The organism is Neobacillus sp. B24 (assembly GCF_055381825.1).
Genome location: NZ_AP035777.1, coordinates 4,640,885 through 5,102,257 on the forward strand (window position 1 = coordinate 4,640,885; position 461,373 = coordinate 5,102,257).

Annotated in this window: 391 protein-coding genes, 1 tRNA gene, 1 other RNA gene, 5 pseudogenes and 2 riboswitches (2 of these 400 only partly in view); of the genes and pseudogenes, 126 read left to right on the forward strand and 272 right to left on the reverse strand. The window is 42.6% G+C overall.

Annotation, left to right across the window (positions count from 1 at the left end):
* The 3 genes from ACZ43M_RS23125 to ACZ43M_RS23135 all read left to right on the forward strand — a co-directional run.
* Positions 1-515, forward strand: partial view of an ABC transporter permease gene (locus tag ACZ43M_RS23125; protein WP_464504858.1) — the 3' portion only. 184 nt of this gene lie to the left of the window's left edge; the window shows 515 of its 699 coding nt (coding positions 185-699); its start codon lies off the left edge, out of view; it ends in the stop codon at positions 513-515.
* On the forward strand, positions 512-1,258 hold the full coding sequence (locus ACZ43M_RS23130; RefSeq protein ID WP_464504859.1) for an ABC transporter ATP-binding protein: 747 nt from the start codon (positions 512-514) through the stop codon (positions 1,256-1,258). The genes ACZ43M_RS23125 and ACZ43M_RS23130 overlap by 4 nt, the downstream gene beginning before the upstream one ends.
* A gap of 246 nt (positions 1,259-1,504) precedes the next feature.
* Positions 1,505-2,266, forward strand: a complete 762-nt coding sequence (locus tag ACZ43M_RS23135) for a (S)-benzoin forming benzil reductase (RefSeq protein WP_464504860.1) — start codon at positions 1,505-1,507, stop codon at positions 2,264-2,266.
* 218 nt (positions 2,267-2,484) lie between these two features.
* On the opposite strand, the gene ACZ43M_RS23140 is transcribed toward ACZ43M_RS23135, so the two are convergent.
* Positions 2,485-3,858 carry a HAMP domain-containing sensor histidine kinase gene (locus ACZ43M_RS23140; RefSeq protein ID WP_464504861.1) on the reverse strand — a complete coding sequence of 458 codons (1,374 nt, stop codon included), beginning with the start codon at positions 3,856-3,858 and terminating at the stop codon, positions 2,485-2,487.
* Positions 3,836-4,546, reverse strand: coding sequence for a response regulator transcription factor (locus ACZ43M_RS23145; protein WP_464504862.1), 711 nt, complete (start codon positions 4,544-4,546; stop codon positions 3,836-3,838). The genes ACZ43M_RS23140 and ACZ43M_RS23145 overlap by 23 nt, the downstream gene beginning before the upstream one ends.
* A gap of 165 nt (positions 4,547-4,711) precedes the next feature.
* Between ACZ43M_RS23145 and ACZ43M_RS23150 the strand changes: the two genes are divergently transcribed.
* Positions 4,712-6,148, forward strand: coding sequence for an IS6 family transposase (locus ACZ43M_RS23150; RefSeq protein WP_464504863.1), 1,437 nt, complete (start codon positions 4,712-4,714; stop codon positions 6,146-6,148).
* A gap of 581 nt (positions 6,149-6,729) precedes the next feature.
* On the opposite strand, the gene ACZ43M_RS23155 is transcribed toward ACZ43M_RS23150, so the two are convergent.
* The 8 genes from ACZ43M_RS23155 to nadE form a co-directional block, all read right to left on the reverse strand.
* Positions 6,730-8,247, reverse strand: a complete 1,518-nt coding sequence (locus ACZ43M_RS23155) for a flotillin family protein (RefSeq protein ID WP_464504864.1) — start codon at positions 8,245-8,247, stop codon at positions 6,730-6,732.
* Positions 8,248-8,316: 69 nt separating this feature from the next.
* Positions 8,317-8,853 (reverse strand): NfeD family protein, encoded by a 537-nt coding sequence (locus ACZ43M_RS23160; protein ID WP_464504865.1) that lies wholly within the window; start codon positions 8,851-8,853, stop codon positions 8,317-8,319.
* A 293-nt stretch (positions 8,854-9,146) separates the two neighbouring features.
* Positions 9,147-9,881 carry an amino acid ABC transporter ATP-binding protein gene (locus ACZ43M_RS23165; protein ID WP_464504866.1) on the reverse strand — a complete coding sequence of 245 codons (735 nt, stop codon included), beginning with the start codon at positions 9,879-9,881 and terminating at the stop codon, positions 9,147-9,149.
* Positions 9,882-10,050: 169 nt separating this feature from the next.
* Entirely contained in the window at positions 10,051-10,746 is a 696-nt protein-coding gene (locus ACZ43M_RS23170; protein ID WP_464504868.1) for an amino acid ABC transporter permease, read from the reverse strand.
* A complete protein-coding gene (locus tag ACZ43M_RS23175; RefSeq protein ID WP_464504869.1) occupies positions 10,733-11,566 on the reverse strand; it encodes an amino acid ABC transporter substrate-binding protein in 834 nt (277 codons plus the stop codon). Before ACZ43M_RS23175 ends, ACZ43M_RS23170 begins: the two co-directional genes overlap by 14 nt.
* A gap of 149 nt (positions 11,567-11,715) precedes the next feature.
* Positions 11,716-13,137, reverse strand: coding sequence for an amino acid permease (locus ACZ43M_RS23180; protein WP_464504870.1), 1,422 nt, complete (start codon positions 13,135-13,137; stop codon positions 11,716-11,718).
* Positions 13,138-13,288: 151 nt separating this feature from the next.
* On the reverse strand, positions 13,289-14,488 hold the full coding sequence (locus tag ACZ43M_RS23185) for an MASE3 domain-containing protein (RefSeq protein ID WP_464504871.1): 1,200 nt from the start codon (positions 14,486-14,488) through the stop codon (positions 13,289-13,291).
* Between the two features lie 1,179 nt (positions 14,489-15,667).
* The gene (nadE, locus tag ACZ43M_RS23190; protein ID WP_464504872.1) at positions 15,668-16,489 is read right to left on the reverse strand and encodes an ammonia-dependent NAD(+) synthetase; all 822 of its coding nucleotides are present in this window, start codon (positions 16,487-16,489) and stop codon (positions 15,668-15,670) included.
* A gap of 104 nt (positions 16,490-16,593) precedes the next feature.
* Between nadE and ACZ43M_RS23195 the strand changes: the two genes are divergently transcribed.
* On the forward strand, positions 16,594-17,106 hold the full coding sequence (locus ACZ43M_RS23195; protein WP_464504873.1) for an acyl-CoA thioesterase: 513 nt from the start codon (positions 16,594-16,596) through the stop codon (positions 17,104-17,106).
* A 31-nt stretch (positions 17,107-17,137) separates the two neighbouring features.
* On the opposite strand, the gene ACZ43M_RS23200 is transcribed toward ACZ43M_RS23195, so the two are convergent.
* From ACZ43M_RS23200 to ACZ43M_RS23220, 5 genes are all read right to left on the reverse strand, one after another.
* Positions 17,138-18,139 (reverse strand): DUF3231 family protein, encoded by a 1,002-nt coding sequence (locus ACZ43M_RS23200; protein ID WP_464504874.1) that lies wholly within the window; start codon positions 18,137-18,139, stop codon positions 17,138-17,140.
* A 112-nt stretch (positions 18,140-18,251) separates the two neighbouring features.
* Entirely contained in the window at positions 18,252-19,226 is a 975-nt protein-coding gene (locus tag ACZ43M_RS23205) for a cation diffusion facilitator family transporter (protein WP_464504875.1), read from the reverse strand.
* Positions 19,227-19,356: 130 nt separating this feature from the next.
* Positions 19,357-19,590: a hypothetical protein gene (locus ACZ43M_RS23210; protein ID WP_464504876.1), complete on the reverse strand. Its 234-nt coding sequence runs from the start codon at positions 19,588-19,590 to the stop codon at positions 19,357-19,359.
* A gap of 77 nt (positions 19,591-19,667) precedes the next feature.
* Positions 19,668-20,669 carry an AI-2E family transporter gene (locus ACZ43M_RS23215; protein ID WP_464504877.1) on the reverse strand — a complete coding sequence of 334 codons (1,002 nt, stop codon included), beginning with the start codon at positions 20,667-20,669 and terminating at the stop codon, positions 19,668-19,670.
* A 104-nt stretch (positions 20,670-20,773) separates the two neighbouring features.
* A complete protein-coding gene (locus ACZ43M_RS23220; protein ID WP_464504878.1) occupies positions 20,774-21,745 on the reverse strand; it encodes a polysaccharide deacetylase family protein in 972 nt (323 codons plus the stop codon).
* Between the two features lie 635 nt (positions 21,746-22,380).
* Here ACZ43M_RS23220 and argR point away from each other — a divergent pair.
* The 7 genes from argR to arcC all read left to right on the forward strand — a co-directional run bounded on the left by argR (position 22,381) and on the right by arcC (position 30,661).
* The gene (gene argR, locus ACZ43M_RS23225) at positions 22,381-22,833 is read left to right on the forward strand and encodes an arginine repressor (RefSeq protein ID WP_464504879.1); all 453 of its coding nucleotides are present in this window, start codon (positions 22,381-22,383) and stop codon (positions 22,831-22,833) included.
* 27 nt (positions 22,834-22,860) lie between these two features.
* Positions 22,861-23,553, forward strand: a complete 693-nt coding sequence (locus ACZ43M_RS23230) for a Crp/Fnr family transcriptional regulator (RefSeq protein ID WP_464504880.1) — start codon at positions 22,861-22,863, stop codon at positions 23,551-23,553.
* Positions 23,554-23,883: 330 nt separating this feature from the next.
* Positions 23,884-25,122 carry an arginine deiminase gene (gene arcA / locus ACZ43M_RS23235; protein WP_464508098.1) on the forward strand — a complete coding sequence of 413 codons (1,239 nt, stop codon included), beginning with the start codon at positions 23,884-23,886 and terminating at the stop codon, positions 25,120-25,122.
* 157 nt (positions 25,123-25,279) lie between these two features.
* The gene (gene argF, locus ACZ43M_RS23240) at positions 25,280-26,290 is read left to right on the forward strand and encodes an ornithine carbamoyltransferase (RefSeq protein ID WP_464504881.1); all 1,011 of its coding nucleotides are present in this window, start codon (positions 25,280-25,282) and stop codon (positions 26,288-26,290) included.
* Between the two features lie 427 nt (positions 26,291-26,717).
* Positions 26,718-28,076, forward strand: coding sequence for a M20 family metallopeptidase (locus tag ACZ43M_RS23245; protein WP_464504882.1), 1,359 nt, complete (start codon positions 26,718-26,720; stop codon positions 28,074-28,076).
* 72 nt (positions 28,077-28,148) lie between these two features.
* Positions 28,149-29,639: a YfcC family protein gene (locus ACZ43M_RS23250; RefSeq protein WP_464504883.1), complete on the forward strand. Its 1,491-nt coding sequence runs from the start codon at positions 28,149-28,151 to the stop codon at positions 29,637-29,639.
* Positions 29,640-29,698: 59 nt separating this feature from the next.
* Positions 29,699-30,661, forward strand: coding sequence for a carbamate kinase (arcC, locus tag ACZ43M_RS23255; protein ID WP_464504884.1), 963 nt, complete (start codon positions 29,699-29,701; stop codon positions 30,659-30,661).
* A gap of 24 nt (positions 30,662-30,685) precedes the next feature.
* On the opposite strand, the gene ACZ43M_RS23260 is transcribed toward arcC, so the two are convergent.
* Positions 30,686-30,907 carry a hypothetical protein gene (locus ACZ43M_RS23260; RefSeq protein WP_464504885.1) on the reverse strand — a complete coding sequence of 74 codons (222 nt, stop codon included), beginning with the start codon at positions 30,905-30,907 and terminating at the stop codon, positions 30,686-30,688.
* A 245-nt stretch (positions 30,908-31,152) separates the two neighbouring features.
* On the opposite strand from ACZ43M_RS23260, the gene ACZ43M_RS23265 reads away from it, so the two are divergent.
* Positions 31,153-31,860 (forward strand): spore coat protein, encoded by a 708-nt coding sequence (locus ACZ43M_RS23265; RefSeq protein WP_464508099.1) that lies wholly within the window; start codon positions 31,153-31,155, stop codon positions 31,858-31,860.
* A 131-nt stretch (positions 31,861-31,991) separates the two neighbouring features.
* Here the strand turns inward: ACZ43M_RS23265 and ACZ43M_RS23270 are convergent, their stop codons facing one another.
* Complete coding sequence (locus ACZ43M_RS23270) at positions 31,992-33,419, reverse strand: hypothetical protein (RefSeq protein WP_464504886.1); 1,428 nt, start codon at positions 33,417-33,419, stop codon at positions 31,992-31,994.
* Positions 33,420-33,682: 263 nt separating this feature from the next.
* Between ACZ43M_RS23270 and ACZ43M_RS23275 the strand changes: the two genes are divergently transcribed.
* Positions 33,683-34,090 (forward strand): LAGLIDADG family homing endonuclease, encoded by a 408-nt coding sequence (locus tag ACZ43M_RS23275; RefSeq protein ID WP_464504887.1) that lies wholly within the window; start codon positions 33,683-33,685, stop codon positions 34,088-34,090.
* A gap of 337 nt (positions 34,091-34,427) precedes the next feature.
* Here the strand turns inward: ACZ43M_RS23275 and ssrA are convergent.
* The 15 genes from ssrA to ACZ43M_RS23350 form a co-directional block, all read right to left on the reverse strand.
* Positions 34,428-34,763: a transfer-messenger RNA gene (gene ssrA / locus ACZ43M_RS23280) on the reverse strand.
* 175 nt (positions 34,764-34,938) lie between these two features.
* Positions 34,939-35,406, reverse strand: coding sequence for an SsrA-binding protein SmpB (smpB, locus tag ACZ43M_RS23285; protein ID WP_464504888.1), 468 nt, complete (start codon positions 35,404-35,406; stop codon positions 34,939-34,941).
* 492 nt (positions 35,407-35,898) lie between these two features.
* Positions 35,899-38,295, reverse strand: coding sequence for a ribonuclease R (rnr, locus tag ACZ43M_RS23290; RefSeq protein WP_464504889.1), 2,397 nt, complete (start codon positions 38,293-38,295; stop codon positions 35,899-35,901).
* 14 nt (positions 38,296-38,309) lie between these two features.
* The gene (locus ACZ43M_RS23295) at positions 38,310-39,056 is read right to left on the reverse strand and encodes an alpha/beta hydrolase (RefSeq protein WP_464504890.1); all 747 of its coding nucleotides are present in this window, start codon (positions 39,054-39,056) and stop codon (positions 38,310-38,312) included.
* A gap of 130 nt (positions 39,057-39,186) precedes the next feature.
* Complete coding sequence (secG, locus tag ACZ43M_RS23300) at positions 39,187-39,420, reverse strand: preprotein translocase subunit SecG (protein WP_464504891.1); 234 nt, start codon at positions 39,418-39,420, stop codon at positions 39,187-39,189.
* Between the two features lie 114 nt (positions 39,421-39,534).
* Positions 39,535-40,083: a DUF6241 domain-containing protein gene (locus ACZ43M_RS23305; protein ID WP_464504892.1), complete on the reverse strand. Its 549-nt coding sequence runs from the start codon at positions 40,081-40,083 to the stop codon at positions 39,535-39,537.
* A gap of 138 nt (positions 40,084-40,221) precedes the next feature.
* Entirely contained in the window at positions 40,222-41,520 is a 1,299-nt protein-coding gene (eno, locus tag ACZ43M_RS23310) for a phosphopyruvate hydratase (protein ID WP_464504893.1), read from the reverse strand.
* Between the two features lie 30 nt (positions 41,521-41,550).
* On the reverse strand, positions 41,551-43,083 hold the full coding sequence (gpmI, locus tag ACZ43M_RS23315; RefSeq protein ID WP_464504894.1) for a 2,3-bisphosphoglycerate-independent phosphoglycerate mutase: 1,533 nt from the start codon (positions 43,081-43,083) through the stop codon (positions 41,551-41,553).
* The gene (gene tpiA / locus ACZ43M_RS23320; RefSeq protein WP_464504895.1) at positions 43,076-43,837 is read right to left on the reverse strand and encodes a triose-phosphate isomerase; all 762 of its coding nucleotides are present in this window, start codon (positions 43,835-43,837) and stop codon (positions 43,076-43,078) included. The genes gpmI and tpiA overlap by 8 nt, the downstream gene beginning before the upstream one ends.
* Positions 43,838-44,014: 177 nt before the next feature.
* Complete coding sequence (locus ACZ43M_RS23325; protein ID WP_464504896.1) at positions 44,015-45,199, reverse strand: phosphoglycerate kinase; 1,185 nt, start codon at positions 45,197-45,199, stop codon at positions 44,015-44,017.
* 134 nt (positions 45,200-45,333) lie between these two features.
* Positions 45,334-46,341, reverse strand: a complete 1,008-nt coding sequence (gene gap / locus ACZ43M_RS23330; RefSeq protein ID WP_464504897.1) for a type I glyceraldehyde-3-phosphate dehydrogenase — start codon at positions 46,339-46,341, stop codon at positions 45,334-45,336.
* Positions 46,342-46,426: 85 nt separating this feature from the next.
* A complete protein-coding gene (locus ACZ43M_RS23335; RefSeq protein ID WP_464504898.1) occupies positions 46,427-47,449 on the reverse strand; it encodes a sugar-binding transcriptional regulator in 1,023 nt (340 codons plus the stop codon).
* A gap of 132 nt (positions 47,450-47,581) precedes the next feature.
* The gene (locus ACZ43M_RS23340; RefSeq protein WP_464504899.1) at positions 47,582-47,839 is read right to left on the reverse strand and encodes a glutaredoxin family protein; all 258 of its coding nucleotides are present in this window, start codon (positions 47,837-47,839) and stop codon (positions 47,582-47,584) included.
* Between the two features lie 174 nt (positions 47,840-48,013).
* Positions 48,014-49,336 (reverse strand): RNA polymerase factor sigma-54, encoded by a 1,323-nt coding sequence (gene rpoN / locus ACZ43M_RS23345; RefSeq protein WP_464504900.1) that lies wholly within the window; start codon positions 49,334-49,336, stop codon positions 48,014-48,016.
* 704 nt (positions 49,337-50,040) lie between these two features.
* Positions 50,041-50,112 (reverse strand) — tRNA-Arg (locus ACZ43M_RS23350).
* A gap of 250 nt (positions 50,113-50,362) precedes the next feature.
* On the opposite strand from ACZ43M_RS23350, the gene clpP reads away from it, so the two are divergent.
* Positions 50,363-50,965 (forward strand): ATP-dependent Clp endopeptidase proteolytic subunit ClpP, encoded by a 603-nt coding sequence (gene clpP, locus ACZ43M_RS23355; protein WP_464504901.1) that lies wholly within the window; start codon positions 50,363-50,365, stop codon positions 50,963-50,965.
* 114 nt (positions 50,966-51,079) lie between these two features.
* Here clpP and ACZ43M_RS23360 read toward each other — a convergent pair whose 3' ends face one another.
* From ACZ43M_RS23360 to ACZ43M_RS23390, 7 genes and pseudogenes are all read right to left on the reverse strand, one after another.
* Positions 51,080-52,582, reverse strand: coding sequence for a glycosyltransferase family 2 protein (locus ACZ43M_RS23360; protein WP_464504902.1), 1,503 nt, complete (start codon positions 52,580-52,582; stop codon positions 51,080-51,082).
* 104 nt (positions 52,583-52,686) lie between these two features.
* Positions 52,687-54,570 (reverse strand): glycosyltransferase, encoded by a 1,884-nt coding sequence (locus ACZ43M_RS23365; RefSeq protein WP_464504903.1) that lies wholly within the window; start codon positions 54,568-54,570, stop codon positions 52,687-52,689.
* 57 nt (positions 54,571-54,627) lie between these two features.
* Complete coding sequence (locus ACZ43M_RS23370; protein WP_464504904.1) at positions 54,628-56,115, reverse strand: glycosyltransferase family 2 protein; 1,488 nt, start codon at positions 56,113-56,115, stop codon at positions 54,628-54,630.
* Between the two features lie 201 nt (positions 56,116-56,316).
* Positions 56,317-56,502 carry a hypothetical protein gene (locus ACZ43M_RS23375; protein WP_464504905.1) on the reverse strand — a complete coding sequence of 62 codons (186 nt, stop codon included), beginning with the start codon at positions 56,500-56,502 and terminating at the stop codon, positions 56,317-56,319.
* Positions 56,503-56,589: 87 nt separating this feature from the next.
* Positions 56,590-57,621, reverse strand: coding sequence for a glycosyltransferase family 4 protein (locus ACZ43M_RS23380; protein ID WP_464508100.1), 1,032 nt, complete (start codon positions 57,619-57,621; stop codon positions 56,590-56,592).
* A 114-nt stretch (positions 57,622-57,735) separates the two neighbouring features.
* Positions 57,736-58,794 (reverse strand): annotated as a pseudogene (locus ACZ43M_RS23385) (tetratricopeptide repeat-containing glycosyltransferase family 2 protein); the annotation flags it as partial.
* A 43-nt stretch (positions 58,795-58,837) separates the two neighbouring features.
* The gene (locus ACZ43M_RS23390; RefSeq protein ID WP_464504906.1) at positions 58,838-59,065 is read right to left on the reverse strand and encodes a hypothetical protein; all 228 of its coding nucleotides are present in this window, start codon (positions 59,063-59,065) and stop codon (positions 58,838-58,840) included.
* Positions 59,066-59,325: 260 nt separating this feature from the next.
* Here ACZ43M_RS23390 and ACZ43M_RS23395 point away from each other — a divergent pair, with 260 nt between their 5' ends.
* From ACZ43M_RS23395 to ACZ43M_RS23405, 3 genes are read left to right on the forward strand one after another with little or no spacing between them, the layout of a single operon-like run.
* Positions 59,326-60,591, forward strand: a complete 1,266-nt coding sequence (locus tag ACZ43M_RS23395) for a nucleotide sugar dehydrogenase (protein WP_464504907.1) — start codon at positions 59,326-59,328, stop codon at positions 60,589-60,591.
* Complete coding sequence (locus tag ACZ43M_RS23400; protein WP_464504908.1) at positions 60,588-61,559, forward strand: NAD-dependent epimerase/dehydratase family protein; 972 nt, start codon at positions 60,588-60,590, stop codon at positions 61,557-61,559. The genes ACZ43M_RS23395 and ACZ43M_RS23400 overlap by 4 nt, the downstream gene beginning before the upstream one ends.
* A gap of 17 nt (positions 61,560-61,576) precedes the next feature.
* Complete coding sequence (locus tag ACZ43M_RS23405) at positions 61,577-62,443, forward strand: alpha/beta hydrolase (RefSeq protein WP_464504909.1); 867 nt, start codon at positions 61,577-61,579, stop codon at positions 62,441-62,443.
* Positions 62,444-62,612: 169 nt separating this feature from the next.
* On the opposite strand, the gene ACZ43M_RS23410 is transcribed toward ACZ43M_RS23405, so the two are convergent.
* The 40 genes from ACZ43M_RS23410 to ACZ43M_RS23605 form a co-directional block, all read right to left on the reverse strand.
* Positions 62,613-62,870, reverse strand: coding sequence for an HPr family phosphocarrier protein (locus ACZ43M_RS23410; protein WP_464504910.1), 258 nt, complete (start codon positions 62,868-62,870; stop codon positions 62,613-62,615).
* A gap of 78 nt (positions 62,871-62,948) precedes the next feature.
* Positions 62,949-63,896 carry a DNA-binding protein WhiA gene (gene whiA / locus ACZ43M_RS23415; RefSeq protein ID WP_464504911.1) on the reverse strand — a complete coding sequence of 316 codons (948 nt, stop codon included), beginning with the start codon at positions 63,894-63,896 and terminating at the stop codon, positions 62,949-62,951.
* Between the two features lie 59 nt (positions 63,897-63,955).
* The gene (locus ACZ43M_RS23420; protein WP_464504912.1) at positions 63,956-64,939 is read right to left on the reverse strand and encodes a gluconeogenesis factor YvcK family protein; all 984 of its coding nucleotides are present in this window, start codon (positions 64,937-64,939) and stop codon (positions 63,956-63,958) included.
* Positions 64,936-65,832 (reverse strand): RNase adapter RapZ, encoded by an 897-nt coding sequence (rapZ, locus tag ACZ43M_RS23425; RefSeq protein WP_464504913.1) that lies wholly within the window; start codon positions 65,830-65,832, stop codon positions 64,936-64,938. Before rapZ ends, ACZ43M_RS23420 begins: the two co-directional genes overlap by 4 nt.
* A gap of 22 nt (positions 65,833-65,854) precedes the next feature.
* Complete coding sequence (locus ACZ43M_RS23430) at positions 65,855-66,313, reverse strand: NUDIX hydrolase (protein ID WP_464504914.1); 459 nt, start codon at positions 66,311-66,313, stop codon at positions 65,855-65,857.
* Positions 66,314-66,769: 456 nt separating this feature from the next.
* Positions 66,770-67,720 carry a thioredoxin-disulfide reductase gene (trxB, locus tag ACZ43M_RS23435; RefSeq protein ID WP_464504915.1) on the reverse strand — a complete coding sequence of 317 codons (951 nt, stop codon included), beginning with the start codon at positions 67,718-67,720 and terminating at the stop codon, positions 66,770-66,772.
* A 246-nt stretch (positions 67,721-67,966) separates the two neighbouring features.
* Positions 67,967-69,457, reverse strand: coding sequence for a tetratricopeptide repeat protein (locus ACZ43M_RS23440; RefSeq protein WP_464504916.1), 1,491 nt, complete (start codon positions 69,455-69,457; stop codon positions 67,967-67,969).
* 450 nt (positions 69,458-69,907) lie between these two features.
* Positions 69,908-70,537: a bifunctional phosphoribosyl-AMP cyclohydrolase/phosphoribosyl-ATP diphosphatase HisIE gene (hisIE, locus tag ACZ43M_RS23445; RefSeq protein WP_464504917.1), complete on the reverse strand. Its 630-nt coding sequence runs from the start codon at positions 70,535-70,537 to the stop codon at positions 69,908-69,910.
* 15 nt (positions 70,538-70,552) lie between these two features.
* The gene (hisF, locus tag ACZ43M_RS23450; protein ID WP_464504918.1) at positions 70,553-71,314 is read right to left on the reverse strand and encodes an imidazole glycerol phosphate synthase subunit HisF; all 762 of its coding nucleotides are present in this window, start codon (positions 71,312-71,314) and stop codon (positions 70,553-70,555) included.
* 14 nt (positions 71,315-71,328) lie between these two features.
* Positions 71,329-72,048: a 1-(5-phosphoribosyl)-5-[(5-phosphoribosylamino)methylideneamino]imidazole-4-carboxamide isomerase gene (gene hisA / locus ACZ43M_RS23455; RefSeq protein ID WP_464504919.1), complete on the reverse strand. Its 720-nt coding sequence runs from the start codon at positions 72,046-72,048 to the stop codon at positions 71,329-71,331.
* The gene (gene hisH / locus ACZ43M_RS23460) at positions 72,045-72,671 is read right to left on the reverse strand and encodes an imidazole glycerol phosphate synthase subunit HisH (protein WP_464504920.1); all 627 of its coding nucleotides are present in this window, start codon (positions 72,669-72,671) and stop codon (positions 72,045-72,047) included. Before hisH ends, hisA begins: the two co-directional genes overlap by 4 nt.
* A 36-nt stretch (positions 72,672-72,707) precedes the next feature.
* A complete protein-coding gene (hisB, locus tag ACZ43M_RS23465) occupies positions 72,708-73,295 on the reverse strand; it encodes an imidazoleglycerol-phosphate dehydratase HisB (protein WP_464504921.1) in 588 nt (195 codons plus the stop codon).
* A 369-nt stretch (positions 73,296-73,664) separates the two neighbouring features.
* Positions 73,665-74,942 carry a histidinol dehydrogenase gene (gene hisD, locus ACZ43M_RS23470; protein ID WP_464504922.1) on the reverse strand — a complete coding sequence of 426 codons (1,278 nt, stop codon included), beginning with the start codon at positions 74,940-74,942 and terminating at the stop codon, positions 73,665-73,667.
* 1 nt (position 74,943) lies between these two features.
* On the reverse strand, positions 74,944-75,582 hold the full coding sequence (hisG, locus tag ACZ43M_RS23475) for an ATP phosphoribosyltransferase (RefSeq protein ID WP_464504923.1): 639 nt from the start codon (positions 75,580-75,582) through the stop codon (positions 74,944-74,946).
* Positions 75,579-76,748 carry an ATP phosphoribosyltransferase regulatory subunit gene (locus ACZ43M_RS23480; RefSeq protein WP_464504924.1) on the reverse strand — a complete coding sequence of 390 codons (1,170 nt, stop codon included), beginning with the start codon at positions 76,746-76,748 and terminating at the stop codon, positions 75,579-75,581. The genes hisG and ACZ43M_RS23480 overlap by 4 nt, the downstream gene beginning before the upstream one ends.
* 434 nt (positions 76,749-77,182) lie before the next feature.
* Positions 77,183-77,719, reverse strand: a complete 537-nt coding sequence (locus ACZ43M_RS23485; protein ID WP_464504925.1) for an acyltransferase — start codon at positions 77,717-77,719, stop codon at positions 77,183-77,185.
* A gap of 5 nt (positions 77,720-77,724) precedes the next feature.
* Positions 77,725-78,369 (reverse strand): pyrophosphatase PpaX, encoded by a 645-nt coding sequence (gene ppaX, locus ACZ43M_RS23490; RefSeq protein ID WP_464504926.1) that lies wholly within the window; start codon positions 78,367-78,369, stop codon positions 77,725-77,727.
* Positions 78,362-79,306 (reverse strand): nucleoside recognition domain-containing protein, encoded by a 945-nt coding sequence (locus ACZ43M_RS23495; RefSeq protein ID WP_464504927.1) that lies wholly within the window; start codon positions 79,304-79,306, stop codon positions 78,362-78,364. Before ACZ43M_RS23495 ends, ppaX begins: the two co-directional genes overlap by 8 nt.
* A 26-nt stretch (positions 79,307-79,332) precedes the next feature.
* Positions 79,333-80,148: a prolipoprotein diacylglyceryl transferase gene (lgt, locus tag ACZ43M_RS23500; RefSeq protein WP_464504928.1), complete on the reverse strand. Its 816-nt coding sequence runs from the start codon at positions 80,146-80,148 to the stop codon at positions 79,333-79,335.
* Between the two features lie 33 nt (positions 80,149-80,181).
* Positions 80,182-81,117, reverse strand: coding sequence for an HPr(Ser) kinase/phosphatase (gene hprK, locus ACZ43M_RS23505; protein ID WP_464504929.1), 936 nt, complete (start codon positions 81,115-81,117; stop codon positions 80,182-80,184).
* 149 nt (positions 81,118-81,266) lie between these two features.
* The gene (locus ACZ43M_RS23510) at positions 81,267-81,644 is read right to left on the reverse strand and encodes a phage holin family protein (RefSeq protein ID WP_464504930.1); all 378 of its coding nucleotides are present in this window, start codon (positions 81,642-81,644) and stop codon (positions 81,267-81,269) included.
* 12 nt (positions 81,645-81,656) lie between these two features.
* Positions 81,657-82,772 (reverse strand): DUF4097 family beta strand repeat-containing protein, encoded by a 1,116-nt coding sequence (locus tag ACZ43M_RS23515; RefSeq protein WP_464504931.1) that lies wholly within the window; start codon positions 82,770-82,772, stop codon positions 81,657-81,659.
* Positions 82,773-82,813: 41 nt separating this feature from the next.
* Positions 82,814-83,128, reverse strand: coding sequence for a magnetosome magnetite crystal formation protein family (locus tag ACZ43M_RS23520; RefSeq protein ID WP_464504932.1), 315 nt, complete (start codon positions 83,126-83,128; stop codon positions 82,814-82,816).
* 78 nt (positions 83,129-83,206) lie between these two features.
* Positions 83,207-83,677 carry a hypothetical protein gene (locus tag ACZ43M_RS23525; RefSeq protein ID WP_464504933.1) on the reverse strand — a complete coding sequence of 157 codons (471 nt, stop codon included), beginning with the start codon at positions 83,675-83,677 and terminating at the stop codon, positions 83,207-83,209.
* Positions 83,652-84,116: a hypothetical protein gene (locus ACZ43M_RS23530; protein WP_464504934.1), complete on the reverse strand. Its 465-nt coding sequence runs from the start codon at positions 84,114-84,116 to the stop codon at positions 83,652-83,654. Before ACZ43M_RS23530 ends, ACZ43M_RS23525 begins: the two co-directional genes overlap by 26 nt.
* Before the next feature lie 2 nt (positions 84,117-84,118).
* Positions 84,119-85,060: an ABC transporter permease subunit gene (locus ACZ43M_RS23535; RefSeq protein ID WP_464504935.1), complete on the reverse strand. Its 942-nt coding sequence runs from the start codon at positions 85,058-85,060 to the stop codon at positions 84,119-84,121.
* Positions 85,061-85,535: 475 nt separating this feature from the next.
* On the reverse strand, positions 85,536-88,409 hold the full coding sequence (uvrA, locus tag ACZ43M_RS23540) for an excinuclease ABC subunit UvrA (protein WP_464504936.1): 2,874 nt from the start codon (positions 88,407-88,409) through the stop codon (positions 85,536-85,538).
* A gap of 70 nt (positions 88,410-88,479) precedes the next feature.
* Positions 88,480-90,456 carry an excinuclease ABC subunit UvrB gene (gene uvrB, locus ACZ43M_RS23545; protein ID WP_464504937.1) on the reverse strand — a complete coding sequence of 659 codons (1,977 nt, stop codon included), beginning with the start codon at positions 90,454-90,456 and terminating at the stop codon, positions 88,480-88,482.
* 534 nt (positions 90,457-90,990) lie between these two features.
* On the reverse strand, positions 90,991-92,244 hold the full coding sequence (locus ACZ43M_RS23550) for an exo-beta-N-acetylmuramidase NamZ family protein (protein ID WP_464504938.1): 1,254 nt from the start codon (positions 92,242-92,244) through the stop codon (positions 90,991-90,993).
* A 98-nt stretch (positions 92,245-92,342) separates the two neighbouring features.
* Positions 92,343-94,412 (reverse strand): glycoside hydrolase family 3 protein, encoded by a 2,070-nt coding sequence (locus ACZ43M_RS23555; RefSeq protein WP_464504939.1) that lies wholly within the window; start codon positions 94,410-94,412, stop codon positions 92,343-92,345.
* Between the two features lie 153 nt (positions 94,413-94,565).
* A complete protein-coding gene (locus ACZ43M_RS23560; RefSeq protein ID WP_464504940.1) occupies positions 94,566-96,248 on the reverse strand; it encodes a serine hydrolase domain-containing protein in 1,683 nt (560 codons plus the stop codon).
* A 246-nt stretch (positions 96,249-96,494) separates the two neighbouring features.
* The gene (murQ, locus tag ACZ43M_RS23565) at positions 96,495-97,406 is read right to left on the reverse strand and encodes an N-acetylmuramic acid 6-phosphate etherase (protein ID WP_464504941.1); all 912 of its coding nucleotides are present in this window, start codon (positions 97,404-97,406) and stop codon (positions 96,495-96,497) included.
* A gap of 13 nt (positions 97,407-97,419) precedes the next feature.
* Entirely contained in the window at positions 97,420-98,415 is a 996-nt protein-coding gene (locus ACZ43M_RS23570; protein WP_464504942.1) for an N-acetylglucosamine kinase, read from the reverse strand.
* A complete protein-coding gene (locus ACZ43M_RS23575) occupies positions 98,402-99,226 on the reverse strand; it encodes a carbohydrate ABC transporter permease (RefSeq protein ID WP_464504943.1) in 825 nt (274 codons plus the stop codon). The genes ACZ43M_RS23570 and ACZ43M_RS23575 overlap by 14 nt, the downstream gene beginning before the upstream one ends.
* A 10-nt stretch (positions 99,227-99,236) precedes the next feature.
* A complete protein-coding gene (locus tag ACZ43M_RS23580) occupies positions 99,237-100,187 on the reverse strand; it encodes a carbohydrate ABC transporter permease (protein WP_464504944.1) in 951 nt (316 codons plus the stop codon).
* A gap of 187 nt (positions 100,188-100,374) precedes the next feature.
* Positions 100,375-101,673, reverse strand: coding sequence for an ABC transporter substrate-binding protein (locus ACZ43M_RS23585; RefSeq protein ID WP_464504945.1), 1,299 nt, complete (start codon positions 101,671-101,673; stop codon positions 100,375-100,377).
* Between the two features lie 140 nt (positions 101,674-101,813).
* Positions 101,814-102,668, reverse strand: coding sequence for a MurR/RpiR family transcriptional regulator (locus ACZ43M_RS23590; RefSeq protein WP_464504946.1), 855 nt, complete (start codon positions 102,666-102,668; stop codon positions 101,814-101,816).
* 283 nt (positions 102,669-102,951) lie between these two features.
* On the reverse strand, positions 102,952-103,188 hold the full coding sequence (locus ACZ43M_RS23595) for a DUF2198 family protein (protein WP_464504947.1): 237 nt from the start codon (positions 103,186-103,188) through the stop codon (positions 102,952-102,954).
* Positions 103,189-103,263: 75 nt separating this feature from the next.
* The gene (panF, locus tag ACZ43M_RS23600) at positions 103,264-104,706 is read right to left on the reverse strand and encodes a sodium/pantothenate symporter (protein WP_464504948.1); all 1,443 of its coding nucleotides are present in this window, start codon (positions 104,704-104,706) and stop codon (positions 103,264-103,266) included.
* Entirely contained in the window at positions 104,703-104,987 is a 285-nt protein-coding gene (locus ACZ43M_RS23605; protein ID WP_464504949.1) for a YhdT family protein, read from the reverse strand. The genes panF and ACZ43M_RS23605 overlap by 4 nt, the downstream gene beginning before the upstream one ends.
* Positions 104,988-105,383: 396 nt before the next feature.
* Between ACZ43M_RS23605 and ACZ43M_RS23610 the strand changes: the two genes are divergently transcribed.
* On the forward strand, positions 105,384-107,744 hold the full coding sequence (locus ACZ43M_RS23610) for an immune inhibitor A domain-containing protein (protein ID WP_464504950.1): 2,361 nt from the start codon (positions 105,384-105,386) through the stop codon (positions 107,742-107,744).
* A gap of 33 nt (positions 107,745-107,777) precedes the next feature.
* Here the strand turns inward: ACZ43M_RS23610 and ACZ43M_RS23615 are convergent, their stop codons facing one another.
* A complete protein-coding gene (locus ACZ43M_RS23615; protein ID WP_464504951.1) occupies positions 107,778-108,311 on the reverse strand; it encodes a TVP38/TMEM64 family protein in 534 nt (177 codons plus the stop codon).
* A gap of 499 nt (positions 108,312-108,810) precedes the next feature.
* Entirely contained in the window at positions 108,811-110,460 is a 1,650-nt protein-coding gene (locus tag ACZ43M_RS23620) for a M20/M25/M40 family metallo-hydrolase (RefSeq protein WP_464504952.1), read from the reverse strand.
* 190 nt (positions 110,461-110,650) lie between these two features.
* A riboswitch (Lysine riboswitch) is annotated at positions 110,651-110,832 on the forward strand.
* Positions 110,833-110,911: 79 nt separating this feature from the next.
* Between ACZ43M_RS23620 and ACZ43M_RS23625 the strand changes: the two genes are divergently transcribed.
* The 6 genes from ACZ43M_RS23625 to ACZ43M_RS23650 all read left to right on the forward strand — a co-directional run bounded on the left by ACZ43M_RS23625 (position 110,912) and on the right by ACZ43M_RS23650 (position 116,499).
* Positions 110,912-111,706 carry an ABC transporter substrate-binding protein gene (locus ACZ43M_RS23625; protein WP_464504953.1) on the forward strand — a complete coding sequence of 265 codons (795 nt, stop codon included), beginning with the start codon at positions 110,912-110,914 and terminating at the stop codon, positions 111,704-111,706.
* 82 nt (positions 111,707-111,788) lie between these two features.
* Positions 111,789-112,472, forward strand: coding sequence for an amino acid ABC transporter permease (locus ACZ43M_RS23630; protein WP_464504954.1), 684 nt, complete (start codon positions 111,789-111,791; stop codon positions 112,470-112,472).
* A complete protein-coding gene (locus tag ACZ43M_RS23635) occupies positions 112,469-113,191 on the forward strand; it encodes an amino acid ABC transporter ATP-binding protein (protein ID WP_464504955.1) in 723 nt (240 codons plus the stop codon). The genes ACZ43M_RS23630 and ACZ43M_RS23635 overlap by 4 nt, the downstream gene beginning before the upstream one ends.
* A 209-nt stretch (positions 113,192-113,400) precedes the next feature.
* The gene (locus tag ACZ43M_RS23640) at positions 113,401-114,630 is read left to right on the forward strand and encodes an efflux RND transporter periplasmic adaptor subunit (RefSeq protein WP_464504956.1); all 1,230 of its coding nucleotides are present in this window, start codon (positions 113,401-113,403) and stop codon (positions 114,628-114,630) included.
* Positions 114,614-115,297: an ABC transporter ATP-binding protein gene (locus ACZ43M_RS23645; protein ID WP_464504957.1), complete on the forward strand. Its 684-nt coding sequence runs from the start codon at positions 114,614-114,616 to the stop codon at positions 115,295-115,297. Before ACZ43M_RS23640 ends, ACZ43M_RS23645 begins: the two co-directional genes overlap by 17 nt.
* Positions 115,294-116,499, forward strand: a complete 1,206-nt coding sequence (locus ACZ43M_RS23650) for an ABC transporter permease (RefSeq protein ID WP_464504958.1) — start codon at positions 115,294-115,296, stop codon at positions 116,497-116,499. The genes ACZ43M_RS23645 and ACZ43M_RS23650 overlap by 4 nt, the downstream gene beginning before the upstream one ends.
* Before the next feature lie 45 nt (positions 116,500-116,544).
* On the opposite strand, the gene ACZ43M_RS23655 is transcribed toward ACZ43M_RS23650, so the two are convergent.
* The 5 genes from ACZ43M_RS23655 to ACZ43M_RS23675 form a co-directional block, all read right to left on the reverse strand.
* Positions 116,545-117,486, reverse strand: coding sequence for a cation diffusion facilitator family transporter (locus ACZ43M_RS23655; RefSeq protein ID WP_464504959.1), 942 nt, complete (start codon positions 117,484-117,486; stop codon positions 116,545-116,547).
* Positions 117,487-117,759: 273 nt separating this feature from the next.
* Entirely contained in the window at positions 117,760-119,823 is a 2,064-nt protein-coding gene (locus ACZ43M_RS23660) for a heavy metal translocating P-type ATPase (protein ID WP_464504960.1), read from the reverse strand.
* On the reverse strand, positions 119,816-120,187 hold the full coding sequence (locus ACZ43M_RS23665) for an ArsR/SmtB family transcription factor (protein ID WP_464504961.1): 372 nt from the start codon (positions 120,185-120,187) through the stop codon (positions 119,816-119,818). The genes ACZ43M_RS23660 and ACZ43M_RS23665 overlap by 8 nt, the downstream gene beginning before the upstream one ends.
* Positions 120,188-120,547: 360 nt before the next feature.
* Positions 120,548-121,762, reverse strand: coding sequence for a chromate transporter (locus ACZ43M_RS23670; protein ID WP_464504962.1), 1,215 nt, complete (start codon positions 121,760-121,762; stop codon positions 120,548-120,550).
* Between the two features lie 113 nt (positions 121,763-121,875).
* Positions 121,876-122,475: a putative ABC transporter permease gene (locus ACZ43M_RS23675; protein ID WP_464504963.1), complete on the reverse strand. Its 600-nt coding sequence runs from the start codon at positions 122,473-122,475 to the stop codon at positions 121,876-121,878.
* 299 nt (positions 122,476-122,774) lie between these two features.
* Here ACZ43M_RS23675 and ACZ43M_RS23680 point away from each other — a divergent pair, with 299 nt between their 5' ends.
* From ACZ43M_RS23680 to ACZ43M_RS23690, 3 genes are all read left to right on the forward strand, one after another.
* The gene (locus ACZ43M_RS23680; RefSeq protein ID WP_464504964.1) at positions 122,775-123,374 is read left to right on the forward strand and encodes a TetR/AcrR family transcriptional regulator; all 600 of its coding nucleotides are present in this window, start codon (positions 122,775-122,777) and stop codon (positions 123,372-123,374) included.
* Positions 123,375-123,470: 96 nt separating this feature from the next.
* Complete coding sequence (locus ACZ43M_RS23685) at positions 123,471-124,214, forward strand: ABC transporter ATP-binding protein (protein ID WP_464504965.1); 744 nt, start codon at positions 123,471-123,473, stop codon at positions 124,212-124,214.
* The gene (locus ACZ43M_RS23690) at positions 124,192-125,247 is read left to right on the forward strand and encodes an ABC transporter permease (RefSeq protein ID WP_464504966.1); all 1,056 of its coding nucleotides are present in this window, start codon (positions 124,192-124,194) and stop codon (positions 125,245-125,247) included. Before ACZ43M_RS23685 ends, ACZ43M_RS23690 begins: the two co-directional genes overlap by 23 nt.
* A gap of 232 nt (positions 125,248-125,479) precedes the next feature.
* On the opposite strand, the gene ACZ43M_RS23695 is transcribed toward ACZ43M_RS23690, so the two are convergent.
* The 9 genes from ACZ43M_RS23695 to ACZ43M_RS23735 form a co-directional block, all read right to left on the reverse strand.
* The gene (locus tag ACZ43M_RS23695) at positions 125,480-126,673 is read right to left on the reverse strand and encodes a PDZ domain-containing protein (RefSeq protein WP_464504967.1); all 1,194 of its coding nucleotides are present in this window, start codon (positions 126,671-126,673) and stop codon (positions 125,480-125,482) included.
* 274 nt (positions 126,674-126,947) lie between these two features.
* On the reverse strand, positions 126,948-128,405 hold the full coding sequence (locus ACZ43M_RS23700; protein WP_464504968.1) for a S41 family peptidase: 1,458 nt from the start codon (positions 128,403-128,405) through the stop codon (positions 126,948-126,950).
* A gap of 508 nt (positions 128,406-128,913) precedes the next feature.
* Positions 128,914-130,206, reverse strand: a complete 1,293-nt coding sequence (locus ACZ43M_RS23705; protein ID WP_464504969.1) for a murein hydrolase activator EnvC family protein — start codon at positions 130,204-130,206, stop codon at positions 128,914-128,916.
* 87 nt (positions 130,207-130,293) lie between these two features.
* The gene (gene ftsX, locus ACZ43M_RS23710) at positions 130,294-131,187 is read right to left on the reverse strand and encodes a permease-like cell division protein FtsX (protein WP_464504970.1); all 894 of its coding nucleotides are present in this window, start codon (positions 131,185-131,187) and stop codon (positions 130,294-130,296) included.
* Positions 131,177-131,863: a cell division ATP-binding protein FtsE gene (gene ftsE / locus ACZ43M_RS23715; protein ID WP_464504971.1), complete on the reverse strand. Its 687-nt coding sequence runs from the start codon at positions 131,861-131,863 to the stop codon at positions 131,177-131,179. Before ftsE ends, ftsX begins: the two co-directional genes overlap by 11 nt.
* 293 nt (positions 131,864-132,156) lie before the next feature.
* A complete protein-coding gene (gene cccB, locus ACZ43M_RS23720) occupies positions 132,157-132,489 on the reverse strand; it encodes a cytochrome c551 (protein ID WP_464504972.1) in 333 nt (110 codons plus the stop codon).
* Positions 132,490-132,543: 54 nt separating this feature from the next.
* Positions 132,544-133,410: a YitT family protein gene (locus ACZ43M_RS23725; RefSeq protein WP_464504973.1), complete on the reverse strand. Its 867-nt coding sequence runs from the start codon at positions 133,408-133,410 to the stop codon at positions 132,544-132,546.
* Positions 133,411-133,584: 174 nt separating this feature from the next.
* A protein-coding gene (gene prfB, locus ACZ43M_RS23730) for a peptide chain release factor 2 (protein WP_464504974.1) occupies positions 133,585-134,686 on the reverse strand; the annotation gives its coding sequence in 2 pieces (ribosomal slippage) (positions 133,585-134,613 and positions 134,615-134,686; 1,101 coding nt in all).
* A 66-nt stretch (positions 134,687-134,752) separates the two neighbouring features.
* Positions 134,753-135,244 (reverse strand): hypothetical protein, encoded by a 492-nt coding sequence (locus ACZ43M_RS23735; protein ID WP_464504975.1) that lies wholly within the window; start codon positions 135,242-135,244, stop codon positions 134,753-134,755.
* 220 nt (positions 135,245-135,464) lie between these two features.
* Between ACZ43M_RS23735 and ACZ43M_RS23740 the strand changes: the two genes are divergently transcribed.
* Positions 135,465-137,345: an SEC-C metal-binding domain-containing protein gene (locus ACZ43M_RS23740; protein ID WP_464504976.1), complete on the forward strand. Its 1,881-nt coding sequence runs from the start codon at positions 135,465-135,467 to the stop codon at positions 137,343-137,345.
* Between the two features lie 314 nt (positions 137,346-137,659).
* Here the strand turns inward: ACZ43M_RS23740 and ACZ43M_RS23745 are convergent, their stop codons facing one another.
* From ACZ43M_RS23745 to ACZ43M_RS23775, 7 genes are all read right to left on the reverse strand, one after another.
* Positions 137,660-139,495 carry a multiheme c-type cytochrome gene (locus tag ACZ43M_RS23745; protein ID WP_464504977.1) on the reverse strand — a complete coding sequence of 612 codons (1,836 nt, stop codon included), beginning with the start codon at positions 139,493-139,495 and terminating at the stop codon, positions 137,660-137,662.
* A 215-nt stretch (positions 139,496-139,710) separates the two neighbouring features.
* Positions 139,711-140,949, reverse strand: coding sequence for a cytochrome c3 family protein (locus ACZ43M_RS23750; RefSeq protein ID WP_464504978.1), 1,239 nt, complete (start codon positions 140,947-140,949; stop codon positions 139,711-139,713).
* Between the two features lie 259 nt (positions 140,950-141,208).
* Positions 141,209-142,414, reverse strand: coding sequence for a cytochrome c3 family protein (locus ACZ43M_RS23755; protein ID WP_464504979.1), 1,206 nt, complete (start codon positions 142,412-142,414; stop codon positions 141,209-141,211).
* A 97-nt stretch (positions 142,415-142,511) separates the two neighbouring features.
* A complete protein-coding gene (locus ACZ43M_RS23760) occupies positions 142,512-143,477 on the reverse strand; it encodes a 6-bladed beta-propeller (protein WP_464504980.1) in 966 nt (321 codons plus the stop codon).
* A 16-nt stretch (positions 143,478-143,493) separates the two neighbouring features.
* Positions 143,494-144,201 carry a tetratricopeptide repeat protein gene (locus ACZ43M_RS23765; protein WP_464504981.1) on the reverse strand — a complete coding sequence of 236 codons (708 nt, stop codon included), beginning with the start codon at positions 144,199-144,201 and terminating at the stop codon, positions 143,494-143,496.
* Between the two features lie 96 nt (positions 144,202-144,297).
* Positions 144,298-145,458, reverse strand: a complete 1,161-nt coding sequence (locus tag ACZ43M_RS23770; RefSeq protein ID WP_464504982.1) for a cytochrome c3 family protein — start codon at positions 145,456-145,458, stop codon at positions 144,298-144,300.
* Between the two features lie 35 nt (positions 145,459-145,493).
* Positions 145,494-146,894, reverse strand: a complete 1,401-nt coding sequence (locus tag ACZ43M_RS23775; protein WP_464504983.1) for a cytochrome c3 family protein — start codon at positions 146,892-146,894, stop codon at positions 145,494-145,496.
* 604 nt (positions 146,895-147,498) lie between these two features.
* On the opposite strand from ACZ43M_RS23775, the gene secA reads away from it, so the two are divergent.
* Entirely contained in the window at positions 147,499-150,012 is a 2,514-nt protein-coding gene (gene secA, locus ACZ43M_RS23780) for a preprotein translocase subunit SecA (protein WP_464508101.1), read from the forward strand.
* Positions 150,013-150,710: 698 nt separating this feature from the next.
* Positions 150,711-152,273: an IS1182 family transposase gene (locus tag ACZ43M_RS23785; RefSeq protein ID WP_464504984.1), complete on the forward strand. Its 1,563-nt coding sequence runs from the start codon at positions 150,711-150,713 to the stop codon at positions 152,271-152,273.
* A gap of 124 nt (positions 152,274-152,397) precedes the next feature.
* On the opposite strand, the gene ACZ43M_RS23790 is transcribed toward ACZ43M_RS23785, so the two are convergent.
* The 11 genes from ACZ43M_RS23790 to ACZ43M_RS23840 form a co-directional block, all read right to left on the reverse strand.
* Positions 152,398-152,958 carry a Uma2 family endonuclease gene (locus ACZ43M_RS23790; protein WP_464504985.1) on the reverse strand — a complete coding sequence of 187 codons (561 nt, stop codon included), beginning with the start codon at positions 152,956-152,958 and terminating at the stop codon, positions 152,398-152,400.
* Positions 152,959-153,074: 116 nt separating this feature from the next.
* Positions 153,075-154,232: a DUF5667 domain-containing protein gene (locus ACZ43M_RS23795; protein WP_464504986.1), complete on the reverse strand. Its 1,158-nt coding sequence runs from the start codon at positions 154,230-154,232 to the stop codon at positions 153,075-153,077.
* 114 nt (positions 154,233-154,346) lie between these two features.
* Positions 154,347-154,751, reverse strand: a complete 405-nt coding sequence (locus tag ACZ43M_RS23800; protein ID WP_464504987.1) for a cytochrome-c oxidase — start codon at positions 154,749-154,751, stop codon at positions 154,347-154,349.
* A 224-nt stretch (positions 154,752-154,975) separates the two neighbouring features.
* On the reverse strand, positions 154,976-155,824 hold the full coding sequence (locus ACZ43M_RS23805) for a DUF1028 domain-containing protein (RefSeq protein WP_464504988.1): 849 nt from the start codon (positions 155,822-155,824) through the stop codon (positions 154,976-154,978).
* Between the two features lie 340 nt (positions 155,825-156,164).
* Positions 156,165-156,704 (reverse strand): ribosome hibernation-promoting factor, HPF/YfiA family, encoded by a 540-nt coding sequence (gene hpf, locus ACZ43M_RS23810; RefSeq protein ID WP_464504989.1) that lies wholly within the window; start codon positions 156,702-156,704, stop codon positions 156,165-156,167.
* 364 nt (positions 156,705-157,068) lie between these two features.
* On the reverse strand, positions 157,069-157,794 hold the full coding sequence (locus ACZ43M_RS23815; RefSeq protein WP_464504990.1) for a phosphoribosyltransferase family protein: 726 nt from the start codon (positions 157,792-157,794) through the stop codon (positions 157,069-157,071).
* Positions 157,795-157,810: 16 nt separating this feature from the next.
* A complete protein-coding gene (locus ACZ43M_RS23820) occupies positions 157,811-159,250 on the reverse strand; it encodes an ATP-dependent helicase ComFA (protein WP_464504991.1) in 1,440 nt (479 codons plus the stop codon).
* A gap of 202 nt (positions 159,251-159,452) precedes the next feature.
* Complete coding sequence (locus ACZ43M_RS23825; protein WP_464504992.1) at positions 159,453-161,528, reverse strand: LTA synthase family protein; 2,076 nt, start codon at positions 161,526-161,528, stop codon at positions 159,453-159,455.
* Between the two features lie 191 nt (positions 161,529-161,719).
* Positions 161,720-162,559 (reverse strand): DegV family protein, encoded by an 840-nt coding sequence (locus ACZ43M_RS23830; RefSeq protein WP_464504993.1) that lies wholly within the window; start codon positions 162,557-162,559, stop codon positions 161,720-161,722.
* Positions 162,560-162,757: 198 nt separating this feature from the next.
* On the reverse strand, positions 162,758-163,441 hold the full coding sequence (locus tag ACZ43M_RS23835) for a response regulator (protein ID WP_464504994.1): 684 nt from the start codon (positions 163,439-163,441) through the stop codon (positions 162,758-162,760).
* A 205-nt stretch (positions 163,442-163,646) separates the two neighbouring features.
* Entirely contained in the window at positions 163,647-164,789 is a 1,143-nt protein-coding gene (locus ACZ43M_RS23840; protein ID WP_464504995.1) for a sensor histidine kinase, read from the reverse strand.
* A gap of 271 nt (positions 164,790-165,060) precedes the next feature.
* Between ACZ43M_RS23840 and ACZ43M_RS23845 the strand changes: the two genes are divergently transcribed.
* Positions 165,061-165,702 carry a YigZ family protein gene (locus ACZ43M_RS23845; protein ID WP_464504996.1) on the forward strand — a complete coding sequence of 214 codons (642 nt, stop codon included), beginning with the start codon at positions 165,061-165,063 and terminating at the stop codon, positions 165,700-165,702.
* A gap of 109 nt (positions 165,703-165,811) precedes the next feature.
* Here ACZ43M_RS23845 and ACZ43M_RS23850 read toward each other — a convergent pair whose 3' ends face one another.
* The 7 genes from ACZ43M_RS23850 to ACZ43M_RS23880 form a co-directional block, all read right to left on the reverse strand.
* Positions 165,812-166,873 (reverse strand): glycosyltransferase family 4 protein, encoded by a 1,062-nt coding sequence (locus ACZ43M_RS23850; protein WP_464504997.1) that lies wholly within the window; start codon positions 166,871-166,873, stop codon positions 165,812-165,814.
* 143 nt (positions 166,874-167,016) lie between these two features.
* Positions 167,017-168,114, reverse strand: a complete 1,098-nt coding sequence (locus ACZ43M_RS23855; RefSeq protein WP_464504998.1) for a glycosyltransferase family 4 protein — start codon at positions 168,112-168,114, stop codon at positions 167,017-167,019.
* A 355-nt stretch (positions 168,115-168,469) separates the two neighbouring features.
* Positions 168,470-169,315 carry a dTDP-4-dehydrorhamnose reductase gene (rfbD, locus tag ACZ43M_RS23860; RefSeq protein ID WP_464504999.1) on the reverse strand — a complete coding sequence of 282 codons (846 nt, stop codon included), beginning with the start codon at positions 169,313-169,315 and terminating at the stop codon, positions 168,470-168,472.
* Positions 169,315-170,337: a dTDP-glucose 4,6-dehydratase gene (gene rfbB, locus ACZ43M_RS23865; protein ID WP_464505000.1), complete on the reverse strand. Its 1,023-nt coding sequence runs from the start codon at positions 170,335-170,337 to the stop codon at positions 169,315-169,317. The genes rfbD and rfbB overlap by 1 nt, the downstream gene beginning before the upstream one ends.
* An 11-nt stretch (positions 170,338-170,348) precedes the next feature.
* On the reverse strand, positions 170,349-170,909 hold the full coding sequence (rfbC, locus tag ACZ43M_RS23870; protein ID WP_464505001.1) for a dTDP-4-dehydrorhamnose 3,5-epimerase: 561 nt from the start codon (positions 170,907-170,909) through the stop codon (positions 170,349-170,351).
* Positions 170,910-170,926: 17 nt separating this feature from the next.
* Positions 170,927-171,802 carry a glucose-1-phosphate thymidylyltransferase RfbA gene (gene rfbA, locus ACZ43M_RS23875; protein WP_464505002.1) on the reverse strand — a complete coding sequence of 292 codons (876 nt, stop codon included), beginning with the start codon at positions 171,800-171,802 and terminating at the stop codon, positions 170,927-170,929.
* A gap of 76 nt (positions 171,803-171,878) precedes the next feature.
* Positions 171,879-172,949 carry a glycosyltransferase family protein gene (locus ACZ43M_RS23880; RefSeq protein WP_464505003.1) on the reverse strand — a complete coding sequence of 357 codons (1,071 nt, stop codon included), beginning with the start codon at positions 172,947-172,949 and terminating at the stop codon, positions 171,879-171,881.
* Positions 172,950-173,223: 274 nt separating this feature from the next.
* On the opposite strand from ACZ43M_RS23880, the gene ACZ43M_RS23885 reads away from it, so the two are divergent.
* The 4 genes from ACZ43M_RS23885 to ACZ43M_RS23900 are packed head-to-tail and all read left to right on the forward strand — an operon-like array spanning position 173,224 to position 176,600.
* A complete protein-coding gene (locus ACZ43M_RS23885; RefSeq protein ID WP_464505004.1) occupies positions 173,224-174,156 on the forward strand; it encodes a glycosyltransferase family 2 protein in 933 nt (310 codons plus the stop codon).
* Positions 174,156-175,937, forward strand: a complete 1,782-nt coding sequence (locus ACZ43M_RS23890) for a DUF6020 family protein (protein ID WP_464505005.1) — start codon at positions 174,156-174,158, stop codon at positions 175,935-175,937. The genes ACZ43M_RS23885 and ACZ43M_RS23890 overlap by 1 nt, the downstream gene beginning before the upstream one ends.
* The gene (locus tag ACZ43M_RS23895) at positions 175,934-176,281 is read left to right on the forward strand and encodes an EamA family transporter (RefSeq protein WP_464505006.1); all 348 of its coding nucleotides are present in this window, start codon (positions 175,934-175,936) and stop codon (positions 176,279-176,281) included. Before ACZ43M_RS23890 ends, ACZ43M_RS23895 begins: the two co-directional genes overlap by 4 nt.
* Positions 176,282-176,300: 19 nt before the next feature.
* Positions 176,301-176,600 (forward strand): EamA family transporter, encoded by a 300-nt coding sequence (locus ACZ43M_RS23900; RefSeq protein WP_464508102.1) that lies wholly within the window; start codon positions 176,301-176,303, stop codon positions 176,598-176,600.
* 42 nt (positions 176,601-176,642) lie between these two features.
* Here the strand turns inward: ACZ43M_RS23900 and ACZ43M_RS23905 are convergent, their stop codons facing one another.
* The 5 genes from ACZ43M_RS23905 to ACZ43M_RS23925 all read right to left on the reverse strand — a co-directional run bounded on the left by ACZ43M_RS23905 (position 176,643) and on the right by ACZ43M_RS23925 (position 182,387).
* Positions 176,643-177,458 (reverse strand): glycosyltransferase, encoded by an 816-nt coding sequence (locus tag ACZ43M_RS23905; protein ID WP_464505007.1) that lies wholly within the window; start codon positions 177,456-177,458, stop codon positions 176,643-176,645.
* 23 nt (positions 177,459-177,481) lie between these two features.
* Positions 177,482-178,444, reverse strand: a complete 963-nt coding sequence (locus tag ACZ43M_RS23910; protein ID WP_464505008.1) for a glycosyltransferase family 2 protein — start codon at positions 178,442-178,444, stop codon at positions 177,482-177,484.
* The gene (locus tag ACZ43M_RS23915) at positions 178,404-179,300 is read right to left on the reverse strand and encodes a glycosyltransferase family 2 protein (protein ID WP_464505009.1); all 897 of its coding nucleotides are present in this window, start codon (positions 179,298-179,300) and stop codon (positions 178,404-178,406) included. Before ACZ43M_RS23915 ends, ACZ43M_RS23910 begins: the two co-directional genes overlap by 41 nt.
* The gene (locus tag ACZ43M_RS23920) at positions 179,284-180,057 is read right to left on the reverse strand and encodes a hypothetical protein (protein WP_464505010.1); all 774 of its coding nucleotides are present in this window, start codon (positions 180,055-180,057) and stop codon (positions 179,284-179,286) included. Before ACZ43M_RS23920 ends, ACZ43M_RS23915 begins: the two co-directional genes overlap by 17 nt.
* A 692-nt stretch (positions 180,058-180,749) precedes the next feature.
* Positions 180,750-182,387 carry a peptide ABC transporter substrate-binding protein gene (locus tag ACZ43M_RS23925; RefSeq protein ID WP_464505011.1) on the reverse strand — a complete coding sequence of 546 codons (1,638 nt, stop codon included), beginning with the start codon at positions 182,385-182,387 and terminating at the stop codon, positions 180,750-180,752.
* A 166-nt stretch (positions 182,388-182,553) separates the two neighbouring features.
* Here ACZ43M_RS23925 and ACZ43M_RS23930 point away from each other — a divergent pair, with 166 nt between their 5' ends.
* The 3 genes from ACZ43M_RS23930 to ACZ43M_RS23940 all read left to right on the forward strand — a co-directional run bounded on the left by ACZ43M_RS23930 (position 182,554) and on the right by ACZ43M_RS23940 (position 186,817).
* On the forward strand, positions 182,554-183,990 hold the full coding sequence (locus tag ACZ43M_RS23930; protein ID WP_464505012.1) for an IS6 family transposase: 1,437 nt from the start codon (positions 182,554-182,556) through the stop codon (positions 183,988-183,990).
* A gap of 446 nt (positions 183,991-184,436) precedes the next feature.
* The gene (locus ACZ43M_RS23935; protein WP_464505013.1) at positions 184,437-185,876 is read left to right on the forward strand and encodes an oligosaccharide flippase family protein; all 1,440 of its coding nucleotides are present in this window, start codon (positions 184,437-184,439) and stop codon (positions 185,874-185,876) included.
* A 29-nt stretch (positions 185,877-185,905) separates the two neighbouring features.
* A complete protein-coding gene (locus tag ACZ43M_RS23940) occupies positions 185,906-186,817 on the forward strand; it encodes a glycosyltransferase family 2 protein (RefSeq protein WP_464505014.1) in 912 nt (303 codons plus the stop codon).
* 102 nt (positions 186,818-186,919) lie between these two features.
* Here ACZ43M_RS23940 and ACZ43M_RS23945 read toward each other — a convergent pair whose 3' ends face one another.
* Positions 186,920-187,900 (reverse strand): glycosyltransferase family 2 protein, encoded by a 981-nt coding sequence (locus ACZ43M_RS23945; RefSeq protein ID WP_464505015.1) that lies wholly within the window; start codon positions 187,898-187,900, stop codon positions 186,920-186,922.
* Positions 187,901-188,028: 128 nt separating this feature from the next.
* On the opposite strand from ACZ43M_RS23945, the gene ACZ43M_RS23950 reads away from it, so the two are divergent.
* Entirely contained in the window at positions 188,029-189,549 is a 1,521-nt protein-coding gene (locus ACZ43M_RS23950) for a DUF6056 family protein (protein WP_464505016.1), read from the forward strand.
* Between the two features lie 53 nt (positions 189,550-189,602).
* On the opposite strand, the gene ACZ43M_RS23955 is transcribed toward ACZ43M_RS23950, so the two are convergent.
* Both ACZ43M_RS23955 and ACZ43M_RS23960 read right to left on the reverse strand, forming a co-directional pair.
* A complete protein-coding gene (locus ACZ43M_RS23955; RefSeq protein WP_464505017.1) occupies positions 189,603-192,350 on the reverse strand; it encodes a glucosaminidase domain-containing protein in 2,748 nt (915 codons plus the stop codon).
* Positions 192,351-192,551: 201 nt separating this feature from the next.
* Positions 192,552-193,538 carry an LCP family protein gene (locus ACZ43M_RS23960; RefSeq protein WP_464505018.1) on the reverse strand — a complete coding sequence of 329 codons (987 nt, stop codon included), beginning with the start codon at positions 193,536-193,538 and terminating at the stop codon, positions 192,552-192,554.
* A gap of 337 nt (positions 193,539-193,875) precedes the next feature.
* Here ACZ43M_RS23960 and ACZ43M_RS23965 point away from each other — a divergent pair, with 337 nt between their 5' ends.
* Both ACZ43M_RS23965 and ACZ43M_RS23970 read left to right on the forward strand, forming a co-directional pair.
* Complete coding sequence (locus ACZ43M_RS23965) at positions 193,876-194,721, forward strand: LCP family glycopolymer transferase (RefSeq protein ID WP_464505019.1); 846 nt, start codon at positions 193,876-193,878, stop codon at positions 194,719-194,721.
* 202 nt (positions 194,722-194,923) lie between these two features.
* Positions 194,924-196,492: an IS1182 family transposase gene (locus ACZ43M_RS23970; protein ID WP_464505020.1), complete on the forward strand. Its 1,569-nt coding sequence runs from the start codon at positions 194,924-194,926 to the stop codon at positions 196,490-196,492.
* Between the two features lie 113 nt (positions 196,493-196,605).
* On the opposite strand, the gene ACZ43M_RS23975 is transcribed toward ACZ43M_RS23970, so the two are convergent.
* From ACZ43M_RS23975 to ACZ43M_RS23990, 4 genes are all read right to left on the reverse strand, one after another.
* A complete protein-coding gene (locus tag ACZ43M_RS23975) occupies positions 196,606-198,783 on the reverse strand; it encodes an N-acetylmuramoyl-L-alanine amidase (RefSeq protein WP_464505021.1) in 2,178 nt (725 codons plus the stop codon).
* A gap of 171 nt (positions 198,784-198,954) precedes the next feature.
* Positions 198,955-199,830 (reverse strand): UTP--glucose-1-phosphate uridylyltransferase GalU, encoded by an 876-nt coding sequence (gene galU, locus ACZ43M_RS23980; protein ID WP_464505022.1) that lies wholly within the window; start codon positions 199,828-199,830, stop codon positions 198,955-198,957.
* A 215-nt stretch (positions 199,831-200,045) separates the two neighbouring features.
* Entirely contained in the window at positions 200,046-202,418 is a 2,373-nt protein-coding gene (locus ACZ43M_RS23985; protein WP_464505023.1) for a bifunctional metallophosphatase/5'-nucleotidase, read from the reverse strand.
* A 220-nt stretch (positions 202,419-202,638) separates the two neighbouring features.
* A complete protein-coding gene (locus tag ACZ43M_RS23990; RefSeq protein ID WP_464505024.1) occupies positions 202,639-206,928 on the reverse strand; it encodes a 5'-nucleotidase C-terminal domain-containing protein in 4,290 nt (1,429 codons plus the stop codon).
* 346 nt (positions 206,929-207,274) lie between these two features.
* Here ACZ43M_RS23990 and ACZ43M_RS23995 point away from each other — a divergent pair, with 346 nt between their 5' ends.
* Positions 207,275-207,895, forward strand: coding sequence for a hypothetical protein (locus ACZ43M_RS23995; RefSeq protein ID WP_464505025.1), 621 nt, complete (start codon positions 207,275-207,277; stop codon positions 207,893-207,895).
* A 30-nt stretch (positions 207,896-207,925) separates the two neighbouring features.
* Here the strand turns inward: ACZ43M_RS23995 and ACZ43M_RS24000 are convergent, their stop codons facing one another.
* Positions 207,926-208,834: a CPBP family glutamic-type intramembrane protease gene (locus tag ACZ43M_RS24000; RefSeq protein ID WP_464505026.1), complete on the reverse strand. Its 909-nt coding sequence runs from the start codon at positions 208,832-208,834 to the stop codon at positions 207,926-207,928.
* A gap of 407 nt (positions 208,835-209,241) precedes the next feature.
* On the opposite strand from ACZ43M_RS24000, the gene ACZ43M_RS24005 reads away from it, so the two are divergent.
* From ACZ43M_RS24005 to ACZ43M_RS24020, 4 genes are all read left to right on the forward strand, one after another.
* A complete protein-coding gene (locus tag ACZ43M_RS24005; RefSeq protein ID WP_464505027.1) occupies positions 209,242-210,831 on the forward strand; it encodes a vWA domain-containing protein in 1,590 nt (529 codons plus the stop codon).
* Complete coding sequence (locus ACZ43M_RS24010; protein ID WP_464505028.1) at positions 210,803-211,042, forward strand: hypothetical protein; 240 nt, start codon at positions 210,803-210,805, stop codon at positions 211,040-211,042. The genes ACZ43M_RS24005 and ACZ43M_RS24010 overlap by 29 nt, the downstream gene beginning before the upstream one ends.
* Before the next feature lie 252 nt (positions 211,043-211,294).
* On the forward strand, positions 211,295-212,551 hold the full coding sequence (locus tag ACZ43M_RS24015) for a hypothetical protein (RefSeq protein WP_464505029.1): 1,257 nt from the start codon (positions 211,295-211,297) through the stop codon (positions 212,549-212,551).
* A gap of 127 nt (positions 212,552-212,678) precedes the next feature.
* A complete protein-coding gene (locus tag ACZ43M_RS24020) occupies positions 212,679-213,296 on the forward strand; it encodes a LysE family translocator (RefSeq protein WP_464505030.1) in 618 nt (205 codons plus the stop codon).
* A gap of 39 nt (positions 213,297-213,335) precedes the next feature.
* Here the strand turns inward: ACZ43M_RS24020 and ACZ43M_RS24025 are convergent, their stop codons facing one another.
* Positions 213,336-214,619, reverse strand: a complete 1,284-nt coding sequence (locus ACZ43M_RS24025; RefSeq protein WP_464505031.1) for a UDP-glucose dehydrogenase family protein — start codon at positions 214,617-214,619, stop codon at positions 213,336-213,338.
* A gap of 366 nt (positions 214,620-214,985) precedes the next feature.
* Complete coding sequence (locus ACZ43M_RS24030) at positions 214,986-215,126, reverse strand: hypothetical protein (protein WP_464508127.1); 141 nt, start codon at positions 215,124-215,126, stop codon at positions 214,986-214,988.
* A 218-nt stretch (positions 215,127-215,344) separates the two neighbouring features.
* Between ACZ43M_RS24030 and ACZ43M_RS24035 the strand changes: the two genes are divergently transcribed.
* Entirely contained in the window at positions 215,345-216,397 is a 1,053-nt protein-coding gene (locus ACZ43M_RS24035; RefSeq protein ID WP_464505032.1) for a multicopper oxidase domain-containing protein, read from the forward strand.
* Between the two features lie 72 nt (positions 216,398-216,469).
* Here the strand turns inward: ACZ43M_RS24035 and ACZ43M_RS24040 are convergent, their stop codons facing one another.
* Entirely contained in the window at positions 216,470-216,634 is a 165-nt protein-coding gene (locus ACZ43M_RS24040; protein WP_464505033.1) for a hypothetical protein, read from the reverse strand.
* A gap of 50 nt (positions 216,635-216,684) precedes the next feature.
* Positions 216,685-216,768: riboswitch (cyclic di-GMP riboswitch) on the reverse strand.
* 197 nt (positions 216,769-216,965) lie between these two features.
* Between ACZ43M_RS24040 and ACZ43M_RS24045 the strand changes: the two genes are divergently transcribed.
* Positions 216,966-217,724 (forward strand): M15 family metallopeptidase, encoded by a 759-nt coding sequence (locus ACZ43M_RS24045; protein ID WP_464505034.1) that lies wholly within the window; start codon positions 216,966-216,968, stop codon positions 217,722-217,724.
* Between the two features lie 464 nt (positions 217,725-218,188).
* Here the strand turns inward: ACZ43M_RS24045 and ACZ43M_RS24050 are convergent, their stop codons facing one another.
* The 4 genes from ACZ43M_RS24050 to wecB form a co-directional block, all read right to left on the reverse strand.
* Positions 218,189-219,373: a toxic anion resistance protein gene (locus ACZ43M_RS24050; RefSeq protein WP_464505035.1), complete on the reverse strand. Its 1,185-nt coding sequence runs from the start codon at positions 219,371-219,373 to the stop codon at positions 218,189-218,191.
* A complete protein-coding gene (locus ACZ43M_RS24055) occupies positions 219,370-220,032 on the reverse strand; it encodes a 5-bromo-4-chloroindolyl phosphate hydrolysis family protein (RefSeq protein WP_464505036.1) in 663 nt (220 codons plus the stop codon). The genes ACZ43M_RS24050 and ACZ43M_RS24055 overlap by 4 nt, the downstream gene beginning before the upstream one ends.
* 249 nt (positions 220,033-220,281) lie before the next feature.
* Positions 220,282-220,668, reverse strand: coding sequence for an SMU1112c/YaeR family gloxylase I-like metalloprotein (gene gloA2, locus ACZ43M_RS24060; protein ID WP_464505037.1), 387 nt, complete (start codon positions 220,666-220,668; stop codon positions 220,282-220,284).
* A complete protein-coding gene (gene wecB / locus ACZ43M_RS24065) occupies positions 220,665-221,819 on the reverse strand; it encodes a non-hydrolyzing UDP-N-acetylglucosamine 2-epimerase (RefSeq protein WP_464508103.1) in 1,155 nt (384 codons plus the stop codon). Before wecB ends, gloA2 begins: the two co-directional genes overlap by 4 nt.
* A gap of 264 nt (positions 221,820-222,083) precedes the next feature.
* Between wecB and ACZ43M_RS24070 the strand changes: the two genes are divergently transcribed.
* The 4 genes from ACZ43M_RS24070 to ACZ43M_RS24085 all read left to right on the forward strand — a co-directional run bounded on the left by ACZ43M_RS24070 (position 222,084) and on the right by ACZ43M_RS24085 (position 226,460).
* Positions 222,084-223,502 (forward strand): S1C family serine protease, encoded by a 1,419-nt coding sequence (locus tag ACZ43M_RS24070; protein WP_464505038.1) that lies wholly within the window; start codon positions 222,084-222,086, stop codon positions 223,500-223,502.
* 234 nt (positions 223,503-223,736) lie between these two features.
* Positions 223,737-224,663 (forward strand): polyisoprenyl-teichoic acid--peptidoglycan teichoic acid transferase TagU, encoded by a 927-nt coding sequence (gene tagU / locus ACZ43M_RS24075; RefSeq protein WP_464505039.1) that lies wholly within the window; start codon positions 223,737-223,739, stop codon positions 224,661-224,663.
* Positions 224,664-224,929: 266 nt separating this feature from the next.
* Positions 224,930-225,769 carry a zinc transporter ZupT gene (zupT, locus tag ACZ43M_RS24080; protein WP_464505040.1) on the forward strand — a complete coding sequence of 280 codons (840 nt, stop codon included), beginning with the start codon at positions 224,930-224,932 and terminating at the stop codon, positions 225,767-225,769.
* 130 nt (positions 225,770-225,899) lie between these two features.
* The gene (locus ACZ43M_RS24085) at positions 225,900-226,460 is read left to right on the forward strand and encodes a glycerol-3-phosphate acyltransferase (protein WP_464505041.1); all 561 of its coding nucleotides are present in this window, start codon (positions 225,900-225,902) and stop codon (positions 226,458-226,460) included.
* 135 nt (positions 226,461-226,595) lie between these two features.
* Here the strand turns inward: ACZ43M_RS24085 and ACZ43M_RS24090 are convergent, their stop codons facing one another.
* Together ACZ43M_RS24090 and ACZ43M_RS24095 are read right to left on the reverse strand one after the other, a co-directional pair.
* Entirely contained in the window at positions 226,596-228,137 is a 1,542-nt protein-coding gene (locus ACZ43M_RS24090; protein ID WP_464505042.1) for a YifB family Mg chelatase-like AAA ATPase, read from the reverse strand.
* Positions 228,122-228,763, reverse strand: a complete 642-nt coding sequence (locus ACZ43M_RS24095; protein WP_464505043.1) for a transposase — start codon at positions 228,761-228,763, stop codon at positions 228,122-228,124. Before ACZ43M_RS24095 ends, ACZ43M_RS24090 begins: the two co-directional genes overlap by 16 nt.
* Positions 228,764-228,954: 191 nt before the next feature.
* Between ACZ43M_RS24095 and ACZ43M_RS24100 the strand changes: the two genes are divergently transcribed.
* Positions 228,955-229,206: a hypothetical protein gene (locus tag ACZ43M_RS24100; RefSeq protein WP_464505044.1), complete on the forward strand. Its 252-nt coding sequence runs from the start codon at positions 228,955-228,957 to the stop codon at positions 229,204-229,206.
* Between the two features lie 123 nt (positions 229,207-229,329).
* On the opposite strand, the gene ACZ43M_RS24105 is transcribed toward ACZ43M_RS24100, so the two are convergent.
* Positions 229,330-229,770, reverse strand: coding sequence for a ferritin-like domain-containing protein (locus tag ACZ43M_RS24105; protein WP_464505045.1), 441 nt, complete (start codon positions 229,768-229,770; stop codon positions 229,330-229,332).
* A gap of 161 nt (positions 229,771-229,931) precedes the next feature.
* On the opposite strand from ACZ43M_RS24105, the gene ACZ43M_RS24110 reads away from it, so the two are divergent.
* Positions 229,932-232,307 carry a penicillin acylase family protein gene (locus tag ACZ43M_RS24110; protein WP_464505046.1) on the forward strand — a complete coding sequence of 792 codons (2,376 nt, stop codon included), beginning with the start codon at positions 229,932-229,934 and terminating at the stop codon, positions 232,305-232,307.
* 450 nt (positions 232,308-232,757) lie between these two features.
* Here ACZ43M_RS24110 and ACZ43M_RS24115 read toward each other — a convergent pair whose 3' ends face one another.
* Both ACZ43M_RS24115 and ACZ43M_RS24120 read right to left on the reverse strand, forming a co-directional pair.
* A complete protein-coding gene (locus ACZ43M_RS24115) occupies positions 232,758-233,684 on the reverse strand; it encodes an N-acetylmuramoyl-L-alanine amidase family protein (RefSeq protein ID WP_464505047.1) in 927 nt (308 codons plus the stop codon).
* Positions 233,685-233,813: 129 nt separating this feature from the next.
* Entirely contained in the window at positions 233,814-234,647 is an 834-nt protein-coding gene (locus ACZ43M_RS24120) for a YitT family protein (protein WP_464505048.1), read from the reverse strand.
* Positions 234,648-234,972: 325 nt separating this feature from the next.
* Between ACZ43M_RS24120 and ACZ43M_RS24125 the strand changes: the two genes are divergently transcribed.
* Positions 234,973-238,500, forward strand: a complete 3,528-nt coding sequence (locus tag ACZ43M_RS24125) for a bifunctional 2',3'-cyclic-nucleotide 2'-phosphodiesterase/3'-nucleotidase (protein ID WP_464505049.1) — start codon at positions 234,973-234,975, stop codon at positions 238,498-238,500.
* Between the two features lie 81 nt (positions 238,501-238,581).
* Here ACZ43M_RS24125 and cudC read toward each other — a convergent pair whose 3' ends face one another.
* Positions 238,582-239,118, reverse strand: a complete 537-nt coding sequence (gene cudC / locus ACZ43M_RS24130) for a choline uptake/conversion transcriptional regulator CudC (protein ID WP_464505050.1) — start codon at positions 239,116-239,118, stop codon at positions 238,582-238,584.
* Positions 239,119-239,528: 410 nt separating this feature from the next.
* Here cudC and ACZ43M_RS24135 point away from each other — a divergent pair, with 410 nt between their 5' ends.
* From ACZ43M_RS24135 to ACZ43M_RS24145, 3 genes are read left to right on the forward strand one after another with little or no spacing between them, the layout of a single operon-like run.
* Complete coding sequence (locus ACZ43M_RS24135) at positions 239,529-240,944, forward strand: quaternary amine ABC transporter ATP-binding protein (protein ID WP_464505051.1); 1,416 nt, start codon at positions 239,529-239,531, stop codon at positions 240,942-240,944.
* The gene (locus ACZ43M_RS24140; RefSeq protein ID WP_464505052.1) at positions 240,945-241,796 is read left to right on the forward strand and encodes an ABC transporter permease; all 852 of its coding nucleotides are present in this window, start codon (positions 240,945-240,947) and stop codon (positions 241,794-241,796) included.
* Positions 241,797-241,798: 2 nt separating this feature from the next.
* Complete coding sequence (locus ACZ43M_RS24145; RefSeq protein WP_464505053.1) at positions 241,799-242,695, forward strand: glycine betaine ABC transporter substrate-binding protein; 897 nt, start codon at positions 241,799-241,801, stop codon at positions 242,693-242,695.
* Between the two features lie 50 nt (positions 242,696-242,745).
* Here the strand turns inward: ACZ43M_RS24145 and ACZ43M_RS24150 are convergent, their stop codons facing one another.
* The 13 genes from ACZ43M_RS24150 to ACZ43M_RS24210 all read right to left on the reverse strand — a co-directional run bounded on the left by ACZ43M_RS24150 (position 242,746) and on the right by ACZ43M_RS24210 (position 268,963).
* The gene (locus tag ACZ43M_RS24150; protein ID WP_464505054.1) at positions 242,746-244,701 is read right to left on the reverse strand and encodes a bifunctional 2',3'-cyclic-nucleotide 2'-phosphodiesterase/3'-nucleotidase; all 1,956 of its coding nucleotides are present in this window, start codon (positions 244,699-244,701) and stop codon (positions 242,746-242,748) included.
* A gap of 184 nt (positions 244,702-244,885) precedes the next feature.
* Positions 244,886-246,292: a M28 family peptidase gene (locus ACZ43M_RS24155; RefSeq protein WP_464505055.1), complete on the reverse strand. Its 1,407-nt coding sequence runs from the start codon at positions 246,290-246,292 to the stop codon at positions 244,886-244,888.
* A gap of 633 nt (positions 246,293-246,925) precedes the next feature.
* A complete protein-coding gene (locus ACZ43M_RS24160; RefSeq protein WP_464505056.1) occupies positions 246,926-251,848 on the reverse strand; it encodes an Ig-like domain-containing protein in 4,923 nt (1,640 codons plus the stop codon).
* A 14-nt stretch (positions 251,849-251,862) separates the two neighbouring features.
* Positions 251,863-252,348, reverse strand: a complete 486-nt coding sequence (locus tag ACZ43M_RS24165) for a hypothetical protein (protein ID WP_464505057.1) — start codon at positions 252,346-252,348, stop codon at positions 251,863-251,865.
* Positions 252,349-252,362: 14 nt separating this feature from the next.
* On the reverse strand, positions 252,363-254,315 hold the full coding sequence (locus ACZ43M_RS24170; protein ID WP_464505058.1) for a protein kinase domain-containing protein: 1,953 nt from the start codon (positions 254,313-254,315) through the stop codon (positions 252,363-252,365).
* A 73-nt stretch (positions 254,316-254,388) separates the two neighbouring features.
* On the reverse strand, positions 254,389-255,159 hold the full coding sequence (locus ACZ43M_RS24175) for a PP2C family protein-serine/threonine phosphatase (protein ID WP_464505059.1): 771 nt from the start codon (positions 255,157-255,159) through the stop codon (positions 254,389-254,391).
* A 661-nt stretch (positions 255,160-255,820) separates the two neighbouring features.
* The gene (locus tag ACZ43M_RS24180; RefSeq protein ID WP_464505060.1) at positions 255,821-257,008 is read right to left on the reverse strand and encodes a DUF6382 domain-containing protein; all 1,188 of its coding nucleotides are present in this window, start codon (positions 257,006-257,008) and stop codon (positions 255,821-255,823) included.
* A 73-nt stretch (positions 257,009-257,081) separates the two neighbouring features.
* A complete protein-coding gene (locus ACZ43M_RS24185; RefSeq protein ID WP_464505061.1) occupies positions 257,082-257,384 on the reverse strand; it encodes a pore-forming ESAT-6 family protein in 303 nt (100 codons plus the stop codon).
* 41 nt (positions 257,385-257,425) lie between these two features.
* On the reverse strand, positions 257,426-257,728 hold the full coding sequence (locus ACZ43M_RS24190) for a WXG100 family type VII secretion target (protein WP_464505062.1): 303 nt from the start codon (positions 257,726-257,728) through the stop codon (positions 257,426-257,428).
* Between the two features lie 90 nt (positions 257,729-257,818).
* The gene (locus ACZ43M_RS24195; RefSeq protein ID WP_464505063.1) at positions 257,819-258,076 is read right to left on the reverse strand and encodes a methyltransferase; all 258 of its coding nucleotides are present in this window, start codon (positions 258,074-258,076) and stop codon (positions 257,819-257,821) included.
* The gene (essC, locus tag ACZ43M_RS24200) at positions 258,069-262,697 is read right to left on the reverse strand and encodes a type VII secretion protein EssC (protein ID WP_464505064.1); all 4,629 of its coding nucleotides are present in this window, start codon (positions 262,695-262,697) and stop codon (positions 258,069-258,071) included. Before essC ends, ACZ43M_RS24195 begins: the two co-directional genes overlap by 8 nt.
* A 154-nt stretch (positions 262,698-262,851) precedes the next feature.
* A complete protein-coding gene (locus ACZ43M_RS24205; RefSeq protein WP_464505065.1) occupies positions 262,852-263,145 on the reverse strand; it encodes a WXG100 family type VII secretion target in 294 nt (97 codons plus the stop codon).
* 517 nt (positions 263,146-263,662) lie between these two features.
* The gene (locus ACZ43M_RS24210) at positions 263,663-268,963 is read right to left on the reverse strand and encodes a DUF4350 domain-containing protein (RefSeq protein WP_464505066.1); all 5,301 of its coding nucleotides are present in this window, start codon (positions 268,961-268,963) and stop codon (positions 263,663-263,665) included.
* A 193-nt stretch (positions 268,964-269,156) separates the two neighbouring features.
* On the opposite strand from ACZ43M_RS24210, the gene ACZ43M_RS24215 reads away from it, so the two are divergent.
* Positions 269,157-270,299: a HupE/UreJ family protein gene (locus ACZ43M_RS24215; RefSeq protein WP_464505067.1), complete on the forward strand. Its 1,143-nt coding sequence runs from the start codon at positions 269,157-269,159 to the stop codon at positions 270,297-270,299.
* 340 nt (positions 270,300-270,639) lie between these two features.
* Here the strand turns inward: ACZ43M_RS24215 and ACZ43M_RS24220 are convergent, their stop codons facing one another.
* From ACZ43M_RS24220 to ACZ43M_RS24230, 3 genes are all read right to left on the reverse strand, one after another.
* A complete protein-coding gene (locus ACZ43M_RS24220; RefSeq protein WP_464505068.1) occupies positions 270,640-271,512 on the reverse strand; it encodes an ADP-ribosylglycohydrolase family protein in 873 nt (290 codons plus the stop codon).
* A gap of 29 nt (positions 271,513-271,541) precedes the next feature.
* Positions 271,542-272,000, reverse strand: a complete 459-nt coding sequence (locus ACZ43M_RS24225; RefSeq protein WP_464508104.1) for an NUDIX hydrolase — start codon at positions 271,998-272,000, stop codon at positions 271,542-271,544.
* Between the two features lie 76 nt (positions 272,001-272,076).
* The gene (locus ACZ43M_RS24230) at positions 272,077-272,538 is read right to left on the reverse strand and encodes a hypothetical protein (protein WP_464505069.1); all 462 of its coding nucleotides are present in this window, start codon (positions 272,536-272,538) and stop codon (positions 272,077-272,079) included.
* Positions 272,539-272,842: 304 nt separating this feature from the next.
* Between ACZ43M_RS24230 and ACZ43M_RS24235 the strand changes: the two genes are divergently transcribed.
* On the forward strand, positions 272,843-274,141 hold the full coding sequence (locus ACZ43M_RS24235) for an NCS2 family permease (RefSeq protein ID WP_464505070.1): 1,299 nt from the start codon (positions 272,843-272,845) through the stop codon (positions 274,139-274,141).
* 54 nt (positions 274,142-274,195) lie between these two features.
* On the opposite strand, the gene galE (ACZ43M_RS24240) is transcribed toward ACZ43M_RS24235, so the two are convergent.
* Positions 274,196-275,167, reverse strand: a complete 972-nt coding sequence (gene galE, locus ACZ43M_RS24240) for a UDP-glucose 4-epimerase GalE (RefSeq protein ID WP_464505071.1) — start codon at positions 275,165-275,167, stop codon at positions 274,196-274,198.
* A 271-nt stretch (positions 275,168-275,438) separates the two neighbouring features.
* Here galE (ACZ43M_RS24240) and ACZ43M_RS24245 point away from each other — a divergent pair, with 271 nt between their 5' ends.
* Positions 275,439-277,046 carry an N-acetylmuramoyl-L-alanine amidase gene (locus ACZ43M_RS24245; RefSeq protein ID WP_464505072.1) on the forward strand — a complete coding sequence of 536 codons (1,608 nt, stop codon included), beginning with the start codon at positions 275,439-275,441 and terminating at the stop codon, positions 277,044-277,046.
* A 243-nt stretch (positions 277,047-277,289) separates the two neighbouring features.
* Here the strand turns inward: ACZ43M_RS24245 and ACZ43M_RS24250 are convergent, their stop codons facing one another.
* Positions 277,290-278,279 carry a zinc-binding dehydrogenase gene (locus ACZ43M_RS24250; RefSeq protein WP_464505073.1) on the reverse strand — a complete coding sequence of 330 codons (990 nt, stop codon included), beginning with the start codon at positions 278,277-278,279 and terminating at the stop codon, positions 277,290-277,292.
* A 257-nt stretch (positions 278,280-278,536) separates the two neighbouring features.
* Between ACZ43M_RS24250 and tagU (ACZ43M_RS24255) the strand changes: the two genes are divergently transcribed.
* The 4 genes from tagU (ACZ43M_RS24255) (at position 278,537) to ACZ43M_RS24270 (ending at position 281,981) form a co-directional block, all read left to right on the forward strand.
* Positions 278,537-279,460, forward strand: a complete 924-nt coding sequence (gene tagU, locus ACZ43M_RS24255) for a polyisoprenyl-teichoic acid--peptidoglycan teichoic acid transferase TagU (protein WP_464505074.1) — start codon at positions 278,537-278,539, stop codon at positions 279,458-279,460.
* Positions 279,461-279,585: 125 nt separating this feature from the next.
* Complete coding sequence (locus ACZ43M_RS24260) at positions 279,586-280,089, forward strand: Lrp/AsnC family transcriptional regulator (protein WP_464505075.1); 504 nt, start codon at positions 279,586-279,588, stop codon at positions 280,087-280,089.
* Positions 280,086-281,288, forward strand: coding sequence for an aminotransferase (locus ACZ43M_RS24265; RefSeq protein ID WP_464505076.1), 1,203 nt, complete (start codon positions 280,086-280,088; stop codon positions 281,286-281,288). Before ACZ43M_RS24260 ends, ACZ43M_RS24265 begins: the two co-directional genes overlap by 4 nt.
* Before the next feature lie 555 nt (positions 281,289-281,843).
* Entirely contained in the window at positions 281,844-281,981 is a 138-nt protein-coding gene (locus ACZ43M_RS24270) for a hypothetical protein (protein WP_464505077.1), read from the forward strand.
* A 142-nt stretch (positions 281,982-282,123) separates the two neighbouring features.
* Here the strand turns inward: ACZ43M_RS24270 and ACZ43M_RS24275 are convergent, their stop codons facing one another.
* Positions 282,124-282,510 carry an FxsA family protein gene (locus ACZ43M_RS24275; protein WP_464505078.1) on the reverse strand — a complete coding sequence of 129 codons (387 nt, stop codon included), beginning with the start codon at positions 282,508-282,510 and terminating at the stop codon, positions 282,124-282,126.
* A gap of 149 nt (positions 282,511-282,659) precedes the next feature.
* On the opposite strand from ACZ43M_RS24275, the gene ACZ43M_RS24280 reads away from it, so the two are divergent.
* The 6 genes from ACZ43M_RS24280 to ACZ43M_RS24305 all read left to right on the forward strand — a co-directional run bounded on the left by ACZ43M_RS24280 (position 282,660) and on the right by ACZ43M_RS24305 (position 286,486).
* The gene (locus ACZ43M_RS24280) at positions 282,660-283,070 is read left to right on the forward strand and encodes an SGNH/GDSL hydrolase family protein (protein WP_464505079.1); all 411 of its coding nucleotides are present in this window, start codon (positions 282,660-282,662) and stop codon (positions 283,068-283,070) included.
* Between the two features lie 82 nt (positions 283,071-283,152).
* The gene (locus ACZ43M_RS24285; protein ID WP_464505081.1) at positions 283,153-283,347 is read left to right on the forward strand and encodes a hypothetical protein; all 195 of its coding nucleotides are present in this window, start codon (positions 283,153-283,155) and stop codon (positions 283,345-283,347) included.
* Between the two features lie 3 nt (positions 283,348-283,350).
* On the forward strand, positions 283,351-283,575 hold the full coding sequence (locus ACZ43M_RS24290) for a hypothetical protein (RefSeq protein WP_464505082.1): 225 nt from the start codon (positions 283,351-283,353) through the stop codon (positions 283,573-283,575).
* Positions 283,576-284,219: 644 nt separating this feature from the next.
* On the forward strand, positions 284,220-284,750 hold the full coding sequence (locus ACZ43M_RS24295; RefSeq protein WP_464505084.1) for an RNA polymerase sigma factor: 531 nt from the start codon (positions 284,220-284,222) through the stop codon (positions 284,748-284,750).
* Positions 284,743-285,513, forward strand: coding sequence for a hypothetical protein (locus ACZ43M_RS24300; RefSeq protein WP_464505085.1), 771 nt, complete (start codon positions 284,743-284,745; stop codon positions 285,511-285,513). Before ACZ43M_RS24295 ends, ACZ43M_RS24300 begins: the two co-directional genes overlap by 8 nt.
* A gap of 268 nt (positions 285,514-285,781) precedes the next feature.
* Positions 285,782-286,486, forward strand: coding sequence for an HAD family hydrolase (locus ACZ43M_RS24305; RefSeq protein ID WP_464505086.1), 705 nt, complete (start codon positions 285,782-285,784; stop codon positions 286,484-286,486).
* Positions 286,487-286,569: 83 nt separating this feature from the next.
* Here ACZ43M_RS24305 and ACZ43M_RS24310 read toward each other — a convergent pair whose 3' ends face one another.
* The 12 genes from ACZ43M_RS24310 to ACZ43M_RS24365 form a co-directional block, all read right to left on the reverse strand.
* Positions 286,570-287,526, reverse strand: a complete 957-nt coding sequence (locus tag ACZ43M_RS24310) for a transketolase family protein (protein ID WP_464505087.1) — start codon at positions 287,524-287,526, stop codon at positions 286,570-286,572.
* The gene (locus ACZ43M_RS24315; RefSeq protein ID WP_464505088.1) at positions 287,526-288,374 is read right to left on the reverse strand and encodes a transketolase; all 849 of its coding nucleotides are present in this window, start codon (positions 288,372-288,374) and stop codon (positions 287,526-287,528) included. The genes ACZ43M_RS24310 and ACZ43M_RS24315 overlap by 1 nt, the downstream gene beginning before the upstream one ends.
* Positions 288,375-288,476: 102 nt before the next feature.
* Positions 288,477-289,847, reverse strand: coding sequence for a PTS ascorbate transporter subunit IIC (locus ACZ43M_RS24320; protein ID WP_464505089.1), 1,371 nt, complete (start codon positions 289,845-289,847; stop codon positions 288,477-288,479).
* A gap of 52 nt (positions 289,848-289,899) precedes the next feature.
* Positions 289,900-290,181, reverse strand: coding sequence for a PTS sugar transporter subunit IIB (locus ACZ43M_RS24325; RefSeq protein WP_464505091.1), 282 nt, complete (start codon positions 290,179-290,181; stop codon positions 289,900-289,902).
* 18 nt (positions 290,182-290,199) lie between these two features.
* A complete protein-coding gene (locus ACZ43M_RS24330; RefSeq protein WP_464505092.1) occupies positions 290,200-292,269 on the reverse strand; it encodes a BglG family transcription antiterminator in 2,070 nt (689 codons plus the stop codon).
* Between the two features lie 240 nt (positions 292,270-292,509).
* The gene (galE, locus tag ACZ43M_RS24335; protein ID WP_464505094.1) at positions 292,510-293,520 is read right to left on the reverse strand and encodes a UDP-glucose 4-epimerase GalE; all 1,011 of its coding nucleotides are present in this window, start codon (positions 293,518-293,520) and stop codon (positions 292,510-292,512) included.
* Between the two features lie 495 nt (positions 293,521-294,015).
* On the reverse strand, positions 294,016-294,960 hold the full coding sequence (manA, locus tag ACZ43M_RS24340) for a mannose-6-phosphate isomerase, class I (RefSeq protein WP_464505095.1): 945 nt from the start codon (positions 294,958-294,960) through the stop codon (positions 294,016-294,018).
* Between the two features lie 85 nt (positions 294,961-295,045).
* Entirely contained in the window at positions 295,046-295,570 is a 525-nt protein-coding gene (locus tag ACZ43M_RS24345; protein ID WP_464505097.1) for an NUDIX domain-containing protein, read from the reverse strand.
* Between the two features lie 51 nt (positions 295,571-295,621).
* Positions 295,622-296,485 (reverse strand): ROK family protein, encoded by an 864-nt coding sequence (locus tag ACZ43M_RS24350; protein WP_464505098.1) that lies wholly within the window; start codon positions 296,483-296,485, stop codon positions 295,622-295,624.
* A 73-nt stretch (positions 296,486-296,558) separates the two neighbouring features.
* Entirely contained in the window at positions 296,559-298,493 is a 1,935-nt protein-coding gene (locus ACZ43M_RS24355; RefSeq protein ID WP_464505100.1) for a glycoside hydrolase family 125 protein, read from the reverse strand.
* A 160-nt stretch (positions 298,494-298,653) separates the two neighbouring features.
* A complete protein-coding gene (gene celB, locus ACZ43M_RS24360) occupies positions 298,654-299,991 on the reverse strand; it encodes a PTS cellobiose transporter subunit IIC (protein ID WP_464505101.1) in 1,338 nt (445 codons plus the stop codon).
* A gap of 66 nt (positions 299,992-300,057) precedes the next feature.
* Positions 300,058-300,858 carry a carbon-nitrogen hydrolase family protein gene (locus ACZ43M_RS24365; RefSeq protein ID WP_464508105.1) on the reverse strand — a complete coding sequence of 267 codons (801 nt, stop codon included), beginning with the start codon at positions 300,856-300,858 and terminating at the stop codon, positions 300,058-300,060.
* A gap of 286 nt (positions 300,859-301,144) precedes the next feature.
* Here ACZ43M_RS24365 and ACZ43M_RS24370 point away from each other — a divergent pair, with 286 nt between their 5' ends.
* Positions 301,145-302,254: a GntR family transcriptional regulator gene (locus tag ACZ43M_RS24370; protein WP_464505102.1), complete on the forward strand. Its 1,110-nt coding sequence runs from the start codon at positions 301,145-301,147 to the stop codon at positions 302,252-302,254.
* 39 nt (positions 302,255-302,293) lie between these two features.
* Here ACZ43M_RS24370 and ACZ43M_RS24375 read toward each other — a convergent pair whose 3' ends face one another.
* The 7 genes from ACZ43M_RS24375 to ACZ43M_RS24405 form a co-directional block, all read right to left on the reverse strand.
* Positions 302,294-303,253 carry an aldolase catalytic domain-containing protein gene (locus tag ACZ43M_RS24375; protein WP_464508106.1) on the reverse strand — a complete coding sequence of 320 codons (960 nt, stop codon included), beginning with the start codon at positions 303,251-303,253 and terminating at the stop codon, positions 302,294-302,296.
* 143 nt (positions 303,254-303,396) lie between these two features.
* Complete coding sequence (locus ACZ43M_RS24380) at positions 303,397-304,125, reverse strand: polysaccharide deacetylase family protein (protein ID WP_464505103.1); 729 nt, start codon at positions 304,123-304,125, stop codon at positions 303,397-303,399.
* Positions 304,126-304,589: 464 nt separating this feature from the next.
* Complete coding sequence (locus ACZ43M_RS24385) at positions 304,590-305,351, reverse strand: LamB/YcsF family protein (RefSeq protein WP_464505105.1); 762 nt, start codon at positions 305,349-305,351, stop codon at positions 304,590-304,592.
* A gap of 63 nt (positions 305,352-305,414) precedes the next feature.
* Positions 305,415-306,392, reverse strand: coding sequence for a 5-oxoprolinase subunit C family protein (locus ACZ43M_RS24390; protein WP_464505106.1), 978 nt, complete (start codon positions 306,390-306,392; stop codon positions 305,415-305,417).
* A gap of 15 nt (positions 306,393-306,407) precedes the next feature.
* Entirely contained in the window at positions 306,408-307,100 is a 693-nt protein-coding gene (pxpB, locus tag ACZ43M_RS24395) for a 5-oxoprolinase subunit PxpB (RefSeq protein ID WP_464505108.1), read from the reverse strand.
* Entirely contained in the window at positions 307,101-307,880 is a 780-nt protein-coding gene (locus ACZ43M_RS24400) for a Cof-type HAD-IIB family hydrolase (protein WP_464505109.1), read from the reverse strand.
* A 219-nt stretch (positions 307,881-308,099) separates the two neighbouring features.
* The gene (locus ACZ43M_RS24405; protein ID WP_464505111.1) at positions 308,100-312,401 is read right to left on the reverse strand and encodes a S8 family serine peptidase; all 4,302 of its coding nucleotides are present in this window, start codon (positions 312,399-312,401) and stop codon (positions 308,100-308,102) included.
* Positions 312,402-312,899: 498 nt separating this feature from the next.
* Between ACZ43M_RS24405 and ACZ43M_RS24410 the strand changes: the two genes are divergently transcribed.
* Positions 312,900-313,079: a hypothetical protein gene (locus ACZ43M_RS24410; protein ID WP_464505113.1), complete on the forward strand. Its 180-nt coding sequence runs from the start codon at positions 312,900-312,902 to the stop codon at positions 313,077-313,079.
* Positions 313,080-313,257: 178 nt separating this feature from the next.
* Here the strand turns inward: ACZ43M_RS24410 and ACZ43M_RS24415 are convergent, their stop codons facing one another.
* The 4 genes from ACZ43M_RS24415 to rbsK all read right to left on the reverse strand — a co-directional run bounded on the left by ACZ43M_RS24415 (position 313,258) and on the right by rbsK (position 316,664).
* Complete coding sequence (locus ACZ43M_RS24415) at positions 313,258-313,389, reverse strand: hypothetical protein (protein ID WP_464505114.1); 132 nt, start codon at positions 313,387-313,389, stop codon at positions 313,258-313,260.
* 226 nt (positions 313,390-313,615) lie between these two features.
* Positions 313,616-314,641, reverse strand: a complete 1,026-nt coding sequence (locus tag ACZ43M_RS24420; RefSeq protein WP_464505116.1) for an SDR family oxidoreductase — start codon at positions 314,639-314,641, stop codon at positions 313,616-313,618.
* Positions 314,642-314,834: 193 nt separating this feature from the next.
* Positions 314,835-315,746, reverse strand: coding sequence for a nucleoside hydrolase (locus tag ACZ43M_RS24425; RefSeq protein ID WP_464505118.1), 912 nt, complete (start codon positions 315,744-315,746; stop codon positions 314,835-314,837).
* 6 nt (positions 315,747-315,752) lie between these two features.
* Positions 315,753-316,664 carry a ribokinase gene (gene rbsK, locus ACZ43M_RS24430; protein ID WP_464505120.1) on the reverse strand — a complete coding sequence of 304 codons (912 nt, stop codon included), beginning with the start codon at positions 316,662-316,664 and terminating at the stop codon, positions 315,753-315,755.
* Between the two features lie 379 nt (positions 316,665-317,043).
* Here rbsK and ACZ43M_RS24435 point away from each other — a divergent pair, with 379 nt between their 5' ends.
* Positions 317,044-318,657, forward strand: a complete 1,614-nt coding sequence (locus ACZ43M_RS24435; protein WP_464505121.1) for a glycoside hydrolase family 13 protein — start codon at positions 317,044-317,046, stop codon at positions 318,655-318,657.
* 28 nt (positions 318,658-318,685) lie between these two features.
* Here ACZ43M_RS24435 and ACZ43M_RS24440 read toward each other — a convergent pair whose 3' ends face one another.
* From ACZ43M_RS24440 to ACZ43M_RS24460, 5 genes are all read right to left on the reverse strand, one after another.
* The gene (locus ACZ43M_RS24440) at positions 318,686-319,234 is read right to left on the reverse strand and encodes a DUF3231 family protein (RefSeq protein WP_464505123.1); all 549 of its coding nucleotides are present in this window, start codon (positions 319,232-319,234) and stop codon (positions 318,686-318,688) included.
* Between the two features lie 161 nt (positions 319,235-319,395).
* Complete coding sequence (locus ACZ43M_RS24445; RefSeq protein ID WP_464505125.1) at positions 319,396-319,956, reverse strand: hypothetical protein; 561 nt, start codon at positions 319,954-319,956, stop codon at positions 319,396-319,398.
* Positions 319,957-320,228: 272 nt separating this feature from the next.
* The gene (locus tag ACZ43M_RS24450; RefSeq protein ID WP_464505126.1) at positions 320,229-320,684 is read right to left on the reverse strand and encodes a CBO0543 family protein; all 456 of its coding nucleotides are present in this window, start codon (positions 320,682-320,684) and stop codon (positions 320,229-320,231) included.
* A complete protein-coding gene (locus tag ACZ43M_RS24455; RefSeq protein WP_464505127.1) occupies positions 320,675-321,187 on the reverse strand; it encodes a CBO0543 family protein in 513 nt (170 codons plus the stop codon). Before ACZ43M_RS24455 ends, ACZ43M_RS24450 begins: the two co-directional genes overlap by 10 nt.
* Positions 321,188-321,402: 215 nt before the next feature.
* Entirely contained in the window at positions 321,403-321,918 is a 516-nt protein-coding gene (locus ACZ43M_RS24460) for a DoxX family membrane protein (RefSeq protein WP_464505128.1), read from the reverse strand.
* Positions 321,919-322,484: 566 nt separating this feature from the next.
* On the opposite strand from ACZ43M_RS24460, the gene ACZ43M_RS24465 reads away from it, so the two are divergent.
* The gene (locus ACZ43M_RS24465; protein ID WP_464505129.1) at positions 322,485-324,791 is read left to right on the forward strand and encodes a beta-N-acetylglucosaminidase domain-containing protein; all 2,307 of its coding nucleotides are present in this window, start codon (positions 322,485-322,487) and stop codon (positions 324,789-324,791) included.
* A gap of 79 nt (positions 324,792-324,870) precedes the next feature.
* Here ACZ43M_RS24465 and ACZ43M_RS24470 read toward each other — a convergent pair whose 3' ends face one another.
* Both ACZ43M_RS24470 and ACZ43M_RS24475 read right to left on the reverse strand, forming a co-directional pair.
* Entirely contained in the window at positions 324,871-325,797 is a 927-nt protein-coding gene (locus ACZ43M_RS24470; protein WP_464508107.1) for an IS3 family transposase, read from the reverse strand.
* Positions 325,698-326,261, reverse strand: a complete 564-nt coding sequence (locus ACZ43M_RS24475; RefSeq protein WP_464505130.1) for a transposase — start codon at positions 326,259-326,261, stop codon at positions 325,698-325,700. Before ACZ43M_RS24475 ends, ACZ43M_RS24470 begins: the two co-directional genes overlap by 100 nt.
* A gap of 646 nt (positions 326,262-326,907) precedes the next feature.
* Here ACZ43M_RS24475 and ACZ43M_RS24480 point away from each other — a divergent pair.
* The gene (locus ACZ43M_RS24480; RefSeq protein ID WP_464505132.1) at positions 326,908-327,408 is read left to right on the forward strand and encodes a hemerythrin domain-containing protein; all 501 of its coding nucleotides are present in this window, start codon (positions 326,908-326,910) and stop codon (positions 327,406-327,408) included.
* 114 nt (positions 327,409-327,522) lie between these two features.
* Here ACZ43M_RS24480 and ACZ43M_RS24485 read toward each other — a convergent pair whose 3' ends face one another.
* The 4 genes from ACZ43M_RS24485 to ACZ43M_RS24500 form a co-directional block, all read right to left on the reverse strand.
* Positions 327,523-328,293, reverse strand: coding sequence for an SGNH/GDSL hydrolase family protein (locus tag ACZ43M_RS24485; protein WP_464505133.1), 771 nt, complete (start codon positions 328,291-328,293; stop codon positions 327,523-327,525).
* A gap of 149 nt (positions 328,294-328,442) precedes the next feature.
* On the reverse strand, positions 328,443-329,216 hold the full coding sequence (locus tag ACZ43M_RS24490) for a transposase (RefSeq protein ID WP_464505134.1): 774 nt from the start codon (positions 329,214-329,216) through the stop codon (positions 328,443-328,445).
* A 367-nt stretch (positions 329,217-329,583) separates the two neighbouring features.
* Positions 329,584-330,519, reverse strand: coding sequence for an NADP-dependent oxidoreductase (locus ACZ43M_RS24495; RefSeq protein ID WP_464505135.1), 936 nt, complete (start codon positions 330,517-330,519; stop codon positions 329,584-329,586).
* 89 nt (positions 330,520-330,608) lie between these two features.
* Entirely contained in the window at positions 330,609-331,313 is a 705-nt protein-coding gene (locus tag ACZ43M_RS24500) for a DUF421 domain-containing protein (RefSeq protein ID WP_464505136.1), read from the reverse strand.
* A gap of 199 nt (positions 331,314-331,512) precedes the next feature.
* Between ACZ43M_RS24500 and ACZ43M_RS24505 the strand changes: the two genes are divergently transcribed.
* Both ACZ43M_RS24505 and ACZ43M_RS24510 read left to right on the forward strand, forming a co-directional pair.
* Entirely contained in the window at positions 331,513-332,379 is an 867-nt protein-coding gene (locus tag ACZ43M_RS24505) for a hypothetical protein (protein ID WP_464505137.1), read from the forward strand.
* A 49-nt stretch (positions 332,380-332,428) separates the two neighbouring features.
* On the forward strand, positions 332,429-334,183 hold the full coding sequence (locus ACZ43M_RS24510) for a hypothetical protein (RefSeq protein WP_464505139.1): 1,755 nt from the start codon (positions 332,429-332,431) through the stop codon (positions 334,181-334,183).
* A 142-nt stretch (positions 334,184-334,325) separates the two neighbouring features.
* Here the strand turns inward: ACZ43M_RS24510 and ACZ43M_RS24515 are convergent, their stop codons facing one another.
* The 3 genes from ACZ43M_RS24515 to ACZ43M_RS24525 all read right to left on the reverse strand — a co-directional run bounded on the left by ACZ43M_RS24515 (position 334,326) and on the right by ACZ43M_RS24525 (position 335,873).
* Positions 334,326-334,742 carry a DUF1259 domain-containing protein gene (locus tag ACZ43M_RS24515; protein WP_464505140.1) on the reverse strand — a complete coding sequence of 139 codons (417 nt, stop codon included), beginning with the start codon at positions 334,740-334,742 and terminating at the stop codon, positions 334,326-334,328.
* Positions 334,743-334,938: 196 nt separating this feature from the next.
* Positions 334,939-335,544 carry a lysozyme inhibitor LprI family protein gene (locus ACZ43M_RS24520; protein ID WP_464505142.1) on the reverse strand — a complete coding sequence of 202 codons (606 nt, stop codon included), beginning with the start codon at positions 335,542-335,544 and terminating at the stop codon, positions 334,939-334,941.
* Between the two features lie 56 nt (positions 335,545-335,600).
* The gene (locus tag ACZ43M_RS24525; RefSeq protein WP_464505144.1) at positions 335,601-335,873 is read right to left on the reverse strand and encodes a DUF4190 domain-containing protein; all 273 of its coding nucleotides are present in this window, start codon (positions 335,871-335,873) and stop codon (positions 335,601-335,603) included.
* A gap of 140 nt (positions 335,874-336,013) precedes the next feature.
* Between ACZ43M_RS24525 and ACZ43M_RS24530 the strand changes: the two genes are divergently transcribed.
* Positions 336,014-336,577, forward strand: coding sequence for a transposase (locus tag ACZ43M_RS24530; RefSeq protein WP_464505130.1), 564 nt, complete (start codon positions 336,014-336,016; stop codon positions 336,575-336,577).
* On the forward strand, positions 336,478-337,404 hold the full coding sequence (locus ACZ43M_RS24535; protein ID WP_464508107.1) for an IS3 family transposase: 927 nt from the start codon (positions 336,478-336,480) through the stop codon (positions 337,402-337,404). The genes ACZ43M_RS24530 and ACZ43M_RS24535 overlap by 100 nt, the downstream gene beginning before the upstream one ends.
* A gap of 64 nt (positions 337,405-337,468) precedes the next feature.
* Here the strand turns inward: ACZ43M_RS24535 and ACZ43M_RS24540 are convergent, their stop codons facing one another.
* From ACZ43M_RS24540 to ACZ43M_RS24560, 5 genes are all read right to left on the reverse strand, one after another.
* Positions 337,469-338,431, reverse strand: a complete 963-nt coding sequence (locus tag ACZ43M_RS24540; RefSeq protein WP_464505145.1) for an ABC transporter permease — start codon at positions 338,429-338,431, stop codon at positions 337,469-337,471.
* Positions 338,424-339,350, reverse strand: coding sequence for an ABC transporter ATP-binding protein (locus ACZ43M_RS24545; protein WP_464505146.1), 927 nt, complete (start codon positions 339,348-339,350; stop codon positions 338,424-338,426). The genes ACZ43M_RS24540 and ACZ43M_RS24545 overlap by 8 nt, the downstream gene beginning before the upstream one ends.
* Positions 339,351-339,727: 377 nt before the next feature.
* Positions 339,728-340,144, reverse strand: coding sequence for a hypothetical protein (locus ACZ43M_RS24550; RefSeq protein WP_464505147.1), 417 nt, complete (start codon positions 340,142-340,144; stop codon positions 339,728-339,730).
* A gap of 176 nt (positions 340,145-340,320) precedes the next feature.
* Complete coding sequence (locus ACZ43M_RS24555) at positions 340,321-340,836, reverse strand: DoxX family membrane protein (protein ID WP_464505148.1); 516 nt, start codon at positions 340,834-340,836, stop codon at positions 340,321-340,323.
* A 123-nt stretch (positions 340,837-340,959) separates the two neighbouring features.
* Positions 340,960-341,769, reverse strand: a complete 810-nt coding sequence (locus ACZ43M_RS24560; protein WP_464505149.1) for an MBL fold metallo-hydrolase — start codon at positions 341,767-341,769, stop codon at positions 340,960-340,962.
* Between the two features lie 103 nt (positions 341,770-341,872).
* On the opposite strand from ACZ43M_RS24560, the gene ACZ43M_RS24565 reads away from it, so the two are divergent.
* The 3 genes from ACZ43M_RS24565 to ACZ43M_RS24575 all read left to right on the forward strand — a co-directional run bounded on the left by ACZ43M_RS24565 (position 341,873) and on the right by ACZ43M_RS24575 (position 343,315).
* On the forward strand, positions 341,873-342,421 hold the full coding sequence (locus ACZ43M_RS24565) for a DUF5937 family protein (RefSeq protein ID WP_464505150.1): 549 nt from the start codon (positions 341,873-341,875) through the stop codon (positions 342,419-342,421).
* Between the two features lie 9 nt (positions 342,422-342,430).
* Complete coding sequence (locus tag ACZ43M_RS24570) at positions 342,431-342,943, forward strand: ArsR/SmtB family transcription factor (RefSeq protein ID WP_464505151.1); 513 nt, start codon at positions 342,431-342,433, stop codon at positions 342,941-342,943.
* Between the two features lie 135 nt (positions 342,944-343,078).
* On the forward strand, positions 343,079-343,315 hold the full coding sequence (locus ACZ43M_RS24575) for a hypothetical protein (protein ID WP_464505152.1): 237 nt from the start codon (positions 343,079-343,081) through the stop codon (positions 343,313-343,315).
* Positions 343,316-343,396: 81 nt separating this feature from the next.
* On the opposite strand, the gene ACZ43M_RS24580 is transcribed toward ACZ43M_RS24575, so the two are convergent.
* Positions 343,397-344,323 (reverse strand): IS3 family transposase, encoded by a 927-nt coding sequence (locus tag ACZ43M_RS24580; RefSeq protein ID WP_464508107.1) that lies wholly within the window; start codon positions 344,321-344,323, stop codon positions 343,397-343,399.
* A complete protein-coding gene (locus ACZ43M_RS24585; protein WP_464505130.1) occupies positions 344,224-344,787 on the reverse strand; it encodes a transposase in 564 nt (187 codons plus the stop codon). Before ACZ43M_RS24585 ends, ACZ43M_RS24580 begins: the two co-directional genes overlap by 100 nt.
* A 321-nt stretch (positions 344,788-345,108) precedes the next feature.
* Here ACZ43M_RS24585 and ACZ43M_RS24590 point away from each other — a divergent pair, with 321 nt between their 5' ends.
* Complete coding sequence (locus tag ACZ43M_RS24590) at positions 345,109-345,975, forward strand: tyrosine-type recombinase/integrase (RefSeq protein WP_464505153.1); 867 nt, start codon at positions 345,109-345,111, stop codon at positions 345,973-345,975.
* Positions 345,972-347,114, forward strand: coding sequence for an IS91 family transposase (locus ACZ43M_RS24595; protein WP_464505154.1), 1,143 nt, complete (start codon positions 345,972-345,974; stop codon positions 347,112-347,114). Before ACZ43M_RS24590 ends, ACZ43M_RS24595 begins: the two co-directional genes overlap by 4 nt.
* A gap of 344 nt (positions 347,115-347,458) precedes the next feature.
* Here ACZ43M_RS24595 and ACZ43M_RS24600 read toward each other — a convergent pair whose 3' ends face one another.
* The 13 genes from ACZ43M_RS24600 to ACZ43M_RS24660 all read right to left on the reverse strand — a co-directional run bounded on the left by ACZ43M_RS24600 (position 347,459) and on the right by ACZ43M_RS24660 (position 366,343).
* Positions 347,459-348,553: a mechanosensitive ion channel family protein gene (locus ACZ43M_RS24600; RefSeq protein ID WP_464505155.1), complete on the reverse strand. Its 1,095-nt coding sequence runs from the start codon at positions 348,551-348,553 to the stop codon at positions 347,459-347,461.
* 177 nt (positions 348,554-348,730) lie between these two features.
* Complete coding sequence (locus ACZ43M_RS24605; RefSeq protein ID WP_464505156.1) at positions 348,731-350,545, reverse strand: ABC transporter ATP-binding protein; 1,815 nt, start codon at positions 350,543-350,545, stop codon at positions 348,731-348,733.
* 8 nt (positions 350,546-350,553) lie between these two features.
* Complete coding sequence (locus tag ACZ43M_RS24610) at positions 350,554-352,308, reverse strand: ABC transporter ATP-binding protein (RefSeq protein WP_464505157.1); 1,755 nt, start codon at positions 352,306-352,308, stop codon at positions 350,554-350,556.
* Between the two features lie 145 nt (positions 352,309-352,453).
* Complete coding sequence (locus ACZ43M_RS24615) at positions 352,454-352,969, reverse strand: DoxX family membrane protein (protein ID WP_464505158.1); 516 nt, start codon at positions 352,967-352,969, stop codon at positions 352,454-352,456.
* A 357-nt stretch (positions 352,970-353,326) separates the two neighbouring features.
* Positions 353,327-357,727: a coiled-coil domain-containing protein gene (locus tag ACZ43M_RS24620; protein WP_464505159.1), complete on the reverse strand. Its 4,401-nt coding sequence runs from the start codon at positions 357,725-357,727 to the stop codon at positions 353,327-353,329.
* The gene (locus ACZ43M_RS24625) at positions 357,714-358,424 is read right to left on the reverse strand and encodes a DUF6063 family protein (protein WP_464505160.1); all 711 of its coding nucleotides are present in this window, start codon (positions 358,422-358,424) and stop codon (positions 357,714-357,716) included. Before ACZ43M_RS24625 ends, ACZ43M_RS24620 begins: the two co-directional genes overlap by 14 nt.
* Positions 358,417-360,030 (reverse strand): hypothetical protein, encoded by a 1,614-nt coding sequence (locus ACZ43M_RS24630; RefSeq protein WP_464505161.1) that lies wholly within the window; start codon positions 360,028-360,030, stop codon positions 358,417-358,419. The genes ACZ43M_RS24625 and ACZ43M_RS24630 overlap by 8 nt, the downstream gene beginning before the upstream one ends.
* Complete coding sequence (locus ACZ43M_RS24635; protein WP_464505162.1) at positions 360,031-361,062, reverse strand: hypothetical protein; 1,032 nt, start codon at positions 361,060-361,062, stop codon at positions 360,031-360,033. It abuts the gene before it with no gap.
* A 285-nt stretch (positions 361,063-361,347) separates the two neighbouring features.
* Entirely contained in the window at positions 361,348-362,586 is a 1,239-nt protein-coding gene (locus ACZ43M_RS24640; RefSeq protein WP_464505164.1) for an IS110 family RNA-guided transposase, read from the reverse strand.
* An 806-nt stretch (positions 362,587-363,392) separates the two neighbouring features.
* A complete protein-coding gene (locus tag ACZ43M_RS24645) occupies positions 363,393-364,043 on the reverse strand; it encodes an amino acid ABC transporter permease (RefSeq protein WP_464505165.1) in 651 nt (216 codons plus the stop codon).
* A gap of 11 nt (positions 364,044-364,054) precedes the next feature.
* Entirely contained in the window at positions 364,055-364,705 is a 651-nt protein-coding gene (locus ACZ43M_RS24650) for an amino acid ABC transporter permease (protein WP_464505166.1), read from the reverse strand.
* Between the two features lie 73 nt (positions 364,706-364,778).
* Positions 364,779-365,594, reverse strand: a complete 816-nt coding sequence (locus ACZ43M_RS24655; protein ID WP_464505167.1) for a transporter substrate-binding domain-containing protein — start codon at positions 365,592-365,594, stop codon at positions 364,779-364,781.
* Positions 365,595-365,614: 20 nt separating this feature from the next.
* Complete coding sequence (locus ACZ43M_RS24660) at positions 365,615-366,343, reverse strand: amino acid ABC transporter ATP-binding protein (protein WP_464505168.1); 729 nt, start codon at positions 366,341-366,343, stop codon at positions 365,615-365,617.
* Between the two features lie 773 nt (positions 366,344-367,116).
* Here ACZ43M_RS24660 and ACZ43M_RS24665 point away from each other — a divergent pair.
* The 4 genes from ACZ43M_RS24665 to ACZ43M_RS24680 all read left to right on the forward strand — a co-directional run bounded on the left by ACZ43M_RS24665 (position 367,117) and on the right by ACZ43M_RS24680 (position 369,926).
* A complete protein-coding gene (locus tag ACZ43M_RS24665; protein WP_464505169.1) occupies positions 367,117-367,599 on the forward strand; it encodes a sigma-70 family RNA polymerase sigma factor in 483 nt (160 codons plus the stop codon).
* Between the two features lie 387 nt (positions 367,600-367,986).
* Positions 367,987-368,871, forward strand: coding sequence for a selenium metabolism-associated LysR family transcriptional regulator (locus tag ACZ43M_RS24670; RefSeq protein ID WP_464505170.1), 885 nt, complete (start codon positions 367,987-367,989; stop codon positions 368,869-368,871).
* Positions 368,872-368,893: 22 nt separating this feature from the next.
* Positions 368,894-369,472 carry a CD3073 family putative ECF transporter S component gene (locus tag ACZ43M_RS24675; RefSeq protein ID WP_464505171.1) on the forward strand — a complete coding sequence of 193 codons (579 nt, stop codon included), beginning with the start codon at positions 368,894-368,896 and terminating at the stop codon, positions 369,470-369,472.
* Positions 369,462-369,926 (forward strand): CD3072 family TudS-related putative desulfidase, encoded by a 465-nt coding sequence (locus tag ACZ43M_RS24680; RefSeq protein ID WP_464505172.1) that lies wholly within the window; start codon positions 369,462-369,464, stop codon positions 369,924-369,926. The genes ACZ43M_RS24675 and ACZ43M_RS24680 overlap by 11 nt, the downstream gene beginning before the upstream one ends.
* Before the next feature lie 349 nt (positions 369,927-370,275).
* On the opposite strand, the gene ACZ43M_RS24685 is transcribed toward ACZ43M_RS24680, so the two are convergent.
* From ACZ43M_RS24685 to ACZ43M_RS24705, 5 genes are all read right to left on the reverse strand, one after another.
* Positions 370,276-371,265: a DUF3231 family protein gene (locus tag ACZ43M_RS24685; protein ID WP_464505173.1), complete on the reverse strand. Its 990-nt coding sequence runs from the start codon at positions 371,263-371,265 to the stop codon at positions 370,276-370,278.
* Positions 371,266-371,435: 170 nt separating this feature from the next.
* Positions 371,436-371,951: a DoxX family membrane protein gene (locus ACZ43M_RS24690; RefSeq protein WP_464505174.1), complete on the reverse strand. Its 516-nt coding sequence runs from the start codon at positions 371,949-371,951 to the stop codon at positions 371,436-371,438.
* Positions 371,952-372,348: 397 nt separating this feature from the next.
* Positions 372,349-373,089, reverse strand: a complete 741-nt coding sequence (locus ACZ43M_RS24695; protein WP_464505175.1) for an ABC transporter ATP-binding protein — start codon at positions 373,087-373,089, stop codon at positions 372,349-372,351.
* 22 nt (positions 373,090-373,111) lie between these two features.
* Positions 373,112-373,888, reverse strand: coding sequence for an aliphatic sulfonate ABC transporter permease SsuC (gene ssuC / locus ACZ43M_RS24700; RefSeq protein WP_464505176.1), 777 nt, complete (start codon positions 373,886-373,888; stop codon positions 373,112-373,114).
* Between the two features lie 4 nt (positions 373,889-373,892).
* The gene (locus ACZ43M_RS24705) at positions 373,893-374,903 is read right to left on the reverse strand and encodes an aliphatic sulfonate ABC transporter substrate-binding protein (RefSeq protein ID WP_464505177.1); all 1,011 of its coding nucleotides are present in this window, start codon (positions 374,901-374,903) and stop codon (positions 373,893-373,895) included.
* A gap of 199 nt (positions 374,904-375,102) precedes the next feature.
* Here ACZ43M_RS24705 and ACZ43M_RS24710 point away from each other — a divergent pair, with 199 nt between their 5' ends.
* Positions 375,103-375,624, forward strand: a complete 522-nt coding sequence (locus ACZ43M_RS24710) for a thioredoxin domain-containing protein (protein WP_464505178.1) — start codon at positions 375,103-375,105, stop codon at positions 375,622-375,624.
* Positions 375,625-375,798: 174 nt separating this feature from the next.
* Here ACZ43M_RS24710 and ACZ43M_RS24715 read toward each other — a convergent pair whose 3' ends face one another.
* Complete coding sequence (locus ACZ43M_RS24715; RefSeq protein ID WP_464505179.1) at positions 375,799-376,599, reverse strand: prohibitin family protein; 801 nt, start codon at positions 376,597-376,599, stop codon at positions 375,799-375,801.
* A gap of 564 nt (positions 376,600-377,163) precedes the next feature.
* Here ACZ43M_RS24715 and ACZ43M_RS24720 point away from each other — a divergent pair.
* Positions 377,164-378,030, forward strand: a complete 867-nt coding sequence (locus ACZ43M_RS24720) for a tyrosine-type recombinase/integrase (protein ID WP_464503641.1) — start codon at positions 377,164-377,166, stop codon at positions 378,028-378,030.
* Positions 378,027-379,169 (forward strand): IS91 family transposase, encoded by a 1,143-nt coding sequence (locus ACZ43M_RS24725; RefSeq protein ID WP_464503642.1) that lies wholly within the window; start codon positions 378,027-378,029, stop codon positions 379,167-379,169. The genes ACZ43M_RS24720 and ACZ43M_RS24725 overlap by 4 nt, the downstream gene beginning before the upstream one ends.
* 352 nt (positions 379,170-379,521) lie before the next feature.
* Here the strand turns inward: ACZ43M_RS24725 and ACZ43M_RS24730 are convergent, their stop codons facing one another.
* The 7 genes from ACZ43M_RS24730 to ACZ43M_RS24760 all read right to left on the reverse strand — a co-directional run bounded on the left by ACZ43M_RS24730 (position 379,522) and on the right by ACZ43M_RS24760 (position 387,517).
* The gene (locus tag ACZ43M_RS24730; RefSeq protein WP_464505180.1) at positions 379,522-381,792 is read right to left on the reverse strand and encodes a glycoside hydrolase family 65 protein; all 2,271 of its coding nucleotides are present in this window, start codon (positions 381,790-381,792) and stop codon (positions 379,522-379,524) included.
* Between the two features lie 27 nt (positions 381,793-381,819).
* Positions 381,820-382,491, reverse strand: a complete 672-nt coding sequence (gene pgmB / locus ACZ43M_RS24735; protein WP_464505182.1) for a beta-phosphoglucomutase — start codon at positions 382,489-382,491, stop codon at positions 381,820-381,822.
* Positions 382,492-382,563: 72 nt separating this feature from the next.
* Entirely contained in the window at positions 382,564-383,589 is a 1,026-nt protein-coding gene (locus ACZ43M_RS24740) for a LacI family DNA-binding transcriptional regulator (RefSeq protein WP_464505183.1), read from the reverse strand.
* Positions 383,590-383,669: 80 nt separating this feature from the next.
* Positions 383,670-384,371, reverse strand: a complete 702-nt coding sequence (locus tag ACZ43M_RS24745) for a YesL family protein (protein ID WP_464505184.1) — start codon at positions 384,369-384,371, stop codon at positions 383,670-383,672.
* 94 nt (positions 384,372-384,465) lie between these two features.
* Positions 384,466-385,302, reverse strand: coding sequence for a carbohydrate ABC transporter permease (locus ACZ43M_RS24750; protein ID WP_464505185.1), 837 nt, complete (start codon positions 385,300-385,302; stop codon positions 384,466-384,468).
* Positions 385,302-386,177 (reverse strand): carbohydrate ABC transporter permease, encoded by an 876-nt coding sequence (locus ACZ43M_RS24755; RefSeq protein WP_464505186.1) that lies wholly within the window; start codon positions 386,175-386,177, stop codon positions 385,302-385,304. The genes ACZ43M_RS24750 and ACZ43M_RS24755 overlap by 1 nt, the downstream gene beginning before the upstream one ends.
* An 83-nt stretch (positions 386,178-386,260) precedes the next feature.
* Positions 386,261-387,517 carry a sugar ABC transporter substrate-binding protein gene (locus tag ACZ43M_RS24760; RefSeq protein ID WP_464505187.1) on the reverse strand — a complete coding sequence of 419 codons (1,257 nt, stop codon included), beginning with the start codon at positions 387,515-387,517 and terminating at the stop codon, positions 386,261-386,263.
* Between the two features lie 164 nt (positions 387,518-387,681).
* Here ACZ43M_RS24760 and ACZ43M_RS24765 point away from each other — a divergent pair, with 164 nt between their 5' ends.
* Entirely contained in the window at positions 387,682-389,118 is a 1,437-nt protein-coding gene (locus tag ACZ43M_RS24765) for an IS6 family transposase (RefSeq protein WP_464504863.1), read from the forward strand.
* Between the two features lie 319 nt (positions 389,119-389,437).
* Here ACZ43M_RS24765 and ACZ43M_RS24770 read toward each other — a convergent pair whose 3' ends face one another.
* Positions 389,438-391,804 (reverse strand): glycoside hydrolase family 65 protein, encoded by a 2,367-nt coding sequence (locus tag ACZ43M_RS24770; RefSeq protein ID WP_464505188.1) that lies wholly within the window; start codon positions 391,802-391,804, stop codon positions 389,438-389,440.
* A 334-nt stretch (positions 391,805-392,138) separates the two neighbouring features.
* Positions 392,139-392,720, reverse strand: a complete 582-nt coding sequence (locus ACZ43M_RS24775; protein ID WP_464505189.1) for a TetR/AcrR family transcriptional regulator — start codon at positions 392,718-392,720, stop codon at positions 392,139-392,141.
* A 128-nt stretch (positions 392,721-392,848) separates the two neighbouring features.
* Between ACZ43M_RS24775 and ACZ43M_RS24780 the strand changes: the two genes are divergently transcribed.
* Together ACZ43M_RS24780 and ACZ43M_RS24785 are read left to right on the forward strand one after the other, a co-directional pair.
* Positions 392,849-393,994: a YhgE/Pip domain-containing protein gene (locus ACZ43M_RS24780; RefSeq protein ID WP_464505190.1), complete on the forward strand. Its 1,146-nt coding sequence runs from the start codon at positions 392,849-392,851 to the stop codon at positions 393,992-393,994.
* 189 nt (positions 393,995-394,183) lie between these two features.
* Positions 394,184-395,804, forward strand: a pseudogene (locus tag ACZ43M_RS24785) (MFS transporter).
* A gap of 82 nt (positions 395,805-395,886) precedes the next feature.
* On the opposite strand, the gene ACZ43M_RS24790 reads toward ACZ43M_RS24785, so the two are convergent.
* Complete coding sequence (locus ACZ43M_RS24790) at positions 395,887-396,318, reverse strand: PaaI family thioesterase (RefSeq protein WP_464505191.1); 432 nt, start codon at positions 396,316-396,318, stop codon at positions 395,887-395,889.
* Positions 396,319-397,098: 780 nt separating this feature from the next.
* On the opposite strand from ACZ43M_RS24790, the gene ACZ43M_RS24795 reads away from it, so the two are divergent.
* From ACZ43M_RS24795 to ACZ43M_RS24805, 3 genes are all read left to right on the forward strand, one after another.
* Positions 397,099-397,965, forward strand: coding sequence for a tyrosine-type recombinase/integrase (locus ACZ43M_RS24795; RefSeq protein ID WP_464503641.1), 867 nt, complete (start codon positions 397,099-397,101; stop codon positions 397,963-397,965).
* Positions 397,962-399,104 (forward strand): IS91 family transposase, encoded by a 1,143-nt coding sequence (locus tag ACZ43M_RS24800; RefSeq protein ID WP_464503642.1) that lies wholly within the window; start codon positions 397,962-397,964, stop codon positions 399,102-399,104. Before ACZ43M_RS24795 ends, ACZ43M_RS24800 begins: the two co-directional genes overlap by 4 nt.
* Positions 399,105-399,556: 452 nt before the next feature.
* Positions 399,557-400,999 (forward strand): DHA2 family efflux MFS transporter permease subunit, encoded by a 1,443-nt coding sequence (locus ACZ43M_RS24805; RefSeq protein ID WP_464505192.1) that lies wholly within the window; start codon positions 399,557-399,559, stop codon positions 400,997-400,999.
* A 179-nt stretch (positions 401,000-401,178) separates the two neighbouring features.
* On the opposite strand, the gene ACZ43M_RS24810 is transcribed toward ACZ43M_RS24805, so the two are convergent.
* Together ACZ43M_RS24810 and ACZ43M_RS24815 are read right to left on the reverse strand one after the other, a co-directional pair.
* Positions 401,179-402,075, reverse strand: a complete 897-nt coding sequence (locus ACZ43M_RS24810; protein WP_464505193.1) for an aldo/keto reductase — start codon at positions 402,073-402,075, stop codon at positions 401,179-401,181.
* Between the two features lie 67 nt (positions 402,076-402,142).
* Positions 402,143-403,087 (reverse strand): aldo/keto reductase family protein, encoded by a 945-nt coding sequence (locus ACZ43M_RS24815; protein ID WP_464505194.1) that lies wholly within the window; start codon positions 403,085-403,087, stop codon positions 402,143-402,145.
* A 241-nt stretch (positions 403,088-403,328) separates the two neighbouring features.
* Here ACZ43M_RS24815 and ACZ43M_RS24820 point away from each other — a divergent pair, with 241 nt between their 5' ends.
* A complete protein-coding gene (locus ACZ43M_RS24820; RefSeq protein WP_464505195.1) occupies positions 403,329-403,676 on the forward strand; it encodes a winged helix-turn-helix transcriptional regulator in 348 nt (115 codons plus the stop codon).
* 71 nt (positions 403,677-403,747) lie between these two features.
* On the opposite strand, the gene ACZ43M_RS24825 is transcribed toward ACZ43M_RS24820, so the two are convergent.
* Complete coding sequence (locus ACZ43M_RS24825; protein WP_464508107.1) at positions 403,748-404,674, reverse strand: IS3 family transposase; 927 nt, start codon at positions 404,672-404,674, stop codon at positions 403,748-403,750.
* Complete coding sequence (locus ACZ43M_RS24830; protein ID WP_464505130.1) at positions 404,575-405,138, reverse strand: transposase; 564 nt, start codon at positions 405,136-405,138, stop codon at positions 404,575-404,577. Before ACZ43M_RS24830 ends, ACZ43M_RS24825 begins: the two co-directional genes overlap by 100 nt.
* Positions 405,139-405,259: 121 nt before the next feature.
* Here ACZ43M_RS24830 and ACZ43M_RS24835 point away from each other — a divergent pair, with 121 nt between their 5' ends.
* The gene (locus ACZ43M_RS24835; protein WP_464505196.1) at positions 405,260-405,736 is read left to right on the forward strand and encodes a GNAT family N-acetyltransferase; all 477 of its coding nucleotides are present in this window, start codon (positions 405,260-405,262) and stop codon (positions 405,734-405,736) included.
* A gap of 133 nt (positions 405,737-405,869) precedes the next feature.
* Here the strand turns inward: ACZ43M_RS24835 and ACZ43M_RS24840 are convergent, their stop codons facing one another.
* From ACZ43M_RS24840 to ACZ43M_RS24855, 4 genes are all read right to left on the reverse strand, one after another.
* Positions 405,870-406,952, reverse strand: coding sequence for a Gfo/Idh/MocA family protein (locus ACZ43M_RS24840; protein ID WP_464505197.1), 1,083 nt, complete (start codon positions 406,950-406,952; stop codon positions 405,870-405,872).
* A 393-nt stretch (positions 406,953-407,345) separates the two neighbouring features.
* Positions 407,346-407,996, reverse strand: a complete 651-nt coding sequence (locus tag ACZ43M_RS24845) for a class D sortase (protein WP_464505198.1) — start codon at positions 407,994-407,996, stop codon at positions 407,346-407,348.
* A 4-nt stretch (positions 407,997-408,000) separates the two neighbouring features.
* Positions 408,001-408,426 (reverse strand): hypothetical protein, encoded by a 426-nt coding sequence (locus ACZ43M_RS24850; protein WP_464505199.1) that lies wholly within the window; start codon positions 408,424-408,426, stop codon positions 408,001-408,003.
* A gap of 537 nt (positions 408,427-408,963) precedes the next feature.
* On the reverse strand, positions 408,964-409,125 hold the full coding sequence (locus ACZ43M_RS24855) for a hypothetical protein (RefSeq protein WP_464505200.1): 162 nt from the start codon (positions 409,123-409,125) through the stop codon (positions 408,964-408,966).
* A gap of 627 nt (positions 409,126-409,752) precedes the next feature.
* On the opposite strand from ACZ43M_RS24855, the gene ACZ43M_RS24860 reads away from it, so the two are divergent.
* The 6 genes from ACZ43M_RS24860 (at position 409,753) to ACZ43M_RS24885 (ending at position 414,660) form a co-directional block, all read left to right on the forward strand.
* Positions 409,753-409,971: a DUF1659 domain-containing protein gene (locus tag ACZ43M_RS24860; RefSeq protein WP_464505201.1), complete on the forward strand. Its 219-nt coding sequence runs from the start codon at positions 409,753-409,755 to the stop codon at positions 409,969-409,971.
* Between the two features lie 70 nt (positions 409,972-410,041).
* A complete protein-coding gene (locus ACZ43M_RS24865; protein WP_464505202.1) occupies positions 410,042-410,260 on the forward strand; it encodes a DUF2922 domain-containing protein in 219 nt (72 codons plus the stop codon).
* Positions 410,261-410,599: 339 nt separating this feature from the next.
* Positions 410,600-412,270: a transposase gene (locus tag ACZ43M_RS24870; RefSeq protein WP_464505203.1), complete on the forward strand. Its 1,671-nt coding sequence runs from the start codon at positions 410,600-410,602 to the stop codon at positions 412,268-412,270.
* Positions 412,271-412,560: 290 nt separating this feature from the next.
* Positions 412,561-412,698 (forward strand): YvrJ family protein, encoded by a 138-nt coding sequence (locus tag ACZ43M_RS24875; RefSeq protein WP_464505204.1) that lies wholly within the window; start codon positions 412,561-412,563, stop codon positions 412,696-412,698.
* A gap of 651 nt (positions 412,699-413,349) precedes the next feature.
* Positions 413,350-413,496, forward strand: a complete 147-nt coding sequence (locus ACZ43M_RS24880; RefSeq protein ID WP_464505205.1) for a Spo0E family sporulation regulatory protein-aspartic acid phosphatase — start codon at positions 413,350-413,352, stop codon at positions 413,494-413,496.
* A 231-nt stretch (positions 413,497-413,727) separates the two neighbouring features.
* Positions 413,728-414,660 carry a DMT family transporter gene (locus ACZ43M_RS24885; protein ID WP_464505206.1) on the forward strand — a complete coding sequence of 311 codons (933 nt, stop codon included), beginning with the start codon at positions 413,728-413,730 and terminating at the stop codon, positions 414,658-414,660.
* Between the two features lie 207 nt (positions 414,661-414,867).
* Here the strand turns inward: ACZ43M_RS24885 and ACZ43M_RS24890 are convergent, their stop codons facing one another.
* Complete coding sequence (locus ACZ43M_RS24890) at positions 414,868-417,243, reverse strand: putative bifunctional diguanylate cyclase/phosphodiesterase (protein WP_464505207.1); 2,376 nt, start codon at positions 417,241-417,243, stop codon at positions 414,868-414,870.
* 447 nt (positions 417,244-417,690) lie between these two features.
* Here ACZ43M_RS24890 and ACZ43M_RS24895 point away from each other — a divergent pair, with 447 nt between their 5' ends.
* The 3 genes from ACZ43M_RS24895 (at position 417,691) to tolA (ending at position 421,251) form a co-directional block, all read left to right on the forward strand.
* Entirely contained in the window at positions 417,691-418,278 is a 588-nt protein-coding gene (locus ACZ43M_RS24895) for a hypothetical protein (RefSeq protein ID WP_464505208.1), read from the forward strand.
* Between the two features lies 1 nt (position 418,279).
* Positions 418,280-420,241: an SH3 domain-containing protein gene (locus ACZ43M_RS24900; protein ID WP_464505209.1), complete on the forward strand. Its 1,962-nt coding sequence runs from the start codon at positions 418,280-418,282 to the stop codon at positions 420,239-420,241.
* Positions 420,242-420,687: 446 nt separating this feature from the next.
* The gene (tolA, locus tag ACZ43M_RS24905; RefSeq protein WP_464505210.1) at positions 420,688-421,251 is read left to right on the forward strand and encodes a cell envelope integrity protein TolA; all 564 of its coding nucleotides are present in this window, start codon (positions 420,688-420,690) and stop codon (positions 421,249-421,251) included.
* A 208-nt stretch (positions 421,252-421,459) separates the two neighbouring features.
* Here the strand turns inward: tolA and ACZ43M_RS24910 are convergent, their stop codons facing one another.
* Positions 421,460-421,834, reverse strand: a complete 375-nt coding sequence (locus ACZ43M_RS24910) for a hypothetical protein (RefSeq protein ID WP_464505211.1) — start codon at positions 421,832-421,834, stop codon at positions 421,460-421,462.
* 323 nt (positions 421,835-422,157) lie between these two features.
* Here ACZ43M_RS24910 and ACZ43M_RS24915 point away from each other — a divergent pair, with 323 nt between their 5' ends.
* The 7 genes from ACZ43M_RS24915 (at position 422,158) to ACZ43M_RS24945 (ending at position 428,172) form a co-directional block, all read left to right on the forward strand.
* Positions 422,158-422,595, forward strand: coding sequence for a hypothetical protein (locus ACZ43M_RS24915; protein WP_464505212.1), 438 nt, complete (start codon positions 422,158-422,160; stop codon positions 422,593-422,595).
* A gap of 67 nt (positions 422,596-422,662) precedes the next feature.
* Positions 422,663-423,439 carry a hypothetical protein gene (locus tag ACZ43M_RS24920; protein WP_464505213.1) on the forward strand — a complete coding sequence of 259 codons (777 nt, stop codon included), beginning with the start codon at positions 422,663-422,665 and terminating at the stop codon, positions 423,437-423,439.
* Positions 423,440-423,506: 67 nt separating this feature from the next.
* The gene (locus ACZ43M_RS24925; protein ID WP_464505214.1) at positions 423,507-423,980 is read left to right on the forward strand and encodes a hypothetical protein; all 474 of its coding nucleotides are present in this window, start codon (positions 423,507-423,509) and stop codon (positions 423,978-423,980) included.
* A gap of 34 nt (positions 423,981-424,014) precedes the next feature.
* Positions 424,015-424,557, forward strand: a complete 543-nt coding sequence (gene lepB / locus ACZ43M_RS24930) for a signal peptidase I (protein WP_464505215.1) — start codon at positions 424,015-424,017, stop codon at positions 424,555-424,557.
* Positions 424,558-424,814: 257 nt separating this feature from the next.
* The gene (locus ACZ43M_RS24935) at positions 424,815-426,359 is read left to right on the forward strand and encodes a sensor histidine kinase (protein WP_464505216.1); all 1,545 of its coding nucleotides are present in this window, start codon (positions 424,815-424,817) and stop codon (positions 426,357-426,359) included.
* Entirely contained in the window at positions 426,352-426,981 is a 630-nt protein-coding gene (locus ACZ43M_RS24940) for a response regulator (RefSeq protein WP_464505217.1), read from the forward strand. Before ACZ43M_RS24935 ends, ACZ43M_RS24940 begins: the two co-directional genes overlap by 8 nt.
* A gap of 15 nt (positions 426,982-426,996) precedes the next feature.
* On the forward strand, positions 426,997-428,172 hold the full coding sequence (locus tag ACZ43M_RS24945) for an HD-GYP domain-containing protein (protein ID WP_464505218.1): 1,176 nt from the start codon (positions 426,997-426,999) through the stop codon (positions 428,170-428,172).
* Positions 428,173-428,533: 361 nt separating this feature from the next.
* On the opposite strand, the gene ACZ43M_RS24950 is transcribed toward ACZ43M_RS24945, so the two are convergent.
* On the reverse strand, positions 428,534-430,219 hold the full coding sequence (locus tag ACZ43M_RS24950) for a methyl-accepting chemotaxis protein (RefSeq protein WP_464505219.1): 1,686 nt from the start codon (positions 430,217-430,219) through the stop codon (positions 428,534-428,536).
* 340 nt (positions 430,220-430,559) lie between these two features.
* Between ACZ43M_RS24950 and ACZ43M_RS24955 the strand changes: the two genes are divergently transcribed.
* Positions 430,560-430,811: a hypothetical protein gene (locus tag ACZ43M_RS24955; protein WP_464505220.1), complete on the forward strand. Its 252-nt coding sequence runs from the start codon at positions 430,560-430,562 to the stop codon at positions 430,809-430,811.
* A gap of 127 nt (positions 430,812-430,938) precedes the next feature.
* On the opposite strand, the gene ACZ43M_RS24960 is transcribed toward ACZ43M_RS24955, so the two are convergent.
* From ACZ43M_RS24960 to ACZ43M_RS24990, 7 genes and pseudogenes are all read right to left on the reverse strand, one after another.
* Positions 430,939-431,349, reverse strand: a complete 411-nt coding sequence (locus ACZ43M_RS24960) for a diguanylate cyclase domain-containing protein (RefSeq protein WP_464508108.1) — start codon at positions 431,347-431,349, stop codon at positions 430,939-430,941.
* Positions 431,268-431,675: pseudogene (locus ACZ43M_RS24965) on the reverse strand (PAS domain-containing protein). The gene ACZ43M_RS24960 and the pseudogene ACZ43M_RS24965 overlap by 82 nt, the downstream one beginning before the upstream one ends.
* A gap of 252 nt (positions 431,676-431,927) precedes the next feature.
* Positions 431,928-432,224, reverse strand: a complete 297-nt coding sequence (locus tag ACZ43M_RS24970) for an EscU/YscU/HrcU family type III secretion system export apparatus switch protein (protein ID WP_464505221.1) — start codon at positions 432,222-432,224, stop codon at positions 431,928-431,930.
* The gene (locus ACZ43M_RS24975) at positions 432,221-433,501 is read right to left on the reverse strand and encodes a hypothetical protein (RefSeq protein ID WP_464505222.1); all 1,281 of its coding nucleotides are present in this window, start codon (positions 433,499-433,501) and stop codon (positions 432,221-432,223) included. Before ACZ43M_RS24975 ends, ACZ43M_RS24970 begins: the two co-directional genes overlap by 4 nt.
* A gap of 678 nt (positions 433,502-434,179) precedes the next feature.
* Positions 434,180-434,695: a YcxB family protein gene (locus ACZ43M_RS24980; RefSeq protein ID WP_464505223.1), complete on the reverse strand. Its 516-nt coding sequence runs from the start codon at positions 434,693-434,695 to the stop codon at positions 434,180-434,182.
* 461 nt (positions 434,696-435,156) lie between these two features.
* Positions 435,157-435,273, reverse strand: a complete 117-nt coding sequence (locus ACZ43M_RS24985; protein WP_464505224.1) for a hypothetical protein — start codon at positions 435,271-435,273, stop codon at positions 435,157-435,159.
* 26 nt (positions 435,274-435,299) lie between these two features.
* Entirely contained in the window at positions 435,300-435,539 is a 240-nt protein-coding gene (locus ACZ43M_RS24990; protein ID WP_464505225.1) for a hypothetical protein, read from the reverse strand.
* Between the two features lie 603 nt (positions 435,540-436,142).
* Between ACZ43M_RS24990 and ACZ43M_RS24995 the strand changes: the two are divergent.
* The 3 genes and pseudogenes from ACZ43M_RS24995 to ACZ43M_RS25005 all read left to right on the forward strand — a co-directional run.
* Positions 436,143-436,606, forward strand: a pseudogene (locus tag ACZ43M_RS24995) (EamA family transporter); the annotation flags it as partial.
* 455 nt (positions 436,607-437,061) lie between these two features.
* Positions 437,062-438,027: a C40 family peptidase gene (locus tag ACZ43M_RS25000; RefSeq protein ID WP_464505226.1), complete on the forward strand. Its 966-nt coding sequence runs from the start codon at positions 437,062-437,064 to the stop codon at positions 438,025-438,027.
* Positions 438,028-438,367: 340 nt separating this feature from the next.
* Complete coding sequence (locus tag ACZ43M_RS25005; protein ID WP_464508109.1) at positions 438,368-439,231, forward strand: YitT family protein; 864 nt, start codon at positions 438,368-438,370, stop codon at positions 439,229-439,231.
* A gap of 92 nt (positions 439,232-439,323) precedes the next feature.
* Here ACZ43M_RS25005 and ligD (ACZ43M_RS25010) read toward each other — a convergent pair whose 3' ends face one another.
* The gene (ligD, locus tag ACZ43M_RS25010; RefSeq protein WP_464505227.1) at positions 439,324-440,295 is read right to left on the reverse strand and encodes a non-homologous end-joining DNA ligase; all 972 of its coding nucleotides are present in this window, start codon (positions 440,293-440,295) and stop codon (positions 439,324-439,326) included.
* A gap of 60 nt (positions 440,296-440,355) precedes the next feature.
* Here ligD (ACZ43M_RS25010) and ligD (ACZ43M_RS25015) point away from each other — a divergent pair, with 60 nt between their 5' ends.
* Positions 440,356-441,249: a non-homologous end-joining DNA ligase gene (ligD, locus tag ACZ43M_RS25015; RefSeq protein ID WP_464508110.1), complete on the forward strand. Its 894-nt coding sequence runs from the start codon at positions 440,356-440,358 to the stop codon at positions 441,247-441,249.
* 102 nt (positions 441,250-441,351) lie between these two features.
* Here the strand turns inward: ligD (ACZ43M_RS25015) and ACZ43M_RS25020 are convergent, their stop codons facing one another.
* The 8 genes and pseudogenes from ACZ43M_RS25020 to ACZ43M_RS25055 form a co-directional block, all read right to left on the reverse strand.
* Positions 441,352-441,411: a hypothetical protein gene (locus ACZ43M_RS25020; RefSeq protein WP_464508111.1), complete on the reverse strand. Its 60-nt coding sequence runs from the start codon at positions 441,409-441,411 to the stop codon at positions 441,352-441,354.
* A gap of 120 nt (positions 441,412-441,531) precedes the next feature.
* A pseudogene (locus ACZ43M_RS25025) lies at positions 441,532-441,724 on the reverse strand (L,D-transpeptidase).
* Between the two features lie 744 nt (positions 441,725-442,468).
* Complete coding sequence (locus ACZ43M_RS25030; protein WP_464505228.1) at positions 442,469-443,368, reverse strand: acetamidase/formamidase family protein; 900 nt, start codon at positions 443,366-443,368, stop codon at positions 442,469-442,471.
* Between the two features lie 63 nt (positions 443,369-443,431).
* Positions 443,432-444,349: a proline iminopeptidase-family hydrolase gene (locus ACZ43M_RS25035; RefSeq protein WP_464505229.1), complete on the reverse strand. Its 918-nt coding sequence runs from the start codon at positions 444,347-444,349 to the stop codon at positions 443,432-443,434.
* 118 nt (positions 444,350-444,467) lie between these two features.
* Positions 444,468-445,865 (reverse strand): APC family permease, encoded by a 1,398-nt coding sequence (locus ACZ43M_RS25040; RefSeq protein WP_464505230.1) that lies wholly within the window; start codon positions 445,863-445,865, stop codon positions 444,468-444,470.
* Positions 445,866-445,892: 27 nt separating this feature from the next.
* Positions 445,893-446,561 (reverse strand): GntR family transcriptional regulator, encoded by a 669-nt coding sequence (locus ACZ43M_RS25045; protein ID WP_464505231.1) that lies wholly within the window; start codon positions 446,559-446,561, stop codon positions 445,893-445,895.
* A 757-nt stretch (positions 446,562-447,318) separates the two neighbouring features.
* Complete coding sequence (locus tag ACZ43M_RS25050; RefSeq protein WP_464505232.1) at positions 447,319-447,468, reverse strand: hypothetical protein; 150 nt, start codon at positions 447,466-447,468, stop codon at positions 447,319-447,321.
* A 221-nt stretch (positions 447,469-447,689) separates the two neighbouring features.
* Positions 447,690-448,853 (reverse strand): ADP-ribosylglycohydrolase family protein, encoded by a 1,164-nt coding sequence (locus tag ACZ43M_RS25055; protein WP_464505233.1) that lies wholly within the window; start codon positions 448,851-448,853, stop codon positions 447,690-447,692.
* A gap of 357 nt (positions 448,854-449,210) precedes the next feature.
* Here ACZ43M_RS25055 and ACZ43M_RS25060 point away from each other — a divergent pair, with 357 nt between their 5' ends.
* Positions 449,211-449,897, forward strand: a complete 687-nt coding sequence (locus ACZ43M_RS25060) for a hypothetical protein (RefSeq protein ID WP_464505234.1) — start codon at positions 449,211-449,213, stop codon at positions 449,895-449,897.
* Positions 449,898-450,898: 1,001 nt separating this feature from the next.
* Here the strand turns inward: ACZ43M_RS25060 and ACZ43M_RS25065 are convergent.
* The 4 genes from ACZ43M_RS25065 to ACZ43M_RS25080 all read right to left on the reverse strand — a co-directional run bounded on the left by ACZ43M_RS25065 (position 450,899) and on the right by ACZ43M_RS25080 (position 456,019).
* On the reverse strand, positions 450,899-451,621 hold the full coding sequence (locus tag ACZ43M_RS25065) for a GntR family transcriptional regulator (protein ID WP_464505235.1): 723 nt from the start codon (positions 451,619-451,621) through the stop codon (positions 450,899-450,901).
* A 149-nt stretch (positions 451,622-451,770) separates the two neighbouring features.
* Complete coding sequence (locus ACZ43M_RS25070) at positions 451,771-453,099, reverse strand: PTS sugar transporter subunit IIC (protein ID WP_464505236.1); 1,329 nt, start codon at positions 453,097-453,099, stop codon at positions 451,771-451,773.
* A 7-nt stretch (positions 453,100-453,106) separates the two neighbouring features.
* Positions 453,107-454,513, reverse strand: coding sequence for a glycoside hydrolase family 1 protein (locus ACZ43M_RS25075; protein ID WP_464505237.1), 1,407 nt, complete (start codon positions 454,511-454,513; stop codon positions 453,107-453,109).
* Between the two features lie 315 nt (positions 454,514-454,828).
* Positions 454,829-456,019, reverse strand: coding sequence for a S8 family serine peptidase (locus tag ACZ43M_RS25080; protein WP_464508112.1), 1,191 nt, complete (start codon positions 456,017-456,019; stop codon positions 454,829-454,831).
* A 274-nt stretch (positions 456,020-456,293) separates the two neighbouring features.
* Here ACZ43M_RS25080 and ACZ43M_RS25085 point away from each other — a divergent pair, with 274 nt between their 5' ends.
* Positions 456,294-457,253 (forward strand): N-acetylmuramoyl-L-alanine amidase, encoded by a 960-nt coding sequence (locus ACZ43M_RS25085; protein WP_464505238.1) that lies wholly within the window; start codon positions 456,294-456,296, stop codon positions 457,251-457,253.
* 105 nt (positions 457,254-457,358) lie between these two features.
* Here the strand turns inward: ACZ43M_RS25085 and ACZ43M_RS25090 are convergent, their stop codons facing one another.
* On the reverse strand, positions 457,359-457,598 hold the full coding sequence (locus ACZ43M_RS25090) for a hypothetical protein (RefSeq protein WP_464505239.1): 240 nt from the start codon (positions 457,596-457,598) through the stop codon (positions 457,359-457,361).
* Positions 457,599-458,296: 698 nt separating this feature from the next.
* Between ACZ43M_RS25090 and ACZ43M_RS25095 the strand changes: the two genes are divergently transcribed.
* Positions 458,297-458,656: a hypothetical protein gene (locus tag ACZ43M_RS25095; protein ID WP_464505240.1), complete on the forward strand. Its 360-nt coding sequence runs from the start codon at positions 458,297-458,299 to the stop codon at positions 458,654-458,656.
* Here the strand turns inward: ACZ43M_RS25095 and ACZ43M_RS25100 are convergent.
* Together ACZ43M_RS25100 and ACZ43M_RS25105 are read right to left on the reverse strand one after the other, a co-directional pair.
* Positions 458,595-459,443, reverse strand: coding sequence for a quinone oxidoreductase family protein (locus ACZ43M_RS25100; RefSeq protein ID WP_464505241.1), 849 nt, complete (start codon positions 459,441-459,443; stop codon positions 458,595-458,597). The two genes, ACZ43M_RS25095 and ACZ43M_RS25100, sit on opposite strands and share 62 nt — an antisense overlap.
* Positions 459,444-459,619: 176 nt before the next feature.
* A complete protein-coding gene (locus ACZ43M_RS25105) occupies positions 459,620-460,393 on the reverse strand; it encodes a MurR/RpiR family transcriptional regulator (protein WP_464505242.1) in 774 nt (257 codons plus the stop codon).
* A 186-nt stretch (positions 460,394-460,579) separates the two neighbouring features.
* Here ACZ43M_RS25105 and ACZ43M_RS25110 point away from each other — a divergent pair, with 186 nt between their 5' ends.
* Positions 460,580-461,373: the 5' portion of a 6-phospho-beta-glucosidase gene (locus ACZ43M_RS25110; RefSeq protein WP_464505243.1), read on the forward strand. 544 nt of this gene lie beyond the right edge of the window; only the first 794 of its 1,338 coding nucleotides appear in the window; the start codon lies at positions 460,580-460,582; the stop codon falls past the right edge of the window.

Genomic DNA, 461,373 nt, shown 5'->3' on the forward strand with positions numbered 1-461,373 from the left:
TGTTATTGTTCATTAATATGGGGATGGGGCTGCCCCCTACTGTTGCCGGTTTATGGATTACAATGTTTCTATGGCGCTCCGGCCCGCTTGGCGAATGGAAATTGCTTTACACCCCGACGGCGATTATTCTGGCACAAGTGCTGGTTTCACTGCCAATCGTGACAAGCCTGACGTGCACCGCGTTTCAGCAAATCAACGATAAAATGTTACTGCAAATCAAGGCGCTTGGTCCGACCAAACTGCAGACATTAATGATCCTATTAAAACAATCAAAAATCGCCATTCTTGCCGCAATCATGGCTGGGTTTGGCCGTGTGATTGCCGAGGTTGGCGCCGCGATGATGGTCGGCGGCAATATTCAAGGTGATACCCGTATTTTAACAACGGCCATTGTAATGGAGGTTTCCAAGGGGAACTTTGATATCGCCTTGGCACTATCCTTCATTCTCTTGTCAATAACTCTAATGATTACTGCGTTACTGACATTTTTACAGCAAAGGAGGCGTTTCTCGTGACCACACCGATAATGGAACTGAAAAATCTCACTTATAAAGCGCAAAATCGGGAGATTCTCCATATTCCTCAGTTTGCAATTGGAGCTGGCGAGTTCCTTGGAATTATGGGCCCTAACGGTGCGGGAAAAAGCACTTTGTTGAAGCAACTGACTTTTTTGGAAAAACCGACGAGCGGGGAAATGCTCTACCGCGGAGTGGCACTGCCCTCCGGCGGCGCACCGCTTGAATTACGACGGAAGTTCTCGATTGCCTTACAGCAATCATTACTACTAGATGGAACCGTTTCTTACAATATTGCAATTGGGTTAACGTTAAGAAAGGTTCCGAAAGCCATTATTAAGGAAAAAGTTGCCCATTGGCTCGAGCTGTTTGGCATAAGCCATTTGGCGAAAAAAAATGCCTTGTATCTATCGGGCGGCGAAGCCCAGCGAGTAAATCTGGCACGGGCGATGATTATTGAACCGGAAATCCTGTTTCTCGATGAGCCTTTTTCCGCTCTCGACTTCCCGACAAAAATTAAGCTGATGGAGGATTTCAAGGAAATCATTTCTGAAACGAACACGACAGCCGTTTTTGTCAGTCATGACCTGATGGAAATCAACTATTTGACGAACCGCCTGGCGATTATCGTCGGCGGCGAAATCAAGCAATCAGGACCTACCCCTCTGGTCCTGGAGCATCCCAATTCTTCCACCCAATCCTTCCTGAACGAGTGGAAGAGGTTTTATCCAATAGCAAGATAGTTTTGGCAGCTCTTTAAACGGGGCTGTCTTTTTTATTTGCGAGTATGGGTGGTTTATTTGCTATTTCGTTCAGTTTATTTGCGATTTGGCACATTTTATTTGCGATTTTTACATTTCTATTTGCGATTTTTGATAATTTATTTGCATAAGCCAATTTTGTCAGCTTATGAAGGGTAGTTTTATTTGATAAATGCCAACCCAGGGCATAAAATATGAGTAAAAGAAAAGTTGCTGGGGGAGTTACTTGTGAAATATGCAATCATTACCGGGGCATCAAAAGGACTGGGAGCGGCAATTGCCAAGCGGCTCATGAACGAACGAATTGCGGTCATATCTGTCTCCCGTACAGAGAATGAAGAACTTAAAAGGTTTGCTAGTGAAACAGGCACCTATTATAGGCACTACTCCTGCAATCTTGCATTGGAAACAGAGGTTCAGGAAGTGTTTATGGAAATCTCTCATTGTATTTTTCAAAAGGATCCGAGTGAGATTATTCTTATTAATAATGCCGGCGTGGTTGAACCAATCCATACTGTTGGCAATCTGGACCAGACACCAATCATTCGCAACGTCCAAATCAATCTAATAGCGCCAATCTTGATTACCAATATATTTTTAAACAAAGCGCTCCATACTGAAACAAAGGTTAGAGTGGTGAATGTGACTTCAGGCGCCGCGGTCCGTTCAATTGAAGGCTGGAGTGTATATTGCAGTTCGAAAGCCGGGCTCAATATGTTTACGCAAACCGCTGCCTTGGAGCAGGCGGAATTAAAAACGCAGAATAAAATTATCGCGTTCAGCCCAGGAATCATGGATACAGAGATGCAGGGAACGATTCGCACGTCTTCTAAGGAAGGGTTCAAGGACCTAGAGAAATTTAAGGGCTATAAGGAAAACAATCTGCTGCTTCCGGCAGAAACAGTTGCCAATGCGTTGGTAGATTTGATTGTTGGCGGGGATGTTGAAAGCGGGAAGGTTTACAATATAAATGATTTATTGAATAAGTAAATACAAACGGCTGCCATTCGTTCTGATTGGCTGCCGTTTTTTGGAGAAGGGGCCGAGCATCTTTATTGCTTAACCATTTTGCAATGCTCTCTTCGTTTCGGTGGCCAATCGACCTTATTGGCTACCCATTTCACTGATTCCTCTTCGTCCGGGCGCCAATCGACCTTATTGGCTACCCATTTCGTGTTTCACTCTTCGTTTCGGTCGCCAATCGCCGATCAATCTTCCCTCGGAAACCACAAAGTAATGTTTGTCCCTTTTCCAAGTCTACTTTTTACCTTTATGATGCCTCTATGGGCATCCATCAGCGCTTTTACAATTGACAACCCGATACCGACACCGCCGGTTTTGCGGTCGCGTGATTTATCTCCGCGGTAGAAGCGTTCGAAAATATGCGGGATATCCTCTTCTTTCATACCGGAACCTTCATCCTCAATTTTGAACCCGACAAAGCCTTCTTTGTCTGTTGCCACCGAAATCGTTACGTTTTTGCCTTCTGGCGTATACTTTAAGGCATTATTGAGGACATTGGATAGAACCTGCATTAAGCGGTCCTTGTCGGCAATAAATAACTCTTCCTGCTTGGGCTCTTCAATCAACAGCCCCACACCTTTTTCTTTAAAAATCGGCATGAACATTTCCCATAGCGCTGCCAGCACGCTTCCGGCATCCAACTCGATTTTTTCAAGCCTCATTTGCGGATTCTCGGCGGCAAGCAATTTTTCCAGTTCATTCACTAGCCGAACCAGGCGCATCAGCTCTTCGTGACTTGCCTGCAGACGAGCAGGGGTTGGCTCCCAAATTCCGTCCTGGAATGCCTCAATTTGGCTTCTTAATGTTGCAAGCGGGGTCCGCAATTCATGGGCAAGGTCGCCGGTAAACTGTTTCCGCAGCATTTCCTCCTTCGAAAGCGACTCTGCCAAATTATTAAATGAAATCGCCAATTGCTTGACCTCAGTCGGCAGCCCTTTTAACGGGATCCGAATGTTCAAGTTGTGCTGCTGCAATTCATTAGCGGCAAATTGGAGTTTCTGCAGTCCGGAGGTTAATTTTTTCGAAAAAAGCATACTGAAGACAATTGCCAGCACGACCGTCAAGCAGACCGCTGCATAAATGTATAGCTGAATCGTTTGGATAAACTTGTATTCATCATCAATCAGGCCTTGCGGGTAGATGGCCACCAGCTTTCCGATTACCACATTATCTACCCTGATGGTATATGTCTTGGAATGCCATTGTTCCCCATTCAGCTCTGGCTCGGTTAACCCAAGGCTGTTGAGCATGCTGCGAATATTAGAGGAATCCATTTGGATTTGCCCGAACCGGTCATACAACTGAAAATAAAGCTGATCGCCCATTGCGTACTCATGCAGCATCGCAAATACCGGATCCCTGGTAAAATGGCCATTTTTCAGATAGTCCTTCTCAATTTCGGTGATAATTCGGTCAACCTTTTTCTCGCGGTTTCGGTCGAGATAACTATTAAAGCTCTCTTCAAAACCATACTGAATAAAAAAGCTGACAAACAGAATCCCGATCATCGAAATCAGGACCAAGTAAAAAAGAATCTTAGACCGCAGCGTTTGCAGCATCAAGTACCCCTCCAAATTTGTAGCCCATGCCAAACACTGTCACAATGAACTCTGGCTGCCTTGAGTCCATCTCAATTTTTTTACGAAGATTTTTAATATGGGTATCGACGCTTCGCTCATAGCCCTCATAATACATGCCCTCGTCCTGAATCTTTTCAAGGAGGTCCATCCGACTGTAAACGCGCCCAGGGTTGGTCGCCATATTGGTTAACAGCTTGTATTCAATCGGCGTCAGGGTAATGTATTGGCCGTTAACGGTTACTTCTTTTTTCTCTAAATCAATGGAAAGTTTCTTTGAATTAAACTGGAGCCGATCGACCTTTTCGGTCTTCTTGATGCGGCGAAGGATGGCTTGAACGCGAACAACCACCTCGCGTGGACTGAACGGTTTGGTTATGTAGTCGTCCGCCCCCATGACGATGCCGTTGATCCGATCATCCTCGGCGGATTTTGCTGTCAGCATGATAATCGGAACGTCCGATTCCTTCCTGACCAGGCGGCAGACTTCTTCCCCGGAAATGTCCGGCAGCATTAAATCTAATATAATTAAATCAGGGCTGACGGTTTTTGCCTTTTTCAAGGCGTCGATGCCGTTGTCAGCACTGTGAATCTCGTAACCTTCCCTCACCAAATAAGCCTCGAGAACTTCTACTATTCTACGTTCATCGTCGACTAATAAAATCTTCATAGTAATCACTCCCCATACCATTAACGTATTGTAAAAACTTTTATAAGAAATAGGCTATAGAATCCTATTATAGAGGGCTTTATAAGCAAAAAAATTGCCACCCCCTTAAATCTAAGGATAATTGAGGTTACCACACTCTCAACAACCTAGATAGGAAGTGACAATTTGTACCCTCAAATTATAACCTATTTATTAACTTTTATTAAGTACCAAGAACAAATAATTCGAACATTACTTACCCTTCTTATTGGGAAGGGGATGTTTGAAAAGCCTGAGGAAAAACCTGTAAATAAACCTTATCGTAAACTCCAGGTGGATGATCTTCCGATCATCGAAACCATTCAGAAACTTGATTACCGAAGCCTCCTAACCGAATACCTGGAGAAGAACGGTAAACAACTAAAACCTGTTCAAAGGCGTTCGAATACAAAGGCATGTGTGCCCAAGTCAATGAAATGTCCGCAGTGTGGTGCTCCAGCGGATTATCTTTATGCCAATAATGGAGGCAAAGGACAGTTTCAATGTAAGGTGTGTGCCTGTCTTTTCAATGATAAAAATCGTTATTCGAAGGAGGCTATTTTGAAGTGTCCTCATTGTTCTAGGACCCTTGAGAAAGTCAAAGAGCGAAAAGACTTTGACGTGTACAAGTGTAAAAATAATGACTGTTCCTACTACCAGCAGAAACTGAATGGCATGTCTGCGAAAGAGAAGAAACAGTTTAAAAAGGATCCACAAGCCTTTAAATTAAGATATATCTTCCGGCAGTTCCACATTGATTTTCAGCCATTGTCAAAGGCTTCTCCTAAGAAACCAAAGGTTGACTTGGCCAGGCTTTATGTGTCGCCACATACATTGGGGCTTATTTTAACCTATCACGTTAACTATGGCCTTTCGGCCCGGAAGACAGCTGCACTCATGAAAGATATCCATGGTGTTTCTATATCGCATCAAAGCATTTTAAATTACGAGAACGCAGTTGCATTAATCCTTAAACCTTACGTAGACCACTATCCCTACGAGCTTTCTGATCAGTTCTGTGGGGACGAAACCTATATTAGGGTTCAAGGTCGTTGGCATTACTTGTTCTTCTTCTTTGATGCGGTAAAAAAGATCATTCTGTCTTATCCAGTGTCAGCAAATCGAGATACAGCGACAGCAATCCGTGCCATTGATGATGTCCTAATGAAATTTAAAGAGATTCCGGAAGATCTTACATTTGTGGTGGACGGCAATCCGATATATCTCTTAGCCCAACACTTTTACGCCCAGCATGATATTCACTTTGACATTACTCAGGTCATTGGGCTTACCAATGAAGATCCTGTATCAAAGGAGTATAGGCCTCTCAAACAAGTGATTGAAAGACTCAATCGCACATTTAAGGGCAATTATCGCTCAACACACGGGTTTGGGTCCGAACATGGGTCTGTTTCGTTTGTGACGCTTTTTGTGGCTTACTTTAACTTTTTACGGTCTCACTCAGCGTTAGAAGGTAATGTGCCAGTGGTTAATCCAGAGCTCTTACTGCGACCGAATATGCCTGCACGCTGGACTAAATTAATAGGTTTAGCTCAAGATTGGATCATTGAACAAACAGTCTAACTTTTTGTTTAGCAGAGCCCTTGAACCCACTAGCAACCGGCGAAGCGAACTCTTGACAAACCGAACTTGCCAATGGTTTAAAATGGAAATACCAAGGGCTATTTGGCATGCCTTCTTTTTGTCCCCGTCGCCCTTGATAAAGGAATCTCAAACCATTGGCGTGTTTGTCAAGAGCGGTTGCGGGGCCGACGCACCCAATATGTGGAAAGGAGCCTAACCCCTTAAGGAGTTTTCATAGAACTTTTGACACTACCACCATTAATATACCATGCTGGGTCTGTGATTTTTCTAACTTCACAAATTCACCACAAGTTCTTCATAACATCTTCAATCTTTTTCGATAGGATGTAGTTACAGAAGGTGATACGTAAGGACCCCCAAAGTTTTCGTTATCACCTTCTAGATGCAGTAAGCTCTCTTACTCATCCCAAAATACCTCTCTCTTATATAAAACGGGTGCCCCTGAATGTGGAGCACTTTTTCTTTTGTTTACGGTCGCATATGGCCTTTCTATGCGAGCTCTTTTTTCGCACAAAAAAATCCCTACCAGGCACATGCCCAGCAGGGATTCCATTACTCTATTAATCTTCCTTCTTAATTACGTCAGTTAATTCTTGAATGCTGCTTTTTACATTCGATTTCCCAGAGTAGTTCTCAATCAATTCCTTAACGTCGATGCCGCTAGATGCCTTCAATGACTCCTGGAGGCTGGCCATCAGATTGGTCGCATAGCTGGTGATTTTGTTGGCTCCTCCCCCATTTTCACCAGAACCGCCAGTGTCGACGACAGTAATCTTATCAATATTGGAAAGTGGTGCAGCGACTTGCTTCGCGTATTCAGGAAGCATTTTGACAACCATATCGAGAATTGCTGCCTGGCCGAACATTTCGAACGCTTCGGCGATTTTTTCCTTGGCTTCCGCTTCGGCAAGACCTTTCATCCGGATAACTTCCGCCTCTGATAGACCTTGGGCCTTTTGTGCTTCCGCTTTGGCAAGACCGTCGATGCGGACTCGTTCCGCTTCCGCTTTCGCCATTGCTTCAATCCGGTATTTATTCGCTTCTGCTTCAGCGATTTGCTTCGCTTTTTCCGCTTCAGCAGCCTGGATAACCGCATAGCGGTCGGCATCGGCTTTCTTCTTCACTTCGGAATCATATTGACGCTCACGGCGAAGGATTTCTTTTTCCTCGAGCTCGATTTGCTTTTGACGCTCAATAATTTTGACTTGCATTTCTTGTTCAGTAACATCTTGTTTGGCCTTGGCACTTTCAAGATCGTAGGCCATATCGGCGCGCGCCTTGGCAATATCCTGCTCGCGGCGGAATTCTGCTGTTTTCAATTGATTCACTTTTTCTGCTTCGGCGATTTCAGTGGCCCGCTCTAATTCAGAACGTTTGGCTTCTTTGTCTGCTTCAGCTTTTTTAATCCGGGTTTCTTTATCCGCCTCAGCTGTGGCGATATCAGCATCTCGCTTCACTTGCGCAATCCGCGGCTTACCAAGTGCATCCAGATAGCCGTTTTTATCACGGACATCTTTAATCGTAAATGATACGATGACAAGTCCCATTTTCGCCAGGTCTTGTGATGCGACACGTTGAACCTCTTGCGAGAATTTATCACGGTTTTTATAAATTTCTTCGACTGTCATGGAACCAAGGATGGAGCGCAGATGCCCTTCAAGAACTTCCTTCGCTTCATTTTCCCGATCTTCTTTGGGTTTTCCAAGGAATTGTTCAGCGGCAGTGGCAATTTCGCTAATCGAGCCGCCAATTTTGATGATGGCAACCCCATCGGCCATAACCGGAACTCCTTGTTCGGTATATACTTCAGGCGTGGTAACTTCAAGTTTACTAGATAATAGACTTAACGGCTCGGCCTGTTGAAAAACTGGCAGGATAAACGTACCGCCGCCACGGATAATTTTGATTTTATTTCCCGCTTCGTCTACTTGCACATTTTTATTTCCAAGAAAACTTCCTGTGACAATTAGGGCCTCGTCCGGACCTGCAGTTTTGTACTTGGTAACAAAGACTCCAATTAGTGCGATTAAAATAAGTGCGACAATCCCGATGATAATCCATACAAAGCTAAATTCCATACCATTACCTCCTCTTTCTATCTTAATGAATATTTTAGCCGGCAGAGGTAGATTCCGCCGAGTAACTAACTATAAAAAGCTTTCTATTTCCTGATGAATCGTGACTTGTAGAACACCGTTTTCCACCTGGACCACGAGCACCTTTGTGTCGTTTGGAATTGCTATACCATCAAAGCTGGTCGCAGGTTTGGCAATCCGGCCGCTGGCGTTCTCAATGATTACTTCACCGTAGCCATCAACAGGAATCGGCGTGATCACCTTGCCAATCCGTCCCCTGAGGTCAGATTCTTTATAAACCAGGGACTCCTCTGCGGAGGACAGCGGTACGAGAACAAAAACATTTAGTAAGGTAACAAGAAAAAATGAGATAACTGCGGAGATGCCTAAAATAAGTAAATCATGCAGGCTTGATAATCGTTCAAACAAGTAGCCGCTTGCGGAAAGAAGCGTGATAAACGCCAATATTAGTACCGGATTTAAGAAGTGAAGATCACCAGTATCGAAATGAAACACATCCGCAAACAAGACATACAAGAACGTTAAGACTCCCGAAATAATCAGGGCGTACAAATAAATCGTCGCAATGGGCAGGCCGAATAGTTCCATTCGCATCATTCCTTTTCAAAAATTGTATTGTTGGAAATACAAAGGAAAGGGTACTTCAGGGGATTTGACTTTCAATTCAGCATGAGGCATCAGTCCTTCCTTGATGCTTATGTACAGTATGTAATACGAACAAAAAAGGGAAAAGTTTCACTATTTTATGGTAAAATTATGTTATTTTCCAAGATAATAGTTTTGCAAGTTTCCTAGTTATAATTATACCTAACCTTTCCAATATTCGACAGTAGATAAAAATATTTTACAAAAAAAATGCTTCAGCAAAAAGCTGAAGCACCTTATTGAATCATATTCAAAAACTTCTTTGTCCGTTCCTCTTTCGGGTTGGTGAAAATCTCCTCCGGCTTGTTGCGTTCAACCACCACTCCGCCGTCCATGAAGATGACTTCATCGGCCACATCTCGGGCAAAGCGCATTTCGTGAGTCACGACTATCATCGTCATCCCCTCTTGGGCGAGGTCCTTCATTACCTTCAACACCTCACCGACAAGTTCAGGGTCGAGTGCCGAGGTGGGTTCGTCGAACAGCATAACTTCAGGTTCCATCGCCAAGGCGCGGGCGATTCCAACCCGCTGCTGCTGCCCGCCTGATAATTGGGCTGGATAGTAATCCATTTTATCGCCGAGACCAACTTTTTCAAGCAGCGCTGATGCTTTTTTCCGGGCCGTGTCTTTTGACTCGCCTTTGACAACGACCGGTCCCTCCATAACATTTTCAAGCGCCGTTTTATGCGGAAACAAGTTATAGTTTTGAAATACCATTCCGGTTAAACGCCGGAACTGGGCAATATTTTTTTTCGGAACAGCTTTAGAAAAATCAAGGCTCTTACCCTCGATAGAAATGACGCCACTCGTTGGAGTCTCGAGTACATTGAGGCAGCGGAGCATGGTCGTCTTGCCGGATCCGGACGGGCCAATCACAACGACAACCTTCCCCTTTTCCACCTCAAGGTCAATCCCTTTTAAAACCTCAAGCTGATCGAATTGCTTGTGTAATCCTTTTATTGAAATCATGGTATTACTCCCTTTTTTCTTTGGGACTTGTTAATGCGAAAAGCGATTCGCAAATAAAAGCGGTAAATTCGCAAATAAAACATTAAAATTCGCAAATAAAAGCGTAAATGCCGCAAATAAGCTTGAAAGTACGAGCATAAATCATATAAAAATCGTTAATTTTCGCTCCCTACACATACCTATCCAACCGCTTTTCCATGTACTGCTGTAAAATTGATAGGAAAAAGCAGATAACCCAGTAAATGAATGCTGCCTCAGCATAGACGAGCAAGAATTCATAGTTCCGGGAGGCGATTTCCTGGGCGCGGCGGAACATTTCCGTCACCAGCACTAGCGACGCAAGCGAAGTATCTTTAACAAGACTAATAAACGAATTCGATAATGGCGGTACCGATACCCTTGAGGCCTGCGGCAGGATGATTCTTTTTAAAGCCTGGGTATAGGTCATGCCGATGGAATAGCCTGCTTCCCATTGGCCTTTTGGAATCGACAGAATCGCAGCACGGATGATTTCCGAAGCATACGCGCCCACGCTTAAGCTGAACCCGATGACCGCAGAAATAAACGGTTCGAGTGTGATCCCGACATTCGGCAGCCCGTAAAAAATAATGAATAATTGCACCAATAATGGTGTGCCCCGAATGACGGAAACGTAGACTCGGGCAATGCCTTGCAGGAGTTTCGAATGTGAAATCCGGGCGAGTGCCGTCAACACTGCTAAAATTAATCCGATAACAAACGAAATTAGTGTTAACGGAATCGTGTTCATAATAGCTCCCTCCAGCATCGGCCAGAGGGAGTTTTTTGCAATATCGATGAGCTTTTCGGCCCGTTCAGGGTCAGTAAAAATACTACTTAAGTACATCTTCACCAAACCATTTCTCGGAGATTTTTGTGTAAGTGCCGTCATCTACCATAGCTTTTAATGCTTTATTGACCTCATCAACAAGGGGGTCACTGTTCTTTCTGAACATGAACGCGCTGGCAGAAGCATCGTCACTAGTAGCTGCAATCTTGATCGGTGCATCTGGTCTTTGCTTCATATAATCAAGGTAGGAAATTTTATCATTAATTGTTAAATCCACACGTTTCTGAGTGAGGAGTTCGACGGACTGTTGGAAGCCCTCCACTCCGACAATATTCGCACCATACTTCCTAGCCATATCAGCATAATTGCTTGTCAGCGATTGCGCAGCATTTAATCCCTTAATGTCTTCGAAAGCTTTTACCTTGTCGTTATCCTTCGATACAATTAATACCGCAGCAGATTTAATATACGGATCAGAGAAATCGTATTTTTCCTGGCGGTCCGGGCGAATTCCGACCTCATTGGCAATCATATCAAAGCGCTTGGCATCCAGTCCGGCAAACATTCCATCCCACTGGGTTTCCTTGAACTCCACATTTACACCGATACGCTTCGCCACTTCTTCAGCTAACTCAACGTCAAAACCGGTTAATTTACCGCTTGTATCATGGAATGTAAATGGAGGGTATGTACCTTCCGTTCCGACAAGGATCTTTCCATCATCCTTGATTTCGGCGAGTAAATCTTTATCATCGGCTTTTTCTGCCGTTTTGTTATCGTCCTTGTTTTCATCCTTTTTGGCATCATCCTTGCCGCATGCTGCCAAAAGTAGCATGAAGCTCAGTAATAACGCAAATAGCACTGATAATTTTTTCATTCCTAAATCCCTCAATTCTTAGTTGTTTTATCGGATTTTCATTACCACTGATAATGGTAATACAATAACTTTATTCTGTCAAAGAAGTTAATTTAGGGTTATTTTTCCCCTTTTTTAAAAATAAAAACCTATCGAAAAATATCGATAGGTTATACTAAGGCTTCTTTTTGTTTGACTTTTGTCTGTTTTTTCAAAATTGGCCGGCAGAAGAGAATACCACTTACTATTAACAGGACGCCAAAGCCAAATGTTTTGAGGTCGCCCGAACCGGCAATGATGACCCAAGTCGAATAAATGGTGGCGATTAAAGCGATGATACCGTCGCCCACTCTTGATTTCCCATTTTCGTATGTTTCGCCAGACACCACCAGCTTCAACTGATACACCGAAGAAATGAAGTAGGGTACCAAATACGCCAATGTTGCAATCAAAATCACAAAGTCAAATGCTCCAGAAATCGATTTGGAAATCGTTGAAAATACAAAGATTTGCGCTAATCCATTTGTTAATAGCAGTGAATAGGACGGCAAGCCCTTTTTATCTTCTTTTAAAAATGAAGGCAGGAATAATCCTTGCTTCGCAGCTTGATATGGCACCTCTGCACTTAACATGACCCAGCCAATCGTCGAGCCAAACAAGCTAACCAATCCAACTGCCGCCAATACTTTTCCGCCTAGAGGTCCCAATACAGTTTGAATCGCATCAATTAATGGCTTTTCTGAATGAACCAAGGTATTCTGGTCCAGCATCCCCATTGCTAATGTGCTGATACCGATATAAATCGCCAGTGCGATAAATAAGCCGAGAATCGTTGCCCGTTTAACATCAGTCTGTTTTTTCGCTCGGCCGGCGAACACCATCGCAGACTCAATCCCGATGAACGCCCATAACGTATTGACCGCGGCGCTGTTAATTTGCGACAACATGCCGATAGCTTGTCCCGCTTCGTCCAGTCTCGTTGCTGCCATCGGGAGGATATTGCTTTTTTCAAAGGCAAACAAACCGACAATAATAAATAGAAAGAAACCGACTACTTTTGCGGCTGTGGCCAGAAAGTTTAATTTTCCGGCGCTTTCCATTCCGCGTAATATGATAAAGTGGATGCCCCACAAAAGAATTGTACAAATGATAAAGGTTAAGCCGTTCCCAACTTTAACCGTGAAATCGCCAACTGTAAACCATGTTGTCGTACTGTTTAGAATTGGAAAGAACGTCGATAAATAACTGGCAAAGGTCATGATGACCGCGACAATCCCGGCCAGGTTCCCGACCCAATAGCCCCATGAAGACATAAATCCTGACAATTTCGAGGCTGTACTGCCTTCCTTAAATAGTGCACTCGCATAAATTTGCGGACCACCCGTTAGGTTTGGCTTACGAATTGCTAAGTTACCGAACACAAGAGCAATCGTCAAAACACCAAAACCGGTCAACAGCCAAGCGGCGATGACACCAGCAGGGCTTGCTGCTTCCGATAACGACCTTGGCAGCATAAAAATTCCTGATCCAACCATATTTCCAACGACCAATGCCGTTAATACCCATAAACCTAATTTATTTGACTTCCCCATGATGTATATGCCCCTCTCGAAGAGTTCATTTCGCTTTAGTATGCTAATATATTAAAGGTCAGTGTGCACATCTGTCAACGAGAAATTTTACCAAGCTAAAGTATTAGAGAATTAAAATAATTTAGCAAAAAAAATGTAACCCATTACAGGATTACATAACAGCAAACTTTGCTTTTTTCTTGCCTTTATCTTTTACAGCAGGCTCCTGATAGAATCCCGTCATCTCAATAACTGAACCGAGGACCACTTCCTGTTCAAACTCGTCGAAACCAGGTTTAATCGAGATTAGCAGCGTTTTATCAAAATGATCTATTTCAAAAACTGTTTTCTCTTGAAGACTCAAAGCCAAACGGCAATATTCATGGATGATAGCTGGATTAGCAATGAATATTTCGCCCACCGACTTACCGATTATCTCTTCTTTTTCAATGTGCAAATGCTCGAGTAATTCACCCGCGCCATACGTAAAGACAAATTGATTGCCCTTTTTGACTGCCTTAAAAATAAAACCTGGCATTTCGTTGATTAACTTTTGGTGCTCCAGTTCCGCTCGCTCGAACTCTCCTTTTTTAAAATAAAAGCCTTTTAAAATATAGTAAAAGCCGAACGCTTTAAAAATATGCCCGGTAAAATTATCGAGGTCAAACACACTGCGGTAAATTGTAAAAATTAAACTGGTTAACAGCAGAAAGAACAGTGCCAGGGCAATCGACAGCTTCGTTTCGCTTTTTTCAATATGATATTGGTAAAGGGTGAAAATGAGCGCGATAAACTGAATAAAGCAGACAAAATATTCGATTCCGTTTTTTAATAAAGTCGTTCCCTGCCCTTCAATTACTAAAAGGGGAAGGCTTTTTTCAAACGTAAAGACCACAGCTCCAACTGCAGCTATGATGAAAGCTGCCAACAAAAACATGGGAAAACGGTAATCTCGTCTTAATTTCCTATCCGGAAGCAGCAGGATCGCTAAAATCAGCAGCGCTTGAATGGTTCGTGCTGATACCCAAAACCAGGTAGCTTTGGCCACTGTGCTTTGTGTGAGGAATAACGGCATTCCTTTAAACGTTAAGGTATGCAGCATATCCAACGTCCCGACAACCAAAAAGGTAAATGACAGCAGCAGCATCTGACTGGACTGTGACTTTCCAAAGTTTTTAAGTCCATATAACATGATCGCGGAAGAGGTGGAGATGCTGAAGCTCTCAAGCAGCGTATGCAAACCAACGTAATTGTCCTGGTTATAAAATAGATTGATTTGCTGCTGGAACAGATGGACGCCAAGCAGCAAAACGATTGCCATAGTCGAATAGACCAGAAATTTGCTTTCCGTTAATTGGGGGGACTTCAACATTAACACCACCTTAATTTGCCAGACTTTTTCTTGATTTTATTATAGACCCGGGAAAGCCTCCATCACGTCTAATTTTATAGAATTTTTGTGAATATTTTAAAAACGATTTCATTCCTCTGCCATAGCCTTTTTGATTCTGGAGATTTGCTTGTATTTATCTTGTTCGCTGTTTAACGAAATTGATTGATTACAATAGCGGCTCCTTTGGCATCCAGCAGCATGGTAAAATACTTAGTGTAGAATAGGCCGGCCATAAGTAGCAGAATAGATGTAATTATTACAAGCTTTTTCACAGTGAATGGCCACCTTTCCGGATTTCTATTGATTTCCATTATAAAGTTGATTTGTTTGAATGTGGTTTAGTGGTTGTGAACGTTTGAGGGAGAATTTGTGGAAAAATAGAGGCATTGTTGGGATATGGGTTTAAATAAGTATGGTATTTGGGTTTTTTCTTTGGTTAGGCACCATGAAATTTAGAGTCCTTATGACAAGTTCCATCTGGTTTTCTTTCAAAAACTTTATATGACACTTTCTCATAACACCTCCCGCTTGGTTTTCTTCTCAAATGCGTTATGAAACTTTATCTCATGACGCGTTTCGCTTGGTTTTCTTCTCAAACGCGTTAGGAAACCTTTTCTCATGACGCGTTTCGCCTGGTTTTCTTCTCGAGCGCGTTATGAAACCTTTTCTCATGACGCGTTTCGCCTGGTTTTCTTCTCAAATGCGTTATGAAACTTTATCTCATGACGCGTTCCACCTGGTTTTCTTCTCGAGCGAGTTATGAAACCTTTTCTCATGACGCGTTTCGCCTGGTTTTCTTCTCAAATGCGTTATGAAACTTTATCTCATGACGCGTTCCACCTGGTTTTCTTCTCAAACGAGTTATGAAACCTTTTCTCATGACGGGTTCCTCCAGATTATCATCTCAAAGGCGTTATGAAACCTTTTCTCATGACGCGTTCCACCTGGTTTTCTTCTCAAACGCGTTATGAAACCTTTTCTCATGACGCGTTCCTCCAGATTTTCTTCTCAAACTCGTTATGAAGCCTTATCACATGACACGTTCCCCAAAATTATCTACTGAAACGCGTTATGGCACCCGATCCTATTAACCGAATGATAAGTACTTTTAGACTTCTAAAAAGGACCACCCATTCAAGGCGGCCCCTTCCCTTCATATTACTTCCACCAATCATCAAACATGCTGGCTGGCATTCTTCGTTTATGTTCGGTCATTAAGTAGCGTTTTTCAACTTTCCCGGCAATTTCCGGCGAGACCGTCTTTCCTTCTAAGTAATCGTCAAGCTCATCATAGGTGATTCCAAGCTCAGTTTCATCCGCTTGTCCTGGTTTCTGATCAAGTAAATCAGCAGTTGGAACCTTTAGATAGAGACACTCATCAGCACCAAGTTCTTTCAGCAGCGCCTTACCTTGCCGCTTCGAAAGACCAGTCAGCGGCAGCACATCAGCGCCGCCATCACCATATTTCGTGTAAAACCCGGTCACAGCCTCTGCTGCATGGTCGGTCCCTATCACGAGCAGTCCTTCCATGCCACCGACTGCATACTGGGCGATCATCCGCATCCGTGCTTTCACATTACCTTTTTGATAATCGCTTAAAGGAGTGCCAAGAGTGATCTTGTCATACTCTTTCTGTACCTCATCAACTGCAACTTTTATATTGAATACAAGCTCGTTGTCCGCACGAATAAATGCCATTGCGCGCTTGGCATCTTCCTCATCCTGCTGGACACCATACGGCAAACGTACCGCAATAAACGTCGCATCGGTTCCCTCATTGCGCAGCTCTTCAACTGCAAGCTGCGCTAAACGTCCTGCCAATGTAGAATCCTGGCCCCCACTGATGCCCAGTACATAACCTTTTGCCTTCGTCTTCAGCAGATAACTTTTTAAAAAATCAATCCGTTTGCGAATTTCATCCTTCGGTTCAATGTAAGGGGAAACGTTTAAATCATTGATAATTTGTGCCTGCAAACTCATAGAGTTGAGCCTCCTTTTTTACAACATTGTTACTGTTACTGTACCACAATTGCTTCATTTTCACTAAAAATAGGGGTACATTATAATGAGGAGGATTGAATAAAATGGATACAAAAACATGCAATGAATCAAGAGTGGTCCGAACGGGCCGGGTGTTTCCTAACGATGTCAATAACCACAACACGCTGTTTGGCGGTAAGTTGATGAGCGATATGGACATGGTAGCGTCCATTTCAGCAACAAGACATTCCAGAAAAGAGGTTGTCACAGCCTCGACCGATTCGGTTGATTTTCTACAGCCAATTACCCAGCAAGATTCTGTCTGCATCGAATCATTTATCAGCTGGACAGGCAACTCGTCAATGGAGGTTTTTGTAAAAGTAATTGCTGAAAATCTCATTTCCGGCGACCGAAAAATTGCAGCAACGGCGTTTTTAACGTTTGTCGCCCTTGATGAAAACGGCAAGCCAACCCAGGTGCCGAGAATCATCCCGGAAACAGATGAGGAAAAAAAGCTGTTTGAAACCGGTAAAGAACGCGCAGAGAAACGCAAATTGCACCGGAAGAGCAGTAAGGAACTGGCGGCTTATTTTACAACAGTAAAGCCTTGGGAATAACAAAAAGGTTCGCGGACATCATTTCGCGAACCTAATCTATCTTTTGGAGATTCCGTCTGCTTGGAGCATGCGGTGGGCTCTGGAACCAGCCGCGATCCATCATAATATTCGCCCCTTTAGCACTGTAAAGAAGAACCTCAGCAATGTATTTTTGATAATGCATTGCTAGATCAGACCTCATCGACAGCGACAAGGCATGGCCCAATAAAGCAACATCAATACCATTTAAAGAATGAAACAACGATACGATAAGCCGGTCAGAAAAAGGGTTAACAGTTGCATCGGTTACTTCCATCGAAGTGGAGACGTTCCCGAGCAATTCCTCCTTAAGCAAAATATCACTAAAGGTTCTAATTTGCTGTTCGGAAATTTTCTTTCCCTGCTTAATGTATTCATGGATTTCCTTATCCTTCACGACCTGGAGCAGCCCCATACACAATAAGATTGAAAAATAATTTCTCTCTGTGTTAAAAAATATCTCGGTAATTTCCGCAACGTTAAGCGGACGCTTTTTACCAATACCACTTAAATACGAAAGATTTTCCACATATTCTACTTCTGTCGGATAAGGAATCATTGGTGGACGGTCATATATTCCTTTTTCCAACATTAACTCTGTAGATTTTTTGTATAAATTCGATGATTCATGCATCATACTTACAAAAAAGTCCAAAACATCATGTCTGGCAACATTAGCCGTAATAAAACTCGTATTAATCATCGTCAGGCGGCTCAGTGAATAAACGAAGCTGAGTCCAAACATATCGTAAAATAACGGCGGGGCAGATAAGTCAAGGTCATTATCCGAGAAACCAACCGGCAAAGCGATGCCTTCATCCTGAAAGAAGCCAGAGATCGTTTTCAGATGTCCATTGGAAATCTGATAGGCATCCTCTAGAATCATCTTTATTTGGTCATCTTGATTATGATGATTAAAATAGGTGAGCAGACAAAGGGTCATGCTTTCCTGGAAATAAACCGCCCATAATCCGGCAATTTCTGCACTTGACAGCCTGATATTGTGCTCAACCATTCGCGAATGCCCCCTAGAAAATATACTTCAAACGTAGATTTCCAATAAATAGACTTTATTATTCGTCTGGAAATATTTCAGCTTAATCTGCAATTTCGATTTCTGAGGATTATTATTTTTCAGGCTGTGCCTGGTTTTCCTGCCAAGTCATGACGCCATCTTCTTCATCAAACTCAATCTTGACATCGACCACACCGTTTTCGGCAATAATTTTTTCATGGAGACGGTCTTTGATGTCATCAGCCTGGGCCACTGTCAGACTCGGGTCGACCTCAATTTCCAGCTCGACGTGCAAGTCCTCGCCTTCCTTGATGACGGTAATTTCCTGAATATCCTTTACATCTGGATCGGCCATGACCATGGTGCCAATTTTATTTTCCATTTCTTCATCAGCCTGGCCAATAACGCCTGCCGCATTGTCCAAAAACACCCGGCCGACCACAAAAAACATCATCAGCCCAATTAGAATGGAGGCAATTCCCTCAAGCCGGTGAAAATCAGTGAAATGAGCAATTACAACCGCTAGGATCGCCAAAACGCCGCCCATCGTCGCGACCGTGTCTTCCATAAACACAAGCTTGGTAGCCGGCTTTGCCCTGCCCAAATTGGCGAAGCTTTTGGCGAACACACTCGGTCCGCTTGCCTCCACGCCGACTTCATGAAGAATTTCCTTCGAGGCTTTGTATAAAACAAAGGTTTCCAACAGGGTCGCAGCCCCTAATACGATAATGTTGATAATAAAGCCACCGGACTTTGTCGGATGAACGGCGTGGTGGTAGCCCTCTTTAATCGTTTCAAACGCCATAATCCCTACGATTATCACTGCTCCTAGCAACACCAGATTGACCAAACGGCCAAACCCATTTGGAAATTTTTCAGTTGGCGCCTTTTTACTTAATGCTGATCCGAAAAACACAAAGAACTGGTTTGCGGCGTCGCCCAAACTGTGCATCGTTTCCGCAAACATCGCAACATTTCCGGTAAACATATAGGCAACACCTTTAATGATCGCAATAATCGTATTCACAATCGCGGCAAGCATTGCCGACTTATTTCCACGTTTTAATAATCGAAGTATTTCTCCCATGTTATCCCCTTTTCTTTTGCTGGTATTAATTTTAATATTTTCTAAAATATGATATTTCATCAGACCAAAGACTTCAAGAAATTTCTTCCAAAAAAAGAAAGGGACCTAATTATAAGGCCCCCTGCTTAATTTATAGATTTCTCAACACCAAATATAACCTGCTTGTCCGTTCGCTCTTCTCTTCTTCAGATGCCAAGTCATATTTTTTCAATAAATGAAACACCTCGTTGAGGATGTCTTGGGTGTGTTCTTTAGCGAAAAACTCTTCAAATAATGGCACCATCTCTTGAGGCAAAAATTCTTTCTGCGACTCGTATTTCTTTTGCACATCTTCATGGGTATGGTCTAGCTTACATTCACTCATGAAAAAATCCTCCTATTAACTTGATAACCATAGCATACCATTTTGCACTCCAAACAAAAAAGCCCAATAATGGGCTTTTATTTTTTCTTCGTCTCCGTAACCTCTAATACATCCAACAAGAACACAAACACCGGAATCCCGACGATCAGTCCCCAGACTCCAAAGAAGTGCTCAGAGAAAATCAACACAATGAATGTATAGAAGACAGGAAGATTGGTTTTCGAACTCATTAAGTTTGGATTCAGAATGTACGCCTCAATCGCATGGATGATGGCGATTGCAATACCGATATACAAAACTTTAATGAAACCGCCGATACTATAGGCAATAATCGTTAACGGTATCAACGAAATGATGACCCCGGCAACTGGTATCAGGCCAAGGATGAAAATCATAATCGATAGACCGCCAAGCTGCGGGAAATCCATCAGCCATAGTGCCAATGTGGTGAGCACACAGTTAACTACCGCGATGATTAGCTGGGCCTCGATTACTTTACCAAACGTTCTTACAAATTTTTGCGCAAAGAATTCAATTTCCACATAAATTGAAGCAACCTTGCTGCTTCTGAATTTCCTGGTGAATTCAATCAGACGTGGTTTTTCCAATAAGAAGAATAAACTTAACAGCAGCGCCAGCAGAACTTGCAAGCTGATCTTGCTGATATCAGTAAAATACTTAAACAGAACGGTGACACCCTGTTCCAGGTAGCTTGAGATTTTTTGTTCATTAATTTGACCGATAATATAATTCAATATCACATTATCATGTTTTGATGTATAAAAGGCGGTCAACTGCCTAATTAACTGGGTAATTTCGCCAACAATCATCGGCAGGTACATGACCAACCCATAAGAAAGCAAGCCGACAATCGTGGCATACGAAATGACCACCAGCAGCCTGCGGTTAAGCGGAATTTTTTTTTCAATGAATTGGACAAGCCGATCCATTAAAAAGGCAAAAATAAATGTCAGTAATATCAAATTGATCATCGACTTCATCGCATACAAAGCAATCGCAATGAAAACAAATATTAAAATTCTTTTGAAACTGCTGCTTTGAAAGAGTTTATTTATCATCGGCCATTATCAAACCCCATTATTCTGACTATAATCCACAAAATTCGAGGAATTACAAATTAATTATAACAAATTGTATTTCAAATTGCCCTATTAATGTACAACTAAAATTGGACAGCAACCATGGAACTGTCAATAGCTTTACATTCAAAGCCCTGCTGGGTTAAATAGTCGAGCAGTTTCGGCAGATGTGCCAGTGTTTCCCGCCGTTCATGGAGCAAAATGACAAGCGGTCCAGGATGATTGGCCTTGGCATTGATTTGCTGGATGACTGCATTGACAAAACGCTCATCTTTATAATACCAATCCTTGCTGTCGATATTCCAATCCCACATCTGATAACCATTGGCCGCCACTGCCGCTTTGTATTCATCAGTCATATACGGTGAACTGCCATATGGAGTTCTCATTAAGAACGAATCAATACCTGAAATTTCAAAAAGTGTATTGCGATTTTGGTTTAACTCCCCGACAACTGAACCTACTGACGCGTAAAATACATCCTTTCGGTGGGACACGCTATGCAGCCCAACAGCTTCTCCCGAGTTGACCATTAATTTAACCGCATCCGGGTGTTTACGAATATTGCCATCAATCATGAAAAACGTTGCTTTAGCTTTGTATTTCTCCAATAAAGCAATAATCTCTCCACTAAATGCTGACGGACCGTCATCAAAAGTCAGATAAACCGTTTTACTGCTAATAGCCGGTTGTGTCGTTACTGGCTGAGTTTGGTTAGTATTGTTGTTGGATTCCGTTGGCGTTGTTTGAGGAGCAGTCGTATTTGGAGCTGGAGCTGTTGTGGCTGTTTCAGTTGGTGTAGATTCCGGCTCTTTTTGCTTTGAATCCATTGCTTTTTCCTGTGGCTTTCGGTGCATCTCTTTTTCACGCTGTGCTGCATGAACGTTGGCAGCTACAGCCGTCTTGATTGTTTCATTTTTTGCATGATTGCTAGTCTTACCGGCGGCATTTGCCTGGAAGTAGTTCGTCACAAGCACAATAGTAACCATTAAACCAAACATTACAGCGAGTGAGATGGTCCCCTTAACCAGTCTTTTTCGCTTAAGTTCTCCCATTTTACATCCCTCTTTGATGGTTTATTTCCTTCACCATTATAGACGATAAATCGACGATTGTGTTTCAAATCTATTAAAAATATTACAATTCTATTAAAACGTTAGCCATAATAGTAGAATATAGGACAAGTTCCAACAAATTCCTTATTTACCATTGTAACTTATTATGATGGGAATGGGTGAAAAATTATAAAAATTTTCCAAAAAAAAGATAGGCAAATTCCTCGGGGTGCTTACATACAGGTCAATGAGTAGTTGCTCTCGAAGCTGAGTGATTTTAGTGAGGTGATGGGGGGTCAGGCGGACTGAAAGCCTTACTATACATCCTTTCGTTTTTCCTTCCTTTTGTTAGGCTTATTGTCGGAATTATTTGGATGAATAGCGAGGATCACTATATAGAACAAATAGGATGATAGGAGACATTAACATGGAGCAAATGGTTAGAACATTACCTTATTCTATTAGTCTTTGCAGATTCATTTTTTAAAAGATTAAAGGGACATCAAAGTCCCTTTTTTGCTACTTTCAAATTTAGTTCCCAAATCCTTCAAAATAAGTTCACCTTTTGTTCATTTCAATCTCGGCAGTTTAGCAATATGCTATAAATGAGACCACTATGAAAGCGGGTTCAGCCGATGGATAAAGAGAAGAGATTACAGCTAATTTCCGAACTAATCACTGAACAAGAGGTGAAAACCCAGGAGGAGCTGCAGCAGTTGCTTTTTGAAAGCGGTTTAAGTGTGACCCAGGCGACGATTTCACGGGATATTCGAACCTTAAAGTTGATCAAGGTTCCTTCCAAGGATGGAACGCCTAAATATAGCTTTAAAGTTGACCAAGACCATTTGATTTCCGAAAAGCTACGCCACAAACTCAGGGATGCACTGGTCAGCATGGAGGTAATTAACTATTTCGTCATCATCAAAACATTGCCGGGTCATGCCCATTCCTTTGGGGCACTGCTCGATTCAACGGACATTACCGGCAAGGCCGGAACGGTCTGCGGCAATGATACCTGCCTGATTATCTGCCGCTCCCCTCGCGATTCGCAAAGAATTAAGCAACAGCTTGAATCATTGCAAAAATAATGAACCACACCGAAAGGAGAGTCCAACATGCTCAACTCCAATGTGATTCATATGGATGCGCTTTATGATTTAAACCAGTTTGATATTTTAGAAGGTTTGCAGGTTAAGACTTTACAAAAATATCTGCCACATTTCTATTTCCGCAGCTATAAGAAAAACCAACGTCTTTTTATGCAAGGCGACCCCCGGGATAAGATTTACTTTTTGATGGATGGGTATGTGATGTTTGAAAGGAACAGCGAAGATGGCAGCATGCTGTATCTTGATTTTATTAAGAAAAATCAAATGTTTCCGTATGGTGGTTTGTTTCAGGATAAAGTTTACCAGGACACAGCCATTGCTGTAACCGATGTGTATCTTTACTTTATCGAGACAAATGTGTTGGAAAACCTAATTAAATCCCACCCTAAATTGTTATTTCACGTAATCAACAAATTGTCTGGTATTTTAAATCTTCATCAAAAGCGGGTGCAAAAGATCCTTGTCCCGAATGCCCAGGACCGTGTTTTGCATACACTGAAGTTTTTAATGGAGGATCTTGGGGTCAAGGCTGGCGGAGAAATCGTCATCCCCTGCCCGCTTACTGCTGCCAATATTGCGAAAATATCAGGAACAACCAGAGAAACGGTTAGTCTATTAATGAATCAATTAAAAAGGGATGGAGTCATCTCAGTAGATTGCAAGAAAATAAAATTTCATCAACCAGATCATTTTCAATAAGGGTCGGCATACAGTGCCGGCTCTTTTTTATGATTGTTTTTCAGAAAATTAGAACTTCATCTGTGAACTATTTTTGACATTCAGAGGATATTCATGGAAATTCCATTGAGAATGCCGTTATGTATAAAAATTTACATAAATATGCATGGAGTTTTATAGCAACGACAAAAAAACGTAAGGATTTTCACAGTTGGGGTGTTAAAACGCTAACAAAGGCATGGGGATGTTATCGCTTACAATGAAGGTGTAGTAAGGAAAGCTTAAAAAGGAGGAAGAAAGATAATGAGCAGTATCCTGGAAATGACTTCTCCGAGGAATATACAGAACCAGTTGAAGCATCCGATTAATGTGACATCAGAAATCGGCACCCTTCGAACCGTTTTACTAAAGCGTCCTGGCAAGGAAGTCGAGAATCTCACCCCTGAATACTTGCAGCAATTGTTATTCGACGACATTCCATATTTGCCTATCATTCAAAGAGAGCATGATTATTTTGCCGAGACATTAAAAAATAGAGGCATAGAAGTCCTATACCTCGAAAAATTGGTTGTTGAAACCCTGAGTAATCCAGAGATAAAAAAACAATTCACAGATGATATTTTAAGAGAAAGCAAGGCGAATGTCAACGGGGCTGCGAACGTTTTGAGGGAATATTTACTCTCCTTCTCAACCACCGACATGGTTGACAAAGTGATGGCCGGAGTTTTGAAAAGAGAAATCGAACCGAGTAAGAAATCACACCTATACGAGTTAATGGAGGATCACTATCCATTCTATCTCGACCCTATGCCAAACCTTTACTTCACTCGTGACCCGGCGGCAAGCATCGGTAACGGATTGTCGATTAACAAAATGCGCGAGCCAGCACGACGACGTGAATCATTATTCATGCAATACATCATTCAGTACCATCCACGCTTCGCAGGTCACGATATTCCGGTTTGGCTTGATCGCGATTTTGGGTTCTCGATTGAAGGCGGCGATGAGTTAGTTCTTAGTGATGAAGTGATTGCGATTGGGGTTTCTGCCCGTACTTCAGCAAGAGCCATTGAAAAATTGGCATTGAATTTGTTTAAACGGCAATCAAACTTCAAAAAGGTTGTCGCTGTGGAAATTCCAAAATGCCGCGCATTTATGCATCTTGACACAGTGTTTACGATGGTCGATTACGACAAGTTTACGATTCACCCTGAGATTCAAGGTCCGACAGGCAATATGAATGTTTATATTCTTGAAAAAGGTCATGATGAGGAGCACGTAAAAATTACCCATCGCACCAACCTTCAGGAAGCATTAAAAGAAGTGCTGAATCTAAATGAGCTTGTGTTGATTCCTTGCGGCGGCGGCGACGAAATTGCTGCATCCCGCGAGCAGTGGAATGACGGCTCCAACACATTGGCGATTGCACCGGGTGTAGTGGTCACCTATGACAGAAACTATATTTCTAACGATTTATTGCGCCAGCATGGCATTGAAGTCCTTGAAATCGGCAGCTCGGAATTATCCCGCGGCCGTGGGGGCCCACGCTGCATGAGCATGCCGATTGTGCGTGAGGATTTGCGGAAGTAATTTTATTCGGGTTGTACGTAAGAGATTGCTGTGCATTTCGCTGAATATCGAAGTGTTTTCGCCAAATCAGACGATGATTTCGCCAAACCGAAATTTGAGCACGGTAACCAAAAATAATATTTCAATAAAAATACCAAATTAAAAGGAGTAGATACAAATGTTAGCAGTTGCACCTAATTTGTATGGAAAAAGCTTTCTTCGCGAGATGGATTTTACTAAAGAAGAGTTCTTATATTTTATCGATTTGGCGATGAAACTGAAGGATGAGAAGAAACAGGGGATTCCGCATCGTTATTTAGCCGGCAAGAACATTGCATTACTTTTTGAAAAGCCATCCACTCGGACTCGCTGTGCATTTACTGTAGCTTGTATCGACCTTGGAGCACACCCTGAATACCTAGGAAAAGATGACATTCAGTTGGGTAAAAAAGAATCTATCGAAGACACCGCTAAGGTACTGGGTCGCATGTTTGATGGCATTGAGTTCCGCGGCTTTGAACATAAGAAAGTCGATATGCTTGCTGAACATTCTGGCGTACCTGTATGGAACGGTTTAACTGACCAATGGCATCCTACGCAAACACTTGCTGACTTCTTAACGGTAAAAGAAAACTTCGGCCGCCTAGAAGGAATCAAGTTTGTCTATGCAGGAGACGGACGCAATAACGTTGCCAACAGCTTACTTGTCGGCGGAGCACTTGTTGGTATGGATGTTCGGATTGTCACTCCTGAGTCCCTGTTCCCAGATGCTGAAGTCGTGGCAATTGCTGAAAAATTTGCTGCCCAGTCCGGCGGCCACGTAACGATTACTAGCAATGTTGATGAAGGTGTTGCAGGAGCTGATGTTATTTACACAGACGTGTGGGTATCCATGGGTGAAGAAGACAAGTTCGCCGAAAGAACCGAACTTTTATCTCCATATCAAGTCAACATGGAAATGGTTAAGAAAACCGGCAACGACGATATGATTTTCTTACACTGCCTGCCAGCGTTCCATGACCTTGAAACTAGCTATGGACGTGCTATTCATGAACAACACGGCCTGGCAGAGATGGAAGTGACTGATGAAGTGTTCCGCAGCAAGCATTCCAAGGTGTTTGATCAGGCTGAAAACAGAATGCACACCATCAAAGCAGTAATGGCGGCAACTTTGGGCAACCTAGAATAGTGAGAGTTTGGGAGGAGATGGATGGGTGATCCGCCTCCTCTCCTCTTGGTGATTTGGTTGTGTTGTGAGGGTGGTTACTCTCGGATAAGGGTTCGTTACTCTCGGATAAGGCGGCTTTACTCTCGGATAACATGTTTTTACTCTCGGATAAGGTAACTTTACTCTCAGATGTAAGTTTAACTTGCGGATAAGTGACTCTAATTTGCGGATAGGCTCTTCCAACTTGCGGATATGTAATCCTAACTTGTGAATACGCCACCCCAACTTGCGGATAAAGCAATTTCACTTGCAGGTGATTCCATGATACTGTCGGATGAACTCTGATTACTGTCGGATGAGATCATTTTACTGTCAGATAAGCTTGCATTACTGTCACACGCACCACTTTTTAGAAAAACCTTTTCAAAAAAGGAGTGATTACCAAAGTATGCCAACAAATAAAATCTCCGAATCTTTCATACCAGAGCTTAGAAAAATTGAAAACGACTTTCATCAGGCGTTGATGGAGCTGGTGAACATTCCAAGTGTAATCAATGAGGACGGAGACGGGTTTCCGTTTGGTAAGGAAATTGATAATGCGTTAAAGAAGACCCTTGAAATCTGTGAGGAACTTGGCTTCAGAACCTATTGCGACCCGCAAGGCTACTACGGCTATGCCGAAATTGGTGCAGGCGAGGATATGATTGGCGTTCTTGGCCATCTGGATGTTGTCCCAGCAGGAAATGAATGGACTCAGTCGTCTCCTTTCCAAGCAACTATAAAAGACGGGAAAATGTACGGCCGCGGCACCCAGGATGACAAAGGTCCGACATTGGCTGCATTGTTTGCGGTGAAAGCGTTAATGAATCTTGGGGTTATTTTTAAAAAGAGAGTCCGGTTTATCTTCGGGACCGATGAAGAAACGCTGTGGCGCTGTATGAAGCGCTATTGCGAAATTGAAGAAATTCCAAGTATGGGCTTTGCTCCTGACTCGGTCTTCCCGCTCGTTTATGCGGAAAAAGGCTTGCTGCAGCTCACACTTGAAGGGCAAAACGAAACCAACTTAAGAGTTACTGGTGGAAATGCGTTTAATGCGGTGCCTGACACTGCTCGGTATGGCGGACCAAAACAAGCAGATTTGCGTACAGCTCTGGATGAGTTAGGGTTCCCTTATGAAACGGAAGACAATGAAATCACCGTGCTCGGGAAATCCGTTCACGCCCAAGTAGCTGAAAAAGGCATTAACGCCATAAACAGACTTCTCATCGTGCTCAAGCAAATTGGTTACACTTCAAATACAATTGAGTTCATCAATGATTTGGTAAAAGAAGATCCATTTGCGACAGCTATTTTTGGAGATTGTGAAGATGAAGCATCCGGAAAATTGAAGTTCAATGTTGGAAAAATCGAACTAAACGAGGATATTGAAAGACTTTCGATTGATATTCGTATCCCAGTGACAGCAAATAAAGAAGAGATTGTCGCAAAACTTTCGGCTGCGGCTCAAGAGTACGGCTTGGAATACAGTGAATTCGATTTCCTAAAATCTATCTACGTACCGAAGGACCATTTTTTAATAACAACATTAATGGGCGTTTATCAAGAGGTTACCGGTGATCTTGTATCGGAACCGATTTCGTCAGGCGGTGCCACCTATGCCCGGGCAATGGATAACTTTGTGGCCTTTGGCGCAGTGTTCCCGAACCAGACGAAAACCGAGCATCAGCCGGATGAGCATATCGAATTAGAAGAAATGTTCAAAGCGATGCTGATTTATGCAAAAGCGATTTACCAACTAACACGATAGGCTTAGATTCATCACGGGGTGTTACCCGCACCCCGTGCAATTGTTTTATTCCATATTAATGGAGGAATTTATATGAAAAAGCTGAAAATGCCTACCGCTTATACGTTATTATTTCTGATTATTGTTGTCATTGCTGCGTTAACCTGGGTCATACCAGGAGGAAAATACGATACGAAAGTCGACAAAGCTACGGAAACAGAAATCCCTGTTTCAGGAACTTACCAGGTGCTGCCTAGCTCTGACCAAACACCTCAAGGTTTATGGGAAGTACTGAACGCTCCGATAAACGGATTTTTTGATGCGAAAGATATCGCCTTGTTCGTTCTAGTAATTGGTGGATTCCTTGGTGTCGTCATGAAAACCGGTGCCATTGATGCCGGGGTTACCAGGGTTATTCGAAAATTAAAAGGCCGAGAGCAGTGGCTGATTCCGATTCTAATGACGTTATTTGCCATCGGCGGTACCACATACGGAATGGCGGAAGAAACAATTGCTTTCTATCCAATCCTCATTCCGGTGCTCATTGCGGCTGGTTATGACGCACTGACAGCGGTAACCATAATCGCAATCGGTGCCGGTGTAGGATGTTTGGGTTCAACGGTTAACCCGTTTGCAACTGGAATCGCTTCCGGATTTGCCGGTGTTTCCATTGGTGATGGCATGGGGCTGCGCCTCGTCATCTTGATTGTTACTTTGATTATTGCGATTCTATTCGTCATGCGTTACGCGAAGAAGGTAAAGGACGATCCATCCAAGTCGTTGATTGCCAATATGAAAGAAGATAACGAAAAGCATTTCTTAAACCAAAAGAATGAAGACATCGAATTTACAGGCAAACGTAAAGCTGTTCTTTCCGTCTTCGGCTTAACCTTTGTCATCATGATCCTCGGCGTTATTCCTTGGGCTTACAAATTTAATATTACTATTTTTGAAGATTTGGTAAATGCTTTAGGAAAAATTCCGTTCATCGGAAAATTGCTCGGCGGCATGATTCCGCTTGGCGACTGGTGGTTCGGCGAGTTAACGATGCTGTTCTTAACTTCCTCCATCATCATTGCTTTCATCTACAGGATGGGTGAAGAAGACTTTACAAGTACGTTTATCAATGGTGCCAGAGATTTGCTCGGGGTTGCCATCATCATTGGCATTTCCCGCGGTATCACAGTCGTGATGGATGCAGGCGGAATGACCGCAACGGTTCTGCATTGGGGCGAAGGTTTGTTAGACAATATTGGGTCTGTGATGTTCACGAACCTGGCGTATATCTTCTACTTGCCGCTGTCATTCCTGGTTCCATCCACTTCAGGACTTGCCACTCTGTCAATGCCGATTATGGCACCGTTAGCCGACTTTGCAGGTGTTGGCCGTGACATCATGATCACTGCTTACCAAAGTGCTTCTGGAATCGTGAACTTGTTGACACCAACAAGCGCTGTCATCATGGGCGCACTGGCAATTGCCCGGATCCCATATAGCACTTATTTAAAGCATGTTTGGAAATTGGTGTTGGTGCTATCCATTGTTGTTATGGTGATTATGAGTATTGCTACGATTATGTCTTAAGAGATTAATAGTGGTGCGGAGCGGGAAGCCCGCACCCTTGAACGGAGAGGCGATTTTATATGAAAAAACAGAAAGTAGTCGTTGCATTAGGTGGAAATGCGATTCAATCAGGTGATGCTTCAGCCGCTGCCCAGCAGCAGGCACTCGAAACGACAGCACGTCAATTAGTTGATTTTATCGAGCAAGGAATAGATATTATCATTTCACACGGCAATGGTCCCCAAGTGGGTAACCTCTTGCTCCAGCAAGCTGCCGCTGATTCTGTAAAAAATCCAGCAATGCCACTTGATACGTGTGGATCAATGAGCCAAGGCATGATTGGTTACTGGATGCAGAACGCGATGGACAAAGCGTTGAAAGAACGGGGTATAGCCAAAAATGTTGTGACAGTTGTGACACGTGTTGCGGTTGATCCGGATGATCCGGCATTTTTAAATCCTACCAAGCCGATTGGACCCTTTTACAGCGAAGAAGAAGCTACACGCATCATGGAGGAAACAGGCTTTAAATTTAAAGAGGATGCCGGCCGCGGCTGGAGACGAGTGGTACCATCACCTAGACCTGTCAGCATTCTTGAGCACGAGGTAATCAATTCATTAGTTGAGGCTGGGAACATCGTAATTTCCGTGGGAGGCGGCGGAATCCCTGTCGTGAAAACTCCGGATGGCATCGTGGGTGTCGAGGCGGTTATCGATAAAGATTTTGCTTCAGAAAAACTGGCTGAGCTTGTTAATGCTGATGCGTTAGTGATACTCACTGGTGTGGACAATGTCTGTATTGACTTTAACAAGCCAACTATGAAAAAATTGGCGGATGTCAGCATCCCAGAATTAAATGGGTATATTGCGGAGGGGCACTTTGCACCAGGAAGCATGCTCCCGAAAGTTGAAGCAGCGATACAATTTGCGCAAACTAGCCCGGGCCGGCGGACGATTATTACTTCATTGGATCAGGCAGTTGCAGCGGTCGAAGGCAAAGCTGGGACAGTGGTTTCATTACTGGGTGCACCGGTTCTGGCGTAGGTTTGGTTAAAACTGAATTACCTTTTAGGGAATCCCCCTCTTCGGATTTTTAAGTTGAAGAGGGGGTTTTTGATTTGTATGATTATTGGCGGCAATTTCCTTTATGTTTTTGTCATAACTGTTGCCAAGGAGCCCTATTGCTGACAATTCCTTCTGCGTTACCATCTCAAAAATCTCCTGGGCATCTTCATCCTGATACGGGCGGATGACCAAGCGATCACTTTCCATTTTTACGTTAATAAACATGCTTTATCACTACCATTCTTAATTGATTACTCCATAAAATTACTGCTTCCTATTTAAGTCGCAAATAGATAGCCCTTCTATTGTCTTTAACCTAATGATAGCAACATGCATATCTTTTTGTCCAAATTTTTCCAAAAAATATCTAGACAGTTCTTACAGTGGACCTTTTTATGAATAACAATTCTCCCTTGTCACAAAATAAATATGGCTGTTTTCAATTTATCGAAGGAGGAGTTTTGATTATGATGCAAAACCAGCAAGGGCAAATGCACCAAAACATGCACACGGGGGCTGTACCGCCGCAGATGAATCACGGTGGTCACGAAATGTTTGATGTTCATGAAGTTTTATCCGATTCAATCAGTGCCATGAACCATTATATGATGTACAAGCAGCACGTTAAGGACCCGGAATTATTGGATATTTTGAACAGTCAATATCAATTTATGCAGGAAGAATATAATATCACGCTTGAGAGCTTTAAATCAGGACAGGACCCGTCCAAGCCGACCCAAAGCTACAAAATGAACCAAGGAAATGATTTCATTTATGGCATAATACCTACTCAACCAAAGAAACCAATGCAAAACATGATGGAGATTTCTGATGAGTTTATTGTAGGGGCAATGCTTGCCGCCTGCAAAGCTGGGGCAACTCATAAGACAATGGCAGCGTTGGAAACGACCAACCCGGTGGTCCGCCGCGTCCTCGCTGACTCTGTGCCAAACTGCATCGAAATGGGCTACGAGCTTTCGATTTATATGAACAAGCATCAGTATTATCAAGTACCACAGCTGGCTCAGCAGGACATGATGACAATGGTGAATGCCTATGCACCGGCAACGGGCATGCCACAGGGCAACATGAATATGAACATGAATGCTGGCATGAACAATATGAACAATATGAATGCCGGCATGGGCAATATCAACATGAATAACATGAAACATTAAAAAAGTGAAATAAGAAGCTATCCAACTTGGATAGCTTCTTTTGGGTGTCAGGCATCATTTCGTGATTTTGCACTGTGTTTACTTTGCTTTGGGTGTCAGGCACCATCTACAATGGTTTATCATGTTATTTATTATATTAATTTTTTCATTCTATTGAATTTTAATGCGGCCCCGACCATGGTGAGGATCATCCCAATTAGTCCAATATTCCACATATTCGAGGCTGTTTTTGGCAGGATATGGCCTAGCCAATCTGATATTGTTCCAGAACCGCTTTTTCCATCGGAAGAGCCCGTTCCTTTCCCACCGCTATCTCCACCTGCGCCATTATTGCCTCCGCCTCCACCGTTATTTCCTCCGCCAGCATCATTATTCCCTCCGCCTGGACTTGGAGTGGAACCGTCATTATCCTTACCTGGGTCATTTCCATTTTCATTGCCATCCGGAACATCAATATCCACTCTTGCTCCCTTGGCTTCAAGCAAATCAAGCTTAATGATGTTTTTATCATAGGCTGTTGAAACAAAGGTGTAGACCTTATCATTTGAAGCCGGCAATTGTTCCAAATCAATACTTAAACTGAAATTCAAAGGTGCATTTAAAGACAGGGAAAGCGAGTCGCTGTGCACCAATACAATACTGTTGGTGGCATTATCAATTTTGACAGCACTGTCAGCAAACGTCCCTGCATTGATTGCGCTTGGTCCACTAGAACCGATTACCGGGACATGATAGGTAGCCTTTATTGCCTTTTTAAAGTCATTGCTTGCTAAAAGTGAAGTAAACTCCTCTGGCATGTGAAAAAACACATAGGTTTTGCTGAGCATTTTAACGCCAACCGCCGGGGTGCCTGAGTACTCGAGGAATAATTTGTATTTATCCCCGTTCTTAAGAAGTTTGCCCGTTAAGGTCTCCTTGGCCATCATGTTAATGTTGGCAGCTCCAGGGATTTCACCGTTACTGCCTGTCCCCGGTACAATCGTATCTTTAATTTTATTGCCGATTTGAGATGGGTCCTCCAGGATGTCTGTCACCTGGTCAATTACTTTTGTTGGGTCTTTCAATGTATCCGTTATCTGCTCAACCGGGTTACTTGACTGATTATTCTCGGTTGACGGAGTTGGACTCTGATTCGTCCCCGGGTCATTTTTTTTCGGCGGGTTTAAAAGTGGGTCGGTGATTTTTCCAACTGTTGAAGTTGGGTCTTGAATGATTTCTGTTACTGCTTTGGCTGGGTCTTGGACTACCTCGCCTACCTGTCCAACAACGCCACCTACTGCTCCAGTAACCCCGCCGACGACTCCGGTAACACCACCTACTAAGGAACCAGGATCAGTATGGGCACCAGTGCCGCCACCTGTAAGGCCAGATGAATTTATTGCTAGGGGTGATGTAATTGATTGAGTTATAGAGCCAATGCCAAGGGGTGTTTGAGCGGAAGCTGAATGAGGAGAAAAAGTCATAGAAGTTAAACTAATCAGCGCGATGGCTCCTGTAATAAATGCTTTCGAATTTCGACGATATTTTTTTCTCGTTTCTGCTTTTTTCTGCATTTCCAATATTATCCTCCAAGCGATTTTTTTCTTAGTATAAAATTCCCAGAAGGCCAATTCAATCAAAATTACCAAATTTTTAGTAAATTCATAATAAGGTATTATACTGAAATTGTAGTTATACTACTTGAGTACTACTTCGTACTTAATAAGTTTGGGGAATGGTGTCGAAACTTGATATACAAAAATTAGTGGAAATTTTTGCATTAATTTGGTGAAAATAATATAATCAAAATAGGAATGTACGTTCGGTTAAAGGAGGGAGAATAGTGGAGAATTGGGAAGCCTCTTATGTCGCTGGAATAATTGATGGTGAAGGAACAATTACGCTTACAAAAATGCATCCTAATGAGTTTCGTCGACCGTGTATATCAATTGCTTCAACTGATAAAGATCTCCTAATTTATGTTCGATCCTTAATTGGAGGTGTTATTAACAATAAGAAGAACTATAACCCTGAAAAACATAAAGATTCATTTGTACTATATATCAAAAATAAGAGTGATGTTTTTGACGCTTTAAAACATATTACTCCTTTCCTTAGAGTTCAACAAAAAAGAGAGCGTGCAAAATGGATATTAGCTCAATATGAAAATGTTACGCCACGTAATGGGAAATATAGTCCAAAATTACAAAGACAAAAAATTGAATTTGAAGAACAATTTTTTCAAATATAAAAAAGACCAGCCATAAAGACTGATCTTGTTATCCACCTATGTATGGTGGAGACGGTGGGACGCGCTCTTCCATGCTTTCGTCATGGCACTGACTATATCTTGAACCTGTGTTGTGACAGGCCCTCCGGCGTCTTATGCGAATCATAAATTTACCTCTTGAGGCAGTGATTTCGCATCCTAGTACTACCCACTGAGTGGCAGCCTATAAGTCGATACACGGCTGTTGGATTACTCCACATACCGCTCGGGATTGCCGTATCGCTTTTTCAAGCGGTTTAGGTTTCCCCGATAAAGCCGAATTTTCACTTATGTGTTACCACATAAGGCGACTAATTACTAATCGAACCCACGTCCAAAGATATCGGCACTTAAGCATCTACGAGTGTAGTCGATATATTGGCGCTTCGCTGAGCCTTTTGCCTATCGACCGGCGTCCGGTCAGCTAGCCTGGTTGTTCTCTTCCTTCGTCCTCAGGCGGTGGACTCCGGCGTAGCCTACTAAGAGTGAGTCCGCTACCCTACCACATAGGCGATGGAGGGGCGAACAGCTATGCAGTTATTAAGCTGCGAAAGCTAAGTTGTTGTTAGTTTTGCCAGTTATGGCTTTGACGTTTTAACGAGGCCGATCCCCTCGACTCGCAACCTAAGCTCAAACTACCCCTGTCGAATCCGTAGCGTCCCCATTATAAAATGTGCTGAAATCTGGTTAAAGATTTAAGCAGACGTTCGGATGCTCAACAATACTTTGAGCAAAAGTTTCTTGCCGCTAACTTAGCGACAAACTTATTATAACATACTGAGTGCATTTTTCAATTGTAAGTATTTGTAAGACCTGCCAGTGACCATCTTCTACATCTTTTGTCTGTCGCGGAAGGCACGCTCAATATCACGTTTTGCTTCTTTTTCTTTCAAGGTCTGACGCTTATCGTAATTCTTTTTACCTTTAGCCATACCCACTAACACCTTGCAAAAACCATTTTTCAGATAAAGCTTTAATGGGATCAGCGCATACCCTGCTTCTTTCACTTCACCAAAGAGCTTATTAATTTCCTTTTTATGAAGCAAAAGTTTGCGCGTTCTTAAAGGATCATGGTTGTAGCGGTTTCCCTGTTCATAGGGGCTGATGTGCATCCCGAATAATACAGCTTCGCCATTTTGAATTCTAACATATGAGTCCTTTAAATTGACCTTCCCGGCACGGATTGATTTGATTTCTGTACCCTGGAGGACGATTCCAGCCTCGTACGTTTCTTCGATAAAATAATCATGAGTTGCCTTTTTGTTTTGGGCGACAACCTTCCCTTCACCTTTTGGCATATTTTTCACCTCGTTTACTAGTTAATTTTAGCAGAACGGGCATGGGGTGTACAATTAGAAATGCGGATGTTTGGATGAAGGACATTTTTGTGATTTTGTGTTGCGTTTTGTCCTTCATCAGCCTTGAGAGACATTTTTCACAGTTTCAAGTTGCGTTTTGTCCTTCAGCGGCTTGATGAAAGACGTTTTACCCCTTCAAATTTATGATTATGTCTTTCAAGCGATGTCTATTAGACACATACTCACTCATCACGCCTGGTTTTGTCTTATAGACGCCTTCTTTAAGACAATTTCGTACCTTGCAACCTCGATTTTGTCTTTTAGTGGCTTCCTATTAGACACTTTCTCACTCTACCCGCATGAACTTGTCTTTTAGACGTCTCCTATTAGACACTTCCGCACTTACTGCACCCTTTTTGTCTTATATATGTTTCCTATTATACGAGCCACGATAAGACAACGAAAGAGAGCCCTGAACCAGGCCCTCCCCCATTAGCGTTTCTTCTTTTTCCGCTTGGTGCTTTTGTTAATTGGAACATTATCATAGAATTTACGTTTCTTTTTCGATTTTCCGCTGCCCTGACCGTCAGTCGCGCCTCCGGCAGTTTCGGACTTGCGACCACCGGCGCCTTTACCGCCGCCACTCGCACTGCCACCGCGGCCTCCATCTTTACCCCGGCGCGGCTTGCTCGTATTGCTGCCAGTTTTAATGATCTTCGGTCGATCGGGTACCTCCCGGCGCCGAGTTCCCTTCATACCGACAATTTCAAAATCAATCGAACGCTCATCTTTGTTTACAGAAACAACACGAACAGTGATTTCATCACCGATTCGGAATACGTTGCCGGTACGCTCGCCAATCATCGCATAATGGCGCTCATCAAAACGGTAGTAGTCATCGGTCATATAGCTGACGTGGACAAGGCCCTCAATGGTGTTTGGCAGCTCGACGAACATCCCGAAATTCGTAACGGAGCTGATGATGCCGTCATACTCGACACCAATCTTATCCTCCATGTATTCCGCTTTTTTCAATTCATCGGTTTCGCGCTCGGCATCGACGGCCCGGCGCTCCATTTTGGAGGAATGCTGGGCAATCTCAGGAAGCTGCGCATCCCATTTTGCGCGGGTCGCCTCATCCAGCTTACCTTCAACTATATAGGTGCGAATCAACCGGTGCACAATCGTATCGGGATAGCGGCGAATTGGCGACGTGAAATGCGTATAAAATTGCGTCGACAAGCCAAAGTGTCCAAGGCTCTCCGGGTAGTACTTTGCCTGCTGCATTGAGCGCAGCATAACCGTAGAAACGACCATTTCCTCCGGTTTGCCCTGTACCTCTTCAATAATTGCCTGTAATGCCCGTGGGTGGACTTCATTAGCTGATCCGCGCACGATGTAGCCAAAGTTCGTAATAAACTCGAAAAACTTTCGCAGTTTGTCTTCCTTTGGGTCCTCGTGAATCCGGTATATGAACGGGACTTCCATCCAGTGAAAATGTTCAGCAACCGTTTCGTTGGCTGCCAGCATGAACTCTTCAATCAGGCGCTCGGCCACTGAACGCTCACGTAAAACCACATCGGACGGCTTACCTTCCTCATCAACCAGAACCTTCGATTCTTTAAAATCGAAATCGATAGCACCGCGGGTCATCCGTTTAGTACGAAGAATCGAAGCCAGTTCTTCCATTAACTCAAACATTGGAACGAGCCGCTCGTAACGTGCCCTGACAGCCTCATCCTTCTCTACAAGTATCAGGTTAACATCATGATATGTCATTCTCTCGGTCGTTTTTATGACACTCTGAAAAATTTCATGCGATACAACAGTGCCATCCGCTGAAATTTCCATCTCACACGACAAGGTCAAGCGATCCACCTTCGGATTCAAAGAACAAATACCGTTTGACAGCCGATGTGGAATCATCGGAATTACGCGGTCTACTAAATAAACACTCGTGGCCCGGTCTGCCGCTTCAACATCGATTGGCGTGCCTTCTTTTACATAATAGCTGACATCAGCGATATGGACGCCTAACTTAAAGTTGCCATTCTCAAGCTTCGTGACCGTAACCGCGTCATCGAGGTCTTTCGCGTCAGCTCCATCGATTGTTACAATCGTTTCACCGCGAAGGTCGCGGCGGTTGGCGAGTTCACTTTCATCAATGGTGTCAGGCACGTCAATCGCTTGCTGCAGTACTTCATCAGGGAACTCCATTGGCAGCCCGTGCTTATGTATGACGGAAAGTATATCAACACCTGGATCATTTTTATGACCAAGTATCGTGATAACCTCTCCCTCGGCACTTTTGCGTCCTTCAGGGTAGGAGGTAAGCTTAACGACAACCTTATGCCCTTCCACCGCTCCTTTGGAAGCAGCTTTTGGAATAAAAATGTCGCTGGCAAATTTCTTGTCATCCGGGATTACAAAGCCGAAACTTTTACTCTCCACATATGTTCCGACGATTTGCTGAATGCCTCGTTCGATGATTCTGATGATGCTGCCCTCCCGGCGCTGTCCCGAGTTCTCCGAGGAGATGCGGACTAAAACCGTATCACCGTGCATCGCGGTATTGGTTTCGTTCGGCGGGATAAAAATATCATCCATTCCCGGCTCATCCGGGACAACAAAGGCGAATCCCTTGGCATGCCCTATCAGCTTGCCGCGAATCAGATTCATTTTTTGCGGCAGACCGTAACGATTAGCTCGGGTCCGCACCACTAACCCCTTTTCTTCCATTTGGACTAGGGCTTTGACAAACTCCTTAAAATCAGCCGAGTCCTCGATGCCAAATGCCGCTTCGAGCTCTTGAACCGTCAACGGTTTATACGCCTCGTCCTTCATATATTGCAAAAGCTTGTCAACGTGCTTTTGAATATTATCTTCCATTCTCTTTCACTCCTTTAGACACGCCAGTCCAGACTATCCAAAAAGCCATACACATCCTCGTGAAGCTGCTCTTTTTCCTGGTCAAGCGTGATAACATGGCCCGATTCTTCGTACCATTTAATTTGCTTTTTCGTTGATTCAATATTCTCGTATATGATATTGGCGCTCTCTGTATTGATCATCTTGTCGTGGCGTGCCTGCACGACAAAGGTTGGCGCGTAAATCATATCGATATTATCCCTAACATCTGCAATTAATGCCTGCAGCGCTTTTAACGTCTGCATCGGTGTTTTTTTAAACTCATTCATTTCCAATTGTATTTGCTCGTCACTTTTCCCTTCCCGTTTTTTAAATTCACGGGCATATTCGAGAACTCCTTCGTACATGACTTCTTCACTTTTAATATGCATTGGGGCGCACATCGGCACAATTCCCTTTATAGGTACATTGTATCCCAATTTTAGGGAAAATACCCCGCCAAGCGAAAGTCCAGCGACAGCAATTTCTTCATGCCCTCGTTTTTTTAACAATTCATAGCCATTCATGACATCCTGCCACCAATCTTCAGGGCCGGTACCAACCAATTCTTCAGGGGGAACGCCGTGGCCCTTATAATGGGGGGCATGGCAGGTGTAGCCTTTTTTTTCTAAAAATCGTCCCAGCATCCGGACATCGGAAGAATTTCCGGTAAAGCCGTGAAGCAGCAGCACCGCCCGTGGGCCTCCCTCAAATGTGAATGGTTTTGGCAATGCTATTTTCATACAAAAAACTCCTTCTACCAGTTTGTCACTATTCCTTAGTTTAAGCAAACAAGGGTTGAACATTCCATTAAAAAGGCTTATAAAAATACAAAAAACCCAGCATTTTCAGCCGGGTTTTGATTTTTAAATATTAGATTTTAAAGTAAGTTACTGCAAGGGTAAGCAGGAAGAAAAGGACGGATAATACAACCGTGATACGGTGCAGAATTAAATCAATTCCCCGTGCTTTTTGCTTGCCGAATAGGGTTTCAGCCCCACCGGAAATCGCACCGGATAGACCAGCGCTTTTACCTGATTGAAGTAAGACAACAACGATAAGTCCGACACTTACAATAACTAATAATGTAACTAAAACTGCATGCATGAAAGGCCACCTCCTGTTACGTACATTACACAGTATTTTAAATTTACCATATTATTCGCATTTTAACAATACACGTTTCTGTGACAGCTTTTGGGAGAAAATAGACCTCCAATGTTACTTTTCAAGCTTAATATTAAAGTTTTCCTCAATAAATTCTTTTTCCTCATGGGTTGATGAGAGCCCCGTCGCTTTTCCAATCGTGCCGCCCTGGAGTTTCCAAATCGCGTTATGTTCAACGTCTGCCTGTGAAAAATCCTCCTTAGCCCAGCGGTTTAAAATGTTAAGGAAAAGTTGGGAGTTTTTATACTTGGCCTTATTCTGTGTGATCACCTGTAGTAACCGCTCCACACGCTGCGGTGTTAACGGAATCGCTCCCCACTTTTTAGTAGCGGTTACTTTTTGGTGTGACATTTTATGAATGGCTGACATGACTTCACTTTCCTGCATAGTAAGCGGAAATTCTTCGGCTGCCTGCTCGCTCGTTGCATCCTGAAGTTGAAGGACACTCTTGCCCTTTTCCGTTTTCGCTTCCTGCACGACTACATCCGCTTTTTGAAATGGCAAAGATTCTATTGAGTAAAAATAATAAAATCCAATTGCCAGGACTGCTATAAGGATGAGCAACATTTGGAATTTGGATAAACGTTTCAAATATTTTTTCATTCCTCTTCCCCAGTCTTTCTATGATTATCAAAGGTCGTATATATATATTAATTAAACAATGACTGGTTGATTCCCTGCTTTTAATGGAAAAAAGAAAACCCCCTGCATGTGGCGCAGGAGGTTTATTTCACAAAAGAATTACTTCTTCAGGTTGTAGAAAGATTTAATGCCATTGAATTGTGCTGTTTCACCTAATTGGTCTTCAATGCGAAGCAATTGGTTGTATTTTGCCACACGGTCAGTACGAGATGGCGCACCAGTTTTGATTTGGCCAGCGTTAGTTGCAACAGCGATGTCAGCGATTGTAGCATCTTCTGTTTCACCGGAACGGTGGGAGATTACTGCAGTGTAGCCAGCGCGCTTCGCCATTTCAATTGCATCAAATGTTTCAGTAAGAGTACCGATTTGGTTAACCTTGATCAGGATGGAGTTGGCAATGCCGCGCTCGATTCCTTCAGCAAGCTTTTTAGTGTTCGTTACGAATAAGTCGTCACCGACTAACTGAACTTTACCCCCAAGGCGCTCAGTTAACAGCTTGTGACCTTCCCAGTCGTTTTCATCCAAACCGTCTTCAATAGAGATGATTGGGTATTTGGAAGCAAGCTCTTCATACCATGCAACCATTTCTTCAGAAGTCTTGACTTTGCCTTCGCCTGCCAAATGGTATTTGCCATCTTCTTTGTTATAAAACTCAGAAGATGCGGCATCCATAGCCAGCATAACTTGTTCGCCTGGTTTATAACCAGCTTTTTCAATCGCTTCTACGATTGTTTGCAATGCTTCTTCGTTAGATCCTAAGTTTGGAGCAAAGCCGCCCTCGTCACCAACAGCTGTATTAAGTCCTTTTGCTTTAAGAACTGATTTTAAAGTGTGGAAAATTTCTGCACCCATGCGAAGTGCTTCTTTAAAGTTTGGAGCACCTACAGGCATAATCATGAATTCTTGAATATCTACGTTGTTATCAGCATGCTCGCCGCCGTTAACGATGTTCATCATTGGCACTGGAAGCTGCTTGGAATTGAAGCCCCCAAGGTATTGATATAACGGAACATCTAAATAGTTTGCAGCAGCGTGAGCAACTGCCATCGATACGCCTAGGATGGCGTTTGCGCCTAATTTACCCTTGTTTTCAGTACCGTCAAGCTCGATAAGGGCTTTGTCAACAGCAACCTGATCAAGGACACTGTACTCTTCGCCAACAAGCATTGGCGCAATAATTTCGTTAACGTTGTCAACTGCTTTTTGAACACCTTTGCCAAGGTAGCGGCCTTTGTCACCGTCACGAAGCTCAACTGCTTCGTATTCACCAGTAGAAGCACCACTTGGTACTAAAGCGCGGCCAAACGCACCGGATTCAGTGAACACTTCAACTTCAACAGTAGGATTACCACGGGAATCTAATACTTCACGAGCATAAACATCAGCAATATATGGCATTTTTAAGTCTCTCCTTTTATTTGAAAAAATTTATTTAATTAACGATTTTCCAGTCATTTCAGCAGGCTGATTGACTTTCAGCAGGTCAAGAATGGTAGGCGCTAAATCGCCAAGAATTCCACCGTCGCGAAGCTCAACATCTTGTTTTGTCACGATTACAGGCACTGGGTTAGTAGTGTGTGCTGTCATCGGGTTGCCTTCAAGGGTTACCACTTCATCAGCGTTCCCATGGTCAGCAGTGATAATTGCTGTACCGCCTTTGGCAAGAATTGCATCGACGATTTTTCCTAAACATTCATCAACCGTTTCGATCGCTTTAACCGTTGGCTCAAGCTTGCCTGAGTGGCCGACCATGTCCGGGTTAGCAAAGTTTAAGAGAATCGCATCGAATTTGTCAGCTTGAATTTCTTTTAAAAGAGCATCGGTCACTTCATATGCACTCATTTCAGGCTGAAGGTCGTAAGTCGGAACCTTCGGTGAGTTGATTAGGATCCGCTCTTCGCCTGGGAATTTATCTTCACGGCCGCCGCTCATAAAGAAAGTGACGTGTGGATATTTTTCCGTTTCGGCAATACGAAGCTGTTTCAGATTATTTTGAGCCAGTACTTCACCTAGTGTGTTGTCCAGGTTGGTTGGTTTGAAGGCAACATAGCCATCAACTGATTCACTGAAGTGCGTTAAGCATACAAAATGTAAATGCTTAGGATGCTTCTCTCCACGATCAAATGAACGGAAGTCCTCGTTCGTAAATGTGTTAGAAATTTGGATCGCCCGGTCAGGACGGAAGTTATAGAAAATGACTGCATCATTATCCTGGATCGTAGCAACCGGCTTTCCATCTTCCTTCGTAATTACGGACGGAATGACGAATTCATCAAAGATTCCGTGAGAATAGGAATCCTCAACGACTTCCAATGGATTGGTGTATGCTGGACCTTCACCGTAAACCATGGCGCGGTACGATTTTTCCACACGCTCCCAGCGCTTGTCACGGTCCATTGAGTAGTAGCGTCCGGAAATCGTTGCGATTTCACCAACACCATACTCCTTCAATTTGTCCATAGTCTGCTGAATATATGTTGGAGCTGTTTGCGGACCAACATCACGGCCGTCAAGGAAAGCATGAAGATATACCTTTTCAACGCCTTCTTCTTTAGCCAGCTTCAGCAGTGCAAACATATGGTCAATGTGGCTGTGCACGCCGCCATCTGAAAGTAAGCCGAACAGATGAAGAGCAGTACCATTCTTTTTCACGTGCTCCATTGCCCCAAGGAACGTTTCATTTTTTTCAAATTCATGCTCACGGATGGCAATGTTCACACGGGTTAGGCTTTGGTAGACAATCCGGCCGGCTCCGATGTTTAGATGGCCGACTTCGGAGTTCCCCATTTGACCTTCCGGCAGACCCACCGCTTCACCGCTTGCAGTTAAGTGTGAGTGCGGATAGGTTTCCCAATAGCGGTCGAAGTTTGGCTTTTTCGCATGATAAACCGCATTACCTTTTTGTTCATCCCGGCAGCCGAAACCGTCTAGGATGATTAAAGCTACAGGAGCTTTACTCATATTTTCCACCTTCTAGTAATTGTAAAAATGATTGCGGCTCTAGGCTGGCTCCACCAACTAGGGCACCGTCAATATCCGGCTGTGCCATGTATTCTTTAATATTTTCCGGTTTAACACTGCCGCCGTATTGAATTCTAACGGCATCAGCTGTATCCTGTGAAAATTGTTGTGCGACGACTTGGCGGATATGAGCACATACTTCGTTAGCATCTTGTGATGTAGAAGATTTGCCGGTTCCGATTGCCCAGATTGGTTCGTAGGCGATGACGGTTTGTTTTACTTGATCTTCAGTTAGGCCTTGTAGGGCTTTTTGAATTTGTGAGCCAACGAGATTCATGGTCTCGCCGTTTTCACGTTGCTCAAGTGTTTCACCACAGCAAACGATTGGTGTTAGGTTGTGCTTGAATGCTGCAAGTACTTTTTTGTTCACAGACTCGTCAGTTTCATTAAACATTTCACGGCGCTCAGAGTGGCCGATGATGACGTATTGAACGCCAAGGTCCGCAAGTGCTACCGGGCTGATTTCTCCGGTAAAGGCACCCTTTTCTTCAAAGTGCATGTTTTGCGCGCCAATTTTTACATTGCTGCCTTGAACGGTTTCCACAAGACCTTGTAAAAATAACGCTGGTGCACAGATGACAGAATCCATCTTATCTGGTGCAGGGACTAGGCCCTTCACTTCTTCAGCAAAGCTCTTTGCCTCGGAAAGTGTTTTATGCATTTTCCAGTTTCCTGCAATAATCGGTTTACGCATGCTGGAACATCCTCTCTTCGGGGTGTTATGTAGAATTCACCCTTAATTTTGTAGAATTAATGCAGATTCACGTAGAATTACCTTGTTTTTACGTAGAATTAATTCAAATCCACGTGGAATTATCCCACTTTTACGTAGAATTAAGGCAATTCCGCGTAGAATCCGCCTATAAATTTCCTATTTATCGTTTAATGCCACAACGCCAGGAAGTGCTTTTCCTTCGATAAACTCTAATGAAGCGCCGCCGCCAGTGGAAATGTGGCTCATTTTTTCAGCAAGGCCGAATTTTTCAGCTGCTGCAGCAGAGTCACCGCCACCGATAACGGAATAAGTGCCTGAAGCATCGGCAAGAGCTTCAGCAACTGCCTTCGTGCCGCCAGCAAACTTGTCGATTTCGAATACACCCATTGGTCCGTTCCAGATAACAAGTTTCGATTTTTGAATCACATCACGATAGATTTCTGCTGTTTTTGGTCCGATATCGAGTGCTTCCCAATCAGCTGGAATCTCTTCGATACCAACCACTTTAGTGTTTGCATCTGCAGAGAAATCGTCTGCAACTACCGCATCAACCGGCATATAGAAGTTAACGCCCTTTTCTTTTGCTTTTTCCATGAAAGATTTCGCTAAGTCAATCTTATCTTCTTCCAGCAATGATTTTCCGATTTCATGACCTTGTGCCTTCACAAACGTATAAGCGAGGCCTCCGCCAATAATCAGGTTATCAACTATTTCTAAAAGATTTTCGATAACGCCAATTTTGTCCTTCACCTTTGCTCCGCCAATAATCGCTGTGAATGGACGCTCAGGGTTAGATAATGCTTTTCCAAGAACATCTAGCTCTTTTTGCATTAAGAATCCTGAAACTGCAGGAAGATGGTGAGCAATACCTTCAGTAGAAGCATGGGCACGGTGAGCAGCACCAAACGCATCGTTTACATACACATCAGCAAGCTCGGCGAATGATTTTGCAAGTTCTGCATCATTCTTTTCTTCACCAGGATAGAAGCGAACATTCTCTAACAAAAGAACGTCGCCCTCGCCCATTTCACTAATTAACGCTTTTACTGAATCCCCGTAAGCTTCATCGGCTTTTTTAACATCCTTGCCTAGAAGTTGTGATAACCGGGCAGCTACTGGTGTTAAGCGCATTTCCTCGACCACTTTACCTTTCGGGCGGCCCAGGTGGCTTGCTAAAATAACCTTTGCACCTTGCTCGATTAAATACTGAATCGTTGGCAGTGCTGCACGAATCCGTGTTTCGTCGGTGATTTTTCCATCCTGCATCGGTACGTTGAAATCAACCCGGCAGAATACGCGTTTACCCTTCACATCGATATCTTTTACTGACTTTTTGTTCATGGAAAAAGGACCTCCTATGTAGTGGCTTTAAAATTACAGTAAAAAAGGAGAGGGGCACGCTCACCCACTCCCCTTGGAATTACCCTTACTCATTATAAATAGTTTGTTGCAAAGATTCCAATCTTATCCAGAGATTAAAGTCCTTTTTTTGCGATGTAATCAACAAGGTCAACTACGCGGTTAGAGTAACCAACTTCGTTATCGTACCAAGAAAGAACTTTAACCATGCTGCCTTCCATAACCATTGTGGAAAGGGCATCGATTGTAGAAGAAACAGTTGCACCATTGTAGTCAGTAGATACTAATGGAAGTTCGCTGTAAGCAAGAATACCTTTTAATTCACCTTCAGCAGCAGCTTTTAAAGCAGAGTTTATTTCATCAACTGTTACATCTTTTTCTAATTCAGCAACAAGGTCAACAACAGAAACGTTTGGAGTTGGTACACGCATTGCCATACCGTTTAATTTGCCTTTTAGTTCTGGTAAAACTAGAGCAACTGCCTTTGCAGCACCAGTTGATGTTGGGATCATGTTTTCAGCTGCTGCACGAGCACGACGGTAGTCTTTGTGCGGCAAGTCTAGGATTTGCTGGTCATTTGTATAAGAGTGAATAGTTGTCATCATACCACGCTTGATGCCGAACTTGTCATTTAATACTTTTGCAAATGGAGCCAAGCAGTTTGTAGTACAAGAAGCGTTTGAGATAACATCATGTTTTGCTGCATCGTATTTGTCTTCGTTAACGCCCATTACGATCGTGATATCTTCGTTTGTTGCTGGAGCGGAGATGATAACCTTTTTAGCACCAGCTTCAAGGTGTTTCGCTGCATCTTCACGCTTTGTGAAGCGGCCAGTAGATTCAACTACTACGTCAATTCCAAGGCTGCCCCAGCCAAGTTGTGCAGGATCGCGCTCAGCAAGAACCTTCACTTTTTGGCCGCCAACTACTAAGTATTCGCCGTCAACAGTTACGTCCTCGGCAAGTGTTCCGTGTACGGTGTCATATTTTAAAAGGTGTGCAAGCATATTTGCATCTGTTAAATCGTTGATTGCCACGATTTCAATGTTGCTATTGTTCAATGCCGCACGGAATACGTTACGACCGATACGTCCAAATCCATTAATACCAACTTTTACTGTCATGTTAATTTCCTCCTTAAATGGGTAGGGTTTTTATTTTTAAAAAGGATAAATCCTTTTCATAAACTTGGTGCAGCTATACTTGTTGTCAGCCTTTCAACAGCTTTGTTGCAGCCCCCTCATCGGTAATGAGAATGGTTGAGGCAGGAGCTTGTTTCATATAGGCTTTGATTGCCTTGGCCTTGGAGGCACCGCCTGCAACTGCAAGCACATTGGGAATTTCGGCAAGATCCTCAAGCTGTAGGCCAATTGTCAGCACTTTGTGGACAACCTCACCGTTTTCGTTAAAGTAGTAGCCGAATGCTTCCCCGACTGCATCGTCAGCTTCGAGCTTTTTCAGAGTCTCTTGGCTGGTTTTTCGCCGCTCGGCCATTGTAATAGCATCTCCAATTCCGTGCAAAACCATGTTAGCGGAACGAATTAATTGCAAAATCTCATCAATCCCAGGCTCTTTAATCAGGGAATTGTAAAATTCTGTGCTGACTTGATCAGGCACATAAAACACGCGATGCTTGGAATGAGTTTTTTCGGCCATTTTGGCGCAAATGGTGTTGGCCTGGTTATGAACATCTTCGCCAATTCCGCCGCGTGCCGGAACAAACAGCAATTCCTTCTCGTCATGCTCGGGAGTCAACCGTTCTGCGACAGCAGCCATGGTTGAGCCGCCAGTGACAGCGATGATATTTTCCCCTTTAAAAAGCTTTTTCATGCAGACTGCACTTGCTTTGCCAAGCTCCGCTTTTACCATCGGGGACTCGTCACTGTTTCCAGGAACGATGATAACTTTTTTGATGCCAAGACGATGCTTCAGCTCAAGCTCCATGACATCGATTCCCTTCCACTCTCGCATGAAGCCTTCCAAATCCTCTAACAGATTTTTCCCTTCAAGGGTTAAACTCATGCCAATATTGTTCGAGTAAATAAGATTCTGCTCTTTGAGGAATTCTACTTCACTACGAAGGATTCTTTCAGTCAGGCCAAGACTGGCTGCCAAACTCCTTCTCCCCACCGGCTGCATAAATCCTATGTACCTGAGAATGGTATAGCGTTTTTGCAGGACTTGAAAGAAATCGGGCAATAATCTTTTTGTAATGTCGATGAATGACTGCATGTTTCATTCTCCTTTATTATATGCCGTTGGTCGCAAAATGTCCACCATAGACATATTATGTCCCACGACAACCAAAAAAAAATCACCCTGTCTACGGTTTTTATTGTAGCAGGAGTGAAAATGTATTTCAACTCATAAACTCTGGCTTTTTTCATGTAAACGGTTGCTTATGTCAAATTTGTTAATAAACCCATAAGCGACCTCTTCACCGTCGATATGCACGACCGGAATCATCAATCCGTAGCGTTCATGCAATTCATCATCTTTCTCGATATCAATCTCCTCGAGAGTGAAATCCCATTCTTCTTTGAGCTCGGTAATTGCCGCCTTCGCCTTATCGCATAGTGGACAGCCTGTTCTTGTATATAATGTGATCGTTGGTTGTGACATATAGTTAAAACCTTCTTTCAGTAAGTCAAGATGCGGTGCATAGACCTCTATATGCTACCGGGTGATTTAGTTTTTCCACTTCTCGGTCGCATAGATTCTCTATATGCTACCGGATGTTTTGGTTTTTTTCCTCTAAAGTCAATTATAAATAAAGCTAACCAAAAAGGTACGGCCCTAGTTAAACCGCTTTCGTTTAGATGACGCCGGAATCCCCAGCTGGTCACGGTATTTGGCAATGGTTCGTCTGGAGACAACTATTCCCTCCAATGCTTTCAATCTGTCAACAATTTCCTGATCGGATAGCGGCTTTGCTTTGTTTTCCTCGGCCACAAGTTTCCCTATAGCGTTTTTCACTTGGCTGGAGGAGGTGGATTCATCCTCGGATGTTGTTTGAATTGTGCTGGTGAAGAACGATTTCAATGGGAATGTCCCCACCGGTGTTTGGACATATTTTTCGCGGACAGCACGACTTACAGTTGACTCGTGAACATCCAACTCCACAGCAATTTCCTTCATCGTCATTGGCAGCAAGCCTTGAGGTCCTTTTTGGAAAAAGCCCGGCTGCTTCTCGACAATCATGGCCACCACTCGTGTTAACGTTTCTTTCCGCTGCTCAATGCTTTTCAAAATCCACTGATAATCTTGGACTTTCTCATGAAGAAACTTGCTTACTTGCTGATCCTGATTTTTGAACTTGTTATAGTATGGCTCATTAAAGCTGATTTTTGGTATCGGGTCATCAAACATTCTGACGGTTAATCCTTCCCCCGTCGGTTCGACAATCACATCCGGAATGATATAATGGGCGGTATCCTCCTTTAACATCGCCCCCGGTTTCGGATTCAATAACTGGATGCAATCAAAAACATCCTGGATTTCCTTCAAAGAAACTTGAAGCGCTTTTGCAATTTGCTTCCACTTTTTTTCGGCAAACGGAATGAAGTAGCCAGAGATAATTTTTCTAGCCAAATCGTTTTCCGGGAATCCATATTCCACTTGTATGAGCAGGCATTCCTGCAGGTCTCTGGCCCCAATCCCCGCCGGTTCAAGCGTTTGAATCACAACCAGACAGTCCTCTGCCAACTCCTCCGAAATGTTTAACTTTGCAGCGATCTCATTCAAATCCCCAGTAAAGTAACCGTTTTCATCAAGGTTCTGAATCAAACGGCGAATCACCTTCAACTGTTCCTCTGACAATTTTTTTATATTTAATTGTGAAATTAATTGCTCTTCTATTGAATAGGGCTTCTCAGCAATTTGGTCAATCCAATCCTTCTCGGCCTTTTGATATTTCCGGCGGTTCCGATCAATCAAAGGATTCATAGGCCTTACATTGACATATTCAATTTGCATTAGGGGATTTTCAAGTGCCTTATTTTCCAAAAAGTCGGTTAGCTCCTGCGTTGAATACTGCAATAATGCAATCGCCTGCGACAACTCTTGAGTCATCGTCATTTTTAGCGTTTGCTGCTGCCATAAACCTGGTTTAAAGTTCATTTCCTTCTCCCCCTTACTGTTATTTTACATGAAAGTAGGGGCTCCTGGGAATGTATATTAGTTTAGAGTGATGGTAGATTGGGGAAATAGGTTTGCTTTTTCTTTGGAGAAAAAGGCATGCACCATTATTGCCCGTTACATACCGGCATTCTCCACGGAAACTGCTTTGTAAAGCGACTCAATCATATCAGCTATGTAGACTACCGATTCGTCCTCTTTTAATCGTAAACATTCTGCTTTTGCCCAAAAACAAAAACCGTAAAAACATCAGCGAAGAGACAAAAATTCCTGGAATTAGAGGAATATGTAGAACTCAAATCGACCAACGTTCTTTTTCATTATTCCTATAGGGGAATTAGTAAAAATGCCTAATTACGCCGATATGCTTCGGACACTTTGCAAGCGTCAAAATTAATGCATGTTACCCACACATGTTTCGCCATACATGAAACCATCCTATGGGAATCAAATGTATCAGATATGAATTACATTGGAGCCCGCCTAGGGGATACAGATAAATTAATTTTGTTAAACACATATGGGCATATGTCTAAGCGCACAGAACAACTAAATAATGAGTTATGAATAGCTGGTTAGAGAAAATACAATAAAATAAAAATAAAGGTTTTTCGAAGTACTCGGACAAAAGTAGGACACTTTTTTTCCAGATACACTCAAAAAACCTTTATTTTTCAGCATTATTACGCCCTCGGCAGGAATCGAACCCACATTTTAAGAACCGGAATCTTACGTGCTATCCGTTGCACCACGAGGGCAAAATTATTTGCGACTTTTATATTATATGATAACTTCCTTTACATTACAAGAGGATTTTTCTAAGCAATTTTCCCTTAGTGGGCCCCCAAAGTCCCAACCAATTAGTTTTAAAAAGTATTCAAATTGGTTATGCTTTATGAAGGAAGTTGTCGAACAATTTTGGAAGGCATATTGTTTGACCTTTATTGACCATCATTGTATGATAACAATACATAAGTTTTTACATTTCCATTCAGAGGAGGAAGAAAAATGAATTTGATTCCTACAGTTATTGAACAAACAAACCGTGGCGAACGTGCTTACGACATTTATTCCCGTTTGTTAAAAGACCGGATTATTATGCTTGGCAGCGCAATTGATGATAATGTGGCAAACAGTATTGTTGCGCAATTATTGTTCTTGGAAGCAGAAAATCCTGAAAAAGACATTACCCTTTACATCAACAGCCCAGGCGGAAGCATTACAGCCGGAATGGCAATCTATGATACAATGCAATATATTCGCCCGAACGTCTCGACTGTTTGTATTGGGATGGCAGCATCCATGGGCGCATTCTTGCTTGCAGCTGGAGAAAAGGGCAAGCGATTTGCCTTGCCGAACGCAGAAGTCATGATTCACCAGCCGCTTGGCGGGGCACAGGGTCAAGCAACTGAAATTGAAATTGCTGCTAAGCGGATTCTTTTCCTACGTGAAAAATTAAACGGCATTTTAGCCGAGCGTACTGGCCAGCCAATTGAAGTGATCCAGCGTGACACAGATCGTGATAACTTCATGACTGCTGAACGCGCCAAGGAATATGGCTTAATCGATAATATCGTATCTCGCAATACACTTGAAAAGAAAGATAAATAATATTGCTAACAACCGGCTTGTAATGCCGGTTGTTTATTTGTAAGTGGGACTTACTTGCCAAGTTCCCAAGTTCTCTATCCTCTATCCGTTTAGATCTATTTCTTAGAATCAAGATTAAGAATGCTCCAACCAGTATGCCAGTGATTCCAAGTGGTCACCAATAATTCTTAGTACTGCCTTTGGATGTCCATTTTTCGAGAAATGCTGATCGGGACGAATTCGATTCGGCTTCATCACATCCACAAAATGAACATTAGTAACTTGATAGCCCTGCATAATTGCCTTTACATGTGCCAAATTGGGATTAATCAATGAATCCCATCCGATCCCATTAAGACAGCGTCTGCTTAATGCATGAGGCACCGCCACAATCGAACCAACTCCTAACTCCTTGCGACCGCAGGCAATATTCAGCATGTATTTGTATAAATTTACAATATATAAGGGAAAGTAATCAATATTTAAATTATTTAGCGCTACATCAATCCCATTCATAACTGCTTGGCAAAACGGACGAAGATCAGTTGCGGATATCGAAAAGTCAGCATCAATAAAAAGAAGAATATCTCCTTTTGCCTCTAAGGCACCGATGGACCGACCTACATCAATTCCCAACGGCTCGTGAAAAACGATAACCGTAGCACCTAATTGTCTAGCAATTTCCTCCGTTTTGTCATTGGAACCATTCACAACGACAATAATTTCCATAGGGTCAATTAGACTTGCTTGATGGATTACCATCCCAATCGACTTTTCTTCATTTTGGGCGGGAATAATGACTGAAAGCTGTTTGCCATCATATTGAGTGGAGTTTTTTACATTCCCTTTATAAATGATAGCATAGTCATGCAAATTGCCATTTTCTTTGATATTTTTAATTATATCTCTTCTTCTGCCGGCATCATGATATTGGCCTCTTACTCCATGTTTCTGAAACCAAATTTTAAATGCTTCCAAATAAGATTTAACCATTTCACGCTCAGAGTCTGTTATGGGAACATAATAGCGAGATTGTTGTGGGGGTAAAAACATCTCAGACTGTAAAAGAAGAGACATATGTCTACTAATCTTCCATTCTTGCTCAAGAATAAGCAAATTTGCAATGGCAAGATTCTCAAAACCATTGATGCCTACCGATTGAATAACCTGCCTTGATAGGGCATACGGCATTGACAAAAGCGAATCAATTAATAAATGTTGATATCCCAAACTGTCATTAAACACTTGCCTCCAAAGTGTTATGGTGTCAGGCCATTGTTTTATCCGGTTAGCAAGGAACACGGACGTCAAATTATTCATAACGACATCGGCCTCACCATTCATGATAGGTTGAATAAAAGATGTAATTTGTTCTTGCCCAATCACATGATCACCATTTAAGAATAATACGATATCACCCTTAGCTTCTTTCAATCCTAGAACATATTCATTATTACTAGCTAAATGATTTTTAATAATAATTTTGCAGCCTGTTGATTCCGCAAGTTTGACTTCTTCTTCGGTGGCAAGATCAGAAACTACCACTATTACTTCAGACGGAGATATTGACCAGGCATTTGAAATGACATTTGAATTTAAATTATCCATACCCATTATGATAATTGATAATTTATGCATCTTTATTGTTTTCTCCCATCTTTTTTTCTATCAAATGTTTTTTACTACTTAGAAGGAACAGCTCTGGAACTGTCCCTAAAAATGGATGTCAGCCCCCAATCAGTTCAATGCCATTGTTCATCAGTATTGATTAGAAACGAAATAGCCTCCAAATGGTCACCGATAATGCGTTGTTCTGCTGGTGTTTGTCCTTTTTGGGCCGCATCAACAAAATAGATAATGTCACTTCTGGATGCAAGCGCCCCTATAGCATGAGCTGTATCATAATCTAATTGTTGTTCTGTTTTTATAACTGTAGTCCCGAGTTTCTTTGCTATCTCTTCAGTGTCATCCTGTGAACCATTTACAATAACAATAACCTCATATGGTTCAATCTTTCGTGCTTCGCGAATGACCTTTTCAACTGTCTGCCCATTATTTTGAGCTGAAATAATGACTGACAGCTGTTTTCCATTATACAAAGAAGAAGTGATTCCCCACCCCCTTGTTTGTGGCATGATCTTATTCAATTCCCTTTGATAATCATCAAATCGTTCATCTTTCATTAATTTATTGATAATTTCTTCTCTGCTTCCGCCATCTATATAGCTGCCTAAATGCTGTTCAGGACGCATACGATTCGGCTTCATTACATCTACTGGATGTACACATGCTACTTTAAAGTGATTTACAATTGCTTTTACTTGAGCCAAGCTCGGACATACGAGTGTCTCAAACCCAACATGATTCAAACAAGTTCTGCTGATTGCATTCGGAACTGCCAATAAGGAGCCGATTCCTAAATTACTTTTACGACTGATTAGATTTAATCCATATTTAAAGGCACTGACATTATGAAGTGGGTATTGTATTGGCAGATAGCTATTTAAATCATTGAGTGCCATATCGACCCCATTTGCAACTGCTTCAACAAAAGGAAGTAAATCATCTGCAGGAATAGCAAAATCAGAATCGATAAACAAAATAATATCACCCCTTGATTCTAATGCTCCAATTGAGCGCCCCATATTATGACCCAGGCGTTCCCGGTACTCAATAATCGTTGCCCCTAGATTGGAAGCAATCTCAGCAGTTTTATCAGCCGATCCATTCACAACAACAATAATTTCTATAGGATCCAATTTTCTTGCCTCCAAAATAACTGCTTCGATTGTTAATTCCTCGTTTTGTGCAGGGATGATAATAGACAACTGCTTTCCATTGTAACGGGAAGATGTCCCCCCCCAGCCCTTCTTAATATAAGGAAAGGTTTTATTCTTTTTTAACTGGTCCAGAATATCGAGTCTTTTACCGCCTGTTTTCATTCCGCCCCGATGGCCCTTTATACTGAGCCATACTTTTAAGGCATCAAGAAAGTCATTAAATATATGTTGATTCAATTCATGGAAAGGACGAAGTTTATCAATTGGAATCCATTTAGAAACATCCCCTCTCTTGATTCTCCAGCTGCCTCCAAATACTTTCATCTGCATTAGAAGTGGATTTTCAATACCTTTCAATTCAGGGTTATCGACAAGTTCCTTTGTGAAAGCATAGGGAAATGAAAGCAGAGTATCGATATTCCAATCCCTTCGTCCTGATAATTCATTTAAATTTTGACACCATACCATATTAGGACTAAGATATGTTCCTTTTTCTAAAAAATAATCTAAATTGTTAACGACCATATCTGCTTCACCATTGAACAGCGGCTGAACAAATTCCTTTAATTCCTGTAAAGGAATAACGACATCACCATCTAAAAATAGCAAAACCTCTCCTAATGCAGTTTTTACACCAATCAGATGATACATCTTTTCTTGATCGTTCATATCCATCAAAGTTACTTTACATTTTAGGCCTTTTTGTAACTCCCCTGCTTCTTTGCTTTCCTTATTTACAACCACAACAATTTCAAGGGGGGAAAGCTCCTTGGCAGTATTGATCACTTTCTTCAAATCGTCTATATCACTCCAATAGGGAATAATTACGGACAATGTTTGATTCATTTCTTCACATCCCTTTCTAGAAAAATAAATGGGTATTGTATCTATAAGACCTACATTCTAGTTAATCCATTCTCTTTTTCTTGATCCGTCTGTAAAGCCACCTCTTGCATCAGTTTGTTTAATCAAATAGGATAATGCCTCTAGTTGATCCCCTAACACAACGTTATTGATGCTGTTATCCTTTGACTCCAGAGGCGGAAGGTGTTTTTGTTTTATAACATCAATCTTTATGCCCGATAGTTGCGCCTTTGTTTGGGCTAGAGCAGGATTCAACAAAGCTTCATACCCAATTGATTCAAATACTCGCTTATGAAGAGCATAGGGTACGGAATAAAGACTATTATTAAAGAGATCCTGTCTCGCCAATGCCATATTTAGAAAATATTGACCAATACTGACGGGATCAGTTGGATGGAACTTGTCTAACAACTCTTTTCGATCACATAAAGCTATTCCGCTGCCATTCTTTATTGATGCTAGGAAAGGAATGATATCTTTAGCCATAAGGGGCTGATCCATTTTAAGAAAAATACTGATATCAGTGGATGCTTGCAGGGCTCCTGCAAATCTTGCAACAATCGGGCTATAGCCAGCTTTAAATTCAATGATGGTCAATTCACGTGAATATCTATTATAAAAATCGGTTGTTAATTCACTTCCGACCAGGATAATATCCTGTATACCCGCCTTTTTCACTTCTGAAATAAGGAGATCCAGCTGCTTGGTTTCTTGGGATAATTCAATAATGGCACTATATGTTATATTCCGGTTATACTTTATTCCTGGACTTGATGTGATAAAATTCGGCTGCCCCCATTTTTCTTGACTAGTTTGAAAACCTGCACGTACTCCATAGTGAGTTGTTAGATAGGATATGGCACGCAAATGATCTCCAATAATCCGACTTGTTGTAACAGGAACGTTTGACTTAGGATCTATTCTGCTGTGAACATTGCGAAGCCTGTTAGTGTTTATGACATCTACATATAAAGGAGAACAAAATTTAAGTCCTGCCTTTACAGCGATAGCCTGTGCTAAAATGGGATCCGCAAGATTCCTCCAGCCAATTTTCTGGATTGCCTCTCGTGATAGCGTGTGTGGAATAGCTAGGAATGAGTTGAGAGATAGTTCATTCTCTCTGAGAAAATGATTAATGGCCAGTTTACAAACAGTTGTGTAATGGGGACATTGCTTAATATAGGCCAACAACGAAAGATCATTAAGCGCAACATCAAATCCTTTTTTTTCAATTGCCTGTATAAATGGCAATAGCTTTGAGGCCTCAATCTTTATATCACCATCTATAAATAACACGATATCACCAGAAGCATGTTTCGCACCAATTGCCCTGCCAAGATCATTCCCCAATGCTTCTTTATAATTTAAAACCTTACAAGCATAACTTTGTGCAATTTGCCCAGTACAATCAGTTGAACCATTTAGGACAACAATTACCTCAAATGGGTTTAGTTTTCTCACTTCTTGTAAAACTCCACCGATTGTTTTTTCCTCATCCTGCACTGGTATTACAACAGATAGTTTCATAGTAAGCACCTCCTTTTTTGGGCCGCCAAATCATTTTAGTCATCGGAATCAAGCGTTAATAAATATGTGTACAAGATAACCTATGCAAACAAGCTGAGATGGTTTAGAATATTAACCTATATCACCCTTCTATTTTTAAAAAAATGAGACACTCAATTGAGTGTCTCTATAGGACTGGTTTGGATAACATGTGTTATCCTGTTAGTAATTATTTTTATGCCCTGTCCTTAAGCTAACTTGATGATCTTTTTCCAGCTGTTCCATAGCATGGTTGTTAAAGCGAAAACTTGACCAGGTTAATCCGGAAGTAAATGCGCCGGTAGATCCCGTGGAACCTGTTGACCCTGTTGACCCTGTTCCCCCTGTTGAACCGGTTGCAAACATCATGGTATCACCACCTTCCTACAAACAACATTATATGGAAATAGCAGCACCATGATTGGACAACCAATCAAAATGTACGATTAATATGTTCTAATGAGAATTAATATCCAGTATCTTATCCCTGCTTAAGTCATTACTGATTTTTATAGCTCCGTATAAATACCTTTCCATGTTTACAATTACCCTTTCTATATTATATCTTTTCGCTGTTTCGTATCCTCCTTTTACCAGACGAATTCTCTTTTCCTCATCATCCAATAGCTCAGTGATTGTATTAGCCAGATCAACTGGATCTCCAATATTAACAAGCAAACTATTTATCTCGTGCTCTGCATATTCCATTACTCCCACATTTCGGGTAGAAACAACCGCACAACCACATGTCATAGCCTCTAATGGCGGCAAACCAAACGACTCATAGTGGGAACCGCAAATAAATATATCAGCGGACCTGTATAGCTCGCCTAGCTCATCAAGTGCTGGACGGATATAAATGTTCCCTTCAAACACTGAATCCGGGGGAATTTGTGTTACCCAAACTGGCTCTATTTTGTATCCTTTTTCCCGAACAATGTTAATGCTCTTGATAATGTCCGAGATTCCTTTAAAATGCCATTGTTCAGGTCCAACAAACATAATTTGCGGCGGATACGACCTTCCTAATTCGTCCCTCGAAAAAAACACCTTATCATTTAACGCATAGGGCAATATCCTTGGTTTTCGATGAAAGTGATTATCTATATGTTTAGCCAGACAACCAGAAACTGCGATAATCGGGATAGGTACTGACCAATATTGCCGTATTTCATCCTGCCTGGTCTGATCGTACGTTTCAAACTCAAAAATGTACGTGTCCCCCTGTTCGAAATGGATTACTGGCGCTTTTTCTGCCAGAAAGCAATCGACCATCTGTCTATAGTAGGTAGTTATGATAATATCTGTTTCAGGTATAGCATTGACGAAATATTCATCCTCAGGAACTTGAATATAAGATGCATCAATTTGCATCCAATCCGGCTTGGGATCCCGGCATACGATATTTACATGATGTCCGCATTTTATTAAATAATTGGCATATTCCAGAATCATCTTAACTCCCCCGCACAAATTTGCATGGTCCATGATGAATGTAAGATTTAATCTATCTTCGCCATTTGTTTGAAGGAAATGTTTATCAACCTTGTCAGCAACTAACTGCCATTTTTCCTCATTTTCAATAAGTTGATTTCTCCTGCGCACAGCTTCTAAATACTGTCTATTTTTCACAATACTTGGATGGTCAGGCAAATAGCGTGCAGCTTCCTCATTATGGTTAAACGCAAGTTCCCATTCTCCCAACTGAGAATAACAAGTATACAGCATCAAGTGTGGCAGCCATGTCCAGCAAGCATGGTTTACTCTGCCCCAATCAACAGGTTTTTCTAGGCTTATTGCAAGTTTATACCAGAATATCGCTTGAAAGGGGCTATTATTTTTTAGAAAAAAATAACCCAACCTGCAGCAAAAGTCAGCTCTAGGTGTGTCATATTCAAATGAACGAAGAACATACATGACTTCATTTTCCTTGTCACCTAATTGGTGATAACAATCTGATAAATTAGCACAGGCCGAAATATAATCTTCCACCCATCCCTTTTTTGTTGATAAAAACTGTTTATAATACTTGATCGCCTGTGGATACATTTGATGGTCAAATAATTCATTGGCGTAATAAAATAAATCCCGGGGAGAAAATTCTTGTTTTCTCTCCCGGAGCTTTTCATATATTCTAAGATTCCGGTCTGCATCATGACGGATACTAAAATGGGTGATGGAGATATCACTATTTATGATGTTTCCGCCTACTTCAAGATACTCATGAACAGCTCCAATCCATTTGAAATTATTTTCCCTTTTAACCAGACGATTTCTCCTTAAACTTGAAAGTACATTTCCATAGTCATCCAACTCAAGGTTATAATGCATCGAGACTGAATCTACTTGCTGGTCCAATTGACTTTTGAGGGTGAGAAACTTCTTTCTATCTTCCTCCAACAATACATCATCGGCATCTAGCCAAAAAATATATTCCTTTGTTGCTTGAGCAAATGAGAAATTACGAGCGGCTGCAAAATCATCAATCCACTCGAAATCATAAATCATATTCGTATACTTACTCGCAATTTCTTTCGTCTGATCCGATGACCCGGTGTCTACAATAATGATTTCATCAACCAGATCTTTAACAGAATCTAAACATCTGCCGATCGTATCTTCTTCATTTTTTACAATCATCGCTAGGCTTACTGTAATCAACTTCTTACATACCGTCCCTTCATATGAAATATATAAGCAGAAATCATTTATCCTTTTTTTTCTTTTTTGATCCTGTTCTGATATCTATTTCATAATTTTCTTCTGAAAGATTTCTAGTATTAATTTCATATTGTGAGTTGGTAGATCCATCCCCATATGAACCTGTTCCACCGTTTGCCAGATTAATGTTTATTACCACATCAACCTCCATATTTTGCTTACACTTACAACAATCCTGCTTACATTTTGAACATTTCTTATTTGTTGACATCCTAAAAATTACCCCTTCCTTATCATTATGTTTGTTATTATATGCCCTCAAGAAAAAGAGGATTGGACCATAAAGAACCCATTTCACCAATAAATGGGTTCTTTATTTATACACCTTGTCTGCTGTTTTCATATCCTGTTAAATATCTGGTACTGCTGAATGAAGGGACATTTTTTTTCGAAATTCCCCTTAAATTCAAAAAGATACAGTTCCAGAGGAAGAAAAAAATGTTCACACCTAAGGAAGAAAGGAAGAACAAAATGACAGGTAAACATGAAAAGGTGGTTGTAATCGGATTAGGCTATGTTGGGCTTCCTCTCGCAATCCATTTTGCCGAGTGCGGATTTTCTGTACTAGGGATCGATAAAGATGAGAGGAAAATTGCCAGCTTATTGACTGGAAACAGTTATATTCCCGATGTCCCCAGTCTCCTTTTGCAGGATACAATATCAAAAGGGCAATTTAGGGCATCTCTTCCTGAGAAATCACTCACCGAATTTCGTAATGCATCCTATTGTATTGTCACTGTACCAACACCTCTTGACGAAAATGATGAACCCGATTTGGATGCCATCAAGTCTGCTGCTGTCTTTATTCAAAAAAATTTACCGCAGGGATTAACGATTATATTTGAAAGTTCCTCTTATCCAGGAACACTAGAGGAAGTAATTTTGCCAATCCTAGAACAATCAGGAAAAAAAGTGGGACAAGATTTCTTCCTAGGCTACTCGCCTGAAAGAATTGATCCAAGTAATCGCAATTTTTCTCTCCAATCCATTCCAAAAGTTGTTAGCGGTCAAACAACGGAATGTAAAAATAGAGTGATCTCCTTATATCAACATTGTTTTGATAAAGTCGTGCCTGTAAGTTCACCGAGAATAGCTGAAATGTGCAAACTATTCGAGAATATCCAACGTTTCGTCAACATTTCTCTGGTAAATGAAGTTTTCCAATTATGCAGGGAGCTGAATATCGATTTTTACGAGGCACTACAAGCAGCTGCCACAAAACCATTCGGCTTCACTCCTTATTGGCCGGGTCCAGGAATTGGCGGGCACTGTATTCCTGTTGACCCCCTCTATTTCCAATGGAAGGTAAACCAGCACGGATTAAATAGCAGCTTGATTGAATCAGCCCAAAATGTAAATAAACAGATGCCGTTAAACATTGTGAAGCAGGTACAAGAAATGGCAACGGGAAAAGATAGCATAGTTCTGCTTATTGGTATGGCGTATAAAAAGGATGTAAACGACCTCCGCGAATCACCTTCACTAGATATTTTTAACCAATTAATCAATGAAGGATTTGATGTAAGATATCATGACCCATACTTCTCATCCATTTCAGTTCAGGGCATAACCCATCATTCTGTTGAACTAACTAAGGATGAAATTCAACAAACCGATGTGGTTGTGATCTTAACGGATCATAGTACGATTCACTGGGAATTAATCCAGGAATTTGGGAAGTCAATTATTGATACGAGAGGGATCCTCCGCTCGCTCAGAAAGAAGGATGGAATATGAGTCATCAAACAATTCGTTGCCTTATCACAGGGGGAGCCGGGTTTATCGGATCCCATTTAGCGGAAGAACTTTCAAGACGGGGATGTAAAGTTACAATAATTGATAATTTATACAACGGAAATCAACCCTATCATCAGAAATTATTCCAAAACATTGCATATTTAAAATTAAGTGTCTTAGATAAGGAAATGATTGATATTTTAGTAGCAAACCATGATGTTGTCTTTCATTTAGCTGCTATTTTAGGAGTTAAAAATACAATGGATAAAGCCCTAGAGTTAATGGAAACAAATATTGACGGAACAAGAAATATCTTACGGTCTGCCAATAAATATGGTAAGAGGGTTGTTTTTGCCTCTACATCGGAAGTATACGGAAAAGGATCTCCACCTTTTTCGGAAAAGGACGACAGACTGTATGGCTCCACCGATAGGCTTCGATGGAGCTATGCTGTAAGTAAAACATTAGAAGAAACACTTTGTCTTGGATATGGAATGCAAGGATTAGCTGTTTCTGTTGTTCGTTATTTCAATATTTATGGACCACGCGCAAAAGAAGGCCCGTATGCAGGAGTTATTCCCCGTTTTATCAGTGCCGCCTTAAAAGGTGAACCACTCCAAGTATATGGGGACGGAACCCAAACAAGATGTTTTACTTACGTGACTGATGCGGTTGAGGCAACAATCAGAGCAATGGACGAGAAATGTAATAATCAAATTATTAATATTGGCTCCCAAAATGAAATGAATATCTTAAATCTAGCCATTTTAATTAAGAATTTGACCAACTCCAGCTCTCCTATTATTCATGTTCCATTCGAAGATGTCTTCCCCATTGGCTTTGAAGAAATCCCTAATCGGTTCCCTGATATAGATAAAATGAAAATGCTATTAAACTTTGAACCAACTATTTCATTTACTGATGGCTTAACTGAAACCATTCAATGGTTTAAAGAAAATCTTGATTAGAAAGGATGTGGAAAAGTTTGTTAAGTTCCTTTCCAAATAAGGTCATTCCATACGATGAATTGAAGGACTTTGAAATCCCCTTCAACCAGCCATTTATCCTAACTGTTAATTGGGATGGTATAAAATTCGAATTCTTAATTAAGATGAAACAGGATGCTTCAGGTTTACTGATTTTAGGATCCGGTGCTGGCACGATTACAAATGAAGCTAGAGTATTCACCCCCTACTTTCAAAGACATTCTTGGATCGATGACTTTGATGATTCGGTGATTTATTACAATGATCCAACTCTATATTTTGATGAGAAACTTCCTTTAGGCTGGGGCCAAGGAACGATTGAAAGATTCTTCTTAAAAGATATTGCTGACATTCTCGGACAACTAATCGAAAAAACACAAATCCCTAAAAAGAATGTTATATTTTACGGGTCATCGGGCGGGGGATTTATGTCCTTCTATTTAGCTGGGTATGTAAAAGGGACCATCGCACTTGTAAACAGTCCGCAAACCTCACTGCTAAAATGGCTTAAAGTACCAGTAAAGCAGGTTTTTGAATATTCCTACCCTAATATGTCTGAAGAGGAAATTGTCAGTTTATTCCCAGAACGGATAAACGTCATTGACTTTTTCAAAAAAATAAAGTATGTTCCAAAAATATATTATTTACAAAATGCTTATTGTGAGTTGGATATGCTTCATCACGTTATACCCTTTATTGAAGGACTTCAAAAAGTCGGCCATGATTGTACAGTAAGTAAGGTGATATTTGATTTTTATTATATTGTCCGGCCAGGTCCGGCAATACTGCCTTCTATTGGAGGTCATGGAGCATTAGGAAAAAAGGAAACAATCGAATATGTAAAGAAAATAAAGAGTATTTTTTAAAGAATAGCTTATCAAAAGGAAAAGCTCGGGCTTCCTTGTCCAGGCTCCCGAGCTGATGTATACTTCCTTAGAGAAAGGTCATTCTATCCAACTAAGGTTATTCATTCTTTAACTAAACTATACTTTCTAGATTAAAAAAGTGCTTTCCAAAAACAGCCGAACCCCTCCATTAATGTTCTTTTTCTATAAACTGCGCAAGCTCAGTAATTGCCCTCTCTTCGTCATCGCCATCCGCGATAATGTTGATAACCACACCAGAGCCAACCGCCAGGCTCATTAAGCCCATGATGCTTTTGGCGTTGACCTTTTTGCCGTCCTTTTCCAGAAAAATATCGGCGGAGAAGCGATTTGCTTCCTGCACGAATAGTGCCGCTGGGCGGGCTTGCAGGCCTGTTTTTAATTTGACTTCCACTTGTTTCTCCAACATGACCAAAATTCCTCCTCTAATGTTTCTTTCTTCTATATTTATTTTTCTAAAATAACATAATCACATTTCCAAAAAAAATTATGTCTTTGGTACTTCTCCGGCCCGCAGCTTTTCGGCAATTTCATCAATTTTCCGCAGCCGGTGGTTAATACCTGATTTGCTGATAGTACCACCTGATACCATTTCTCCCAACTCTTTCAGTGTTACCTCGGTGTAATTCATGCGAAGTTCGGCGATTTCCCGTAACTTTTCAGGCAGAATCTGCAGACCGACTGTTCGGTCAATGAAACGGATATTCTCGACCTGCCGCAGTGAAGCCCCAATGGTTTTATTCAGATTGGCGGTTTCACAGTTTACCAGACGGTTGACCGAGTTACGCATATCGCGGACGATTCGCACATCCTCGAAACGGAGCAGTGAGTTGTGGGCCCCGACAATATTTAAAAACTCGGTTATTTTCTCTGCCTCTTTTAAGTAGGTAATATAGCCTTTTTTCCGCTCCAGCGTTTTGCTGTTGAGCCCAAATGTATTCATTAATTCACATAAAGAATCATTATGCTCCTTATAAAGTGAAGCAATTTCCAAATGATAGGAAGATGTTTCCGGGTTATTGACCGACCCTCCGGCTAGAAATGCACCGCGCAGGTAAGAACGCTTACAACACTTCTTTTTAATAAGATCCGGTGAAATATCATGGATAATGGTGAAACCTTCCCCGATAATTTTCGTGTCCTCGAGAATTTCTCTTGCCCTCTCCGCTAGCCGGACAATATAAACATTGTTCTTTTTCAAGCGCATTTTTTTCCGGACGAGCAATTCGACCTGCACCTGATAATTCCTCTTCAATAGGGTATAAATTCTTCTGGCAATCGCTGCATTTTCGGTTTGAATATCGACAACCATTTTTCGATTAGAAAAGGAAAGGGAACCATTCATGCGGATCATTGCCGACAGTTCGGCAATGCTGCAGCAAGGTTTCACTTCTAGGTTCGTTAATTCCTTTTTCGTTTCCGAAGCGAAAGACATTCCCTCACCTCCAACTGAAACACAAACACTTTTTCACAAAAATAATACAATCACATTATTTACGCTTCATAACGCTTTTTGGTTTCAGAAATTAATAAATTATATAAAATTTTTGCGACTTTTTTTGGATCATGCCGGAGCGCACCATTTTCAAGGTTGGCAATATCAGCGTGAACGACCTCAAGTCCAAGGTCGGAAAGCTGCGGCAAATCATAGGCAACCGGATTGGCCAGTTCCTCTTTATATCGAAGCTGAACATCAGGCGGAACTTCTTCATTATTCACTAGTATCGTGTTAATAAACGCACAGCTCATATGGTCATAAAGGGCCCTCACATGGTCGCTGGCCGTATAGCCATGTGTTTCACCGGCCTGAGTCATCAAGTTGCATATATACACCTTTTTGGCATGTGATCGGCACACCTCATCTCCAAGTCTTGGAACAAGAAGATTGGGCAAAATGCTGGTGTATAGGCTGCCTGGGCCTAGTATAATCAAGTCCGCCTGGCGAATCGCTTGTATCGTTTCAGGCAGCGGCCGGATATTTTTTGGTGTCATAAAGACTTTTTTAATTTTCTTCCCGGAATAGGGAATTTTCGATTCTCCGGAAACAATCGCACCGTCCTCCATTTCTGCATGGAGCACAACACTCTGATTTGCGGCAGGCAGGACTCTCCCACGAACATTTAAAACCTTGCTCATTTCCTGGATGGCATGAACAAAATTACCGGTAATCGAGGTCATCGCCGCCAAAATCAGATTACCGAGCGAATGGCCAGAAAGCTCATTTGATGTTTTAAACCGGTGCTGGAACATTTCCTCTACAAGCGGTTCAACATCCGATAATGCTGCTAGCACATTGCGGACATCGCCAGGAGGAGGGATGTGGAGGTCCTCGCGGATTCTGCCTGAACTGCCGCCATCATCGGCTACGGTTACAATCGCGGTGATATCTACTGGATACTGCTTTAAACCCCGCAGCAGCACCGGCAGCCCCGTCCCCCCGCCAATGACAACGATTCTAGGCTGTCCATTATAACTCATGTTGTCTGTTCCTTTCTCCTCTCAATGTCACGGTGTGAAACGACGGTTTTATAATCATTTTGGAAGTATCGTCCGATGTATTCGGCTAGGGCAACAGAACGATGCTGCCCGCCGGTACATCCGATAGCAATAACCAGCTGCGCTTTGCCCTCCCGTTTATAGTGCGGCATCATGAAGCTGAGCAAGTCTGTTACTTTTTCCAAAAACTTATTTGTTTCGTTCCATTTTAAAACATAGCTGGAGACCTCTTCATCCAACCCTGTTTTCGGACGCATGTGCTCGATATAATGTGGATTTGGCAGGAATCGCACGTCAAAAACCAAATCTGCATCGATTGGGATTCCATGTTTAAAGCCAAATGACATGACATTGACGGTAAAGATTGATTGTTTATTCGCAGTAAACTCCGATACTATCTTCTCACGTAATTCCCGTGGTTTCATCTGGGAAGTGTTGTAAATTACTTGTGCTCTGCCTTTTAATTCCTCTAGAAGCTCCCGCTCCAGCTTAATTCCCTCAAGCGGAGACGCGGACTTAGCCAGTGGATGAGAACGTCTTGTTTCCTTGTAGCGGCGCACAAGTGTCGCATCATCCGCATCGAGGAACAATATTTGCGGCGTGACCCAGGAGGTTTCCGCCAGATTGTCATCCAATGCTTTAAAGAGATGATCAAAAAACTCCCTGCCTCGAAGGTCCATGACTAGGGCAACTTTATTCATTTTATTCCCTGATTCCTTCATAAGTTCGAGGAACTTTGGTAATAAAGTAGGAGGCAAATTATCGACACAGAAGAATCCTAAATCTTCAAAGCTTTGAATTGCCACTGTTTTTCCTGCGCCGGACATTCCGGTAATAATGACCATCTGGATATCACTTGTCGAACCGGTACTCATTTCTATTCCCCCTATTCATTCATTAACCTGGATCTAATCGATAACTGATGAGCTGAAAGTCCTTGGTGTATGTAAAAGTACCGTAAATCATTCCTTTTCCATGAATCATATAATCAAGAATATGAAGGTCGCCAGCAGCCATTGGCAGACCTTTGATTTGGTCAACCGGATGCCATTCGAGCTTCCCCTCGTCGGATTCCTCAAGGTCGATACCGTCCGAATCCTTTGCCACAAACGTGAACATCATCCACTCTGAAAGGAGCTGGTCCCCTTCCTTCATAATGATTGTAAAAATTCCTTTTAACTGTGGGTTCTTTAAGTATACGCCTGTTTCTTCCCGGTATTCCCTGATACAGGAATCGCGTACCGATTCACCCGGCTCCATTTTCCCGCCTGGCGCGACCCACCAGCCACGCCGCGGTTTCTGCAGCAACAATACCTTATTATCTCTAATCAACACACAATTGGTGACCCGCTGCACAACAATTCACCCTCTTTATAAATAAGCAGTACTAACGCCAAATATCCTGCAATAACAAACTAATTCATTCATACCATTATACTATAATTTCGAACACCGCCACAACGAATACAAATTTGATAATTCTGTTAATTATTTGTTAACAGTGGTTATGTTGGTATTGGTGTCATGCACCATTCGATGGTTTGCCACTGTGGTAAGGTACGTATTGGTGTCAGGAACCTTTATATGACTATACACGATGCTAAAGGTAATTTCACGATTTCCTAGTGTAGAACACACAAAAAAAAGGCACAGGCTGCTGGGCCTGTGCGGGAAAAGGTATATATTTTTAAAGGGGGTCAATTTATATAATCATACAATATCTTTGTTTCACTACTGTTACAGTTGGGTGAAAAACGGGTTACTTTTTTCACTTTTTTCTTTACAAAATTTACATTCCAACGTTTCTGTAGATTATTGTTTTAGTTTTAGTTCTTCCTTTAGTTCTTCTACGTAGTGTTGCACGCTGCGTGCAGCAATACTCCCGTCGCCTGTTGCTGTTACAATCTGGCGAAGCGATTTTTCGCGGATATCACCAGCTGCAAAAATCCCCTTAACCTTAGTTTCCATCTCTTCATTTGTTTCAATATAGCCATTTTCATTGGTGATGCCAAGGCTCTCGAACGGTTTCGATAACGGTACCATTCCGATGTAAATGAACACACCATCAGCAGGCAGTGTTTGTTCCGAATCGTCGACTGTTGACACCAATGTGACGCTGCCCACTTTGCCATCTTTGTCATTGATGGACTTAATTGTGTGGTTCCAGATGAAATCCACTTTTTCATTGGCAAAGGCACGGTCCTGAAGAATTTTTTGAGCACGAAGCTGGTCGCGGCGATGCACAATGGTTACTTTTGATGCAAAACGAGTTAAGTAAACGCCCTCTTCGACAGCAGAGTCTCCACCGCCAATTACATAAAGCTCTTTCCCTTTGAAGAACGCCCCATCACAAACGGCACAATAGGATACCCCGCGGCCGCCAAGCTCTTTCTCGCCCGGTACGCCGACCTTCTTGTACTCGGCACCAGTTGTAATAATCACGGAATAAGCTTTATATTGTTTCGACCCGGCATTAACCACCTTGTAATCCCCATGGTCAACAATTTCCTTAATGTCACCGTAAGCATATTCAGCACCGAACTTTTTCGCATGCTCAAACATTTTCGTCGACAAATCCGGGCCCAAGATACTTTCAAACCCTGGATAGTTTTCAACGTCTTCAGTATTAGCCATTTGTCCGCCAGGCATGCCGCGCTCAATCATGAGTGTGGATAGGTTGGCACGTGATGTATATACAGCAGCTGTCATTCCTGCAGGACCAGCCCCGGCAATAATGACATCATAAATTTTTTCTTCTGTCATGGTATATTTCACTCCCTATTCTAAAAGCGGAAGCGCCTTGACCAGCCCCGACAAGCATAAGACGAGCCGGCGAGAAGGCTGTTTTTTAGCCTTCTTGACGGATTGGCGCATGACCTCGAGGGGCTAGGCGCTGCAGCTAGTTATATAAAAAAACGATTAAGTCTAGTATTCCCGACTTAATCGTATTAAACATTCATAATTTAGTCCAAAAATCTGCTCAGATTAGGCGGCTGTGGGCATTAGACATTAGTCTAGCAGCTGATTTACCTGTTTCACATATTTCCCAATCGTTGCGGAGGAAACCCCGTAGCGGTTGGCCAACTCTTGTTGAGACACTTTTTCACTGCGCAGACGGTGCCAAACATATTCAACCGCTGCTGCCCAGGCGCGTTTGTTTTTTAGGAGAATATTGTTCTTGGCTGCCTCAACAAACACCGAGAACCACATCAAATACAAGCCAGCCTCCACGGCGCCAATCGGCTGATAATTTTCATAGAAAATCTCAGCAACCTCTTGAGCATCAGCAGTCCGGGACGGTTTCCCCGACCTGATCAGCGAAATATATTCCTTTTCCAGCTTGGTTAACTTCTGATTTTGGAACAGACGCTTTGACGTCATAATCTCGTCTTTTCTGCTCGAAACCGATGTCAGGAATAAGGCAAATAGCCTCTCCTCCACATAGTCACTTTCGAGCTTTTGAAAAATCGACCTTGCAAGATCCTCAAAACCGTCGCCTGGCTTATCCACGTTCCACGGCTCATGCCCTTCCTTATCTGGATTAAGTTCAAGTACCTTTTTCCAAATTGACTGGGAAAAGGTTTCTCTCCCCGTGAAATACGCTGCGTATGAAAGCCAGTAATAGAACGGCCCATCGCCATCAAACCCGGCTTTATATAATTTTTTCAGCCATAAGTAAGCATGGTCATATTCGCCGACCAACGCGAACGAAGTTCCCAGTTTGAACTGGTGCTCACTTAGAAGCGGCTGCACTTTTTTCAGTTTTTCACGCATCTCGGCAACAAACTTGTAACGCCCTTGATAATGGGCAAATACCAGTTGGTTGCAGAGTGCATGCAGATTTCCAGGATTCAGCCTCAGTACATCATCCAAAATAGCTTCTGCCTTTTCCGCTTTGCCAAGGTAAAAATAGGCGAGCGCCAAGTTATTGTACGCGGACCAGTATTCCGGATATTCCTGGACAACTTCTTTCAGCAGCTCAATCGCTTTTTGGAAGTAGCCGGATTCAAGCAGCTCACGGGCCTGTTCCTGCTTCACGATCAAATCATCTTGATGATAAAATTCTTCCTCCAAATCATCATATTCAAGTGCCAGAATCTCGAGCAATTCCTCGGCATCTTCGGAGAAATCACCATCTGGATCATGTTCCAAATACAGTTTCACATGATGATAAGCATCTTTAAAAAATCCCAAATGGGCATAATTATTTGCTAAAAAATAGTGGCATTCTACCATTTCGTGATCAAGATCTTCAAGGATGAGATGCAAGAGTCGGTTGGAATGTTCAAACTCGCCAAGTTCCGTTGACACTATCGCCAACTGGCAGGCAATCATCGGTTCACCCGGCTCAAGCTGTAACGCCCGTCCCAGATATTTTTTTGCTTTTAAAAAATCACGTCGATGGTATGCCTTTATTCCTTTCTTGAAATAATATTCCCCCGTCGGGACAAATGTGACAATATTCCCTTTTTGCATTCTTGCTTTAGCGTCCTTCACCATGAAGTCCTCCATCTTCCTTTGATAACTTATGTAGTATAACATAATTTGAGCCCGTACGAGAAGGGATTGACTTTAGTGGGTGGGTAGGAATTTTTTGGAGAGGGGTTTGGGGTGATGCGTTAATGGAGTGTGACCAGAAATTTTTATATTTGACCAGAATAATTGAAAAAGTGACCAGAATCATCATGATTTTGACCAGAAAAATCCTAAAAGCGGCCAGAATCTTCGCAAAAACGACCAGAAAATGAAATTGGTGGTGGTACAACAAAAATATATCTACAAAAATTTGCAGGATATCTACAAATTTTCACTACATATCTACAATTTTGAGCGGATATCTACAAAATTTAGCAACATATCTGCAATTCTGAGCGGATATCTACAAATTTAGCAATATATCTGCAATTCGGAGCGAACCTCTACAATGCTACATAAAAACCGGCCCCAAAATCAGGACCGGCCTTTGTGTCTTTCTTCTAAAGTTAGCAATACTTCTTTGAATGGAAGACCTTGTTCAACCAACAGAACTTGAAGGTGGTACAGCAAATCTGCGGCTTCCCACTTTAATTCTTCGTGGTCGCGATTTTTTGCAGCAATGATGACCTCGGCAGCCTCCTCACCGACTTTTTTCAAAATCTTATCGACACCTTTTTCAAAAAGATAAGTCGTATAGGCGCCTTCCGGCCGTTCCACCTCGCGCTGCAAGATTACTTTTTCAAGAGATTGCAGGATTTGATAATCTGCCAGACTTGATTTCCGCTCGGAAACAGCCTCACCGGAAAAGCAACTAACCGCTCCTGTATGGCAGGCTGGGCCTTTAGGCTGCACTTGGACAAGCAGCGCATCCTGGTCACAATCGTATTTGATACCCACGACTGTTTGGGTGTTTCCACTCGTCGCTCCTTTATGCCACAACTCCTGGCGTGAGCGGCTGAAAAACCAGGTTTCACCACTTTCCAGCGTCTTTGCCAGCGATTCTTTGTTCATGTAGGCTAGTGTTAAGACTTCCAATGTCTCGGCGTCCTGAATGATCGCTGGGATAAGACCCTTTTCATCAAAGCGTATTTCTTCTATATTCATTGTCCATACTCCCTTTCAGCGAACCAATATTCCTTTTTCGTGCAAATAAATTTTGACTTCATGAACGGATGTTTCTTTATAATGAAAAATTGAGGCAGCCAACGCGGCATCGGCTTTTCCTTCAGTAAAGGCTTCGGCAAAGTGTCCGGCATTTCCTGCCCCACCAGAGGCGATCACAGGAATCGTCACGGCTTCACTAACCGCTTTTGTCAGACTGAGGTCAAAGCCATTTTTCTCGCCGTCGCTGTCCATGCTAGTTAGTAAAATTTCACCGGCGCCAAGTTCCATCGCCTCCCGCGCCCAGTCAATGACCTTTTTATCAACCGGTGTTCGCCCGCCATGGGTGTAAACGCGCCACGTGCCTAGCTCGGCATCAAACTTGGCATCGATGGCCACGACAATGCACTGGGAGCCAAAGTAGTTTGCCCCTTCTTTAATAAGTTCCGGGTTATTGACTGCAGCCGTGTTTAGCGACACTTTATCCGCACCGGCACGAAGGATTTTTTTCATGTCATCAAGCGAATTGATGCCGCCGCCAACCGTGAACGGAATCGCCAGCTCTGAGGCAACCGCTTTGACAACTTCAACCATCGTTTTCCTGCCCTCAACCGATGCTGAAATATCAAGGAATACGAGTTCGTCTGCCCCCTGCTCATCGTAAAACCGTGCCAATTCCACTGGGTCACCGGCATCACGAAGCTGGACAAATTGTATCCCCTTGACTACCCGCCCGTCTTTAACGTCAAGACAGGGGATGATTCGTTTTGTTAATGTCAAAAAAATCCCCTCCCTTAAACCAGTAATGCTTCTTTTAAAGTAAATCGCTTTTCATAAAGTGCCTTGCCGACAATCGCCCCGCCGATACCTTTGGCGTCTGTGAGTGCCTTTAAATCATCCAGGCTGCTCACTCCGCCTGAAGCGATGACATTTTTCCCGGTGATTGCTGCAAGCTCACTGACAGCGGCAATGTTTGGTCCGGAAAGCATGCCGTCTGTGGCAATATCAGTAAAAATGAACGTTTCTGCCCCAGTGTCCGCAAAACGTTTACCAAGTTCAACCGCTTTGACACTTGATGTATCGAGCCAACCGTGGGTAGCGACATAGCCATTTTTCGCGTCGATTCCGACTGCAATCTTTGCGCCGTATTTTTTGATCATGTCGATGGCGAATTCCGGGTTTGACACCGCAATGCTGCCAATAATCACACGGTCTACATCATTTTCAAGATAATGGGCGATATCCTGCTCGGTGCGAATCCCGCCGCCGATTTGAACTTTTACATTATGTAGCTGTTGCGCGGCTTGAATTACGTACATGTCGTTAACCCGTCTTCCGTCCTTGGCGCCATCAAGGTCAACCATATGAATCCACTGTGAACCGTCTGCCGCGAAGCTTTGAGCCATATCAAAAGGAGAATCGCCATAGATGGTTTCCTTGTCATAATCGCCTTGGAGAAGGCGGACGCATTTTCCGCCCCGCATATCAATGGCTGGATAGATTATGAAGCTCATCGAACCGCCTTCCTTTCCGCTGTCATTTTTAAAAAGTTATTGAGTAAAGCCATCCCCAGTTTACCGCTTTTTTCAGGATGAAATTGCATCCCGAAAATATTACCCCGGCCAACAACAGCGGCTACCTGCGCGTTATAATCCGTTTTTGCCAGCAGCACTTCTGAAGACTCGGCATCGACGAAATAGGAATGGACAAAATAGACATAATCCTCTTCAAGATTCTCCAGAAGCGGCGAGCTTTGGACGAATTGCAGGCGATTCCAGCCCATATGTGGCACCTTGTAGGAATTGCCGTCTTTCGTTTGCCCTGGGAATCTGCGGACACTCCCTGGCAGAAGGGCTAGACCCTCGGTTAGGCCGTTCTCCTCACTATTTTCAAACAACAGCTGCATGCCCAGACAAATGCCTAGAAGTGGCCTGCCACTGGCCGCAAACTCTTTAATCGTGTCTTTTGGCAGCAGCTCCATGGCATCGCGGAAGGCGCCAACTCCCGGCACGATTAACGCATCTGCCGCGAGCAGCTCCTGGCTATCAGCGGAAATAAAATAATCTGCACCAAGCCGTTCCAGTGCTTTACTCACACTAAACAAATTCCCCATGCCGTAATCAACAATACCGATCATTGTTAACATCCTTTCTTTACTGTCACAACCCGAGGTTTAAAGCATTCCCTTCGTTGATGGGACGCCTTTAATTCGTGGATCAATGGTGGTAGCTTCGTCGAGCGCCCTCGCTAGTGCTTTGAATACTGCTTCAATCATGTGGTGCGTATTTTTTCCGTAATGGACGATGACATGAAGGTTCATTCGAGCCTCTAGCGCCAGCTTCCAAAGGAATTCATGGACGAGTTCGGTATCGAAGGTTCCAACTTTTTGCCCCGGGAATTCGGCACGCATTTCAAGGTGTGGTCGATTGCTGAGGTCAACAACAACTTGGGCGAGTGACTCATCCATCGGCACAAACGCATTCCCGTAACGCTTAATTCCCCGTTTGTCGCCGAGCGCCTCACGAAGTGCCTGCCCGAGACAAATGCCGATATCCTCTGTCGTATGGTGGTCATCAACTTCAATGTCACCCTTGGCATCAACAGTTAAATTAAATTGCCCATGCTTTGTAAATAAATCAAGCATATGGGTTAAGAATGGCACACCCGTTTCAAGGTTAGAGCGCCCCTCCCCATCCACATCAAGTACTAGTTTAATATTTGTTTCATTGGTTTTCCGATCAACACTTGCAATTCGTTCCATTAGAGTCACCTCTTTTTTAAATATTGGCTTTCATTATTGATTTTCGTGTAGGTATGAGAATTCATAGGCGGAGAATTTCCGTCTAATTTATAAAGAGGAGCTTTAGAAGCAGATATAAGCGGAGAAATTCCGTTTAACTGCTCTAAATTAGACAAAATCCTAAGATTTGCATAATATAAGCGGAAAAACTTCCTCTATTTTTAAGGAAATAAGAGTATTTCCCAATTTAAACGGAATTTTTCCGTTTATTGTATATTTCTTTTATTTCTCAGTTAAATCAACATTCAGCTATGACAGAGCATAAAAATTAAGACTGTTTTTATAATATTTCTGGGATGAAATTCAATATTTCCGCGAAACTGAAAAATGTTACTTCCGGTCGTTTTCAAGTCGGATTTCAACTGCCCGGGCGTGGGCTTCCAACCCTTCTTTCCGGGCGAATTCTGCAATTTTCGTACCGTTTTCCTTCAAAGCCTTCTCACTGTATATAATCACGCTTGATTTTTTTTGAAAATCATCCACATTCAGCGGGCTGGAGAAACGGGCCGTTCCGTTAGTGGGCAGCACGTGGTTCGGACCAGCAAAATAGTCACCGACAGGCTCGGAACTGTAGCGGCCGATAAAAATCGCTCCGGCATGACGGATTTTTCCAAGCAATTCGATGGCATTTGCCGTTATAATCTCAAGGTGCTCTGGCGCCAGCTGATTCACCGTTTCCACTGCTTCCTCAATGTCCGATACCAGATAAATCGCCCCGTAATCAGCGATCGAGCGAGCGGCAATTTCCCGACGCGGAAGCAATGCCAATTGGCGTTCCACCTCTGCCGCCACAGCTTCAGCCAACGCAGAAGATGGTGTCACCAACACACTGCAGGCCCGTGGGTCATGCTCAGCCTGCGACAACAGGTCAGCTGCTACTTCATCGGCATGTGCGGTGTCGTCTGCCAAAATTGCGATCTCGCTCGGGCCGGCAATCATGTCAATATCAACATCACCGAACACCTCGCGTTTGGCAAGGGCGACATAGATATTTCCGGGACCGGTAATTTTATCGACAGAACCAATTGATTCCGTTCCGTAGGCTAACGCCGCAATGGCCTGGGCGCCGCCAACTTTGTAAATTTCCTCGACGCCTGCTTCCTTGGCGGCAACCAGCACAGCAGCCGGAAGTTCTCCATCGGTGCCGGGAGGAGAGACCATGACAATTCGCTCCACTCCAGCCACCTTTGCAGGGATCACGTTCATCAACACGGATGACGGATAGGCCGCTGTGCCCCCGGGTACGTATACCCCTACCGAATCAAGCGGGGTAATTTTTTGACCTAGAATCGTGCCGTTCTCTTCCGTTGTCATCCATGATGGGCGGAGCTGCTTTTCATGATAGGTGCGGATATTCTGAGCAGCCTCTCGAACGATCGCTATAAATTGTTCATCCATTTGCTCATAGGCCTCGGCGATTTCTTTTTCGGTAATCGAAAAAGAAGAAAGTGAAACGCCGTCGAATTTCTCTGTAAACTCCCGTAGTGCAGCGTCACCTCGCCCCCGCACATCGGCGATAATACTTTTCACAGCAGCCTGCTGCTCAGAGGTGCCGGCTTCAATCGAGCGTTTTATCGAAATCTGTTCATTTACTTTTACTATTTTCATTTCAAATTTCCTCCGTAGAGACTACTTCATGCAGCCTGGCAACCAGGTCGTCAATCGGGGCATCCTTCATTCGATAGCTGACAGGATTGACAATCAAACGGGACGTGACGTCAACGATTCTTTCGTATTCGACTAGCCCATTTTCCATTAACGTCCGTCCGGTGGAGACGATGTCAACAATCCGGTCAGACAGGCCGATTAATGGCGCCAACTCAATTGAACCATTCAGCTTGATGATTTCGACCTGCTCCCCTTGCTCGCGAAAATAAGCTTCCGCGACATTCGGATATTTGGTCGCCACTCTTGGTGCGACGTCGTTCATTTTCGTATCCGGCATGCCAGCAACAGCCAAATAGCAGGCGCTGATTTTTAAATCAAGCAGCTCATAAACATCGCGTTCCTCTTCTAGCAGCACATCTTTGCCGGCAATTCCGACATCAGCGACGCCGTGCTCAACATAGGTGGCCACATCCATCGGTTTGGCAAGAATAAATCGCAGCCCTTCTTGGGGAACATCGATAATCAATTTCCGTGAGTCATCAAATTCCGCAGGCAGCTTGTAGCCCGCTTTCCGCAGCAGCTCAGCCGCTTCTTCAAAAATCCGGCCCTTTGGCATCGCTATCGTTAATACGTTATTCATTGGCCAGCACCCCCGATTAAAAAGGTTGTCTCGGCAAACTTTTTCGTGAAGGCATCGGGATTTTTCACGCCAGTAATATCCTGCAGAACTGCCTGCTTGCCTTCCTCATGCAGTTTTTCCGCAAGCTGAAAAGCTTCTCTGCGCCGTTCCTGGCTGTAAAAAATACAGTGTGGTGATGGTTCTGTTGTCCTGCCGCCAAGTGCCTCAAGCAGCATATCTGTCCGGACCGCGAACCCAGTTGCTGTGGCACTTTTTCCAAACTTCTCAAGCAAGCTGTAGCGGCCGCCGTTGCCAATTGGAAAACCAACATTTCCTGCATAAACCTCGAAGAGAATTCCAGTGTAGTAACTCATATGGCTGACGATGGAAAAATCAAATTTCACATACTCCTCAACACCATAATCCTTGATAACCTGCCAAAGTTCCTGGACCTCTAAAATTGCCTGCTTGCCTTTGTCGTTTTCGATAATTTCGAGGGCCTGGCCAATCACCTCTTCGCCGCCCCTTAGCTGCAGGAGCTTTAGCAGCCTTTGCTTATCGATGGATGAAAGGTTGAGAGATTGAACGTTCTCGCGGTAACCAACGTAATTTTTTTCATATAAAAACTTCCTTAGTGCTGTCGCCCGTCCGTTCGTCCCGAGTATTTGCATAAATAATTCCTGGGCGAACCCGACATGACCTACCGACACTTGAAATTGCTTCAGTCCTGCTTTCTTTAATGAAGAAATCAATAGGGCAATGACTTCACCGTCACATGAAATCGTCGCGTCGTTTATGTATTCGACACCGATTTGCTCAAACTCTGCCGGCCGCCCCCCCTCGCGCTGCTGAGCTCGGTAGACGTTAGCCGAGTAAGCCAGTCTGACGGGCAGGTCTTCGTTTAATAATTTGGAGGCAGCAACCCGGGCGATCGGGGTTGTCATTTCTGGCCGTAATACGAGCGTGTGCCCTTCTTTATCAAGCAATTTAAAAAGCTGGGCATCGCCAATGGCTGAAGCGGCGCCAACTGTTTCATAGTATTCAAGAGTCGGGGTTTCGATAAATTGGTAGCCCCAAAGCTTCATCGTCTCCGCTATGGATGAGCGGACACGATGCTTCTTTTCGAGCAGTTCCGGGAGTGTATCCCGCATTCCCAAAGGCTTTTCAAACATAAATAAGCGGCTCATTGTGCTCATTCCTTTTCGTTTCGCTTTAGTCTGCTAATATGTTAGAGAATTAAAGTTAATTATTAGTAGTTTACCGCTTGAGGGAGGTTTCGTCAATGAAAAAAGTTTGCGGGATGGGGGGCTGAATTGATTATTCGCCAGAAAATAGCCTCTATTTCGCCGGAGTTCTATTACATTTCGGTAAACTTGTTAAATATTTCGCCGAACTAATCCAGTATTTCGCGAAAAGCAGGCTACATTTCGCCAAACTAATCCGGTATTTCGCGAAAAGCAGGCTGCATTTCGCCGAATTCTGATAAGATTTCGCCAAATCTGGTTTGACACCCCCGTAGCTTATCCAGATTCCCCCTATTTAATAGCGTCTTTGCAAAACTACCCTCCCGAATCTTGTCCAAACAACAAAAACCCGGTCACATCCAGGGACCGGGTTATAACTACGTATTCTTTTTTCCATAAATCGGGTCATCGGCCCAGCGTTCGGCAAGCTGTTCCTTTGTATACACCATCACCATCGGGTTGCCGCCGACAAAGCTGCCGGCTGGGACATCCTTATGTACCAATGTTCCAGCGGATACAATCGCACCGTCCCCAATTGTCACACCTGGCATAATCGTTGAGTTGGCGCCGATCATGACATCATTGCCAATCACGACGTCGCCAAGGCGATATTCCTTAATCAGGTATTCGTGCGCAAGAATGGTCGTGTTGAACCCAATGACACTGTTAGAGCCGACGCTGATTTTTTCCGGAAACATAATATCGGGTATGACCATCAAAGCGAAAGCCGTCTGCTCACCGACTTTCATCCGGAGAAACGTGCGGTACAGCCAATTTTTTACACCCAGAAACGGCGTATAACGGGCAATCTGAATGACCACAAAGTTTTTGGCAACCTTCCAAAACGACACGGTTTTGTATATTTGCCACAGCGAATTTGCCCCTTGTACAGGGTAGCGGGTCGTGTTCCTCATTTAATTCACACCTCGAGAATGGTTACTAAATCAGTCATATTCTCTAAGATGTAATCAGGTTCATATTTAGCAATGTAATCCCGGCCTTTGATTGACCAGGCGACACCAGCTGTTAGTGTACCAGCATTTTTTCCGGACAGTATATCGTGAAAATTGTCGCCGACCATGATGGCCTCACTAGGCGTCGAATCTAACAATTCCAAAGCTTTAAAAATTGGTTCCGGGTCAGGTTTTACTTTTTCCACATGATCTAGCGCAATCACAACTTCAAAAAACTTATCCAGTCCTGTTAACCGGAGTCCTTTCATCGCGACATCGTGCTTTTTAGTCGTCACAATCGCAAGCTTATAACCTTTTTCATATAAAGTTTGTATTGTTTCAAAAACACCTTCAAATTCCTTCACCAGGAAGTCATGGTTGGCAATATTAAAGGTGCGGTATTCCTGCACCAATTCCTCCACGCGGTCAGAGTCAACCGTACTAAACGCTTCAACCAGTGTCGGCCCCATGAACGGCAAGACGTCCTCCCGGTGATACTTGCCAGGATAATATTTTTCAAGTGTATGAAGGTACGAAGTAATAATCAGTTCATTCGTATCAATTAACGTTCCATCCAAATCAAACAATAACGTCGTAATCTTGTTATTCATAGGTTGCTTCCTTTCGTCTTAACAGTCCGGTACGCTTCCAAATCGTGCCGACAATCAGCGTCAGTACAATCGCCACGCCAAGCCGAATCAAGAATAATGGCCAAACCGGGATGCCGAGCGGTACAAAAATGAGTGTATCCTCGACGACCGCATGGCAAGCTACTAGAAAAATAAACGCCAATGTGACGTCCTTTTTGCTGACCCCGTCCTCTTGGACCGCTTGGATCATGACACCTGCCCCATAAGCAAGACCAAACAATAATCCTGCTGCCATTGTGGTTGAGGTGTTTTCCTGCATCCCCAGCGACCGGGTAACCGGAGCCATTGTCTTCGAAAACTTATTCAGCCACTCTATATCCTTCAAAAATTGAATCACAACCATCAGCGGAATGACAATCATCGCCAGCTGCAGGATGCCGAGGCCTGCTTTTTCAAGCCCTTGTAAAAAAATCTGTGCAAACCCTGATGCCTGTTCCATATTGTTTTCAATCAAGCCATACTTGGCCTGCTCACCGCCGCCGTGCCAAACAAGATTAATTACCGCTGCAGAAACGAAAGCAAGGCCCAGCCGCGTTGTCAACACGACCCAGAGCTTAACGCCCGCTTTCATGGCCACCCCGGATTCAATAAATAAATTATGTGAAAATGACAGCATTACGGCCAAGATGAAAACTTCTTTTACTGAAAAATCAAGTGTTAGTATCGCGCCAATTGCGGCATAAAGATTGAGAAAATTCCCGAGCACGAGCGGAATCGCCGCATCCCCTGACAAGCCGATCAGCTTCATCAGCGGGGATACGATTTTAATTACCCACGGCAGGACCGGCGTATATTGCAGTACCGCAACAATGAGTGTAACCGGAAAAATGATTTTCCCTAATGTCCATGTTGTTTTTAAGCCAACCAATAGTCCCTTTTTCACAGAGCTAACCAGCATTCCCCAAACGCTCCCCTTGTATATGTCTAATTTTCCTGTGCCTGATAACGAAGCTCCGCAAGCCGCGTTTTTCGGCGGTAAATCCAGATGGCGGCAGCAACAATAATTAACGCAATTGAAATCATTTGTGCCATTCGCAAGCTGCCGAGCATCAGGCTGTCTGTCCGCATCCCCTCCACGAAAAAGCGTCCGATTGAGTACCAAATCACGTAGGTTAAGAACATTTCTCCGCGGCGCAGGTTCACACGGCGCAGCAGAAGCAGCATTATAAACCCTGCCAAATTCCAAATCGATTCATATAAAAAGGTTGGGTGATAATAGGTTCCATTGATATACATCTGGTTAATGATGAATTCCGGCAGATGCAGGTTTTCTAAAAACGCCCGGGTCACCTCACCGCCGTGGGCCTCCTGGTTCATAAAATTGCCCCAGCGGCCAATCGCCTGGCCGAGAATAATGCTCGGGGCGGCAATATCGGCAAGTTTCCAAAATGAAATCCCGCGTTTTTTCGCAAACACGTACGCTGTCACAACAGAGCCAATCAACGCCCCGTGAATCGCAATCCCGCCGTTCCAAATCGCCGGAATCGCCGAAAGGTTATGTTTATAATAATCCCATTCAAAAATAACGTAATAAATGCGGGCGGAAATGATCGCAATCGGAATCGCCCACAGCATTAGGTCAGCAAACGTGTCCTTCGGCAGGCCGCGGCGGTTGCCTTCGCGGATTGCCAGGTACAGCGCAAGGGCCAGTCCAGAACCAATAATGACCCCATACCAGTGCACTTGAATCGGCCCGAGTGAAAAGGCGATCGGGTCAAGCGGCTGAATACTTTCTTTCATTCTCTATCTCCTCTTCCTTTTGAAACATATTTTTTAAATATCCTCATGGTCCGCGTCTTCGATCACATCGGAAAGCCGTTCGGTAAATTGTTGGGCCGCATTGACACCCATCCGCTTGAGGCGGTAATTCATCGCAGCCACCTCAATAATAACGGCGAGATTTCGTCCAGGGCGAACCGGGACAGTGAGTTTGGTCACCTCGGTATCAATAATCTTCATTTTTTCTTCGTCCAAACCAAGACGGTCGTATTGCTTTTTGGAATCCCAGATTTCTAAATTGATGACCAAGGTAATTCGTTTGTTGCTGCGGACAGCGCCGGCGCCAAACAGTGTCATGACATTGATGATGCCCAGCCCGCGAATTTCTAGTAGATGTTCAATTAATTCCGGAGAGGTGCCGACCAATGTATCCTGGTCTTCCTGGCGGATTTCGACGCAGTCATCAGCGACCAGCCTATGGCCGCGCTTGACCAATTCGAGTGCGGTTTCACTTTTACCTACGCCGCTTTTTCCGGTGATGAGCACACCAATACCGTAAATATCGACAAGAACGCCGTGCACGGCCGTGGTTGGAGCCAGTTTACTTTCCAAATAGTTGGTCAAGCGGCTGGAAAAACGAGTGGTCTTTATCTTTGTTCTGAGAACGGGCACGGATTCGCGCTCGGAAGCCTCGATCAGTTCCTTAGGAACCTCCAGATCCCGTGTGATAATAATCGCCGGGGTAATGTCGGTGCACAGCCGCTCCATCCGGGAAGCCTTTTCACGCTGGGATAGCTCTTCGAAAAACGACAATTCTGTCATCCCAAGCAGTTGAACCCGATCCGCAGGATAGTATTCGAAATAACCGGCAATTTCGAGGGCCGGCCGGGAAATATCACTCATCGTAATCGGGCGGTTAATCCCTTCCTCACCGCTAATCAATTCCAAATCAAATTTTTCAAGAATATCCTTGGTACGAACTTTTAACAAGGAAACTTCCTCCTTTAATTGAAAAACTGCAGCCATTTTTCTATGTAAAAACCAATTTCCTCTTATTTTAACATTTTTTTATTAATAACCATACTTTCGTTCATTAAAAAACAAAAGTGCGGCTGCAATTAAGCAGTCACGCACCTTTGTTACTTTCTCTCTCTTCTATTTGATGATCGGGTTGGGTCCATAAACGTTTTTTGTATAATAATGTTGCCGAAAGACATCAACACCGCAAAGAGCAACGCCATGCCAAAGCCGGAGATTTCAAAGGCATCTCCCATTAGATAGTCCGTCAACTCCAGGGTGATGGCGTTGATGACGAACAGAAACAGCCCCATCGTCAGCACCGTAACCGGCAGGGTGAACAAGATCAGCAGCGGGCGCACCAATACATTTAAGATGGATAATAGTATGCTCGCCTGCAGTGCAGCCCAAAAGCCTGTCAGGTAAAAGCTTTCGTGAAAATATCCGGCAAATGCCATAAACAAAACCGCGTTAATCAAACATCCAAGTAACCATCTCATGCTTCCGAACCCCTACTTTTTATCGTCAAATGATTTTTGAACCGTAATGGAACCCGATTTGGAATCGGCGTATATTTTTACCATTTTATCAGGATGATTGACAGATTGGAAGCGGAGCGATTTTTGAATCATTTCGCTCTTTTCCTCAAGAACCTGAACACCGACGAGATTCAGGTTGAAGCCGCCCAAGTTGGTCTTTAGCTCACCATCGACAGGCGTCCCCTCAGGAACATACACTTCAATTGGGCCTGTCGTGGTTTTGGCATGAACCCATTCGCTGCGGTCTCCTTTTAACAGCACACTGACATTGCCGTTAAAAGACTGAGTATCGACCTTTTTGAAATCGCCCTCCACCTTAATCGCACCATTGATGGTCTCTGCCTCAAGCTCATCGAACTGGCTGTGTTTCAGCTTAATCTTGCCGTTCGCCGTTTCAACTTCAGCTTTAGTGCCGGAAAGATGTTCCAATTTTATTTTTCCATTGGCGGTTTTCACGCGCAGGTCACTGACATTCAATTGGCCGCCAGTAACTGAACCGTTAAAAATACGAACCCGAACTTTATCATATTGTACTTTCGGCACATACATCACAGCCTCCAGTTTCATCCACTTTTGCTGTGTCAGGAAGCGGAGCTTGCCACCTTCAAGCGCAAACGTAACATCCCGCAAAAAATTCTGCCGGGCTTGATCCTGATTTTCGACCCGATAGACCTTGGCCTTGCATTCCACGCGGACATCAGGATGATCCCAAGCCACAATGTTGAGCGAGCCATTGGCCAAGTCAATATCCATATTAGTTAACTCCGCATCAGCATGGTGAAAAATGTGGGAAATATCGACTGATTGACCGAAATTCAGGTCAAGGTCTATTTCTTTAATTTTTTTCAATGCTGAATCAACAAATTCAAAAATCTTTTCCTTTGTGGACTGATACTTGTCAAAGACAGGGTCTTCCTTTTTCGCTTCCTCGAAATGAACGTTGGTGGACAACTCATTGACGATGTCTGCCTGTTTTTGCTCCATCGTCTTCTGATCCCTTTGCAGTTCATCGAGCAGGGATAGCGCTTCGTCCACCGATAGTTTTCCCTCTTCGACCATGGTTAAAATCCGCTTGCGTTCCTCTTTCATATTTTCCACCCTCAAAAAATGTATTTTGTCCTACTATAAACCTATTCCGAAGCTAGTACTTTTACGCCTTTAATAATGTTCCATATGACTACAATAATGGAGACCAGGACCGCTAGAATGACAGTAATAATCGTGAAAACAGGGACTTCAGCTTCCATGCTGGCGAATTCATATAGGATTGCAAAAATTAAAAACGGTATCGTAATAAGTGGAATCAAATGCGACAACAGTGCGCTTTTAGCGTGTCTCTTCGTAATATCATCCCCAGACGCAATCAGCACAACCAACGGAAAAATAAACCCCGCGAAAAAAATACTAAAATAGCACAAACTGGATAGAACTTTTCTTGTTTCCATTTCCAATCACCTCTTATCCAATATATACGAAATGGGCATGGTGTAAGTTTCGCTTTTTAGAACAGATGGTTCACAAAATTACAAATCCGCCCGGAAGGTCCGATATTTATTTTCAAAGTATTTCTGGAGCCCGTCGGCGAACATGTTAAAGGCATAAATCGTTACCGCAATCGCGCCGATGACAGAAAACGGAATCCACTGGTAGGTGAAAATATCAGCAGTAATAGTTTGGAACATTGTCGGCCAAGCCAAGGATGTGTTAATAACCTCGTAGGCACCGCTCTCGACTGTGACAAATTTATGAGTGACAAAAATTTTCACGACGCCAAGCTGGGCTATTAGAAACAGCACCCGCCCCATATCATTGATTATTAGGATAATCACTGTCGGGAGGACAACCGGAAAATAGTAATCTTTAAACATCTTAAACGGAGTTCCACCCGCGGCGATTCCCGCCTCAATATAAGGGCGTCTCTCCGTTTCTTTCATGTGCTGCATGATGACCTCGGCCACCCGTCCTGTTTCAAGAACAGCAAGGATGAGGATCACCCAAAAGCCCCGATTTACAGAAAAAAAACACAAACGGCAGGGCGACAAAGAAAGACACGAAAAAGATCGGCGGCATAAAGGAAAAAAGCTGCTGCCAGATTTGCAGGCATTTTTCTATGAATCTTGAATAAAACCCGCCTATTGCTAACGGAATCGCCAAGATATAGCGAATTAGGACAACTAAAAGGACAATGGTTAAAGTCTCTTTTGCCCCTAAAAGAATTTGATCCAGCACTCCCACGCCATCATGGTCACTGCCAAGCGGGAATTCTTTTCTTGGAGGATATGGAGGTAAAGAGAAACTGCCATCAGCGTTCTTTATGCTTACCGTTCTTTCCAATTCCGGATTCACAAACGGAAGATGGGGCGCTGCGAAAACAAGAATCACTAATAAGAGTAGGAACGTCGAACTGAACCAAAGCTTCCAATTTTTCTTCATATTCAACCTTTCCTCTCTAGTGGTGATACCGCGCCTTTTGCTATTTCGCTGACTACTTTTGCTAGTAAAATCACCGCGGTAAAGAGGATGACATAGCCTGCGGCCGGATAAATGTTAATTCCCATCTGCATTCCAATCCTAAGGAAGTCAGGCGATTGGACTGTTTCAAAGAAAGCCTGGGCGGCGCCATGGTAATTCGTCAAAAACTCCACGATAAATAGATTCGAGAGTGTATATAGCGTGATGGTATTTGTATGGCTCAAGATCTTGACGAAACAATTTTTCAATACATGACGGTACAGTATTTTTAATGAAGAAGTACCTTTCGATAGTGCGGTTCGTATGTAATCCATTCCTTGCTCGTCGCGGATGCTGAAATAAGTGATGTTAGCGATATAAAAAATGGGATAGATAGTGAGAAAGATAATATCCAAAATGACGACACTTAACTGATCACTTCCGTACACGATAATATGAGGCAGCCAACCGGCATGATAGCCTTCCATTAGTAAAAGTTGGATGGAGATTATTAAAAATAAATCGGGTATCGACAGGAAAAACCTTGTCGTACTGACCCCAAACAGTTTGCCCCACCGGTTACGGATTCGGTAATCAAAGAGGCCTTTGGCAATCCCGAGGAAAAAGCCGAGAATGAGGGCTGGAATCGTGATCAGCATGCTCTTTTTGAATGTGCGCCAGATATTATCTGATAGCGAATAGCCGTTATGAAAGGTACCTAGCCCTTTATTTTCCTTTATGTATTGAAAAAAATCTTTAAATTGCTGAACGTGGACACCCAGGGAATAGGTCTGGGATGCGCTTTCGAATTGTCCGCCCGCTCCGGTTTGATAGGCTGCCGTACGCGGCATGAATAATAGACTTAGAAAAATGAATACGGTTATCAACCATAAAAGGATTTGGCGGAGAATCGATCGTAGTATCATAAATTCATCTCCTTTTTTTGGAATTTCTATTACTATTCTACTAATATTTCAAAATTGTTTCAATTTCAAGACGGAATTGCAGGTGGGTTTGTTACACTTCACTGGGAATTTAGTTGGAGTCGAGGTATTTTTCGCGGAAATAGGAGTGGATTTCGCCAATTTGAGGCGGAGTTTCGCGGAAATAGGAGTAGATTTCGCCGAATTGGTTCAGGTTTTCGCGGAAAACAAGCAACTTTTCGCCAAACTGAAATTTTTGCATGGCAGATTAGATACCGTCTTATGAATTGGGCTAGTTGTTTTCGCCGAACCTTGTTAGGTATTCGCCGATTTCATGGTGTTATTCGCTGAATTCGATCGGTTATTCGCCGAGCTGAAGCTATTATTCGCCGAATATGATTCGTTATTCGCCAAACCCATTTTTCGAGACAAAAAAAGAACTGTCAGCCCACAAACTGGGCCAACAGTTCTAAATCAATTATGCTTTTATTGTGCTTTTATCCTCAACTTGCTGCTGCATTCGTAAGCGGTCGCGCTCGAGAATTGGCTTCAGGTATTTTCCTGTATAGGACTCCGGTACTTTAGCGACCTTTTCCGGCGTGCCAGTTGCGACGATGGTACCGCCCTTGTCGCCGCCCTCTGGTCCAAGGTCGATTAAATAATCGGCTGCCTTAATGACGTCAAGATTGTGCTCGATGACTAAAACAGTATCGCCATTTTCAACCAGACGCTGCAGGACCACAAGCAAGCGGGAAATGTCATCTACATGTAGACCAGTTGTCGGCTCATCCAAAATGTAGATCGTCTTTCCGTTGGAACGCTTGTGCAGCTCGGAAGCCAGTTTTACCCGCTGTGCTTCTCCACCTGACAAAGTTGTAGCAGGCTGGCCAAGCTTGACATACCCCAAACCGACGTCATAAATGGTTTGCAGCTTGCGGCTGATTTTCGGATGGTTTTCGAAAAACTTAACCGCATCTTCGACAGTCATATCAAGGATATCGGCGATATTTTTTCCTTTATACTTTACTTCAAGCGTTTCCCGGTTATAGCGTTTACCGTGGCACACTTCACAAGGGACATAAACATCAGGCAAAAAGTGCATCTCAATTTTAATAATCCCATCACCTTTGCAAGCTTCACAACGGCCGCCCTTGACGTTAAAGCTAAAGCGTCCTTTTTTGTAGCCGCGGACCTTCGCTTCATTTGTGGCCGAAAACACATCTCGGACATCATCAAACACCCCGGTATAAGTAGCCGGGTTGGAGCGGGGTGTCCTTCCAATTGGCGACTGGTCGATGTCTATTACTTTTTCCAAGTAATCGATACCTTTGATGCTTTTATGCTGCCCCGGCTTTGTTTTCGCACGATTTAGCTTCTGCGCCAGCGCCTTATGCAGGATTTCGTTAATCAAGGTACTTTTGCCAGAGCCGGATACGCCGGTCACGGCAATGAACATGCCAAGTGGAATCTTAACGTTGACATTTCTTAAATTGTTCTCGGCTGCCCCTTTGATTTCAACGTAACGGCCATCCGGCTTGCGGCGCTCCAATGGCAGTGGAATGAACTTTTTCCCGGATAGGTACTGCCCTGTCAGTGAGTTCGGGTCGGCCATCACCTCAGCAGGTGTTCCGGCAGAAACCACTTCGCCTCCATGAACACCAGCACCTGGACCGATATCAATTAAATAGTCGGCAGCAATCATGGTGTCTTCATCGTGCTCAACAACAATCAAGGTGTTGCCAATGTCACGCATGTTTTGCAGCGTGCCAATCAGGCGGTCGTTATCACGTTGGTGAAGTCCGATTGAAGGTTCGTCCAGGATATAGAGAACCCCGGTTAACCGTGAGCCAATCTGGGTTGCCAAACGAATCCGCTGGGCCTCGCCGCCGGAAAGCGTGCCTGCCGTACGGCTCAACGTCAAGTAATCTAGTCCGACATTAACGAGGAAACCGAGTCGTTCATTAATTTCTCGTAGAATCAATCTGGCAATCTGCTCTTCTTTTTCAGTAAGCTGCAGACCCGAGAAAAATTCTTGAGCCTCTTCAATTGAAAGGTCTGTCACATGGGCGATATGACTCCCATTGATTAATACCGCCAATGTTTCCTTTTTTAAACGGAACCCTTTACAGGTCGGGCAAGCCTGCTGGCCCATATATTTTTCCATTTGCTCACGAATATAATCAGAGCTTGTTTCTTTATAGCGGCGTTCAACATTGCGTACGACGCCCTCAAATTCGACATAGCCTTCGCGGACTTGACCCCAATCGTTTTCATATTTAAAGTAGATTTTCTCACTTCCGGAGCCATAAAGAATTTTTTCCATTAGATGTTCCGGGATGTCCTTCACCGGGATATCCATATCCACACCATAATGACTGCAGACCGCCTCCAGCAGCTGAGGGTAATACTGCGAGCTTGTCGGCTCCCAAGGGGCAATCGCATGCTGTTTCAGAGTTAAATCCTTGTTAGGAATCACAAGGTCGACATCGACTTCCAGCTTTGAGCCAAGGCCATCGCATTCGGGGCAAGCGCCAAACGGACTGTTGAACGAAAACATCCGCGGCTCTAGCTCACCGATGGAGAAGCCGCAAATTGGACAGGAATGATTTTCGCTGAACAGCAACACTTCTTCACCGATCACATCGACGATCACTTTTCCTTCGCCAAGACCAAGGGCAGTTTCCAAGGAATCGGCTACCCGTGGGGCAATTCCGTCCTTAACGACAATTCGGTCGACAACTACTTCAATCGAATGCTTTTTATTTTTATCAAGCTCGATATCATCCCCGAGGTCCAACATTTCTCCGTCAACGCGGACGCGGACAAACCCCTGCTTTTTAATGTCTTCAAATACCTTGATGTGTTGTCCTTTTCGGCCGGTAATAACGGGCGCGAGAATCTGCATTTTGGTTCGCTCTGGATACTCGAGAATCCGGTCAACCATCTGCTCAATTGTCTGGGAAGAGATTTCAATGTTGTGATTTGGACAGGTTGGATGGCCGACACGCGCAAATAATAATCTCAGGTAATCATAGATTTCGGTTACCGTTCCGACGGTGGAACGCGGGTTCCGGCTTGTGGTTTTTTGATCAATTGAAATGGCTGGGGAGAGTCCTTCGATGGAATCTACATCCGGCTTATCCATTTGGCCGAGGAATTGGCGCGCATAGGCCGACAGTGATTCGACGTAACGGCGCTGACCTTCAGCATAAATCGTATCGAACGCGAGTGAGGACTTTCCTGAACCGGAAAGTCCTGTTAAGACAACAAGCTTATCTCTAGGTATGGTTACATCAATATTTTTCAAATTGTGGGCTCTGGCGCCTTTCACAATCAATTTTTCCATCGCCATTTGTTCATTTTCCTTCCACTATTAAAAAATTTCAGGAACAAATCGAGGCTGCCTTCGCCTCTTCCTGTTATCATTCTGCTTTTAATTCCAAAATCAAATCGCGAAGCTCGGCGGCACGCTCGAAGTCAAGCGCTTTGGCGGCAGCCTTCATTTCTTTTTCCATATCGGCAATCAGCTTGTCTTTTTCCTTCTTCGTCATTTTTCCGAACGATGATGCTGGTTTGTAATCTTCTGCCTCCTCAGCAGCATGAGTGGCGCGAATGACATCGCGGATATCCTTCTGGATGGTTTGCGGAGTAATCCCGTGCTTCTCATTATACTCTTCTTGGATGGAGCGGCGCCGCATTGTCTCACTGATGGCCAGCTCCATAGAATTTGTCATCCGGTCTGCGTACATGATGACCTTTCCGTTGGCATTCCGGGCAGCCCGGCCGATGGTCTGGATCAGTGACCGTTCCGAACGGAGGAAGCCCTCTTTGTCGGCGTCAAGAATCGTCACCAGCGAAACCTCTGGAATATCAAGACCTTCCCGAAGCAGGTTGATCCCGACAAGCACATCATATTTTCCAAGACGCAGCTCGCGGATAATTTCAATCCGCTCTAGCGTTTTGACCTCAGAATGTAGGTATTGAACTTTGATGCCGATTTCCTTGAGATAATCGGTAAGGTCCTCAGACATCTTTTTCGTTAAGGTTGTAACTAGAACACGCTCATTCCGTTTAACGCGGTCCTGAATTTCGCCGATCAGGTCATCAATTTGGCCTTCAATCGGACGCACTTCAATCGTAGGATCAAGCAATCCAGTCGGCCGGATGATTTGCTGCACCATCTCCGGTGTATGTTCAAGCTCGAATGGTCCCGGTGTCGCTGAGACAAACACAATGTTGTGAATATGCTTCTCAAATTCATCGAACGTGAGCGGGCGGTTATCGAGTGCTGATGGGAGACGGAAGCCATGTTCGACGAGCACTTCCTTGCGCGCCTTGTCGCCGTTAAACATACCTCTGATTTGCGGCAGCGTCACGTGCGACTCGTCAATGACAATCAGGAAGTCTTCAGGGAAATAGTCGAGCAGCGTATACGGTGTGGAACCGGCCGGCCTTAATGTTAAATGCCGTGAATAGTTTTCAATTCCGGAGCAGAAGCCCATTTCCCGCATCATTTCCAAGTCATAGCGGGTGCGCTGCTCCAAGCGCTGTGCCTCGAGTAATTTATTGTTTTCTCGGAGAATGGCCAGGCGTTCCTCCAGTTCTTTTTCAATATTTTCAATCGCCACAAGCAACTTCTCTTCACGGGTAACGAAGTGGGATGCTGGGAATACGGCGACATGTTCGCGCTCGCTGATGATCTCACCAGTGAGGGCATCTACTTCGCGGATTCGGTCAATTTCATCGCCGAAAAATTCTACCCGCAAGCAGTGCTCATCACGGGAAACTGGGAAAATCTCAACAACATCGCCACGAACGCGGAAGGTTCCCCGTTTAAAATCGATATCGTTTCGTTCATATTGGATATCGACAAGGCGGCGGAGCAGCTGGTTACGTTCAATTTCCATGCCGGTGCGGAGGGACACAACCATCTCGGAGTACTCCTCTGGCGAACCGAGGCCATAGATGCAGGAAACGCTGGCGATGATAATAACATCCTTGCGCTCAAACAGTGATGAGGTAGCAGAGTGCCGCAGTTTATCAATTTCATCGTTGATGCTTGCGTCCTTTTCGATAAAAGTATCGGTCGACGGGACATAGGCTTCCGGCTGATAGTAATCATAGTAACTGACGAAATACTCAACGGCGTTATTCGGGAAAAACTCCTTGAACTCGCTGTAGAGCTGGCCGGCCAACGTTTTGTTGTGGGCAATAACTAGTGTTGGTTTGTTTACTTCTTTAATCACGTTGGAAATCGTAAAAGTCTTCCCCGTACCCGTTGCACCAAGCAACGTCTGGTAACGCTTGTTGCTGTTGATGCCCTGTACTAATTGTTTAATCGCCTCCGGCTGGTCCCCTTGCGGCGAGTACTTTGAGACTAATTCAAATTGGTCATTCATGGTTGATCCCTCCCGTTCACTAAAATTCATAGTATCATTCTACCACAATCCCCCAAAAACAAACCAACAATATGCGAACTAATATTCGATTTTTTTATATATTCGTGAAGAAAACACGAGAAAGCCAGACCCGTTTTGATGGGACTGGCCAATCGCATAATTACAGTGTTAATGCCGCAAATGGTGTCAGGCACCATTCGTGGACATTTGTCCGTCTAGAGCGGACATAGTTCATTATTGGCGTAGTGGAGAGGAGTTTTTCTTCTCTTTTCTGCTCCAATAACGCTTATTGGCGTAGTCGAGGGCACTTTTTCTCCTCTTTACTGCTCCAATAACGCTTATTGGCGTAGGCGAGGGTACTTTTTCTTCACTTTACTGCTCCAATAACGCTAATTGGCGTAGTAAAGGGTACTTTTTCTCCTCTTTACTGCTCCAATAACGCTTATTGGCGCAGTGAGGGGCGATTTTCCACCTCTTCACTGCGCCAATGATACTTTATTAGCGTTTCGTCACGCTCTTTTTTCGAGAATATCTTTAATACAACAGGTACTGCTCACGAACGTCCATGAATTTTTCGAGATCTGGCTCCCATTGTTTTTTCATATCTTCAATGGATCTGCCTGCTTCGATTCCGTCACGGATCCAGCCGTTTCCGACTAACAGGTCGAAGTGGGATACGCCAGATGAGTTACGGGCACGGAATTTGAAGTCGTTCGGATACATGTCATGAATGGTTTTCACGATGTGTAATCCTGTTTCGAACGGCTTAAACGCATTGCGGTTAGTGACATGAATCTGAATTCCGTGGTTTAACTTGCTGACGTTCTTAGATGTTGTCGGGATAAACGAAGCGGAACGGAATGTTACCCCTGGCAGGTTCAAAGAATTAAGTTCTGCAGCCAGGTCATCTCCATCAATGAAAGGTGCTCCGATTAATTCAAACGGTCTTGTCGTTCCGCGTCCTTCCGATACGTTATCAGCACCTTCAATTAACGCAGCGCCCGTATAAACAGTTGCAGTATCCAAAGTAGGCATGTTAGGTGACGGCATAACAAATTGTAATGCGGTGTCATCGTAATACATGCTTCGATTCCAGCCTTCCATTTTGACAACAGTTAAATCAGCGCCAATGCCAAATTCCTTATTAAATAACTGGGCTAACTCACCTACTGTCATCCCGTGACGGACTGGAATCGCATATTTACCCACAAACGAAGAATATTTACTTTCCAAAATCGGGCCTTCTACTTTTGCACCGCTAATTGGGTTCGGACGGTCGAGTACGATGAACGGGATATTTTGCTCCTTCGCTGCTTCCATCGCTAATGCCATAGTGTAAATGTATGTGTAAAAACGGGCACCAACATCCTGAATATCAAATACCAATACATCGACATTTTCTAACATTTCCGGTGAAGGCTTTTGCGTTTTTCCATAAAGGCTGTAAACAGGCAGGCCAGTTTTTTCATCAATGTAGGATTCTACATAGGCCCCTGCTGGTGCGCTTCCGCGGACGCCATGCTCTGGGCCGTATAAAGCAGTAAGCTCAAAGTTTTCATTTTTATTAAATAAATCTACGATACTGTTCAGGTCTTGATCTACACCAGTCGGATTGGTAATCAAACCGACGCGCTTCCCCTTAATCAAATCGATTTTGTCCTTTAACAGCACCCCAACCCCTAAGCGCAACTTCCCTTTCTGCTTCTCCTTGCCGTTTTGGGCAATCGCTGCCGTTACTGTTGAAAGTACCAACAGCAGCGTAATAATCCCCATAAGCCACTTCTTCATCCAAACGCCTCCCCAATTGTTTGATTATTTTTTTTAAAAATAAAACCCTAAAGGTGGGGAACTGCAGGCAAGTATCTGCAATTCCCTGTTGAAATTTTTTAATATCCTAAGCCATGGTCAAATCCGTATAATACGCTGCCGTCTTGGTTATAGATCGTAACTGGCAGCTTACCAGTAGGATTATTTTTTCCAAAAATGGTGTTTACAGATGCTTCGAAGCTTGCAGGCCTGAATCCATATTGTACAAGCGCGGCATCAACAGTCTGATAGGACATCACATCGTACGGATTTCTTATTCCTACCGCAATAACTGGCGCATCGAGTTCAGTGATTAGTTGATTAGCCATCAACATCTGGCCGGCACTTGGAGCTCTTCCGCCAACACTGGATGTGTATGTTCCAACAATGACATATTTTGCATCTCTAATTTGATCTAATTGCGTTGCAGTCAGTTTTTTGTCCGTATTAATATAAACTACATTTGAATGATGTTTTTTTACTTCATCAACCAAAGAACCAACATAGTAACCAGAATATCCTACTACAGCAACCTTATCTTCTTTTGCCACATTCAACGGAAGTACACCGTTATTTTTTACAAGTGTAATTGATTTCTCTGCAGCTTCTTTTTCAACAGCTTTATGTTCAGGTGAACCTACCACTTGAAGGGCATTGGCGATTTTGTCATCCAAGCTCTTCTCAGCTTCGTCCTTCACGATGCCGCGGTTTAATTTCAATGTGAGAATCCGTGTAACGGATTGTTCAATACGCTCGATGGAGATATCGTCAGAGTTGACCGCATCATATAGACCATTGGCTACTGCATCAAGTCCAACTGGCATTAGTACAATATCCGATCCGGCTTTAACAGTACGAATCGCAGCATCTACTTGGCCGAAATGTTCAGCAATGGCAGCCATGTTCATCGCATCGGTGATGATTAGGCCGTTGTAGCCCATTTCCTCGCGCATAAGTTCAGTTAACACCTTATGAGAAAGGGTAGCTGGTACTGGGATCACCGATCCATCTTTTTTAGAAATTGCCGTGGAATTGTCAACATTCGGGAAAGTGACGTGAGCCGTCATGATAGCATCAATTCCAGCGTTCATCGCTTGTTGGAACGGATATAGTTCCACAGCTTTTAAGCGCTCAAGATCATGTGGTACTACTGGCAATGAAAAATGTGAATCCGAGGCAGTATCCCCGTGACCAGGAAAATGCTTAGCTGTTGCCGCAGTTCCGCTTTCCTGAAGACCCTTGATATAAGCGTTGCCCATTTGGGATACAAGCTCTGGCTTCTCACCATATGAACGGACACCGATTACCGGGTTATCCGGATTGATATTGACGTCAAGCACTGGCGCTAAATTCATATTGATTCCAAGGGAATGCAGTTCTTCACCGATTGCCTTGCCTACCTTTTCAGCCACTTCTTCTGAGCGGGTCGCACCAATAGCCATATTACCTGGCATATGAGTACCGGATTGCAGGCGAGTAACAATCCCACCCTCTTGGTCAATTGAGATTAGCATGTTGTACTTTTCCGCTGCTTCCTGATAGGCATTTACTAATTTGGTAGTTTGTTCCGTCGTTACTACGTTTTCAAGGAATAGAATAACTCCTCCAAGGTGGTACTTCTTAACCTGTGCTTCGATTTCAGGGAGCATCTCTGTTACATTTTTCCCGTTCCAATTTCGATAGTCCGGCATTAACATCTGCCCAACCTTTTCTTCCATCGTCATGTGCTTGATGGCGTTGCCAATAAGGTCATAACGCTTGCCTTCTTCTTTTTCAACAAGAATCTCTTCTTGATTCCCTTTGAATTGAATGCCGATGCGGTCGGTGTATTGACCGTCGCTCACTGTGATGAATGTTTTTCCATTATGGCCTGATAAAGTGACCAAACCATCTTTAACTGAAGCTACGTTCTTGTTCGATGATTCCCAAGTGACATTGGCCGCCTTCACAAACGGGCCGTCCTCATTGACATGCAGAGCGTTCAGTTGAATCTGGTTATCCTGCACTTCACGCTTAACCTGCGGGACGTTCAAGTCAATCACCAAATCCTTGATTCCTGCAGCCGCTGTCGCACCCATAACCGGAACACCCGTTACCAGCAATGCAAGCGCCAAGGCCGAAACCATAAACATTTTGAAAAATTTACGCATGCTTTCCCCTCCTCATTTTATATAAAAGTTAAATTCGCGGATTGAACGATTTGATTCGCGGATTGACTGTTTTGATTCGCGGATTGAACACCATAATTCGCGAATTAAACCACAAAAACCGCGGATAATGTGTGATTTTCCACCCTAAAAAATTTAATAATCTCTCATTTTCCAATCGTTGCTATCAAACTGAAGTGTTTTGGAATCCAAGATTGGATTTAACACATACCAGCCGCGGTTATTGTAATAGGTGTCTGTGCTATAAACAAACCGCAGTTTGGATGCTTCTTTTGGAACGGTAAGCTCCTGGTTTTCCCAGCCTTCGCTTATGCCGTTGAACGCTGCAAGTCTTACCCATGCCCCATCCTTATAGACCTCGACATAGCCGTAATCCGACTTATACTCCGTCATGTACCAGGTCGCAAACGTCAGCTTGGCATCCTTATTAAGAGAAATCTCCGTTTCCATGACCTTGTTCTGCTTGTCGCCATATCCTGCAAACCATGCTGAGGCACCTCCAGGAATAGAAACAGGAATGGCATCGGCGACCTGTCTTGCGAACAATCTGCGCGGTTCGTTAATTGACCCCATATTTCTGCTTGGATGTACCCGGTTCGTCAGTAAAATCGCAACCGTTTTATTGTTAGGGCTGACCACAATCGACGTTCCAGTATAACCTGTATGGCCGAATGAATACGTTCCCTCTGATAAAGCATCCATATACCAGTCTTGGCCAAGCTCCCAGCCAAGCCCGTGGTCATTGCCTGGAAATGCTGCATTCTGGTTTTCCAGTAACAGTTTTACCGTTTCCGGTTTCAAAATGGCCTTTCCGGCATACTTTCCGTCATTAATAAATACGTGAGCAAGTTTCGCTAAATCCTCTGCGGTTGAGAATACCCCGGCGTGGCCGGCAACCCCGCCCAGTGACCAGGCGTTCTCGTCATGGACTTCGCCCCAGACAAGGCCGCGGTTTGGAACAGCTTGATATTCAGTTGCAGCAATCCGATTTTTCAACGAAGCCGGTGGATTATACATCGTATCCTTCATTCCCAGCGGTTCGGTAATATGGTGCTTTACAAATTCATCCTGACGTTGTCCGGATAAACGCTCAATCAAGGCTCCTATCGTAATCATGTTCAAATCGCTGTACTCATAACCTGTTCCTGGCGCTCTTTTTAGTCCTTGTTTAAAAACTAACTGCAGGCGGTCTTCACGGGAGGCCCCTTGTGAATAGAGTGGGATCCACGACGTAAAACCGGACGTATGCGTCAACAGCTGACGAATCGTGACGTTTTCCTTCCCATTAGCTGCAAATTCCGGGATATACGCCGCAACCGGGTCATCCAACTGGAATAATCCTTGCTCATAGAGCTGCATGACAGCGACAGAAGTGAAGATTTTACTGATTGAAGCTAGATCGAAAATGGTATCCTCTTGCATTGGAACCGGGTTTTCCATTTGCGTGAACTGGCCATCTACATACTGAGCGGCATTGCCATAGGCCGTATGCTTGACGATTTTCCCGCCGCGGGCGACAAAGGCAACCGCTCCCGGGAAAAGTTTATCCGATATATACTTGTTGATAATTGGGTCAATTTGCTGAAGTGGTGCTTCTACCATTCCGGCACCTCGGGCAGAGCTTGGATGTAGGACAGGCGTTACTGGGATGACGTTAGAGTTCCATGTAAAAACTGGGTGTGGTTTCTGTGATGAGGATTGTTTCTCTGCTTTGTCAATCGTAGGACCAACGGCCGAATCAGCACTTGCAGCAGCAGCAGCGGTTGTTCCTAAAAAAACAGTGCAAATGGTGGAAATCATTAATTTGTTTCTTTTCATAAATCCTCCTTTTATAAAATTAGTTTTTCGACTGTAAGCGTTTTCTACTAGGTATAAACACTTACAATCTTTAACTCTAGCATAATAAAAAAGTGGTATAGTTGTCTATACCACCTTTTTCCCATATTCAATCTATAAGACTAGGTATAAAGTTGCTGTTTTAAAAAGAGGACTGGAATTCTGGGTCTTGAGGCAGGTTTTTTATCAGATGAATAAGTGAAAAACGGTAGGGGGATCCCGGCCAGACTAGGCAGGATCACGCTCCCCTGTTTGTTTTTGAAGGTCAGCCAGCGCATTAGGAAAATGGTCATTATTTCTCGTCAGCGCATTTACGGCAGTTTCGTAATCTACGAAAAATAAAATCATTAGAATGGCGGCCCTTGTATTGCCATTTGCCTTGTCATTCATAGTTCTTGCAGTCTGCTCATCAACGCCGGTAATGTCCTGAATAATGGATAGTGAGCGGTTTCGCAGTTTTTCATTGGTTGCCTGCACGTTCACCATCAGGTTTTTGTAAACCTTGCCCAGCTTTATCATCACGGCCGTTGAAATCATATTCAGGACCAACTTTTGGGCGGTTCCAGCTTTTAGGCGGGTTGAACCAGTAACCACTTCCGGTCCGACTGGAACTTCGATTGGATATTTTGCTAGCTTTGACAGTTCGGAACCGTCATTACAGGAGATTCCTACAGTCGGAATCCCTCGTTCATTCCCCCGTTGTATCGCTCCGAGAACATAAGGCGTTCTGCCACTCGAGGCAATCCCGACCAGGACATCATTATCGGTTAGGAGCGAGTCAACTACCTCTTTACCTGCCTCCCAATTGTCCTCCGCATCCTCGATGGCATAACGGATAGCCCGTTCCCCGCCGGCAATGATTCCGTTGACTAATTCATGGGGAACGCCAAAGGTCGGCGGACATTCGGATGCATCAAGAATCCCGAGACGGCCGCTCGTCCCAGCGCCAAGATAAAACAGCTTGCCGCCGTTTTGCAGGGCGTTCACAGCTGCATCAATAGCGTCGCGAATTTGTGGCAGCGCCTGCTGTACAACCGACGCTACCTTTTGATCCTCCTGATTCATCAGTCCGATGATTTCCAACGTCGATAATTGATGTAAGTTCTCCGAGTCCTTATTTCTCATTTCTGTTAATAACATCGAATCAAATCCTTCATACGTTTTCCCTCCGAAGCTTCTTCTCCCAAGTAATTCTGATGTTTTGCTCCATTTCTTCTGTCAACTCTTTGCTATCCTGGAGAAGTGCACAAATATACGAACCAATCACTGGAGGGTATTGAGATACAATTATAGTTTGTTCAAAGCCCGCTATTGTCATCATCGTTTCGAACTGCTTTTTAAAAAAGACTGATTCGAAAAGCCCGCCGGAAACGACTAGAGGGTACTCCGCACTTTTAGAATCGCTGCGGTAGATAGCAAAAACTAGTTGTGTCAACGCTTTGGCAGCATCGTTTATCAAGTTCTTGGCTGTTGGATTGCCTCGTTGTGCTAACTCTAAGACAAACTTAGCAATCAAGGCAATAACTTGCCGCGGATAGCTATTTTCATAGATAAATGTTATCAGCTCGGCCGGACTTGATAGGCCCAGCTGGGCTAGAATATGGTTGATAAAAGCTTTATCTTCTTCTTCACGCCCATCGTGGAAACAGGCGATTTTTTGTAATGCTTTGGAGCCAATCTCATAGCCGCTGCCCTCGTCACCAAAAAGATAACCCCAGCCGCCAACACGGATTGGCATGGCTAAGTCTCCCCTGATGGAGTAGGCGATAGACCCGGTGCCGGCAATCAGGACGGTGCCGGTTTTTGAACCTGTACCAGCAGCCAAGGCCCCGACGGCATCGTTCTCAACAGCTATGTGTGCCGGATTCAAACCGTAGTCGAGAAGCCAGTTTTTCCAGCGGCTTTGGTCCTCCGGACGGTCACCGCCTGCGGTCGACACATGGACACTTTTGATTGGGACATCTTCCGGGAGAACTTGGGCTAATAAGTCCTTAATGGTTTGCTCAACTTGTTCGGCAGGCCGCGATTTCAGGTTTGTCGAAGGCCCGGCAGCTGCGGCCAAAATGCGGCCCTTCCCGTCCCCCAACACACAAACCGTTTTCGTCCCGCCACCGTCAAAGCCAAGATACAGATCATTATTTAACGGCACCGGCGGTCAGTCCTTCCATAAATTGCTTAGATGCGATAAAGAACAGAATCATCATCGGAAGTGACGACAGAGTCAGTCCGGCAAACAATGCCCCCCAGTCGGCGGAATACTCGCCAAACAAGCTCAGCATCCCAACAGGAATGGTCTTTTTCAAATCATCAGTAATAAAAATCAACGGGAAGAAGAAGTCATTCCACGATCCGATAAAGTTAATGATCATGACAGTACCAAGTGCCGGGCGCATCAGCGGCAGGACCACGTTCCATAAAACCCGGAGATCGCTTGCCCCATCGATTCGTGCTGCCTCTTCAAGCTCTGCCGGCATGGTTCGGAAAAAACCTGTCAATATCAAGATGGAAATCGGAATACCTGTTGCTGTATACATAAGAATCAGAGACCATAATGAGTTCGTCAGCCCTAGGTCTTTCATTAACATAAACAGAGGCACAATCCCCAATTTGATTGGAATCATCATCCCCATTAGGAACAGGAAGAACAGGATGTTGTTCCACCAAAACGTATAGCGGGCAATGTAAAAAGCCGCAAGCGACGTTGTGATGAGGATGAGCAGCACTGAAACCACACTTACGAATACGCTGTTATAAAAATAGGTCATGAATGGAACCCTATCTAACAGATTTTGATAGGTTTCCAGACTGAATTTTTTTGGCAGCGCCAGCGGGCTCATCATGATTTCCATATTCGGTTTAAAGGACGACAGGATCATCAGTAGAATGGGATAAAGACTGATAGTGGCGAATAAAAAGGCAATAATATAGTAAATTGGTTTTGTCCAGATTGTTTGTTTCACCTTTATCCACCTACATTTCTACTTGTTTTTTCTGCATTGATTTCAAATATAGCGCGGTCACGGCCGAAATAAAGATAAACAATATTACAGCAAGGGCTGACCCAAGGCCGATAGCTGTGGAGTCGCCGGTAGAACCGGAGAATGCGAGACGATAGAAATAAACGGCGAGCGTATCTGTTGAATGATATGGCTCCCCTTGTGAACCCTGCATCGCATAGACGAGTTCAAATGCCTCAAATGATTGGATGAATGTCAGCACCGTCATAATCATGATTGATGGCATCATTAATGGCAGCATAATAGTCCGAACCATCGTTAATCCTTTCGCACCATCCAACCTTGCTGCTTCGATTAATTCCTTTGGTATCGCTTGGAAGCCTGCTAGAAAAATCAACACCGCAAAGCCAATCCCAAACCAGCAATTGACAAGAATAATTGCCATTAGCGCTGTATCAGGGTCACCAAGCCATGCCTTTTTCAGGTTATCGAGGCCGAATTTACCTAGCATCACATTGAGAGCGCCAAAGTTCGGATTCAAAATTAACTTCCATAAAAATCCAACAACAATGACTGACAACAGTCGTGGCAGGAAATAGGCCATTTTTAGAAATTCCGCCCCGCGGATTTTTTGATAGATAATGAAGGCTAGGAGAAATGCCAGGCCATTCTGAACGACCATTTCCACCGCAAAATACAAGATATTGTGGCCAAATGCGTTCCAAAACATTCCGCTGAATGGTTCGACCGTAAACAGATTTTTATAATTATCAAACCCGATAAATGCCCCCCTCTTGATTCCCTGCCAGTCATAAAAACTATAAGTCAGGGCGGCTAGTAACGGGTAGACAATAAACAAACCGTAAATGACAAGGGCGGGAATAGGGAAGAGATGGATGCCCAGCCTCTTCCGTTTCTTATTGTTCTTTTGCGTGATTACCTGTGGATTAAGCTCTGTTTGCATATTCACCGCCACCTACTTTTTTGAATGATTTAGATCCTGCGAAATGCGCAAGATGTAAATAAACCTTGAAAAGTTGTATATAAATCAGAAAAGATATAAATAAACCGGCTAAAGTTGTAAATAAAACATAAAAGATGTAAATAAATCTACTAAAGTTGTAAATTATCCTCAGCCGGTCTATTAATCTTTATTTTTGAAACGGTTTAAACCACGTTTCAGCATTTTCCTGCACTTTTTTCGCAACGCCTTCAGGTGTTTGCTTTCCTAGATACATTCCTTGAAGCTCTGTTTCGAAAGTTGTTTTTGTTGTTGGATTACCACCTGTAAAATAAACGACCATCATATACGGAGTTGAGATTTTTTCAACAGCTTCACTTAAGCCAGATACCAATTCATCCTTTGACTTCACGCCGGGAATCGCGCTGATCATCTTAAATTCGTCAGTGAATAGCTGACCAAACTCTTTTGTTGTTAAGAATTCTAAGAATGTCTTTGCTTCCTCTTTGTGCTTAGAGTTCGCATTAACAGCGAAGGATCCATCTACCCATGCTGTAATTGTTGCATCTTTACCAACCGCGGATGGCATTGGGAAAAATCCAATTTCAAGATCAGGATTCAAGCCGCGAACAACTTCAATTTCCCAGCTTCCCATTGGGAACATGGCAGCTGTACCAGTTGCAAATAAGGTGCGGATATCTTCCATTCCCAGCCCTTCATAGTTGTCCGGGAAGAATTTCTTCAGTTCATCCATTGCTTTGACTGAGTTGACAAATTCTTCGCTGTTAAAATTAGTCTCGCCTTTAGTAAGTTTATCGACAAATTCAGTGCCGCCATATTGAGCTGGTCCGAAAATCCCGTGTGCTGCTGATAATAACCAGCCTTCTTTAGTTCCCAAGGCAATTGGAATCACATTTTTAGACTTTAATGTTTCACTAAGCTTGATAAATTCATCCCAAGTCTTTGGCTCTTTCAGGCCAAATTCTTTAAAGATTTTCTTGTTGTAGAACATTTGCGTTGTACTCATATTGAGCGGTACACCATATTGCTTTCCATCTGTGCCTTTTGACGCTTGGAGAGCTTCCTCCGGAAATACATCAAGACCTTTTAGGCCATCAAGCGGCTCGATATATCCTGCATCCGCCAGAGAAATCCCTGCTGCATATGGGCGCAAATGCATAATGTCCGGACCCTCACCGCTTTGCAGTGCTGTGTTTAAAATCGTGTTGTACTCGGTATTTTTTGAAGGCTTAAACTCTACTTTGATTTCAGGGTGTTTCTTATTAAATTCTGCAATAACTTTTTCATACTTTGCCGTGTCCTCTGTTCGCCAGCTTCCGATCGTAAGTGTGACAGCATCTTTGCCGCCTTCATCTTTCGGTGTGCCTTCAGTTTTCTCCGTGCCCCCTTTGTCATTTGAACAAGCTGCTGCTAAAACGAGAATCAGTGTGAAGAGACCAAACAACCATAGTTTCCCAAGTTTTTTCATTGAGAAAATTTCCCCCTTAAGAGTGTTTTATTTTTTCCTCGGCAAGCCGAGGGACTTACAACAATTAGGTTTTCATGGAAGTCTGAACATGTGATGGGGTTTTAGTAGATTCGTAGGATGGTAAGCGGCAGACAGCTTTGCTACCTGCCGCTTGTCTTTTTCAACGTGTTAACGGCTTTGCGCGTTCTTTCGAGCGCTTCGATATTTTGAGTTTGATTAGACCTAGTAACGCCAAGGAATAGAATATCAATGACATTCAGCTGGGCAATCCTTGAACTAGTCGCACCGCTTCGAACATCCCGTTCCAGCGAGGTTGTATGGAGCTTAACATCCGCGAGGTCGGAAACTGGATTATCCCCAGACTTAGTTAGCGAGATGATGCTAGCGCCATTTTCTCTGGCAATCTTTAATGCCTCGATGACGTCCTTTGTTTGGCCGCTGTAGGAAATTCCTAATGCAACATCATCTTTTGTCAAGTTGGCGGCAATCGTTATTTGAGTATCGCCGTCATATCCAGCCTCACACCAGCGGCCAATTCGCGTCAGCTTTTGCTTAAGATCCATGCCGACAATCGCGGATGCACCGATACCAAACACACCAACTTTTCTGGCCTGGGCAAGAAGGTTGATCGCCTGTTCGACTTCCGCTTCAGACAAGACTTGGAGAGTGTTTTGAATCGATTGGATATTATTCTGCGAGATGGTCTGAATGAAGGATTTAGCCGAATCATCTGTCGGAATATCTTCATAAATATTGTTTTGCGGTTTCGCCAGTTCATAGGCAATTTTTAGCTTCAGTTCTTGAAATCCCTTACATTTAAGCGATCTCGACATTCGAATAATCGTCGCCTCGCTGACTTCGGCTTTCTCGGCCAGCTTTTGAACGGACAAATTCACGACTTCTTGCGGATGACGCAATATGTATTCCGCTGCTTTTTTTTCAGAAGGCTTGAAGCCGTGCATGCCTTCTTGGATAAAAATGATCTCTTGGTTCATTATATTTCACCATATGGTTGTGTCTTTTCCTCATTATAGTAAATAATATTTCAAAATTCAACGAATATTTTGAAGTTTTGTTTCAAAAGTAATCTACACGATTTGATAAAACCTCTAACTATTTGACGAAAAGGTATTTTTTTCGAGACTATAATTTCATTTTACTATTAGTACGTTACGGTACCTATTGGGAAAATGTTGTACTTGTTAATCTGGCATATCCCCTCTAACTGCCCCTTCTTTTGACCATAAAAAAGCCTGCCCGAGGATCGGACAGACTTGATTAGTTTTTAACTGTTTTGGGCCGCATTTTTGCTGCCAGCCAAAAGCCGGCCGTTAGTGAGAATGCATCGACCACAATCAGCCAAAATGCATTGGTATAGCCTTTATAAACTGAAGCAGCAATCAGTGCCACTGTTAAAACCAAGCCAATTACACGATTATAGGTAACTCGGGTAAAAAGTAAAACGAGCAAACCCGGCAATACAAGAGCCGATGTAAATCTGATAACCTCTACCATCGAAGGAACCCACCTTAACCATTTTATTTCTTATTCATTCTAGAAATTAATCCAGAAAATTGCAAACAAAAATGTCTAAGGGTGAAGTTCGGTTAACGTCTTTCGATGCGTAAAAATACTTACCACAATAAAGGCAAGAAAGGAAAATACAATCGGCAGCACCACGGTATGCAGTCCGAGTTCATTCGGATAAAATCGATCAAACCCAATATAGGAACTCATTCCAATAATCATGGCCGTAATTGCCCCGTATTTATTTCCCTTGCTCCAATACAGCCCGAAAATCACCGGCCAAATAAACACTGACTCGAGGCCGCCGAACGAAAATAGATTCAACCAAATGATCAAATCTGGCGGGCTCAGTGCCAGTAGAATTACAATCACACCGATAATCGTCGTGACGCTAAAGCTGACTTTTTTGATTTGGCTATCTGGGGCACCTGGTTTGATGTAGTTTAAAAAAATATCCTTCACCAATGCCGAGCTTACCAAAATTAACAGCGCATCGACGGTCGACATGATCGCAGCCATTGGGGCAGCCAGCACGATTCCCGCGACAAACGGCGGCAGAACTTTCATCGACAGCAATGGCATAACCGTGTCACCAATTTTGATACCCGGCATAACTGGTCTCGCAAAGACGCCAATCAGGTGCATGCCAAGCATAATAAACCCGACAACAATCGTCCCGATAATGATTGCGGTATGCATTGCCTGAGAATTTTTGTAAGACATGGCGCGAACCGTAATCTGCGGCAGCCCGACAACCCCTACTCCGACTAATATCCAAAACGAGGATACGTACGCAGGGGTTAAGGTGTGCTGTGCACCAAACGGCGTAATTAAGTTGGGGTTTTCCGCAGCTAAGTCACCAATGATTTTTGGAATACCCCCTCCGGCCTTGATGGTCGCGATCAAAAGAATCAGTGTCCCTAAAAACATGACTACACCCTGAACAGTATCGGTCAACGCCACTGCCCTGAAGCCGCCGACAATCACAAATACCAATACGGAAAAAGCAAAAATCAGCAGTGCCACGGTATATGGCAGGCCGGTTAAGGATTCGACTAAACGGGCACCGCCAATCCACTGGGCAGTCATCGACGAAAATAGAAATATGATGATGCTTGCCGCCGAAAGGATGACGACGGTCTTGCTTTGATAGCGCTCCTTCAGGAAGTCAATCAGGGTAATGGCCTTATATTGCCGAGAGACAATCGCAAATTTCTTTCCTAGCACCATTAAGACAAAATAGCCCGTTGCCAGCTGGGCCATCGCCAGGAGCACCCAGCCAAGACCTTGGGTATAGGCGACGCCAGGTCCGCCGATAAAACTCGAGGCGCTGCCATAGGTGGCCACCATCGTCATCGCTAGGATAAAACCGCCCATCTGCCGCTCACCGAGAAAGTACTCTTCCAAAAATGAATTAGACTTTAGCACAAATTTGTTCGACCAAATGCCGACCGCAAAAATAATCAATAAGAAAATCAATAGTGGTGTAATCACGGCCCAATTCATTCCGTGCCCTCCTCTGCCTCTTCAAAAGGAACGTCGTTGAAGAGAAATTTCACAGTCAGGATAACGAGTATGATCATAACAATTGACCCAAGAATGCAGCTATAAAAGAACCAGGCCGGCAAGCCAAATATGTAGGTATAATCTTCGACCTTGGCGGAACCGAGGCCATAGGCAAACCCGTACCAGATAATGAAATTGATGATGACAAGCCCAACGCCAATCAACGCTTCGCGGTGGGCAATTTTAAACCGCTTATCCAATGGTTTTTCTTGCTTTTTCACACAGAATGCCTCCTTAAGGAAAAGGAACTACGGAACCTTTGTACTCCATAGTTTATGTAATAAAGAATATATTACCAAAGTTTACTACAGGAAAAAGAGACTATTGTTAAAAAAAGGACAATTTTCTTATGGTATTGGAATATATTGTTATTTACCACTGTTGAGATTTGAAAATTCATAGGACGTTTTAACTATTTTTGTCAGGAAATAATTAAAATATTTACAAATATTCATAATAATTTTACTATTGTACTATATTCTACTTCTTTAGGGTTGCTAAATTTTAATAGATTTCCTCTTGATGGGAATTAGGGAGGTATAAAGCCTAAAAATACATATTTTATTAGCGGGCAGCAATCAGTAGAAACGCATTTTTTTAATTTGAGGGGGAGACAGATGAAAAAGAAGAAAATCCTTTCCACAGCACTAGCGCTTACTTTAGGCCTAGGACTAGTAAACGTGGCTGCAGCTACACCTACTGGGAAAGCAAGTAGTCCTGCAACGGCCAAACTTTCCGTAAACGGGGCGCCGGTTGATTTGGCCATTGCCAATGATGAGAGATTAATAGAAATGCTGAAGCGCGAAGGGAAATTGGCGAAGAATGCAAGCCCTGCAGAGGCAGAAAAAGCTTTAAAAAATTATCTAAAAGGCAAGAGTAAACTTTCCAAGACAAAGGACAAGCTGCCTGCCAGCCTTGGTACTTTAAAAGAGGGTACACAGTCAAAATCAAACGGCCTTAAAAATGGAAACGGGAATAAACTGGGCCAAGCCAAGAAAAACACAGTCGACCCAGTTGACAAAGAAGCTTATAAAGGTGAGGTCCGCGAAGATAAAGTCCTTGTTTTAGCCATTGATTTCCCAGATTACGAGAAAAGTTCTATTACCAAAGAAGAAACGGACATGTGGTATGAAGACTACACACATGACCATTTCCAAAATATGATTTTTGGAGAAAATGGCTATGAAGGGCCAAACGGCGAAAAACTTGTTTCTATGAAGCAATATTATGAGCAGCAATCAGGCGGCAGCTATACCGTTGATGGAACTGTTGCCGGCTGGTACACAGCGGATCATCCTGCTAAATATTATGGAGAGAATGTTCCGGCTCCGGATGGAAACGATGCCGCTGCCAGAACACTTGTATATGAAGCCCTCAAAAAGGCAGCTAAAGATCCAACTATCGACTTAAGTAAGTATGATGTATGGGATCGTGATGACTACGATGGTGACGGAGTCTATAACGAACCAGACGGCCTAATTGACCATTTAATGGTGATTCACGCAGGTGTTGGTGAAGAGGCTGGCGGCGGCTCCCTTGGCGGTGATGCGATTTGGTCACACCGTTCGAAACTATCAACCGGACCAGTAGCTGTACCGGGCGCAACATCTGACAGTCCTCGATGGGGCGGTGTTTTGGGTGCATGGGATTATACAATTGAACCTGAAGACGGGGCGGCCGGCGTGTTTGCTCACGAATTTGGACATGACTTAGGACTTCCAGATGAATATGATACTCAATACACTGGTACAGGTGAAGCAATTGCCTACTGGTCCATTATGGCGAGCGGCAGCTGGGCAGGAAAAATTGGCGGAACTGAGCCGACTGGTTTCAGCCCATATGCAAAAGAAATGCTTCAAAACTTGCATGGCGGAAACTGGTTAAGCGGGACAACCCTCAATGCAGATGAAATTACTAAAGCAGGTACTACTCTTCTTCTTGATGAAGGGGTAACAAAAGGCACTAATAACGATGCTGTACGTGTCAATTTGCCTGATAAAGAGAATAAAGTAAATACACCAACAAGCGGACAATATGAGTATTACAGCGGCAGCGGTAATGAAATGACAAACACTATGGTTACCTCTGTAGACCTGACAAAAGCAACAAACGCTCAACTGACCTTTAATGCCTGGTATGATATTGAAGAGGAATGGGATTACGCTTCTGTCCAAGTAAAGGAAGCAGGTTCTGACACTTGGGTGGCAATTGAAGGTAATATCACAACAGATGCTAATCCAAATGAGCAAAACCCAGGTCATGGTATTACAGGTACATCTAATGGTTGGACAGCGGCAACATTTGATTTAAGTGCCTATGCAGGCAAAAACATCGAACTAAAATTTGAATACTGGACAGATCCATATGTAGCACAACGCGGTTTATATGTCGATGATATTAAGATTACTGCAAATGGTGAGACTGTTCTTTCTGATGATGCCGAGGGTGATTCATCATTTACGTTTAATGGATTCTCAAAGGATAAAGGTACATTCTTCTCTACACATTACTACTTACTAGAATGGAGATCTCATAACGGTGTCGATGAAGGCTTGAAGAACATCGCCCGCGGTGCTAGCATAATGTCCTATAATCCTGGTTTAGTAGTATGGTATGTTGATGAAACCTATGATAACAACTGGACAGGCGTTCACCCTGGTGACGGTTTCTTAGGTGTCGTCGATGCGGACCAGCATACGGTTTCCTGGAGTGACAAGACCGTCGGGTCAACCCGTTACCAGCTTCATGATGCTGCATTCGGTCTGGCTAAAACAGAAAAAATGTTCTTGAATTATCCAGGTCAATTTACAATGACAGATAACTTTACCCAACGTAATCCGTTATTCGATGACAAGGCCAACTACAGCAATGCTGGTATGGTCGATGCTGGACGTAACGTACCAACCTTCGGATTAAAATTCCGTGTCGTTGGTGAAAGTGCTGATGGCACAGTTGGTAAAGTGTTAATTTTTAAATAAGAGAATTAAGAATAGGGTGCCCCGTGGGACACCCTATTTTCTTTTCAAAAGGAAACCTATTGTAAAAATCGCAGCTAACGCCATGATGATTTTCCCTTGAAGACTCCATTCTAGCACTTGTTTAACGGAGTAAGCCTCGATAAACAGGGCTGGGATTTTTCCAAGCGTGCTGGCGATGGAAAAATTCAAGATGCCGACTCGACTGCCGGCACTCACTAGGGTCACTACCCCCGAAGGGATGAATGGAAAGATTCTTAATGCGATAATTAGAAAAAATGCTTGGGGTCCTTTAGTATGCTGGAGTCTATCCAAGTATTTGTTACTAATTTTTGTTTTCACTTTGTTAATGCCTTTGCGGTATAAATAAAAGCTGATGACGGCACCCAAGGCCTCCCCTAGAATAGAAACAGCCAATCCTTGCGCAAACCCGAAAAAGGTAATATTCGCTGCTGTGACAAAGACACTCGGGACCAGCCCCAGGACGCTAATCATCACATTAATAATAATACTTAACCACACTGCATAACTGCCACTAGTTTCAAACCACGCTAGTATTTGTGATTCCATGACTACCTCGTCCCCCAAGACTCCCATTGTGATCATTGTATATCTTTATGTTAATTAAAAATAGGTGTCCTCGGAAGAGAACACCTCGTTACTTACGGATAAGTTTGATGTTTCAAAAGTTGGTGGTGTCACCGGAACAGGCACCGCCCCCTATTGAGGACAGTTTTGCTGATTTTTTAACCTGCTTTGTCCTCAAGAACCCTTATTGAGGACACTTCCACTAGTTTTTCACCCTGCTTTGTCCTCAAGAACCCTTATTGTGGACACTTCCACTAGTTTTTCACCCTGTTTTGTCCTCAAGACCCTTTATTGAGGACACTTTCACTAGTTTTTCAACCTGCTTTGTCCTCAAGACCTCTTATTGAGGACACTTTCACTAGTTTTTCAACCCGTTTTGTCCTCAAGAGTTACTATTGTATATATTTTATCTAATAATTTCCTAATACAATGATTCAAATCAGGAACCGTCCTAATTGACCCGGTAATCGGCACCTCTTCATTATCCCAGCAGCTGCCGTATAACGGTATTGGTCAAGTTTGGCACGATTTCAAGCGAATAGGTCATTTCCATTCGTTCGAGTTTTTTGTGGGCGTCTACCCCATATGGGCCAATATTAATTACCGGCACATTCAATTCCCGGATGTCCTGGTACTCGACGTAATGCTTTGTCCCCCAGCCCGGATTATTTTTCGAAACAGCCTGAATCCCCTCTTCATCATCGCTTAAGGCCACAAAGCTCATGTCCGAAATATACGGGAAGAAATTCCGGGTTACAATTGGGTGCGGGTACAATGGCTGTACTGTTTCCACCGCTTGATTTAATGCATCAAGCAGCGCTTGTTCCTTGTCGTTCTTGCCTGACAATTCAATCCGCGGTGAGTACAAGGATGAATAAAATACGATAATAGCAGGATTTTTATCCTTCATCCACTTCCACGCTTCTTCCACTACCCGTGCAGCAAACATTCGTGTATCCAGTTCTTTATCCTGTAACAGCGCTTCTTTAAATTGGTTCATATGAGAAACAAAGGCATCACCATGCTCCCCAACCAGCATTTCTTCCATCTCTTCATAGCTGTACACTCTCGGACACCAAGGATGTTCAACATATGGTTCTCCGCTCATACTGCTGTACTGCTTAAAGCGTTCATCAAACGTCTTCAAGGCTTTTTCGAAGGCAATATTGGCCTGTTCCTTCAGTTTTTCCAGCACGTCCTTCGGCGACCAGGAATGAATGAAAAAGTTATAATAAACATAAGCAGACAATGCTGTTTGTACGGTGTAAGACGGTTTCAAATCCGTTTGCTTTAAGGAAACAGGAGGAACCGTCAGTTCACCAAAGGCCTCGTTACAAAGCTCAGGATTATAGTCAATTTGCTTAGTTAACTCAGCGGCTATAAAATTCGGATCTAGCCCTTCAAAAGCAGAGCCTACATGGGTTTCGGCACCCGTAATAAAAAACGATGGCAGCAGCTTCCCGACCGTTCCCATATAAATATAGCGATTTTCATCACCCTGATGGCGCGGTGAGACGAAGTCTGCATTAATTGCCGCAACATAGTCAAAGCCATGCTCCTGCTTCCAGTTTTTCAACACCTTTAACGCCGACAGAACTCCGTGAGAGCTGTCCTCCTCATCACATTCAGCTAATAAGACGATATTCCCATCCAATTGTTCTGGATGCTCAGAGTAGTATTTTACTAGATATAGGTTACTGGCGACTCCACTCTTCATATCGAGCACGCCTCTGCCGAACATCCAGTCCCCTGACTCAAGATGTTCCTTCGCCGAAGCAGGCAGTTCCTCGTTTTTTAGCGCCTCCATCAATTGATCTGGATAGCAGGCATGTTGTTTCAATTGAGTAAAATCATCAATACCAACCGTGTCCATGTGCCCCATTAGGATAACGGTACGATTGCTAGTCCCTTTCGTGCCCTTTACGAATGCTAAAACATTGTATCGTTCATGTTCATCTTGGATCGTTTGCGGCATTAGGAGATGGGACTGATTTTCGGTAAAATAAGGAAATGACGAAATAAGTTTGTATAAAGAATCGGCGATTTTCTTTTCACCAGTTGTATTTACTATACTTTCTATATTCACTAGTTGATTGGTGAACGCCAATACGTCCTCGCGGCACTGCAGCATTAATAAGACCCCTTTTTATAATAGATTGCTATTGTAAAAAAATTTATACCAATTCATAAATAGTCGTCAAGCTATTTTTAATAGGATAAAAAATCCAGATAATTTATACTTGCAGATGAATAAATATTACTATATACTGAATTTTGTCAATAAAAACAGAATATTAAATCCTCATCTTTTCAAGCATTTGAGATGGGGTAGAGGTCGCGATTAATAAGAGTATCCTATTCGAGATTCAGTGAAATCTATGAAAATAGGAAAAAGGATTAATCGCCGAAGCATCCGGAATCACTGTTTTCGGATAGCTGGGGCTGCACTCGAAAGGGGCAGAACTGTCACAATTTTCGCGAATTGTGGAGAACTATCTTTATTCAAAGCTTAGGATGAGGGTGTCAGGCACCGTCATAACCATGGACGGTGCCTTTTTATTTTACTAAGGGGGAAAAGCATCATGAAAAAACTATTGATTACCGGAGTATCGGCCCTCATGTTGATGTTATCGGCATGCGGCACAGAGGAAGGCCCAAAAACAGGACAAGCCAAAGGAGAAGACCTTCACCTCATCAAAGAGGGTGAGCTTTCGTTCGCAATGACAGGCCAATATCCGCCATTGAATTTTAAAAAGGATGGAAAATTAACAGGCTTTGACGTGGAAATTGGCACAGAAATCGCCAAACGCATCGGCTTGGAAGCAAAACCGGTAACAAATCAATGGGAAACGATCATTCAAGGATTAAAAGCGAAAAAATACGATGCCATTATCGGCTCAATGACCGCAACTCCTGAGCGCGACAAGCAGATTGACTTTACCAATCCATATTATTTGTCTGGGGCGCAGATTTTTATAGCAGCTGACAACACTGACATTACTGCTAAAGAAGATTTAAAGGGGAAAACAGTCGGGGTAATCCAGGCCAGCACTTGGAAGGACATGGCTGAGGAATTATCGGATAACGTGAAAGGCTACCCAACAGATGTTAACGCACTTCAAGACTTGGAACTAGGTCGCCTCGATGCGGTTATTACCGATAAAATTGTCGGCTTAAACGCACTTAATGAAAAAGGTTTGAAGATTAAAGAGGTTGGCGACCTGTTAAACGAAGATCGTGTCAGTGTCGGCGTTGCAGAAGGAAACAAAGAGCTTGCCGATAAAATTAACAAGGCGATTGACGATATGCTCAAGGATGGCACTTACGAAAAAATCAGCAAAAAGTACTTCAACCGAAACATCATGGAGCAGCAATAAGGTTCTACTATAAGCAGACAACTATATAATGTGAGCTCGTATGCTCGGGCTTGCGTTATTCCTTAAGGAGGCAAGGACAAGCATGGATTTTATCCAAAATATCGTCGGAATCTTAAGTGAACATGGCCTTGCATTCTTGCAAGCCTCTTGGATGACAATTTCCATCACCATTATTTCCCTTCTATTTGCGATGATCATTGGCATCATCTTTGCAGGGTTTAAAATTTCTTCCGTTAAAATTCTTAATCGGGTGGCCGACATCTATATTGGCATTATCCGGGGAACCCCGTTAATTGTGCAAATTATGTTTCTGTATTACGGGATTGCCAACTTCCTCACCCTTAACAGCTTTACCGCCGGTGCCCTCGCCTTGAGCATCCATACTGGAGCTTATATTGCGGAGATATTCCGCGGGGCGGTTCAATCGATTGACCGCGGGCAAATGGAAGCGGCTAGATCGCTGGGGATGAGCTATCCGCTGGCGATGCGAAGAGTTATTTTTCCTCAGGCATTAAAACGGGCGATTCCACCGCTCGGGAACCAATTCATCATCAGCTTGAAGGATTCTTCCCTTGTTGCCTATATTGCGGTAACCGACCTATATAATACTGCTCTAACCGTTCAAGGGGAAAACTATATGCCGTTTGAAACCTATTTCGTTGTCGGACTTTATTATTTGATTATCGTGTTAATCTTCACCTGGTTCTTCAACCGCCTGGAGAAAAAGTATGATGTCAGTAAACCGAAGGGAGCTGCGCTTGCATGATTAAAGTGGAAAACTTGTCAAAATCCTTTGGCCAGCTTCAAGTTTTAAAAAATATCGATTTAGAAGTAAGAGACAGTGAAGTTGTCGTCATGATCGGCGCGAGCGGTTCAGGCAAGAGCACGCTGCTCCGTTGTTTAAACTATTTAGAAACTGCTGAGGCCGGTGTGATTACGATTGGGGATGAACCTATTAATCCTGCGAAAACGAATCTAAATAAGATGAGAGAAAAAGTGGGCATGGTGTTTCAGCATTTTAACCTGTTCCCCCACATGACAGTCTTGGAGAATATTATCGAAGCTCCCGTCCATGTGAAAAAGGTGACGCGTGATAATGCCACCTCCTATGCCATGGAATTGCTAAAAAAAGTCGGGCTGCACGATAAGGCACATTTTTACCCTGACCAATTATCTGGGGGCCAAAAACAGCGGGTGGCGATTGCCAGGGCCCTAGCGATGCAGCCAAAGGTAATGCTGTTCGACGAACCGACATCTGCATTGGACCCCGAGCTAGTTGGTGAGGTCCTTCAGGTCATGAAGGATTTGGCCCGTGAAGGCATGACGATGGTCATTGTAACGCACGAGATGGGCTTTGCCAGGGAAGTGGCCAGCCGCATTGTGATGCTCGCCGACGGCCATATTATCGAAGAGGGACGTCCGGAGGAAATCTTTAGTAATCCACAGCATAAGCGGACACAGAGGTTTTTGAATCAAATTTTATAAGTTTTTTATGAAACAGGGTGCAGCTCAAAATGGGCTGCACCCTGTTCTTCATGTAATTTGAACCAAAAACAGTTAAAAACCCGTCAGTAATAATGGATACTATTTTAACATGTTTCCAGTTATTCCAAATTGAATTAAATATTGAAATATTATCCAAATGACTTATAGTTATTATAAGAGAAAACTATTTTACTAGACGGGGGTACATTGTGAAAAAAAGAAAAATGTGGATTTGGATTGTGTCAATTGTTATTTTACTAGGAATTGGGGGAACAGCCGCTTATTTTTTAACCAGGGGTGAAGCGAAAATGGCTGGTGGAGAAACAGCAGCACCGCCCATTACCGTTCAAAAAGCGAGCGAGCGTGAACTGGCGCAATCGATTCTGGTTACCGGAAAGATTGTCCCGGAAAGCGAGCAAAAGATTTTTATCGAGCCTGAAAAAGGTACGATTAAAGAAATAAAGGTGGCAGAGAACCAAGCAGTCAAAGCCGGTGATGCGCTGCTTGTTTACGATTCTGCAAAAATAGACAGCGAGTTAACTAAAGCAGTTCGTGGCAAGGATTTGCTTGCTAGCAGAGCCAAAACGGAACAAAGTCAAATCACCGATGTAACGAAACGGCTTAATGAGGCGAAAAAGAAATTGTCATCCCAGACTTCCATTGCGGTGAGTACCGAGGAGGTGCCTGTGACCCAAGAATCTGTAAATGGGCTGGCAAACGAAAAAATTCAGCTGGAGATGCAGTATGAAAGTACAAAGTCTGAAATTGCCTCTGCTGAAGATCAGATTAAAGAGTTGAACGCCCAGAAAAAAGACATGACCGTTGTAAGCAAAATGGATGGCATCATCGTGAAGGTTGAACCAAACGTTGCCAAAACCGAAGCCGGCTCGACGGAACCTGTCATCCATATTATTTCGAGCCAGCCATATAAAGTAATCGGAACGATGAGTGAATTTGATGCTGTTAAAATTCAACATGGACAGCCCGTGATTATCCGGCCAAAAGTCTATAAGGACCGCGAATGGAAGGGGACGATTGAATCTGTTTCCCAATTCCCGAGCGAGGACGGCGGTGCCGGCGGTGAATTTGGCGGCGGTGCTCCCGGCGGCAACGTGACGATGTATCCGTTTAAGGTCGCGATTACCGATAATACCTCGGAGCTGCGCCAAGGCTTCCACGTTTCTTTGGAAATTAAAGTCGGCGGCGTGGAAAAACCACTCGTCGTTCCACACCCGGCTCTAGTCGATGAAGGTGGTATTAAGGTGGTCTATGTATTAGTCGATAAAAAGCTTGAAAGACGCGAAGTGAAGACAGGCGCTATGAATGATGAATTCATCGAAGTCACTGAAGGGGTAAAGCTAGGTGAGCTGGTCATAATTACTCCAAATGAACAAATGCATGACGGAATGGAAGTGACCTCTTTTGATGAAGTTGAATAATATCACAAAAGTTTACGGGAAGGGTGCACTTGAGGTTCCTGTCTTGCATGGAATTGATCTAACTGTTGAAGATGGGGAATTTATTGCGATTATGGGTCCATCAGGGTCTGGCAAATCGACGTTAATGAATATTATCGGCTTTTTGGATTACCCGACAGACGGAACATATGAGTTAAATGGTGGAGTTATCAACTCCGCAAAAGAAACTGCTCTTGCAAAATTAAGAAATGAACATATCGGCTTTGTTTTTCAACAGTTCTTCATGTTTCCAAGGGATAATGCATTGAAGAATGTCGCATCTCCTCTCATTTATGCGGGTGTTTCCAAACGGGAGCGGACAGAACGGGCCAAGCAAATGCTAAAAAAGGTTGGCTTGGAAGATAGGATGAAGCATCTCCCGAGTGAATTATCTGGGGGGCAAAAGCAGCGGGTAGCCATCGCCAGAGCACTTGTTAATAATCCCTCCATTCTACTTGCAGATGAACCGACCGGTGCGCTAGATTCAAAAACAAGTGCCCAAATCATGAAGCTGTTTACCCAGCTCAATGAAGAAGGAAAAACAGTTATTGTTGTAACGCATGAAGAAGAAATTGCCGCTTACGCCAAAAGGATCATTACAATAAAGGATGGTATGATCACTGATGACCGGAAAGTGGTGGCCTCATGAATATATGGGAAAGCATCAAAATTGCCCTTTCCTCGATTTGGAATCATAAGGTTCGGTCCATCTTAACGATGCTGGGTATTATTATTGGGGTTGCGGCAGTCATTATTATTGTCGCAATCGGTCAAGGGACACGAACACAGATGACGAATGAATTATTCGGTACCGATAAAAATGCGATCCAAATTTACTATGAGTATATCCCGCCGGAGGGCGAAGAGAACATGTTCTGGGAAGAACCTGAACTGACGGACGAAGATGTTCGAACGCTAGCAGAGGTTCCCGGCGTAAAAGCAGTCATGGCCACGAATCAGGGCTGGGGCACGATGGTGCGCGAGGATGTACAAGGGGATATGCAAATTACCGGAGTTGGAGCGGAATACTTCTCTGCCAAAAAAATTCAGGTTCTGGAAGGCCGGGCCTTCTACGCTGCCGATAATGACGGTCTTAATCGAGTGGTCATGCTAGATACCATCGCCAGGAAGAAATTTTTCAAAGAAACAGAAAATCCAATTGGAGAAATTATTGATTTAAATGGAAATCCGTACAAGGTTGTTGGTGTGTATGAATCACCGATTCCCGAGCAATACCGAAACAAGGATACCGGTGAAATGATGATGCCGCGGGCAGTGATTTCCATGATGTTCGGCAATAGGGAAATTGAACAATTGTCTGTGATTGCGAGTGACCCTGAACAAGTTTCCGAAACGGGCAGGCTGGCTGCCGAGACACTCACTGAAAAGAAAGGGCTTGAAGAAGGCCGCTATGCAACCAATAGTTTTGAGGATTATGAAAAGGAACTAAACAAGATGATTTCCCTGCTGACATTGCTGATTGGTAGCATCGCCGGGATTTCGCTGTTAGTCGGCGGCATTGGCGTTATGAACATCATGCTCGTGTCAGTAACAGAACGAACACGAGAAATCGGGCTGAGGAAGGCAATCGGTGCCACACGCAGAAAGATCCTGCTGCAGTTTCTGATTGAGGCCATCACGCTAACCTCGTTAGGCGGACTGATTGGAATGGGCTTAGCCGCAATCGGTACCATTCTCGTGTCAAAATTGTCTCCAATTTCTGCATCGATGAGCCCGCTAATCGTGTTGATCGGCATCAGTTTTTCAGCCTTTATCGGGATTGTTTTCGGACTGCTTCCAGCTAACAAAGCATCAAAACTTAGTCCGATCGATGCCTTAAGGTACGAATAAGAACCGAGGGTTATTCCCTCGGTTCTTTTTTAATATAGGTGGCTTCTAATTACAATTCCCATGCGGACTCGGGCAGCCGACATCCTCTTTTTCTATTTGGACGGTGCAATGCTCGATATGAAATTCGTCATGGAGGATTTTTTGCGATTGGGCAAGGATTTCATCATGCACGCCGCTGTCAGTAATGGTAATATGGCAGCTCAACACCGGATAGCCGGAAGTAATCGTCCAAATATGCAGGTCATGAACCTCCTTGACAAACGGAATCTTGCCAAGCGCTGCCTTCACCTGGTTCATATCAATTTGTGTTGGCACTCCTTCCATTAGAATATGGAACGAATCTTTAGTGACGCGATAACCACTGATTAGAATCAGCACGGCCACAATAATACTAGCAATCGGGTCGGCGAAGGTCCAACCGAAAAACATGATGAGTAATGCTGCAGCAATCGCCCCTACTGAGCCAAGCATGTCGCCAAGCACGTGCAAGAAGGCGCTGCGTACATTCAGATTTTCGTCCTTGTCACCGCTCATCAGTATCCAAGCGGCAATAATGTTTACGATTAATCCGGTTACCGAAATGATCAGCATTCCCGTGCTTTGAATCTCTGGCGGTGCGAAGAAACGCTGGAATGCTTCATAAAAAATGTAAACAGAAATCAGAATGAGTGTTAAACCATTCAGCGCCGCAGCGATGATCTCAAATCGCTTGTAGCCGTACGTTTTTTCTTGCGAAACCTGTTTTTCACCTAACTTAATAGCGTAAAAGCTCAAACCAAGTGCGGCGGCGTCACTTAGCATATGACCTGCGTCCGAGAGCAGCGCTAAGCTGTTGGTGAGAATCCCGCCGATCACTTCAACGATCATAAAAGCAGCAATCAAGATAAAGGCGCTCAGTAAGGCTTTTTTATTGCTTGTATGTGAATGGCCATGCGAGTGGCCGTGTGAATGGCCATGTCCATGATGGTGGTGATGATGGTGCCCCATGTTTATCCCCCCGTGAGCCTTTTGGTGTTTGGCTCAAAATATTTTTATCTAAATCGAAAATATTACGATTAGGGCTAGTTTTTTCCTATTGTAATTATTCGATACATCCTGTTCAATAGGACGGGATTATTTTTGTGCTTAAGAAAGGTAATATATCCGCGGAAAAATTGGATATATCCGCGCTTATTTCTATATATCCGCGAAATTTTTAATATATCCGCGGTTTCCGGCAATATATCCGCGAAAAATCAAATATATCCGCGAAACGTCCGATTACTCCTTCACCCGCAACAGCCGCAAGCCGTTCAAGGTAACAATCAAGGTCATCCCCATGTCTGCGAAAATTGCAATCCAGAGGGTGAGCCAGCCGGGGACAACAAGCAACAGCGCCAAGAATTTCACAATGAGCGCTAAACCGATATTTTGTTTAATGATCACCAGCGCCTTACGGCTTAACTTGATCGTGAACGGCAGTTTATCGAGGTCATCGTTCATCAATGCGATATCTGCTGTTTCCAAGGCGGTATCGGTACCGGCGCCACCCATCGCGATTCCGACAGTAGCCGCAGCCAAAGCCGGCGCATCATTGACGCCATCGCCAACCATCGCTACACTAACAAACTGTAATTTTAGCCTTTTAATAAAATCTAATTTTTCTTGCGGCAGCAGTTCCGCTTCAATGCTGGTTACTCCGACTTGACGGCCAATTTCCGCCGCGGCAGCCTCGTTATCACCAGTCAGCATGATTGTCTGCGGAATGCCAAGCTTGTGCAGCTGTTGGATTACGTTGGAGCTGGTGTCGCGAATCTCATCGGCCACGGCAATCACGCCGAGGATTTCCGTTGTAGTCCCCGCGATCATCACGGTTTTCCCCTGATTTTGCAGTTCGGTAACTCTTTTCATGATTTCAGCCGGAATATTGGTGAACATCTTTGGATTGCCAACCTGATACTCAAACCCGTTAATTATGCCTTTGATACCCTTTCCGGTTATCGAGGTGAATTCCTCCACCTGATAGTCGCTGCTTGGTCTAGCTTTTTTTATTATCGCCGAAGCAAGCGGATGCTGGGATTTCGCTTCGAGAGCGGCCACTTTTTCCAGCAGGCTCTCGTCATCGCTGAAATTGATGAAATCCGTTACAGCGGGTACCCCTTTCGTCAGTGTGCCAGTCTTGTCAAAGGCAATCGCCTTTAACGCACCGGCCCCCTCCAAAAAGCTTCCGCCTTTAATTAACACACCTTTGCGGGCGGCATTCCCGATGGCTGTTACGATGGAAACCGGAGTGGAGATGACCAGCGCGCATGGACAGCCTACGACTAGTACTGCGAGTCCCTGATAGACCCATTCCTGCCACTCTGCTCTAAACAACAGCGGCGGGACAATGGCTACCAGTGCTGCGACCGCCATTATGACTGGCGTATAGTACTTGGCAAATCTGTCGACAAATTGCTGAGACGGTGCCTTTTCTGCTTGCGCCTCTTCGACGAGGTGAATGATTTTCGCAATTGTTGTTTCCTCGCTCAGCTTCGTGACTTTAATTTTTAAAAAGCCTTCTTCATTTAAGGTTCCGGCAAAGACTTCATCGTTTATGGCCTTTTCAACGGGAACCGACTCGCCGGTGATTGCCGCTTGGTTAACGGCTGATCCGCCTTCAAGCACCACACCATCCATGGCAATTCGTTGGCCAGGCTTAACCACCATGATGTCGCCGACTTCAATGTCTTCTGCTTTTAGTAAAATCTCTTGACCGTTCCTGATGACCAAGGCTTCTGTAGGTGCCAGCTCCATCAGGGACCGTATTGATGCCCGGGCTTTATCCATCGAGTAGCCTTCGAGCACCTCACTGATGGCGAATAGGATGACAACAACAGCCCCTTCGCTCCATTCACCGATGATGGCTGCACCGATAATTGCAATCGTCATCAATGTTTTCATGTCAAAATCGAGTTGTGTCAAGTTTTTTATGCCCGTTTTAAAAAGCGGGTAGCCTCCCAGTACGATCGCTGCAGCGAACAGGAGGTTTTCAGAAAAAAGGTAACCGGTTAGCAGGAATACTAGTGAAAGTCCGAGCAGTCCATAGCGTCTCCAAAACGGCTCCTTGGCTTGGACCGAAAGCTTTTCTTTTTCATGATAAATAGTTAATTTTTCAAAAGCACCTGCTTCATGCAGTTCCTCTAATGTGGTGTTTCCGTAGACTGTCAGTTTGGAAGCTCCGAAGTTTACTTGTGCATCAACAACACCATCCAGGTGTTTCACGTTCTTTTCGAACTTGGCTGCACAGCTTGCTCAGGAAAAACCTTGGACACGGTAGACGTTTTTATCTAATGGTTCACCCACGGCCTGCCACCTCTTCCTGGTGTTCGAAGGCAATATGGATTAATTGTTTAACATGGTCGTCGTCAAGGGAATAATAAACGAGCTTGCCCTCTTTGCGATATTTGGCGAGACCAAGATTCTTCAGATGCCTTAAATGATGCGAGGCCGTTGCTGTTGTCGCACCCACGATATGGGCAACATCACAAACACAGAGCTCATCTTCAAGCGTCAAGGCATAAGCTATTTTCATCCGTGTTTCATCGGAAAGTGCTTTAAAAAGTTTGGTCACTTGTAGAACATGGTTGGTTGTTTGCAGCTGGTCTTGAACTCGGGCTGTTTTCTCACTATCGACGCAATTGACTTCGCAAACATCGCGCTCTTTCATATTGCCACCTACTTCATTCAAATGTTCGTTTGAATATATCATATTCAAATACTGGTTTGAGTGTCAATGAATTTGAGGTGATTTTTCAAAAAAACACTCAAATGAAGGTTTGAATGTTTGTGAGGGAGGCGGGATTGGCTACCGAGGAGGCTTCGGGAAAAAACGCCGCTTTGGCGAAAACATTGAAGAAATCGGCGAAATGAGTCTGTTATTTGGCGAAATACCATCTCGGTTTGGCGAAAATAAACCCTGAAATCGGCGAAAACACAGGCCAATTCGGCGAAATACCCACAGAGTCCGGGATTTTGAAACAATACAAAAAGGCCGCATAAAGACTTTTATGCGACCTCACTCTAAAAACTATAAATAAGTAAGCAGTATACCTCCGACCGCACCAGAGAGCACAACTACCCACGGCGGCAGCTTCCAATAGGATAGCATGCTGAACAAAATAGCAGCTAAAGCAAAATCTGCCGGTCCGATAATCGAACTGGTCCAGATTGGATTGTAGAAAGCAGCAAGCAAAATTCCCACGACCGCGGCATTAACACCAACCAAGGCCCGTTTAATGTTGCGATTGCGGCGCAAAGTGTTCCAGAATGGTAATGCTCCCAATACAAGCAGGAACGCCGGTAAAAAGATCGCTGCCGTTGCGAGCAGCCCGCCCAGCCATCCGCTCATAACACTCCCGAGATAGGTGGCAAAGGTAAACAGCGGCCCTGGTACAGCTTGGGCTGCGCCGTAACCGGCAAGGAATTCTTCCTTCGTCAACCAGCCGGTCGGGACCACCTCCCGTTCCAACAGCGGCAGCACCACATGCCCGCCGCCAAACACAAGCGAGCCGGAGCGGTAGAAGCTGTCAAACATCGCCAGCCAGCCTGAACCGACCACTCCCCGTAAAAAAGGAAGCAGCAGCAGCAAGCCGAAGAACAACACTAAACAGGCTAAGGCGAACTGCTTTGAAATCGGAAATTGCAGGTCAGCTTCCTCCGTATCTGAACCTGCATTTTTAAAAAGAAATAACCCTGCCGCTGCCGCCAATATTATCACACCAACTTGGGTAAACGCGCTCGGCAATAGCAGCGTTCCCACAACTGAAAATAGAGCAATCGCTTTTGTTGTGATATTGGGTGTCAACTTTTGCGACATGCCCATAATCGCATGCGCTACCACGGCCACGGCGACAATTTTTAGTCCATGGATCCAACCGGAGCCGCCGACATCCATACCTTGAAGCAGCAAGGCGAATAAAATGAGGGCAATCGCTGACGGGGCGGTAAATCCGAGGAAGGCGAGGATGCCGCCCAATAAACCGCCGCGCATCACGCCAATGCCAATTCCGACCTGGCTGCTTGCCGGACCGGGCAAAAATTGACATAGCGCCACTAAATCGGCATAGCTTTTCTCATCAAGCCATTTCCGGCGCCGGACATATTCTTCATGGTAATAACCTAAATGGGCAATCGGTCCGCCAAACGAGGTCAGCCCAAGCTTAGTAGAAACGAGCAATATTTCAATTAATGTCTTTCCCCTGTTTTGTGCCAAGGTATTTTCCTCCGAAGATTGCACTTTCATTCATTTTTTCATAGTTTTAGCCTGCAACGCAAGCAAAAAAAAAGGTGCGCACCCACCGCTGGGAGTATAAAAAAACTCCCTCACCAAACTAGTGAAGGAGCCCTAGATTTTCATTATTCAATGTTATTTATAGTATCAGGGTTGGTAATGGTGTCAGGCACCAATATATGCCTTCGCACCGTAAGAACGATGTCAGCGATAAAATAGAGGGTGACGGCAGGCCAGATCCATGCCCAAATCGGCTCGGCTTTCCCGTATAAGCCAGCAATTGCCGGGTGGATCCATTTTAGTACGATGAGTGATAGCACTCCCCAGCAAAGGGAAAAGGGCAGACAAATGTGGCCGTGCAGCTGCATCGGGGTTTCGGAGTAGTCCCAATACTGCCGCCCGAATAGCTTATGCAGCATGGCCCCGCTTATATATTCAATTAGTGTAGGAACCGCAAAACAAAGCGGAAGCACTACTGCCCAGTTTGTGCTCGGTGAAATCAAATACACCAGTAAAATTGGGGAGATGCCGTACATTGGTTTAAAAGGTCCATATAAAAAATTGTCTTTGAAGAATTTGCCTTTGGTTAGAACGTTGTAGCTGTTTTCCAACAGCCAGCCTAGCAAGGAATATATTGCAAAATAAAAGACAATTACGGCAGCCGCCTCGGTAAAAAGGACATCTGAATTTTGAACTTCAAACCCATTTAACAAGTTCAGAATCATAGCTAATCACCTTTCATTGTTAAAAAATTCCCAACTTAGTTTAGCCTGTCGATAAAAAAGTATACTGAAAAATTCCATGTTTTGATTTCGCTGATTTTGGTTGAGTTTTCGCTGCATTGAGGAGTTATTTCGCGGATTCACGGCAATATTTCGCTGGGTTCAGAAGGTATTCAGCCGAATACCAGAACCATTTCGCCAAACCCTTTTTCAAGTTTTCAATAGATTAATCAACATCGTGTTCATAAATCATTCCGCTTTTTGTATAATTTTAATAAAACGAACAAAAGAGGTAATCGAAAATGGCTGATAAACGAGTAGCTCGTTCGAAACTTGTTATTCGCAATGCGCTCACCGATTTAATGGAAGAAAAGGGCTTTGAAGCAATCACGGTACGTGATATAACCGAAAGAGCGCAGATTAATCGGGGAACCTTCTATTTGCACTATCGCGATAAATTCGATTTGCTTGAGCAAAGTGAAGAGGAGATTGTCCATGGAATAGCAGAAATTACCGCGGACATCGACCCTGCGGAGGCAATGGCTCATACAAGCTCAAATGAACCCGTGCCCATCATTCTCAAACTCTTTGAATTTTTCCAGGAACATGCTGATTTCCTAAAGGTCAATTTGGGACCGAATGGCAACGCGTCATTCCAAATAAAGCTGAAGAAACTAATTCAAAAAATCTTCTACCGGAATTTCGTCGCCAAATTAAACAAAGATGAAATTCTCGTACCAATCGAAACCTTATTGGCCTACCTAAGCTCGGCCCACCTTGGCGTGGTGCAGCATTGGCTGGAAACCGGAATGGAAAAATCCCCTCGTGAAATGACATTAATTTTAACAAAAATAACCTTGCTTGGCCCTGGGTATGTAGCGGGGCTGAATCAGCTAAAATGAACACATTATTCCATTTTGTTTATTGTAATTCACCTGGGGACGTTCTAAGATTAATTTAGAGACACTCAACACGGTGTTCATAAAGGGGGTTTTTCAATGAATCCAACCATCAAGGTCGAACAGGTGAACAAAAGCTTCAGTAAGAAGGCGGTTCTCGAGGATGTGAGCTTATCAATTGAAAAAGGCCAGCTGTATGGGCTCATCGGACCTTCGGGTGCCGGGAAAACGACACTGGTAAAAATGATTGTCGGAATGGAAAAAGCGGATTCCGGGTCAATAGAGGTCTTAGGCAAAAAAATGCCGAATCTCGCTATCCTCCAAGAAATCGGTTATATGGCCCAATCTGACGCACTTTATGTGGAATTAACAGGAGAAGAAAATCTTAAATTTTTTGCATCGCTTTACAAATTAAATAAAGAAGAACAGAAAAGGCGGATTGCTTATGCTGCTGGATTGGTCAATCTCACTGATGACTTGAAGAAGCGGGTGTCTGCCTACTCCGGCGGGATGAAGCGGCGCCTGTCGCTGGCAATTGCCCTGATTCAGGACCCCAAAATCTTGATACTCGATGAGCCAACTGTCGGGATAGACCCTGAATTGAAAATATCGATTTGGAGTGAACTGTTGCGACTTAAAACAGAAGAGGAAAAGACGATTATCGTGACCACTCACGTCATGGATGAGGCCGAACGCTGTGATTATGTTGCCATGGTTCGCGACGGCCGGATTATTACCAGCGGTTCTCCAGCAGCTTTAAAGGAACAGTACCAGGTAACTCATTTCGATGAAGTATTTTTACGGGCGGGGGTTAAGCAGCATGAGAATCACGGCGCTCATTAAACGAATTTGCCAGCAGCTCCTGCGCGACAAACGGACCTTGGCATTAATGTTCGTGGCACCGTTATTAATACTTACCCTTATGTACTTTTTATTTAATGGGAACACCGTTGACCCGAAATTGGGCGTTGTGGGCATAGATGAGAGTTTGGTTAAAGTGTTGAAAAAAGCTGATATTAAGATAGAAAAGATAGATGAAGTATCACGCAGCACAGTGATTGACCAGGATCTTGACGGGCTGCTGCAGCAGGAAGATGGAAAAATGGAGTTGACACTAAGGAACGATGACCCGACAAAGGCAAAAGGGCTGCAGGCGAAAGTAAATCAGGCCGCAGCTTCCTTGGCACAAGCCAATTTGATTCAAAAAAATCCGGCCCTCGCCGGGATGACGCCGCAAAAAATCGATACTAACTATGTTTATGGCGATAAAGACACGGTGTTTTTTGACGTGTTGAGTCCGATATTAGTCGGCTTCTTCGTGTTCTTCTTTGTGTTTATTATTTCTGGAATCGGCTTACTGCGCGAGCGGACAACGGGAACATTGGAGCGGTTGATGTCAACACCGATCCGCCGGACTGAAATCGTCACCGCGTATTTGATTGGTTACGGAATCTTTGCGGTAGCGCAAACCATCATTGTCGTTCTGTACTCAATCAATGTGCTTGAAATTGTGCTAGTGGGTTCGATCTTCCATGTGATTCTCATTAATTTGCTGCTGGCATTGGTGGCACTGTCGCTGGGCATTCTGCTGTCATCGTTTGCAGCTTCCGAGTTTCAGATGATGCAATTTATTCCGATTGCAGTGATTCCACAGGTGTTCTTCGCAGGAATCTTCCCGCTTGAAGGGATGGCTAATTGGCTTCAAGCCGTTGCCAAGGTGTTTCCGATGTATTACGCTGGCGATGCTTTGAAAACTGTCATGTACAAAGGAGGAGGTTTAAGCGACATTAGTGGTGACCTCCTCGCCCTCGGTATCTTTGCATTTATCTTTATCGTTTTGAATATCTTTGCATTGAAAAAATATCGGACATTATAAATAAAAAATCCAAAGGGCCGCAAGTGAGTCCTTTGGATTTTTTTAGTTTCAAAGAATCAATTGCCGCAGAGTGAATCCTTCCCCTGCTTCATATTTTTCCTGTTCTTTGCAAAAGATAAGGTGTCAGCCTGAAGTCATCCGGTTTCTCAATCTTAACGGTGAGCCGTCGCAGGAATTATCACTAATATAATTAAAAACAGTCCGAACCAACTCCCGGGTTCGGACTGTTGCTTTAGCCTATCATTTTATCAAATCGTTTTTGGTCCTGGACGAACAGGACACCAAGTTCATGGTGATCCCCTTCAAATAATGCCCGCTGGACAAAGCGGATTTCACCATTTGTATCGAGAACATCGAGCTTGCAGTGGGCCCGGTTTTTTTGCAGTGCCTCGTAGAAGGTAGTTTCATCCTGAACCTGCATGCCATTCACCTTGGTGATAATTTCGCCGACCTTCAAACCCATTTTCTCTGCCGGTGTTTCCGGGATAATCCCGATAATCATCAGACCGTGATTCTTTTTCGAGAAATAAACTGGTTTACCATCGTCCTTCAGGTACGCCATCAATGACAAAAATTCGCGGCCGATAACAGTGAGTGCTACCGTCACAATCGAACTAAGCGGGTACCAATAACCGGCTATAGATAGAAGGAAGATGAACACGCCCAGTCCAATCACTTGGCGGCCGTGATTCTGGATGGCCTCACGCGGCAGCATCCCTTTGATTTGCTGGTTAAAGCCAATCGCAAACGGAACCAGGATAAGTGAATATTCTTTGGCACCGATTTGAAACACAGGCCACCACTCAAATGCAGACGATATCGCCCCGCCCGGAATCAATAGAAACATTGGCAGCAGCCACAGCCGCTTGACTTCATGGACACCAATGCTTTGCCCCCGCTTACTTTTCGTCAGCTTTGGCGATGTCCCCTTGCTGCCATTTTTAAGGATCAAGATCCCTTCAGCGATTAATAGAAGTCCCAGCACCACAACAATCGACGGATAGATTTGCTTATCAATTGCCTGAAACGTTTTTTCAAAAACCGGAAGATTCCAGCTGTTATTTGCCAGCATAACGATGGCAAAAAATGCTGCACTGACAGTGTAAACGGGAGACATCCAACGGACATTGGTCGTAAGCGACAATAGGATTGTGAAAGCCGCAATTAGTAATACCGCTGCGAACGGAATGACAATCCCGGCCGCCAAGACCACCACTGATAGGGTTGCCCCGATTATAAGCCCAAGCGGTAGCAGCTGCCGCAATTCGAAGTAAGCATCCTCCGCTCGTATATGGAAATTTTTCCGTTCACGTTTTACCCGCATGACACCCAGAATTCCAGCTAGGAAAAAAAGATAGTATAAAACAGGATGCAGAAATAACTTGCCTGTTCCCTTAAGAAGCTCCACAAGCCATATTTGAACCAACTCCTGTCACCTGCCTCTAGTAAAATTTTCTCGTAGTAATAGATTAAAAGTCTCTTAAAGTTTATTTTACCAAATTAGTGGGACAAAACATATTGCTATATTTTAAAAATTATATTTCATTATTATGGTGACTGAAAATTCTCGTGGGGAAATTTGTTGAAGGTTTGGGAATCGGGCATTTCTTTGACACTATTTCCGTGGAAATTCTTTTTAATTTCCCAAAAAAGGACAAAAAGCAGTGAACCCGTATATAGTCCACTGCTTTATTTGACGCCTATTTCCCAATCAACCGCAATGCCATTTGCAATTGGGCGTCGTTTTTCTCTTTTTTCATTTCATTGACCGCTGCCACTTCGAGTTTAGCGGCCGTTTTGGTATCAATTTTCCCGGTAGCTGGCAGGTCGTAATTTTTCTGGAAGGCTTTCACTGCCGTTGTGGTTTCCGAGCTAAAGTAACCATCGGTCCGGCCCGGAGCCAGTCCTAGTCCATCCAGAATCTCCTGGGCATTTTTCACCTGCTCGCTGTTCATGTCCTCCTCAAGCGGCTTGTCAATTTGCAGCGGGTGGGTGGCAAAAATGACTGGCTGCTTGACTTCGACATCCGGCTTGATGCCTTTTTTGTGAATCCAATTTCCGTCCGGAGTCAGCCATTTAAATAGCGTCAGCTTTATATTGCTGCCGTCTTCCATCGGCACTGCCTGCTGGACAGTCCCCTTTCCAAAAGTGGTTTCGCCGATCAGCTTGTATCCATTCGCCTCCTGCATAGCGCCGGCCAAAATTTCCGAAGCAGATGCGCTGCCCTTATTGATAAGAACAACAACCGGATAGTCCTTTTTCTCACTTAGTGTGGAAAAATAACGCCTTTTTTCTCCGTTTCGCTGCTGAATTTGCACAAACGGTTTCTCCTTTGGAACAAATTCTTTTAGAATCTCTTCGACGCTTGATAAAAGACCGCCCGGGTTGCCGCGCACATCAATAATCAGCCCTTTAATCTTATCATTCTCCAGCGCCTTTAATTCCTTCTTAAAATCAGCCGCGGTATTTTCGGAAAAAGAGGTCACTTCAAGGTAACCATATCTTTTGCCGTCATATTTCTTGATATCGGAATGTACAGTTTCAAGCGGGATTTCGTCGCGTTTTACCTCAAACGTCAGTGATTCTTTTAACCCTTTGCGAGCAATTTCTATTTTGACGCTGGTACCTTTTTTACCGCGTATTTTAGAGGTCGCCTTATTGAGATCTAGTCCCTCGACACTTTTTCCGTCAACCTTTAGGATTTGGTCGTGCGGCTTAAGACCGGCTTTTTCAGCTGGGGAATTTTTAAACGGGGAAACGATAACGATTTTCCCGTCCTCCATTCCAACCTCAGCGCCGATTCCTTCAAAGGAAGATTCCAGTGTTTGCGTGAACTGCTGAGATGTTTCCTTGTCCATATAGACGGAATAGGGGTCCTTTAACACGGAAAGCATCCCTTGGATCGCCCCTTCGACCAGCTTTTCCTGTTCTACTTTTTCGACGTAACGGCTTAGGATCAGCTCATAAGCCTGCTCCACTTTTTCAAGGTCGTCAGTTTTGATTTCAGTATTAACTGTTTGTGTTTTGGTGGGCTTTATTGCATGCTCAAGCTGAGAGTTTGCTTGCTCTTTTTGAAAAAATTGCATCCCGGCATAGGTGCCGCCTGCCCCAGTTAGTAGTGACCCGGCCATTAACAGGGCCATCCATTTTCGATTCATTCAGTACTCCTCCTGTTTATCTGCCTGTTTTAACTATTTTGCAAACAGACAGCGATTTCCTGCCCGATTATTAACTTATATGACAGGAGTGGACGAGTTATGAGTGGTTTTCTTAACGCACTATATCGTTAGTCTATACTGGGGGGATTTTCAACGTAACCAAAAATGGGGGGGAAATAAGCGGAAAAATTTCCCTTAATCGGGAAATAGCTCTGAAAATAGCATAAATAGTCGGAAAAATTCCGACTAATAACTCAAAAGACGTGAAAATTGGTAATTTTGCTTTGCTTAACCGGAAAAACTCCGCTTATATCTCCTCAACAGAGCTCTATACTGCAGTTTACCCGGAAAAACTCCGCTTATTTTGCTATCAATATTAGTTCCACCCACCAATAAAAAATGAGTGCCCTCATATGCGAATGGGCACTCATTTTAACCTAGATTTTAATATTTTTGATAGGAGCAGGAACCCGTTAAGCTATTTGCTCCTCCCGAATTACAACTTCTATTATAATGGTACAATTCCCCTTGGGTTGATGGCGGTATGCTGGGCCCAGCGACCTTTGTAAAGTTCGAAATGCAAGTGCTGGCCTCTTGATGCACCAGTGTTCCCCATCGTCCCGATTTGCTGGCCTTTTTTCACTGTCGCTCCTTCGCCAACTGCTATACTGCTCATATGTGCATAAACAGTGGTATAAATTTGTCCGTTAATGTTGTGTAAAATATAAACCACATTACCGTAGCTAGAAGATTTATGGGCGACGTAGACTTGTCCATCAGCAGCCGCGACTATTGGAACACCACTGCCCGCTTTTGCGATATCAACACCCCAATGCTTCCTTCCGTCTTTTTCACGATATCCATACCAGGATGTCACTACTCCTGATGCTGGTCTAGTGAAGTTCCCGCTGGAAACCGCAGGGGCACTGGAACCACCTGAAGTACCGCCAGATGAACTACCCGACTTCGATGCTTGTGCTGCCTTTGCTGCTTGGGCCGCCTTTGCTGCCTGAGCAGCCTGTGCCGCTTGCGCCGACTGAAGGGATCGCTTGATGGCAGCCTCCTGGGCAGCAAGAATTTTATCCTGCTCCTGCATATCCATGGCAACCTCTTGTTCTTCCGCTTCCTGTTCTTCCAATGAAGCTAGCAGATTATCTTTTTCGGCCCGCTGAGCATTCAATTGCTGATTCGCCTTCTCCAAATCAGCAACCATTTTTTCCAGACTGCCTAGTTCATTCTGAACTTGAGTTTGTTTATTTTCCACATCTGATTTGTCGGCTTCATGCTGCTTCAAAATATCCTGGTCCGCGATCATGATCGTAGCCACGGCATTCGCCCGGTCAATAAAGTCGCTGAAGCTGCTCGCTCCAAATAGAATATCCAAATAGCTAACCACGCCGCCAGTTTCTTGATAGCTGCGAATCCGATCCTTCAACAGGACATTGCGCTTTTCAATGCGCTCCTTTATGACAGCTATTTCCTCTTTAAGCTTCGTAATCTCAACCTTGGTTGCCTCAATTTTCGATGTTTTCTCTTTAATTTGGTTGGAAGCCTGATTAATTGCTGTCTCAAGTCGTTTTATTTCAGATTGCACGTCACTTTGCTGGTCTTGCAGATTACTAATCTTCTCATTTTGTTTTTTAATATCCGACTTAACTCCAGAACGCTCTTTTTGTACCTTATTTTGCTGATCCTTCAAACTGGAAATGGAGGCTGCTTCTGTATGTACGGAAACTCCTCCAAAAATAGTCCCTAGTCCAACCGTGGCAACGGCGGCGAGTGTGATTGCTGTTTTTTTCATCGTATTCTTTCCCCCATTTCCCTTTTCAAAAAAACAGGAAGGAAATGATGAAGCTCTTCCTTCCTGACTGAATTACAAGTATACGTATTAAACCTTCAAAAACTTTCTTACTGACATCAAGCTGCCCCAAACACCGATTAATGCGCCCATCAGCAGAAGAATGCCGGATAGCTGGAACACAAATGGGTCAAACGGCAAAATCTTGACAAAGGTGCCGGTAAGTCGTGGTCCAATATAGTCATAAGCGCGGTAATAGGCAATCCCGATTAGAATGATTGGCAGAAAGGCGCCAATCATCCCAAGCCACAGGCCTTCTAATACGAACGGCCAGCGAATAAAGCCATTCGTCGCTCCTACTAATCTCATAATCTTGATTTCTCGTCGTCTAGCAATAATCGTAATTTTAATTGTATTAGAAATCAGGAACACGGCGGTAAAGAATAAGCCGAAGATTAACACTACCCCAACGTTGCGGCTCGCTTTAATAAACTTGAACAGTTTTTCGACCTTGCCCTGACCATATTTTACTTTTGCAACATAGTTTAATTTTTCCGCTTTATCGGCAACCTTCATGGTGTCCTGCGGTTTTTTCGTTTTGACGATAAAAACATCGTTAAGCGGATTATCCTGCTCAAACAATTTAAACGCCTTGCCTTCCTCACCCATGCTCTTCACCAAATCTTGTAATTCCTTCTCTTTTGGTGAAAACTTGACACTTTTAACTTCTGGAAGGGCCTCAAGCTTAGTTTTTAATGCGGTCTGATCGTCTTTTGTTGCTGCTACATCGATGTGGACGCGGATTTGCACATCCTGTTCAATCGTTTCAGCGACTCGGTTCAAGTTCATCATAATGACGAAAAAGACACCGACCAAAATCAAGGTAACGGTAACGGCACTGACGGATGCAAACGTCATCCAGCCATTTCTGCCGATGCTCTTAAAACTTTCGCGGGCGTGACGGCCAATCGTCCTAATTTTCATAACCGTATTCCCCCTTCTGCTCATCGCGAGCAATTTTTCCGCCTTCTATGGCTATGACGCGATGTCTAATCGTGTTAACAATTTCCTTGTTATGTGTGGCCATGACAACAGTTGTGCCGCGGTTATTGATTTCTTCAAAAATTTTCATGATGTCCCAAGTCGTTTCCGGGTCAAGGTTACCCGTCGGCTCATCGGCAATCACAACCTTTGGTGAGTTGACGATAGAGCGGGCAATGGAAACACGCTGCTGCTCACCGCCTGAAAGCTCAGTTGGAAGCATCCTGGCTTTATGCTTTAAGCCTACAAGGTCAAGAACTTCCATGACCCGTTTCTTGATATATTTTGGATTGGCTTCAATAACCTCTAAAGCGAAAGCAACATTTTCATAGACTGTGAGAGTCGGAAGCAATTTAAAGTCCTGAAACACTACGCCAAGATTACGACGGAACAACGGGACCTTTTTCATCTTGAGTTTTGCCAAATTTACACCATTCATGGTAATCGTTCCTGTTGATGGAATTTCTTCACGATAAATCATTTTAATAAACGTTGATTTTCCTGCACCACTCGGGCCGACAATATAAACGAATTCGCCCTGGTTAATCCGAACATCAATTCCATTAATGGCAGATACGCCATTTGGGTACTTTTTATACACCTCTTGCATTTCGATCATATATATCACCTGATTGTTTTTATTTTTGATACTAAATTTTCGACAATATTTGCAACAGAACCACAATAAGAAACAAAATGTGCATAATTTCGCATGTTTTTATTATAACATCATATTTCGTCAAAAAAAGCGGTAAAAATATTACAGTTTCTTTTCAAAAGATACAAAATCCGGACAGATTCTCCAAGAGGATAAATATTTTTCGGGATTTAGGGTTTTGATTTGTCGAATTTCTTTTTTGATAACAATAAAAAACGCCCTGTGGATTCACAGCGCGTTTTTGGGTTTCATTTTTACTTTTTAGCAGCTAGCCATTCAGCCACTTGTTCAGCGTCGTCACCCGTTACAACATTTGCTGGCATACCACCGCGGCCATTGTGGATGATATCCAGAATTTCATCTTTTGAGTATTTGGAGCCAATTTTCGTTAAGTCTGGACCAACAGCACCCTTCATATCAGCGCCATGGCAGCTGGAGCATTTTTGATCATAAATCTTTTGTCCGCCGGCATCAGCGGTATCCGTGCCGCCGCCGCCATTGCCATTGTCCTTGTCACCGCCGCCGCAGGCAGCAAGACCCATTACTAAAGAGGTGCCTAACAAAAATGTCAATAGTTTCTTCTTCATAAAGCATTGTACCCCCTAATGTAAATAATCCCATCACAGTAATACTATACCAAGTTACACGCGTTTGAAACCCTCCCCCAACACCTCTGCGGCATCCATAACGACGACAAATGCAGACGGGTCAAGGGTTTTGACCAATTGTTTCAATTTTGTGAACTCCGTTTGATCTACCACACACATTAACACTGGCCGTTCATGGTCGGTAAATCCACCGTATGCTGATAGTTTTGTCACACCACGGTCGATTTTATTCAAAATTCCTTGCCGAACTTCTTCCTGATTATTTGTAATGATCATCGCCATCTTCGACCGGCCGAAACCAACCTGGACCAAATCAATGGTTTTACTGGTCACATATAGGCCAATTAGGGCATACAATGCTTTTTCAATATCAAATACAAGCGCCGCGGCTAGTACAATTAAACCATCAATCATAACGACACATCTTCCAAGTGTGAAACCAGTATATTTATTGATAATTTGTGCAGCAAGATCGGTTCCCCCTGTGGAGGCTTTTCCCCGAAAAACAATCCCGAGACCTAGACCGATACCGATTCCGCCGAACAGCGCACCAAGCAGGGCATCGTTGGTCCATGGTTCCCAATTCTTCGTTAAAAAAACAACAAACGGCAGAAAGATAGTGCCAACTAACGTTTTAACGCCAAATTGCTTTCCTAATAAAACAACCCCGGCAATAAATAACGGGATATTAAATGCCCACTGCACATAGGCTGGCTCCCAGCCAAGCACCGATTTGGTTATAGTACTGATGCCGCTTACGCCCCCGGAAGCGACTTCGTTTGGCAGCAAAAACACATTAAACGCAATGGCAATAATCGCCGCTCCAATCAGCACCAATATATAATCAATCGCAATTCTTGTTTTTGGATAGCTGTCAGTTAAACTGCTTAAAATATTCATGAATGATTCCCCTGTAAAAAGCTTTCTGTGAAGCACCGTTGAGAGTATAGCATGGGTAAATTTTGGTGTAAATGGCATTGTGTTAACGTGGTGAAGGGGTAAATTTGTATTAGCTTTTACCAACTTAAAAATAAAAATAAGCCTTTGCCAAAAATCCGACAAAGGCTAAATAATTTATGAAATTTTCGAACGCAAGTAAGCATTAATAAACTGGTCTAAATCCCCGTCCATGACAGCCTGAACGTTACCGGACTCTGTTGAAGTGCGATGGTCCTTGACCATAGAATATGGATGGAATACATAGGAGCGGATTTGGCTGCCCCAGCCGATTTCTTTTTGCTCGCCGCGAATTTCGAGAAGCTCTTTTTCTTTTTCCTCTACTCCCTTTTGGTAAAGCTTCGCCTTTAACATTTTCATGGCATGCTCGCGGTTCTGAATTTGCGACCGCTCGGTTTGGCAGCTGACGACAATCCCGGTTGGAAGGTGGGTAATCCGGATCGCCGATTCGGTCTTGTTAACGTGCTGACCACCGGCACCACTGGAACGGTACGTATCAACGCGTAAATCCTCAGAACGAATCTCAATTTCAATATCCTCATTTAATTCCGGCATCACTTCACATGAAACGAAAGAAGTATGGCGGCGTCCTGATGCGTCAAACGGTGAAATCCGTACGAGACGATGTACCCCTTTTTCTGCCTTCAAGTAGCCATAGGCATTATGGCCCTTAATTGCGAGGGTGACGCTCTTAATCCCGGCTTCATCACCAGGCAGGTAGTCAAGTGTTTCAACTTTAAAGCCCTTTTTCTCAGCCCAGCGGGTGTACATCCGCAGCAGCATCGAGCCCCAGTCCTGCGATTCCGTTCCACCGGCACCCGGGTGAAGCTCAAGGATGGCATTATTTTTATCAAACTCCCCGCTTAGGAGAAGCTGCAATTCAAATTCATTCAAGCGGCTTGTCAGCCCTTGCAATTCTTCCTCGAGCTCAGCCTGCAGCTCGTCGTCGCTTTCTTCTTTTACTAGCTCGTAGGACACTTCCAGGTTTTCATACACTTCGTTGAGTTCGTAAAACTCATTGACCTGATCCTTTAAAGCGTTGGATTCGCTAATGACAGCTTGTGCTGCCTGTTGGTCATCCCAAAAGTTAGGCTGAAGCATCGTGTCCTCCAGCTCGGCTATGCGCGCTTCCTTGTTCTCGAGGTCAAAGAGACCCCCTAAAGTCAGCTAATGTTTTAGCCGTTTTTTCAAGCTCATTTCGAATTTCTGCTAATTCCATCTCCGTCACCTCTATTTAAGTACTGTATAATAGTTTATTCTAAATTTCTTGGTTAGTCCTTGTTCATTATAACTTGAAAACGGGGAAAAGTTCAAAATTTGGGTGGATGGATGGCGTGGGTGTAGCTTTGTATATGGATACTTGGGCGATATCGACACATTTGGGGTGGATATCAACATATTTTGAATGGATATCGACACATTTTGGGTGGATATCAACATATTTTGAAAGGATATCGACACATTTTGGGTGGATATCAACACATTTTGAAGGGATATCGACACATTTGGGGTGGATATCAACACATTTTGAAAGGATATCGACACATTTGGGGTGGATATCAACACATTTTGAAAGGATATCGACACATTTGGGGTGGATATCAACACATTTTGAAGGGATATCGACACATTTGGGGTGGATATCAACACATTTTGAAAGGATATCGACACATTTGGGGTGGATATCAACATATTTTTTCGATATATTAACAAACCTAAGACTCCTATGCGGGAATTCTACACGAAATCTAACGAATTCTACGTAAACTATAAACATTTTTACGCATCTTGATAAGAATTCTACACGATTAAGGAACAATTCTACGTGATTTAACCGGAATTCTACAAACTTGTAAAAACTGAAGAAAACATTACACTTATCCGTGTATTTTCGCGTTTCATTCCGTCAAAAATGATACTATTAAAATAAAAGCAAGTTGGACGAACTGATACATAACTTGATGAATAATATAGAGAGATAAAAGGAGAAGAGGGCCATGGAGAAGATCAACCGGAATGCCCCGTGTCCATGCGGGAGCGGGAAGAAATATAAAAATTGTTGTGGAGCGAACGAGGCAGTTTCGATTACCCAATTACTAGAAAGGGAAATCGATGAACTGCAAAAGCAATTGATTCAGTTTTCGTTTACGTACTTTGGAGAAGAGATTGAAGACGATTTTGCTGCCTTTGAGGATAACATTGAAATCCAGCTTGACGATGAGCAGGAACGAGAGTTTTTCGAAATGATTCATGCTATTTGGTTTTCGCTGTTTGAGGAATTGGATGACGGAAAAACGATTATCGAGAAATTTATTGCTTCAGAGGTTGGAAAAATTAAACGGCCGAAGCTAAAGCAAATTTTACAATCATGGTCGAACCCACGTGCGATCGCTGGAAAGGTAATTAAGGTCGAACACAACAAGCTGACGGTCGAGGATGGGTTTTCCGGGGAACAATTTGACGCAATTGTCACAGGCGCACCAGTCGAGCTTGAGTCGGATTCCTTTTTCATGGGGATGATTATGCCGTTTGAGCAAAACTACGTGTTTTTTCCGGCACCATTTGATTTACCGGACCTGAAGACAGACCTTGCCTTTGCCTTTATTGGCAATGGCGGGATGGCAAATGGCTATGATTCACCGCAGGAATATTTGACTGACTTTTTCATGGAAATCATGAGTGAGCTGCCAATGGTCGGCGAACTCGTGGAAATTGGGAATCTGGACTGGCCAGCACCCATTTATGAGGAAGTCGCTGAAATATTAAAATCAAAGCTAGAAGCCCTTGAGGATATTCTGCCGCCGGTTGTAGATATGGGTGTTGTGCTTTGGTATTCCTATTGTCAGAAAAAGCAGAAGCGGATCCAGAATCCGAATAACTACGCTGCCGCGCTGCATTATTTGCTCTCCAACATTGCACCGATGGAAAAAGTATTTACCCAAAAAGAGCTGGCACAAATGTACGGAGTTTCAGTGAGTTCAATTTCGACCAATTCTGCAGATTTGGAAAACACGTTAACAGAGGAAATCGAGCAAATCGTGGGGATGATGTATTCTGAGGAGGTTGGCCCTCCAGTTAAGGAAGGGGCGGTGATTGAGTTTCCTTCTAAACCAAGGATTGTTGATCCGGAACCTCCGCAAAAACTAAAAAAAGTCTCCCGTCGCGACGAAGAACGTTCGCAGGAATTGATTTTTGAAGCACTTCATGAAGAAGGTCCGAAACGGTACCAGTTAGCTCAGCAGGCACTAGGCATGAATCCTTATTGCACTGATGCATACATCATTCTCGCTGAAGACGCGGATTTCCTTGATGAAGCCGCTCTACTGTTTCGGAGAGGAATGGAAGTTGGAGAGCAAGCACTAGGAAAAGAATTTTTCGAGGAAAATAAGGGCCATTTCTGGGGCTTGATTGAAACACGACCGTATATGCGCGCCAAAGCCCATTATGCAGAGGCACTTTACTTGTTAGAAGATGTGGACGGATCCATCCAACAGTTTGAGGAATTGCTGGAGTTAAATCCGATGGATAATCAGGGTGTTCGCGAATCGTTGTTTGTTGCCTACTTGGATAAAGGGGAACACGCGAAGGCCCACGAGCTGATGGAAAAATATGATGAGGACACCACGCAAACGGCGTTTAACAAGCTTTTGCTGGAGCTGCTCGAAAATGGCTTTACTGTGAAGGCGAAGGCATTGTTAAAAGCTGCCAAGCAGATGAACAAGTATGTGATACCTTACTTAGTTGGTAAAAAGCGCATGCCAAAGGCCATACCGGATTACTACGGGTTTGGTGACGATAATGAAGCCATCAGCTATTCCGGGCTACACAAACATTTGTGGGACAGGATTGAGGGGCTCGCTGAGTGGATGAAAAGATAGAGTTCAGTGTCCTCATGACTTAGTCATGAGGGCTATTTTTGGTTGTTAATACTAATTTAGGGATTCCAGAATTTATTAGTCAAAATCTGCCCCCAAGCCATTTTTCTAGGATTAAATGGCATATCACAAAGTATGTGAGATAGGATGGTTATTCTATCCTTTGGAAATAAAATTGTTGTCATGCTAGAGACGTGTCCCTTTCCTAAAATGGAGAATACCACAGTCAGATAGACCGTGGTATCTCCCAAATGTTACACTGTCTACTCTAAAAACAAAAAGCCGTGGGCCTCTCGCTTTTTCAAGTGTAATATATCCTATTTCCCAGGTGAAGGTGCATGGGCAGCTTCAATTACTAAATTCTTATCCCCGCCATGGCAGGATGAGCAAGCTTGATCGTCTTCATTTTTGTGTCCGTTGATAAGTTCCCCATTAGCCTTCTGGGCTGGGAAAGTTCCAGTTATGCCGTAAATCACTTTTGTACCGTCATGACACTTCATACAGAACGCACGCTCATCAGAAGCCGTCCATGTGTCAAACTGTGTCGTATATTTATCTTTATCATCCGGTTTCAGATTGCCGATATTCTCCTTTAACATCATGATGTTATTGGAGCCATGGGTTTCGTGGCATTCTGAACATGGGAGACGGCCATTTAACTTACTGCCGCTGTCTACAGATGCTGTAATAATATGTCCCGATTTGCTAGGATCGGTAAAGGCATCATCTTTGTAATATTGCGCAATATTTGAAACACCATTCGTGCCATTGTGACATCTTAAGCATAATGAGAAATCATCCGACTTAACTTGTCCTGATTCAGAATCGTTACTTGAGTAGGATCCGACTTTTTTATATGAGTAGGTTTGAAAATGAGTTCCGGAAGAATCCGTAACTGATGCACCTTTTAGTCTGTTAGGATTTTCCTTGGACCAGCCTTCGTGCGGGTTATGACAGCTTGTGCAGGATTCAGTATCCGAAATTTTTCCCTCTGCATGCGTGTGTTTAGAATCACTATATTTATCTGGAATAGGTGTCCCGGTGCCATTCGTTCCATCATGGCACGCCATACATAGATTATTTTTTAAACTTCCATACTTGCCGCCTTCAAGGGTAGGACTTTTCCCATTATGGGTGCTATGGCAATATGCACAAGAATTGGTTACACCAGAAAAGTCGCCATGAATATAATCTTTTGGCCTGCCATTTGATTCATATTGATATTCTTCATAAGTACTGATGGTCGTAAATTTAAAAAATCTTGGGACAATATTTTTTTTTGCATCATTTGAAATATTTGAATCAATATATACATGATAAGTTGTATTTTTTTCAAGTTTTTCCGGTTTGAAGGTAAATACATATTCCTTCAATCCATCTTTAACCTGGGCAGTTCCACTTGGAGTCCCTTCAATATCCCCTACTTTAGGTACAACCGTTATTATAGGTTTTTCGGTGGATAATGTCCCGGCAGTTCTGATGACGATTCGAATCTGGTAACCGATCGGCACCTGTGTCATATCATCAGCTGGCAGGACTTTTCCTGGGTCATTCCCTTCAGATGGGACGAGACTTATATCACATACAAATGGACGGGTCCCAGTATTAGCAGTTGTATCAGTTGTATCCGCAGTACCCTGGGGTGCGTTCGTGTTGTTAGATGCTGAAAGCAAGTCGCTGTTTAACCCCTGAATGCCAAAAGCAACCCTATCTGTTATCAGGGAAGACTTCACGGTAAAGTTTTGGGTTAATTCCGTAATGTTCCCTGTTTCATCCAAGGCCTGAAAAATTAAGGTATGATCTCCCTCGCTAAATTCCTTCAAAAAGGAAAATTGTGCATATTCACCCATGTTTGTTATCATACGTTTTCCATCATCAGTAATATCAATCGGCTGTTGGGAACTGTTAAGCTTTTCAAACACTTTTAATGATAGTTTATCTGAAGGCGTGTTGTCGTCAGATATTTTCCCGGTTAATTCAACCGTTGATACCGTAAATTCAGAACCTCCCTGCGGGGAGATCATTGTGATTTCTGGAATACCAGATTCCGAAAAAACATGTGTTTCAGGAGAATATAAAAGGAGGGAACTAATAAAAACGCTCCAAATGACAATATACGAAAATAGCTTCCGCTTGTAGTTCTTCCTTTTCATGATATTCATCCTTTTCTCTTTGCCACATAAATAGCAAAGGGCTTTTTTTTAATTATATCAAATGAATTTACATTAATTTTCATTGTTAAGTTAAAAATTTTTGACACTTTCAACTTATAGATGAATAATAAAACAAGGCAACAATAGTGCTATTGTCACCTTGTTTTATACAAAACCTTTAGCTAACAAATAAGTATACTATTTGTTGGCATTTTTTATTTAATTATACTCTTACCAGAATAATCTCCACCAGGAACTCCAGGTCCTGGATATGTGCTTGTTCCTGGGGTATTAGCAATAGCATGCGTAGATTGGTGACAAGCCCAACATACAGCCATGTTTGTAAATCTCTTTAAGTTTGATCCGGTTTTGCTTACATCTTTCATATAAGCTCTAGCTTTAGTGTCATCCCAACCTGGTTGTTTAGCAATATCTGCAATGTTTTTACCAGCTGTATCTCTTAATAATGTAATATCCGTACCGTGAGCATAGTGACAAGATGTACAAGCCCTACCTGACTTCGTACTGCTTGTAGAGTGAGTATACAAGTGTGCGCCATTATCCGCTGTCATAGCTCTGGCTCCATCTTCTCGACTTCTGTAATAATCGGTATGGCAGCTACCGCAAAAGGCAGAGTAGTTTAATCTGTAGTTCCTTACATCCTCTACCGATACTCCGGCTGCCGGACCATTAGCCTCTGTATAAATACCGCTTGATTTATAAATTTTAATTCCTGACAAGTTTGTAGCATTATTGATTTCTGAATAAGTCGGATCAAGTTGTAAATTTAATTTTATTGCTTTTTGTCCCAGTGGGATTGTACTGGCTTTTGTAATTGTTTCAGTATAACCCACAATACTGACATTATATTTGGCACCATATTGATTTTCAGCTACTTTTTCATTTAACAAACGATCATTGGCAGATCCGTGCGGATTATGGCAGCTTGAGCATTCAAATGTTGCCGTAGAAGTGTTTTTTAATTTCGCGCCGTTTGTATCATTTTCTATATTTGTTGCTCCAGGGGCTGCTTTTTCATCTAAATGAGAGGTAACTTTATGCATGGAAGCACTTGCATCTTTAGAAAACATTACCCCTGCTTCACTCGAATTATAAACGTTATAGAAACCTAACGTTCCATCATGGCACGACATACAAAGGTCAGATGCTCCGCTCTTCATTAACAGCATTTCATCTTGCCCATTGTGCACACTATGGCAGTTGGAACAAGAGTTTGTGTTGTTTTGGAAGTTACCATGTGTTCTTTGTGAATTGGTGTCTCCGTTGTTATCAATGGTTGCATTATTCAATGTGTCTGTTGGATTTTGTAAGTTAGTTGTGTCAAAATGACCATCCACTGGACCTTCAGTCCCAGCTGCAAAGGCCAGTCCGCCAAACATGCTCAGCAAAATAAGCATGAATAGTGCAGATAAGCTAATTTTCAACTTGCTCATTTCAAAAAACCTCCCTTTTAAATCTTCTCTCTCTTTTTGTTATATAAAGATGTAATTGCTAATGTTGTTAATCACCTCCTAAGCAGTAGTTCCTATTAATTATTTTTAATAAAGAGTTTGCTATATTCTAATAACATACCACTGGAGGAAATAAGTCCTTATCCATCCCTTTTTAAATACCTTTTTTTAGTAATCAAATTATTTAGAACAAGGTAACAAAATAATTTTGTTACCTTGTTCTACATTAGCTTTTGCTTAATTAGTTACCAACAATTTTAGATCTTCCTAAGATCTTTCCATCTGGGCCTTTAATATTTGGGTCAATGGTTGTTGAGATACTCGTACCATGGCAAGCAAAACATACTGCGAAGTTGGTGAATTTCTTCAATGAAGAGCTAACTGGACTAATATCTTTCATATATGATGTAGCTTTTTCTGGAGTCCACCCGTATTTCCCGCCATTATTAGTTGGTTTTGTATAATCAGCCACTGTATTTCCAAGAGCATCCATTAGTGTTCTTTCATCTGTACCGTGTGCATAGTGACATGCAGCACAGTTTCTACCTTGCTTTGATGAATTAGTAGTATGCGTATATGCCCCATATTTCTCATGATCAGCAGCATAAGCCGTATCTCCTGCGCTAGGTTTTCCTGGAGCAGGATTTTGATTGGTCCCTACATTTCTCTTTGCGAAGTAGTCATCGTGACATGCTCCACAGAATTGTGAATAGTAGACATCACTCTCAACCAAATTAAAAGTTTTATTCGTAGTCGGACCCGCTGATTTTGTAACTTTCACACCGTTTGGTCCAGTTGCATCATTGATAGCTTTAAAGTCATCATCATTTGTTAAATTCAGTTCGATTGTTTTAGTGCCTGTTGGAGCAGGTGTATTTGCATTATCTTTAGCAAATTTATTTCCATTCACTGTTTCATTCAATAATCTATCATTTGCCGATCCGTGAGGGTTGTGGCAGCTGGAGCATTCTAGTACATTTGTTGATTTGTTCAGATAAGCTCCAGGAGCAGTTTTAGCTTTTATACCATCACTAACATTGTGCATAGAAACGCTTGTGTGTCCTTCTGGCTTAGCTTTTCCTGATGCATCAACATCAAATACTCCGGCTCCACTTGGATCTTTAACATCATAAAACCCCATTGTGCCATCATGGCAAGACATACAAAGCTCTGTATCTCCGGATTTCATTAACAACATGTCGTTTTGTCCATTGTGTACACTGTGGCAGTTTGCACAAGCGTTCGTGTTGTTTTGAAAATTACCGTGAGTCTTTTGTGTTCCCATTGAGCCATCGTTGTTGACATCGGCTGAATAAATATTCGGTGCCGGATGAGTCGATGTCGGGACAAATGATGGATCCGGAGCTGCCGCGAAGGCACCAACACTGAACATGCTTAATAAAATAAGCATAAATACTGCTGATAAGCCAACTCTTAGCTTACTCATTTCTAAAAACCTCCCTAAATTCTCTCTCTTTTTTTAACAGACAGGACAGCGTAAGTAGTGACCTTACCATCCATCACCTCCTTAAAGAAGAGAAATTTTATTTAAAGATAGACACCCTTTGATTGACTGTATCAGTCACATATAAATGATCATTATCATCTATAAAAACACCATTGGGAAGATAGAACTTATCATTAGCAGTTCCCATCCCCCCTAACTCATATAGTTCTTTCCCGCTCTGGTCGAAGACATATACAGTATGAGAGAGATTATTAGCTACATATAAATTACCTTTTGAATCGACACCAACACCTCTTGGATTAAGGAAAGTTGGATTACCTTTTCCGTCTTTTGATCCGTTTATTGATTTGGTATACTTGCCATCTTTATCAAATATTTCAACTCTATTATTCGCCGAATCTGATACGTAGATATTATTATCAAAATCAATTGTAACGGCATTTGGTGCAATAAATTTCCCCTCGGCATCCCCAGGCCCGCCAATCTCTAGTAATTTCTTCCCTTTAAGATTAAAAACAAAAACTTTATTTGCTTTAATATCCGTTACGTAAAGTTTTTCATTAAATATACGCAGTCCACCCGGGGCTTTAAGTACCTTTTCCTTATCATCAAAGTATTTGATGAATTTGCCTTTTGCATCAAAGATGGAAATATTGGCACTGTCCATATCAGCAACATATATATGTCCATTTTCATCTCCAGCAATTCCATACGGAAATGAAAATTCACCTTCCTTTGTTCCTTGTTTTCCAAATTTGAAGGCCACATTTCCCGAATCATCAAAAACTTGTACATCACGACTATTGGCATCAGTCACATAAATATAATTGTCAACTTGTGTAACATCCATCGGTTTCTTTAGCGGTTGATCAAAGTCCCCGTACAATGAGTTTAAAAATGTCTTTGGCCCTCCCGGTTTAACACTTGCAACAACCGGTTTAATTAATTTTGAGTCCAAATGAAAAATAGAGACGATTGCAAAAAAAGCAACGGAAAGGGCAACAATTCCACCCATTATTAAATACACAGTCCTCTTTTTCATGTGTGGTCAACTCCTTCTACTTGTTGTCTTTTAGTTTTGCATCGACCCTATCCAAGCCTTGAGATGCGGGTTTATATAATGGGTCGTAACTTAAGGCCTGTTTAAAAAATTCCTCGGCTTCTTTAAATTGTCCTTGATCTTCTTTTACTCTGCCAATTTCCGTAATGATATCCGTGTTTGATGGCATAATTGTAAGTGCTGATTGCAATGATTTTATCGCCTTATCATATTGTTTTAAATTTCGATAGACCATCCCTGACAATAAGTGTGCCTGAAAATTCTTCGGACCGAGTGCTTCCGCTTTTTGTGCCATTCTTGCTGCTTCGTTGTATCTTTCCATAGAATTATAGACAAGCCCAAGGTTAAAATAGGCAGCGAAATTTTTGTTATCAAGGTTTATGGCATTTTTCAGTTGCTTTATGGCATTATCGGTATCCCCGTAAATGAAGTAGGAATAGCCCAGATTCACGTGGTTATCAGGATTATTAGGTTTCTTGGCTACTAGTCCTTTATAGTAATCAATTTGCTCAATCATTCTTGCTTCTTCTTTATTGGGCCACACATATTTATCGCAGATAAAATACCCTGCTACTAAACTAATAACTAAGGTTGCGACGATTAGCAAAGATGCCTGTAACTTTGTAAAACTTTTCTTTTTTTCCTTCTGCAAATGGGATCTTTCGTTATTATCCGGTTCTGGATTTATTGGCTGTACAGCCTTCATAAATATCCACCTCAAATGTAGTTTAATCTGAATCACTTCTGATAGTTTTATTGATCGTACTAGCCAACAAAACTATCAGAAGTGCAAAATCGCACATTAATCCTTCCTATGGCATTTTTCACAAGTGTTCTGATCATGACACTTATAACATGTTGCGGAAGGCTTCGTAATCCCATTCAATGAAATAGGATGTGTAGCTATTTCTGATACTTTATTATGTGTGGCGGGATGGCAAGTAGCACAGATTACTTGATTTGAAGTATTTGAGCCTAACTTGCTGGTATCATGGCACGCCTTACATGTTCCAATATTACTTCCAGCAAGCTTACCATGGTCATTAAAGAAATCACTGTCATGGCTTGCGGGTTTCTTGGCATGGCATGTCTTACAAAACGTATTTTCCTTAGCGTATTGCGCTGCCGAAATCGTACCGGTGCTCGAACTGCCGTTTTCAATGAATTGTTCAATAACAGTCTTTGTTTGCATACTCTTTATTGGATTATCAGACATATATGAGTGGCAACTGTTGCATTTATCAATATTCTTTTCTGCAAGCTGTCCATGTTCGCCCTTCATAAAGTTCGGATTGCTATGTGAAGCCGGCTCCATACCAGATGAGTGACAAGTTTTACAGGCTGTAGATACATTGTTTGTTATGTGACAACTAATGCATTCTTCCATTTTTGGCTGGGTGTATTTTTCACTCATCATTTGTTTTGCTAGAGTTTCATTCCATTTTTCGTAATCGGTTTTGAATGTTACATTCCGATCAGCAATATCACCATGGGCAACTCCGCTGTGGCACTCAACACATTTGATGTCTTCTTTAATGTGCTTTCCATGCGGAATGATAATATCTCCAGATGTTGTAACATTCCGAGTTTTCATATTGTGACATTTTTCACAAGTCGAATTTGGTATTTGAGTAGGCATATGAATCGGTGCTGGAAAATTGTCGGTTACCTTTTTATATACTCTCACCAAACCGTCCATTTTTGCCTTAGCCAAATTTGCTGCACCTGATTGGATATGACAGTCATTACATTGCAACTGGCTATGTGATGAAACTTTGAATGTCTGCGTTTCCGGCTTCATTTCGTGGCACGTTTCGCAAAAACTTGAACTTGAAGTAGATTCCACTGTCACAGTACCTGCTATTATAAATATTGCGATAAAAAGCAGAGACAGGGTCAAGATTTTGAATTTGTTGCGCATTTTCCTTTCAGGTGCTTGTTGCTCCAATTTGTCCTCTTCCATATCGTGACCCCCTTTATTCTAAGATGATTTGCACCCTAGTTTTTAGATTCACCCTTAAAACCCGTACGATGGCAATTCTCGCAATAGACATCCGTAGGTGCTTTGCCAAGTTCCTGGCCATTAACTGGTTTAGAGCGATCATGACAGACATAACATTCAGCTTTTTGCTGGTCTGCGGAGGCTTGTGATGCATGTCCTGTTAACCAATTGTCGCTTTTCCCGTGACTTGCAGGACGGTCAGAGTGACAGGAGCTGCAGAACTTATTGATACGTGCTTCTTCTTTGACCAATGTCATGTTCGGTGTATATTGGCCGGTTTCTCCTTTGGCATCATTCATTTTTAATAGGGTCATAAGGTCTTCTTTTGGAATTTCACGAACCCAATTGGAATCCTCGTGACAGTCCATACATTTATCCAATTGTTGGACGGCTGTGGTACCATGCGACTGGTTCCACCCCTCAGCCTTATGATCCTTAGGAATGTTGACTTGTTTATGACAGGTTTCACAAGCCATTGAGAGTTTAACATCTTTCTGCTGCTTGCCAATTGCTTGTAGAATTAGGTCTTGTGTTTTTTGATCATGAGCTGTTGTGACTGTTTTCGTATTTTCTCCTTCGGAAATTTCCTCAGTTTTTGCTACTTTGGCTTCACCTGAAGCTTTCTTAGCATTTTCGTCAAGCTTTTTCTCTACGTGTTCCGGATTTGGCGGAACGAGGTAAGAAATTTCTTTCCATGGTTTTTCACCGTTGTTTACTTTGTCATGGCAATCGATACAGGTACCCATGTTTGGAGCGAGGTATTTCTTTTCCATGATTTTTTCGGCTGTCTCTTTAGTGTAATCGCCGCGAACTTCATCAGTATTGATGCCGCGGGCAGCCATTTTCGCGTGGACAACGCCGGCGTGGCAGCTGATACATGGTACGCCTTCTTCAATATGTCCTTTGTGGTTTACCTTTAAGTCGCCCGATGCGGTGACAAGACGATTTTTCGAGTGACATTGCATACAGTTTTCATTGGAAACAGCTTCGTCCTCGGTTTGAACGATTTGCTCAGGCACACCGGTTACGTGATAGTAAACTTCCTTCAGTGACTTCATCTTGTGAGTCAGCATGTTGACTGCACCCGGTTTGATGTGACACTGGACGCAAGTGATGTTGTTGTGGGCACTTGCCGTAAAGGTTGTGTATTCTGGTGCCATTTCGTGACAGCTGGAACAGAATGTCGGCGAGTTAGTGAATTGAATAACCCCGTATCCGCCAGCACCAACAACAATTAATCCGATTAATGAAACGAACATGACTTTCCAACGTGTGACCGGATCCTTCCAATCTATGTTTCTGACTTTCTGCCAGAGTTTGCGGAATAAGCCAACTTTTTGTTTTTCTTCTCTCGATTCGGGATCGGTCTCTTTTTTCTTTTTCCCCCAAATAGCCACTTTCCTCACCCTTCCCATAACTTATTGGTTCTCTATTTATTTTCCATAGTTACCTCTCTAAAGTTAGTATCTAACATTGTGGGAGTATAATCCAATGTACAATTTGTGAATATTTTTTCATGATTTACGTTTAAGTAATTTTACCTAAAAACAACATAGGAATGTTGCTATCAAGGGGTTTAATTAGCACTATTTAGGTAGTGTTTAAGTGTATTAGAATTAATATTTATACATAAATATAGCAATTTTATTCATCCACAATCAGGTTTTCTTTGGAGTTGACTACGGCAGTGTGAATTTGTCATTAACTGTCACTTCGCTGTCAAAATTGACAAAAAATCAAACATCTCCACGGCGTTCCTTGGCAATTTTTCCTGATACAGTAACATTGTTGTCACTCCAAGCCTTAAAATGGTAAGATGGATTATGTATATTTATAGTAATTTTTTAAATGAAAACTCGCCGATTGGCGAGTCCGTTAGGACGAAGACAGAGGAGTAGTTGAATTTATGCGTTAAGAAATATAAAATTTAGTAGAAATTTTATATTTCTTATTAGCCAAGAAATGGTTTTATGAGTCTCGATATAAAGGAGCGTTAATCACATAATGGGGATCTTAGATAAAGTCTTTGATTTGAACAAACGCGAGCTGAAACGGCTGGATAAGCTAGCGAACAAAATTGACGCGATTGCTGCTGAAACGGAACGATTGACCGACGATCAACTACGTGAAAAAACTGCTGAATTCAAGGACCGCTACCAAAAAGGCGAAACACTTGATGATCTATTAGTAGAAGCTTTTGCTGTCGTTCGTGAGGGTGCGCGCCGCGTGCTTGGCCTTTACCCGTATCATGTTCAGCTAATGGGTGGTATTTCTCTTCATGAAGGAAATATCTCCGAAATGAAAACCGGTGAAGGTAAAACGTTAACCGCAACCATGCCAGTTTACTTAAATGCCCTTTCCGGAAAAGGCGTGCACGTTGTCACCGTCAACGAATACCTGGCAAGCCGTGACGCAACTGAGATGGGCCAATTATATGAATTTTTAGGCCTAACCGTCGGCTTGAACTTGAACAGCATGGATAAGGATGAAAAACAGGCTGCTTATGCTTGCGACATTACTTATGGTACGAACAATGAATTCGGCTTCGATTACCTGCGTGATAACATGGTGCTTTACAAAGAACAAAAGGTACAGCGCCCGTTATTTTTTGCCGTTATTGACGAGGTTGACTCGATTCTAATTGACGAAGCGCGGACACCACTAATCATTTCTGGTTCTGCACAAAAGTCAGCGGTACTGTATATGCAAGCCAACGCATTCGTCCGGACTTTAACGAAGGATGTTGACTATACGTACGATGAAAAAATAAAAGCCGTTATGCTGACGGATGAGGGTATCAGCAAGGCCGAGAAAGCATTTGGCATTGAAAACCTGTTTGATATGAAACACGTGACTTTAAACCACCATATTAACCAGGCGCTGAAGGCAAACGTAACGATGCACCTTGATGTCGATTATGTCGTTCAGGATGGCGAGATTGTCATTGTTGACCAATTTACCGGCCGTCTGATGAAGGGCCGACGCTATTCCGAGGGGCTGCACCAGGCGATTGAAGCCAAGGAAGGCGTTGAAATTCAGAACGAAAGCCAGACAATGGCAACCATTACGTTCCAGAACTACTTCCGGATGTATGAAAAATTGGCCGGGATGACGGGTACTGCAAAAACGGAAGAAGAAGAATTCCGTAACATATATAATATGAACGTTGTCGTGATTCCGACAAACCGTCCAATCGTTCGTGATGACCGAGCGGACTTGATTTATGCGTCGATGGAAGGTAAATTCCGTGCCGTAGTAGAGGATATTGCTGAGCGTCATACGAAGGGGCAGCCGGTGCTTGTAGGTACGGTTGCCATTGAAACTTCCGAGTTGATTTCACGGATGCTGTTGAAAAAAGGCATTCGCCATAACGTATTGAACGCGAAAAATCACGCACGTGAGGCCGAAATTATTGCTGAAGCCGGTCACGCTGGTTCAGTGACGATTGCGACGAACATGGCCGGTCGTGGTACCGACATTAAGCTTGGCGAAGGTGTGGTTGGCTTAGGAGGTTTGGCCGTTATCGGTACCGAGCGTCACGAGAGCCGACGCATCGACAACCAGCTGCGTGGACGTTCCGGACGTCAAGGAGACCCTGGTATAACTCAGTTCTATCTCTCAATGGAAGATGAACTGATGCGCCGCTTCGGTTCTGACAATATGAAAGCAATGATGACAAAGCTTGGTATGGACGATTCCCAGCCAATTCAGTCGAAGATGGTGTCACGTGCTGTTGAGTCTGCGCAGAAACGTGTTGAGGGCAACAACTTCGATGCCCGTAAACAGCTGTTGCAATATGATGATGTGTTGCGCCAGCAGCGCGAGATTATATACAAGCAGCGTGACGAGGTTATGGATTCCGAAAACCTGCGCGATATCATTCAAAATATGATCTTGAGTTCGGTTCAGCGCCACATTGGGGCTCTTGCTCCGGCACATTTGGACGAGGAAGAATGGAATCTGCAAGGCGTTGTCGACTATGCCCATGCCTACCTGCTTCCTGAAGGTGATATCACGCTTGAAGGACTGCGCGGCAAGGATACCGATGAAATCGTCGACTTGATTATGTCGAAGGTGAAAGAGCGTTACGAAGAGAAGGAACAAATCCTTTACCCTGAGCAAATGCGAGAATTTGAAAAAGTAGTAACCTTGCGCGCTGTTGACTCGAAGTGGATTGACCACATCGACGCGATGGATCAGCTTCGTCAAGGTATCCATTTACGTGCGTATGGACAGATTGATCCATTGCGCGAATACCAGCATGAAGGTCTAGCAATGTTCGAAGCAATGATTGAGTCCATTGAGGACGAAACCGCGATGTATATCATGAAGGCAGAAATCCGCAACAACTTAGAACGCCAAGAGGTTGCCAAGGGACAGGCCGTAAATCCGAAGGAAGACGGCGAAGTTGTGAAGAAGAAGCCGAAGGTCAACAAAGAAACCGTCGGACGCAACGATCCATGTCCTTGCGGGAGCGGGAAGAAATATAAAAACTGTCACGGAGCGGTACAATAATATAGCTTTTGGTTATAAGGACCGGCGATTACAGAAATCGCTGGTTCTTTTTTGTGGCTGAGATTATGGAATTGTAAATAAAGTTGAAAAATTGTAGATATCCTTTGAAAATTTGTAGATATGTTGTGATTTTTTGTAGATAAGTTCCTAGAAATTGTAGATATCTTGAAGAGATAATTTTTTGGGGCTTAGTCTGGCTGCCATTTTTATGATTTTCTCTCTATCCAGGTGCCTTTGATATCCCTTTTTCTAGTTAATTTATTGATAGGACCAGTTTTCTGGTCAGTCTTTGGATTTTTCTGGTCAGTTTCAAAGATTTTCTGGTCGTTTTACGTTTTTTCTGGTCATTTTTTTATATGTTCTGGTCAACCAAGTTTTTTGCAAAATTAAAAGAGGGTGTCCCAAAAGTATAACTTTTGGCCCCCCTTTTTTGCTTTTATGTCTTTGAAACTGGTCTGTTGATTTCCGCTCCAGGCGGCTTCGCTTTCCGCGGGGTGGGCGGTGAGCCTCCTCGGCGTAAACGCCTGCGGGGTCTCACCTGTCCCACTACTCCCGCAGGAGTCTTCGCCGCCTTCCGCTCCAATCAACAGTGTGAAAAAGTAAGTCATAATTTTTTGTACAAAAAAATAAGAAAATCATTCCATTTGGTATAATGAAGTTACCACACAAACACAATACCGGAAAGGAATGATTTTCTTATGTACATGAATTATACCACGACAGGCCAATTAGTTCTACCAATGGATATTGAGGTCCGAATCCCCGAATATCATCTATGCCGAATTGTAGATTTGGCTGTTGAAAAGATCAATCCAACTATCCTTAGCTCCCTTCATCCAGGCGGTGGAAGACCACCTTATCATCCCAAAATGATGTTAAAAATTATCCTCTATGCCTATGTAAATCGGATTTACTCCTCTCGTCAAATTGCGAAACAACTTGAGGAAAATATTTATTTCATGTGGCTTTCTGGCAGCCAAAATCCGGATTTTCGAACCATTAATCGTTTCCGTTCGAATCGTATGAAGGAAGTCATTTATGAAACTTTCTTTTCGATTGTAGATCTACTTTGTCAAGAAGGACTTGTGAAGCTGGAAGATTATTATTTTGATGGAACGAAAATCGAGGCAAATGCCAATAAATATACCTTTGTCTGGAAAAAGTCTACGGAGAGGTACGATAAAAAGTTGGATGAAAAGTTTGAACAAATCCTCCTATCCATTGAAGAAGTCACCGAACAGGATGAACAGGCCGAGAAGGAATGGGACTTTCAAGAAAAACTGGAAGCCAACCCCATCACAGCAGAAAAAATCTCTGAAACCGTCAAGAAGCTTGAAGAGCGTTTGGAAAGGGATCCGAAAAATAAGATTCTCAAGAAGGCAAAAAGGGTTCTTGAGAAAGATCTTCTGCCCCGAAAAATAAAATATGAGGAACAGAAGGAAACATTCGCTGAACGGAACAGCTTTTCTAAAACTGATAAAGATGCCACCTTTATGCGCATGAAGGATGATCATATGATGAATGGTCAATTGAAGCCTGGATATAATGTGCAGATTGGAACCGAAAGCCAGTTTATCACGGGCTTCAGCCTCCACCAACGTGCAGGGGATCCGGGTTGCATGATTCCACATCTCGAATTACTAAAGCAGTATAATCGTCCAATGCCTAAGAATTGGATATCTGATTCCGGATATGGAAGTGAAGAAAACTATACAAAATGTGAAGAAGAGGGTATCAAGGCCTACATAAAATATAACACCTTCGATAAAGAACAAACCAAGGCTTGGCAGCAACAAGTTGGACGCGTTGAAAATATGACCTATGACGAAGAGCTGGATGAATGGATTTGTAAAAATAATAAACGCCTTGTATTTCAATATGAAAGTCGCAGAAAATCTGATAATGGATACCTATCGATTAAAAGGACCTATCTCTGTATGGATTGTCCAAACTGTCCTTTTCAAGATACTTGTGCAAAAGGAAAAGAAACGAAGAGCATAAAAGTCTCCATGGAAAACCAAAAACAACGGAAGGAAGTCCGGGAGCTTTTATCTTCCGAAGAAGGGGAAAACAAGTATAGACAAAGGAAAATGGACGTGGAACCTGTCTTTGGCCAAATAAAGCATAATCGGGGTTTCAGTCGGTTTTCGTTAAGAGGCCTTTCCAAAATCACCACGGAATGGGGTCTTATTTGTGTTGCCCATAACCTTTTAAAATGGGAATCCGCGTCCAAAAGGCAACTTAAAATAGCCAAAGAATAGAGGGGTTATCCCTCGTTTCGAACACAAAAACCCGCAACACAGACCAAAATTAAATTGAAAATAAAAAACTGACTCAAAAGAGTCGTCATTCAACGACCTTTTGAGTCAGCCTCTAAGGTAATTTTCAAGAAAATAACACGTGCATATTTAGAGCAAAATCTGAAAAAAGACTAGAAGTGAATGTTTCCTCAGCAGTGTAAATCTTGGGTACATCATAACTTCCACTTTCATTTAAAATGTACTGTTCCAAAATTTTTTCATTGGGATAAATTAATAGATACTCCCTAACCTCATGTTTTTGGTATAGGTTCATTTTTTCAATCCTGTCCCTCTGCCATGTTGACGGGGACAGTACTTCGACAATCAAGTCCGGTGCACCTTTACACCCTTTATCATCAAGCTTTCTATCATCACATACGACACTTATATCGGGCTGCACCACTTGGTATTCCTCATTATCATCCGAGGCAGATAGCCTGACATCAAATGGAGCCGAATAAACTTCGCAAGTCTTTCCTTTAAAATAGTTATATAATTCTCCAATTATCTGAGTAACAATTCGCTGATGCTGTCTTGAAAGAGCAGCCTGCAAAATCGGAATACCGTTAATGATTTCATATCTTGGTTCATCCGCCCATGTTAAATAATCAGCGTATGTTACTTTCTTAGGTTGAGGTTGACTCATCAAAGAACACCTCCAATCAATACCATTAGTTTACCATTAATCCCATCAATGAAAAAGCTTCCATATATACAAAATGACCCCGATATCTACCCGGGGTCATCTGCATCTACAAAATATTAATTCTTCCCTTTTCCGTTACCTTTTTCACCTTGATTTCCATGGCCGTTATTAGAATGCTTGTATTGTTTTTCAACGGCCTGCACTTTCTTTTGCTCAGCCTTGGCTTGGTTTTCAGATGCTTTGGCAGCGGCTTGGGATTGCTTTTCCGCGCCTTTATTAGAGGTAGAATTTTGCTCTACAGTTACTTCGGTGGAAGTTGCGACTTCTTCATTCACAACTGTAGTAGCTTGCTCCGGTGTTTCAACGGATTCTTCAATCTCCACAGTATCAGCCTTCTTCATCTTACCCTTGCCTAACGCTTTGCCTTTTTTGTTCTTTTTAGTAACAGCGTCGTCATCTGGAACCTGTCCATCCACCTTTTCTTCAATGTGCTTCTTTTTCTCAGCAAATTTAGCATCTTTCTCTTCAAGCTTCGTTAACTTTTTATCCAGCTTTGCAAATGACTTTTGCAAGTTATTCATAATCGCCAACTGGGCAGTTTCGTTTTTCACATTGCCAAGTGCATTTAATAATCCATTCACGTTATTTAAAAGTTTAACTTCTGCTGTGCCATCTGTGTCAGTGGCTTCAACTTCGGTCACAGCCTCGGAATCAGTTAAGTGTTCGCTTGCTTGCTCCTGAGTGGCAACCGCTTCTTTTAGAAGTTCTGCTGCCTCATCAGTTTTACCATCAACCAAAAGTGCCTTTGATTCCGCGATTCGCTCAGCGGCGTAATCTGCCAAAAGTTTAGCCTCTTTATAATCATCAAAGGTGACCGCCAGACGGATTTTTTCAGCCATGATTTTAACGAAATAGAAGAAATCTCCAGGTACCAAAGACGGTGCTTCCTCTTGAATAGATTGATCTTCTTCAGTTACAGTTTCATCCTGTGTAGTTTGATCTTCTTCGGTAGCAGTTTCATCCTGCACTGCTTGTTCTCCTTCAGCAGCCTGCTCATCGGTTACCTCTCCTGCATCGACAGATACTTCATCAGTGCTGGTTTCTTCAGTTGTTGCCTCTGCACTTGTGTCAGGTGTTGTATCAATAGCTGCTTCTGTTTTATCTACAGCCGAGCCATCGCCTTCCGCAAAAACAGCCCCCGCCCCTGCTGAAAAGATTAATGTTGAAGCTAATAAACCGCTCGTTACTAGATTTGTTAGTTTTTTACCGTTCATGTCGTCATTTGCCTCCTTATTCTTCTACTACAAAATTACGAGCCTTTATCATTTTTTCTGTGGGTTTTTTTTTACGAAAAAGAAAAAACGGCCATTCTAAAATGGCCGCTTTGTTTATACGGATAATTTATTATTTGAATCTAACTTTGCATCGTTTCCGATATGCTTAAAAAGATTGATGGTGAATAAGATGACGCCAACTACCAACACGATGGAACCAATGATGGCAACAGGAAGTGCTGCATTGCTGCCGGTGATAATTTGTGTGGCAATACCGACCATCATGACTGGCAATCCAATGTTATGGAACCAAAAATGCGTTTTCGCCAACTTCGTAGTGGCGGCTTGCGGATAAAAATGATAAATCAGTCCAAAAATGGCCATTGAAACCCAGCCTAACAGGTTAACGTGTGCGTGAACCGATGTTAGCCTGAAATCGTGGATAATTCCCATTGTAATCCCCATCAATACCCCGATAGTAAAATAAATCACTGCTGCTTTTAAAAATGTCTTTCCCATTCAAAATTCCCCCAAAAGTACTATTTTCTATATTTATGTACTTTAACCATTTTATCGGTTTTGGTTGTAATTTCAATAGATTCTAGCGAAAAAATTAATATTTTTACTGTGATTATAGTGTTAAATAATTTTATGACCTTTGACCTATATTTTTCAAATAAAAAACGGCCATGAAAGGAGCCGTGTCATAATTCTAAAAAACCCTCCTTTTACGGAGGGTCTGATTATACTGTGTAACTTTTCATAAATTCCAAAACTTCGAGGTCAATGAATCCTGTCTTCTGCTCGCGCATTTCGAAGTTTTCGGTATGGATGAAGGTTGTTAGGGCTTCATAGACTTTTTCATTGCTTAGTTCTTCTGATGCAAGGTAGCCAAGCCTTGTTAAATGATAAGTGACCTCCGTTTTGACCTCTCCTTCAAGTGCTGCCACTTTTTCAGGCTTCGATGGTGAAAAATAGAGCTGCTGGAGCTGGTAGATTCGGATCAATTCTTTAATCGGGGCGGAATGATCGTCTACCCGAAGGTCGATGTAACGATCATTGTAGCTGCCGTATCCGCCTTTATCTTTAACAACATAAAGAGCGGCTGACTGCTGTCCGCGGCTGTCACCACCTGCTTCCTGGCCAGCGTCTAACGCAGCAAGCAGTTTCTCGGCCAGCGTACCTTCCGTTTTTTGAAAAACTTCCGCCATGGCTTGGACAGTCTTTTCATCCACAAGAATGTTCCCTTGTGCAGCAAAGTTTGGACCGGTTATCCCGCCAGCCCAGTTATAGCAAGCAGAACCGGTAAATGTTGCCGAATTGCCGTTAGCGTCAATGAGACCAACCTGGCGCATTTCTTTGTCGGGGTCGTCTGCTAAGAGCAGTTCTAATGTTTCCTCAGCAGACTTGCCTTGTGCCATTAATTCGAGTCCCTTCGGACCGTAGGCCGTGTTGGCGTAAGATTGCGTCGCTACTGCCCCGGCACCTGCTTTTGCCCAAGGTACCACAGCCCCTACTCCCAGAAATTTAGATTGAACGGCAATGCCCCATTCTTTTTCGATTGGATCATAGCCGACGATAGAAAATGTCATTGGTTTGTCCTCCTTTAATTATTGAGTTGTACATTCTTGGATGTATATTCGCCGTGAATCATGGTTCTGGTAAATCTATTTTCATTATAATGAAGATTCAAAATTTAGTATACCGAAATAATTCGTTTTTATTGAGAAGTGGGAAGGAGATTTCGCTAATCTTGGTATAGTTTTCGCAATTTAATAGGGTTATTTCGCTAATCTTGGTATAGTTTTCGCAGTTACTAGGGTTATTTCGCTAATTTGGATGGGTGTTTCGTGAAGCCCGAATGTTTACGCAAACTTATTTCCCCCACAAAAAAAACGCTGCCTAGGGGGCAGCGTCCTCAATTGGATTCGATTATTGTGCTTCAATTAGGCCGTAGCGGCCGTCTTTACGCTTGTAAACAACGTTTGTACGGTTGGTTACTGCGTTAGTAAATACGTAGAAGTTGTGGCCCAGCATGTTCATTTGCAGGATTGCTTCCTCGCTGTCCATCGGCTTCAGGTCGAAGCGTTTGGTGCGGACTACTTCTAGATCTTCATCTTCTTGTACGTCTACAGAAGTGGTGGTAAATTGGAATGTTTCGACGCCTTTCTCGCGGAACTTGCGGTTCACCTTGGTTTTGTGCTTACGGATTTGGCGTTCGAGTTTATCGGTAATCAGGTCTATTCCCGCATACATATCGCCATTGGTTTCTTCTGCCCTCAGTACTAAATTTGGCAGCGGGATGGTCACCTCGACCTTGGAAGTTTTATCAGGATTGAATCTAAGATTCACATTTACTTTTGCATCAGGTGCTTCTGTAAAATAACGCTCCAATTTGGAAATTTTCTTTTCCACATACTCTCTGATTGCTGGAGTTACCTCAATGTTTTCACCACGAACGTTATAATTCATTTGTGGACTCCTCCTTTGAATTAAGGCTATGTATTTACATTTCTATTTTACCCCATGAATATCCTGCTAAATCGGTATAAAAACTTTGTCGATTTATTGACAAAAACATCAGGTAAATAGTGTTAACATTGGAAACAGAGTTTGACTTTTTCCTGACTTTTTGAATTAAATGAATGATTATTCATCTTTATTGTAATATTAGATGGGACAATTTGCCAGCAAAACGACTTGGCCATATTGTAAGTTAATGTGCCTGATACATATTGCACCATCACTTACTTAGTAATAGGAGAAACCCCCATGATAGGCGTATGTCCACGTGGGGAGGACAATTGTCCACGTTTGGTGCCTGACACCAATAGTCTTATCTCGCTAGTGTCAATGAGAATATCCTCTCTGCTCCTGCTTGCTTGATTAGTTTGGCAGCATGGCGGAGGGTGGAGCCAGTGGTGTAGATGTCGTCGATGAGGAGGATAGTTTTTCCGCGTAAGTCTTCTTCGGTGATTTCGGAGACAAGTTGGAAAACTTGATGCAGGTAAATTCGCTCGGTTCTTGACTTTTTGGATTGTTTTTCTGAGTGGACTCTGGTGAGGATTTCGGAAGGTGTATAGCCCGCTTCCCTTAGTAACGCAGCTGCCTGATTGAAGCCGCGCTCATAGAGCCGCTCGTCACTTAATGGGATCGGCACGTACGTATCTGCGTTCATTTTTTGGATTTGTGTCCTCATGTACTCCGCAAACACCTTTGCCAATACATAATCACCTCGGAACTTATACTTGGCAATAACCTCTTTTAAAAAGTCATTATAGAGAAAAATTGACTGATTTTTTTCCAGAAACCCCTTCCATTCAGGATCCGCCTCCCAGCGGAAGCAGTCGTGACACAGGTCGCCATCACGGAATTTTTCGTCAAGCAGCCGAAACGGCCGGCTACAGACTTGGCAGGTATCTCCATCAATTTTTTCTAGTCTCCCTTTGCATTCAACGCAAACTAATTGTACCTTTTCAGCCGAAAAAATTGCTTGCCAGCCGACATCTGGGATAATCGGTTCATGGCAAATCAAACATCTATTTTGCTGGAATAGGTTCAAAGAAATCAACTCCTCTCTAATCAATCAAGCCCCGTTTGACACCTTCACGATTCATCGAAATAATTTGCCGGCGGGCCTTTAGCATCACATCTGTTTTTCCATAATGAAAAAAGGTCACCACCCCATCAGGATAATCTTTGCTGCGCCCCGCCCTTCCGGCAATTTGCACCAAAGCACTTTCGGAAAAAATTCGATCATCTGCACCAACGACCGCCACATCAATATTGGGAAAAGTGACACCTCGCTCAAGGATCGTCGTTGTCAAAAGTAATGGCACCTCGTTATTCCGCATCCGCTGAACTTTTTCCTTGCGTTCAGGGTCTTCGGCATGAACCGTTTCGACTTTCGGATCCAGCTGACGCAGGATTGGCAGGGCTTTTTCCATTAACGCTATATGAGGGAAGAAGACTAGTACTTGCTTGTTATTCTGTAGCCGTTGTTTAATCCATTGAAGGACGTTTGCTGGCAGACGGTTCTTTCCAAGCTGTTTTTGCCAGTTGCCGCACCAAGCAAATTCGGGCACTGGCAGCGGATGGCGATGGAAACGGGCGGGAATCGTGGTGAAGGCACGTTTGCCCGTACGGCATTCCCTTTGCCATTTATCATTAGGGGTTGCGGTTAGATAAACCATCGCTGACTCAGGTTTTCGTGCATGGATGGCGGCATATTGAAGCGATTCCTCTACCGTATAGGGGAATGCGTCAACCTCGTCCAAGATAAGAGTGTCAAAAGCATGGTAGAAGCGGAGAAGCTGGTGAGTCGTCGCAATTGTCAGCGGCGCAAAAAGATGGCGGTCCTCACTGCCGCCATAAAGGCTCGCAATCGGAATCTGCGGAAAGGCCTCCTTCAGCCTTGGTATGAGTTCCAGAACAACGTCGGTTCTCGGTGTGGCGATACAGATTCTTTTTTTCGCAGCAAGAGCGGCCTCAATCCCCGCGAACAGCACCTCTGTTTTGCCAGCGCCGCAGACAGCCCAGACCAGCAATTCGTTTTGGTTTGTGATAGCCTCCACTACCTTGTCCGATGCTGCTTGCTGCCCCTGTGAAAGTGTCCCCTGCCACGCCATAATATTTGCCGGGGGTATAGTGTCTGGCACTGGGCCATTCCAACCAATAAGCGGCGTGCACTCGCCAATTCGCCCCATCATCAGACAGTGCCGGCAATAAAGACAGGTCTCGCAGCACCGTGAACACAGGAATGCCGCGAACCATTGTGGGTCGTGGTTCCCGCACCGGGCGCAGATGGGCATTTTCCCGTTTCCATACTCAATCCCTTTGCGGTAAGTAATATAGCCATTATCATAATGTGCTTGAATTTCTTCGAGTGGAAAAGGAATGTCATCTAGGAGGAGCTGTTTGCCGGTTAGTAGCTTTTGCAGGTCACGGTTGTATAGGAAGTCAGGATTGGAAGGTAGCTGGGGAATTGTTGGAATTTGCGAGATTCTGAGTGAATCCATAGTACAAAACCTTTGGGTGGTAAGTTTATTAGTATCTATTTGAAGAAACACATATAAACACCTCTCCTTTAAAAGATAATATTTTATGAATTATTTCGCTGTTTAATAGTAAAATCCTGCTAATTGTCAAATATTCGTTTTCTTATATAAAATGCCAGGCAACTGCCTGGCATTTACTTTAATTATTGTCACAACTATAATTTTATTTATTGTAGAGTATATCCCTACTGTACTGTTTACCCACTAACAAATCATACTGGATTAATTCGTAATCCTTTAATAGTTTTTTTTGTTCTTTTGTTAGATGATTTGTAACATAATTTTGATTACCGTCTATTTGAACAGTTGCTTTTAAACCTGGAAGCTGTTCCTTTAGGATATCCAATAAATTATAGAAAGGGGGATTCTTCAACCCTGCCAGTTCATAGACAGTTGGTCCAAAGTATACTGGGCTTAGAGCGTTTAATTCTTTTTTTTCTAAATCATAATTAGAGTAAATTAACAGAGGTGTTTCAGAATATTTCCTTTCATATTCATTTTTATCCTTTTTATCCCCATATTTCGCAACTTCATATACCCCTAGATTTTCCCCCAGAATTGGTAAATGGTCACCCCAGAACACAACAATAGTCGGTTCATCCAATTGTTCGAGACTATCTACCAGTAACTGTAAGGCTTGGTCAGCCTGTTTAACACCTTCAGTATATACCTCCATCTTTTCACTTAAATCTTGAGGAAGACCACTGACACTAATTGTATTTTTTTCATACCTTCCAGCGTTATAATCAAAGTGATTTTGCATTGAAACAGCGTGGATAAATGCAGGTTTATTTTGCTTGTTTAATTGGTCAATTATTTCATTGGTTAGGGATTCATCAGATATAAACTGGCCGGATTTTTGTCTATTCTTCATATTATCCATATGCAAAAATTGGTCAAATCCAAAGGTTTGATAAACAAGACTTCTCTTGTAGAATATTTTATCAAATGGATGGATCGCGACCGTCCGATATCCACTATTCTCCAGATCACTAACAATAGTTGGGATAAATGACTTTCTATCAATAATATCTTGGTAAGGAAGCGAACCGACCTTTAAGAAATAATTGGAGAATCCTGTCAAGGCTTCAAATTCCACATTGGCAGTACCTCCCCCGAAGGCTGGGGATAAATTGTATCCCCAAGTATTGTTCTCCATTAACTTGCGCATATTTTTCAATGGATCTTCACTAAATTGTACAGTGGTAAGTTTGGTTGGATCCCAAAACGCCTCATTCATAAGAAATATTATATTTGGCTTTTTGGGGAGTTTTAGGTCATTGGTATTAATCGTTTGTTCTCTTTGATACTTTTTGGCAATTGATATAATTTTGTCCTTTGTATAACCATCTGGTTCCTCAAAAACATCAAACTGAAGATTTGAGAGAAAACCAAAGATGAATCCATTCTTATTGTAATTATCTAATTGGTTCCAAACAATAGGTGCCACACTAGATTGTAATACGAACTTGTTCATAAAACTTTTTTGATAAAAAATTAATGAAAATGCCATAATAGCTGATATTATCAACAAAATAGCCCTTGCTAAGATGGGCATTTTACCACTTGGCATATATTTTGCTAAGTAAAAAATAATAGCAAAAATAATAACTGCCAGTAAAAATTTTACCGGAGAAATATAATCCTTTAACATCGGTATAACTTGACTAATCTGATTTAACTGACTAAAATCTGAAGGATATAAAGGTTCTAATCTCAAGTTTAATTTATTATAATGGATAAGACCTATTACAAAAATCATTACCCCCGTGATTATCGAACTGATATAAATATTACCAAGTAGTGAAAATAAAAAAAGATAGATAAAAAACAACAATACCGTCCCGACCCAAAACACACTTTTATTTTCCAAAATCCATGTTAGTGTATTAGGAGATTCTTTTAGCATTTGAAAATAAACCAAAAAATAGCCAGTTAACAAAGACATCATCATTGAAATCAAGAGAATATATACAAAACTAAAAACCGAAACTGCCCACCGATAGGATTTTCTTAGTTTCTCTATTACAAGCAATTGTTGTTTTGAAATCAACATTAATATTATAAGAGTAACTATAAGCAAGAGCCCAAACTTCTTAGTGTTTTGTTCCACCCAAATTATAGTCAAATCAATATTAAAAGAGGTAGAAACATATTTGTAGAATAATACCACAAGCAAAGAAATTAGACTATTTATTGTGATTGATAAAAATATATTATTGATCCTTTGCCTCCTCATGATGTCCTCCCATGTTTATATAAATCAAATTACAAAAAAAACTCATTATTGAATTATTATAAATAATTATACCACTAAATTTGTCGAAAAATGTTTCTTATATGACTTTCCCATCCTCCACTTTTATCCAAACTAAAAACACCATTCCTGATAACACAACAATGGTGCATGGTACGCTTGAATTATAAATCTTATTTCTTCATCCACCCCATGCCCATAGCACCTTCACCGAGGTGGGTGCCGATCACGGCGCCGAAGTAGCCAATTGAGAATTCGACGTTCGGGTACTGGGCTTCGAGTTCAACTTTCCATTCCTTCGCTTCTGCTTCACGATTAGCATGAATAATGACCGCTTGATAGCGACCGCCCCCCAAAGCATCCTCGCCAAGCAGGTCCTCGATGCGTTTCATGGCTTTTTTCCGAGTGCGAATTTTTTCAAACGGAACGATAACCTTCTCTTCAAAATGCAGCAACGGTTTCACCTGCAGCAAGCTGCCGATTAAAGCTGCAGCCCCTGACAGCCGTCCGCCGCGCTGCAGATGGGCCAAATCGTCGACCATGAAGTATGCCCGGGCCGAACCCTTCAATTCTTCTAACCGGGCAATGATTCTCTCAGGGTCCGAACCGCGTGAAGCCCACTCAGCTGCCTCAAGCGCATAGAAGCCCTGAACCATGCAGCTGATTTCCGAGTCAAACGGGTATACCTTGATACCCTCAACCATCGTACTAGCCGTGACAGCCCCTTGAAAAGTGCCGCTGATTCCACTTGATAGGTGTACGCAGATGACGGCATCGTAATCCTTAGCCAGTTTTTCAAACAGCTCGACAAATTGGCCAATCGCCGGCTGTGATGTCGTTGGCAGCTCCTTTGTCTTCACTTCTTCGTAAAATTGTTCCCAAGTGATGTCGACTTCTTCCTGGTAGGCTTCGTCGCCAAAAATAACATTTAACGGGACCATATGAATGTTCCATTTTTCCCGAATTTCCTTCGGTATGTATGCAGTACTATCCGTGACAATTGCCGTCTTCATATATCTAATTACCATCCTTAACTTTTTCGCGAATAAGAAATTCAACTGTCCCAACAGACTCCGACAGTGCGAGTTTTCATTTACAAAAATATGTCTGTACAATATTTTATATGAAAAGGAAATAAAATGCATTCTTTTCGAAGGAATTCGGAAAATAAAAAGAACACGCAATGCTTTGCGTGCCCTCTCAACCATTATTTAGCGAACTTCCACCCAGCCATTTTTGATCGCGACTACCACGGCTTGGGTACGGTCGTTGACGTTCATTTTCTGTAAAATGTTTGAAACGTGGTTTTTGACAGTTTTTTCACTGATGTATAAAGATTCACCGATACCGCGGTTGCTTTTTCCATCAGCCAGCATTTGCAGTACTTCACATTCACGACGCGTTAACAAATGCAATGGACGACGGATTTCAACCGTTTGCACATAGGAACCGCCACGTGAAACCCCCGCTGCCAGCTTGCGATACTCGTTGACAAGATTGTGCGTTACCTTCGGATGCAGGTAAGAACCGCCATCCGCCACGACACGTACTGCCTCAATTAAGGCATCTGCGTCCATTTCCTTTAACAGATAACCGCATGCGCCGGTTTGCAGCGCGTGAGTGACATAATTTTCATCGTCATGAATTGATAGAATGATAACCTTTGTATCTGGGTACTTATCAACTAATTCGCGGGTCGCTTCGACACCGTTCATTTGCGGCATATTGATGTCCATGATGACAACATCAGGACGGTATTCCTCAACAAGGCGTAATGCATCGCTGCCATCGTCGCCTTCTGCGACAACTTGGAACGATTTTTCAAATTCTAGTATTCTCTTAACACCTTCTCTAAAAAGCTGGTGGTCATCAACAATAATAATTTTGGTCGTCATGTGTAACTCCCCCTAATCTGTTCAAATTTCCCATTGGAGTATGTGTTACGGATCAATAATTTCTAAAATACGGGTCCTGACATCCTTTGCATAGTTACTACTATAGTAATAGTTCCATTAGTGCCTTAGTTCCATTGGTGCCTGACACCATTTACTGACTTTACACTGTGTAAACCGTGCAATCGGTGCCTGACACCATCCCCCGTTAGCCCGTCAGTGGTACCTTAATATGGACAGATGTGCCTTTGCCAATTTTGGAGTCAAAACTAATTTGGCCTTCGAGCAGTTCAACACGTTCACGCATGCCGATCATGCCGAAGGAGCCTTCTTTCTTTTTACCTGTGTCAAAGCCAACTCCATTGTCCTTGATGAGCACGTTGATCGCTGTGTCGGTGATGTCGAGCCGGACTTTAATCTCGCAGGCATTAGAGTGCTTCAACGAGTTTTGTACGGATTCCTGAATCAGGCGGAATAAGGCCACTTCATATTTAGCTGGAAGCCGGCACTCCTGGCCAACATTTTCAAATGTAATACTGGCGTTGTTATGATAATCTTCGATAGTACGCAAATATTTTCTGAGAGTCGGAACAAGCCCCAAATCATCCAGTGCCATCGGCCGCAAGTCATAAATAATTCTGCGTACCTCGTAAAGGGCCGAACGCACCATCTTTTTAAAGCTTTGGATTTCGAGAAGTGCCTCATCTCCGCCCCGCTCGCGATATACACGTTCCACCAAATCAGAGCGGACAATAACATTTGCCAGCATTTGCGCCGGGCCATCGTGAATATCCCGTGACAGGCGCTTTCGCTCTTCCTCCTGGGCCTCAATTACCTTCAAGCCGAGATCCTGCTTGGCTTTTGCAGTTTCAAACGCTTCGCCAAACTTCTTCAGGTCACTCTGGAGGTAATTCATGACCACGCTAATCTGTGAAATCAGCTGCTCGGCCTGTTCAATCGTTTCGTTAAGGCCCATCAGCCTGCGCTCCAGCTCCTCCCGTTTTTCCAGCAGCTGCTTTTTGTACTGCAAATTAATGGAGAAATCCATTTGCAGCTGATGCGCCTTTTCGTACGCTTCGCGGACTTCTTCCTCGGAATATTTTTTAAAATTCATACTTACTTCTGACAACTTGTGCCGTGCAGCTTTGACAAGAGCCTCAAGCTGGGCGCCTTCTTCGTTAAGCTTAACCATTACCTGCTTAATCGAGTCAAGCTCGTTCTTGATGTTGTCGTAGTCTTGCCGGCATTTTTCGCTGATTCGGAAGATGTCACTTTTACTGCACGTGACCGTATCAAGCATTTCCTCACGGATTTCATCAATGGATTTAATATTCATTTGCATCATTTTCATTGCAGACTCCTCCGGGCAACTCATTTTCCCTTTAGGCCTTTAGCATACTTTACCATTTTTTGAAAAAATTAGCTAAGGTTATGGCTCGTATATGCTGACTTTTGCCTCATTTTCGTAAAAAAGTAGTATAATTATTATACTAAACTACTTCCTTAAGCCTATGAAAAAGTACTATCGAGCTGTATTCATTATATCATTCGAACTTTACACCTATATTATAGGTATATTACATTATTTTATTTTATTTTTTTAACATAGAAAGGAGTTTAACATGCTGCCCCGGTACTTAACAGTAAAACAAAGCGGTGAACATGAAATTGTTATTCAAAAATCACGATTTATTGCCCATGTGATGAGGGCGGAAACAGAACAAGCAGCCCAAGAATTCATTGGGGCAATCAAGAAACAACACTGGAACGCGACCCACAATTGCTCCGCCTACCTGATTGGCGAGCATGACCAAATTCAAAAAGCAAACGATGACGGCGAACCAAGCGGAACTGCCGGAGTCCCTATCTTAGAGGTGCTAAAAAAGCGGAACCTGAAGGACACTGTCGTTGTGGTTACCCGCTATTTTGGCGGGATTAAGCTCGGCGCAGGCGGCCTGATCCGCGCTTACGGCAAGTCGACATCAGAAGGTCTTGATGCAGTTGGGATTGTCGTAAGACGATTAGTACAAATTATGCATACCAAAATTGATTATACCTGGCTTGGGAAAATTGAAAAAGAACTGCGCGCCTCCGAATATAAAATAAAAGAAATTCATTACTTGGATGTCGTTGAGATTGAAACCTACGTTGATGAAAACCGCACCCAAGAATTCACTGACTGGATGATTGAATTGACCAACGGGCAAGCGGTTTTAGAACAAGGTGATACAGTTTATCTTGAGGAAGACTTTGTGAGAACATAAGTTGTATTCTTTATGAAAATTATAATTGGACTGAATAAAGAACACAATTGGGAAAAAAATATGACAACATGAAAAAAGACTCATTTTATATAATAAATGAGTCCCTTCTTTATGGCCTGTCCTTTGCGAGGCTTGTCCGGAAGGTTTGTACTATTTTCAACAACGGGCGATAATTCCTGCCGACAAGGCCAATTTTTTCGGCGATGATTTCAATAATCAAAATCACAAGCGCGATTAGGACGAGCGCTCCACCAACCCGCGCCTGGGAAAAAATCACTGCCACCAAGCCAAAAAAGGCGGACATCGCATAAATCAGCAGAACTGTTTGCCGGTGGGAATAGCCCATTCGCAGCATACAGTGGTGCAAGTGCTGTTTATCCGGTGCCCCCAGTGGCTTTTTATGGATAATTCTTCGCAGTATAGCAAAGAATGTATCCGAAATTGGTACCGCCAAAATAATAACAGGGATAATAAATGAAATGAAGGTGACATTTTTAAATCCAAGAAGCGATAAGACTGAGATGATAAACCCTAAAAATAATGCACCGGTATCTCCCATAAAGATTTTAGCCGGGTGGAAATTATAAATCAGAAAACCGAGTGTACTTGAAAGGACAATTAAACCGACAATGGCTACATATAAAAACCCTTGAATAAAGGCAATACCTGATATTGTTATAAGTGCTATTGATGAAACACCTGCAGCCAAGCCATCTAAACCGTCAATTAGGTTAATGGCATTTGTTATGCCAACAATCCAAAGAATTGTAAATGGAATGCTCAATATACCAAATTGGAGTTGAGCCCCGAATGGCAAATTAATAAAGATAATTTGCATATTGCCCCAAAAAACTACAACACATGCCGCTGCGAGTTGACCAATAAGCTTATTTCTTGCCGATAATTCAAACATATCATCCAAAAGACCAGTTACAATTATAACAAAGCAGCCAATTAATATAGGGAGTGCGGAGTGGTTATCCGGACGCAATAGCACAATTCCGATTATAAAACTAATAAATATTGCTAACCCGCCTAGCCTGGGCATAACAGAATGATGTACCTTCCGTTGATTAGGTCTATCCGTAGCTCCTATTAGGAGAGCTAATTTTTTTATTAGCGGCGTAATTAAAATGGAAACGACAAAGCATACTATCAAGGTGAGAAACATAAAAAAATCCTCCTTAATAAAAGTTTGCCCAAGAAGGAGGATTCGATAACACTATATATGTTGTAAAAATACGGAAGGAATAAAAAATTCCTCAAAAAAATAAATAAATAGCGGGCACTCAGAATATTGCCCGCTTAAAATACTTACTTATTTCGCATACTTGCCGGTCTAAATCCTTGAATCAATTTTAACAATGGTTTGTAATCTTCTCTCACGAGACCAATTTTCTCAACGAATATCTCAATAATAATTAATATTGTAATAAGAATGATTACTGATCCACGTATGGTTGCTTGTGAAAAAATAAAGCCAGCCAGTCCAAAAATAGCACTCATCGCATAAATCATTAAAACTGTCTGGCGATGTGTATAGCCAGATCTCAACAAACAATGATGCAAATGTGATTTATCAGGCGCAGATAATGGGCGTTTATTCACAAGTCTGCGGATGATTGCAAAGAAGGTATCCGAAATGGGAACTCCAAGGATTATTACTGGTATTACCAGTGACATAACCGTAACACTTTTTAATCCTAACAAAGAAAGAACACTTATTAAGAATCCTAAAAACAGTGCACCAGTATCCCCCATGAAAATCTTGGCTGGGTAGAAATTATATATAAGGAACCCAAGGGTTGAAAATGCTGCAATTAATGCTATTACAGTAACATATGGATTTCCTGTTATATAAGCTATTCCCGCAATAGAGAATAATGCAATGGAAGAAACCCCGCCTGCCAAACCATCTAACCCATCAATTAAATTTATTGCATTGGTAATTCCAACAATCCATAGCATTGTAAACGGAATGCTAAAGATTCCAAAATCGAGCTGTCCCCCGCCAAAAGGCAAGTTAATGAATTCTACCTTAATATCACCAACAATGATAATGACTAAAGAAGCTATAATTTGTCCCAAAGCTTTAACTTTTGGCGATAATTCCTTCACATCATCAATTGCGCCAGTAATGATAATAATAAAACTCCCAAGTATTAGGGCCCAGTGTACATTTCCAATTGGGTTTAAAAGAAGTAATTTGAAGTCTCCAATTGGTTGGATAATAAATATCCCCAATATAAAACTTATATAAATAGCCAAACCGCCTAAACGAGGCATAATTTTTTGGTGTACTTTCCTTTGATTCGGCTTGTCAGTAGCGCCAATTTTAAAGGCTAATTTCTTAATTAACGGTGTGAGGAAGATCGAAGCGCAAAAGCATAAAAACAAAGTTAAATATAACATGATAGACCCTCCGAGCATTAACAATACCTGTTTTTATAATCACATAAATAACTTTTATTAAATAAAATGATGTCAAATTTCGATAAAATACCCCTAATGGATTATAGCACAGTCTTATCGTCAATGAAACTATTAATTTTGGTATGTTAAAAGATTGTAAGATAAGCGAAATATTTATGTAGTAAAGATTAAACTTTTTGCATACCCATTACTTAGACGATATATTGTGAGGAAGGTTACATTCAAATCCAATAAAATTACTGAAAAGAAAAATCGGCTTAAAAACCAAACTTAGATAAAAATGGGATACATTAAAGTTGTGTACCTTTTAATGTATCCCATTGCTTCTTTAATTTTATCCTTTAATTTCATTTAAGTAAGCTGATAAAGCAGTTTTCCAATTACGAAGAGGTGTTAACCCTTGCTCTTCAATTTTCTTCTTGCTTAACACCGAATATTTCGGTCTTGCGGCTGGCCTCGGGAATTGGTCTGTGGTTAATGGGTTCACCTTTACATTAAGACCAGCTTGGGTGAATATTTCAACGGCAAATTCATACCATGAACAAACACCGCTGTTTGTTGCATGGTAAATACCGAATTTATCGGTTTCCATGAGTTCTACCATGAACTTTGCCAAATCAACTGTATAGGTTGGCGAACCAACCTGATCGTGTACTACTCCAACTTCCCCGCGTTCTTTGCCGAGGCGAAGCATCGTTGTAACAAAATTATGGCCATAAGCACCAAAAACCCATGCAGTCCGAACAATAAAGAATTTCTCCAAAATATCCTGGACAAATTCTTCACCGGCTAATTTCGTTCTTCCATACGCCCCTAACGGTTGTGTTAGCTGATCCACTTCATATGGTTCGGAGGCTGTTCCGTTAAAAACATAATCCGTGCTGATATACAGCATTTTAGCACCTGTCTGCTTTGCAGCCTGGGCCAAATTCTTTGTACCAATTCCATTTACCTGATAGGCCGTTTCTTCATCCTCTTCTGCTGCATCCACATTAGTGTAGGCAGCACAATGAAGAATGACATCCGGTTTCACATCTGAGATAAACTCTAGTACATCATCTTCATTGGTTATATCTAATTGTTCACGGTTGGTACCAATGGCTTGATGGTTTTTTCGCTTTAATTCCAATAGCACATCTTGCCCTAATTGGCCCGCTGCCCCAGTTACAACAACCTTCATTACTCTACCCCTAGTCTTTCACCATATTGGGATTTAAAATAGTCTTGATATTCTCCGGAAATGATGTTTTCCCACCATTCTTTATTGTTTAAATACCAATTAATCGTTTGCTCAATCCCTGTATCAAAGTTGTACTTAGGAGACCAGCCAAGCTCAGTGCGCAACTTTGTTGCATCAATCGCATAGCGGCGGTCATGCCCCGGACGGTCCTGAACAAATTTAATCAACGATTCAGGTTTGCCAAGTTGCTTAAGAATAGTTTTCACAATATCGATATTTGTGCGTTCGTTATTTCCACCAACATTGTAAACCTCACCAACACGGCCCTTATGCAATACAAGGTCAATCGCCTGGCAGTGGTCCTCCACATGCAGCCAGTCACGGACATTGAACCCATCACCATATACCGGAAGCTCTTTGTCATTTAATGCATTAATAATCATTAACGGAATGAGCTTCTCTGGGAAATGGAATGGACCATAATTATTGGAACAGCGAGTAATATTTGTCGGCAAGCCAAAAGTTTCATTGTAAGCACGAACAAGCAGGTCTGCTCCTGCTTTACTTGCACTGTATGGGCTATTTGCCGCTAACGGCGTCTCTTCAGTAAAGTAGCCAGTTTCGCCTAATGTGCCATATACTTCGTCTGTTGATACTTGTAAATACTTTTTCACTTTGAAGCTCTTGGCTGCATCAAGTAACGCCAGAGTTCCTTGAATATTCGTTTGGACAAAGATCCCAGGGTCGGTAATACTGCGATCTACATGTGATTCCGCCGCGAAGTTTATCACATAATCAAACTTTTCCTCCTGGAACAGGCCTTGAATAAACTCACGGTCAGCGATATCGCCACGGACAAACTTATAGTTTGGTTTATTTTCAATGTCCTTTAAGTTTTCCAGGTTACCGGCATAAGTTAATAAATCTAAATTAACAATTGTGTAATCAGGATATTTATTGACCATATAGCGGACAAAGTTGCTGCCAATAAAGCCAGCGCCGCCAGTTACTAATAACTTCATATATTTGCCTCCTATTTTTCAAAAACAAAATTAAGATGAGTCGCATCTTTTAATCTTGGATGCTTTGTATCCTTTTCCGAAAGGATTGGGTTAATGGTCGGCCAATCAATACCCAAATCCGGATCATTCCAAAGAATGCCGCCATCGTGCTCGGGTGAATAATATTCATCAACCTTGTACGCCACAGTGGTGTCAGGCACCAGTGTGCAAAAGCCGTGGGCAAAACCCTTCGGCACGAGCAATTGACGCTTATTTTCAGAACTAAGAATCACACCGATCCATTGACCGTAGGTTGGAGAACCTTCTCGGATGTCGACGGCAACATCGTAAATCGCACCAGTAATGCAGCGGACAACCTTTGTTTGCGCCTTTGGATTCAACTGAAAATGCAAACCTCTTAAGGTGCCGGTTGGAGCCGATAAAGACTGGTTGTCCTGTACAAAATCATAATCCAATCCTAAAGTTTCAAACATTTCTTTATTATAGCTTTCCATAAAGTAGCCGCGGTGGTCACCGAAAACTTTTGGTTCCAGGATTTTTACACCGGGTAACTTCGTATCAATGACATTCATTAACGTTACCTCGCTTATTAATTACTTGCTTGATTGGCAATTTTAATTAAATATTGCCCATATTGATTTTTCTTCAATGGCTCTGCCAGCTCAATTAGCTTTTCTTTTGTAATATAACCCATTTTATAAGCTATCTCTTCAAGACAGGCAATTTTCAATGATTGGCGCTTCTCGACCGTTTCAATAAATTGTGAAGCCTCCAACAAGGATGCATGTGTGCCGGTATCTAGCCATGCATAACCACGGCCGAGTAGTTCCACATTCAATTCACCCATTTCAAGGTAGGCCTTATTGATATCAGTTATTTCCAGTTCCCCTCGAGGTGATGGCTGAATGCTTTTTGCTATATTAACGACACGGTTATCATAAAAATATAAACCTGTTACAGCATAGTTCGATTTTGGCACTTCCGGTTTCTCTTCAATGGAAACGGCTTTTCCATCCTCATCAAACTCCACCACTCCAAAGCGTTCTGGATCATTGACATAATAGCCAAACACTGTTGCCCCAGTTTCGCGTGCTGCTGCACGTCTTAATAAATCCGTTAAGCCATGACCGTAAAAAATATTGTCACCCAAAACTAGGGCAACATTGTCATCTCCGATAAATTCATCTCCAAGGATGAATGCCTGCGCCAACCCGCCTGGGTGAGGTTGAATTTTGTATGTAAAGTTCATTCCAAGGTCGGAGCCATCACCAAGAATTTGTTCAAACCGGGATGTATCTTCCGGAGTAGAGATAATCAAAATATCTTTGATCCCAGCCAGCATCAGAACCGATAGAGGGTAATAAATCATCGGCTTATCATAAACCGGAAGCAGTTGTTTTGAAACAACTTTTGTTAATGGATATAGCCTAGTGCCACTCCCACCTGCTAAAATAATTCCTTTCATTTTGAAGTAACTCCTTTGCAATATTCTTTTTGTTTACTTACATACTTAAAATAGGGAACTAATTAAAAAATTTCCGTTAAACATTTGCATTCAATGTATTTACTATTACTTCAGTTCTTTTATCCCATGTATTATTTACTAAAAATTCGTATCTACTCTTTTCATTATACTTCAATTCATTATTTTTGATTAAGTTCCCTAAAACCTCCAAATATTCATCACTGTCGTTATAAAAATGTACGTAACCCCTAAATCTCTCTATTTCCTCATAATAAACTGAAATAATATTTTTATTAAAGTTTACGTATTCGTAGAGTTTCACAGGGTCGACTGAGAGGATAAGATCATTAATTTTAAATGGCATTATTAAACAGTTAAAATCCTTTATAGCAGTGTATATCTCACTGTGCTTTACTGGTCCGTGAAAATGTATCCTATTATTATTAGGTACATCACACTCAATGGGACCAAAAAAATGGTATTCAATATTCTCATACCTATCGAGGCTTTTCAATATTAGATCGAAATTTACCCAATTTGAGATCGTACCGACATAGGCAAGGGTGAATTTCTCTTGATTTTCAGCACTAGTTATAGGTTGAATAATATCACCATTATACCCGTTTCTTACTAAATGCGTTTTCTCTCTTTTACAGCCTCGTTTTACAATTTGATTTTGTAAATGGGCACTTGAGACGAACACAATATCAGAGTCCTCAAACAATCGAGTTTCAGATTCATAAAGAGTTTGTTTAGCTTGGGGCGTGTTTGTAAAGCCCAATACATCGTCCATACAATCATAAACCACTCTGTATTGTTTAAGTTGTTTTCTCGGTAAATAGTTATGCAAGGAAGGATGGGTAACCCAAATTATGTCAGGTTTCATAATTTTCAGGGCCATCCAGAAAAACATTTTTTGATACCAGGCATTTACCTCTCTAATGAAATTAACTTTCTTAAATGGCAGCGATATGATTGGTGAAGTCTTAATAGTAGTCGGATTTGTAGTCATAACTTTCCTATCTCTGGACAAAGCAAAATAAACATTTACATCAAACGTTTCATGAAGTTTCTCGGCCAAGAAGTGAGGTCTTTGCTTAATCCAGCTCCAATCCACATGCATTAAATATAAAATTCTTTTTTTCATAACCTTCTCCTTACTATTTCTGAAAACATTATTCTTAACAAAGGGATGCATTTTTTACGGCAGAAAACATAAATTTAATCTATTTTTCCTTTATAGTAAACCTAACACAAACAAAAACAAGTATAATATATAGGATTCATACAATCAATTAATTATAATATTTAACCTGAAAGGTTACCTTATTAATAAATTTCAGCTGTGTTAACATTGGGACCTTTATGTTTTATAATTAAATATTGTGAATTAATATAGAATTGAGTGGAGGAAAAATTTAATGGAAATAGCTGTCCTAATTCCTTGTTATAATGAAGCACTGACGATAGGGAAAGTTATCGATGATTTTAAAAAAGAACTGCCTTCTGCAAAAATATATGTTTATGATAATAATTCTAAAGACCAAACGGCTGAAATTGCCGATGCACATGGGGCTTTTGTAAAAAAAGAATACCGACAGGGAAAAGGAAATGTGGTCCGTTCCATGTTTTTTGATATTGATGCTGACTACTATATAATGGTAGATGGCGACGATACCTATCCTGCTGAATTTGCCCATTTTTTATTGGAACCTTTGGTTAGTAATGAGGCAGATATGGTAATTGGCGACCGGTTATCTAATGGTACATACGAAAGCGAAAACAAACGAAGCTTTCATAATTTTGGAAACAACTTAGTTAAAAATTTAATTAATACTCTGTATAAAAGCAACATTAAAGACATTATGACCGGATACAGAGCGTTCAATAAATTTTTTGTTAAATCATTCCCAGTGATGAGCCCTGGCTTTGAAATTGAGACAGAATTAAGTATCCATTCACTGGACAAGCGGTTTTTAATAAAGGAATTACCAATCGATTATCGAGACCGACCTGAAGGAAGTGAATCAAAACTAAATACCTTTAGTGATGGTTTCAAAGTGTTACGAACAATATTTACCCTATTTAAGGATTTCAAACCCTTCTTTTTCTTTTTCTCCTGGGCCATTGTTTTCTTTATTTTGGGTATGGCTGTAGGTATTCCAGTAATAGTAGAGTTTTTGAATACACATTTTATCACAAAGGTTCCTTCTGCAATATTGGCTGTAGGACTTATGATTCTTTCAATGCTAAGTTTAGCATGTGCTCTCATTTTAGATACAGTTGTTGCAAACTCACGCAAACAATATGAGTTGGAATTACATCGCGTTAAAACGCTTATTAGGAGTAAATAATGAATAGAGAGAAAACTTTGTTTAAAAGCATCGGTATTTCATTCATTCTATCTGTCCTGTTAACACCTGGGTTTCTCTTTTATTTTAGTCCGATACGGAATGTAGCTACTTTTAGCTTACTACTGTGTGTCATCTTCAACACAATTGTTTTAACAGGTCTAGTGACTAAGCATGTATTCAAGCCTTATTTCTCTTTTTCAAAAACACGCAACAAGGTAATAGGAATCTTTTATATCCTGTTTTCGGCATTACTGCTTATTAGTTTAAAAGGAAAGCAGCTATGGTTAGCTGATAATCATCCATTTATTATCATTTACGTTTATGTGGCAACATATATTGTGATACTGACTTTAGTTCTTGATGTAGCAAGTATTTTACTATCAATAAAGGAGAATACAGACACTAAGCTAAGTAAGTGGAAAATTGTCATTTACGGAATGCCGCATATGGTTGTTTGGTCCATATATTTGATTGCTTTTTACCCAGCCATTTTATCTATCGATTCTATGCAGCAATGGGATCAAGCACATGTCCCATATTTTCATGATTGGCATCCTGTACCGCATACTTGGTTTATTTTAGTTATCACAAAAATTTGGAATTCCCCTGCTGCAGTCGTGGCAGCCCAAGGGATTATATTAGCGCTTTTCTTTGGTTATTGTGCCTATAGTTTTGAAAAATTAAAGGTTAGCAAAAAAGCGATTTATTCTATGTTACTTATTACCGCTTTTTTGCCTGTAACAGGTATTTATGCAGTCAATCTATGGAAAGATGTCTTGTTTAGTGCAGAGATATTATTATTTAGCATGTGTCTAATCAATATTATTCTTTCTAATGGAAAATGGATGTCCAGCAAGATTAATATGTTCCTCTTTGTTTTAGCAAGCTATGGGGTGGTATTCTTTAGGCATAATGGCTTCCCTGTATTTGTCGCAACCGTTCTTATTTTATTTTTGGTATTTCGCTTGAAACTGCTCCGAACCTATATCGTTTCAGCATTTATCATTGCTCTTTATTTCTTCGTTAGAGGGCCAGTATATCAGTATTTAGACGTTATTCCAGCATCACAAAATGAAGCGCTGGCTATTCCTACCCAACAAATAGCTGCAGTAGTCAATGAGAATGGTAAAATAACAAAGGAACAACAGGATTTTATTAGTAAAATTTTGCCTTTAGATGTCTGGAAAACAAAATACAATCCATACATTGTAGACCCCCTTAAATTTGATGAACATTACAATGCTAAAGTAATCCAAAATAATAAGGGTGAGTATTTCCGGACATGGTTTGAGTTGTGTAAGCAAAATCCGGGCATTGTGATAAAAGCTTATTTAAAGGAAAGCGCACTTGTCTGGCAAATTCACTATGAACAAGGTACATATTTTCTGCCATTCTTGTTAAGATCTGACCCTCAAGATATGGCCATTCAGCGGGGAATACAACATCGGGCTATCAATCAGCCATTAACAGATAAAGCACTTAGTGCCATGTCAAAAACTGTACAGCAGCCATTTTATCTAATTTGGCGGCCGGCATTATATACGTTTGCCACATTATTGTTCCTTTTTATTGTTGTATTGAAAGGACATTGGAAACTGACGCTAGCTGCAGCTCCGGTTATATTAAATACCGCTGCTGTTGCGATATCACTCCCAGCACAGGACTTCCGATATTTATATGCCAATTTTCTTGTGGCTTTTATCATGTTTTTGGCTGCGTGCATGAATAAAAATACTAAAGGAAGAGAGAATGCTTTCTTAATAGAAAAGGAACGATTATGAATAACTTTATTAAATCACTTAACGACAATAAAATTGGGATTCTGTTTATTCTATGCGCATCCCTTACTACCGCATTTGGACAGATGTTTTGGAAAATCTCCGATGGCACTTCAATCCTTTATTTACTATTGGGATTCTTCCTTTACTTTCTTGGTGCGGTCTTAATGATAGTTGCCTTTCGATTTGGAAGCTTATCTGTCCTTCACCCGATCCTTAGCATGGGATATGTATTTGCCATTTTTATAGGAATTATTTTTTTAAATGAAATAATTACTGTTAAACAAATAGCTGGGATTGTTTGTATCGTTTCCGGTGCAATTCTGATTGGTGGTGGAGATCATTAAGATACTCTTATTGCTGGGAATGACGTTTTTAGGGTCGCTTGGAGGGTATTTTTTTAAAAAAGCATCCTCCCAAACTGTAGGCTTTAATGCGGGGTTCCTTGTTTCACTTTGCCTGGGTGGATTCTTTTATGTACTGGGTGCAATACTTAATATCATACTATTAAGATATCTTCCTTATTCTGTAGTTTATCCACTCTCCTCTATCACCTATTTGTGGACAATGCTGCTGTCGTATTTCCTTTTATCGGAAAAAATTACTGCCATAAAAATTTATGGTGTGGGGCTAATTGCTGTAGGTTCATTTCTACTCGTAATATAGTTAGATATTTAAAAAACCTCTTCATTCAATGAAGAGGTTTTTTTACGCTCTGAGTAACTTTTTGTAGATAAACCCTCTGACGGAATTAGGAAGCACCCTAACAGCCCCCCTAGTAATTACATTCTTTATAAAAGTTGGTTTATCAATAAAATGCATGTTTAAGAATTTCTTTTGCAGTTCTACTTCCTTTTGGAAATACTTTAATCCACCTCGTCTGTTGAACATATCTGCTCCAGCACGTGCATATACGAGCACTTCGGGCAGGTTCATTATTTTAACGTTAGTGTTTAACATTCTACCCCATAAATAGTAATCTTCGTTCCACATAAGTGTCTGATAGCTGCCAGATTTAATAACCGTGTCCTTCCAATAAACAACTGTCATATGATTTAATGGGCAGCGTGTTTTTGCATATTCTTTTAATTCCGCATAATCTGTTGGAACTTTCCGGATTGACTCTATTTTTTCAGGATTCTCTTCAAATTCAGCAATCCAAGAACCTAGAACCTTAACATCGGGGTTATTCTTCAAAAAGTTTATTTGCTTCTCAAATCTCTCAGGATGACATATATCATCACTGTCCATCCTTGCAATTACTTCATATGAACATTCTGTAATACCTATCTGCAAAGCTTTTCCCAGCCCCATATTCTTTTCAAGCTGAACATATTTAAACAATTTAGGAAATTCCTTTTTATATTGATCTAATAATTCATATAACTCATCTGTAAGTTTTCCATCGAAAACAATAACAATTTCGTTCGGCATTAATGTTTGCCTCAACATACTGTCTATCGACTCTTTTAAAAATGCCGGTTTTTCTTTTAAATAAACCGACATTAGAACGGAAAAGTTCATTACTTCATCTCCATTTTACATGTTTATGACTTTGACTCATAAACCATTTTTGGATTATCCCCATTAATATTACCTTTAACACCCTTAAGGGCATCGACTATACCTTTTGTAATCATCTTAACGCGAATTGCTCTCGGTTTAACAAAAAAAGTAAAGAAGAAGAATTTAAATGGCAGGATAAGCATGTACTTTAATTTAAAATTTAACGGTACATAGGACCTTTTAAACATTAGAATCGTATTACGAAATTGATAATAATGCCTAACTGGTGACGGGACACCAATACTGTTTCCTAAAAAATGATACCTGTCTTCTCCTAATCGATGTGCCATCTTTACTTCTTTGGTAACATAGGTTGAATATCCCATGTTCTCTGCTCTCCAACACCATTCATAATCTACCAAGTCTATAAACAAATCTTCTTCCATTCCACCTATTTGATTAAATGCATTTTTTGGAATTAGCGACCCCGAACTTAACGTTTGTGGAACTTTGATAATTCTTTCATCACCTGTTCCGTAATTGTGGTAAACATCTTCTTCTGTCTTATCCCGATCATAGGCTAACGGACCAATGCAAGCAATGTTTTTATTTTGACTTGCCAAGTAATTAAATTCCTTTACTAATTTGACCACTGTGTCTTCCGCTAATTTGCTATCCTGATCTAAGAGAATAAACCCATCAAACCCTTTTTCCAAAGCCCATTTCATTCCTCGGTTCTGTGCAAACGCAATACCCAAATTGCCCTTATTCGAAATGACATGAATCGCCTCAAGTTCTTGAAAAGCTAATACCTTTTCTTGGAGAGAGAAATCCGTTGAATTATCAACAATACAAATACCGCCTACTTGATGAATAACCGAATTCATATTTTCTTTAAGCTCTTTAATCTCTGGATTATAGGTAACTACTACTGCGCAAACACTTTTTATGGAAATCATGCTTTCAGCCATTTGGATATTTCCCTTTCTTATTAGATAAGCCATCACTGATTCCCCTGATAATAAATTGGAACCTTTTCAACCTCGGGGAAACAAATAGAGGATAAAGAAGGAGCTCGATACTTCTTTCTACTATAGCTTTCATCTTCCAATAGTTTGGTACATAGTCTCTTTTTAACAGAATAGCTGTGTTTCTAAATTGATAATAATGCCGTATAGGAGAGGGTATTAACAAGGTATACAAATTAAGGATTTTTAAATTTTTTTGCCCTACCATATGGCCCATTCTGGCCTTCTTACTGCTAAATACCCTGTAGCCAAATTTTTTGGCTCTCCAACACCATTCAAAATCAACTAAATCAATAAATAGACTCTCATCCATCATACCAATTTTCTTAACAGCATCAGCTAAAATTAATTTACCTGAACTAATTAGAACCTCCTTCTCAACAAAGTCCTCATTTAACTGGATCCCTTTATTAACTAGCGCTGTATAAGTTTCATTTGTGTTCTTATTAAATATATCGGGACCCAAACAAGCAATTTTTATCCCTTGAGCTCTTAAAAATTCGACTCCTTCTACCAGTGAACTTACAAGCTCACCCGGAGGATTACTGTCTTGGTCTAAAAGTAAAATCCCATCGTAGCCATTCTCAATGGCTAATTTAATACCAACATTTTGGGCTGCACCAATCCCTAAGTTTTCCCTTAAAGAAACCCAATGAATTTTGTTTACATAGTCACTATCATTCAATAAATTAGGATTAACAGGATTTTCACTGTTATCAACAATAATTAGCTTATCTACTTGTTTTACAATAGATATTATATTGGATGGCAACTCATTGATGTCAGGGTAGAAACAAACCATTACGGCACAAACCTTAAATTTCCGTTCCACGTTTAAAACCTTCTTTTAGATATAGTTTATCCAATGAGCTTAGAACAATTAAAACAACAATATTTGTTGTATCAAACAAATAAGGATTAGTAAAAGCATATAACACATAAGAAAGATAAATTAAATATACAATAATATTTCTCCAAAACTTTATGATAAAGGTAATTTTGGTTACTAAAAAAAAGATAAAATATAATATACCGACCTGGTTCAAGACATAAATGGTTTGAAGCTCAAAATAATAAGCATTTCGGTAATCACGATAATCTGAAATAACATAAATGATATTCCCCAAGCCTTGGCCAAATAATAATGTAATGGGAGACTCCATTAAATCACGGATAAGATGGTTCGCTTGATCAAATCTGGTCGGAATAGAATATTCCATTTTTCTCAATAATACTTCATTTAAATAGGGATAAACCAAAATAGCAACCATAATAATAATGACCAAAAAGAGGAGAGTAAGCATAATCATTCTCTTTCTATTCCCAAATAAATTTTTAAGAAAAGAAATTACCCTCTTATTTAAGAAAAATAAAACCAACCCGTACATACCTATAAAGAATAAAATGGCGAGTATAAATGCCAAATTACCTGCAACAATCGTCCCCACGAATAAGAGAGACGCCACGGAGATTTTTATCCGCTTTGATCGAATAGCAAATAAACTGACAATAAATGCAACCGGTAAAATTGGATTTCCTTTTATTTGGATTCGATAAAAATATTGGTTATAGGTATAAATATCCCCCATTCCAAGACTCATTACTTTTGCCCTGATATATTCGGCAAAATCTGGTCCGCCAAATATCAGAATGTATATTTCAAAAATGATGAGAACAATGCTATGTACGACAGAAAGAATAATAAAAATATTAACGTAGCTTTTTTTCGCTGGTAGAAAAAAGACAGCTAATATCAATAAAAGGATCGTATAAAACCGAAACGCCAGCGAAAAACCATTTTTCTCGATAGCGACCGAATAAATGAAAAGTATGGTTAAGCACAATACATTAAAAATAAAGAAGAACTTTATTGATTTTTCACTCTTCCAAAAGTTCTTTACAAGAAATGGCAGCGAAAAAACAAAAACCAAGATTAAACTGAGGCTTATAACTTTGGACAATTGGATAAAGGGGAATTGTCTTGTAATTGCTAACACGCACATAAAAAAGGATATGATTGATAGTGAATTTAAGATGGTATGTAAGGAATGTTGATTTTTTATCTTAATCCCCTCCTGTAACTAAAGACTTGTATTAAAATTTTCAGTCCAAGTTGTATTGTAACATATTCAATCATTTTTTTGATAGAAATTTACTGTTCGTGATATCATGGGCTTTGTCTTCACAAAGGAAAAGACTGATTAAGATTAACATAAAATCTTATCAGTCTTTTTATTTTATCCCATATTCTATAGTACTAATAACAAAATATATAGTATTCCTATTTTTCAAGGTATGCCCATTTATATTGAATATGGCCAAGTCCAGAAAGGGCCACCGATTTCAAGCTTTTCTTCTCCACCCAATAATTTGAATAAAAATAAATTGGGATGACTGGCATTTCATCCATTAAAATTCTTTCAGCATTCTTTAATAATTTCACACGCTGATTTTTATCCTTTTCAGTTTGTGATTTTATTAAAATGGATTCGAACTCTTCATTTTTCCAATTCGTATCCTTACTATCTAATTCACCATAATGAAACATACAAAGGAAATTATAAGGATCATTATAATAGCCAGGCCACTCTAAGGAAGGGGACTTATAAGGGAAGATGTTATCCTTCTTCTCCGCAGTCGTGTTTTTTTTGAGAGATACCTCTACCTCTAAATTATCCTTCCACATTTTTTGGACTGCTTGAGCAATATTTTCGTCTCCATTAACAGAATTCACTGTAACCGTTACTGGAGGTAATTCAGAAGCACTTTGATACCCTAGTTCTTTTAACCCTTTTTGCAGATAATCCTTTGCCTTGTCAACATTATTATCTTGGAAGTACCCTTTTTTATTTTCGGGAAAAAGGTTGGGCGGAACAATGGCCGTTGCAGGGACTAGACCTTTTTCATCGGCTAGATCTACTATTTCTTGACGATTAATGGATAATGCAAAGGCTTTTCGGATGTTTTCATTATTGAACGGTTTCTCTTCAGTATTAAATTTGTAGATGTAATGACCTGTTGTTGGCAGCGAATTAATCTTCCGAAAATCTACAAACATTTCTGTTCCAACACCCGGCAAACGACCTCCTGGCGAGCCGGCCCTATCTAGTTCACCTTTATCAAACATCGTTACTTCTGTAAGAGGGTCATCAATCAGGTACATTGTGATTTTCTCCAATCTAACCGTGGCTGAGTCCCAATAGTTCTCACTCTTTTTTAAGACAATCTTATCATTATGGGACCATTCTGCAATTCTAAACGGTCCATTAGATATATAATCCTTCGAATCTTTTGCCCAATTTGGATTTTTAACGGCACCTTTGCTGTTAATAGGAAAGTAGGCTGGTAAAGCGGTAAGTTCAATGAAATTGGGAGTTGGATTAACAAGTCTAACTTGTAATGTTTTATTATCAAGTGCCTTTACAGCTACACTATTTACACTGCTTTTATTACCTTTATGATATTCCTTAGCTCCCTCTATGTAATAGAGTTGCTTTGCGCTTTCTGAATGGTTATTGGGGTCTAAAGCCCACTTCCATGCATACTCAAAATCCTGTGCAATAACTGGGTCTCCATTCGACCATTTCGTTTCACGCAGTGTAAACGTATAGGTCCTTTGGTCCTTTGAGATTTTTATAACCTTGGCAGCAGCGTTAACAGTCTGCCCCCATAGGTCAATCCGCGTCAGTCCTTCAAAAGTTTGGAGTACAACTGTTCCTGATGTTTCATCCTCAGCAAGCCCTGGATGTAATGTTTGCGGCTCCTTACCAATATTTATTCTAAGTATTTGTTTTACATCTTTCTGAGCGTCTTCAGGAATCTTCTCTTGTTTATCTCTTGTTATCGCAACAAAGGCCATGCTCATAAACATGCCTAGAATCAGAAGCATACTTGAAAAGAGCAGTAGATTCTTTCTCATTTTTTTACCCCCTTATTCATCACCGTATTGTAAAAACTTTTATAAGAAATAGGCTATAAAATACCTAGATAGAGGGCTTTATAAGCAAAAAAATTGCCACCCCCTGAAATCTAAGGATAATTGAGGTTACCACACACCCAACAACCTAGATTAAGGAAGTGACAAGTTGTACCCTCAAATTATAACCTATTTATTAACTTTTATTAAGTACCAAGAACAAATAATTCGAACATTACTTACCCTTCTTATTGGGAAGGGGATGTTTGAAAAGCCTGAGGAAAAACCTGTAAATAAACCTTATCGTAAACTCCAGGTGGATGATCTTCCGATTATCGAAACCATTCAGAAACTTGATTACCGAAGCCTCCTAACCGAATACCTGGAGAAGAACGGTAAACAACTAAAACCTGTTCAAAGGCGTTCGAATACAAAGGCATGTGTGCCCAAGTCAATGAAATGTCCGCAGTGTGGTGCTCCAGCGGATTATCTTTATGCCAATAATGGAGGCAAAGGACAGTTGCAATGTAAGGTGTGTGGCTGGCTTTTCAATGATAAAAATCGCTATGCGAAGGAGACTATTTTGAAGTGTCCTCATTGTTCTAGGACCCTTGAGAAAGTCAAAGAGCGAAAAGACTTTGACGTGTACAAGTGTAAAAATAATGACTGTTCCTACTACCAGCAGAAACTGAATGGCATGTCTGCGAAAGAGAAGAAACAGTTTAAAAAGGATCCACAAGCCTTTAAATTAAGATATATCTTCCGGCAGTTCCACATTGATTTTCAGCCATTGTCAAAGGCTTCTCCTAAGAAACCAAAGGTTGACTTGGCCAGGCTTTATGTGTCGCCACATACATTGGGGCTTATTTTAACCTATCACGTTAACTATGGCCTTTCGGCCCGGAAGACAGCTGCACTCATGAAAGATATCCATGGTGTTTCTATATCGCATCAAAGCATTTTAAATTACGAGAACGCAGTTGCATTAATCCTTAAACCTTACGTAGACCACTATCCCTACGAGCTTTCTGATCAGTTCTGTGGGGACGAAACCTATATTAGGGTTCAAGGTCGTTGGCATTACTTGTTCTTCTTCTTTGATGCGGTAAAAAAGATCATTCTGTCTTATCCAGTGTCAGCAAATCGAGATACAGCGACAGCAATCCGTGCCATTGATGATGTCCTAATGAAATTTAAAGAGATTCCGGAAGATCTTACATTTGTGGTGGACGGCAATCCGATATATCTCTTAACCCAACACTTTTACGCCCAGCATGATATTCACTTTGACATTACTCAGGTCATTGGGCTTACCAATGAAGATCCTGTATCAAAGGAGTATAGGCCTCTCAAACAAGTGATTGAAAGACTCAATCGCACATTTAAGGGCAATTATCGCTCAACACACGGGTTTGGGTCCGAACATGGGTCTGTTTCGTTTGTGACGCTTTTTGTGGCTTACTTTAACTTTTTACGGCCTCACTCAGCGTTAGAAGGTAATGTGCCAGTGGTTAATCCAGAGCTCTTACTGCGACCGAATATGCCTGCACGCTGGACTAAATTAATAGGTTTAGCTCAAGATTGGATCATTGAACAAACAGTCTAACTTTTTGTTTAGCAGAGCCCTTGAACCCACTAGCAACCGGCGAAGCGAACTCTTGACAAACCGAACTTGCCAATGGTTTAAAATGGAAATACCAAGGGCTATTTGGCATGCCTTCTTTTTGTCCCCGTCGCCCTTGATAAAGGAATCTCAAACCATTGGCGTGTTTGTCAAGAGCGGTTGCGGGGCCGACGCACCCAATATGTGGAAAGGAGCCTAACCCCTTAAGGAGTTTTCATAGAACTTTTGACACTACCTTCATCACGAATATAATTTTACATTACTACCTCTATAATTTAAAACTATATACAAGTAAATTTTTCTTGTCATATCTTGTAGAAATATGGATCATCGTTGTTTATAATAACCTTTAATGCTATCCTTATAAAGAAAATTTCAACCTGTTGATTTCACATTACTGATCATTGAAAAAGGATTGATTCCATTAAATGGGCAAGCTAATATCAAATTATTTATTTACTGTTTTATATCAACTGTTAATTGTCATCACACCATTTATTACGACACCCTATGTGTCTAGGGTCCTTAAGCCTGAAGGTGTCGGTACTGATGCGTACGTATTATCCATTGTTCAACTATTTTTAGTCTTTGCAGTTTTAAGCATCCCGATTTATGGGAGCAGGCAGATAGCGACAAAAATAGCCAAGAAAGAAAGATCAACAGAATTCTGGTCGATTTATTCTGTGCAATTATCTATTTCTATACTTACTCTTGGAGGTTATGGACTATTTATTTTTACAGTTCAGGAATACAAAATCCTTTTTTTGATTCATATCTTTAGCTTAGCTGCTGCAACGATTGATATTTCATGGTACTTTATTGGGAAGGAACAAATTAAGAGTATTACAACTCGAAATATTATAATAAGAGTTGTAAGCATTATCCTAATCTTTACCCTTGTAAAGGGTATCAAGGATTTACCTATCTATATCATGATTAATACCATTACACTATTTTTGGGTCAATTAATTATGTGGGTTCCCCTACTTAAAGAAATTTCATTTCGAAGAATTTCTTTTGAGGATATAAAGGTACACATTCCACCAATCATTAGTTTGTTTCTGCCGCAAATAATGACACAGGTATATTTATTAGTAAACAAGATTATTTTAGGCCGTGTATCTGGTGAGGTTGAAGTAGGGTTTTATAACCAAACAGATAAGGTTGTACGAATCGCATTAGGGTTTATTACTTCACTTGGTTCTGTTTTACTGCCCAGAATGGCTAAAGAATTTGCTTTAGGGAATGTTGACTCTATGAAGAGATATATCCAATATGCTCTTCAATTTGTGCTAATGATCACCTTGCCAATGACATTTGGACTAATAGGTATTTCCTCCAATTTTGTATCTTGGTTTCTGGGTAATGATTTTAACGCTGTAGTAAAACTCCTTATGATTATGAGCCCTGTCATATTTTTTGTGGGCTTGGCGAATATATTTGGTATTCAAATACTAGTTTCAACAAAGCAAAATAATAAATATGCAATATCTATAACCATTGGAGCCATCTTAAGCTTAGTAGCAAATATCATTTTAGTCCAATATATCGCAAGTACAGCTACAACAATTGCCTTATTGGTTGCTGAAGCATCAGGTGCAATAATTCAGATGTATTTCGCAAGGAAATATTTCAAATTTAAATTTTTTGCAAAAATGTTTATAAAATATTTGAGTTTAAGTGTATTGGTTTTATTATCAGCTATTGCAGCAGAAAATTTTATAAATGTACGCCCAATCATCTTAACTTTTATACAAATATTAATCGGAGCAGGGATATATTTGGCCGGGTTATTAGCTGTAAAAGACCCGATTATTATCTTGGTACTCAATAAAATGAATAATAGAGTCTTTCTGCGGAATCGATGATCAATATTATTGGAAAGTGAGGGGGAAAAATGAATTTTAATAGCAAACAGATTCCTTCCGTCTATTTTGTCATTCTTAACTACAATAATCCCAATGATACAATAGCCTGTGTTAAAGAAGCGGAAAAAGTAAACTACATTAATTTTAAAATTGTTATTGTCGACAACTGTTCTTCTGATGATTCTGAAGCTATTTTAAAACAAAATTTTCCGCAGCATATCTTTATCCAAACTGGTGCCAATCTAGGGTATGCCGGCGGGAATAATGCAGGCATGAAAAAGGCAAAGGCAGAAAATGCTGACTACATTTGTATTCTTAACAATGACGTAATTACTCAGCCTGATTTTCTGCAAATCTTATTGGACTATTTGATTTTAAATCCTCATGTAGGTGTGGTTGGTCCAAGAGTTTGTGAATTTGAAGAACCTCAAATTGTGCAATCAACAGGTGCAATGATTGACTTTAATACAGGGAGAGTAAACATATTAAATAATGGCATTCATGAAGATAAGGTCAAGGGTGAAATCATTCATTGCGATTACGTTGGCGGAGCATGTATGCTATTCCATAGTAAAATTCTTGATGAAATAGGATATATTCCTGAGGATTATTTTCTATTTTATGAGGAAACTGAATGGTGTTTAAAAATAAAGGAAAAGGGCTACGAAGTAATTTGTAACTGCAATGCGAAGGTTATTCATAAAGGATCGGCTTCCATTAATAAAATTTCAGGTTTGTCTGAGTACTTTATGTACCGAAACGTAGTCGTTTTTATGAAGCGAAATGCTAATCTGAGACAACTTTTAGTGTTTTATCCTTATTTATTAATCTATGCCGTTTACCGCGGAATCATAAAAAAAGATGGGTTAAAGTTTGCCAGGTATTTTTATCACGGATTAACCGGTAAAAATAGATACAAAGAAAAATTACAAATTAAATAACCCCCGCTTTCTATAACTTTGAAATGCAAGCAAAAAACCCTTAATAAATGATGTAAAGAACACCATTTATTAAGGGTTTTTCACTTAATTATTGCATAATATTTATTTTTCACTATATGATTTTTCGTATTGGCTATAACGCTCATTAGATACCTTGCTATTATTGTATTCATCTACAAAATAGAGGGGCCGATTCTTTGTTTCATTAAAAATTCTCCCAAGATATTCCCCCATAATTCCTAACGATATTAGTTGTATACCACCTAAAAATAAGATGACAGTCATTAAAGAAGGGTATCCGGCTACCTTTTCACCAAATAGAAGTGTCTTTGCTATAATCCATATCATATAAACAAATGCAAAAAAAGAAATAACACAACCGAACAAAGCGGAAAGCCTTAATGGTGTGGTAGTAAATGAAGTAATCCCCTCAATTGCCAAGTCCACCAATTTTAGATAATTCCACTTTGTTTCACCTCTAGCCCTTGGCTCTCGGTCGAATAATATCTCTTTTTTGTTAAAGCCAATCCAGCTGAACATTCCCTTTGTATATCGTTGAGTTTCTCTAATTTGTTTAAGTGCCTCAACACATCTTCGATCAAGTAATCTAAAATCTCCAGTATCCTGTTGAATAGGGATTCGAGTCATTTTTTGTAAAATTTTATAAAAAAGAGAAGAACTTGTTTTTTTTAACCAGGTTTCCCCCGCACGGGACCTTCTTTTTGCAAATACATCATCATAGCCCTTTTCCCAATATTGAATTAACTCTGGAATAAGCTCAGGAGGGTCTTGAAGGTCTGCGTCGATTATAATCACTGCATCCCCTGATGCATGGTCCAAACCTGCAATCATTGCTATCTCTTTACCAAAATTCCTTGATAAATTTACATATGATACAGAATCATCTTTCTCCCTTAATAACTTAATGATATGTAAAGTGTTGTCTTTACTCCCATCATTAATAAATAAAACTTCAAATTCATAAAAAGATATATTCCTTATGACATTAGTCAATCTAACATACATCTGGTGCAGGACTTCCTCTTCGTTATAAGCAGGTATAAGAATTGTAATTTTTTTCATATCAATGCTCTTTCCTTTTAAGTTAATAAACATTAAAAATTTTTATTTTTATTGACAATGTTTAATTATATTGATAAAAAATATAAGATAATGATAATGATTATAAGCCTATCAACCGGGGGACAACAATGGTAAAAAATATTGAAGCAATCATAGTTAAAATTATCTTTGTAATTTTTTTGTTTTTCCTTGTCTTACAGCATTACTTTGTTTTTATGTACTTTGACGACTATGGCCATGCTTCATTAAGTTATGGTCATGTAGTTTCAAATGTTAAAGGGACCAATTTTAATTTCCATCAATTATTAGAATGGGCATCTTGGTATTACACAGAATGGGGTGGAAGAGTAATTTATTATTTCCTCTTTTTAATACCTTTACTGTCCAAGTCTATTACGTTATTTATGTTTGTACAATCAATCATTTTGTTTTTTATTTTTGTTTACTTATATAAAATCATCCAAAGTTTTAATCAAAGTTTTAACAAGATACTAACAGTCTTAAGTTTAATTGTACTATATGGCTTAATTCCTATAGAAGTATTAAAAGAATCGGTCTATTGGGCATCTGCTTCTGTTTGTTATACATGGTCATTGCTTCCTTTATCCATGGGTATCTATTATTTAATACAGGCACATAAAAGCGATAATGCCCCAACGACTAAGCAAATCATATTCATTCCAATCCTTTTCTTTTTTGCATCTTGTTCATTCGAACAATCCGGAGCAGCATCTTTAGTTTTTGTTATTTGTTTTTTTCTAGGTTTAAAAAAGAAGAAATTATTTTTAAAATTAGGTATCCCAACTTTTTTCTTTTCCCTTATCGGAGTTCTTATTCAATATCTAGCTCCTGGGAATAATAATCGTATGCTTGCAATGCATTCCAATTTTATATCATTATCGCCCCTTGAAAAAGTAAAAACAGGGTTACCAGGTGTGGTTAATTTTTTATTTTCCCCTTCAATTTCAATTTTTACTTTTATTCTGTGCTTATTATCCATTTCAGCCAGCGTAGTATATTTTAAGTATAAGGATAAGAGTAAATATAGTTTTTTGCTAATGGCTCCTAGCGTTCTACCTATTTTTTATTTAGTTAAAGGCAATTTTAATATTGAAATCAATAATTCCTTTAAACTCCTTTTATTAGTGATTATATTCTTATACTTTTTATTAGCTATGTTAGCTGAGAAAGATTTTACTTCAATTTTGATAGCAATTGCAGCATCCATTTTTTGTTTGGTACTGTCTCCCGTTTTACAATTAAGATCTTTAATTTTCTTTTTAATATTATTGTTTATCCCAATTGTAGTTGTATTCAATCGTTTTTTTACTATAATCAATAGATATAATAAATATCTTCTTATTGCAGCTTTATCTGTGTTTTTCATAATTTCATTAAATAATTACAAAAATATCTTATTAGGCTATAAGTCAAACTATTCGGTTGCAATTGAGAATCATAGAAAACTTTCCTCCTTAGATGAAAAAAAAGGTCTTTACCAAGAAATAGAACTATACAAATATCCTTATCCGCAATATAGAGAGCATATGCCTTACGACCAAGAAACCCCGTATATTCAAACATGGATGATACAATATTATAACCTGCCCAAGAATACCAAGTTTAGATGGGTGGATCCAAAGTTTTAGTGCTACACGTAAAAAAGGTAGTACAACCATAGAGGTTGTACTACCTTTTTGTCTTATTTATAGACTGGAATTTCCAAGTATAGCGTAAAAGGTTGAATTTTATAAACATCATACATTACCGAAATTTGCTTATATGCCCAGGCAATGTCTGTTGCATATTGGTGTCCAGCATTATATTTACCATATTTATCAGGTGTGGACATTACCTGCGGATTCCAACGCATTTCATATAAGGTATTTTGGACTACATTGTAGGAGTTTCCACCATCCAAGTAACCATTATTAATAAAGGCTGCACCGCCCACTATTGCCTCGTATGGAGTAAACCATTTATTTTCAAAAGCTGTTTTAGCTCCGCATTCATCCGGACATTGATCAAGTGCCCCTACTCCATACATGTTATAGACCTTTTCACCATTATACATATATCCTTTTGCTAAGGGTGAAGTACCTTTACCTGTTTCTAACAGGCTATGGGCCATTAAATATACATCATTAATCCCGTATCTTAAACCGGCATCAATGTATGCTTGACCCTGACCTTCTAGTATTCCCATTCCAGTAAGATATCTGTTTAAGTCGTCTTTTGATAAACCACTTGGTTTTGTTAGGTCCATGAATTGGAATTTTTGCTGCGCATCATTCACAAAGTTAGTCGGATCTAAATAATAAAGAACATCCGTGGATTTTGCATTACGCCAATCTCCCAAGCTTACTGTAAACCAACCACTATCTTCACCTAGGATAGTTAATAGGTTTTCTTTATTATTTTTATCCACCTTTTTTACAGTACTGTAAATATGGCTGCTTTCACTCTTTTCTGCCCTAATATTAACAGCATCAACCTTTAGTTGGCCAACTCTTAAATTAGCAGTTGCAAGAGAGCTGTGGACGTATAAGATTTTGCCGTTATATTCAATTTGATACCATCTTGTACTTGTACTGCCCGGAACACCTTCTCCTGAAACATTATCATTTAATACTTTAAATAATGTTCCTTTTCCAACACTTACTTCAACGGTACTAGTAGTAGTTGGAGATGTTCTAAGATTAACAGGGTTGCCAGTAATCGAACCACCCTTGAATACATTAATGTCTTTGCTGCTAACATAGGCAGGCTCATTTCTATATTTATCAGTCTGAGGGAATACTTTCATTTGCATATTTAATGCATCATTTAATGTAATATTGTAGAAATTAGATACATTAGCCTGAACAAATGGGTTCTTTGTTGGCCCTGGTGCCGCTCCGCCTTTTTCAACTAAAACGATCTCAATGGCTTCCAAACGTTTTGCAAGTCCTTGAGTACCGGCAGACTCACCATTTTTCGTCCAGTCCAGCCACCCAAATGTTTCTGCATGGACCCGATAATATATATCGTAACGCTCGGCCATTTCACCATACAAATTAATTTGGATTGCTTCCAAACGCTTACTTTCTCCAGAAGTTCCGGACAATGCCCCATTTGTTACATTATTTAACCAGCCATATCCTTGAACGTGGGTCTTGTAAGAAATGCCGCCTGGAAAAGGAGCGTTTTTCAATGAAATCTTTATAGCCTCCAGACGTTTTGCTTGTCCAGCTGTTCCAGACATTTTCCCATTAGAAACAGACCCTAACCAGCCATAATCTTGGACATGGGTTGTGTAACTAACGGACGGATCAAGAATTAATGGTTTAGCGGTAGAACCCGGTGCATTTCCACCTTTCTTTACCAGAACAATCTCGATGGCTTCTAATCGCTTTGCCAGACCCTGTGTACCTGCAGATGCTCCGTTTTTAGCCCAATCTAACCATCCATACGTTTCAGCGTGTACACGATAATATATATCGTATTGCGCTGCCATTTCACCTGTCAGACTGATTTGAATGGCCTCTAAACGTTTACTTTCCCCAGATGTCCCAGATATTGCGCCATCTGAAACATTATTTAACCAGCCATATCCTTGAACATGAGTCTTGTAGGTAATACCTCCAGAATAAGGAGCGTTGGCTAATGAAATCTTTATGGCTTCTAACCGTTTTGCTTGTCCTACTGTTCCGGAAGTTTTCCCGTTGGAAGCATCTGTTAGCCATCCGAAATCTTGAACGTGAGTGGTATAGACAACGGATGGATTTTCAACAGGAGTACTTAATGAAGAAGTTTGGACTGATCTTTTTGCTGCTATATTGGAATTCGTCTCGTTTACGACTGGATTTTCACTAGAAGAGGTGGCTTTAGTAAAGCTTGTATCGGAATTTAAAGAATCATATTCTTCTTTAGTAATCACTTTTTTGCCATTTCCATCAGATAAATTATAGGTTACACCTTTTCTTTGAATCACAGTTCCATTTTCATCTACGATTTCCATTTCTTCAATTGAAGTTCCATTTTCGTTTTTAGTTAAAACTGTCATTTGCTCCTTTAGGTTGAGCGGCTTAACTTCATCAACTTTAAATGAATCTGACATGCCTAGTCTGTATTGTATAATTTCATTTTCCGAAACAATAAATTGATTTAGCTCATCGTTAGCCTGGAGCGTGACATCTTTCACTTGAATTGAAGAACCATTTTGGATTTCAAGTTTACCTTTAACAGATGATTTAGATTCATCCGTCCATCCAGTTAAGATTAACTTTCCATTTTGGTGTAATACTATTTCTTGTAACCCACCATTATAATGGATAAAATAATAACTAAATCCTTCTTCCACCTTTCCTGCATCAGAACTAGGACTTTCTATTGCATAAGCGATATTTCCTTCAGAAGTTATCGCAGACCCCATTAATAGCATTCCTACTAGAACTATGCTTCCCCGCATTTACCATACTCCCCATTTGTCTATTTTTTTAGAAAACATAAAAATACGAATTACAACTTAATTCGACATTTTTCATGCAACAACAATATTAGTCTATCAAAAAAATGTCTATATATCTATTACTATTTTCTAGAAACAAAAATGCACCAGGAATCAAAATGGTGATTCCTGGTGCATTTTATTAGTATTTTACATGGGCTTTTACTCTTCATTACTACTAGTCTCGGCTTGTTTTGTAACCAGTTGATTTCCATTTAAAAACTCATTTATTGCCTTTTTATTTTCTTCAAAATCGATTTCAAGAACCGACCCAGCATGCTTATAACTTCCATCAGTAAATGAGTGATCAACAGGGATGCGTAATGTTTCCAATTCACCTGGAGGATGTAAGAAAAAGTCCTTCACTATAGCCAATCGGTCCATCCCCTCCAAATTTGTATCAATATAAGGTTGGATTGTCCCTATTAACTTTGGCAATTTTGACACTCCACTAATACTTATAAATTCATCCTTTAAGGCATTGATTACTGTTTGTTGACGCTCTACCCGGCCAAAATCACCCTGAGAATCACTTCGGAACCGTGCATATCCCAATAATTCCTTACCATTTAATCTGTGCAGTCCCGGTTGTAATACAACGCCAATTTTTTCAGACATTCTCTTTTCAACGTTCATTTCAATTCCATTTGGTGCAAGTGTATCGACTGCTGATTCAAATCCTTTGAAATCGATAACTGCATAGTAGTGTATGTCAATATCGAAATTTTGCTTAATCGTCTTCCTAAGAAGCTCTGCGCCACCTAAAAAGTAAGCCGTATTAATTTTATAATTTTTATGTCCCGGTATTTCCACATAAATATCTCTCATTAAGGAAATAATTTTTGCAGTTTGATTTTTAGGATCATATTGAGCAATCATGATGGTATCTGTACGAGATTTATCCTCCCCCCTGGAGTCTACCCCCAGTAAAAGAACATTAACCTTTTCTAATTTTTCTCTTTTAGAACCGTTAAATTCGATATTACTTTTCTCTTTTGAAATGGCCAATTTTTCTGAAGTTTGGTTCAATCCTTTAGAATACTGATAATATATATATCCAGAAAAACTTAGTAAAAGCAGCAAAAAGCCAATTAATAGTTTCTTTACTATATTCCTTTTTTTCTTCTTCCTGTATATTTGTCGATTCATAATTTCCGTCCTTTTCAAATGAGTTAAACTTTTTGTTATATCATAATGAATACTATACCATGCTATTGTCATTTTTTGTATCCAAATGTCTAAATATAGTTGCTATTATAAGTAAGGCAGATTATAATTTTCATTGCAATATGTAAACTTTTATAAAATCTATCATTATATTAAATTTATTATAGAGGGGATTGTTGACGTCATAACTAGGTCTCAAGATAAAAGAAAAAAGAGCGGGTTATTCCGATATATATTATTTACCTTATTTGTTATATCTATCGGAGCTGGATTTTACTTCTATAACGTATATTCAGATGTAGCAAATGCTGTAGATAAAATGCAAAAACCAATAAAACGGGAAGTATCTCAAAAACGAATAGAAAAAGTGGAAGTAAAACAGCAAGATCCCATATCAATATTACTAGTTGGGGTCGACAAGCGTGAAGGGGATAGTGGCCGTACGGATTCCATGATTATTGCAACCATCAATCCCGAAACGAGAACCACAAAATTATTAAGTATTCCGCGCGATACAAAGACAAAGTTAATAAATAGTACGAATCCAGGCAAAAGCAGAGTAACAAAGATAAATGCGGCATATGCCTATGGCGGAATGGAAATGACGATTGACACAGTTGAGAATTTCCTAAATGTCCCTATTGATTATTATATTGAAGTAAATATGGAAGGTTTCAGTGATATAGTTGATGCTGTAGGTGGGATTGATGTTATTAACAAATTTACATTTGACTTGGAAGGAATCACTCTCGAAAAAGGTCCTTTGCATTTAAATGGGGAAAAAACACTTAAATATGTCCGAATGAGAAAACAAGACCCAGCCGGAGATTTCGGCCGACAGGAAAGGCAGAAGGAAGTAATTTCAAAAATTATTAAAAAAGGCGCAAGCATTTCTTCCTTAACGAATTATAATGATATTTTGGAAGCTCTTCAGGAAAACCTAAAAACGAATTTATCCTTAAGTGACATGATCGGTCTACAGTCAGATTATAAAACAGCTGCTGGAGTAATTGAAAAGGTCGAAATGAAAGGTGAAGGGAAACTGGTACCTGATGATGGCTGGTATTTCTTTGTTGATGATGAATCAAGACAAGTTGTATCAAATGAACTTAGGGGCCATCTGGGTCTCCCTGAAGCAACCGTCAGCAAAATTACTTTTAAATAACAATACTTTTTAACGCAAATTTAAATAACTAGTGAATAACACAACGAGGTTGGGACAAAACCCACCTCTAAGATGAAAAAGCCGGTGAAATTTTACGACGAGTAAAATTTCACCGGCTTTGATTATTTTTAGAATAAAAATAAGGACCACTTCTGATAAAATAAAGTTACCACACAAAATTTCATCCGAAAGAAGGGTCCTTATGTTTAAAAATTATATCATGAATCAATTAGTTTTGCCTTTAGATTTAGAAGTGAAATTACATAATAATGATATTGCCTTCCATGTCCATCATTTAGTTGAAAGTATCCCCCAAGAAGCGTTTGAACCATTTCTTCGAAATGAAGGTTGTCCTGCCTATCATCCACGCATGATGCTTAAAATTATTCTATGCGCCTACACTCAATCTGTCTTTTCAGGGCGAAAAATTGAAGCCCTATTAAAGGACAGTATCCGCATGATGTGGCTAGCTCAAGGTTACGAACCAAGCTACCGTACAATCAACCGATTCCGTGTTCAATCAGAAGTGAAAGAATTAATTCGCCAATGTTTCGTCCAATTCCGTTGCCAATTAATCGAAGAAAAGCTTATCGATCAAGATGCCATTTTTATCGATGGTACAAAGATTGAAGCTAATGCGAATAAATTCACATTTGTCTGGAAGAAATCTATTGAGAAATTTCATCAAAGCTTAATCGAAAAGTCAAACCAGTTGTACAATGAGCTCCTTGAGAACGAAATCATGCCTGAAATTGAACGTGAAAGCGATGAACAACTATCATTGAAAGAGCTCACTCAATTGGTTCAACAAGTAGACGAGGTCGTGACCGAGTACGATAAACAAATTGAGGCATCTTCAGACATTACAGAACGAAAAGCCTTAAGAAGTGTACGTAAATACCCGAAACAAGTCCGTAAACAGTTGATTGATTTTTCATTACGAAAACAGAAATATGAAAAAGACTTTGAAATCTTTGGCACGCGTAATAGCTATTCTAAAACAGATCAAGATGCGACATTTATGCGAATGAAAGATGATTATATGAAAAACGGACAATTGAAAGCTGGTTACAATGTACAAATCGCAACAGAAGGTCAATATTCGCTTGCTTATAAATTATTTTCAAATCCAACAGATACACGTACCTTAATTCCATTTCTCGATGAGATTGAGCAGCATTATTTTGAGCTACCGAAACACGTCGTCGCAGATGCAGGTTATGGCAGTGAACAAAACTTTCATGATATCCTTACGAACAGAAATCGAGAAGCCCTGATTACGTATAACATATATTTGAAGGAACAAAAGAAAAAGTACAAACAAAACCCGTTTAATCACGACAACTGGCAGTACGATAAAGAAACAGATACATACACATGCCCTAATCAGAAACGTCTGGAATTTCAATATTCGTCTGTCCGTCAGGACCGTACAGGATTCCAACGGAATTTCAAAATTTACGAGTGCGCAGACTGTTCGGGATGCCCCTTCCGGTCATCATGTACAAAAGCAAAAGAAGGCAACAATCGAAAACTAATGGTGAATGAAAAATGGGAACAGCAAAAAGAATATGTGAGAGCGAAGCTTTCAGAAGAGAAAACGAGTGCCATCTATCGAAAACGTAAAATCGATGTGGAACCAGTTTTTGGATTCTTGAAAGCTAATTTGCGTTTCACTCGATTCTCTGTACGCGGAAAGTCGAAAGTAGAAAACGAAATGGGTCTTGCCTTAATGGCAGTGAATTTAAGAAAATTCACTGCTAACTGCTAAGGTAGTAGAAGAATTTATACATAAAAATAGAGAAAGGTGAATTTGAGTACCCTCAAATTCACCTTTCTCATTATTTGAAGCTAGTTATGTCCCAGCCTCGTTTTACATATGTTTTAATATATTTTGAAGTATTCATTAATTCCTTCATCAATTGCCTTAGCCAATAGACTTTGATATGTGTCTGTAACTAATTTTTGACGTTCACTGGAATTACTGATAAATCCAATTTCAAGTAATGTGGCAGGCATCGCCGCTTCCCGAATAACTGCAAATGATGCACCCTGTGGTCCACGATCGTTCGCACCTGTATATGCAACCATATTTTCCTGGATTAAGTTCGTAAGAGTCATACTCTTTGAAATTCGGTCTGGATTATTATGCATTGACTCATTAATGGTGGAAGGGTAGTCTGGATTATATTTATAGTAGTAAGACTCAATTCCATATGCAGCAGTTGGCCCTGAGTTGGTATGAATACTTACAAATAAATCCACCTTTAACTCATTTGCCATTTTAGGTCGATCCAGCAATTCAACTGTAGTATTGTTAGTGCGGGACATCTTAACATTAAAGCCGCGTTTAACTAATAATGCCTCGACTTTTTTAGCAACACTCAAATTCAAGTCCGCTTCTCTGATACCACCCGCATATGCCCCGGAATCGGTTCCACCATGTCCCGGGTCTAGAAATATTGTTCTTCCCCGCTTATATGCATCGTTTTCGTTTACTGCTTCCCCCTGACCTTTAGGGACTAATTTGATTTCTATCGCTTCTAAACGTTTGGAACGTCCTTCTGTACCAGCCTTCATTCCATTTTTCGCCCAACCTAACCAGCCATAATCTTGAGTGTGAACACGATAATAAATATCATAATAATTTGTTATATCCCCTGTTAGGTCAATTTTAATGGCTTCTAAACGTTTGGCCTTTCCTGTTGTACCTGAAATATCGCCATTTGAAACATTATTCAGCCATCCATAATCTTGTACATGTGTGGAATAAATGATGTCTCCGTTATAGGAAATATTTTTAAGTTTTATTTTAATCGCTTCTAAACGCTTTGCTTCCCCTTTTGTTCCACTCACTTGGCCATTTGCAACATAATCCTGCCAACCGTAAGTTTCGACATGTGTGGTATACACTACAGATGAGCCGGTTACGTCAGGCTCCAAACCACCTGGTTCTTCCGGTTCGGGATTGGTAGTTACAGGGGGGACATTTTCCTTATCTTTAATCAAAATTTCAATTGCTTCCAAACGTTTTGCTTTCCCGATTGTCCCAGACAGCTCACCATTTTTCACCCAATCCAACCATCCATAATCTTGTGCATGAACCCGATAATAAATATCATAATTAGCAGCCTTGACACCGGTCAGTTCAATTTTTATTGCTTCCAGGCGTTTTCCTTTCCCAGTAGTTCCACTTTCCTTACCATCAGAAACGAATGGCAACCAACCTTGATCTTGGACGTGGGTAGAGTACTTCACTCCTAAGTCCTCTATGTTATCAATAGAGACTTTTATACTTTCCAAGCGTTTGGCCTTTCCTGCTGTGCCTGACATTTCTCCATTTGAGACCGCAGCCTGCCAACCAACATCTTGTACATGGGTAGCATAGAGAACAGAGGGAATTTCAACATCTGCTTTTATCCCTGTACTATTTGTTCCTTCCCTTGTGGCACCCATAAATGCTTTAGCAGTTGGTGTTGATTCCGATGTAGGATTTAATGATTCATATTGTTCTTTGGTAATCTCTATTTTTTTATTATCTTCATTAGTAGAGTAGTAGGTTAGGCCCTTTTCCTCCATAACAGTACCGTATTCATCAACGGTAACTAACTCCTCAATAGAAGTCCCATTGTCATTTTGTGCTACCACTGAACTGACAGCCTTTACATTATGAGAAGTAACCTCTTCAGCTTTAAAAGAATCAGACGTATCTAACCTATAATATATAGTTTCTTGCTCAGATAATATAATTTTTTTCAGCGTATTGGCAGCGGCTTCAAACGTAATATTTTCTGTTTGAGTAGATGAGTCCGTATGATAGTCAATTTTACCAGAAACAGACGATTTTGATTCATCTGTCCAATTAGTAAATATCAAAGTAATTTTTTCATTAATTACAGCCTTTTGCACACCACCATTATAATGAATGAAAAAATAACTTGGTATTTCATCCATTTTTCCAGAGTCTATATTTTCTTGTCCATTAGCAATACTGCCGTTCGGAAGAAAACCCAAACAGATTAATAGCGAAACGAACAACAGAAAAACCTTCTTATACATCATTCTCCTCCATTTCCGCAAATTTTTACACACAATACTATAATTCTACCATAAAGGTAGTAGTAAGTTTTTTTTTTTTACTTTATTAGCCAATAAAAAGCACTATAAGCAATAAAAACAATGCTTATAGTGCATGATTTCTCAAAAGGAATTTCTAATTTACGAACTCCTTCATTATTGATGTTTATCTAATTGACTTGCCATAAATCTTAATAAATCATCACGGAGTTCTGGTTTTTGAAGCGCAAATTCAATAGTAGTTTCAATAAATCCAAGCTTTTCTCCAACATCGTACCTATTGCCCTCAAATTCATAGGCAAATACACGCTGAATGTGATTTAGATTTTGTATGGCATCAGTAAGTTGGATTTCTCCACCTGCTCCAACTTCTTGCTTGTCTAAAAACATAAAAATTTCAGGTGTAAAGATGTATCTGCCGATAATGGCCAAGTTTGAAGGTGCTGTGCCCAGTTCTGGTTTCTCCACAAAGTTTCGAACTTGAAATGAGCGACCATGCTGTTCAATAGGATCAATGATACCATAACGATTTGTTTCATCTTCAGGAACACGTTTAACCCCAATAACAGAAGAATGAGTCCGATCGTATTCATTTATCAATTGCTTTAAGCAAGGAGTTTCTGCTTGGACAATATCATCCCCAAGTAAAACAGCAAATGGTTCATTTCCAATAAATTTGCGGGCACACCAAACTGCATGACCCAAGCCTTTAGGTTCCTTTTGCCTAATATAATGGATGTCAACCATTCTTGATGGTTCCTGGACTTTTTCGAGCAATTCAAATTTCTCTTTATTAATGAGGGTTTGTTCTAGTTCATAGGCATAATCAAAATGGTCTTCTATTGACCTTTTTCCTTTACCTGTAACAATAATAATATCTTCAATCCCAGATTCAATTGCCTCTTCCACTATATATTGGATGGTCGGCTTGTCAACTATTGGCAGCATCTCTTTTGGCATTGCTTTTGTTGCCGGAAGAAAACGTGTCCCTAAACCAGCAGCTGGAATGATTGCTTTTTTTACCTTTTTCATTAGAAATCTACCTTTCCGCCTTCTTTAAATCATAAAAAAGACATTCAAAAATAATAAATTTTTATATGGTGTTTTACATAAAGTAAGGATTATTATTAAAATTATTCCATAATTAATTAATATTTACAAGATATCACATAAGAACTTCGTTTTCGACTAGAATTTATAAAAAACAACAGCCTTACTCCATAAGGAGTAAGGCTGCTTTGTTTTCCTTAGGCTTGCATTCTGCGTCTTCTGATAAAGATGGTGACACCAGCCCCCACAATCAGGACTCCTAGTAACAAATAGTTATAAGCATTTGTTGCAGTATTAGGAAGTTTATTTCCATTAGAATCCTTCACTTCAGTACCCGGAGTCCCCTTAGTATCCTTCACTTCGAGCACAGCAAATGTACTGAAGTGGTCGGAAGTGGCAGTGATTTTGCCATCCTTATATTCGCCGCCGACCAATTCCCACGCCTTAGTGTCTGGGTTCCAGTAGAATACCTTGATCTTTCCTGGATCCTTCACTAATTTAGGGTCAACCGAGAAGGTCATGGTGACCTTTTCATCAAACTTGTGGTAGCCCTTGCCTCCGGATTTCATTGTAAAATCATATGCTGCTAAAGCATCCTTACGATTGTCTTTCTGCACTTTAATTTCTGTTGCTCCATCAGGTAAGTTAGCTGCCGGAATTTGAAGTTCAACCACAGCATTGGAAACCACTAATGTTGCATTTGCTTCCTTCATTTTCGCAGCAGCTTCTGACGTCAAGGATACAAAGATTGTATTGTTCTCCGCAGGAACAGTAACAACAACTGTAGCACCATCTTTTAATTCTCCCAAATCATCAGCAGTGACTTCATATTTATTGCCATTCACTGCCTCTGGAGTAACAACAACAACTTGAGGTTCTTCTTTACCTGGTGCAGGTTCTTCTTCACCTGGTGGTGTGCTAATATCGACGATTCTGCCTTCAACCGCAGTTGGAATTCCGTCGCTGCCAAGGCTAATTAAATGATCGCGGAAGTTTTCCCAATCTGATAAGCCTAAGTCTGTTACACGGCCTTCTTCATAAGCCTTCGCAAATACTCCATAGCTGTCGCCGCCTTTTGCGGTAAAGGCGTTGGTTGTGACAGTGTATGTAGTGTTATCCTGAACTTCTACATACTTACCATTTTCGTCTAAATATGCAACCGATACAACACGTTGTCCTGCTGGTTTTGTTGAATCGAATTGAACTTTACCGCCAGCAACATGTAAAAATCCGCCATTCTCTCCTGGATAGTTGCCTAACGAGATCTCAAATGCCTCTTTTAACTCAGCACCGGTTACATCCATGGTTGCTAAAGTATTATTAAATGGTAGTACAGTGATTACTTCCCCAACGGTAATCGGGCCAGCATCAATCGCCGCACGGATACCACCGCCGTTTTGCAATGCCATTATCACATTATTACCAGTGAATGATTTTGCTTTAGCCAGCATCCCGTCTGTAATCAAGTTCCCTAAGATTGTTTCGTTTTTACGTACACTTGGTTTAGTATTATCGGCATCAATACGAGGGTTTTCCAATGCGCTTGTAGTTGAAACGCCGATTTCTTCTTTAGCCAATTCATCAACTTTCGCTTTGTATGGTGCCAATACTTCTGCTGCTTCTGGATCAGCTTCTATTTTATTATCGATTTTGATTAAGTGGCCCTCTTGGGTAGTCACAACACCATTTTCATCAAATTCAACATTTAAAACACCAAGGTTGCTGTTTGAGTTACCTGTTTGGACGATTAGAGTAGGAGTTGCATCGTTTACCACAAATGGCTCTGTCAATGTGGTGTGGCTATGTCCACCTACAATGACGTCAATGCCTTCTACATTTTTTGCAAGGAGCTGGTCATTATCAATTGCTGCGTTGTCGTCAAAACCAATATGGGTTAAAGCAATAATCTTGTTAACACCTTGTGCTTCTAATGCTTGTACAGCTTTTCTGGCTTGATCTATATAGTTTTCAAATGCAATGGAGCCGGGGCTTGAGATATCTTTTGTTTCCTCTGTCGTTAACCCGAAGATCCCAACTTTCTCACCGTTTACTTCTTTGATGATTCCATTATAAATTTGTCCATTATCAAAATCAGAAGGAATGGTAGTATTGAAAATGCCATCAAATTTAGCATCTTTTGAAAAATCCACGTTTGCACTAACAAATGGGAATTGTGCACCTTTAATAAAATCTGCTAATGCTTGATGTCCTTCTTCTGATGAACCAAGATCAAATTCATGGTTACCAAATGTCATCGCGTCAAAGCCCATTAAGTTCATTAATGCTAAGTCTGCTTGACCATGGAATTTGTTGAAATATAAGGTTCCAGAGAATGCATCCCCTGCGTGAAGCAGAAGTGAATTCGGATTTGCTGCTCTTACTTCTTTCAATGCAGTTACTGTCCTCGGCATGTTGTCCAAGGCAGCATGGGTATCATTGGTATGGATGATGGTTAAATTATATGTGTTTGTTTCCTCTGCGCTGGCACTGCTGACGTATGGTAATGAATAGCTGGCCAATAGTGTTAGAACCGTAACGAAAATAAAAAGTTGTTTCTTTACAAACTTCATTCCTAGCCCTCCCTATTACTTGTCCATTTTTCTTTTACCTAACTCTATGAATCTGACCCTTTGCCCCCCTTATGTATTTGTGATATGTATTGCATCTATTATTTTAGTTTACTTCGACATTTTTCTCTACCAATTTTCTTAAAATTGTCACTTTACAAAACTTGATAATATATGTAAAAAAACCGACCCTACAATACTAGTAGAGTCGGCCCTAATGAAATTAACCTGCTAGATTTTTTTCATTGAATGATGCAGCGTTTGTTTGCAGTTCACCGTTTTCGTTGAAGTGGTAAGTAACTCCTTTGATTTTTACATAGCCGGTTTGCATTTGGCCTTTGTTATTAAAGTAGTACGTTTTGCCGTCTACTGTTAACCAGCCTATCTGCATCGCTCCATCTTCTGCGAAGTAATATTTATGGTCCCCAATTTCTGTCCAGCCAGATTGCATAGCTCCATCTGCATTAAAGTAGTATTCTAGTCCTTTTACTTTCACCCAGCCGGTTTGCATCTGACCTTTGTTGTTGAAATAGTAATTGGTGCCTTCCACCTTTGCGAATCCGGTCAGCATGGTGCCGTCAACATCGATGTAATATCGCTGTCCAGCTTTATTGACCCAGCCATTTTTTACAATACCATTGGCATCAAAATAATAGCTGACACCATCAATTGTATGATATCCGGTTTGCCTTGCGCCTGTTGTTGGATGGAGGTAATACGTATTGCCATCCAATTGAAGCCAGCCGGTAATCTTTTCACCATTTTCATCGAGGTAATACCAAATGCCACCGATTTCCACCCAACCGGATTTAATTTCCTCGCCAGTAATGATACGGCCCTCGACTGTTGGCTCCACTGGGCTATTTTTTGTTACATACTCTGTTAAAATTTCATAATCCACAATCAGCAGTTCATGAATACGCCCTTCATCCTTCGCCTTCTTGAACATCGTAAATCCATCGCCGCCATCCGCTGCGAAAGCATTCGTGGCTACTGAATATGTTTTGGACAGGTCGATTGATTCATAGCCGGCTGCCGTTTTGACATTGACTTCCCAGACTCTGTCATAAGCAGGCTTTTGCGGGTCATATTTGAATTGGAGTCCTGAAACCTGCATGAACTGTCCGGCTCCGTTTTCCACCTTGCTGACACTATGCTCAAGCGCCTGCCAAATTTCTTCCCCGGTCAAGTCAAGAGTGACAAGCAGGTTGGCAAATGGCAGCACTGTATGGATATGACCAAGGGTGACATCGCCTTGCGGAATCGAAGCGCGGATGCCGCCGCCGTTTTGCATCGCAATCGTGGTACCATTTTTTAAAATTTCATTCGCTTTTTGCGCCATACCATCGGCAATCATATTGCCGAGGTTGGTTTCTTTGGAACGGACGTTAACCCGTTCACCGTCAAGCAGCACACTGGTGGAACCGACTACTGTCTTTTTCAGTTCATCCAGCGGCACTTTCAGCTCATCTACTTTTGCCTGTGCAACCGGATCAGCAGCATACGTATTAACATCCAACAGCTTGCCGCTTTGTCCGGTAACGACACCATTTTCATCGAAGGAGACATCAAGCGTCCCTAGATATTTCAAATATTCATTTGCTTGGACAATAACCGTTGGTTCTGCTTTTTCAATGACCACTGGCTGGTCAAGCTTAGTATGGGTGTGGCCGCCGACAATAATGTCAATTCCATCCACGGCTTTAGCCAGCTGTTGATCCGGCCCGTAGCCTAAGTGAGATAGGACAATAATTTTGTTGATGCCTTGTTCTTTAAGGGCCGCAACAGTTTCTGCTGCTTTTGCCACTGCATTCTCAAACACAATTTGCTTGGACGGGTTGGCAAGATAAGTGGTGTCCTCTGTTGTTAACCCAAATATCCCCACTTTTTCACCATCCACCTCTTTGACGATGGCCGGATAAATATGGCCGCCCTGCGCTGCTTGGCTGAATTCATCTTTGAACAATGGCCCTAATACAGGGTCAGCTGTTACATTCACGTTAGCGGTAAGAATTGGGAACTTCATTTCCTTAATAAAATCGGCCAATACATTCGAATCCTTATCGAATTCATGGTTTCCAAATGTCATCGCATCATACTTGAGGTTGTTCATGAACCAGAGGTCCGCTTTGCCGAGATATTGGTTAAAATAGAGTGTTCCAGAGAACACGTCGCCGGCATCAACAAGCAGAGCGTTTGGCTTGGCAGCTCTAACTTCGTTAATTGCGGTTGTTAACTTCGGATACTGCTCAACATTTGCATGCGTATCATTCACGTGCATGATTGACAAGTCAATCGCTTTCGGTCCGGTCGGTTCATCTTCTAAATCAATTTGCGCCAATAGCGGGTCGTGGTCGCTGACACGGCCATGCATCGGTGTGAACGGCGAGTTGATATGGACAATGTCAATCTCAGAACGTTCCGCCAAATTGTTTGTTACGAGCAGATGATCAAGCACCTGAGAGTTTCCTTGGTACGTGTAAGTGAACCGTTCCGGTGCAGGAACTTTTTCAATCATGTTTGTTAATTCATTGCCTTTAAGCACTGTTAACGGGTTCGAGAATTCGAAATCGTTCAAGTCGCCAAGAACAACTACGTTTGCATCCGGGTTTTTGCCTTTTACATCTTTGATAAAATTATTCACGACACCAGCAATTTGCATCCGCTGCGTTTCGCTGCCAAGTGTCGGCGGTTGATTTTTTCCAAAAATCGGCTCGTCGCCTCCTTTGGAATTAAAGTGGTTGGCAATCACAATCACATCTTCGCCGTTAAACGTAAATTGTGCTGCTAATGGCTTTCGGCTGGAGTTGAATGCACTATTGGCCGGATCAATTCTTCCAGGGTTTAGCGTTAAGGACCCATTTTCGTAGCCGACAGCTTGCATCGCGGTTCCTTTAGTGCCTGGTTTTAGGCTTACTCGTTCAGGATTGTAAATGAATCCGACACGGATGTTGCCGTTTGGCGCTCCGCCGTCTTTCCCATCTTCTGGAGCAATGTCTGTCCAATTATAGGTTGGGCCGCCTGCTGCCTTAATCGCATCAATTAATGCCTGATAGTTTTGCGAGGCATCGGTACCGCCGGACGATTCACCATTATTGTCCTGAACTTCAACTAAGCCAATAATATCAGGAGTTTTCAGATTTTTAACAATGGATTCCGCGATTTTTGCTGTTTTCGCCGCATCTTCCTTTGTGTAATTTTCCATGTTGTAGGTTGCAACGGTTAACTTGTCCTCATCCTTAACAATTTCAGTTACTTCCTGCTGATAGTCGCTTTCGACTAACGGGGGAAGATCGGCTTTTTTCGATAAAAGTTTATAGTTCTGGAACGTATAGGTGATAACACCGGTTACCGTTCCATTGTAGTGATCTCCGGTTTTTACCTTGTAGGATTCATCTTTTGTTGTGAATAAGAGCGGAAGGCGTTCTGGGTTCATGTTGTCTTTTGTAATTGGTATTCCGCCTGGTGTGGTATAGGTTTTGCCTTCAACTTTATTGGCAATGACCGGAACTTCCCCATATCGCTGCGGGGCTACGGTCATTGGGTTTTCGATAGCTACGCGCATCCCCTCGATGCTTTCGTAAAAATCAATTCCATCTTCTTCAGGGTCAAACGTGGCAAATTGGTCGTTATCCACCACTTGGGTTGGCTGGTGAATATCCTTGCCGATTATGAGAGCTCGCGGTAATTCCTGATTACTGGCGTGAACAGTGATGGATCCGGAATTGGCATCAATTTCAGTGGTAGCAAGGTCTGTTTGCAGCATGTCGCTGTAGCCTTCAAGAATCCATTCTTTGACAAGACCGCTGACTGACACAAGGTCACCGACTTTTACGCCGTGGCTTTTTTTATAAATAAGAATGCCTTCTGAGGTTTTTGCATTGTTATCTGGATTTGGGTCTTGGATGTAGAAGTTGCTGCCATCTTTAACAAAGGTAACGACACCGACGACATTGGTGACAGTTTGGCCTTTGTATGGTGAATCATGGCCTTCGCCTTGGATGGCATTGATTTTGACGCCGTCAGTCGGTACTGGTGTCGGATCACCTGGGTCACCTGGATCTCCCGGATCTACGGGGTCCCCGCCTTCAGTAAAGCTAATGGCACTTGGTGATTTTAATCCTGCCACCGTAAAATAAGCTTCCAAAGAGCCAGTAACCAGGACTTGTTTTCCGATATTGCCCGGATTGGTCATAAGGCCAAATTGGGCCCGATAACTTGAACTCAATTGTACTGGAAGGAGCTTTGCAATATCCTTTTCGTTCGGACTGTCAGCAATGGCAAAGTTGAAATCATCTTTGAAAGGTGCATTAAAGTTGTAAGTTTTATTTCCAGTTGTGTGGGCAACAATATACCCCTTCACCGTGGCGGTTCCCGAGTTGTTAGCAATCGCCTGGGCTACGGTTATGTAGTTTTCGGCAGCGCTCGCATGATGGAGGTAAGGTAACACGTAGCTTGCTAGCAGTGTAAAAATGGTGAGTAAAAGAAACATTTGTTTTTTAAAAAGCCTCAATCCATTCGTCCTCCTTTTTTAATAATATTTATCCTTTTGATATGGCAGTAATCAAACCTATAGACACACCCCCTTTTACTTTTCTAGGGTTGGCAGTACTGGCAAAGGATGGATGGCTGCCCTAGTTTTGTCCAATCACTACTATTTTAGTGTATATTTGGAACCTAATCTATTTAACTCGTTAGACAACAGTCGGCAATTCTCGGGGACTATTAACTAATAGGCCAGTTTAACTTGAACATGTTGTCAATTTTATAAGAACATTCAGGAATATATGGATTTTTTGTCATTTAATATTGTAGTATATTAGTAGTTCAAATTTACTAGTCATTCGGAGGCATTGAAGATGCTGACTTCTGCCCAGCAAAAAGTCAAACAGGAACTGGAAGAACTTAAGGCAAACGGTCATTACCATCGCCAGGATGATGAAGTCGTTATTACGCATAAGACTCTCTCTTTGAAAAAGGCCTTTTCAGTGATGGGTGTAGGGTTACTATTGTTACTTTTCGGCATTTTTATTTTCGGAGTATCAACGCCGAGTCAAGAGATGTTTTTTAAATATATAATGAAAGAGCAGGAGTATAACCTTTTAAGCATGGAACTTTTCGCGGATTGTCTTGAAGCTGACCAAATGGATAAAAATCACCTTGAGCGCAGCAAAGCCAAACATGAGGAGCTGATGTTGAAGGTTAAAAAAATACAGGCTCCGGCGGAATTAAAGGCACATAAACAGGATTTTATCAATGTAATCGAGCAACGGGCCGCAACCTTCTCCTTCGTTAGCGGAACGGAAACAGCGGACCCGATACAGTTTAATAAATTTTTATTAAAGCTGGACATTAAACAGGAATTAGCCAAGGAGAGTTTATTGAAGGCGCTTGATCGAGAAAAGATTAAGTATCTTGAGAATGAGGATGGTTCCGTTCAATACTGGATTAATCGTGAGTCCTACCAGTTTAGTTGGTAGGACTCGTTTTTTATTGCCAAGTTGCTCCTCTTAATCCCCGATTTGCATTGTCACCTCGGACTCTTTCACCTGTAGGAACCTGCGTTTCTGATGTAATTTTTCAAAAATAAATAGAATCATATGAAGTACAAGCACGCCGATGGCGAATAGCTCGACTGCATAATCGATATAATACCACGACAACGTTGCTGTGATGTCATAGAGTGAGTGGACGAGGACGGTCAGCCACAGGTTGCGAGTCCATAACAGAATCAGCCCAAAGATAAGGCCCATGTTGGCAAAGGTAACAATAGCGCCGATGCGAACCTGCCATGACTGCTCGGTGTCCAGTGTATGGTCAACCCCAAACAGAACTGATGTAAAGAACAAGGCCGCCAATAGAAAGATATCCCGCCGGCCACTGTCCCACCGCCTGCGGAACAGCTTTTTGCATACTATGAGAAAAAGCAGGATATAGGCGAGGCGCCATACCTCTTCAAGCCCGGCCATTGTATCCAGATACAGATCCGAGCCAATACTATCAATCTTATCACCGATTGACCAAAGGGCTGAATCCTCTGAAGGTTCGTCCATCGGCTCATCCACGAACGTCTGCATGGCAGTATAGTCTTCTACATACCCTTCATAATGATCATTAAAATTGTTGTACGTCATGCTGGAATAAATGTTAATAATGGAGCTTCCGAGAAAGAAAATCAAGAACGCACCCGTGAATTGCAGCATTATCTGCACCTTGGTCTTGGGATGGTCCATGCTTGCACGAAGCCGGTGATACAGCTTAATCCCGATAAAAATCGAAGCAATCATAACGGCATCATAAAGAGTGCTGGCCAGGGAGCTGTAGCGGGATAAATAGAGCAGGATTTCGGCTCCAATGGTAACAATCAACAGCGCTGTCAGCAGTTTTTTCGATAGTGGTTGTGTTAAATGATCTGTCATGAAATGTCATTCCCTGCCTATTAATTTTACTAACGGATTCTCTGCTTTACCGGTTGTTAAAAATTGTTACAGCCATGATCCCAAACCCGTTTAGAAACAGCAGAAATAGGAAACAGGCAATACTCCACTTCCAGATTCTCCTCACAAAGGCAGCCCCTTTCGAATGATAATCAGCTGCAAATTATATTAATCATAATTTAACATATTCGAAGTTAAATAGCATTTAAATGTTGTATCAGGCAACTATTGCGGTTGCAGGAACAGCGAAAAATGTCGATAAATTATTTCATCGTTTTTTGAGTAACTATTTCGAGAATTCTACCGTAAGGATGATAGAATGTATTATATATAGAACATAATTAGTTTATTTAATGAACAACAATTGTAACTAATGGGGGTGTACATAGATGTGGAAAAAGTGGTTTAGCAGTTTAGCAGTTTGGGCAGTTATTTTTTGTATGATTAATTCCAATTATGTTCGGGCTGAAGAGGAAGTTGATGTGACTTCAAGGATTGAAGGGATGCTTGTGGTCGATGCCAGCCGCTCGATGTTGTCAAGCGACCCGAATAATCTGAGCAGCGAAGCGATGAAGATGTTTGTCGACATGACGTCAATCAAAGGGGTCAAGGTCGGAGTCATCGCCTACGGGAATGATGTTGAAAGCAGAATGGATCTCGTGAAAATACAATCTGAGGCGGATAAACAAGGGGTCAAAACTTTCATCGATTCATTGGCGGCGAAATATCCGTATACAGATATCTCGACTGGGGTAACCGACGCCATCCAATTTTTGGACAAGGGTCATGAAAAAGGATATGAACCGCTGATCGTCGTGCTTGCCGATGGCAACAATGACCTTGATAAAACAAAGCCGAAAAGTAACGAGCAGGCGGACAAGCAGTTGTCCAAATCAGTCGTTGATGCCAAGGCAAAGGGCTACCCGATATATGTAATTGGCTTAAATGCTGATGGCAAGCTGAATAAAGAGCTGCTGCAAAGTATTGCGACTGGAACGAATGGCAAGTTTTTCGAAACGAATAACGCCAATGACCTGCCGGGCATCTTGAGTGAAATTTTTGTCGCCCATTTAAAATTAAAAATGGTGCCAGTAAAGGATGTCGTGGCCACACCAGAGTTCCAGGATGTTCCCTTTACAGTTCCAATTGAAAATGTGCTCGAAGCCAATATCTCGCTTATTTCCGGTAAAGGTGTCGAGGTGAAGCTCGTCGACCCTTCGGGAAAGGAGCAAACTATTCCGTCCGATTATATTTCGTTAACAAATTCAAAGAACTACTCGATGCTAAAGTTGATTAATCCTGTCAAAGGTGACTGGATACTAAAAGTGAAGGGGTCCCCTGAGGATAAAATCGATATTAAGATGGTGTTCAATAATGACTTGCAGTTAAAGCTGGCTCCTCTTGCAAAATCGATAAAGGCTGGGGATACCGTTAAGGTTGAAGCGTTTTTTGTAGAAGGCAGCAATGAGGTTGTTAATAAAGAGCTATATCAATCGTTAAAATCTGTGTTGCTCGTAAAGGATCTAGCTTCCGGGTCTGTTGAGGAAATCCCGTTAACTGCCGAAGATAAAGGTTTTTCTGGCGAGTTTAAAGCAGGAGATTCAACTGAATATGAGCTAGTGGTGAAGGCGGAGGGTGACAGCTTCTTCCGTGAGACGACACCGCTAAAAATTTCAATTCTTACGGGGGCAGCTGGGGAGAAGGCTGAACCGGTTGCCGCGGAAGTGAAGCCTGTCAAAAATATCGACTTTTTCCCATGGATTTATACCGTTGCCGCTGTGGCCGGTGTTTTGCTGCTCGGGGTTCCAACGGTCTCCATTGACGCCAAAAAGCGGAAGGCTAGGCAAGGATTCCATGGAAGGATTGTCTTGGAAATCAAAGATGAGGATACCAGGGTTAGCACGGATCCTAAGGTCCAAAAGTTTAAAATCCTTAAAAGAGGAATTCCAGTTGCGCCAGCAGTTCGAGCTAAGCCATGAATTCTCGGTAACCGATAAGATTACCTTTGTCCCGTTAACTGACAACACGCTACTTTTACTTAACAAATCAAAATGCCTGATCGATAATGGCAGCGGCGACCTAATCGATGCCCAAACCGGCCACCGCCTGCGCCGCAACGACAAACTCCGCATCACACTGCCGGAAAGTAACAAAGCTATCTACATTGAAAATATGAATTATGGTGCCTGACACCATTCACTGTCTGTCCAAAGTGTAAACTTGTCTATTGGTGCAACATCTGGATGCTTGACTAGTTATAACTCCTGACCGTTTTTTCGGTGAGGAGTTTTTTTATTTGCTTTAATATTCCATATTAGCCTGTTTAGGTAGGAAACGGGCAGGAGTTTATCTAAAATAGGCACTTTTTCTAGATACTCGTCCGAACTCATTTATAGCTTGCTTCATAAAATACAAGAGTTTAAGGATAAGGAGGGAAAAGATATGAGTAGAAGAGAATATAGCGGATTCAAACCAAGCGATGATGACTTCAACAATGTCGAGGATGTCGAGGAATCCAGTGATGTCCAAGAATCCAGTGATGTCGAGGAATCTGAGGATAATAGATGCTCTGAATGTGGTCATAGAAAATGTAAATGCCATAAAAAGAATTGCTCGAAATGCGGCAAAAGAGAGTGCGTTTGTAAAGTTAAGGTAAAGGTTAATGTTAACGCCGCAACTGGGCCGACTGGTCCAACGGGGGCTACAGGCGCTACCGGTGCTACTGGCGCTACCGGTGGTACTGGCGCTACTGGTGGTACTGGCGCTACTGGCGCTACTGGGGCTACCGGTGGTACTGGCGCTACTGGCGCTACTGGTGCGACTGGTGGTACTGGCGCTACTGGCGCTACTGGCGCTACTGGCGCTACTGGGGGTACTGGGGCTACTGGCGCCACCGGTGCGACTGGCGCTACTGGCGCTACTGGCGCTACTGGTGGTACTGGTGGTACTGGGGCTACTGGTGCGACTGGGGCTACTGGTGCAACCGGCGCCACTGGACCAACGGGACCTACTGGCGCTACTGGCGGTACTGGCGCTACTGGCGCTACTGGTGGTACGGGCGCTACTGGCGCTACTGGTGCAACCGGCGCCACTGGACCAACGGGACCTACTGGCGCTACTGGGGGTACTGGCGCTACTGGCGGTACTGGTGGTACGGGCGCTACTGGCGCTACTGGTGCAACCGGCGCCACTGGACCAACGGGACCTACTGGTGCGACTGGCGGTACGGGTGGTACTGGCGCTACTGGTGCAACCGGCGGCACAGGTGCAACTGGACCTGGAGGCAGCACCATCTATCTCGCGACGAACCAACGAATTCCAAATAACCAATTCTTTGGTCTTGGCTTTGCATCAGCAGATCCTGTTCGGAGCACGGTCGTCGTGGGTCAAAATGCAACCATCACAGGATTTGTTTTCAATATCCGCGACGAAGTATTAAATGCAGGGGAAACAATCACTGCCACCATACTAAGGAGCACTAATTGCGGATTTAATGCTGCAGACTTCCAAAACACTGGTATCAGCGTAACCATTACTGGTCCAAATAACGTCAACATGCGAAATTGCTGTAACTTTACAACTGCAAACCTCGCAATTAATCGGTGCGATTTGCTAACGGTGCAAGTCACCCGAAGTGGCGGGGGTATGGATGCTTTGCAAAACGGTGCAGCAGCAACAATCCTATTAAGTATTCCTTAATATCAATATCCAAAAGGGAAATAGTCGTGCTTCGGCACGGCTATTTTTTCATTAAAAACAGCTCTACAATATTCTTAATATTATGATAAAATGACGTTACTATCTTTTTTCACTGGAGAGATGAAAATTGCTATCGTTTATTTTGGTTGTACTAGTATTATTTCTTATTCCCGGTCCAGCAGTTTTATTAACGGTGACCCAAACCGCTAAAGGCGGCCGTTCCGCAGGAATCATTACCGGTATTGGCATTGCCGTCGGTGACCTGATTCATACTTTGGCCGCTGTTCTTGGATTGTCGGCCATTTTGATGACCTCCGCCCTTGCCTTTGAAATCGTCAAATACCTTGGTGCAGCATATCTTGTTTTCCTTGGAATCAAATCATTTTTGGAAAAAGCAAAAAACCAATCGGAGCCCAAAGTAAAAACAACGACGACGGCCGCCTCGTTCCGTCAGGCACTGCTGATTGAACTGCTCAACCCGAAAACCGCACTGTTTTTTCTGGCGTTTCTCCCGCAATTTGTCCACAATGACGGAACGCCGGTTGTACTTCAACTATTAATGCTTGGGTTAACCTTTGTATTAATGAGCATTATGTATACCACAACCTTGGCCTTTCTTACCAGCTCAATTAGAGAACGGCTTTTTTCCAAGCAAAACAGCAAGTTTGCCCGCTGGCAAGGGAAAGTTGTTGGAACCATTTACATCGGACTTGGCCTCCAGCTTGTCCTGCAAAGTCAAAAATAAATACAAAGGAAGGGTGCCCTCGTCTCACCCTTCCTTTTTTCAAAAATTGGCCACCCCTGAATACTGAAATCCTAAACTCTCTACTTCAGCTTTATCCAAAATATTTCTCCCATCAAAAATTATCGCCTGCTTCATGAGTGGCTTAAGCGCTTCCCATTCGATGTGCTGATATTGGTCCCAAGCGGTACATATGACCACTGCATCTGCCCCCGTAATCGTCTCCTCCACTGTCTCAAACTGCTGAAATTTTGCTATTCCGTACTTTACAACGGGATCGTGCGCCTTTATTTCCACCTGATCACCCAATAAGTGATCGATTAACACTAGGCTTGGCGACTCCCTGGTATCATCCGTGTTGGCTTTAAACGCCAATCCCAGTATCGCAATGGTTTTATTTTGCAGCGATTCACCCAAGGTCTGTTTTATTTTTTTCATTAATAGTAGCGGTTGTTCATCATTCACTTTGACGACATTCTCCAAAATCGTTAGCGGAGTATGATAATCTTCGGCCGTTTTCAACAGGGCGGTAACATCTTTCGGGAAGCATGAGCCGCCGTAGCCCATTCCGGCGTGGAGAAAATGCGGGCCAATTCTGTGGTCGAGACCGATCCCCTTCGAGATATCATTCACATTTATTTGTAGGACATCACAAAGTCTGGCTAACTCATTAATATAAGAAATTTTCATTGCGAGGAAGGAATTGGCGGCATACTTGATCAATTCTGAGGCTTTCGGGTTAGTTTCGATGATTGGACAATCGAAGTTCTGATATAATTCCTTCATGATGCTTCTAGCCTTTGGGCTGGTGCTGCCAATGATTATACGATCGGGATGCAGCGCATCGTGTACTGCCGAGCCTTCCCGGAGGAACTCGGGATTGGAGACGACATCAAACGGAATCGGTTCCTTCTGGCTGGATTGGATCCACTCATGGACTAGCTCCACTGTTCCAACTGGTACTGTGCTTTTTGTGACAATGACTTTATACTCATTCATATAGGTGCCAATCGCATGTGCAACATTTTTTACAAAGATGAGATCGGCGCTGCCGTCCGCGCTCATTGGTGTCCCGACGCAGATAAAAATCACGTCATTGTCTTTGACTGCTGTCTCGGTGTCTTTAGTAAAAGTAATTTGTCCGTTTTCGATATGCTTGGTCAGAAGATTTTCGAGTCCGGGCTCGTAGAAATGCAGCTGCCCAGCTTGTAATGCTTGAATTTTTCTTTCATCAAGGTCAAGACCGGTGACCTGGTGGCCCATTTCGCAAAAAATCAGCCCGGTGGTTGTCCCGACATAACCTGTTCCGACGATTAAAATGTTCAAAACAAAATCATTCCCCCTTTTAAGACAGGTTTTTGGACCTTGTCCCCCTTTATCGTTAATGTATTCAAAATTAAAGGGATGGTAGGTTGTCCAACCGATAACGGGCAGGAAATGGGCTTTGTAGGGTGAGGAATGAACATATCCACAGCCTTTTGAACTATATTCAGTATTTATCTACAGGTTGTTAACAATATCCACAAGGTTATCAACATATTATTAAGGATTTGTTAACAACTTGTCCCTTTTACTGGGTAAATTGGAGATTAGCTTATCCACAAGTTATTTGAATTTATTCACAGCATATCGGTAGTTGTCTACATGTTATCCACAAATTCACAATAAAAGGCCTGAAATGATCTCCAGGCCTTACTGTTGATTGTTTTTCTCAACAATTTCCTTTAACTCTCCTGTATCACCTTTTGCATTGATGATTTCAAATATTTGGTTCAAACCCTCACTCGTTGCTTCGTCTTCATTCGTCACGATTTCATTATCATTCTTCTTCAAGAAAAAACCTCCTTTATAACCTATAGAATGACCAATCTAACCCTGAATAATTAACGTATCCACTATAAAAATATTACTTTGCTCACTAATTCACAAAATGTTCAAAAAACCGATTTGTAACAGTGACCTGCATCACTAGAGCAATTTTTCCAGCGGATAAAATGGAAATGTAAACACTTACAAAAAATTAAGGGGATTAAAAAATGGAGGGAAGTAGGATGGGAAAGATTACAAAGGTTGCAGCTGTAATGGTCACTTCTGTCATGTTGTTAAGTGCTTGTGGAAAACCTGATTTGTCTGTGGAAAAGAAAGTCGAGGCAAAAACAACGAAGGATGCAGCTGTGGAGGTATTCGCCCCCCATAAAGATCTGAACCAAAAACCAACTCCATTGAAAATAGACCGCGTCGGTGAGCACGAAGTAAATATCGAAATGACCGCGCAAATTACTGATATTGAAATTTCCAAAGGGGATATTTATAAGGCATGGACCTTTAACGGCGAAGCGCCTGGACCGGTGATCGTTGTCAACCAAGGCGATGCAATCAACTTTACCTTAAAAAATATCGACCCGGCGATTCCGCACAGTATGGACTTCCATGCCGTTCACGCAGCACCTTCTGTGGATTTCGCAAATGTCATGCCGAATGAAGAGGGTACCTTCACTTACCCGGCTAACAATCCAGGCGTGTTCATGTATCACTGTGGCACGAAGCCTGTTCTATCGCACATTGCCAACGGAATGCATGGTACGATTATTGTAAAACCGAAGGATGGCTACCCAACCGATGCTGACGTCGACCGTGAGTTTGTAATCGTTCAAAATGAATGGTATAAATACAACAACCTAGATGACTTTACAAATGGTGTTCCTAAATATGTCGTGTTCTCCACAAAGGCGTTAAAGGATGGCGATTTAAACAGTAATGGAACAGTTGGCGCGCTTGTTGACAAACCTCTCCTTGCCAAGGTTGGGGATAAAATCAGATTATATGTGAATAACGTAGGACCGAATGAGGTATCCAGCTTCCACGTTGTCGGCACTGTATTTGATGATGTTTACATCGACGGCAATCCATATAACCAGATGAAGGGGATGCAAACCGTGATGCTTCCAGCCAGCGGCGGAGCAGTGGTTGAGTTCACTGTCACCAAGGAAGGCAGCTTCCCGATTGTGACACACCAATTCAACCATGCTCAAAAAGGCGCAGTCGGCATTATAAAGGTCACCAAGGACGGTCATGATGATGGAAGTACGGCTATGTCACACTAAAATATAGGTTTTAAAAAGGCACCGGAGTTTCGTCCGGCGCCTTTTGTGTTGGTGATTGGACCCTGGACACGATTATAATCGCGCCCCAAGCTCAATCGCTTTACTAGTATGGTAGATCGCTTTAATTCTTAATTTTTGCTTCAGGTCGTCACACAAACAGTCATCCTGGAGCAGCTCATGATGTCGCTGCTGCAATACATGATAATAATATTTGCCTTTTAATAACAATTTTAACACATGAAACCCTCCTCCATTTTGGTGGACATAAATCGCAGGGAGTCCTCGTGTTCGGTAGCTGGCTGGCATCGTCGGAAACTTTAGCCCCTATAGCTTTGCGTCACCACTTTTCAATGGCTTTGCCGGTTCGTACGATTTATGTGTTATGACAAATATAACCAAGTTTGCCTACTTGTTAAAGTGTCTCCGGACCTAAATTTTCTGATAAATTCGTGAACAGTGAGCCCTGTACATTCAGTTTAGTTCCTTTTTTGGCTTTTGACGGTTTTAAAGCTCTCCTATCGTGTCCATGCTGTTAGCAGATGTGAATTTTACGATAAGGAAGTTTTGTATGATAAAATTATATTCCGTTTTTCTGAGTTTTGTTGCTGTTTTTTCGTTGACAGGCTGCATCGGCACCCAACATTTTGATATGGATCAGGGAAAAATAGCCGAACCGCCGCCACCTGTTTCAGTTGGCTCTCAGGCCAAGTATGCTGGCAAGGGTGAGGCCGTGAAGGTCGTTACCACACCAGATAGTGTCCCGGTTCTCGTCAACAAACAGAACAAATTGCCTGACGATTATGAACCGGCTGACTTGGTGGATGCAGGGATCCCCTTTATATTTAAAGAGGATTCCCCGAAACGGAAAATGCGGACAGAGGCTGCGAAGGCGATTGAAAAATTATTTGGAGCTGCCGAACAAGAAGGTGTGAAGTTACTAGGAGTTTCGGCCTATCGCTCGCATGTGACGCAAGAGGCCTTGTTTAACTACTACGTTGACAGGGATGGCTACGAAGCTGCTGCGACCTATAGCGCCCTGCCTCGCAGCAGCGAGCATGAAACCGGGTTGGCCATTGATGTAACCGGCGGCAACGGGAAATGTGCTGCCGAGGATTGCTTTGGTAATACAGTAGAGGCCAAGTGGCTCGATGAGCACGCCTCCGCATTCGGCTTTATTATCCGCTACCCCAGAGGCAAAGAAGCAATCACCGGCTACCAATACGAACCTTGGCACCTCCGCTACGTGGGAAAAACTATTGCAAAGGAAATCATGGGCCGTGGCATTACCCTCGAAGAATACTACAATGTCATACCGGTGAATAACTAAGGAATATAGGATAGCCCTCCGCTATATGGCGGAGGGCTTCAATTATTTGCCGCGAATTTCGAGCAATTTGAGTTTGAGGTCGTTTTCCATGGTGGAAAGTCAGCGAATGGTGCCTGACACCCTTTGTAAGTTTAGCATATAGGCGGAGATTTTCCGGTTATCCTCTAGAATAGAGCTCGGTTCGGGGGATATAAGCGGAAGGTTTCCGCCTATGCAAAGAAAAATTAATCATTTTCACGTTTTTCGAATCAATAACCGGAATTCCTCCGTCTATTTTTGCTATTTTCATTGCTATTTCATAATTAAGAGAAATTTCTCCGCTTATTTATCAAAGCCGCTTTAGTGCCTAATGAACTTGTACAACAAAGGCCTTTTTGATTGTGAAATATACTGGAAGTTAATGTGATTAGGTCGTTTTGCACCTCACAAGTAAACCCTCCGCTATATATGGCAGAGGGTTTGTTTTATTTGCCGCGAATTTCGAGCAATTTGAGTTTGAGGTCGTTTTCCATGGTTGCGAGTTCTTGTTCGGCGATACGACGCTTATGGCGGCCTTCTTCTTGGATTCGTAATGTTTCTTCAAGTGTCGTAATAAGATTTTCCTGTGTCTTCTTGAGTGTTTCGATATCGACGAGACCGCGTTCGTTTTCTTTTGCCGTTTCAATTGTATTGGTTTTCAGCATTTCGGCGTTCTTTAACAGCAGCTCATTGGTCGTTTTCGAAACCTGTTTCTGTGCCTCGACAGCATGGCGCTGGCGGATTAGCGTCAACGCAATCGCCACCTGGTTTTTCCATAATGGAATCGCCGTCACGATAGAAGATTGAATTTTTTCCACAAGCGCCTGGTTCGTGTTTTGAATCAAGCGAATTTGCGGTGCACTTTGGATTGTGATTTCCCGGCTCAGTTTTAAATCATGGAGACGCTTATCCAAGCGGTCGGCGAATTGAATCATATCATTGACTTCCTGGAATTTCATCTGGTCATTACTTGCCTGTGCTTCCTGCTTCAAGCGTGGAATGATTTTTTCATGCATTTCCTCTAGTTTAATTTCCCCAGCGGCGATATAAACATTTAACGCTTGGAAATATTCTTTATTCGTTTCGTACAGCTGCTCGAGCAGCTTGATGTCAGATAGCAGCACGTTTTTGCTGCGCTCAAGCTTTACACTAATCCTGTCAATTTGCGCGCCTGTTTTCTGGTATTTGGACAAGACCTCCTGAAGCGAGCTGGAGATTTTTCCAAACATTCGCCCCAAAAGCGATGGCTTGCTGTCCTTTAACTCGTCCGGATTAACTTCATTTAAACGCTTCATTAAATCGGCGATAATTTCTCCGATTTCCCCGACGTCCTTCTTTTGGACATGCTCAAGCATCGTATGAGAGAACGACAGAAGCTTTCCCTGGGCTTGAGTACCATATTGAATCATCGCCTGATGGTTGGTTGGATCAATTTGTTCCGCGAGCTGCAGCGCCTTGGCCCGGTGCTCTTCAGGAATCACATCGATTAGCTTTACCGGTCTTGCCTCGTTAGTTTGCGGGACCGGGCTTTTCGCCAGCTGCGGCTCGGGCTGATCGCCGAATGGGTCAGCCAGAATATCATCTAAAAATTTGCCGCCAGTTTTGTTCAAGTTGAGATTATTTTCGCTCATTTCTTTAACCACCTGTTCTCTTCGGGAAATTTAAGTTCCTTTTGTTTATTGATCGTATGTTTTGCGACATCAATTTCAAAATTGAGGTGATCAACATCATTGGAAACAACCTGGTATAAATCTTCTTCCAATACTCTGGACAGCTCATTCAGAGTCTGCTGCGTTTCAATTAGCGATTGATTGATTTCCAGGCTCTTTTTCGGCTGGGACGAAAGGAAGCTGTATTTCTCCGTTAACTCGACGACCGAATCTAAATGGGAGAAATAAAACGGTTCTGCCTGGTAAAAACGCTTCGGCTCTTTCGCTGCCATCTTCTGGATTTTTTTTATGATTCTTAGGATATCTATCCGCTGTTTGACCGAGGATAGATCCCGGATTGAAAACAGCGATTTATTCAAGCGGCGGATTTTTTTATTGGCCTCCGCCAGATTTTTTTGGATATAACGGAACTCTTTTCGTGTCAGCCCATGCTTTTTTAAAAAGCTGGATGTCATGAACAAGGACATGACAATATGAGTAAGAAAGCCCCCAGCCAGTGCCAGCGCAACAGACGGCCAAAAGTTCACATTAATAAACACATAGCTGATAAAGCCCGTGAGGACGGTAACCGGGACGGCCACAAACGAGCGGACAACCAACGAAAGGACAGGGTTCATCATAATCGACTCCTAACTAAATTCCTTGCTATTCATACGAATAACTCAGAAAAATGTTTCATCTAAATAGAAACCGCGACTAGAAAATAATTTCCATTTATTACTTCCACAATACACTAAAAAACTCCTGCCTGCTATAGACCACGAGCGGAAGAAAATCTACGACCTGAGACCTATTTTTACTGGGGAGGGACCGATGCAAGCAACAAGAAAAGGGTGGGAACCCATCGTTCTCACCCTTTTGTGTTGCGTTTATTTTTCATAAAGTTCAAGCGGAAGGCCATCAGGGTCAGCGAAGAAGGTGAATTTCTTATCAGTATAGGGATCGATACGAATCGGCTCAACCTTTATTCCCTGTGAGGTTAGGTATTCTACTGCCGCCTCAATATCTGCCACCGCAAACGCTAAATGTCTCAATCCCGCTGCTTCCGGATAGCCTGGACGTTCCGGTGGGTCTGGGAACGAAAACAGCTCGATTTGATAGTGCCCATTCACCTCTAAATCAAGCTTATAGGATTTCCGCTCCTCACGGAAAACCTCCCTGATTGGTTTCAAACCAAGGATACGCACATAAAAATCCTTCGACTTTTCATAGTCTGAACAAATGATGGCGATATGGTGTACAGATTCTAGTCTCAATTTCCATCAACTCCAAAATCGGATGGTCTGTTTTCGTTGCGACCAAATTGATAGAGAATGGCTTCAACTATTCGTTTTGAGGCAAAGCCGTCCCCGTACGGGTTGGAAGCCTTGGCCATTTGATCATGTGCTGCCTGACTGGACAATAGCTCATCTGCTAAACCAAAAATCGTTTCTTCATCAGTCCCCGCCAGTTTCAAGGTTCCCGCTTCAATTCCCTCAGGACGCTCGGTTGTATCACGTAACACAAGAACCGGAACTCCCAATGACGGGGCTTCCTCTTGTACACCACCAGAATCGGTCAAAATTAAATACGCCCTTGAAGCAAAGTTGTGAAAATCAATAACATCCAACGGCTCAATAAGGTGAATCCGCCCATTGTCTCCAAGAATACGATTGGCAATTTCACGCACAACCGGGTTCATATGTACAGGGTAAACAACTTGAATGTCTTCATGTTTTTCAACCAATCGGGAAATAGCACGGAACATATTTTCCATTGGCTTACCGGTGTTTTCACGGCGATGAGCCGTCATTAAAACTAAGCGATCGCCGCCAATCCGGTCTAAAACCGGGTGCGAATAATCAGTCTTAACCGTCGTCTTTAACGCATCAATTGCTGTATTACCCGTGATAAAAATCGAAGCTTCCTTTTTATTTTCGGTCAAAAGGTTTTGCTTGGACTGAATCGTAGGAGAAAAATGTAAATCAGCCAAAACACCGGTTAGTTGACGGTTCATTTCCTCCGGATATGGCGAATATTTGTTGTGGGTGCGAAGTCCAGCCTCAACATGCCCAATCAGAATTCGATGATAAAAGGCGGCCAAGCTGGCAACAAACGTTGTGGTTGTATCACCATGAACGAGCACAATATCCGGTTTAACCTCGCCCAAGACCTGGTCCAATCCCTCTAATGCACGTGTGGTTACGCCAACCAAGGACTGCCTTTCCTTCATAATATTAAGATCATAATCCGGGGTGATTTCAAAAATCCGCAACACCTGGTCTAGCATTTCCCGGTGCTGGGCTGTAACTGTAACGATGGATTCGATCTGCTCCGGACGTTTTTCCAACTCTTTTACAAGCGGAGCCATTTTAATTGCTTCCGGCCTTGTCCCAAATACAGTCATTACCTTCAATTTATCCATAATTACCTCCAATAATCTTCCTGACATCAGTATACATCTTATAGATAGATTTTAAAATTATCTTCAAATTTGCACATTAACATGATAACAAAATTAACTTGAAGGAAAAAGCAATATTGATTTGACGATAAATTTCCCTGGGTTGAATATCGATTGTCAATTCCAAAAAGGGCGTGCAATAACATTTGTACAAATTCCTTTTATCCACCCCCCGAATATATTGCCATTGTTAGTTTTTTAAAAAAGATATAAGAGGTGAAGCATGCTTTGAAGAAAAGGGCCCTTTTTACGATACCGCTCAGTATACTGCTGATTGCGGCGATTGTTGCCTCGTTTTTCTTTATCAATCTCAAACCGGCTGCCGGCGATGTAAAGCACGCCCAGAGGCTGAATGAATACACGAAACCCGCGGTTGTCCGGATTATTGACTATGCAGTCGTACAGTGGCAGTTTCTTGACTACAACCCTGATGTCCAAGCAGTCTTTGAGAGGTTAAAATATCAAACTTTAATCGGGGGATCCGGCTCGGGAGCGGTTATTAGTCCCGATGGCTATATCGTTACCAACGCTCATGTCGTGGAATTTGCGAAATCGGAAGATCAGGAGATTGCCGATGCCGCTTTCGAGCAGTTGGTGACGATTATGGCAGACTACTTCCAAGTCGATTTCAACGAGGCGTATGACTATCTGCTCCAATGGACTCAATACACGGGAATTCAAAAGGTCACCAAGGTGATTTTACCTGGGGGAGATGTACTTGATGGCGAGATTAAAAGCTACGGGGCTCCGATTAATGAAGGAAAAGATGTGGCGGTAGTTAAAATTGAGGGGAAAAATCTGCCGACCATTCCGCTTGGCAGCTCCGATGACATCGAAAACCAGGATGATATTTGGGTTAGCGGCTATCCGGCAGCAGCTGATTCCCAGCTATTATCACCAGATTCCTCCCTTGTTTCGACGATGAATGCTGGGCAGATTTCCGCTACCGATAAAAAGACGGATCAAGGCAGTCCAGTCATCCAGATTAATGCTGCAGCGACGCATGGCAATAGCGGGGGTCCGGTTATCAGTGAAAATGGCGACATTATTGGGCTTTTGACGTTTAGAGGCGACACGGTCAATGGTCAGGAGGTCCAGGGCTTTAATTTCGCTGTACCGGTAGATACGGTAAGGGAGTTTGTGAACCAGGCAGGCGTCCGGAATACCAAGAGCGAAACGGACCGGCTTTATAAGGAAGGGCTCGATTTATATTGGGGCGGCTATTACAAGCATGCTTTAGAAAAATTTGAGGCAGTGCAGCGGATTTATCCGAAGCATTCCGAAATCGAGGAATATATCAGCAATTCCGAGAAAAAGATGGGCAACAGCAAGACTTTGTGGTCAGACTACGCCATGATGTTCTATATTGGTGATGGCGTTGCCGGACTGCTGGTGCTGATTTTATTGGTGTTTACTTTTGTGGGTGGACGATCGAAAACGCGTGGTGCCGGGACTGCGGTAATGACTGGGGCTGAACCTGCTTTAGTGCAAACACCGGGTGCGGCACAGACAGGAACGCAGCAGCAAGAGAATACCGGACTCGAACCAAACATCGCTGACCTAAACAAGGACGGGAAAGTCGACATTCAAGACATCCTCCTTGCCCTCCAAGAACAGCAAAAGAACCAGAAGAAGGACGAAGACTAGTTATATAGCACGGAAATCGGGATGCAGTTTTGTTACTGCATCCTTTTTTTATTAATAGATTCCCCAAAATGCACTTTATTACGAATAGGATTTTTTAACCATATATGGTAATATAAATATAATATTATTGAAATACTTCCACCTGAAGTACTGCCATTATTCTGCACTTAACCCCATAGAAAACTAAGTCAAAAAAAGATTTTACAATTCAATCCACATCTGGAGGAATAAACAATGTCACCCCTAAAGAAGAGTCCTAGAAAGTGGCTAAAAATTATCGGAATCCTCCTTTTGGTCCTTTTTATAGGAATTGGCACTTATGGTTACATAGTCTATAAATCTTTAAAAGATGCAGTGACGACCATGCACCAGCCTATCGAGCGAACAGTGCCCTATAAACGTACGGAGCCAGTCCTTTTAGAGAAAAAAGCTCCTTTCTCCGTCTTGATGCTGGGTGTCGATGAACGGGAGGGTGACAAAGGCCGGTCTGATACAATCATTGTTTTAACAGTAAATCCGAATAATCAATCCGTACAAATGTTAAGCATTCCCCGCGATACCCGGACAGAAATAGTCGGAAAGGGCAAAGACGATAAAATTAACCACGCCTATGCATTTGGCGGCGTCCCGATGTCAATGGCAACAGTAGAAAACTTTCTCGATATCCCGATTGATTACTACCTGCAAATAAATATGGAAAGTTTTCGAGATATTGTAGATGCCGTTGGAGGTGTCCAGGTCTATAATGATTTAGACTATTTCGTAGATGAATTTAATTATCCGAAGGGCGAAATTACGCTTACCGGCGAACAGGCATTAAGCTATGCCAGAATGCGGTATGAGGACCCAAGGGGAGACTTTGGCCGTCAATCCAGACAACGGCAAATCATTAATGCAGTCATTCAAAAGGGAATCAGTCTTTCCAGTCTGACGAATTTCCAAGATATTTTTCAGGCCCTTGGGAAAAACATCAAAACGAATTTAACATTTCAACAAATGGTCGATATTCAAAAAAATTATCGAGATGCCGGAAAAAACATTGAACAAATGGAAATAAAAGAGACCGGGACCATGATCAATAAGATTTATTACGGCCTTGTTTCTTCTGAGGAAAAAGCGAGAATCCAATCAGAGCTAAAAACGCAGCTGGAATTGCAATAGCAATTTTAAAGAACGAGGGATAACACGAAAATCTATTTAATAAGCTGGCTTGAATGACCGTCAACTATTACGACAGCCATTCAAGCCAGCTTTCCTTTTTCTATAAATTCCGCATTGGGTGTGGTACCATATTGACATCAATAGTATTGTCCTATGCACAAATTCTTTCCCACAGGAAACATTTCTGAGTTTACGCATATAAAAATATAATTGAATTTATTTGACGATATCTGAGATTAAAATGCTACATGAGGAGGGAGAAGAACGTGCCTGAAAATCTGTTATTAGCGTTTGGCTTGACCTTATTCGCTGGTCTGGCTACCGGAATCGGAAGCTTGCTTGCGTTTTTCACATCACATACAAATACAAAATTCCTGTCGGTAACACTAGGATTCTCTGCTGGGGTAATGATATATGTGTCAATGGTTGAAATTTTTGTCAAAGCAAAGGTGGCCCTCATAGATGCACTTGGAACTGTGCCGGGAAACTGGGTGACGGTCGCGGGATTCTTCGCAGGGATGCTGTTGATTGCCGCGATTGACAAATTTATTCCAAAGCAGTCAAACCCACATGAATTAAGAACAGTCGAGGATATGTCATCCAAAGGAAATGGCTCCTCCAATGGCAATGGCGGCTTAACTGCCGATAAAAAGCCGGATTTATTAAAAATGGGGACGTTTACGGCGCTGGCGATTGGCATTCATAACTTTCCAGAAGGAATTGCCACCTTCACCTCTGCGCTTCAGGACCCAAAACTCGGCATCGCCATTGCCGTTGCCATTGCTATTCACAACATACCAGAAGGTATTGCCGTCTCTGTTCCGGTTTATTTTGCCACAGGCGATAAGAAAAAGGCCTTCAAGCTATCCTTTTTGTCGGGATTGTCAGAACCAATCGGGGCCCTTGCTGCTTACCTGTTCCTGATGCCATTTCTGAACGAAGTCATGTTTGGTGTTATCTTTGCCGCAGTTGCCGGAATTATGGTGTTCATCTCACTTGACGAGCTGCTTCCGGCCGCGAAAAAATATGATGAAGCGCATCTTTCTATTTATGGGTTAATTGGCGGCATGGCCGTGATGGCGATAAGCTTGCTGCTATTTATCTAAATAACTTTAAAAATCCCCTTCGAAACTATTAAAGAATTGTAATGGTTTCGAAGGGGTTTTTACGCTTTATAGAATTGTAGATTTATTGTTAGAAACTGTTTTTAAAATTTCTTTTTAGGCTGTGAAGAGAATGAATTGGTTGTATTGGATTCTGTCCTATTTTATAGGGAATATCATGTTTGGCTACCTCGTCACCAGGATATTTTTTCAACAGGATATAAGAACGGGCGGGAGCGGCAATGTCGGAGCAAGGAACGCCGGAAGGCTTTATGGGAAAAAGGCCTTTGTCCTTACATTTCTTGGTGATGCGTTAAAGGGGACAACGGTTATCCTGCTTGGACGTTATTTTGGGTTCTCGGAGACTGTTTTATTGGCCGGCCTAGCGCTAGTGGTCATTGGCCATTTAAAGCCAGCTGTGCTGGGGTTTAAAGGTGGTAAAGGAATTTCAACCTTTATTGGCGGGATACTAACTTTCGAGCCGCTCGTTGCTCCTTTCGTCGTGCTGGCATTCGGGGTACTCTACCCATTTACCAAAAGCTTCACCCTTGCCGGTCTCGGTTCATTCCTTGCTGCCCCGCTTGTCCTATACTTCAGTGCCTATGGCCTGGTAAACTGCCTGATTGTAATGGGCATACTCGGACTGCTTTTTCTGGCACACTCTGAAAATATCAAGGAACGACTGAAAAGGTAGATTTATTTCACTTTATAAGAGTGCCAATCTACCTTTTCTTCAACTTTCTATTGAGTGTCCACCCCACGTGGACAAAACAGATAAATTGTCCACGGGTGGTGCCTGACACCATTTTGCTAATCTGCCTTTTTTCTATCACACGAAAACGGACTCTCTTGTTAAGCCGCTGCGGTTTAACTTAATTGCTTCTGTAATGCTTTCGTCGGTTATGTGCGTGCTTCCAGATAAATCAGAGATGGTGCGTGCGAGACGGATAATTTTGATATGGGTTCGATTGCTCATGCCTTCTTTCAATAGCAGATTCCGTAAGGTTTGTTGCTGATGAGTGCTTAAGGGGCTGGTTTTTAAAAGCAGATCGTACGGAACCCGGCCGTTACAGATTTCCTGCCCATAACGGTCGTATTGCCGTATCCTTGCCTCTTCTACCCTTGTCTGGATCGTTCGGGATGAATCCGCCGCTGCCCCAGCAATCGTCTCCGCAGCTAAATCCACTGCCCCTAAACTTAGGTGAATATCAAACCTGTCCCGAAGCGGCCCTGAAAGCTTATTATGGTAGTAGTGAATCTGCTTAGGCGTGCACGTGCAATAGTGGGTGTTGGACCCTGCATAACCGCACGGGCACGGATTCATCGCCGCTAGCAAAATGAACGAGGCTGGGTACGTAATCGTGGCATGGGTCCGGCTGATGGTGATCATCCCGTTTTCCAGCGGCTGCCGCAGCATGTCCAACGTCTTTTTCGAAAACTCCCCGATTTCATCGAGGAATAACACACCACGATGGGCCAAAGAAATCTCCCCCGGCTTTGGATACTGCCCGCCGCCAATAATTGAAACGCCTGAGGCAGAATGGTGAGGATTGCGAAATGGCGGAGCCTCTGTTGGCGAGTCCGCCATTCGACTTAACTGGTACAAACTCATCACCTCCAGCTGTCCCTCCTTCGATAATGCCGGTAAAATGGATAGGAAACTCCAGGCAAGCAAGCTTTTCCCGCAGCCAGGCGGTCCGGTCATCAGCACGTGATGCTCCCCGGCCGCGGCTATTTCAAGTGCCGTCTTGGCAGCGGAATGACCGATGATTTGCTGGTAGTCTATGTAGTCTGGATTCGCGCCGCGTTCCTCCGGTTGTTTTTTCAAAAAGGGTTCGGACGCACGCCTCGGCGCGGAGCATTGTCCGGTAAGATGGCCGATGACATCCTGCAACGATTCCACATGAATGATATCCATCTCAGTAAAATCGAGGGATGGAAGCTGTGAATCGAAAGGTATATAGAGTTTTCGTACGCCAAGAGTCTTTGCGGCGAGCAGCGCCGGCAGCAGCCCCTCGACAGGTTGTACCGCTCCGTCCAATGACAGCGCACCGATGAAGGCAGTGTCCAGCTGGACCACTGCATCCAGCTCACGAAGGCTCAGCAAGACCCCGATTGCCATTGGCAGGTCAAACATGGAGCCCATTTTCTTTTGGTCTGCAGGCGAGAGGTTAATGGTTATTTTTTGTCCATTAGGTGTGTACCCAAGCGACCGAAGTGCAGCGATGATCCTCTCTTTGGATTCCTTCACCGCGGCATCTGGCAATCCCACAATTTTAAAAGTATCGTTACCGACATATGAGCTCACCTCGACATTCACCCGGTAGCCTGCCATTCCTTTTAACCCAATGCTTGTTACTTTCGCCCACATGTTGACACCTCCCCTTCAATGAAACAAATCTTGCCGTTTTCCCAATAAAACTTGTCATTATACCGTGATTTCATATAGTGTTCATAGGACTGTGATGGGGGTTCTGGGAAGAAAGACAGAATATGCTGGGGGTTGACGATCGGCTGTTTTGGACCTGCCATCCCGTCAGTGAGGACATAGGCACAATAACTGCTCCAAGGGTACTCTTCGGGTGTGGAGACCATTCCGGCGACCACCGGATTTAAATGAATATACCTGCTGACATCAATCTCGTATTCAGGTGAGTTAAGCAGTTCAGCGCCGTATCTGCTTTCGAATACATGTCCGGAAAAATCGTACTTCTTGTTAAAATATTTGGCGTACTGGGTGTTGAGGTACTTCATGATGGTGCTGAGCGGGGTTTCCAGCGTTTGCAGCTGGAGATGGGTGTGATTGGACATCAAACAATAAGAATGTAGGATAAACGTGTAGCGCCTCCGTGTTTCCTCGAGCAAGGAAAGATACTTCTCATAATCCTCATCCTCAAAAAACAACTGACTCCTACGGATTCCCCTGCTCGTCACATGAAACTTCGCCCCTGCAAACCACAAACGATTATGGCGCACCATATAATCACTCTCCTTCAATAGAATTAAGCTCCTTTATTATACTTGGAAAATTCTGCACGGTCGCTTATGAAGGGGGATGTTAACAAAATGTTCAATTTGTTGATCACAGGTGACTGTTTTCGTGCTGTAACCCCAACGTAATGAATAATTGATCCTAACGGGTCATATTTATTTTACAATACAGCTTTGCACCACTCACCAAGGGGGGAATGTCTCTGAAGGCGGTCAGATTGTTGCAGCGTTTGCTTGGGGCTGTCTTGCTTGTGGCCGGTATTTATCTGATTTTCGGAGCGGATCAATTCTATGGCGTCCTTTTCATTATTCTGGCATTCTTAGTTTTCCCGAATGTAAGCAAAGGAAAACAGCGGTCCTATAGCCATGATGTAGAAGGCCGGGATTATCACCATGATTCCGCGTCTGACTTAGGCGGGGATTCCAGTAGCGGTGGTGGCGGAGACTAGAAATACCATATATAATTGCCCCCGAACCTAGCCATTCGGGGGTTAACAATCTTCATATAATCTGCGAAAATAGTATTCTTCGGAACTCCGAACCCGGAGAAAATTATCCCCGACTTTCGCGATTCATTTATTTTTCATAAAATAATACAAAAACCAGACAGCATGATTCTGCTCATCGGCTGCAGATCTGCGAAACACCTCCCTAACAAATGGGTCTGTCGCCTCGTCAGCAATTTCCAGGTAAAAATCTACCGTTTTCTGCTCATCGACCAACGCAAACTCCAATCCCTTTACATAATCTCCAGGGCATTCCTCGACAATTTTTGCCTGCGGCGGTCTCCCCGTCAACCTCTGATACAGCTGTACAAACTGCTGATAATGCTTGACTTCGTCCTGTCGGATTTCCAGGATTTGCTCCCGCTCTGTTTGCTTCCTCGCTAAATTAGCCAACTTGGCATAACAATCGATAGCGCTGTATTCACCATTTATCGCCTTTTCAAGATCACTTATGAATTTATTGGATTGCCGGGCTAACGCGTCCAAATAATTGGTATAAGGATACATAGTCATTCCCCCAATTCTTTCTCATTGTATATCCTATGGTGAACTGCCCCTTTGGGTGTCCGGTGTCGAAATATTTCCCATTTTCATGTCCAAACAGTTACATTTTTCACACGTTCCGTGCGTTATAGTGGACAGGAATCTATGAAAAAGGGGGGCTTTTTTTGAAAGACAAACGCATCCTATCCGTTCTATCAACCACTTTTCTGGCAGCCAGCTTATTGGCCGTGCCAACGCCGGGACTCGCTGGACCGAAATCTCCACCCACATCACAAGCTCCAGCAGACTATCAAATTGAATCTACTAAACTATTAAACCATCAGGGACAGGGAATCAAGATTGTCAGGGATTCCTACGGGGTTCCACATATCTATTCCGAAACAGACACTTCTCTGTTTTTCGGGGTCGGCTATGCAACCGCTGAGGACAGGCTATGGCAGGCGGAGCTGTCGCGTATCGTTGCCAGCGGGCGAATGGCCGAGTTTTTCGGAGGCACACCAGCAAATATTGGACAAGACCAGGTGATCCGCCGCGACGGCTACACGGATGAAGAAGCACTAGCTCAATTTGCCAAGCTGCCGGACTATGTCAGACGCGGTCTTCAGGGCTATATCGACGGAATCAATCATTACATAGAAACGACACCAACGGCGGCACTTCCTCCTGAATTTCGCGGCCAAAAACCGGCCAAATGGACAATTGTTGATTCTTTGAAAGTACAGCAATTGATGGTGCGAAGGTTTGGCGAAAGTGGCGGTGGTGAACTAAACAATTTCGCACTTCTAACGAAGCTGCAGCAGAAATTTGGCCCCGAGAGAGGTCTTGAAGTATTTGGAACGGTTTATATGAAAAATGATTCCGATGCTCCGGTCTCGCTTTATACTGGCGCGGATAAATCAGTAAAGAAAGCCTCCAAGCTTGATGTGAGCAACTTTCCGAACAGCGAAAAGGTGGCCGTCCAGCTCGAAAAGGAACAGCAAATGAAGCTCGATATTGAAAAGGCCTACGGTTTCCCGCATAAAGGCGGCAGCAATGCCTGGGTGGTCAGCCCATCGCGCAGCGCCTCAGGCGGAACCCTCCTTCTTGGCGGTCCGCAAATGGGATATTCCGTGCCACAGATTTCCCATGAAGTCGGCATCCATGGTGCGGGTTACAATTCGGTCGGGATGGCGTTTGCCGGTGCTGGCCCGATTCCACTTATCGGGCGCGGCAACGATTTTGCCTGGACAACCACGACTGGCTATGGCGACCAAATCGATACATTTGTTTTAAAAATAAACCCAGCCAATCCGGAACAGTATTTGTATAAAGGCAAATGGGTGGATTTTGAGGTAAGGACGGAAATCATTAAGGCGGCTGGAGGCAATCCAGTTGAGCTCAAAGTCTACCGCAGCGTGTACGGACCAGTTATTTACAAGGATGCTCAAACCGCCTATACCCAACAACGATCCCATTGGGGCCAGGAAATTCAGGCAATGGTTGGTTTCTATGATTTCAACCGTGCCAGCAATGTGAAGCAATTTGAAGAAGCGACAAAAAAGATCCCAACCTCACACAACTTCCTTTATTCCGATAAACAAGGCAATATCGGCTACTGGATAACCGGGAAAAACGCAATCAGAGCGAATGGCACTGACAACCGCCTGCCGATGCTTGGCGACGGCTCGCAGGACTGGCAGGGAATAAATTCGTTTGAAACCTTGCCGCACGCGATTAACCCGGCTCAAGGGGTTGTGGCCAACTGGAACAACAAGCCAAGCGGTGAGTGGGAATACACGGAGCAGGCATTTGGGCCAACCCATCGGGCCAAATTCATCCTTGACCAGCTTGGCGGGCTGGATAAAGTTTCATGGTCCGACATGGAGGCCATTAATAAAAAAGCCGGCCATATTGAGTTGAATGCTTATTTCTTTAAGGATTTACTTTTAGAAAAATTGGGGTCTGTAGAAGGTTTGTCAGCTGACGTCAAGCAAGGCGCTGCACTGGTGGAGAATTGGGATGGGTACCAATGGGATGACAATAAGAATGGACTTTACGACAGCCCGGGCTTGACCATTTTTAGAAGCTGGTTTGATAAGGTAAAAGCTACAGTATTCACGGAATTAAACGGAATCGGCGGAAACTCGAATGACCTGCTGTACCATGTACTAAAGTCTGACGGAAATGAACTGGCGGATACGTACAGCTTCCTTGGGCAGCTGGATTTGAACAAGATTGTTCGGGACAGCCTACAATACATTGTGGGAAATCCAGCAAAAGCATACGAAGGTAAGCCGCTGGACCAATGGCTGACACCGGCCGCAAACATAACCTTCCAGCAGCAGGGTGCCCGAGGTGTGGACCCGATTCTTTACATGAACCGCGGCACCTACAACCAAATCGTTGAGTTCTCTAAAGTTCAAACAAAGAGTGTAAATATCATGCCGCCTGGCCAAAGCGGTAATCCGTTTTCGCCGCATTTCGACGACCAACGGATTCTGTATGCTAACTGGGAGTACAAACCGATGACTCTCGACATTTTGAAGCCTAATAAGAAATAGGTTTATATGAGCCTCCTTCGGGTGTGAAGGAGGCTTTATTGATGCTTGTTTACTGTTTGAATTATGTGTATAGAAGCAGTTAAAGTTGATTTTAGAAGCGTTCACTGCTCCAATATGCTTTATTGGCGTAGTCGAGGCCACTTTTCTTGGCGTTTACTACGCCAATAACTTCTATTGGCGCAGTCACAGGCGCTTTTTGAGGCGTTCACTGCTCCAATGGGCATCATTGGCGTAGTCGAGACCACTTTTCTTGTGGCTTACTACGCCAATAAGCCCCATTGACGTAGTCGGGGGCCTTTTTCTTGGCGCTCACTGCGCCAAGAATCCTAATTAGCGACTGTCTCCTCTAACACTTCCTTAGTGTCCACCCCAAGTGGACAAAACAGGCAATTTGTCCACGGATGGTGCCTGACACCAATTACCGTGACACCCATTACCGCATATACACCATTACTCATCTTTAAAACGTGCATATTGTAGTATTCCGTCAGCGACGCCGTTGAGGAGGGCTCTCAGGTATTCCGGGTTAGAGAGGTTTTTGTCTTCGGCTGGGTTGGTCATGTAGCCCATTTCAATTAAGGTGCTAGGAACCTGGGACCAGTTGAAGCCGGATAGGTCGGATCGGAATTTCACTCCGTTGACTTTTACTTCCGGGTCATTCTTTGCCTGCTGAATGATAAATTGCGAGGCTTGCAGGCTGTCCTGGTAGATTCCTCCGGTATATGGGCTGGTTTCCGCCGGCGTTAATACTGACAACCCGCTGACATTATGATCCGTTGCCCCATCCGCATGAATTCGAACAAACAGATCCGCCCCGGATTGATTCGCCATTTCCGCCCGTTCCCGATTACTAATATCGACATTATGGGTGGTCCTCGTGTACATCACCTTTACCCCGTTTTCCTCAAGCAACTTCCCCAACATGAGTGAGGCCTCCAACGTCAAAACATATTCCGGCTTTCCCGTAGCCACTCCTGTTGTCCCGCCCGAAACCTTTATTTTCGTTTCCGAAGCGCCAGGTCCGACCGGCTCCTTTTCAATGTTTGCCCTTAATTGGTGGCCCGGGTCAATGACGACCAAAAAGTCACTCAATCCGCTGCTCTCGTTATTTTCATTGGATGGTATCTTTTTCATCGTGGCAGAGCTGTCCGCCTGGGATTCCTCTGCCCTAGCAGCTGCCTCTTCTGTATCACCCTTTTGTGGAATTCCCTCTGTTGGCTTTTCCTCAGAATCCTCCTTGTTCACCTTCTCGGTTTTAACAGCTGTCTTCTGTGGGCTGGATTTATCTGCCCCACTTCCATTAAAAATTATATATAACGGGACTAATGCCAGCAGAATAATGATAACAATCCCCATTTTAGCTTTATTAAGCCTCACCATACCAACTCCAAATCTGAAATCTCGTAAATGTTAAATTCGTCAGTTTTCATCTTTATCCTACCCGAATCCACAAAAAAATAGCATGGGTCATCTATCCTAACCCATGCATGCAATAGAACTTATTGCCTACCCTGCCTTATAGCCCCGGCCCATCATTTCATGAACATTATGGATCGTGACATAGGCCTTCTCATCGATTTCGCGCACCAAATTTTTCAATTGGACGATTTCCTGCTTGTTGATGACGATATAGAGTACGTCCTTTTTCTGTCCGGTGTAGCCCCCATGTCCGTCCAATACCGTGAGGCCGCGTGACATTTTTTCCGTAATCATCGCAAGCACTTGTTCAGGAGAGTTGGAAATAATTAATACCGCAACCCGCTCATCCAGCCCTTCTACGATAAAGTCAATTGCCTTCGCCCCGACATAGACCACAAGCAAAGTGTACATCGTTTTTTCCAAGCCAATGATAAAAATCGATCCTGCGACGACAACGATATCCATGACCAGCATCGCCTTGCCGATGCCCCAGCCAAAATATTGGTTCGCCAGCTTAGCAAGGATCGTTGTACCGCCTGATGAACCCCCAGCCCGAAAAATCAGTCCCAAGCCAGCCCCCACCATCAGCCCGGCAAACAGCGAAGCTAGCAGCATATCATCCGTCAGCTTTCTCCCGATATCTTCTGTTAAGAACAACAACCCGGAACTGACCGCAAGGGTAATAATCGTGTAGACAAAGGCTCTTTTTTCAAAAAATTTATAGCCAATCGCGAGCAGTGCAGCATTGATCACAAAGTTAACGACCCCCGGGGACCAGCCAAATAAATAATAGGTAACGATAGTAATCCCCAAAATACCGCCTTCGGAGAGCTCGTTTGGTATTGTGAAATAATTTACTCCTAGCGCAAAAATAAGGGATCCTATGAATATATACAATAAATCTTTCAATGTTTTCGTCATGGTACCAATCATCCTTTTCTTAACCCGGCAGTTAAATATTATTCTATAACAATACATGGAATTGTCCACAGAAATTACCGGCCCCTCGTATATATTAACGCGTTACCATAATATCCCGGTATTTTGACCCATGACTTCCTTCCCTTACACAATAATGGAAATTTTTTTATTATTATGAAGGATATCCCCGTAAATTCTTTATTAAGAACGAAAATTGTAGTGGGCTGCTTATTTTTAGTAAAGCTGCCTAGTTTTAATTCTTTTTAGGGGGGATTTTTCGACTATTTTTTTTAAAAAAACTAGATTACTAGGATGGTGAAACAGGTTGAAGAAAAGACAAATCCGCAGTGCCAAGAAATTCTTGTCGACATCACTAGCAGTAACACTTCTCGCAGCTCCATTCTTTTCAGGTACACAGGTTAAAGCAGCAGCAGGAAAAAGCCCAAATGCAGGTAAAAAGGACCCTGTAGTAGAGCTCCGGCTGATGGAAACAACGGACCTACATACAAATATTCTAAACTATGATTATTACAAAAATGCCGAATACTTGAAGGTCGGGATGGCTAGTACGGCTGCACTAGTCAACGAGGCCCGCGCTGAAGCAGAAAACAGCATGCTGGTCGATAACGGTGACTTGATTCAGGGAACACCGCTCGGCACGTATTTTGCAAAAATTGAACCGTTAAAAGACGGGCAGGTTCACCCTGTTTTCAAGGCCATGAACCAGATGGGCTATGATATAGCCACCTTGGGAAATCACGAATTTAACTATGGACTCGAATTTTTGGACGAGGCTTATGATGATGCGAATTTCCCGTATGTGAATGCCAACGTTTATGTCGATGACCATGACAACAATCCGAATAACGACAAAAACAAATTTACTCCATATCGGATTATGAATAAAAAAGTTGTCGATGAGAATGGGAAAAAGAGAGTAATCAAGGTTGGGTTCATTGGCTTTGTACCACCGCAAATCAATGATTGGGACAAGGCCAATCTCGATGGAAAAGTGGTCACAAAGGGTATCGTGGAAACAGCAAAGAAGTTCATACCGCAAATGCGTGAAGATGGAGCTGATTTGGTTATTGCGATGACGCACTCCGGCTTCAGCGGCAATAAAGACAATACGGAAGATGTTATCTATGCGTTAAGTAAGGTGGATGGCATTGACGCAATTACCTTCTCGCACACTCATAAACTATTTCCGGCAAAAGACGTGAAATCTTTGGATGCCTTGTTTAAAGGTGCCGATGGCAATCCTCTTCCGGGCGTAGATAATGCTAAAGGAACCATTAACGGCGTTCCAGCAGTACAGGCCGGTTATGGCGGCGGTTCACTCGGTATCATTGACCTTGACCTTGTAAAAATTAAAGGCAAATGGTCGGTAAAAGATTCCCAATCTTTAACCCGCGAAATTTCTGAGGTTAAGCCAGTCCAATCCATTGTTGATGCGGTAAAGGCCGATCATGAGGCAACTATCAAATATGTGAACACCCCGATTGGCACAACAACTGATGATATATACAGCTATTTTGCGCTGGTGCAGGATGACCCATCCATCCAGGTTGTTACAGATGCACAAAAATGGTATGTGGAAAAATACATCTCACAGAGCAAGCCTGAATACAAAGACCTGCCAATCCTGTCTGTCGGTGCACCGTTCAAGGCTGGCCGTAATGGCGTTGCCGAGTACACGGAAATCAAGAAGGGCGATTTAACGATTCGCAGCGCTGGAGATCTATACCTATATGACAATACGTTAAAAGCCATTAAGGTAAAAGGCTCCGTCGTTAAAGAATGGATTGAAATGTCGGCTGGCAAGTTTAATACAATTGACCCGACTAAAACAGAAGAACAGCCTTTATTAAATGGGGGCTTCCCTGTTTACAACTTTGATGTCATTGACGGGGTCCAATATCAAATTGATGTGACCCAAGCACCCAAATATGACCCAGCCGGCAATCTGATTAACCCCGATTCCAGCCGTGTCGTAAACCTTACTTATAAGGGTACACCAGTAGATCCTGAACAAGACTTTATCGTGGTAACCAACAACTATCGCGCTGGCGGCGGTGGAAACTTCCCTGGTGTGAAAGGAAGCGAAATGGTTGTTGACTCCGCAGATGAGAACCGTCAGATTTTAATGGGTTATATTACAGAAAAGAAAGAAATTACACCAACTGCTGATGGAAACTGGTCGATTGCCCCAATCGTTGGGGATGTCAACGTAACGTTCACATCTTCACCAGAAGGAGCAAATTATCTTAAAGAAGGAAGCAATATTTCGTACACAGGCGAAACGGACGGTACCGGCTTTGGCATTTACAACTTGGATTTAAGTGTCGATCCTGTAAAGGTCCAGCTGCTTGGCATGAACGACTTGCATGGTCAGCTTGATACCGATACAACTGTTGGCGGGCGTCTTGCAGGCAGCATGGAGTATACTGCTGCAGCGATTCGGGAGCGTGAAGCAACGAACGAAAACACTTTGCTTGTCCACGCTGGTGACATGATTGGCGGCAGCCCGCTGATTTCAGCGCTTTTTCAAGACGAGCCTACAGTAGAGGTCATGGAATCTTTAGGATTTGACGTCGGTACCTTGGGAAACCATGAGTTTGATGAAGGGATTACCGAGCTGCACAGAATGATTGACGGCGGCGAGCACCCTGACGGAAAAGGTACAGAAGGCTATGACGGGATGAACTTCCCGATTGTTGCTGCAAATGCTTTTGATAAATCTACAGGTGAATTGATCACTTCACCTTATGTTGTGAAAGAAGTTGGCGGAGTCAAGATCGGCTTTATCGGGGTTATTACACAAGAGACCCCAAATATGATTGTGACAAAAGGAAACGAGAATTTGCAGATTACTGATGAAGCAGCAGCCATCAATAAGTATACGGCAGAACTAAAGGACCAAGGCATCGAGGCAATTGTTGTTCTTGCCCATAACCCTGCCGCTCAAGACGGTTACACGGATTTATTCGATGCTTCCAAAATCGCGGAATCGGTTGATGATGAAGTCGATGTTATTTTTGCAGGTCACAACCATGTTTACAATGATAAAGTTGTTGACGGCAAATTAATTGTTCAAGCCTATTCTTATGGTTCTGCTTTTTCAGATGTTGATCTTGTGATTAACCCAGAAACAGGCGATATCGTGAAAAAAGAAGCAGAAATCGTCACAGTTTATCAGTCTGACTACACTCCAGACCCTGCTGTTACGGCGATTATGAAAAAGTACGAAGACAAAATTGCACCAATAAAAGCTGAGATTGTTGGAAACTCACATACATCTTTAGTAAAGTCTTACCCTGTAACGGAGGCTGTTGGTGACAACGGTCTTGGTAACCTAATCGCAGATGGAATGAAAAAAGCGATGAATTCTGATTTTGCATTAATGAACGGCGGTGGAGTTCGTGCCAACCTTGATGCCGGGGAAGTCACCTTTGGGGATTTATTCGCGATTCAGCCATTCGGGAATGTGTTGAATAAAGTTAACCTTAGTGGTGCAGATTTGGAACAAGTTTTAAACAATCAAATTACCGACCGCGGGCTTGACTTCCATATCGCCGGGTTTAAGTATACGTTCACCTATGACGACGCTGCGAAAACCGGCAAAGTTGTCGACATCTTCTTGCCGGATGGAAGCAAGATAGATCCCAACAAGGAATATTCTGTGGTTGTGAACAACTATATGTACGGAAATGTTAAATACGGTATCGGTACCCTTTCTACAGGGTTAGAAGTAGGACCAGAGGATCTACAGGCAACTGTGGACTACGTTAAGACACTTCCAAGCCCATTTGAATACAAAGCTGAAGGCCGGATTCAAAAAGTAACACCATAAAAAAGCTTGAAAGAAAAACGCCAAGTCCCTTTACATAAGGATTTGGCGTTTTCTTTTGCCCTTGCGTGGCAGGCTGTCATTCTATGGTTTTTTCTTAGGGATGAACTTGAAAATTTCCTCCGACTCAAAGCTGTCGACGAGACGGTTGAGCCAATCGTAGTATTCAAGGGCAGCTGTCAGCTTTTCAATATCCATCCGTGCCTTCTCTTTAACCTCTTCATCTACCTGTTCGTCCTGGATAAGGTGCTGCAAGTCGGCACGCGACTTTTCCATGGCATGCACATTGATGGAGATACCGTTTCGCCATTTAATGGTGAAGAAATCGATAAAGGTTTGATACCAATCCGGTTCTGCTTGGTACAGATCCTTCCTGACACCCTTTTTCCATACCTTATCGACCATTTTCAAGTCAAGCAGGCTGCGGACGGAAGTGCTCATACTTGTCTTGCTCATTCCTAGTTCTTCTTTCATATCATCAAGTGTCATCGGAGCTTCTTGAAAATATAAAGCCCCATACAAGCGGCCAATGGATTCAGTAACTCCGTATAAATTCATATTTTGAGAGATTGCGTCAATCACCCGTTCACGGGCTTCTTCTAGCCTTTTTTCTCCATTCATCAATTTTCCACACCCATTTCATATACGTGTCCTTTACTAGACTATCATGATTATTTCAAAAGTAAAGACGTCAGTTGGGGAGGAAACGAGAGGATTTAAGAGTAATTCTAAGAATAATTAGAATTTATACTGTACAGTTTTATCTGTACGTACAATATGAACGGAAATAAGTAATTTCCAACATTGCCAATACTAACCAATATCAAATAAAATAGTAAGATCAGGGTGGTTTTCAACCAATAAATACCAGTTGGTGTCAGGCACCACAAAAGGACAAATTCCGCGTTCTGTCCACCCTGGGCGGACACACACATTAGGTTGCCTACCAGTGTCCGCCCCAGATGGACAAATTGGGCGATTTGTCCACGGATGGTGCCTGACACCATTTGCTGTATAAGGAAGGTGAATAGATGAAGAAGATTGAAGTCAGAGATGTGACAAAGGTGTTTGGGAGGTCGAAACGGGCGCTTCAGCTTCTTAGTGAGGGGGAGTCGAAGCAGGAGATTCTCCGGAAGACGGGGGCGACTGTTGGGGTGAGCCGGGCGAGTTTCACAGTGGAGGCTGGCGAGATTTTTGTGATTATGGGCTTATCAGGAAGCGGGAAGTCTACCCTGGTCCGCCTGTTGAACCGCTTAATTGAGCCAACCTCAGGTAAGATACTGATCGATGGCAAGGATATTGTCAACATGAACAAGGAACAGCTTCGCGACTTGCGCCGTAAGAAAATCAGCATGGTGTTCCAAAAATTTGCGCTCCTCCCCCACCGCACTGTCTTGGAAAACACTGAGTATGGCCTTGAGGTTCAAGGTGTTCCGAAGGAAACACGCCAAGTCAAAGCGAAGGATGCCTTAAAGCTTGTCGGCCTTGATGGCTATGAACACCAATATCCGCAGCAGTTGAGCGGCGGTATGCAGCAGCGCGTAGGGCTCGCCCGCGCACTGGCCAATGATGCTGACATTCTCCTCATGGACGAGGCCTTCAGCGCCCTCGACCCGCTGATTCGCAAGGACATGCAGGATGAATTGCTTGAGCTCCAGTCAAAAATGAAGAAAACGATTGTGTTCATCACTCATGACCTGGATGAGGCACTCCGAATCGGGGACCGTATTGCCCTGATGAAAGATGGCTGTATTGTCCAAATCGGCACCCCTGAGGAAATTCTGATGAACCCTTCAAACGACTATGTTGAGAGATTCGTAGAGGATGTTGACCTATCCAAAGTTCTTACCGCCGGCCATGTCATGAAACGGGCGGAATCTGTTCAAATCGACAAGGGCCCAAGAGTAGCACTGCAAATCATGAAAGAACTAGGAATCTCGAGTGTTTATGTCGTTGATAAAAAGAAAACCCTGCTCGGGGCCATCACCGCTGCTGACGCCAAAGAGGCACTCGACCGCCGGGATGGGCTACAAAACATTCTCCAACCTGAGGTCCTCACGGTCACGCCAGATACCGTCCTAACCGACTTATTTGATAAAGTGTCTACGGCCGTCATTCCGGTTGCCGTCACAGATGAGAACAATCGCCTTCAGGGAATCCTGGTCAGGGGGGCTGTCATCGGCGCACTTGCCGGCAATAGTGAGGAACGGAATCATTTTTCAAAAGTAAATTCTGAAGTTGCTGCAACGGAGGTTGATAACCTATCAGAAGTCGCTGCCATGAACCCTTCTCACAGAAACAATACTGCAAGAAATTCTGAGGATAGCCATGGCGGCAATTTTCCAAGAGACATAAAAAATACTCCCCCGCCACAGGCTCATGACACAAAAATCAAGGTCAATCTGTCGGCTAAGCCTGCCGATGACGCAGACCAGGAGGTGAACTAAATGGAAAATTGGCTGCCAAAACTGCCGATTGCCAAATGGGTGGATGCGTTGGTCAATTGGCTGACTGTGAACCTCGAAGTCGCCTTTGACGGGGTCACCGACGTTCTGGAGGCGCTTGTGGAAGGAATGGTCACCGGGATGGGCTACATACCATCTTACGTGTTTATGATTCTATTAACCTTGCTAGCCTGGAAAATTTCAAACAAAGGAATTGCACTTTTTACCTTTATCGGTTTGTTCTTAATCGCCAATCTCGGTTACTGGGATCCGATGCTCGAAACACTGGCACTCGTGCTCGCTGCTGTCGTTATTTCCGTTTTAATTGGGATTCCAATGGGAATTTGGGCATCACAGAAACCATCGGTCCGGCAAGTGGTCACACCGGTGCTCGATTTCATGCAGACGATGCCGGCGTTTGTTTACCTTATTCCGGCGATTTTCTTCTTTAATATTGGGGTTGTTCCGGGCGTTGTCGCATCCGTCATTTTTGCAATGCCGCCAACCATTCGCCTGACGATTCTCGGCATCCGCCAGGTTCCGGCCGATATTATTGAAGCGACCGAAGCATTCGGTTCGACCACCAGCCAGCGCCTTTTGAAGGTGCAGCTGCCGCTGGCGATGCCGACAATTATGGCCGGTATTAACCAAAGCATCATGCTCGCCCTCTCAATGGTCGTCATCGCCTCAATGGTCGGGGCGCCAGGACTTGGTGCCGATGTATACCGGGCCGTAACACAAATTCAAATCGGTAAAGGATTCGAAGCTGGCCTGGCAATCGTCGTGATTGCTATCATTCTCGACCGGCTGACGCAAAACATTGGAAAAAACAAAAACCAAGGAGGAACTGCCTAAAAATGAAGAAAAAATGGGGACTACTGTTATCTGCTGCATTATTGACAATGGGACTAGCCGCCTGCGGCTCAGAAAAAACCGAGGGTGGTTCGGGCTCGGATAAGGCTTCCTCTGTCGGCGAAAGCGTCGATTACGAAATTATCGGGATTGACCCTGGTGCCGGTCTAATGAAGGCTACTAACAAAGTCGTTGAGGAATATGGCTTGGATGACTGGACGCTTGTCGAAGGTTCAGGTGCGGCGATGACCGCGGCGCTAAAGAAAGCCTATGACAAAAAAGAGCCAATTATCGTCACAGGCTGGACACCACACTGGATGTTCGCCAGCTTTGATTTAAAATACCTGGAAGACCCTAAGGGTGTGTATGGACAAGAAGAAACGATTAACACAATAGTGAGAACAGGATTAAAGGATGATCTTCCGGAAGCGTATCAGGTTCTTGACCAGTTCAACTGGACACCGGATGATATGGCAGTGGTGATGAATGAGGTCCAAGACGGCACTGAGCCTGAAGATGCTGCGGCAAAATGGGTCGAAGACAACGCCGATAAGGTGGCTGAATGGACCGATGGCGTTTCGAAAGTTTCCGGTGATAAAATCACCCTTGGTTACGTAGCCTGGGACAGTGAAATCGCCAGCACCAATGTAGTCGGGAAAGTCCTTGAGGGTCTCGGCTATAAGGTGACTCTACGACAAGTCGAAGCTGGCCCGATGTGGACCGGCGTTGCCGATGGAAGCCTTGATGGCATTGTTGCCGCCTGGCTGCCGTCAACCCACGAAGATTACTATAAAAAGTATAAAGGTAAATTTGAAGACCTCGGCCCGAACCTAGAGGGGACAAAGCTTGGGCTTGTTGTGCCAGCGTATATGGACATTGATTCCATTGAGGATTTGAAATAACACGAAAAAAAGGGAACGAAGACCGCCTTCGTTCCTTTTTTCCATAAAAATTATTGGGTTAAATCAATCGAATATTTTGCAAAACCACCGGATGACGGTCCGATATAGCGGATGTTTTCCAGTTTTTCTGCAAAGGTTTTTGCCTTTGGCGACGAGTCAAACACTGGTGTGACCGTACCTTGGAATTTCGCCAGCGACCAGTTTTGGTCAGCGGATGGGTTGATGGTTTTGTTATTCTGAATGTAGTTGGTGATAATCTGCCGGTTTTCATCAGGTGACTCCAGAATGACCTGCCCTTTGCTGACGCCAGGGAAGGTCTTGCTTGTGGCACGGTAATTGTTTGTCGCGACAATAAACTGCTGCTCCGGCGAGACTGGTTTGCCTTGGTAGGTCAGGTTGACGACCCGGCTTGTATTTGCATTCACGACATTGCCGTTTCGGTCGTATTTCGCTGGTTTAGTCACATCGATTTGATACTGGACCCCATCAATAATATCAAAGTTATAGGATGGGAAGTCCGGATTAATCAGCTGCTGCTCACCGGTTTGCGCCGGGTTGAGCTGATTAAATTGCCCCGCGCTCATTTCGAGCCATTCCTTCAGCTGGGCTCCGTTTATCAACACGGCTTGCAAGGTGTTCGGATACAGATACAAGTCAGCGACGTTTTTGACTGCCAGTGTTCCGGCCGGAATATCGGTGTAGTAATCTGGGCCGCCGCGCCCGCCCGCCTTGAATGGCGCTGCTGCTGAAAGAACAGGGACTCCGGCATATTTGCTATACGTCGGATCTTTTAATTTTTCCACCAAATATTCGGTCTGGGCATTATTGACGATTTGCACAGACGGGTCATCCTGTACCAGGGCGAAATAGCTGAAAATTGGTGCCGTTGTTTCGCCGATTGGCTGGCTGACATACTTAATCGTACCTTCATGCTCCGGTAAAATTTCCTTCATTAATGCTTCGTCGGCAGCGACGAGCGACTTCCCTGCCGCATCGGCAATTGGACGAAGTGCCCCAGTGCCATTCGTGACAGCCCATTTTCCTCGTGTTTTTTGCAGCGTCAGGTCGATAACTCCCAGATGGCTTCCGAACGACCCCGCCATGACGACTGGTTTGCCGTTAATCGTACCTTTTTCAAGATTGGTATTTGGCAGGCTGGCATACAGCGGTCCTGGGAACAGGTTATGCGAATGCCCTGTCAGGATGGCATCAATGTCTTTGATTTCTGTTAAGTAGTAAGCGGCGTTTTCCATGTCAGGACGGTACGGCTCGGCGCTGATTCCGGTATGCGCGAGGGCGACAACCACGTCGGTACCCTTCTTCTTCATTTCCGGAATATATTTCTTCGCCGATTCGACAATCGATTTAGTGATGACCTTGCCTTCAAGATTGGCTTTATCCCATTCCATGATTTGCGGCGGGACAAAACCGATGACCCCTACCTTGATGACATGGTTTTTGCCTTGTTCATCTACGACCTTTTTATTAAAAATGGCATACGGTTCAAAGTACGGCTTGCCGGTTTTGGCATCGTAAACATTGGCATTGACGACCGGCATTTTTGCGCCTTTCAGGGCTTGGTTCAAAAAGTCGAGGCCATAATTGAATTCGTGGTTGCCCACGGTAGTACCATCATAGTTAAGGTGATTGAAGGACCTTGTTACTGGGTGAACTTCGTTGCCTTTAAGCCCCTTTACCTTGGCGACATAATCGCCGAGCGGGTTGCCCTGGATATTGTCACCGTTATCAAACAGCAGCGAATTCTTGACTTCGTCCCGCGCTTGCTTGATAAGGGTGGCAGTTTTCACCAAGCCCACCTTGTCATCCTGCTTTGTTTGATAATAATCATAATTCGCCAAGTGGACATGAATGTCCGTTGTCTCAAGTATGCGTAATTGAACTGTCGGATCCTCCCTTTGCGCCTTGGCATGTGTCGGGAAAAGCTGCGCCGCCAGCTGCCCCGCAATGATAAATAAAGCCACGGCCAAAAACCGCACCTGCTTCATTTTCATAAAGAAACCTCCCTTACTGACATAAAATCACTCAAACCACATTTATTATCTGTAGTGTGATGAAAAATATGACAGAAAAGGGAGGAATTCATAAAAGTGTTAGTGTCCACCGTACGCGGACAAATGTCCACAGCTGGTGCCTGACACCAAATGCCAAATTATCCCAAATACATCTCTATTATGCGCCTGGCGGGCGGTTTTCGAAGTCGTAGTCGACTGGGCCTGGTGCTACTCTAGCATTTTCGAGTGCCGGCGTATCCGGACGTGCGATTTGGTAGACGGAGGCTCCGACAATTTCGGCTACTTGTTGTAGTTTGTTTTTGTCAATATGCTCAATGGTGTCCGTTGGTTTATGGTACCATGGCTCCAGCGGTGAGTGAATGAATAGGGCTGCCGGAATGCCAAGCAGATGGAATGGTTCGTGGTCACTGCGTCCCAACTGACCATATGGGATGACTTCACCAGCTGCTGTACGTGCCCCGGCAGCGGAGGCAAGGTCGGTAACTAAATTCTTCTTACCATCAATTGTGTACATGATCAGCCCGCCGGCCGGATTCCCTTCTCCGCCTGCATCCTTACTGCCGATCATATCCATTTGGAAGTGGGCTACGATTCTATCAGCCTCTTCATCGCTTAAAGTACTCGCATAGTGATAGGACCCTAGCAATCCTAATTCCTCCGAACCAAAAGTGACAAAGCGGAGCTCTGTGTCAATTGGTGCATTGGCCATGACTCTGGCAAGTTCTAATACAGCCGAAGTTCCGGATGCGTCATCGTTAGCCCCCGGTCCGCCCGGTACCGAATCATGGTGGGCGCCAATCATAACGACCTGACCGGTATCTTTATTCTTATGAGGCTTCATTTTGGCAATAACGTTATATGAGGTTTTTTCTTCCACTCCTGAACCGGTTACCTTAATTGCCGCGGTGACCGGACCATTTTTCACTTGTTCAACTAGTGATAATCCTTGTGTCCTGGTAATGGCTACTGCAGGAATATTTTGCCCATAAGTAGCTTGACCAAAAGCATTAGACGTGCCAGAGTTATTGTACATAATAACCCCAACCGCGCCCTTATCAAATACATTCTGGACTTTTTCAATAAAGGTTATGTCGCCGCGTTCAATCAGGGCAATTTTACCTTTTACGCTATCCGGAACGGTTCCGGCAAACGCCTTACCTACATCCACCACTTCAGCCGTAACCTCGGCACTATATGAACCAGAGAAAACATATGGTTTTAAGTCCTGCCCGCCAATCATGAGGGATCCTGATACATTATTTCTAATTACGGTATAGATCGCAAATGGCTGGATTTCAGTCTCATACCCATACTGCTTAAACTGGCTTGCTATGTAGTCAACGCCAATCTTTTCCCCTTCTGTTCCGGCAGCGCGCGGTTGTGCCGATAGTTTGGCAATTGTGTTATACATGTTGTCCGCACTGATTTTCTTAATAATTTTGTTGTCAAACGCAGTAGCAGATTGTGCATTCGGTGCTCCTGTCGGCCCCGCTGCATAAGCACCATTCACACTTAGCACCAACCCCGCTGTTAATAACGCTGACATCACCTTTTTCCTTTTCATGTAACTCCCCCTATCAATTTTGGTAAGTGTTTCCACTAGATTATTAATGATATTACTAACATAGTAAACTTTAATAGTTTTACAAAAATTGATAGATTTCCAGAATAACTAGTACAAGAGACCCGGAATACTAGTCATTTAATGTCAATCCATGTTGATTAGAAAGGAAATACCAATAAATAAAGGTGATTTTTTCCTAAAAAAGAAAAGAACCCGGTACAAAACTAACTGGTTGTGTTAACTATCGCAAACATTAAAAATGTAATGCAAAATGACCTTGAGATTGATTGGTTTGGCCCTTGTTGATTTTAGTGCGTAATAAATAAGCGGAAAAATTCCGGCTAAATTGGGAAATACCCATATTTCCTTAAAAATAAGAGGAGTTTTTCCGCTTATATGATTCAAATCCTTAGATTTTGCCTTATTTAAAGCAGTTAACCGGAATTTCTCTGCCTATATTCGCTTCTTAAGTACCCCTTATATACATTAGCCGGAAATTCTCCGCCTATTCGGAGAATACAACTAGGTTTGCAAATTTTGTAATTCGCAATCTGAACAAATAGCAATTAAAAACAAAAATAGCAAAGGTATAAACCCTTGCTATTTCTAAATTAATATATTTTGCGATTTCCCTTATTCTTCCACAGCCTGTGCCTTTTTCCGTCTAGCGACCATCACTAGCCCCGCTGCACCTGCGCTAATAAGGGCGATGAAGCCGCCGATGGTGCCGGCAAATAGTGGTTTATTTTCGTAGAGCTGAACTAGCATGCTCTTCTCGGCGATTTCGAATGACAGCTCGCTGACAGTTTCGTTGCCAGCCTCATCGTAGGCGGTCACCTTCACCTTGTATGTCTTTTTCTCGTTGAAGGTTGCCTTAATGACCGGCTGGCCGTTTTCCTCGACTGTCGTGCCATCAAACAGCTCGCCGTTGACAGTGATTTCCTGTAGCATGTCAGCCGGATGGTCGAGATGCATTTTTAGTGTTACAGGGTCATAGTACTTGCCGCCCTCTTTGACACCTTCGTAGATCACCTTTGGCTTCGTCTTATCAATGATAAACTCCACGCTCAGCTGCTGGATATTCCCCGCCTTGTCCTTCACCTCGAAGAACAATACGTGCTTCCCTTCCTTCTTAACGGGAGAGCCAAGCTCATAAGGCTCGCCGTCCAAGGTCAGCGAAATAATATCATACGCACTCATATCTTCGATTAACATCTCTGGAATGATATTTTTGTTAAAATATTTATTCGAAATCGGCTCTTTAAATTTAATCACCGGCTTCGATTTATCAATCGTAAACACAATCGTCCGGCTTGAGAGGTTGTTTGCCTTATCGTAAATCATCGCCTTCAGCACATAATCGGTTTCCTTATCTAGCGTAATGCCATTTTTAAATGGCTGGCCATTCAAGGTCACAGAAGTTCGCGCTGTGTCCAAATAGTCATCGCGATACTCCACTTTTGGCGAAATGTCTTTATTGAAAAAGCCATCCAAAATCCCGTTAATTTCTAAAAACGGCTTCGTTGTATCAAGCGTAAAGCTGATTTCAAGCGTGGCCTCGTTGCCTGCCTTATCGCGAGCGACAACCTTATAGTTGTATACCATTTCCTTTGAAGCAGTTGGAATCTGCCCCAACACATTCGGACCTCCATTTAGGCTAACCGATACAATACTATCCTCCGCCTCATCGAGGACAAACATTGGCGTGAACACTTTATTGATAAACTCTCCGTTTATAAGCGTCCGGCCGTCGCCCTTCATTTTTGGCGTAATCACCGGCTTTGTCTTATCAATCGTAAATGACATCTGTCGGCTGAAGCTGTTGCCAGCTTTATCAGTCGCCTCAACGGTCATCACATACTCGCCCTCTTCACTGAAGTTGTGGGACAGCGTCGCCACCGAATCTCTATAGGTGTTCTGCTCAACCGCGAATCCACCTACCCGATAGGCTGCACCATTTTTCGTTACAGTCACTTTGTTCACATCAAGATTGACATCCTTGATCGTCGCCGTTACACGTTTATCGACATTATAATGCTCGCCATTGTTGACCCCAGTAATTTCAATAGCCGGCTTGACCTTGTCAATCGTGAACGACTTCGCCGCCGTCACCGGACCGTTGCCTGCTTTATCAGTCGCGCCAATCTGAATCGTGTAATAGCCATCCTCCACAAAATCATAGGCAAGCGTCGACAGCTTGGCACGGTTTACCCATTCGCCGATATTGAAACGTTTGCCGTCCTTGGTTGCCGTCAAGTCCACATTGTTGGTTGAAAAATAACGTTCGTCAACTGAAACAGTCACTCCACGTTTGGCATTAGAGTTGAATGAATGGTCTTCCACACCGTTGATGCCAAGCACCGGCTTGGTTTTATCAATAACAAAAGTCAGAGCCGGAAGCACCTTCTCATTACCTGCTAAATCCTTTGTCTTAAAGTTGACTACATACGTACCTTCTTCAGAAAAATTGAACGCTCGGGCTGCCGTAGTTCCGGTTTGCGAAAGCACGCCAACCTTTGCATACGCCTCACCATCCCTTGTTACGGAGAGCGTAGTTGCGCCCAAATCAATATTGCGGTCGGTCAACTTGAACTCCACTGGCATGTCTGTCCGGTAGTGTTCATCGTCACCGACACCGCTGATACTTAGCTCAGGCGTCACTTTATCGACGGTGAATTTAACGGTCTTCACGTCGGCGGCATTGCCCGCTGCATCGACTGCATGGACGGTGACTTCATACTCGCCATCTTCTGCAAAAAATTGGCTTAAGCTCGACTGCTCACCGGTATTGTTCCAGGATCCAAACGAAATTGGTTCCTTCTGACCATCAGCCTCTAGCTTTCTAGTCGCTTCAATACGTACCTGGTTGTTTTCGTAATTTCGCTCGTTCACGGATACTGTTACCGTCTTATTTGTTGCTTCATTATAATAGCTGCCGTTGTCTGCGTTATTAGAAATGGTAATTACCGGCTTCGCATTGTCAATCGTGAAGTGCCAGTCTGCTGAAGCCTCATTCCCAGCCTTATCCTTCGCCTTAACAGAAATCTGATAATCGCCATCCTGATTGAAAAGGTGCTGTAGTGTTGATAGCTCACCGGTATTTTTCCATTCACCGATTTCTGTATAGGCTCCTGGCTGATCGCCACGGCCGATTTTTCGAAGCACGGTAATGTCCACCTGATTGTCGGCAAAATTATGCTCCTTCACAGTAATATTCAAAGTACCATTTTTAACAAAAGCGCCCTTGGCAATCCCTGACAATTGAATGTCCGGCTTGGTGGCATCAATGGTAAACGTCAGGTTCTTCTCAGAAACCCGGTTTGTCGAGTCGGTTGCCGTCAAGATAATTTCATAATCACCCTCGACGGTAAAATCAACGTTCTTCAACGCCTTATTCAACCGTTTATCCTTGACTACATTCAACTTCTCTGTGCTGATGGTTTGCCCATCCCGCTTAATCTCAAGTGTGGCGTTGCGCAGCGTCACATCCGCTGCCTTAATCTCGATATCCTTCAATTCCTGATAATGGCCGCCATTTTGAATATTGGCAATCAGCAATTCCGGTGAATTCCCATCAACTGTAAACGAAATCGACTCAATTTTTGCATCGTTGTCTGCCTTGTCAGTTGCGGCCAATTCTATCGTAAAGTTGCCATCCTCGGTAAAATTGTACTGATTAGAAGCAGTTTCGCCGTTCACCTTGAGCGGAGCTACAGCGTAAGGCTCTTCATCTTTCTTAATCACAAGGTTTATTTTTTCAGGATCAAGGGTCTGGTCGGTAACCGCAATACCGACTCCTTTAACACCTTCCGAATACAATTTATTTTCGACATTGGCGACACTCAGCTTTGGAGCACTACCGTCGATGATAAATGAAAATTTCTTTTCGGTTGGACGGTTATAAGAGTCTGTTGAAGTCACGGTTACATCATAGTCGCCATCCTCGGTAAACTTGTACGTCCAGGCTGCATGCCAAAAATCATACTTCGGTTCGCCAAGTTGGGCTGTGTAATCTTCGCTGACACCATTGAATGTCCGGTTCACCTTAAGTGTTGTCTGAGACAGATTAAAGGTATAGTCGAAAACTGACAACCTTAGTTCCACCGACTTGTAATACTGTTTCTCAATATTATGGCTGATTTCCGGGAATGACTGGTCAATCGTGAAACTTACCGAACGGGTCGTTTCATTGCCGGCACGGTCCCGCGCCTTGATTTCCAGTTCATACAGGCCGTCCTCTGCTGCATCAAGCGCAGCCATCCCTTTATCATCCACGAAGAGCTGATTGTTCAAGCTCACTTTGTTTCCCTTACTATCGGTCCGAGTGCCTGACACCGACGATTTCTGTCTATCAAAATTCCGGTCGGCAATCCCGATATTGATAGTCTGACCGCTGTTGTATTTTTCCTGCAGCGGCTTGCCGTCAACGTCCGTCACATTTACAACCGGCACGGTACTGTCGACCTCAAACTGGATCGGCCCCAGTGTCTGCTGCTTGCCGTTCCCAGGTCCGGATACAACAGCCTCAACGCTATAGTTGCCATCTCCTTCGAAGCTGTAGTCGCTAGTCGCCTCTTTGCCCTTATTAGTCAAAGGCACTTCAGTGGGTTTATCTTCCCCATCCTTTTTCAGCAAAACATAGGCTTCATTAATCGAAATCCCGTTAATCACCTTAAATTGGACGTTTTTCGAACGGGAGAAGCCGGTGTTTTCAATCTTGGTCTGGTGATCGGTATCTGTTACTTGAAACTCCGCATTCTTTTTGTCGATGACAAAACTTGTTGTCTTGACTTCGGCTTGGTTGCTTGCCTTATCGGCGGCTTTCACGGTCACTTCATATTCACCGCTCGTGGTAAATTGGTGCGTTCCTGTATAGACTGTGTCATTTTGCGTCCATACCGGATTAATGCTTACTGGTTCGCCGCTATATTTTTCCTTTACAGAAACCTCAACGGCATCCTTGGAAAAATTAGCCTCGGTAATCTCAATGTTCAGCGTGACATCGTCATTTGTGTCTTGGTTTGCTGATAGGGTGACATCCGGAGCAGTTTTGTCCTTGGTGATGAAAAAATTTGCACTGGACGAATCGATTCCCCAGCTATTCTCTTCATTGATGGCAACAGTAATCTCTACCTTACCTTCAGCTGCTCCCGGAATTTCCACGAGATAGCGCCCGGTGAAGTCTGGATTCTTCAGTTGGGTATAGTTGATTGTTCCTGCGCCAATCACCTTTTCACCTTGCTTGGCTGTTACCTCGAATGGTTTGACATCCGGCAGCGCCTCTCCTTTATGAGTCGTCTGCCATTCCGCATAGTCCTCGCTCAGGTCGACCACAAAGGAAACATTGTCCTTATTGCTGTACCAGTTCTTATCGAACCCGGTATTCATGTTCCAGCCATCCTTCGAATCGACGCTTGGAAAAATGATTCGGTCCTGCTCACCGAATGACAGCGCCTTGCCGCCGAAAATCACAAGCGACACCAGCAGCACGATGGCAAGCGGCGTCAGGTACCACGTTCGTTTTTTTCGATAATGGATTTGTATCCTTTCGACCATTCTTAATCCCCCCCCTAGTGAATGACATTTTGTGAATGTACCACAACAATATCTAGTTCTTTTTTAAAATAAGAATCTTGTGATTCCGTTAAAAGCGTTGTTTCAGATAATAGAGTTGTTTGGTCTGTCAAGATGCCTGTCTCCGACAATAGCGCCGTTTCATCGGCTTCCGATAACAGTGCTGTCTCATCTGTCAGCAACGCAGTCGAGGCAACTTCAGCACCCGCTGTCATCAGGGCCGTTGAAGCAGTACCAGTTTCAGCACCCATCAGCGCTGTCTCTTCCACTGCGTCCTGCTTTCTCAGGACAATCTCATTCGTAATCGGTTTTTCTACCGCTTCTCGTTGCTTATTCCCCATTGAAAACAGCTTGGCAAACCGAAAGCCGAGGAAATCCTCAAGCACTTCTTTTATATTAAGCTTGATAAACACAATAATCGATACAATCAGGGAGATGATGGCTCCGGCAAGGCCGCCATAAAACATAATTTGATATTCCATCTACTCATCTCCTTCTATTGCGCGCTGTTCAAGGTATTAAATCTTCGTGTCAGCTTTTTGTAGCCTTCATCATCTGCAGCACCGTTTAATTGACCTGCCCGGACAAACACGTCCCTTGCCTTGGCATAATTCTTTGCACCCTCATCTGTCTTTGCCTGCTCGATATCAAGCAGCAGGTTGCCGAGCTTCACATAGGCGTTGATTCCGTTTGGATAGCTCTTGAGTGTGTATTCAAGCTGCTCCACAGCCATCCCGTACTCTCCCATTTCCTGATATACCCCGCCAATGGTAACGAGCACTTCTTCTTTATTCGGAACGTTTAAATCTATTAAATTATGAAAATGCTCAACCGCTTCCTCAAAGTCCTTACGGGCCGCCGTTTTATCCTCGGAATTGTTGATACCTCGGCTGTAATAAGCCTGGGCCAGCTTTTGCTGAAAATCAATTTCATACTTGAACTGGAGCTGTTCGTTGTTGATTTTTTCCAGCACCTTCATTGCGCTTTGCACCAGCTCTATCGCTTTCGTATTGGCGTCAGGAATCTGGCCTTTATAGGACAAATAAATGTTGGCCAGCGAATTGTAGTTTTCCACCTTTTTACCATCGTTTGCCAGCTTATCGATATACATTTTAAATTCGCCCAGATCTTTGGCGAATTTTTTATAATCCATATTGAGGTTGGCCATTGTCAGCGCCAGCCCTTGATAGTACTTGACATCAGGTATCGCCTCGGCATCCACCAGTTGAAAATATTTCAAGGCATTTTGATAGTCCTTGTTAACATCAAAATAGGTCATCCCCATTTTGAAGAGAACTTCGTTGTTCTCGTGGGTATTCCCGTATTTATCTGCGATATAGGATTCAATCTTCGCGAGACCCTTGTCGGTTTCCCCGCGGTTAATATAAATATCCAGCAGGTTGATGTAGGCTTCGGAACGCTGCGAATCTACCGTCGTAATTGCCTGCTCGAGCAGCTTGGCCGCTTCAGATGTCTCCCCGTCCATCAGCTTTGTGCCCGCCTGATTGACAAGCGTGATGTAATCATGAAACTGCGTATCCTTCATACCTTTGTAGCCAAATGCTGATGTTCCGGAAAAAATCAAAAACAACACCGCCGGGACAAGGAAAACCGATAATTTTTTCATCAGCTGTTTTTTGTAGCCCTTTGTCAGCTTATTGATATTTTCCAAATCATAGGAGAGCTGCTCGCAGTCCTGATAGCGCAGCTCAGGCTCCGCCTGGGTGCATTTTAAAATAATCTGCTCGAGCCCCTCAGGAAGTGAGAGGTCCCATTCGCGAATCGGGCGCAGTTCAAACGGCGGCTCGTTCAACGTTTTCCCAGTTACCAGGTGGTAGAGCGTCACACCGAGGCTGTAGATATCAGTACGGGAGTCAGTCTGCTTGCCGGCGATCTGCTCCGGTGCTGCATATCCTTTTGTCCCGAGATTCGTCGTATCGGTGGAATTTTCCATTTTAAATTCGCGGGCAATCCCAAAATCGATGAGCTTGATTTTACCTTCGGGCGTCAGCATGATATTATCCGGCTTCATGTCGCGGTAAATAATCGGGTGCGGCTTCCTTGAGTGCAGGTAGCCCAGTACATCTGCAAGCTGTTTCGCCCAATCAATGACCGTTGCAGCTCCAACCTTCTTCTCGCTTTGCAGCTTCTGCTTGAGCGACTCACCCTCGATGTAGTCCATTACCACATAAATGTCGCCTTCGGATTCGATAATGTCATAGATTTTCGGCAGCGCCCCGTGATCAAGCTTCTTCAGCATGTTCGCTTCGACGACCAGGCTGTTAATGAGCAGGTCATTATCACTGTTGCCGCGCTTCCTGATATCCTTGACGACTAGCGACTTGTGGAGCCGGTTGTCCATCGCCAAGTAGACGACGCTCATCCCGCCGCGCCCAATTTCCTTTAATATTTCATATCTGTCATCGATAATCGTGCCAATTCGAATCACGAAAAATTCCTCCGCAACTGTATTCATTCATGCAAAACTATGAAACTTTTACCAAGATGTTTGTCCCCAGGCTTTACCCTACCTTGACGAGTATCGCCGAGATGTTGTCAATTTCCTGGCGCGATTTTGCTAGTTCGATTAGTTCTGTCAGTGTTTTGGTCATCTGCACTTCACTGGCGAACCGTTCTGGCTGCAATTTTTGTTGTATCTCTTGTTCAGAAATTTTATGGTAAAATCCGTCCGTGCACAGCAGGTAGGTCCCTGCTTCTGCCTCTCCTGATGAGATTACGACATTGAGATCCTTTGTAGCGCCAACGCATTGCAGGAGAATATTGCGGCGCGGGTCCTTTTTCGCCTGCTCTTCGGTGAGATTGCCTCGCTCGACCTCGCGGGCCACCAGTGTTTGGTCCTTCGTCAACTGCTGCGTCATGCCGGTCCCGCTGATATGGTAGGCGCGGCTGTCGCCAATTTGAAGGATGTAGCTTTTTGAAAAAATAACGAGGAGCGCCGTTATCGTCGTTCCAAGTTGGGCTTCCTTCAATTCGCCATGTCTATACAGTTTCTCGTTAAGAGCGATGATGCTGGCATTGAGACTGGAGTGCAGCTCTTCCGGCCATGTTTCCGATTGGAGGATGGCTGGCAGCTCCTCGTCAAACCACTCGGCCATACCGCGGACGACCGTTGCGCTCGCCAGTTCACCATCTGCAAGCCCGCCCATCCCGTCACAAACCGCAAACAGGCCCACCTTGCCTTTTGGAGTCACTGCCGTTTTCAACAGCAGTCCATCCTGATTCGTTTTCTTCCGAATCCCGATGTCTGTGTGATATGCAACTTGAAATCTCAATTTGGTTCACCAACTTGTTAATATAGTAAAATGACAGCATTTTCCGGGTTCTATTAGACACTTTGACTCTGGCACCGGGGCGTATTGTCTTATAGAAAGGTTCTATTAGACACTTTGTCTCCGATTCTAGCTCATTTTGTCTTTTAGAATGGTTCTATTAGACTATTTGGCCCCAGTTCGAGCCCATTCTGTCTTTTAGAGGCGCTCTATTAGACACTTTAACTCCGATTCAGCTCATTTTGTCTTTTAGACGGCTTCTATTAGACTATTTGGCCCCAGTTCGAGCCCATTCTGTCTTTTAGAGGCGCTCTATTAGACACTTTAACTCCGATTCAGCTCATTTTGTCTTTTAGAAGGGTTCTATTAGACTATTTGGCCCCAGTTCGAGCCCATTCTGTCTTTTAGAGGCGTTCTATTAGACACTTTCAACCCTGTTCCAGCGCATTTTGTCTTTTATGAGGGGTTTTTATTAAAAATGGTCGCTTAAAAGGCTTTGAATTTCAAAGGCTATAAAATATATCCGCGGAAAAATCCAAGATATCCGCGATTCCGGACAACTTATCCGCGATAATTTCAAAATATCCGCGAAAAAACCAATATATCCGCGATCACCGCCTATATATCCGCGAATGCCCTGGAACCCCAAAGCAAAGTTACCCTTTTAAAACAACCGAAACTCGTATTGCTCATTAGCGAGCTTGATTTTATCCTCGTGCCTAATTTTGACACGGGAGAGAGGAGACAGCTTGACGCCGTTCAAATAGCTGCCGTTGCGCGATTGGTTGTCCTCGAGAAAATACTCGCCGTTTGCGCTGATAATATGGGCGTGCACCCGGCCCACCACCGTGTTTTTCGAAGTATAGTCCGTCTGCGCCGGGTCGCGGCCAATCCGGAAAAAGTCATTGGTAATGGTAATTTTCTCGTGGCTGCCAGCTGCGACAAGATACGGCTTGCGGCTCACCCCTGGAGAAATTCCCAGCGCCGTTGTACCCTCGTCCTCCTCATCATCTCCCCGTACTAACGCACCAAGTACCGTTGTCCCCTCTTCTTCCGGGTCAACTGCCACCTTCGGCATAATATTGATGGATGTCCCTCCACCAAAAGCTGCCGCCCGGTTTAGGAGCGAATCGTGATCACCAAGCTCGGTGCGGGTAATCCGCTTGTATTGCACCTCTTCCTCAATCTCAAGCTTCTGGCCTGTTTTTTTATCCTTTTTACTGCTGGAGTATTGGGAGGTAACCAATCCATCAGCAACCGATGTTTTCGCCTTGCTTCCCGGCCGGTAAAAAGCTTCATCCTCATTCTCAATCTCATCGACACCTGCGGCGATTTTGGCAAGGCACTCCAGATTCACCTCGGAGCAGGCTGCTAAATAGTTATGTATTTTAATGAAAAAATGCGGATCCTCTTTCTCGCCATACTGGACCTTTCCGAGCAGCCCGCGGAAAAACTCCTTCAGCGATAACTTTTCAAAAACATTACTTTTTAAAGGAAGATAGATAAAAACTAATCTATTTGAAAAATTATCATGATAAATATGGTTGAAATCTAGTACAAATTTCCTTGGCGAAAGCCCGGACTCTTCCGCAGCTGTAAATGTCTGACAAATAGACTGCAAAAATCCGGACAACCTTTCCTTTGTCATTGGGGCTGAGGTTAATGTTTCAAGGCTTGTTTCAAAAATTAAATCATAGCGGAGAAAAACCGAACCGTCTTTCTCAAATGCGGTGCAGGGCAGCAGTCCCGGTGCATGAAGACCCAGTTGCTCGGAGTCAAGTTCTTCGCCCTCCTGAAGCTGATAAATTAAAAATGAGGACAAGCCCAATTTTTCAATCGTAAAATTCGTCATCAGTGACCTCTCCATTTGCTAGATTGGCAGATAGGGGCCCCAGCTTAAAAAGCGTCAGCGGCCCCCCCAAGTCTTACTTAAACGCGCTTGCGTTTTGGTTAATATTTGTTTCAGTGGTGTTGTACGCCTGAACGGTATTATCGAGGAACTTCGCGTAGCTCTCGACAATCTCGCGGAAGGATTCGAACTTCGGCTGCATTGCGTTAAAATTGCCGCGAATCGTGTTGGATGCGTCACTGTTCCAAGTAGCCGACAATGCGTTCATTTCGCGCTTGATTTCAGACAGCCGCTCGGTCAAGTTTTGGTTCAAGGTTCTGATTTGGCTGGCGGTGCTGGACACCTCGCCAAGCGTAATTTTAATTCCCTCTACTGCCATGTGTTTCACCTCCCACCCTATGTAAATTTTTGAAAAAGCCCTTAGTTTGTCAGTTTCTTGGCAGAGCTAATGATTTCATTTTGAGTGTTGCGGTACGTGGTTGCACTGTTTTTGAGGAAGCTGGAGTAGTCACGCATAAGACGTGTCATGTCCTGCAGGTCGTCCATGAACCCTTTGATTTGGGAAACGAACGCCAGGTTATCAGTTCCCTGCCACGCAGCGCCCATGCGATCCACTTCGTTGAACAGCTGCTTGTAAATTCTCTCGTAATCAGCGGACTGCTGATCGATTTTACCTGCAGTGCTCTCAAGCTTCGCCGGGTCTACCGTAATAGAACGCGCCATTGGTTATCACCTCCTTTAAAAAGTAAAACTGGAATATTGGGCCTGATCTGTTATAGCCACTGTTGATTGGAGCAGAAATCAACAAACTAACTACAACAGCATCAATTTCGACCCATTGATCAGCCCAAGCTCTTCCATTGTTAGATTAATATTTAATAGATTGCCAGATTCGCGGTCACAGAGGACCATTTTTTCCGTGGCCGACATTGGGGCTGCCACCGCCGACAACTCCCCAACTGCACTGGTCAGCAGGTCCGCCACTTCATGGAGCCGGCTTCTTTTCGGAATGAACACATCAAAGGTTTGGTTCGCCGCCGGGATAAAGATTTCCACCAATAGCTTATCCATGAATCAGCACACCTTCCTTCTGTTCCGAAGCTGTCAGCAATTTGACCAGCACGGCCTTTCCCTTCTTCACAACATAGCCGAAGTCTTCGGGAATCTCCTGATACATCTCGGTTGTCACCTTGCCAAGCTTGAGCAGATACTGTTCACCGATTCCGCTGCCGGCCCAAATACCCTCTGTCAGCGAGACATTGGCCTTGAACCACGGCTCATACGTATAGGTATTGAGGTTTTCCGCACTGTCTATAATGATGATGTTAACGTTCAAGCCAGCGCCTTTATCCAAAAATACCTGCAGTTTATCGCGGCCATCGTCCGACAGCAGCTGGCGGTATTGCGTAAAGGAATCTATAAAACAGGTAAGCTTCGGAAACACTGGCGCCTCGTTGCCCTGCTGTAGCGCATCCTTCGTTGTGTTGTTCCGGTAGACAAGCGTTTGGAACAACTCAACGGTTACTGCCTCAAGGTCGGTGCGGGTGGTAATTTTTCGATAAGACTGGTTATTAGTGCCAGCGCTGCCTGGTGATAACCAGAGAACCTGGTCGCCTGTACTTGAAACCAGCTCCACCAGGCCAGCGATGAACGGAACCTCTGTTTGATTGGACAGCACCAGATTCACAAATGAAGCTGTAAAATCGTGGGTCACCACATCCAGCGACTGTTTGTCGACGCCAACCGGCAGGTCTGTCAGTGAATGGATACTGCCCGCTTGGTCCTTGATGTAGGCAACATCGACTTTATCCGGCAGTATCGGAATCCGTTTCGCTGGCGCGCCAGACCACCGGCCGCGAACACTCCGGCAATAATCAGTAATAAACCGGAACATGTCTTCACTTTCGTTTGTAATCTTGGCCGTTTGGAATTCGTAGGCTACCCCGTCAGATTTAAAGATACCCCGGCCTTTATATTTCGATGGATACACACCGTCGGTCGAGCCGAGAATACCCGAATATTCGGTTTGGTCGTTGAGCTGCAGGACGAGCAGCTGCTTGAAGTTTTGCAGCAGCTTGTAGCGGACAGCGCCGGTATGGGCCGCTGTCAGCACAAAGTAAATTCCGTATTTGGTGCCCTCACGAGTCAGGTAGGAAACAGCTTCTTCGTGCTCTTCATACATTTCCGCAAATGCCGAGTAGTTGTGAATTGCCACCACAAGGGCCGGGAGGTGCTCGATCTGATGCGTTGTGCCCGCCTTCCGATGGTATGCATTAAAATCACCGCCAAACGGCGCAAGAATCTTTTTCCGGTTCTCGATTTCTTTCGTTAACTGTTTGAATAGGTTAGCAACCTTCTCATTTTCATGTGAGAGAACGACATCACCGACATGCGGTGCCTCCTTGAACCAGGCAAAAGTTTCTGCACTAAAGTCGAGAAGATACATGTTCACTTCGTTCGGAGTGTGACCCTCAAGCAGCGAATAGACCAGCGTCGAGAGCATGGTTGTTTTGCCGCTGCCAGCGACACCGTAGATAATGGTGTTGCCGTCTCTTGTAATCGGAAGGGTCAGTAACTCCTGGCTTTGGTTAGCCGGATTATCGTATTCTCCGATAACAGGATTAAGCTCCAGCCCAACCGCTGCTTTCGCAATCCCGTACTTCTTCTTCAATTGATCTAGATAAATCCGTGCAGGAATTGGATCCATCCACAATGGCTTCACACGGATGTTCTCCTGCTTCGCCATATTAGCCAAGTATTTTGTGATTTCATCCAGCTGCTTTGGCGGATTCGTCAGCAGCTGCAGCTTCTTCGGCTTCAAATTTTTCACAACACGGCCAAGATTGTCGATTACCGCCATACTGTCGTCTTTATTTTTTTCGACTTTTTCCGCCGGAACATACGGTGCCCCGCCCCAAGCGGACTGCCCCATTTCAAACAATTCGTTGTAACCGACCTGCAAATAGAATCGGCCCGTTGTCGAAAGCTCGGCTGCATCGGGGCGCTTGATGACCTCCATACTGTCGGCTTTTTCCTGCACCTTCAAGCTGATGCGAAATTTGCTGTTGCTCCAAATTTGATCGTCGACGACACCGGATGGCTTCTGGGTCGCGAGAATCAAGTGGACCCCGAGGCTCCGGCCAATTCGCGCCGCACTGACCAGCTGCTCAATGAACTCTGGCTGCTGCGTTTTCAGTTCGGCAAACTCGTCAGAAATGATGAACAAATGCTGGAGCGGCTCGGTAACCGCGCCTTCGCGGTATAGTTTCTGATATTTATAGATATCGAGATTGCTCTCCTGAACCTGACGGCTGGCTTCGCTAAAAATCGCCTGGCGCCGCTTCAATTCACTCTGAATCGATACGAGCGAGCGCTTGACCGCCGCCCCGTCGAGGTTCGTAATCGTTCCAGCAAGATGAGGCAGGCTGGTAAAACTGTTGGCCATCCCGCCCCCCTTGTAATCGATTAAAATAAACGCGACTTCATCCGGGTGGTAGTTTACGGCAAGCGACAGGATAAATGTCATGATGAATTCACTTTTGCCGGAACCGGTCATTCCGGCAATCAATCCGTGCGGTCCATGGTATTTTTCATGCAGGTCGAGCTTGAAAGGTTCGCCCATGGTGTTCACGCCAATTGGCGTTTCAAGCGTCAGAGTTGGATTGTTCTCCTTCCAGCGCGTCAGCACGTTCAAGTGCTCAATCTTGCTGACACCGAACATTTCAAGGAACGTCAACATTTCCGGCAAGGTATAAGCCTTTTGAAGTGCAGCCAGATGGATGTTGGCCAGCCCGATCGCCAGCTCTTCGACATCGCCGCGCAGGTAGATATCGGCACGAAACGCGGTAAACCGCCCTGAAATATCGTCCTTGTCGAAAATCCGAGAAGCATCGTTTGTGAGCTCGATAACGGTCGAGCATTCCTTCGGCAAATTTTTCAATTCGTCGTAAAGGGTGATTAAGCTGAAACCAATATCGCGCTTTTCTTTTAACAGCAAGTTCAGCATTTCCGCCTTGTCGCCGAGCTCTTTGCACATCGAAAAAATCACGTAATGCTGCTCGGCGCCATCCCATTCATTTTCCGGAACCGCAGAGCGGCTATTGATTTCTTTTTCCAGAAAAGATGATAGCTCCTTGACCTCGCTGGCATCAGAGGCAATGAAGCGCACATCGCGTGCGTCAGTCCACACATGCGGCAGCCATTTGGTAAACTTCCATGCTTCCTGTTCGCTCTTGTCGTAGATGAATACAAGCTTCAATTCATCGTAGCTGTGTAAGGTCGTTAATTGAAAAATAAGTCCTTTGACAAAATCGATTGTCTTGCTGCGGTCTTTGCCAATAATGCCGCTGATGCGTTCCTCTGTCATCGACAGGCTGACTGGCACCCCGCGCAGGACATGTGGTTTCGCGGCCAGTTTATATAATTCATCCTGCAGGTTGTCGTCTTCCACCGAAAATTTCTTTTCCGGGTATTTGACTTCCGCTGCAAGTGGCAAGTCGCCAAGTCCGAGGCGTACAGTGAGAAAATCGTTCTGCCCTGCTGAGCGTTCCCAAAGCGAGCGGTCGCGCTGCTTGATGCGGCCCAGCAATTTTTCAACAGGTAAGTGGTTCTCATGGAGAATCTCGCTTTGATGCTGAATTTCCATTTGTATTGCCTGTTCCATTTCCTTTAAATAGCCCAAATATTTTTCCTGGCGGATTGCTTCCTTGGCAGCGCGGCGTTTGTTCTCAAACCGCTTTGTTAAAATCGGCCAAAGAATCATCCCGATCAACATGCTGACTGACATAACGAGCATCGGCATCGCCGTCATGATGTTGCCGCCGTTACTAAGCACGTTTTGTAAAATAACGACGCCCGTAAACATTGAGGCAAGCCCCATCGTCACCGATGGACCAAGCATCAACAAGAGCGGCAGTTCGTCAGGGTCGTTACGCTGTGGCGGCGGGTCGATTTTAATGATTTTGCGTTCAATATCGCGCTTAAAGCGGGGCGACCGGTAGAACAGCTCTTCCGTCCCAGTTTCCTCATGCAGTTCATCGAGGTTTTCATCAAGTTGCTGAGCAGGTTCCTCGCTGATAAAGGGCTTGAACGCACCTCGATCAAGGAGCACGAGTTGATGCGGGTTGTTTAAGGCCAGCATTGTCCCGTTAAATATGATTTTTAATCCCATTATGTATATAACATCGCCAATAACCAGCTTTGTTTCTGTTACGATTTTTCCATTGACATAGGTTCCGTTGGCGCTGCCCAGGTCCCTGAGGGTGGCATTGCCGGCATGGTCGTATTCAATCACGCAGTGTGTGCTTGAGACGAGTTTGTTGGCATAACAAATCTGCGCATCCTTTGCCCGGCCGATTTTGATACTCTTGGCGGTGGCATGATGCTTTGTGTAGATATTGCGATCCGGAGAAGGCGGGTCGATGTACAGGAGGGCTGGCTGACCATCTTCCCGGTGTATGGTATAGGTCTTGAATGGCTCGACCGGGACCTTCGGCATCATTTTGTTGTCTGCACCTTTGATGCAGGCGCGTTTATTCGATTTTAAGTACCACTGGCCCTCCTCCGCCTCAACGGCGAGGAGGTCAATTGTCCTTTTGTTCTGATCGGTTGTTGTCAGGATGTAACGGCCGGTCACCCGTTCAGGCAAGGCCAGGTCAACAGCCTGATCCTGATCAAAAAGTGTTAAAATCAACGAAATCTCTCCTTGTTTTGCTCTTCAATCTAAAGACACGGCACCAGCTGGGTCCTTTGGGAACGGAACAGGTGCGCCGTTCCCGATTGAACCAAGTTTATCGGACTTTGTTCCTATTTCGAACGGAAGCCGATCCATTGATCTCCTCTGGGTCTTATAGACTATTTTTCTTTCTTTCGGCCTCTTCTCTTAGGTCCTCTTCCAGCTTGATTTCGTAAGCTGCAGAGATGATGTCCGAGCCAATGCTATGAAGATCGGCCGAGATTTCAGCGAGTTTTTTATTCAGCTGACCAAAGGCGTTGTCGATATACGTCATCTCAGTTGCCTTCCAGCCATCATGCAGGTTTCCCTTAATGGCATTCAGGCTGCTTTTCAATTCTGTCAATCTCGAAGAGCTCTCCTTGATTCTCCGCGCCTGAAAATTGGCCATTTCCACATCAATTTTCATGCCTTCACCCACTTAAAATTATCTAGAAAAAATGCTTATTCTCGAGTTTCCAACTTTATTCCAATGCTAAGATTAATAATAATACAAATGGTTCTTTTTACCATGAGAAAAATGTTGGATATATCCTGCTTTCAAAACAGGAATTTAAGCCTATGTCAAAAATCCAGAAATATGTCTGGGGAAAAGGGCATTTTACATCGAAATGAGTAATAGCACATTATGCTGGTGGTTCATCCCTCTGTCCACTGTTGGAGGACAATTGTCCACGGGTGGTGCCTGACACCAATACTCACCTTTGCAAGGTATAAACCTGTTTTTGTGGGTTTAGAATGGGGGTGAGGTGGTTGTTGATGAGGGTGTTGTTTGTTTTGGTACGGGCGGGGGCGTTTTTTGTTTTGACGTTACGTCCAGTTTTCGGGACCTAATGGAGTTTGGCGTGGTTCAGCTATCGGCCAATTTCCTTTAAAAAAAGGACTGTCCCAACCGAGCATGCCGGTGGAGCAGTCCTTTCATGCTTTTATTTACCTGAGTTGCTTTTCGGAACCGTTACAGTAGCAGTACCTGTAGTAGTATTGCCTGCTTTATCGGTACCCTTATAGGTTATGGTGTAAATTCTGCCATCATCGTATCCATTTCTTTCGGCACGGAGGCTAAAATCGGTATCCATCGTTTCATAGGCTGCACCTTGGATATCGGTTGGAAGTGCATTGGCTTCATTCACTGTAATCGATGTTAACACAACAGAATCGATTCCAGATGTCGTATCTGAATAGTCCAGGAATGCCTTGATGTCGACCAGCTTATGATTTGGCGACCATAGGGTTGGTTTGTCAACAGATACGGTTAAGGTCGGAGCTGTCTTATCGATATTAACTTCAAGCGACTTGACTGACTCGACGTTACCTTTGACATCCTGACTGCGATATTCCAATGTATGAATTCCGTCAGCGGTCAATTGAATTGGCCCCGTGTATTCTTGCCAGTCCCCGCCGTTTAGACGGTATTGAGTCGAGCTTACACCTGAAAGATCGTCGGTAGCCGATATTTCAACTGAGACATCGGTTTGATACCAGCCATTCTTACCAGTTGGCTGCTGAGGATTCACTTCGGCAGCTGTTTCAGGCGCAGTAACATCCTTATTGCCGATTAGTTCCTTCGAATTGCGAACACGAACCCGCTCACCTTGGGCAAATGAGCCGGACAGGCCGATTGCCTCAAGTTGATCGCCAACCTCAAGCACCGGAACCGGACCGCTTTGGTCCACAATGTACCCATCGGTAAATACCAACACATCGCCGGAGCCATCGTTAATATAATAAGAATTGTCATCAAACTTTGCTGTTACTAAGCCTTTTACCTTCACAAGCAGACCCTGGTTTGAAACCGAAGTTGCCTCACCGGTTTTCACCAGTTTCGGCTGTACAGGCTCGCCAGAACCAATATTGATAACATCTTGGTCAAAGCTCACGAATTCAAGTTCCTTATTGTTTTCAAAGGTCTTGATGTGGCCATAGACACGAACCTTATCCCCTTCTTTAAGTGAGCCCTCCGGCACTTCCTGGAAGGCCATAATGCCGCCAGTGTCATCCTGCAAGTAGAACGCATCGAAGAATACGCCCGCACCTGTGGTCACCGTTCCTTCAACCACTACCGGTGTTCCATCTTCCAGGTTTCTGGCATCATCCAGCTTTGTAATTGTGGTTTCACGGTCTGCCAGCCAGTTAATTGAATTCATTGCGACTTCGTCATTGCCTTTTGAATTGTAGGACTCATCCATTTGCTTATCATTCATGAAGTTCATCCCAGCAACGACAATTTTCCCGTCGCCAATGACCTCGGAGGCAATCGCCGGAATTACGGAACCACCCTTATCATCGGAAACATTATCATAAGTGTAGTAACCTGTAGAAACACTAGTCTGATAGGTCGTTTCATTAGCCTTGGCAATAATTGTGACATTGTCACTGTCAGTTAACGGCTCATGGCCAACCTTTTCCAAACTCGCACCGCTATAGTATTCAATCGTATCAGCACGATCGGTAATATAGTTTGCAACCGGCGCTAAATGCAAACGGACTGCGTGTTTTGATTTCAGCGGGTCAGACCAGAAGTTACCTTCTTTTGAATCATCATAAATACCGTCATGGTTAATTTGAATCGAAGCGCCCATCTCTAAAAGCAGATCGTTATTAATTGTCGGATCGTTTTTATAATTACTTTTATCCGTTAATAACAAGGAACCTCCATTTTTCACAAATTCAGCAACAGCATCGTTTTCCGCAGCAGATAAATCAACTTCTGGATGGGTTAATACCAATACTTTTACATCCTTCAGTGTATCGGCGGTTAACGGTGCTTTATTTTCCACAACCGTATATCCTTCACGCTGAACCATTTTTGTGAAAGAAGTGAAGTTATCTTTGTAGGTTCCCGGGTCCGTTGATGTGTTTTCATTTTTATGTGAAGCATCAATCATGACCTTGATTCCCAATGATTGTTTTATCGCAATCGTTTTTCTAAACTCATTATCCTCAGGACTGTCACCTGTCGGCGTGTCAACCACGGCAAACAGCGTATGGTTTCCAGCAACAGGGTTATTCCAAGTTACACTTGCCTTGCTCACGCCCTTAGAGGCTATTGAAGCAATAGTGCCTTCACCAATCAGATTGTTGCTTGCCACTTCATCATAGTAAAATTTCACAGTCAAGTTGGACAGCGCCGTTTTTCCAAGGTTACTGATTCCCGCTTCAAGTGTCGCCGGGTTGCCTGAAACAATCGCTCCGCCGACAACTTCCAAGCCGCTGACGCGGACGTCTACATCTTGTTCTTTTGTCCAAACAGGTGATGAGTAAATTTGCTCCCCGTCCATCTGGGTAATCCGAACAACAAACCATTGCTGGCCGCCGGTTACTGTCACTTCCGGATTCCATGAAAAATCTTTCGTCATTGGCTCAATCGAATCAATCACTTTTGCCCCGTTGGTAATCAGTTCGACTTTTTTCACACGGTCATCAGACTTATAGTCACTTGCAAGGAAGCTATATTCCGGCATCGACTTTGTTTCAGCCACAGCGTCCGATCCAGTTATATCAAACTTCAGTGTTTTGCTGTTGATAATCGACCCCATATATTGGCCGTTTGCAAGCATGTCCAACTGGAAGTTCGGATCTTCTTCCATATAAACACGCATATTCCGCATTGAATGCAGCAACGAATTCTGCGATAAATCATTTGCGACAATAACGGTTCTTTTCAATGTTTGGCCCCATGTTCCGTCATGGTTGTCCTCGCCGTAGGTTGGCGCAATATGCCAGCCCAAATCAAGGGCGCTAAAGAACTTTTTCTCGGCATTGGCGTAGCCGTAGTGCCCCGAACCATTTCCAACTTCAAGCATTGTAAACAATTTATCTACCTTTTGGTCATAAGGCATGAAGTTATTAAATGCATTCGCAGACATATCAGGGTGATTAAACTGGGCGGCAATATTGTCATACGTCAACACCCAGGCATAATACTGATTCAAGTCCTGATATTTTCCACTGTTCATTTTTCGATCGATAAAGTTATTCGTTCCAAACACATTGGAGTGGCCCCATGTCGTAGTTGTCATTTCAAAGGCAGGGAAAACAACATAATCGTCTTTCGTATATTGATCGGCAAGGTCCTTGGTCATCTGCCACTCGTTCCCGCCTGTCCGTTCCGGCATGCCATTTCGTTGATTGGTGTCTTGACCGACCAACTCTGGATCGATGTCATGTGAGTGATCGGAGAAAGCAAACCAATCATAACCATGTGCTTTACCTGCTTTCAGCGCGTCCTCAGGCGACCCCGTGCCATCGTGTGAAATATTTGTATGATTATGGGTCGTTCCGCGGTAATGCTGTCCGCCAATGAATGGCTGTGCCACTGTAAACGACCAGTAAGCCGTGCTATGGTAACCCTTTGAATCGTAGGCATCGACTGAAATCGTATGCGTGCCGATTGATAACGGGCTGGATAGCTCCAACACCACTGGATTTACAGAAGTGTTAACCGCTGATGTGACGTCGCTGTCATCCAATTTTACCGAAAGCTTGGAAAAATTAATCCCGCTTGGGTCTTCCAATTGAAAGCTGATATCCGGTGTAGTCGTCTCGACAATCGCATTGTTAACCGGCTCTAATCCGGAGATTTCCGGCCCCGCCGTATCTAATTCCACATTGACAGCATATGGTGCTGCCGCTGTTCCAGCACTTTTCTGTTCCGAAGAATTTTTTGCTTCAATATAATAACTGAAACCTTCTTGCGGCAGGTTTGAAGCCGTCAGAACAGCCGTAAATTGATCCTGCTCCCCTTTGACCATTGGAAGGGCATGGTAATCTGCTTCTGTGCTGCTTTTATAAAAAACAGTCACAGTTTGAGCGCCGGGTGCTGTTGCAACAAACTCGACATTTGTACCTTTATAGGCCGTTGTAATTGGCTCGTGTTCTAGAGATAAGGCGAAATATTCCTGCACGTCCTCTGCACTTCTCGGAAGTAATTGATAGCCGCCAGTATATGGGCTATCAGAATCATATTGACTCAAGATGCCCGTCAACGTATAGGTGCTATCCTTTTTAATGCTGTCCGGAACGTTGATGCCGGTCGATTGCATGACCCTAACGATTGTGCTTTTTCCAGCATCATCGGTAAGGGTGATATTGTAACCGCCGCCGCTTGGAGTTGCTGGAACATCGGTTACTTTTCCTCTTATCTTAACGAGCGTGCCTTCGACAGGCTCTGCAGTATTATAATGATTCAGCACAGCCAGTTTTTTAATGAAATTTGGAGTTAATGTATGGCTGCTGCTAATAACTTCTATACTTTCTGGCTTGATTTCGGACAGACCCCGGTAAAATAAAACCTTGCCGGTCACTTTCACTTTGCTGCCAACTGTAACTTCCTGGGAGGAGCCAAAAATATTGATTCCGCCAGTGCCGTCCTCGATATAGAACGTATTAGATCCGACTACATTGTTGGCTGTCGTGACAATTCCTTCGACCGTAACCGTCTCGTTCAGAAGTTTTGGCTGACCTGAGCTGTCATTGTCACGGACATTTTTTATATAAATGGATCCTTCTGCAATAGGATCGGGTGTGACTAAAGCCGGTTCTTGGCTCGAGCTAGAATTTTGCGGATTTGGTTCTGCTAACACAAAATCGCTGGCATTGTCATTCGTATCCCAGCCATTCCCGTTTCCGGCTCCCTCACCTGTTGGATCAGAGCTGTCGTTGGCCAATCTTTCCACACTTTTGGTTGCTGAAGGCGGCTGGGTTGTCCCGCTTCCCTCTTTGTCATTGGCAGCTCCGTAGCCGACAAAGTCAACCACATTCGGGTCGGTTGAACCAGCTGCGGCGGCTGTCGTTTTCACCAATACTACTTTACCGTCTGATCCACCCATAGCAATCGAACCGGTGACGTCAGGGTTTGGCAGATCAACGGTGCCCCCGCTGCCTGGTTTTTCTTGAATTAAATAGTAGCCATGTGCCTTAATTACCCCTTTAAGCGGCGTTAGATAGCTTGTGCTAGTGCTAAAGGAACCTGACTTCGCCGCATACTGCACTGACCAGCCCTCAAGGCTGATGTCCTCATTAGTTGGGTTGTACAATTCAATGAAGTCATTCTTATATGTAGCCCCACTATTTCCGCCACCGCCATAGACCTCGCTAATGACAACGTCCCCAAATTGCGCCGCTTTGGCATGGATGGTGTTGAACGTGAAGTTGGGCAAGAATGATCCCCCTATCAATAGTGCAGAAAGACCAATGCTGCTCCATTTCTTCACACGATTTTTTTGCATATGCTTCCCCCCCTTAGAAATTTCTGCTACGTTACATTCTTAATCTATCACGAAATTTCTGAAAAACATATACAAAATTATTATAGGTTAGTAGGATAATTTTTGGAAAATAGGTTTTTTTTCGTTAAAAATTGCGCTATAGTTTTTATGGTTTTCCTAATAATAGAAATAGTAACATTCAGGAGGATTTAGGTTGAGGAAAATTTCAGTAATCAAATTCATTATGCTGCTAACTCTTTTTATGTTCATATTGCCTGCTTCAAGCCAAGCCCATACATTAAGTGCCGCTTTTACAACGGTTAACCTGTCCGAAGACGAAACGGTGTTAATCTATTCGATTGATACGCTTTCGTTGATTGAAGGAATCGGCGGGGATAAAAATGAAGATAGCAACTTAAGTAAGGATGAATTAAAAGCGGTTGAATTTCGTGTGGAGGAATGGGTCGAGGACAGTCTAATTCTGGAGACAGACGGAAAGCAGCTGAAGGCCAAGCTGAAAAGCATAAAATTAGAGAAAAAGGGCGAAAACGATGTCGTCAAGGTGGAATTTGTTTATCCTGCTTTTTCGGTAGGCCAAACAGTTAAATTGGTAGACGGGATTTTTTATCAAGGGCAAAACTATGACTATTATAATAACTTTTTGTCGGTCAATTATAATGGCCAGGTAAGTGAGGCCGTCTTGCATGGGAAGGATCGGGAGTGGGCGATGCTGTTAGCGGAAACTCAGCAGCAACAGCTAGATACACAAGAAGGAGAGTCAGAAACTCCTTCTACCGGGAAGGCTGGTGGACACTCAGCTTGGACTTCCTTTTTAACGTTAGGAATGGAGCATATCCTGTTCGGCTATGATCATCTTTTATTTCTTTTTGCTTTGCTTTTAAGAAAACAAACCTTCAAGCAATACGCAGCAGTCGTCACGTCGTTCACAATTGCTCACAGCATCACCATCAGTTTGGCAGTCCTTGGGATAGTCACACTGCCATCCCGGCTTGTAGAGGCAGTGATCGCCTTCAGCATTTGCTATGTGGCGCTTGAAAATGTTTTCCGTAAAGAGCTCAAGCACCGTTGGGGCATTACCTTCCTGTTCGGATTAATCCACGGACTTGGGTTTGCCTCTATCTTAAAAGAAATGAACATTCCAAAAAGCGATCTTGCAGCTGCATTGTTCAATTTCAACATCGGGATTGAAGCTGTTCAGCTTGCCATCGTACTGGTGCTGCTGCCGTTGCTAACCTATATGTTCAGGCTGAAGATTTCGGATAAAATCATCCGTTACGGGTCGTACGGTATTTTTGCGCTGGGTGCCATCTGGCTGGTGCAGCGCTTATTTATGTAATAGTAAAAGCCGCCATTCTCTTGCCGAGAAATGGCAGCTTTTTTTAGAAGTTGGCTTTGTTAGTGATTTTCGTATGGGTCTGATAATCCATAGGGGGAGAATTTCCGGCTAATGTATAGAGGATGCTTAAGACCATAAAATTAGCGGAGATATTCCGATTTACTGCTCTAATTAAGGCGAAATTCAAAGATTTGGATCATATAAACGGAAAAGCTCCCCTTATTTTTAGGGAAATTTGGGTATTTCCCAATTTAGCCGGAATTACTCCGTTTATTTTTCAAACACTGTGAAATCAACATTCAGCTATAACAGAGCTTAAAAATTATAAATAAAACGCTTCTCACTCAACCAAGTTTGTTAATGCTTCAGCTATTCTTTCTACCTCTTGTCTTTGCAATAATCCATTAACATAATCCTCTGGGAGCTGCTCAAATCCACAGGCCAGCCCCGCCAATCCACCTGCAATTGCCGACACAGTGTCGGTATCATAGCCTTCGTTCGCGGTGCCAATGACAACCGCTTCAAACGAACCGCTGGTCAGAAGCCAGTATAACACCCAGCGCATCGTGTTTACGACAAATCCATCAGGATGACAGTCTGGTACCTCCAAGGTTAACGCTGATTCGTAAGCCGTCCCTTGAACTTCATCCCTAATGGCCTCTTTAAGATCCTTACCGTGGAGAACATGGAAGGCAATTCGGTTATAAATGATGCAGGCCTCGTCGGCGAGTCCGTCGAAATGAGTCATTTTGGACTGAAGCCTAGTTATTTCGTCTACCTTTTGGAGCTCCCGATAGGCTAGCGCCACTGGCAGGCATCGCATTAATGTGCCGTTCCCAGCTGATTTCCCGCCAAGGTATTGAGTATGTGCCTTTTGTGCTGCGGCAAACCAATCACCGTTGAAAATGGAAAAAACCGTTCGTATAATATTTCCGATATCCTTCGGGTTTGTATCATACCATTTGATGAATTCCTCTCCTATTGCTGCCACCGGGTCCTCAGGATTTTCCACGATACCTTTGGCCACCGCCAAAGACATCGCGGTATCATCTGTCGTTTCGCCTTTTTCGAGATGCCAGACACCGCCGCCGACGATTTCCTTCAGGGTTCCGTATTTCCTGGCGATTTCTGCCTTTGTTAAAAATTCAGTCGTCCCACCCAAGGCATCACCTATTGCCAGACCAAATAATGCTCCTTTAATCTTATCTAACATGGACGTACTCCTAATCCTATTAATATATTCTAGTTTAGATAGTGCAATAAATTATATTGCTTGATCAGTTTCATAATTAGTGGGCTTATCTGTTCAGGAAGTTCCTGGAGATTAAAAAATTGGGCGTCAAGCGATTCCACGCCGTCAATTTTGATTTCGCTGTTTTTAATATCTCTTGATATGTATACAATTGTAACAGGATAAAACTGGTCACCATTTGGCAGCTCGACGAAATACTGCTTGCCGGAAAAAACCTCGACCAACTTCAGTTCGCCAACTTCGACCCCAGTTTCTTCATAAACCTCCCGTCTTGCCGCCTCTTCCGCAGATTCTCCCAGTTCCAGCAAGCCGCCAGGAAGACCCCACATTCCGTTTGGGCGAAGTTGCAAAAGCAGCCTCCCTTGGTCGTCAATGACGCCTACGGTAGCGCCAACTAAAATCAGTGGCCGTGTTCCAACAATGTTTCGCAAATCCTCAATATAACCCATTGTACCCTCCAAAATAATTTCATAAAGGAAGTATTCGGGATTTCGTTCGCTTTTCCTGCCAATTGGCAGAAGAACCTTATTGATTATAATCCCACAGTATCTTCCACTCATCCTTTTCCTTCACAACGAAAACCTCCTGCTTAAGGTCAAAGTTTCCATACTTGCCTTTGTAGGTCTGTGTAATGAGAACTTTGTAGACGGCTTTCAAGGCAGGGCCCGTTTTACTCATTTTCCATTTATCTAGCTTCTCCACCTCGCCTAATGTATAGCTGAAGGTTTCTACCCCGAAATGATTCATGAATACGTGTGCCCGGTCCTGAATGTAGTTACCTTTAGTGAACTTCTGCTTCATTGCTGAATGAAACAGCTCCCATGAGTTGGAGAAGTCCCCTTCCTGCTCAAAACGATAAAACTCATCCACCACCCCAACAGCCTCCTGCTCAGAAGAAACAAAAGCACACTGAACAAGAAGGAAAATGGCAGCAGCCAACAGAACCGCTAACGTAATCCCCTTCAATGGTATCCTATTTCTCCGCAAAACAATCCCCCTCTCACCCAAATCACCTACTACCCACAATATGAACCCCCATGTCCAAATAGTATAAATTTAACTGAAGGAATGATGTGCACGCCTGAGTGGAATAGTGAGCGTCCACCCCACGTGGACAAAACGACCAAAATGTCCACGGCTGGTGCCTGACACCAATAGCACTAATAGCAACATTAGAACGGTATACAACGCAGGAAATGGGGAAAATAAAATTAGGTATTGAAATCCAATTGGAAAGCGAATATTATTATAAAGTCATTTATATATTGTTCGTGTTTTGGAGGAGTTATTTATGTTTAAGCTAAAGGAAAATCAGACAAATGCCAAGACGGAGGTAATGGCGGGGATTACGACGTTTTTTACGATGGTGTATATTGTCGTGGTCAATCCAGTAATTCTTGCCGATGCTGGTGTTCCGTTTGAGCAGGTGTTTACTGCGACAATCTTGGCAACTGTAATCGGAACGCTGTGGATGGCCATTTTTGCAAACTACCCCATTGCCATCGCACCTGGTATGGGGCTGAACGCATTCTTCGCCTATTCCGTTGTCGGCGGCCACAATATAAGCTACCACACCGCATTTGCAGCAGTATTTGTAGCAGGACTAATTTTTGTTATTTTATCGCTGACACCTTTAAGGGAAAAACTAATTGATGCGATACCGGATAACCTTAAGAATGGAATTACCGCGGGGATTGGATTATTCGTCGCTTTTATCGGCCTGCGTCTCACAAAGATTATTGTCGCTGACCCGGCCAACCTAGTTAAACTTGGTGACCTTCATGCACCATCGGCCCTGCTCACCATCGTTGGCCTGGCCATCACGTTAATTTTGATGGCGCTTCGGATAAACGGAGCAATATTTTTCGGAATGATTATAACGGGGTTGGTTGCTTATTTCACCGGCCAACTCTCATTCGACAAAGGATTCCTATCATTTCCTTCGCTGCCAGAAGGAGTCATCGTGGCCAACCCAATCGCAGCATTAGGTGACGTCGTTCAATACAGCCTGTATGCCGTAGTTTTCTCATTCATCCTTGTTACGATCTTTGATACAACGGGAACTATGGTTGGCGTCGCTAACCAAGCAAAGCTGATGAAGGACGGAAAGCTGCCGCGTGCCCGTCATGCGCTGCTGTCAGATTCTATCGCAACCGCGATTGGATCCATGTTCGGGACAAGCCCGACCACAGCTTACATTGAATCAACATCAGGGGTTGCTGCTGGCGGTCGAACAGGATTAACTACCTTAACTGTTTCAATACTATTTATTTTGTCAGCCTTTTTCGGTCCGCTTGTCAGCGCCGTTTCCGGTATTTCGGCGATTACCGCACCGGCATTAATTATTGTTGGCAGCCTAATGATGGGCAGTATCGCCAACATCCGCTGGCACGATCTTGACGAAGCGTTCCCGGCGTTTCTGACCATCCTGGCGATGCCGCTGACATCCAGCATTTCAACGGGGATAGCCCTTGGCTTTATTAGCTATCCGCTGCTAAAGCTCGTCAGGAGAAAATGGAATGAAGTTCATCCGCTAGTATATGTCTTTGCGGTATTATTCTTCATTCAGCTTGCGTTTTTACAGCATTAATACTAAATACAGAAAGGTCCAACTCATTTCTGATCTAATGAGTTGGACTTTTTTTTAGTACTTCTGATTCTGGTGCCAGTTCCATGCATCTGCGATAATTTTCTCAAGGTTCCGTTCTGCTTTCCAGCCGAGTTCAGAGTAAATTTTGTCCGATGAGGCAACAAGTGTTGCCGGGTCGCCTGCGCGGCGGTCCGCCATTTCTACATTAGTCTCTATCCCCGTCACCTTTTCGCAAGTCTCGATCACTTCCTTCACAGAATAGCCGAGGCCGTTGCCCAAGTTGTAAATTTCAGCAGACTTTTTCCCGGTAAGCAGCGCCTCAAGTGCAAGGATGTGGGCAGATGCTAAATCGGTAACATGAATGTAATCGCGAATACAGGTGCCGTCTTCAGTATCGTAATCGGTACCAAATACTGATACTTTTTCGCGTTGGCCCAATAGCTGCTGCAGAACAATTGGGATTAAATGCGTTTCTGGATCGTGGCTTTCACCGACAGCCGCCGATTCATGAGCCCCTGCAGCATTAAAGTAACGCAAAATGACATATTTTAAACCATAAGCTTTTGAAAAATCACCCAGCATCTGCTCGACCATTAACTTCGAATGACCATATGGATTGATTGGCGCTGTTGGTGTTGTTTCATCAATGATATCTACAGTTGGAATGCCATAAGTTGCCGCTGTTGATGAAAAGATAAAGTTTTTAACATTGAATTTCATCATAACCTTTAATAAGGTTAAAGTGGATGCCACATTGTTTTCATAATATTTCATCGGGTCTACGACAGACTCGCCCACTAAACTATTGGCCGCAAAATGCATCACCGCTTTAATTGGATAGCTGCGAAAAACCATGACCAGATCATCTATATTGCCCAAGTCACCTTGCACAAAAATCGCCCGAGGGTCCACGGCTTCACGATGCCCTGTTGAGAGATTATCTAATATGACGACTTCCTCTTTTTTCACTAATTCCTTTACTAGGTGGCTGCCGATGTATCCAGCCCCGCCAATCACGAGAATCATATAGCATTACTCCTTAGCTAGATTTACCTTTTTTATTATATCATTTTCTTAAACTAGCTACCTGAATCGGGAAATTAGCAATATCAGCCAGAAAGTTGAAAAGCAGGAATGAAAATATTAACCCCTCCCCCTGACCCAATTGATTTCATTACTGTAAATAAAGGATGGGAGGGCTCCCATTGACTGATAAACAGAGATGCCCACCCTGCCCGAACCCCTGCCCGTTATTTGCCATATGATATATATGTAAATTAGAAATGGAGGAGATGAAATGAAGATTTATTTGGATCCAGGCCATGGCGGTACAGACCCTGGTGCTCAAGGCAATGGCCTGAATGAGAAGGACGTAACATTGGATATTGCGCTTAAGCTGCGCAATATTTTACTCAATGAGTACCAAAATGTCGATGTCAGAATGAGTCGCACGGGCGACACGACCAAAAGCCTGGGCCAGCGGACAAGTGAAGCTAATGCCTGGGGTGCCGACTATTTCCTTGCGATTCACATTAATTCAGCAGACAGTGCAGCCCATGGCTACGAGGATTTTATTTATAACGGGCTTTCCGACTCATCACCCGCGGCGAGATACCGTGATATCATCCACGCTGAGGTCATGAAAGTAAATGAATTGACCGACCGCGGGAAAAAGAAGGCCAATTTCCATGTGATTCGTGAGTCGAACATGCCGGCGATGCTATCTGAAAATGGCTTTATCAGTAATCCCCATGATGCTGCACTGATGAAACAGGATGCTTGGCGGCAAAAAGTGGCGCGAGGCCATGCAAACGGATTGGCACGTGCTTTTAACCTGCAGCGAAAAGCAAACCAAGCACCTGCACCGACTCCTGCGCCAGCTCCGAAACCTGCACCTGCACCAGCTCCAGCACCAGCGAACCCGGTTTCCGGAACTCTTTATAAGGTGATGGTTGGGTCGTTCAAGTCACGGGAAAATGCAGACGAGCGTGTTGCAAGACTCCGTTCATTGGGACATGATGCCTTCGTTGTTACAACAACCATATCGGGCTCAACTTTTTATCGGGTACAGGTAGGGGCATTTTCAAATAGGGAGAACGCTGAAGATCGTCTGAGGATCATGGAAAACGCCGGATTTACGGATGCGTTCATTATTATCGATAGCAGCGGTAATACGAGTAACGGAAACAGCACGGGCAGCTCCAGTTCACCCGCTCCAGCTCCGGTCACAAACACTGACACTGGTGCAGGGAATCCCCCTTCCAGCAGCGGAGGAACCGGAAAAACTACGGCACCAGAAGGAACAACTGGAGGTACAAATAAAGAAACTAATTCTAACCGAAGCGAAGGCTTGGGAAGCGGCCTGGTCCAACAAGAACCAGCGATTAATTCTATCTTTGGCCCAACCCTCCTCTCTCCTGAGTTAATGAACCGATTTGTGAAAAGCGTCAATCCGGACGCACCAGAGCTTGGAAACTATTATTTAACCTTTGGCGAGTACTACAGAATCAGGGGCGACATTGCCTTTGCTCAAGCTATTCATGAAACAAACTATTTCCGCTTTACTGGGGTCGTAAAACCAGGTCAAGACAACTTCGCTGGCATCGGCGCCACTGGCTCTGATAATCCAGGAGCTAGCTTCCAAACACCAGAGGAAGGAGTTCTAGCCCAATTTCAACACTTGTATGCCTACGCTACAACAAATCCATTGCCAAATCAATATTCAGTAGTCGACCCGCGGTTCCATCTTGTCGCAAGGGGTTCTGCACCGACCTGGACTGGATTAAACGGAAAATGGGCAGTGCCGGGCACCACCTATGGCCAGTCTATTTTGAGTCTATATAATAGAATGGTTCAATTCTCGATTGGAACGCTTGAAACAGCCCGTGGCGGAATTACCGAATAACAAAAACTTTACATGGCTATTCCCTAACGCCATACCCTAATCAAACGTTTGGCTAATGCATAGCAAAGTCCCGTAAATAAAGTAATACAGCAGGCAAACCCGGAAGCCCGAAATAATCCCAAACACCGAACAATTGTTTAAAAAAGAAACCCATAAATTTCCTAACCAAACGTTTGATTAGATTTTTATAGAAAAAAAGGAGCCGCCACTCAGGAATGAACGAATGGCGGCCTTTGCTATTAATTAAATATAAAATCCAATCTTCCCTAATTGTTCGGCGTTTTCCATGCGCTTGAAGGCTTCACCGAACTCCTCTAAAGAATACATAGTATCGACAACCGGCCTGATTTGATGTTTCTCCACAAATTCAAGCATCTCATGGTATTCCTCTCCGCTTCCAAGAGTGGAACCAAACAGACGGTACTGCCCATAGAAAAAGTCCCGCAAATTGAATTCCACCACATCCCCGGCAGAGGCGCCAAAGGTCACAATCGTACCTCCCTGCCGCAGCTGCTTCAGTGACTTGTTGAACGTAGCAGCACCTACGCACTCAATCACTAAGTCCATCTTCTCTCCGCCAAGCGCCGACGACCAGTCTTCATTGCTGTCAAATGCCCGGTCAGCTCCAAGCTCAAGCGCCTTCTTACACTTGTCCTCAGAACGGGAGGTAACATAAACGGTTCCCCCGGCCGCTTTGGCAAACTGCAGTAACAGTGTAGCGACACCGCTGCCGATTCCCGGAATCAGTACCTTCATCCCTTCACGTACCTGTCCTTGGGTAAACAGTGCACGGTAGGCAGTCAAAGCTGCCAACGACAACACCCCGGCCTCTTCCCAGGTCAAATACTCCGGCTTCAGTGCCACATTTTCAGCAGGAACGATGACATGCTGTGCAAATGTTCCGTGAAATGGCAACCCAAGAATTTCAAACCCTGCTGGCGGTGCATCCGATTTTTCTTTCCAGCCAAGGCTCGGATTCACTATCACCTCATCGCCAACTTTAACACCTACCACACCTTCACCAATGGCATCCACGACACCGGCACCATCCGAACCAATCACAAGCGGCGGGTCGGTTGGTTTATGGCGGACAAGCACGAATAGATCACGATGATTCAGCCCGGCCGTTTTCAGATTAACCCGTACTTCTCCCGCTCCCGGCAGGAAATCCTCTATTTCCTGAACCGTCAGCCCCTCGAGGCCGGCTTGTCCTGCATGAACTAGTGCTTTCATAATATAAATCACTCCTTACTGCAAAATTTTTGTAATAAGTACATAATACTCTGAAAAATAGGATACTTAAACCCCAATATCTCTTAAGCTATCCCGAATTTACTACTTAATAAGCTTGTGTAAGAAGTCTTAAAGGAAAATTCAATTCAAAATGACAATAAAACACTAACGTTTTCCTATATCCAATTACCCACTTTTCTGTTATTCTATTGGATGGATGTAAGAAATTTGTAATTTTTTTGGAGGAATCGTCGAAAATGAGAAGCGAAAAAAAGAAACGTTCGTGGCTAAAGGTTACTGGAATCATTCTATTAATATTGTTAATCGCAGGTGGCGCCTATGGTTACTCTGTATATAAATCCTTGAAAACGGCTGTCGATACGATGCACCAGCCGATTGAACGAAAGCAATCTGAAAAACGGGAAGAACCCGTCACTTTGCAAGAAAAGGATCCATTCTCCGTATTATTACTTGGTGTTGATGAACGCGCAGGAGATAGAGGACGTTCGGATTCATTAATTGTGTTAACTGTGAACCCAAATACCAATTCAGTAAAAATGCTCAGCATTCCCCGTGATACCCGGACTGAAATTGTTGGTAAGGGAAAAGACGACAAAATTAACCATGCATATGCTTTTGGCGGTGTACCAATGGCAATGGATACAGTAGAAAACTTCCTTGATATTCCAATTGATTATTATATTCAGATTAACATGGAAGGATTTAAAGATATCGTCGATGCTGTCGGCGGAATTAGTGTAGTAAACGACCTTGATTTTAATTATGAAGGCGAACATTTTACAAAAGGGAAATTAAACTTAAACGGGGAAAAGGCGCTTAAATACTCCAGAATGAGATACGAAGATCCGCGTGGTGATTTTGGCCGGCAAATGAGGCAGCGTCAGATTATTCAAGCCGTTATCAATGAAGGTGCAAGCTTATCTAGCCTGACTAATTACTCAAACATCTTTGCTGCCCTTGGAAAAAACGTAAAGACGAACCTTACTTTTGACCAAATGATGGATATCCAAAAGAACTACAAAGAAGCTGCAAATAACATGAAGCAATTAGAAATTAAAGAAACTGGGAAAAAAATCAACGGTATTTATTATGGATTAGTTTCGACTGAAGAAAAGCAAAGAATTCAAAGTGAGTTAAAATCACAATTAGAACTGCAATAATTATTCAAGAAGCTGATTGGTTATGACCATTCAGCTTTTTTTATTACATTTCTAATGATGACACAGGTGCATTTGAGTAGTACAATCAACAATATGAAAAATTTGAATATTTAGGAGGCATACTCATGAAGTTGACGAGTGAGGAGCTTGAGATTTTAAAGATTATGGAAGAGAACCATCGGATGCCGGTGGAGACGATTGCGTTGATGGCAACGGCCAGTGAGGAAGCTGTCCAGAACACAATAAAGAAATTGGAAGACGAAAAGATTATCATGAGTTACCCAACGCTAATTGATTGGAGCAAGGTCGAGGGCCAGGAAGGAGTCATCGCGATGATTGACGTCAAGGTTACGCCAAAGCGTGGTGTCGGCTTTAATGAGGTCGCAGAGCGAATCGCCCGCTTTCCGGAGGTATCCTCCCTCTATCTAATGTCCGGTGCCTACGATCTTTCCATCACGGTTGAAGGAAAAACAATGCACCAGATTGCTAATTTTGTTTCGGAAAAATTGTCGCCGATTGAAAATGTCGTGTCGACGACCACCCATTTCATGTTAAAAAAATACAAACATGATGGTGTGATTTTTGACGAAGGCGACGAAAAAGACCGGAGAATGGTGGTTTCACCATGAAACACGAGTATGCCAGCTACCTTTCAAATACTGCCAAAGACCTGAAGCCGTCAGGGATCCGGAAGTTCTTTGACCTTGCCGCCAGCATGGAGGGTGTCATTTCCCTTGGAGTTGGCGAACCCGATTTTGTCACACCTTGGGGAACCCGCGAAGCAGCAATTTTGTCATTAGAGCAAGGATATACATCGTATACAGCCAATGCCGGACTCCTCGAACTGAGGCAGGAGATCACCAACTACCTTTATACCCGATTTGGCGTTCAGTACGATCCAAAAAACCAAATCATCGTGACCATTGGGGCCAGCCAGGCCATCGACCTTGCCTTTCGAGCGATTTTAAACCAAGGCGATGAGGTTCTAATTGTCGAACCGGCTTTCGTGTCATATGGACCATTAGTAGCCATCGCCGGTGGCACACCGGTTCCCGTATCTACCACAGCTGCAAACGGCTTTAAGGTCACAGCGGAACAAATCGAAGCTGCGATTACTCACCGGACAAAAGCGATTCTCCTATGTTCACCGAACAACCCAACCGGCACCACCTTGAACAAAGTGGAACTTGAGGAAATCGCGAGAATCGTAGAGAAACACGACCTAATCGTCGTATCGGATGAAATTTATGCTGAGCTGCTCTACCAGGATGAGCCGTACACAAGCTTTGCTGCCGTCGACGGCATGTACAAACGGACTGTTTTAATCAACGGGTTTTCCAAAGGCTTTGCGATGACTGGGTGGAGGCTTGGGTTCCTTGCTGCTCCGAAGGAATTCGTCGAGGTCATGCTGAAAATTTACCAATATACGACGATGTGCGCGCCGCACATGATGCAGCATGGGGCGATCGAGGCGCTTCGCAACGGCTACCATGAAGTTGAGTCCATGCGGACCAGCTATCGCCGCCGCCGCAATTACGTCGTCCAGACGCTGAACCAAATTGGCTTGGACTGCCACACACCGGGCGGGGCCTTCTATGTGTTCCCGTCCATCAAATCGACCGGGCTCACATCCGAGCAATTTGCTGAGGAGCTGCTGATGCAGGAAAAAGTCGCCGTCGTACCCGGCAGTGTCTTTGGTGAAAGCGGCGAAGGCTACATTCGCTGCTCCTACGCCACCTCAATGGGGCAGCTGCAGGAGGCGCTCAAGCGGATGCAGCGGTTTGTTGAAACGAGGAACTTCGCGGTACGTGCAGATTCTATTAAGTAAGCATAAAAAAGGAACCTAGGGCCCGTATCCAGTCGGGTTAACTCTGAGATTCCTTTCTTCATACAAAAAGCTCTCCCCAAGTATGGAGAGCTTTTTGTATGAAGAATCTTTACCTATCTGCATCAAAAAGAAATGAAAAAATCTCTGATTTCTCCCCTACCCTTTTCGGTGGCTAAGTTCAACAATAAAACCCGGCTTTTTTAAAAATATATCTTCTTCTTTTAATATATATAGCGGCTCTTGCTCCATATCAAAGTAGTCAAGAAAGGAGTGGAAACGTGGTTCAACTTATTACACTCATCAGCAAAGTGGGATCCCAATCGCAATATTCTTTTATTTCCCTTATCAAATCGCGGTCCAATTGATTCAGAATCTTCAAGTGTTAATGAAAGGATAAAGTAAGTTGTCGTAAATTGTTTAAATATTTACTAAGAATGGTTCAATCCCATTCTCAAAACAATTCCGTAATAGTATAATAACTTTAGTCTTTTTAAATATTTTCACGTTAAATTTGTTAAAAACATAAGAGCTATGATTATTAAAGGGGAATGGAAGATGGCAAAAGGGTTATGGTTGACACCTGAAGAGGTAATTCAGCGTAAAAAAAGGAAAAAGATTGTAATCAATGGGGCTATTCTATTTGGGACCGTCCTGCTGAGCGCCATTGTGACTATCTTGGCAAACAGTCTCTAATCAATGGTAAACAAAAACCCCTAATCCTCTGATTTAGGGGTTTTTGTTTACCAAATAAATTCGCGTTGCAGAAACCTGATAATATAAATTCCCTGGCTCATCCGCTTCTAGAAGGAAGACCAGAGACCCATCGACTTATTCCTTATCTAATAATTTTTATGTTTCCCTTGTAGATTCTTTTTCGAATAATATTGGCAATCAATAGTTTAAAAAACTTTCTTGTCGGCGGGAACAACATCAAGAAGCCAGTGATATCGGTAATAAATCCTGGAGTAAGCAGCAGTATGCCCCCAACCAAAATACAGATTCCGTCCAGTAAAGCATGTCCCGGAACTTGCCCGATTCTCATCTGCTCCTGAACCCTGCGAATCGTTTGCAATCCTTCCCTTTTCGCCAGATACGTTCCAAGCACCCCTGTTAAAATGATCATCAACAAAGTCGGCCAAAAACCAATGGTAGTTCCCGACCACAAGAGGATCCCAATTTCAGCGGCAGGGACGACAATAATTAAAAGTAATAATAGGCGCATGAAGACGTTCTCCTTCTGATCGGATTAGTTAGCTCTATTTTAATTATAAAGTTCAAATGAACAAAGAAGCAAGGCACAGTACTGAATAACAGCCGGTGCCGATTCATATAGTTAGGAATGGAGGACTGATTTAGGTAAGGGGGGAGTTTATGTTCCACTTTTTTTCGAAGAGAAAACGGAAAGAGGAAAAAGTAAATTCCCTGCTTATCACAAAATTGGACCGGATTATCGAGCTTTTGGAAAAACAGCAAAACGCTGAAACCAGCGGCAAGAACATCCACCTTGAGCATGTGCAAATCGACCATCTGGAAAATATTATTTTCAGGCTGGACAATATTGAAATCGATGAACTCAGCGGCAAGCTGCTGATTGGCACGAACATTAGCGGCTCCGAGGATTTTGCCGCTTCGATTATTCAGAAAGTTGACAAGCAAGGATTGAAACAGGAGGCGATGAAAGAAGAAACAGACGTTTCCGAAGAAAACCAAGAGGAGCCCCTTGCTGATCACTCTAAAATGATGAAAACCCCAAAAGGCTACAGGTTCAGGAGCCGCCTTTGACCTCACCAGTTTGTGAATCATCCTCCCATGGTGTCATTCGCCCAGAAACTGAATATGATACTCAAAAAAGGATTGAATACCGATGAAACTGACTTTAGGCAATATCAAGATTACAAAAATTGGAAATTCTTCAGGTGTTTTTTATGGAAACAATAACACCCATAAACAGTTCCGCAGCGAATCAATACTGAACGAGGTTGTTGGCAGCTTGTCCGGAGATGAAAACACCATCACCCATAGCAGCTGGGTCAAAACCAAAGGCAGGAAGGATGAATAGCTCGTGACTTCCCCGATTTTATCCCCCACTTTTCATATTGGCACCATCAAAATAGGCAGTATTGCGGAAGCATCATGTTTCAGCATCGGCAATAACTTTATCGAGGATTTTAAAAGCAGCAAGAAACATAATCAGGGCCTCGGCAACATCCACGGCAGCCACAATAACTTCGCCCATTCCCGCGCAGCCCTGACCAATGCCGAAGCTGAAGATGGAGCGGAGAAGTAGAAAGCCCTTTAGATGAAGGGTTTTTTTCTTTTGTTGAAAAATAACTTTTTTAAAATTGTATTTCGCTGAATCCTTGTTACATTTCGCGAAAATAGGTACCTATTTCGCCGATTCTCTTTCATATTTCGCTCATTCTTCATCGTATTTCGCCAACTCTGGTAACTATTTCGCAAAACCCTTTTAATCTATTACATTTATTTGAAAAATGCCCTCCAATAAACAGCGTAAGGAAGCAGAGACCTCTGCTTCCTATCTTTTAATTAGTAAGATCTAATAATTTTCACTGTGTATGAAAAATAAACGGATATTTTCCGGCTAAATTGGGAAATACCCATATTTCCTTTAAAATAAGGGAAGTTTTTCCGTTTATATGATCAAAATCTTTGAATTTTTCCCTATTTAGAGCAGTTAGTCGGAATTTCTCCGCTTAAATCCGCTTCTTAAGCTTCCCCTATATACATTAGCAGGAAATTCTCCGCCTATTTCTCACACTTACAGAGATCGCTATGGAGAAAGTAATTTTCCAGTATAAATTGAGATTTTGCGATTGGCAACGGACACCTCTACCTATTTTTTTTGGTTTGGGAAAACTTTTTCCAGCTAGATGTGGTATATATTAGTGAATAGCAAGGAGGGAGTTTCAATTGGACCAAAAGCGCATGCGCAAGTTGAAAAACGGAGATAAAAAGGAGTTTAAGGCTCTTTATGATGAATACGTCCATAAAGCGCTTGGAACAGCCGTGAACATAATGAAAAACAAGGAAATCGCCAAGGAGGCCGTGCAGGAAACGTTTATCAGGGTCTTCAAATATATCAGCCAGTTTGATGAGTCAAAGCAGTTTGACCCTTGGTTTTTTCAAATTCTCATCAATGAGTGTAATCGGATCTTAGCCAAAGAGGCAAAAGTTACCCGCCTCCACCGCTCCATCGGGGAAGATGAAGAATTCGCCGCAGCGGAAAAGGTTTATTACCGGGAATTAAACGAAGCGATTGCCAATCTTCACGAGATGTATCGGGTGCCGATCATCTTAAAGTATTTACAGGGGTTTACAGAAAAGGAAATCGCCGAGGTACTGAACATGAATCAAAATACGATTAAGACAAGGCTGAAAAAAGGAAAAGAACTATTGCGGAATACATTAGACGAGAATGTTAGGGGGAATCTCCATGGCTAAATCATTCGATGAGCAAATCAACCAGGCATTGAAAAATGAAGTGATTTTTTCTAAGGAAGAAATAAACGAAATGTGGGATAACATAGAAGCAGAAGTGTTTGGAGCACAATCCGAGGACACAACAGCAGGACGAAAACCAGCCAAGCAAAAGCAAAAGCGAAGTAAAAAACAGGGCTTTATCTTTGCAGCGGTTGCCGCAGCCATGTTAATCGCCTTTGGCACGCAAACCTCCACCGGCAGCGCGATGATTGACAAGGTAAAGGAAATGTTTGCACCGGAAAAGGACGTCATCACCAAAATTGAAGGGTCCGATGAGGAAACAAAGTTAAATTTGCACGAGGGTAAGAAAGCCAAGTATGTCTTATATGTAGATGAGTCGCGCTATCAGTTCGTAACCTCCGAAACTTCCGATAAAGTGATCTTAAAAGAGGCGCTGCCTGAACAATATCCGGATGTAGAAATGGAGATTGTGCAGCTGGAGGATAAGGAGCCAAGTGCAGCGGTTGAAGACGCAAAGGCATCGCTGGGTGAAAAGTACGGAGAAATCCTGCGTACCGAAGAAGTAACCTATCCGCTTGCTGCGACATTGATTACCGCAAAAGGCAAAGGGACGGAGTGGAATACGCCGCTTGTTAAGGTTTACGTTCTTAGCAATGGCGACAAAGGAAGCTTCGTGATTACCCAAACCCTGTTCCTCGAAGCAGAAGAAGGCCACGGTGCCCGATTTGACGAAATGCTGAAGGAGTTTCATATTGTTGAGTAAATGAGAAGTCAGGGGACGGTTCTTTGGTAGAAGCAGGAAATTTGACTATGGATGTCGAATTACTTGTACAAAAACTTTAAAACTTCCTGCTTACTCAGGCAATCAAAAATTTTGCGATAATTCCTTAGAAGTAATTCCTTTAGATTAAAATTCCGTTTACTTATAAAGTGCTTCGAAACTTGAGCAAAACTTCCGATTGCCTAAATTAGAACCGTCCCCTGCTTCACAATGTTATAATAGAAGTAAGTTTTTTTAAAAGGAGCAACACATGGAGATAAAAGCTGTTTTCTTTGATTTGGATGATACACTGCACAATCATCAAGCCCCGTTTGCCCATGCCTTGGTTGATAGTTTCATGGAGTGGAAAACCATGCCTGATGTTAATACAGCCTATAAGAGATTTCGGTCGTTTAGTGATTATTTTTGGAAGGATTATACGCAAGGGACAATTTCCTTAGAGCAGCTTCGGATCAATCGGATCATGTCTGCAATGGAAAGCCTGGACAGAAAGATATCCGAGGACGAAGCGAGGCAATTCCAGCAAAACTATGAAAACCGGTTAAACAATCTTACCCTATTCACGGAGGCTTCTGTTGTTTTAGATGCGTTAAAAAAGCTGGGCATCGAGGTGGGGCTTATTACAAACGGCCCTGTTGCCCATCAGCAAAATAAAATCAGGCAGCTGCAACTTCATGAATTTATAGATGAAGAATTAATGTTTATTTCGGATGGGGTCGGTTTTGCCAAGCCAAACCCGCAAATTTTCCACATCGTTGCTGCCAAAATTCAGCTTCCTGCGGAGAAGCTCCTCTATGTTGGAGATACTTGGGAGAATGATGTCGCAGGGGCAATGACAGCTGGCTGGAACGCCGTTTGGTTTAACCATCGGAACCGTGAGCCGCTGACCGACCATGAGCCGTTGGGGGAAATCAAGATTTTATCAGAGTTAATGGAAGTATTGAAAAAAGCGTAAGGATCCAAGCTGGTCCTTACGCTTTTACATTAAATAGAGACGTGTCTTCCAAAGAAAAGAGATGCAAACAGTCCCCAGCTTCCCTACACTAGTTCTTTCGCAGCTGCTGCGATATGTTGTGAGGTTAATCCGTAGAACTCTTTCAAATAATCAACTTTTCCGACTTGGCCGAATTGTTCACGGACGCCGATGCGGCGCATTTTCGTTGGGCACTGTTCGCTTAAAACTTCGGCGACGGCACTGCCGAGTCCTCCGATGACGTTGTGGTTTTCGGCAGTTACTACAGCGCCTGTTTTAGAAGCGTATTTCACAATCAAGTCCTTATCAATTGGTTTAATAGAGAACATGTCAATGACCGTCGCTTCGATGCCTTGTTCAAATAGCAAGTCGGCTGCCTGCAATGCTTCTGCCACCATAATCCCGCTGGCAATGATGGTCACTTCGCCGCCTTCTCGAAGCACCTTACCTTTGCCAGCTTCAAATGTTTCGCCTTCAACATAAAGCTTAACGGCATTTTTGCGGATCGTGCGAATGTAATGGATGCCGTGCTCTTTTTCAACCTTGCGAAGCAAGTAGCCAAGCATGGTCGAATCACTGACTTCATAAACATGTGCACCTGGTATGAGGCGCACGAGACCCATGTCTTCAAATGTCATATGGGTGCCGCCGTTATGCTCTGCTGTCACCCCGGCATCGGAGCCGAGAATTTTGATATTGAGCTTCGCGTAAGCACCGGAAACAAACAGCTGATCAAACGCACGGCGGGTAGCAAACTGGCCGAATGTGTGCAGATAAGGAATTTTTCCAGTCAGCGACAGACCGGCCGCAACACCTGTCATGTTTGCTTCCATAATCCCACAGTTAATTAACTGTTTGGGAATCTGCTTCATGATTTTATTAGTAGAAATCGAGCTCATTAAATCTGCTTCAAGCGCAATCACGTTTGGATTATTTTGAGCGAGTTCCAAAATCGTGTTGGCATACATCTGGCGCATTTCAATCGTTTCTAACTCATACGGTTTGGATGGAGTTTGAATCATTATGACACAACCTTTCCAAGTTTGGTTTCCAGTTCATCAATCGCTGCAAAAATCGCTGCCTCATCAGCCTCGTTTGGGCGAACGTGATGGTTATCCGCCTTTTGCTCCAGATACGGTACACCCTGTCCCTTCACGGTATCAAGGATAATCGCAACCGGCTTGTCGAATTGAGCCTTACCCTTTTCAATAGCTTGATAGATTTCTTCCAACGAACCTCCGTCCACCTTCACGGTATGGAAGCCGAACGCGTCAAATTTTGCCACGAAATCAATCGGGTCAATGATGTCCTTTGTCAGGCCGTCCAGCTGCTTCTTATTATCATCCACAAACACAACAAGATGATTTAACTTGTGATGCGCGGCAAATTGGAACGCCTCCCAGCATTGTCCTTCGTTCAACTCTCCGTCCCCGACGATGCAGTACGTATAATTCTCCTTGCCGGACAGCTTATGTGACAGCGCCACACCAACAGCCGCAGAAATCCCCTGCCCCAGCGAACCGGTCGTCATGTCAACTCCAGGTGTCAGGTTGCGGTCCGGGTGCGATGGAAGCGTCGTACCGTTTTGATTAAGCGTGTAGAGCTTTTCCACAGGGAAGAACCCTTTAAGCGCCAAGGCCGCATATAGCCCGGGGCCGCCATGCCCTTTTGATAAAATGAAGAAATCTCTGTCTTCCCAAGTCGGATTCTTTGGATCCACCTTCATCACTTCACCATATAATACTGCTAACGCTTCTATGATGGATAAGCTGCCGCCGTAATGGCCGAATCCCAGATGGTGCAGCTCCTTTAATGTCATCAGACGAATTTCATCGCGATATCTTTCTACTTTTTGAAGATCGATGCCCATTATTTTTCCTCCTTTTTTTCAAAAAAAGAAAAGCAGTTCGGGGTGAGGCAGCAGCTTATCGTCCGCCGCAGCACCCTTAGTGCTTTCTCCTTTTTTTATCAATTATGCTCCAATTTGTGTGCTGCTTGATTTGTCTTTTTTGAAAAAGCCGTAAAGTACAGCAACTACAACCAAACCAACAACGGTAACGGTAACACCGGTAGAGCCTAATGAGTTTGCAATATTTCCAAGAACGATACCAGATGCCGCAAAGTCTGCATCAGAGAACGTGGTGCTGGCAAAACCAAGATCACCAAGGACCGGCATTAAGAACACTGGCAAGAACGTAATCAATAAACCGTTTGCAAAAGAACCAATTGTAGCTCCACGGATTCCGCCAGTTGCGTTACCAAATACTCCGGCTGTAGCACCTGTAAAGAAGTGAGGAACAACGCCCGGTAAGATAATGACGGCACCAGTTAAGCCAAGGATAACCATCCCAACAATTCCGCCAAGGAAGCTGCAGAAGAATCCGATTAAAACTGCGTTTGGCGCATATGGGAATACGATTGGGCAGTCAAGCGCAGGCTTGGAATTTGGCACAAGCTTCGTTGAAATCCCTTTGAACGCTGGAACAATTTCTGCCAGAACAAGACGTACACCCGCAAGGATAACGAACACACCAGCAGCAAACTTTACACCCATAATGATACAGAATACAAGGTAATGGGTGCCGCCGCTTAGTTCTTTTTCAATATATCCAGGACCTGCAAACACACCGATAATCATATAAAGGATAACCATGGTTAACGCGATGGTAACAGAGCTGTCACGCAAAAAGCCTAAGCCTTTAGGGAAATTGATTTGCTCAGTTGATTTGGAGCCTTTTCCGACAACCTTACCAACAAGACCAGAAAGAACATAACCTAAGCTTGAAAAATGACCAAACCCTACTGAATCGTTGCCAGTAATTTTTTTCATAAACGGCTGACAGATGGCTGGGAATACCGCCATGATTAAACCAAGAGCAAGGGAACCGACAATTACGAGCGGAACGCCCTTCAGGCCGGAAACCGCCAAGATTACCGCAAGCATACAAGCCATGTAAAGCGTATGGTGACCTGTTAAGAAAATGTACTTTAACCGAGTAAAGCGGGCAATTAAGATATTGGCCACCATTCCAAAGAACATGATATAGGCTGTGGTGCTGCCGAATTTGGTCAGTGCCATGGCCACGATGGCCTCGTTGTTTGGCACGACACCCTTCACATGGAAGGCCTCTTGGAACATTTTGCCGAATGGATCAAGTGATGAAACGATGATATCCGCCCCAGCAGAAATGACAAGGAAACCCAAGAACGTTTTGACAGTCCCTTTAATAATGTCGCTGGCGCCCTTTTTCTGAATAATAAGACCAATAAGTGCTATGGAAGCAACTAGAACAGCTGGCTGGCTTAATATGTCCATGACCAGTTTAAGAATTCTTTCCCCCATGAAAATAGCCTCCTTCAATTAGTAGAAACTGATATCTATCTTTAACACAAGCCTAGAGAAGTCCTTTTTGCCCAAGCACCTCCTTAAGCTTTTCACGAATACCATCCATATCGATAATGCTGTCAATCACGATTACCTCGCCAAGATGTCCCATCCCTTCGGCAATATCCTTTGCGGCAATGAACAAATCGGCCATATCTGGTGTGCAAGAGCTAAGGTCGGAGTGTTCCACCTCGATACCGCTGACACCAAGCTCCGATAGAATTTGCTGCACATTCATTTCCAACATAAAGCTGCTTCCTAACCCTGATCCACAAACTGCCATAATCTTCATAATCCATTTCCTCCCTAATTAATTGATTTCTGAGTATTGTTTAAATAATTTCTCAATCTCTTGTGTAGATTCCAACTCTTTTAACAAATCAATATTGTTCTTATCGCTAAGCAGTTTGGTTAACTGCGAGAGCGCCTTGAGGTGAGTCGTGTTGTCGATAGCGGCAATACAGAACAACAAGCGGACCGGATATTTTTCATCCTGTAAAAAGTTCACCGGCTGATTGAGCTTCAAGAAGCTCATTCCCACCTGGTTGACACCCGTTTCTGGACGTGCATGTGGAATCGCGACTTCCGGTCCGATGACAACGTAAGGACCTAACGTTTTAATATTTTCAATCATTGCCTCGATATAGGTTGACTCGATGATTCCTTTGGCAAGCAGCGGATTGGCAGCTGCTTTCACCGCCTCCTCCCAGTCTGAAATTTCATCCATGACTTGAATGGTATCTACTTGCAATAGGTCTTGTAACACTGGCTGTTTCCCCCTAAATACATCTACTTTTTTATGAAACGTTAGGCGGCCTAACGCTTGCTTTAATCCATTTTCATTAAAAATAGTCGCGTACTGGCTGATTGTCTGTAGTAACTCCTTCAGGGAAACATCATGATATTGAATCCCAAACAAGAACTGATAAACCTCATTGACCAGGCTGTTCTTTTCACCCGGTGTCATGATCGGCTTTACATAGAAACAAGGAAGTCTCGTCTCAAGCTTTACCGTTGAAAAAATTAAATCATAATCCTGGAACTCACCGGCTTGAAACTCCTGGAGTGAGACCGTTTTTTCAATCGTAATCTCAGAAAACAGCGACTCTAGCTGATGTTTGACCATAAGTGATGAACTGATCCCGCTTGGACAGACAACGATGGCCTGTTTCTTCTTCGGCACCGTCTGCTTCGGCTTCTGCAATAGCGCCCCAAAGTGAATGGTAATAAACCCGACTTCCTCCTCGGGAATAGTGATGCCTAGGAGCGTCCCAATCGGTAGCAGCAGTTCCTTTACAATCGTGTAAAGCTCTTGATGCTCACTCTTGATTTGGGCGAGCAGCGGATTGTCAATCGGAATTCGATACTTCATCCGAAAATAGGCCGGTTTCAGGTGCTGGTACAGGGTTTGCACTACTTCATTCCGTTTTTCAAACACGATACAGGCCTTTGATTCAAATTCAAACACTAGCTGTTGGCATAGCTTAAATAGCAAATCCTGATGAAGATTGGGCACTGTGCTTGCTCCTAGAGACAGCCCTAGCAGTTGTATTGTCAGGTAGCAACTCTCCGCTTCCTCTTCTTTAAGAGATAGGAGCTGTTGGAGCCGGCTAGCTACCCTCCCCATTGGATCCTTATTTAAAATAGCCATTTCGTCAGCATGAATTTGAACAACCTTTCCCTCTCGCTGCCGGTAGCAGTAAAAAATAAGAAAATAGGCAAATTGATTTAACCGCTCCTCGACAAACTGCAAGGAAAACTCTTTTTCTACCTGTTTAAGCGTGGACAGGGTGTCCTGATAGGAAATCGGTTCGGTTTCTTCCTTTAATAGATAATCGATCAGCTTGTTAAAATAAGGCACATGGATAAGCTGTGATAGGTATTGCATCACGAGTACTCGTTTATCAAACTCGGTTCCCTTCAAATGGTAGCCCTTCTGCCTGGTGTAACGAATCTCCACCAAAAATGGGCTGTTGCTTTCATTTGCCTTTTTCACATCAGAAATGACCGTGTTCTTGCTGACCTGCAACAGCTGCGTCAGATGGACGGATGAGATTGGCTCATTCCGGATAAATAAATAGAGGTAGGTAACCGCCAATCGCTCTTCTTCTGATAGAATGAAATCTCGCTGAAGCTCTTGCTGTTCTACTGGCTGTGTCCGGAAATAGTTTACTATTTCTTCCGGCACCTCGATCAGATGGCTTCCCTTGTATGCAATGGCGGGCAGCTGCTTCTCCTTCAACCATTGGTTGACTTTTTCCATGTCATAGGATATTTGCCGCTTGGATAATTGGGTGGCCTCTATTACTTGATTCATGGTAGTATTCTTCACTTTTAAAAAATGATTTAGTAAAAGTGCCGGGCGCTTTTCAATCATCATTGGCTTAACCTCCTGTATTCATCATATAATGAAACGCTTTCACGTGGATAAGTGATTGGGAACAATTGCTGTGAGAGGTGGTCTGACAAAATTGCGCCCAACTTAAGATGGGACAAGTTTTGGAAGTCTGATAAGAGTGGCCAATCCTCTGTACGCATCAAAACAATAATACGGAGTATATCAAAAAAACACCGCAGATTGGCGGTGTTTTTTGTTGATACACATTTGCGAACTCCTGTTTCACTCAAACCCATTCGGATTGTTCTTCTGCCACTTCCAGGAGTCGCGGCACATGTCTTCAATCCCTCGTTCCGCTGTCCAGCCCAGTTCATTTTTCGCCTTGGCCGGGTCGGCGTAGCAGACAGCGATATCCCCTGGTCTTCTGTCGACGATCTTATACGGGATTTCTACACCTGCCGATTTTTCAAACGCTGCCACAATCTCGAGAACACTATAACCCGTACCTGTTCCAAGATTATAGGCTTCGACACCGGTTGACGACGTTACTTTTTCCAATGCCTTTAAATGCCCATTTGCGAGATCGACCACATGGATATAATCCCTTACCCCAGTGCCATCGACCGTCGGGTAATCATTCCCGAACACCTGCAGCTGCTCGCGCTTTCCAACCGCAACCTGGGTAATAAACGGCATTAAATTGTTAGGAATGCCATTCGGGTCCTCGCCAATTCTGCCGCTCTCATGTGCCCCAATTGGGTTGAAATACCGCAGTAAAGCAATGCTCCAGGTATTATCAGCGATATATAAATCCCGTAAAATCTCTTCAATCATCAACTTTGTCCGACCATACGGATTTGTTGCGCTAAGCGGGAAGTCCTCGGATATAGGCACTACCTCAGGCATGCCGTAAACCGTCGCGGATGAACTGAACACTAGATTCTTTACCCCGTACTTAGCCATAACTTCACAAAGAATCAGCGTTCCGGTAATATTATTATGATAATAATGAAGCGGAATCGACACAGATTCCCCGACGGCCTTCAAGCCGGCGAAATGGATGACAGCTTCAATAGTGTTGGCCTCAAATACTTCTTCTACACCTTTTCGATCAAGCAAATCTACTTGGTAAAACTTAAAATCTTTCCCCGAAATCTCCTTCACTCTATTCAAGGATTCAGGTTTACTATTTGTCAGGTTATCCAAAACGATGATTTCATAGCCAGCCTTCAGCAGTTCCACACATGTATGGCTGCCAATATAACCGGCCCCGCCCGTTACCAAAATTGCCATTCGTCAATCGCTCCTTTTTCTGTATCTATTTTTGTCCATAAAATAATCTAATTTAATCTTATTTATAATATCATATTTATAATATCATACTCTCCTCCTAGCCCTTATAGCGAATTCTGCATAATTGTCGAAATATTTATTTACTTTCTTTCATCTTTCTCCCTTTTTTTCATATTCTTTTTGCTATTTTATAGGGAAGGATGGACCGGCTGGGGTTCTATTTGAAAATGGTTCGTTCTAACCATAGCGGCTGAGAGTGTTTTCAAGATAAAGTAAAGTTCATACTTCCAGGGGAAACAAAGTAATCTACATCTATTTAATAGGAGCGGATTATATGGACGAACAAGGGAATTTTTTAGTAGGGTTTTTATGGGGTACGTCATTAAGTGTTCCATTATGGGTAGCATTTTTCGGCTGGATTAAATTAATGATTCAATTTTTACGATAAAAAAAGCGTAAAGACCACTCTGGCTCTTTACGCTTCTTTATATAAATTTAAGTATGGGACACGATTAGTTCACAGTCCCCTTCGATCTCAAACTCACCTAAACCTACAGGGATGATGAAATGGGTACCTTTTTTTAATTCATATTTCTCATTTCCATGGTTGAACCAGCCGCTGCCTTTGATGACACTGAGAAGCAGATAACGATCATCAAACGAGAAGGAGGCTGAACCCTTTACTTCCCATTTATAAACGGTAAAAAACTCCGATTCCACAAAGGTAGTAATGGCGGCCTGGTCCTGTTTCTCTACCCGAGGGGCGCTGACGGTGTTCTGATGCGGTATCGTGGTAACTTCAATGGATTTCTCCAAATGCAACTCACGTAAATTCCCTTCCGCATCCCGGCGGTCATAATCGTATACACGATAGGTGGTATCCGAGCTTTGCTGGGTTTCTAGCACAAGTGTACCTTCGCACAACGCGTGAATCGTGCCGCTAGGAACATAGAAAAAGTCCCCTGGCTTGATTTTTACCCGGCGCAGCAGCTCGTTCCAGTTCCCCTTCTTTATTTGTGCCGCCAACTCTTCCCGCGACTGTGCATTATGGCCGAAAATCATATCGGCGTCATCTTTACAATCAATAATATACCAGCACTCCGTCTTACCCAATTCACCATTTTCATGGGCATTGGCGTAAGCGTCATCAGGGTGAACCTGGACCGACAAATCCATATTCGCGTCCAATATCTTCGTCAATAACGGAAAAACTGGTTCCTTTGGGTGGCCAAATAGTTCTGGATGTTCCACCCAAAGCTGGTCTAGTGTTGTTCCCGCATAAGGTCCGTTTTCAACAACAGAAGGTCCGTTCTGATGAGCGGAGATTGCCCAGCACTCCCCAGTATGGTCGTTAGGTATCTCATATCCGAACTCTTTTTCCAGTGCTGTTCCGCCCCAAATACGCTCTTTGAAGACAGGTTGTAAAAATAGTGGTTGCAAAAAATAACCTCCTTAAGTTTCGGTAAATCTCGGTGATGACTGACATTATTTTTTCCAAGAAAGAAACAGAGAAACGTCCCCATCTTCAGTCTGTCATAAACTTGTAGCGCAGGATCGTTGCAAGACCTGCTCCATGCTTAAATTCTCCGTTTACCACCAAATCCTTTAAGGCTTGCATGGAAATGGTATGCAGTTCGATTTGTTCGCCGGTTTCCAGCTTTTGCTCTGTTGGGGTTAAGCCGGCTGCCGCAAATAAATGAATTTCCTCCGTGGTGGAGCCAGGTGATGGAAAAAAGCTTCCCAGTTCAAGCCAATGCTCCGCAACATAGCCCGTCTCTTCCTCCAGCTCTTTTTTGGCTGCATCGAGTGGTGTATGACCAGGCTCTATCATCCCGGCAGGCAGCTCCCATTGCCAATCCTTCAAAGCATGCCGGTACTGCTTCAGGCAGATGACCTCCCCGTCGCTCGTGATGGGGAGAATACAAACCCCCTGTGAAAAATCAATAAAGGAAAAGGTTTTCTCTTCTTCATTGGGAAGAACCACTTTATCTATTGTGATCTGGAATCGATCGACCTGCTGCTTAAACGTATGTGCAATTTTCCAAGTCATTAGGTTCACCTCATTTATGAAGCAGGGGGCGGTCCCCTGCTTCCCCGTTCTTTACTTTTCTTGTAACGCCTGCTGAGCCAGCATCAACGCTCCGGTGATCCCGGCATCATCGCCTAACCCTGGCATAACGATATATTGGGATAATTCCGGTAATGACACATAGCCGTTAATCAGTTCTGGCAAATATTTATTAATAGACGCGAAGACTTCCTCCTGATGGCTTACTCCACCACCTAGGATAATCTTTTTCGGCGAGAGAATCAAAATATATTGCATAATCGCCTGGGCCAGGTAATAGCCTTCCAGGTCCCAGACCTCTGTACGCTCGACCAAGTCGAACCCCTTTGCTCCCCAGCGCTCTTCAATTGCCGGTCCTGAAGCCAGCCCCTCCAAGCAATCTTTATGATACGGACATTTCCCCTGATAAGTATCATGTGGATGGCGACGTACCAAGATATGGCCCATTTCAGGATGCGACAGCCCCTGAAGCAGCTTGCCCTGAACGATTGCCCCGGCACCAATCCCAGTTCCGACCGTTATGTACAAACAGCTGTCCAGCCCTTTTGCCGCACCAAAACTAGCCTCCCCTAGCGCCGCTGCATTGACGTCCGTATTAAACCCGACAGGCACATCAAAGGCATCCTTTAAGGCTTGGACAAACGGATAATCCTTCCAACCCGGTTTAGGAGTTGAGGTAATATAGCCGTATGTTGGACTATCATGATTGACATCAATCGGCCCGAACGAGCCAATTCCGATGGCATCAACTTGATATTTTTCGAAAAACTCCACGACCTTCCCGATCGTTTCCTCCGGAACTGTAGTGGGAATTTGAACCCGCTCTACAATCTTTCCGTTTTCATCCCCGACAGCACACACAAACTTCGTACCGCCAGCTTCAATTGCTGCTAACATGAAACACACCTCCAAGAAAGTATCAAAATTCCTTTTGAAAATATCATAACAGGTTTTTCACCAAAAAGATGGACTAATTTCCGTTACGATACTCCATTTTCAGTAAAACACTAGCGATAAAAGCACCTGGCCACGAAAACCAGTGACGTGATGCTACTTCACCATTCGTCTCATTCACAGCCTCCGAGAATAGACCATCCCATTGCACAGCCCTCTCCAGCTTGCTAATCACATTATTTTCCCGGTCTTTATCACCTGTCAACAGAGCAAAGAGCAATTCCTGTCCATCGCCAAGCGGCCATTTATGCGGCGTATGAACGGAACCAAGTCCTGCAAACGGGCCTGGATAATATCCCCCTATATTCTCTTCGGAAAAAGCAAACTTCATTGTTTCCATCCAAGCTTGGTCGGTTAAATCGCAGAAACCCCACATCGGAGCATAAACAGTCGGTAAATCATTAGCATCATGATAAAGCTGGAAACCGCCATTTAGGTCGGTTAAGTACGCAAACAATTGATTGCCATGATGGGTAAACGTAAAATTAGCAAGGCAATCATTTTTCACCTTTTCGGCCAATTCCCCAAAATCAGCCTTACTTAACTGCAGTTCCCTGTTTAAGTTAGCTAATTCCTTAAACATGTGCCAAACGAGAACCTGACTAGAAAAATGATATGGATATTCCACCTCATCATCCGCCGGCGTCTCGCCTGTTTTATACAACCAGTGCTGGTCTGCCTTATGATGAGACAGCATTCCTAAAATTTCTTCTACAAATGGAAAAAGCCGCGTTACAGTTTCCGCATCACGGAATTCCTGATAATAATGACACAACTCAAGAACCGGATAGCACTGCTGGTCAAGTTGAAAAATCGGGTCTTTACTGTACCCATTTGTTAAATAAGCTCTCCCCCAATACCCATCTGGCCTCTCTGCATCCTCAAACATCCAAATCAAATGCCCTTTTATAATCCGTTGAACCTCTTTGCGCCAGGAGCTCTCTTTTTTATGAGGCAGAGAATCAAACAGCAATTGCATCATATAGTAGGCATCACGGTTCCATGCAAGCGGCAATAATTGGTGGTCTGTAATAATGCAGATCGACTGGCCGTGAACCGGGACCGCACAGCAGGAAACAATATAATCAATATTGCGGCCAATCACAAACTCTTTCCAATCAATCGAGGATAGAGGGCCCTTTTCCGTAAAATCAAGTTCATTAACTGGTAAACAACCTCCGCTTGCCAATGGTGTTTCTGTTTGTTCACCTACTGCATAGATAACAGTCAGCACCTTCCTCTGATTGGGCTGTATCGCCACTTGAATCACTTGGTTCAGAGTAAATGGCTTATATACTGTGAATTGTTCCTCCCCCAGCAGAATCGGTTCGGTATCTTCAAAAATAGTAATTTCAGCATGGGCACCTAGGCTGTGATTTCCGATAGCAATTACATTGCCCGAAACAACAACATCAAGGACAGCCGGTGGTATTGGAATCGGGCCACCCTCCGTCAACTGCCCATAACTCGAGCGATTTAAACTAATTTGGCCGCCCAGCTCGATCGGAATCCTGATTTCTTTTTCCTGATGATTCACCAGTTCCATTTGCTGCACTACATAATCCACTTTTTTTATAAAAAAAGCGGAACTTACCTCCATACCGGTTTCATGATAATGAAAATAAGGGTGTTTATTATTCATTAAATAAATATTGGGTTTAGTAAAGCCTTGCGGCACCACGCCAAATCCGATTGAACTCTCTGCCAGCTCCTTCCGATACCTTCTAACGAAAGCAGGATCATACCATTTATCATTCGGAAATTGTTCCATTGATGTTAAGGTGATAAAGCCGTGTTTTCGATGTGGGCGGTTTATGGCACAAATCCTTCCGTCCGCTTTGACACTAGCAGATAAAGAACCGTTCCCAAAGTCCAGCGGCTTCTGATTGGGGCCATCCAATAATGGAATCAAGCTATGAGCTTTTGAATCTAGTTGCTTTTCTTGTAACATATCTCGACATACCTCCAATTATCTTTTCCTTTAATGAAAAAAAGCCAACCCCTTTGGAAAAGAATTGACTTTTTGGTAAAGCAATTTTTTAAAAAACAACCTGCTAAAACAAGTATGGAAACAAGCCAGGCATTATGCGCCTGGCTCAAGACATTCCACTCTAAACAGCTTTTGCCTTATCAGCAGTTTCAAAGCCGCCTTCTTCTTTTACTTTTTGCTTATCTGCAATTCTGAAGAAAGGATAGTAGATTAATAAAGCGATGGTAAAGTTTACTAACTGCATAACCGCTCCAGAAATTTTACCGCCGGTCGCAAGGTAGCCGCCAATAATTGGAGGCATTGTCCAAGGAACAGCAATTCCGACCGGTTTTGCAACTAACCCTGACGACATACAGAGGTACGTAACTAATACATTAATAAGCGGCACTAAGATAAACGGAATCGCCATCAATGGGTTCATGACCATTGGAAATCCGAAAATAATCGGTTCATTGATATTAAACAGTGCAGGTGCTACAGCTAATTTTCCGAGCGACTTCAATTGTTTACTTCTTGCCCGTATCAGCATAATGGTCACAAGTGCTAACGTTGCACCGCTTCCGCCCATATCGATCCAAATCGGAATAAATTGGTCTGTTACAATATTTGGTACAGGTTGGCCTGCTTGAAAAGCGACACGGTTTTGGTCCATGGCAGCTAAGAAAACGGGACTTAACACACTGCCGACAATGATGCTTCCATGCAGCCCTGTCGACCAAAATAGCTGAATGAGGAAAATAGCAAAAAGGATTCCAAACAAACTTCCCCCTAACAAACTAAGGGGCTTGCCTAATAGAATTCCCACGACATTGTGTAAGCTCTCAAAGCTGGTATTTTCAATAAGCAAACGAAGAATCCAAACAATAGCAATTACAATAAAGCCAGGTACTAAGGCAACGAATGATTTACCAACAGAAGGCGGTACACCATCCGGCATTTTAATAACTAAATTCTTTTGAACAATCTTACGATAGATTTCAGTAGAAAGCATGGCAATCAACATGGCCACAAATAATCCCGCACTACCGGTAAGGGCAGTCGGAATTCCGCCGCTTACCATAATGGCTTCTTTCGCTCCCTCAGGCGTAAACGGGATCTTATAAGGTGTTGCTAATAAGAAGGCAGACACAGAAATGGCGCCAGCAGTCAAACCGTCAACCTTATAGCTTTCCGCCAACCGATAGGCGATACCAAAAGAAGCAATCAGGGCCATAATATCAAAGGTGGCTCCAACCGGATATAATAATTTATCTAACCACTGATCGCCAAAAATGCCGGCCATGAACTCTTCATAACCTGGGATGGGGAGGAATCCAATAATTAAAAATAATGACCCAATAATTAATAATGGCATGGCAAGGACAATTCCATCACGCATGGCTCTTAAATGGCGCTGATCTCCGACCTTCCCTGCGAAAGGAATGATCTTGTTTTCTACTATGCTATTAAGTTTACTCATTACAAATCTCGCCTCCTATTGAAAAAATACCGTTTTGTCTTTCTCCATGAATCTCTCTCATGAAATCTACTTGATTAACTCACCATAAAGTTCCGGCCTTCTACTCCGGAACACCGGTTCTTGAAGCCTCTCATCGTGAATGAGCTGTAAGTCAATGGTTCCTTCCAGTACGCACTCTTCGTCTCCCGCTTGGGCCAACACCCTTCCTTTCGGATCAACGATCATGCTGTTTCCGGCCCACTTGATTTCCTCATCATTCCCTGCCCGATTGGCCGCCACCGTAAAAATTTGATTATCCTGGGCCCGCGCTCTTGTCCGCAGCTCAAGCAAATATTCGAATCCCTGCGGCACCGCAGAAGGAATGACAATCACTTCTGCGCCTTTTAAAGCCATAATCCGAAACATTTCCTCAAAAGCATGGTCGTAACAAATCGCAATCCCGACTCTCACCTCCCCCAATTGAAATACTGGAAAATCTGACCCGCTGCGGAAATAGGAGTGCTCAGTAGGATAGAGGTGGACTTTCCGATATTTCCCTGCATAATTCCCATCCCGGTCCACGACAAAAGATGTGTCGTATAAGACCCCTTCCTTCTGTTCATCCTTTTCGACGATATTGGCAATAATCGCCGTATTATATTTCTTTGCCTTTTCAGCCAACACCTCCATAGTTGGACCAGGAATCGTCTCAGCCAATCGGAAATAGTCACTGCCAATCGCATCCAGTTTATAGCCTGTGGTGAAAAGTTCGGGCAGCACCACCAGATCAGCCCTTTCCCCGATTTCATCAATATACTGCTCTGCTTTTCGTAGATTTGCCTCCTTCTCTTTTAATTCACAATCCATCTGAATCACGGCAATATGCATATTCACAACATATCCTCCTTCTTCATGAGTTTATTAGCTAGCCTTGGCGCTCTTTTTGAGTGATTTCTGTCCTGCTGCAAAAATTTTCGGGACTCGCGCTTGTCCTTCCGATACAAGTGGTCAACATATAACATCAGAGCAACTTAAAACATAGTTGTTATGTTGTATATTCAATATAACAAAAATATCACCCTTTGTTGCTCTTGTAAAGGGTTTCAAAACACCCATTTTCTTTTACAAACAAATGTTAAAGTTGTATATTTGTTATATACAACTGAATGGAAGGATGGAGTTTGAAATAAAACGAGTACCACTATATAAACAAATTCAGCAATTTTTCATTGATAACATCCAACAAGGCAACTGGAAGCCGGAAGAAAAAATCCCTTCAGAAAATGAGTTATCAAAGCAATTTAATGTCAGCAGGATTACGATTAAAAAAGCTCTGGATGAGCTTGTGGAGAGCGGGCTGGTTTACCGCATTCAAGGAAAGGGGACATTTTTGGCAAGCGATTACGGCAGCGAACCGGTCATTTATGAACATAAATCGGTTTCAGCTGAACAAAAAAATAAGCTTATTGCGGTGATGATGCCGAGAGTGAATACCCTGTTTAATGCGGCGATTTTAAATCAAATTGAGCAGACACTTGCGTCCAACGACTACCGAATGATTGTCTGCCAAACAAAGGATTCACAACAAGTGGAGGAACAAACGATTAAAGCTGTATTGGAGATTGGCGTCCAGGGCATCATTATCTACCCGGCAGAAGGAGAAACATACAATGAAGAGGTACTTCGCCTCTCATTGGAGGGCTTTCCAATAGTATTAATTGACCGATATTTTCGAGGGATTGATGCAAACAGCGTTTGTTCGGATAACATCGATGGCGCCTATCAAGCCACTAAATATTTATTAGGATTGGGCCATTCGCGCATCGGGATGATTTCATCGAAACATCAAGGAACCACTAGTATTGAGGACCGAATTGCCGGGCATGAAAAAGCCTTGGCGGATTTTGATATCCCGATTGATCATCGGCTGTATAATTTAAACCTGGAGATTACAGATCGGGAAGAGAACGCAAAAAAAATACAAGAATTCCTTAATGAAAATCACGATTTGACAGCCATTTTTGCGATTTCAAATGGATTGGACGTCTTAAAAGCCGCCAAAATATCAGAGATTGATATACCGAATGATTTGTCTGTCGTTATGTTTGATGACCATGATTATGCAGAGTTTTTTAACCAAGCACCAACATGCATAAAGCAAGACGAGCAGGCAATTGGCGAAAGTGCTGCCAATCTGGTGATCTCCTCCATTAAGAATCCAACTATAAAACGGCAAAAAATCTTAATTCCTACTAAATTAATCGTCCGGGAAACAACAATCTAACGGAAGCAGGGGACGGCTCCTTGAACCGTCCCCTGCTTCCTATTTCCAAGCCGGAGCAACAGTCACTTCCGGAGTGGTTACTTTATCATAGAAATTAACGAATTTGTCGCGGTCGGCGCTGTCACGGTAGGCCATAGCCACGCGCGGGTGTTCATTCAAGACACCGGAAATCATGTAAGGAATGATGTAGCCCCACTCCCATTTCTGACGCATTTCGAGCATGTGCTTTTCAATAACGCCAAGAACAGGCTTCAGCTCATATCTCGATTTTTTTATGTAGCTAAGCAGAAGCTCGGTATGGCAGTTTCCTGCTGCCCGGCCCATGCCATATACGGAGGAATCAAGGAATGTAACCCCATTTCTCATAGCAGAGATGGTATTGGCAAAGGCTAACTGCATGTTATTGTGTGTATGAATCCCAAGCTGTTTGTTTGGAATCATTGCTGCGAATTTCTTCACTTGATACTCAATATCCATCGGGTCCAGACTTCCAAACGAGTCGACAATGTAAACGACATCTACCGGGCTGTTCTTGACCAGTTCAAACGCTTCAATCAACTGATGCTCCGGCACACTAGATAAGGCCATGATGTTAAGTGTGGTCTCATAGCCCAGGTCATGGAACATTTGAACAAGCTCCAAGCCTTTATCAACCTCGCGGATATAGCAGGCGACCCTGATCATATCCAAGACACTTTCCTCTCGTGGGAGGATGTCATTCGGATCGACCCGGCCGATATCAACCAGCGCTGACAACTTTGTGAATTTTTTCTCCGGGATGATTTCCTTCAGGAAGTTGTCGTCCAGGAATCTCCATGGATTTGGCTCCGTGGCATTAAGAAGCTTAGGAGAATTCTTGTAGCCGATTTCCATATATTCCACACCGGCTTCACTTAAACTATTATACAAATCCTGAACAAACTCAACGCTGAAATCCCAATTATTCACCAACCCGCCATCCCGAATCGTACAATCCAAAATCTTACTCTGCTGCCCCATCATCATCAATCTCCCTTTCCTACCCTAAATTTATATTCTATTAAGAAAATTCACTTATTGAGGTTATAACACTAATGTCGGACCATGTCAATTCAAGAAGGAACCAGCAGGGACCAGGGGGACGGTTCTAGTGGTGCCTTGACTCATTCGACTATTTTCGAAAATTCTTCGATAGAGGTGGAATTTTTAACATAGATACGCGGGAGATAGTAAAGTTCGTTTTTTATTCCTTTTTCGATAAAGCGCTCGGGTGTTGTAGTTAGACCAAAGGTATAGTACCTTTTCGTTTCTTCGGCAACTGTGGAATTGACGTTTCCATACGGATAGCTGATGGCCAGCACTGGTTTTCCGGTCACTCGTTCTATTTTTACTTTTGCATCCCTCAACTCATGGGCATAATCGGTTATTTTCGTCAGGTCAGGATGGGTGGCGGTATGAGATTGGATTGAAAACAAACCCGTATCCGCCAGCATTTTCAGTTCCTCTGCTGACAAGCGGTTTTGACGACCGATGAAGTCTGATATGACAAATATGGTCCCGGCCGGTTTAAACTGGGGTGTTGCGATTTTGCGAAAAACAGCCAAAGCATGCAGGTTATTTTTGTACCCATCGTCGAACGTGATAAAGATGGGTTTGGGAACCTTTTTTCGATCCTGCCAACGTTCAAATGTTAATAAGGTAAACCCGTGATCTTTCAGGTACTTCATTTGCCTTTCAAAATTTTCAGGAGTCACAAATAGCTCCTTTGAGCCCGTTCCTGTAAATTCTGCGATTGAATGATAAACCAATATAGGGATCTGTTGCTGCGCAGATACCGGCGTTGAAAAACTATTTAATAGGAGAAAAAGAAAAATAAACACGTTCTTTTTCATATTAATGGACCTCGCTTTACTGAAAACTCTGGTTTTAGTATTCCGCAAATTCACTATTTGAAACATTTAGCAGAATTCGATAGATTTCTCTTCGATGCATCTTTTTTGCCAGCCTACCATTCAACAGAAATAATTATTTTCCGGGAAATTCAGACAAAATTCTGGATTGCCGAGGTTCGGATTCCGACAAAAAAGCTGGAGCCCACTTTGGGTCCAGCTAGTATGTTTAAACCTTATGGCGGGCACCAGGAGAAGCAGGAAATTTGACTATGGATGTCGAATTACTTGTACAAAAACTTTAAAACTTCCTGCTTACTCAGGCAATCAAAAATTTTGCGATAATTCCTTAGAAGTAATTCCTTTAGATTAAAATTCCGTTTACTTATAAAGTGCTTCGAAACTTGAGCAAAACTTCCGATTGCCTATATTAGAACCGTCCCCCTGGTCCCACCCCTTGTCCCACTTCACCGTAATGCCCTAATGTTGACGCCGGCGTCGGTGAGGGTTTTTCGTATTTGCTTGATGAGTTGTAATGCTTCGTGGTTGTCTCCGTGGACGCAGATGGTGTCGGCTTGGACGGAGACTTCTCCGCCTTCGATGGTCTTGACTTTGCCGTTTAGGACCATATTGAGAATTTGGTCGGCGGCTTTATTTTTATCGTGAATGACCGCGCCTTGTGTTCCTCTTGGGACTAGGGTGCCAGCCGCTGTGTAAGCCCGGTCACCGAATACCTCGCTAACCGTTTGCAGTCCTATGTCCCTGCCGGCTTGGATAAGCTCGCTGCCACCCAGTCCCATGAGAATCAGCGCATCGTCAACGGCCGCTACCCCTTCAGCAATTGCCCGCGCTAACCTGTAATCCACAGCTGCCATATTGTAAAAGGCCCCATGCGGCTTCACATGCTGGAGGCTGCCACCTTGAGCTCTTACAAAACCATTGAGCGCGCTGACTTGATAAATCACATACGCCTTTGCTTCCGCAGGGCTTATTTCCATCCGGCGTCTGCCAAATCCGAGCAGGTCCGGGAACCCCGGGTGCGCCCCAATAGCGACATGATTTTCTAACGCCAGTTTTACTGTTTTCTCCATGACCACCGGGTCCCCGGCATGAAAACCACAGGCCACATTCACAGAAGTAACGTACGGTAGGACGACCTCATCATTTCCAATTTTATAATTACCAAAGCTTTCGCCAAGATCGCAATTCAAATCAACAGTAGCAGCCATTTCGGACACCTCCAACTTTTTTTAAATAACAACCACAAACCTCTATTCCCCGGAACTCACAGCCTATTTGCCAGCCAAACGCAGCCCAGCCTTTAACATCCGAAACACCCTCTCCTGCTCCCGAAGCAAATGGTGGCTCTCGTCCACACCAACTTCATGGAAAAAGACCGCGTCTCCTGGTTTCCCTTGGGCAATTTTAGGAATATCCACGGAAATGATGGTAGCGATTTTAGGATAACCGCCAGTCGTCTGGCGATCGGCCAGCAGGATAATCGGATTTCCTCCTGCAGGAACCTGGATTGCCCCAAGCGGAATGGGATCCGTGATGTGTTCGTGGTTTGATTTAACAACCAAAGGCTCGCCTTCAAGCCGGTACCCCATCCGGTCAGATTGCGGTGATACTAGAAAACTACTTGAAAGAAAGCGTTCCTGGCTTTCTTTCGTAAAATAATCCCATTGCGGACCAGGGATTACCCTAAGATGGATGTTCTTTCGATATTCCGGAATAAGGCTGGGACTTAATCGGCGGATTGGTTTTATAAAAGGATGAGGGCTCAGATTGCCCGGCCCGCCTGACAACAGATCCCCTGCCCGCAGCGCTCTGCCTTGAAATCCGCCAATTCCCGCCCGAAGATATGTGGAACGGCTTCCCATCACCTGTGGCACATCAAAACCACCGTTAATCGCCAAATAGGCGCGGCAGCCTGATTTGGAACGGCCAAACTCCAACAAGGAGCCTGCCTGAATATGGACAGTAGCCCACATCGAAATGGGTTTTCCGTTTACTATTGGAGACAGGTCCCCACCCGTAATCGCAACCGTACAGTTATGAAAAATTTTTAAACAAGGACCCTTAATTGTAATTTCAAGTGCTGCGGCTCCTTCTTCATTCCCCGCCAACAAGTTGGCCATCCGAAGGGCATAGGGGTCCATAGCCCCCGACACGACCATGCCGAACTGCTGGTACCCTGTCCTGCCAAGATCTTGAACAGTGGTCAGCATCCCGGGCTTAATTACTTCCACAATATGATGTTCAATCATTGAAAAATGGCCACCTTACTTTTTTTCATACGAGAATTTAATATGACGATACTCGTCCTCGGTTATTGGCATAAAACGAACAAAATCACCAGCGGAGATTAACACGGGCTCAGGGTGATTTGGCCGAAACAAGGGAATTGGCGTGTGCCCAATCAGCCTCCATCCACCCGGCGAATCGAGAGGATAGATTCCTGTTTGTTGGCCGGCAATTCCGACTGTTCCAGCGGGAACCTTGAGTCTCGGCGATTCCAATCGCGGGGTATGGATACGGTGATCCAAACCACCTAAATACGGAAAACCTGGGGCAAAGCCGACCATGTAGACCGGATATGTAGGGGCGGAATGAATATGAACCACCTCTTCGATTGTCATGTCATGATATCTCGCTACATCCTCCAGGTCCACGCCCCATTCGCCCCCATACAGGACGGGGAGCTCATGTACCTTTGTCTGAACGTTAGTGTCATCATCAGCACCTACGTCCAAACTCGTCAATTTTTCAACAAGATGGTTGTAGCCGATTTTTAAAGGATTATAATAAATCAACAATGAAGCATAAGCCGGCACCCACTCTTCTATCCCCGGTAGTCGTTGTTCCTTGAGACACCACGCCAGCGCAATGACTTTCCGATTAATCTCAACAGAGATTTTCTGTTCGAATTGGACCAAGATTGCCCTGTCCCCGGCTGGGCTACAAGTAAATTCCATCTACAACAACCCAACCATTTTCAGCCCGTGATAAATGCCATCTTCCCCAACATGTTTGGTCACAAATTTTGCTGCTTTCTTTACCTTGGGATGGCCATTTCCCATAGCAATGCTGTTTGAAACGAATGACAGCATGTCAAAATCGTTTAACCCGTCACCAAAGGCATACACATGCTCCGCTGGATAGCCAAGGTGCTGCATAAAAATTTCACAGCCCTTTGCCTTGGAGCCGGCCGCAGGATCAACGTCAACTGATAACGGATGCCATCTCGTAAAACGAAAATCCGTAAACTGCGTTTCATATGGGGCCGTTTCATGCTCGGGAAGGAACAACATTGTTTGTAAAATATCCCGCCCCTGATAGTAGTGGGCATCATGCAGGAGAGGAACCCCTAATTCATCATGCGGCATACTTTCCATAATATAAGCATGAAAAGGATCGCTGCCCCCAATCCCCATATCGTCAAAATGAACAATGGGATGACCGTTCTTTTGGGCTGTATCGGTAAGCTGCTTTAACCCCTCAGGATTTAAAGGGTTTTTATGAATAATTTCGTCCCCCTGGACAATAAGCTGGCCATTATAACAGATGTACGAATGGATACCCAACTCATTCCTTATATCCTCGAACAAGAATGGGGCACGCCCAGTGGCAATCACCACATCATGTCCCTGCTCCTTTAATCGGGAGATTCCCTCCTTCGTTGAAGCTGGAATTACTCCCTCCTCATTAACCAAAGTTCCATCTATATCAAAAAAGATCAACCTGTTCTTTGTCATGGCATAGCTCCTTCCCTTTCTAAACTGAAGTTTTTTTCATAGAAAGTATTCTGTTCTTCAATTATAGCAGGGAACATTGCAAGAAATGAACGAGAAAAAGCCCGACCGGCAGATAAAAAGCCAGTCGGGCCTTTCAAATTGATGTGTACTCAATTTCTGAGTCCAGCCAATATTTTTCTTACCTAAGGGGGCCAGTAGAACCGTCCCCATGGTTCCTACTTACTTTTTCTTCTTCTTTTCGTTGATATAAAGTTTGCCGTCAGCGGTTTGGCGGGAAGCATTGCCGAAATCATCTACGGCTTTTACCTCAACGACTGCTCCGGCTGCTTTCATGTCTTTTGTAGCGGTGTAGTAGCCGACGTAGTTACCCGGTGACACTTCCATCATCGGCAGCTCAGTCGCGTTGGAAGCCTGAAGCTGGGCACCACTCAGTTGCGTCAACGGCATTTGAATCGTGAAGGATGCTTTTACGCCCGGCTCGCTACTGAATTCAATCTTCACACTTTCGCCCTTCTTCAATTCTTTATCGGCATCTGGTTTCACATGTTGAATCAGCGGCGCCGTATAATCCACATTGACAGTTACGGATTTTTCTGTCGTGTTTCCAGCCTTATCCTTGGCCACCACAGAAATCTGGTTAGCACCTTCCTCGAGCATGATGCGGGCGGAATACTTGCCATCCTGCACCTTCGCCGTTGTTCCGTTCACAAGTACAAAATTCAAGTGATCATCTGCGACTGTTCCGGAAACGGTGACGGTTTCGGTCGTTAATTTGCTGCCGTCAGCCGGCGCACCAATCGATAATTCCGGTGCCACCGCATCATAGATAACCGTAACCGGTGCTGAAGCATCGGTCATTCCCTGCTGCGTTGACGCTTTGGCCGTCAATTGGTTCTCACCAGCAGCCAGCTTCACATCGACTGCGTACGTGCCATTATCCTGCGCATCAGCGACAGCCACTTCACTTCCTTTGTTAAAAATATGAACCTTCGTCGTTGGCGCTACTTCACCTGTTACCGTAACAGTTTCACTGTTCGTGAACGTTCCGTCAACCGGAGCGGTAATCGTTGGTGCAGTGACTTCATAGTCGACGACGGCGCGGATCATGTAGTTTCCTTCATCTTCAGGAGACGGTGACCAGCCGCCGCTGACTAGCTGCCAGCTGCGCTTTGCATTGGTTCCATCCTCGTCTGTTGCCAAGCCAGGTGACTTCGTATTGATGTCGGCTTGGATATAGACCATATAGAAATCGCCTTCCACCATGATGCCTTGGCTGCTTAAATCCACATGTGTCCACTGGCCATTGCGAAGTGCCGTGGCATCATACGGACCAGCTAATTTCTTGCCCGGTGCACCGTCAGGACCGGATGCATCGTAAACGGCAACCTTAAAGTCAGTACCGCCTGGAACCGGCCATTCATTTGTCCAGAAGCGGAATAAACCTCCAGTCACTAATGCTTTTTTCTGGCCTGCTGCCAGCGACATTTTCACCGCCCAGCCATTGCCGGCATCGTAAAACGCCCGAGCATTTTCTGCGGTGCCGTCGTCGTAGCCGATTTCACCGCTGTACCCGATGAACGGCTTAAGCGTAATGTTCTGTTGGATGGTTCCGGCCAGTTCAATATTTGTCTCCTGGCTATAATAGTGAGGCGCCACGACCTTCAGCGTGTACTCCCCTTCATAGCCCGTAATCGAGAATTGGCCGTTTTCATCTGTTGTCACAGGGGCAATTTTTGCATCTTCCACCAGATAGACGGTTGCGCCGGCAACAGGTAAACCGGTTGCTTGATTAGTGATGGTACCGGAAACCGTGCCCTTCGCCAATTCGTGAAGCGTAAAGTTCGCGGTTGCCGTACTATCATTGTCAATCGTGACCGATGTAGTCTGAGATGCAAACCCATAGGCCTCGGCCTTAACTGTATACGTTCCGGCCGCATGCGTCATTTCATAGCTACCGTTAGCCGGGTTGGTTGTCACGGAACGGCCTGATTCGAGAACCGTTACTTGTGCCTGCATTGGCAGTGCCATTGGTGCGGCTGCTTGATCAACTGCCTCAGCTTTGTCTGCTTCAGGCATTATGACGGTAATCTTATCAGGGTTGACTTGCTCTTTTTTCAAGGAATCCGCTGCAGCCTCAGGCTCTTCTTTTTCCAAAGAAGCTGGTGCAGGGAGCGGTGTATCAGTTAACTTCACGTCATCTAGATACCAGCCTTGCTTGACGACACTGCCGTCGGTAGTAAGGTTGAACGCAATGTAAATGCGCTGTCCCGCATACTCGCTGAGGTTGACCTCGCCGTCAATCCAGCCATTCGACAGGTTGTTGACGCGGAGCTTTTGCACCCAGTTAACGCCGTCTGTCGAAACAAACACATGACCGTAGTCATAGTTGCGTTCAAGTTCATACCACTGCTTGAATTGCAAATAGCTGTTTCCTTCCGGCAAATCGATTGGCGGCATTTGCAGATTTGCATTGGCGCGGCTGTCGTAATTGCCGGTCAGGTTGGTTGCGTAGACTTTTTCACCGGAAAAAGCAGCCCCCGGACCATTGGTTGGAACGCCCCACTGCCAAGAATTCAGCGCACCATAAGATGTCCAGCCATCCGGATTGGTTTCAAAATCGGCGACATAGCCGACAGTGATTCCAGGTACCACCGTAACGGTGTGCTCACTGACAGCCTCGTTTCCGCCAAAGTCGACTGCCTTCCATTTATAGACCAGGTTACCGACCGCGATGTCGGCCCCAGGGATGGTCGCGCGGTAGGTTCCATTTTTATAATCACCGGCCGTACGCTCTACAGCGGCATCCGCCCATGTGCCATCTTGTTTTTGGTATTGAAGTGAAACTTCTGTTACACTGATATTGTCGGCAGCTGAAGCTTCTAACGTTAGCGGCATTCCTGCGAAAACCATGGCAGGTTGGGAATGCGTTAACACCGGTGCTTCACTGTCGTCCCCATCTTTTGTTACCTGTCCCTTCAATTTCCCCAAACCGGAGACCACTGAAGCAACTGCATCATATACATTCAATAACCCAGATCCGTAACCGTTGTTTGGCGATGTTGGATACGTGCCGTCCGTTAACGGAATCGCCGTTGTTTGTAGGATCTGCTCCAAATCAGCGACGGTTAAGCTGGCATTGGCCTGCTTCAGCAACGCAACGGCTGCCGAGACGTGCGGGCCCGCCATGGATGTGCCATTCCAGCCGCCTTCATAGCTGCTTCCCGGAACGGATGAACGAATGTTCACACCTGGTGCAGCAATTTCAGGCTTGATTTCCCCGTATGGAGATGGTCCAAGTAAAGAGAAGCTTCCGAGTTTGTTGTTGATATCAGTTGCGCCTGTTGCGAACGACTCCGGATAGTTGGCCGGATTCGCTACAGAGCCAGGGCCGCCAGGATTGCTCAACGTCGTGTTTCCCGCAGAGAATTCCGGGAAAATTTCTGCTGCTACCCAAGCCTGCACCATCGGACGATACCATTCGTCAAGACCCGGTCCCCCTCCCCATGAGTTGTTGATGACATCCGGTGCCTTGTCAGGGTCGCCGCCGGGATTGATCATCCACTGGCCCGCTTCTATTAAATCAGCATCTGTTCCCCCTGCTGCTGTGAATGCTTTGACGGCAATCCACTTCGCGCCTGGCGCAACGCCGATAATATTCTGCCCGCTTGGATCAGCCCCAACCATGGTTCCCGTTGTATGCGTGCCGTGTCCATGATCGTCATATGGAGTGGCTTGGCCTCTGACTGCATCTAGCCAGCTGTAAGTATTGTCCGTTTGGCCGGTTGCCGCATTATAGCCGCGGTATTTTTCCTTTAACGCCGGGTGATCCCACTGTACGCCGGTGTCAATCGAACCAATAACTGTACCGCTGCCGTCAATCCCCATTTCCCATACACGCGGTGCTCCGACGCGGTCAATGTTCCATTCGATGCCGGTTGTCGTGGCTGCTGGTTCCTGAACAGCTGTGCCAGCACCGGAGGATTTTTCGGGAACGAATAATTGTCTCGTTTCGTTCGGCAGGATTTTTTCAACCTCCATGAACGATGCTGCTTTTTCCATGACTTTCTTTGTGGCTGTGACAGCAATACCATTGACCACGAAGAACGATTGAATGTCCTTCGCGTTGCCGGCTTTGACCTGCTCTTCAAGGAAGGATAGCAATTCTGCCTGCGTTTCCTTTGCTGTTGCCTTCAGTTCGGAAACAAGCGTGTTTCGCTTGAGCGATTTCGTTTTGGCTGGTGTTGCCTTTTGGAGTTTGGCCTGTTTCTCTGTTTCCTTGGCCACTTTTGCGGTATCCACCTGCTCCTTCATTTTGATCAGGAAGGTGACTTTGTCTTCTGCCTCGAATTGTTTGGTTAAGGATTTGCTTACTTTTTGCTCTGGTGTTTGCAGTGCATCCTTTGCGGATGTGCTGGCACCTTTCGTAGCTGCCACGGCATTCAAGTTCGGCTGGAGCAGCATCGGCAGCATCATGATCGCGGTTAATAGAATGGAAAATAATCGTCTTTTTCTTCTTTTCATCCACTTGCCTCCCTAAGTATTATTCCTTTTTTTAAAAACCCCCACTGCCCTCCTTTCTTCGCACACTCTATGTCAATACACCGGTGCTACCTTAAACATAAGCCTTTCCTGCCCGTATTTATGTCGAATGTTGACACTAGAATTGGGTGGATTTGGAAATTGATAGTTTGGTTGTTATTGGGAAAATTAGGAAATGAGTCCAAACTCATGGCAACCCGAGTTTTTCAAATAAAAAAATAGGTAATGCGACCCGAACCCCCTATATCACCCAAGCTTTACTCCCCAAAAACCATCCCTTCTACCTAGCTTAATAGACACAAAAACAAGCCCATTACCTCCTAACCCCCACAATGTTTAGTTTATTTTTCCCATGGGGAGCCAGGGGGACGGTTCTACTGGAGACGGGGAAGGCCTGGTGGAGTCAAGGACGCCACCTCATAATCTCTGATAATATATAATAAAAGAATTGGAAAACGATGAAGGTAGGGGAAGGTTCTGATGAAGGATTTCCATTGCTGCGCGACGTGCCAGCATTTTAGGGCGGAGAAAAAAGCAGATGGCATGAAATACTATTGCAGCCGGTTAGGCTATGAAACTAAAACGAACTATCAATTTAATTGCTGGTCGCCGAAGGAGCACATCGTAAAATTAATGAATGGATCACAAAAGGACAGTTAAAATCACTGAATGAATGGCACCCACACTTACCACATAATGTCGGCTGATGCATCCTACGACTCTATCTTTTGACACACCTTTCTCCTTTTATTTGTAAACAAAATAAACAAGCGAACCATCCATGCCATATACATGGCTGACGGTTCGCTTGTACATTTATTACATTACTCTTTTTATATTAAAACCATAATCTTTTATTATAATCATATTCATAGAGGTCGACATTCTCTTCCTCAGCTGGTTTCGGGGTACATTCTTCTCTTGGCTCCTCCGGCTTGATATCTTCACGAAGTTCAAATAATAGTTCCATTATGGAGTCCCCTTTCCTATTACCTACCTTTATTATATAGTGAGCGCTTACAATATGCTAATGTTTAAAATTGGGAAAAAAGAACCTTCACCACGTAACACCATAACCTCATGAAACATGCTTTATATTAATCCAACCATCTTCAACCCATGATAAATGCGGGCTTGGCATCAGGATAAGGAAATGTCATGAAGCAGAAGGACTAGAAGTCCCTCTGCTTCCTAATTCACCTTTGAACCCATGCCTTCAGTAATTCATGTTCTCTTTCTCGCGAGATTCCTGCTGTAAGAACGGCATCCTTCCGTGTCTGCATCCAGTCATTTATCTCTTTAATGGTCTCCTCCAGTGGCCGGAAAGTGAGTCCCGCATTAACCGCTTTTTCAATATTAATAGAAAAAGACCCTCTCCACGGCAGAGTTTCTCCTTCTAACGGAAAGTGCTCAGGTATCCACAGCGGCATTTCCGTCCATGGCTGTACTTTCCGCTCTAACAAAAACCCTTCGGCCGCCCAGACCCATTCACACTCGCTATTGGAGACTTCTTTACAAACAGTTAATAGCTCTTCCATCGTCACCTGAACATCCGGCCCTGTCACATTGAACGTTCCTGCTTTTCTGCTTTCCGCCAGATCAAACACCCATTTGGCGATGTCTTTCACATCAATCAACTGTACAGGACGATCGGGACGGCCTGGGACCAATACCTTTCCGCCTTGTGCCACACGCTGAATCCAGTACGGAAGCCGGTCCGTATAGTCAAATGCCCCGACAAGCTGCCCTGCCCTTACCTGTAAAACACGCCCCGGCCAATGCTTTTCGGCTTCGGCCTCACATAGGACCTTCAACGCGCCGTAATGTTCATAAGGGGACGCCTTTCCTTCTTCAACGTCTCTAAGTTGCTCCGGAGTTAAGCTTTGCAGGTGATAGTCTTCGGTTAATTGGGGTGGAATCCAATCCTTATAAACGGATATGCTTGAAATATACGTATAATGCTGGATAGAATCCCCAAGCACTGCTGCAATTTTCTCAATCTGCCCTGGGACAAATCCGCATGTGTCCATAACCACATCCCACTGGCGATTTTTCAGAAGGGATAAATCCCCGTTCCGATCCCCAATAAGCTGCTCCACTTCCGGAAATGCCCCTTTATTGGTTCCCCGATTGAATAAAGTAATCTTATGCCCTCGTTTCAATCCCTCTTCCACCATTGCCTTACCTAAAAATCGCGTCCCGCCTAAAATAAGAACCTTCATCTTGCTCCCCCCATTTTTTTAATAAAACCTTCTACTTACAATAACGAATTTGGGAGGTGAAAAGATACGGGGGGATGAAAATAAATCAATTCCTTCCCCATAACCGCCGGGCTCGCGACAATAGGAAAAATGAAACAGGGGACGGTCCGCACCGCCCCCTGTTTTCCTATAAATGGTGATCTGACCCTTACACTTAAAGGATTCTCTTCAGAAAATGCTTTAAAAACTTTTCTTCGTCTACTTCTGTGCAGACTTGGATCTTGGGCCCGCCTTCAGAGTCTGCTACCGTTCTCCCGTACTCCTCTCCTTCGAGGACAACCTTTACATGCCATTCTTCCCTCTTAACAAAACCAGGGTCGATAACGACTCCTACAGCCAGCGGGTCATGGAGGGCACAGCCTCCAATGCCCGGATGGAACGTTTCATATGATTGCATGTAAAAACTGGTCATGTCGGCAAAAAAATGGGCCGTTTCTGTACCTTTAGAGCGCCAATCAGCTAATGCGGCATTTGGCAGCAGAGTCTGCATCGTGACATCAAGGCCGACAACCGTTACCGGCAGCCCTGATGAAAACACACAATCCGCCGCATCTGGGTCGGATATGACATTTGCTTCGCTATAAGGAGTGACATTGCCTCTAGTAAAGACAGCACCGCCCATGATGACTACCTCTTTTACAAGTGAGGCTATTTTAGGTGCCTTTATAACAGCTTGTGCAAGATTCGTAAGCGGCCCGACCGCAATAATCGTCATCTCGTGCGGGCGCTTTTTCACCTGACTAATGATAAAATCCGCAGCCCCTTCAGACTCTGCTTTCCTGTTAGGAGCCTTATCAAATTTGTTACCAATGCCATCCTCCCCGTGAACATGGGTAGGGAATTCTTTCATGGCTCGTTTTAACGGTTTATCTGCGCCTGCATACACAGGGACAGTTCTCCCTAGTTTTTCTAAAATAACTAATGTATTACGGGTGGTAATTTCAATGGGACCATTCCCAAAGCAAGTTGTAAGCCCGATCACGTCCAATTCCGGAGAGTTCAAGGCATAGGCAATCGCCATCGCATCATCAATACCCGTATCCACATCCAATATAACTGGCTTCATGTATCCTCACTCCATCGATAATTTATGTAATTGTAAAAATGCTTCGACTTCCTGTTTGGTTGGCATACCGCTTTGTGCCCCAAGCTTTGTAACCGAGATGGCCCCGACCACATTGGCAAACCGGCAGGCAGCTTCAATTTCAGCCCCTTCACACAAAGCAAAGGCCAATGCCCCATTAAACGAATCCCCCGCACCTGTTGTATCCACAACATCCACCTGGATGCTTGGAATTTCAATATGATTGCCGTTTTTATAAACCGTAACTCCTCTAGACCCTCTTGTTACAATACACTTTTCCTTTAATTTTTCTAATTGTGATTGTGTCCCGTCTATCGAAGCAAATAGCAGTGTTTGTTCGTGTTCATTTGGTGTAACATAATCTACCATTTCCAGTAATTCTTTTGGAAGCTTTTGAATAGGTGCCGGATTTAAGATCGTCAGGACCTTATGCTTTTTTGCAAGTTCCACAGCTGCAACGACACTCTCAAGGGGAATCTCTAATTGCAGTAACAGAATATCGCTAAGTGAGATGATCTCTTCATTTTTTTTGATAATATCCGGAGTTATATGGTTGTTTGCCCCAGAAACGACGATAATACTGTTGTCTCCGCCCGATAAGGTAATCGAGGCAATTCCCGTAGAAGTACCTTTAGCCTTCATGATATTTTCAGTATGTATTCCTTGATTGGTTAGATGGCTCACCAGCGTTTCACCAAAAGAATCATCTCCCACTGCGCCAATCATGGTTACATCTGCACCAAGACGGGCCGCAGCCACAGCTTGATTAGCCCCCTTTCCACCCGGGATCGTATGAAAGGAATGGCCTAACAACGTTTCCCCTACTTTTGGAATCCGGCCCGTACTTGTCACCAAATCCATATTAATACTGCCAATTACCGTAATCTTTCTTTCAGCCATATGATCACCATCCTAATGAGACATAGGGAGCCATGGGGACGGTTCCTCTGGTTCACCCTTGGTCATCGAACCGGTTCCATCCTTCATTCCTATTCGTCAATATGTTTCCCAAGCGCAACCTAATCAATCGTTTAATTAAACAAGTCCTAGACCTTACTGCCATTGGTTTTGTTATTTCAATTTTACTAAAAAATTTGTCAGTCAGACAAACGTTTGCATGGATTTATGCTGATCGTTGGTGACACCACGGGTGATGACACCACGGGGACGGTTCTAGCGGCGCACTTGCGCCACCAGAACCGTCCCCGTGGTCCCTCTTTTGAATAACAGGAGAAAAGTATACAATGTGAATGTGAGATAGAGAAAAGGAATGATGACAATGAAAAAGACATGGTGGAAGGAATCGGTTGTTTATCAGGTGTATTGGCGCAGTTTTTACGATAGTGATGGGGATGGCTATGGCGATTTGGAGGGTGTGATTCAAAAGTTGGATTATATCGAGGGGCTTGGTGTCGATGTCATCTGGCTCAACCCATGCTATGAGTCGCCTGATGTTGATAACGGCTATGATATCTCCAACTATCGATCGATCATGAAAAAAGCAGGAACGTTGGAAACCTTCGAGCGCCTGCTTCAGGAAGTACATAACCGGGGAATGAAACTGATTATGGATCTGGTCGTAAATCATACCTCTGACCAGCATCCATGGTTCAAAGAAGCGCGTTCCTCCAAAGACAATCCTAAACGCGACTACTATATATGGAGCAAGAAACCGAACAACTGGCGCTCGTATTTCACCCCTTCCGTGTGGGAATATGATAAAAATACAGAGGAATATTACTTCCATTCCTTTGCCGTTCAGCAGCCTGATTTAAATTGGAAAAATCCAGAGGTGCGTCAGGAAGTCTACTCCCTGATGAAATTCTGGCTGGATAAAGGGATTGACGGCTTCCGCATGGATGTGATCAACCTGCTCGCCAAACAAGAAGGATTTCCGGATGCGGAAAATCCCGAGGATATTTCCTATTTGGGCAATAATCCGGGGATCCATGAATACCTTCACGAAATGCATGAACAGGTGTTACAGCACTACGATATTTTTACAGTCGGAGAAATTCCTTTTGTTACCCCAGAGGACGGGATGTTGTATGTGGGCGAAGACCGGCGCGAGCTTCATACCTTGTTTCACTTTGAAGTCTGTGATTACATGGCCCATTGGGATATGCCGCGCTTTAAAGATATCCAACACCGCTGGTATCAAGGCTTGTGGGGCAAGGGCTGGAACTCTCAGTTCCTCAACAACCATGACCATCCCCGCCTACTGACCCGGTTTGGCAATGACAAGAAGTACCGGGTGGAATCGGCCAAATGCTTTGCCGTCCTGCTCCATACGCTCCCGGGCATGCCGTACATTTATCAGGGTGAGGAAATCGGCATGACTGGTGTCCGCTTTGACTCTATTGAAGATTACAATGACATTGCTTTGAAAAATAAGTATAAAGAAGAAGTCGAAAAAGGCGGAGATCCGCAGGAAGTGTTCGACAGTCTGCTCGATCTAGCCCGCGACAATTCGCGTACCCCGATGCAATGGGATGACGAACCGAACGCTGGATTTACCTCTGGAACCCCGTGGATCAAACTCAATCCGAATTACACGGATATCAGCGTCGCCAAAGCGCTAGACGACCCAAATTCGGTTTATTATTTTTATAAAAAATTAATTCAGTTGCGGAAAGAACATGAGGTCATGGTGTACGGAGATTACCAGGAACTATTCGAAGACCATCAACAAATCTACGCCTTCATCCGTGAATACGAGAAGGAAAGGTGGCTCATCCTATTAAATATTTCTGAACTCCAGGTGGAAATAACACTGCCAGAAGACCTTGCCTCAAGCGAAAAAGAAATCATCCTGGCCAACTACGAAGTTCAGGAAGATACCAAAGATAAACTGAACTTAAAACCATATGAGGCACGAATTTATCGGATATAAAGGAAGCAGGGGACAGTCCCCTGCTTCATCAGCTTTCTGGAATGCCAGGTGGGATGTAGCTCGGCGGGATATTTAGCCAGCCACGGCCTTTCATTAAGTTTTTGAATTGGGACATATATTCCATCAGATGGATTTGTATTTCGAAAAATAGCAGTCCTACATCGGACCGAACGGTTTGACTTGCCGCTTGAGCACAAAAAGTGATCGACGTAACAATTTTCACCGAAATCAAATTGGCCAATTCCCTCTCTGTGAAGCGAACACCCTCCGGAATGGAATCAGGATTCGAACTAGGCTTGGGTGAGCTGACAGAAGGCATGGGTACCCCCTCTTTTTTCAAAAATTCTTCAATCTTTTTTGTATCCTGCATGCTCGAATTGTAGGCCGCTGATAAAGCATGCTGTAAATCTTGGTCACTTGTTGAATTCAACCCCATTTGATAAAGTATGTGAGCTTCGTGAAATGCCGTATACGCCGTCCAAAGAGCCATTACTTCCCCAACATGCAGATGCGGCTTCGGCTCTTCATCCACAAAATTCTTAACAAGTGCAGTTATCGTTTCAATCACATTTACCATAATACCCCTCGATTCTAAATAATTTGTTACTATTTTGACCCAAAAGGAGGGGAATTAATAATTAAATGGCCGGATGCTTAACGCACAACAAAATTAAGAGGGATGCTGAACATCCCTCTTTACTTCTATAGAAATATTCACACTGTTAGAGAACTGGCAGGTTAGTCATTTTCAACCCTATGATTAGCCTTCCACAATGCATAGCCGAGCCAAATAAACGCGATACCGGCAAGTGGCTGTGCAACAATTTGACCATATGGAATAAAGTCTAATATAGGAACAAGAATGAGAAGAATGGCTGGCCAACGCGGGAGAACACCTCTAACTGCAGTTAAAATTCCAAATAACAACATACCGATAAAAAATGGATATAACGACAACGAGATGCCTGTCATTAATCCTGCAGGAGGATTATCAAGCAGAGCTGGTGCAGATTCTTCTAAACTTGGCACTAAAAATGAGACGACCCAGCTATGTCCAGTCCACATAATGCTTCCAAAGAATGCCAAAAGGAAGACAAAAAAGCCAAGGATTCCAAAAGCATTAACCTGACGAAGATACAGTCCGACCAGCCCCACTGACAGGAAGAGCATGCCAATTAAATCAACATAAGAGCCAAAGGCATCCATGGAAATGTTATACCAAATCGACAAAGACACGAAAAGGATCCCAGCAATGATGGAACACAAACCAGCAAAACGAATAAATGAAGATACGTTCATGAATACACCACCTCATTTTATTTTTTCTGGCCAATGAGATTTCTCTAATCGTTCCAAGCGGCTTACTACAACAACAGGCATCATGTCAATTGTCACAACTGAGGATAAATCCCCCCTTTGGAGATCCCTATTTACATTGTATTTATCAAAGTATCTAAAAAAGAACCAATAGTCATGGGGAATTTGGAGTTATAAATGACAGATGCGTCTGGATGAAGCAGAGAGTTGTCTCTCATTCGACGAAAAAAGAAGCAGTTCAACGCTTGACTGCTTCATTGTTTTTTGAAAAACCAACAATTAAAAATTCGGGCTAGGCAGAGTGTGGCGTAGACGGAAATCCAGGAATAATACCATTCCCAGTGGAGGTAGGTAATGAGGTCGGTATATTTTTCATAGAGGACTTCCGAGATGATGATGGCGGTAGTGATGATGAATGTATAAAAGAACCGCCTCCAACGATTTCTTCCAGCTGGATAGTACAATACATAGAATGCAGTGATAACAGGATAAACTAAAAATTCAAAGGTGAAGCTGGTTTTGTTGACCGAAGCGAATTCCCGGACGGGGTACTCTATTAAATTCCACTCAACGACAAGCAGGCCAAGGGACCAAGTGACGACCTGTTGAAATAAAATTATGATACTCGCTTCATTTATCCGCTTTTTTGGCAGCAAAATCAAACAGAAGATGGTGATGGACCAGATGGAATAAAGAAAAATTACTTCCATTGCTGCGAACCCTCCACTGTATGATTAGCTTGGAGGTTCATGGTCCCCATTAGCCAGACGATGTATTTTCTTAAGATCCAAAATTCAAAGAGAAAATTGAAAAAAGTTCTTATTAGCTGCTCCGGGATTTCAACGTTCATAATTCTAGTAAATCTCCCTAAAAAGTACATATATAAGATGATGATGCCAACGAATAGCAGATAATGGAGAATCACTCTTAGTTTTCCGGCATTGTCAGGGTACAAGCGGTGAAAAACAACAGCCACAGCAGGATAAAACGAAAATTCTGAGGTAAAACTAATTTTTGTTGCGTATTCGAATAGGCGAATCTCTGCTGATAAGTCACCAAATGCTGTAAGCACAATACTAAAAACCCATGTTATCGATGTAAAAAACAAATACACCGCCACAAACTCGCGAAGCCTCGATTTTGGAACAGCTATAAACAACGTAAGAATAGAAACAACCCATATCATCGCAAGAACAACATAATCAAAACTCATAACTACCCTCCGAAAGCAGCGACCGTTCTCTGCTTCATTCCGTCACCTAAACACACTAGTAAAATTGTTTCCGATGACAGACCTAATTAAACATTGGGACCAGGGTGGGACCAGGGGGACGGTTCTACTGGGGCATAGAACCAAGGGGGACCAGGGGGACGGTTCTACTGGGGCATAGAAAAAGCCAGGAGAACCTGCCCCCTGGCCTTTTTTCGTTAAGCTGCTGTTTTAGATACACCTTTGTCATTTTTTAGTTTAGCTGTCTTACGGATGAATGGAACCACCCAGCGGTCTAAGCCGTAACGGCCGGCATTGTAGCCTGCTGCCAAGATGATGAAGCCTAACAAAATGTCTGTTGGGTTATGAGATACGGTCCCAGCTAGGAAGAAAGAGAAGTTCATCACTAAGCCGAAGAACATCGCTGCTGTGGTCAAGCAGCCTAACAATAAACCTAAACCGATTAATGTTTCACCGACAGGAACAACCACGTTGAAAATATCTACGTTTGGCAGTGCGAAGCCTTTAAGGAATTCTACGTACCAACCATAGACTACGGCGCCGTCAGGACCTTTTACAGGATTAGCGGTAACACCCTTTAGGAAGCCTGCTGCGTCGAACCCTCCAGTTAATTTATGAATACCTGCAGTGAACCAAGAATAACCGAGATATAATCGAATCACTAATAAAATAGCAGCTGAAATCTTATTTTCTCTTAAAAATTTACTGAACATTTTTGTTTCCCCCTTATTTTTTCTTGCTCCGTTTAATTGTTTGCTCCTTACATTTACAATATATTGGATTTCCTCTGTTAACACCATAGCCGTAGTGTTAAGTTCACAAAGTGTTAAAAATCATTTGACAAACTTTTGAACTAGCGCGCAAACACGTCAGGAGACGCCAGTGAGGAGCCAGTAGGGACGGTTCTGGTGGCGTCTTGGCGCCACTAGAACCGTCCCCCTGGCACCCTCCCTCTGCTTCTAAAATAGGAAGTTCTACCCTTTAAAACGCTTTCAAATGGATTTATAATGTTCAGTAAATGATAGTTTGCGCATGTTACTGATTCGATCAGGCAGGGCGGCACGTGTGTGAAGGGCAATTCTTCGCATCGTGTTTCCCTGCCTTTTTGTTGTTTAATCCAGTTTTCATCCTACTCCCGTATTCCGCTTGAACAAGCTTTATGCTTTTTCAAAACTACTTCACCTAGAACATTCACCCATGGAAAAATTTCTGAAAGGAGGCCTTCTATACTCTTCAACACGGTCCGCATCAAAAATTTTAAAAAGAGGTGGTACTAATCATGGCAAAAAAAGTTTCTAAGGCTGTCATTTCCGTTTGTTTAGCAGCAGGAATAGCCGCGCCCATTCATTTTCAAAAAGCCAGCGCAGAGGAAATCGAAAAAAACTATAATCTCACCGTTTCCCCGATTCCGAAATACATGAAAACAACACCAAACGGCTTCCCGTTAAATCCGAAGGTTGCCTTGGTGACTGAGGCGGGTACCGACCCTGCGGCCATCGCTGAGGTAAAGGAAGCATTAACGAAGGCTGGTGTCACACAGATTGTCGAGAGCGATATCACGAACCCCTCGCTTCAAGCGCCCGTAATTATCTGGCTGGGTGAGTTTTCCGATGAGGCTGAAGTCAAAACCATCGCTGAAAAAGCCGGCATCACGAACCTCACCCTAAACAATGAAGAAGGCTATCTCATCACCTCCAAGCAAGGCATCGAGGCCAAAAAGCATATTGTCATATCCGGAAAAGACGATACTGGCACCTATTACGGGGCCCAAACCTTCCGGCAGATGATTGTGGAACGGCCAGGAACGGATTGGATTCCGGAGGTCGAGATCAAAGACTGGCCGACGATGCCAATCAGGGGCGCCATTGAGGGCTTTTACGGTGAGCCATGGTCACACGAGGACCGCCTGAGCCAATTGAAGTTTTACGGGGAGCACAAAATGAACAGCTACATTTATGCCCCGAAGGATGACCCATACCACCGGGAAAAGTGGCGTGAGCCTTATCCGCAGGAAAAAATTGCTGAGGTTGCGGAGCTCGTGAAAACAGCCCACGACAACCATGTCACCTTCACCTTCGCCATTTCACCTGGGAACTCGATTACTTATTCCAGCGATAAGGACCTGCAGGCGTTAATTGCCAAGGCCCAAGCCATGTATGATGTCGGGGTTCGCTCGTTCGCCTTGTTCCTTGATGATATTGACCCGAATCTGCGCTCTCCGGAGGACCGGGCCAAGTTCGGCAGCGATGCCAACCCGCCTGCCGCCGCCCAAGCTTATCTTTTGAACCGGTTTAATGATGAATTTATTAAAAAGCACGACGGGGCTGAGCGCTTAATCACCGTACCGACCGATTACTATCAAGCTGGCACCACCCCGTACAGGACAAGATTTGCCGATCTCGTCCAGCCGGATATTGTCGTGCAATGGACCGGAATTGGTGTGGTCGCCCCAACCATCACGACCGCAGATGCCGATAAAATCCACGGCATTTTTAAGCATGACCTGTTAATCTGGGACAACTACCCGGTAAATGACTTTGACCGAAACCGCTTGTTCCTGGCGCCGTTAACCGGAAGGGATGCCGACCTGACACCAGAGCATGGCGTCATTGGGCTGACTGCCAATCCGATGAACGAGGCCGAGGCGTCAAAGATTCCTTTATTTACGGTGGCCGATTATACCTGGAATCCAGAAGCCTATGATCCAAATGACTCGATGGTTCGGGGGTTGAAGGAATTTGCCGGTGCAGAGGCGTTTGAACCATTAAAGGCGTTTGTCGACGCGTCCTATTCGACCAGCCTCAATAGCAACAAAGAACCTTACTCGGAAAAATTGTCCCCGGTGATTAAGGAATTTTGGGCAGCAGCCGACAGCGGCTCTGGACTGGATACAGCCTCAGCTGCACTGTTACAAGAGTTTCAGCAGCTGAAAAACATTCCGGCTGAACTTCGCAAACATGTGGAGAATAAGAACTTTTTAGAAGAGATTGATGGGTATTTAAGGAAGATGGAGCTATACGGAGCGGCTGGTGAGACAGCGGTTAACATGGTGGTGGCTGAACAAAAACAGGATGAAGCTGCCGCAGCTGAGCTAAGAGCAGAACTGAAAGCCAAGTTGAATCAATTGAATCAACTCCCGCAAAAATTAAGTCTTGGCGTCCTTCCTGCCTTCTTTGACCGTGCCGTTAACGGAGTGAATTTAGCAGAAGGAAAAACCGCCACTGCCTCGTCTTCGGAAGTAGACTGGCTCACACCCGACTTGGCGGTCGACGGAAACAACAATACGCGCTGGGCTTCGCTTTACACCGACAACCAATGGCTCAGCGTTGACCTTGGGCAGACCTATAGTGTTAATAAAGTCGTCCTATACTGGGAAGCTGCCTATGGAAAACAGTATAAAATCCAAGTCTCACAGGACGGAACTAACTGGACAGACGTCTACACCGAACTAAACAGCAACGGCGGCACCGACGAAATAGACTTCCCAGCAACCCAAGCCCGCCACATCCGCATGCAAGGAATCAAACGCGCCAGCGGCTGGGGCTACTCACTCTACGAAATGAAAGTCTTTAACGTGCATCAATAAGAGTAGGAACCACGGGGACGGTTCTACTGGTGACTGTCGCCACTAGAATGATGTGACCCCCAAAAGTTAGAGTTTTATATTATGCAGCTAATTGGCTGGTATGGTTTCGGTATTGAACCGGACTCATGCCAGCCAATTTTTGCTTTATACGCTTGTTATTATAGTAATCGATATATTCTTTTATTCTCTTTTTTAATTCCTCATATGAGCACAGTGCTTCCCCATAATACATTTCTTGTTTTAGTAATCCAAAAAAGTTCTCCATTGGCGAATTATCTAAACAGTTTCCTTTACGCGACATACTTTGGAACACCTTATATTTCTTGAGGGTTTTCACCCATTTATTATGTTGATAATGCCACCCTTGATCAGAATGTATGGTAGTTCTAAACTTTGAATCTTTTACTATTTCTAGTGCTTCCTGGAGGGGAGTGAGAGCTAATTCTAAGGTTGGCCGCATACCTATCCCGAATGAAATAATTTCACCATTGAACATATCCATAATTGGATTTAGATACAGTTTTACACCATCTAAACACTTGAATTCCGTCATGTCTGTGGTTAATTTTTGATGACACACATTTGTTTTAAAACGGCGATTAATAAGGTTCTTGGCAACTGTTCCAGTCGAACCCTTATAAGAACTGTACTTGCGTGATTTTAATCTGAATTTATCTCCCTTGAGCCCAAGCTTATTCATGATGCGTTGCACCTTTTTATGATTCACTTCAACTCCACGGTTTTGCAATTCTAATTGAATACGACGATAACCATAATTTCCGTTGTGTTCCTCGAAAATGGATTGAATAAGTTCCTCCAGCTCCTGGTCTGGATTTTCTTTATTCATCATTTTTATATGATAATGGTAGGAGGATTCAGGGATGCCGACTATTTGTAAAACATCTTTTAGTTTGAAGGTTTCTTTGAGTTCGAATGATAATGCTGCTTGTGCTTTTCGAGATACCCCTCCGGATCCATCTGAAAAGCTCGCAACTTTTTTAAGTATTCAACCTCTAAACGTAAAAGTTCGTTTTCTCTTTCCAATTGTTGTTTATATGTCATATCGCTCTTTTTTGTTTGTTTGTCTTTTTTGTTTTTAGCTATATCAGACATGGGTGGCCGTCCTTTCGGGCTTTTCAGACCTTCAGTCCCACCCTCTAAGAATACTTTTTTCCATGAGGATATTATAGCCGGGTTGGTTATCCCAAAGTGAAGGGCTGCTTCAGTTTCTGAAGAACCTGTTCTTTTTATAAAGCTTAATACATCCAGCTTTAATTGAACAGAGTATCTTTTATTAGACTTATTATTCGCTAATCCTTTTTGTCCGAACTTCTTGTAAATTTTTACCCATCTTTCAATGGCTGATTTCCCCTTAATCCCATGTTTCTTGGCAAGAGCTCTATATCCAAGTTTTCCTTCTAGATACTCCCTAACCACCATAAGTTTAAATTCTTCACTATATTTACCCAAAAATAAACACCCCAAAAGTCAGATTTTCGCTCTAACTTTTGGGGTGCAGTACAGAACCGTCCCTTTGGCCCCCTCTTTTTTTAGACAAATTCCGATAATTTCATATAATATGTTCCTTTTAACCAAACTAATCAACGTTTGATTAAACGGGGTTAAAGCCCTGCTGCTACATGTTTGTTGCCATCAATCTCGTTAAAAATATTGTCAACTAGACAAACGTTTGGATAGATTCATCTAGTTCGTTGCTATATGAAGGTTTTCGACTAGTTTTTGGTGAAAAATATGCTGATTCCTGCCAGGTATGGTCCGTTTTTCTTAGAATAGATTGATAAACTCTCCACACTATTGCAAAGTTTTACAAAAAACCACACCAAAGATCTAATTAAACGTCTGATTAAATGACTGCCAATCTCGATTATGGCTAGGTTTTCATTCGTCTTCAGCTAAAAAACTTGTCAGCAAAACGGACGTTTAATTAAATGGTTGACTGCTCTTACAGTAGCTAGATTTTCGGTTAATTTTAGGGTGAATTAAGTGTCGAATATACTAAAGGATTCCTAGCATCCTTTTATGATTACAATCACAATCTGTTAACCTTGTTTAGGATATGCTGTAAGAAGAGTTATTTTAAAAGGGGAATCTGACGATGGAAGCAATAGTAAGTGCTCCGCTGCAGCAATTAATGAACGAGCATGTGTCGCTCCGGGGTGATATGGACCAAATCTATGAAGTTATAGAAGAAATAGAATTCAATTCGGGTCCTGATGTGGTTCAGCTGTTTCTAGAATTGTACAAGCAGATTACGGCTTTCACTACGAAGCTGAAAGCCCATTCCAAACGCGAGGAAGATGGCTTGTTTTCGATAATGGCCCGCCGCCTCGGTGAGAACGACCGAACCATTACAACGATGGAAGTGGAGCATGACAAAGCCGAAGGGCATCTGCAAGATTTTCTAACTGAAGCGGGCCAGGCAGGATCGACAATGGATGAGGACGAAGCACAAACGATTACCGTTTACGCCGAACAAGCCCTTTCAACCTTAACCCAACACTTTGCCAAGGAAGAAAGAACGCTGTTTCCGCTAGCAGAGAAGATTCTAACACATGACGAGAAAAAGGAACTCGAACGACGGATTCAGGCTGGATAAAGCTGTTACACCATGCAAAACCAATAAACCCCCCCCCTCGTCCATACGATGAGGGGGGACATTTTTTCTATAAAACTTCAGAAAACTCTATCAGAGTGAAGATGCTACACTTTATTAGTCTAAGCCCAAAGCCTCTTCCCCTATTTCCGCTAAAACCTTTTGGCCTTCTATTGTAGGGTGTATATCCTTTGCCCTAACATAGATGGCCTGATTTTGGCCAAATGCTCCATAGGCATCTGCTAATTTGGTACCATTCGAAATTGCAATGCCTTGAATGGCTGGATTAATTAGGTAAGGCAATAATTGATCGGCAAGGAAATGCATTGGGTCAGTTACTTGAAACGGATTATAAATGTTATATAAAACAATCGGAGCATTTGTGAGTTTCTTAACTTCCGAGATAATCTGATTCAAATTATTCGTTATTTGTGGCAACGTTGTCCTTTGCAATAAAAATAATAATTCAGTTTGATTTCCATTATATGATTTTAGCGCCTGAAGAAGATCATTACTACCGATGTTTAACGTCACATAATTGGCATGTTTAATAGATTGCTGGAATTGTTTATTGGTTTTAATTGCTGTCAGCAAGTCATTGGTGGTCCAGCCAGGAAAGCCCAAGTTGCTTACTTCCAATTTGGCCTCATCCCCAATTAGATAAGGGAAAGCATAGGAGGAAGGCTTGTTATTATCATCTCCCGGGTTGTAACCAAATGTAATGGAATCCCCCAGCCCTACTAGATCAATCTTCCCATACCCATACGCATTGCCGTTGTTTTCTTTTGCCAACGAGGCAGGTGAAATCAACGAGCCAGCCAAAGCAACCGCCGCAACTGATACACCCAATTTCTTCTTCATTGATTGAAACCTACTGATTTTCATCATAATCCCCCTCTTTGTTCATTAAAAGGAAAATATCATCCTTTATTAGGAACATTATACTATATAAAAGGAAGGGGTGCCATGGGGACGGTTCTACTGGAGCTCGTCTCCACTAGAACCGTCCCCATGGTCCCCGTCCCCGTGGTCCCCCATCAAGCTTTCGAAATAAGTTTTCGTGAGATGCCTAGGATTCTTTCTGTTTGCCGTTGAGAAAGTCCTTTGATGGCTTTTATTTTTTGGAAGATTATTTTCCTTTCATTACCAGGCAGGCTCTTAACTTGAGCGATTTCCAATCCCTGCAGTACAGTATTAATAGCTTCCCTGGCTTCTTCATCGGTCAGCCTTCTTTTAGGGAGCTCGTATTCAAGGCACTCGTCCTGATTAACCCGTTCATTAAACTCTTTAAATTTCTCCCTTGTTACCGAAGGGTCATCCGCAACCAAACCAAAGATATAATCCGAGTCTAGCAGTCTCTCATCCCTCTCCGTGCCAAAATAGGAACGGTAACTGCTCCATCTCCATTCCTCCATTCGCCTTACCATTCCAGCTTTTAAGGGATTTTGATGGATATATCTGATGACCGTAAACAAATATCGCCGTTCATCCACAATTTCACTTTTAAACCTGTCTTGAAACAGATGTCCGCATGTTCCATACTTCTGGTTATAGTAAAGCACATAACTGACACCAATCCGTTTCATCGTAATCGATAAAGCCTCATCGCCTTGCTTTACCAACAGGTGCACATGGTTACCCATTAAACACCAGGCATAAATCATCATGTTGCTTTGCTGCTTATACTTTTGCAAGATTCCAAGAAATGTCAGGCAATCCTCCTCATCATGGAAAATCTCCTGTCTATTTGCACCTCTCAACATAATGTGATAGATACCACTAATGCTTTTTACTCTAGCTTTACGAGACATCACATCTTCCTCCAGATTTTTTAGTTTTATGAAACTTTCTATGTAGGAAATTACTAAGATGAAAAAGACGCTCACAGATAAATAGAGTTCAGGTAGTAAATTCAAGGATGGAAAAGATAGAAAAAGGAAAAGTAGGTAAAATCGATGAATAGAAGTAACTAAAAGGCTGACCCATATATAAGTGGACAAAAGAGGGTGAAAATAAACTAATCTATGAACCTATCATACACCAGTAATCAAAGGAGTGCCAAACTCGAGCCCAAATCCCCAGAGGGCTCCAGAGGGCTCCAGAGGGCTCCAGAGGGACGGTTCTAGTGGCGCCCGTCGCCACCAGAACCGTCCCCATGGTCCCCCCATGGTCCCCTTACTATTTAATTCGTATCACGATTTTCCCCTTTGCATGGTGGGTTTCGCTTAGGGTATGGGCGTCTCGCAGTCCTTGTTCACTGAGCTCGAATATGCTTCCTACTACTGGTTTCAGCTTTCCGGCTGCCATTAGATCGGCCAGTTCACTTAGCTGCTTGCCATTGGGAATCAGCCAGTGGAACTTGGCGGTAATGCCCATCTCTTCTGCCTTTTTTTCATCTGGTGGCTGAACAATTGACACCAGTGTGCCACCTTTTTTTAACACTTGAAAGCTTTTCGCCTGGATTTCTCCCCCCATCGTATCCACGACTAAATCATAATCCTTCAGTTCCTGTTGGAAGTCCTGTTGGTCATATTTGATGACAATATCAGCACCAAGAGACTCGAGAAATTCCTCATTTTTGCTGCTGCCGGTTGTGGCTACAAAGTAGCCGAGGCTTTTGGCAATTTGGATACCGAGGCTTCCGACACCGCCAGAGCCCGCATGAATTAACACTTTATCCCCTGCCCGCAGCTGCGCAAAATCGACCAGGCATTGATAAGCCGTTAATCCTGCTAGGGGAACCGCCGCGGCTTCCTCAAAACTGATATTATCGGGGATTTTGGCCAGAAGATGCTCTTGCGTCACAATGTATTCCGCATAAGTGCCTTCAGCGGTTGTTTCAGGCCTGACGAATACACGGTCCCCAACGCTGACTGTTGATACTCCGGGGCCGATTTCCGAAACAACACCGGCTGCATCCCAGCCCAAAATAATCGGAAATGAAAATGGAAGCATTTCTTGCAGATATCCCGCCCGCAGCTTCCAATCAATCGGATTGACGGATGCCGCATGCATTTCGATTTGCACCTCGCCCTCCTTGGGAACCGGCTTCGGCACCTCCTTCTCAATCAGTTCTTCCTTGCTGCCATACTTCTCAATAACGATTGCCTTCATAGTAATGACCACCCTTTTTTTAAAAATAAACCCAATGTTCCACCACTTATTTTGTTACCATGTTCTTTTTTATAATCTCATTGACAATTTCATTTATAATAAAAAACCTTCAAGCTCTCTTTCGAATCGATTGTAGCGAGCAAGACGTTTTTCACTTCAGTATGATAGACCCGCTCCAATTCCACCCTAAGCCAGGCTTCATCTTTTTTCATCTCACTTAGCCCCTTGGAAACAATTTTTCCTTCTTTAATAATTGTCCGCGGCAGCTCGAATGGATCTGTTTCTATCTGACAGGCAGCAGCTGTAGCCGGTTCGTATTGAGGTTCCAAAAAGATAGAGATTTTCCCGTTCGCTTCCCAGATTGCGAGAGCTACCTTTTTAATATCATCCACTTTTTTCTCGCGCAGTTCCTCTAATAAGATATCAAGAGTTATTCTCGCTTTTTTCAAACCCTGATAGTGAATCTCTCCATTTTGAATAATCTCAATTGGCAGCGGGGTAATCAGCTTCCGAAACCAATGAATGTTCAGAACCAAGTAAATACCAATGAGATATAAAATAACTAATACAGCAGTGGTAACCATGGACTCTTTCATCCCGATTCTCTGGTCTGACAGCGGGTGGGCAATGATATTACCGATCACTAAGGCGATGACGAAATCGAGGAGCCTTAATTGGGACAAGGTCCGCTGCCCCAACAATTTTGCGACGATCACCAAAAACACAAAAGCAACGAATGCCCGATAAACCCACTCTAAAATGCTGAGTGATTCATGGCTTTGAAAAAAGTCCAAGTCCGCCACATCCTTTTTAACAACTATCCTTTAGTTTGACACGGTTTTTATTTTAATAATCAAAAGAAATCAGGAGCCAGTTCTTTTGAATCATTCATGTAGGAGAAAAGAATCGTTTCTAGCAATTCGCGTCAAAAAATGTTCGATGAGCTCGAATCCTGTCAATGAAAATGTCGTTAAGAGGAAAGGGGGTGAGACAATGCACTTCCGCCATTTTCTAATACCAACTCTTATGGTTGGGGCAGCTCTATTGTTGCCAGGAAATGCTTTCGCTGAGAAGAGTGATAATGGATCATTGCATTCCAATAAAGAAATAGTGCAAACTTCTGAAGCGCCGAAGAGCCCTGCTGCACAGGCTACTGTTCCTTCCATTGCTCAAAGTGCCAAACCTATTGAAAAAACGGTGCCCGCACCCCAGCAAGCGAATCTGAAGGAAACAAGTAAACCGCTGCCTTCTAAAGCCGCTCCTAAACAGTCCGCTTCCCCGCAACCTGATAGTGAAATCGTAAAAGTTTTGCCGGAGCAGGCCAATGGGAATGGGTATGGTTTGTCAGTCACCAAAAAGGCTGATAAAACCGTAAATACTCCAGGCCAGGAAAAAAAGGCTGCAGTCAGCGGGATTAAAACGGAACGACCAATTGTAGATGATAGGGCTGAAAATCCCCCTGCTCATGAGGTAAGAGTGAAAGTGGAACCGGTAAAATCGGCCCCTGTACTTCAGCCTCAAGAGAAAGAGGCAGACCTATCCAATAGTAATATGGAACTTCCGTCGCCCGTACCAGCAGGAAAGGACAAGGCTCCTTCCAGTAAGGAAGAGCTTCCGCCCATCGATCAGGCACCGAACCCACCACAACGTTCAACCAATACTGGCGGTTCGTCAAGTGATCGAATTAGTACGGGAACAGGAACTTTTACCTTGGTAGATAAGTGGTTTGATTGGAATAAGTACTTCGAGATGAAACTTGTCCAGCCATTCCTGACTCGCGATGCATTATTGAATACCCAATGGGTGAACGCCCCGCCTTCACCACCGCCGCAGGCAGCTCCTTTTTTTAAAAACCGTTAACCGCAGCTAAATGCCACGGAACACGAAAATTAAAGGAGCGAATTCAATAATGAAACATTATTTAAATTACAATAAGGTTATGAAATCTTTAGTATTAGCAGGAGCAGTATCGTTTGGAGTATTTGCGGGTGCACATTTTACTGAGGCAGCTGGACCCGATAAGGCAAAACCAGCACACGCCGTTCAAGTGAAAGTCGAACATACAGTAAAGGCTAACGTGACAAAACCTGCAGTTCAAGCTACACCAGCAGCACCAGCTGTGAAGGAACAGCAGAAAGCAGGACAAGCAGCCAAGTCTCAAGCTAGTGTGCATGCCAGCGAAAATGCAAAAATGCATGCGAATCCGAACTCAGCCGTTCTTAACAAGATTGGAAAAGTAGAGGAAGCACCAGTACAAGAACCTGCTGTTGAAGAGGAAGTAATTGAGGCAGCTCCGGTACAAGAACCTGCTGTTGAAGAGGAAGTAATCGAGGCAGCTCCAGTACAAGAACCTGTTATAGAGGAGAACGTTACTGCTGAAGAGCAAGGTACTGAGATCGAAGTGGATGCGGATGAAACTGTCATAGCTGAAGCTGACGATGAGGAAGATGTACAAGCAGTAAAGGATGATTCTGATTCTGCAGTCAAAGCTGATGATAAGGAAGAACAAGACCAAAATTCTGATTCTAAAAAATTCGTCAAAGATCGTGAAGGTATCGTGAATAATAAAGATGATGAAGATACAGATTCTGATGATGAAGACACAGACACAGATAAAGAGCCTAAGGTTAATCCTTCAGCTGCCAATAAAATAAACTCACAAGCATTCGAACATGCAAGTGAAAATGCTAAAGCACACGCTAATGCAAATGCAGCTGTCCATGCTTCTGGAGAAGTTTCCGAAGAGGTTGTAGCTGAAGAAACAGCTGAGGTTACAGTTGAAGACAATTCTGAGGTTGTTGCAGAAGAAACTACTGAAGTTACTGCGGAAGACAATACTGAGGTTGCAGCTGAGGAAACCACTGATGCTGTTGTTGCAGAAGAAACTACTGAAGTCACAGTGGAAGACAATACGGATGCTGTAGCTGAGGAAACTACTGATGCTGTTGTAGAAGATGATGCTGCCGTTGTAACGGATGAAGCTACTGAAGAAGATACAAACACAGATAAAGAAGCTAAGGTCAACCCTTCAGCTGCCAATAAAATTAACTCTCAAGCATTCGAACATGCGAGTGAAAATGCTAAAGCACACGCTAATGCAAATGCTGCAGTCCATGCTTCCGGGGAAGTTTCCGGAGAGGTTGTAGCTGAGGAAACTACTGAAGTTACTTCAGAAGACAATTCAGAGGTTGTAACAGAAGAAGCCACTGAAGAGACAGTAGAAGACAATACTGAGGTTACAGCTGAGGAAACTACTGAAACTGTTGTAGAAGACGATGCAGTCGTTTCTGAAGAAAACACTGATGCTGTTGTAGGAGACGATGCAGCCGTTTCTGAAGAAACCACTGATGCAGTTGTTGCACAAGATGCTAATGTTGAGGAAACAACAGTTGAAGCAGGAACAGAAGCCGTTGCGGTTGAAACTACTGATGCAGTTGAAGAAGAAACAGTTGCTACGGGAGTAGTCAGCCCATCTGTAACAAACAAAGCAAAAGCACAAGCTAGCGTAAAAGCAAGCGAGCAAGCAAAAGCGGTTGCTGCTGCTAATTCTGCTGTACAAGCTGGGACTGAAGAAGTCGTAGAAAAAACAGTTGTAACAGATGAAGAAAATGCAGACGAAGCAGTTGTTATAGATACAACTGTGGAAGCAGCTACAAAAGAATAAATTTTATCTTTTTGGGACTGCCCCATTGGCCAATCCCTTAAATACAAACAAGGCCCGACTAGCATCAACTGCTAGCCGGGCCTTTTTACGTACAAAACTTCCTGTCGCCACAAGAACCGTCCCCGCGGCGACCAGTGGAGATTCATTCACTTTTTTCCTGCACTGGGAGGCTTGTTAATGTTGTAAAGGCGGTTGCCACTTTTCTGGCGAAGGAGAGAGGGGGTTCAACTGATTGAATATGAATATACACTAGGTTAGGCTGGGTAAATATCCAGTGATTATGCAAGGCACTCACAATTAAACCTTGCCCGACAACCGATCTCATAAAATTGGGGATTTCCTGTTCCAGCAATGTGATCTCCCCAAGGTTTAGTGCATTACCATTTACATCCAATGACTCAAAAGAAATTCCTACCGGTACAACAGAATGACTTGGCCGGCCTTGAACATGAACATGAAAACTGCGTTTCAAGCTAACGGAACAGCCATTTTTCGTCATTTTCGCTTCCCCATTTAAAATTCGAGCAAATTGATCGCCCAGCTGCTTCAAAGTATTCACTCATTAGCCCCCTCCGAAAAAAGACTTTCTTAGATTATATTCCCGAGGGACCCGTGCCGATTCCTGTGTCTTTTGCAGGGACAACGTGGGACCACGGGGACGGTTCTACTGGCTCCTGCACCCACCATCGAAAAAACGGCAAATGGTTCTACCGTTTAATTGCACCACCGGAACCGTCCCCGTGGTCCCCTCTTCTTCATCTCATATATTGTTCAACTAGTTCAAAGCATCTTTCTTTTGTGAGGTTGTTGACGACGGCTACGTATTCAAGTTGTTCCATGGTGCCGCCTTCATATTTTAGGGAGGCTTCTTTTGCGGTGTTGTCCCGGTACTTTATCCATTCGCGTTGTTCTTTTCGTAGTTGGTCCCTCTCTTCTGATGGAAGCTGTTGCTTTAGAACGCCATATATTTCATTGAGCAATCCATCCCAAATATCGTATAGGTCTCCTTCTACTTTTTTCAAAGCGAAGGTGGTGTCGTCGATTGGATGGTTTCGCATTTCTTCCATTTCTTTTTTCTTATCATTTAATTTCTTGAGATATTCCGCCTTCAGGCTATTTGTATCATTTGTTGAAGGAGTTTCATCTTTTTTGGGTGTTTCTTCTTTTTCATTTAGTTCGGCATTTTCTTTTTCAGTGGTATCTGAACCAGCGTTATCTACATTTTGATCTTCGCTTGTGTTTTCAGTGGACTTAACATCCGGCGAAGCACTTAACTTATCTTCTGAGTTTCCACAAGCAGTCACTATCAATAAAACTCCTATTAGTAAAATTCCTGCTAAAAATTTATGATTATTTTTCATGCAAAGCCTGCCTTTCCTTCTTGATGAGGGAGACCAGATTACTTCCCTAAACACAATTAGTTGGTTGAATAACTAGTTATTGAGAAAAAGGCATCATAACCCAGAAGCATTAAAAGTTGCAAAATAACTCCTACAATACTACAAATGAATCCCGCGGTAGCTAACCCGCTGCCATTTTCATTTGTAATACGTATTTGCTTTACTGCTACCCTCGCAAACACGATTCCAATAATCCCTAATATCAAACCAATAAAAGGTATAAATAATGATAAAATACCGACAGTTAATGCAATGACTGAACTATTGTTTGTTTGAATTTTCTCAGACATCTTCTTCCCTCCCATCTAGATAATTTTACCATAAAAAAGTGTTGGGACGGTTTTCTTATCGACACAACAGCAAAGGGACCAGGAGAATGTACTGCACCCCAAAAGTTAGAGCGAAAATCTGACTTTTGGGGTGTTTATTTTTGGGTAAATATAGTGAAGAATTTAAACTTATGGTGGTTAGGGAGTATCTAGAAGGAAAACTTGGATATAGAGCTCTTGCCAAGAAACATGGGATTAAGGGGAAATCAGCCATTGAAAGATGGGTAAAAATTTACAAGAAGTTCGGACAAAAAGGATTAGCGAATAATAAGTCTAATAAAAGATACTCTGTTCAATTAAAGCTGGATGTATTAAGCTTTATAAAAAGAACAGGTTCTTCAGAAACTGAAGCAGCCCTTCACTTTGGGATAACCAACCCGGCTATAATATCCTCATGGAAAAAAGTATTCTTAGAGGGTGGGACTGAAGGTCTGAAAAGCCCGAAAGGACGGCCACCCATGTCTGATATAGCTAAAAACAAAAAAGACAAACAAACAAAAAAGAGCGATATGACATATAAACAACAATTGGAAAGAGAAAACGAACTTTTACGTTTAGAGGTTGAATACTTAAAAAAGTTGCGAGCTTTTCAGATGGATCCGGAGGGGTATCTCGAAAAGCACAAGCAGCATTATCATTCGAACTCAAAGAAACCTTCAAACTAAAAGATGTTTTACAAATAGTCGGCATCCCTGAATCCTCCTACCATTATCATATAAAAATGATGAATAAAGAAAATCCAGACCAGGAGCTGGAGGAACTTATTCAATCCATTTTCGAGGAACACAACGGAAATTATGGTTATCGTCGTATTCAATTAGAATTGCAAAACCGTGGAGTTGAAGTGAATCATAAAAAGGTGCAACGCATCATGAATAAGCTTGGGCTCAAGGGAGATAAATTCAGATTAAAATCACGCAAGTACAGTTCTTATAAGGGTTCGACTGGAACAGTTGCCAAGAACCTTATTAATCGCCGTTTTAAAACAAATGTGTGTCATCAAAAATTAACCACAGACATGACGGAATTCAAGTGTTTAGATGGTGTAAAACTGTATCTAAATCCAATTATGGATATGTTCAATGGTGAAATTATTTCATTCGGGATAGGTATGCGGCCAACCTTAGAATTAGCTCTCACTCCCCTCCAGGAAGCACTAGAAATAGTAAAAGATTCAAAGTTTAGAACTACCATACATTCTGATCAAGGGTGGCATTATCAACATAATAAATGGGTGAAAACCCTCAAGAAATATAAGGTGTTCCAAAGTATGTCGCGTAAAGGAAACTGTTTAGATAATTCGCCAATGGAGAACTTTTTTGGATTACTAAAACAAGAAATGTATTATGGGGAAGCACTGTGCTCATATGAGGAATTAAAAAAGAGAATAAAAGAATATATCGATTACTATAATAACAAGCGTATAAAGCAAAAATTGGCTGGCATGAGTCCGGTTCAATACCGAAACCATACCAGCCAATTAGCTGCATAATATAAAACTCTAACTTTTGGGGGTCACATCAGAACCGTCCCCCTGGTCCCTCTGGCCCCCACTATCAAGCCGCTACATCTCTCTTTTTAAAGACAAGATGGGCGAGTAATTGAAATAGGATGAAGTATACGACTAGCATCACGATGGAGAAGGTTAGGGTCATTCCTTCAAGCATCGGGGTGCCTTCGAAATATTGTAGTAGATTGGTATTAGCGAACAAAATGTATTTGGCCCAATCAAATTTAGCAGCTAGCATCGCGGTTATTTGTCCCCCCGTAAACATGAGGAAAATGGATAGTCCAATTGCCAGCGAACTATTTCGGAATACCGCTGAAATCATAAACGCCATCGTGGCCAGCATGAGCATGGAAATCGACGTTAACCCATAGAAATTAATCAGGTGAATGACCATGCTTTGTTCCGTCACACCGCCATTATAGTAATTCAAATACGGAAGTGCGACATCTGGAGTACCAAATAAAATAGCTCCTAGAATGGAAGAATACACAAATAATAGGACGAGCATCATGAGTGCGAATAAAAGTACCGCGATATATTTTGAGATTAAGATTTTACTGCGGTTAATCGGTCTGATTAATAACAGCTTAATTGTCCCCCAATTAAATTCAGAAGCGACAATCCCAGCTGCAATAATAATCGTAAATAGTCCGGCGAATTGAATTAAACTCGAAGCATCATCAACGAATCCCCAGACATTGTACTCCTGGTTAGGGGAGAGATTATGTTGTATCCGATATTCCATAATGGCAATATCTCTTTTAAGATATTGGAGCTGATTTTCAGGTGCGTTGCCAGCCTCCTGATCACTTAGATCCTTCTTCATCTGATCGATATTTACTTGTAATTCTTGTTTCCAGTTTTCATTATCCGGAAGTGTTCCTTTACCTTCTTCATACTTAGTGACTCCACCTGCAACGGTGACCATCAATAAGAGTAACCCAATCATGACATACGTTCCTGGCAGCTTAAATATTTTCATACATTCATTGCGAATTAAATTAAGCATGGACCCCTGCCTCCTTTGTTTCCGTGACCTCTAAGAACCGGTCTTCCAGAGTTTTTAACACTTCTTTAATTCCAAAAATCTGAATATCGGAAGCCACGAGTTCTTTTACAATTGAAGGGATGTCTTCCTTCTTTAAGGGTGCAACAATCGCATTCTCTTCTACGGCAATATTCATAGTTGGATAGATTGCTTTAATAAGAGAGGCTGCTTTTTCTTTCGGGGAAACTTCCAGCTCAAACGTTGTTTCTGTCCCTTGAACAAAATCATTCACTAATTGAACATCAATCAGCTTGCCGCTTTGGATAATGCCAATGCGGTCGCACATCATTTCCATCTCCGAAAGCAAATGGCTTGAGACAATCACCGCCATGTTTCTTTCCCTGGCCAACATTCGTAAATGATCACGAATTTCACGAATCCCTGCAGGATCCAACCCATTTGTCGGCTCATCCAGAATCAGCACCTCCGGGTCATGCAAAAGGGCTTGAGCAAGTCCCAGCCTTTGTCTCATGCCAAGCGAATAAGTTTTCACCTTATCGTGAATTCGCTCCGTCAATCCAACAAGCTCTACGACTTCATCAATCTTTTCTTTGTTCGCCCCTTTTGACATCCGGGCAAAGTGAACCAGATTTTGATAGCCGCTCAAGAACTTATACATCTCCGGGTTTTCCACAATCGCCCCAATATGACCCACCGCTTTTTCAAAATCATCTTTAATACTGTGGCCAGCAATCTTAATATCACCAGACGTTATCCCAATCAAGCCGACAATCATGCGGATCGTAGTCGTCTTCCCCGCCCCATTCGGCCCCAAAAACCCAAACACCTCACCCTTTTGCACATCAAAACTCAAACAATCAATAATCGTCCTCCCCTTAATCGTTTTGGACACATTTTGAATCTCCACAACCCCTGACATACAGGCAGCTCCTTTCAAGGAACCATGGGGACGGTTCTACTGGTGCTCAAGACCGCGTAACCATGGATCTTCTTCATCTATTATTTAGCAATTTTGCATCACTTGATAAGACGAATAAACCTTGTAAATGGTTCACCGAACTTTATTATGCAACTCCATTTTATCGTTTAGATATCAAGTGAAACAGGGACTCTAGACGTAGAATGTCATACATCTCCAACTGTAATTATTGAGGTTCAGTTCAAAGGTGACTGCTTCCGCGAGAACACTTCCCTCATTTATCCCCTTCATCCCAACACACAAAAAAAGCCAGGGGGACGGTTCTACTGGGTCCTGCTCCCGCAAGCAAAAGGCACCACAAGAACCGTCCCCCTGGCTCACCCATTTTCTCTTTCACGCAATATGTCTTGTATGATTTCTATATGGAAGGCGGCCCATGCTTTTTCGCGGAAATGGAGGATGACAGTGGTTGTGAGCAGTGCCAAGTAAAGGATGGCAAAGAGCATCCACAGCTTGCTGCCGTCTCTAAATAAGTAGTTCATTAATGGTTTGGAAAATAAGAATAACAGCCATGGAATGGAAGAAACAAATATAGGAGTAATACCGGAGCCATTCTTTTCTTTGACCATCAGGTAGTAGATTAATTTTAAAGTACTGCTGTCAATTGATTGATATAGCTCCTGAATGTTCTCCACTTCTTTGAAATCCTTCAAGTTCCGGACATGCTGGCCATTCTGAATCGCTCTTTTCACTTGAAGAAAAACTTTGTGTGCATCTCCCCTGTAAGAAAACACTATTTCTTCCTCCTGTTTAGTAAACTTACCAGCTAACGGAAACACTAGTATTCTTATTTTTTACAAACTTCCTAATTTGTATGTAATTTTCATCTTGAATTTCCAAAAAATGACGCACCTCTGCTTCATAAAAAAAGACCAGGAGAACCGTCCCCATGGTCCTCCTGGCCTTTGCTTTATGCTGCTGTTTTTGTTGTGCCTTTGTCATTGTCTGGTTTAACGGTTTTGCGAATGAATGGAATTACCCAGCGGTCTAAGCCGTAGCGGCCGGCGTTGTAGCCTGCTGCCAAGATGATGAAGCCTAAGAAAATGTCGGTTGGGTTATGAGATACGGTACCGGCCATGAAGAATGAGAAGTTCATCACTAAGCCGAAGAACATGGCAGCTGTTGTTAAGCAGCCTAGTAGTAAGCCTAAACCAATTAGCGTTTCTCCCCAAGGAACGATGACGTTAAAGATATCTACATTTGGAATGGCGAAGCCTTTTAGGAATTCTACATACCAGCCATAAACTAAAGCGCCGTCAGGACCTTTTACAGGATTAGCGGTAACACCCTTTAGGAAGCCGGCAGCGTCGAATCCGCCTGTTAATTTATGAAAACCTGCAGTAAACCAAGAATAACCAAGATATAATCGAATAACTAGTAATAGTGCAGCTGAAATCTTATTTTCTCTTAAAAATTTATTAAACATTTCTGTTTCCCCCTTATAATGGCTTGCTCCTTACACTTACAATATATTGGATTTTCACTGTAAATAACATAGCCATAGAGGTAAGTTCACAGATTGTTAAAAATGATTTGACAGAATTTTGAACTAGGAAGCAGGGACCCGTCCTTCAATAGTATCTATTAATTGTGCAACGTCCTGTTTTGTCCCGACTGGCCCATGACCTGGGATCGCTTTTTCAAAATCAAGCTCTGTTACGTTCTTTAAGATCCGGACCCATGTTTCAGGGTTGGATTCTTCAAAGAACGTTGGCTGGTCCTGGACAAACAGCAAATCTCCCATAAATAGTACCTTTTCTTCTGGTACATACAGCATCGCATCGCAATAGGAATGCCCCCCTCCCAAAGTAAACAGCTTGGCACTCCTTTTACTGCCGTAAAATAGCATTTCCTCTTTAAACGTTTGCTGTGGCAACGTTAGCTGTAAGATTGGCAACGAGCGTTCCACTTCAGTTAGAAAACTGATTTTCTTCTTCAGCTCGCTATCTTCATTTCTGCTAAACTGTTCTTTTAATGAAGCAATATAATCTGTAAGCTCGTTTATCCCATGTTTTTGCTGCTGAATTCGTGCCGGATGAACATCCCGCATTTTTTCATACGTCAGCTGACTGGAGATAATGGTGCTCTCCTTAAAAACCTGATTGCCCCGAATATGATCGCCATGAAAATGGCTATTCACGATCCATTTAATCGGTGAGGCGGTTTCCGTCTCCACTGCCCTCTTCAGTTCCTCTGCCGCTTGGGGCGTATTAAATGTATCAAAGACGATGACTCCATCACCTAAATCAATAAAACCCGCATTACCGACCGAACCGCCGCCTTCCTTTGCAATTGCTACATACACGCCCTGACTTACTTTTTCTAATGTAAAATGCTTGCTGAAAAATTCACCGCTCATCTAAATCCTTCCTCCCTTGGATTGTTATTTATTCCCATTATATAATAGCAATAGTAACCAGAATACTTATTGAGCAAAGAGTAAATCAGTTGGAGGAAGTGCCATGTCTTTTTCCTTGTATGTTAGGAATCTATCACCTGAACAAGTTGCTTTTAGTTATTCTGCGGCCCATGAAACGATGATGGCCCTTCATGTGTTTCATGATTGCAAGCATCATCCCCTCCATATCCCATGGGTCATAGATGCCAGAAGAAAAATCAATTCCGCCTTGAAGCAAGAAATCGAAGCCTTTAGCTTTTTGTATAAAAGGCCGTTGGTGACATTCTGGGCCTTGCAGGGCAATTCTGCCTTTCAATCCTTTGAAGAAGGGCTGAGGGAACTGGAGTCCAGTCCGGGCCACTTTTTCTGCACTACCATTGTGGAAACAATTTTAAATCGAAAAATGGCCGACGGGCAGCTGCAACAGGAGTTTTTGGAGTTCGCTTGTAATCGTTATCCGGAATCAGAGGAAATTATTCTTGCCTTGGTAAAAAACCCTGAGCCTGTTAAACAGCGATTCTTGAATATGCTGGAGGAATTTTGGCGTATTTGTGTGAAAGAGGACTGGAATGCGATCGAGAAGCTTTTTTTAAAAGATATTGCTGACCGCTGAAGGACACTGATGAAGGATGGCGCTTTACAGCTGCTTGGAAGTCTATCGCAGGAAATTGATATAGATCCAGGTGAACAGAAAGCGATAATTAGAAGAATTTCGAAGGAGGATATTTTTTTCGATAAGGATGATGAATTGCTTTTAACTCCTTCTTATTTCGCCTGGCCGCATTTATTTGTCAATCTCCATCCTACTGTAGGCATTAACTACTCGATTATGGAAAACGAGCAGGAAGGGGCAAGGCCGATGCCGCCGGAGGATTTACTGAAGTTTTTCAGCACATTGGGCGATTTCAGCCGGCTCCAAATCGTCAAATATCTAGCGCAACAGCCGCGGTGCACGAGGGAATTGGCAGGGTTAATGGGAATGACAGAGGGGGCCATATCGAAGCATATCAAGCTGCTGAAGGATGCTGGTTTAGTAGAATCCAAACGCGAAAGCTACTATGTATTCTATCATTTGCTGGATCAACCGTTTCATGACTTTCCTCAGGGATTGGCGGAATATTTAAAACAGAGCTAAAAAGGGCGCCAGGGGGGCGCCAGGGGGGGCGCCAGGGGGACGGTTCTACTGGTTCCGCAAGAACCGTCTCCTCCCTCCGAACATATAAATATTACAAAGATATTACATTCAAAGATTTACAAGGGGGATACAAGATTGAATTTCCTTTTGGTTGCCATCCTTTACTGGACATTGTTGGGGGTTTCATTCCTTTTACTTTTCTGGGGGTTATGGATAAAGTCATGGAGAATGCTGTTGTGGAGTGGAATCGCCCTGTTGCCGCCGACGCTATCCTTCTATTACGGAGGGGCAGAAGGCTGGTTTAATTTGGCGGGACTGGTGCCATTGGTAATATTCGGGATTGCATATTACACAAAAAGAAAGGGAAGTTGAAACCATGGGACCAGGAGGGACGGTTCTGGTGGTGCTTGGCGCCACCAGAATGATGTGACCCCCAAAAGTTAGAGTTTTATATTATGCAGCTAATTGGCTGGTATGGTTTCGGTATTGAACCGGACTCATGCCAGCCAATTTTTGCTTTATACGCTTGTTATTATAGTAATCGATATATTCTTTTATTCTCTTTTTTAATTCCTCATATGAGCACAGTGCTTCCCCATAATACATTTCTTGTTTTAGTAATCCAAAAAAGTTCTCCATTGGCGAATTATCTAAACAGTTTCCTTTACGCGACATACTTTGGAACACCTTATATTTCTTGAGGGTTTTCACCCATTTATTATGTTGATAATGCCACCCTTGATCAGAATGTATGGTAGTTCTAAACTTTGAATCTTTTACTATTTCTAGTGCTTCCTGGAGGGGAGTGAGAGCTAATTCTAAGGTTGGCCGCATACCTATCCCGAATGAAATAATTTCACCATTGAACATATCCATAATTGGATTTAGATACAGTTTTACACCATCTAAACACTTGAATTCCGTCATGTCTGTGGTTAATTTTTGATGACACACATTTGTTTTAAAACGGCGATTAATAAGGTTCTTGGCAACTGTTCCAGTCGAACCCTTATAAGAACTGTACTTGCGTGATTTTAATCTGAATTTATCTCCCTTGAGCCCAAGCTTATTCATGATGCGTTGCACCTTTTTATGATTCACTTCAACTCCACGGTTTTGCAATTCTAATTGAATACGACGATAACCATAATTTCCGTTGTGTTCCTCGAAAATGGATTGAATAAGTTCCTCCAGCTCCTGGTCTGGATTTTCTTTATTCATCATTTTTATATGATAATGGTAGGAGGATTCAGGGATGCCGACTATTTGTAAAACATCTTTTAGTTTGAAGGTTTCTTTGAGTTCGAATGATAATGCTGCTTGTGCTTTTCGAGATACCCCTCCGGATCCATCTGAAAAGCTCGCAACTTTTTTAAGTATTCAACCTCTAAACGTAAAAGTTCATTTTCTCTTTCCAATTGTTGTTTATATGTCATATCGCTCTTTTTTGTTTGTTTGTCTTTTTTGTTTTTAGCTATATCAGACATGGGTGGCCGTCCTTTCGGGCTTTTCAGACCTTCAGTCCCACCCTCTAAGAATACTTTTTTCCATGAGGATATTATAGCCGGGTTGGTTATCCCAAAGTGAAGGGCTGCTTCAGTTTCTGAAGAACCTGTTCTTTTTATAAAGCTTAATACATCCAGCTTTAATTGAACAGAGTATCTTTTATTAGACTTATTATTCGCTAATCCTTTTTGTCCGAACTTCTTGTAAATTTTTACCCATCTTTCAATGGCTGATTTCCCCTTAATCCCATGTTTCTTGGCAAGAGCTCTATATCCAAGTTTTCCTTCTAGATACTCCCTAACCACCATAAGTTTAAATTCTTCACTATATTTACCCAAAAATAAACACCCCAAAAGTCAGATTTTCGCTCTAACTTTTGGGGTGCAGTACAGAAGAACGAAATCGCTACGCGATGGCTTTTTAAAACCCCACTCGCACCTAAAAAAGTATAAAAAAAATGAAAAAGTATGTTCTCTGTGGTATTGTTTTATCGCCAAACAAAACAACCAAGGAAGGACATACTTTTTCACTTGAAGATTATATCACGCACTTTCCAAAAAATAAATCTACATATTTTCCCTTTTCCAAACAGGGCTCCTCCTGCCTTCTGATTATTGATCTATTACTTAGCTATTAATCAATCATCAGGAGGAAACATCATGAATCAATATGAACAAAAAGTGGAGTTATACTTTGAGCTTAAGGGCGCCCCGGATTCCTCAAAAGAATCGTACTGGCGCAGAATGAACGCTTTTCTGAGTTATATGCAGGAACACACTAGACCCATAGAAGAAATGACCTTGGAGGATGTCCAACAATACATCCTTTACCTCAAAAAAGACAAGGGTCTATCCCCAGGAACCATTAATAATTACATTTCTGCGATTAAGTTCTTCTATACCTATGTTTTAGAAAAGGAATGGAATTCTATTAAGGTTCCGAGGATGAAAAGAGCCCAAAGTTTCCCTGTCATCCCACCTAAAGAAGAAGTTCTTTTACTATTAAATTCAACCAATAACTTGAAGCATAAAGCCATTCTTGCATTAATTTACGGCAGTGGACTTCGAGTTAGCGAAGTAGCTAAATTAAAAATTTGCGATATTGATAGTAAGAGTATGCGAGTTCGCGTCCAAAACGCTAAACACAATACCAATCGATATACCATTCTATCCGAGACAGCACTGATAGTGCTGAGGGAATATTTTAAACATTACTTTTCCAAAGATTATACACGGAATGATTGGTTATTTCCAGGTCGAGATAAGTCGGACCCTATTCATGTCAAAACGATAAAAAATACCTTAATTAAGTTAAAAGACAAGCTTCAACTTGATCCGAATATTTCTGCTCATACACTTAGACATTGTTTTTCCACGCATCTTTTAGAAGATGGGGTGGAACCAGTGTTCATCCAACAGATGCTTGGGCATAAGAGTTTGAAAACTACTTTAACGTACCTGCATATGACCTCCAAGAGTGTCATGGGAATCAAGAGCCCCTTAGATACCGGAGGGGATAAGGCATGAGTACAATCCAAGAAATTTTTCGGAAATTCTATCCCATGTATGTAGAAAAGTACAGACCATCAAAAGGGCAAGCCAAGGCAGCTAGGGCAATCATGAACTGCAGAACGGCCACCCTCGGTGGCCATGCCTATGGATGTCATAATTGTGGTCATACTCAAGTAAGTTATAATTCTTGCCGGAATCGGCACTGCCCGTCGTGCCAAGGGGTGACAAAAGAGGTCTGGATTGATAAAAGGAAAAAGGATATCCTTAACGCCCCATATTTTCATGTGGTTTTTACCATGCCGGAACAGCTGCACATGTTAATTTATCATAATCAGAAACTACTTTATGATTTAATGTATAAAGCCGTCTCGGAGACCTTATCGGAACTAGCCCAAGACCCTAAATATTTGGGAGCCCAAATCGGTTTTTTTTCTGTCTTGCATACTTGGGGTCAAAATTTGCATTATCATCCTCACATTCATACCGTGGTATTGGCTGGAGGATTAAACAAACTAAATCGCTGGTGTAACTCCAGTCATAAGTTTTTCATCCCTGTAAAAGTGTTATCTAAGAAATTCCGTGGGAAGTATCTATACTTTTTAAAGCAATATTATGAACAGAACCGACTCCAGTTTTATAACGAGGCAAAGAGTTACGAAGATCCAAAACAATTTCAGCGGTTAATAGACAAATGTTATTCAATAAACTGGTATAGCTATACGAAAAGAACCTTCTCAGGTCCATTGGCAGTGGTGCAATATCTTGGCCGTTATACTCATCGAATCGCGATCTCCAATCAACGAATTATTTCAATTGGTAAAGATACTGTCACCTTTCGGGCAAAAAATTATCGGGACAATAGTCGGAAAAACACTATTACGATGAGAGGTGTGGAATTTATTCGCCGATTTCTCATGCATATTCTCCCGAAGGGATTAGTGAAAATCAGGCATTACGGAAAACTGGCCAACCGGAATAAGAAAACCAAACTAAGAATCTGCAGGATTTTAACCCAAAGCCGAGTCTACAAACCAGCTTTTGAAGGACTTAGTACCATTGAAATAGTTTCTAAACTTATTGGGAAAGACATCACTTTATGTCCTTCCTGTAAAAAAGCACACCTGGTGGCTGCCGTATCAGACGGGCTGCCTTAAGCAGAAAAAACTGAATACCATTTTAAAAAGCCTCTTCAGTGGGGAGGGGGAAAGTTTACCCAAAAACAATGAAAATCAAAGAGGAACGCTGGTAGCAGATTCAAAATAGAAGAAAAAACAAAAATTAATAGGGTAAGAAAAAGATTGAATCCCCATAGAGAAGGGGGCCGCGACTTCATTCTTCTCGGGCAATCAAAAATTTTGCGCAAATGGACGCGTTTCATTAGAAAGCACTAAGGCACAGCTAGTTCAGTTCACTAGCTGTGCCTTTTTACGCGCAAAACTTCCGATTGTCCCCTATAAGAACCGTCCCCCTGGCCCCCCTGGCCACCCCTGATCCCCTTTTATTCAAAAGACCCGACTGTTTGGAAGATTTCGCTTGATTGCGGGGATACGTAGATGGTTCGGCTTGGGAAGGCGACTTCTACTCCCTCTTCTTCGAGTATTCCCATGATTTTGAGATTGATGTCATGTTTGATTCTCAGGTGTTCTGCCCAGACAGTGGTATGGGTGAAGAAATAAATCAGGATATCGAGACTGTTTTCATTATAATGATCGAAGGCGACCATGATGGAATCCGGATGAATCTCTTCGTGCGTCCGGAGCAGCTGTTCAATTCGTTTGGAGACTCGTTCAATTTGTTCTTTCGTCGTTTGAAAGTTCAATCCCAAGTGAAAATTGATGCGTCTTTTTCCCATACGACTCCAGTTCGTAATCGGCTCGTTGGCAAGGGTTGAATTCGGCACGGTCACGAGTGCTTGGCTGAACGTCCGGACTTTCGTGCTTCGGAAATTAATATCCTCTACCGTCCCCTCTACACTTGGCGTCAAAATCCAATCGCCGATAGAGAACGGCTTCTCGGTCACAATGACAATCCCGCCAATGAGATTCCCGACCGCCTCTTTTGCCGCTAACGCAAACGCCAATCCGCCCAATCCAAGCCCGGCAACAAGGCCGCTAACGTCATAATTAAATTCTTGGCCGATAATACTGATACTGATTGCCACCAGAATGACGCGGATGGTTCTTGAAATAAACGGAAGCAGAATCAAATCAATCTTATTGTTCATTTTTTGGTTCAGACTGACAATAATTCCGGAAGTCGGAGACGACAAATTAAACAAAGCCCAGGTAATTAACACAATCACCATGGAACGCAAGAATTTTAAAAACAAGCCATTTTTCTGCTCGATAAACGGAAAATAATCCATGGCTACATACAAACCGACAATAATAAATGCCCAGCCCAGAGGACGTTCAAACGCCAAACAGATTTGAGTTAAGATTTCCGTGGGTGTCTTTCGTGACAATTTTATAATCAGCTGAAACACATACTTGGTAAACAGCTTTCGAAACAAAACAAATACTGCCAAAATTGCAATCGAAATCCCCAGGTTTTTTAACATCTCATAATCTAACACAAAGGAACCAATATTCATTTTTAGACTACCTTCTCCCTTTTTTACGATGAACATACATTTTAAAAACCCACTTATCATACCTTTTTCAATAAAAAAATGGAATCATACAAAAGTCATAAAAAAAGCAGGGGCGGTTTTCAGCCGCTTTCGCGAGAACCCTCCCCTGCTTCAAATCTAGCAAAAACACTATCAATCTCACCCAATCATTTTGTACTGCGCCTTCACCAATTCATAATAAACTCCCTTTGTTCTCATCAGGGTGTCGTGATTTCCCTGTTCAAGAATATTGCCGTGGTCGAGAACAATGATGTTATCTGCTTCTCTGATGGTGGATAACCGGTGAGCAATCATGATGGCCGTTCTTCCCTTTAGTAACGTTCTTAATGCCTGTTGAATTCTCACTTCTGTTTCTGTGTCAATACTGGCAGTTGCTTCATCCAAAATAATAATGCTCGGATCTGCCAGAAGGGCCCTTGCAAATGAAAGAAGCTGGCGTTCCCCGACAGATAGCACATTCCCCCGCTCCTCCACCTCTGTGTGATAGCCATTTGCCAACTTGCGAATAAATGAATCTGCCCCTACCGCTTTCGCCGCGGCCATCACATCCTCATCACTTGCGGCCGGGTTACCAAAACGAATGTTTTCCATAATACTTCCTGAAAAAATAAACGTTTCCTGCAGGACCACACTAATTTGCGAACGTAAACCTGGGATGGACAAGTCTTGAATGGGGTGACCGTCAATTTTGACAGCACCGGCAGTAGCATCATAAAAGCGGCTCACCAGGTTCGCAATCGTCGTTTTCCCTGAGCCCGTGTGGCCGACAAGCGCTGTTGTTTCCCCTGCACTGATGGAAAAAGAAACACCGTTCAACGCCTTTCTTGTGGCATCGTAGGAAAACTCCACCTTCTCAAAATCAATTTGCCCTTTGATGGCTGGGAGCACCAGCGGCTTGGCTGCCTCTTTTACAATCGGCTGTTCATCCAAAAACTCGAAGATCCGCTCCGAAGAGGCCATCCCAATCAGCAGTTGATTATACACCTGCCCCAGCCTCGAAATTGGTTCCCAGAACATGCCGAGATAGAAAGCAAACGAAACGAATTCCCCGATGGTACATTCCCGATTGGCCACAAGTACGGCACCATAGCAAATTAAAATCACGGTTCCCACGGCATTGGTCATTTCCACAATCGGGCCAAACATGGCGTTTTTCCTGACTGCCTGTTTCCAGGTATTAAAGTTTTCCTGATTCATCCCTTTAAAGAACTCTGTGTTTTCCTTTTCCTGCGTAAAGGTCTGCGTCACCCGAATTCCCTGAATGCTTTCATTTAAGTGGGAGTTAATCCTAGCCTGAATGAGCCGGACCTGCTGCCAGGACTGGCGGATTTTTTTTCGCAGGCTGGTCGAAATAAAAAACATAATCGGTAAAATGACCATAATCGCAATCGTCAGCTTTACGTTTAACGAAAATAAGATAATAATCGTGGCAAACAATAGCAGGAAATCCATTAATAGATTAATAACCCCGTTTGTAAACAGCTCCTGCAGGGAGTTAATGTCATTCATGATCCGCACCAGAATCGACCCGGCTGAGCGCTTATCAAAAAACCGATGGGAGAGGGATTGAACGTGGGTAAATAAATGCTTGCGTAAATCATAAATAACGTTCTGGCCAAGTCGATTCATCCAGCGAATCCGTAAGGCATTAACGGCATAGGACACCATGTACAATCCCAGAATGATAGACACAAGCTGCACCAACAGTGTGGTATCTTTGTTAATAATCGCCCGATCCAGCGTGTACACACCAATCAAAATGGGAATAAGCAGCCGGACAGTTGTTGATATAACCACCGTTAAAAACGAAAGCGGGAGCAAATTTTTCGAATAGGGTTTGACATATTGCAATAGACGCCACATTTGCCCCCAGTTAAATGGTTTATCAATCAGTTGATCTTGAGAGTAATGGAACCGCTCCAGCGTCAGCCTTTTTCGTTGTTTCTTTTCCATGCTGTCACCTACCTTACTGCCTTTTGCATGATAGCTTTATGATCTTGATATTGAATGTTATAAATTTTTCGATAGGCACCACCATAAGCCAGCAGCCCGTCATGTGTTCCCCGCTCGATGATGGAGCCTTGATCCAGCACCAGAATCTCATCTGCATGCTGCAGTGAGGAAATCCGGTGTGCAATAATAAAGGTTGTTCTGCCCTTCATGACTTCCTTTAGCGCTTGCTGGATTTGATACTCCGTTTCCATATCGACGGCACTTGTGGCATCGTCCAAAATAAGAATCGCCGGATTGGTACAAATCGCACGGGCAATGGCAATTCGCTGCTTCTGCCCCCCGGACAGGCCCATTCCCCTTTCCCCAAGCAGCGTGTCATAGCCATAAGGCAGCTCCATAATAAACTCATGAGCATCGGCCCGTTTGGCTGCATCGATAATTTCTTCCATTGTCGCATCAGGTCTTCCGTAGGCGATATTTGCTTTGATCGTCGAGGAAAAAAGGAAGGTTTCCTGTAAGACAACCCCGACTTGTGATCGCAGGGTTTTCAAACTATATTCACTAATCAAACGGTCATCGATGAGGATATCTCCGCCTGTCGGTTCATAAAACCGCGACATCAGCTGTATCACACTTGTTTTGCCCGAACCGGTCGCCCCAATTAACCCTATGGTGGTGCCTGGCGGCGCATCAAAGCTGATTTGACTCAACGCATTCTTCTCCTCATTGGGATACTGGAACGTCACATGACGAAACACCACATGCCCGGCTATTTTCTCGTCCCGTTTGGCATTTTTTCTATCAGTAATCGTTTCTTCTGCTTCCAACACTTCCAACAGTCTCTCACCGGAAGCTTTCGCCTGTGAGAACATATTAATCGTAAAGCCGAGGTTCATAATCGGCCATAGAATATACCAAACCAAACTGTAAAAAGCGACCAGCTCACCTGGCTGCAGGCGCCCGATGATCACTTGATAGCCTCCGAAAGCCAATAAAGCTACCACCGAGATATTGCCAATCAGCTCCATCAACGGAAAATATTTAGACCAAATCGAAGCTGTATGCAGCTGCTTGGCCCGATAGTCTTGATTGAATCCAGTAAACCGCTCAATCTCAACCCCTTCCTTCGACAGCGCTTTAACCGTATGAATCCCGCTTAGATTTTCCTGAACTTTGGTATTTAACCGGCCGAATGATTCACGGATTCCCCGGAAGGCGGGGTGAACATTTTGGTCGAATTTGTACACGACGATACTGATAAAAGGCAGGATCGCAAAGGTGACCAAGGTAAGCGGAACAGAATAGTACAGCATCACGCACAAACTCGCGCCGACTTGAATCACAAAGCGGAGCACCTCCGAAAACCCAAAGGCGACAAAATGTCGAAATCCTTCCACATCAGCCGTCAGGCGTGACATTAAATCCCCTGTCTTGGCGTTATCATAATAACTAAACGATAGGCGCTGCAGCTTTTCATATAGCGCATTCCTTAGTTGGTAAACCGACTTGATCCCGAACAAATCGGCAAAATAATGCTGAATAAAGGTCGAAACCGCTTTGACAGCCATAACTGAGAAAAACGCTAAAGCAATCCACGGCACCCAGCCATATTGCCCGCCAAGCACCACTTCATCAATTGTCATCTGCAATATAATCGGATAAACAACGGTAATACCGGCCGCAATCAACATAAACAACAGCGACCATACAAAGTCCCGCTTAAATGGAAGATAAAACGACTTTAATTTTTTTAAAATTAACATGTTTTCCTCCCTAAATAAAAATGCATGCTTTACATCATATAGCAGGGACTTGCTTAATATTTCGGTTATTTGCAGTAAATTTCGGTTTGCTAAATATACTTTGAAACAAAAAAAGCCAGGAGAACTTTGTCCCCTGGCCTTCTCTTTATGCAGTTGTTCTTGTTGCACTTTTTTCATTGTTGAGTTTTACAGTCTTGCGGATGAATGGAATTACCCAGCGGTCTAAGCCGTAACGGCCGGCGTTGTAGCCTGCAGCCAAGATGATGAAGCCTAAGAATATGTCTGTTGGGTTATGAGATACGGTTCCAGCCAAGAAGAATGAGAAGTTCATCACTAAGCCGAAGAACATCGCTGCTGTGGTTAAGCAGCCTAACAATAAACCTAGACCAATTAATGTTTCACCGACAGGAACGACGATGTTGAAAATATCTACATTTGGAAGTGCGAAACCTTTAAGGAATTCTACATACCAGCCGTAAACTACGGCGCCATCAGGACCTTTTACAGGATTAGCGGTAACACCTTTTAGGAAGCCTGCAGCATCAAACCCGCCTGTTAATTTATGAATACCTGCTGTGAACCAAGAATAACCGAGATATAAACGAATCACTAGTAATAGTGCAGCTGAAATCTTATTTTCTCTTAAAAATTTGTTGAACATTTTTGTTTCCCCCTTATTTTTTCTTGCTCCGTATTAATGTTTGCTCCTTACATTTACAATATAATCGATACTCCTTATTAACAACATAGTCGTAGTGTTAAGTTCACAAAGTGTTAATAATGGTTTGACAGAAGTTTGAACAGCCGGCCAGATGGTGTTTTCCAAGTTGATTTTACCATTTAGGTTGCAGTATCAGATTAGCAGTAATCAGAGTGACCGCGTCATAACGCAAGTAGAAAAATAAGGGGTGATCTTGGTTCATTGCCTTGCATAAAGGGAAAAGCACTGGTAGCAGCCTTGAATGAACAGCGCAAACAAATAGGAAGCAGTCTCAAACTGCTCCCCTGCTTCCTCTTCCTAAAGGAGACTCATCTGTTCTCCCTCTTCCACCTTGAACACCGCTTTTTCCAGTCTTTCATCTTTCTCAATTGCAGCATTTTGTTTCACTTGCTGCTTTAATTGAAGGTACTCGCTAGTACCGAACACATTTTGTCGTATTTTGAGCATGTAAATCAAGTTAAAGCAATTGAGAATTGAATTTTGCTTTAGGTCTGTCAAACAAATTAGTTGGGTATTGTACTTCTTGGCGATTTGAAACAGCGGTTTCAACAAGTGCTCGGAGGATATGGGACCAAACGGGTTATCCATGATGAGCACCTTGGTGTCTCGATTCCGCTGATAATCATCAGTAACCTTCATGCTTGTCCTTGTATATGACATAAGCGCCACAATAACCGCAAAAAAGGATACAAACCGCTCTCCGCCAGAGTTCTCCTTCATCACCTGTTCCCAAGACTTATACGTACTGTTATGAGCGTTAATATCAATCTTATAGGCATAAATTTTCATCTTTCCAAGGTCGGAAAGGATATTCAATAGTTCCTTCGTAGACATATACCGGCTGATTTTCTTACGGATCTCTTCAATCTTTTTGTCCTCTTTCATATCCTGCTTAATGATGCTGATACAACTCTCGACATAGGCTTGCATCTTTGAACGATTCTCAGTTTCTGTCTCACTGAGGGGCTCCATGTTAATCTTGAGCATCGGAATGGGCCGATTTCTGTCCTCCAAGCGAATCGATGAATTCTCCGTGATTTTTTGAATTTCATCAAAAACCTGTTTACCCTGAAGATAGCTATGGTGAACCAAATCCTGCTTATTTTTTTCAATATTTGATAACAGCTCTTCGAAAACCCTAATCAGCTTGACAAGCGCTTCCTTATTAAGGAGCATTCTTTCGCCAAGATAATAATATTTATCCCGGTCGCTCTGGGCCCCTTGCATCAGCGGTTCCCAGCCTGCCAAAATGTTCTCTAGGTGGTTGTTCTTGCTTCTATATTGCGCGTTTAACTTACTGTAAATAAGCTTTATATTGTTCTCATACTTAGTATTTTCTTTTTGAAGATTGGTAAATGTGCCTAAGTGGTTTTGATAATCCTGCTCCACATCGATCTGTACTTCGTAACGAGTATTTACCTCAAAGAGCTCAACCTGAATTTTCCCTTCAATCCTAGTCGCAACATGTTCATATCCTTTAGAGACATTGCCTATTTCTTTTATTTTCCCTTTTGAAAAAGAAATCTGAGCATTCTCAGCAATTCTTCTGGTGGAGAAATTCAGCTTGATTCGGCCAGGCTCTAATGGGGCTTCTGCCAACTTCTTAACCTCTTGCTCGGCTGCAAATAGTGTTCCCTTAGCTTCTCGCAAATCACCATCTGCCTTCCAATAATGCTGTTCCTTTCCTTTTACCTCTGTTTCTAATTCACGCACTTGGGAATTAAGAGCAAAATACCTATCCTCGTTGAACTCAACTTGGATATACTGGCTCTCCTCCAAAGGAAGGACAGACAAGTCAGCTTTCTTGCCGCGCAGTTCCTTCTTCTTATCTTCCAAATCGTTCTCTAATCGACTCAAATCAGAAGTAATTTGGCTCTTTAGAACCTGTAGACGTTCTTCTAATACGTCCACATCTTCTTTAAGGAGAGTGGAATCCACAGCAGATTGATATTTAGCATACTTGATTTCTTTTTCCTTTTTCTGACGATTGCAACGTTCCTGTTCAATAAGCAATTTTTCTTTTCTAGAAGTTAGATTTGTTCTCTCATCCAAAAGCCTTTTCTTTTCAATTTCCAATCGTGAAAGAGCAACCTCATAATCCTTATACTTTTGTTGGTCAAGAACATACAACTCATTGTCTTGAAAAAATTCAATCGCCAGTTCTTTCCGTTTACCCTCTGTTTCAAGTTGATGCTTAATTTCTTCAATCCGATGAGAACTTTGATTTATTTCTTCTAAAAGGCTCCTTTGATAACCTTGTAGTCCCTCTAGTTCATCTTGAAGTTCCTTAATTTCAAACCTTAATTTTTTTCTTGAGTTTTCTAAGCTATAGAGATAATTTTCATCAAAAACAAACTGCTTTAAGAGCTGCTGGTCCTCTCTCACTGTTTCCAATTGTTCACGGTAGTGACTTTGTTGTTCCTCTACCTGAACTAATTCCCTGAGTAATTCAGCTAAATAACTTTCTAGGTTGTCTGCATCAATCATTCGTTCATCGTAGAGACATAGGATATTTAGTTTTTCTTCAAGTGAAACCAACCTTCCATTAACTGCAAAGCTTTGATTTACAGTCTTATATGAAAGGACTGGCACCATTTGATGCACCGGAAATCCAGTACCAGATTTTACCTTTTCCAAATCTTCATCATATATAAGAAAAGCATAAGGCAGGATAGGATTTTGCTTCACTAACTCTTTCCGGATGGCTGCACTTTGTTTCCTAAGATAATTCTCACCCGTCTCAAAATCAATATCCTCATTAATGAGCCATTGTCTAAATTCATTGGACACGTGGAGTGTCCCATTTTGCAGCGCAGTAATGGTTTCATTTAGTGAATGATATTCAAACTGAAGCTCCCTCTCAATTTTCTCCAATTCTCGTATCTTCACAATCAATAACGATTGTGTTTCTTGCTGTTGAAATCTCTTATTGTAATCGAAATGATACCTTGCAAAAACAGGCTTAAGAGCTGTCTCCAAATCATTATATGCGACGATTCGCTCGTCTAATTTTGCTAGATTTACTGTATGCATACTTTCAGATTTCCGAAGATCCCTCTCCTTTTCCTTGGCTTCCTGCAATTTTTGATTGTCTGTTTCAATTAATTCATGAAGCTGAGACACTTCAGTCTTTAAATTTGCAATTTTCATTTCTAGTGCTTGAAGAAATTCATCCTGGTAGGTTTGTTCAATTTCACCTAACAAGTTCCTTTCATATTCCAAACCAAGTTCTGAGCGAATTCTTGGCTCCACTTTTTCAAATTGTTTAATTTTACTTTTTAGCTCGCCTTGAGCACCAGCCAGTTTCTTGTTCTCTTCATCGACCTTCTTTATTTTCTCTTCCAATTCACTAGAAGTTATCGTTAGCTTTGAGATTTCACTTCCAACCTCAGCTTCTTTTTGCTGTAAGTCTACAACCAACTGCTGATAGCCAATCTTAAGGGAATATTCTAAGTTCTGAATCTCTTGGTTATGGTCATCATTGGAACGAATCTTTTCGATTTCTGTTTCCAAGCCCGCTATTCTTCTACCTATAATTTTAATATTTCCATATTCTCTAGCCGCCTGTTGCACAAGCACTGCCAGCTTTGTTTCATCTAGATTAGATTTTGCTGCCTTCAACTTGCGTTCTTCTACTAGAACGCTTTCTGTTAATTCATCTACTCTCACTACCGCATCATGATAATCCTTCGACCGCTCTTCTAAATCAATTCTCTTTAATTCTTGCTCACTGTTCAAAACGGCTTCATTAAAACGGTGGATTTCCTTTTTCATCTCTTCCACTTGTGCTATTAAAAAATAATACATCCCAGCCAGTGTACGTTCAGCCTCACGTTCCCGATCCAACGACCCAAGCAAATCATTAAGTTTCCCAATGAACTCATCGGACTTCCCCAAGAATTCCTGATACAAATCCTTCTCATAGATAAACTGCTCGTTCCGGATCATTTCCTCTACCAGGTTCTCGAGCATCTGCTCCAGCTTCTTCTGGTCGGTTTCGTCCTTATGGACAACCTTTTCGATCGACTTTAAGATCCAGTCATTCATCAATTGCTGTGAGGTCTTGCATTTTTCAAAAATCTCGATAACGCCGCCCTCGGACTCATTGATTTTAAGCACAATCGACTTCCATTCATCCTGAAAAATATTAAAGCTTTCCAGGTGTTTGCGGTAGTCCGCACCTTCTTCCTCCGAAAAAAAAGTAACATTCTCCTTTCCTTTTCCTGTAAGAAGCCTGCGGACCTCTTTAATGTCTTCAATAAATATCTTTGAATCGGACTGTTTCACCAGCGGAATATGTTCAAGGTCAAAACCATTCGCCTCGCGGTAATGGGAGGTAAAGGTGAAGTACTTGAGGGCATTGTTCGCCTCATCGTGGTCGCGGACCTGACTTTCCCGGTTGGCCAGCCCAATCCCGGTAAGCAGATAGCCCCCCTGGTCCTCCAGCTTCCATTCCAGCAAAATGTACGAAGGCGCCTTCTTTCCTTTAAAGAAATCCTCCATCCTTCGGCTCATCAGCCGCGTCTTCGGAAGGATTGGCTGCAGAAGAAGCTGGACGAGAACACTCTTGCCGCCGCCATTCTTCAAGCTAAGCAGCGCATTCTCCCCTTGGAAAAAATCAAACGTTTCATCAACAATATTTCGATGGTGATTATTGTAGGAAAAATTAATAATCCGAATCCGATTAATTTGCGGCATGATGACCCTCCTCGGCAAAAATCTGATTGATTTCAGCAATCCGGCTGTCATTTAAAAAATAATACGTCATTAAATCATCCAACTTCTTCGTCGTCCGAATCTCTTTCTTATCATCCATTAACCGAATCAGCTTCTCTTGCTCCAATAAGCTGAAGATTCGAAGGACCGTTCCATACTTGGTCGACCGCTTATTCTCTTCATGGACAATTTTCTGGTCCCAAACCTCGGCAATACTGATAAGATTGATGCACAATTCCTCTTCCCGTTTCATCATGTCCTCTGGATTCTGTTTTAACACACCGGCAAAGCGCTGATCGAGTTCTTCAATGAACGTCTCTATCCGAATGAACTCCCGTTGCTTCGGGTTCTTATTTTTCCCGCCATAAAATAGGAACAACAGAAACATGGTGATGTAATAGGATAGATAAACATCGCTCAAGCGGCTATTAGATCCCATCCGTTCCCGGAAATCCTTGTTCTTGAATCCAAGTAAACTATTATCATAGTTAGGAAGCAGATAGATGGTATTGTTAATCTTAATGATTTTGCAGTCCATCTCCTCTTCAAACTCCCCAAGCACTTCCTGCACCTCCGAATTTAAGTACTCAATGAACAGATCACTATGGCTTTCCCGGTCTAATTGACCCTGTTCAAGAAGAATCCTGAAAATTTGCACCCCTGTCTTTACATTACTCACTGCGAGTTTCCACCTTTATGTTAAAATTAGATATCTCAATTTTTTCCACGATACTTAGACCATCTTGACTGGTCCTTTTCATCTCGACCTCTAACAGCTGGTCATCGTCCCTGATTAACTCCAGCCTTCTAATCCCAGTTATATATTCATGCTGACTAAGGAGCTGAGAGAAACAGTATTCCAGGTTCAATTCCTCCGACAGGTTCATGACCACCTTATCCCCACGGTTTCTCCATGCTTCCATGTCAATATGGCCGATATCATAGAGCTTTAACATCGTGGTGAACAGCAGCCGGTCTTCGCTCAGACGCTGGTATAGTTCCGGTTCCTCCTGAAGGGTACCGATGAAATCCCCCAAGGTACATTGATTGCCATTTTTCAAGACAAACTGAAACAGATAGTCCAAAATGTCGATGTAGATTTCATTGACTCGCTCTATTTTCTTCTGCTCATAGTCCTCGGACAATGGTTCCTGGTCCACCGACTTCGTTGTCTCCTCTTCCTCCAGTTTCATCATTCCTTGAGGTTCATAGATGCTGCGAATATTTAGATTTTGATAGATATTGGGCAGAAACAACGGGTTCAATAGCTTCCAAAAATGATCGACTCGATCAGCATGCTGCTCCATTCTTTTCAAAATTGCTTCTTCTAAATCAAACCGGTTTTCCATGCTATAAATAAAGGAATCCCCAATCGTATCAATATACACCTTTGACAAGCTTTGCCGGCTAAGGATTAAATCCCTTTGCTCACTGAGCGTGGCTTTAATATTTTGATTGATTTGCTTGATTTCGGTTTGGGCCTTTTTCAAGGTTTCGTCCAGCTTCAGGTTCATTTCATATTCCTGGCGGATTTTGTCCTCCGATTTCCGGGCCATCTCCATAATTTCGTTGAGCAAGTCATATTCCTCATTCAACAATTCGTATGTACTATTCATGAGCCTTTCAAATTCCTCAATATCAACGTCATGAATATTCTCTTTTATTTTTTGCAAGAATAATTGAATCTCTTTCTTCTTTTGCCGCACCATTTGAATTAGGTTTTGACTCTGTCCATGCGCCTTTTTAAAATTCTTCCGTTTAATTAATTCTTTCAGTTTTAACTCTTCAATGGTGATTTGAATCTCCTGATCGATCTCTTTTGTCCGGAATAGAAAATCGTAGCCTTGATCGGTAAGGAAATAGGTAATCTTGTAATCCCCATTAACTTCCTGGACACGGTCAGCAATCAACCGAATCGTAAGGTTCTTTTGTGTTTCATTCTCATAATCAATCGTTTCAAAGTGATAGGCAACGCCCTCGTTTTGGAGGACATTTTTTAAAAGATAGTTTGTCAGCATGCTCAGCTGCTTCCGGTCCAGTTCCAAGCCGTAATGCTTGGGTAGAATCGCTTGGATAAAGAGCAGTATATGTTCACTATCACAGTCGCTGTCTTCCGCGAGTGTTTTTTCCATGATATAGAGAAGTACCGAGAAAATGAGATTGATGAAATCATTGCCCTTAAACAGCTTCTCGATTTCCATATTTCGATTCTTTCGATTTACAATCGATTCGACAATCCCGACAATCTCCATCCGTTTGTCAAATCCCTCTAAATATTGATACATCTATTTGTCCGACCCTTCCATCATCTTGTCTTTCAGTAGCGAATAATTTAAGATTTCTTGAGGGATATAGCGGCCTTTTTCGAGAATTTGCTTGATTTCATCCACTTCTTGGCTGCTAAAATTTTCAAGAAACTCATCGATGTTGATCTTCTTTTGACCAGCCTTTGTTTCCGGTAACAGGAACTTTGCCGATTCCTTAAGCATCCAGGAATATAACTCCGTGCTAAGATGGATCCGCAGTTCCGGATTATGGCTGACGAGGATTTGGTAGATATCAATTCCCTCATAATCCAAATCCCCAAAATAATAGTATGTATTCGTACTTCCGGCGAAGAGCCCGTCATACTCCTTGAAACGATTGCTCCGTGAGATGATTTTCTTCCCTTCTCCATACAGAAGCACGTGATAATGACGAAACAGATGGTTCAGTCCCTCCTCACGCATAATCTTGCGCAAACCGAACCAAGTATCCTTATTCTCGATGATTAAGATATTCATTTCTTTTGCTTTTGAAAAATGGTATTCAAAAAATGGCTCTGGGGTTTCATAATAGTTGAGAAGCGATAAGTCCCAGTCATTAAATTGAAAAATAGTTTGGATGACGCTCTTTTCTTTTAGCAGCTTTTCTACCCCCCAAATCTGAAAGGAACGTTCGTTAACCGACATCGGTGAATCCAGCAGGTTCTCATGTTCCCATAGAAACTTGCTGAGACTGTCGATTTCGTTTTGGTATTTTAAGTACATGGCAGGCTGCTTCGCATATTTGGAATGATTAAATGCAGGATGGAGCAGTTTGATTTCTTCTAAAGTAGTGGAGTAGTCTGCTTCCGGTCTAAGAATTCTATATTTATTATATAAAGAGGGCCTTCTTCCATTTGTCTTACTGGCCTTCACCGGCTCTAATTGCTTTTCCCCCACAAGGCCATTGACCATATCAGCCAGTTCAGGATAGCTGCAGGGTCCCGCCAGTTTCGTTAATTGTTCAATAGTTATCGTTTTATAGTCATAATCTGCTAGCTTCTTCTTTAACAAAACATACACCTCTTCGACAAACCTACTATTACTATTTTAACCTAATAAACTCCTAGGGATACAATTATTTGGAAGGTGAGGACTGTACTGTTTTGCAAGATATTACTCGATGTTTTACTATAAAGTGTTTCCCTTGGCCAAACTAATCAAAACCAGCTAATAGTTTGTCAACATTTTTCAGTAAAAAGTTAAAAATACACGTGTTATACTAAAAATAAGCATGCCAAATAACCTTCCCTCACTACTATACTGGAAGGTTTTGTTTTATTTAGTTATATATAGGATTTAATCCATATCATGGAAATTTGTTTTGCTTTTTAGTAAGGCATAAATCCAATGTAATAACTTATTAACACAGGCAATGACAGCTACTCTATAAGGTTTTCCTTCGTCTCGCTTTTTGTCATAAAAAGCTCTTAACCTTTTGTTACGTGGGATGATTTCTTCTGTTGTTTTCTTCCTACGAGAATCACGTATCCCACTTTGAACTGCCAGATATAAAGCATGTCTGAGCCTGATAGAACCTCGTTTAGTGATACGGTTTTTCGAGGCGGTAAATTTACCTGAGGAATAAACACTTGGATCGACTCCTGCGAATGCTATCAGCTTTTTTGCGTGATTAAACCGATCTATCTCTCCAATTTCGGAAATAATCGTGGCGGCGATTTTTTCTCCGATCCCAGGGATAGACTGGATAATCTTATTTTCTTCAAATTCTTTAGCTAGGGCATCTATTTCTGCTTGTAATTTCGATAGATGCTCTTGGTATTGAAGAATTATATTTGCCAGTATTTCGATATTGATAATATGACTCTGATATAAGTTTTTTTGAAACGGGTTACGAAGGGCCGCATTTCTTAATGCTTGGGCCTTTTCTTTTGCCCATTTTTTCGAGCGACTATGGCACAGTGAGGTAATCTTAGCTGCTATTTCACACTCGCTTGCACTTAACACCGCTTCAGAAGTTGGAAAAGCTAGAAGAGTAAGCAATGAAACCTTTGAAAATAAACTCCCGAATACACCTTTAAACTCAGGAAAAACCTGATCCAAAATAGCGTGAAATTGTAACTTTGTTTGAGCTGCTACTTCAGCTAAAGACTCTTGTTGCCTTGTAAGATTTCGAAGGTTTAAAAGTTGTATTCCACGCTTTTTGTGGGGCTCTAATTCCTCTTTATAATACAATTCACATAAATGGTAAGCATCAATCGCATCCGTTTTTACCTTTCTAAGACTTGAACTTTTAGCTCTATGAGAAATAAGTGGGTTCACAATAATATAGACATAGTTCTGTTCCTCCAAAAAATGAACAACAGGAGTATGATAATGACCTGTCGATTCCAACACAACCGAAGGTTGATGACCACCTGTTATTTTTTCAAGTTCTTTAAGGAATCTCAATAACTTCCCCAGGCCATCAAGATTATGTTTAAAACTAAATCCCTTACGATACGGTTTCCCCTTATCTAAAAAGCCCTGAACTTGGCTTTCCCCATTTGCTACATCCAGACCTACGACTGGATTCATGACTTAATCTCCCCCTCCAAAATATAGTATTAGTCGGTAACCCCTAAAGCTCCTTGTAATGTCATAGGTTCGCTTGTTAAACGGGATCTGCGTCCCAACCAGCCCGAAACATGTTCATACAAGTAGGGGGTGAACAGTTTTGATTTCGGGATCAAGTCCCACGTTTGAGCCGTTCTACCCCGACTACCGCTATAATAAGACTAATAAGAAAAAGGTCAACCAGAAAAATCTGGCTAACCTTATATTACGAAACGTTTTGATTAAACAGGGTGAAAACCTTGCTGCCAATGAATTGTTTTTTATTTGCTAAAATATATCAATGTCTACGGATGCAAAAAAAGGAGGCAGTGAAATTACCCCCTGCTTCCTTACATAGTCTCATCGAATGGTATCATATCGAACTTTTCACATAGTGATTTAACCATGTCGATATAAGTTGCCTTTGCAATTTTTTAAATCATTTGCTTGCAAATAAAAGTTAAAGTCCCTTTCACACAGTTACACCCGGACCTATTTTGGTCCTAACTTGAAAGGGACTTTTTTGGGATATGTAATTTGGGTTATGCTCATTGGGTTATTTATTTGCGCGGTTTCAACGTTTATTTGTGGGGATGGTGCTTTTATTTGCGATTTTCGCCATTTCATTTGCGAAATTTCCCTTTTTATTTGCGACAACCTATGTGTCTCGCCGGAAATGGCTTCAAAAGATTTACCAGCTCGCCAAAGCAATGTAAGAAAGAACGGCCCCCTGCATCCTCCTAAGCAAAGGAGCCACGAGAACCGTCCCCCCGGCTCCCGTGGCTCACTTACGCTTGCTTGCTTTCCAGTCTGCGTGCTACTAATGACAGGCAGTAGTTGACGATGAAGTACATGAATGCTACGAGGACGAAGACTGGTATGATGAAGTTTACATTTTGGGCATAGATGATTTGCGCATTATGCATGAATTCCGGCAGGGCGATGATGACACATAGGGACGTGTCTTTCAATAATGAGATAAATTGGCTGACGATCGGAGGGATCATTCTCCGAAGCGCTTGCGGCATCACAATATGCCGTAACGTTTGGATGTAGGTTAACCCTGATGACCGTGCTGCTTCAATTTGGCCTTTATCGATGGAATTCAACCCGCCGCGGACAATCTCCGCCAGCATCGCCGATTCAAATACCGTTAAAGCGGATATCGCTGCAGCCGTGACGCTTAGCTTGAGTCCGACTTCCGGAAGCGCGAAAAAGGTAAAGAAGATAATCAGCAGCAGCGGCATATTCCGAATCGTTTCGATCACGACAGCCACAACTTTTGAGACAACCGGAATCTTGGCAAACCGCAACGTTCCTAACAGAATACCAATAACAAAACTTAGGATAATCGAAATAAAGGCAATGTATAACGTCACCCATAAACCTTCGGCGAGGAATTTTAAATGATCGGCTGAAAGTGCTCCTGCAATATCCATAATTCCCCTCCTTAATTTCTAGCCAGGCGTTTTTCCAAATAGCCAACGCCAAGACTTAGTGGTATGGTCAACACAAGATAGAATAATGCGACAAAAATATACACATCAAAGGTAACGAAAGTGGTGGAGGAAACAATATCACCAAAGTACATTAAATCCAGCCCGGCAATGATACCTAAAATGGATGAGTTTTTTACAAGATTAATAAACTGGTTGCCAATTGGCGGGATCACGATTTTGATCGCTTGCGGCAAGATAATCGTCCTCATCGCCTGAATATAAGTAAGGCCCGATGACCTAGCTGCCTCCATTTGCCCTTTCGGAACAGATTGGATGCCCGCTCGAATCGCTTCGGCAATAAACGACGCTGTATAAATGGAAAGGGCAATCGTCCCTGCAACAAAACCGGTCAACGTAACGCCAACAGCAGGAAGACCGACATAGAAGAAGAAGGCAATGATAAGAAGAGGAATGTTTCGAATAAACTCCACATACGCGGTTCCAATCCAGTTTAACGGTTTGATTGGGGCAATTCTCATTACGGCAACAATCACACCAATGACAAAGCTCCCAACCAGGCCGATGAGACTGGCAAATATCGTATTTTTAAAGCCTTCTAAATATGTATCGAGATTATCGACCAGAATAGAAAAATCAATCATCTTGATTTCCCCCCTTTTTCATAAGAAGTGGTCAGGATGGGCACTACCGCGCCCATCCTGATATCACTAGATGTTAGTTGTTTTTGATCCATTTATCATGGATTTCGTCATACTTTCCATTGTCCTTCAGCTTCTTCAAAGCGTCATTGATGGCATCAACTAATTCTTTATTGCCTTTTTTAACAGCAATTCCGTAAGGCTCTTCTGTAAAAGTACCGCCTACTAATGTGTAGCTTGGATCTTGGTCAACCATTCCATATAGGATAGAGTCGTCCGTTGTTAATGCATCCCCTTGACCAGACTTTAAGGCTGTGAACGCTTCTGTATAGTTTTCAAACTCCAAAACAGTGGTATCTGGTGCTTTTTCACGAATGTTTACTGCGGATGTGGAGCCTTTAACCGCAAGAACCTTCGTCCCCTTTTTCAGATCATCAAGGCCTTTGATTGGGCTTCCTTTTTTAACAAGCAAGGATTGACCTGCATCAAAGTAGACGTCAGAGAAGTCAACTTCTTTTTTGCGCTCTTCAGAAATCGTCATCGTGGCAACGATCATATCGATATCGCCATTGTTTAACATCGGGATACGAGTTTTGGAGGTAACCTCTTTAAACTCAATCTTTTTCTCGTCACCGACAATTTCTTTGGCCAATTCTTTTGAAATATCAATATCAAAACCTTCGACTTCACCGCTGGATGGGTTCTTAAGACCAAAAAGTCTTGTATCGAATTTTACACCGACAACAATTTTGTCCTTGTCTTTAATTTGCTCCAGCGCATTTTTAGATGCTGAACCTGAAGCTGCTTCATCGTCTTTGCCGCATGCTGCCAGCAGCATCGATGCCGATAATAAAAGTGCACCGGCAAGTTTCATTGTTTTACTCTTAAACATGTAAATCCCCCTTAGTTCTTTTAATGATTTAAAATACGGCTAAGAAATACGCGTGCTCTTTCTTCTTTTGGATTCGCGTAAAAATCAGCCGGTTTTCCCTCTTCAAGAATTCTCCCCTGGTCCATAAAGATAATCCGGTCGGCCACTTCTTTGGCAAAGCCCATCTCATGGGTAACGACGACCATCGTCATCCCTTCCTTCGCCAAATTTTTCATAACATCAAGTACTTCCCCAATCATTTCAGGGTCGAGTGCCGATGTCGGCTCATCGAACAGCATAATCTCAGGCTTCATCGCCAATCCCCTGGCAATCGCCACCCGCTGCTGCTGGCCTCCAGACAGCTGGGATGGAAATGAATTTGCCTTATCTGGAATCCCTACTTTTTCCAAATAATATCTGGCTGTTTTCTCCGCTTCCTCTTTTGACTGTTTTAGCACCATGGTCGGTGCTATCGTGATGTTATCCAGCACGGTTTTATGCGGATATAAGTTAAAATGTTGAAAAACCATACCGATATTACGTCTTAGCTCATTGATGTTTGTTTTTTTGTCATTTACTTTCACACCATTAACCGTCAATTCGCCATCCGTGATGGTTTCCAAGTGATTAATGCAGCGGAGCAGCGTACTTTTCCCCGACCCCGAAGGACCGATGACCACGACCACTTCTCCCTTTTGAATTTCGAGATTAATATCTTTGAGAACATGAAAGTCCCCATAATACTTGTTAACAGAATCAAACCGAATCATGCCAAACCACCTCCACGTTGTACTCTACCTATGTAAAAAACCATAAACTTTGTAGAAAAATGCATACTTTTGACTAAATTTAAAATAAAGTGTCAACTTATAACTACAATTAATATACTACAATTCATTTTATAAATAGTAAATATCAATTAAGAAATTTATGAATATTAAAAAAGAGGGAAGGACCATGGGGGGACCATGGGGACGGTTCTCTTGGTCCCTGCGAGAATGTCCCCTCATTTATCCATTGCTTTCCAAAACAAAGATGAGAGCCAAGGGAATCCAAGTCCTCCGGCATTCTGGAAGCATAGCAGTATCCCCGCCTTCCATGGTTCTACCGGGTTTTTCGCCACTAATGGCGCCACTAGAAGCAGGAAATTTGACTATGGATGTCGAATTACTTGTACAAAAACTTTAAAACTTCCTGCTTACTCAGGCAATCAAAAATTTTGCGATAATTCCTTAGAAGTAATTCCTTTAGATTAAAATTCCGTTTACTTATAAAGTGCTTCGAAACTTGAGCAAAACTTCCGATTGCCTATATTAGAACCGTCCCCGTGGTCCCGCCGAGCCCATTTCAAATTCATAGCAAATCTGACTCAAATCGCAAAAAAACGCTTCAAAAAGTAATTTTAAACGCAAATTTCGCTAGTTTTGTATTGTTTTGGGCGCCAAAAGTGAAAAAGGGCAGTTCGATAGAATCGGCTTTTCCCGATATGGTAGAGGTACCCGGGAATACATGGCAAAGCGCGCTTTCCTGAAAGGGACTACCTTTGGAAAGTTTTGAACAGTTAGCAGAGCAGTACAAGCCGATGATTCACAAAATTATCAACTCACTTCATATTTATAGGAACCAGGATGAATTTTACCAAAATGGCCTCATTTCACTGTGGGAGGCCAGCATCCGCTTTGACCCCAGCAAGGGGAACTTTACAAACTATGCCTATACCTATATTAAAGGCAGCTTGCTGAAGCAGTTGGACAAAGAATTCAGGTACCAGCAAAGGAGTATCTGTCCGAGTGAGGAGTTCTGGGAGAATACGGGCGAGTACCATACAGACAACCCATTAGAAGCGGAAATCCTTCAATCCTACTGTGAAACCATGACACCAAACCAGCGAAAATGGATGTTCTATACCATCATGGATGATTTATCAGTAAAGGAAATCGCCAAAAGGGAAAATATATCGGTATCGGCGGTCAAACTGTGGCGTAAGGGAGCACGGGAGAAGGCGAAAGGATTAGTGTTGAAGTAGAAAGAACCATGGGGACGGTTCTACTGGTTCCGGCACCACCAGAAGCAGGAAATTTGACTATGGATGTCGAATTACTTGTACAAAAACTTTAAAACTTCCTGCTTACTCAGGCAATCAAAAATTTTGCGATAATTCCTTAGAAGTAATTCCTTTAGATTAAAATTCCGTTTACTTATAAAGTGCTTCGAAACTTGAGCAAAACTTCCGATTGCCTATATTAGAACCGTCCCCATGGAGCCCCCCTGGAGCCACCAAACATACTTCTACCCTTTTACCAAAATCGTCAAAAATCAGGATATGAATTCCAGTTTTGGTCTGGTAAAATAGTGCTATATAAAATTTTTAAATAATAAATATAAAAAATACTAATATTCTAGGAGCAAGCATATGAATCTAAATAAACTTCAGGCATTAATATTGGTTGTGGAAAAGGGCAGTTTTTCCGAAGCGGCAGCAGCGCTCAACAGTTCCCAGCCGGCTATTAGCCTCAAGATTAAAAGTTTAGAAGAGGACCTCGGTCAAGTCTTACTCGACCGTGGAGTATCTGGGTTGAAACCAACGGCTGCTGGGACTTTAGTTTACCAGGCAGCAAAAGAATTAGCACAGCGATGGCGGAAACTCGAAGATGATTTGCTAGGCTTTCAAGACACGTTAACCGGAAGTTTAACGATAGGCGCCAGCACCATTCCAGGTACGTACCTCGTTCCCGGTTTGTTGAAGACCTTTCGCGATCAGTTTCCAAAGGTGGAGGTATCCATCGACATCAATGATTCGGAAGTCACGCTAAGAAAACTGCTTGACCAACAAGTAGATGCCGCCATCGTGGGGATGAAGCCAGATTCTGCGAAAATAAGGTCCACACTAATTACATATGACTCGCTTGTGTTAATCACACCGAATGAGCACCCGCTCACCCACACCCTTGAGCCCAATTTCATCGAGCTGCCCCACTATGAATTTGTCGTCCGCGAAAGTGGTTCTGGCACCAGAAAGAGAATGGAAGAATTTTTGGCGGGGCTTGGGCTTGAAGTAACAGATTTAAAAATTGGCTTATCCATCGGGAGCACGGAGGGAGTGATTGCCGCTGTCGAAGCCGGGCTTGGGGTCAGCTTTATTTCAAAACTGGCCGCACTCCCCGCCGTGAAGGCGAATCGCGTGCAAATGATCGAAAACATTGATCCGATTCAACGCAGCTTTTATTTTACTACCCTAAAAGAAGCAGAAAATCGCCCGATTATCAAAGAGTTTACAGATTTATTATTTAAAAAATAATCATGAAAAGGGAGAGGAACACATGAAAACAAGCAAAACGATGATTTTAACCTATTCTGCAATGGGAATCGCCTTAAACGTCATTTTAGGGACCGTTGTTTCGGCCATGAAAATTCCGTTGTTATTCCTGGACAGTATTGGAACAGTATTAGTGGCCGTTTTATTCGGCCCATGGTGGGGAGCGTTAGCGGGGGCGTTGACGAATGTCGTGCTCGGGATTACAACAGGACCATCTGCTATTTTCTTTGGACTTGTGAACGTGGCCATTGCCTTGGTAGTTGGCTATATGGCGAAGAAATTCGATTTTACCAAATGGTATATTGCACTAATTACTGGACTTATTTTATCAGTCATTGCCCCATTAATCGGCACACCGATTGCCGTTGCCGTGTATGGCGGCTTGAATGGCAGCGGGATGGATTTAGTGGTGCTTTGGGCTAGGGCTGCCGGTGAAAGTGTGTTTGCTTCCACATTTATTTCGCGAATTACCGGAAACTTTGTTGATAAAATTGTCACCTGCCTGCTCGTCATGTTCATGATCACAAGGCTGCCTAATTTTTCAAAACTGATTAAGAAAAAGGAGAACCGGCATGCAGCGTAGCAAACAGATTCTCATAGTCTCTCATTGTATATTAAATCAGAATACCGTCATTCCAGAGGAAGCCCGTGCAGAGGGAGCGATTTTTTCAGTGGTGGAATGGGCGATGAAGCAAGGCTACGGATTCCTCCAGCTCCCTTGTCCGGAATTTACGTTCCTAGGATTAGACCGGCCGTCGATGACATACGAGCAATACAATACGCCGGAATACCGGAAGCACTGCCGTGAAATTTTGCAGTCCGTCCTATGGCAGGCAGAGGATTACCTGAAAAACGGTTATGAAATTGCCGGAATCCTAGGCATCCAAAGCAGCCCCTCCTGCGACCCAACACGCGGCATCTATATCGAAGAACTCACCGCCATGTTCGCCGAAAAAGGCATTAACCTCAAAACACTCTGGTACTTGCCCAACACCAGCGAACCAGTCTTTAACGGTGACAAACATTTTGTAAAGTGAGGGAACCATGGGGACGGTTCTAATATAGGCAATCGGAAGTTTTGCTCAAGTTTCGAAGCACTTTATAAGTAAACGGAATTTTAATCTAAAGGAATTACTTCTAAGGAATTATCGCAAAATTTTTGATTGCCTGAGTAAGCAGGAAGTTTTAAAGTTTTTGTACAAGTAATTCGACATCCATAGTCAAATTTCCTGCTTCTCCTGGTTCCTAGCCATGGGACCACAAGAACCGTCCCCCTGGTCCCATCAATCACTGGACTTAGGGCTGATAAAGAGTCCTATTCTAATGACTGCTACGAACATTTGCATACTCCTTACTTTTTTCTATTTAGCTTGCCATACTTCCCAATCATTTAGACTCAGGCTGTTTTTCTAGCCATCCATGTTTAACCATAATATTGTAGGAAATGGCCCCAGCCTCCATGGCATGGGCAAATACCTTGCTATAGTTTAAGATTATATCCGACCGTAAACTGGAACCTAGCGATGCACCATAATAAGTAAGAGCAGCATTGACCAAAAACCCCGCGTGAAACATGATTAACTTGTCAGAAAAGGGACTTACAGTAGAATCGGTAATCTCATCATCCCACTTCTCAGGTATTAGTAACTTATCCTCCTGTAAAATCACATCAAAGCTTTGAGCATCTTTCCCTGCCAATGTAACGTTTTTTAACATAAAATCGCGAACATCTTCACGCACCGCAACCTGACTAAAGGCTAAACTTAACGACCTGATAAATCCAGTTTTTGTTGAATTAAAGAAAAGGGTACTGATTTCAGAACTATTGAGCGGTCTCTTGTCCCCGATTAAATTCGAAATAAATCCTGGCGATTCCATAAACTTCACGCCTTGAGGAGAAGGAATCGATGGAACGCTTGTATATTTTGGCTGGTTTACTGCCAATCTCAATATTTTTTGGAATAATTCCTTAGATGAAACCGTACATTCGAAAAAATAATGTTGAATGTCCTGCCGCTCCGCGTTTGTCATCGCCAAGCTATAGGCAGTCACCCCATGAATGGTCATAATATAGGAATAAAAAAGTAAAAACTGGTCCGAAAACAAACGAGGGGCATTTACATTCACATCATTCTCCGTAAATCCTCGAGGGATTTGGAAGTTAGCACTATTTAAGAATTCGGTGATTTTTGTAATATGGCTTTCTGCTAACTGTAATGCATTTAGTAGAATGGGTTTGATCTCTATGTCTTTAACAATGTTAAGAAAATATTTGTAAACACAAATGGCCATACTATCACCCATATATTGCAGCCAAAGAGCGGATACTTCCGCAGCGGTCAATTTGTTTGGTTTTGTTTTATCGAAAATACCCAAGAAATTCCCTCCACTTTTTCCAGTTGTTTAACTGAGATTATTTTATGGTATTGGGTTGGAAGTATACGGATAAATATAGATGATTGATGAATGGGTCTTTGGTACGGTAATATGAAAATATTCTTCCTGAAGCAAAAAAAAGCCAGGAGAATCATCCCCTGGCCTTCTCTTTATGCAGTTGTCTTTGTTGCACCTTTGTCATTATTTAGCTTTGCAGTTTTGCGGATGAATGGAACCACCCAGCGGTCTAAGCCGTAACGGCCGGCGTTGTAGCCTGCTGCCAAGATGATGAAGCCTAAGAGGATATCTGTTGGGTTATGAGATACGGTTCCAGCCATGAAGAATGAAAAGTTCATTACTAAGCCGAAGAACATTGCCGCTGTGGTTAAGCAGCCTAGCAGTAAGCCCAAACCGATAAGTGTTTCACCGACAGGAACGACGATGTTGAAAATATCTACATTTGGAAGTGCGAAGCCTTTAAGGAATTCTACATACCAGCCATAAACCACGGCGCCATCAGGACCTTTTACAGGATTAGCGGTAACACCTTTTAGGAAGCCGGCAGCATCGAACCCGTCTGTTAATTTATGAATACCTGCTGTGAACCAAGAATAACCAAGATATAAACGAATCACTAGTAATAGTGCAGCTGAAATCTTATTTTCTCTTAAAAATTTGTTGAACATTTTTGTTTCCCCCTTATTTTTTCTTGCTCCGTATTAATGTTTGCTCCTTACATTTACAATATATTGGATTTTCTCTATTAGCACCATAGTCGTAGTGTTATGTTCACAAAGTGTTAATAATGGTTTGACTAAAATTTGAACAACGGCTAAATAGCGTTTTCCGAATGCTATACGGTGATTGAAAACGAACAAAAGCCCGACTAGCGCTAGTCGGGCCTTTTTAGGAAAAAAACAGTGAGAAAACGTTATGAGAAAATTCATTAGAAAAGGGAAGTGCAAAAAACACCTCCCTTCCCAGTCTTATAAGCTTAAAATGTGATCCGGTGGGGAGAAATTATCAGTTTCATCATCCTCACACCTATGTGTTGTAACTCACCATCACTATCTGAAAACGAAACTAAGTATGCATTACCCGCCGAATTACCTTCGTCTCCAGTTCGGACACATGATGGTCCTCCCGCTCCCTCGGACGTTCAATCTCAACAGGCAGGTCCATGGCAATTTTGCCTTTCTCCAGCAAGAGAATGCGGTCAGCCAAGGAAATAGCTTCGGCAACATCATGGGTAACAAGAAACGCAGTAAATCGATGTTCATGCCACAGCTTTAAGATGAGCTGGTGCATTTCCAAACGAGTAAAGGCATCCAGTGCGCCCAGCGGCTCGTCAAGCAATAACAGCTTGGGCCGGCTGATTAACGCCCGTGCCAGCGATACCCGCTGCTTTTGCCCGCCCGACAACACATGCGGCCACTCATTTTCACGGCCCTTCAGCCCCACCTGCTCCAGCATCCCCAATGCCTGTTTTCGCTTTTCTTCCTTTGATAAAGACGACTGATCATTCAGGCCAATCTCCACATTTTCGACCACCGTCATCCACGGCAGCAGCCGCGATTCCTGGAACATGACCCGAACCTCCGGGTTGATCCCCTTAATCGTCTGCTGATTCAACTGAATATCCCCCGTTGTCGGCTCATCCAGACCGGCCAACAACCGTAAGAATGTACTCTTCCCGCAGCCGCTGCGTCCGACGATCGAAATAAATTCTCCCTGCTGCACCGTCAAGTCGAGCTTTTCCAGGACCGCCACGCTGCCAAATGACTTCGAAATCTGCGATACCTGAAGACCTGCTCCTTGTTCCATGTGTGATTCACCTACCTCAAACCTATTTCTGTTTTGCATAGCTTGGATGCCATTTCAACGTCTTTTCCTCGATCCATTTCGCCAGCACATCGGCGAGCTTCCCGAGCAACGCATAAATTATGATACTTAAGATGATGACATCCGTCTTCATGAATTCCCGGGCGTTCATCGCCATGTACCCAATCCCTGAATCCGATGCAATCGTTTCGGCGACGATTAACGTCAGCCACATCAATCCCAACGCATAGCGCAAGCCAACGAAAATAGATGGCAGTGCCCCCGGCAGGATAATTTTTCGAAAAAGCTCCCAGGAACGAAGTCCATACACGCGGCCCATTTCGATTAATACACGGTCAACGGTCCGAATCCCATGGTAGGTATTCACATAGATCGGGAACAGGACCCCGAGTGCTACTAGAAAAATCTTGGCGGTTTCGCCAATTCCAAGCCAAATGATAATCAGCGGAATTAACGCTAGATGCGGGACATTCCGAATCATTTGGATCGTCGAATCAAAAAACTTGCCCGCGAACGGAAATAATCCATTAATCAGTCCTAAAATAAACCCAATGCCGCCGCCGATAAGCAGCCCGACCAGCGCCCGATACGTACTGATGCCAAGATGGTGAAGCAAGATACCGGATTGCAGCTCCTCTATGAACGTTTGAACGATGACGGTTGGGGCCGGAAACAATCGGGACGGGATCCATTCACTGCTTGAGGCGATTTGCCACAGGATTAGCAGCACCACTGGCAGAACCCACGGAACGATTCCTTCCATTGTCTTAGTCTTCTTCATTGATCTATTTCACACTTTCCGGCAGCCATTTAGGGTCTTTTGTAATCGAATTGGAAACGGAAACTTCTTTTTCAATTAAGCCTTCTTGTAAAAATGTATCAGCAATATCTTGCTGCTCTGCGGCCACTTCATCTGTGATTTCTTGAACGCCAAAGGTGCGGCGGTCAATCGTCTTCTCCAACGCCTTCACTGGAATGCCGAGAGCATCAGCCAGCATTTTGGCCACTTCTTTCTTGTTTTCGTTTGCCCATTGGTCGGATTTATTTAACTCTTCCAAAATCGTTTTCAACACATCACTATGATTCTTTGAAAAATCTTCTGTCGCAAACAGGTAAGTTCGGTTGTTGGTGTAACCTTCGCCGTTAATCAAGATTTTTGGATTGACGTCATCCTGCAGCACCGCCAAGAACGGGTCCCAGAAACCTAAGGCGTCAACACGCTTTGATTCGAACGCAGCGCGGCCTTCAGAGGCATCCTTTACCCAAGCAAATTCAACATCCTTTGTTGTTAGTCCCTCTTTTTGCAGGGCTTTCATGAGTAAATAATGGGAGTTCCACCCTTTACCAATCGCAATCTTTTTGCCTTTTAAGTCTTTGACTGTCTTGATATTGGAATCGCCTTGAACAATAATTGCCAGACCTTCCGGATTTGGATGTTCGGATGCAACGTATACAAGCGGCATACCTGATGCTTGAGCAAATACAGCATTTGCATCTGCAGCATGGCCGAAGTCAATATTATTGGTGTTCAGAGCCTCGAGCAGAGCACCGCCTGTAGGCATTTCCACCCATTCTACTTTAATATTTTGTTTCTCCAACGCTTTGTCCAGGTTGCCGCGTGATTTTAGGATATGTAGAATATTCCCTTTTTGAAATCCAATTTTTACCGTTTCTGCAGGCGTGTCGGATTTTGTTGCTTCCCCTGCTGTTTTTGAAGACGATTCTGGCTTTGTATTGCAGGCTGCAAGTGCAAAAACCATCAGAATACCTACTAGCCAAATAAGTCCTTTCTTCATGTTGTTTCCCCCTCTGTTTTAATTATTAAAATTTTTACAACATTAACAAATTATAAATATTAAAAACTAATTAGTCAAACAAGTTTACTCGGATTTAAGTGCTAAAGTACTAGTTCAATAAAGTTGACAATATTAGTAGGAATTATTACACTTTATAAAAGTTAGAAAATTACATTTTTATAGAAAAAGAGGATGAAACATGACAATTCAAGTGGAGAATGCACAGTTAAGCTACGGCAAGGAGTATGCACCCATAAAGGTGGAAGTGTTTTTAAATCTAGCCTGCCCATATTGCGCCTCGTATTTTGCGATGGCGGAGGAGGTACTGCCAGAATACTTGGAAAACGGCCAAGTACAGTATATCGTCAAACATTATGACAAACCACGGGAAATGCTGCTCATCGGTGCCTTAGTCAATACTCATCTCGATTATGAAAATCCAGATCGAGTGAGGGAAATTATGAAGGAATTATTTGCGGAGCAAGCTGTGTGGGATAAGTGGACGAACCACGATATTAAGCATATGCTTGCCGAAAAATATGGACTGAAAGAGGAACCGAACAACATCGATACCAGCCTTAACGTCATCGCTGAAGCGATACGTCGGGGCGTAAAAATGGTGCCAACGGTCTTCATCAACAACAAAGAATACCAATACCCAACAGAAATTTCTGCACAGGAACTCAAGAGCGAAATCGAAGCAGCATTGAAGCAGGCATAATGGGACGTGCGAGACTAAATAAAGGATGCCCTCACTGGAGAGCATCCTTTTCTCATCTTTTTATCTAATAAAACCTGTGTAAAGACCATCCCCGCTCTAAGGGGACAAGTCTTATAATCGACTTTTATACGGACGTCACCACCAGAACCGTCCCCCTGGTCCCCCCTGGTCCGACTAATTCCCTAACCCATTAATATCGATAAATGGAGTGGCACCTCCAGTAACGCTTGGAAGGCGGCCATCCCATTTTTCTAGGGCTTTTTCTTGGACTTCGATTTGTTTTAGTTGGATTAATTCGGGGGTGACTTCTTGTTTCTTCAGCCGTAGTGCTTCGGCTTCGGCTCCGGCTTGTGCCACTTTCTGTTCCGCTTCAATTTTGATTCTTTCGAGATCCCGTTGGGCACGCAAGGCATTTTGCTCGGCTGTTTGTTTCGCTTCAATCGCTTTATTAAATTCTTCGCTAAACGCAAATTCCTTAATATTGATATCCTCAAGCAGCATAAAGTATTTCGTTAATTTATCCGACAGCATATCCTTCACTTTCGCGGATACCTCAGGGCGTTTCGAGATTAATTCCTCTGCCGTATACTGAGCGGTAACCGCCTTCAGTGCTTCGGCAATGGCCGGGTCCACAATGCGGGAGCGGTAATCCAGACCAATTTCCTGATAGAGTTTATTGACCGCTTCCGGATCAACCGAATAGTTGACCGCAACCTTTGTCGTGACCATTTGAAGATCCTTCGAGGCCGCCGACTGGGAGCTTTCCTCCTTTTGGACCCGGACCTCAATCTGTTGAACAGATTGGATAAATGGGATCCTAAAATGTAAACCCTCCGATAAAATGGTCGGTTTAACAGCACCCAACTGCACCAGCACACCCCTGTTTCCCGATTCGACAGTGGTTACAGACGAAAATCCTACAACGACCAAAATCAGCGCAATAAGTCCAATCGTAATCGATCTTGTATATTTCACAGTGTAGCCCCCTTTAAAAACTTCCATCATTAAACAAATATGAGAACGAGGGCTACTTTATACATTCACATGAGGAGGACTGGTAACCCCACTCATTAGGAAGTTTTTGTTGAATAGGTCCAGAAAATTTCGTTAGAGGTGGAGTAGAACTTAGCAGCAATGTTTCTACAACTTGTTTCCTATACCCTCTACTTGCTTTTAGACTTTATCCTTCTCTTCCTAAAACAACCCTAGAACAAAATTAAGCAAGTACTAGCCTAAGCTGCTCTTCAATGATTTTCAATAAAGGCACCACTAGAAGAACGAAATCGCTACGCGATGGCTTTTTAAAACCCCACTCGCACCTAAAAAAGTATAAAAAAAATGAAAAAGTATGTTCTCTGTGGTATTGTTTTATCGCCAAACAAAACAACCAAGGAAGGACATACTTTTTCACTTGAAGATTATATCACGCACTTTCCAAAAAATAAATCTACATATTTTCCCTTTTCCAAACAGGGCTCCTCCTGCCTTCTGATTATTGATCTATTACTTAGCTATTAATCAACATCAGGAGGAAACATCATGAATCAATATGAACAAAAAGTGGAGTTATACTTTGAGCTTAAGGGCACCCCGGATTCCTCAAAAGAATCGTACTGGCGCAGAATGAACGCTTTTCTGAGTTATATGCAGGAACACACTAGACCCATAGAAGAAATGACCTTGGAGGATGTCCAACAATACATCCTTTACCTCAAAAAAGACAAGGGTCTATCCCCAGGAACCATTAATAATTACATTTCTGCGATTAAGTTCTTCTATACCTATGTTTTAGAAAAGGAATGGAATTCTATTAAGGTTCCGAGGATGAAAAGAGCCCAAAGTTTCCCTGTCATCCCACCTAAAGAAGAAGTTCTTTTACTATTAAATTCAACCAATAACTTGAAGCATAAAGCCATTCTTGCATTAATTTACGGCAGTGGACTTCGAGTTAGCGAAGTAGCTAAATTAAAAATTTGCGATATTGATAGTAAGAGTATGCGAGTTCGCGTCCAAAACGCTAAACACAATACCAATCGATATACCATTCTATCCGAGACAGCACTGATAGTGCTGAGGGAATATTTTAAACATTACTTTTCCAAAGATTATACACGGAATGATTGGTTATTTCCAGGTCGAGATAAGTCGGACCCTATTCATGTCAAAACGATAAAAAATACCTTAATTAAGTTAAAAGACAAGCTTCAACTTGATCCGAATATTTCTGCTCATACACTTAGACATTGTTTTTCCACGCATCTTTTAGAAGATGGGGTGGAACCAGTGTTCATCCAACAGATGCTTGGGCATAAGAGTTTGAAAACTACTTTAACGTACCTGCATATGACCTCCAAGAGTGTCATGGGAATCAAGAGCCCCTTAGATACCGGAGGGGATAAGGCATGAGTACAATCCAAGAAATTTTTCGGAAATTCTATCCCATGTATGTAGAAAAGTACAGACCATCAAAAGGGCAAGCCAAGGCAGCTAGGGCAATCATGAACTGCAGAACGGCCACCCTCGGTGGCCATGCCTATGGATGTCATAATTGTGGTCATACTCAAGTAAGTTATAATTCTTGCCGGAATCGGCACTGCCCGTCGTGCCAAGGGGTGACAAAAGAGGTCTGGATTGATAAAAGGAAAAAGGATATCCTTAACGCCCCATATTTTCATGTGGTTTTTACCATGCCGGAACAGCTGCACATGTTAATTTATCATAATCAGAAACTACTTTATGATTTAATGTATAAAGCCGTCTCGGAGACCTTATCGGAACTAGCCCAAGACCCTAAATATTTGGGAGCCCAAATCGGTTTTTTTTCTGTCTTGCATACTTGGGGTCAAAATTTGCATTATCATCCTCACATTCATACCGTGGTATTGGCTGGAGGATTAAACAAACTAAATCGCTGGTGTAACTCCAGTCATAAGTTTTTCATCCCTGTAAAAGTGTTATCTAAGAAATTCCGTGGGAAGTATCTATACTTTTTAAAGCAATATTATGAACAGAACCGACTCCAGTTTTATAACGAGGCAAAGAGTTACGAAGATCCAAAACAATTTCAGCGGTTAATAGACAAATGTTATTCAATAAACTGGTATAGCTATACGAAAAGAACCTTCTCAGGTCCATTGGCAGTGGTGCAATATCTTGGCCGTTATACTCATCGAATCGCGATCTCCAATCAACGAATTATTTCAATTGGTAAAGATACTGTCACCTTTCGGGCAAAAAATTATCGGGACAATAGTCGGAAAAACACTATTACGATGAGAGGTGTGGAATTTATTCGCCGATTTCTCATGCATATTCTCCCGAAGGGATTAGTGAAAATCAGGCATTACGGAATACTGGCCAACCGGAATAAGAAAACCAAACTAAGAATCTGCAGGATTTTAACCCAAAGCCGAGTCTACAAACCAGCTTTTGAAGGACTTAGTACCATTGAAATAGTTTCTAAACTTATTGGGAAAGACATCACTTTATGTCCTTCCTGTAAAAAAGCACACCTGGTGGCTGCCGTATCAGACGGGCTGCCTTAAGCAGAAAAAACTGAATACCATTTTAAAAAGCCTCTTCAGTGGGGAGGGGGAAAGTTTACCCAAAAACAATGAAAATCAAAGAGGAACGCTGGTAGCAGATTCAAAATAGAAGAAAAAACAAAAATTAATAGGGTAAGAAAAAGATTGAATCCCCATAGAGAAGGGGGCCGCGACTTCATTCTTCTCGGGCAATCAAAAATTTTGCGCAAATGGACGCGTTTCATTAGAAAGCACTAAGGCACAGCTAGTTCAGTTCACTAGCTGTGCCTTTTTACGCGCAAAACTTCCGATTGTCCCCTATAAGAACCGTCCCCCTGGTCCCACCCATGGTTCCCCCCTGATTCCCTGGTCCTTATACCCTAACCTCTTTCCCTTTCACGAGGGAGATGATTTCGCCCTGATGGGTGATTGTCATTTCTTCCCCTTCTAAGATCAGATAGGTAACAGCATCCTTTTCGATGTGGATTTGAAGGAATCTGTTTTGGTATTGGAGTTGGAACTGGAGTGAGGTCCAGTCTTCTGGAAGAGATGGAGACAGGGACAAGCCGCTTTCCTTTATTCTCAAACCGGCAAATCCGAATACGATGGCTAACCACGTTCCGCCCATATTGGCTAGGTGGAGGCCATCTTTCGTATTTCCATGCGTATTATCTAAATCCAAGCGGGAAGTTTCATTAAAATAACGATAAGCCTTCTCTTTATAGCCTAACTTCGAGCCCATAATACTGAAGACACAATAAGATAAAGAAGAATCATGAGTCGTTACCTGTTCGTAGTAATCATACGAATTTTTAATGGTGTCAAAGTCCTGGTCATCCTCTAGCAGAAAATGAGCGAGTACGGTGTCGGCTTGCTTACAAACCTGATAACGATACAAGGTTAATGGATGATAGTTTAGCAATAGCGGGAATTTCACTTTTGGCGTATTTTCAAGATCCCAGCGCGCCTTTGATAAAAAGCTGTCATCTTGTGCAGAAATTTTATATTCCTCATCATAGGGAAGATACATATTTTCCCCAGCGGCTTGCCATTCATCCACTTCCGCTTCGGTTACACCTAGTCTTTCCGCCAACTCTGTTAACACGTCATGATTCGTATCTTTTAGTAAAGAATACACCTTAGCAGCCCAAAGCAGATTATGTTTGGCCATCGCATTGGTGTAATAGTTATTGTTTACAATGCAAGTATATTCGTCTGGACCCGTGACGTTATCAATTCTAAATTGGCCATTTAGCATATGGCCCGTATCTGCCCAGAGGCGAGCTGTTTCGAATAGCACTTCGGCCATATAATCCTTTAAGAATTCTTCATCCTTTGTAACTAAGTAATATTGAATGTAACTATAGGCAATATCAGCACTTATATGATATTGCGCTGTGCCCGCCGGGAAGAACGCTGAACATTCCTGCCCTGTGATCGTCCGCCAAGGGAAGAGAGCCCCCTTACTGTGTCCCATCTCTTTCGCACGAGCACGGGCGCTGTCTAAAATAGAGTAACGATGCAGCAATAGATTTTTAGCAATTTCCGGTTGAGTCATTAAAAATACGGGAAGCATATAAATTTCTGTATCCCAGAAATAATGGCCCTCATATCCTTCTCCTGATAAGCCCTTCGCAGCAATGTTACTCACTTGTTCTTTACCCGCCGATTGCAACAGCTGGAATAGACTGAAGCGGATGGATTGTTGAAGCTCCTCATTCCCGCCGATTTTTACATCAGATTTTTTCCAGAATTGATCCAGGTAACCTTTCTGTTCCACTAAAAGATCACCAAAAGACTTCTCTTTCGTGTGCTGATAGACTTCCACTGCCTTTTCAGCTACATCATCCCCATGTCGGAGCGTGTCCGTGTAAATGTTGAACTTGGTAAATTGGATCGTATGATTCCCTTCAAACAGATAAACCTCAGCTGTACTGCTATCTAATCCATTCCTCTCCCATTGAACATTCTCCGCTTCCACTTTGGAGAAACTTAAACAGGCAACCTCTAAATTTGTAGCAAATGTTTGATCTTTCACAATGCTATAGGCTTCTTCTTGACGAACACCGGTCACATGGAGCCGTTTTGCGTGGCCGGAAGCAACACGAGGATCGTTTTTATCAACAAAATTAGATACATCTCCATTTACAGTTGAAACTATTCTTACCTGCTGAATAGGGCTAATCGGCTCAATCTTTATATTAATCGCGAATAATTCTTTCGTTGAAAAGGATACTAGTCTTTTAAAATAAAGATTTACCTCTTTTCCTTTTGGGGATTTCCAGTGAACAATTCGTTCAGAAAATCCTGCATCCATGTGCAAATTGCGTTGGAACTGAATGATTTCGCCTTCAAATAATGAAAAACGTTCATCGTCAAGATAGATTTCTACCGTTTGTCCATCTATCACATTGACAATCTTTTGTTGCTTCTCAGGAAAGGCGAATAGCTTTTCCCCGTAACTGACCTCAACCTCATCGTGGAATGCATTAATGTATGTACCACGAATCGATTTAAAACCCTCCTTGTACCCTTCTTCAAAATTCCCTCGGACTCCAAGGTAGCCATTACCTAAAGATAAAAGGCTCTCATTTATTAAGAGATTTTCCTCATCAATCTCGGACTTTGTTAATTTCCATGTCATAATCTCGGCCTCGCTCACTATAGTAAATTATTTAAAGTTATACTGTTTTAAAATTTCTTCAAGGTCTAATAGAGTAGTATCGCTTACTAAATAATCAGCAGCCGCCAAGTGTTCCTTGTCTCCAATTCCAACGGAAAACATGCCTGCCCGATTAATCGCTTGAATGCCAGCAGCTGCATCCTCTAGCCCAACACATTCACCATAAGGAATGTTTAGATAATCCGCAGCGGTTGTAAATGTTTCCGGGTCAGGCTTTCCTTTTGTTACTTTTGCTGCATCCACAATATAATCGATGTAACGGGTAAGGCCCAGCTTTTCCAATACCATAGGGGCATTCTTGCTGGCGGAACCAATAGCAATTTTAATATGATTCTCTTGCAGTTTTTGAAAGAGTTCTTCAATACCAGGTAAAACGTCTTCAGGTGTAATGGTTTGAATCAAGTCTATATAATGCTCATTCTTTTGATACGCAAGTTTCTCTTTTTCTACCAAAGGCATCCCCGTTAAAGATGGGTGTAATGCCAGGATTCTATCCAGGGAATCCATCCGGCTAATCCCTTTAAGCTGCTCATTAAACTCTCTATCAATGGTTACACCAAGTTCATCTCCAAGCTTTTTCCAAGCCAAATAGTGAAATTCTGCCGTATCTGTGATAACCCCGTCCAAATCAAATATGAAAGCTTTCGGATTCTGTTTCATTGTCGTTTCCTTTCATTTAAGCGATATTTCTTTATATAAAAGGGCCTTTTCATTCGGCCCATCCATTCAAACTTAAACTAGCTCTCGTGCTTCCCCAACCGTTCCGCGTTCAACTAGCTGATAGGGAACAAATACATGTCTTGTATCCAACTTATTTTCCATCAAGTTCTGTAATAGGAGAGCTGATTGTCTTCCAATTTCCACAAAATCCTGATGAACGGTAGTAAGTTTTGGTTCCGAATAGCCGCTGAAAACCAGATTATCAAATCCAGTAATGGACACATCCTCAGGAATTCGTAAACCTGCTTCTTTTACTGCCTTCATCACACCATATGCCATCAGGTCACTAAAGCAGAGAAACGCCGTCGGGCATTTTTCCTGCAAATAAATTTTAGCTAATTCATAGGCTTTAACCTCAGAAAAATCAGCATGAAGAATATCTTCCTCATGGATCTTCAGGCCATATTGATCATAAGCCGCCTTGACACCTTTTATCCGGTCCATGTTTACATATGTCTCTTTTGTTCCCGCCATGATGACAATGTTACGATGATGGCGTTCCAATAAATAACAAGCTACCTCTTGACTTGCTTTTGCATTATTAATCGAAACACTGCCAATTAATTTATTATGATCCTCTGTTAAAATGTCGACATAGACGACAGGAATATTTGTATTGATTAATTCGTTAAAATACGGATCATCCGTTCGAATTCCTTGTAATATAGCGCCGCCAATGTTTCGTTCACTGCAAAATTGAGCATAGCTTTTTTGCCTTTGTTTTTGTGAATCGATTAAATACATCGATAATTCATACTCATTTTCTTCAACTGCCTTATAAACACCCTTGAAAATATCGTATGCATTGGTGTCCTTTTCATTTTGATTAAAAACTCCGGACGAGATTAATCCAATGGTTCTTTGTTTCTTTGAGGATAGATTTTTTGCAACCAAATTAGGTGAGTAATCTAGTTCCTTAGCTATCTCAAAAATTCGTTGTCGAGTCTTTTCATTAACATCCGGGTAATTATTGAATGCTTTTGAAACGACAGCAATCGAAACACCTGCTGCTTTGGCAACATCTTTTATTGTAGCCATGGTACAATGACCTCCTATTCACCAATCATAAATTCAGTATGAATGCCCGCTAGTCTTTAAGAATTCCTGTCATATCAACATCACTTCCCATTTTGTACGGATGTTTTCTTTTCTACTTTCAACGTAAATTTATAGAACATATAGAAAGAGAAAAACACACTAATGGAGCCTGAGAAAAATGGCAACAAAAACCAAAGCTTCGTACTTAAATAGAGGATGGTAATGTTTATTATCAGAATGATAAAGAACAGTAACGGCATTCCGAATGTAAGAAAGAACGAATTCTTAAACAAATCCCTTACGCGCATCCGATAATGAGCCGTTAAGGAGAAGTAGTTCATGTTCATAACGAACAGAATAAGTCCCATAATAATGAAGATGATCGTTAAAAGGTCATTTTCTTTACTAAAAAAGGACAGGTCCATGATCCAGATAACCCAGATGATTCCCCAGCCAACACCTGCTGCTAGTGCTCTCTTGTAGCTATCTTTAAAATAGGAAAAATAAGTCTTGATAAGGGACTTTTGTTCTTTTTCCAATAACCAATCGCGAGCTACTTCAAACATAGCTACAGTACTAGGAAAAAAAAGGATCGGGAATAAAAGGAAAGCAGGCATCATTTGGATAATCATGGCACCCCTTGAATCATGAAAAAGAGAACTTAAAACGATAATTCCGATTGGGAGATTTATTATAAACCATAGGATATTGACTATGGTAAAGCGCATGAACCATTCGGCCAGCCAATGAATTCTCCCCATTAATCCTGAAAAATCCCGCATGTTACAACCTCCTTCGCAGGTACTACCCTTTCACCTTGAAAATCTAGTGAGAAAGCGGGATTTTCGGAGCAAGTGCAGAATAATCGTCCAAGAACTATTTAACTGCACCGTCCCCAATCCCTTTAATGATGTGCTTTTGAGCCAGTATATAAAAGATAACAATTGGAATCATCGTTAGTAGTAAACCAGCCATTGCCAAATTCCACTGAATCGTAAATTCGCCAAAGAAATAGAAGGTTGATAGAGGGATCGTTCTTAGGTCCTTATCCGTCAGTGTTAATGAAGGTAATAGATAGTCATTCCAAATGCTAATGGTGTTAATGATTAAGACGGTAACCGTTATTGGTTTTAAAATAGGGAAAATAATTCTCCAAAAGACACCGAACTTAGATGCCCCGTCTATCGTAGCTGCTTCTTCTAGCGAAACTGGAACAGATTTAATGAAACCGTGATATAAGAAAACAGAAATACTTGAGTTGAATCCAACGTTCATAAAGATTAGCCCTTCTCGGGTATTTAACATTGGGATGCCAAGTGTATCCATAATGTTCCCCATTAACTGCATCAAAGGCATCATGATCGTTTGAAACGGAATTAACATCGTGGCAATAAAGGTCATAAAAATAACATTACTTAGCTTATTGTTCGTTCTCGCTAACATCCAGGCCGTCATGGAAGATAAAATAACAACAAGGATGATGGAAATAATCGTTATATATAAAGAGTTACCAAGTGCATTCAGGAAGTTCATTTTTTCCATCGCATCAAGGTAGTATTGAAATCCAAAATTCTTAGGCCAGGCAAGAACATTTTCATATAGTTCCTGACGGTCTTTGAATGAGTTCACAAAAATAATGTAGATCGGAGATAAGAAGAAAAGGGCAACTAATAGAAGTAATACTTCTCTGAGAATTTTACTAGCTGACTTCATCACATTTCCACCTCTCTCTTCTTCGTTAAGTACACTTGTGTTAACGAAATGACGGCGACAATTAAGAAAAAGATAATCGCTTTAGCCTGACCCAATCCATAATTCCCATAACCAAAAATCTCATTGTAAATATTCATCGCAAACATTTCTGTGGAATTGGCAGGGCCTCCACCAGTTAAAGATAGGTTGGTATCGTAAATTTTAAATGCAGAAGAAAGGGTTAAAAACAGGCTGATGGTAAAGGATGGCATTAAGAGAGGGAAAATAATTTGTCTTAATCTTTGCCAATTATTTGCTCCATCAATCTTAGATGCTTCCACTAGTTCACCGGGAATCGCTTGAATCCCTGCGATGTAAATAATCATGATATAACCAGCCATTTGCCAAGTAAATACTACCACTAAAGCATACAAGGAATATTTAGGATCTAATAGCCAATTTAAAAAGATGCTGTCCAATCCCGTTTTCTCACCAATCAGGGTAAAAACATCGGAGAAAACAAATTGCCAAATATAACCTAACAATAGACCGCCGATTAAATAAGGCATAAATACCATCGTACGTGCTGTATTAGCTGTTCTAAGTTGGGATGTGACTAAGAGGGCAAATCCCAATCCCACAATATTAACAGAAATAACTGCCAAGACGGTAAATTTAATTGTAATCCACGCGGATTGGAGAAAGCGTGCATCATCAAATAATTTGGCATAATTCTCGAATCCAACAAAAACCATTGGGTTCGCTGCAATCCCATCCCAGTCAAAAAAGGAATAATAAATTCCGATTAGAAATGGAATGATTACGACAACGGAAAAGATGATGACAAGCGGTGCTGTAAATAAGGCATACCAACCCCGATTCTTCCTTTTTGTCATCTTAACCACCTCTTTCTATTAATTATCGTGAAAATGAATGACTGGACACGCCAAGATTTAGGCGTGTCCATCCTTTTTTATTTTTATTTCACTGCATTTTTCCAAGCAGCATCAAGTTTTTCGATCAATTGTTTACCAGTCATGTTTTTATTTAAGAAGAATTCCTGTGCAACTGGTGCGAAATCATTTGGAATGACGTTTGCTGGGTAATAGTTTTGCGCCCAAGGAATGGTATTACCGCTGTTTGATGCTTCAAATACAGCTTGTGATAATGGATCAAGTTCGCCTGGATCAATATTAGTCATAGCAGGAACGAATCCAAACTCTTCAACAATGTACTTTTTACCAGTATCACTGTTTAACATCCAATTGATGAAGTCGTTTGCAGCCTTAATTTCTGCTTTATCTTTTGTTCCGTTGATTGCCCAGTTATTACCTACACCAACTGATAATTTGTCATTTCCGTTAAGCGGGAATGGAAGCATGCCAATTTCAAAACCTAAATCATAATCTTTAAGCATTCCATAAGCCCAGTTACCTTGGTGAATCATCGCTGTTTTTCCAGAAGCAAAATCACCAATTTCTTCATCATACGTTACATCAAGCGGGTTTGCTGAATTGGCTTTAATCGCGTCAAAGAATTTCCCAAACTCTTGGAATTCTTTTGTTTCAGCCATTGTTACCTTGCCTTCGCTTAATTGGTCAATGAATTTAAAATGATCTTTCTGTACAGAGAAAGGATAGTTGCTGATATGTCCGATTAAGAAGTAAGCTTCTTGAGAAAGGCCAAATGGATTAACGCCATCTGCTTTTAATCTTTCTAAAGTACTTTTAAAAGACTGATAATCCTTTAAGTCTTCTGGTTTCACTAAATCTTTGTTATAGACCAAACCAAAACCTTCAACGCCATATGGAACACCTAAAATTTTGTCATCGTATTTTAGTTCCATATTTGGAGCAATATTTTTTACATACTCTTCATTACTCATGTCATACGTGTATGACTTTAATTTTTCTGCTTCTTTCACGTGTTGCAGGCTGAAGATCGATGGGCCTTGTTTACTGTTCAATTTGATTTGTAATTGTTGGAAATAGTCATCTCCTGTAGTTCCCCATACTTCTACTTCAACGCCAGTTTCTTTCGTGTATTCTTTAGCAAGTTTCTCTAACTGATCAGAAATCTCTACTTTACTTTGGAAAATCGTGATTTTTTTGCCTGAAGATTCTTTGGATCCTTCTTTAGTTGAAGCTTTTTCCTTGCCTGCGCCACCGCATGCTGTCAAAGCAAGCATGAGAATGACCAGAAACATGCTGGCTAATGCTCTTTTCGTGAATTTCATTTAATGCCCCTCCTATTGTTTTTCGTATTGTAAAAACTTTTATAAGAAATAGGCTATAGAATCCTATTATAGAGGGCTTTATAAGCAAAAAAATTGCCACCCCCTTAAATCTAAGGATAATTGAGGTTACCACACTCTCAACAACCTAGATAGGAAGTGACAATTTGTACCCTCAAATTATAACCTATTTATTAACTTTTATTAAGTACCAAGAACAAATAATTCGAACATTACTTACCCTTCTTATTGGGAAGGGGATGTTTGAAAAGCCTGAGGAAAAACCTGTAAATAAACCTTATCGTAAACTCCAGGTGGATGATCTTCCGATCATCGAAACCATTCAGAAACTTGATTACCGAAGCCTCCTAACCGAATACCTGGAGAAGAACGGTAAACAACTAAAACCTGTTCAAAGGCGTTCGAATACAAAGGCATGTGTGCCCAAGTCAATGAAATGTCCGCAGTGTGGTGCTCCAGCGGATTATCTTTATGCCAATAATGGAGGCAAAGGACAGTTTCAATGTAAGGTGTGTGCCTGTCTTTTCAATGATAAAAATCGATATTCGAAGGAGGCTATTTTGAAGTGTCCTCATTGTTCTAGGACCCTTGAGAAAGTCAAAGAGCGAAAAGACTTTGACGTGTACAAGTGTAAAAATAATGACTGTTCCTACTACCAGCAGAAACTGAATGGCATGTCTGCGAAAGAGAAGAAACAGTTTAAAAAGGATCCACAAGCCTTTAAATTAAGATATATCTTCCGGCAGTTCCACATTGATTTTCAGCCATTGTCAAAGGCTTCTCCTAAGAAACCAAAGGTTGACTTGGCCAGGCTTTATGTGTCGCCACATACATTGGGGCTTATTTTAACCTATCACGTTAACTATGGCCTTTCGGCCCGGAAGACAGCTGCACTCATGAAAGATATCCATGGTGTTTCTATATCGCATCAAAGCATTTTAAATTACGAGAACGCAGTTGCATTAATCCTTAAACCTTACGTAGACCACTATCCCTACGAGCTTTCTGATCAGTTCTGTGGGGACGAAACCTATATTAGGGTTCAAGGTCGTTGGCATTACTTGTTCTTCTTCTTTGATGCGGTAAAAAAGATCATTCTGTCTTATCCAGTGTCAGCAAATCGAGATACAGCGACAGCAATCCGTGCCATTGATGATGTCCTAATGAAATTTAAAGAGATTCCGGAAGATCTTACATTTGTGGTGGACGGCAATCCGATATATCTCTTAGCCCAACACTTTTACGCCCAGCATGATATTCACTTTGACATTACTCAGGTCATTGGGCTTACCAATGAAGATCCTGTATCAAAGGAGTATAGGCCTCTCAAACAAGTGATTGAAAGACTCAATCGCACATTTAAGGGCAATTATCGCTCAACACACGGGTTTGGGTCCGAACATGGGTCTGTTTCGTTTGTGACGCTTTTTGTGGCTTACTTTAACTTTTTACGGTCTCACTCAGCGTTAGAAGGTAATGTGCCAGTGGTTAATCCAGAGCTCTTACTGCGACCGAATATGCCTGCACGCTGGACTAAATTAATAGGTTTAGCTCAAGATTGGATCATTGAACAAACAGTCTAACTTTTTGTTTAGCAGAGCCCTTGAACCCACTAGCAACCGGCGAAGCGAACTCTTGACAAACCGAACTTGCCAATGGTTTAAAATGGAAATACCAAGGGCTATTTGGCATGCCTTCTTTTTGTCCCCGTCGCCCTTGATAAAGGAATCTCAAACCATTGGCGTGTTTGTCAAGAGCGGTTGCGGGGCCGACGCACCCAATATGTGGAAAGGAGCCTAACCCCTTAAGGAGTTTTCATAGAACTTTTGACACTACCTTGTTTTTTTATATAGGAATAAAATGAAAGATTTCATTTTATAACTACCAGACCTACAGTGTTGGTCAATTTGCTTGACCAATAGGGATTTCGATAGAATGATTGCAAGAATACAACTGCCCATTCATTTCGAATTGTATTTCTTCTTTGTTTTCCGCTATGACAGATAGGATCTGATCAGTAATAGCTAGTGTTATAGGCTGTCCTTTCCAACTGATCGTAAATTTCATCCGATGCCATTTCTCCGGCAGCCTTGGGTTAATGCTAAGTTTTCCATCAGCAAGCCTTACTCCAGCAAATCCAAACACAACGGATTTCCAAATCCCGCCGATGGATGCCGCATGGACCCCATCATCAGACGTATTCATCATTGGGCCTAAGTCAATTTCACTTAAGTTTTGGAACAATGAATAGGCCAGATCGTATTCACCAATATCATTAGCCAAAATGGCGTGGGTAGCTAAACTCAGGCTGGAATCATGCAGTGTTCTAGGTTCATAGTAGTGAAAATTAGCCCGTTTCACTGCTTCTTTGAAGCGGTTATGTTCAAATGTTTGTTCCAGCAAATAAAGTAAGATTAAAATGTCTGCCTGTTTTGACACTTGGATTTCATTTATTTGGTCCGCATTATAATCTCGATAGATACTTCTAATCTTTGTCTGCTTTTTGTATTTTTCTAAATCAATTTCCTTCAGCCCAAGATACGTTTTGTCTTGCGGTATGACTAAATCTTCACTTCGCGGATTTGGGAGAATCAGTTTTTCAAGCTTTGCCTGCCAGAGTTGATAAGATTCGTGAACGCCCAATTTTTCCTCTAGCTCACCTACTAGCTTTGGATTTTCTTTCGTTAATTCTTCGTAGTATTTCATCGCCAGCTTCATCGTAAAGTAAGCCATATAATTGGTAAATGCATTATCATCCACATGTTCCTTATATTCATCAGGACCAATAACTCTATTAATATGATAGTGTCCAGTCTCTTCGTTCCACTCCATCCGGGTTGCCCAGAATCTGGCTGTATCTAGGATCATTTCATACCCGTATCGATCCATAAATTCTTGGTCACCCGTTACGTTATAGTACTGATAAACCGCAAAGGCGATATCAGATGTAATATGCTGCTCAATAAACCCAGACCAGATTTTCATTTGTTCTCCCGTAACAACATCAACGTCGCCCCAGATTGGCGTAACCTCGCCATCAGTAGGCCAAGCAGCTTCCCAAGGATACATAGCACCTTCATAGCCATTGTCTTTTGCTTTTTGACGTGCGCCTGCTAAGCCATGATATCGATAGGTTAAGAGTGATCTTGCTACTTCCGGATTAGAATAAATGAAGAATGGAAGAATAAAAATTTCTGTATCCCAGAATGAGTGTCCTTTATAGCCCTCTCCACTTAACGCTTTTGCACCAATTCCCATCCGGTCGTCGTGTGCAGGTGTCATAATCGTTAAGTGGTAAAGAGAAAAGCGCAACGTGAGCAAATCAAATGGATTGTCACTATCAATCTCGAAATTATAGGTGTTCCAAACGGTATTCTTCCAAACTTCTCTATGAGTCTGAAAAAGGTTATCATAGCCGTTGTTAAAATGGTTCTGCAAATCTAGTAATGAAATGTCTCGGAGGCGTTGAAGACTATATTCCTCCTTACTCCATTCTTTATCACGGCTAGTATGAACCGTTGTTAATTTTTCCATTGTCAACGTATCGTTGGGCTGAAGTTCGAATTGATGGGTCAGCCATACTTTGCGGCGGCCCATGTTCATTTCAGGAGTTGCGGCCGATTCCTCACCGTTAATCGTAATCTTGTGAATGGTGTTGATAACGATGTCAATGTTTGATTCATTGGTTGTTTGGATCAGTTGAATATATTTCTTATCAAAAATCCTTCTCTCACCTTCAAGGAAATGCTGTGAACCGGAATTCGACATTTGCGCATTAATTCCTGAGTCAAAGGAGATTTCAACAGGATGTGTCAAGCTTTGAATTTCCATTTTCATTCCGACTAAATGCAAATTATCTAACGAGACAAATCGTTTAAAATGGAACCGCAATTCTTTTCCGTGAGGAGAGGTCCAGTGAAAAGATCTTGTTAATTCGGCCGTTTTTAGATTTAATTGCTTGACGTAATCCTTGGTTTTCCCAAATTCTAAACTGAATCTTTCTCCATCAATCCGGATATCTATTCTTGTAAAGTCTGCCAAGTTCGGCAACTCTGTTACTTCATTACTCTCAGCTTTATTAAAAGTCCCGTTTACAAACAGATTTCTAGTTTCTTTTATGTATGGTTCTTCCGCAGCTGACCGTAATCCCATGTACCCATTTCCCAGGGTCATGATTGCTTCGCTTTTACCTAGAAAATCAGGAGAAAAGTCTACATCTGCTACTATCCAATTCTTGTATTCTCCAGTTCCTAGTGAATAATCCATCATAAAAATATTCCTCTTTCCGAAAACGTTTTAGGTCGTTGCAAAAAAAAAATGCATTTACTTCACGAAAAATTATTTTAAGAGAGTGTACGAAAACGTTTTAGCTTTGGTGTAAAAAATATAATTTCTTCATGAAGTATTATTTAAATAAAACACCCGAAAACGTTTTAGATTTTTAAAGCGTTTACATATCCAATTTAATCCTCACAGACGAAAATGTCAATCATTTAAGTTTAAGAAATTCTGTGACAAAAAGAACCACGGAACCAGGGGGACGGTTCTACTGGCGCCGGAGACCGTCTCCATCGGAGCCACTAGAACCGTCCCCATGGCCCCCTTACTTTTGAATAAAGGAAATAATATCAATATATAAGGCGGTCATTTCTTGAGGCGTTTTATCTAAACCATTCTGAACCCATTGTTCGATTAATCCTAAGAAAGCAGATGTGATGAAGGCTAAGAAGTAGTCGATCGGGACCTTTAAATGGGCAAGGAAGTTTTCATTTTTCTCTAGATTGGAACGCACTTTGGCTGAAAAGGCATCCCGAAATCGAAGGTGAAACCCCGCTCTGCCATGATCGCTCAAAAATATCTTTAATATCGGTGTATGGTATTCAATAACGCTGAATAGCGTAGCGGCTAAATGCTCTTGTTCTTTTTCAAATGTCTGAATAGAAGAATAGCGAGATTGCAATTCATCGATATGATTACCTATCTCCGCAAACAATTGCTGCTCTATTTGATCCAGTAAATCGAATTTATCAATAAAGTGAAAATAAAATGTTCCGCGATTGATTTTCGCTAACTTGGTAATATCCCCTATCGTAATCGATTCAAACGGCTTACTCTCCAAAATTTGCAAGAATGAGTTTTGAATCAACTGCTTTGTTCTTCGATTTTTCTCTGTATAAATGCTCATAGCCATCACCTTCTTCTGAAAATCCAACAATCTCTTCATTTTTGTTCATTGCTTTAGGTACACCCCGATTATAAGATATTCACATACCATTCAACAACATGTTGGAAATTCAGAAAGGGTGAAAACATTTGAGATTGTTCAAAGAAAAATTAGCATGGGCTGCTCCCATTGCTGTTATATTAATCATTGCGCTGTTCTCGGTAAACTTATTCGCTCAAGGTGATCCAAAAGTAAAAAATCTACCTGTGGCACTCATTGTCAATGATGAGGGAAATCATGTAGATGCGGTCCAATCAGCCGTTACCCAAATGAGTAAAGGCATCGATGGGGAAACACCAATGTTAGCTTTTACAAATGAAAAAGAAGCAAACATTGAAGAGTTATTTAAAGACAAAAAGTATTACGCCGCATTAGTGATTCCTGAAGGTTATAATGATTCCTTGCAAAACGCAGTGGCGACCAACTCGCCAGCAACCTTAAAGATTTATATTAATCAAGGCTATAACATGACAGGCGCAAACTATGCCAAAACGGCTTTAAACTCATTAATCACGCAATTGAACAAACAATATTCTGCCAACTTTATCGCCCAAATGCAGGATCAACAAATTAATTCCACTCAAGCATCCATACTGGTAAACCCGATTGTGGCTGAGGAGAAAGTATTCAATGCGATCACCGCTTCTACAGCAAATGGCAGCGCCCCGACCTTAATGGCAGTCCCTGCTTGGGTAGGTGCATTAATTGGCGGTTTCATTTTATTCTTATCAACATCCAACATCTTAAAAAAGGAATTGTTAACACGCAAACAAACATTACGCCTATTCGGCAGCCAAGCTTTATTTGGGATTATCATCGCCCTCTTCTCAGGCTTTACCGTTGCTACATTAGGCTCCATCGCTGGCATCAATATGCGTAACTATTTCTTAGTTGGTTCGTTTGTATCGTTTGCAGCCTTCTGTTTCTTCTTATTAGTATCAGCTGTTACGGCATGGATTGGCAAACCTGCTATTACCTTATTCATGGTCGTGATGCTGTTAGGTATGGGAGTTCTCATGATGCCAAAAGAAATGCTTCCAGATTTCTTTGTAACCTTCATTCGCCCTTGGGTTCCGATCCGCTTTGCTGCTGACGGGTTACGTGAAATTTTCTACTTCGGCAGCGGCTTCTACACTGGCCAATCCTTTAACACAATCCTAGGAATTGGGATTGCCGGGTTAGTCATTTACGTTCTATCTATTTTTAAACCATTACGTGTAAAAACTGCAAAATAAGTGTGCGGGCTACAAAACTAAACCGTGAAAACGCCGACCCTGTGTGGTTGGCCTTTCACACTGATCAGTAAAAATCCTTTGTAATAATCCCCCTAACTATTTATAATTTAGGTTATAGCTCTATTTTTTTTATCAAAAGTGACACTTGTGTCACTTTAAATTCTTCATAAAATAAAAGGAGATGAAGGTATGAGTAATAAATCGTCGAGTTCCACATGGGCGATTACATTGTTCTGTTTCGGGGTATTAATGGCCGCTCTCGATAACGGGATTATTAGTGCTGCTCTCACAACAATTAACAGTTCGTTCGATGTTTCAGCCAACTGGGGGGGCCTGGGGTGTAACGATTTATACACTAGGCTTAGCCATTAGTATTCCGATAGTAGGGAAAATTTCCGATCGCTACGGCCGGAAAAAACTATTTATCGTGGAAATTGCCCTATTTGGACTTGGTTCATTATTGGTAGCTTTAAGCCCGAATTTTGGATTTTATTTAGCAGCCCGGTTCATCCAAGCAATGGGCGGCGGCGGAATCTTCATCATTGGCAGCTCCCATGTGTTAAGTACATTCCCAGCTGAAAAACAAGGGAAAGCACTTGGGATGTTAGGGGCGATGAATGGGGTTGGGGCGATTCTAGGACCAAACCTTGGCAGCTTGATTTTGGATATAACGGAAAACTGGCATTTCCTCTTCCTGATTAATGTGCCAATTGCTGTGATATTAGCTGTTTTGGGTGCCTTGAAAATCCAGGAGACGAAGGAAGCTTCTGTTGGGAAACTTGATTTAATTGGAACAATTCTTTTATCATTAGCCGTTCTGAGTATCATGTATGGTCTAACAAACATTGAAGGGGTGTCTTTACTAGACAGCCTGGCAACTCCTGATGTTTATGGCTACTTATTAGCAGGAATGATTTTATTTACCGGATTAATCTTCTATGACCGTACTTTAGAAAGTCGCAATGGGGACCCGATCTTACCAGTCGGCCTGCTCGTCCGCCCTACCTACTTACTGACATTATTAATTGGGGCGTTATCCGGTGCCTTACTGGCAGGAATGATATATATCCCTGCTTTTTCAGAACAAGTATTAGGAATCGCTGCGGAAAACTCAGGCTATTGGATGACACCATTGGCATTAGCATCCGGCTTCGGTGCCGCATTTGGCGGGATTCTTGTTGATAAAAAAGGACCGATTCTTGCTGTGTTTCTATCTGGTTTGGTAACGGCGATTGGCTTTGTCCTATTCCCAACATGGATTGATGTGAAATGGCAATTTATCATTTCTTCCTGTATCGCTGGTCTTGGGATGGGGATTCTTTTAGGAGCGCCATTGAATATTTTAGCGACTGAGCGTCTTGAAAAAGATAAAGGGTCAGCACTAGCGGGACTCTCCCTCTCCCGTCAAATTGGGATGACGATTGCCCCAGCCATTTATGCTGGATTCATTGTACGCGGGTTTAACCAGCTGCCAAGTCTATTCAAAAGTGATTTCAGCAAAATTTTACAGAAGAAAATGGAAAATGCTGATTTAAGTCCAGAGGCGATGCAAGAATTCCAGCAGGTAGTCAGCACCATGTCTACCAGTCATCCCTCATCGAACACAGACTACACAAAGATATTGGAGCAAATCCAGGATCCAACGTTAAAAGAGATGATCCAATCCAGTGTCGACCAAATCACCTTAATCGCTGCACAAAATGGCTATGGCGGGTTATTCTATTCAACCGTCGTCATTGCAGCAATTGTTGTGCTATTAGCCATTATATTAAAACCGATTCGCATCCAAGCCCTGCAAGAGAAAGCATAATTTGTTCAACCCCAGGGGTCCCCAGGGGGACGGTTCTAGTGGCGCAGGCGCCAGCAGAACCGTCCCTCTGGTCCCGCCCTCGTCACTTGTCATATCGATAGAATGTTCCAGTGGTTGTGCACAATAATTCGCCTTCTTCGTTCCGGACGTCTGCTTCCATGAATGAAATTTTATAGCCTTCCTTTTTATAACGAGAGGTGGCAATCAATTTTCCGGACTTCGTCGCTTTAAAAAAAGACGTCTTCAATTCCAGCGATACATAGGGTGCGTCCTTCACCCGAAAGTTTAGATGACCCATTGCTGTGTCAGCGAGAAAGGTAAAGATGCCGCCATGCACGATTCCAGCCGGGTTATACATAATGTCAGTAACTGGACACGTAATGGTACAGGTTCTTGCCTCATCATTATAATCAAACTCAAACTGCAGCAGCTTGAACATAAAGATACTTTCTGGTTTGATGGCGTATGTATCATAAGCATGCTCCATATGTGCCATAAATTCTTCCTTGTTCACCGACGATCCCCCCAATGTTAATAGTTCTCACCATATATCATAGCATATTTTTTAGAATTTTTAGATTATGGTACCAAGTTAAGGTGAACTAGGAAATATGGAAGCTGTTCACCATCTACGAAATGAACAGTCCGACGGCAACGAAAGCCAACTTCCAAATGGATTAACGGGAAGCCTTATCTTCATTTATGTGGTCAGGTGTTAATATTAAAAATAAGCGTAGATTTACGATTAAGCCGCCAAATAGAGCCCGATTCGGGTTATTTAAGCGGAGATTTTTCCGCTATGCAAAGAAAAATGACCCATTTTCACGTTTTTCTAGTCAATAGACGGAATCTCTCCGTTTATTAAAGCCCTTTTTAGTACAAATTTTTTAATTAAGGGAAATTTGTCCGCTTAATTATCAAACTCGCTTTAGATCTATACCCTCAGCACCACTTCCTCAATTGTTGGGGAGGAACTACGGGGACGGTTCTCCTGGAGATCCCGAGCCGCTGTCCTTCGGGACCACTAGAAGAACGAAATCGCTACGCGATGGCTTTTTAAAACCCCACTCGCACCTAAAAAAGTATAAAAAAAATGAAAAAGTATGTTCTCTGTGGTATTGTTTTATCGCCAAACAAAACAACCAAGGAAGGACATACTTTTTCACTTGAAGATTATATCACGCACTTTCCAAAAAATAAATCTACATATTTTCCCTTTTCCAAACAGGGCTCCTCCTGCCTTCTGATTATTGATCTATTACTTAGCTATTAATCAACATCAGGAGGAAACATCATGAATCAATATGAACAAAAAGTGGAGTTATACTTTGAGCTTAAGGGCACCCCGGATTCCTCAAAAGAATCGTACTGGCGCAGAATGAACGCTTTTCTGAGTTATATGCAGGAACACACTAGACCCATAGAAGAAATGACCTTGGAGGATGTCCAACAATACATCCTTTACCTCAAAAAAGACAAGGGTCTATCCCCAGGAACCATTAATAATTACATTTCTGCGATTAAGTTCTTCTATACCTATGTTTTAGAAAAGGAATGGAATTCTATTAAGGTTCCGAGGATGAAAAGAGCCCAAAGTTTCCCTGTCATCCCACCTAAAGAAGAAGTTCTTTTACTATTAAATTCAACCAATAACTTGAAGCATAAAGCCATTCTTGCATTAATTTACGGCAGTGGACTTCGAGTTAGCGAAGTAGCTAAATTAAAAATTTGCGATATTGATAGTAAGAGTATGCGAGTTCGCGTCCAAAACGCTAAACACAATACCAATCGATATACCATTCTATCCGAGACAGCACTGATAGTGCTGAGGGAATATTTTAAACATTACTTTTCCAAAGATTATACACGGAATGATTGGTTATTTCCAGGTCGAGATAAGTCGGACCCTATTCATGTCAAAACGATAAAAAATACCTTAATTAAGTTAAAAGACAAGCTTCAACTTGATCCGAATATTTCTGCTCATACACTTAGACATTGTTTTTCCACGCATCTTTTAGAAGATGGGGTGGAACCAGTGTTCATCCAACAGATGCTTGGGCATAAGAGTTTGAAAACTACTTTAACGTACCTGCATATGACCTCCAAGAGTGTCATGGGAATCAAGAGCCCCTTAGATACCGGAGGGGATAAGGCATGAGTACAATCCAAGAAATTTTTCGGAAATTCTATCCCATGTATGTAGAAAAGTACAGACCATCAAAAGGGCAAGCCAAGGCAGCTAGGGCAATCATGAACTGCAGAACGGCCACCCTCGGTGGCCATGCCTATGGATGTCATAATTGTGGTCATACTCAAGTAAGTTATAATTCTTGCCGGAATCGGCACTGCCCGTCGTGCCAAGGGGTGACAAAAGAGGTCTGGATTGATAAAAGGAAAAAGGATATCCTTAACGCCCCATATTTTCATGTGGTTTTTACCATGCCGGAACAGCTGCACATGTTAATTTATCATAATCAGAAACTACTTTATGATTTAATGTATAAAGCCGTCTCGGAGACCTTATCGGAACTAGCCCAAGACCCTAAATATTTGGGAGCCCAAATCGGTTTTTTTTCTGTCTTGCATACTTGGGGTCAAAATTTGCATTATCATCCTCACATTCATACCGTGGTATTGGCTGGAGGATTAAACAAACTAAATCGCTGGTGTAACTCCAGTCATAAGTTTTTCATCCCTGTAAAAGTGTTATCTAAGAAATTCCGTGGGAAGTATCTATACTTTTTAAAGCAATATTATGAACAGAACCGACTCCAGTTTTATAACGAGGCAAAGAGTTACGAAGATCCAAAACAATTTCAGCGGTTAATAGACAAATGTTATTCAATAAACTGGTATAGCTATACGAAAAGAACCTTCTCAGGTCCATTGGCAGTGGTGCAATATCTTGGCCGTTATACTCATCGAATCGCGATCTCCAATCAACGAATTATTTCAATTGGTAAAGATACTGTCACCTTTCGGGCAAAAAATTATCGGGACAATAGTCGGAAAAACACTATTACGATGAGAGGTGTGGAATTTATTCGCCGATTTCTCATGCATATTCTCCCGAAGGGATTAGTGAAAATCAGGCATTACGGAATACTGGCCAACCGGAATAAGAAAACCAAACTAAGAATCTGCAGGATTTTAACCCAAAGCCGAGTCTACAAACCAGCTTTTGAAGGACTTAGTACCATTGAAATAGTTTCTAAACTTATTGGGAAAGACATCACTTTATGTCCTTCCTGTAAAAAAGCACACCTGGTGGCTGCCGTATCAGACGGGCTGCCTTAAGCAGAAAAAACTGAATACCATTTTAAAAAGCCTCTTCAGTGGGGAGGGGGAAAGTTTACCCAAAAACAATGAAAATCAAAGAGGAACGCTGGTAGCAGATTCAAAATAGAAGAAAAAACAAAAATTAATAGGGTAAGAAAAAGATTGAATCCCCATAGAGAAGGGGGCCGCGACTTCATTCTTCTCGGGCAATCAAAAATTTTGCGCAAATGGACGCGTTTCATTAGAAAGCACTAAGGCACAGCTAGTTCAGTTCACTAGCTGTGCCTTTTTACGCGCAAAACTTCCGATTGTCCCCTATAAGAACCGTCCCCATGGTCCTTAGCACCGCTTCCTCAATTGTTGCCCTCGAGGATTGTTTTGAGACAGACCTGGGGGCTATTTTTTTTTGCAATTGTTTGTTTAAATAATATGTGTATTCTCTATGATAAAAGGTCAATGAAAGAAGGTAAATGGTGGAAAAGATTGATTCAGGGAGACCGCAATACGGGATGATTATCATCCTTATGTTCGGTGCTTTCATTTGCGTTTTAAATAATACATTATTAAATATTGCTTTACCCTCCATAATGGTCGATTTAAAAATTGACCCAGCTACTGTACAGTGGGTAACAACTGGTTATATGTTGGTGAACGGGATATTAACGCCAGCTTCTGCATTTATCATTCAAAAATATAGTATAAAGAGATTATTTTTATCAGCCATGATCCTTTTTTCGCTTGGTACGATCATCGCCGGAAGTGCGTACCATTTTCCCATTCTTTTGTTAGGGAGAATGACTCAGGCTGCCGGAACATCCATTATGATGCCATTACTTTTAAATGTGATGCTAGTGAGTTTCCCGGTTGAAAAAAGAGGAACAGCGATGGGAATTTATAGTCTTGTTTTTACAGCGGCTCCAGCAATTGGTCCAACTTTATCGGGCTGGATCATTGAACATTATGATTGGAGAATGCTGTTCCATTTTGTAGCCCCGTTGACGGTGATGGTTGTCATAATTGGATTTTTCCTATTAAAAAGTCATCCAGAAAAGAAACCGATCACATTGGATAAAATGTCGCTGGTCCTCTCTAGCATCGGTTTTGGGAATCTATTATACGGATTCAGTGCTGCCGGAAAAAATGGATGGAACTCACCGGTTATTATTATTACGATCGTCACAGGAATCATTTCAGTTGTCCTTTTTGTGTTAAAGCAGACACGACAAGAGAGTCCTATGCTTAATTTTAGAATTTTCACCTATCCGATGTATGCACTTTCATCCGGAATATTGACCGTAACACAAATTATCATGTACTCAACCATGATGATACTCCCCATCTATGTTCAGTCCGTTCTTGGTATTTCACCCATTGATGCGGGAATTATGATGCTGCCTGGTGTCATCGTAACCTCTATCATGGCGCCGATTGTCGGCAAAGTGTTTGATAGATTTGGCGGAAGAGTGATGGCCATTGTCGGTCTTAGTATCATCATTTTAACAACTTGGTATTTTAGCGTTCTTTCGCTTGAAACCTCATACGCCATGGTTACGATTATGCATACAATCCGGATGTTTGGGATGTCGATGGTCGCGATGCCGGTACAGACAAACGGTTTAAATCAACTGCCAAAAGAGTTGTATCCGCATGGAACGGCAATGAACAGCACAATCAACTATATGGCAGGAAGTGTTGGTACGGCCTTCCTATTCACAATCATGACAAAGAAGTCAAACGAAGTCATTCAATCAGGCAGCGATACTCTATCAGCGATGCTGAGCGGAATCAACCATTCGTTTTTCATGACCCTATATCTTCTCATTTTTGCACTTGTTTTAGCACTGTTCATTAGAAGAGGTTTTTTGCCGCAAACCAAAATAAACGTCAATAATGCCGGTACAGAAAGACGATAATGAATATCACGCATACTTCAACCAAGAAAATGTACCTGAAAGAAGTTAGGCACAGCAACGATATGTAATACAAAATAAAAGTGCAGAGCTTCCGGCGGAAAACCCTGCACTTTATTGTTATATCTTATATTAGGACCATCCAAAACTAATCGGACGATTTAATGATGGCACTCGGATGGCTATTCTTTTACGAGATCAAGCTGCGCCGCTCTTGCATTTACCTCTACTTGTTCCACACTTTTACAGCCCGGGATGACAGTGGTGACGGCTGGATGCTGCAAGCACCACGCCAGCGCCCATTCTGCCATATTGACTCCCTCTGGCAGTTCATTCTGTTGAATTTGCTCCACCAAGCGCAGCTTCTCATCCACATCTTCTTGAGTGCGGCGTTTTCTTACTTTATCGCTAAACACAGCACCCGGTTTATATTTTCCACTCAAGAACCCACTTGCCAAAGGCACTCTCGCTAACACACCCAGGTCCTGTTCAATACAAGAAGGAAAAACTTGCTCCTCTGGAATTTGGTCGATTCGATTATACACAACTTGAATCGCTTTTGCCCCAACCTTTGTGGCGTTAGAAGTTTGATAGATATTATTGTTATTTGCGATCGAAATCCCCAAGTTTCGAATTTTTCCTGCTTGTACTTGCTTATCCAACATGGTCCATAAATCATCGTTATTAAAATCATCATCTGTTCCTGAATGGAATTGATAAAGGTCGATATAATCGGTCTGTAATGACTTTAAAGATTCCTCTAATTGGACACGGACTTCATCGACACTCCAAGCATGGCCCCATTTATCATGCCAGATATGGCCAAACTTTGAAGCCACGACCCAGTCTTCACGACGGTCTCGAGAAAGAAAGTCCCCTATAAAGCGTTCAGACAGATGATGAGGCCCGTAGCATTCCGCTGTATCAATCAAATTAATGCCCAATTCCTTCGCTCGCGTCAGAATGGCATCTACCTCACCTTGATTGAAGTCCCTCCCCCAATCGCCGCCAAATTGCCATGTACCGACCCCAATGACTGAAACATTTAAATCAGTTTTTCCTAATCTTCTATACTTCATACTTTTCACCTCTTTCATGTATGAAAAGAGGCCATAGATACTATGACCCCTATTTTTTCAAAAATTACTATTCCAGAATGCCCTCGATTTTTTCAATAACCTCAGCTGAGAGTTGAACGTCAACGGCTTTCACGTTCTCTTCCACTTGGCTTGGTTTACTTGCACCGATTAACGTACTTGAAACGTTCGGCTGTCTTAAAATCCATGCCAATGCAAGTGTAGGCAATGTGATTCCCAGTTCACTAGCCACATTCTCCAGCTGATCCACTCTGCTAAAAATCGTCTCATTCAGCATTCTTTTCATAGAGCTATTAATCGATGCGTTTGAGGCCCGGCTATCTTCAGGAATGTTATTCCCCTTGTATTTTCCGGTTAACACGCCCTGAGCCAGCGGGGAAAAGACCACCTGTCCCACACCGTATTTTTCACTGACAGGGATCACTTCTTTTTCAATATAACGGTGGAACATGTTATATTGCGGCTGGTTCACCACAATGCGGTCTAACAAGTATTGATCTGCCACTCGAATCGCTTCTTCAATTTGGGCTGCGCTCCATTCACTTACACCCGCATAGAGGATTTTTCCCTGGCGAATCAAATCATCAATAGCCCGTAAAGTTTCTGTCACTGGAGTTTCTGGGTCATAGCGATGGCAGTAAAAAATATCAACATAATCTAAATTCATTCTCTTTAAGCTGGCATTCACTTGTTCCGTTACATGCTTTCTAGATAAGCCGCGGTCATTCGGGCCTTCTCCCATTGGCCAAAATGCTTTTGTGGTAATCACATAGGACTCACGTGGATACTCCTTCAGCGCTTGAGCCATAACACGCTCACCTTGACCGCGCTCATACACATTAGCAGAATCAAAAAAATTAACCCCTAACTCATACGCCTTATGTATCGTCTTCTCAGCCACATTATCTTCAACAGACTTCCCATAAGTCAACCAGCTGCCTAAACTAATCTCACTTACCTTCAAGCCCGTCTTTCCCAATCTTCTGTATTTCATATCAATAGTTCCTCCTCTCGGAACCACGGGGACGGTTCTCCTGGTGCCCGGGACCGTCTCCAAACACGGCACCACCAGAACCGTCCCCACGGCCCCCATCCTTGTAAGGGTTTTCTTCCCTTTCAGAAAAGTATATGTTTTCTAAAATGAAATAACAATTACTGAAATTTATTTGATATAATTACGTCAACAATAGTTGCTTTAAAAAATATAGTTACTACAAGAAAGAGAGGGATTATTTATGAATCTTGTAAACCGATCAGAGAGCCAATTAAAACAAACTGAAAGAGTACATGTGGAATGTTCCATTGAAAAGGCACTAAATGTCATTGGCGGAAAGTGGTCCTTTCTCGTACTTAGAGAGCTGTTTAAAGGCACGAAACGTTTTGGAGAATTACAAAAGTCGATAACCAAAATTAGCCCAAAGGCATTAACCGATACATTAAGACACCTAGAAGAACAAACTATACTCATTCGAACCGTATACCCAACAGTACCAGTCACAGTCGAATACAAACTAACCGAAAAAGGACAAGCACTACATAACATCATAAAAGAAATGAAAAAATGGGGAGCTGCCTGGGGATAAGTGCCTTGGAACCACGGGGACGGAACCACGGGGACGGTTCTGATGTGACCCCCAAAAGTTAGAGTTTTATATTATGCAGCTAATTGGCTGGTATGGTTTCGGTATTGAACCGGACTCATGCCAGCCAATTTTTGCTTTATACGCTTGTTATTATAGTAATCGATATATTCTTTTATTCTCTTTTTTAATTCCTCATATGAGCACAGTGCTTCCCCATAATACATTTCTTGTTTTAGTAATCCAAAAAAGTTCTCCATTGGCGAATTATCTAAACAGTTTCCTTTACGCGACATACTTTGGAACACCTTATATTTCTTGAGGGTTTTCACCCATTTATTATGTTGATAATGCCACCCTTGATCAGAATGTATGGTAGTTCTAAACTTTGAATCTTTTACTATTTCTAGTGCTTCCTGGAGGGGAGTGAGAGCTAATTCTAAGGTTGGCCGCATACCTATCCCGAATGAAATAATTTCACCATTGAACATATCCATAATTGGATTTAGATACAGTTTTACACCATCTAAACACTTGAATTCCGTCATGTCTGTGGTTAATTTTTGATGACACACATTTGTTTTAAAACGGCGATTAATAAGGTTCTTGGCAACTGTTCCAGTCGAACCCTTATAAGAACTGTACTTGCGTGATTTTAATCTGAATTTATCTCCCTTGAGCCCAAGCTTATTCATGATGCGTTGCACCTTTTTATGATTCACTTCAACTCCACGGTTTTGCAATTCTAATTGAATACGACGATAACCATAATTTCCGTTGTGTTCCTCGAAAATGGATTGAATAAGTTCCTCCAGCTCCTGGTCTGGATTTTCTTTATTCATCATTTTTATATGATAATGGTAGGAGGATTCAGGGATGCCGACTATTTGTAAAACATCTTTTAGTTTGAAGGTTTCTTTGAGTTCGAATGATAATGCTGCTTGTGCTTTTCGAGATACCCCTCCGGATCCATCTGAAAAGCTCGCAACTTTTTTAAGTATTCAACCTCTAAACGTAAAAGTTCGTTTTCTCTTTCCAATTGTTGTTTATATGTCATATCGCTCTTTTTTGTTTGTTTGTCTTTTTTGTTTTTAGCTATATCAGACATGGGTGGCCGTCCTTTCGGGCTTTTCAGACCTTCAGTCCCACCCTCTAAGAATACTTTTTTCCATGAGGATATTATAGCCGGGTTGGTTATCCCAAAGTGAAGGGCTGCTTCAGTTTCTGAAGAACCTGTTCTTTTTATAAAGCTTAATACATCCAGCTTTAATTGAACAGAGTATCTTTTATTAGACTTATTATTCGCTAATCCTTTTTGTCCGAACTTCTTGTAAATTTTTACCCATCTTTCAATGGCTGATTTCCCCTTAATCCCATGTTTCTTGGCAAGAGCTCTATATCCAAGTTTTCCTTCTAGATACTCCCTAACCACCATAAGTTTAAATTCTTCACTATATTTACCCAAAAATAAACACCCCAAAAGTCAGATTTTCGCTCTAACTTTTGGGGTGCAGTACATTCTACTGGTGCCTTAGAAATAGTAAGTGATAAAACTGTGAATCACGTATAAAAAAGGTGGTGCAACTATGAGGTTAATAATGTATTGTGACAAGATCTATCGTGACAGTCCGCTTCCTTTGCCGCCGAGCTATTCGATTCGAACGTTTCAGTCTGGAGATGAAACAACGTGGGCAAGAATTGAAACACTTGCCGGGGAATTTGCAGACGAAGGAGCCGCTTTACAACGATGCCACAGCGAATTTCACGGATACGAAGCCGACCTGAAGCAGCGTTGCTTTTTCCTGCAAAATCCTGAGGGAGAGGCGATTGGGACAATTATGGCCTGGTACGGGGAGTTTGAAGGCAGGAGGATTGGACGAATTCACTGGGTGACAATCATCCCGGATTATCAAGGAAAAAAGCTAGCCAAACCGTTGTTAACCTATGCCCTGTCCCAGATGTGCAAGTACCATCAAGAAGCTTATTTAACTACACAAAAACATAATGAACGAGCCATTGCTCTGTATGAAACATATGGATTTCATGCGATTGAGACCGCCTGAACAGGGCGGTATGTTTCTGCTCTGATACACATGAGTAATTAAAATGAGGAAGCGGGGGTTACCTGCTTCCTCATTTCTTCTAATGGGGGTTCTCCCCCACTTATTATAATGGTGAACTTCCTGCTAAAAGTGGTTACTTATCAAATCTTCCTTTGAAGTCAAGCGTGCTGCATTTATCCATTGGTAACTTTACACTCTTACCTTCTGCAGCTGATTTATAAATCGCAAGCACGAGTTCCAAAGCACGTCGGCCATCCTCTGCAGTAACATAAGGGTCCCGATCATTCTTAATCGCATCAATTACATCGGTGTATAATGGATTGTGTCCGAATCCATAAACATTTGGGGGATTCTCCTGATACTTTGCCTTAACTTCTTCAGGGTCGTCTTTCCCATCGGCAAAGTGCCATTCCTCAATAATATTGACTGATTTCCCACCAGCTTTAACCGTTCCTTTGTCACCAAAAATATATAACGTTTCTTCCAGGTTTTGCGGATAAATATTCGTGGTTCCTTCGACAATTCCGTAGCTGCCGTTTGCAAATTTAATCAGTGCAATACCTAAGTCTTCCGCTTCAATGAAGCTATGTCTCATGTTATCCGTCATACCAACAACTTCGACAATTTCGTCACCCATCATCCAACGTAACAGGTCAATATTATGAATACATTGATTCATAAGGGCACCGCCATCTTGCTCCCAAGTGCCGCGCCAAGGGGCTTGCTTATAGTAATCTTCCCCACGGTTCCAACGAATATGAGCAGTGCCGTGCATTAATCTGCCAAAGCGCTCCTCTTCGACGGCTTCTCTGATTTTTTGAATGGATTTATTAAAACGATTTTGGTGACAGGCACTCACTTTAACGTTCTGTTCTTTTGCTTTGTTAATAATTTGGTCCGCTTCTTCCAATGAAAGGGCAATCGGCTTTTCAATAATCAAATGGCTGCCTGCCTCAATGCAATCCAACGCAATTTGCCCGTGTTTGCCACTTTCTGTACAAATAGCAATTAATTCAGGCCTTTCCTTTTCAAGCAACTCCTTATAATCTGTATACAAGCGAGTGGTTTTTGGAAGATTAAATTTGTCCAGTTTATCTGCCATGTTTTCAGGAATTACATCACATAATGCAACCATTTCGAGATTGTTTTCTAATGCAGCTGCAATATGATTTGGTGAAATCCTTCCACAACCAATGACCGCATATTTTAGACTCATGACGCCACACCTCTACATTAAATTTAATAATTTTTAACAGGGATATTGCCTATGTATAGCTTTTGCATGCTGCCGGATAAGAACATAATCCATCATAGTATGTACACTTGGGACAAAAACTATATCAACTTTTCAACTAAGGCAACTATTAATCCTAACATCCCTTTTTTACTTTACCATACTCATCATCATTTGGCACATGATAACCACGGCCATATAACAGAAGGTGACCATCGTTGCCACTGCGACGTAAACCGCTCTTAAATTAACCTATTCTCTTGGATTTGGAATTAAATAGACAGAACAAGCATGGATAATTACTTGGGCCTTCCGATACTGTCCCTTGTTTCTCCCCATAAAAAAGAAGCAGGGAACTATTCCCTGCTTCCCTTATCAGGAGGCTTTATCCTCCACAAGTGGATTGCTAATTAGTTTTGTATAGACGATAAACCGCTGAGGGGCGTTTCCAATATAGGTGAATGGATAACAAGTCGACAGGGTTAACGTCTCATAATCTGTTGGCACAGCCACGGTTTCATCGTCGGCATCTACAATCTTGGTGTCGGTGGCTACATAAATAAAATCACCATATGGAGTGGAGAACGTAATCTGATCTCCAAGTTTTAGCCCTTCTAACTTCCGAAAAACAGTATCCCGATGGCCGCTTAGGAGCACGTGTCCTCCTTGTCCCGGGAGAGTACTGCCTGCCATATGACCGATGCCCATTTTAAGTTCATTGTTATGGGTGCCTTGAACAACCGGATACGACAAATCCAAAGAAGAAATCGTCAACCGCCCAAGCCGTTCACCTGGAGCAGGCATAGTCGGCCATGTCTCGGTATCGAATACCCGTTTCACCTGGGTAGGTTCATATGGCTTCACGACCGTCTTGGCCAAAAGGGTTGTTTGCTTTGTCATCTCCCAGCCAAATACACTGATCACGGTCGCCCCTGCAATGATTAATAAGATGGGGATGCTAATCAAAACCCACTTTAACCTGTTGCGATTTCTTCTTTTCCTTTTTCTTTTTTGTTTTTGTTCCATTGGATTAAGCTTGATTCTCCATTCTGCGAACCGCTCTCATCGTTGGGATGAACGCAAGCCCGCCAAAAACGATAAGCAATCCGCCAAGCGCCATGCCTGCAGGTAGGTCAGTAGCCGTCTTTGGCAGCGGAGAGTTTGGCATTGGAACAAAGTTCTTTGACTTCTCAAGACCCTTTTTAGCTTGGATGGCATCTTTTAAAGCACCAATCTTAGCATTAAGCACGGCAGGGTTTAAATCTTCTTTCTTTGGGTCAACAGTTGCCAATACGTTGCCTTTAAGGTCCTTAATTTGAAGTTTCAGTGCTTCCGCGTTTTTCGAAGTTAAACTATTCAAATCAAAGGCATTGCCATTTTCATCAACAAAAGCTATCTGTAAGTGTGCATTGCGCACTTTCCAAGGACAAACGCGCCACTTTTGCTCGATTTTCATTGGAAAGCTGTTCAGGCGTAGCAGCTGTTTTTAAAAGTTTAGCCGCAGCTTGCGCATTTTTCGTAATTCGGTTATATTCCGCTTGGGTAAGATTAATAGATTGTAAGTAAGCATATAAATAATCTACTTCACTAGAAAGAACAACTCACAATCCAGAAATCAGTATATATTTATTCGTTGTACTGGCCCATATGTTCAATCCCTTTTTTTATACGTATAATTCTGACTATTCCTGAAGGGCGGGTAATATCATTGCTAGTTACTTTAAACCCTTGTTTAGCAAGACAAAGAGACAGGCCGCCATCCCTGCTGCCAATCTCCAATGCAACGCCCTACAGTTCATTAATTCCAAACTAGTCTTATTTGACCAATAATGATGAAGTGATTTACTCCAATTTCTAACATCCCACTTAATGATTTCAATCACTAACGTATTTAACGAGTTGCTTCTCCTTCGAATTTTATTATTTAAAGGATTCCCGAAATTTCCACTAAACAATGAAAAAATGATTGATTTCGCATCAAGATGGTTTCCTATTAAAATGGAGCTTCCTCATTTTCTTCCTGCCACAACTGTTCCTTCAATACTTCATCTTGTTCTTTGAACATTTCGTATAAATAAATCATCCGTTCTACATCATGAGGCCTGTATCCTTTTTCCGTGCATTGTTCAATGAATCCTTCCCATTCAATGTTCATTTTATGACTACCCTCCTTATGTTTTCTAAAATACTATTTTGCTTCAAAGGTTCCATAATTATTAACATATATTTAAAAGAGATTCATCTCCTTACCCACATAGGCGTTAAATAAAATCTAAAAATGTAATTACACATAAAGACCGGCACGAGTGGACTCGGATTTACCATGAATATGGACTATTTATGCATTTCAAGACATAAGGGCCATAATCCAGGCTTTATTCAATATTCGTATACATTTTTTGTGAAACAAGATTTCTTTGTTAGTGTAGGGCGCACGAATTCCTAGTCTCAATATTAGTACTAATTCGCCCCCGCAAATTTAGTTATTTGATAAGTTAAATGCATCAATTCTAAACACGTCCCCACGTCCTGTTTGCCTTCTTTTGCTTCTGGAAAACATTTGTTACAATGTCCTGATATAAAATTGTGCATGTGGTTTGGAAGCTTTTCCCCTTTGTGGCGTGGTCCAAATAGCGCCCCTCTAACCAAATCTCAAAGCGTTTCTAAAAAGGTAAGGGAACCCGTAAAACCGTCCCCATGGTACTTTTTGAAAAAAAGCCCCTCCCCCCTGTCCTTTTTACCCTTAGAACGGTATATAGAGGGTGAAAGGAGGTGAGAGACGATGGCACAGTCATTTTTGGAAAGTACGAAGCTTCGTTTGATGTTTGAGGTAGGTCTTGATGACCTGGGTAAAACAATCTACAAGTCTAAAACGTTTAGTAACGTGAGAAAGGAAGTAACGGGGGATCAATTATTCCAAGCATCTATGGCGATTTCTGCTTTATGCAATGATCCGCTAAACACAGTGGAGCGCAACGACAACACCATAGTCACTGCTTAATCCCTGGAGTAAACATTAGTGCACCGACCGCGTTCTAAGATGCGGTCTGCATAAAAAAGGAGGTGAGAACATGGCAAAAACACTAGAATTGCAGTTTGTTACGGAGCTCGGCAAGACAGCCCGCCTTTCCTTGGATAATCCAAAGGAACCGATTGACGAAGCAGCAGTAAAGCAGGCGATGGAGCAAATCATCGCAGCAGATGTCTTCACATCAGCCAGCGGCCGCTACGTTGAGGCCAAGGGCGCTCGCGTCGTCGACCGCAACATCGTCGAATATGAGATTGTTTAATGAAACAGAGGCCGGATTCAGATGCTGAACCCGGCCTTTTAAATAGGCCCAGTTATAACTGGGTGCTGATCTCACTGTATTTGAAAAATAAACGGAAAATTTCCGTTTAAATTGGGAAATATCCAAATTTCCTAAATAATAAAAGGAGGTTTTCCGCTTATTTGATCCAAATCTTTGGATTTTGCCTTATTTAGAGCAGTTAGTCGGAAAATCGAGACTGTCGATTAACTCACCACAAATACCTTTTTCACATACTTTTCTAAATTCTATTATTTTATTATCACTCCACTCCATATGTACGATAAAATTAAGATATATCTTATGTATGGAGTGATTGTGATGGCGCACATTAAATATAAAACATTTGGCCAGTTAACCTTATCAGATTATGAAGTCTTCGCTTCAGTTCCTCCCCATCCTTTCTGGAGCCGAGTGGAACAAGTGGTTGACTTTTCCTTTGCAGATGAACTCTGTGCGCCCTTATATTCCTCAAATGGGCAACGTCCTTTTGCCCCTACATTAAAATTAAAGATTCATTTTGCTCAACGCTATCACAATTACTCTGATCGTGAAATGGAAGAGGCCATCCTTTATCGTATGGATTTAAAACGTTTTTTCGGAGTACCTGTAGCTTTTAACGGATTCGATCATAGTACCTTGGGGCTCGACCGAGACCGCATGGGTTCTGACCTTTTTGATGCGTGCCATCATCATATTCTTTCCCAGGCTTTGGCGAAAGGGCTATGGGGGAAAGAAGATGACCGTTGGCTTATCGATTCTTTTCATACCTACGCCAACATTGCCAAGGTGGGGGCATACCGTTTAATCCAGCAAGGGATCCTTCAACTTATCCAACACATCAAACGTACATATCCGAAGTTATATACCCATCTTTTACAGGACTGTCCCCTCAAAAGCTTCCTGAAACGGCTATCAGATCGAACAACTGAAAAGGATCGATTGGTATTATTTAGCCGCCTGGCGGTGGAAGCCTACAGCCTATTACATTGGCTAGAAAGTGAAAGGGTACACCCCTTATTTTGGACATGGAAAAAAGCGGAGCAGCAGCTTCGTTGTTTGGAGCTTCAAGCGACCCTCTATCAAATTTTACAAGAGAACACGAAACCGATGGTTTCAAATAAACCTGAAGGTACTGGACAGGAACCACTCCACTACCAAGAATTATCGAAAAAAGAAAAACCACAAGACCGTATCCGAAGTGCCTATGATCCAGAAATCCGGAGTGGACACAAAACGAAATCAAAGAAGTTTACCGGAGATAAAATCCAAGTCTTGGAGTCAAGGGAGCACGGATTAATCTTAAATGCGGAACCCATTCCAGGCAACGAATGGGATGGGGACCGTCTTGTCCCGATGGTGGAGGAAATGATTAATCGCCATGGTGTGGCACCGAAACATGTCATCGGTGACACGGCTTATGGTACAGGTGAAAATCGCCAGAAAATAACAGAGATGCAGATCTTACTGAGCGCCCCCATACAAAGAAGTACAAATCCAACGGGATTGTTGGAAAACGATTGGTTTGTCTATGACACTGAATTGGATGAAGTCACTTGTCCGCTGGGGAACTCGACTTCTAAAAAAGTACGAAATAACAAGGCGCAAGGGTATCAATTTAAATTCGGAGAAACGTGTAAAGCCTGCCCGTTGTTTGAACAATGTACGACGAATAAAGACGGCCGGTCTATCTTTATCAGTGATTATTATGAACTCATGGAACAAGCGAAGTCCTTCAACCAAACCGAAGCTGGAAAGCATGCATTAAGGGCCAGGTATGATGTGGAAAGGACGAATCATGAAGCTGCCAACCATCATGGACTCAGGAAGCCAAGAACACGAGGAAGGGAACCATTAAGGATTGCGTCCAAATTGACGGCCATGGTCATCAATCTAAAAATTATGGTTAAGAAATTAGCCGAACCCATCAAGCCCTTTTACCGTTACAAAAAATGCGAAAATCGGGTGATGGCCCCCGTCTGCCCAAATTAGGGAAATTAGGACAAATAGATGGCCTCGAGAGGGGAAAAAATCAGTAAAATAGTGAAAGTTTGTGAAAAATCCTGATAAAATTCACAAAGTTTGTGAATTAAGGTTTAGAAGAGAACTAAACTACCAATTAATCGACGGTCTCAAATCTCCTCTTATTTCTGCTTCTTAAGCTCTCTCTATAACATTAGCCGGAAATTCTCCGCTAATGAATTCTCATACCTTGTTTGATTATCAACAATGAATAATAACAGGGCCTTTAAATTAAAACTTAAAGAAAGGAGTGAACACTCGTGGACCAACTCATCCCACTCGTCAGCGAGGTAGGCTTTCCCATCGTCGTGACCCTTTATCTGCTGTACCGGATCGAATCCAAGCTCGATTTAGTGGTCCAATCGATTCAGAATCTGCCTGGGCGCATGAAGGGATAAAAGATATAAAAACAGGGGTCGGTGGCTGCCTTTTTTACCAGCAACCGTCCCCATGACTAATTCACCTGTCAATCTTCGGGGTTTTGCGATAAATTGTTGGCCGCAGGCAAACTAATCAAACGATTGTTTACCTAGCTGTAACGCCTTCACTGTTAGCTTTTTACTTCCCTTATCATAAAAATCCTTGTCGACCAGACAAACGTTTAAGTAAATTCACTGGAAACATTGAAAAATAAACATTTAATATTAATTTCCCGCAAAAATTTTGGTGAACCTTGCCAGATGATGGCTACTCATTTCTTGGAGTCTCATAGTAACTAAATATTTCGCCAGGTTCCGGCACCTTTCAACACTACTTCACCCATCCAAACGTTTGGATAAAAGCTGTAAGAATCTTAATTTAGCAGCATTCTTCAGCTTTTCCATACAAAAAATTTGTCAATTAACCAATCGTTTGTTTAGCTTGAGTCAGAACTATACTGACAAATGAATTTATAGCTGTTTTCGCAACAAAAGAATGTCGAAATCCGCCCCCAATGGTAGCATCATTCGGATTTACCATTTTGTAACAAAATCGTAAAATTTTTATTACCCATTACCCACTTCACCTTTGGTAATATTATCCTATACAAACAATAGGAGCGAAATAAAGTGAGTAATGACGAATTAATCAAGAAAATTGAACTTATAAGGGGTAAGATGATCCATACAGGGATGACTGAGGGGCTTACATCTCAGTTAACAATTAGCCTAAGTCAAATTCTAGATCAATTAATAAATCAAAAAATGAGTACATAAAACACTAGCCCTTTCTTACTTTTTTAAGAAGGGGCTTTGTGTTATCTTCACATCCCAAAAGCCTAAGCAAACACTTCCGATGGCACAACCGCAATGCCCAATGCTCATTTGCAAAACCCTTATACTTTACCGCGTTAAAACAAGTGAGAATCCACCCCCAATTTTCCATTACCCGTGCTATAATATTAACTTAGTAATATATGTGCCTATTCAGAAAGGAAGTAACGAACCATGAATCAACAGCAGCCACCAAAATCTATCGCGTTGCCGTTAACCATTTCGATTATTGCCATTTCGTTCTCGGCAATTTTTGTGAAATGGTCCGACGCACCCGCTTCCATATTAAGCATGTATCGGATGTTATTCGCAAGCCTGCTGTTAGCACCGATGGCTTGGCGATACCGGCATGAAATGACAACCATCAGTAAGAAAAATGGAGCCCTTTTATTCTTTTCCGGTGTGTTTCTTGCCTTCCATTTTGTGCTATGGTTTAGCTCGTTAAAATATACGACGGTCGCCAGTTCAACAATTATCCTGGCCCTGCAGCCAATGGTTTCATTAATCGGCGGATTCTTCCTGTTCAAGGAACGGACCACCGCTTCAGCTCTGGCCACCATGGGGATCGCCATCGTAGGTGCCGTGATGATTGGCTGGGGCGACTTTGGCCTGAGTGCGGCTGCGATCACCGGTGACATCCTCTCGTTTTTTAGTGTAATTGCCGTCGTTGGCTATTTGTTCATTGGCCAAACTATTATTAAGGGATTTACCCACTGGATTTATAGCTTTTGTGTATTCTTAAGCGCCGGCATTGTGCTCGTCATATACAATGTTTGGGCTGGGGTGCCACTAACGGGCTATCCCGCAAAGGAATGGGGCATTTTTCTGTTGCTGGCTATCGTTCCGTCCCTCAGCCACGTCATCAACAACTGGCTGTTAAACTACGTGAATGCCACAACGATTTCCATGAGCATATTGGGAGAACCCGTTGGCTCCACAATCCTAGCATACATCCTGCTCGGAGAAGGGCTGACAGGCTGGCAGATTACCGGAGGCCTGCTCGTCCTATTAGGAGTATTCTTCTTTATGACCAAAAAACAAAAAGCCCTGCCGCTTCAGGAAGCCCTTGGCACAGAGAACAGGCCAATAGAAAAGGCAACTCCCTAATTGACGACTCACCCCACGGCCCATTGGTGTTTGGACACTTCGAGTGGCTTCGTTGAAACTATACGTTCCCTAGTAACCTAACCAAAAAGAATCCCATCACACTGCCAGGCATGTAGTTTCGACCTTTTTCGACATGCGAAATAGTAGGACATAAAAAAACCGGTCACTTCAATTGACCGGTTTTTTTAAATATCTTAAAATGTTGAACTACATATACTCAATAGTCTCAGTTGCTTTATTTCTTAGGTTGGCGGTTTTAATAAATTCTGCAAATTTTTCTTTCTGTAAAGGTTTGCTATATAAGTAGCCTTGAGCATTTTGACAACCTAACGACCGAAGGGTTTCCACTTGTACAGATGTCTCTACTCCTTCAGCAATCACATCTACTTTTAAGTGGGCGGCAAGGTTAATAATCGTCGATACAATTTGTTTATTTTGTGAGTTGATGTCAATGCCATCAATAAACGACTTATCAATTTTTAAAATGGTTAACGGAAACTTATTAAGATAGTTCAATGAGGAATACCCTGTCCCAAAGTCATCAATAGAAAATTGAATTCCTAATGAATTTAATTCCTCCAATTTAGAAATAACCATTTCAGCATTCAGAATCGCAACACTTTCTGTGATTTCAAAATGGATATACCTCGGATTCAGGTTAACTTTATCAATAATGGCTTTGACCTTTTCCACAAAATCTTCCTGCTTAAATTGAGCTACTGATATATTAATCGAAATCTCAAGAAAGTGTCCTTCCCCATGCCAGCTTTTTGCCTCGAAACAAGCTGTTTCAATGATCCAATATCCTATTTCAACAATTAATCCTGTTTCCTCTGCCACAGGAATAAACTCTAAAGGTGGTAAATTCCCTAATGTCGGATGGTTCCAGCGAAGAAGAGCCTCTGCTCCAGAAACTTCTTCTGTATCGGTGTTAACAATAGGTTGATAGACGAGACTAAAGGACTGCTCCTCCAATGCCTTCCGGAGTCCATTCTCAATCGTGATCCGCTTAGATATCTTAGTTTTCATTTCATTTCTATAAAATTGATAATTATCCTTCCCGGCGCTTTTGGCTTCATACATGGCTACATCTGCCTGCTTGAATAATGTATCTGGATTATCTCCATTGTCGGGAAACATGGAAATTCCAATTGATGTTGATATTTTTACGACCTCGTCATCCAATAAAAGTGGTCTACTAACCGCTTTATTAATGTTCCGGGCCAACTCTTCTACTTCTTTTTCATTGGTGTCCGGAATGAGAATGGTGAACTCGTCCCCTCCCAGTCGAAATACTTTTGCCCTTTCGACTACCGAATAAGTTAACCTATTTGCCATTTCTATTAACAAATAGTCTCCCATACCGTGACCCATCACATCATTAATTTGTTTAAAACGGTCCAAATCGAGTAATAGCAGGGCAAAGGAATGATGATATATTTTAGAACGTGTAATGATTTCTTTCAAATTAGTCTCAAAATATCGGCGGTTTGGTATTCCTGTCAGTTGATCATGATACGCCAAATATTCCAATTCTTGTGTCCGTTCCTTTACCTTACTATCAAGTTCATTGGTTAATATTTTGTATTTGGCCAGGAGGTCACCGTTTTCAATTAGCGTTATAATTTGTCTAATAATCAGCATGCCAACAGAAATGCATACCCCGATAAAAATTACATCCAAAGCTACACGCGTTAGCATCAGTAGGAATAAGAAAATCACTCCTGCATAGGGTAAAGCAAAGTATATATAATCAATAACAGACCGTTGCGTTGCCGGAAGGTGAATAATCGCTAGTTCCTTTTTTAGAACTGCTCCGCTTGCAACCTTATCTTCATTTAATACAGCTGCCCCAATTAATAATAACCCCAAGGCCCATATCGGATCGATTAAGTTACCCGTATGATATTTTCCCAGCGGTGCTGCATAAGAGTAATAGGTATCAGCTATAATTTGTGCCACAATCCCTAGTGATAACAAGGTATTTAAAGAATGGGAAGATGCCTTTTCGGAGGCATATGCAATGGCCAGTGCTCCAAGCAACAGCCCCAAGTCTCCTACCGGGTAAAAAATATATATAAAGACCTCCCACCCGTCAGAGGTTTTCAAAATAGGGTCAATAATGTACTCTAGGCTTAAGGTAGCCGCAACTACCATAACGACTAAAATATCTAATAGCAGTTTTAACGTTTTGCCTTCGCCACTTAAATCGAGCCTTTTCAATAACATCCCAATAAAATAGGCCACGTATTGTAAACACCATATTATATCAGCAAGTCCTGCCGCAGGCGCATCAATATGTAGAATCCATTCATAATAATTCCAAATTAATTGGGCCACGATATAAAAAATGTTTCCAAGACCAAAGGATAACCAGAAAAGCCGTTCCCTTCCTTTACTTCTATGACACTCACTAAATAACCAATATGCACTAATAATCGGGGCGATCAGTTGAAATGCATTACCGCCAATCTTTAGCATTTCTTCATTTCTATCAAAATAAATAAGCCAACTATAGTAAAGTAATAGATAAATCAAGATGATACTAAGAGTCGTTGATTGCCTTTTTCCCTCAACTGCCATGTTGTATACCCCATTTTCTCTGGATGGAATTAGGTATATTATACTACAAAAAGGGAATTTTTAGATGATTTTGTTATATTTTCAAAAATATTATTCAAATTTTACCACAGCCATTTTAAAAATGTTTTTCTTGTGACTTTTGCAATATAGGTGCCTTCCTTGACCGGCTCCAGTACCTGTTCAAAACCACTATTTGGTCATCTGTAGACATAGACGTTATTTCCTGAATATCAGCTGGGCAACTAACTTAGTGGATTCCAAGTTCTAAATGTAAATTGATTGATAGAATTTCTAGCATCCCCCAAAAATATGCCTGGTGATAACAATAGGTAATACTTAATATTTATTAATTCCCTGTCCTTTACATTATTTTCAAATATTTATTTTCATATAATTCATCCTATTCTATAATAGGACTATATTCATAGACATAGGAGATGACAACAGTTGGATTCATATCAATCAGCATTGTTAAGTTCGTTGTATTCGAACGATCCGATGGTTTCCCCTGTTACAGAAATTCTTCATTTTAAGAAGAACCTACTAGGAGGCAGCACGTTAACAGATGGGAATAGAAATGTAATTTTGGAAACGGTGCCAAGCGCTGCCGGTGGAGAAACCGTCATATTTGAGAATGGAGAAACGGCACATTTGACTGAAAATATCTATGGTAGTGCCACACTCGATTTCGCCGGTGTGTCCAATGATATCGTAGGGACCGCCTCTATCTTTAGTGCTGAGACCTTTCATCAAGGCGGAGAGTATATCGGAACTATGGAACCAAATTTTATGGGAAACGGGGTCGTATTTACCGGTTCAACATCTGAAACATTGTTTACCACCTCCCCGGATATTTTTGGAGGAACCCAGATTTCATTTACCTCTCCTTTTATCGATTCGAATACCAGTTTGGAGGTATTCGATATTCATAATACCTTTAGCGATATTGATACTATTTCCTCACAGTTTTCCATGTTGGACTTAGGATCAGCCACCGATGCAATCGATGGGTTGGACTTGTTAGGATTGTTCTGATATGGCACAAAGTCAAGCAAAATTTGAAGCCTTTTTTTCCAATCCACACCGTGAATATCAGGATATAATCATTGATTTGCAAAAACGTTTACATAACGATATATGTCAAGAAATCGTCGCCTTCGTTGAAATGAAAACGAATAAAGCAATGGAGCAAGTTTGGAATCGATTAAAGAATCGTTATAACGAATTATCCAAATTGGAAGAGACCATGCCAGATAATCCAACTAAGGAAGATCAGAATCACTATATTAAGGAATTTTTCAGGCTCACAGATCCAAGCAAAGTGTCTTGGGATTTACAGGACGCTCTTAAATTTGACAAATTAGAAAAGGAATACCTCGACTTTATTAAACAAATGGCCACCCAGGAGTATGGCGAGCTATTTAAGCGCTACGTGTATCCATCTCCCTTTTTCCATGCTGTAAGAAATGGAATTCTTCATCATATCGTGGTGCTGACAGATTCTCTTAAAACTTATACAGAGGCAATAGGAAACCACGCCCTTTTGTTGGATGAACTAAACCGTGGAAAAAGAGATAAAGCAATTATTAAAGGCGGCGCCACCCTGCTTGGCATGCTTATTGGAGTCCCTTTTGCTGGTGCTGGTGTCGGGGCATTGATGGGTGGAAACGACCATACACAACTAACCAACTCTTTAGAAAAAGTATTTACGAAATGGAACTCTTATATTGCCAACTTCAATCATTTTCTTAAGGAACTTGAGGACCACTACCGACTGGCTATGATGACGATTTATGGCGGTACAATATTGCGAGTAAATGATCAGCTAAATGTATACCATTATACGTTTCAGACTATGGCTTTAATCAGCGGCCACTATTATCTGACCATTACGGAAAGTGAAAGAAAAGACACGGAAGATTGGATGCGGGAAACAACCTCTGGAATCCAAAAGCTTATATTACAAAAAAACTGGCAAAAGGCTATTAAAGTTTCAATGGAGCTTTTTCAAATTGTGAAGCAAAGACCCGTTGTTGCGAGAGCTGAACTATATGATGGCAAATCTGCACTTTATATCGCACATCTTTATTACTCTATTTCCTATCAAGAAGCTTTACTGGAGGAATATAGGAACGGCCATAGAGATTCATTCTTCGAGACGTGCAAAAAGCTATACTCGGAAATGCCATTATTAATTTTGGACAGTGATATCGACCATAAATTTTCCAAACAGGCCCACCTTTTGTTTCGTTTTATAAAAGAAGGATTGCAACGTGGAAGGTTAGAGGACCTTAAAGTCGTCGTGTCCTATCTGCAACGTATTGTCAATCGGTGGGAAACAGAAGGATCCTATTTAGGTGAAAACGCCCCATCCATTCGACAAATAAAGCAGGAATCGAAGGCATTTCTCCTTGCTGAACAGTTCTTGGAAGATGTCCTCGGAATAGCGCTAGGAAATGAAGATGCTGCAAAAGAACCAAGAATACACTTTACGACGAGACAATTAAAGGAATTGCTAGAAATAGATAATGAAATAGGCACCCCAGATCAACTTACCCAATATCTAAAATCACTATATATAAAATCATTCCTATTCCCTTGGCGCAATTTCTCACTTGATTGGGTGGCATCCCATTCGAAAAAGCTTATGGCTGCAGTTCTAGCTGGTGTACTCATTTCGGGAGGTGTAACCTACGGTCCGGAAATTTATGATTTAAGTAAAGAAAGGGTTTCCAGTTTACAAATGTTTCAAGACAATGAACAGGAACAACTTTATGCAAAAACACCTGAGCAAGCCTACATAACCCTTACAGTGTTCCGTGCCAATATCCGCGAAACTCCTTCATTAAACGGAAAAGTCATAACGGTCGTAGGCAATACAGAAAAAATACTATACCTAAATGAAAAACAAATCGGTGATGACGGGGAAAATTGGTACTTTGTCAAGTTGCCGGATGGAAATCAGGGCTGGATTAGCAGCACAGTTTCTGAAAAATAGGAAGCACGGGACGGTTTTCTACGACGTCTTCCTTGCGAAACATACGACATTCGATCAGGTGATCTTTTATTTAGAAAGCACGTTTAACCTATAGAAAGAATATATATCCCTCTCTACTTGGAATTTCTTATATAATAGTAGGGACTAAGTTTTATCGTTATACAAATAGGGGGGATTATTTTGGCAACATTCTTTATTTTGGTTGGATGGATCATTACGGTCTATTTTCTTGTTTCTGGAATCAATGGACTCAGAAAACGAAATCCAATGCAAGAAAAAATTTCTTATGGATGGTAGTCGGGTTTATCATTTTGCTATTAGGATCTGGTAACGCGGCTATCCCGGTTTTGTTCGCTCTAGTTTTTTTTGCCTTTATCGTTTTTCTTATCGGAGGCATTGTTGCTCTTTTTAAAAGAAACGGAAAGGCCAAAAAGAGATTTCTGCTCATGTTAGGGGCAATGGTACTCTGGCTAGGAAGTGCAGCTATGCTTCCTGACGATCAGAAGGATACCAAAAATCAGGCATCAGAAGCAAAAGTAAAATCAAAAACGGATGATAAGAAAAAAGCAGCTTCATCAGCTAAAAAAGAAGCTGAGGCCAAAGCTAAAGCAGAAGCTGAGGCTAAGGCAGCGGCGGAGGAAAAAGCGAAGGCGGAAGCGGAGGCTAAAGCTCAGGCGGAGGCCGAAGCCAAAGCGAAGGCGGAAGCGGAGGCTAAAGCTCAGGCGGAAGCTGAAGCCAAAGCGAAGGCGGAAGCGGAGGCTAAAGCTCAGGCGGAGGCCGAAGCCAAAGCAAAGCAGGAAGCAGAAGCCAAAGCGAAGGCAGAGGCTGAAGCTCAGGCAAGGGCACAGCAACAGCAACAAACAACCTCAGCACAAACCGTAGGAAAGACCTCATTTGCAAATTGCACCGACCTGAGGACAGTATATCCGAACGGAGTTGCTTCGGATCATCCCGCGTATACATCCAAAATGGATCGGGATAATGACGGCTATGCTTGTGAAAGAAACTAAATTGATGAGACTGGGACATAACTAGCTTCAAAATAGAAAAAGGTGAATTTGAGCATACTCAAATTCACCTTTCTGCTTTTATCAAAGCCGATAACATTTTACTAGTCGTAAAACGCCATCGTCTTTTTAGTTCAAAGATGAGTTTTATCCCAGCCTCATTTTAGATTTCTAGAGAGGGTTTTGTCCCCCCTCCTTTTCAGTCAGTAACTTAAACATTTACTTGCATCTTTTTTCGATACTCAAGAATTTCCTCATCTGTGAATACGTTAGATGCCAATCGTTTAACTTTATCCCAGTATTCTTTGAATTCATCATAATTATGACCTTGATCCTTTATAAAATTTACTAGGCTGCCACCCGTAAAGATAGGGTGAATTTTTGGGTATTTTGCATCCCAGTAAATATTTGCCCGAAGGTTTAATTCGTTTTGCGTTTCTTTAACACAAAGGGTAATAGCAACGGCACAGCGAAGTCTTGTCTCTCCTCCATCATGTCCTTCTCCCTTTCCATTAATAAGCATCTTCGTTACATACTGTTCATTTTCAAAAATCATTTCTTTCTCGGTGAACTTGAATTCCATCATCTTTAATCCCCCATTTCTTGCTATTCTACCACAACACTAGGAACTAGCGTCCTTCTACAATAAGATTACCAATTAGGACTTCAAAAGCATAACAAATAGGTTTCCCCAATCCTTATTCCCTTTAACTCTCATTACATGGATGGAGCACACAACCGTCCCCCGCTTCCTTCCCGACAACATTCTACAAGTTGGATATCACCTCATCCCTCAGTATGAGGGGAAAAATCACCCTGACGCTCGATATGGAAATTTTTATCCAAGTGATACTATTAACCCATCAGCAAGATAGTTCAAAAAAACTAGAAAGATAGAGAGGGGTTGTAATGGGTAGATTTAAAAAGGTATTGGTAATCACCACTGCACTCTTATCTCTGACAGCTGCTTCCGTGATGGCAAATCAGGATGTTGGCAGCTATTTGGAGAAATGGTATAAGGCTGCGTATGATACAAGCCTCCAAGCAACCACACCAGTCATGGCAGACGGATTAATGGAAATTAGAAACATTGGAAAAAGCCCGCTTGTGACTGAAAAAGAAGAAGCAGCAGCTAAATTGAAAACATTTTATCTATCTACAATTAGTCAATCAAAAGACGACCTAGAAAGCTACCAGGAAAATTACAAGCAGCGCCTTGCTAAGGTTAAGGCAAGTTTGGAAGACAGTGATTTCAGTGATGTTGTCGAGAAGGAAAAGGCGAATTTGGAGCTTGAAATTACAGATGATGTAGAAGAAATGCTTTCAGATCTATTAAGTAGTAAGTAAGGTTACTCTGAATTTGGTTAAACAAATTCTACTAATAAATTTTTTAAAAAGAAAAGGAGAATGAGTCATGGCAAAAAAGTCGGTTAAAACAAAGGTACTATCAGGTGTTGTAGCAGTAGGGTTGTTATCAGGGGTTAGTGCTGCATTTGCTAGTACAGATGTTGGTACACAATTACAAGATTGGTATAACGGGAAATTTAAAGCTGCCGGTGCTTCTATGCAAAAACCACTAGAGGAATATGCAGCTAGTAAAGTTCCAGGTATTGTAAGAGATGGAAAAAGCATGATGGCGGGTGCAACTACTGCAATTAACGGTACTAGAGATACCGCTATCAACACTGCTTCTGGCAATATTGATACTGCTACACAGGGATATATTGATGCTTTAAAAGCTAAAGAAGGTCAAATTTCCGCAGGTATTGAAGGCCAATTTGATTGGATTAAAGGAATTGCAGAAGGCATGTTAAATCAAATGGCTACAGAAGGTCAAACTCAAGCTGAAAGGATTCTATCTTCCCATGCAACTAGTAAAGGAAATGCAGCGTTAGGTCAGGTCCAGTCTGAATTAGATACTGCCAAAGAAGAAGCTTTGGCCGATTTAAACGGCGAGATCGATCGTGCAAAGCGTGAATTGGAAGCAAAATTGAACGCTGAGAAGGATGCTACTGTCGGCGAACTTAAAACTGCTATCGACAACAAAATCTCTGAAGTTAAATCTTACCTAGAAGGCAGACTTGCTGAATTTGTGCAAACTCAACAAAACCTAATCACAGCTAAAGCTCAAGAACTTGAAAATGCAGCCAAAGGTGAACTTGATCAGGCTGTTGTAGACGGATTGAAATAATCAAATTTTAAATAAACCAAGGGTCTCAATCCTTTTGAGACCCTCAGTTTTACGAGGAGGGCGTACAATGCTTAGCAGGAAAGAAAAACACAACAAAAAAGGTACAAAAAAGACTGCCAAGTTTCTAGTTGGAACTCTTTTTTTAAGCGCGGGAATAATAAGCAGCATCAATGTTGCTTTTGCAGATCAGGATATCGAAGCCATGCTGATAAATTGGTTTAATAAGCAAAAAACAAATTCAATTGAATCAATTGAACAAGCGGTGATGACGGAAAAGGAAACACAACTTAAGCGTTTAAAGGAAGAGTTGCAACTAGAAATCAAAGAGGCAGAACAAGAATTAAATGCCTTTACTGAAGCAGAAAAGGAAAAACGCGTAAAGAACTTGCAGATTTATACAGATGAACTAATCAAGAATTATAAAATCGATAATTTCGAAGAAAAGAGCAACATAACCAGCGAATTGGACCTCATTCTTCAACAGGCGAAAGAAAAGATGGATCAGGCTGTTAAACAAGAAAATAACGATGCAGGAAACTAATACAATACTTCAATGTAAAGAACGGTGATGAATCATGCGAGAGCACACAATCGGTAAAAAAGATGACAAGCTATTTGAAAACCAAGTTGAATTTAAGGCGGAATTCTTAAGTTGGCTAAAGTTCTTATTGTTGTTAGCGATCATATTTTTTACGCTACGCTTTGCCCTTGGTATTACCATCATAAATGGAAATTCAATGAATCCTACCTTCAAAAATCAAGATATCGTGTTAACTAGCAATTTATTTTATAAGATTGAAAGAAACGATATTGTCCTTGTTCAGGACACCAACGGCTTTAAAATTATCAAAAGAGTCATAGCATTACCAGGAGAAAAGGTTGAAATCGAAAATGGAATCGTCTATGTTAATCAACAACCAATAGAAGAAAATTTCACTACCGGGATTTCGAGTGAAATGTCCGAAGTAAAAGTTGAAGCCGGCCAATACTTCATTATGGGAGACAATAGAACACCTGGTGAAAGCCTGGATAGCAGAAGTGTTGACATGGGTCCTATCCAAGAAGGGCAAATTACCGGAGAGGCAATGATCTCTTTACTTCCATTTGGGCTAATGTAAAAAAGCCCGTAAAGATAATAATTAATAATACACTACCCAGGAACAAGCACCGCTTGTTCCATCTCTTTTTTACTTGAATTCCCTCCCTCAGTAATCCTCTAATAAAAAATCTTCCGTCGAATGCTGAATTTTTTTAATATTACCCCATATTCCGACAAAGGTTCCCAGTATATCCCATTTTTCGCTCTTGCTAGAAAAATTCGAAAAGTAGTAGAATTTGTATGTACCTATCAAAATGTGCCATTTGGGTGATAATTATGTCTAAATTAGCAAACGGAATTAGGCGATATATCCTATTTGCCAGATGGGCTATTTTACTAAGTTTGTTTCTCATACATATAAAATGGGATTCCTACTATTCATTCCCTTACACACTGCTCATTCTTTTTAATATCTGGTTTACCTGGCTTCACTACCGTAACCAGAATAGGACATCTTGGAAAATAGCCTTATTCATCGAGCTTGCTGCCCTATTACTGACAAATGCCTATCTCACGCCGGAAATTCAACAACTTTACTATCTCTATACGACCTGCTTACTTGTGGGTATTATTTTTTCAAAAGAGCAAACACTGGTCATTACCTTTATCTATTCGGCCCTGGCCGCTGTGATTACGTACAGCCATTATCAACAAAATACGGTAATGGAAACACTATTCCCACTCTTCTTTTTCCTGGGGTTTATCCTGTTTCTCTTAATGACGATTTTGTGGAGCAATATTACCTCTTTTATAAAAAAATGGCTGGTGATTTTGCGGTATATAGAGGAAATTTCGAACGTCCACTCCATGAAGAAACTCCATCAGTTAACTGAAAAATATGCTTATAAAATGGTGAGTTGTTCAAAGTGTTACGTGTGTCTGTTTACAAATAATAGTTTTATAGACGACTGGAAAAACCAGTATTATACTAAAATCGTCTATGAACAGTTTTCTCATAGCAAAAAACATCAGGTGATGAGGATTGATTACTTGGGGGACGAAGTGAGAGCCCTCATCATTCCTATTAGTACATATCGGGCGGACCAAAATAGCGGCGCCCTCGTCATCCCGTTTGAAAAAAAGCGACAGCTTGATAAATTTCACCTCATTTTAGTACGTATTCTCTTAACTTCTTTTTCAAACAGATTGAATATGCTCCTTTATATCCAAGACCAGGCTGCTTCCATGAAGGAAGATGTCCGGAATAAAATGGCGCAAGACATGCATGACGGCTTGGCCCAGCAGCTGTTTTTTCTGTCAGCCCAGCTCTTTCAAATCAAAATCCATGCTTCAAAAGGACACGATGCCCACCTCCCGGAGCTGATCCGGACAATGGAACAGTACACTTTGTCCTGCCAACAAGAGGTACGATCTTATATTGCGCATCTCAAAGGAGAGCAGAAAGAGTCAAATATTTATGATGCGATTCAGCAGCTCATCAGAAGATTGACCTACCAAACACCGGTCGAAATCAATCTGAATTATACGGGAGAACATTTGGAGGATGCAGTCGAAGTCGAGGAGACGATTTACCGCATCATCGAGGAATCCGTCCATAATATTTTGAAGCACGCTCAGGCAACAACCGTCTCCGTAAACGTCGAACGAACAGTTGTTCAATGGACAATCAAAGTGATTGATAATGGAATTGGATTTGATCCCTATTCCATCCAAGAACGGAAACCACATTCATACGGTTTATCCGGCTTAAAGGAACGGGTTACCCAGCTTGGCGGGCATATTTCGTTACACTCAAAGATTGGCAATGGAACAGAAATCTTGGCAGTTATTCCACGGAAAGGAGTTATGGCGCATGTGTAAAGTAGTAATTGCAGATGACCATCAAATCGTACGTGAAGCGCTTAAAATGATTATCTCTAGTGATGAATCGTATTCCATAATAGGAGAAGCCGCCAATGGGAATGAAGTAATGGAAGTAGCAAAGAAATGTTTGCCGGATTTGATTATCTCTGATTTGAAAATGCCAGGAGTATCCATCATTAGCCTATGTCAGCAACTGAAGAAAGAAATTCCCGGTGTAAAAATAATCATCTTAACTGCGTATGACGACAGTGAAGATATTTATAATGCTCTGAATGAAGAAATTGACGGCTACATCATGAAAGACACCCCTCCAGAGCAAATTTTACAAACCATCGAAATGGTCTTGCTAGGTTATTCCTGTTTTCAGCCAAAGGTGAATCCGAAACAAATGCAGTCCCTTAAGGAAAAAAGCCACTTGCATTTTACTGAAAGAGAAAGTGAAGTCTTCAGCTGTATTGTCGACAATTTAAGTAATTCTGAGATAGCCGACAAATTATTTATCTCTGAAGCAACCGTAAAAACACATGTAAGCAGCATTCTCAGAAAGACTGGTCAGCCCAACCGTTCACAAGCAGTGATTTATGCCTTAAAAAACAATCTTATTGAAATGAGCGTCTAAAGGAGAAGGATAATAATGGAAGAAATCAATAAAGAATTTATCTATCAACGGGAACGTTCCTTGTTGATGCTGGCTATTGTGATGAGTATTGCTGCTATCATCGGTTTTCTCTGTTTTGTGATTGTTCCAAGTATATTTACGAAGGCTTTGCTCCTATTGGCTGCCTTTTGCATGGTTTCCAATTGGTTTTTCTATACCTTATATAATTTGGTTCATACCATGGATTCTGAATATCATCACCTATTGAATGGTGCAATCCTATCGATCTTTACGATTATTGGATTTTACAATCCATTAGATTTCCATTATATGTGGGTGTATCTTTTATACTACCCGATTATTGTCGCACTAATAGAGAGAGAAGGGACCTATAAGGTTTGGAGCAGTCTATACCTCATTTCGTATTCCTTTTTCATTCTGTTCCACAACCAGACTCTTAACCATCTGAGCTATGAAAATACCACAAAAAGCATTTTTCAAATTCTATTAGCCATCGGAAGTGTGATCATCGGCTACATCATGGTTAAGCATGTTTATTTTATACGGAATGCAAAAAAACTAGAAAAGGATAAAGAAATAAAAAATCATCTATTTGAAGTGCTAAGCAACCTGATACCGATTGTAGAGATGAAGTCTCAAACCACCAGAAATGAAATCAACCAAATGTCCGAACTCATGAAACATATGAGCGCAAAAGTGCCTAATTTGAAAGTAAAAGACTGGGAAATTGAACTCCTTTCACTGTTACATTTTGTAAGTAAGGCTCAATGGCCTGATTACTTATTTGAGAAAAGCGGGAAATTAACAGAATACGAGTATAATCTAGTTCAAAATCATTGCCAATTTGGCGCTTCCTTACTTGGAAATTTCGAAGTCTTTCAGCCTATTAAAGAGGTTTTTGTAAAACATCATAAACGAACAGACGGCACAGGATATCCGAATACAATCGACGAGAGTTCCATTCCGCTTCTTGCCCAGGCGCTAGGAATCGTGGAATCCTATCTTGCAATGATTAGCCCTCGGTCCTATCGCCCGGCGATGACGATTGAGGAGGCGGTGACAGAAATTCTAAAACAAGAATGCTCAAGGGTAGCCCCCTCCATTCTAAAAGCATTCACTGACACCGTTAATGAGCGATATGGAGCCATTCCCGCTCCTAGGACCAACAGGCATTTTCCAAAGGTAATCTAGGCTCTCATACTAAAGTATAGTAGTATATCATCCTGCCTTCTGTTTCAAATCCACCTTAACACTAATGGCAAATACATCACCACAGAGGTAACATGTAAGTGGATGGGAGGGGACCAGTTTGTATGAGATGTTCTGCAAGGCCTGCAAAAAATATTCTTATAGCAGCTATCAGAACGGTACGTGGATTTGCCCCTATTGTGGGCGAAAGCTAAATGCCAACCGGTCCATCCCACAGAAAAATTGTGCCAAACCATATTGGAAGAGGGACCTTCAAGCGATAACGAAGAGCCTGCATAAAAAAAGCCAAAAGTACCCAAGTAATGAATAAAACTGGGGTACTTTTGGCTAGGTATTAATGAGTTTATATAATAAACTTACCAATCAATTTCTGTAATTCATCTGCTTGATTAGATAAAGAATTAGAAGCAGTAGCAATCTCCTCCATTGATGCCAATTGCTGCTCTGCTGATGCCGCAACACTATGGGAATACTCGGTTGTTTGATTGGAGATAGACGCTATTCCAGCAATGTTAGATGAAACCTCCTGGATGCTCGCGGAGATTTCCTCTGCGGTTTCAGCCATTTCCACTATTTGTGTTGAGAGTTTCTTCATAAAGTATGAGATTTCTTTAAAATTGCCCTCAGTTTCCTGCACGATCTCAAGTCCAACATCTACTGCACTCGATACTTGTTCAATCGATAGATTAGATTGTTTCATATCCTTTTGAATGACGGAAATTAAACTAGTAATCTGAGAGGAGGACTTATGAGACTCTTCCGCCAGTTTACGAACCTCATCTGCCACAACAGCAAATCCTCTTCCATGATCACCGGCACGTGCCGCTTCGATTGCTGCGTTTAACGCTAGGAGATTCGTTTGCTCAGCAATACTTGAAATGACCTTCGTAATTTCTCCAATTTCCGCAGATCGTTTATCCAGTAATTTTATGACCTCGCCACTAGTCACAACGGAGCGTTTAATCTCCTTGATCTGCTCCACGGTCTTATCAACTGATGCTTCTCCTTCTTTGGCCTTTTCGGTTGCCTGAGAACTAACACCGGATATAACAGAGGCATTTTCCGCGATCGACTGGACTGCCTTTGTAGCCTCTTGTAACGAAATTGCACTCTCTTGCACACTTGAAGTCGAATCTTCAGCGCCACCGGCAACTTGTTGAATAGACTCAGAAATTAACCCTGCTGCCCTGCTTGTTTCTTGAGCACTTGCTGTTAATTGTTCCGATGAGGCTGCAACTGCCTCAGATGTAGCCATTACATTGTGTAACATTCTCTTCAGTTTTTCTGACATTTGATTGTAGCTTGATGCAAGTACACCAAATTCATCCCTCGAACGGTCCTTAATCTCTGTGGTAAAATCGCCATCCCCCGCTAATTGGAGGGCCTCGGTAATTGTTGACAATCTCTTTTTCATCCTGAAAGTAAACCAGTAAATGCAAACACCTGAAATCACAATCATAATTCCTACTACTACAATAAATTTTACAAAAAAGGATGACAAAATCTTATTAATAATTTGATCCGGAGCTCCCACATAAAAAATACCAATGATTTCGTTATTCCTATTTTTTATCGGCATATAGGCAGTTTGGTATGTATGTCCAGCTACATCAGCTTCTCCATAATAGTACTTCCCTTTTTTCAAAACTATCTCCTCTACTTCTGGAGATACCTGTGTTCCGACTGCCCGTTTTCCATCTTTGATTACATTTGTGGCAATACGAGTATTGCCTTGAAAAATAGTAACTGTATCATCTGTGTCCTTGCCGATTATATCAACGATACCAAAGTTTCCATTGATCAATTTGGTACCCTTATAGAGCTGCTTATCCCTAATCTCCCAATCTCCTGGATACTCATTATCTAAATACCGATTCGCTAACCTTAAATCACCTTTGGCTTTCTCAACTGCAAATTCTTTTACTCCTATTGAGATTTCATGATATACAACAAACCCAATGATGACTGATAAAGACAAAATAACCGCTAGAAAAATCACATTGATCTTGGCACCTAATTTTAATGACAATCTGCTCTCTCCCCTTGAAGAAACTTTGAATATATATTATTACTATATCGGAAAAGGATTTGTTTATTTTGTCAATTATAAGGAGAATTTTTGAACATTTAGTTACATTTTTGCCACTACAGAAATATCGGAATAAAATAAGCCGGAATAACCAAGGAAACGATAGGAAGGATTTCCAATCCTGTTTCCTTCTCGATATAACTTGACCCATTACTTCAGTAAGAAAAAGCTGCCAAAAATAGCGGCTGGATCTCCGCTTGTATAATTAGTTAAATTTTACCTTTTTTTAGTGAAATAGAATTACGCCTATTGTATTATTGATGTTAAGGGGTTGGTAAAAATGGAGAGACAATATATTTCTGATACCTTTTATTATGTTGATAGAAAAGGTCCATCAGGTCGGTTGATCAGAACAGTTGTGCTCAAATTACAAAATGATATTTATAAAGCCTTTACTACGTATTATCCAAATGCAATTGTAAACAAAGTAGGATTTGCTACAAGTCACATTGATTTACAGGCTATAATATTATCAATAAAGGACTTTGAAAAGGAACTGAATTTAGAGGAAAAACGGAAACATTCTATTTAACTCTTTAAATAGAAATAATCCCTAGGATAATATCAATTTTTTTATAAAACCATCACAAGATAAACTTTATTATCGAAGGACTACCCCAAATAGAATCCCCTTGGCTAGCTTGCTTATACTCTTAATATCATGATAAGTCCGGTAAAAATGCTATACCTATACTTGCTGTAATATAAATGGTATTGCCCGCAATAATAAATGGTTCGGATATTACATCTTTAATCCGCTCAACTAATGAAGTAAAATCTGCCCGACCTTCTATATTCGTTTGAAGAGCCGTTAACTCATCACCACCCCAACGAGCGACAAGACCCTTGTCTCCAACTGCAAATTTTAACCTTTTTGCAGCTTCTATAAGAAGTTGATCTCCAATATCATGTTCAAAAGTATCGTTGACGTGTTTAAAACCATCCAAATCAAGTAACATCAGTCCGTGAAATCCTTTCTTTGATTCTTCTAAAAGTAGCCTGAGACGTTCCTTAAACAAACGCCGGTTTGGCAAATCAGTTTCGCTGTCGTGGTAGGCAAGGTAGGCAATTGTCTCTTAGCTTCTTTACGGTCTGTAATGTCTTGCCCAACACCTATTGTTTGTATAATATATCCAGATTGATCGCGGATATATTGAGCTGTAGTCTCATACCATCGATATTCCCCACTTTTATGACGAACAAGACTTGTAAAACGAACCGTATCTCGATCAATAAACAAAGAATTTCGATGTTCTAGAAATCTTTAATTAGTGTCAGGGTGGTTAAAAGATGCTGCGGGTCTCCCAATTACTTCTTCTGGATTATATCCAAGTAATGCATTCACATTAGGAGAGATATAAGTAAATACTCCATCGGCCGAAATAGAAGAGATAATGTTTAGGGATCTTCCTCAAATTAACGAGAAAATTTGTTGAATATCTGATATTTTCTGCATTTAAATAGACTCCGCATTAAAATTTTGGTTTTATTAAATTCATCTAATTGCAAAAGCAAAGGTATTTTTACTGATAAACGATCTTTATTGAGCACTCGCTACTTCTACTTTAAGTGAATATGTAACCATCGTATTTTATAAGATGAAAAACATCAATTCAACGACTTTCATGAAATATTCTCACCTGTTAGCTTAAATAGATTTTTTAGGCTTCGACTGTTCCCGGTCCACATTGTAAACAAAGGCAAAGACCTCCGCTACTGCACTATACAACTGTTCGGGGATGACCTCATTGATTTGCAGCTGACTCAATAACCCTACCAACGAAGGGTCTTCCTGAAGGGGTACATGATGTTCTTTTGCTTTTTCAATCATGTTGGCAGCAACAATCCCTTTCCCTTTCGCTACTACCTTTGGTGCAGCATTGTTAACCGCATCATAGGAAAGGGCCACCGCTTGCAATGGTTTATTTTTCATGTTTTCGCTCATACTTTAATGTCCACCCTTTTGGATAACTCCATCGAAAGCTCGATGGGATTTGCTTGCCGCTGTTTCCCCTTGCTCTTTTCCACAAATGGGGTCACTTTAATAAACGAAAGTGTATAACCAATTTTTGTGAGCTTTTCCTTTAGTGCTGGTGTAAACGCCTTTACAACGCTCTCTATACCCTTGGTGTCGTTCATTACGGAAAGATGAATTACTTTATTTTGAATCTGCATATCGACTACCGTTTCATTCATACTTTGTAAATCCAAATAAAACATGATTCGGCAATAATTGGGGTCAATCTGGCCTTTACTATTTTTTCGACCTTTCCACTGAAGAGTGATATCGGAATTCTTGTCTCCAAATGATATAGGAAGCTGCATGACCATCTGTTGCACAGGGCCCGTTGGATCTTGCGAGAGTAATTGCATGCCTGTCAACCGTTGCAAAATTATCTCCAACTCCTTGCCACCGCTGCCAAGCTCAGTCATCGCCCGCATTAACAGAGGTTTTAAGGAGGAAATGGGCTCAGATGAATCCTGCCTGCCATTGACCCACATCTGCACTTCTCTTTCATATTCAAGCCCTAATGACTGGATCAGGGTTTGAAGCATGTGTTTTACTTCTGCCCCAGTGCCTAACTCATGAATGGAATGATTATTAATAATGGAAGTAATCAATTGCTTTAATTCTTGTATTGATTTGAAAGAGGAAAATGACGATTGATCCAAATACCTGTTTATTTCCGTCAATTGCTGATAGAAGGATTCCGGTTCTAGGACAGCCACCAACGACTGAAAGATTTGTTTTGTAAACGGCAGATCCTTTTTCAACATCCATTCAAGTGCAGCAAATTCTTTGCTGGTGTCAGATTGGGGAGTAATCCAGGATGCTGCCGCTTGAAGTTGTTCTTTCGAAAAAGGTAAATTTTTTGATAGAAAAAACTCCACTAACTGCTTAGTCTGATTCGTTTCAGGCAGATGAAGGCTCTTCAAAAATAGCTGGGCTGAATCATTTTCGCCGACAGCTTCTACTACCTTCAGCTCCATACCCTCATTGCCTTTAGACCGCACTTCAAACCAATATCGATCGGCGTCCGATAAATCGGCCTTCATATTTGCCACTAATCGCACATTCCCAACCCGGACCATGGCCGTATCGTTTTGAAGGTATTTTTCTACTTTCCCAAATACCAATTGACCCGGTTTTAGAGAAAAAAGCGATGCTTTATGTATATTTTCCACATTTGCAAGTGAATAAATCAATTGTACTTGATTCATTTATAGTAACCCCTTCACCTAAACAATTGAATAGGTTCAAACTTGAAATAGACACTCTAATCCTACCATGATTAAATCATATCATTTTATTATTGAAATTCTTGAAAAATTATGTAGAACCATAGGATTAGTTTGTATAAACAAAAATGGGATCAAGATAAGGGAACGATGTTTATATAGTTCTATTAATATTGATTAGATATCTTCCTTAATAAATACAAGTGTATTAACAAAATAATTATAACTGAACACACTAAAATAAATTTATTATTAATCTCTTGAAACGTATTTAAAAAAGGGAAAGCAACTACAAGTACTGTTATAGTTGGGAGTAATTGAACCTGCAACAGATGTAATTATGTGGATTTTTCTTAACCCTGATGCAATTGTATTATTCTTTTAGATTAACAACAATCTAGATGGGAACAGAAACCAATGGTTTGGGTGTATAACGGGTCCTGAATACTGACGGGTTCTCTTTTCAAAAAAAGTGACCTATTAGGTAGTAAATAACATTAAAATCAACTAAACTTTGTTGGGGGATACTTTTAAAGTATCCCCTTATTATTGTTATCCAGCCACATAACCACTAGACTACACTTAACTGCAAAAGTAACGCCCTGCTAGTTGCATTTCCTATACTATTAACCACCTAATTAAGGCCCCGTGACCCCACACTTATTTTTCCATCTTATCTAATACAAATTTCTTCACTTTATTACGGTCTAGTAGATCTCTTTTTGGGAGGATGTAGGCGCTGACGGAACTGTTGTATAAGTAAAGATATTCAGTATCTTCTTTGAATTCCTGAATGCCAGACCAGCGGACCTTTGTTTCGCCGGTGGCGGTGGCATCTATTATTCCCTCAACAGTCAGTGTCATTCGATGCCTCCCAAGAAGTCCCGAATTTTTCCCTTCATTAATCATTTTCTTTGCCTGGCGCTTCACGTAATGGAAGAAATACTTCGGATAAAGGAAGTACCAAAGAACACTAACGATAAGAAAAATAATTAAGATTAACGGGAATGGGAGATCTTTATCAAGATTCGCAAAGACAAAGGAAAAAACCACAAAAATGACAGGCCCGATCCATCGCTGTATGGTCAACGCTCTAGCTGTGGTTCTTGAATTTTTTATATGAAACAAATTGAAATGCAAATAATCTTCTTCCGATAAGATATAATCAATCTCCATGATGCTCTCCTTTATTTTGGAATCATTAGCTATTTCTGATAAAAACCTAGATCACTTTTGAATAGCTATTTAACATAAGTTATCATTCTACTACCTGGCACTTTATTTTATAGCTTATATGCATTGAACACAATCTTGATAAATGATATTCAATTTTAATCCATAAATAAAAAGAGAGGCGATAATTTATAGAAAGTCATCTCCTCTTATCTTTGGCACCTAACAGGAGATAACAAACCCGATATCGAAATAAATAACCAAAATGATTATCTTCAAATAATGGGCTGTATGAAGGACTTCCAAAACTAAGATATTAATAATATTCATACCATTAGTAATGGCCTAATCCAAACCTTCCAAACCTTCCAAAACTTCTTGCAAATTACCTTCACCAAAGTTTTCCATTACCTTAACAGCATACAAGTCCACATCAGGTGCTACTCCGGTAATATCTAATCCATTTACAGTAGAAATTTCTGGTTGGGCAGCAATCTCCCAGCGACATGTGTTCCGTGTCCATTATCATACTGCCAGGTTGTTGTGTAATCAACTGTTGATACATCACCCGCAACCTTCAATTCGTTATGATTGGCAATCCCTGTATCTAATACTCCGACTTTAACACCGGCACCAGTATAGCATCAATCCAAGACTTTGGAACATTAATAGCATTTATGTTCCACTGGTTTTTTCCTGTAGAGGTATTTTGTGCGGATTGTAGGACTTTGACTGGTCCAGTTTCCGAAATACTGAATGGTACATTTTCTTCAATGAATTCAATATTAGCATTGGATTCCATTTCCTTAAGGTCCGCTTCGCTTGCTACTACTGATAAAGCTGGCACTGTTTTAAATTCATATTCTACTTTATTACTTCCTTCAATAAAGGGAAGTCAAGTCAATCTTCACTTCTGCCTGCTTCTTCTCTTCGTTTCCAATTCTTCCGACATTCTTCGGAGTTCCGCGATAATTTGTTGGTCGCAGGCAACCTAATCAAACAATTGATTAACATGATTCCCGTCTTGCCACCTGCGGCTTTTTTTCTACCATTATCATAAAAATACTTGTCGACTAGACAAACGTTTAAGTAATTCCTCTAGAAACGTTGAAAAATAAACGTTTCACATTCAATTCCTGCGAATACTTTGTTGAACCATGTCTAATAAAGGCTGTTTATTTATTTCAATCCTAAGCGGACTAAATACTTCGCCAGATTACGGCACCATCAAACACAACTTCACCCATCCAAACGTTTGGATAAAATCAGCGAAAATCTTGATTTAGCAGCCATTCTATAGCACTTCTTTGTGAAAAATTTGTCATTTAATCAATCGTTTGTATAGCTTGAGTTAGAACTCTAATTACAACGTAGATTTATAGTTATTTTGCCAGCAGAAGAATGTCGAAAACTTGTAATAAACACACAATAAAAAAAGAGCCTTGCTCATTTGTTGTTCTTTAGTGTGATAGCCGTCGTCGGCTATTTGTTTATAGGCCAAACAATTATTAAGGGATTCACCCGCTGGATTTATAGCTTTTGTGTATTTTTCAGTGCTGGCAATGTGCTCATCACTTATAATATTTGGGCTGTATACCGCTAACTGCCAACCCCGCGAAAGAATGGGGCAATTTTCTGTTGCTGGCTATCGTTCCGTCCCTCAGCCACGTCATCAACAACTGGCTGTTAAACTACGTGAATGCCACAACGATTTCCATGAGCATATTGGGAGAACCCGTTGGCTCCACAATCCTGGCATACATCCTGCTCGGAGAAGGGCTGACAGGCTGGCAAATTACCGGAGGCCTGCTCGTCCTATTAGGAGTATTCTTTATGACCAAAAAACAAAAAGCCCCGCCGCTGCAGGAAACCCTTGGCACCGAAAACTGGCCATTGGAAAAGGCGGCACCTTAGAACCACGGGGACGGTTCTAATTTAGGCAATCGGAAGTTTTGCTCAAGTTTCGAAGCACTTTATAAGTAAACGGAATTTTAATCTAAAGGAATTACTTCTAAGGAATTATCGCAAAATTTTTGATTGCCTGAGTAAGCAGGAAGTTTTAAAGTTTTTGTACAAGTAATTCGACATCCATAGTCAAATTTCCTGCTTCTACTGGAGTTTGCGCCGCATATAATCTCCGGCAAACCGCAAATAAAAGAGTTAAAGTATGCTAGAAATTAATAAATGCTCACTACTTTTTGCATCAAACCAGCAGTCATTAGTCTTCAACTGCCCTCCCTGCTCCCCCACCTTCTATACTTGGAAAAATTTACGGCATTCCTTCCACCATGCATTCCAGTTATGATTAATCCCGTAGGACAGGAACGAACAAAGAGAGACTACAAAAACCATTAAGGGAGAGTGTTGTTTTGAGGAAACAATTCATCATGGCTGCGGTTGCTTTAGGAATCATGGGTGCTGGGGTGACGCAAACAGAGGCTCATGAGTTAACACATAAAGTCCAACCTGGTGAATCCTTATGGGGAATTTCCAATAAAACAAATGTCTCGATTCAAGAATTAACGCAAATTAACAATCTATCATCCTCTACTATTTATGTCGGGCAAGAGCTGTCATTACTTGCTCCGCACTCACACGAAACCACGTATACAGTAAAGACTGGCGACACTTTATATCTGATCTCGAAAAATTACAATACCACCATTAACGAGTTAAAAACATTGAACAATCTCTCCAATGACTCGTTATACGTCGGCCAGCTGATAAAGCTCCCATCGGGAACGCAAACAACAGGACCAAGCCTAACACCAGCGACTTCGAATACTCATACAGTTCAGCCTGGCGAAACGGTATGGAGAATCGCCACGACAAATCAACTGACTGTCGACCAATTAAGGTCGTATAATAACCTTTCCAGCGACATGCTCTATGTGGGACAAGTTTTGCGGTTAACGCCCGCTGTTGCAGCACCTGAAAAGCCAGCCCAAGCGCAGGCACCGTCCGTACAAAAAACACTTCATGCGGATGCGTTAATCGCCGAGGGAAAAAAATATCTCGGAGTTCCTTATGTTTGGGGAGGAATAAAACCTGCTGGCTTCGATTGCTCCGGTTTCCTAAATTATGTTTATAAAACACAAGGAATCACTCTGCAACGAACGGTAGCATCGATTTGGAACTCCGCTAAGAGCGTTCCTTCGCCACAAAAAGGGGATATCGTGTTTTATGCTACCACTTCATCCGGCCCCTCTCATGCGGGCATCTATATTGGCGACAACAAATTCCTTCACGCCGGTACATCTACAGGTGTGACCATAACAGACATGAACAACTCCTATTGGAAGCCGCGTTATTTAGGGGCCAAATCGGTAAAATAACACCTTTTCATAGGGTGGCTAAATATGAAAAATATATGTTTCGATAAATGGGATGGCGCTCGTTGGATAGCGCCATCCTTTTTTGCGCTTCTAAAATTGATTACAGCCTTCTGTTAGTCTTCTTTAGTTTTGATCCCATACTAATCGGACGTTATGTAAATAGGATTCAGGTCTGATTCCGCAGGCTAATTGTTTGCCCCACTAGAACCGTCCCCCTGGTCCCATTCCTGGTCCCGACAAATCACAATTAAAAGGAATTCTTTTCCTCTCTGCAATCAATACTAATACCATGAACTTGCAGTAAAGAGAAATGAGGAAACGCAATATGAGTACAATATCAATGAAGCGTAGTAAGGTGCGTAGTGTACAGTTGGTGACGCGGGCTTTAATGGTGGTCATGGGTGCTTTAATAACGGCGTATGGACTGGAAGCGATATTAATTCCGAATAGTGTATCTGATGGCGGGGTGACCGGTCTTAGTATTGTTGGTTCCACCTTATCCGGACTGCCGCTGGGTGCGCTGCTGGCCATCCTAAATATCCCCTTTATCTTTTTGGGCTATAAACAAATTGGAACAGACTTTGCCATCTATTCTGTGATTGGAATCGCTTCGTTGGCCGTCGGCACCATTACGATGCATCAAGTTCCTACCATTATTGAAGGGGACACCCTGCTCATCACGGTTGTAGGCGGGATTATTATTGGGTTTGGCATGGGGTTGGCGCTGCGTAACGGAGGCGCTCTAGATGGCATTGATATGCTGGCCGTACTGCTATCACGGAAGCTGCCCTTTGGTACGAGTGATCTTATTTTATTCTTAAACCTGTTTGTGTTTATCGTTGTGTCGACTGTATTCGGACTTCAAGGAGCGTTTCTTTCCGGAATTGCCTATTATATCGCGTCTAAGGTCATCCACATCGTGGAAGAAGGGCTAAGCGGTTCAAAAACCTTTTCCATCATCACCAATGAACCTGAATTAATGGTGAAAACCATCCGCGACCAGCTTGGCCGGAGCGCCACCTATCAAATCGTCCAAGGCGGTTACTCCCATGAAAAATTTAAAGAAATTACCTGTGTCGTCAACCGGTTAGAAGAAACGAAAATGAAAGAAATCATCCGCGAGGTCGACAGCACTGCCTTCGTCACCGTCTACGACGTAGCTGAAGTCAAAGGCGGCAACTTCAAAAAGAATGATATCCATTAAAAAGGCACCATGGGGACGGTTCTCATGGTGCCTTGACCACGGGTGACTCCATCAGAACCGTCCCCCTGGTCCCACCCCTGGTCCCACTTAGTTTATTCCCGAACCAGCAAACACTCTTCCGGTGGGATTTGGATGAATCCTTCGATGCTTGGCTGCCGGAGTGCTCCACTTTCTGTCCATTCGGCAAATTTGATCTTGACTGTTTTTTCAGGCCGTACCCAGACGGCATCACCACGGCGCTGGGGAATCTTATCGAAAGGCTTCTCCTCGGTAACGAGCTCTGTTAATTCTTTCGTTAGCTCTTTCCAGTCGCTTACGGTCATTTTTCCCGTGCCAGTGTGTCCAACATAATGCAGTCTTCCGCTAGAATCATATAACCCAAGGAGAATGGAATTAACCGTGCCATGTCTTAGCGTAAAACCCCCAATGACCGCGATGATATCCCGGAAGTTTTTCACCTTGAGCCAATCGTCCCTTTTCTTGCCGATTGCATAGGGAGAACTGATTCTTTTTAACACAATCCCTTCCATCTCTTGTTCCTTAACCGCGTCAAATAAGCTTTGGGTCTGGCCGACTAACGGAACCAGCTGTATATGTTCATTCGGTGTGATAAGAGAGGCCAATATTTCGTTTCGTTCACGAAACGGCTTGTCCTGAATCCACACGCCATTCAAGTAGATAATGTCAAAGATCATATAGACAATCGGTACAGATTCGGCAACCAAATTGACACGATCCGTATTTCTCAAGCCATCCCGTCTCATCACCCGTTGGAAAGAGGGCATGCCATTTTCCCCTAAAGAAATCACTTCACCATCTAAAATGACCGAACGGCTGCGGCAATATTCACTAATGCGGCTAATCTCCGGATAGTGCTGGGTCCTTTCATTCTTTTTGCGATTAAAAAGCTGGACGCTGCCATCATCGGCATAAGTCAGAACCCGGACACCATCCCATTTCACTTGGGCGATCCACTCCTCCCCAGTCGGGATGGTATCACTGCTAACCGGCTCCATCGGTAAAATTGGTTCCAGATTAATCACTCCAATTTTTAGATAATACATAGGTTAAACAAAAATGATGGAAAATATAGATAAAAACAGGAGGCCTATCCGGTGGAGGAAATGGTGGTTGACGGCAAAAGGATTGAAATTACACACCCGGACAAAATCATTTGGGAGTCGCAAAGGATTACTAAGCTGGACTACATACACTATTTAATAAGTGTATCAGACTTTATGATTAATCATGCAAAAGACAGACTGTTGATGATTTGGCTCTACCCCCATACTCTAGATGGCAAGAAAATTGAAAAAAGATCGGTTCCTCAGTCTGCGCCAGAATGGGTCAGCCAAACCTTCTATAAAGACAAGGCGCGGATGCTATTAAATGACAGAGCGACACTGGTTTGGGCCGCAAACTACGGGGGTATAGAATTTCATGTTCCGTTTGATCGCCATGATAAGCCAGATTTCCCTTTGGAAATGGTATTCGATTTAGATCCTCCAGATGGCACAAGCTTTGATTTGGTCGTGGAGGTGGCGCTGAAACTGAAGGAGCTTCTTCACTCACTCGGTCTCCTATCTGTACCGAGAACATCAGGCTCAACAGGGCTTCAAGTATTCGTGCCCATTCAACCCATCTATACATTCGAACAGACAAGAAGAATCACTACGTTTATCGCCGACTTTTTTCAAGAACAAATGCCCAGCCGGGTTACGACTGAAAGAGTCGTTTCAAAAAGAGGAAACAAACTATATTTTGATTATTTGCAGTTATGGAGAGGGCGAACAATGCCGGTCGTCTACTCACCGAGAGCGAAGCAAGGCGCAACCGTAGCGGCCCCGCTGACCTGGTCGGAACTAGAAGAAGGCATCCACCCTTCAGAATTCACTATATTGAATATAAGGAGAAGAATCGATGAAAAAGGGGATTTGTTTAAGCCGTTAACATCAGAAAAACAACCTCAGTCCCTTAGCGAAATTCTTAGCTTTATTGAAAAAAACAGCGTCCATTAAGGTTTCCGCTTGGACTAAGAAAAGCCCCCTACTCACAGTAAGGAGGCTTTTCCATTACTGGATGGCCCCAGAGGAATCTGTCACAAAAAACGAGTCTTCATGTCACCGTTGACCGTCAAGGAAATACCACTTGCCTCCGAGTTGGATCCAGCCCGCCTCCATGCGGAGATAAGCCCGATTGTTCGTTATTCTTCTATATCAATTTTTTCAGCCAATCACTAATACCAATATGCTCATTTATGAATAAAAACTTGGGTGCCATTTGAACGCTTTTTGATAATTCTAGAACATCATGATTGAAAATTCCCTAATACATCCATGGGAGACATTCTTACCGATAGAGGAAGGGTTATTGGTTCCGTGAATACCATAATGAGGTTTTGACAATCCCATCGCAAAGAACACCAAATGGTCCACCAGGATTGCTTTGTTTATTGATGACAGTGAATGTCCCTGTCGGGGTGGATGTTAACATTTTTCCGACTGCGATTGGGTACGTTTTGATAAGCGAAGAGAACCGTCTCCATAAGTTTCAACCGTTGATTTTCAATGTTTTTCAACAAAATGTTTACCTGGGGCAACCTAACCAAACGATTGGTTAACTTGGTTTGAAGACTTGCCGCCGGTGGCTTTTCACTTATAGTTTGCATAAAAATGCTTGTCGACCAGACAAACGTTTAAGTGAAATCATTGGAAACGTTGGAAAGTAAACGTTTCGTGTTCAATTCCAACAATAAATTTACACAATTTTGCCGAATGAAATCGACTCAAATCCGGAAGTCCCCTACGATTACGATTCTTCGCCAAATTACGGCAGCATCCATTCCCGCCTTACCCAGCCAAACGTTTGGATAAAAGCAGCGAGAATATTGATTTATCAGCATTCTTACGTCTATCCTGGCAAAAACATTGTCATTTAACTAATCGTTTGTTTACCTTGAGCCAAAACTATACTCATAACTGGACTTATTGCTACTTTAGCAGCAGAAGAAAGTCGAAATCCAACTAATTTCTGAGGAACAGGATTTTTCGAGCGGAGGCCGTGGACTTCCTTCTTCTCGGGCTATCAAAAATTTTGCGCAAATGGACGCGTGTCATTAGAAAGCACTAAGGCACAGCTAGCTCAATTCACTAGCTGTGCCTTTTTACGCGTAAAACTTCCGATTGTCCCCATAAGAACCGTCCCCGTGGTCCCGCCGTGGTCCCGCTGTGGTCTCGCTTAAATCAATTCAACGTTCAATTGTTTCAATAGCCATTTTGGTACGACGAAACGGGCTGTCATGAGCGGGTCGACGATTTGGCAGATTTCCGTTTGCCCGACGGCGCTCATTAGCATGGTGACCTCGCTTAGCTTTTTGCCCGTTTTGGCAACGATACGGTCAATCATTTCTTCTGTCGCCTGCTTGGCGGCTGCGTCCAAAGTTTCAGCAGAGACAATTTGAGTGACGACTTCATCGTTTTCAAGCATTGGATGATTCAACTTTTCGCCTTTGATGACTTCAAGGGTTACCGTTGCTTTTCCGGGAATTTCAATTCCGGATACACTGATTTCCCCATCTCCCATCGCAGCATGAAAGTCTCCAAGACCGAACAAGGCACCTTCTTGGAACACCGGGAAGTATAGGGTTGAACCTTGTCTCACCATCTTGTTGTCCATGTTTCCGCCATGTCTGCCCGGCGTTCCACAGTTGACTCCGTCGCCTTCAGGAGCCACACCGATGACTCCGATCATGGGGTTGAGTGGAATTTCAATATTGTCAAATATCGCCTTTCCATTCCGAACTGGGATTATTTTGGCTTCCATTTCGTCGATGCGATGACCCATTACGCCAAGCTCTGGGCCTACTACCATAACGCCTTGCTCGCCTAGTTCAAGTTTATCGATTGTTACCTTGAGGACGTCTCCCGGCTGGGCTCCCTCAACATAAATCGGTCCTGTCGCCGGGTTAATCCGGTTCCAGTCAATTTCAGCTACAACGGTATCCACCGATTGAATCTGATCTTCGAAACAATCGTATGTTTCTATTTCAATAGTAGTACCGGAAACAACAGTCTTTACGGGTTTATGGTTTTTGTTAAAGTCGTAGATGATTCCGGCTTCACGTGTTAAAGTTTCCATTTTAAGCCTCTTTTCCTGACATTTTGCTTCAGCACACATTACCTCTGACTGGCCAAATACTGGTTATACCTTCGCCGAACTTTTTGATGCACTCACAGGTTTGCCTGCTTCCACATCTTGGATGAAGTCTTTCATAAAGTTGAAATATGCCTCCGTATCATCCCACATTGACAGGTGACTTCCATTCTCGCAAATTCCGACACGAGCGTTTGGAATCCGCTTGCCCATTTCGATTTTATCTGCAGGCGCCATTGTATCATACTTTCCGCCGAGCAGCAGGGTTGGAACTTTGATTTGATGAAGATCACCCCAGCGGTTCCAGTCCTTGAAAGTTCCGTTTACCAAAAATTCATTTGGTCCCTGCATGGTGTTGTAAACTTGAGGGTTCATGCGGGAGAAGCCTCTCACAACGGACTCCGGCCATGGCACCACACGGCAGATATGCTTCTCGTTCAAGTGAACCTGAATCAATTCCTGGTACTCAGGGTTTTCAAAATCCTCTTTTGCTTCGTACGCCTTCATGGTTGCCACTATATCTGCTGGAAGCTGGTCACGCAGATAATTAATGTGCTTTACATAGGAATCAATGCTTGCTGTCATATTGGAGATGATTAATCCCTTTAAATTAGATTGATATTTTAGAGCATACTCGATACCCAGGAAACCACCCCAGGAAGAACCGAACAGGTAGAACTGGTCAAGTCCAAGACCCTGTCTGACTTCCTCAACTTCCTCACGGAAACGGTCCACATCCCAAAGGGATGGATCGCTTGGCTGGTCGGAATAGTAGGAGCCAAGCTGGTCATAAAAATAGATCTCGATTCCTTCCGGTGGCAGCTGGTCTTCGAAGATTTGTAGATACTCATGCGTGCTCCCCGGTCCGCCGTGGAGCAGAAGAAGTTTTATCGGGCTCTCCCCAACCTTTCTTGTCCAAACATGGAAGCCCCCGCTAATAGGGATGATTTTTGATTGTCCACCCATTTATATTTCCACCTTTCAAGGATTAGTTTGTTTTTCTTAGCTAAAAGAAGTGTAGTGTCCGTTCGTTCCAGTTTCAGAATCCCAGGGAGATCAATCCCCGGGGCTCATTTGTTGCCGATTACAGTTCACTTAATGCAGCGGGCACTTCCTTATAGCCTTTTGATTTGATGGCGCCAACGACAATCCCAATGGCGAGCCATGAGAAGCCGACTACGAAGGTCATTTTATCAAAACCAGACCAAACATAAGCGATGATCGCAAATCCGAATAACGGGAATAGTACATATTTGAAGAATCCACTCAAACCGCGTTCCTTCTTCTTAATGTAGAAGTAAATGAAGACGGTTAGGTTAAGCAACATAAAAGATGTTAGTGCGCCAAAGTTGACAAACTTGATAATGGTTTCGATAGATAAAACATTGGCAGCGATAACAGACAATAGGCCGACAAACACAGTTGCGTTTAAAGGTGTTTGGAATTTGGGGTGTATTTTTCCCAAAAAGTTTGAACCTGGAAGAAGCTTGTCCCGGCTCATTGAAAATAGAATCCGTGAAATGGCCGATTGAGCGGCAAGGGCATTGGCAATCCCGACTGCCAGAACGTTCACAATAATCAGCATGTAGTACAGGAATGAACCGCCTGCTTCCCTTGCAATATCAAAAAATCCCATATCCGGGTCAAGACCTTCATAATTTGGATGAATAAGTGCAGCCATATAGGTTTCAAGCATAAAAATCAATCCAAGGATAATAAGAGCGGCGACCGTTGCCCGGCCAACTGTCTTTTTCGGATTTTTTGTTTCTTCAGACAGGGTGCTGATCCCATCAAATCCTAAAAAGCTCAATACGGCAATCGAGGTTGCTGTCGCAACAAAGCCTAAGTTCACATGTTCTGCCTGGAACAATGGTGCCATTGAAAATCCTCCGGCTCCCAGTCCATCAATGAAAACAAATTTAATCGCGTAGCCAACAAAAATGGCCAAAGCCACAAGCTCGATACCGAGCAAAATGAAGTTTGTCTTGGCGGCAAGTTGAATGCCACGGCTGTTTACAATAGTATTAATGGATACAAAAACAAGGACCCAAACAAATGCAGGAATGGCAGGAATCATACTGTTAAGCCATAGTCCTGAGAATGCATAAAGCAGGGCCGGGGCTAGGATATAATCGACGAGAATCATCCAGCCCGCCAAAAACCCAACATGTGGATTCAAGCCGCGCTGGACATAGGAATAAACCGACCCGGCAATCGGAAACTCCCGGCTCATTTTGCTGTAACTTAGCGCTGTAAACACCATGGCACAGATACCGACCAGATAAACTAAAGGAACCATTCCGAAGCTCTGCTGAGAAACGATTCCATATACACCCATTGGAGCAATTGGAACCATGAAGACCATTCCATAGATTAATAGATCCTTGAACGTAAGGACCCTGCGCAGTTCCTGATTTTGGTTTGATGAACCCCCAGATGCTGGAGCTCCTTCCCCAACTCTAGTTGCTGTTGCTTGTTGCATATGATATGTACCTCCCCTATCTTTCTACTATTTTTTATCACTTTTGCGTTGTCCCCATACAGCTAGGAGACTTTCTTTTCCCATTGAATAATGGGTATTTAATACTGCAATGAAATGCTCCCGGTCCCCCGTTTTTAACGCTTCTGCCAATAACCGATGAGTATGGGGAATATCTTCAACCTTTTCACTTCCAAGTCGGAATACTTCCGCAAAAATAAGTCCGATTAATGACGTGTAGGCATCCCAGCTGTCTTTAAGCCGCTTGTAGCCAGGAAGTGAAATGATCTGTTCATGAAACTCATGGTCAAGGTCGACTAGCTGATCTCTCCGGTTCTCCTTCGAGGCAGTCTCCATCTTCTGAATAACCGCTTCCAGCTTTTCCATGATCATGGGCGTAACATTGTGAAAACCAAGTTCTACCGCATTCTTTTCCAGATAAAAACGGATATCATAGATTTCCTGAATATCCTCCTCTTCCAGCGGAGTTACAAACATTCCCCTGCGCGGTACATAGGTAACCAATCCCTCACGGCTCAATATTCTCAGGCTCTCACGGATCGGTCCCCTGCTTACATTTAGAAGATTGGCGACCTCCACTTCATTTACTCGCGCACCCAGCTTTAAAGACCCATCGATAATTAATTTTTTTATATTGTAGATGGCTTCCTGCTGCAAGGTATTCAAGGTAATATTCATGCGCTTGACATCCCCCCTGCTAAAATAAGAATTATCAGTAAATTGCGGATTGTTAACAGTTTACTGTTAATCGAAATAATAGTCAATATAGTTAGAATATTTTTTATTAATTGATTTATCAGCAATTAGCGTAAGGGTTTACATTATCCATATCTTATATTGAGTTTAATTATCTACCCTACTACATAAATACAATTTACTATTTTCCATTATTAGTACCTATTTCCAATATAAATTCGCCCATAGCCAATGCCCCTCATATAGATGAACATTATTTACTAGCCTATCATTTATTAGGTGATGAAAACGGCGAATTTGATAAATATGCTAAACCATTTTGTTCTCCTATAGATATTGGATTTATAAAAATGGGGATGATAATGCTAAAGCTTTCTTTGAACTCGATTACGAAAAAGTCAAAAATCAAATGAAATATAATGAATTTTACAAAGCTTTAAGACATATGCCAGGTTATTTGAATACTGCCTTTGGAAGTGCAAAAGATGGCTGTTTACTATCAACGAAATGAATTTATGTTCACATTACCCTCTCTTCAGCAAAGTTCTTTCCGTTTGTTACTTAATAAGATATTCGGAGATTTTAAATAAAAGGCGATAAACAATGTTAGTTACCAAAACAAATAAACTCATTCCTCGAGTAAAAAAAATGACGGGAATGAGTTTATTTTTTATTCATCTAAAATTAACAGACCTATAAAACTATTGGATCCCCTACTAGAAGATTGGGGGGAGAATCCTCAGTGGATAAAGCCCTCAATAGCCCTTTCCAATGACTCGATATATTCATTCCCTGCTTCTCTCATTCCTTTACCAGACTGAGATTCTTTCTTCTTATCTTCTATTAAATATAGTTCATACGCATTTTTCATTAGTTCAGATACGTTCACAAACATTCCCCCATAACCTTCCATCAAATATTAGCTATATTATCTCACCTTTTCCATATCACCACAAAGAAAATATAGGCCATTTTTCCTAGTTAGGTAGAATATGCCTCGCCCGCTTCAGTCCTCCATTTCCTCTATCTCCCTGGCAAGCGCTAAATCTTCCAGCTGCTCCTCGGTAAATTGCGGATTTCCACCTCGATAGCGCTGGCTCATGTGGTCGATCATCGTAAGCAGCCACTCCAATTCAACCAAAATAATGATTTTGGGTGCCCCAGCACTACCAATCGTCTTGACCTGAAGTAGCGATTACTCAGCATCCTCCAGGTCAGGCGTTTATCCTCAAATCCAAGGTCGTCCTCTTTAAAGGAAATTCTACTGAGCCAAATCGCCTTTCTAATCTCCTCCAGGAACTCCTCCTTTTCAGCCTGGGAAACCGCTCCTTGCTCAATCCCGGCATAAAGCATCTTTGCGCAACCCGCCAAATCAGCAAAACCCCCATCCAGCGCTGCTTTCAAAGCCATTGTATCCTTGTCTCTGATTAGCTCAATGATTGCCCCATAGTCCTTCAATGTGTCCAAGCACAAAAGGGCATTTTTATAGGAAATCGGCAGAGCCTCGAAGCCTACTTCCAATCCCTTCAACCCACCGGCAATAGCCGCAATGGTATCGCTGTCGCCACCTTTATTGGCGGCACCCGTCACGAAGGAATCACTGGTCAGCAGCCAATACAGTACCCATTTCATACTATGAACAACAAATCCATCAGCGGGGCAGTCCGGCTCCCGCTCATAGGAAATGTCATAGCGGGTGTCCTTGATTTCAGTAATGATCGCTGTTTTCAAGTCCTCCCCTTCCAAAACCCGCTTGGCGATAAAATTGTAAATTACACAGGCTTCAGCAGCCAATTCATCAAAATGGGTCATTTTCGAATGCCTAACTGTCAATTCCCTCATTTTCCCTTTATCGGAATAGGCCAGCGCAAAGGGCAAACACCTCATTAAACTGCCATTCCCAGCACTTTTCCCATTTAATAGATCATGAACCTTCTTTGCCGTGCCAAACCAATCCCCCTGATAGTGCTGCAATACCATTCGAATGGTAAGCCCAATATCGACCGGATTGGACTTCTGCCAATGTAAAAACTGCTTGCCAATTTCTTCAATCGGGTCCCCCGAATTAGCCATAATCCCTTTGATAACCGCAATAGTCATTTCCGTGTCATCCGTTACCTCACCCGGCTTTAACTGCCAATACCCGCCGCCAACTATATTGTCAACCCGGCCATACGCATCTTTAATCTCTTCCTCTGTCATAAACTCTGTCGTTGCCCCCAGCGCATCGCCAATCGCAAGTCCCACTAACGCCCCAGTAATCTTGTCCAGCATTCACAACACCCCATTGCATTTATTTTTTTTAAAAAAAGATTCTATTCTAAGCGATTGTTGCTTTTCGAGGTAAAAACATTCTTCCATATAAGAAGGAATGGCTTACAGCTGCTACGAAAGCGTTCGAAGATACGGGCAAATTCCCGCCTCGGTCGGACTTTGCCTCTCTATGCGAGCCGCCACATGCAATAACCACTCTCCAACCCGACACACTATCTCTTCGTGACCACCAACACAAAAAAGTGATGGAAACTGGTCACGTATATGGTTTCCAATCTTAGGAGAGCGCCAGTAGAACCGTCCCCATGGTCCCACCCATGGTCCCATCAATATAGGTTTAAAAATGGGGGATGGGATTTGGATCAGTTAAAACGGTTATTGATTGATGGACAATGGTATGAGCATGTTTACATGATATCAATCATAGTAACTGCACTATGTTTTATTTGTTTTTTATTCATTTTGGCACCTTATCTTCGGATATCCGGTCTAATACAAAATGAGTATCGCAGGCTTAGTGCCGGCCATTTTTTTATATCGTTCAGGAAAGCGAAACAAAGGGAACTGCTTAACAGGGCAAAATTAAGTGTTGCTTCCAGAACGAACCAGTATATATTTTATAGCTTAGGCACCTTTTTCTCTGTTATTTCAGCAATAAGTTTTGGAGTGGCTTTTTGGTTTTTTCTTGGGGGGGCTGTTTACGAAGGATTTTTTATCAATAACGGAGATCCTGTCACCCATTCAGTTGTTCCAGAGGATCAGGATGATGATGAAACCGAAGAAATCATAGACGAAAACGATGATAATGTGCATCATGTTGATTCTCATTGGGTCGATGGATATGAACGGTCGGATGGGACCGATGTAGAGGGGTATTGGCGAGGCGGCGAAGATGGATATGAGCGCTCCAATCCAGATGGGGATCCCTCTAATAACCTTGACAGTGATTATGACTCTGGAGGCGGGGATTATAATTACGATGCTGAAGATGATGGTTATGATGGTCTCGGTGCAGAATTAGGGGAGTTCCTCTTTGGTAACTAGTTCCCTCGAGCTCCCTGAGAGCGCAGCCCCAAAGCTTGCTGTGGCACGGAACTAACTAAATCACTTTTATAAAGGGGTTTTTTTGTATATAATAAACATATCATAAAAGAGAGAAGTGCTGGAACACTTCTCTCTGCAACTGCTGCCGTCAGGGTGGTGGTTGGTGATGTATTAATTATTTATGCGAACCACCCTTTTGCTTCCTACGGCGCGGGGTGGTTTTCTCGTTGTCTAGGATGTTTTTTCGAAAAAAATAAGCGCTAGTTTCACGCAAAACTCCTTTCAAAATTTCTCGTAGAATTTCAAGAACAGTTTCCAGGGGCATCACCTCCTTCCCTAGGTAAAGGAAAAGGAAGATCAACAACCTGTCCACCCTCACAATATTCAGTTGCTACTCCATTCTACCACATTCTACCTATCTAATAACCTAACAACCTTCGATAAAATTCGAGTGGTGACTAGGCACCGGAAGTTAAAACCACACTTAGGAGAGCACCACTAGAACCGTCCGGGACCTGTGAAAGTTTCTACCTATAGTCATTATTTAAAACATGAAAATCATTTTATGAAGTGCTGAATTCTTTTTCAATCAAATAAAATGGACACCCGGAGGAGTTCATGGTTTTGTTCCTAATAAAGAACCCCCCCATGTGATATAATAGGTACGACCAAATACCAATATCAAAAAGGGGGTTTTTCTTGTGCTTCAACTAATACACCTACATTACCAAATTATGAAGAGATACCTGACCCTCAAGAAGCCAAGGTTGGTTATGAAGGGATATTTAGATACTTTGATAGAGCTATGGCCTATTAAGCATATCGATACAGGCCAAATTGACGGTAATAGTAGTAAAATTAAAGAGGATAGCATCCTCTTTTCTTTACTGTTTTTCTCTATTCTTCCTCATAATTTATACCTAAAGAGCAGTTCTCCAACATTAATAATATTTATAGGATTTAGTTTTTCACAGGTCCCGAACCGTCCCCATGGTTCCTTGTTAGTTTTTATACTTCAAATCCACAACGAGTATATCCCCCATATCATAGCGATGCCGGGTTCTGGAGTATTCGAAGGGGACGCCGCTATCTAAGTAAACCACTTGATTGATTTCAAGGACAGGTTCGCACTCAGTACATTTTAGATATTTCTTATCGAACTCATCTGGTTTGTCAGCTCGGATCCGCCTATTCGCTCCACCGATTTTTAAACCAAGGTCATGTTTAATATATTGATAAATAGACTGGTGCAAAATTTCTTCTGTTAGATTCGGAATCACATCAACAGGCATTTTGGTATGTTCTATTAAATAAGGTTCGTCATCTAATAGTCGAAATCGGATGATGTCATAAATCGGCTTGTTCTTGGTAATCATGAGTTTTTCACATTCATCCTCATTAGGAAACCGAACAACAAAAGAAATGATGACACTTGAAATTTCCCCTTTGCCCTTGATTTGACCGGTTAATCCTGAATATTCATCCGCTCTTGAATCCAACTTGGACATTTGTAACGCATTTTTCCTTACGAACGTACCTGAACCTTGGATACTGTATACTAACCCTTCAACAAATAATAAATCCAGGGCTTTTTTTATTGTGACTCTGCTGGTATTAAACTCTGCAGCCAATTTTTCCTGTTCAGGAAGGGGTTTTGATGAATCATATATTTCATTTATGATACGATTTCGTATTTCATCTGCTATCATTTTGTACTTAACCATTGTTACACCTCAAAATTTTTTCATGAACAAAGCTCTTCCTAAAAAACCTTATCCATATAAAAAGAGAAAACCGCCTCGTGACGCTAAGTTCAAAGACGATTTTCCCCTTACTAAAAATAATAGCATATACTTTAGGACTTTGGAAGGATTTACGCTGCTTTATCGGCACTCATTTGGCTTACACGCTCACTAATTTTCATGAATGGCAAGTATAAGAAGGCACCGCCGATAATGATGACAGCCTGGACGAGAACAGCTTTCCAGTCACCAGCTGTTGCTAAGTAAGCGCTAAGTAATGGTGGTGTTGTCCAAGGGATATACACCACTGTTTTACTGATGAATCCTATTGCCGTAGCAAAATAGGCGACGATAATACCTAGGGCTGGCAATAGTACGAATGGAATCATCATCGGTAAATTAAACACGATTGGATAACCAAAGATCACTGGCTCATTAATATTAAACAATCCAGGGCCTGTTGCTAATTTCGCAATATCCTTTGAAGCTCTGCTTTTACCAAAAAGATAGATGGCAATTAGAAGTGAGATTGTGCTTCCTGTACCGCCAATCATACCAAATGTAGGAACAAAAGCTGAATTGATAATATGTGGAATCTCTTGACCATTTTGAAATGCCAGCATATTTTCGTTCATGTTTGCCAACAACAGGGGATCTAACAATGCCCCGTTCACAACAGTTTGGTGGATTCCAAGGGAAAATAGGAAGTTACCAATACTGTATATGACCACGGTCCCAATCAAACTGGTATTAATCTTCCGTAGAGGTTCCTGAATCATTGTAGAAATTAACGAGATTAAATTGGTATCAAATCCTACAGTTAGAATTAAAGCAATGATACCAAATAGAGATAAAGCTAATATGGCAGGGATCATAACGCCAAATGATTTTCCGACTGCAGGCGGGATATTCTCCCCCAAATTAATCTCAAACTTTTTAATGCTCGATAATTTGATGAAAATTTCGGTTGCTACTAATCCAATTATGATACCTGCGAACATCCCGGTAGTACCTAGATTCCCGAATGTCAAAACGCCTGAAACATTTACTGCTTTTTCCGCTCCGACAGGAACGACTGAAACTGTACTTGGCATCATTATGACAAGAGTGGCAATGGCTATGGATGCGGAAGCGATTGGACTCTTAAAGTTTCTATTTCTAGACAAGCTGTAGGCAATCATAGGTGCAATCAATAGTCCGGCAATATTTAAGGTACCATTTGTAATGGTGTTTCCCCAATATTGGGCCTTTGTTAAAATCTCCCCTTCCCAGAACCAAGGGAAGACAACATTGTTTACAAGTACTGCTAAACCAGCCAAGATAAATAACGGCATAATGACTGCAAATGCATCCCGTAATGATCGCAGATGGATTTGATCGCCTAACTTAGCTGCAAACATGGTGAATTTATCGAGAAAGGATGTTTTATCTGCACCATCCAATTGTGAACTCTTGCTCATTACCTACTCACCTTCCCTGTAATTCGAATTGGGATTCCTCTAACTTCTCTCCATTACTTTTTATTACTTGCTGCAGCCACCAGAAGCTTTTCTTCGGTACACGTTTTAAGTCTTTCAATTCATGGTTCTCACGGTTTACATACACAACACCATACCGTTTGCGCATATCGCCTTGAGAACTTAAGATATCGATTAATCCCCATCCTAAATAGCCAATAACATCAACACCATCAATAAAAATAGCATCCTTCATGGCCCGGAAATGGTCTTTGTGATACTTAATCCGGTAATCATCTTGAATCTCATTTTCGCCATCCCATGATTCAATCACGCCAATTCCATTTTCAATTGGGAAAACCGGCAATTTATATCGGTTATAAATCTTATTTAAAATGTCCCTAAAACCAAGCGGGTCAATTTGCCAATTCCACTCGGTTGTATCTAAATGTGGATTATCCTGTTTTCCAAAAGTCATATAATCGTTGACAGCTGTTCCTTCAGGCACCAAATCACTATTAACTGTTGTGCTGGCATAATAACTAAATGAAAGGAAGTCACTTCTTAGCTTCGCCAGTTCTTCTAGGTCTCCCTCTTTAATGCCCATGTCAATGTTCTCACGCTGGACATAGGTCAGGACCTCGTTTGAATATTTTCCATATGTAAAGGCTTCTAGTAGATTGTGATTGAAAAATTCATCAAGCTTTCTAGCAAATAAGACATCTTTTGGTTTACAAGTTGCCGGATAGATCTCTGAGTAGGCCAGCATGCCGCCGATTAAAAGATTTTCATAGTTTTCATGAATATAATTCGTAATATAAGCGTGGGCCATCATGACGTGATGTTGAATTTGATAGAGTTCATTTAATGTTTTTTCGCCCTTCATATAGCCGCTAATCTTAAAGGCTTCCGGCATATGATATAAATTTTGCTCATTAAAGGTAATCCAATATTTTACCTTATGCGAGAATCGCTTAACCATTTCTTTGCCATATCGGACAAAAGCATCTACCACTTCTCTGCTGAGAAATCCGTTGTATTTTTCTGCTAAATGGAGCGGCATATCAAAATGATATAAACAAATCATTGGTTCAATTCCGCGTTCAATCAATCCGTCAATAAACTTGTCATAGAAAGCTATTCCTTCTTCATTGAAATCTCCATCACCTAATGGATTCACACGGCTCCAGGAGATTTGGAAACGGTAACAATTCATGCCAAGCTGCTGCATAAAGTCAAAGTCTTCTTCATAGCGGTGGTAGCTGTCAGTTGCTACTTTCCAGTCGGATGCATATTGGGATGCTTCGCGAATATCATACACGGACATTCCCTTCCCGCCTTCATTCCATGCCCCTTCTGTCTGCATACTTGAAACAGAGTTCCCCCATAAAAATCCATCTCTTAACCTATCAGTCATTGTTTCGCCCTCCTGCTTTTTGAAAATTTAAGTATTTACACTGTTAATTGTAAATCCATAAATAAAATTTGTAAATACAAATTTTATTATTTGTTAATACCTTTTTAATAATAGTAACCTCTCAAATAAAAAAGCTCGCGAACAATAAAGTGTGTTCGCGAGCTTCAATTTAATTTCATAGATAGGATTCGATGTTTTATTTGCGATTTTTAGAGTAATTGAGTTTACAGACCATCCCTATAATTTCGTTCAATTAGAAAAGCCTTCTCAAATCAAAGTGAGAAGGCTTTTTCGTACGATACCTGCCACGGAAATTTAATAAAATGGATGAGCAACTGGACCTGGTGCCTGACTGCCTTTTTTCAGCAATACAATCTCAATGGCTTCCATGCGTTTTGCTTTGCCTTGTGTTCCGGCAGGCCTCCCATTTTTAGCCCAGTCCAGCCATCCATAGTCTTGGACATGAACCCGATAATATACATCGTAATAGTTTGCCATTTCTCCGGTCAACTTGATTTTGACCGCTTCCATTCGTTTATTTTGACCAACAGTACCTGATACCTCTCCATTTGCTACATCATTTAACCACCCGTAGTCCTGAACATGAGTCGAATAGACGATATCCCCGCTGTATGGAGTAGTATAATCCAGGTTGATTTTAATGGCTTCCAAGCGTTTAGATTGCCCATAGGTGCCACTCGTCTGACCGTCAGAAACAAAATTCATCCAGCCGTATGTTTCAACATAAGATGCATAGCTTACCCAAGGATTTGGTACATCGCTACCAAGAGAATTGTAATAAATGAGTCCAATACCATAGTAGGGATCTGGGCCAGTAACGCCTAAATCTTTGGAATTTACCTGCAGCTGTCTTATAAGTTCCCCATTTTTTAAATTAGGGTATGCTTGTTTTAAAAGAGCCATCATGCCAGCAACATGGGGTGATGACTGTGATGTGCCGCTTTCGATTGCATATTTCCCTTGTGTAAAGGTACTGATAATATTTTCTCCCGGAGCTGAAAAATCAACTTCATTTCCAGTTGAAGAAAAACTGCTTACATTCAAGAGTTCGTTGACAGATGAGACGGCAACCACATGATTAAATTTCGCCGGATACAGTACGGGACTACCTAAGCCGTTGTTCCCACTGGCAGCCACAACAAGAATACCCTTGTCATATGCACGATTAATCAGCTCTTCAAATAATTGGCTGTATGAAGGACTGCCAAAACTGAGATTAATAATATTCATACCATTCGCAATGGCCCAATCTAACCCTTCCAAAATATCTTGCAAATTCCCTTCGCCAGAGGCATCCATTACCTTAATGGCATACAAGTCAACATCAGGCGCTACCCCGGTGACATCTAATCCATTGATACTAGCAATTCCTGGCTGAGCAGCAATAATGCCGGCAACATGGGTTCCGTGTCCACGAAAATAAGAATGAGACAGGAAAAGAGATGGATCAAGAACCGGGTTTGTTTCTTCCGTTTCATTAAGAATTCACTCCAGTGTAGATTTCGTAAATAGATGAAGATAGGAACAGGTTAGGATTTCAAACTATAAATCTACTATCTTGCATTTATACGATTTATTATATAATCTAATTGGAACATAAGAAACTACTACTTTATGGGAGGTCCCCTTCCTATTCTGTAAAAATACTTGTCGACTAGACAAAAAAAGAAGAGAAAAAATGATTCCAGTTTCCTAGTACCGTAGCACCTCGCATAATGCTTGTATCATTCATTTAATATAATGAAGGAGAGGATACGGAATGGCTAAAAAAATCATGTGGGATCCCGGCCATGGCGGTATAGACCCAGGTGCCGTTGCCAACGGACTCCAAGAAGCGAATTTAACATTGAGAATCGTCCAGCACGCGATGACCTATTTAGAATCTTATTACATGGGGTTTGAACAGCGGGCTACTCGAACAACCGATACAACCGTGGAGTTATCCAAACGCGATGTCCCTGCTAATGCCTGGCCCGCTGATGTATTTGTATCTGTCCACATAAACGCAGGCGGCGGTACTGGCTTTGAAAGCTATGTCCATACAAATGCGAGCGCTTCAAGCGTTGCTCTTCAAAATCTTTTACATGCCGAGATTTTAGAAGCTGTGCGGCAGCACGGATCGATAGCAGACCGTGGTAAAAAGCGAGCAAACTTCGCGGTATTAAGGACAACCAATATGCCCTCTATTTTGACCGAAAATCTGTTTATCGATAGCAACGATGCTAATCGACTGAAAGATGCAGCATTCATTAAAGCGGTTGGGGAAGCGCACGCTCGAGGTGTTGCTAAGTTTTTAGGGCTGACAGTCAAACCTCAAGCGGTTGCCCCATCAAGTCCTTCGATTGTGTATGAGGCACATTTACAGGGTGTTGGATGGCAAGGGCCACGGAGAGACGGCCAGACGGCAGGTACCACTGGACAGAATAGACGCTTAGAGGCTTTAACCATTAGATTGGAACATTTAGATGCCAAGCTAACAATAGAAGGGCATGTCGAAAATAAAGGCTGGACAACGGCTCGGACTAACGGGGAAGTGGTAGGAACCATTGGTGAGGGACTAAGACTTGAGGCCATAAAAATAAGCTGTGATAAACGCGGCATCACCTATCGTGTTCACATTCCAAATATCGGATGGACAGAGTGGATGAAGAACGGTGAGGTGGCTGGTACTACTGGTCGAGGATTACAGATTGAGGCGATTGAGATTAAGTTCGGTTAACATTGAAAAGCGCCTTGCTCATTGTAAGGTACAACCTCAGTCAAGGACATGTTTTAAAAAAAGCCTAGGCAGATTTCCATTAAAAAAATAAATATCCAGTGCCAGTCACCCATTATGGTAACTGGCACTGGATATTTTACAAACTTCTCTAGCAAGATACTCTAGTGTGTAAAGAGCAGATACTTGTGTGGTAATGTCCGCACCCTCAATTATTTCCGTTGTCATATAATAGGGAATATTCACATGTGATAGTTTGGCAAGGGGGCATTTAGACGTATTGGTTATGGAAATAATCGAGCTTTCACTCAGCGACATAATGGCATCTAACCCTAAATAGCCTGTCATGCTTCGAGTGTTCTCACCAAATGGTTGCGCATGTCCAACCTAATTGGACGTTTGTTTAAATAGGCATAAAGCCCTAATACCGCAGGCTTTCTATCTCCAATATTCTCAAATGTCCCGTCAGTCAGACATACGTTTAAGTGAATCCCTTCAAAACGTTGGCAAATAAACGAATCTGCCTCCGAACATGTAAGAAGTTTGATGAATCCTGACAGATTAAGAGCACTCCTTTCCAGAAGCCGGATGCAAACCATGATTATTCTCCCGTTGTCGACAAGATTCACTACTGCCACCTCTAATCAAACGCTTGTATAAAACACCCAAAAATCCACATATAATAGGCATTAATCCTCCATTTAGCCTGCAAATATTGTCATGTAATCAAACGTTTGTCCGGTTTCGTCTCAAACCTTCTCTCCACTAGTTTTCCTTGCTATCTCTATCTCAACCGAATGTCGTAATCTCTCACTCAACAAAAGAAGCCAGGACTTCTAGTACAACTCTCACCCTTTACTGCATTGTTGATTTTCATGCGAAATTATTATTCATTAATATGTTTTGCATTATAAAACGATTTTGGAAAATTGTGTTAAAATTTATCTATAGACGTTAAAGAGATTGTAGTTACGCGAACGTGGCACGGTTGGTACACGAAAGTGGAAAATACAAGGCAGTTAAATATAAATTTAGGGGAGATGGAAATGAGTAAAGGAAGAATATTAACCTGGGGTGGCTTACTCTTAGTGGTGGTCGGAATATATATTCAATCTTTTCTATCAACTCAATGGTTTGTAATCGGCACATTGATTGGATTATCTGGAATTATTTTAAACGCAATTAGCATGTACTTGCCTACATCGAATGGAGGTCAAGGAATAAAACTTAAATTTACAAATGTTTTAGGCTGGTTCATCATTTTATTCTGGATTATAAGTTGGGCCTTTTTTAGAGAAGAATTATCTTTTGTTACGACTGGGATAGGTGGACTTCTTTGCATCATTATTGGTTTCCCGTTAACCTATTATAAGGGTAAAAAGAATGGAAAAATAGTTGATAGGTAAATGGATCTCCCCCAGTGAGCGTTTTGGAGGTATCCATCAACATACGAGGATCCACTGGGGCTGGATCTCCACCTGCCATTTCGGAAAAGACAACGTTACCACCGATGCGCGTCACCGCAAAACTGTCCATGAGGGTGGAGCCGATTGATTCATAAACCACATCGACCCCTTTGCCGTTCGTTTCTTCCAGCACTTTCTGCTTCCAGTCATCGTTATACTGAAAAACCAAATCCGCTCCCGCCTTATTGGCAGCTTCCACCTTTTCCTTGGAAGACGTTAAGCCGATTACCTTTCCACCAAGAAGCTTGACCATTTGAACAAGAAGCTGCCCGACACCGCCGGCTGCAGCGTGTACTAAGACAACATCGTTATTTTTTACCGCATAGCTGTCCCTTGTAAGATAATGGGCAGTCAGCCCTTGAAGGAGTACGGATGCCGCCTCCGTAAAGGAAATGGATTCTGGCAGAGGGATCAATTTCTCATATGGAACAGCTATGAGCTCTGCATTGGTAAATGGAACATCCGCGAATGCTACACGGTCTCCTGGGCGTATACCTTGCACGTCTGCGCCTACCTTTTCTACCATGCCGGCCCCTTCATAGCCCAAAATATAGGGAGGCTCGCCGGCAAGATGATAATTTCCTTTCCTTCTATATATGTCGGCAAAGTTCAGTCCAATGGCTTTTATTCTGACAAGAATTTCATCCGGACCGATGACAGGATCCTGTACTTCGCGATATTCCAGGACTTCCGGACCTCCAAATGTATGGAAAACAAGTGCTTTCATCTCTATACCTCATCTCTAGGGTTAATGATTACATGCAATATTAATGGAGAACAGTTATTGCCATAAATATTCCATACTCATAACTGCAATTATACTCCACAATAAACCCTCACCCTATACGCTGACAACCTTCGAAAAAAATTCCCGAGCAGTGACAGGCACCTTTAAATTCCCCACTAGAACCGTCCCCCTGGTTCCGTCTCTAATTCGGCTGAGGCGAGTTTGCGGACTTCTCTGGCTAGGTATTCTAGGGTGTAGAGGGCGGGGACTTGGGTGGTGATGTCGGCGCCTTCGATTTTTTCTGTTGTCATGTAGTAGGGGATGTTGACGTGTGATAGTTTGGCTAGTGTGCATTTGGATGTATTGGTTATGGATATAATAGTGCTTTCGCTTAGATTAAAGTGACTGATGTATTGGATGATTTCCTGCGTTTCTCCGGAAACGGACAGGGCTACGATACAGAGCTTTTTGGCTAGTTTTTTATTAAAAAAGCTAACAGGTAGATTGGTAGGATCTTCAATGCGAAAGGCCATACTGAAAAGCGAAGAAAAATAGAGTGCGCCATACTCGGCCAGGATATGTGATGAACCGACTCCGATAAATAACACGAGTTCTTTTTGGGTTAATAGATGGGCGGCTTGCCGAATCTTTTCTTGGAACGACGCTCCCATGCTTCTTTCTACAAAATTAATAATCGCTGTTTCATCAATCGGCATGGTCTTTCTCTTTTTGCTGCTTTCAAAATACATCAGCAATTTTGCTTTAAAGTCGGAAAACCCATTGCAGTCCATCTTCCGGCAAAAGCGCATCACACTAGCTGTGCTAGAATGTGTTTCAGCTGCCAGGTCACGGATTCTCATATAAATCACTTTTTCAATGTTTGCAGATATATAGTTATAAATATCTAAATCTATCCCGGATAACTCTGGATTACGCTCTAAAAATAGCATCCTTTCCCCTCCTTACAGCATCTTTAGAAGTAGTATAGCATGCCTCTAGTAGTGTAACAACACGTAACAATTATGTTACATTTACCAATCTCCCCACAATTGTAACCGTTGTCACGAATTCTATTATCATCTTCTCCCTATTTATTATAATGATAGATAATCAACTATCGAAAGGAAGGTACCGGTATGAAACAGGGAATTAAAATTGCCACCATTGGCGGGGGATCCAGTTATACACCAGAGTTAATTGAAGGCTTCATTAAGCGGTTTGATGAGCTTCCTGTACGAGAAATCTGGTTAGTGGATATTGAAGAGGGGAAAGAAAAGCTCAATATTGTGGGAAACCTGGCCAAACGAATGGTGAAAAAAGCGAATTTACCCATTAAGATCCATTTAACGTTAAACCGGGAAGAAGCCCTTAAGGACGCTGACTTTGTGACCACTCAATTTAGAGTCGGACTATTGAAGGCTCGTGAAAAGGATGAAAGAATCCCGTTGAAATACAATACCATCGGTCAGGAAACGAACGGACCAGGTGGACTGTTCAAAGGACTGCGCACCATTCCAGTTATTCTTGAAATCTGCAAAGATATGGAACGACTATGCCCCGATGCGTGGTTAATCAACTTTACCAATCCAGCTGGCATGGTAACGGAAGCCGTCCTGCGCTATAGCAAGATTAAAAAGGTGGTCGGCTTATGTAACGGACCATACGGAATTCAACGCGGCATAGCAGAAGTATTAGACGCCGATATGAATGATATCTATGTGGAGTTTACTGGACTTAATCATATGGTTTTTGCAAAAACCATCTATCTTCACGGAAAAGACGTAACAGCCGATGTGCTGAAAAAAATGACGTCTCCGGGTGAGGACACGGTTTCTCTGAAAAACATTGAAGACTTAGGCTGGGAGCCTGAATTCCTTCGTACCTTAAACATGGTCCCGATTGGCTATTTACGTTATTACTATCAAACTTC

What these genes read in the sequence shown, in the direction of transcription:
- ACZ43M_RS23140 (WP_464504861.1), bottom strand. Translation starts at nt 3,858, where the DNA reads ATGCTGCAAACGCTGCGGTCTAAGATTCTTTTTTACTTGGTCCTGATT.
- ACZ43M_RS23145 (WP_464504862.1), bottom strand. Translation starts at nt 4,546, where the DNA reads ATGAAGATTTTATTAGTCGACGATGAACGTAGAATAGTAGAAGTTCTC.
- ACZ43M_RS23155 (WP_464504864.1), bottom strand. Translation starts at nt 8,247, where the DNA reads ATGGAATTTAGCTTTGTATGGATTATCATCGGGATTGTCGCACTTATT.
- ACZ43M_RS23160 (WP_464504865.1), bottom strand. Translation starts at nt 8,853, where the DNA reads ATGGAACTATTCGGCCTGCCCATTGCGACGATTTATTTGTACGCCCTG.
- ACZ43M_RS23165 (WP_464504866.1), bottom strand. Translation starts at nt 9,881, where the DNA reads ATGATTTCAATAAAAGGATTACACAAGCAATTCGATCAGCTTGAGGTT.
- ACZ43M_RS23170 (WP_464504868.1), bottom strand. Translation starts at nt 10,746, where the DNA reads ATGTACTTAAGTAGTATTTTTACTGACCCTGAACGGGCCGAAAAGCTC.
- ACZ43M_RS23175 (WP_464504869.1), bottom strand. Translation starts at nt 11,566, where the DNA reads ATGAAAAAATTATCAGTGCTATTTGCGTTATTACTGAGCTTCATGCTA.
- ACZ43M_RS23180 (WP_464504870.1), bottom strand. Translation starts at nt 13,137, where the DNA reads ATGGGGAAGTCAAATAAATTAGGTTTATGGGTATTAACGGCATTGGTC.
- ACZ43M_RS23185 (WP_464504871.1), bottom strand. Translation starts at nt 14,488, where the DNA reads ATGTTGAAGTCCCCCCAATTAACGGAAAGCAAATTTCTGGTCTATTCG.
- nadE (WP_464504872.1), bottom strand. Translation starts at nt 16,489, where the DNA reads ATGAGTTTGCAGGCACAAATTATCAATGATTTAAACGTTTCCCCTTAC.
- ACZ43M_RS23195 (WP_464504873.1), top strand. Translation starts at nt 16,594, where the DNA reads ATGGATACAAAAACATGCAATGAATCAAGAGTGGTCCGAACGGGCCGG.
- ACZ43M_RS23200 (WP_464504874.1), bottom strand. Translation starts at nt 18,139, where the DNA reads ATGGTTGAGCACAATATCAGGCTGTCAAGTGCAGAAATTGCCGGATTA.
- ACZ43M_RS23205 (WP_464504875.1), bottom strand. Translation starts at nt 19,226, where the DNA reads ATGGGAGAAATACTTCGATTATTAAAACGTGGAAATAAGTCGGCAATG.
- ACZ43M_RS23210 (WP_464504876.1), bottom strand. Translation starts at nt 19,590, where the DNA reads ATGAGTGAATGTAAGCTAGACCATACCCATGAAGATGTGCAAAAGAAA.
- ACZ43M_RS23215 (WP_464504877.1), bottom strand. Translation starts at nt 20,669, where the DNA reads ATGATAAATAAACTCTTTCAAAGCAGCAGTTTCAAAAGAATTTTAATA.
- ACZ43M_RS23220 (WP_464504878.1), bottom strand. Translation starts at nt 21,745, where the DNA reads ATGGGAGAACTTAAGCGAAAAAGACTGGTTAAGGGGACCATCTCACTC.
- argR (WP_464504879.1), top strand. Translation starts at nt 22,381, where the DNA reads ATGGATAAAGAGAAGAGATTACAGCTAATTTCCGAACTAATCACTGAA.
- ACZ43M_RS23230 (WP_464504880.1), top strand. Translation starts at nt 22,861, where the DNA reads ATGCTCAACTCCAATGTGATTCATATGGATGCGCTTTATGATTTAAAC.
- argF (WP_464504881.1), top strand. Translation starts at nt 25,280, where the DNA reads ATGTTAGCAGTTGCACCTAATTTGTATGGAAAAAGCTTTCTTCGCGAG.
- ACZ43M_RS23245 (WP_464504882.1), top strand. Translation starts at nt 26,718, where the DNA reads ATGCCAACAAATAAAATCTCCGAATCTTTCATACCAGAGCTTAGAAAA.
- ACZ43M_RS23250 (WP_464504883.1), top strand. Translation starts at nt 28,149, where the DNA reads ATGAAAAAGCTGAAAATGCCTACCGCTTATACGTTATTATTTCTGATT.
- arcC (WP_464504884.1), top strand. Translation starts at nt 29,699, where the DNA reads ATGAAAAAACAGAAAGTAGTCGTTGCATTAGGTGGAAATGCGATTCAA.
- ACZ43M_RS23260 (WP_464504885.1), bottom strand. Translation starts at nt 30,907, where the DNA reads ATGTTTATTAACGTAAAAATGGAAAGTGATCGCTTGGTCATCCGCCCG.
- ACZ43M_RS23265 (WP_464508099.1), top strand. Translation starts at nt 31,153, where the DNA reads ATGCAAAACCAGCAAGGGCAAATGCACCAAAACATGCACACGGGGGCT.
- smpB (WP_464504888.1), bottom strand. Translation starts at nt 35,406, where the DNA reads ATGCCAAAAGGTGAAGGGAAGGTTGTCGCCCAAAACAAAAAGGCAACT.
- rnr (WP_464504889.1), bottom strand. Translation starts at nt 38,295, where the DNA reads ATGGAAGATAATATTCAAAAGCACGTTGACAAGCTTTTGCAATATATG.
- ACZ43M_RS23295 (WP_464504890.1), bottom strand. Translation starts at nt 39,056, where the DNA reads ATGAAAATAGCATTGCCAAAACCATTCACATTTGAGGGAGGCCCACGG.
- secG (WP_464504891.1), bottom strand. Translation starts at nt 39,420, where the DNA reads ATGCATGCAGTTTTAGTTACATTATTAGTTATTGTAAGTGTCGGACTT.
- ACZ43M_RS23305 (WP_464504892.1), bottom strand. Translation starts at nt 40,083, where the DNA reads ATGAAAAAATATTTGAAACGTTTATCCAAATTCCAAATGTTGCTCATC.
- eno (WP_464504893.1), bottom strand. Translation starts at nt 41,520, where the DNA reads ATGCCATATATTGCTGATGTTTATGCTCGTGAAGTATTAGATTCCCGT.
- gpmI (WP_464504894.1), bottom strand. Translation starts at nt 43,083, where the DNA reads ATGAGTAAAGCTCCTGTAGCTTTAATCATCCTAGACGGTTTCGGCTGC.
- tpiA (WP_464504895.1), bottom strand. Translation starts at nt 43,837, where the DNA reads ATGCGTAAACCGATTATTGCAGGAAACTGGAAAATGCATAAAACACTT.
- ACZ43M_RS23325 (WP_464504896.1), bottom strand. Translation starts at nt 45,199, where the DNA reads ATGAACAAAAAGTCAGTAAAAGATATCGATGTGAAGGGTAAACGCGTA.
- gap (WP_464504897.1), bottom strand. Translation starts at nt 46,341, where the DNA reads ATGACAGTAAAAGTTGGTATTAATGGATTTGGACGTATCGGTCGTAAC.
- ACZ43M_RS23335 (WP_464504898.1), bottom strand. Translation starts at nt 47,449, where the DNA reads ATGCAGTCATTCATCGACATTACAAAAAGATTATTGCCCGATTTCTTT.
- ACZ43M_RS23340 (WP_464504899.1), bottom strand. Translation starts at nt 47,839, where the DNA reads ATGTCACAACCAACGATCACATTATATACAAGAACAGGCTGTCCACTA.
- rpoN (WP_464504900.1), bottom strand. Translation starts at nt 49,336, where the DNA reads ATGAACTTTAAACCAGGTTTATGGCAGCAGCAAACGCTAAAAATGACG.
- clpP (WP_464504901.1), top strand. Translation starts at nt 50,363, where the DNA reads ATGAATTTGATTCCTACAGTTATTGAACAAACAAACCGTGGCGAACGT.
- ACZ43M_RS23360 (WP_464504902.1), bottom strand. Translation starts at nt 52,582, where the DNA reads ATGCATAAATTATCAATTATCATAATGGGTATGGATAATTTAAATTCA.
- ACZ43M_RS23365 (WP_464504903.1), bottom strand. Translation starts at nt 54,570, where the DNA reads ATGAATCAAACATTGTCCGTAATTATTCCCTATTGGAGTGATATAGAC.
- ACZ43M_RS23370 (WP_464504904.1), bottom strand. Translation starts at nt 56,115, where the DNA reads ATGAAACTATCTGTTGTAATACCAGTGCAGGATGAGGAAAAAACAATC.
- ACZ43M_RS23375 (WP_464504905.1), bottom strand. Translation starts at nt 56,502, where the DNA reads ATGATGTTTGCAACCGGTTCAACAGGGGGAACAGGGTCAACAGGGTCA.
- ACZ43M_RS23380 (WP_464508100.1), bottom strand. Translation starts at nt 57,621, where the DNA reads ATGGACCATGCAAATTTGTGCGGGGGAGTTAAGATGATTCTGGAATAT.
- ACZ43M_RS23390 (WP_464504906.1), bottom strand. Translation starts at nt 59,065, where the DNA reads ATGTCAACAAATAAGAAATGTTCAAAATGTAAGCAGGATTGTTGTAAG.
- ACZ43M_RS23395 (WP_464504907.1), top strand. Translation starts at nt 59,326, where the DNA reads ATGACAGGTAAACATGAAAAGGTGGTTGTAATCGGATTAGGCTATGTT.
- ACZ43M_RS23400 (WP_464504908.1), top strand. Translation starts at nt 60,588, where the DNA reads ATGAGTCATCAAACAATTCGTTGCCTTATCACAGGGGGAGCCGGGTTT.
- ACZ43M_RS23410 (WP_464504910.1), bottom strand. Translation starts at nt 62,870, where the DNA reads ATGTTGGAGAAACAAGTGGAAGTCAAATTAAAAACAGGCCTGCAAGCC.
- whiA (WP_464504911.1), bottom strand. Translation starts at nt 63,896, where the DNA reads ATGTCTTTCGCTTCGGAAACGAAAAAGGAATTAACGAACCTAGAAGTG.
- ACZ43M_RS23420 (WP_464504912.1), bottom strand. Translation starts at nt 64,939, where the DNA reads ATGAGTTATAATGGACAGCCTAGAATCGTTGTCATTGGCGGGGGGACG.
- rapZ (WP_464504913.1), bottom strand. Translation starts at nt 65,832, where the DNA reads ATGAGTACCGGTTCGACAAGTGATATCCAGATGGTCATTATTACCGGA.
- trxB (WP_464504915.1), bottom strand. Translation starts at nt 67,720, where the DNA reads ATGACAGAAGAAAAAATTTATGATGTCATTATTGCCGGGGCTGGTCCT.
- ACZ43M_RS23440 (WP_464504916.1), bottom strand. Translation starts at nt 69,457, where the DNA reads ATGGTGAAGGACGCTAAAGCAAGAATGCAAAAAGGGAATATTGTCACA.
- hisIE (WP_464504917.1), bottom strand. Translation starts at nt 70,537, where the DNA reads ATGAATATAGAAGAAATACGCTTTGATGAAAAGGGTCTTATCCCAGCG.
- hisA (WP_464504919.1), bottom strand. Translation starts at nt 72,048, where the DNA reads ATGAGCTTCATAATCTATCCAGCCATTGATATGCGGGGCGGAAAATGC.
- hisH (WP_464504920.1), bottom strand. Translation starts at nt 72,671, where the DNA reads ATGATCGGTATTGTTGATTACGGCATGGGGAATTTGTTTAGTGTGAGT.
- hisB (WP_464504921.1), bottom strand. Translation starts at nt 73,295, where the DNA reads ATGGAACGAATTGCAAGTGTTGATCGGAAAACCAATGAAACAAATATT.
- hisD (WP_464504922.1), bottom strand. Translation starts at nt 74,942, where the DNA reads ATGAAAATAGTAAAAGTAAATGAACAGATTTCGATAAAACGCTCGATT.
- hisG (WP_464504923.1), bottom strand. Translation starts at nt 75,582, where the DNA reads ATGAATAACGTATTAACGATAGCGATGCCAAAGGGCCGGATTTTTGAA.
- ACZ43M_RS23480 (WP_464504924.1), bottom strand. Translation starts at nt 76,748, where the DNA reads ATGAGCCGCTTATTTATGTTTGAAAAGCCTTTGGGAATGCGGGATACA.
- ACZ43M_RS23485 (WP_464504925.1), bottom strand. Translation starts at nt 77,719, where the DNA reads ATGAGGAACACGACCCGCTACCCTGTACAAGGGGCAAATTCGCTGTGG.
- ppaX (WP_464504926.1), bottom strand. Translation starts at nt 78,369, where the DNA reads ATGAATAACAAGATTACGACGTTATTGTTTGATTTGGATGGAACGTTA.
- ACZ43M_RS23495 (WP_464504927.1), bottom strand. Translation starts at nt 79,306, where the DNA reads ATGCTGGTTAGCTCTGTGAAAAAGGGACTATTGGTTGGCTTAAAAACA.
- lgt (WP_464504928.1), bottom strand. Translation starts at nt 80,148, where the DNA reads ATGAAAGAAAGTATTCAGCCGCTTGACCCGATCGCCTTTTCACTCGGG.
- ACZ43M_RS23510 (WP_464504930.1), bottom strand. Translation starts at nt 81,644, where the DNA reads ATGAGATGGTTACTTGGATGTTTGATTAACGCGGTTTTGTTTATGGCA.
- ACZ43M_RS23515 (WP_464504931.1), bottom strand. Translation starts at nt 82,772, where the DNA reads ATGAAAGAGGAACGCAAGCGGATTTTAACCATGGTCGAAGAGGGAAAA.
- ACZ43M_RS23520 (WP_464504932.1), bottom strand. Translation starts at nt 83,128, where the DNA reads ATGGAAACAAGAAAAGTTCTATCCAGTTTGTGCTATTTTAGTATTTTT.
- ACZ43M_RS23530 (WP_464504934.1), bottom strand. Translation starts at nt 84,116, where the DNA reads ATGAAGAAAAATTGGAAGCTTTGGTTCAGTTCGACGTTCCTACTCTTA.
- ACZ43M_RS23535 (WP_464504935.1), bottom strand. Translation starts at nt 85,060, where the DNA reads ATGATACTACGATCGATTCTCCGCCAAATCCTTTTATGGTTGATAACC.
- uvrA (WP_464504936.1), bottom strand. Translation starts at nt 88,409, where the DNA reads ATGGCGATGGAAAAATTGATTGTGAAAGGCGCCAGAGCCCACAATTTG.
- uvrB (WP_464504937.1), bottom strand. Translation starts at nt 90,456, where the DNA reads ATGAATGACCAATTTGAATTAGTCTCAAAGTACTCGCCGCAAGGGGAC.
- ACZ43M_RS23550 (WP_464504938.1), bottom strand. Translation starts at nt 92,244, where the DNA reads ATGAAGAAGTGGCTTATGGGGATTATTACGCTGCTGTTGGTACTTTCA.
- ACZ43M_RS23555 (WP_464504939.1), bottom strand. Translation starts at nt 94,412, where the DNA reads ATGCGTAAATTTTTCAAAATGTTTATGGTTTCGGCCTTGGCGCTTGCA.
- ACZ43M_RS23560 (WP_464504940.1), bottom strand. Translation starts at nt 96,248, where the DNA reads ATGAAAAGAAACAAATTAATGATTTCCACCATTTGCACTGTTTTTTTA.
- murQ (WP_464504941.1), bottom strand. Translation starts at nt 97,406, where the DNA reads ATGTTATTAACAGAAATGAGAAATAAGGACTCGGAGAACTTACATCAA.
- ACZ43M_RS23580 (WP_464504944.1), bottom strand. Translation starts at nt 100,187, where the DNA reads ATGCAAACAGAGCTTAATCCACAGGTAATCACGCAAAAGAACAATAAG.
- ACZ43M_RS23585 (WP_464504945.1), bottom strand. Translation starts at nt 101,673, where the DNA reads ATGAAAAAACTTGGGAAACTATGGTTGTTTGGTCTCTTCACACTGATT.
- ACZ43M_RS23590 (WP_464504946.1), bottom strand. Translation starts at nt 102,668, where the DNA reads ATGAACCAAGAGATCATTTTTATCCAAGAAGGCATGCACGGCTTCAAG.
- ACZ43M_RS23595 (WP_464504947.1), bottom strand. Translation starts at nt 103,188, where the DNA reads ATGGTAGAGGTTATCAGATTTACATCGGCTCTTGTATTGCCGGGTTTG.
- panF (WP_464504948.1), bottom strand. Translation starts at nt 104,706, where the DNA reads ATGAATTGGGCCGTGATTACACCACTATTGATTTTCTTATTGATTATT.
- ACZ43M_RS23610 (WP_464504950.1), top strand. Translation starts at nt 105,384, where the DNA reads ATGAAAAAGAAGAAAATCCTTTCCACAGCACTAGCGCTTACTTTAGGC.
- ACZ43M_RS23615 (WP_464504951.1), bottom strand. Translation starts at nt 108,311, where the DNA reads ATGGAATCACAAATACTAGCGTGGTTTGAAACTAGTGGCAGTTATGCA.
- ACZ43M_RS23620 (WP_464504952.1), bottom strand. Translation starts at nt 110,460, where the DNA reads ATGCTGCAGTGCCGCGAGGACGTATTGGCGTTCACCAATCAACTAGTG.
- ACZ43M_RS23625 (WP_464504953.1), top strand. Translation starts at nt 110,912, where the DNA reads ATGAAAAAACTATTGATTACCGGAGTATCGGCCCTCATGTTGATGTTA.
- ACZ43M_RS23630 (WP_464504954.1), top strand. Translation starts at nt 111,789, where the DNA reads ATGGATTTTATCCAAAATATCGTCGGAATCTTAAGTGAACATGGCCTT.
- ACZ43M_RS23635 (WP_464504955.1), top strand. Translation starts at nt 112,469, where the DNA reads ATGATTAAAGTGGAAAACTTGTCAAAATCCTTTGGCCAGCTTCAAGTT.
- ACZ43M_RS23650 (WP_464504958.1), top strand. Translation starts at nt 115,294, where the DNA reads ATGAATATATGGGAAAGCATCAAAATTGCCCTTTCCTCGATTTGGAAT.
- ACZ43M_RS23655 (WP_464504959.1), bottom strand. Translation starts at nt 117,486, where the DNA reads ATGGGGCACCATCATCACCACCATCATGGACATGGCCATTCACACGGC.
- ACZ43M_RS23665 (WP_464504961.1), bottom strand. Translation starts at nt 120,187, where the DNA reads ATGAAAGAGCGCGATGTTTGCGAAGTCAATTGCGTCGATAGTGAGAAA.
- ACZ43M_RS23670 (WP_464504962.1), bottom strand. Translation starts at nt 121,762, where the DNA reads ATGAAAGTGCAATCTTCGGAGGAAAATACCTTGGCACAAAACAGGGGA.
- ACZ43M_RS23675 (WP_464504963.1), bottom strand. Translation starts at nt 122,475, where the DNA reads ATGATTCTGAACTTGTTAAATGGGTTTGAAGTTCAAAATTCAGATGTC.
- ACZ43M_RS23680 (WP_464504964.1), top strand. Translation starts at nt 122,775, where the DNA reads ATGGCTGATAAACGAGTAGCTCGTTCGAAACTTGTTATTCGCAATGCG.
- ACZ43M_RS23685 (WP_464504965.1), top strand. Translation starts at nt 123,471, where the DNA reads ATGAATCCAACCATCAAGGTCGAACAGGTGAACAAAAGCTTCAGTAAG.
- ACZ43M_RS23690 (WP_464504966.1), top strand. Translation starts at nt 124,192, where the DNA reads ATGAGAATCACGGCGCTCATTAAACGAATTTGCCAGCAGCTCCTGCGC.
- ACZ43M_RS23700 (WP_464504968.1), bottom strand. Translation starts at nt 128,405, where the DNA reads ATGAATCGAAAATGGATGGCCCTGTTAATGGCCGGGTCACTACTAACT.
- ACZ43M_RS23705 (WP_464504969.1), bottom strand. Translation starts at nt 130,206, where the DNA reads ATGAAAAAAACAGCAATCACACTCGCCGCCGTTGCCACGGTTGGACTA.
- ftsX (WP_464504970.1), bottom strand. Translation starts at nt 131,187, where the DNA reads ATGAAAATTAGGACGATTGGCCGTCACGCCCGCGAAAGTTTTAAGAGC.
- ftsE (WP_464504971.1), bottom strand. Translation starts at nt 131,863, where the DNA reads ATGATCGAAATGCAAGAGGTGTATAAAAAGTACCCAAATGGCGTATCT.
- cccB (WP_464504972.1), bottom strand. Translation starts at nt 132,489, where the DNA reads ATGAAGAAGAAACTATTGACATTTTTGTTAGGCACCTCTTTAGTAATG.
- ACZ43M_RS23725 (WP_464504973.1), bottom strand. Translation starts at nt 133,410, where the DNA reads ATGAATATTTTAAGCAGTTTAACTGACAGCTATCCAAAAACAAGAATT.
- ACZ43M_RS23735 (WP_464504975.1), bottom strand. Translation starts at nt 135,244, where the DNA reads ATGTTTATAGTTTACGTAGAATTCGTTAGATTTCGTGTAGAATTCCCG.
- ACZ43M_RS23740 (WP_464504976.1), top strand. Translation starts at nt 135,465, where the DNA reads ATGGAGAAGATCAACCGGAATGCCCCGTGTCCATGCGGGAGCGGGAAG.
- ACZ43M_RS23745 (WP_464504977.1), bottom strand. Translation starts at nt 139,495, where the DNA reads ATGAAAAGGAAGAACTACAAGCGGAAGCTATTTTCGTATATTGTCATT.
- ACZ43M_RS23750 (WP_464504978.1), bottom strand. Translation starts at nt 140,949, where the DNA reads ATGAGCAAGTTGAAAATTAGCTTATCTGCACTATTCATGCTTATTTTG.
- ACZ43M_RS23755 (WP_464504979.1), bottom strand. Translation starts at nt 142,414, where the DNA reads ATGAGTAAGCTAAGAGTTGGCTTATCAGCAGTATTTATGCTTATTTTA.
- ACZ43M_RS23760 (WP_464504980.1), bottom strand. Translation starts at nt 143,477, where the DNA reads ATGAAAAAGAGGACTGTGTATTTAATAATGGGTGGAATTGTTGCCCTT.
- ACZ43M_RS23765 (WP_464504981.1), bottom strand. Translation starts at nt 144,201, where the DNA reads ATGAAGGCTGTACAGCCAATAAATCCAGAACCGGATAATAACGAAAGA.
- ACZ43M_RS23770 (WP_464504982.1), bottom strand. Translation starts at nt 145,458, where the DNA reads ATGGAAGAGGACAAATTGGAGCAACAAGCACCTGAAAGGAAAATGCGC.
- ACZ43M_RS23785 (WP_464504984.1), top strand. Translation starts at nt 150,711, where the DNA reads ATGTACATGAATTATACCACGACAGGCCAATTAGTTCTACCAATGGAT.
- ACZ43M_RS23790 (WP_464504985.1), bottom strand. Translation starts at nt 152,958, where the DNA reads ATGAGTCAACCTCAACCTAAGAAAGTAACATACGCTGATTATTTAACA.
- ACZ43M_RS23795 (WP_464504986.1), bottom strand. Translation starts at nt 154,232, where the DNA reads ATGAACGGTAAAAAACTAACAAATCTAGTAACGAGCGGTTTATTAGCT.
- ACZ43M_RS23800 (WP_464504987.1), bottom strand. Translation starts at nt 154,751, where the DNA reads ATGGGAAAGACATTTTTAAAAGCAGCAGTGATTTATTTTACTATCGGG.
- ACZ43M_RS23805 (WP_464504988.1), bottom strand. Translation starts at nt 155,824, where the DNA reads ATGACATTTTCTATCGTCGGCTATGATCCAATCGAAAAAGAATGGGGC.
- hpf (WP_464504989.1), bottom strand. Translation starts at nt 156,704, where the DNA reads ATGAATTATAACGTTCGTGGTGAAAACATTGAGGTAACTCCAGCAATC.
- ACZ43M_RS23820 (WP_464504991.1), bottom strand. Translation starts at nt 159,250, where the DNA reads ATGGATTCACTCAGAATCTCGCAAATTCCAACAATTCCCCAGCTACCT.
- ACZ43M_RS23825 (WP_464504992.1), bottom strand. Translation starts at nt 161,528, where the DNA reads ATGAGGAGGCAAAGGATCAATAATATATTTTTATCAATCACAATAAAT.
- ACZ43M_RS23830 (WP_464504993.1), bottom strand. Translation starts at nt 162,559, where the DNA reads ATGAAGACGGCAATTGTCACGGATAGTACTGCATACATACCGAAGGAA.
- ACZ43M_RS23835 (WP_464504994.1), bottom strand. Translation starts at nt 163,441, where the DNA reads ATGACGACCAAAATTATTATTGTTGATGACCACCAGCTTTTTAGAGAA.
- ACZ43M_RS23840 (WP_464504995.1), bottom strand. Translation starts at nt 164,789, where the DNA reads ATGAAAATGATGCAAATGAATATTAAATCCATTGATGAAATCCGTGAG.
- ACZ43M_RS23845 (WP_464504996.1), top strand. Translation starts at nt 165,061, where the DNA reads ATGCTGCCCCGGTACTTAACAGTAAAACAAAGCGGTGAACATGAAATT.
- ACZ43M_RS23850 (WP_464504997.1), bottom strand. Translation starts at nt 166,873, where the DNA reads ATGTTTCTCACCTTGATAGTATGCTTTGTCGTTTCCATTTTAATTACG.
- ACZ43M_RS23855 (WP_464504998.1), bottom strand. Translation starts at nt 168,114, where the DNA reads ATGTTATATTTAACTTTGTTTTTATGCTTTTGCGCTTCGATCTTCCTC.
- rfbD (WP_464504999.1), bottom strand. Translation starts at nt 169,315, where the DNA reads ATGAAGGTTGTTGTAACTGGGGCAGCGGGCCAATTAGGGCAAGATGTG.
- rfbB (WP_464505000.1), bottom strand. Translation starts at nt 170,337, where the DNA reads ATGAAGTTATTAGTAACTGGCGGCGCTGGCTTTATTGGCAGCAACTTT.
- rfbC (WP_464505001.1), bottom strand. Translation starts at nt 170,909, where the DNA reads ATGAATGTCATTGATACGAAGTTACCCGGTGTAAAAATCCTGGAACCA.
- rfbA (WP_464505002.1), bottom strand. Translation starts at nt 171,802, where the DNA reads ATGAAAGGAATTATTTTAGCAGGTGGGAGTGGCACTAGGCTATATCCA.
- ACZ43M_RS23880 (WP_464505003.1), bottom strand. Translation starts at nt 172,949, where the DNA reads ATGAAAAAAAGAATTTTATATTTAATGCATGTGGATTGGAGCTGGATT.
- ACZ43M_RS23885 (WP_464505004.1), top strand. Translation starts at nt 173,224, where the DNA reads ATGGAAATAGCTGTCCTAATTCCTTGTTATAATGAAGCACTGACGATA.
- ACZ43M_RS23890 (WP_464505005.1), top strand. Translation starts at nt 174,156, where the DNA reads ATGAATAGAGAGAAAACTTTGTTTAAAAGCATCGGTATTTCATTCATT.
- ACZ43M_RS23895 (WP_464505006.1), top strand. Translation starts at nt 175,934, where the DNA reads ATGAATAACTTTATTAAATCACTTAACGACAATAAAATTGGGATTCTG.
- ACZ43M_RS23900 (WP_464508102.1), top strand. Translation starts at nt 176,301, where the DNA reads ATGACGTTTTTAGGGTCGCTTGGAGGGTATTTTTTTAAAAAAGCATCC.
- ACZ43M_RS23905 (WP_464505007.1), bottom strand. Translation starts at nt 177,458, where the DNA reads ATGAACTTTTCCGTTCTAATGTCGGTTTATTTAAAAGAAAAACCGGCA.
- ACZ43M_RS23910 (WP_464505008.1), bottom strand. Translation starts at nt 178,444, where the DNA reads ATGGCTTATCTAATAAGAAAGGGAAATATCCAAATGGCTGAAAGCATG.
- ACZ43M_RS23920 (WP_464505010.1), bottom strand. Translation starts at nt 180,057, where the DNA reads ATGGGGGATATTTATACCTATAACCAATATTTTTATCGAATCCAAATA.
- ACZ43M_RS23925 (WP_464505011.1), bottom strand. Translation starts at nt 182,387, where the DNA reads ATGAGAAAGAATCTACTGCTCTTTTCAAGTATGCTTCTGATTCTAGGC.
- ACZ43M_RS23935 (WP_464505013.1), top strand. Translation starts at nt 184,437, where the DNA reads ATGGGCAAGCTAATATCAAATTATTTATTTACTGTTTTATATCAACTG.
- ACZ43M_RS23940 (WP_464505014.1), top strand. Translation starts at nt 185,906, where the DNA reads ATGAATTTTAATAGCAAACAGATTCCTTCCGTCTATTTTGTCATTCTT.
- ACZ43M_RS23945 (WP_464505015.1), bottom strand. Translation starts at nt 187,900, where the DNA reads ATGAAAAAAATTACAATTCTTATACCTGCTTATAACGAAGAGGAAGTC.
- ACZ43M_RS23950 (WP_464505016.1), top strand. Translation starts at nt 188,029, where the DNA reads ATGGTAAAAAATATTGAAGCAATCATAGTTAAAATTATCTTTGTAATT.
- ACZ43M_RS23955 (WP_464505017.1), bottom strand. Translation starts at nt 192,350, where the DNA reads ATGCGGGGAAGCATAGTTCTAGTAGGAATGCTATTAATGGGGTCTGCG.
- ACZ43M_RS23960 (WP_464505018.1), bottom strand. Translation starts at nt 193,538, where the DNA reads ATGAATCGACAAATATACAGGAAGAAGAAAAAAAGGAATATAGTAAAG.
- ACZ43M_RS23965 (WP_464505019.1), top strand. Translation starts at nt 193,876, where the DNA reads ATGCAAAAACCAATAAAACGGGAAGTATCTCAAAAACGAATAGAAAAA.
- ACZ43M_RS23970 (WP_464505020.1), top strand. Translation starts at nt 194,924, where the DNA reads ATGTTTAAAAATTATATCATGAATCAATTAGTTTTGCCTTTAGATTTA.
- ACZ43M_RS23975 (WP_464505021.1), bottom strand. Translation starts at nt 198,783, where the DNA reads ATGATGTATAAGAAGGTTTTTCTGTTGTTCGTTTCGCTATTAATCTGT.
- galU (WP_464505022.1), bottom strand. Translation starts at nt 199,830, where the DNA reads ATGAAAAAGGTAAAAAAAGCAATCATTCCAGCTGCTGGTTTAGGGACA.
- ACZ43M_RS23985 (WP_464505023.1), bottom strand. Translation starts at nt 202,418, where the DNA reads ATGAAGTTTGTAAAGAAACAACTTTTTATTTTCGTTACGGTTCTAACA.
- ACZ43M_RS23995 (WP_464505025.1), top strand. Translation starts at nt 207,275, where the DNA reads ATGCTGACTTCTGCCCAGCAAAAAGTCAAACAGGAACTGGAAGAACTT.
- ACZ43M_RS24000 (WP_464505026.1), bottom strand. Translation starts at nt 208,834, where the DNA reads ATGACAGATCATTTAACACAACCACTATCGAAAAAACTGCTGACAGCG.
- ACZ43M_RS24005 (WP_464505027.1), top strand. Translation starts at nt 209,242, where the DNA reads ATGTGGAAAAAGTGGTTTAGCAGTTTAGCAGTTTGGGCAGTTATTTTT.
- ACZ43M_RS24015 (WP_464505029.1), top strand. Translation starts at nt 211,295, where the DNA reads ATGAGTAGAAGAGAATATAGCGGATTCAAACCAAGCGATGATGACTTC.
- ACZ43M_RS24035 (WP_464505032.1), top strand. Translation starts at nt 215,345, where the DNA reads ATGGGAAAGATTACAAAGGTTGCAGCTGTAATGGTCACTTCTGTCATG.
- ACZ43M_RS24045 (WP_464505034.1), top strand. Translation starts at nt 216,966, where the DNA reads ATGATAAAATTATATTCCGTTTTTCTGAGTTTTGTTGCTGTTTTTTCG.
- ACZ43M_RS24050 (WP_464505035.1), bottom strand. Translation starts at nt 219,373, where the DNA reads ATGAGCGAAAATAATCTCAACTTGAACAAAACTGGCGGCAAATTTTTA.
- ACZ43M_RS24055 (WP_464505036.1), bottom strand. Translation starts at nt 220,032, where the DNA reads ATGATGAACCCTGTCCTTTCGTTGGTTGTCCGCTCGTTTGTGGCCGTC.
- tagU (WP_464505039.1), top strand. Translation starts at nt 223,737, where the DNA reads ATGTCACCCCTAAAGAAGAGTCCTAGAAAGTGGCTAAAAATTATCGGA.
- ACZ43M_RS24085 (WP_464505041.1), top strand. Translation starts at nt 225,900, where the DNA reads ATGAATTGGTTGTATTGGATTCTGTCCTATTTTATAGGGAATATCATG.
- ACZ43M_RS24090 (WP_464505042.1), bottom strand. Translation starts at nt 228,137, where the DNA reads ATGTGGGCGAAAGTAACAAGCATTGGGTTAAAAGGAATGGCAGGCTAC.
- ACZ43M_RS24100 (WP_464505044.1), top strand. Translation starts at nt 228,955, where the DNA reads ATGTCTCTGAAGGCGGTCAGATTGTTGCAGCGTTTGCTTGGGGCTGTC.
- ACZ43M_RS24105 (WP_464505045.1), bottom strand. Translation starts at nt 229,770, where the DNA reads ATGTATCCTTATACCAATTATTTGGACGCGTTAGCCCGGCAATCCAAT.
- ACZ43M_RS24120 (WP_464505048.1), bottom strand. Translation starts at nt 234,647, where the DNA reads ATGACGAAAACATTGAAAGATTTATTGTATATATTCATAGGATCCCTT.
- cudC (WP_464505050.1), bottom strand. Translation starts at nt 239,118, where the DNA reads ATGAATGGAGAAAAAAGGCTAGAAGAAGCCCGTGAACGGGTGATTGAC.
- ACZ43M_RS24135 (WP_464505051.1), top strand. Translation starts at nt 239,529, where the DNA reads ATGAAGAAGATTGAAGTCAGAGATGTGACAAAGGTGTTTGGGAGGTCG.
- ACZ43M_RS24140 (WP_464505052.1), top strand. Translation starts at nt 240,945, where the DNA reads ATGGAAAATTGGCTGCCAAAACTGCCGATTGCCAAATGGGTGGATGCG.
- ACZ43M_RS24145 (WP_464505053.1), top strand. Translation starts at nt 241,799, where the DNA reads ATGAAGAAAAAATGGGGACTACTGTTATCTGCTGCATTATTGACAATG.
- ACZ43M_RS24150 (WP_464505054.1), bottom strand. Translation starts at nt 244,701, where the DNA reads ATGAAGCAGGTGCGGTTTTTGGCCGTGGCTTTATTTATCATTGCGGGG.
- ACZ43M_RS24155 (WP_464505055.1), bottom strand. Translation starts at nt 246,292, where the DNA reads ATGAAAAGGAAAAAGGTGATGTCAGCGTTATTAACAGCGGGGTTGGTG.
- ACZ43M_RS24160 (WP_464505056.1), bottom strand. Translation starts at nt 251,848, where the DNA reads ATGGTCGAAAGGATACAAATCCATTATCGAAAAAAACGAACGTGGTAC.
- ACZ43M_RS24165 (WP_464505057.1), bottom strand. Translation starts at nt 252,348, where the DNA reads ATGGAATATCAAATTATGTTTTATGGCGGCCTTGCCGGAGCCATCATC.
- ACZ43M_RS24180 (WP_464505060.1), bottom strand. Translation starts at nt 257,008, where the DNA reads ATGACGAATTTTACGATTGAAAAATTGGGCTTGTCCTCATTTTTAATT.
- ACZ43M_RS24185 (WP_464505061.1), bottom strand. Translation starts at nt 257,384, where the DNA reads ATGGCAGTAGAGGGAATTAAAATTACGCTTGGCGAGGTGTCCAGCACC.
- ACZ43M_RS24190 (WP_464505062.1), bottom strand. Translation starts at nt 257,728, where the DNA reads ATGGCGCGTTCTATTACGGTAGACCCGGCGAAGCTTGAGAGCACTGCA.
- ACZ43M_RS24195 (WP_464505063.1), bottom strand. Translation starts at nt 258,076, where the DNA reads ATGGATAAGCTATTGGTGGAAATCTTTATCCCGGCGGCGAACCAAACC.
- ACZ43M_RS24205 (WP_464505065.1), bottom strand. Translation starts at nt 263,145, where the DNA reads ATGAAAATTGATGTGGAAATGGCCAATTTTCAGGCGCGGAGAATCAAG.
- ACZ43M_RS24210 (WP_464505066.1), bottom strand. Translation starts at nt 268,963, where the DNA reads ATGCAAAAAAATCGTGTGAAGAAATGGAGCAGCATTGGTCTTTCTGCA.
- ACZ43M_RS24220 (WP_464505068.1), bottom strand. Translation starts at nt 271,512, where the DNA reads ATGTTAGATAAGATTAAAGGAGCATTATTTGGTCTGGCAATAGGTGAT.
- ACZ43M_RS24225 (WP_464508104.1), bottom strand. Translation starts at nt 272,000, where the DNA reads ATGGGTTATATTGAGGATTTGCGAAACATTGTTGGAACACGGCCACTG.
- ACZ43M_RS24235 (WP_464505070.1), top strand. Translation starts at nt 272,843, where the DNA reads ATGTTTAAGCTAAAGGAAAATCAGACAAATGCCAAGACGGAGGTAATG.
- galE (WP_464505071.1), bottom strand. Translation starts at nt 275,167, where the DNA reads ATGATTCTCGTGATTGGCGGGGCTGGATACATCGGCAGCCACCTAGTA.
- ACZ43M_RS24245 (WP_464505072.1), top strand. Translation starts at nt 275,439, where the DNA reads ATGAAGATTTATTTGGATCCAGGCCATGGCGGTACAGACCCTGGTGCT.
- ACZ43M_RS24250 (WP_464505073.1), bottom strand. Translation starts at nt 278,279, where the DNA reads ATGAAAGCACTAGTTCATGCAGGACAAGCCGGCCTCGAGGGGCTGACG.
- tagU (WP_464505074.1), top strand. Translation starts at nt 278,537, where the DNA reads ATGAGAAGCGAAAAAAAGAAACGTTCGTGGCTAAAGGTTACTGGAATC.
- ACZ43M_RS24260 (WP_464505075.1), top strand. Translation starts at nt 279,586, where the DNA reads ATGAAGTTGACGAGTGAGGAGCTTGAGATTTTAAAGATTATGGAAGAG.
- ACZ43M_RS24265 (WP_464505076.1), top strand. Translation starts at nt 280,086, where the DNA reads ATGAAACACGAGTATGCCAGCTACCTTTCAAATACTGCCAAAGACCTG.
- ACZ43M_RS24270 (WP_464505077.1), top strand. Translation starts at nt 281,844, where the DNA reads ATGGCAAAAGGGTTATGGTTGACACCTGAAGAGGTAATTCAGCGTAAA.
- ACZ43M_RS24275 (WP_464505078.1), bottom strand. Translation starts at nt 282,510, where the DNA reads ATGCGCCTATTATTACTTTTAATTATTGTCGTCCCTGCCGCTGAAATT.
- ACZ43M_RS24280 (WP_464505079.1), top strand. Translation starts at nt 282,660, where the DNA reads ATGTTCCACTTTTTTTCGAAGAGAAAACGGAAAGAGGAAAAAGTAAAT.
- ACZ43M_RS24285 (WP_464505081.1), top strand. Translation starts at nt 283,153, where the DNA reads ATGAAACTGACTTTAGGCAATATCAAGATTACAAAAATTGGAAATTCT.
- ACZ43M_RS24300 (WP_464505085.1), top strand. Translation starts at nt 284,743, where the DNA reads ATGGCTAAATCATTCGATGAGCAAATCAACCAGGCATTGAAAAATGAA.
- ACZ43M_RS24305 (WP_464505086.1), top strand. Translation starts at nt 285,782, where the DNA reads ATGGAGATAAAAGCTGTTTTCTTTGATTTGGATGATACACTGCACAAT.
- ACZ43M_RS24310 (WP_464505087.1), bottom strand. Translation starts at nt 287,526, where the DNA reads ATGATTCAAACTCCATCCAAACCGTATGAGTTAGAAACGATTGAAATG.
- ACZ43M_RS24315 (WP_464505088.1), bottom strand. Translation starts at nt 288,374, where the DNA reads ATGGGCATCGATCTTCAAAAAGTAGAAAGATATCGCGATGAAATTCGT.
- ACZ43M_RS24320 (WP_464505089.1), bottom strand. Translation starts at nt 289,847, where the DNA reads ATGGGGGAAAGAATTCTTAAACTGGTCATGGACATATTAAGCCAGCCA.
- ACZ43M_RS24325 (WP_464505091.1), bottom strand. Translation starts at nt 290,181, where the DNA reads ATGAAGATTATGGCAGTTTGTGGATCAGGGTTAGGAAGCAGCTTTATG.
- ACZ43M_RS24330 (WP_464505092.1), bottom strand. Translation starts at nt 292,269, where the DNA reads ATGATGATTGAAAAGCGCCCGGCACTTTTACTAAATCATTTTTTAAAA.
- galE (WP_464505094.1), bottom strand. Translation starts at nt 293,520, where the DNA reads ATGGCAATTTTGGTAACGGGCGGGGCCGGTTATATTGGCAGCCATACA.
- ACZ43M_RS24345 (WP_464505097.1), bottom strand. Translation starts at nt 295,570, where the DNA reads ATGACTTGGAAAATTGCACATACGTTTAAGCAGCAGGTCGATCGATTC.
- ACZ43M_RS24350 (WP_464505098.1), bottom strand. Translation starts at nt 296,485, where the DNA reads ATGTTAGCAGCAATTGAAGCTGGCGGTACGAAGTTTGTGTGTGCTGTC.
- ACZ43M_RS24355 (WP_464505100.1), bottom strand. Translation starts at nt 298,493, where the DNA reads ATGTTACAAGAAAAGCAACTAGATTCAAAAGCTCATAGCTTGATTCCA.
- celB (WP_464505101.1), bottom strand. Translation starts at nt 299,991, where the DNA reads ATGAGTAAACTTAATAGCATAGTAGAAAACAAGATCATTCCTTTCGCA.
- ACZ43M_RS24365 (WP_464508105.1), bottom strand. Translation starts at nt 300,858, where the DNA reads ATGCATATTGCCGTGATTCAGATGGATTGTGAATTAAAAGAGAAGGAG.
- ACZ43M_RS24370 (WP_464505102.1), top strand. Translation starts at nt 301,145, where the DNA reads ATGGAGTTTGAAATAAAACGAGTACCACTATATAAACAAATTCAGCAA.
- ACZ43M_RS24375 (WP_464508106.1), bottom strand. Translation starts at nt 303,253, where the DNA reads ATGGGGCAGCAGAGTAAGATTTTGGATTGTACGATTCGGGATGGCGGG.
- ACZ43M_RS24380 (WP_464505103.1), bottom strand. Translation starts at nt 304,125, where the DNA reads ATGAAAAAGAACGTGTTTATTTTTCTTTTTCTCCTATTAAATAGTTTT.
- ACZ43M_RS24385 (WP_464505105.1), bottom strand. Translation starts at nt 305,351, where the DNA reads ATGGCTGCTACTGTTGATTTGAATTGCGATCTTGGCGAAAGCTTTGGT.
- ACZ43M_RS24390 (WP_464505106.1), bottom strand. Translation starts at nt 306,392, where the DNA reads ATGATTGAACATCATATTGTGGAAGTAATTAAGCCCGGGATGCTGACC.
- pxpB (WP_464505108.1), bottom strand. Translation starts at nt 307,100, where the DNA reads ATGGAATTTACTTGTAGCCCAGCCGGGGACAGGGCAATCTTGGTCCAA.
- ACZ43M_RS24400 (WP_464505109.1), bottom strand. Translation starts at nt 307,880, where the DNA reads ATGACAAAGAACAGGTTGATCTTTTTTGATATAGATGGAACTTTGGTT.
- ACZ43M_RS24405 (WP_464505111.1), bottom strand. Translation starts at nt 312,401, where the DNA reads ATGAAAAGAAGAAAAAGACGATTATTTTCCATTCTATTAACCGCGATC.
- ACZ43M_RS24410 (WP_464505113.1), top strand. Translation starts at nt 312,900, where the DNA reads ATGAAGGATTTCCATTGCTGCGCGACGTGCCAGCATTTTAGGGCGGAG.
- ACZ43M_RS24415 (WP_464505114.1), bottom strand. Translation starts at nt 313,389, where the DNA reads ATGGAACTATTATTTGAACTTCGTGAAGATATCAAGCCGGAGGAGCCA.
- ACZ43M_RS24420 (WP_464505116.1), bottom strand. Translation starts at nt 314,641, where the DNA reads ATGAAGGTTCTTATTTTAGGCGGGACGCGATTTTTAGGTAAGGCAATG.
- ACZ43M_RS24425 (WP_464505118.1), bottom strand. Translation starts at nt 315,746, where the DNA reads ATGAAGCCAGTTATATTGGATGTGGATACGGGTATTGATGATGCGATG.
- rbsK (WP_464505120.1), bottom strand. Translation starts at nt 316,664, where the DNA reads ATGGCTGAAAGAAAGATTACGGTAATTGGCAGTATTAATATGGATTTG.
- ACZ43M_RS24435 (WP_464505121.1), top strand. Translation starts at nt 317,044, where the DNA reads ATGAAAAAGACATGGTGGAAGGAATCGGTTGTTTATCAGGTGTATTGG.
- ACZ43M_RS24440 (WP_464505123.1), bottom strand. Translation starts at nt 319,234, where the DNA reads ATGGTAAATGTGATTGAAACGATAACTGCACTTGTTAAGAATTTTGTG.
- ACZ43M_RS24445 (WP_464505125.1), bottom strand. Translation starts at nt 319,956, where the DNA reads ATGAACGTATCTTCATTTATTCGTTTTGCTGGTTTGTGTTCCATCATT.
- ACZ43M_RS24450 (WP_464505126.1), bottom strand. Translation starts at nt 320,684, where the DNA reads ATGGAAGTAATTTTTCTTTATTCCATCTGGTCCATCACCATCTTCTGT.
- ACZ43M_RS24455 (WP_464505127.1), bottom strand. Translation starts at nt 321,187, where the DNA reads ATGAGTTTTGATTATGTTGTTCTTGCGATGATATGGGTTGTTTCTATT.
- ACZ43M_RS24460 (WP_464505128.1), bottom strand. Translation starts at nt 321,918, where the DNA reads ATGTTCAGTAAATTTTTAAGAGAAAATAAGATTTCAGCTGCTATTTTA.
- ACZ43M_RS24465 (WP_464505129.1), top strand. Translation starts at nt 322,485, where the DNA reads ATGGCAAAAAAAGTTTCTAAGGCTGTCATTTCCGTTTGTTTAGCAGCA.
- ACZ43M_RS24480 (WP_464505132.1), top strand. Translation starts at nt 326,908, where the DNA reads ATGGAAGCAATAGTAAGTGCTCCGCTGCAGCAATTAATGAACGAGCAT.
- ACZ43M_RS24485 (WP_464505133.1), bottom strand. Translation starts at nt 328,293, where the DNA reads ATGATGAAAATCAGTAGGTTTCAATCAATGAAGAAGAAATTGGGTGTA.
- ACZ43M_RS24490 (WP_464505134.1), bottom strand. Translation starts at nt 329,216, where the DNA reads ATGTCTCGTAAAGCTAGAGTAAAAAGCATTAGTGGTATCTATCACATT.
- ACZ43M_RS24495 (WP_464505135.1), bottom strand. Translation starts at nt 330,519, where the DNA reads ATGAAGGCAATCGTTATTGAGAAGTATGGCAGCAAGGAAGAACTGATT.
- ACZ43M_RS24505 (WP_464505137.1), top strand. Translation starts at nt 331,513, where the DNA reads ATGCACTTCCGCCATTTTCTAATACCAACTCTTATGGTTGGGGCAGCT.
- ACZ43M_RS24510 (WP_464505139.1), top strand. Translation starts at nt 332,429, where the DNA reads ATGAAACATTATTTAAATTACAATAAGGTTATGAAATCTTTAGTATTA.
- ACZ43M_RS24520 (WP_464505142.1), bottom strand. Translation starts at nt 335,544, where the DNA reads ATGAAAAATAATCATAAATTTTTAGCAGGAATTTTACTAATAGGAGTT.
- ACZ43M_RS24525 (WP_464505144.1), bottom strand. Translation starts at nt 335,873, where the DNA reads ATGTCTGAGAAAATTCAAACAAACAATAGTTCAGTCATTGCATTAACT.
- ACZ43M_RS24540 (WP_464505145.1), bottom strand. Translation starts at nt 338,431, where the DNA reads ATGCTTAATTTAATTCGCAATGAATGTATGAAAATATTTAAGCTGCCA.
- ACZ43M_RS24545 (WP_464505146.1), bottom strand. Translation starts at nt 339,350, where the DNA reads ATGTCAGGGGTTGTGGAGATTCAAAATGTGTCCAAAACGATTAAGGGG.
- ACZ43M_RS24555 (WP_464505148.1), bottom strand. Translation starts at nt 340,836, where the DNA reads ATGTTTAATAAATTTTTAAGAGAAAATAAGATTTCAGCTGCACTATTA.
- ACZ43M_RS24560 (WP_464505149.1), bottom strand. Translation starts at nt 341,769, where the DNA reads ATGAGCGGTGAATTTTTCAGCAAGCATTTTACATTAGAAAAAGTAAGT.
- ACZ43M_RS24565 (WP_464505150.1), top strand. Translation starts at nt 341,873, where the DNA reads ATGTCTTTTTCCTTGTATGTTAGGAATCTATCACCTGAACAAGTTGCT.
- ACZ43M_RS24570 (WP_464505151.1), top strand. Translation starts at nt 342,431, where the DNA reads ATGAAGGATGGCGCTTTACAGCTGCTTGGAAGTCTATCGCAGGAAATT.
- ACZ43M_RS24590 (WP_464505153.1), top strand. Translation starts at nt 345,109, where the DNA reads ATGAATCAATATGAACAAAAAGTGGAGTTATACTTTGAGCTTAAGGGC.
- ACZ43M_RS24595 (WP_464505154.1), top strand. Translation starts at nt 345,972, where the DNA reads ATGAGTACAATCCAAGAAATTTTTCGGAAATTCTATCCCATGTATGTA.
- ACZ43M_RS24600 (WP_464505155.1), bottom strand. Translation starts at nt 348,553, where the DNA reads ATGAATATTGGTTCCTTTGTGTTAGATTATGAGATGTTAAAAAACCTG.
- ACZ43M_RS24605 (WP_464505156.1), bottom strand. Translation starts at nt 350,545, where the DNA reads ATGGAAAAGAAACAACGAAAAAGGCTGACGCTGGAGCGGTTCCATTAC.
- ACZ43M_RS24610 (WP_464505157.1), bottom strand. Translation starts at nt 352,308, where the DNA reads ATGTTAATTTTAAAAAAATTAAAGTCGTTTTATCTTCCATTTAAGCGG.
- ACZ43M_RS24615 (WP_464505158.1), bottom strand. Translation starts at nt 352,969, where the DNA reads ATGTTCAACAAATTTTTAAGAGAAAATAAGATTTCAGCTGCACTATTA.
- ACZ43M_RS24620 (WP_464505159.1), bottom strand. Translation starts at nt 357,727, where the DNA reads ATGCCGCAAATTAATCGGATTCGGATTATTAATTTTTCCTACAATAAT.
- ACZ43M_RS24630 (WP_464505161.1), bottom strand. Translation starts at nt 360,030, where the DNA reads ATGTATCAATATTTAGAGGGATTTGACAAACGGATGGAGATTGTCGGG.
- ACZ43M_RS24640 (WP_464505164.1), bottom strand. Translation starts at nt 362,586, where the DNA reads ATGAATCCAGTCGTAGGTCTGGATGTAGCAAATGGGGAAAGCCAAGTT.
- ACZ43M_RS24645 (WP_464505165.1), bottom strand. Translation starts at nt 364,043, where the DNA reads ATGGATATTGCAGGAGCACTTTCAGCCGATCATTTAAAATTCCTCGCC.
- ACZ43M_RS24650 (WP_464505166.1), bottom strand. Translation starts at nt 364,705, where the DNA reads ATGATTGATTTTTCTATTCTGGTCGATAATCTCGATACATATTTAGAA.
- ACZ43M_RS24655 (WP_464505167.1), bottom strand. Translation starts at nt 365,594, where the DNA reads ATGTTTAAGAGTAAAACAATGAAACTTGCCGGTGCACTTTTATTATCG.
- ACZ43M_RS24660 (WP_464505168.1), bottom strand. Translation starts at nt 366,343, where the DNA reads ATGATTCGGTTTGATTCTGTTAACAAGTATTATGGGGACTTTCATGTT.
- ACZ43M_RS24670 (WP_464505170.1), top strand. Translation starts at nt 367,987, where the DNA reads ATGAATCTAAATAAACTTCAGGCATTAATATTGGTTGTGGAAAAGGGC.
- ACZ43M_RS24675 (WP_464505171.1), top strand. Translation starts at nt 368,894, where the DNA reads ATGAAAACAAGCAAAACGATGATTTTAACCTATTCTGCAATGGGAATC.
- ACZ43M_RS24680 (WP_464505172.1), top strand. Translation starts at nt 369,462, where the DNA reads ATGCAGCGTAGCAAACAGATTCTCATAGTCTCTCATTGTATATTAAAT.
- ACZ43M_RS24690 (WP_464505174.1), bottom strand. Translation starts at nt 371,951, where the DNA reads ATGTTCAACAAATTTTTAAGAGAAAATAAGATTTCAGCTGCACTATTA.
- ACZ43M_RS24695 (WP_464505175.1), bottom strand. Translation starts at nt 373,089, where the DNA reads ATGGAACAAGGAGCAGGTCTTCAGGTATCGCAGATTTCGAAGTCATTT.
- ssuC (WP_464505176.1), bottom strand. Translation starts at nt 373,888, where the DNA reads ATGAAGAAGACTAAGACAATGGAAGGAATCGTTCCGTGGGTTCTGCCA.
- ACZ43M_RS24705 (WP_464505177.1), bottom strand. Translation starts at nt 374,903, where the DNA reads ATGAAGAAAGGACTTATTTGGCTAGTAGGTATTCTGATGGTTTTTGCA.
- ACZ43M_RS24710 (WP_464505178.1), top strand. Translation starts at nt 375,103, where the DNA reads ATGACAATTCAAGTGGAGAATGCACAGTTAAGCTACGGCAAGGAGTAT.
- ACZ43M_RS24720 (WP_464503641.1), top strand. Translation starts at nt 377,164, where the DNA reads ATGAATCAATATGAACAAAAAGTGGAGTTATACTTTGAGCTTAAGGGC.
- ACZ43M_RS24725 (WP_464503642.1), top strand. Translation starts at nt 378,027, where the DNA reads ATGAGTACAATCCAAGAAATTTTTCGGAAATTCTATCCCATGTATGTA.
- ACZ43M_RS24730 (WP_464505180.1), bottom strand. Translation starts at nt 381,792, where the DNA reads ATGACATGGAAATTAACAAAGTCCGAGATTGATGAGGAAAATCTCTTA.
- pgmB (WP_464505182.1), bottom strand. Translation starts at nt 382,491, where the DNA reads ATGAAACAGAATCCGAAAGCTTTCATATTTGATTTGGACGGGGTTATC.
- ACZ43M_RS24740 (WP_464505183.1), bottom strand. Translation starts at nt 383,589, where the DNA reads ATGGCTACAATAAAAGATGTTGCCAAAGCAGCAGGTGTTTCGATTGCT.
- ACZ43M_RS24745 (WP_464505184.1), bottom strand. Translation starts at nt 384,371, where the DNA reads ATGCGGGATTTTTCAGGATTAATGGGGAGAATTCATTGGCTGGCCGAA.
- ACZ43M_RS24750 (WP_464505185.1), bottom strand. Translation starts at nt 385,302, where the DNA reads ATGAAGTCAGCTAGTAAAATTCTCAGAGAAGTATTACTTCTATTAGTT.
- ACZ43M_RS24755 (WP_464505186.1), bottom strand. Translation starts at nt 386,177, where the DNA reads ATGACAAAAAGGAAGAATCGGGGTTGGTATGCCTTATTTACAGCACCG.
- ACZ43M_RS24760 (WP_464505187.1), bottom strand. Translation starts at nt 387,517, where the DNA reads ATGAAATTCACGAAAAGAGCATTAGCCAGCATGTTTCTGGTCATTCTC.
- ACZ43M_RS24770 (WP_464505188.1), bottom strand. Translation starts at nt 391,804, where the DNA reads ATGATGGATTATTCACTAGGAACTGGAGAATACAAGAATTGGATAGTA.
- ACZ43M_RS24775 (WP_464505189.1), bottom strand. Translation starts at nt 392,720, where the DNA reads ATGAGCATTTATACAGAGAAAAATCGAAGAACAAAGCAGTTGATTCAA.
- ACZ43M_RS24795 (WP_464503641.1), top strand. Translation starts at nt 397,099, where the DNA reads ATGAATCAATATGAACAAAAAGTGGAGTTATACTTTGAGCTTAAGGGC.
- ACZ43M_RS24800 (WP_464503642.1), top strand. Translation starts at nt 397,962, where the DNA reads ATGAGTACAATCCAAGAAATTTTTCGGAAATTCTATCCCATGTATGTA.
- ACZ43M_RS24805 (WP_464505192.1), top strand. Translation starts at nt 399,557, where the DNA reads ATGGTGGAAAAGATTGATTCAGGGAGACCGCAATACGGGATGATTATC.
- ACZ43M_RS24810 (WP_464505193.1), bottom strand. Translation starts at nt 402,075, where the DNA reads ATGAAGTATAGAAGATTAGGAAAAACTGATTTAAATGTTTCAGTCATT.
- ACZ43M_RS24815 (WP_464505194.1), bottom strand. Translation starts at nt 403,087, where the DNA reads ATGAAATACAGAAGATTGGGAAAGACGGGCTTGAAGGTAAGTGAGATT.
- ACZ43M_RS24820 (WP_464505195.1), top strand. Translation starts at nt 403,329, where the DNA reads ATGAATCTTGTAAACCGATCAGAGAGCCAATTAAAACAAACTGAAAGA.
- ACZ43M_RS24835 (WP_464505196.1), top strand. Translation starts at nt 405,260, where the DNA reads ATGAGGTTAATAATGTATTGTGACAAGATCTATCGTGACAGTCCGCTT.
- ACZ43M_RS24840 (WP_464505197.1), bottom strand. Translation starts at nt 406,952, where the DNA reads ATGAGTCTAAAATATGCGGTCATTGGTTGTGGAAGGATTTCACCAAAT.
- ACZ43M_RS24845 (WP_464505198.1), bottom strand. Translation starts at nt 407,996, where the DNA reads ATGGAACAAAAACAAAAAAGAAAAAGGAAAAGAAGAAATCGCAACAGG.
- ACZ43M_RS24850 (WP_464505199.1), bottom strand. Translation starts at nt 408,426, where the DNA reads ATGAAAATCGAGCAAAAGTGGCGCGTTTGTCCTTGGAAAGTGCGCAAT.
- ACZ43M_RS24855 (WP_464505200.1), bottom strand. Translation starts at nt 409,125, where the DNA reads ATGAACATTGAATGGGAAGGATTCATTGAACAATGCACGGAAAAAGGA.
- ACZ43M_RS24860 (WP_464505201.1), top strand. Translation starts at nt 409,753, where the DNA reads ATGGCACAGTCATTTTTGGAAAGTACGAAGCTTCGTTTGATGTTTGAG.
- ACZ43M_RS24865 (WP_464505202.1), top strand. Translation starts at nt 410,042, where the DNA reads ATGGCAAAAACACTAGAATTGCAGTTTGTTACGGAGCTCGGCAAGACA.
- ACZ43M_RS24870 (WP_464505203.1), top strand. Translation starts at nt 410,600, where the DNA reads ATGGCGCACATTAAATATAAAACATTTGGCCAGTTAACCTTATCAGAT.
- ACZ43M_RS24885 (WP_464505206.1), top strand. Translation starts at nt 413,728, where the DNA reads ATGAATCAACAGCAGCCACCAAAATCTATCGCGTTGCCGTTAACCATT.
- ACZ43M_RS24890 (WP_464505207.1), bottom strand. Translation starts at nt 417,243, where the DNA reads ATGGCAGTTGAGGGAAAAAGGCAATCAACGACTCTTAGTATCATCTTG.
- ACZ43M_RS24900 (WP_464505209.1), top strand. Translation starts at nt 418,280, where the DNA reads ATGGCACAAAGTCAAGCAAAATTTGAAGCCTTTTTTTCCAATCCACAC.
- tolA (WP_464505210.1), top strand. Translation starts at nt 420,688, where the DNA reads ATGTTAGGGGCAATGGTACTCTGGCTAGGAAGTGCAGCTATGCTTCCT.
- ACZ43M_RS24910 (WP_464505211.1), bottom strand. Translation starts at nt 421,834, where the DNA reads ATGATGGAATTCAAGTTCACCGAGAAAGAAATGATTTTTGAAAATGAA.
- ACZ43M_RS24915 (WP_464505212.1), top strand. Translation starts at nt 422,158, where the DNA reads ATGGGTAGATTTAAAAAGGTATTGGTAATCACCACTGCACTCTTATCT.
- ACZ43M_RS24920 (WP_464505213.1), top strand. Translation starts at nt 422,663, where the DNA reads ATGGCAAAAAAGTCGGTTAAAACAAAGGTACTATCAGGTGTTGTAGCA.
- ACZ43M_RS24925 (WP_464505214.1), top strand. Translation starts at nt 423,507, where the DNA reads ATGCTTAGCAGGAAAGAAAAACACAACAAAAAAGGTACAAAAAAGACT.
- lepB (WP_464505215.1), top strand. Translation starts at nt 424,015, where the DNA reads ATGCGAGAGCACACAATCGGTAAAAAAGATGACAAGCTATTTGAAAAC.
- ACZ43M_RS24935 (WP_464505216.1), top strand. Translation starts at nt 424,815, where the DNA reads ATGTCTAAATTAGCAAACGGAATTAGGCGATATATCCTATTTGCCAGA.
- ACZ43M_RS24940 (WP_464505217.1), top strand. Translation starts at nt 426,352, where the DNA reads ATGTGTAAAGTAGTAATTGCAGATGACCATCAAATCGTACGTGAAGCG.
- ACZ43M_RS24945 (WP_464505218.1), top strand. Translation starts at nt 426,997, where the DNA reads ATGGAAGAAATCAATAAAGAATTTATCTATCAACGGGAACGTTCCTTG.
- ACZ43M_RS24955 (WP_464505220.1), top strand. Translation starts at nt 430,560, where the DNA reads ATGGAGAGACAATATATTTCTGATACCTTTTATTATGTTGATAGAAAA.
- ACZ43M_RS24970 (WP_464505221.1), bottom strand. Translation starts at nt 432,224, where the DNA reads ATGAGCGAAAACATGAAAAATAAACCATTGCAAGCGGTGGCCCTTTCC.
- ACZ43M_RS24975 (WP_464505222.1), bottom strand. Translation starts at nt 433,501, where the DNA reads ATGAATCAAGTACAATTGATTTATTCACTTGCAAATGTGGAAAATATA.
- ACZ43M_RS24980 (WP_464505223.1), bottom strand. Translation starts at nt 434,695, where the DNA reads ATGGAGATTGATTATATCTTATCGGAAGAAGATTATTTGCATTTCAAT.
- ACZ43M_RS25005 (WP_464508109.1), top strand. Translation starts at nt 438,368, where the DNA reads ATGAAGCGTAGTAAGGTGCGTAGTGTACAGTTGGTGACGCGGGCTTTA.
- ligD (WP_464505227.1), bottom strand. Translation starts at nt 440,295, where the DNA reads ATGTATTATCTAAAAATTGGAGTGATTAATCTGGAACCAATTTTACCG.
- ligD (WP_464508110.1), top strand. Translation starts at nt 440,356, where the DNA reads ATGGTGGTTGACGGCAAAAGGATTGAAATTACACACCCGGACAAAATC.
- ACZ43M_RS25030 (WP_464505228.1), bottom strand. Translation starts at nt 443,368, where the DNA reads ATGGAAACTTTAACACGTGAAGCCGGAATCATCTACGACTTTAACAAA.
- ACZ43M_RS25035 (WP_464505229.1), bottom strand. Translation starts at nt 444,349, where the DNA reads ATGGGTGGACAATCAAAAATCATCCCTATTAGCGGGGGCTTCCATGTT.
- ACZ43M_RS25040 (WP_464505230.1), bottom strand. Translation starts at nt 445,865, where the DNA reads ATGCAACAAGCAACAGCAACTAGAGTTGGGGAAGGAGCTCCAGCATCT.
- ACZ43M_RS25045 (WP_464505231.1), bottom strand. Translation starts at nt 446,561, where the DNA reads ATGAATATTACCTTGAATACCTTGCAGCAGGAAGCCATCTACAATATA.
- ACZ43M_RS25055 (WP_464505233.1), bottom strand. Translation starts at nt 448,853, where the DNA reads ATGCTGGACAAGATTACTGGGGCGTTAGTGGGACTTGCGATTGGCGAT.
- ACZ43M_RS25065 (WP_464505235.1), bottom strand. Translation starts at nt 451,621, where the DNA reads ATGGTTAAGTACAAAATGATAGCAGATGAAATACGAAATCGTATCATA.
- ACZ43M_RS25070 (WP_464505236.1), bottom strand. Translation starts at nt 453,099, where the DNA reads ATGAGCAAGAGTTCACAATTGGATGGTGCAGATAAAACATCCTTTCTC.
- ACZ43M_RS25075 (WP_464505237.1), bottom strand. Translation starts at nt 454,513, where the DNA reads ATGACTGATAGGTTAAGAGATGGATTTTTATGGGGGAACTCTGTTTCA.
- ACZ43M_RS25085 (WP_464505238.1), top strand. Translation starts at nt 456,294, where the DNA reads ATGGCTAAAAAAATCATGTGGGATCCCGGCCATGGCGGTATAGACCCA.
- ACZ43M_RS25090 (WP_464505239.1), bottom strand. Translation starts at nt 457,598, where the DNA reads ATGACAGGCTATTTAGGGTTAGATGCCATTATGTCGCTGAGTGAAAGC.
- ACZ43M_RS25095 (WP_464505240.1), top strand. Translation starts at nt 458,297, where the DNA reads ATGAGTAAAGGAAGAATATTAACCTGGGGTGGCTTACTCTTAGTGGTG.
- ACZ43M_RS25100 (WP_464505241.1), bottom strand. Translation starts at nt 459,443, where the DNA reads ATGAAAGCACTTGTTTTCCATACATTTGGAGGTCCGGAAGTCCTGGAA.
- ACZ43M_RS25105 (WP_464505242.1), bottom strand. Translation starts at nt 460,393, where the DNA reads ATGCTATTTTTAGAGCGTAATCCAGAGTTATCCGGGATAGATTTAGAT.